Source organism: Novosphingobium sp. MD-1, from assembly GCF_001014975.1.
GTDB lineage: Bacteria > Pseudomonadota > Alphaproteobacteria > Sphingomonadales > Sphingomonadaceae > Novosphingobium.
Window position 1 is genome coordinate 461372 of sequence record NZ_BBXA01000013.1, and the last position, 353274, is coordinate 814645.

284 protein-coding genes, 3 pseudogenes and 2 riboswitches (1 of these 289 running past the window's edge) are annotated in these 353274 nt (G+C 66.5%); of the genes and pseudogenes, 130 read left to right on the top strand and 157 right to left on the bottom strand.

Going from position 1 to position 353274, the window contains the following annotated elements:
• The 7 genes from NMD1_RS02585 to NMD1_RS02615 form a co-directional block, all read left to right on the top strand.
• Nucleotides 1-121: the end of a hypothetical protein gene (locus tag NMD1_RS02585; protein WP_125953496.1), read on the top strand. Its footprint begins 494 nt before the window's first position; only the last 121 of its 615 coding nucleotides appear in the window; its start codon lies off the left edge, out of view; its stop codon occupies nt 119-121.
• A 200-nt stretch (nt 122-321) separates the two neighbouring features.
• Nucleotides 322-1029, top strand: coding sequence for an alpha/beta hydrolase-fold protein (locus tag NMD1_RS02590; protein WP_158453868.1), 708 nt, complete (start codon nt 322-324; stop codon nt 1027-1029).
• A gap of 47 nt (nt 1030-1076) precedes the next feature.
• Nucleotides 1077-2702, top strand: a complete 1626-nt coding sequence (locus tag NMD1_RS02595) for a tannase/feruloyl esterase family alpha/beta hydrolase (RefSeq protein WP_125953498.1) — start codon at nt 1077-1079, stop codon at nt 2700-2702.
• 149 nt (nt 2703-2851) lie between these two features.
• A complete protein-coding gene (locus NMD1_RS02600; RefSeq protein WP_125953499.1) occupies nt 2852-3463 on the top strand; it encodes a hypothetical protein in 612 nt (203 codons plus the stop codon).
• Between the two features lie 256 nt (nt 3464-3719).
• Nucleotides 3720-6590: a TonB-dependent siderophore receptor gene (locus NMD1_RS02605; protein ID WP_125953500.1), complete on the top strand. Its 2871-nt coding sequence runs from the start codon at nt 3720-3722 to the stop codon at nt 6588-6590.
• A 21-nt stretch (nt 6591-6611) separates the two neighbouring features.
• Entirely contained in the window at nt 6612-7208 is a 597-nt protein-coding gene (locus NMD1_RS02610) for a hypothetical protein (protein WP_125953501.1), read from the top strand.
• A gap of 44 nt (nt 7209-7252) precedes the next feature.
• Entirely contained in the window at nt 7253-8416 is a 1164-nt protein-coding gene (locus NMD1_RS02615) for a hypothetical protein (RefSeq protein WP_125953502.1), read from the top strand.
• Here NMD1_RS02615 and NMD1_RS02620 read toward each other — a convergent pair.
• The 6 genes from NMD1_RS02620 to NMD1_RS02645 form a co-directional block, all read right to left on the bottom strand.
• On the bottom strand, nt 8413-9909 hold the full coding sequence (locus NMD1_RS02620) for a carboxylesterase/lipase family protein (protein ID WP_158453869.1): 1497 nt from the start codon (nt 9907-9909) through the stop codon (nt 8413-8415). The genes NMD1_RS02615 and NMD1_RS02620 overlap by 4 nt on opposite strands.
• Before the next feature lie 22 nt (nt 9910-9931).
• On the bottom strand, nt 9932-11311 hold the full coding sequence (locus NMD1_RS02625; RefSeq protein WP_125953504.1) for an MFS transporter: 1380 nt from the start codon (nt 11309-11311) through the stop codon (nt 9932-9934).
• 50 nt (nt 11312-11361) lie between these two features.
• A complete protein-coding gene (locus NMD1_RS02630; RefSeq protein ID WP_125953505.1) occupies nt 11362-11979 on the bottom strand; it encodes a hypothetical protein in 618 nt (205 codons plus the stop codon).
• Between the two features lie 86 nt (nt 11980-12065).
• Nucleotides 12066-13151, bottom strand: a complete 1086-nt coding sequence (locus tag NMD1_RS02635; protein WP_125953506.1) for a TAXI family TRAP transporter solute-binding subunit — start codon at nt 13149-13151, stop codon at nt 12066-12068.
• 131 nt (nt 13152-13282) lie between these two features.
• Nucleotides 13283-14395: an aromatic ring-hydroxylating dioxygenase subunit alpha gene (locus tag NMD1_RS02640; RefSeq protein WP_125953507.1), complete on the bottom strand. Its 1113-nt coding sequence runs from the start codon at nt 14393-14395 to the stop codon at nt 13283-13285.
• Between the two features lie 213 nt (nt 14396-14608).
• Nucleotides 14609-14968, bottom strand: a complete 360-nt coding sequence (locus NMD1_RS02645) for a 2Fe-2S iron-sulfur cluster binding domain-containing protein (RefSeq protein WP_233497308.1) — start codon at nt 14966-14968, stop codon at nt 14609-14611.
• Between the two features lie 188 nt (nt 14969-15156).
• Between NMD1_RS02645 and NMD1_RS02650 the strand changes: the two genes are divergently transcribed.
• Nucleotides 15157-16725, top strand: a complete 1569-nt coding sequence (locus NMD1_RS02650) for an FAD-dependent oxidoreductase (RefSeq protein ID WP_233497343.1) — start codon at nt 15157-15159, stop codon at nt 16723-16725.
• 6 nt (nt 16726-16731) lie between these two features.
• On the opposite strand, the gene NMD1_RS02655 is transcribed toward NMD1_RS02650, so the two are convergent.
• On the bottom strand, nt 16732-17253 hold the full coding sequence (locus tag NMD1_RS02655; RefSeq protein WP_158453870.1) for a MarR family winged helix-turn-helix transcriptional regulator: 522 nt from the start codon (nt 17251-17253) through the stop codon (nt 16732-16734).
• 256 nt (nt 17254-17509) lie between these two features.
• Between NMD1_RS02655 and NMD1_RS21150 the strand changes: the two genes are divergently transcribed.
• Nucleotides 17510-17938 (top strand): DoxX family protein, encoded by a 429-nt coding sequence (locus NMD1_RS21150; protein ID WP_158453871.1) that lies wholly within the window; start codon nt 17510-17512, stop codon nt 17936-17938.
• Nucleotides 17939-17978: 40 nt separating this feature from the next.
• Here NMD1_RS21150 and NMD1_RS02665 read toward each other — a convergent pair whose 3' ends face one another.
• Together NMD1_RS02665 and NMD1_RS02670 are read right to left on the bottom strand one after the other, a co-directional pair.
• Nucleotides 17979-18758 carry an enoyl-CoA hydratase/isomerase family protein gene (locus NMD1_RS02665; protein WP_125953512.1) on the bottom strand — a complete coding sequence of 260 codons (780 nt, stop codon included), beginning with the start codon at nt 18756-18758 and terminating at the stop codon, nt 17979-17981.
• A gap of 213 nt (nt 18759-18971) precedes the next feature.
• Nucleotides 18972-19658 carry a helix-turn-helix domain-containing protein gene (locus NMD1_RS02670; protein ID WP_125953513.1) on the bottom strand — a complete coding sequence of 229 codons (687 nt, stop codon included), beginning with the start codon at nt 19656-19658 and terminating at the stop codon, nt 18972-18974.
• Nucleotides 19659-19786: 128 nt separating this feature from the next.
• Here NMD1_RS02670 and NMD1_RS02675 point away from each other — a divergent pair, with 128 nt between their 5' ends.
• The 9 genes from NMD1_RS02675 (at nt 19787) to NMD1_RS02715 (ending at nt 33248) form a co-directional block, all read left to right on the top strand.
• Nucleotides 19787-21784, top strand: a complete 1998-nt coding sequence (locus tag NMD1_RS02675; RefSeq protein ID WP_125953514.1) for a serine hydrolase — start codon at nt 19787-19789, stop codon at nt 21782-21784.
• Complete coding sequence (locus NMD1_RS02680) at nt 21784-22794, top strand: dipeptide epimerase (RefSeq protein WP_125953515.1); 1011 nt, start codon at nt 21784-21786, stop codon at nt 22792-22794. Before NMD1_RS02675 ends, NMD1_RS02680 begins: the two co-directional genes overlap by 1 nt.
• The gene (locus tag NMD1_RS02685; protein ID WP_125953516.1) at nt 22791-24080 is read left to right on the top strand and encodes a peptide MFS transporter; all 1290 of its coding nucleotides are present in this window, start codon (nt 22791-22793) and stop codon (nt 24078-24080) included. Before NMD1_RS02680 ends, NMD1_RS02685 begins: the two co-directional genes overlap by 4 nt.
• A 133-nt stretch (nt 24081-24213) precedes the next feature.
• Nucleotides 24214-26484 (top strand): TonB-dependent receptor, encoded by a 2271-nt coding sequence (locus NMD1_RS02690; RefSeq protein ID WP_125953517.1) that lies wholly within the window; start codon nt 24214-24216, stop codon nt 26482-26484.
• Complete coding sequence (locus tag NMD1_RS02695) at nt 26471-27535, top strand: DUF1611 domain-containing protein (protein ID WP_375600784.1); 1065 nt, start codon at nt 26471-26473, stop codon at nt 27533-27535. The genes NMD1_RS02690 and NMD1_RS02695 overlap by 14 nt, the downstream gene beginning before the upstream one ends.
• Nucleotides 27532-28665, top strand: a complete 1134-nt coding sequence (locus tag NMD1_RS02700; protein ID WP_125953518.1) for a hypothetical protein — start codon at nt 27532-27534, stop codon at nt 28663-28665. Before NMD1_RS02695 ends, NMD1_RS02700 begins: the two co-directional genes overlap by 4 nt.
• Nucleotides 28662-30242: a serine hydrolase gene (locus tag NMD1_RS02705; RefSeq protein WP_125953519.1), complete on the top strand. Its 1581-nt coding sequence runs from the start codon at nt 28662-28664 to the stop codon at nt 30240-30242. The genes NMD1_RS02700 and NMD1_RS02705 overlap by 4 nt, the downstream gene beginning before the upstream one ends.
• A 158-nt stretch (nt 30243-30400) precedes the next feature.
• Entirely contained in the window at nt 30401-32020 is a 1620-nt protein-coding gene (locus NMD1_RS02710) for a DUF1800 domain-containing protein (RefSeq protein ID WP_125953520.1), read from the top strand.
• Nucleotides 32021-32024: 4 nt separating this feature from the next.
• Nucleotides 32025-33248, top strand: a complete 1224-nt coding sequence (locus tag NMD1_RS02715) for a DUF1501 domain-containing protein (RefSeq protein WP_233497309.1) — start codon at nt 32025-32027, stop codon at nt 33246-33248.
• Between the two features lie 21 nt (nt 33249-33269).
• On the opposite strand, the gene NMD1_RS02720 is transcribed toward NMD1_RS02715, so the two are convergent.
• A complete protein-coding gene (locus tag NMD1_RS02720; protein ID WP_125953521.1) occupies nt 33270-34166 on the bottom strand; it encodes a helix-turn-helix domain-containing protein in 897 nt (298 codons plus the stop codon).
• Between the two features lie 149 nt (nt 34167-34315).
• Between NMD1_RS02720 and NMD1_RS02725 the strand changes: the two genes are divergently transcribed.
• Nucleotides 34316-35509, top strand: coding sequence for a cytochrome P450 (locus NMD1_RS02725; RefSeq protein ID WP_199558048.1), 1194 nt, complete (start codon nt 34316-34318; stop codon nt 35507-35509).
• A 167-nt stretch (nt 35510-35676) separates the two neighbouring features.
• On the opposite strand, the gene NMD1_RS02730 is transcribed toward NMD1_RS02725, so the two are convergent.
• A complete protein-coding gene (locus NMD1_RS02730) occupies nt 35677-36471 on the bottom strand; it encodes a haloacid dehalogenase type II (RefSeq protein WP_125953522.1) in 795 nt (264 codons plus the stop codon).
• 89 nt (nt 36472-36560) lie between these two features.
• Nucleotides 36561-37580 (bottom strand): alpha/beta fold hydrolase, encoded by a 1020-nt coding sequence (locus NMD1_RS02735; protein WP_125953523.1) that lies wholly within the window; start codon nt 37578-37580, stop codon nt 36561-36563.
• A gap of 106 nt (nt 37581-37686) precedes the next feature.
• On the opposite strand from NMD1_RS02735, the gene NMD1_RS02740 reads away from it, so the two are divergent.
• Nucleotides 37687-38589 carry a LysR family transcriptional regulator gene (locus NMD1_RS02740; protein WP_125953524.1) on the top strand — a complete coding sequence of 301 codons (903 nt, stop codon included), beginning with the start codon at nt 37687-37689 and terminating at the stop codon, nt 38587-38589.
• A 41-nt stretch (nt 38590-38630) separates the two neighbouring features.
• On the opposite strand, the gene NMD1_RS02745 is transcribed toward NMD1_RS02740, so the two are convergent.
• Both NMD1_RS02745 and NMD1_RS02750 read right to left on the bottom strand, forming a co-directional pair.
• The gene (locus tag NMD1_RS02745; protein ID WP_125953525.1) at nt 38631-38810 is read right to left on the bottom strand and encodes a rubredoxin; all 180 of its coding nucleotides are present in this window, start codon (nt 38808-38810) and stop codon (nt 38631-38633) included.
• A gap of 15 nt (nt 38811-38825) precedes the next feature.
• Complete coding sequence (locus NMD1_RS02750; protein WP_125953526.1) at nt 38826-40097, bottom strand: cytochrome P450; 1272 nt, start codon at nt 40095-40097, stop codon at nt 38826-38828.
• A 111-nt stretch (nt 40098-40208) separates the two neighbouring features.
• Here NMD1_RS02750 and NMD1_RS02755 point away from each other — a divergent pair, with 111 nt between their 5' ends.
• The gene (locus NMD1_RS02755; protein ID WP_158453872.1) at nt 40209-40835 is read left to right on the top strand and encodes a TetR/AcrR family transcriptional regulator; all 627 of its coding nucleotides are present in this window, start codon (nt 40209-40211) and stop codon (nt 40833-40835) included.
• On the opposite strand, the gene NMD1_RS02760 is transcribed toward NMD1_RS02755, so the two are convergent.
• On the bottom strand, nt 40826-41383 hold the full coding sequence (locus NMD1_RS02760) for a hypothetical protein (protein ID WP_124809519.1): 558 nt from the start codon (nt 41381-41383) through the stop codon (nt 40826-40828). The genes NMD1_RS02755 and NMD1_RS02760 overlap by 10 nt on opposite strands.
• A 295-nt stretch (nt 41384-41678) precedes the next feature.
• On the opposite strand from NMD1_RS02760, the gene NMD1_RS02765 reads away from it, so the two are divergent.
• The gene (locus NMD1_RS02765) at nt 41679-42191 is read left to right on the top strand and encodes a hypothetical protein (protein WP_125953528.1); all 513 of its coding nucleotides are present in this window, start codon (nt 41679-41681) and stop codon (nt 42189-42191) included.
• Nucleotides 42192-42349: 158 nt separating this feature from the next.
• Here the strand turns inward: NMD1_RS02765 and NMD1_RS02770 are convergent, their stop codons facing one another.
• From NMD1_RS02770 to NMD1_RS02785, 4 genes are all read right to left on the bottom strand, one after another.
• A complete protein-coding gene (locus tag NMD1_RS02770; protein WP_125953529.1) occupies nt 42350-44359 on the bottom strand; it encodes an alpha-glucosidase in 2010 nt (669 codons plus the stop codon).
• The gene (locus NMD1_RS02775; RefSeq protein WP_125953530.1) at nt 44349-45992 is read right to left on the bottom strand and encodes a long-chain-fatty-acid--CoA ligase; all 1644 of its coding nucleotides are present in this window, start codon (nt 45990-45992) and stop codon (nt 44349-44351) included. The genes NMD1_RS02770 and NMD1_RS02775 overlap by 11 nt, the downstream gene beginning before the upstream one ends.
• Nucleotides 45993-46076: 84 nt before the next feature.
• Nucleotides 46077-48398: a TonB-dependent receptor gene (locus NMD1_RS02780; protein WP_125953531.1), complete on the bottom strand. Its 2322-nt coding sequence runs from the start codon at nt 48396-48398 to the stop codon at nt 46077-46079.
• A gap of 176 nt (nt 48399-48574) precedes the next feature.
• Nucleotides 48575-49492 carry a LysR substrate-binding domain-containing protein gene (locus NMD1_RS02785; protein ID WP_158453873.1) on the bottom strand — a complete coding sequence of 306 codons (918 nt, stop codon included), beginning with the start codon at nt 49490-49492 and terminating at the stop codon, nt 48575-48577.
• Nucleotides 49493-49599: 107 nt separating this feature from the next.
• Here NMD1_RS02785 and NMD1_RS02790 point away from each other — a divergent pair, with 107 nt between their 5' ends.
• From NMD1_RS02790 to NMD1_RS02800, 3 genes are all read left to right on the top strand, one after another.
• A complete protein-coding gene (locus NMD1_RS02790; protein ID WP_125953532.1) occupies nt 49600-50364 on the top strand; it encodes a phytanoyl-CoA dioxygenase family protein in 765 nt (254 codons plus the stop codon).
• Between the two features lie 233 nt (nt 50365-50597).
• Nucleotides 50598-51512 (top strand): aldo/keto reductase family oxidoreductase, encoded by a 915-nt coding sequence (locus NMD1_RS02795; RefSeq protein WP_125953533.1) that lies wholly within the window; start codon nt 50598-50600, stop codon nt 51510-51512.
• Nucleotides 51513-51537: 25 nt separating this feature from the next.
• A complete protein-coding gene (locus NMD1_RS02800; protein WP_124809533.1) occupies nt 51538-52623 on the top strand; it encodes an LLM class flavin-dependent oxidoreductase in 1086 nt (361 codons plus the stop codon).
• Between the two features lie 17 nt (nt 52624-52640).
• On the opposite strand, the gene NMD1_RS02805 is transcribed toward NMD1_RS02800, so the two are convergent.
• The 3 genes from NMD1_RS02805 to NMD1_RS02815 are packed head-to-tail and all read right to left on the bottom strand — an operon-like array spanning nt 52641 to nt 56251.
• On the bottom strand, nt 52641-54011 hold the full coding sequence (locus NMD1_RS02805) for a mannitol dehydrogenase family protein (protein WP_125953534.1): 1371 nt from the start codon (nt 54009-54011) through the stop codon (nt 52641-52643).
• Nucleotides 54012-54028: 17 nt separating this feature from the next.
• Nucleotides 54029-55444: a glucuronate isomerase gene (gene uxaC, locus NMD1_RS02810; RefSeq protein WP_125953535.1), complete on the bottom strand. Its 1416-nt coding sequence runs from the start codon at nt 55442-55444 to the stop codon at nt 54029-54031.
• A gap of 51 nt (nt 55445-55495) precedes the next feature.
• Nucleotides 55496-56251 (bottom strand): FadR/GntR family transcriptional regulator, encoded by a 756-nt coding sequence (locus tag NMD1_RS02815; protein ID WP_125953536.1) that lies wholly within the window; start codon nt 56249-56251, stop codon nt 55496-55498.
• Between the two features lie 99 nt (nt 56252-56350).
• On the opposite strand from NMD1_RS02815, the gene manD reads away from it, so the two are divergent.
• From manD to NMD1_RS02850, 7 genes are all read left to right on the top strand, one after another.
• Complete coding sequence (manD, locus tag NMD1_RS02820) at nt 56351-57559, top strand: D-mannonate dehydratase ManD (RefSeq protein ID WP_124809537.1); 1209 nt, start codon at nt 56351-56353, stop codon at nt 57557-57559.
• A gap of 77 nt (nt 57560-57636) precedes the next feature.
• A complete protein-coding gene (locus NMD1_RS02825; RefSeq protein ID WP_125953537.1) occupies nt 57637-58899 on the top strand; it encodes an MFS transporter in 1263 nt (420 codons plus the stop codon).
• Between the two features lie 3 nt (nt 58900-58902).
• On the top strand, nt 58903-61305 hold the full coding sequence (locus NMD1_RS02830; protein ID WP_125953538.1) for a TIM-barrel domain-containing protein: 2403 nt from the start codon (nt 58903-58905) through the stop codon (nt 61303-61305).
• Nucleotides 61306-61403: 98 nt separating this feature from the next.
• The gene (locus NMD1_RS02835) at nt 61404-62003 is read left to right on the top strand and encodes an RNA polymerase sigma factor (protein ID WP_233497310.1); all 600 of its coding nucleotides are present in this window, start codon (nt 61404-61406) and stop codon (nt 62001-62003) included.
• Nucleotides 61969-62973, top strand: a complete 1005-nt coding sequence (locus tag NMD1_RS02840; RefSeq protein ID WP_125953539.1) for a FecR family protein — start codon at nt 61969-61971, stop codon at nt 62971-62973. The genes NMD1_RS02835 and NMD1_RS02840 overlap by 35 nt, the downstream gene beginning before the upstream one ends.
• A gap of 157 nt (nt 62974-63130) precedes the next feature.
• Nucleotides 63131-65911: a TonB-dependent receptor gene (locus tag NMD1_RS02845; RefSeq protein WP_125953540.1), complete on the top strand. Its 2781-nt coding sequence runs from the start codon at nt 63131-63133 to the stop codon at nt 65909-65911.
• Between the two features lie 8 nt (nt 65912-65919).
• Nucleotides 65920-67179 carry a histidine-type phosphatase gene (locus tag NMD1_RS02850; RefSeq protein ID WP_233497311.1) on the top strand — a complete coding sequence of 420 codons (1260 nt, stop codon included), beginning with the start codon at nt 65920-65922 and terminating at the stop codon, nt 67177-67179.
• Between the two features lie 52 nt (nt 67180-67231).
• On the opposite strand, the gene NMD1_RS02855 is transcribed toward NMD1_RS02850, so the two are convergent.
• The gene (locus tag NMD1_RS02855; RefSeq protein WP_125953541.1) at nt 67232-68005 is read right to left on the bottom strand and encodes an SDR family oxidoreductase; all 774 of its coding nucleotides are present in this window, start codon (nt 68003-68005) and stop codon (nt 67232-67234) included.
• 112 nt (nt 68006-68117) lie between these two features.
• Between NMD1_RS02855 and NMD1_RS02860 the strand changes: the two genes are divergently transcribed.
• The 8 genes from NMD1_RS02860 (at nt 68118) to NMD1_RS02895 (ending at nt 80120) form a co-directional block, all read left to right on the top strand.
• Entirely contained in the window at nt 68118-69023 is a 906-nt protein-coding gene (locus NMD1_RS02860; protein ID WP_125953542.1) for a LysR family transcriptional regulator, read from the top strand.
• A 78-nt stretch (nt 69024-69101) separates the two neighbouring features.
• Nucleotides 69102-69785: a response regulator transcription factor gene (locus tag NMD1_RS02865; RefSeq protein ID WP_125953543.1), complete on the top strand. Its 684-nt coding sequence runs from the start codon at nt 69102-69104 to the stop codon at nt 69783-69785.
• Nucleotides 69782-71152: a HAMP domain-containing sensor histidine kinase gene (locus NMD1_RS02870; RefSeq protein WP_233497312.1), complete on the top strand. Its 1371-nt coding sequence runs from the start codon at nt 69782-69784 to the stop codon at nt 71150-71152. Before NMD1_RS02865 ends, NMD1_RS02870 begins: the two co-directional genes overlap by 4 nt.
• Before the next feature lie 142 nt (nt 71153-71294).
• On the top strand, nt 71295-71996 hold the full coding sequence (locus NMD1_RS02875) for a phosphatase PAP2 family protein (protein WP_125953544.1): 702 nt from the start codon (nt 71295-71297) through the stop codon (nt 71994-71996).
• 44 nt (nt 71997-72040) lie between these two features.
• A complete protein-coding gene (locus NMD1_RS02880; protein WP_125953545.1) occupies nt 72041-74464 on the top strand; it encodes a TonB-dependent receptor in 2424 nt (807 codons plus the stop codon).
• A gap of 144 nt (nt 74465-74608) precedes the next feature.
• Nucleotides 74609-76030: a TolC family protein gene (locus NMD1_RS02885; RefSeq protein ID WP_125953546.1), complete on the top strand. Its 1422-nt coding sequence runs from the start codon at nt 74609-74611 to the stop codon at nt 76028-76030.
• A gap of 2 nt (nt 76031-76032) precedes the next feature.
• Nucleotides 76033-77028, top strand: coding sequence for a hypothetical protein (locus NMD1_RS02890; RefSeq protein ID WP_125953547.1), 996 nt, complete (start codon nt 76033-76035; stop codon nt 77026-77028).
• 2 nt (nt 77029-77030) lie between these two features.
• Nucleotides 77031-80120 (top strand): efflux RND transporter permease subunit, encoded by a 3090-nt coding sequence (locus tag NMD1_RS02895; RefSeq protein ID WP_125953548.1) that lies wholly within the window; start codon nt 77031-77033, stop codon nt 80118-80120.
• On the opposite strand, the gene NMD1_RS02900 is transcribed toward NMD1_RS02895, so the two are convergent.
• From NMD1_RS02900 to NMD1_RS02915, 4 genes are all read right to left on the bottom strand, one after another.
• Nucleotides 80121-81113, bottom strand: a complete 993-nt coding sequence (locus tag NMD1_RS02900) for a DUF2891 domain-containing protein (RefSeq protein WP_125953549.1) — start codon at nt 81111-81113, stop codon at nt 80121-80123.
• A 55-nt stretch (nt 81114-81168) separates the two neighbouring features.
• A complete protein-coding gene (locus NMD1_RS02905) occupies nt 81169-82167 on the bottom strand; it encodes an MBL fold metallo-hydrolase (RefSeq protein WP_125953550.1) in 999 nt (332 codons plus the stop codon).
• 35 nt (nt 82168-82202) lie between these two features.
• On the bottom strand, nt 82203-83291 hold the full coding sequence (locus NMD1_RS02910) for an MBL fold metallo-hydrolase (RefSeq protein ID WP_125953551.1): 1089 nt from the start codon (nt 83289-83291) through the stop codon (nt 82203-82205).
• A gap of 80 nt (nt 83292-83371) precedes the next feature.
• On the bottom strand, nt 83372-85915 hold the full coding sequence (locus NMD1_RS02915) for a TonB-dependent receptor (RefSeq protein ID WP_125953552.1): 2544 nt from the start codon (nt 85913-85915) through the stop codon (nt 83372-83374).
• A gap of 230 nt (nt 85916-86145) precedes the next feature.
• Here NMD1_RS02915 and NMD1_RS02920 point away from each other — a divergent pair, with 230 nt between their 5' ends.
• The 8 genes from NMD1_RS02920 to atzF are packed head-to-tail and all read left to right on the top strand — an operon-like array spanning nt 86146 to nt 96240.
• Nucleotides 86146-87231, top strand: coding sequence for a putative urea ABC transporter substrate-binding protein (locus NMD1_RS02920; RefSeq protein ID WP_125953553.1), 1086 nt, complete (start codon nt 86146-86148; stop codon nt 87229-87231).
• Between the two features lie 44 nt (nt 87232-87275).
• Complete coding sequence (locus NMD1_RS02925) at nt 87276-88091, top strand: ABC transporter permease (protein ID WP_125953554.1); 816 nt, start codon at nt 87276-87278, stop codon at nt 88089-88091.
• Nucleotides 88088-88864, top strand: a complete 777-nt coding sequence (locus NMD1_RS02930) for an ATP-binding cassette domain-containing protein (RefSeq protein WP_125953555.1) — start codon at nt 88088-88090, stop codon at nt 88862-88864. Before NMD1_RS02925 ends, NMD1_RS02930 begins: the two co-directional genes overlap by 4 nt.
• A 12-nt stretch (nt 88865-88876) precedes the next feature.
• Complete coding sequence (locus NMD1_RS02935) at nt 88877-89401, top strand: CopG family ribbon-helix-helix protein (RefSeq protein ID WP_125953556.1); 525 nt, start codon at nt 88877-88879, stop codon at nt 89399-89401.
• A complete protein-coding gene (locus NMD1_RS02940) occupies nt 89398-90222 on the top strand; it encodes an urea amidolyase associated protein UAAP1 (protein WP_125953557.1) in 825 nt (274 codons plus the stop codon). The genes NMD1_RS02935 and NMD1_RS02940 overlap by 4 nt, the downstream gene beginning before the upstream one ends.
• Nucleotides 90223-90239: 17 nt before the next feature.
• A complete protein-coding gene (locus tag NMD1_RS02945; RefSeq protein ID WP_125953558.1) occupies nt 90240-90875 on the top strand; it encodes an urea amidolyase associated protein UAAP2 in 636 nt (211 codons plus the stop codon).
• The gene (gene uca / locus NMD1_RS02950; RefSeq protein WP_125953559.1) at nt 90872-94474 is read left to right on the top strand and encodes an urea carboxylase; all 3603 of its coding nucleotides are present in this window, start codon (nt 90872-90874) and stop codon (nt 94472-94474) included. The genes NMD1_RS02945 and uca overlap by 4 nt, the downstream gene beginning before the upstream one ends.
• Nucleotides 94471-96240, top strand: coding sequence for an allophanate hydrolase (gene atzF, locus NMD1_RS02955; protein ID WP_125953560.1), 1770 nt, complete (start codon nt 94471-94473; stop codon nt 96238-96240). Before uca ends, atzF begins: the two co-directional genes overlap by 4 nt.
• Nucleotides 96241-96315: 75 nt before the next feature.
• On the opposite strand, the gene NMD1_RS02960 is transcribed toward atzF, so the two are convergent.
• Nucleotides 96316-97242 carry a YncE family protein gene (locus NMD1_RS02960; protein ID WP_125953561.1) on the bottom strand — a complete coding sequence of 309 codons (927 nt, stop codon included), beginning with the start codon at nt 97240-97242 and terminating at the stop codon, nt 96316-96318.
• 236 nt (nt 97243-97478) lie between these two features.
• Here NMD1_RS02960 and NMD1_RS02965 point away from each other — a divergent pair, with 236 nt between their 5' ends.
• Nucleotides 97479-98372: a sterol desaturase family protein gene (locus tag NMD1_RS02965; protein WP_125953562.1), complete on the top strand. Its 894-nt coding sequence runs from the start codon at nt 97479-97481 to the stop codon at nt 98370-98372.
• 3 nt (nt 98373-98375) lie between these two features.
• The gene (locus tag NMD1_RS02970; protein WP_233497313.1) at nt 98376-99977 is read left to right on the top strand and encodes a sulfotransferase; all 1602 of its coding nucleotides are present in this window, start codon (nt 98376-98378) and stop codon (nt 99975-99977) included.
• Between the two features lie 5 nt (nt 99978-99982).
• Here NMD1_RS02970 and NMD1_RS02975 read toward each other — a convergent pair whose 3' ends face one another.
• The 8 genes from NMD1_RS02975 to NMD1_RS03010 form a co-directional block, all read right to left on the bottom strand.
• A complete protein-coding gene (locus tag NMD1_RS02975) occupies nt 99983-100927 on the bottom strand; it encodes a DUF979 domain-containing protein (protein WP_125953563.1) in 945 nt (314 codons plus the stop codon).
• Nucleotides 100924-101604: a DUF969 domain-containing protein gene (locus NMD1_RS02980; RefSeq protein WP_125953564.1), complete on the bottom strand. Its 681-nt coding sequence runs from the start codon at nt 101602-101604 to the stop codon at nt 100924-100926. Before NMD1_RS02980 ends, NMD1_RS02975 begins: the two co-directional genes overlap by 4 nt.
• A gap of 54 nt (nt 101605-101658) precedes the next feature.
• Nucleotides 101659-102594 carry an alpha/beta hydrolase gene (locus NMD1_RS02985; protein WP_125953565.1) on the bottom strand — a complete coding sequence of 312 codons (936 nt, stop codon included), beginning with the start codon at nt 102592-102594 and terminating at the stop codon, nt 101659-101661.
• 34 nt (nt 102595-102628) lie between these two features.
• Complete coding sequence (glpK, locus tag NMD1_RS02990; RefSeq protein ID WP_125953566.1) at nt 102629-104107, bottom strand: glycerol kinase GlpK; 1479 nt, start codon at nt 104105-104107, stop codon at nt 102629-102631.
• The gene (glpD, locus tag NMD1_RS02995) at nt 104107-105666 is read right to left on the bottom strand and encodes a glycerol-3-phosphate dehydrogenase (protein ID WP_125953567.1); all 1560 of its coding nucleotides are present in this window, start codon (nt 105664-105666) and stop codon (nt 104107-104109) included. The genes glpK and glpD overlap by 1 nt, the downstream gene beginning before the upstream one ends.
• Before the next feature lie 67 nt (nt 105667-105733).
• Nucleotides 105734-106639 carry a sugar kinase gene (locus tag NMD1_RS03000; RefSeq protein WP_125953568.1) on the bottom strand — a complete coding sequence of 302 codons (906 nt, stop codon included), beginning with the start codon at nt 106637-106639 and terminating at the stop codon, nt 105734-105736.
• Nucleotides 106640-108535: a glycoside hydrolase family 2 protein gene (locus NMD1_RS03005; protein ID WP_125953569.1), complete on the bottom strand. Its 1896-nt coding sequence runs from the start codon at nt 108533-108535 to the stop codon at nt 106640-106642.
• A 103-nt stretch (nt 108536-108638) separates the two neighbouring features.
• Nucleotides 108639-110912, bottom strand: a complete 2274-nt coding sequence (locus NMD1_RS03010; RefSeq protein WP_124810420.1) for a TonB-dependent receptor — start codon at nt 110910-110912, stop codon at nt 108639-108641.
• Between the two features lie 176 nt (nt 110913-111088).
• On the opposite strand from NMD1_RS03010, the gene NMD1_RS03015 reads away from it, so the two are divergent.
• Nucleotides 111089-111271: a hypothetical protein gene (locus NMD1_RS03015; RefSeq protein WP_233497314.1), complete on the top strand. Its 183-nt coding sequence runs from the start codon at nt 111089-111091 to the stop codon at nt 111269-111271.
• A gap of 23 nt (nt 111272-111294) precedes the next feature.
• On the opposite strand, the gene NMD1_RS03020 is transcribed toward NMD1_RS03015, so the two are convergent.
• Nucleotides 111295-111735 carry a RidA family protein gene (locus NMD1_RS03020; RefSeq protein WP_125953571.1) on the bottom strand — a complete coding sequence of 147 codons (441 nt, stop codon included), beginning with the start codon at nt 111733-111735 and terminating at the stop codon, nt 111295-111297.
• A gap of 359 nt (nt 111736-112094) precedes the next feature.
• Here NMD1_RS03020 and NMD1_RS03025 point away from each other — a divergent pair, with 359 nt between their 5' ends.
• Complete coding sequence (locus tag NMD1_RS03025; RefSeq protein ID WP_158453874.1) at nt 112095-116690, top strand: S-layer family protein; 4596 nt, start codon at nt 112095-112097, stop codon at nt 116688-116690.
• 268 nt (nt 116691-116958) lie between these two features.
• Here the strand turns inward: NMD1_RS03025 and NMD1_RS03035 are convergent, their stop codons facing one another.
• Together NMD1_RS03035 and NMD1_RS03040 are read right to left on the bottom strand one after the other, a co-directional pair.
• Entirely contained in the window at nt 116959-117930 is a 972-nt protein-coding gene (locus tag NMD1_RS03035; RefSeq protein WP_158453875.1) for a PHB depolymerase family esterase, read from the bottom strand.
• A gap of 89 nt (nt 117931-118019) precedes the next feature.
• Complete coding sequence (locus NMD1_RS03040) at nt 118020-118622, bottom strand: TetR/AcrR family transcriptional regulator (RefSeq protein WP_124810424.1); 603 nt, start codon at nt 118620-118622, stop codon at nt 118020-118022.
• A 168-nt stretch (nt 118623-118790) separates the two neighbouring features.
• On the opposite strand from NMD1_RS03040, the gene NMD1_RS03045 reads away from it, so the two are divergent.
• The 5 genes from NMD1_RS03045 (at nt 118791) to NMD1_RS03065 (ending at nt 126785) form a co-directional block, all read left to right on the top strand.
• Nucleotides 118791-120977 carry a TonB-dependent receptor gene (locus tag NMD1_RS03045; protein WP_233497315.1) on the top strand — a complete coding sequence of 729 codons (2187 nt, stop codon included), beginning with the start codon at nt 118791-118793 and terminating at the stop codon, nt 120975-120977.
• Between the two features lie 323 nt (nt 120978-121300).
• Complete coding sequence (locus NMD1_RS03050; protein ID WP_375600786.1) at nt 121301-122947, top strand: PQQ-binding-like beta-propeller repeat protein; 1647 nt, start codon at nt 121301-121303, stop codon at nt 122945-122947.
• Nucleotides 122944-123771 carry a hypothetical protein gene (locus tag NMD1_RS03055; RefSeq protein ID WP_125953576.1) on the top strand — a complete coding sequence of 276 codons (828 nt, stop codon included), beginning with the start codon at nt 122944-122946 and terminating at the stop codon, nt 123769-123771. The genes NMD1_RS03050 and NMD1_RS03055 overlap by 4 nt, the downstream gene beginning before the upstream one ends.
• The gene (locus tag NMD1_RS03060) at nt 123768-125342 is read left to right on the top strand and encodes a long-chain-fatty-acid--CoA ligase (RefSeq protein ID WP_125953577.1); all 1575 of its coding nucleotides are present in this window, start codon (nt 123768-123770) and stop codon (nt 125340-125342) included. Before NMD1_RS03055 ends, NMD1_RS03060 begins: the two co-directional genes overlap by 4 nt.
• 75 nt (nt 125343-125417) lie before the next feature.
• Complete coding sequence (locus tag NMD1_RS03065; protein WP_158453878.1) at nt 125418-126785, top strand: DUF1254 domain-containing protein; 1368 nt, start codon at nt 125418-125420, stop codon at nt 126783-126785.
• A 3-nt stretch (nt 126786-126788) separates the two neighbouring features.
• Here NMD1_RS03065 and NMD1_RS03070 read toward each other — a convergent pair whose 3' ends face one another.
• The 5 genes from NMD1_RS03070 to NMD1_RS21435 all read right to left on the bottom strand — a co-directional run bounded on the left by NMD1_RS03070 (nt 126789) and on the right by NMD1_RS21435 (nt 132833).
• On the bottom strand, nt 126789-128087 hold the full coding sequence (locus NMD1_RS03070) for a hypothetical protein (protein ID WP_125953579.1): 1299 nt from the start codon (nt 128085-128087) through the stop codon (nt 126789-126791).
• A 57-nt stretch (nt 128088-128144) separates the two neighbouring features.
• Nucleotides 128145-128624 (bottom strand): Lrp/AsnC family transcriptional regulator, encoded by a 480-nt coding sequence (locus tag NMD1_RS03075; RefSeq protein ID WP_125953580.1) that lies wholly within the window; start codon nt 128622-128624, stop codon nt 128145-128147.
• A 63-nt stretch (nt 128625-128687) separates the two neighbouring features.
• On the bottom strand, nt 128688-129821 hold the full coding sequence (locus NMD1_RS03080; RefSeq protein ID WP_233497316.1) for a dipeptidase: 1134 nt from the start codon (nt 129819-129821) through the stop codon (nt 128688-128690).
• A gap of 13 nt (nt 129822-129834) precedes the next feature.
• Nucleotides 129835-132594, bottom strand: coding sequence for a M14 family zinc carboxypeptidase (locus NMD1_RS03085; RefSeq protein ID WP_233497317.1), 2760 nt, complete (start codon nt 132592-132594; stop codon nt 129835-129837).
• Nucleotides 132595-132632: 38 nt separating this feature from the next.
• A complete protein-coding gene (locus NMD1_RS21435) occupies nt 132633-132833 on the bottom strand; it encodes a hypothetical protein (protein WP_233497318.1) in 201 nt (66 codons plus the stop codon).
• Between the two features lie 340 nt (nt 132834-133173).
• Here NMD1_RS21435 and NMD1_RS03090 point away from each other — a divergent pair, with 340 nt between their 5' ends.
• The 3 genes from NMD1_RS03090 to NMD1_RS21155 all read left to right on the top strand — a co-directional run bounded on the left by NMD1_RS03090 (nt 133174) and on the right by NMD1_RS21155 (nt 137450).
• The gene (locus NMD1_RS03090; protein WP_233497319.1) at nt 133174-135462 is read left to right on the top strand and encodes a TonB-dependent receptor; all 2289 of its coding nucleotides are present in this window, start codon (nt 133174-133176) and stop codon (nt 135460-135462) included.
• A 68-nt stretch (nt 135463-135530) separates the two neighbouring features.
• Nucleotides 135531-136853 carry an amidohydrolase family protein gene (locus tag NMD1_RS03095; RefSeq protein ID WP_125953583.1) on the top strand — a complete coding sequence of 441 codons (1323 nt, stop codon included), beginning with the start codon at nt 135531-135533 and terminating at the stop codon, nt 136851-136853.
• Nucleotides 136854-137258: 405 nt separating this feature from the next.
• Entirely contained in the window at nt 137259-137450 is a 192-nt protein-coding gene (locus tag NMD1_RS21155) for a ribonuclease E inhibitor RraB (protein ID WP_158453879.1), read from the top strand.
• Between the two features lie 518 nt (nt 137451-137968).
• Here the strand turns inward: NMD1_RS21155 and NMD1_RS03100 are convergent.
• Nucleotides 137969-139349: pseudogene (locus tag NMD1_RS03100) on the bottom strand (transposase).
• A gap of 525 nt (nt 139350-139874) precedes the next feature.
• Nucleotides 139875-140876 carry an AraC family transcriptional regulator gene (locus tag NMD1_RS03105; RefSeq protein WP_125953584.1) on the bottom strand — a complete coding sequence of 334 codons (1002 nt, stop codon included), beginning with the start codon at nt 140874-140876 and terminating at the stop codon, nt 139875-139877.
• A 151-nt stretch (nt 140877-141027) separates the two neighbouring features.
• On the opposite strand from NMD1_RS03105, the gene NMD1_RS03110 reads away from it, so the two are divergent.
• The 13 genes from NMD1_RS03110 (at nt 141028) to NMD1_RS03170 (ending at nt 153890) form a co-directional block, all read left to right on the top strand.
• A complete protein-coding gene (locus NMD1_RS03110) occupies nt 141028-142005 on the top strand; it encodes a quinone oxidoreductase (protein WP_125953585.1) in 978 nt (325 codons plus the stop codon).
• Between the two features lie 11 nt (nt 142006-142016).
• Entirely contained in the window at nt 142017-142865 is an 849-nt protein-coding gene (locus tag NMD1_RS03115) for a TauD/TfdA family dioxygenase (RefSeq protein ID WP_125953586.1), read from the top strand.
• A 36-nt stretch (nt 142866-142901) separates the two neighbouring features.
• On the top strand, nt 142902-143966 hold the full coding sequence (locus NMD1_RS03120) for a 3-keto-5-aminohexanoate cleavage protein (RefSeq protein ID WP_125953587.1): 1065 nt from the start codon (nt 142902-142904) through the stop codon (nt 143964-143966).
• Nucleotides 143963-144517, top strand: a complete 555-nt coding sequence (locus NMD1_RS03125) for an alpha/beta hydrolase (RefSeq protein WP_125953588.1) — start codon at nt 143963-143965, stop codon at nt 144515-144517. Before NMD1_RS03120 ends, NMD1_RS03125 begins: the two co-directional genes overlap by 4 nt.
• A 21-nt stretch (nt 144518-144538) precedes the next feature.
• Complete coding sequence (locus tag NMD1_RS03130; protein WP_125953589.1) at nt 144539-145825, top strand: MFS transporter; 1287 nt, start codon at nt 144539-144541, stop codon at nt 145823-145825.
• A gap of 111 nt (nt 145826-145936) precedes the next feature.
• Entirely contained in the window at nt 145937-146128 is a 192-nt protein-coding gene (locus NMD1_RS03135) for a hypothetical protein (RefSeq protein WP_125953590.1), read from the top strand.
• Nucleotides 146129-146288: 160 nt separating this feature from the next.
• Nucleotides 146289-148589: a TonB-dependent receptor gene (locus NMD1_RS03140; protein WP_158453880.1), complete on the top strand. Its 2301-nt coding sequence runs from the start codon at nt 146289-146291 to the stop codon at nt 148587-148589.
• Nucleotides 148590-149098: 509 nt separating this feature from the next.
• Nucleotides 149099-149566, top strand: a complete 468-nt coding sequence (locus tag NMD1_RS03145; RefSeq protein WP_125953592.1) for a DUF1203 domain-containing protein — start codon at nt 149099-149101, stop codon at nt 149564-149566.
• 25 nt (nt 149567-149591) lie between these two features.
• On the top strand, nt 149592-150314 hold the full coding sequence (locus NMD1_RS03150) for a 2OG-Fe(II) oxygenase (protein ID WP_125953593.1): 723 nt from the start codon (nt 149592-149594) through the stop codon (nt 150312-150314).
• On the top strand, nt 150301-150945 hold the full coding sequence (gene alkB, locus NMD1_RS03155; protein ID WP_125953594.1) for a DNA oxidative demethylase AlkB: 645 nt from the start codon (nt 150301-150303) through the stop codon (nt 150943-150945). The genes NMD1_RS03150 and alkB overlap by 14 nt, the downstream gene beginning before the upstream one ends.
• Before the next feature lie 145 nt (nt 150946-151090).
• Nucleotides 151091-152605 carry an IS21 family transposase gene (gene istA / locus NMD1_RS03160; RefSeq protein ID WP_125953070.1) on the top strand — a complete coding sequence of 505 codons (1515 nt, stop codon included), beginning with the start codon at nt 151091-151093 and terminating at the stop codon, nt 152603-152605.
• The gene (gene istB, locus NMD1_RS03165) at nt 152592-153320 is read left to right on the top strand and encodes an IS21-like element helper ATPase IstB (protein ID WP_125953069.1); all 729 of its coding nucleotides are present in this window, start codon (nt 152592-152594) and stop codon (nt 153318-153320) included. Before istA ends, istB begins: the two co-directional genes overlap by 14 nt.
• A gap of 291 nt (nt 153321-153611) precedes the next feature.
• A complete protein-coding gene (locus NMD1_RS03170) occupies nt 153612-153890 on the top strand; it encodes a metal/formaldehyde-sensitive transcriptional repressor (RefSeq protein WP_125953595.1) in 279 nt (92 codons plus the stop codon).
• Here NMD1_RS03170 and NMD1_RS03175 read toward each other — a convergent pair.
• From NMD1_RS03175 to NMD1_RS03225, 11 genes are all read right to left on the bottom strand, one after another.
• The gene (locus NMD1_RS03175; RefSeq protein WP_125953596.1) at nt 153878-154072 is read right to left on the bottom strand and encodes a hypothetical protein; all 195 of its coding nucleotides are present in this window, start codon (nt 154070-154072) and stop codon (nt 153878-153880) included. The two genes, NMD1_RS03170 and NMD1_RS03175, sit on opposite strands and share 13 nt — an antisense overlap.
• Nucleotides 154073-154097: 25 nt before the next feature.
• Entirely contained in the window at nt 154098-155567 is a 1470-nt protein-coding gene (locus NMD1_RS03180; protein WP_158453881.1) for an autotransporter outer membrane beta-barrel domain-containing protein, read from the bottom strand.
• Between the two features lie 7 nt (nt 155568-155574).
• Nucleotides 155575-156312, bottom strand: a complete 738-nt coding sequence (locus tag NMD1_RS03185) for a class II aldolase/adducin family protein (protein WP_233497320.1) — start codon at nt 156310-156312, stop codon at nt 155575-155577.
• Nucleotides 156309-157286: a ketopantoate reductase family protein gene (locus NMD1_RS03190; RefSeq protein ID WP_125953598.1), complete on the bottom strand. Its 978-nt coding sequence runs from the start codon at nt 157284-157286 to the stop codon at nt 156309-156311. Before NMD1_RS03190 ends, NMD1_RS03185 begins: the two co-directional genes overlap by 4 nt.
• A complete protein-coding gene (locus NMD1_RS03195) occupies nt 157283-158461 on the bottom strand; it encodes an aromatic amino acid transaminase (protein WP_125953599.1) in 1179 nt (392 codons plus the stop codon). Before NMD1_RS03195 ends, NMD1_RS03190 begins: the two co-directional genes overlap by 4 nt.
• A gap of 210 nt (nt 158462-158671) precedes the next feature.
• On the bottom strand, nt 158672-159400 hold the full coding sequence (locus NMD1_RS03200; RefSeq protein ID WP_124808256.1) for a GntR family transcriptional regulator: 729 nt from the start codon (nt 159398-159400) through the stop codon (nt 158672-158674).
• Nucleotides 159401-159407: 7 nt separating this feature from the next.
• A complete protein-coding gene (locus tag NMD1_RS03205) occupies nt 159408-160298 on the bottom strand; it encodes an N-acetylmuramic acid 6-phosphate etherase (protein WP_125953600.1) in 891 nt (296 codons plus the stop codon).
• 25 nt (nt 160299-160323) lie between these two features.
• Complete coding sequence (locus NMD1_RS03210; RefSeq protein WP_125953601.1) at nt 160324-161889, bottom strand: sodium:solute symporter; 1566 nt, start codon at nt 161887-161889, stop codon at nt 160324-160326.
• Nucleotides 161890-161996: 107 nt separating this feature from the next.
• Nucleotides 161997-164753, bottom strand: a complete 2757-nt coding sequence (locus NMD1_RS03215; RefSeq protein ID WP_233497321.1) for a TonB-dependent receptor domain-containing protein — start codon at nt 164751-164753, stop codon at nt 161997-161999.
• Nucleotides 164754-164897: 144 nt separating this feature from the next.
• A complete protein-coding gene (locus tag NMD1_RS03220) occupies nt 164898-166004 on the bottom strand; it encodes an anhydro-N-acetylmuramic acid kinase (protein WP_125953602.1) in 1107 nt (368 codons plus the stop codon).
• Nucleotides 166004-166861 (bottom strand): protein phosphatase 2C domain-containing protein, encoded by an 858-nt coding sequence (locus tag NMD1_RS03225; RefSeq protein WP_125953603.1) that lies wholly within the window; start codon nt 166859-166861, stop codon nt 166004-166006. The genes NMD1_RS03220 and NMD1_RS03225 overlap by 1 nt, the downstream gene beginning before the upstream one ends.
• 145 nt (nt 166862-167006) lie before the next feature.
• Here NMD1_RS03225 and NMD1_RS03230 point away from each other — a divergent pair, with 145 nt between their 5' ends.
• Genes NMD1_RS03230 through NMD1_RS03250 form a run of 5 tightly spaced genes read left to right on the top strand, consistent with a single transcriptional unit; the run spans nt 167007 to nt 172885 of the window.
• Nucleotides 167007-168080 (top strand): SIS domain-containing protein, encoded by a 1074-nt coding sequence (locus NMD1_RS03230; protein ID WP_233497322.1) that lies wholly within the window; start codon nt 167007-167009, stop codon nt 168078-168080.
• Nucleotides 168077-169228: an N-acetylglucosamine-6-phosphate deacetylase gene (gene nagA / locus NMD1_RS03235; RefSeq protein WP_125953604.1), complete on the top strand. Its 1152-nt coding sequence runs from the start codon at nt 168077-168079 to the stop codon at nt 169226-169228. The genes NMD1_RS03230 and nagA overlap by 4 nt, the downstream gene beginning before the upstream one ends.
• Nucleotides 169225-170289: a beta-N-acetylglucosaminidase domain-containing protein gene (locus NMD1_RS03240; RefSeq protein WP_125953605.1), complete on the top strand. Its 1065-nt coding sequence runs from the start codon at nt 169225-169227 to the stop codon at nt 170287-170289. Before nagA ends, NMD1_RS03240 begins: the two co-directional genes overlap by 4 nt.
• Nucleotides 170290-170306: 17 nt before the next feature.
• Entirely contained in the window at nt 170307-172022 is a 1716-nt protein-coding gene (dld, locus tag NMD1_RS03245; protein ID WP_125953606.1) for a D-lactate dehydrogenase, read from the top strand.
• Nucleotides 172019-172885, top strand: a complete 867-nt coding sequence (locus NMD1_RS03250) for a BadF/BadG/BcrA/BcrD ATPase family protein (protein ID WP_125953607.1) — start codon at nt 172019-172021, stop codon at nt 172883-172885. The genes dld and NMD1_RS03250 overlap by 4 nt, the downstream gene beginning before the upstream one ends.
• A gap of 28 nt (nt 172886-172913) precedes the next feature.
• Here NMD1_RS03250 and NMD1_RS03255 read toward each other — a convergent pair whose 3' ends face one another.
• Nucleotides 172914-174392, bottom strand: coding sequence for a hypothetical protein (locus tag NMD1_RS03255; protein WP_125953608.1), 1479 nt, complete (start codon nt 174390-174392; stop codon nt 172914-172916).
• Nucleotides 174393-174651: 259 nt separating this feature from the next.
• On the opposite strand from NMD1_RS03255, the gene NMD1_RS03260 reads away from it, so the two are divergent.
• A complete protein-coding gene (locus NMD1_RS03260; RefSeq protein WP_158453882.1) occupies nt 174652-176964 on the top strand; it encodes a bifunctional diguanylate cyclase/phosphodiesterase in 2313 nt (770 codons plus the stop codon).
• A 6-nt stretch (nt 176965-176970) separates the two neighbouring features.
• On the opposite strand, the gene NMD1_RS03265 is transcribed toward NMD1_RS03260, so the two are convergent.
• From NMD1_RS03265 to NMD1_RS03310, 10 genes and pseudogenes are all read right to left on the bottom strand, one after another.
• Entirely contained in the window at nt 176971-177627 is a 657-nt protein-coding gene (locus NMD1_RS03265) for a 2-hydroxychromene-2-carboxylate isomerase (RefSeq protein WP_125953610.1), read from the bottom strand.
• Nucleotides 177628-177706: 79 nt separating this feature from the next.
• Nucleotides 177707-178990: an MFS transporter gene (locus NMD1_RS03270; RefSeq protein WP_158453883.1), complete on the bottom strand. Its 1284-nt coding sequence runs from the start codon at nt 178988-178990 to the stop codon at nt 177707-177709.
• The gene (locus tag NMD1_RS03275) at nt 178987-179886 is read right to left on the bottom strand and encodes a TauD/TfdA family dioxygenase (protein WP_233497323.1); all 900 of its coding nucleotides are present in this window, start codon (nt 179884-179886) and stop codon (nt 178987-178989) included. The genes NMD1_RS03270 and NMD1_RS03275 overlap by 4 nt, the downstream gene beginning before the upstream one ends.
• A pseudogene (locus tag NMD1_RS03280) lies at nt 179883-181514 on the bottom strand (thiamine pyrophosphate-requiring protein); the annotation flags it as partial. The gene NMD1_RS03275 and the pseudogene NMD1_RS03280, both read right to left, overlap by 4 nt.
• A 22-nt stretch (nt 181515-181536) precedes the next feature.
• Nucleotides 181537-182499 carry a TauD/TfdA family dioxygenase gene (locus tag NMD1_RS03285; RefSeq protein WP_158453884.1) on the bottom strand — a complete coding sequence of 321 codons (963 nt, stop codon included), beginning with the start codon at nt 182497-182499 and terminating at the stop codon, nt 181537-181539.
• Nucleotides 182500-182601: 102 nt separating this feature from the next.
• Nucleotides 182602-185058, bottom strand: a complete 2457-nt coding sequence (locus tag NMD1_RS03290) for a TonB-dependent receptor (protein ID WP_158453885.1) — start codon at nt 185056-185058, stop codon at nt 182602-182604.
• Between the two features lie 122 nt (nt 185059-185180).
• Complete coding sequence (locus tag NMD1_RS03295) at nt 185181-185948, bottom strand: IclR family transcriptional regulator (RefSeq protein ID WP_125953616.1); 768 nt, start codon at nt 185946-185948, stop codon at nt 185181-185183.
• Between the two features lie 201 nt (nt 185949-186149).
• On the bottom strand, nt 186150-186605 hold the full coding sequence (locus tag NMD1_RS03300; protein WP_125953617.1) for a DUF3237 domain-containing protein: 456 nt from the start codon (nt 186603-186605) through the stop codon (nt 186150-186152).
• Between the two features lie 53 nt (nt 186606-186658).
• Nucleotides 186659-187141, bottom strand: a complete 483-nt coding sequence (locus NMD1_RS03305) for a DUF3237 family protein (protein WP_125953618.1) — start codon at nt 187139-187141, stop codon at nt 186659-186661.
• Between the two features lie 105 nt (nt 187142-187246).
• A complete protein-coding gene (locus tag NMD1_RS03310; protein WP_158453886.1) occupies nt 187247-187777 on the bottom strand; it encodes a TetR/AcrR family transcriptional regulator in 531 nt (176 codons plus the stop codon).
• Between the two features lie 115 nt (nt 187778-187892).
• Here NMD1_RS03310 and NMD1_RS03315 point away from each other — a divergent pair, with 115 nt between their 5' ends.
• Together NMD1_RS03315 and NMD1_RS03320 are read left to right on the top strand one after the other, a co-directional pair.
• The gene (locus NMD1_RS03315) at nt 187893-189152 is read left to right on the top strand and encodes a cytochrome P450 (RefSeq protein ID WP_158453887.1); all 1260 of its coding nucleotides are present in this window, start codon (nt 187893-187895) and stop codon (nt 189150-189152) included.
• Between the two features lie 198 nt (nt 189153-189350).
• A complete protein-coding gene (locus NMD1_RS03320; protein ID WP_125953621.1) occupies nt 189351-190574 on the top strand; it encodes a PLP-dependent aminotransferase family protein in 1224 nt (407 codons plus the stop codon).
• Between the two features lie 453 nt (nt 190575-191027).
• Here NMD1_RS03320 and NMD1_RS03325 read toward each other — a convergent pair whose 3' ends face one another.
• Genes NMD1_RS03325 through NMD1_RS03340 form a run of 4 tightly spaced genes read right to left on the bottom strand, consistent with a single transcriptional unit; the run spans nt 191028 to nt 195146 of the window.
• Nucleotides 191028-191384, bottom strand: a complete 357-nt coding sequence (locus NMD1_RS03325; RefSeq protein ID WP_125953622.1) for a RidA family protein — start codon at nt 191382-191384, stop codon at nt 191028-191030.
• A gap of 54 nt (nt 191385-191438) precedes the next feature.
• The gene (locus tag NMD1_RS03330) at nt 191439-192464 is read right to left on the bottom strand and encodes a phosphotransferase (protein ID WP_233497324.1); all 1026 of its coding nucleotides are present in this window, start codon (nt 192462-192464) and stop codon (nt 191439-191441) included.
• 4 nt (nt 192465-192468) lie between these two features.
• Nucleotides 192469-193374 carry an SDR family NAD(P)-dependent oxidoreductase gene (locus tag NMD1_RS03335; protein ID WP_125953624.1) on the bottom strand — a complete coding sequence of 302 codons (906 nt, stop codon included), beginning with the start codon at nt 193372-193374 and terminating at the stop codon, nt 192469-192471.
• Between the two features lie 17 nt (nt 193375-193391).
• Complete coding sequence (locus NMD1_RS03340) at nt 193392-195146, bottom strand: acyl-CoA dehydrogenase (protein ID WP_125953625.1); 1755 nt, start codon at nt 195144-195146, stop codon at nt 193392-193394.
• 140 nt (nt 195147-195286) lie between these two features.
• On the opposite strand from NMD1_RS03340, the gene NMD1_RS03345 reads away from it, so the two are divergent.
• Nucleotides 195287-196204 (top strand): alpha/beta hydrolase, encoded by a 918-nt coding sequence (locus tag NMD1_RS03345; protein WP_233497325.1) that lies wholly within the window; start codon nt 195287-195289, stop codon nt 196202-196204.
• Nucleotides 196205-196211: 7 nt separating this feature from the next.
• Here the strand turns inward: NMD1_RS03345 and NMD1_RS03350 are convergent, their stop codons facing one another.
• Nucleotides 196212-197183 carry a LysR family transcriptional regulator gene (locus NMD1_RS03350; protein WP_158453890.1) on the bottom strand — a complete coding sequence of 324 codons (972 nt, stop codon included), beginning with the start codon at nt 197181-197183 and terminating at the stop codon, nt 196212-196214.
• 52 nt (nt 197184-197235) lie between these two features.
• On the bottom strand, nt 197236-197538 hold the full coding sequence (locus tag NMD1_RS21165; RefSeq protein WP_158453891.1) for a hypothetical protein: 303 nt from the start codon (nt 197536-197538) through the stop codon (nt 197236-197238).
• Nucleotides 197539-197642: 104 nt separating this feature from the next.
• Between NMD1_RS21165 and NMD1_RS03355 the strand changes: the two genes are divergently transcribed.
• Complete coding sequence (locus tag NMD1_RS03355; RefSeq protein ID WP_125953628.1) at nt 197643-198221, top strand: nitroreductase; 579 nt, start codon at nt 197643-197645, stop codon at nt 198219-198221.
• A gap of 15 nt (nt 198222-198236) precedes the next feature.
• Here NMD1_RS03355 and NMD1_RS03360 read toward each other — a convergent pair whose 3' ends face one another.
• Complete coding sequence (locus NMD1_RS03360) at nt 198237-198989, bottom strand: FadR/GntR family transcriptional regulator (protein ID WP_158453892.1); 753 nt, start codon at nt 198987-198989, stop codon at nt 198237-198239.
• 139 nt (nt 198990-199128) lie between these two features.
• Here NMD1_RS03360 and NMD1_RS03365 point away from each other — a divergent pair, with 139 nt between their 5' ends.
• Nucleotides 199129-200049, top strand: coding sequence for a dihydrodipicolinate synthase family protein (locus tag NMD1_RS03365; protein ID WP_125953630.1), 921 nt, complete (start codon nt 199129-199131; stop codon nt 200047-200049).
• Nucleotides 200050-200076: 27 nt separating this feature from the next.
• On the opposite strand, the gene NMD1_RS03370 is transcribed toward NMD1_RS03365, so the two are convergent.
• On the bottom strand, nt 200077-200838 hold the full coding sequence (locus NMD1_RS03370) for an SDR family oxidoreductase (protein WP_125953631.1): 762 nt from the start codon (nt 200836-200838) through the stop codon (nt 200077-200079).
• On the bottom strand, nt 200835-201965 hold the full coding sequence (locus NMD1_RS03375; RefSeq protein WP_125953632.1) for an LLM class flavin-dependent oxidoreductase: 1131 nt from the start codon (nt 201963-201965) through the stop codon (nt 200835-200837). The genes NMD1_RS03370 and NMD1_RS03375 overlap by 4 nt, the downstream gene beginning before the upstream one ends.
• A 279-nt stretch (nt 201966-202244) precedes the next feature.
• Here NMD1_RS03375 and NMD1_RS03380 point away from each other — a divergent pair, with 279 nt between their 5' ends.
• The 4 genes from NMD1_RS03380 to NMD1_RS03395 are packed head-to-tail and all read left to right on the top strand — an operon-like array spanning nt 202245 to nt 207280.
• On the top strand, nt 202245-203447 hold the full coding sequence (locus tag NMD1_RS03380; RefSeq protein ID WP_125953633.1) for an acetyl-CoA C-acyltransferase: 1203 nt from the start codon (nt 202245-202247) through the stop codon (nt 203445-203447).
• The gene (gene ribB / locus NMD1_RS03385; RefSeq protein WP_125953634.1) at nt 203447-204589 is read left to right on the top strand and encodes a 3,4-dihydroxy-2-butanone-4-phosphate synthase; all 1143 of its coding nucleotides are present in this window, start codon (nt 203447-203449) and stop codon (nt 204587-204589) included. The genes NMD1_RS03380 and ribB overlap by 1 nt, the downstream gene beginning before the upstream one ends.
• 56 nt (nt 204590-204645) lie before the next feature.
• Nucleotides 204646-206382 carry an amidohydrolase family protein gene (locus NMD1_RS03390; protein ID WP_125953635.1) on the top strand — a complete coding sequence of 579 codons (1737 nt, stop codon included), beginning with the start codon at nt 204646-204648 and terminating at the stop codon, nt 206380-206382.
• Nucleotides 206383-206413: 31 nt separating this feature from the next.
• Nucleotides 206414-207280, top strand: coding sequence for a Coq4 family protein (locus tag NMD1_RS03395; RefSeq protein ID WP_125953636.1), 867 nt, complete (start codon nt 206414-206416; stop codon nt 207278-207280).
• 263 nt (nt 207281-207543) lie between these two features.
• On the opposite strand, the gene NMD1_RS03400 is transcribed toward NMD1_RS03395, so the two are convergent.
• The 20 genes from NMD1_RS03400 to NMD1_RS03490 all read right to left on the bottom strand — a co-directional run bounded on the left by NMD1_RS03400 (nt 207544) and on the right by NMD1_RS03490 (nt 228350).
• Nucleotides 207544-208548 carry a Rieske 2Fe-2S domain-containing protein gene (locus NMD1_RS03400; protein WP_125953637.1) on the bottom strand — a complete coding sequence of 335 codons (1005 nt, stop codon included), beginning with the start codon at nt 208546-208548 and terminating at the stop codon, nt 207544-207546.
• A 24-nt stretch (nt 208549-208572) separates the two neighbouring features.
• Nucleotides 208573-209355: an SDR family oxidoreductase gene (locus NMD1_RS03405; protein ID WP_125953638.1), complete on the bottom strand. Its 783-nt coding sequence runs from the start codon at nt 209353-209355 to the stop codon at nt 208573-208575.
• A 15-nt stretch (nt 209356-209370) separates the two neighbouring features.
• Nucleotides 209371-210141: an SDR family NAD(P)-dependent oxidoreductase gene (locus NMD1_RS03410; protein ID WP_158453893.1), complete on the bottom strand. Its 771-nt coding sequence runs from the start codon at nt 210139-210141 to the stop codon at nt 209371-209373.
• Complete coding sequence (locus NMD1_RS21170) at nt 210138-210314, bottom strand: hypothetical protein (protein ID WP_158453894.1); 177 nt, start codon at nt 210312-210314, stop codon at nt 210138-210140. Before NMD1_RS21170 ends, NMD1_RS03410 begins: the two co-directional genes overlap by 4 nt.
• Nucleotides 210311-211726: a phenylacetate--CoA ligase family protein gene (locus NMD1_RS03415; protein WP_125953640.1), complete on the bottom strand. Its 1416-nt coding sequence runs from the start codon at nt 211724-211726 to the stop codon at nt 210311-210313. The genes NMD1_RS21170 and NMD1_RS03415 overlap by 4 nt, the downstream gene beginning before the upstream one ends.
• 2 nt (nt 211727-211728) lie before the next feature.
• Nucleotides 211729-212148 carry a Zn-ribbon domain-containing OB-fold protein gene (locus tag NMD1_RS03420; protein ID WP_125953641.1) on the bottom strand — a complete coding sequence of 140 codons (420 nt, stop codon included), beginning with the start codon at nt 212146-212148 and terminating at the stop codon, nt 211729-211731.
• A 3-nt stretch (nt 212149-212151) separates the two neighbouring features.
• Nucleotides 212152-213309, bottom strand: coding sequence for an acetyl-CoA acetyltransferase (locus tag NMD1_RS03425; protein ID WP_125953642.1), 1158 nt, complete (start codon nt 213307-213309; stop codon nt 212152-212154).
• Nucleotides 213310-213313: 4 nt separating this feature from the next.
• A complete protein-coding gene (locus NMD1_RS03430) occupies nt 213314-214111 on the bottom strand; it encodes an enoyl-CoA hydratase/isomerase family protein (protein WP_125953643.1) in 798 nt (265 codons plus the stop codon).
• Nucleotides 214108-215733: a class I adenylate-forming enzyme family protein gene (locus tag NMD1_RS03435; protein WP_125953644.1), complete on the bottom strand. Its 1626-nt coding sequence runs from the start codon at nt 215731-215733 to the stop codon at nt 214108-214110. Before NMD1_RS03435 ends, NMD1_RS03430 begins: the two co-directional genes overlap by 4 nt.
• Nucleotides 215720-216754: an acyl-CoA dehydrogenase family protein gene (locus NMD1_RS03440; RefSeq protein WP_125953645.1), complete on the bottom strand. Its 1035-nt coding sequence runs from the start codon at nt 216752-216754 to the stop codon at nt 215720-215722. The genes NMD1_RS03435 and NMD1_RS03440 overlap by 14 nt, the downstream gene beginning before the upstream one ends.
• Nucleotides 216755-216758: 4 nt before the next feature.
• Entirely contained in the window at nt 216759-217919 is a 1161-nt protein-coding gene (locus NMD1_RS03445) for an acyl-CoA dehydrogenase family protein (protein WP_125953646.1), read from the bottom strand.
• A 2-nt stretch (nt 217920-217921) separates the two neighbouring features.
• Nucleotides 217922-218671, bottom strand: coding sequence for an enoyl-CoA hydratase family protein (locus tag NMD1_RS03450; RefSeq protein ID WP_125953647.1), 750 nt, complete (start codon nt 218669-218671; stop codon nt 217922-217924).
• Nucleotides 218671-219759, bottom strand: a complete 1089-nt coding sequence (locus tag NMD1_RS03455; protein ID WP_125953648.1) for a nitronate monooxygenase family protein — start codon at nt 219757-219759, stop codon at nt 218671-218673. The genes NMD1_RS03450 and NMD1_RS03455 overlap by 1 nt, the downstream gene beginning before the upstream one ends.
• Nucleotides 219756-220658 (bottom strand): enoyl-CoA hydratase, encoded by a 903-nt coding sequence (locus NMD1_RS03460; RefSeq protein ID WP_125953649.1) that lies wholly within the window; start codon nt 220656-220658, stop codon nt 219756-219758. Before NMD1_RS03460 ends, NMD1_RS03455 begins: the two co-directional genes overlap by 4 nt.
• A gap of 123 nt (nt 220659-220781) precedes the next feature.
• Nucleotides 220782-221606, bottom strand: coding sequence for a CoA-transferase subunit beta (locus NMD1_RS03465; RefSeq protein WP_125953650.1), 825 nt, complete (start codon nt 221604-221606; stop codon nt 220782-220784).
• A 12-nt stretch (nt 221607-221618) separates the two neighbouring features.
• On the bottom strand, nt 221619-222488 hold the full coding sequence (locus tag NMD1_RS03470; RefSeq protein WP_125953651.1) for a CoA transferase subunit A: 870 nt from the start codon (nt 222486-222488) through the stop codon (nt 221619-221621).
• Between the two features lie 88 nt (nt 222489-222576).
• Complete coding sequence (locus NMD1_RS03475; protein WP_158453895.1) at nt 222577-223725, bottom strand: amidohydrolase family protein; 1149 nt, start codon at nt 223723-223725, stop codon at nt 222577-222579.
• Between the two features lie 82 nt (nt 223726-223807).
• Nucleotides 223808-225034: an MFS transporter gene (locus tag NMD1_RS03480; protein WP_158453896.1), complete on the bottom strand. Its 1227-nt coding sequence runs from the start codon at nt 225032-225034 to the stop codon at nt 223808-223810.
• 143 nt (nt 225035-225177) lie between these two features.
• On the bottom strand, nt 225178-225990 hold the full coding sequence (locus tag NMD1_RS03485; RefSeq protein WP_158453897.1) for an SDR family NAD(P)-dependent oxidoreductase: 813 nt from the start codon (nt 225988-225990) through the stop codon (nt 225178-225180).
• A gap of 5 nt (nt 225991-225995) precedes the next feature.
• On the bottom strand, nt 225996-228350 hold the full coding sequence (locus tag NMD1_RS03490) for a TonB-dependent receptor (protein ID WP_125953655.1): 2355 nt from the start codon (nt 228348-228350) through the stop codon (nt 225996-225998).
• 437 nt (nt 228351-228787) lie between these two features.
• Between NMD1_RS03490 and NMD1_RS03495 the strand changes: the two genes are divergently transcribed.
• Complete coding sequence (locus NMD1_RS03495) at nt 228788-230755, top strand: FAD-dependent oxidoreductase (RefSeq protein ID WP_158453898.1); 1968 nt, start codon at nt 228788-228790, stop codon at nt 230753-230755.
• A gap of 51 nt (nt 230756-230806) precedes the next feature.
• Here the strand turns inward: NMD1_RS03495 and NMD1_RS03500 are convergent, their stop codons facing one another.
• A complete protein-coding gene (locus tag NMD1_RS03500) occupies nt 230807-231310 on the bottom strand; it encodes a flavin reductase family protein (protein ID WP_125953657.1) in 504 nt (167 codons plus the stop codon).
• 211 nt (nt 231311-231521) lie between these two features.
• On the opposite strand from NMD1_RS03500, the gene NMD1_RS03505 reads away from it, so the two are divergent.
• A complete protein-coding gene (locus tag NMD1_RS03505; protein WP_125953658.1) occupies nt 231522-232751 on the top strand; it encodes an acyl-CoA dehydrogenase family protein in 1230 nt (409 codons plus the stop codon).
• A 22-nt stretch (nt 232752-232773) separates the two neighbouring features.
• Here the strand turns inward: NMD1_RS03505 and NMD1_RS03510 are convergent, their stop codons facing one another.
• Complete coding sequence (locus NMD1_RS03510) at nt 232774-233430, bottom strand: twin-arginine translocation pathway signal protein (RefSeq protein WP_125953659.1); 657 nt, start codon at nt 233428-233430, stop codon at nt 232774-232776.
• Nucleotides 233431-233657: 227 nt separating this feature from the next.
• Between NMD1_RS03510 and NMD1_RS03515 the strand changes: the two genes are divergently transcribed.
• Nucleotides 233658-234500 (top strand): phosphatase PAP2 family protein, encoded by an 843-nt coding sequence (locus tag NMD1_RS03515; RefSeq protein ID WP_125953660.1) that lies wholly within the window; start codon nt 233658-233660, stop codon nt 234498-234500.
• A 22-nt stretch (nt 234501-234522) separates the two neighbouring features.
• Here NMD1_RS03515 and NMD1_RS03520 read toward each other — a convergent pair whose 3' ends face one another.
• The 11 genes from NMD1_RS03520 to NMD1_RS03570 form a co-directional block, all read right to left on the bottom strand.
• The gene (locus tag NMD1_RS03520) at nt 234523-235500 is read right to left on the bottom strand and encodes an acyl-CoA dehydrogenase family protein (RefSeq protein WP_125953661.1); all 978 of its coding nucleotides are present in this window, start codon (nt 235498-235500) and stop codon (nt 234523-234525) included.
• 18 nt (nt 235501-235518) lie between these two features.
• The gene (locus NMD1_RS03525) at nt 235519-236664 is read right to left on the bottom strand and encodes an acyl-CoA dehydrogenase family protein (protein ID WP_233497326.1); all 1146 of its coding nucleotides are present in this window, start codon (nt 236662-236664) and stop codon (nt 235519-235521) included.
• A 136-nt stretch (nt 236665-236800) separates the two neighbouring features.
• Nucleotides 236801-237490, bottom strand: coding sequence for a response regulator (locus tag NMD1_RS03530; RefSeq protein WP_125953663.1), 690 nt, complete (start codon nt 237488-237490; stop codon nt 236801-236803).
• Between the two features lie 10 nt (nt 237491-237500).
• Nucleotides 237501-240158: a sensor histidine kinase KdpD gene (locus NMD1_RS03535; protein WP_125953664.1), complete on the bottom strand. Its 2658-nt coding sequence runs from the start codon at nt 240156-240158 to the stop codon at nt 237501-237503.
• Complete coding sequence (gene kdpC, locus NMD1_RS03540; protein ID WP_125953665.1) at nt 240155-240751, bottom strand: potassium-transporting ATPase subunit KdpC; 597 nt, start codon at nt 240749-240751, stop codon at nt 240155-240157. Before kdpC ends, NMD1_RS03535 begins: the two co-directional genes overlap by 4 nt.
• Nucleotides 240752-240762: 11 nt before the next feature.
• Entirely contained in the window at nt 240763-242760 is a 1998-nt protein-coding gene (kdpB, locus tag NMD1_RS03545; protein WP_125953801.1) for a potassium-transporting ATPase subunit KdpB, read from the bottom strand.
• A 43-nt stretch (nt 242761-242803) separates the two neighbouring features.
• Complete coding sequence (kdpA, locus tag NMD1_RS03550; protein WP_125953666.1) at nt 242804-244507, bottom strand: potassium-transporting ATPase subunit KdpA; 1704 nt, start codon at nt 244505-244507, stop codon at nt 242804-242806.
• A gap of 12 nt (nt 244508-244519) precedes the next feature.
• Nucleotides 244520-244609, bottom strand: coding sequence for a K(+)-transporting ATPase subunit F (kdpF, locus tag NMD1_RS03555; RefSeq protein WP_125953667.1), 90 nt, complete (start codon nt 244607-244609; stop codon nt 244520-244522).
• Between the two features lie 106 nt (nt 244610-244715).
• A complete protein-coding gene (locus tag NMD1_RS03560) occupies nt 244716-244994 on the bottom strand; it encodes a hypothetical protein (protein WP_125953668.1) in 279 nt (92 codons plus the stop codon).
• Between the two features lie 135 nt (nt 244995-245129).
• On the bottom strand, nt 245130-245843 hold the full coding sequence (locus tag NMD1_RS03565; protein WP_125953669.1) for an anti-sigma factor: 714 nt from the start codon (nt 245841-245843) through the stop codon (nt 245130-245132).
• Nucleotides 245840-246376, bottom strand: a complete 537-nt coding sequence (locus NMD1_RS03570) for an RNA polymerase sigma factor (RefSeq protein ID WP_125953670.1) — start codon at nt 246374-246376, stop codon at nt 245840-245842. Before NMD1_RS03570 ends, NMD1_RS03565 begins: the two co-directional genes overlap by 4 nt.
• A gap of 33 nt (nt 246377-246409) precedes the next feature.
• Between NMD1_RS03570 and NMD1_RS03575 the strand changes: the two genes are divergently transcribed.
• On the top strand, nt 246410-247663 hold the full coding sequence (locus NMD1_RS03575) for a S8 family serine peptidase (protein ID WP_125953671.1): 1254 nt from the start codon (nt 246410-246412) through the stop codon (nt 247661-247663).
• Nucleotides 247664-247778: 115 nt separating this feature from the next.
• Nucleotides 247779-248468 carry a hypothetical protein gene (locus NMD1_RS03580; protein WP_125953672.1) on the top strand — a complete coding sequence of 230 codons (690 nt, stop codon included), beginning with the start codon at nt 247779-247781 and terminating at the stop codon, nt 248466-248468.
• A 63-nt stretch (nt 248469-248531) separates the two neighbouring features.
• Here the strand turns inward: NMD1_RS03580 and NMD1_RS03585 are convergent, their stop codons facing one another.
• The gene (locus NMD1_RS03585; protein ID WP_233497327.1) at nt 248532-249833 is read right to left on the bottom strand and encodes an MFS transporter; all 1302 of its coding nucleotides are present in this window, start codon (nt 249831-249833) and stop codon (nt 248532-248534) included.
• Nucleotides 249834-249995: 162 nt separating this feature from the next.
• Here NMD1_RS03585 and NMD1_RS03590 point away from each other — a divergent pair, with 162 nt between their 5' ends.
• From NMD1_RS03590 to NMD1_RS03605, 4 genes are all read left to right on the top strand, one after another.
• Nucleotides 249996-252479, top strand: coding sequence for a TonB-dependent receptor domain-containing protein (locus tag NMD1_RS03590; RefSeq protein WP_125953673.1), 2484 nt, complete (start codon nt 249996-249998; stop codon nt 252477-252479).
• A 65-nt stretch (nt 252480-252544) separates the two neighbouring features.
• Nucleotides 252545-253666, top strand: a complete 1122-nt coding sequence (locus NMD1_RS03595; protein WP_125953674.1) for a glycoside hydrolase family 68 protein — start codon at nt 252545-252547, stop codon at nt 253664-253666.
• Nucleotides 253663-254556, top strand: a complete 894-nt coding sequence (locus NMD1_RS03600) for an ROK family protein (protein ID WP_125953675.1) — start codon at nt 253663-253665, stop codon at nt 254554-254556. Before NMD1_RS03595 ends, NMD1_RS03600 begins: the two co-directional genes overlap by 4 nt.
• A gap of 84 nt (nt 254557-254640) precedes the next feature.
• Entirely contained in the window at nt 254641-255672 is a 1032-nt protein-coding gene (locus NMD1_RS03605; protein WP_125953676.1) for a LacI family DNA-binding transcriptional regulator, read from the top strand.
• Between the two features lie 2 nt (nt 255673-255674).
• Here NMD1_RS03605 and NMD1_RS03610 read toward each other — a convergent pair whose 3' ends face one another.
• On the bottom strand, nt 255675-256559 hold the full coding sequence (locus NMD1_RS03610; protein WP_125953677.1) for a sigma-70 family RNA polymerase sigma factor: 885 nt from the start codon (nt 256557-256559) through the stop codon (nt 255675-255677).
• The gene (locus tag NMD1_RS03615; protein ID WP_125953678.1) at nt 256543-256989 is read right to left on the bottom strand and encodes a hypothetical protein; all 447 of its coding nucleotides are present in this window, start codon (nt 256987-256989) and stop codon (nt 256543-256545) included. The genes NMD1_RS03610 and NMD1_RS03615 overlap by 17 nt, the downstream gene beginning before the upstream one ends.
• A gap of 167 nt (nt 256990-257156) precedes the next feature.
• On the opposite strand from NMD1_RS03615, the gene NMD1_RS03620 reads away from it, so the two are divergent.
• Nucleotides 257157-257447, top strand: coding sequence for a hypothetical protein (locus tag NMD1_RS03620; protein WP_125953679.1), 291 nt, complete (start codon nt 257157-257159; stop codon nt 257445-257447).
• Nucleotides 257448-257483: 36 nt separating this feature from the next.
• On the opposite strand, the gene NMD1_RS03625 is transcribed toward NMD1_RS03620, so the two are convergent.
• Together NMD1_RS03625 and NMD1_RS03630 are read right to left on the bottom strand one after the other, a co-directional pair.
• Nucleotides 257484-258245, bottom strand: coding sequence for a class I SAM-dependent methyltransferase (locus NMD1_RS03625; protein WP_125953680.1), 762 nt, complete (start codon nt 258243-258245; stop codon nt 257484-257486).
• A gap of 90 nt (nt 258246-258335) precedes the next feature.
• Nucleotides 258336-259085: an SDR family oxidoreductase gene (locus NMD1_RS03630; RefSeq protein WP_125953681.1), complete on the bottom strand. Its 750-nt coding sequence runs from the start codon at nt 259083-259085 to the stop codon at nt 258336-258338.
• Nucleotides 259086-259180: 95 nt separating this feature from the next.
• Here NMD1_RS03630 and NMD1_RS03635 point away from each other — a divergent pair, with 95 nt between their 5' ends.
• Complete coding sequence (locus NMD1_RS03635) at nt 259181-260083, top strand: AraC family transcriptional regulator (RefSeq protein WP_125953682.1); 903 nt, start codon at nt 259181-259183, stop codon at nt 260081-260083.
• A gap of 410 nt (nt 260084-260493) precedes the next feature.
• Here NMD1_RS03635 and NMD1_RS03640 read toward each other — a convergent pair whose 3' ends face one another.
• On the bottom strand, nt 260494-261444 hold the full coding sequence (locus NMD1_RS03640) for an NAD-dependent epimerase/dehydratase family protein (protein ID WP_125953683.1): 951 nt from the start codon (nt 261442-261444) through the stop codon (nt 260494-260496).
• A gap of 89 nt (nt 261445-261533) precedes the next feature.
• Here NMD1_RS03640 and NMD1_RS03645 point away from each other — a divergent pair, with 89 nt between their 5' ends.
• Entirely contained in the window at nt 261534-262451 is a 918-nt protein-coding gene (locus NMD1_RS03645; protein ID WP_125953684.1) for a LysR family transcriptional regulator, read from the top strand.
• A gap of 87 nt (nt 262452-262538) precedes the next feature.
• Here the strand turns inward: NMD1_RS03645 and NMD1_RS03650 are convergent, their stop codons facing one another.
• The 3 genes from NMD1_RS03650 to NMD1_RS03660 form a co-directional block, all read right to left on the bottom strand.
• A complete protein-coding gene (locus NMD1_RS03650) occupies nt 262539-262988 on the bottom strand; it encodes a YaiI/YqxD family protein (RefSeq protein WP_125953803.1) in 450 nt (149 codons plus the stop codon).
• Nucleotides 262989-263210: 222 nt separating this feature from the next.
• On the bottom strand, nt 263211-264473 hold the full coding sequence (locus NMD1_RS03655) for a serine/threonine protein phosphatase (protein ID WP_199558050.1): 1263 nt from the start codon (nt 264471-264473) through the stop codon (nt 263211-263213).
• A 14-nt stretch (nt 264474-264487) separates the two neighbouring features.
• Nucleotides 264488-266752: a TonB-dependent receptor gene (locus tag NMD1_RS03660; RefSeq protein ID WP_158453899.1), complete on the bottom strand. Its 2265-nt coding sequence runs from the start codon at nt 266750-266752 to the stop codon at nt 264488-264490.
• A 142-nt stretch (nt 266753-266894) separates the two neighbouring features.
• Here NMD1_RS03660 and NMD1_RS03665 point away from each other — a divergent pair, with 142 nt between their 5' ends.
• The 6 genes and pseudogenes from NMD1_RS03665 to NMD1_RS03685 all read left to right on the top strand — a co-directional run bounded on the left by NMD1_RS03665 (nt 266895) and on the right by NMD1_RS03685 (nt 275695).
• Nucleotides 266895-267482 (top strand): TetR/AcrR family transcriptional regulator, encoded by a 588-nt coding sequence (locus NMD1_RS03665; RefSeq protein WP_125953687.1) that lies wholly within the window; start codon nt 266895-266897, stop codon nt 267480-267482.
• A 629-nt stretch (nt 267483-268111) separates the two neighbouring features.
• Nucleotides 268112-268252: pseudogene (locus tag NMD1_RS21745) on the top strand (LacI family DNA-binding transcriptional regulator); the annotation flags it as partial.
• Between the two features lie 111 nt (nt 268253-268363).
• Complete coding sequence (locus NMD1_RS03670; protein WP_233497329.1) at nt 268364-269167, top strand: substrate-binding domain-containing protein; 804 nt, start codon at nt 268364-268366, stop codon at nt 269165-269167.
• A gap of 149 nt (nt 269168-269316) precedes the next feature.
• Nucleotides 269317-271617 (top strand): TonB-dependent receptor, encoded by a 2301-nt coding sequence (locus NMD1_RS03675; RefSeq protein WP_125953689.1) that lies wholly within the window; start codon nt 269317-269319, stop codon nt 271615-271617.
• Nucleotides 271618-271682: 65 nt separating this feature from the next.
• Nucleotides 271683-273404 carry an arylsulfatase gene (locus NMD1_RS03680; protein WP_125953690.1) on the top strand — a complete coding sequence of 574 codons (1722 nt, stop codon included), beginning with the start codon at nt 271683-271685 and terminating at the stop codon, nt 273402-273404.
• A gap of 50 nt (nt 273405-273454) precedes the next feature.
• Nucleotides 273455-275695, top strand: coding sequence for a beta-glucosidase (locus tag NMD1_RS03685; protein WP_199558051.1), 2241 nt, complete (start codon nt 273455-273457; stop codon nt 275693-275695).
• A gap of 24 nt (nt 275696-275719) precedes the next feature.
• Here the strand turns inward: NMD1_RS03685 and NMD1_RS03690 are convergent, their stop codons facing one another.
• Together NMD1_RS03690 and NMD1_RS03695 are read right to left on the bottom strand one after the other, a co-directional pair.
• Nucleotides 275720-276652: a formylglycine-generating enzyme family protein gene (locus NMD1_RS03690; RefSeq protein ID WP_125953805.1), complete on the bottom strand. Its 933-nt coding sequence runs from the start codon at nt 276650-276652 to the stop codon at nt 275720-275722.
• 56 nt (nt 276653-276708) lie between these two features.
• On the bottom strand, nt 276709-277521 hold the full coding sequence (locus NMD1_RS03695) for an enoyl-CoA hydratase (protein ID WP_125953691.1): 813 nt from the start codon (nt 277519-277521) through the stop codon (nt 276709-276711).
• A 129-nt stretch (nt 277522-277650) separates the two neighbouring features.
• Between NMD1_RS03695 and NMD1_RS03700 the strand changes: the two genes are divergently transcribed.
• From NMD1_RS03700 to NMD1_RS03710, 3 genes are read left to right on the top strand one after another with little or no spacing between them, the layout of a single operon-like run.
• Complete coding sequence (locus tag NMD1_RS03700) at nt 277651-278709, top strand: maleylacetate reductase (RefSeq protein ID WP_125953692.1); 1059 nt, start codon at nt 277651-277653, stop codon at nt 278707-278709.
• A gap of 28 nt (nt 278710-278737) precedes the next feature.
• Nucleotides 278738-279580, top strand: coding sequence for an intradiol ring-cleavage dioxygenase (locus tag NMD1_RS03705; protein ID WP_125953693.1), 843 nt, complete (start codon nt 278738-278740; stop codon nt 279578-279580).
• Nucleotides 279573-280892, top strand: coding sequence for an MFS transporter (locus tag NMD1_RS03710; protein ID WP_199558052.1), 1320 nt, complete (start codon nt 279573-279575; stop codon nt 280890-280892). Before NMD1_RS03705 ends, NMD1_RS03710 begins: the two co-directional genes overlap by 8 nt.
• Here NMD1_RS03710 and NMD1_RS03715 read toward each other — a convergent pair.
• The 6 genes from NMD1_RS03715 to NMD1_RS03740 all read right to left on the bottom strand — a co-directional run bounded on the left by NMD1_RS03715 (nt 280880) and on the right by NMD1_RS03740 (nt 286633).
• A complete protein-coding gene (locus tag NMD1_RS03715; protein WP_125953694.1) occupies nt 280880-281317 on the bottom strand; it encodes a hypothetical protein in 438 nt (145 codons plus the stop codon). The genes NMD1_RS03710 and NMD1_RS03715 overlap by 13 nt on opposite strands.
• Nucleotides 281318-281328: 11 nt before the next feature.
• Nucleotides 281329-281850 (bottom strand): methylamine dehydrogenase light chain, encoded by a 522-nt coding sequence (locus tag NMD1_RS03720; RefSeq protein ID WP_125953695.1) that lies wholly within the window; start codon nt 281848-281850, stop codon nt 281329-281331.
• Nucleotides 281847-282476 carry a methylamine dehydrogenase accessory protein MauD gene (mauD, locus tag NMD1_RS03725; RefSeq protein ID WP_233497330.1) on the bottom strand — a complete coding sequence of 210 codons (630 nt, stop codon included), beginning with the start codon at nt 282474-282476 and terminating at the stop codon, nt 281847-281849. Before mauD ends, NMD1_RS03720 begins: the two co-directional genes overlap by 4 nt.
• Complete coding sequence (locus NMD1_RS03730; protein ID WP_125953697.1) at nt 282473-283015, bottom strand: MauE/DoxX family redox-associated membrane protein; 543 nt, start codon at nt 283013-283015, stop codon at nt 282473-282475. Before NMD1_RS03730 ends, mauD begins: the two co-directional genes overlap by 4 nt.
• A complete protein-coding gene (locus tag NMD1_RS03735) occupies nt 283012-284199 on the bottom strand; it encodes an amine dehydrogenase large subunit (protein ID WP_125953698.1) in 1188 nt (395 codons plus the stop codon). The genes NMD1_RS03730 and NMD1_RS03735 overlap by 4 nt, the downstream gene beginning before the upstream one ends.
• Before the next feature lie 64 nt (nt 284200-284263).
• Nucleotides 284264-286633, bottom strand: a complete 2370-nt coding sequence (locus NMD1_RS03740) for a TonB-dependent receptor (RefSeq protein ID WP_233497331.1) — start codon at nt 286631-286633, stop codon at nt 284264-284266.
• Nucleotides 286634-286966: 333 nt separating this feature from the next.
• Here NMD1_RS03740 and NMD1_RS03745 point away from each other — a divergent pair, with 333 nt between their 5' ends.
• Nucleotides 286967-289081, top strand: coding sequence for a PQQ-dependent dehydrogenase, methanol/ethanol family (locus NMD1_RS03745; RefSeq protein WP_125953699.1), 2115 nt, complete (start codon nt 286967-286969; stop codon nt 289079-289081).
• A 187-nt stretch (nt 289082-289268) separates the two neighbouring features.
• Here the strand turns inward: NMD1_RS03745 and NMD1_RS03750 are convergent, their stop codons facing one another.
• Entirely contained in the window at nt 289269-290255 is a 987-nt protein-coding gene (locus NMD1_RS03750) for an AraC family transcriptional regulator (RefSeq protein ID WP_125953700.1), read from the bottom strand.
• Between the two features lie 272 nt (nt 290256-290527).
• On the opposite strand from NMD1_RS03750, the gene NMD1_RS03755 reads away from it, so the two are divergent.
• Both NMD1_RS03755 and NMD1_RS03765 read left to right on the top strand, forming a co-directional pair.
• Nucleotides 290528-292081 carry an aldehyde dehydrogenase family protein gene (locus tag NMD1_RS03755; protein WP_125953701.1) on the top strand — a complete coding sequence of 518 codons (1554 nt, stop codon included), beginning with the start codon at nt 290528-290530 and terminating at the stop codon, nt 292079-292081.
• A 544-nt stretch (nt 292082-292625) separates the two neighbouring features.
• Nucleotides 292626-294950 carry a TonB-dependent receptor gene (locus NMD1_RS03765; RefSeq protein ID WP_125953702.1) on the top strand — a complete coding sequence of 775 codons (2325 nt, stop codon included), beginning with the start codon at nt 292626-292628 and terminating at the stop codon, nt 294948-294950.
• 207 nt (nt 294951-295157) lie between these two features.
• Here the strand turns inward: NMD1_RS03765 and NMD1_RS03770 are convergent, their stop codons facing one another.
• The 8 genes from NMD1_RS03770 to NMD1_RS03805 form a co-directional block, all read right to left on the bottom strand.
• Nucleotides 295158-296345, bottom strand: a complete 1188-nt coding sequence (locus NMD1_RS03770) for an SO2930 family diheme c-type cytochrome (protein ID WP_158453901.1) — start codon at nt 296343-296345, stop codon at nt 295158-295160.
• 11 nt (nt 296346-296356) lie between these two features.
• Nucleotides 296357-297601 carry a parallel beta-helix domain-containing protein gene (locus NMD1_RS03775; RefSeq protein ID WP_199558053.1) on the bottom strand — a complete coding sequence of 415 codons (1245 nt, stop codon included), beginning with the start codon at nt 297599-297601 and terminating at the stop codon, nt 296357-296359.
• Between the two features lie 67 nt (nt 297602-297668).
• Nucleotides 297669-300161, bottom strand: a complete 2493-nt coding sequence (locus NMD1_RS21340; RefSeq protein ID WP_125953704.1) for a TonB-dependent receptor — start codon at nt 300159-300161, stop codon at nt 297669-297671.
• 530 nt (nt 300162-300691) lie between these two features.
• Nucleotides 300692-301723: an alcohol dehydrogenase AdhP gene (gene adhP, locus NMD1_RS03785; protein WP_125953705.1), complete on the bottom strand. Its 1032-nt coding sequence runs from the start codon at nt 301721-301723 to the stop codon at nt 300692-300694.
• A gap of 67 nt (nt 301724-301790) precedes the next feature.
• Nucleotides 301791-303317, bottom strand: coding sequence for an aldehyde dehydrogenase (gene adh, locus NMD1_RS03790; RefSeq protein ID WP_125953706.1), 1527 nt, complete (start codon nt 303315-303317; stop codon nt 301791-301793).
• Nucleotides 303318-303480: 163 nt separating this feature from the next.
• Nucleotides 303481-304437, bottom strand: coding sequence for a GAF domain-containing protein (locus NMD1_RS03795; protein WP_125953707.1), 957 nt, complete (start codon nt 304435-304437; stop codon nt 303481-303483).
• Nucleotides 304438-304531: 94 nt separating this feature from the next.
• The gene (locus NMD1_RS03800) at nt 304532-305092 is read right to left on the bottom strand and encodes a nuclear transport factor 2 family protein (RefSeq protein WP_125953708.1); all 561 of its coding nucleotides are present in this window, start codon (nt 305090-305092) and stop codon (nt 304532-304534) included.
• A gap of 147 nt (nt 305093-305239) precedes the next feature.
• A complete protein-coding gene (locus NMD1_RS03805; RefSeq protein ID WP_158453902.1) occupies nt 305240-306337 on the bottom strand; it encodes a helix-turn-helix transcriptional regulator in 1098 nt (365 codons plus the stop codon).
• A 187-nt stretch (nt 306338-306524) separates the two neighbouring features.
• Between NMD1_RS03805 and NMD1_RS03810 the strand changes: the two genes are divergently transcribed.
• The 4 genes from NMD1_RS03810 to NMD1_RS03825 all read left to right on the top strand — a co-directional run bounded on the left by NMD1_RS03810 (nt 306525) and on the right by NMD1_RS03825 (nt 312479).
• On the top strand, nt 306525-308678 hold the full coding sequence (locus tag NMD1_RS03810; protein ID WP_158453903.1) for a TonB-dependent receptor: 2154 nt from the start codon (nt 306525-306527) through the stop codon (nt 308676-308678).
• Between the two features lie 72 nt (nt 308679-308750).
• Nucleotides 308751-310457, top strand: a complete 1707-nt coding sequence (locus tag NMD1_RS03815) for an amidohydrolase (RefSeq protein ID WP_125953711.1) — start codon at nt 308751-308753, stop codon at nt 310455-310457.
• 81 nt (nt 310458-310538) lie between these two features.
• The gene (locus NMD1_RS03820) at nt 310539-311081 is read left to right on the top strand and encodes an Rrf2 family transcriptional regulator (protein ID WP_125953712.1); all 543 of its coding nucleotides are present in this window, start codon (nt 310539-310541) and stop codon (nt 311079-311081) included.
• 189 nt (nt 311082-311270) lie between these two features.
• The gene (locus NMD1_RS03825; RefSeq protein ID WP_125953713.1) at nt 311271-312479 is read left to right on the top strand and encodes an NAD(P)/FAD-dependent oxidoreductase; all 1209 of its coding nucleotides are present in this window, start codon (nt 311271-311273) and stop codon (nt 312477-312479) included.
• A 69-nt stretch (nt 312480-312548) separates the two neighbouring features.
• Here the strand turns inward: NMD1_RS03825 and NMD1_RS03830 are convergent, their stop codons facing one another.
• The 3 genes from NMD1_RS03830 to NMD1_RS03840 form a co-directional block, all read right to left on the bottom strand.
• The gene (locus NMD1_RS03830) at nt 312549-313772 is read right to left on the bottom strand and encodes a TolC family protein (RefSeq protein WP_233497332.1); all 1224 of its coding nucleotides are present in this window, start codon (nt 313770-313772) and stop codon (nt 312549-312551) included.
• 96 nt (nt 313773-313868) lie between these two features.
• The gene (locus tag NMD1_RS03835; RefSeq protein WP_124808326.1) at nt 313869-314072 is read right to left on the bottom strand and encodes a DUF2892 domain-containing protein; all 204 of its coding nucleotides are present in this window, start codon (nt 314070-314072) and stop codon (nt 313869-313871) included.
• 12 nt (nt 314073-314084) lie between these two features.
• Nucleotides 314085-315365 (bottom strand): NAD(P)/FAD-dependent oxidoreductase, encoded by a 1281-nt coding sequence (locus NMD1_RS03840; RefSeq protein WP_125953714.1) that lies wholly within the window; start codon nt 315363-315365, stop codon nt 314085-314087.
• Between the two features lie 218 nt (nt 315366-315583).
• Here NMD1_RS03840 and NMD1_RS03845 point away from each other — a divergent pair, with 218 nt between their 5' ends.
• From NMD1_RS03845 to NMD1_RS03860, 4 genes are all read left to right on the top strand, one after another.
• Entirely contained in the window at nt 315584-316618 is a 1035-nt protein-coding gene (locus NMD1_RS03845) for an efflux RND transporter periplasmic adaptor subunit (RefSeq protein ID WP_125953715.1), read from the top strand.
• Nucleotides 316615-319839: an efflux RND transporter permease subunit gene (locus NMD1_RS03850; RefSeq protein ID WP_125953716.1), complete on the top strand. Its 3225-nt coding sequence runs from the start codon at nt 316615-316617 to the stop codon at nt 319837-319839. The genes NMD1_RS03845 and NMD1_RS03850 overlap by 4 nt, the downstream gene beginning before the upstream one ends.
• Nucleotides 319836-320147, top strand: a complete 312-nt coding sequence (locus tag NMD1_RS03855; protein WP_125953717.1) for a helix-turn-helix transcriptional regulator — start codon at nt 319836-319838, stop codon at nt 320145-320147. Before NMD1_RS03850 ends, NMD1_RS03855 begins: the two co-directional genes overlap by 4 nt.
• Nucleotides 320148-320242: 95 nt before the next feature.
• Nucleotides 320243-321913, top strand: a complete 1671-nt coding sequence (locus NMD1_RS03860; protein ID WP_125953718.1) for an amidohydrolase — start codon at nt 320243-320245, stop codon at nt 321911-321913.
• A 120-nt stretch (nt 321914-322033) separates the two neighbouring features.
• Here the strand turns inward: NMD1_RS03860 and NMD1_RS21180 are convergent, their stop codons facing one another.
• The 6 genes from NMD1_RS21180 to NMD1_RS03885 form a co-directional block, all read right to left on the bottom strand.
• On the bottom strand, nt 322034-322192 hold the full coding sequence (locus NMD1_RS21180; protein ID WP_158453904.1) for a hypothetical protein: 159 nt from the start codon (nt 322190-322192) through the stop codon (nt 322034-322036).
• Nucleotides 322189-323295: a PepSY domain-containing protein gene (locus tag NMD1_RS03865; protein WP_125953719.1), complete on the bottom strand. Its 1107-nt coding sequence runs from the start codon at nt 323293-323295 to the stop codon at nt 322189-322191. The genes NMD1_RS21180 and NMD1_RS03865 overlap by 4 nt, the downstream gene beginning before the upstream one ends.
• The gene (locus NMD1_RS03870) at nt 323292-326432 is read right to left on the bottom strand and encodes an amidohydrolase family protein (RefSeq protein ID WP_125953720.1); all 3141 of its coding nucleotides are present in this window, start codon (nt 326430-326432) and stop codon (nt 323292-323294) included. Before NMD1_RS03870 ends, NMD1_RS03865 begins: the two co-directional genes overlap by 4 nt.
• Complete coding sequence (locus NMD1_RS03875; protein WP_125953721.1) at nt 326432-328660, bottom strand: TonB-dependent receptor; 2229 nt, start codon at nt 328658-328660, stop codon at nt 326432-326434. Before NMD1_RS03875 ends, NMD1_RS03870 begins: the two co-directional genes overlap by 1 nt.
• A gap of 39 nt (nt 328661-328699) precedes the next feature.
• A complete protein-coding gene (locus tag NMD1_RS03880) occupies nt 328700-329338 on the bottom strand; it encodes an FMN-binding negative transcriptional regulator (RefSeq protein WP_125953722.1) in 639 nt (212 codons plus the stop codon).
• 78 nt (nt 329339-329416) lie between these two features.
• Entirely contained in the window at nt 329417-330814 is a 1398-nt protein-coding gene (locus NMD1_RS03885) for a PLP-dependent aminotransferase family protein (RefSeq protein WP_233497333.1), read from the bottom strand.
• Nucleotides 330815-331057: 243 nt separating this feature from the next.
• Here NMD1_RS03885 and NMD1_RS03890 point away from each other — a divergent pair, with 243 nt between their 5' ends.
• The 3 genes from NMD1_RS03890 to NMD1_RS03900 all read left to right on the top strand — a co-directional run bounded on the left by NMD1_RS03890 (nt 331058) and on the right by NMD1_RS03900 (nt 334725).
• Entirely contained in the window at nt 331058-331525 is a 468-nt protein-coding gene (locus NMD1_RS03890; RefSeq protein WP_199558054.1) for a (2Fe-2S)-binding protein, read from the top strand.
• Nucleotides 331522-333636, top strand: a complete 2115-nt coding sequence (locus tag NMD1_RS03895) for a xanthine dehydrogenase family protein molybdopterin-binding subunit (protein WP_125953725.1) — start codon at nt 331522-331524, stop codon at nt 333634-333636. The genes NMD1_RS03890 and NMD1_RS03895 overlap by 4 nt, the downstream gene beginning before the upstream one ends.
• A gap of 78 nt (nt 333637-333714) precedes the next feature.
• Nucleotides 333715-334725 carry a sugar kinase gene (locus tag NMD1_RS03900; protein ID WP_158453905.1) on the top strand — a complete coding sequence of 337 codons (1011 nt, stop codon included), beginning with the start codon at nt 333715-333717 and terminating at the stop codon, nt 334723-334725.
• Between the two features lie 12 nt (nt 334726-334737).
• Here NMD1_RS03900 and NMD1_RS03905 read toward each other — a convergent pair whose 3' ends face one another.
• Nucleotides 334738-335370 (bottom strand): 2-dehydro-3-deoxy-6-phosphogalactonate aldolase, encoded by a 633-nt coding sequence (locus NMD1_RS03905; protein ID WP_125953727.1) that lies wholly within the window; start codon nt 335368-335370, stop codon nt 334738-334740.
• 123 nt (nt 335371-335493) lie between these two features.
• On the opposite strand from NMD1_RS03905, the gene NMD1_RS03910 reads away from it, so the two are divergent.
• Nucleotides 335494-336201 carry a FadR/GntR family transcriptional regulator gene (locus NMD1_RS03910; protein WP_125953728.1) on the top strand — a complete coding sequence of 236 codons (708 nt, stop codon included), beginning with the start codon at nt 335494-335496 and terminating at the stop codon, nt 336199-336201.
• A gap of 24 nt (nt 336202-336225) precedes the next feature.
• On the opposite strand, the gene cobU is transcribed toward NMD1_RS03910, so the two are convergent.
• Genes cobU through NMD1_RS03955 form a run of 9 tightly spaced genes read right to left on the bottom strand, consistent with a single transcriptional unit; the run spans nt 336226 to nt 344807 of the window.
• Nucleotides 336226-336759 carry a bifunctional adenosylcobinamide kinase/adenosylcobinamide-phosphate guanylyltransferase gene (cobU, locus tag NMD1_RS03915; RefSeq protein WP_125953729.1) on the bottom strand — a complete coding sequence of 178 codons (534 nt, stop codon included), beginning with the start codon at nt 336757-336759 and terminating at the stop codon, nt 336226-336228.
• Nucleotides 336756-338216 carry a cobyric acid synthase gene (locus NMD1_RS03920; protein WP_125953730.1) on the bottom strand — a complete coding sequence of 487 codons (1461 nt, stop codon included), beginning with the start codon at nt 338214-338216 and terminating at the stop codon, nt 336756-336758. Before NMD1_RS03920 ends, cobU begins: the two co-directional genes overlap by 4 nt.
• Nucleotides 338204-339148: an adenosylcobinamide-phosphate synthase CbiB gene (cbiB, locus tag NMD1_RS03925; protein ID WP_125953731.1), complete on the bottom strand. Its 945-nt coding sequence runs from the start codon at nt 339146-339148 to the stop codon at nt 338204-338206. Before cbiB ends, NMD1_RS03920 begins: the two co-directional genes overlap by 13 nt.
• Nucleotides 339141-340139 carry an aminotransferase class I/II-fold pyridoxal phosphate-dependent enzyme gene (locus NMD1_RS03930; RefSeq protein ID WP_125953732.1) on the bottom strand — a complete coding sequence of 333 codons (999 nt, stop codon included), beginning with the start codon at nt 340137-340139 and terminating at the stop codon, nt 339141-339143. Before NMD1_RS03930 ends, cbiB begins: the two co-directional genes overlap by 8 nt.
• Nucleotides 340136-340849: an adenosylcobinamide-GDP ribazoletransferase gene (locus tag NMD1_RS03935; RefSeq protein WP_125953733.1), complete on the bottom strand. Its 714-nt coding sequence runs from the start codon at nt 340847-340849 to the stop codon at nt 340136-340138. The genes NMD1_RS03930 and NMD1_RS03935 overlap by 4 nt, the downstream gene beginning before the upstream one ends.
• Nucleotides 340846-341424, bottom strand: coding sequence for a histidine phosphatase family protein (locus NMD1_RS03940; RefSeq protein WP_125953734.1), 579 nt, complete (start codon nt 341422-341424; stop codon nt 340846-340848). Before NMD1_RS03940 ends, NMD1_RS03935 begins: the two co-directional genes overlap by 4 nt.
• Complete coding sequence (cobT, locus tag NMD1_RS03945; protein WP_125953735.1) at nt 341421-342437, bottom strand: nicotinate-nucleotide--dimethylbenzimidazole phosphoribosyltransferase; 1017 nt, start codon at nt 342435-342437, stop codon at nt 341421-341423. Before cobT ends, NMD1_RS03940 begins: the two co-directional genes overlap by 4 nt.
• 10 nt (nt 342438-342447) lie before the next feature.
• Nucleotides 342448-342855: a DUF1636 domain-containing protein gene (locus NMD1_RS03950; protein ID WP_125953736.1), complete on the bottom strand. Its 408-nt coding sequence runs from the start codon at nt 342853-342855 to the stop codon at nt 342448-342450.
• Nucleotides 342855-344807, bottom strand: a complete 1953-nt coding sequence (locus NMD1_RS03955; protein WP_125953737.1) for a TonB-dependent siderophore receptor — start codon at nt 344805-344807, stop codon at nt 342855-342857. Before NMD1_RS03955 ends, NMD1_RS03950 begins: the two co-directional genes overlap by 1 nt.
• A gap of 205 nt (nt 344808-345012) precedes the next feature.
• Nucleotides 345013-345204: riboswitch (cobalamin riboswitch) on the bottom strand.
• Nucleotides 345205-345262: 58 nt separating this feature from the next.
• A riboswitch (cobalamin riboswitch) is annotated at nt 345263-345464 on the top strand.
• Nucleotides 345465-345708: 244 nt separating this feature from the next.
• Here NMD1_RS03955 and NMD1_RS03960 point away from each other — a divergent pair.
• The 4 genes from NMD1_RS03960 to NMD1_RS03975 all read left to right on the top strand — a co-directional run bounded on the left by NMD1_RS03960 (nt 345709) and on the right by NMD1_RS03975 (nt 348790).
• A complete protein-coding gene (locus NMD1_RS03960; RefSeq protein ID WP_125953738.1) occupies nt 345709-346281 on the top strand; it encodes a hypothetical protein in 573 nt (190 codons plus the stop codon).
• Nucleotides 346278-346880 (top strand): cob(I)yrinic acid a,c-diamide adenosyltransferase, encoded by a 603-nt coding sequence (gene cobO / locus NMD1_RS03965; protein ID WP_125953739.1) that lies wholly within the window; start codon nt 346278-346280, stop codon nt 346878-346880. Before NMD1_RS03960 ends, cobO begins: the two co-directional genes overlap by 4 nt.
• Nucleotides 346877-348166 (top strand): cobyrinate a,c-diamide synthase, encoded by a 1290-nt coding sequence (locus NMD1_RS03970; protein ID WP_125953740.1) that lies wholly within the window; start codon nt 346877-346879, stop codon nt 348164-348166. The genes cobO and NMD1_RS03970 overlap by 4 nt, the downstream gene beginning before the upstream one ends.
• Before the next feature lie 117 nt (nt 348167-348283).
• Complete coding sequence (locus tag NMD1_RS03975; RefSeq protein ID WP_125953741.1) at nt 348284-348790, top strand: flavin reductase family protein; 507 nt, start codon at nt 348284-348286, stop codon at nt 348788-348790.
• Nucleotides 348791-348796: 6 nt separating this feature from the next.
• Here NMD1_RS03975 and NMD1_RS03980 read toward each other — a convergent pair whose 3' ends face one another.
• On the bottom strand, nt 348797-349600 hold the full coding sequence (locus tag NMD1_RS03980) for an SDR family oxidoreductase (RefSeq protein WP_125953742.1): 804 nt from the start codon (nt 349598-349600) through the stop codon (nt 348797-348799).
• A gap of 14 nt (nt 349601-349614) precedes the next feature.
• Nucleotides 349615-350733, bottom strand: a complete 1119-nt coding sequence (locus NMD1_RS03985; protein ID WP_125953743.1) for an HlyD family secretion protein — start codon at nt 350731-350733, stop codon at nt 349615-349617.
• Nucleotides 350734-350809: 76 nt separating this feature from the next.
• Between NMD1_RS03985 and NMD1_RS03990 the strand changes: the two genes are divergently transcribed.
• A complete protein-coding gene (locus NMD1_RS03990; protein ID WP_199558055.1) occupies nt 350810-352414 on the top strand; it encodes a DHA2 family efflux MFS transporter permease subunit in 1605 nt (534 codons plus the stop codon).
• 11 nt (nt 352415-352425) lie between these two features.
• On the top strand, nt 352426-353274 hold an 849-nt coding region (locus NMD1_RS03995), incomplete at its 3' end, for a TolC family protein (protein ID WP_158453906.1).

Here is a 353274-nt window from a genome sequence, read left to right on the forward strand (position 1 = left end):
GCCGGCGATGCAGCCGCCGATGGGCCGCTGGCAGCGCAGGATATTCTTCGCCTTTGGCTGGGTGGGTCTGGCGTTGCAGACGTTCAACCTGTGGCTGTTTGCGGGCATGATCAAACTCTAGGGACAAGGCCTGTTTTCGGGAGCCGCGCGATGGTTGAGACCCCGATGGTTGAGACAAGGCGATACCGCCGCTTTGGCCCCGCTGACTGCGGGTTGGCGCTGGCACTTCTTGCCACAATAAGCCCGCCGGACCGGGCCGCGGGCGAAGCGCGGGCGGTATCGCCGTCTTTGCCTGGCCGGGAGCTGCAGCTGACGTATGAAATGCCTGAAAGGCCGGGCGAAAAGGTGCCTTATCGCGTCTATTTGCCCGGCGGCTGGAAGGCAGACGCCGCCGCGCCCATGGTGGTGGTACTGCATGGCTATGCCGCCACCGCCGCGTCTCCCTTTGACGATGCCGGCGGGGCGCTGCAGCGCGAGGCCGACAGGCACGGCTTCGTGATCGTCGCGCCGAATGGCTACAATGGCATGGCGGACTATGGCGCAAACCTGCCGCTGCCTTCGGCGCTGCCCGCCCGCGCCGCGCCGCGCGCGATGACTCCCCAGGCCGAATCCGCGCTGGCGCAGGCCGATGTGCTGCATGTGATCGACCGGGCAATGGCGGACTACAGGATCAATCCCGCCCGCGTCTATGTGATGGGGAATTCGATGGGCATGACCGGCGTGCTGCATCTGGCCCGCAGCTTTCCCGAAAAATGGTGCGCGATCTCCGCCAGCGATGGTCCGCCCTGGCCGGGCTATCCGGTCGAACGCCTGCGCTCGATCAGCGGCGTGCTGTTCGTGCATGGTGGCCGCGATACGCTTGCCAGGTTGGCAGACACGCAGCGGCTTGCCGCCCGCGCCCGTGCGGCCGGGGTCAGGGCGCGCATGCATCTGGTGCCCGATGGCACGCATGGCGATGCCTGGGTCCGCTATCTGCCCGAAACCTTCGATTTCTTCGCGGCGCATCGTTGCAGCGGGCGGCGACAGTGAGGTGCCGCGCCGCCAGGCAACTTGCGGCCGCCCGGCATCTGGCCACCATGATCTGCATGCTCTGGGCCATCGCGGTTGGCAGCGGCCCGGTAGTGGCGCAATCCGTGCCCGCCGCTGTTTATACGCCGTTGCCGGAACGGCCAGCCATTCCGCCGGTCATGGCCTGCGGCGATCTGGCGAGCCGTGACTTCCTGGGCATAGCTGGCGCGCCAACCCGAATTTCCTCGGCCCAGGTGCAGACACGCGATGGCGGGCAGGAGTTCTGCCTGATCAAGGGCATGATTGCGCCGCAGATCCAGTTTGAACTGCACCTGCCGACCAGATCCTATACCGGGCGCTATCTCCAGGGCGGCTGCGGCGGCGCGTGCGGGGTGATCTATGATCACGTTCTGCCAAGCTGTGATAACCGCCAGGCGTTTGGCGGCGCTTTTGCGGTCAGCTTCAACAATTCCGGCCACGTCGGCCCCGAACCGTTCGACACGTTGTGGGCGGCCTATGCGCCGCAATTGCGTGAGGATTTCGCTTACCGTGCCGCGCATGTCGTGGCGCTGGCGAGCAAGCAGATCCTTTCCGTCTATTATGGACGCCCACCGCAGTATTCCTATTTTCTGGGTTGTTCGAACGGTGGCCGCGAAGCGATGATGGAGGCGCAGCGCTATCCGGACGATTTCGACGGCATCGTCGCCGGCGCGCCTGCCCTGTGGATCACCGCCGGGGTCGTGCGGATCATCCATGAATCGCAGGTGGCGCAGGATGCCGCCGGCAAGCCGGTCCTGACACCGCAAGCGACCAGCCTCTTGCACGACGCGGTGATTGCGGCGTGCGACGGGCTCGACGGACTGAAAGATGGGCAAATCGACAACCCAAGAGTTTGCCGTTTCGATCCCGGGCAATTGGTCTGCAAGCCCGGTGTCACTTCGGGCTGCATCAGCCCGCAGCAAGCCGATGTGATCCGCAAGCTCTATCGCGGCCCGGTGGACAGGGCAGGGCGGGCGCTGTTTTTCGGGGGCGAACCCTATGGTTCGGAACTGCTGTGGACCGGGCCGGGCAGCTTCCTTGTCAACGGTCACGCCCTCGCGGCAAATCAGATCAAGTTCATGATCTATGGCGGTCGGTCGCATCAGGATTTCGACTGGCGCAGCTGGCAGCCCGATGAAGCGGCGCTGAAGGATCTGTTGCGCGCGGGCGGATACTATAACGCCAATGATCCCGATCTGTCCGCGTTCAAGGCGGGTGGGGGAAAGCTGATCATGTGGCAGGGTGAAGCCGACAACGCCGGCGGATCCTATCTGCTGCTCGATTATTATCAGCGCGTGCGTGATGCCATGGGCGGCTTTGCCGGGACCGATCCGTTCATGCGGGTCTATATGCTTCCGGCCGTATACCACTGCACCGGCGGCTATATTGCCTATCAGCACGACATGCTTGGCCCCGTTGTGAACTGGGTGGAGCGCGGAACATCGCCCGGAGCGGTGGTAGGCACCGTCGCGCTGGCCGATGGAACGCCGCGCCGCCGCCCGGTCTATCCCTATCCGGTGCGGGCGCAATATGTGGGGCGGGGGGATATCAACGCGGTGGACAGTTTCCGCGCGGTGCCCCCGGCGCGCGTGCCCGACGATCATTTCGATTGGCTGGGGGCGGACATCATCGGCGACAAACCGCCGGTGGATTGATCCTTTTCCGCTCCATAGAATAATATGCAAAATAGTATATCAAATATTGACACGATAAGGCCGCTGATCCTATCAACGCACGGCAGGCGGCGGGAATGATCCGCTTGCGGGCCGCAGCGTGATTGAGCGGTGGCGGAGGGGATGGGCTTATGGGTAGCGGCGCAAAGCTGGCGGCGGGCCTGATCCTGGTGATCGCCGGCCTGGCCTTCAATCTGCTGAGTTTTGATTCGTTCCTGTTCTTCGGCCTGCCGCTGATTGCCGGCGTTCTGGTTGCGGCGTACAATTCGCGGCGCAGCGTTGGGCGGACCACGGCGGAGCAGATCGCCGACGTGCTGCGGATCTATATGGGCGGCCATCTGCTGTGGTCTTCGGTGCGCTATTGGAGCACCGACATGCAGCCCGTGATCCACCACCCGATCGGCGGCCCCTTTGTCGCATCGCTGGTGGCGATGGGGGCTTTCCCCGCGATCAAGACCATCGAGGGCATCGTCGCGCTGCTGTTGTTGTCGAACCGGTTCGTGCCGCTGGCGCTCGTGCTGGAAATGCCGACGGCGGTAACGATCTTCTATCTGAACACGTTCGTTACGGCTCGGCTGAGCGGCGTGCTCACCGGTCCGCCGGAACTCGGCGTCAACCTGGCGCTGATGCTGGCCTATTATCAGAGTTACCGGCCGATGCTGGCCATGCGGCCTCCGGTTGCACCGCCTGCGCTGTTTGGAGGCAAGGCGGGGGTTTCGCCGGCGGGCAACAGGCCGCGATGATGGTCCGGCGGCGTTGAAAATCTCCGCCCGTCAGAGCGCAGTCTTTGCTGATGAATATTTGTATCATACTTTAATGTGCTGAAATTACGAAAAATTATCGATGTCGCTCCCGTCACGCGCAGCAACGGTTGTCTTGACGGGTGGTGGACTCAAGAGTATACCAAAATAGTATTTATTTTAAGATACCGAGTTGGTGACCACTGCTTCGGTGTTCGATTGCCTGGCAAAAGACCGGGGTTGGTTGAGGGAGAAGGTGATGATTGCGAGGAAGTTTTCAGTCCGTCCGGCTGCCGCGTCCCGGTTGTCCATATCGACTTCGCTGGTAGCGCTCGCGCTGGTGTCCGCGCCCGCTTTCGCGCAAGACAACGAAACGGCGGACAAGCCTGCCGATGTGGCGAAGGACGAGCCGAATATCGTCGTCACCGGCACGCGCATCAAAGGCATCAACCCGGTGGGTTCGGCGTTGATTCCGATCGGCCGCGAGGACATTGAAAAGCTGGGCGGCGGCACGACCAACGATGCGTTGCGCAAGATTCCGCAAGTCATCAATTTTGGTGGTTCCAACGACCAACTCGGTGGTTCGGTCATCCAGAACACGTCGCTCAATTCATTCTTTGCCAAATCGATCAATCTGCGCGGTCTGGGCACTGCCTCGACGCTCAGCCTGGTCAACGGGCATCGTGTGGCCCCGCAGGGCCCCAACGGTCAGCTGTTCGATGCCGACAATATCCCCGGTATAGCCGTGGAGCGGATCGAGGTCGTGGCCGATGGCGGCTCGGCCATTTATGGCTCCGACGCGATCGGCGGCGTGGTCAACTATATTACCCGCCAGCCGGAAAACACGCTCGAGGCGCAGTTCCGCGTCGGCCTGGCGAATTCGGTGCAGGAATATATCGGGTCGATCGCGGCGGGCCGCAAATGGGATACCGGTGGCTTCTTCCTGGCCTATGAATACCAGAAGCGCACCGCGCTGGAGGCGGACGACCGTCCCGAATTGTTCAACAGCGATCTTTCACCCTATGGTGGGGGCGCCAATCCGATCTTTTCCAGCCCGGCCAACGTCCAGTTCACGGCCAACGGTCCGGCCTATGGCATTCCCGCCGGAACCACGGGCGGGATCACGCTGGGGCAGCTGAGCACGACGACCAATCGCCAGAATGCCTGGAAAGGCGCCGATGCGGTGCCCAGCGGGGAACGCCACGCCGTCGTCGGCACATTCCGTCAGCACCTGGGCGATTCGATCACGTTCAGCGCCGATGGCTTCTATTCGCGGCACAGCTATGTCCTGAAGGGCGTCGCCTCGACCGCGACGCTGACGGTGCCCAACACCAACCCCTATAGCCCGTGCTTCGCCGGCAAGGCCGATAACAGCGCGACACTGGATTGCCCGGCCAACGGCAACGTGCTGGTGCCATACAACTTCCTGAACGCGCTCGGGCCGGCGACGAATGCCGGCTACGAAGAGATCTGGTCCATTTCCGGGGGCCTGGAATTCAAGCTCGGGCACGGCTGGAGCGCGAACCTCAGCGGATATTACAGCACCGATGTCGGCTCCAACCGTGTCGATAACCAGCTCAACACCAGCGGCCTCAACCGCGCCCTGGGCGCAACGGTTGCCGGCACCACCAAGCCTGCCGGCGTCGATTTCTTCAATCCGTTCTGCGATTCCAGCGCATCGACGTGCAATTCGCCCGCAACGCTCGACCTGTTCCGCGCCTATACGAAGCTGGGCTCCACCTACAAGCTGACCGGTGGTTCGGCGAACATTGGCGGCAGCCTCTTCGATATCGGCGGTGGCAGCGTGCGCGTGGCTCTCGGCGGCGAACTGCACCACGATTTCCTGTCGGGGACCGGCCAGGTGTCCAACACCCGTACCGACAATGTCGGTATCGCCACCGGCGTTCCCACGTCGAACAAGCGCGACGTCAAATCGGGCTATGCCGAACTGTTCGTGCCTCTCGTCGGATCGGGCAACGCGATGCCAGGGATCGCCCGGCTCGAACTGGACGTCGCGGTCCGGTACGACCACTACAGCGATGTCGGCCACACCACCAATCCCAAGATCGGGGTGAACTATTCGCCGGTGGGCGGGCTGACCTTCCATGGCAGCTATGGCACCTCGTTCCGCGCGCCGACACTGGTCGACGTCAACAAGTATGCGACCGCCGGTTTCCTGCCGCGTAACGCCACCGGCGCCGCGGTCGGGCTCAGCCCGGCGAATGGCTCGTTCCAGTATGCCTATCCGATCGGCGGCAATGCCGACTTGAAGCCGGAAAAGGCCAAGACATGGTCGATCGGGTTCGATGTTTCACCTGAATTGGTCAAGAACGTCCACCTCGGGGTGACGTACTACAACATCGTTTACACCGATAAGGTGGATACGGCGGCCTATAACGCCCCGATCGGCGCAGTGCTCAATTCGGGCCTGTACGACAGTTTCGTGGTGTATAACCCGGTATACTTCCCCACCAAGTCGAAGATGACGCTGGCGCAGTATGTCGCTTACTGGAACCAGCTGACCAGCGATCCCGGGCTGCCGGTCCTCGGCGTGGTCGATCCGACGACCCTGATCGCGATCGTCGATGCGCGCCGCAACAACAGCGGCGTCGTCAAGACCGATGGCATCGACTTCAACTTCCTTTATGACATTCCTGGCAACTTCGCCGATTTCCGTATCGGCGCGCAGGCAAACTATACGTTCCGCTACAAGACCGCGCCCATTCCTGGCGCGGTACTCAAGAACGAGGTCAACCATTTCGGCTATCCGGCGCGCTTCACCGGCAAGATCGAACTGGGCGTCGACAAGGGCGGATTTTCGGGCACGGCCTTTATCAATTTCGTGAATTCGCGCACGATCACGCGCGATTTCCTGCCCGCAGCGGTGCCGGACAGCTATCGCAACATCGGCTCGTACACGACCTTCGACCTCAACCTGCGCTACAAGTTCAAGGATAGCGATTCCGGCTGGTCGAACGGCCTGGCAATATCGTTGAGCGCGCAAAACCTGTTCGATGCCACGCCGCCACTGGTGGTCAATTCCGGCGGCACGCCGATCCGGTTCGACCCATCCTATTCCAGCTCGCTGGGGCGGTTTGTCTCGCTGCAGCTCTCGAAGAAGTTCTACTGAGGCATTTGCGGGGCTCTTCCCATGATCCATCGCGGCCACGATGATCGATCGGCGGAAGCCCTGGCAGCCGAAACAGGCGGTTCCGGTGGGCGCAGGGCGTTCACCGGGATCGCCTATGCCTGCCAGTTTCTCTATGGCGGCTGGTTCCTGTTCCACGGGTTGAACTACTGGCTTGCGTTCTATGCGGACAAATCGATCCAGCCGGGGCCGGGGCTGGTTCCCGCGCTTGCCGCATCCGGCGTGATGGCCATCGTGAAGGCGCTGGAAATCGCGATCGGCCTCGCCTTGCTGGTCGATTGCCTTGCCGCGCTGGCGATCGTCGCGGCATGGCCGATCACGCTGATGATCGCCTTTGTTACCAGCGGGCATGGCAAGCCGTTCGGGATCGGGGTGGCGGTGGTGATCATCACGCTCAACGCCATCATGTCCGTGGGCCATCTCGATCGCTATCGCCCGATGCTGGCGGTCTCGGCCGGGAAGCCTTCGCTGGGTGGTGGTGGCGGAGCGGATACCTTCGATGCATCGCGCTTGCCCCCGGCACGTCAGCTCTTGGCCGCGCTGGCCGGCATTGCCGCTGCCACCGCGATCACCGCGATAAGCCTGGTCTTGCGACACTGACAGGCGACGAAAGTGCGTCCCTCAACAGCGGCAAAGGGAGTTCCATGAGCAGGTTCCATGGTTTGGTCATCGTCGCGGTGGCGCTGGGGCTTGTCGGCGGCCCGGCCTTTGCCAAGAGCAATCGGCCGCCCGCCAGGCCGCCACTGGTGATTGCCGAGCAGGGCAACTTCTACGTCGGCGGGCATGAGGCGGAGACCCCATCGGGCAAGGTCGTGGCCGATGCCATGTATGTCGAATACCAGATCCCGGCACACCGCACCCACCGCTATCCGCTCGTGTTCGTTCATGGCGGCGCCTCGACCGGAGCGGGATTCTGGAGCACGCCCGACGGGCGCGAGGGCTGGGCCACGCTGTTCCTGCGCAAGGGCTATGCCGTCTACGTCGTGGACAGGCCGACACTGGGGCGGTCGGCGCATTTTGACGCGGTGGACGGGCCGATGCTGCCGCCGCCGACCGCGCTGGCGAAACGCACGGGCGGGGAAGCGCCGCCTGCGGCCAGACCCGCCACCCGCTTTCCCGGCAAGCTCCAGCCCGGCGATCCCGCCTACGAACAGATGGTGCGCGGCCGGCAATCGACCATCGAGGTGCCGTTCGGCGCGCCGGGTGATCCGCTGGCGATCAGCAGCCGCGTGGACGGGATCGATCGCGAGGCCGGGGCGGCTTTGCTGGACCGGATCGGCCCGGCTATTCTGGTCACCCATTCGCGCGCCGGCACCACGGGCTGGCAGATCGCCGACGCGCGCCCGGCACTGGTGAAGGCGATAATCGCGGCGGAGCCGAACGGCCCTCCGTTCTACAATGCGCCGCCGCTGGGGCAGCCCGGTGATCCGGTGGCGCGGCCGTTCGGGCTAACCTATGCGCCGATCCGCTTCTCGCCACCGGTGGCCGGCGTCGCGGATTTCGGTGCGCTGGTACGCGCGGCGCCGGAAGGGCCGGACCGGATCGGCTGCTGGCTGCCGCAGGGCCAGCGGCGCACGATCACCAACCTTGCGCACATACCGGTTGTGGTCGTCACAGGCGGGTCATCCTATCACGCCGCCTATGATCATTGCACGGTTGCCTTCCTGCGCTGGGGCGGTGTGCCGGTGGAGCATGTCCAGCTTGATCAGCACGGCATAACCGGTAACACCCACGGCTTCCCGACCGAAACCAACAACGCCGAAATCGCCGGTTTGATCGCGCGCTTGCTGCGCGCCAAAGGGCTTTAGCGGCGCGCGTCGAAATAGGCATCGAGGAAGCGTTGCGCCGCCTCGCGCGGGGTGCCGATTACGCCGGGCACGGGTGCAAGGCGCATCAGTTGCGGATTGGCGGCGCGGTAACCCGGCCAATGCGGCAGGCCTGCGCCATTGGGATCGCCGCGCCGCGCAAAATTCACCCAATAGCTCGACATAAGATCGGATAGCGCCCGGTCGCGCTCGGTCCAGGGCTGGCTTTCGGCGCGAAGATTCTGGAACACGTATACGATCTCCGCGCCATGGAACGCGCCCTTTTCCACCTGGGCGGGCCACGGCTGATCGAACCAGTAGAGCCAGGATCCGGATTTGCCTGTCCTGGCTTGCAGCTGTGCCCAGGCGCGCATTTGCCACTGGACGGCGTCGGTGGCGGACTGGCGCAGTGGATCGGCCACGTCGCCATAGACGCTGTCATACTGCGTCTGATTGCCGGGGCCGGGGGTTACCCATTTCATCTTCAGGGTGGAGCCTTCGTCGGAATTGGACCCGACCAGCGTGGGCACATCGTTCTGCTTGCCCGCAGCGAAGATGTTGTAGACCAGATCGGGCAGGACGTAGCCGTCGCGTTCGGTGGGCCAGAAGAACGGCGCGCCGCGCAGGATCTCGTCCGCCGGTTTCTTGCGCAATTGCGCGATCGAGCTCGCGCCCAGTTTCGCGGCGAAGGCCGCGCCATAGCGCTCTGCCGATGCCCGGTCCTGCCGGCCGATCAGCCCGCCGTCGGGATCGAACTGCGATGTGCTTTCCCCGATCGCCTTGTCGAACAGGCCATGCGCCAGGGGCGAGGCCTGCAGTATGTTGACCGAGCCGCTGCCGGCGGATTCCCCGAAGATCGTGATATTGCCGGCATCGCCGCCAAAGGCCGCGATGTTGCGGCGGACCCAGCGCAAGGCAGCGATCTGATCGAGGATGCCATAGTTGCCGGAGGAGCGATAGGGCGCCTCGCTGGTGAGATCGGGATGGGCGAGGAAGCCAAGCGGCCCCAGCCGATAGTTGAGCGTGACCAGCACCACGCCCTTTTTGGCGAGCGCGGTGCCATCGAACTGCGGTTCGCTGCCGCTACCGAACATATAGCCGCCGCCATGAATCCAGACCATAACAGGCAGGCGGCCTCGCCGTTGCGCGGGTGCCCAGACGTTGAGCGTCAGGCAATCTTCGTTCATGCGCTTGGGCGGGGCGCCCGGGAACTGCACTTGCGCGCACATCGGGCCGAACGCGTCGGCGCGACGCACGCCGCGCCATGGGGCGGCCGGTCGGGGCGCCTTCCACCGCAGGTCGCCCACTGGCGGCGCGGCATAGGGGATGCCGAGAAAACGCCGAATGCCGCTTTCCGCCGTGCCTGCAAGCGTTCCTTCCCGCACCGTGACGCGCGGAGTTGGCGTACCGGTTTGTGCGGCGGCCGGGGCACTGGCAAACGCGAGTGCCGCCAGCGCCGCAACGGATGGGATAGCGAGACGGCCAGTGCGCGGCATGTGTGTTCTCCGCATGAGGGGATCAGGCTGTAGCGATCGGGCTGGGGGCGGTGTGTTTACGCGCGGCCAGACCAGCCAGTCCGCACAGCGCCAGCAGAATGGCGATCACGCCGAAGAACGCGCCCGATCCGCCGATATCCAGCGAGATGACGCCCGTATAGGAACTGAGTACCGCGCCCAGCCGCCCCGTGGCCGATGCCGTGCCGACGCCGGTGGCGCGCGCGGCGGTGGGATAGGTTTCCGCCGCCAGCGTGTAGAGCGTGTTGTGCAGTCCGGCCATGCAGAAGCCGAGCGTCAGGATCATCGGCAGGACCAGCAGCGCGATGGTAATGTTCTGATGCAGCATCACGGCCATCACCATCGCGACGACGGCCGCCGCCGCCGCCAGCGTCATATGCGCGGAGCTGAAGCCCTTGCGGTCGACCAGCACCCCGCTGAACAACGCGCCCACCGCGCCACCGATATGGAATGTGGTGATGCCAAGGCTGGTCAGCGTCAGGTCAAAACCCAGCGTGTGCAGCATGGTGGGCACCCAGCTGAAGATGGTGTAGGAGGCCATGAGACAGGTGAAAAAGCCGCCCCACAGCAGCAGCGTCTGGCGCCGGAAAGCGGGGGCGAGGAGCGTGCCCAGCGGGCCGGCCAGCGAGGCGTGGCCGGGCGGGGTGGAATAGACCTGCCACGCATCGAGCCGGATGCCGCATCGCCCCAGCACCCGCGCCACAACCTCGGGCCGCCCGGCGCGCAGCAGAAAGCCGGGCGATTCCGGTAGAAAGCGGATGAATGCCAGCGCCAGCAGCATGGGCAGGGCGCCGGAAATGAAGAACATCGCCTGCCAGCCCAGCATCTGCAGCACGCCGGCCCCCAGCATGCCCGCCAGGATGCCGCCGATGGGGATGAACACCATGCCGATGGCGATGGCTCGTCCCCGGCGGCTGGCCGGTGTGAATTCGGAAATCAGCGCCGCGCCGTTGGGGATGGCGGCCCCGATGCCGACGCCGTCGATAAAGCGTACCAGGATCAGTTGGGTAACGCTGTGCGTAAGGCCGCCGGCAGCCGTCATCAAACCGAACAGGAAAATGGCGGAAATCAAGGCCCAGCGGCGTCCGATGCGATCGCCGATAAGCCCGCCCAGAATCGAGCCCAGCGCCACGCCGGCAAGGTTGGACGCGGCCACGGGCGCGAAGGCGGCGCGCGCGCCGCCCCAGTCCGCGATCAACGCCGGCAGGGCGATGCCCAGCGACTGGTTGGCCAGGCCATCGACCGCGAACACCAGCGCGAAGCAGCCCAGCAGCCATTTCTGGTAGGTGCTCCACGGCGCTTCGTCGACCAATTGCGCCAGATCGCGCGTTTCCACCGCGCCAGCCAGACTGGCGGTGCCGGGAATTTCGGTATGCGGCGGCATGTGCGTTCTTTCCGTGCAAGGTGGTTCGGATTTGTGCTGTGCCTCGGCGATCAGCTCGGACCCAGGCCCTTGGGGGCATCGATCGCGCTGACCGCCAGAAACCGCGGCGGAGCGGCATAGGCGCGGGCGACCAGAAAGGGCTGGTAGTAGCGGAAGTAGGCCAGCAGCAGCAGGCAGTTCACGCCCAGTTCCAGCGGTCCGGTGATAAGCTGGCGCGGCGCGGCGGTGATGAAGGTGTTGAGATAGAACACCGTGAAGGAGGTCGGCATTTCCAGCACGAGCGCGAGCGGAACGAAGCGGTTGCTCAGCAGCACCAGCCCGATCACCCCTTCCATCGCCTTGATTCCGGGGAACAGGCCCATCGCGGCCAGCGATTCAATGAACGGGCCGCCGATCGGATGCGGGATCACCGGCTGGCCGCCGGCAAACCAGTAGCGCGACGAGGACCAGATCAAATGCAGGCCGTAATAGACGCGCAAGGCATCGGTTACGTGATCGGCGTTGGTGCGCACCGGGTCTATCCGGCGCAGCACCAGCGCCGCGGCGATGCCGGCCAGCACGGGCAAGCCAAAGAACATGAAGGTATCGAACTTGTCGACGGCCAGAATATAGATGGCAATCGCCCCGGTAATCGCGGCAGGAACCTTGAAACTATTGGATAGCGGCATCGCTTGTCCTTTCGTGCCCCGTCGGGCGCAACCTGTTGGGCGGGGGCGAGGAGGGGGCTCGTGTCCGCCTCGGTCCGGCTCCGGCTTCAGTCGAGGTAGTGCTTTTCCCGGTAGTAGCGCGCCGCCCCGCCATGGAGCGGTACGCCGCGACCGTTGCCAACGGTCAGCGGATCGATCGAATAGGGCCGCACGAACCACTTGAGTTCGCCGCGCTGGCGATCGATCGCTCGGGCAATGGCGTACGCAATATCGTCGGGCATGTCGGCGCGCGCGAATACCACCTCGCCAGAGCGTCCAGCGGTGGGGATCGCGCGATCGACCCCGCGCAACAGGCCCCAGCGCGCGGTGGTTCGCACCATGTCCGCCTTGTCGACCAGCTGATCGATCAGCGCGGTATCCAGGTCCAGGAACTTGAGGTCATGCGCGACGGTAAGCGTGGTCCAGAATGCGGATTCGGGATTATTCGCCGGGCTGGCCAGGCTTGATATCACCACGTCGAACGGCGTTGCCGCGGTGATATCCTTGGTGCCCACCAGCGAGCCGCCCCAGCTTTCCAGGCTTTTCCGGTCGATCCCGTAATAATCCAGCACCGGCATGACGCTCGGCTGGAAATCGGTGATGATCCGCACCGGCAGCTTGCGCGCCCGGATTTCGGCCAGGCTGGAAATGCCGAGTTGCGGCTTGACCGCCACCAGCAGATAGGTCGGGTCCTCGATCCGCGCGATCAGGCGCAGTCCGGTATAGGGACCATCCTTGGCGTAGATATATTCGCCACGATAGGCCCAACCCAGCATCGACGCCTCGGTAATGCCGAAGTCGACATGGGCATTGATGCGCCGGGTCGTTCCGTGGCGCAGGTCGTCCTCGACCAGCGGGGGTGGCAAGGCCGCGTTGGCGACCAGCCTTGGCCCTTCGGTGCGGTTGCAATTGCGGCACAGGATGATCTCGTAACCGTCGGGCCGGACGGCATCGCGCAAAAATTCGCCCAGTTCGCCCCAGGGGCAGGCCTCGGAACAGGCGGAGGCCAGCACCAGCCGCTTTGTAGCGTAGCCTGTGGCGCCGACATCCTCGGTCTGGCCCACTCCGGGGCCGACCTCAGCGGCATGGAGTGTCACGACCGGCGTCGCGGCGGCAATCCATAGCGCAAGTGCGGTCAACAGTGTCCGTACCAAGCGTGCTCTCCCAGATTGCCCTGTGCCGGGCCTTGGCCACCATGATGCGCGCGCGTTGATCGCGCTGCGCGGCAGCCTACCACATCAACTCCAAAAGTGTATACTATATAATATACCAAATTTCGCACAGATCAGGAGAGTGCCGGCGAGTCCTCTCTGGTCGGGCTTTCCCCGGCTGCGCCCGGGCCTACTTCGGCGGCCTGTTCCGCGGCGATCATCGCCGCCAGCATCCGTCGGGCGGAAACCGGCGCGGCATCGGTTGGCAACAATATCGGATCGAGTTCGTTGATATCGCTGACCGTGCCCATGTTCCGCTGCACCATCTCGATCATCGGCTCGTCCTGCTGCCCGAACGCCAGATCGAAGAAATCGAGCATGGCCTTGTCCACCTCCGGCTCGTCCTGTCGACGATTGCGGCCGTTGACGAAGAAATAGTGCGAGGTGAACTCGGTCTCGGGAGTGATGAAATGCAACTGGGGAATATGCACCCCGGTTTCGCGGTCCTGGCCCACTTCCCAGCTGCCAACGGCGAAATCGAGGAACGCCGGCGGATACCAGGTCATGGTCGTATCGGTGTGAACCGGGGTTGCCGCATCCATGCCGAACAGATTGACATGCGCCGATGACGGCCCGAGCCCGCTGCGCAGGCGGTGGTTCACGATCGAACCCTCGCGCCGCTCCAGCCGTTGCGAGGTGGCCGCCAGCAATTGCTCGGCCGTGTAGTTCCCGCCGCTGAATTGCGGGTGGATGAACGCCGCGTGGCTGAGATCCAGCAGATTGTCGACCACCAGCTCATAATGGCCGCGCACATGCAACAGCCCGCGAACCAGCGCGTATTCTTCGGGCTTTTCCAGGAAATCGACCCTTGGCAAAGCCTCGGGGGTCGCCAGGTGCGGATCGCCCGGCCAGAACCAGACGATGCCGTACCGCTCCATGACCGGCCAGGCCTTGATATCCGCCGCGCGCAACGGGCCCTTGTTCTTGGCGTGGGGGTTGAACACGCAGTGGCCCGAACGGTTGAAGCGCAAGCCGTGATAGGGGCATTCCAGCGTATCGCCGATCTGCTTGCCAGCGGAAAGCGGCGCGAAGCGGTGCGGGCAACGGTTGACGATCATGCCCACTTCGCCGTCCTCGCCCCGGAACAGCACGGCATTCTGGTCGATCAGCGTGCGGGCCAGCGGTTCGGCACCCACCTCGTGCGAATAGGCGGCAGCGTACCAGGCGTTCTTCAATATCGACAGCAAGAGCGGCTCTCCGTGGTCTGCGCCGCGATTGCCATTTCGCGTGTCGCATGGGTCTTAAAAGGCCTTCCCGATCCGCAGGACCGCGCCGCCTTGCCCGGCAATCCGCCCCGGCGCGCCATCCCGAAGATCGGTAGTCAAAAATGTATATCAATATCGACGCGTCTTGTCATCACCCTACGCTATCGCGGCGGGCGGAAACAATCGGCGCGTGCATCACAGATCGAGCACCAGCCGGTCGGACAGCGCGCCGGAGCTGCAGATCATCATGACCTTGCCTTCCCGTCGCTCCTTGGGCGTCAGCACCGCGTCATAGTGATCGGGTATGCCCGCCAACACGCGGGTTTCGCAGGCGCCGCAGGTTCCCTGTTCGCAACTGGAATTGGCTTGCACACCCGCCGCGCGCACCACGTCCAGGATCGATTCCCCTGCCGGTACGGTCAGCGTCAGGCCGGAGCGGGCCAATTCCACGACAAAGCTTCCCGCCTCGGGCAGGTCGGACTTGGCGGGGCCGGGCGTGCCGGGATCGTTCCCGGAGCCTTCCGTTGCCGGCTTTTGTGCCGCGCCTTCATCCATCGCGCATCGACCTCCCTGGCAGCCCTCGCCGCGCCCGAATCGCCCGGGCGCGATCATGAAACTATCTTAGTGCTAAGATATATTGACAGCGTGATCGAGCAAAAATAGGGAGTCTGCATAACGGCACGCCGGCCCGTCGGGGCGGCTCGTCCCGCACCCGCAGAACAGGAAGAACAGCCGTGGTCCAGATGGTAGAGACTGACGTATTGGTCATCGGCGGCGGTTCCGCTGCGACGCGGGCTGCTCTGGAAGCGGCAACCGCCGGCGCGCAGGTCTTGCTGGTCGACAAGGGGGAAATCGGCGAAAGCGGGTCCAGCCCCCATGCGCTGGTGGGCTTCAGCGTACCACTGCTGGACGAGGCGGACAGCGCGGAGCTTTTCCTGGACGACTGGACGGCGGCGAGCGGTGGGATCTGCGATCGCGATCTGGTGGCGCAATGTGCCGCGCACGGCCGCTCCCTGGCTGAGGATATGGAGCGGCGCGGGGTGGAATTCATCCGCAATGCCGATGGCAGCTGGTTCCTTTCCAAGCGTGCCGGCCATTCGGTGCGGCGCACGCTGATGGCGCAGGGGCACGGAAAGGGCGTTCACGCCAATGTGATCCAGCCGATGCGGCAGGCCATGCTCGACGCGGGCATCGAGCTGCACGAGAACACGATGATCACCCGCCTGTTGCTGGCCGGGGATACGGTGGCGGGCGCCTATGCCGTTGGTCCGGACGGCGTGCATTATGTGATCCGCGCCAGGGCGGTGGTGCTGGCATCGGGCGGGGTCAACCGCCTCTATTCGATCCTGTGCGAAGAGGTGGTCGATCCCAAGGCCCGCACGACCGGCGATTCCTACAGTCTGGCCTTCCACGCCGGAGTGCCGCTGATCGATATGGAATTTGCGCAGTTCCGCGATTCCCCGCCCGCCGGACCAATCTTTGGCGCGGCTTACGTCAATGCGCTGGGCGAACGGATCATGGAGAAATACGATCCGGAGAATCTCGAATGCGCCCCGCGCTACATGATGGCGCGCGCTGTCTATACCGAGAACTTCGAGGGGCGCGGACCGGTGGTCTGGCATGTCGAGGAAGGGCAGGTCGCGCGTTCCCGCGCGCCGGTCGGCACTTACGAGGGCGGCCAGATCGTGCCGATCACGCTGATGTTCCAGCGCCTGATGGGCGGCGCGCGGATCGATACCAATGCCGCAACCCGGGTCGCCGGACTGTTCGCCGCGGGCGAGGCTTCGGGCGGCATCCACGGCGGCGACCGGATGCAGGGCTGTGGCTTTCTGGAAACCCAGACCTTCGGCGCGATTGCGGGGCGCAGCGCCGCCGGCTTCGCCGCAGGTCAGAAGTCCCCGTCGATCGCGCCGGATACTGTTGCGCAAGAGCAGGCGCGGCTGTCGGGCGGAGGCGGGACGATCAGCCCCGCCAGCCTGTTCGCACAAGTGCAGAATATCATGTGGAGCAAGGCGGGCGTGGTGTCCAACCGCCAGCAGTTGACCGAGGCGATTGCCGAATTGCAGGAAATCCGCCGGATTGCCGCCAGCGGCATCGACACGTCAGACATCGTCGCGGCCGAGGATTTGCGCAATCTGGCGCTGACCGCCGAACTGGTAGCCACCGCCAAGCTCGCCCGCGAGGAAACCCGCAGCGGTCACGGGCGCACGGATTTCCCGCTGCAGGACGAAAGCTGGATCAGGCATGTTCGGCTCTCCCGTTCGGCAGAAGGGGCGATCGCCGTTGATACCATCCCGGTGAACCGGTCCTGACCCCTCCTATGGGAGGGTCATTTCGATCGACAGCATCAGCTTGCGCAAGAAGGCGTTGCCATTGGCGCGGGCCGATGCGGACAGGCCGTTCATGAGCGCGGATTCCACCGCGGCGAACTGTTCCATCGCCGCCATCGCCAATTCCTTGCCCGGCGCAGTCAGCTCTATCAGCATGGAACGCTGATCGCTGGGATGGGCGCAGCGGCGGATAAGGCCGCGCGTTTCAAGCCGGCGTGCCACGCCGGTGAGGCCGCCCGACGTTACAGGGACATAGCGCCCCGCCAGATCGCTGGGCGCGCAGCGATAGGGCGCGCCGCTGCGCATCAGCCCTGCCAGCAGGCGGAATTCGTTGTCCGAAAGATCGTGTTGATCGAGAATCTTGCCCACGCCGGCGCGCAGCCGGTCGTCGATGCGGGCAATCCGCGCCGCAATCGCACGGACATCGCGGTCCAGCCCCGGAATGACATCCGCCCATTCGTCCACCAGCGTATCGACCGCCGCGTCCAACCGCTGTTCGTGGCTGGCCATTTGCAGTTTGGCTTGCTCGGCCGGGCTGGTTGATCTGGCGCGGGGCTTGGTCGGAAGCGGCTTGGCACTGGATTGCATGATTCTACCAACGAAGGGCCGGCCGGTTCATCCGGCCGGTGCGGGATCGCCACGGAAATGGCCGTTTTCCAGACGATGCGCAATCACCCAATGGCGCCGCGGTGCAATTCCGCTGGCGCTTGAATGCGGCCGGATTTATCTTAGTACTAAAGCAATAAGGGACGGGAGGAAGAGGACCATGGCCGCGACGGACAGCATTCGCAAAGCGCTGGAAAGCACGGTGTTCCGATCGCTGGGGGCATTGGTGGCCCGGCTGCTGCTGGGGCTGCCATTCGTGATTTTCGGCGTGATGAAATACGCCAACATGGGCAGGATGACCGCGTACATCGAGAAGGGCGGTCTGCCGGGGGAGGTGATCTATCTGGTGATCCCCTTCCAGATTCTGTGCGGGCTGGCGGTGTGGCTGGGTGCGGCTACCCGCTGGGCCGCTTTTCTGCTTGGCGGCTTCTGCCTGGTGGCGGCTTCGCTCTACCACAACAATCTGGCAGACCCCGGCGAACTGGCCTTCTTCACCAAGGATTTCGCTACCGCCGGCGGCTTTTATTTTCTGTGGCAATCCGGCCCGGGCCGCTGGTCGATCGATGGTTGGCTGCAACGGCTCGAGTAGAACATGGCATGTCGCGGCGGCACAGGCCAGGGCGTTACTCTTATCGCCGCTGCCAGCGCCCCGGCCGGCGTTCCGCGACCGCCTGTACGCCTTCCTTGAAGTCCGCGCTGGCGAACAGCGCGATCTGTTCGCGGCATTCCCGTTCCGTCTGCGCGGCCACCGCATCGGCAAGCCCGTGGCGCAGCGTGGCGCGCGTGGCTTCTACCGCGAGCGGCGCGCCTTCGGCGATCTCGGCGGCAAAGGCGAGGGCGGCTTCCGCCAGGTGCTCGGCGGGCACTACCTCGTCCACCAGGCCCATGGTCGCGGCTTCGGCTCCGGTGTATCGGCGGCCGGTGTAGAACAGCTTCGCGGTGTTCTGATGGCCGATCACGCGCGGCAGGATATGGGTCAGCCCGAAGCCGGGATGGATGCCGATCTTGACGAAATTCCCGGCGAACCGGGCGTCTTCCGCCGCAATCCGGAAATCGCCCACCATGGCGAGGCCAAGCCCTCCGCCAATGGCGGCGCCCTGAACCGCGACAACGATGGGTTTGCGCGTCCGGAACAAGCGGACCGCCTGGCGATAGAGATCGCCCGGATCGGCCAGTTCGCCCTGGCCAGACCCTTCGCGGCCGGAAAAGCTCGCGCCGGCGCAGAAGACCTTGCCTTCGGAACGCAGCAGGACCGCGCGCAGATCGTCGGTACGATCGATTTCCTCCAGCGCATCGGCTAGCGCATTGATCAGATCGACATCGAAATAATTGAGCGGCGGGCGCGAAAAGCTGACGATCGCGACGGCATCCTGCGTGGTGATGGTGACGCCATCGAACACGGTCTTCATGCGTTTTCCTCTCACGTTCCCGGCGTGATGGCCGGGCTTCTTCGAATCCTGGCCACCGCAAGCCGCACGGCCTTCGTCCGATGGCGGATACAAGCGTATCGCGCAATGACAGGCGCGCACTCGCGCGCGCATATTTTACATAATCTCTATTATCACCGTTATGGACGCCTTCCGGGACCGGCGCCAAGGCCCGTTTCCATCCGGCCGAAACCTCTAGAGGCGCGGCAAAGCCATGGCCTTGCGGGATTGCCGCTTCTCGGGCGCGCCACCGAGCTGTTCCTCGTGAATGTCGAGCAGGGAATCCAGCAGCTCGGCATCGCTGCTCGACATCACGCCAAGCACCTCGGCCTCATCACAGCCTTCCGCGGCGAGATAGGCATGGCCCATGCTGGAATCGATGTAGAGCGATTCCCCCTCGTTAAGCACCATCGCGTCATAGAACTCTGTCACGACCACCACGCTGCCACGGACCACATAGACGAACTCTTCGCCCGCGTGGCGCACGAGATCGCCGAACTGTTCCAGCGTCTTGGCACGGATCTTGGTGATCGCCGGGATCATGCGCTTCCGCCGCAGCTCGGTGCAGAGGTAGTAATAGTCGTAATTGGGCGTTTCGACGCGCAGCGCTTCGTTCAAGAGACCTTTGCTGCGCCGGGCGGTGACCTGCGCGGCCGGCGTTTCCTCGTGGCTGCTTTCGGCGAACAGTTCGGACATCCGCAAGCCAAGCCGCTGGCTGATCTGCTGCAGCTTGTCGTAGGTCAGCGTAAGCCGATCGTGTTCGACCTTCGACAAGGTGGAGACCGGAATGCCCGCCTTCTCGCTCATTTGCTTGAGCGTCCACCCGTTACGGCTGCGCAATCCGCGTACCAGCGCGCCGAGTGTGGGAGTAGCTGCGGACATCCGGACGATCCTTATTCGTTGACTGATTTTCCAATCAGGATAAAGTAATCCCAATTGGAGCATTTGCACACTGTACTGGTCTGGCGTGGCCAGAGCAATCCCGGTGAGCATCAAGGGAGTTCAGGATCATGCGAACATGGCGCAAGGCCATCGTCGGCGGACTTTTGTTGCTGTGCGGCGGTGGGTTGATCCAGGGACAGGCCCCCTCTCCCACTGTCGCTGGCGCGGCACCCCAACCCACGGCGCAGCCGGCGCCGGCCGTGCTCACCAAATCGGACGTGGATACCTGGCTCGATGGCTATATGCCGCAAGCGCTGCGTAGCGGGGATATTCCCGGCGCGGTGGTCACCGTGGTCAAGGACGGCAAGATCCTGACCGCGCGCGGGTTCGGCTATGCCGATGTCGCCACGCGCAAGCCGGTCGATCCCGAACGCACGCTGTTCCGGCCCGGCTCGGTATCGAAGCTGGTCACCTGGACCGCGGTGATGCAGCAGGTCGAACAGGGCAAGATCGACCTGGACCGCGACGTCAACGCCTATCTCGATTTCCGGATTCCGCCGTACCAGGGCAAGCCGGTGACGATGCGCCAGCTGATGACGCATACCGGTGGCTTCGAGGAAACCGGCAAGGGCATCATCTTCTACGACAAGAAGTGGGACATGCCGCTGGGGGATTACCTGAAGCGCGCCATCCCCGTGCGCATCTTCGCGCCCGGTTCGACCCCCGCCTATTCGAACTGGGGCACCGCCCTCGCCGGCTATATCGTGCAGCGCACCTCGGGCGAGGACTTCTTCGCCTATACCGAAAGTCACGTTCTGGGTCCGATCGGGATGCGCCAGTCGTCGATGCGCCAGCCCTTGCCCCAGCGGCTCGTGCCCGACATGTCGATTGGCTACAAGGATGGCAAGCCGACCGAGGGCTTCGAGATTCTGGGGCCGTGGCCGGCGGGTTCCCTGTCCGCATCGGGCACGGACATGGGCCGCTTCATGATCGCCCACCTGCAGCGTGGCGAGATCGACGGCCAGCGCGTCCTGAAACCGGAAACGGCGGACATGATGCACAACAGCCCGCTCGCCAAGGTGGACCCCTTCTCGCTGGTCCCGCCGCTCAACCGTATGGAACTCGGGTTCTTCGAAACCAACGTCAACGGGCGCGAGGTCATCGGGCATCTGGGCGATACCGAGGCCTTCCACACCTCGCTGCACCTGTTCATGAAGGACGGGATCGGCTTCTACGTCTCGTTCAACAGCGGCGGGCGGCAGGGCGCTTCGGGCGACCTGCGCAACGCGCTGTTCATGGATTTCGCCGATCGCTACCTGCCCTATGCCGGCCCGGCCGACGGACGCGTCGATGCCGCAACGGCGAAAGAACACGCGAAGATGATGGCGGGCAGCTGGGATGCGAGCCGCCGGTGGCAGACCAACTATTTCTCCGTGGTGAACCTGCTCGGCCAGTTCAAGGTCGCCACCGATGACAAGGGCGAGCTGGTCATTCCCGGCCTGAAGGGGCCGAACGGCCGCCCGCGCGAATGGGTCGAGATCGCGCCCTTCGTCTGGCGCGACAAGTTCGGCCATGATCGCCTGGCCGCCAAGGTGGTGGACGGCAAGGTCGTCCGCTGGTCGATGGACTTCTTTTCCCCGTTCGAAGTGTTCGATCGCGTTCCCGCCAGCCGGTCGGCCACGTGGATCCTGCCGGCGCTCTACGCCAGCCTTGGCGTACTCGTGCTGACGCTGATCGCCTGGCCATGGGGCTGGTTCACGCGGCGGCGCTACAAGGCGGCTTTTGGCCTCGAACGCGGTGCTATCAAGGCATACCGGGCGGTGCGCGTCGTCAGTGCCGTATCCGTTGCCGTGCTGATCGGCTGGGTCGTGGCCTTCTCGCTCCTGCTGGAAAGCGCCAGTTTCCTGGCGGGCGGGCTCGATCCCTGGCTGTGGGTATTGCAGATCCTTGGCCTGATCGCGTTCTTCGGCGCCGTGCCGATCGCTGCCTGGAATGCCTGGCAGGCGTGGAAGGGCAAGCGCGGCTGGTTCAGCAAGCTGTGGGCCGTTCTTTTGCTGCTCGCCTCGCTGATGGTGCTCTACTTCGCGGTCACCTTCGGGCTGGTGGCGATGACGGTGGCCTACTGATGGCCGCTCTCACGCTCACGGTCGCGACCGAGACGCTGCGGCTGGCGCAACCCTTCCGCATTGCGGGCCACGTGTTCGAATGCTCCGAGGTGATTGTCGTAACCCTGGACGATGGCGATCACACCGGGCGCGGCGAAGGCGGCGGCGTGTTCTTCCTGGGCGATGACGTTCCTCATATGCTTGCCGGAATCGCGGCGGCGCGGTCCGCTATCGAAAGCGGGATCGGGCGCGAGGAACTGCGCACGATCATGCCACCGGGCGGCGCGCGCAACGCGGTGGATTGCGCGCTGTGGGAACTCGAAGCGAACCGGGCGGGCGTGCCGGTGTGGCAGCTTGCCAGGCAGTCCAGCCCGCGGGCCTTGCGGACGACCTTCACGCTCGGCGCGGATACGCCTGCGGTCATGGCGCAAGGCGCGGTGAACTATGCGGAAGCGCGCGCGATCAAGGTCAAGCTCACCGGCGATCTGGACCTCGATAGCGCGCGGGTACGGGCCATCCGCGCCGCGCGGCCTGATGTCTGGCTGGGGGTGGACGGGAACCAGGGCTTTGCGGCGGCCGATCTCGGACCGCTGATCGAAGTGCTGGTCGCCGAAGGGGTTTCGCTGCTCGAACAGCCGGTGGCGCGCGGATACGAGCGCGATCTGGAGGGGCTCGCCTCGCCGGTTCCCATCGCTGGCGACGAGAGCATCCTCTCGCTCGAGGACATCCCGGGCGCCGTCGGGCGCTATCAGGTCGTGAACATCAAGCTCGACAAGTGCGGCGGGCTTACCGAAGGCCTGCTCATGGCCGAAAAGGCGCGCGCCCTCGGTCTCGACGTGATGGTGGGCAACATGGTCGGCACCAGCCTGGCGATGGCGCCGGGCTTCGTCCTGGGCCAGCTTTGCGATGTCGTCGACCTCGACGGACCGACCTTCCTCGCCCGCGACCGGGTGCCGGGCGTCACCTATGCCAACGGCGATATCTTCGCCGACCCGGCCGTGTGGGGATCGGGCGCGCCCGTCGCCGCATGATGCCGGAACAGACCTGGTTCGGGCAGCCGCGCGGGCTGACCGTCTTGTTCCTGACCAACATGTGGGAGCAGTTCTCGTACTACGGGATGCGGGCGCTGCTGGTCTATTACATGACCAAGCAGCTCCTGCTGGGCCAGGCCCACGCGTCGTTCATCTACGGCACGTACACCGCCGGCGCCTATTTCACCCCGATCCTTGGCGGGTTGATCGCCGACCGTGTGCTCGGCAAGCGCCGGGCCATCGTGCTGGGCGGCGCGATCATGTGCGCCGGGCACTTCATGATGACCTTCGAGCCGCTGTTCTATGCCGCGCTCGCCACGATCGCGATCGGCAACGGCCTGTTTCTGCCCTGCCTGCCAAGCCAGGTCGGCGATCTCTACAAGCCCGGCGATCAACGCCGTGGCTGGGCCTACAACGTCTATTACGTCGGCATCAACATCGGCGGCTTCCTGGCGCCGCTGATCTGCGGCACGCTGGGCGAGGTCTATGGCTGGCATTACGGTTTCGGCGTGGCCGGGATCGGGATGGGTCTGGGGCTGGTGATCTACCTGTCCGGCCAGCGCCACCTGCCCCCCGAACGCAAGCCCGCCCGCGCCACCGAGACGCGGCCGCTCGCATTCGATCCGAAAGTGGCCGCCGTCCTGCTCGGCATCGGTCTGGCGGTAACGCTGTTCCGCTCCGCCTACGAACAGGTGGGCAACACCGTTGCCCTGTGGGCCGACAGCGGGATCGATCGGAGCGCGGGCAGCCTTGCCATACCGATGACGTGGTTCCAGTCGCTCAATCCGCTGTTCGTCATGCTGCTGACCCCGCCCCTTCTCCACTTCTGGCGCCGCCGGGCGGAAGCCGCGGGCGATACCGCGCCGCTACACCGCATGGCGATGGGCGCATTGATCGTCGCCGGTGCCTACGCGATGCTCGCCACCATCGCCTGGACGACCGGACCAGCGCGGGCCAACTGGATGTGGCTTGCCGCGTTCTTCCTGATTTTCACCTTCGGCGAACTGTTCATCCTGCCGACCGGTCTGGGCCTGTTCGCGCGCCTCGCGCCTCTGAGCCTTGGCGCGACTACCGTTGCGGCTTGGTTTTTCATCACCTTCACCGGCAGCCTCAGCGCCGGCGTGGTCGGCACGTTGTGGAGCCGCCTCGCTCCCGCGCCGTTCTTTCTCGTCCTTGCCGGGCTGGCCTGCCTGTCCGCCCTGCTCCTGCGCCTTCTGAGCGCCCCGACAGAGACGATCGAACAACGGACAGCGCAGAATGTGCGCAAATCGGCCGAAATGGATTGACAGTTTTCCTATTGAGACAATAACGTCCTTATCAGGATAATAATGTCACGCGGCGTTCTGGACGGGTTTGGGGTTCACATAGGGCCCTTCCGGCACGCCTTGTCCCAACGGACCCGAATTCGGGAGGAATACCATGAGACCAGCTCGCACCACCTTGCTGATGACCGCTTGCCTGGCGGCCATCGCATCCGGCCCGGCCCTGGCGCAGTCGGCGACCGATTCGGACAAGGGCACGTTCGGCGACGATGAAATCGTCGTGACCGCGCAGAAGCGAGAACAGACCTTGATCGACGTGCCGCAATCGATCTCGGTAGTTTCGGGCGACCTCCTCGAACGGTCGCAGGCCAACAACTTCCAGGACTTTCTCAACCACGTCCCGGGCCTTCAGCTCAATCAGGCCACGCCCGGCGCGGGCCGTCTGGTGCTGCGTGGCCTCAACACCGGCGGCGTCGCCTCGACGGTGGGTGTCTATGTCGACGAAACGCCGTTCGGCTCGTCGACGGCCCTCGCCAACGGCGCGGTGCTGGCCGGCGATTTCGATACTTTCGACATCGCGCGCGTCGAAGTGCTGCGCGGGCCGCAGGGCACGCTCTATGGCGCCTCCACGCTGGGCGGCCTGATCAAGTACGTCACCAACGCGCCCAAGCTCGGCGCCACCGAAGGCGCGGTGCGCGGCGCGGCGGAGGCGACCAAGGGCGGCGCGATGTCGTACCACGGCAACGCCATGATCAACCTGCCACTGGGCGAGACGCTCGCGTTCCGCGCATCGGGCTTCTACCACAAGAACGGCGGATGGATCGATTCCATCGGCACATCGGGCACGTCGTTCGCCAGCCCGGTCACCTCAGACGTCGCCAGCAACATCAACGACTCCAAGGTCTATGGCGGCCGCGCTTCGCTGCTGTTCAAGCCGAACGAGATGTTCGACGTCCGTCTGACGGCCTATCTCCAGAACATCCGCGCCAATGCGGACTCGTCGGTGGAGAGCGATCCGGCCACGCTGCGCACGCTCTATGGCCGCCCCACCCAGTCGCAGTTCTCGCCCGAATTCACCAATGTCAATTATCGGGTCTACAGCGGCACGATCACCGCCGACCTCGGTTTCGCCACCCTGACCAGCGCAACCAGCTACGCGACGCAGAAGCAGACCTTCCGCGACGACGCGACGTTCAATCTCAGCGGCATCGTGCAGGCATTGCTGGGCGCGCCGGCCAACGATTTCGTGCTCAACCAGAAGGTCAACACGCGCAAGTGGACGCAGGAATTGCGGCTCGCCGGTGCGGTCGGGAACAGCCTCGATTGGTTGATCGGCGGCTATTACAACGATGAAAAGGGCCTGCTGCTGCAGGACTACGCCGCCTATACGCCGGGCACGACGACGCCGATCGTCTTCCCCTTCGTGCTGGGCCATGTCGACCTGCAATCCAAGTACAAGGAATATGCGGGCTTCGCCAACCTGACCCTGCATCTCGGCACCATGTTCGATATCGATTTCGGCGGGCGCTATAGCCACAACAAGCAGGTCGCCAGCCAGGCGGCGAGCGGCGTCCTTGCCGGCAATGTGCCGGTCAACAGCAACCTGCGCTCGTCCGACAACGTCTTCACCTATTCGGTGGCGCCCAAGTTCAAGATCAGCGAGCGCGCGACGCTCTATGCCCGCGTCGCCAAGGGCTATCGTCCGGGCGGCCCCAACGTGATCGCGCCGAACGCCCCGGCGGGAACCCCGTCCAGCTTCGATCCGGACACCGCCGTCAGCTACGAAGCGGGCTTCAAGGGCGAGACGGCGGATCGCAGCCTCGGGCTGGACCTGGCGGTGTTCCATATCGACTGGGACAAGATCCAGCTCCTGACGGTGGTCAACGGCTTCGGTGTGAACATCAATGGCGCCGGCGCAAAGAGCCAGGGCGCCGAATTCACCCTGACCATGCGGCCGACCAAGGGCTTCGTGGTTTCGTTCAACGGCGCCTATACCGACGCCAAGCTGAAGGCGGACGCGCCAGCGCTGGTGGGCGGCCGCAAGGGCGATCAACTGCCGTTCACGCCGAAGTATGCCATCTCGCTCAACAGCGATTACGACTGGGATCTGGGCGGAACCACCAAGGCCTTCATCGGCGGTTCGCTGCGCTATCTCTCCAAGCAGAGCGGCAGCTTCGACGCCGCCTTCCGCGCCGCCAACGGCCGGCAGCGCCAGCTTCCTTCCTACGCCACCGTCGATCTGCGCGCGGGCCTGGATTTCGGTAAGTTCGGCATCGAGGCCTACGTCCGCAACCTGACCGATACGGAAGGCAAGACCTCGACCGGCGCGCTTACCGCGAATGGCTTGCCATTGAACCCGGGCGGGGCGATCATCACCGGCGTTATCCGCCCGCGCACATTCGGACTTTCGCTCAGTGCTCAATACTGAATTTCCACTGGCCGCCGAACCGGCCGCCAAGGCGTCGGGCAGCCTGACGCTGCCCGGCCCTTACCTGCTCTTTCTCGGTGACACGACCGAACCGGGATTTGCCAAGACCGCGTTCGGATTGCGTGACTGGGCGCCGGACCGCTGCGTCGGGGAATTCGTGCTGCCGGGTGCGGCAGTATCCACCGGCCTTCCACGGCTCGAACTGGAGCAGGCCTATGCCCGTGGCGCCCGTGCATTGCTGATCGGCGTCGCCAGTCCCGGCGGGGCAATCCCGCCGCACTGGGTGCCGAGCTTGCTCGCCGCGCTGGAGGCCGGGCTCGACATCGTCGCCGGCATGCATGTGAAGCTGAACGCCATTCCCGAACTGCGCCGCCTGGCCGAAAGCAACGGCCGCCAGCTTGTCGATGTTCGCACCCCGCCCGAGGGCGTTGGTGTGGCGACCGGCCGCAAGCGTTCGGGCCGGCGCCTGCTGACCGTTGGCACCGATTGCGCGCTCGGCAAGAAATACACGGCACTGGCCATCGCCCGGGGGCTGCAGGAGCGCGGGCTGGATGCCACGTTCCGGGCGACCGGGCAGACCGGGATCATGATCGCGGGATCGGGTATCCCGATCGACGCGGTCGTGGCCGATTTCGTCGCCGGTGCCGCCGAGGCGCTGACTCCCGCAGCCGATCCGGCGCATATCGACGTGATCGAGGGCCAGGGTTCGCTCTATCACCCCGCCTATGCGGCAGTATCGCTCGGCCTGCTTCACGGCAGCCAACCCGATCTCTTCGTCGTCTGCCACCAGCCTGGTCGCGAACGCATCCTCGGCATGCCCGACTATGCCGTTCCGGCGATCGAGGATGTCATCGCGCAGACGATCGCGCTGGGCCGGCTGACCAATCCGGCGATCCGCTGCGCCGGTGTCAGCCTCAACACTGCGGGCATGAGCGAGGACGCGGCGGCAGCGGAAATCGCCGCCGTGGCCGCGCGTCTAAGCCTGCCCGTTGCCGATCCGATCCGCGGCGGCATGGCGTTCGAGCGCCTGCTCGACGCCTGCACCGGATGAGCCAAGCCGCTCCGGAGAGCTGGTTCAAGCGGCTCCTCCTGCCGGGGCTATCGTTCAAGGCCGTCGTGATCGGCGGGGGCTATGCCACCGGGCGCGAGATCGCCGAGTTCTTCCTGCCGGCCGGCGCCTGGGGCGGGATCGCCGCGATCGCGCTGGCAACGGCGATCTGGAGCGCGGTTTGCGTGGCGACGTTCCTTGTCGCCCGTGCGGCGCGGGCGCGCGATTATCGCGCCTTCTTCAAAGTGCTGCTGGGCCGTGGCTGGATCCTGTTCGAGATCGCCTATGCGTTGTTCGTGATGCTGCTGCTCGCGGTGTTCGGCGCGGCGGCGGGCGAGATCGTTCACACCGCCGGCCTCCCGCCGATGGCCGGTACGGTTGCGCTGATGGCCGGCATCGCCGGCTTCGCCGCCTTCGGCAACACGGCTGTCGAGCGGCTGTTCACCTGGGTTTCGGTGCTGCTCTACGGCGTCTATGCGGTGTTCCTCGTCCTCGCGCTGTCGAGCTTCGGAGACCGCATCGCCGCCGCCTTTGCCCAAGGCGCGCCGGCCGGTCACGGCTGGTTTGCCGATTGGTTCGGGGGCGGGCTGACATATGCCAGCTACAACATCATCGGCGCGATCGTGATCCTGCCGGTCACCCGCCACCTCGCCAGCAACCGCGACGCGGTGATTGCCGGGGCGATCGCCGGGCCGCTGGCGATGCTGCCCGCGTTGATGTTCTTCGTGTGCATGGCCGCCTTCCTGCCCGGCATCGCCGGCGAGGCGCTGCCTTCGGACTTTCTGCTGCGCCAGCTTGGCCAGCCCCTGTTCCATGTGCTGTTCCAGCTGATGATCTTCTCCGCGCTGCTCGAAAGCGGCACGGGTGCCGTCCATGCGATCAACGAGCGCATCGCCGCAGCCTGGCGGCACAACCGCGGCGCCCCGCCGACGGTACCGTTGCGGGCCGCGATCACGATCGCGCTGCTGGTCCTGTGCATGGTGGTGGCCGACCGCGTCGGACTGATCGCGCTGATTGCCAACGGCTATCGCGCGCTCGCCTTCGTGCTCCTTGCCCTTTACATCCTGCCGCTGCTGACGATCGGTCTCTGGCGGTTCCGCAATGGCCAGCTCGCCCCAGGAGAAGCCCGATGAAACGTCTGTCCCTGCTGGCAGGGCTTTGCCTTGCCGCTGCCGTTCCCCACGCTGCCCTTGCCGCGCCGCCGGCAGACATCGACGCGCGGATCGAGGCAATCCGCCAGTCCTCGGGCACGCCGGGCATGGCCGTTGCCATCGTCGAGAACGGCAAGGTCGTGCTCGCCAAGGGTTATGGCGAACGCCGGCTTGGCGCGCCCGCGAAAGTGGACGCGGACACGATTTTCATGATCGGTTCGACCGGCAAGGCCCTGACCGCCGCCGCGCTCGCCACGCTGGTCGATGCCGGCAAGATCGGCTGGGACGACAAGGTCATCGACCACATCCCCGATTTCCAGATGTACGACGCCTGGGTCACGCGCGAGATGACGATCCGCGACCTTCTGGTGCATCGCAGCGGGCTGGGGCTGGGAGCGGGAGACCTGCTCACCGTGCCGCGCGGCGCGATCTCGCGCGACGACCTGATGCGCCGGCTGCGCTACATCAAGCCGGCAACGAGCTTTCGCAGCGGCTATGCCTACGACAACATCCTCTACGGCGTGGCGGGGCTGCTGATCGAGCGCGTCAGTGGGCAGACCTGGGAAGATTACATGAAGGCGCATGTCTTCGCGCCGGCCGGGATGCGCGATGCGGCGGCCGACTTCAGGACGCAGACCTCCGCGCCCAATCGCGCGCAGCCGCATGGCCGGGTCGGCATGGTGCGCGGCGATGGCCCGCAAGTGGTGCTCGACGAGCGCGACCAGCTGGGCCGGGCGATGGCCCCGGCGGGCCTGATCGCGATGAGCGCCAACGACATGGCGCGCTGGTTGCAGATCCAGCTCGCCGGCGGCGCGCTGCCCGAAGGCGGCCGCCTGTTCAGCGCGGCCGCCGGCAAGGAGATGTGGTCGCCGGTCACGCCGATCCCGATCACCCCGGCGCCCCAACCGATCGCGGCGACCACGCCGACGTTCGATGCCTATGCGCTGGGCTGGGAAGTGCGCGACTACCACGGCACGCGCATCGTCTGGCACGCCGGCGGGCTGCTCGGCTTCACCTCGATCGTGTGCCTGATCCCCGAGAAGAACGTCGGTTTCGCCATCGAGGTGAATGCCGAGGAGAGCGAGCCGCGCCACGGGCTGATGTACGAACTGATCGATCATTACCTGGGCCTGCCCCGGCAGGACTGGCCGCAGCGCTTCCACGACTATCGTGCCAAGCGCATCGTCGATGCCGTTGCGGCGATGAAGCAGGCGGCGGCCACGCCGGCGCAGGTTGGCCCTTCGCTACCGCTCGATCGCTATGCCGGGACCTACAGCGATCCCTGGTATGGCAAGCTCGCGGTGGGTTCGGACGCCAAGGGGCTGACGGTCCGTTTCGTGCCCACTGCCGGCATGAGCGGGCGCCTTGTGCACTACCAGTACGATACGTTCATCGCCCAGTTCGACGATCCGGGGATCGAAAAGGCCTATCTCACCTTCCAGCTCGATGCCGACGGCAAGGTATCGTCCATTTCCGCGAAGCCAGTCTCGCCCATCGCCGATTTCAGTTTCGATTACAAAGACCTGCTGTTCACGCCCGCGCCCGAACCGCGCAAGTGATCGGACAAGCCGGTTCCGTAAGATGCTGCGGTAACAAACTGTAATATATTATCTATTTGATGAAATATCGGTCATCGGCATGACCGTTCCGCACTATTCATCTCCGTGCAAGGACGCACGGATCATGGAACCGTGACGATACGGAACGGAGCCACCCGATGCGTCGCTCGCTGCTCGGACAGAATTTGGCCGCCCTTGCCCTGGCGCTGGTCGCAAGACCGGCGCTCGCCGAGGACAAGCCATCCCCCGATCTCGACCTGGCCATGGTTAACCGGCTGGCCTGGGGGGCAACCTCAGCCGAGGTGCAGCGCATGCGGGCGATGGGTGCGGAAGCCTGGTTGCAGGCGGAGCTGCATCCACCCGCTTCAGAACGATTGCCCCCCGCAGCCCAGGCAATGGTCGATGCCTTGCCGATGCGCGGCCAAAGCACCGTCGCTCTGGTGCGCGAATTCCGCGAACAGGTAACAGCGGCGAAGGCGGCGCAGGCGACAATGTCGCCGCCGGGTCAAGGCGTTGCCTCCGACGGTCCGGCCGCTTCGAACCCGATGCAGGCCGGGCCATCCGGTACCACGGCGACGCAACCCCCGGCCCCGCCCACCCCGCAGGAAGTACGTCGCGACTTGCTCGGCGATGCCTTCAAGCAGGACCAGACCCGGCTGCTTCTGCGCGCGCTCTATGCGCCCAGTCAGTTGCGCGAGCAGCTCACCGCGTTCTGGCTCAACCACTTCAACGTCTATACCGACAAGGCTGAAATCCGTCTGTTCGTGGGGGACTACGAGGATCATGCCATACGTCCCCACGCCCTCGGGCGCTTCCGCGATCTGCTGGAGGCGACACTGCGCTCCCCGGCCATGCTGCAATATCTCGACAACGCGCAGAACGCCAAGGGTCGCATCAACGAGAACTACGCGCGCGAAATCATGGAACTGCACACCATGGGCGTGGGCTCGGGCTATACCCAGAAGGACGTGCAGGAACTCGCGCGCATTCTGACCGGGGTGGGCATCGTCAACCCCGATCGGCCGGAGCGACCGAGCCCCACCAATCCCGCGGCGATCCGCGATGGAATGTTCGCCTTCTATCCCGCCCGCCACGATATGGGCGACAAGGTCTTTCTCGGCCATGTCATCAAAGGGTCCGGCTATGACGAGGTGCGCCAGGCGCTCGATATCCTTTGCGCCCAGCCCGCCACCGCCCGGCATGTCTCGCGCCAGCTGGCGCAGTATTTCGTCGCCGACAGCCCTCCCCCGGCGCTGATCGAGCGGATGGCGGCCCGCTGGGCGCAAAGCGGCGGCGATATCGCCGCCGTGCTGGACCTGCTGTTCCACAGCCCGGAGTTTCGGGCCTCGCTTTCCCGTCCGCTGCTCAAGGATCCGCAGCACTTCGTCCTCTCGGCGGTAAGGATGGCTTACGACGACCGGGTGATCGCCAATACGCAGCCGATCGCGAACTGGCTGAACCGGCTGGGCCAGCCCTTCTACGGTCATCTCACCCCGGACGGCTATCCGCTGGAACGCACCGCGTGGAACGGCCCGGGGCAGATCGAACAACGATTCGAGATCGCGCAGGCGATCGGCACCGGCTCTGCCGGGCTGTTCAAGGGCGAGGCGCCGTCGGCCACCCCGCGTCAGGCCTTTCCGGTGTTGCAGGGCGCGCTTTATTACGGCGGGCTCGACAAGCAGTTGTCGCCGGCCACGCGCGCCGCGCTGGATCAGGCCGCCAGCGCGCAGGAATGGAATATCCTGTTCCTCGCCTCGCCCGACTTCATGGGGAGATAGCACCATGACCACCTTTCCGTTTTCCCGCCGTGATCTGCTTGGCGCCGGTCTGGCCGGCGGAGCGCTGATGGCCAGTTCGCGCGTTCTGGCGGTGCCCGCGCTGGGATCGCAACGCCTGCTCGTGGTGTTTCTGCGCGGCGCCTACGATGCCGCCAACATCGTCGTTCCCGTATCGAGCGATTTCTACTACGCCGCGCGACCCACGATCGCGATCGCCCGTCCCGATCCGGCCAATCCCAAGGCCGCGCTGCCGCTCGATAGCGACTGGGGCCTGCATCCCGCACTGGCGGAAAGCCTCTACCCGCTCTGGCAGAAGCGCCAGCTGGCGTTCGTACCCTTCGCCGGCACCGACGACATGAGCCGCAGCCACTTCGAGACGCAGGATACGATCGAGCTTGGCCAGCCCCTTGCGGGCAGCCGGGACTATCGCTCGGGCTTTCTCGGGCGGCTTGCGGCCACGGTAGCAGGATGCCATCCGATCGCGTTCAGCAACCAGGTGCCCATCGCGTTCCACTCGGCCAGTCTCCAAGTGCCGAACCTGGCGGTGAACACCGTCACCAAGCCCAGCTTCGACGCGCGGCAGCAAAAGCTGATCGAGGCCATGTATGCCACGCCAACGGCACAGGCCCTGGCCCCGCAAGTCGCGGTGACCGAAGGGTTCAGCGTGCGCGAAGACGCCTATGGCGCGTTGCAGGACGAAATGGCCAAGGCCAGTCGCGGGGCGATCAACCCGCGCGGTTTCGAGGCGCAGGCCCGGCGCATCGCCGCGCTGATGCAGGACCGCTTCAACCTCGCGTTCCTCGATGTCGGCGGGTGGGACACGCACACCAACCAGGGCGCTGCCGATGGCGCACTGGCCAACCGGATCGGCGATCTGGGGCGGGGCCTGGCCGCTTTCGCCGAGGCCAGCGGGCCGCAATGGACCAATACCACGGTGATCGTCATTTCCGAATTCGGCCGCACCTTTCGCGAAAACGGCAACAAGGGCACCGATCACGGGCATGGCAGCACCTATTGGGTGCTGGGCGGCAATGTGCGGGGCGGACGCATGGTCGGCCCGCAAGTGCGCGTTTCGGCCGACACGCTTAACCAGCAGCGCGATTTCCCCGTTCTGACGGATTATCGGGCGATGCTCGGCGGCATTTTCGCGCGGGTCTATGGTCTCAGCGCCCGGCAGGTGGCAGCGGTTTTTCCGGAAATGCCGCCGGTGGACCTGGGCCTCGTTTGACCGACATTCCGTGCCATTCCATCACCGTTCCAACCCTTCCCACGCCCTTTGCGCGCGGAATGCGCTGGCCGTTTCGCCGGTGCGATTCTTGAAGAACCGGGCGAAATAGGCGGGATCTTCGAAGCCCAGACGATGCGCGATCTGCGCCATGCCCATTCCGGTAAAGGCCAGAAAGCGCATCGCTTCCAATGCCAGGCGATCGTGCAGGATATCGCCCGGGGACTTTTCCACGACAGCCCTGCACGCTCGCGTCAGGGTCGATGAGGTGACGCCAAGGGCGTGGGCGTACCGCTCGATCGGCCAGTGATCGCGATACTGCGCTTCGATCATTCCGCGATAGCGGGCCACCAGAACCGCGCGGCGGTCCTTTCCGGCATCCTGTGGCAGGGATGCGGCCAGCGTTTCGCCCAGCGTGGCGAGAACGAGGCCAAGCTGCGCGATCAGCGCCGGGGTGGCGCGAAGCCCCTGCTCCAGCCGGTCTGCCATATCCGCGAGCAGCCAGCTCAGCCGGGCGCGTTGCCGGTCTTCCGTCTCCAGCGGGATCACGCGCAGGCCGCCGCCATCGAGACCCAGTCCTTCCAGCAGACCGGCGATGCGCGGATCGTGCAAAAGCGCGATGGCCATGGAAAGGACCCAGCCTTCAGCCGCGACAGCAAAGCGAAAGGCGTGAACGCAGCCGCTGGGCACGATCATGCAGGCCGGCGCCGCGATCTTGCGCGCCGAACCATCGCTGGCGACATCGACAGTTCCGGTTTCGATCATCAGCACTTGCGCCATGCCGGGATGGCTGTGCGGCGCGATGGTCCAATCGTGCAGGCTGGAGCGATCGGCAATCCGCTCGATATGGACAAACTCCGGACCGATGGTGCGGCCATCCTCGCCATAGAGCGTGAACCGCTTCACTTCCTTGCCGCGCATGACAGGCCCCTTCCTTCACCAAGATGGCCAGAGTGCGCGAAATGTGCAAGAAATTGCCGTAAAGCTGCGTGGCAGCGGCGATCCGCGCGGGGCATGATGCGGGCCTGTGCCACAAGGCACGAGAGAAGTTGCCGAGAGAGGATAGCGCGATGAACGATACCCCGGTGATGGAGCGCGCGGCGTTCCGTTTCGACCCTTATTCTCCCGCGATCGATGCCGATCCATTTCCCGCCTACAAGACGCTGCGCGACGAATACCCCTGCTTCTGGTCGGAAGAGGCGGGAATGTGGGTGCTGTCGCGCTATCAGGACGTCTTGAACGCCCTGCAGGACTGGCGCACCTACAGTTCGGCCAAGGGAAACCTGGTCAACGAGTTTCCCGGCCGTGCCGGGGCCACGCTGGGCAGCAGCGATCCACCGCGCCATGACCGGCTGCGCGCGCTGATCCAGTCCGCCGTGACGAAACGGGCGCTTGAGCACATCATCGAACCGACGCGCGCCTCGTGCCGCAAGCACCTGGCCGCGCTGGAAGGCAGGCCGGTGTTCGATCTGGTCAACGATTATACCGGCAAGGTAACGGTCGATCTCCTGTTCCACCTTTTCGCGCTTCCGGCCGAAGGGGCGGACCAGGTCCGCGACAATGCGGTGCTGATGGTGCAGACCGATCCCGTCACCCGGCAGAAGACCGAGGCGCATCTCTCGGCGTTCCGATGGATGGCCGACTATGCCGAACGGCTGGTGCAGGCGCGCAAGAAGGCACCGGGCGACGATCTGCTGTCGAACTTCATCACCGCCGAGATCGACGGCGAGAAGCTGCTCGACCGGGAAGTGCAGTTGACGGTGACGACGCTGATCATGGCCGGGATCGAAAGCCTTTCCGGCTTCATGGCGATGTTCGGGCTGAACCTGGCGGACTATCCCGAAGCGCGGCGCGCGCTGGTCGCCGATCCGGCCCTGATCCCCGATGCGATCGAGGAATCGCTGCGGTTCAATACATCGGCCCAGCGGTTCAAGCGGTGCCTTACGCGCGATGTGGATCTGCATGGCCAGACGATGAAGGCCGGAGATTTCGTAATCCTGGCCTATGGCGCCGCCAACCGCGACGAACGCATGTTCGAGAACCCCGATGTCTATGACATCACCCGGCGCGCAAAGCGGCATCTGGGTTTCGGCGGCGGCGTTCACGCCTGCCTCGGCTCGATGATCGGCCGCCTGGCGACGCAGATCGCCTACGAGGAACTACTGGCGCGGATACCGGAATTTGCCCGGACGCAAGCCGTGCTGGACTGGGTGCCCTCGTCCAATTTCCGCAGCCCCAAGGCCCTGCCGCTGACGCGCGGCTGACGCCGTTGTCAGCAACTTGCAATTCATGCAAGCCGAACCCCGTTCTTCGCACTTGCAGGAAGGTGGTCAGACCGCTTTAGAGAACGGGCCTTTCAGGCATCCTCTCCCAAACTTTCCAAGGCCAGCCTTCGTGCTGGCCTTTCTTTTTTCGCAAGCGATAACTTCGGTTATCGGAGGAGCCGGTCGACAGCCTCCAGATCCGGTCCGGCGCTGTCGGGATGCGGCGAGAGCGTTTCTTCCGGCACGCTCAGGCGGTTAATCCAGGCGGTACGGTAGCCGAACCAGCGCGCGCCCAAGGCATCCCACCCTCCGAACGCAACGAAGCCGATCTCCTGCGCCGTCAGGCCGAAATGCGCCGGCCCCATCGCATAGGCGCAGGGCGATGGCTTGAATGCCCGGACCCGGTCGGTGCTCAATGGCGTGTCGAACAGACCGCCCAACCCGTTCCGGCGCGTGTTCGCGATCAGCACTTCGGCTTCGAGATTGGACAGGAAGGCAAGACGGATGCCGGCGCTGCGCCACCGTTCAAGCGCGGCTGCCGCATCGGGCCAGGCCGGAAGCTGCCCGAACACCGCCACCAGATCGCGCCGGATCGCTGGCGTCAGCGGGATGCCCATGGCTTGCGCGCTGAAATCCAGCGCGGCATCGGCCAACCGCCCAAACCCGCTGTAGCGGCCTGCCGCCGTTTCCATCCATGACAGCGCGAACAGCTTGTTGGTCCATGCCGCAGCCAAAGCCGCGCCCCGGTCCGGCACGGCCGACACCACCGCCGCGGTGACGGCGCGCGGGTCGAATATCGTGAAGCCATCGAATGCAAGGGCACGGATCGGTCGCGCCTCCCCATTGGGCGCGCCTCGCAAGGGAGACGCGACGGCCCTGCGCACGGCGGAAAAGGCGGCCATGCCGCCAAGCGCAAGGCTCAGGAAATGGCGGCGCTTCGGAAACCGTTGGAAATCGCTCATCTCGGGACCTGCTCCGCTCCGCATGGAACAGGGCAGCCGGTGCGGAGGGGGAGCACCGGCTGCCACCAGCCCGGAGGCCGGACGATGCCTCAGCGGGCCTTGGCGACCTGCCGATCGTAGAAATCGATCATGTGCCCCGCGATGTAGGGAAGGTTGTCCTCGGTCGCGAAATGCCCCGCGTTCAGCCGGTGCATTTCCGCCTTGGGCAAATCGCGCAGGAAGGCTTCGCCGCCGGCAGGCAGGAAGAACGGATCGTGCTGGCCCCAGAAGATCACCGTCTTCGGCTGGCGGTCGCGCAGCAGCTTCTGCCAGGCCGGGTAGAGCGGCGGGTTCGTCCGGTAATCGTAGAACAGGTCGAGCTGGATACGCAGGTTGTTGGGGCGGGCGACGAAGGCGCTGTCACTGAGCCAGGCATCGGGACTGACCAGCTCGGGGTGGCCCGCGCCAGCGAGATAGACGCCCTTGATCCCCTCCGGCGTGTTGAACGCGGCCAGCGGCTTTTCGGTTTCGGCATTGCGGTTGACCCACAGCGCATTGCGGAAGCCGTCCCACGCGGGCGAGAAGCCTTCCTCGTAAGCATTCGAATTCTGGACCACGAGCCAATCCAGCGCCGCCGGATTGCGCGAAACGATGCGGAAGCCCACCGGGCCACCATAATCCTGCACGAACAGGCCGTAGTGGTCGAAGCCCTTGGCCGCCAGGAACTTTTCGATCGTGCGGGAAATGCCCTCGAACGAGTAGGCATAGCTCGCGGGATCGGGGGCGTCGCTGTTGCCGAAGCCCTGGTAGTCGGGAGCGATTACATGGAAGCGGCGTGCAAGCAGCGGGATCATATCGCGGAACTGGTGCGAGGACGACGGCCAGCCATGCAGCAGAACCAGCTTGGGAAGGCTGGCGTCTCCGGCTTCGCGGTAAGCGATGTTCAGCCCGTCCACGGGGACCGTGCCATAGCGTACCTGTGCCGGATCGGCGACGGTGGTAATCGGGTGTTCGAGCGTTCCGGCGGCCAGCGCGGGCGCGGCAAGGCCGGCCACGGCAACCGCGCCGGTCAGTGCGACGCCAGCGATGCGTCCGGCGATCCGGGACGCTGCAGGGGAAGTATCAGACATGGAATTCCTCATCGGCTAGGGGCGATGGGAATGATCTATGTAATCCCGATATGATGGAGTATCCTGCCAATTCAGGAAGCATTGTTCTAAATTTTGGAAGAGTTTGATGGACCGGTTCGATGCCATGCGAACGCTGCTGGCCGCCATCGAAGGCGGGAGCCTGACCGCCGCGTCGCGCGCCCTCGGCATGCCGCTGGCCACGGTCAGCCGCAAGATTTCCGATCTGGAAAGCCATCTCGGCACGCGCCTGGTGGTACGCACGACGCGGCGGTTGCAGCTTACCGAGGCCGGAGCGCATTACGTCGCCAGCGCCCGCCGCATTCTCGATGACGTCGAGGAAGCGGAGCGCCTGGCCATGGGCGAATACCGCGCACCGCGCGGGCACCTGACCATCACCGCCCCGCTGATGTTCGGACGGCTCCATGTCGAACCCGTGGTGCGCGAATTCCTGCAGGCTTATCCCGAAATCGACGTGCGGCTGGTGCTGGCCGACTATGTGGTGAACCTGATTGATGATCGCGTCGATGCCGCCGTGCGCATCGGCGCGCTGCCCGACAGCACGATGGTGGCGACGCGGCTGGGCGAGGTGGTCTGGCGGGTCTGCGCCAGCCCTGCCTACATTGCCGCGCGGGGCGCGCCTATCGCGCCCGAGGATGTATCACAGCACGATTGCGTGCTGTTTGACGGCATATATGGAACGAACGTGTGGCGCTTTGGCCGGGGCAAGGATGCTCAGGCCGTGACGGTAAAGCCCCGCCTCTCGGTCAATTCGGCCGAAGCGGCGATCGCGTCGGCGTGCGGCGCGCTGGGGATCATCCGGCTGCTGAGCTATCAGGTGCGCGAGGCGATAGAGGCCGGGCAGCTGGTACGCCTGCTGGGCGCGCTCGAGCCGGAGCCTTCGCCGGTTCACCTGGTCCACACCGGTCAGGCGATCCTGCCCTTGAAGCTGCGCGCGTTCTGGGATTTCGCCGCGCCACGCCTGCGGGCAAGGATACCGCAGGATACGTAAGGATAATCCTCGGCAGGCCCGAGCGGGGAGGCGTGCCCGCCTCAGTAATCCATCAGTTCGAAGTCCTGCTTCTCGGTGCCGCAGTCGGGGCAGTAGAACGCATCCTCCGGCACGTCCTCGAACCGCGTGCCGGGCGCGATGCCCTGTTCGGGAAGGCCCAGCGCTTCGTCGTAGATGTAGCCGCAGCTCCGGCAACGCCAGCGGCGTGATGAGGTGCCCATGCGCCTGCCCTTCCCTTACTGCGCGGTGAAGCGGATCGGCACGTGCTTTGGCCCGCACACGAAATTGGAAATCGTGCGCGAGGGCGTGCCGGCCATTTCCACGGCCTTGAGCCGCGTGAACAGCTCTTCCCACAGGATGCGCATTTCCATCCGCGCGAGGTGCTGGCCAAGGCAGACGTGGACGCCATAACCGAACGCGATCTGCGGGTTGGTGCCGCGGTCCAGCCGGAAATCGAAGGGATCGTCGAACACCGTCTCGTCGCGGTTGCCGGACTGGTAGCACAGCATCAGCCAGTCGCCCTTGGCGATCCGCTTCCCGCCGATCTCGCAATCCGCCACGGCTGACCGCATGAAGTGCTTTACCGGGACGACCCAGCGGATCGATTCCTCGACGAACGCGGGAATAAGCGAGGGATCCGCCTGCATCTGCCCAAGCAGTTCCGGCCGTTCGGCCAGCGCCCACATCGCCCCCGCCGTGGTGTTGGAGGTGGTGTCGTGCCCCGCCGTGGCGGCGATGATGTAATAGCCCATAATCTGCCGGTGGTTGAGGTATTCGCCGTTCACTTTGGCGTTGGCGATCAGGCTGTTCACTTCCGTGCTGGGGTTTTCGCGGAACCGCTTGGTCACGGCGCCGAAATAGGCTTCCAGCTCCATCGTGGTTTCCCACAGCGACTTGAGGATTTCCTCCGGCGTCTGCTCCTTGCCGGAACGGTTCAGTTCGGGATCGGCGTTCGAGAACAGCTCCTGCGTCAGCTTGAGCATGAACGGTTCGTCTTCCTGCGGCACGCCCAGCACCGTCATGATCACGCGCAAAGGATAGAGGAAGGCGACATCCATCGCGAAGTCGCATTCGCTGCCCTTCGCCAGCATGTGATCGACGAATTCGCGCGCGATCTTGCGGACCTGTTCCTCCAGCGGCCGGATCGCGCGGGGCGTCAGGTGCGGAAACAGGATGCCGCGCAGGTCCTTGTGCTCCTGCCCGTCCAGCGAAACGAGGCTGCGGATCAGGTTGGGATCGCCCCCGGTCAGCGCCTTGACCTTGGCCTCGTTCTCCCGGCTGGACATGAAAGTTGACCGATCGCCGTTGTGGAACAGGTCGGGCTGGCGCTCGATATCCTTGATGTCGGCATGGCGGCTGACCACCCAGAACGGATCGAAGCCTTCCAGTTCCGCCACGTCGAGCGGCGCTTCGGCGCGGATACGCCGGAACGCGGCATCCACCCTGTCTCCGTCGGCATAGGCCTGCGCGTTGATGACCGTTTCCGCGAGCGTCTGTTCCAGCGCCATGGCTATCCTCTCCTCTTGCCTTTCCGCGTCGGGGCGGAGACTCGTATATCTTGACCGGGAAGTTATTTTTATGTTGGTTGTTGGTCAACAAATAAATTGGAGAGTCACGACGTGGAACGTCCCGCGCGCCGGACGCAGCGCGAACGCAGCGAGGATTCGGAAAACCGCCTGCTGGCAGCGGCGGCTGCGATCATTGCCGAGGATGGCTACACGGCCGCCACGCTGGAGCGCGTGGGCGATCGGGCCGGCTTCAGCCGCGCGCTTGCCAGCCGCAAGTACGGATCGAAGGATGGCCTGATCGAAGCCGTGATCCGGCGCGTGTCCGATCATGTTCATGCCCAGCTCGACATGGCCGTGGCCGATGTCTCCCGCCCGCTCGACCGACTGCTGACGATGATCGACCGGTTCACCGACCTGATGTCCACCGACATCTCCGTCCGCGCCTATTTCGTACTGTTTAGCGCCATGCTGGCCAACCGGCTGGAAACGCGGGTGGTGTTTCAGGAGGTGCAGGACCGCTATGCCGAGAGGCTTCAGGCCATGATCGCCGAAGGCCAGGCGGCCGGCGAAATAAGTGCAGCACTGGACCCGCTGACGGCGGCCTATGTGGTGGGCAGCCTTCAGGCCGGGCTGGCGATCGAGGCGGCGATGGGTACCGAGATGGAGAGCGGTCCAATCCGCACGCACCTGGCGGTAATGCTCAAGGGCGCGCTGGGCGTTGCGCGCGATCAGGGCTGAACAGCATAGCCCCGGTCGAGGACGGCGCGGACGAACGGCGGCACGGTATAGACCGCTAGCCGCTGCGCGCCCCGGTTTTCGTGATCGACGCGATACCCCTGATAGTGGCGCTTGACGAGGCCGGCCTTGACCAGTTCCGACACCGCGCGGCTGACCGCCGTCATGCCAGAAGCGCGCAGGCGGTTGGCGATTTCCTCCTCCACCACGCGCTCGCATGCGGCCGCGTCATCGGGCAACTGCCCCTGCTCCTCCAGCGCCTGGCGCACCTTGCCCACCGTGACGCGGCGATAGTGGTGCCGCGCGGCGGTGGGTGCGATCGCGGCGGACAGCCATTCGCGGATCGGCACGAGCTGCTCCCCTTCGCGCACGTAGGGCCCGGCCGCCCCGCCCCGCCCGGCGGCGCGGGCGATCAAGTCGAGCACCATGAAGGTATAGCGTGGCCGCGCCGAATGATCGGCGATGGCGCGCATGATGCCGGGCAGGTCAAGCGGCCGCTCGCTGGCGACGGCAACGGGTTTGGGCACCGAACTGAAAGGCAATTCCAACATGGAACGAATCAAGCACAAAGCGGACTCCGTGTGAATCGTGAAAGTGCAGGCGCCTTTCGATCCCCGCACTTTTTCCATCTGTGTCACTTTACCAGAGCGCCTTGGTAAAGTGACATTGTTGGTACTTTAGCGGCTTGGACAGACTTCGGCTCGGACGGCCCGGCCGCTATCCGAGGTTTCGCCGGGCGAACAGCCTGTCCGGATGACGCGAAAGCCGCCGCTGAAACACTACGAACTTGCGGATGTTGGATCGCCTGGCTTAGCGTCTGACCGCACTTAACGAGGGGTGGGTCGAATGGCCAAAGGGATGTTCACGCTCGGACTTTTTCTGTCTGCGGGGGTAGTGTCACCTGCACTCGCAGATGGCTGGGAAGTCCAGCAGCCTCCGGTAACCAGCAACTTGCAATTGGTTTATAAGGGCGACACTCAAGCATCGTATTTATTTGAATGCCATCCCACAAATGTCGTTCTCACCGAGTTGGGAGTGACCGATCTTGTTGATCTTCAAACCAATGTAAAAATTGGAGATACGCCTGGTTCCGTTATAACTCCAGGCGCAGCGCTGATGGCACTGGCAACGAGTGAAAAAGACGCGCCGAATTTCAAACTCGCAGAAGTTTCTCCTAATGCCATTCGAGGCTGGAACTTGACACTCCGCTTCGAGAAAAACGACAAGGCTTTGAAAGCCTTAGCGAAGGCCACGATGGTCTCAGTCTTTACCACTGGGTATACCATGGCAGTTGGTCTGAACGATACCGACAGACAGAGCGTGAGGACCTTCTTGTCGCTGTGCGGCGTCAAGTTCTAACGTCCGCTAACCTGCCCTTCCCGCCGGATTGGATACTCTGCAGGCGACGCGATAGTGGACTTTGGCATACGAAATCCCGCTCGTCCTCAGTCCGCCGAAGGACGAGCGGATTCGGGATTTGGTAATCCGCGCCCCAAGGCTCTCTCTCGTTCCGTAAGTCAGAGCATCGCGATGGTCGCGAACAGATCGGCATCCGCCGCGCCCGCGCGATAGAATACCGGCGGCTGGCCGAAAGGCGCGGGCACGGTCACGTCCCTTCCCCCTTCATGCTGTTCGCCGCTCCACACATGCACCCAGCAGGTGCCGGCGGGCAGATAGGTGGTCCAGTCCATCCTCCCCTGCTCGATCACCGGCGCGACCAGCAGGTCGGGGCCGAGCAGATACGCCGTCTGGATGGCATAGGTTTTCGGATCGTCCTCGAAATGCAGGAACAGCGGGCGCTGGATTGGCAGGCCCGTGTCCGCCGCCTCGTGCGATAACGTGCGCAGATAGGGCGCGAGATGCGCGTAGATGCGCGTCATCCGCGCGAAATGGGCGAGCAGTTCGGGGCTGTCGTCGTATTGCGTATTGGCGCGCGGCCGGTTGCCTTCGTGCGTGCGGATCATCGATGTGAAGGCCGCCATTTCCGCCCAGCGCATCGCCAGTTCCGGCGAACGCGTGGTATCGAACAGGCTGGTATAGCCGCCGGTGTCGCTGTGATGGTGCGCGTTGCCCAGCAGACCGGCCGAGAGCGCGGCGCAGATCACCGTGCCGATCCCGTCATGCCGGCTGAAGTCCACCGCCTGGTCCCCGGCCCACAGCATCGGGCAATGCCTTTGCACGCCCGCAGCGCCCGATCGCATGAAGAACATCACATCGCCGGTCCTGCCGCGCCCGGCGACGCCCTTGGCGTTGACTTCGCCCCACAGCGCGGGCCAGCGGTTGTGCGCGGTCATCCCGCTTTCGCCATTAGCCAGACGGACGTCGACGGGCAGGTATTCGCCGAAATCGGCCATCCAGCCGGACAGCCCGAAATCGAGCATGTTGCGGCCGATCACGGCCTCGGCGAACCAGTCGGCCGCCGCCGGATTGGTGAAATCGACATGGCCGCAATCGAACTCGCCGAAGTCGATGACATAGGGTTCGTCCGCATCGGGCCGCATGACGAGATAGCCGTGCTCCGCCGCGTGAGCGTAAAGTTCACCGTCGACCGCCAGATAAGGATTTACGTAGCCCAGGAAGCGGATGCCACGTTCCCGGAGTTCCGCGATATGGCGGGGCAGATCGGGGTGGCGTTCGGTGTTCCACTTCCAGTCCCAGAACAGCCGGTTGCCGAAGCTGGTGATGCGCAGCCCCACCCAGTCCTCGCACCACAGGCCCGAGACGGCGACGCCGGCCTCCTCATAGCGCTTGAGCCGCGTGAAACTTTCCGCGCCGTCCTTCAGTCCGATCACCGCGCCCTTGTAGAGCCATTCGGGCAAGGGCGGCTGCTTGCCGAAGCGATCCGCCAGTGCGGTTACTATGTCCGCAAAGCGCGGGCGCGCCCATAGTTCGATCCGGGCGGGAATCTCCCACACCTCGATCTCGTGGAAAGCAGCATCGCGAAAATCGAACGCGGCGTAGGCATAGCTGTCGATGTGCAGCGCATAGCGGCGCGAGCTGATGAAGGTCGGTTGCGGATAGTTGGTGTGGGCAGAGGTGCCGCCGCCACCCTTCGCCAGCGCCTCCACCTGCTGGAACAGCGTCGCTTCGGGATCGCGGCCGACGCCGGGTTCGGAACTCCACAGCGGAAAATGGCGGCCGCGCAAGTCGAAATAGGAAAACTGCTCGCCCCCGCCCCACACGTGTTCGTCCGCTTCGGCCGGCACGCGCAGCCACAGCCGGTTCAGCGTGGGATCGAGCGCCCTAGGCGCGATCACCGCATCGTCGCCGGTGATGGAAACGGTAAGTTCGAGCAGCCAAGGGCCACCCGCGTGCTCCGCCAACCGGATGCGGTCGCCATCGGCCTCGGCATGAGTCAGCGCGATCCGTTCGACATCGCTCTGCGAAACATCGAAATGCCCCCGGCGCGCGGCAACATGCGCATGCCCCCGCCCCACCGCGATGCAGGGCGCCCCCGCCGCGTGCGACAGGATGGTGGTTCCGCCGAGGCGGATCGCGAAGCCGGTATCGAGCGCGTCAGGCGCCATGGTTTGCAGTCCTTTTGCTATCTGTCATCGCGGCAAAGCGCACGCGCAATGCCTTCTTGTCGATCTTGCCCGTCGCCCCCAGCGGCATCGCGTCGATGAAGGCCACCGTATCCGGCATCCACCAGCGGGCGATACGGCCTTCGAGCGTAGCGAGCAGGTCTTCCGCCGTCGCTTCTTCGCCGGGATGGAGCGCCGCGACCAGCATCGGACGTTCGTCCCAGCGCGGATGCGGAATGCCGATTACCGCACAAAGCGCCACCTTGGGATGGCCGGCGGCAATGTTCTCGATCTCGATCGAACTGATCCATTCCCCGCCGGACTTGATCACGTCCTTGGCGCGATCGACGATGGCCATGTAGCCTTGCGCGTCGATCGTTGCGATATCGCCAGTATCGAAGAAGCCCTCGCCGTCCAGCATCTCGCCCGCCGCGCCGCCCAGATAGCCGGACGCCACCGTCGGGCCGCGCACATGCAGCCTGCCCGGCGTCACCCCATCGTGCGGCAGACGCGCGCCGGCATCGTCCACGATCTTCAGTTCGATGCCAAAGGGCGGGCGGCCCTGCCTGAGCCGGATCGGCAGCTGCTCCTCGAACGGAAGGGCCGCGACTTCCGGCGTCAGCTTGCCATGCGTGCCGATGGGCGAGGTTTCGGTCATGCCCCAGCCCTGCACCGTCTCCACCCCGTGTTCGCGCAGGCGGCGGACCAGGCTTTCGGGTAGCGCGGCGCCTCCGATAATGACCCGGCGCAGGCTGGTCAGACGGCCGCCAGTGGTATCGAGATGGTGGAGCAGGCCTTGCCACACGGTCGGTACGGCGGCGGAGAACGTTACGCCCTCGCTTTCGATCAGGGCGTGAAGCGACGCGCCATCAAGCTGCGCGCCGGGCAGCACCAGCTTGCAGCCGACGGCCGCGGTCGACAGCGGCATGCCCCAGGCATTGGCGTGGTACATCGGCACGATCGGCATGGCCACGTCGTTGATCGAAAGGCCGAACACGTCCGGCTGCAAGGTCAGCAGCATGTGCAGCACCGTTGAACGGTGCGAATAGAGCACGCCCTTCGGGTTGCCCGTGGTGCCGCTGGTGTAGCAGAGCGCGCAGGCGGTCTCTTCGCCGAAATCGCCCCAGCGCACGTCGCCCGGGGTTTCCGCGATCAGGGCTTCGACCGGGACCGCACCCGGCAGCACCCCGGCATCGACGGCAGCGGCATCACCCAGCACGATGATAGCGCCGTTGAAGGCCGTTCCAGCCAGCACTTCGGCCAGAAGCGGTTGAAAGCAGGGATCGACCAGGATCGCGCGGTCATCCGCATGGTCGACGATATAGCGGAGCTGGTCGGCGAACAGGCGCGGATTGAGCGTGTGGCACACCGCGCCCATGCCCATGATCGCGAACCACGCTTCGAGATGGCGCGCATTGTTCCAGGCCATGGTGGCGACCCGGTCGCCGCGCCCGATACCCAGCGCGGTGAGCGCGGCCGACAAGCGCCGTGCCCGCGCGCGGATCGTGGCATAGTCGGTACGTTCGAGAGAGCCGTCGGCCTGGCGGCTGACGACGGGGCGATCCCCGTCCCAGTCGGCAGCGTGGTCGACGATCCGGTCGACCGTCAACGGCCATTCCTGCATCAACCCGCGCATCGCATGGGCCTTTCGCGAGGTTGCTGTCTTTTGCGTAACGGGTGGGCCGCCCCGGCGCGAAACCGGGGCGGCCCTGCGACCCGATCAGAAGTTCATGCGCGCCGAGACGCCGAAATAGCGCTGCGCATCGCGCGGCGTGATCTGGCGCATGAACGCCGTGCCGTTCGGAATGCGCTGGATGACGAAGTGCTTGTCGGTCAGGTTCTTGGCGATGAACGAGACGCTGTACTTGTCGTCCTTGGTCCGCACCGTCACGCCCAAGTCCCACAGCGCATAGGCGGTCTGGATGGCATAGGGGTTCTGGTTGATGTCGAAACTGGTCTTGCTCTGATAGACCACCGACGTGTTCAGATCGACGTTGAACGCTTCCAGGCCCAGCGGCAGGCGCCAGTCGGCGGTGACGGTGCCCTTGTACTTCGGCGCGAAGGGCAGCGGCTTGCCGTTGATGGCATCGGCGCACGTCACTGCCGCGCCAGTCGGGCAGTTGAACTTGTTGATGTGCGCGTCGGTGTAGTTGAAACCACCGTTGAGCGAGAAGTTGTCGGTCAGCGAGGCGTTGAAATCGACTTCCACACCGCGCGTCGAAACGCTGCCCGCATTGGTCAGGCGCGTAACCACCTGGCCCGCCACGAGATCGAGGAAGTTCGCCTGGTAGTTGTTGTACTTGGCGTAGAACGCCGCGATGTTGAACGTCAGGCGGCGATCGAACAGCCGCGTCTTGAGGCCGATTTCATAGGCGTCTGACTTTTCCGGAGCGATCGGCCCGGTATCGCGCGCCAGCATGTTGAAAAACACGTTGATCGCCGGCCCCTTGTACCCGCGGGTATAGGTGCCATAGGCCATGACATCCTTGTCCACGTCGTACTGCAGGCCGACATTGCCCGACCAGCCATCCTTTGCGGTGGCCCCGGTGGCGGCAAAGGCCGGGTTCACGCCGGGGAAGGCCGTGGCGGAAGTGGAGCGGCGGCTGAAGTCGAACGCCACCTTGTCATGCGTATAGCGCGATCCGATGATGCCGCGGAACGTGGGCGTGAAGTTGGCGGTCGCCTGGCCGAAGGCCGAATAGCTGGTCAGCTTGGTGGTGAAATCCGCGTTGCCCTGCTGCGTCAGGTAGGTCGAACTTGCATCGCATGGCGTCAGGCCGTTCACCGGCGCCAGTGTCGAGGCCGTGCAGGCCTTCACCGTGCGGTTGAAGAAATCGACTTCCTTGGTGTGGTAGTAATAGAGCCCGGCCACGTATTCGAGGAACTGCTTGCCCGACGAGGCAACGCGCAGTTCCTGGGTGAATTGGTCGAACTTCAGATCGCCGCGGTCGTGCGAGAGCACATCGCTCGCGGCGGCGCCGGCGGCGACATACTTCGGCGCATCCGAACGGAAATCGCCGTCACGCTGCTGATAGTTGTACCAGTGGCGGTAGGCGGTGATCGAGGTCAGCGTGGCACTGCCCAGATCGATGTCCATCTGCGCGGAAACGCCGCTGTTGCGGTCCCTGGTCAGCGGATCGAGATCGTTGTCGATGTTCTTGTTGCGGTCGTTCAGCGTCAGCGGCGCCAGCGACGGAATGAACACGCCCGTGGTGTAGGCACCGGGGAAGACCTGGCCGATGCTGTCGGCATAACCGTTGTCGTTGTTCTGCGCGTAGTCGCCGATCACGGTCAGCTTGAACGTGTCGTTGGGCTGATAGACGACCTTGCCGCGCAACCCCCAGTGTTCGTAGCCGTTGATCTTGTGCCCGTTGAACACGTTCACGCCGTTGCCGTCATACTTGGCGTAGAAGCCGGTCAGCGAGGCCGTCAGTCCTTCGCCCAGCGCCCCGCCGACGCTGCCGCGCACGCGGAATTCGTTGCCTTCGTACCACGCCGCATCCAGATAGCCGCCGAACGCCTTGGGCGGATCACGCGTGATGATGTTGATGACGCCGGCCGAAGCGTTCTTGCCGAACAGGCTGCCCTGCGGGCCGCGCAGCACTTCGATGCGTTCGACGTCGAGGAAGTCAGAGGTCTGCTGACCAGTACGCGCGAAAACCACGCCGTCGATCACGGTCGAAACCGAAGGCTCGACGCCCGAAGCGAACGAGATGGTGCCAACGCCGCGGATCGACAGCGCCGAATCCTTGTTGGTGTTGCCCTTGCGGAAGGTGAGCGTCGGCACGCGCTGGAACAGCTGCTCCGCCGAATTGACGTTGGCGCGTTCGAGCTGCGCGCCCGAAACCACCGAGATCGCCAGCGGCACGTCCTGCAGGTTCTGCGCGCGCTTCTGCGCGGTAACGATGATTTCGCCAGTGCCGATGCCGCCGTTCTCTTCACCGGCCGGCGACTGCGCCTCGGCGGCAATAGCCGGCGCGGCGAACAAGGACATGCCCAGCGCGGTCGACAACGCAAGGCACAGCTTCGCTTTCGTTTGCATACTCAATCCTCCCCAACAGTCATCCAGCGGACCGCGCGCCCGGTTAAGCGACGCAGGCTGGAGATCGACACCCGCTCCGTTGTCGGATGGCGTGCATGTCGACCGTCTACGTCATGGAGTGCGCAATTTGGTCATTGCAGTCCAATCGAGAAAAATCGGTATGCTATGTCCAAATGCTATGGCCTTGTGGCGATGAGCTTGTGGACATGATCGAGACAGGCCGCCGTTTCGCGCATGATTTCAACATGCAGCCAGCTCACGATCTCGGGTGTCGGCCCGATATCCGGCTCGAGCAAGGCGAAATCGAGATAGACCGGCGGCGTGATCGGGCGGATCGCCACCCCCACCCGGTGAAACAGGGGTGCGCTGAACGGCTCGGCGATGGAGATGCCCAGGCCCGCTTCGACGAAAGCATAGAGAATCTGCGAATGCTGCGTCTCCAGCCGGCGGGAAACCGCGACGCCCGAAGAGGCGAGCGCCGCGTCGATGCCATTCCACAAGGCATCAGCCTCATGCATTGGACCGATGAATTCCTCGCCGGCAAGATCCGCCACAGCCAGGCTGCCGCGCTGCGCCAGCGGATGCCCCGAAGGCAGGATGCAGACATATTCCGCCCGCGCCACGCTGGTCGTGCGGATGCCTTCGCGCGGGGGAATGTCCACGCCCACGCCGAGGTCGGCCTGCCCCAGGAACACGCGTTCCTCGATGCCGCGCTGCCCCAGCGACTCCACCGTGACCTTGATGTCGGGATAGAGGATACGAAAGCGCTGGATCACCGCCGGCAGAATCGACATCGCGATCGCCGCCAGCGCGGCAATCCGCACCGTGCCGACGGGATGCGCGCGGATGCGCCGCGCCGCCTGATCGAGCAGGTCGAGACCGGTGTAGCTGCGCCGCACCGCCTCGAACAGCATCTGCGCCTGCTCGGTGGGGTGTACGCGCGCGCCGCGCCGGTCAAACAGGCGGAATCCCACCGCCCGCTCCAGATCGGCGATCAGCCGGCTAACCGACGGCTGGCTGACATTGAGCATCTGCGCGGCGGCTGTAATGCCCCCGCTCATCATCACGGCGCGGAACGCCTCAACCTGTCGCATACGCATGGTCATAGTATAGGCGTATGATTAGCTAGCGCAATTTGATTGGATGCGATGGCCGATCGCGCTCTACGAACGGGTCAACCACACGACACCGGGAGAGTCCAATGAGGTTTGCCGAGCAACGCGCCCAGTTCGAGCGCGAGGGATACGCCGTGTTCGAGCGGGTTCTGGAAGGACCGCTGCTGGACCTGCTGCGCAACGAATGCGCCCGCGTGATCGAACGCGAGGATGCCCGGCTCGATGCGCTTGGCGTCGAAGTCGATGGCATCAGCCACAAGGGCAAACGCTATTTCGCCGGCGAATGCCAGCGCGTGCAGCCCGAACTGCGCGACATGCTGTTCAGCGAAACCATGGCCGACATCTGTCGCGCGACGCTGGGCGACGATGCCTACTTCTTCTATGACCAGTATGTGGTGAAGGGCGCTTCCAAGGGCATGCCGTTCAGCTGGCACCAGGATTCGGGCTATGTCGTGGGCAACGGTGGCCCGGCGGACCACAAGCCCTACCTCACCTGCTGGTGCACGCTGGACGACACCACCGTCGCCAACGGCACCGTACGCATCCTGCCGTTCTCGCAGGCGCCGGAAACGCGCGATGGCATCGTGCCGCACATCCGCCAGGAAGGCAGCAACGATCTTGTCGGCTACACCGGCGATGCCGAAGGCGTGACCCTGGAAGTGCCGGCGGGCAGCGTCGTGGCATTCTCCAGCCTGGCGCTTCATGCGACGGGCTCCAATTCCACGCCGAACATGCGCCGCGTCTATCTGGCGCAGTATTCGCCTGAGCCGATCATCAATCCCGGCTCCAACCATCTGCGCCGCAACGCCATCGCGTTCCTGCGCGGCGGGCGTCAGGTCACGTTCAACTGAGCCGCCGGCGCACCGACGCTCAAGGCGCCAGATCGATTAGGTCTGGCGCCACCTTGAACCGGAATCGCATGTTAAACGTTCGAGCGATCACGGCATCCGGCAGCCTGCCCCTTGCGCGATCGCATTCGTCCGTATATGTCTCACGTTGTCATATCGAATAATCGATACCGAGAGGAGGATCGGGCGCGGCCCGGTCCCGGCATCCCTGACGCAGCAGCACCCAGGACATCTGCATGAGCCAGCTTCCCCTTCCCGCCGCATCACGCCCGCTGGGCGATAGCGGCCTTTCCATCTCTCCACTGGCATGGGGCATGTGGCGGCTGGCCGAGGATGGCCGCACTGCGGCCGACGCCGCCCGGCTGGTCCATGCCGCGCTCGATGCCGGCATCACCCTGCTCGATACGGCGGATATCTATGGCTTCGACGGGACCGACGGTTTCGGCGATGCCGAAGCGCTGCTGGGCGAAGTGCTGGCGGCCGAACCCGGCCTGCGCGGGCGGATGGTGCTCGCCACCAAGGGCGGAATCCTGCCACCGCTGCCCTATGACCAGAGCGCGGCCTACCTGAACGCGGCGATCGATGCCTCGCTGCGCCGCCTGCGCACCGATGTGATCGATCTGTGGCAGGTCCACCGGCCCGACATCCTCGCCCATCCGCAGGACGTGGCGCGCGTGCTGGACGACGCCGTGGCCGCGGGCAAGATCCGGACGCTGGGCGTATCGAATTTCACCATCCACCAGATCGCCGCGCTGCAGCACTTCCTCGGCCACAAGCTGGTCGCGACCCAGCCCGAAATCAGCCCCCTGCGCATCGCCTGCTTCGAGAACGGCGAGCTGGATCAGGCGATGACGATGGGGCTGGTGCCGCTCGCCTGGTCGCCACTGGGCGGGGGACGCCTGGGCGCGCCGGCCGACGAACGCGCGCACGCCGTCGCCGCCGCACTCGACAAGGTCGCCAAGGCGCAAGGCGTGTCGCGCACGGTCGCGGCCTTTGCCTGGTTGATGGCCCATCCCGCCGGAATCGTGCCGATCGTGGGATCGCAGCAGGCCGACCGGATCAGGGAAGCCGCGCAGGCGGCGCATGTGCGCTGGACGCGCGAGGAATGGTACGCGGTGCTGGTTGCCGCGCGTGGAGAGAGACTGCCCTGAAGGGCAGCGCTGAGGAGGCAAGACAATGACCCAGCAATGCGAAATCGCCTGGTTTTCCGCCCTTTGCGATGATGACTACGAGTTCCTGGGCGTTCCCGATCCCTATCTGCAATCGAGCTGGGAACACTGCCGCAACATCGTGTTGCGGGCGGAGGAAGGCGGCTTCGACAACATCCTCCTGCCCTCCGGCTATCAGCTCGGGCTGGACACGACCGCCTTTGCCGCCGCGGTGGCCACGCAAGTCCGCAAGATCAAGCTGCTCTGGGCGACCCGTATCGGCGAAGACTGGCCGCCGCAGCTTGCGCGCCGCATCGCCACGCTCGATCGCATCCTCGGCCCCAACGCGGCCGGCACGGGCGGACGGCTGAACGTCAATATCATCTCGTCCGACATGCCCGGCGAAACGCTGGCGTCGGGTCCGCGCTATCGCCGCGCGACCGAGGTGATGAAGATCGTCCGCACCCTGCTGAACGGGGAGCATCTGGATTTCGACGGCGAGTTCTACAAGCTCAAGCTCGATCCACCGCGCATCGCGACGCTTTCCGGCCGCTGCCCAGCCTTCTATTTCGGCGGACTGAGCGAAGACGCGCGCGAATGCGCGGCCGAAGGCTGCGACGTCTACCTGATGTGGCCCGATACCATGGACAAGGTGCGCGAAACCATTGCCGACATGAAGACGCGCGCAACCCGTTTCGGGCGCACTCTGCGCTTCGGCTATCGCGCGCATGTGGTCGTGCGCGAGACGGAGGAAGAGGCGCGCGCCTATGCCGATCGCCTGCTCTCGAAGCTGGATGACGATGCCGGCAAGGCGATCCGCGAAAAGTCGCTTGATGCCGCGAACTACGGCGTCCAGCGCCAAAGCGAGCTGCGCGGCGCGGCCGGCGGCGATGGCTTCGTGGAAGACAACCTGTGGACCGGGATCGGCCGGGCGCGATCGGGTTGCGGCGCGGCCATCGTCGGCACGCCCGATCAGGTGCTGGCCAAGCTGCGCGCCTATCAGGCCGAAGGGATCGAGGCCTTCATCCTTTCGGGCTATCCGCACGCGCAGGAAGCCGACCTGTTCGCGCGCCATGTCCTGCCGCATATCGCACACGGCCCGCTGGCGATCTGAAGTCGGGAAGGGATCGTCTACGAAAGGGCCGCGAGATCGTTGTCGGTGGCGGTCCAGGTCTGCGCGAACAGTCCGCCCGCGCCGAACAGCGCCCGCGCGACAGCGGAGCGATCGCCTGCCTGCCACACGGCGCGCAGGCGATCGGCCATCGGATCGTCCACCGGCCCCCAGGCGGCGACATTGTCGCCGCGCACATGGTTCATCCAGGCGTTGATCGCGGACAGGATCGCCGGGCAGGACCGGCCTTCCCGCTGGTTCGCGGTAAGCGTTTCCAGCCAGCGTTGCGGAATCTTCTGGCTGCCATCCATCGCGATCTGGATCAGCCGGTGGTTGAGCGCCGGATTGGCGAAGCGCTCGATCAGGGCGGCGGCATAGGCGGACAAATCCTGCCCCGGCGCTGCGGCGATCGTGGGCGCGGCTTCCTCCAGCATCAGGCGCGTGACCATGGCGCGCAGGTCGGGATCGCCGATCGCCTCGTGGACATAGCTGTAACCCGCCATAAGCCCGCGATAGGCGAGGGCCGAATGCGCGCCGTTGAGCATACGCAGCTTGGCCGTTTCGTAGGGAGCGACATCGGCCACCAGTTCCGCGCCCACCACGTGCCAGCGCGGACGCGCCCCGGCGAAGCGGTCTTCGATCACCCACTGGCTGAACGGCTCGGTGACGACGGCGGCGGCATCGTCGAGCCCAGACACCCCCGCCACCGCCTTGCGGTCGGCGTCGGTCGTGGCGGGCACGATCCGGTCGATCATCGTCGCCGGGCAGGTGCAGTTGTCCGCGAACCAGGCGGCCATGTCCGGTTCGTGCCGCGCGATATAGGCTTGCATGAGCGCCTCCAGCTGACGCCCGTTGTCGGCAAGATTGTCGCAGGAAAGAAGCGTCAGCCCCGGCAATCCGGCATCGCGGCGGCGGCGCAGCCCCTGCGTCACGAAGTAATAGAGGCTCTGCGAATGGGCGAGGTTGAAGTCGAGCGACCCGTCCGCCGCGCGGCAATAGCCCTTCTCCGTCACGGTGAAGCTGGCGATCCGCGTGGACGGCGCGGCCAGTTCGGCAATCACCGCCTCCGGCTGCTCGCTGGCCACCAGCACGCGCCGCACCGATCCGACCAGTCGCACCCCGATGCCTGCGGCGGACCGTTCGCTCAGCGTGTAAAGGCCATCCTGCGGATTCATCTGCGTGGCGACATCGGCCGAACGCAGCGAAACACCGGTGATCATCCAGTCGCGATCGCCCTGCCCCATGGCACGGTCGGTGTACCACGCCTGATGCGCGCGGTGGAACGCGCCGATGCCGAAGTGGACGATCCCCACCGCCTGCGCGGCGCGGTCGTAGCCGGGACGGACGACATCGGCGGACAGGCGGCTGGCGGCAGTGGTGGAAAGTCTCATCAAGCGATCCCGTCAGGTCAGAGTTTGTAGGCCCGCTTGGCGAGATTGTAGGTGAGATCGCGCGCCAGCTCCGCGGCTTCCCAGTCCTCGATGCGATGTTCCGCCACAAGCTGCGCCAGGAAGCCGCAATCGATGCGACGGGCCACGTCATGCCGCGCCGGGATCGACAGGAACGCGCGGGTATCGTCGTTGAAGCCCACGGTGTTGTAGAAGCCGGCGGTTTCCGTGGTCATCAGGCGGAAGCGGCGCATCCCTTCCGGGCTGTCATGGAACCACCACGCCGGGCCGAGCTTGAGGCAAGGGTAATGCCCCGCCAGCGGCGCCAGTTCGCGGGCATAGGCGCTTTCATCCAGCGTGAAGAGGATAATCGACAGATCGCGCGCGTTGCCGAAGCGGTCGAGCAGCGGCTTGAGCGCGTGGACGTAGTCGGTGCGGGTCGGGATATCCGCCCCCTTGTCGCGGCCGAAGCGTTCGAACAGCTGCGCGTTATGGTTGCGGAACGATCCGGGGTGAATCTGCATGACCAGCCCGTCGTCACAGCTCATCCCTGCCATTTCGGTCAGCATCTGGGCGCGGAACAGTTCCGCCTCGGCCGGGGTGAATGCTCCGGTCGAGACCTTGCCAAACAGCGCTTCGGCCTCGGCCGGCGAAAGATCGGCGGTCTGCGCGGTGGGATGGCCGTGGTCGGTGCTGGTGGCGCCCATCTGCGCGAAGAAGGCGCGGCGCTGGCGATGCGCGGCCAGATAGCCGCGCCAGGTGCGGCAGTCCTCGCCGGTAAGGGCGGACAGCGCATCGAGGTTGGCGGAAAAGCCTTCGAATTCGGGATCGACCACCGGGTCCGGGCGATAGGCGGTAATCACCCGGCCCTGCCAGCCGCCCGCCCGTGCATTCTCGGCGCGGATCGCCGCATGGTGCTCCAGCGTATCGAGCGGGCTTTCGGTGGTGGCGATCACTTCGATGCCATAGCGGTCGAACAGCGCGCGCGGACGGAAGCTGTCGGTCGCGAGCATTTCGGTGATCGTGTCGAAATAGAGGTCGGCGGTCTCGGCCTCCAGTTGCACGCCCATGCCAAAGGCTTCGGCAAAGACCCAATCGAGCCACATGCGCGATGGCGTACCCCGGAACAGGGTATAGCGTTCGGCGAACAGCCGCCATGCCGCGCGCGGATCGACGCCCGGATTGCGCACGCCCAGATCCTCGAGCGCGACGCCCTGCGAATAGAGCATGCGGAACACGTAGTGATCGGGCACCAGCAGTAGATCGGTGGCGTTGCCGAACGGCGCGTTGTCAGCGAACCAGCGGGGATCGGTGTGGCCGTGCGGGCTGACGATCGGCAGGTCCGCGATATCGGCATACAAGGCGCGCGCCAGGGCACGGACCGAAGGTTCCGCCGGCAGCAGGCGATCGGGATGCAGTTCAAGGGATCGTGGCATGGGTTCGGATATGTCTTTCGGGGCTTCAGCCAGTATTTTCAGCCAGCATTTTCAAGCGGTGGCGCGCGCGTAACGATCGCGCTTGGCCTGCACCGCGCGGCGGGCTTCGGCCACGGCGCGTTCCTCGGTGGCGAACAGCAGGCTTTCCAGCACGGCCGACAAGTGCGCGCGCATCGCCGCACGGGCAGCGGACGGATCGTGGCGCTTCAACGCCTCCAGCACGGCGGTATGTTCGTCGACCACCGGCTTGATGTTCGCGGTGCGTGCCTTTTCGTGCAGCAGCGAGGCTTCGGGCGAGGTGTAGCGCTGATTCCACAGCCGCTCGACGATCTCGATCATGGCGTTGTTGCGCGTGGCCCGGGCGATGGCGACGTGGAAACTGTGATCGGCCTTGTCCGATCCGGCGGGATCGAGGTTTTCGCGCGCGATGGCCCGCAGCAGTTCCTCCAGCTCGGCGATTTCCTCGTCGGTGATCTGGGTTGCCGCCAGCGCGGCGGTTTCACCTTCCACCAGCAGGCGCGCCTCGGTCAGCTCGAAAGCGGTGACGTTGAAGCCGGGCATGTCATCGCCGCCGGGCAGCCGCACCACATAGGCGCCCGAGCCCACGCGCACTTCCACCAGTCCCTGCACTTCCAGCGCGATGATCGCCTCGCGCACGGTCGGCCGGCTGACGTTGTAACGCACGGCCAGTTCGCGCTCGGCCGGCAAGCGCGCGCCAACGGGGTACTTGCCCGATGCCAGTTCATCCAGCAGCGCCCGCGCCAGATCCTGATAAAGCCGTTCCTGCGTCGATCCCGTCGAACTCATGCCGCCTCCGTGGCTTTACCAATTTCAAAAAACTTGACAGACCAAATTGGACCCGTCAAGTCGTCATACCAATATGGCCGCCATATCGCGAGGGATTCCATGAAAATTGAAGCCGCCAAGGTGATTGTTACCTGCCCCGGGCGGAACTTCGTCACGCTGAAGATCGTGACCGACCAGGGCGTGTACGGCATCGGCGATGCCACGCTGAACGGGCGCGAACTGGCCGTCGTGTCCTATCTGGAAGACCACGTCATTCCGTGCCTGATCGGTATGGACCCGCGCCGGATCGAAGACATCTGGCAATACCTCTATCGCGGCGCGTACTGGCGCGGCGGACCGGTAACGATGCGCGCGATCGCGGCGGTGGACGTCGCGCTGTGGGACATCAAGGCCAAGATGGCGGGGATGCCGCTGTATCAGCTTCTGGGCGGGCGCAGCCGCGACGGGGTGATGGTCTATGGCCACGCCAACGGCGCCGATATCGCCGAAACGGTCGATGCCGTGGGCCAGTACATCGACCTCGGCTACAAGGCGATCCGCGCGCAGACCGGCGTGCCGGGGATCAAGGATGCCTATGGCGTGGGGCGTGGCAAGCTCTATTACGAACCGGCCGATGCCGCGCTGCCCTCCGTGACCGGATGGGACACGCGCAAGGCGCTCAACTATGTTCCCAAGCTGTTCGACAAGCTGCGCGAAACCTATGGCTTCGATTACCACCTGCTGCACGATGGCCACCACCGCTATACCCCGCTGGAAGCGGCGCAGCTGGGCAAGGCGCTGGAGCCCTACAGCCTGTTCTGGCTGGAAGACTGCACCCCGGCGGAGAACCAGGAAGCGTTCCGGCTGGTGCGCCAGCACACCACCACGCCGCTGGCCGTCGGTGAAATCTTCAACACGATCTGGGACGCCCGGGACCTGATCCAGAACCAGCTGATCGACTACATCCGCGCGACCATCGTGGGCGCGGGCGGGGTGACGCACCTGCGCCGGCTGGCCGATCTCGCCGCGCTCTACCAGGTCCGTACCGGCTGCCATGGCGCGACCGACCTTTCCCCGGTGACGATGGGCGCCGCGCTGCACTTCGATACCTGGGTGCCCAACTTCGGCATCCAGGAATACATGCGCCACACCGAGGAAACCGACGCGGTCTTCCCGCACGACTATACCTTCGCCGATGGCTTCCTGCTCTGCGGGGAAACACCAGGCCATGGCGTCGACATCGACGAGGATCTCGCCGCGAAATACCCTTACAAGCCGGCCTACCTGCCCGTCGCCCGCCTTGCGGACGGCACGATGTGGAACTGGTGAGACGCATGCCGATACTGCCGCGATGATGCGAAGCGGGCGCGCGGAGAAATGCGCGTCCGCAAATCCCGGAGAGGCCCATGACGATCAACTGGCGCGCCGTTCGCGTCCGCATCCTGCTGCTGGTGATGGTCGGCACCGTCATCAACTATCTCGCGCGCAATTCGCTGGGCGTGCTGGCCCCGCAATTGAAGCTGGAACTGTCGATATCGACGCAGCAGTACAGCTACATCGTCGGCGCTTTCCAGATCGCCTACACGGTGATGCAGCCGGTCGCGGGGATGGTTATCGACCGAATCGGTCTGACCGCTGGTTTCGCCCTGTTCGCCATCGCCTGGTCGCTGGCCAACATGGCCCATGCCTTTGCCCGCGGGTGGTTTTCGCTGGCGGTGTTCCGCGGCCTGCTGGGCATGGCGGAAGCGGCGACGATCCCGGCGGGGATGAAAGCCATCGCCGAATGGTTTCCCGATCGCGAACGGTCGATCGCGACCGGCTGGTTCAACGCCGGCACCGCCGCCGGCGCCGCGCTCGCGCCCGTGGTAGTGGCGCTGATCGCCAAGCAATGGGGCTGGCAGGCCGGCTTCTTCGTCACCGGCGCGATCGGGCTGATCTGGGCGCTTGCGTGGTGGCGCCTCTATCGCCCGCCGGCGCAATCGCGCGTTCTCACCGACCAGGAACGGCGCCTGATCGCGGACGGACAGCGCGTGGTGGACGCGGACGCTGCCAAGGTTACGATCCGCGCCATCATCAGCGCGCCGCGCTTCTGGGCCATCGCGGTGCCGCGCTTTCTGGCGGAGCCGGCGTGGCAGACTTTCAGCTTCTGGATTCCGCTCTATCTCGCGAATGAGCGGCACATGGATCTGACGCAGATCGCGATGTTCGCGTGGCTGCCGTTTCTGGCGGCGGACGCGGGCGGCATCATCGGCGGATACCTGGCGCCGCTGTTCCAGCGCCGCTGGGGCCTGTCGCTGGAGTCTTCGCGCATTGCCGGCATTTGCCTGGGTGCGGTGCTGATGATCGGGCCGGGGCTTGTCGGCCTGGTCGCGCATCCGCTGCTGGCGATCGCGCTGCTGTCGGTCGGCGGTTTCGCGCACCAGATGATCTCGGTTCTGATCAACACGCTTTCCGCCGACGTCTTTCCCCGCTCCGATGTCGCCAAGGCCAACGGCCTGGTCGGCATGGCCGGGTGGACGGGCGGGTTGCTGTTCTCGCTGGCGATCGGGCAACTGGCGGACACGGTCGGCTATGCGCCGCTGTTTGCCTGCCTCGGCCTGTTCGACCTGATCGGCGCCCTCTGGCTGATCGCGCTGCGCCGCCACCTCACCATCCCCGCAAAGGCCTGATCGATGCCCAAGCCGCGCCTGTCCCACCCTCCCCGCTTCTCCATCGCGGAGCACGACGGCGCGCGCGTGACGCTGCACGCCGATACCGGCGCGGTGGCGCATGTCTTCGTGCTGGAGGAAGACATCGTGCGCGTGCTGCTGCTGGCGCAGGGGACCGTCACTTCCCCGCCCAGCTGGGCCGTCGCGCCGGGGCAGGAGGACGTGGCCGAACCCGGGCGCGACCGCATGGACACATCGGGCTTCGCGACGCCGGGCTTTAGCGTAAGCGAGGACGAGCACCACATCGTCGTCGAGACGCCCCGCCTGCGGCTTGCGATCACGCGCAGCGGGTTTCTCTGCACCTGGTCGCGGCAGTCGGAGGCAGGCTGGACCGTCATCAGCGCCGACCGCCCGACCCAGCCCTACAATTTCGGGTGGTGGGACGAAGCGACCTATCACTATGTCGCGCGGCAGCCGGGCGAGCGCTATTTTGGCCTGGGCGAACGCTCCGGCCCGATGGACCGCGCCGGGCGCCGTCTGCGGCTGACCAACCTCGATCCCATGGGCTATGACGCGCGGTCTTCGGACCCGCTCTACAAGGCCATCCCCTATCTGCTGGTGGTGGCCGTCGATGGGAGCGCGCATGGCGTGTTCTACGATACCACCGCCGATCCCGTGTTCGATCTGGGCCAGGAATACGACAACTACCACGGCGCCTATCGCACGATGCGCGCCGAATCCGGCGATCTCGACTACTACATGATTGCCGGGCCGGACGCGGCGGAGGTCACGCGGCGCGTCACCTGGCTGACCGGTCGCCCGGCGCTGATGCCCGGCTGGGCGCTCGGCTATTCCGGTTCGACGATGACCTATACCGACGCGCCCGACGCGCAGCGGCAGATGGGGCAATTCCTGGCGAAGCTGGAAGAGCATGACATCGGCTGCACCTCGTTCCACCTGTCGTCGGGCTACACCTCGATCGGCGACAAGCGCTATGTGTTCCACTGGAACACCGACAAGTTCCCCGACGCGAAAGGCTTCGTGCGCACCTTTGCCGAGGCGGGCGTGCGGCTGGTGCCCAACATCAAGCCCGCGCTGCTGCGCGATCACCCGCATTACGCCGATCTTGCGGCGAAAGGCTGGTTCGTGAAGGACGCCGATGGCGATCCGATCGAATGCCAGTTCTGGGACGAGCTGGGCGCCTACGTCGATTTCACCAACCCCGATGCGGCCGCGTGGTGGCGCGGGCAGGTGACGGCGCAACTGCTCGATTACGGCATCGCCTCCACCTGGAACGACAACAACGAATACGAGATATGGGATCGCCGCGCGCGCATCGACGGTTTCGGCGTGCCCCGCCCGGCCGCCGCCGAACGGCCGGTGCAGACCCTGCTGATGATGCGGGCCTCGCGCCAGGCGCAACGGGCGCATGATCCGCGGCACCGGCCCTACGTGGTCACGCGATCGGGCATGGCGGGCATGCAGCGCTATGCGCAGACATGGTCGGGCGACAACAACACCAGCTGGGAATCGCTGCGCTTCAACCAGAAGATGGGGCTTGGCCTGGCGCTGTCAGGCGTATCCAACCACGGCCACGATATCGGCGGCTTCGCGGGTCCCGCGCCCGAACCCGAACTGCTGCTGCGCTGGGTGCAGGCGGGCATCCTCATGCCACGTTTCTCGATCCACAGCTGGAACACCGATCGCACGGTCAACGAACCGTGGATGTATCCGGAGACGACCCCGGCGATCGTGCGGCTGATGGCGCTGCGGCAGGCGCTGATCCCGCAGCTTGGCCACCTGCTCTGGCGCCATCATGCCCACTACGAGCCGGTCACGCGCCCGCTGTGGCATGATTTCCCGTCCGACCCCGCTGCATGGACCGATGGCGATGACTACCTGCTCGGCCCCGATCTGCTGGTCGCCCCGGCGATGGACAAGGGCCTGGCCGAGCGCGCGGTCTATTGCCCGGCCGGCACCGACTGGTTCGACTTGCGCGATGACCGCTGCCATGCGGGTGGCCAGTGCCATGTCCTGCCCGCGCCGCTGGAAGGCCTGCCGCCGATCCTGGCGCGCGAAGGCAGCGGCGTGTTCCTCGACATCGCGCCCGGCGGTTTCGCGCCCCGGCCGATGGAACCGGCGGTGCTGCTCTATCCCCCGGCCACGGGAACGCTGCAATGGGCAGGCTTCCTCGACGAAAGCGAAGGCTGGCCCGACGCTTCCCGCCCGCCGCTGTGGCGCGTGACCGTAACGGCCAGCGCGGACGGGCTGGACATCGTGTCGCGGTGGGATGGTGCCGCGCCGGAACCGGCAGCGGGCCTGCGCATCGTCATGCCGCTGGCCGAAACGCGCAAGGTGCGGCTGAACGGCGCGGATGCCGTGGCCGCCCGGCGGCCCGTTATGGGCGTGGAGCGCCTGCTGTTCTGAACGCATTTTATCTGAAAGGCGGTGGCCTGCCCGGCCGGCCGCTGTCATGAAGATTTCGCAAATGCAACATAGCGCGGTGATCCGGAAAAGATCGCACCGTGCCAGCAGCTCCGTCTCACATCATCCGCTGGGTGGCCCTCTACGTGGTGCCGCAGGAACAGCACATCCGCGCCGCCCTGCGCCGCGCGGGGGTGTGCGATGCCGACGCGGACGATCTGGTGCAGGATGCCTATTGCCGGTTCGCGGCCATGCGCAGCGTCGACCATATCGACCGGCCCGGCGCCTATTTCATGCAGATCGTCAAGAACCTGCGGCGCGACCGGCTGCGGCGCGAAAGGATCATCCGGTTCGAGGACGTTACGGAAAATGCCAACCTGTTCGTCGAGCATGAAGCGGTTGGCGTCGAAGCGACGGTCGCGGCGCGCGAGCAGCTCCGGTTGGTGGGCCGGCTGCTGGCGGACCTGCCCGACCGGTGCCGGACGATCTTCACGCTGAAACGGATGGAAGGGTTATCCCAAAGGGAAATCGCGAAACGGCTTGGCGTGAGCGAAAGCGTGGTGGAAAACGACGTGCAGAAAGCGCTGCGCACGATCCAGCGGGCTTTGCGGACAGACCCCGGATGCGGCCCCGGCGACAGCCCGCCCGAGAAGGATTTTACGGACGTTGACGAGCGGCGGAAATTCGAGGTTTACGGTTGAAGACGAGGCTGCCTTCTGGGCGGCCCGGATCGATGCTGCGCCGTCCGATGCCCATCCCGGACTGGACGAATGGCTGAACGCCGATCCGGCGCGGGCCGGCGCGCTCCTGCGTGCGCAGGCCGCGCTGGTGATGCTGGGCGGGGGGCTGCCCGAAGCCACGATCACACCACCGGAAACGGCAGAGCCGGCCGGCGCTGCCGAAGGCGCCGGGCGCAAGTACAGGGTGCCGCGCGGCGCGGTCTGGCGCTGGGTTGCGGGAGGCGCGGTGCTGGCCGCCTCGCTCGCCGCGCTGGCCTTGCTCAACCTGCCGCGTGCCGAAACCTTCGAGGCGGATCATGGCGAAGTGCGCGCGCTGGCCTTGCGCGACGGATCGGCGGTATCGGTCGATGCCGGCAGCCGCGTGGATGTGCGCATCGAGGATGACGCGCGCGTCACCCGTCTGGTGCGCGGCAAGGCGCTGTTCCATGTCGCGCACGATCCTGGCAAGCCGTTCCGCGTGATCGTGGGCGACGTGACCATCACCGATATCGGTACGGTCTTCCAGGTGACCGACGATGCCGAGGCCGGCTTCGTCGACGTGCTGGTGAGCGAAGGCGCGGTGGACGTGGAAGCGGGCGGCACGCGCACGCGGCTGGTCGCCGGGAACCGCGCCCGCTTTCCCCGCGCCGCCGGTGCGGCGTCCGCTCCCCCGATCCAGCCTGTATCCGCCGCCGCGATCGACCGCGCGCTCGGCTGGACCAGCGGGCGGCTCGAACTCGATGGCGAACCGATCGGCGAGGCGGTGGCGGAAATGAACCGGCACAACCATCTGCAAGTCCAGCTGGCCGATCCGGCCCGGCTGGCAGGCGAACCGCTCTATGGCGCGTTCCGGATGAACGATCCGATCGGCTTCGCCCGTGCCGTAGCCGTCAGCGTGGATGGCACCGCCACCGTCGGCGAGGACAGCATCGTCATTTCCGCCCGCAAATAGCACGCCTGCCGGAATGGGGGCCGAAATGGGGGCCGGATCGGGAATGGACGCCGAAACAATCGGATATCAAAAAAGCGCTTCCGCCGGATAAGGAAATGCCGCGCTGCCCCGTCAGAACCCCGAACCCGCCTTTCCGGGCGTTCATGGGGGTCTTTCAATGCTGCCGAAGTTTCGTCAGGTTTCCGCCGTCGCGTTCGTCGCGGCCGGCCTCGTCTCGTTTCCCGCGCTGGCTCAGGCGCTCACCTTCGATGTGCCCGCGCAGGATGTGGGCAGCGCTGTCCGCCAGATCGCGCGGCAGGCCAACGTGCAGATCGTGGTGTCGGGCAGCGTGGCGCGCGGCCGCCACACCCATGCGATCACGGGGCGGATGACCGTGGACCAGGCGCTGGCGCACATGCTGGCCGATACCGGGCTGACCGCGCGCAGCACGGGAGAAGGCATCTACGTGATCGTGGCCGGCCGCTATGGCGAGGCGGCGCCGGCGGTGCCGGGGGAGCCCGGCGCGGGCGATAGCAGCCCGCAGCCCGAAATCATCGTCACCGGCGTGCGCGCGGCGCAGCGCGAGGCTGCCGCCGAAAAGCAGGCGGCAACCAACACCATCGAAACGCTCCACGCCAACGACGTGGGCAAGCTGCCCGACCAGAACGTGGCCGAAGCGATCAAGCGGCTGCCCGGCCTGTCCGTCGCCAACGACCAGGGCGAAGGCCGCTACGCGATCATCCGCGGCATCGATCCCGGCCTGCTCAACGTCACGCTCAACGGCCAGACGCTGCCCGCGCCCGAACCGGACGGCCGCCAGGTCAAGCTGGACGATCTGCCCTCGGCGATGATCCAGTCGGTCGCGGTCACCAAATCGCTGCTGGCGAGCCAGGACGCCAACGCCATCGCCGGCGAAGTGGCGATCCGCACGCGCACCGGTTTCGACAGCAAGAAGCCGTTCTTCCTTGATGGGCGCGCCTCGGTCGGCCGTTACGATCTCAACGGCAAGTCGCCCTATGAAATCGACGGCACCGTGGGCGGCCGCTTCGGCGCGGGCCAACAGTTCGGCGCGATCGTGTCGGTCAACTATTCGCGCCGCCCGATCGAAAGCGAGAACTTCCAGGGCTCGACCAACTACAACGCCGCGGGCGTGCCCGATGGCAACGGCCTGCGCGATTACAACCTCACCCGCACGCGGCTGGGCGTCGTGGGCAACTTCGACTGGCGGCCGAGCAGCGACGTGAAGCTCTACCTCAAGACGAGCTATTCGAAGTTCGAGGACCATGAGACACGCGACCAGAACCGTCTGGCCGTCACCGCCTATACCCCCGCGCTGAAAGGCACCGGCACGATCCTGGTGCGGCACCGCGAGGAGAACGACAACACCAAGTCGGCCACGCTGGGCGGCGAGTTTTCCAACCTCGGCGGCGGCACGCTGGAACTGTCGGCCAACTGGACGAAGGCGGTGAAGACCGACCCGATCCGCAGCGAATTCACCTTCACCACCAAGAAGGGCGCGCTCACGCTCACCTACGACCCGTCGACCGAACCCTATACACTGGTGCCGACGACGGCGGCCTTCACCGATCCTTCGCTGACCTTCAGCAAAGTCAACTTCGAGACCCGCCACGCCTACGAGGAACTCTGGCAGGGCCGCGCCGACTATACGCACCCGCTGGCGCTCGGCGACGATTCCTCGATCAAGGTCGGGTTCAAGGTGCTCGACCGGCACAAGGCGGACAACCGCGACCGCACCAACTACACCGCCGGCGCCACGGCGTGGACCATCGCGAATGTCGCCGCCACTGGCGACACCAGCTTCTATGGCAACCAGTTCACGTTCGGCAACCGCATCGATTACGACGCGGCGCGGGCCTATTTCCTCGCCAATCCGGCGGTGGGCAAAGTCGATACGGCCGGCTCGCTCTCCGCAACGCTCGCTTCGGACTACGACGTGCGCGAACAGATCATCGCCGGCTATGCCATGGCCACGTTGCGCATCGGCGCGCTGACGCTGGTGCCGGGCGTGCGCGTGGAACACACCCGTGACAGGACCAAGGCCAAGATCGTCAACGCGGCCTCGACGCTGAACGACGGGTTCAACAGCTTTGGGGCGAAGAGCTTCACCGATGCCTTCCCCGGCCTGAACGTGCGCATCGATGCCGCGCGCAACCTGGTGCTGCGCGGGGCGGTGACCACGTCGATCGGGCGGCCCAACTACAGCACCCTGGCGCCGTTCGTCAGCGTCGATACCTCGAACCCGGCCCTCGCCGCGATCGTGCTCGGCAACCCCGATCTCAAGCCCTACCGGGCGCGCAATTACGATCTCTCGATCGAATACTACCCCGCGGCAGGCGCGATCTTCTCGGCCGGCTTCTTCCACAAGGACATCGACAACCCGATCTATTCGGCCTTCCGCCAGGGCACCAACATCACCGCCGGCGGCGTGACGTATGCAGCAGCAACGGTGACCCAGCCAGTCAACACCGATCGCGAGACCGTGAGCGGTGTGGAATTCAACCTCCAGACGCAGTTCACCAGCCTGCCCGGCTTCCTCGGCGGCTTCGGCGTTTCGGCCAACTACACCCACGTCTGGGGCCACGCCACGGCCAACGCCATCCGCCCCGGCGCCATCCCGCTCGGGTACCAGTCGCGCGACCTCGGCAACGTGCAGCTGTTCTTCGAAAAGTACGGCCTGTCGGCGCGGCTCGCCTTCAACTACCGCTCGGCCTATCTCGATACGCTGGGCGGCACCGCCACCACCGACCAGTACACCGATGCCAACGGCCAGCTCGATCTGCACGTCAGCTATCAGGTCGTGCCGCAGGTGACCGTGTTCGGCGATGCGATCAACCTTACCGACGCGCCCTGGCGCCGCTATATCGGCAGCAAGCCCTACCTCGTTGAGCGCGAACACTATGGTGCGCAACTGCGCGGTGGCGTGCAGGTCCACTTCTGATGAGGCGCATGATGGCCGTGAAGCGCATGGTTCTGGCGATGGGGGCGGGAGCGGCCCTTGCCCTCGCGTTGGCCCCGATGGCCGAGGCAGCCCCGCGCCGGAGCGCGCACCGCCCGCCCGCCGCCGCGCCGCTGGTCTTGGACCGGGTGGTGCTGGTGATGCGCCACGGCGTGCGTCCGCCGACCAAGGCGCCGGCGATGCCCGCCGATGTCACGCCCGAACGCTGGCCCGACTGGCCGGTCCAGCCGGGCTGGCTGACCCCGCATGGCGCGCTGGCCGTCTCGCGCCTCGGCACGTGGGACGGGGCGCGGCTTCGCGCCGACGGCCTGATCCCCGCGCGCGGGTGTCCGCAAAGTGCAACGATCCGCATCGTCGCGGACAGCGACCAGCGCACGATCGCCACGGCGCAAAGCTGGAGCGCGGCGCTGGCGCCGGGATGCGGCGTGCCGATCGACCACAAGCCACAGGATGAACCCGATTCCCGCTTCGGCGCGATCGAAGCCGGCCTTTCGCCCTACGATTCCGCGCTTGCGGACGCCGCTGTGCGGGCCGCGGCCGCACCCGACGGCGTGGGTGCGATCGCGGCCGCGCACCGCCCGCTGCTGGCCCGCCTGGACGCGATCCTGTGCGGCGCACACCGGACGGGATGCGGCGTGGCCGGGCAGCCCACCGCACTGGTGCCCGCCAAGGCTAATGGACGCCCCAAGCTGTCCGGCGCGCTCGACCGGGCATCGACGGCGGCGCAGATCCTGCTGCTCGAATATGCCGAAGGCAAGCCGCTTGCCCAAGTGGGATGGGGCCGTGCCAGCGCGGCCGACATCGGCCGTCTCTCGGCGTTTCACGCGCTCGAATTCCGGCTGCTGGCCCGCCCCCGCTATGTCGCCTCGGCGAACTTCGCCGGGCTGGCGCCGATCGTGCGCGAAGGGCTGACCGGCGAAACCCGCGTCACGATGATTTCGGGGCATGATACCAACGTCGCCAATCTCGGCGGGCTGCTGGACGTCCACTGGCAGGTGCCCGGGCTTGCCGCCGACGATCCCTCGCCCGGCGGCGCGCTGGTGCTGGAACGGTTGCGCGCGGCGGATGGCGCGCTGTTCGTGCGGGTGCGCTATCGCACGCAATCGCTTTCCCAGATCCGCAGCGCCGCGGCCCTGACGGCCGCCTCGCCCCCGTCCGCATCGGTCCTGCCGATCGCGGGCTGCGAAGCGCGCGGGATCAAGGGCTTGTGCCCGCTCGATCAGTTCCTGAACCGGATCGAGGGACAATAGGGGATCGGTTCGCAAGCCGGGCGCACCAGGCCCGGCGTGCGAACCGGTGGCGCTACTTGGTGGTGTAGCCCCCGTTCACCAGGATCGTCTGCCCCGTCATCCACCAGCCTTCCGAAACGAGGAAGCGGATGTGCGGTACGATGTCGCGGATGTCGGTGAGGCCGGTGTCGGTGAACGGCGAAAGCGCCGCCGCGCTCTTGTGATAGGCCTGCGCATCGGCGCTTTCCTGGCCGTAGAAGAACGGCGTGTCCATCGGGCCGGGGCCGACCGCGTTCACCGAAATGCCGCGTTCGCCGAATTCCTTGGCTGCCGCGCGGGTGAAGTGTTCGACCGGCGCCTTGGTGCCCGCGTAAGTCGAATAGAACGGCGTGAACGCGCCCAGCAGCGAGGTAACCAGCGTGACGATCTTGCCGTGATCGTTGAGCGTGCGGCCCGCCTCCTTGATGAAGAAGAACGCGGACTTGGCGTTGATCGCGCTCATCGCGTCGTATTCCGCCTCGCTGATGTCCAACACCGGCTTCTTGAGCACCTTGCCGACCGTGTTGATCGCGATGTCGGGTCGGCCGAACGCCGCGACGGCGTCCGCGAACAGCTTTTCGACCGCGCCCGCCGTGGTAAGATCGGCCTGGATGGCCAGCGCTTGCGCACCGGCCGCCTCAATAGCGGCCACGGTTTCTCGCGCGGCCTCGGCGGTCGCCGCGCTGTTGTAATGGACAACGATCGCCCGCGCGCCCTGCGCGGCAAGATCACGGGCAATAAGGCCACCCAGGTTCTTGCCGCCGCCGGCGATGATGGCCGTTTTACCCTTGATCGAATGGTCCGTCATACTGGTCTCCCACGTCAAATGTGCTCATGCGTGATGCATGTCGCGGTGATACTTGCGGAAATTGCAGGATAAAGCTTGTAATCCTGGCATTATTGGCCAGAATTGACGAACAATGGATCGCGTCGATCTCTTCCGTATCTTTACGCGCGTGGCCGAGGCCGGCAGTTTCACGCACGCCGCGCACACGCTCGGCCTGCCACGCTCCTCGGTGTCGGCGGCCGTTCAGGAGCTGGAGGCCCGGCTTGGCACGCGCCTGCTCAACCGGACGACACGGCGCGTCGCGCTGACCGCCGATGGCGAAGCGCTCTACACCCGCGCGCAGAACCTGCTCGCCGATTTCGAGGAGACCGAGGGGCTGTTCCGCCAGTCCGGCGCAACGCCATCCGGGCGCCTCCGCATCGATCTTCCGGGGCGCGTGGGCCGGCTGATCGTAGCGCCGGCCCTTCCCGAATTTCTGGCTGCCTATCCGAACATCGACATCGAACTCGGCGTGCGCGACCGCGCGGTGGACCTGGTGGAGGACGGCATCGATTGCGCGCTGCGCGTGGGGCCGCTCGCCGATTCCGGCCTGATCGCGCGGCGGTTGGGCGAACTGGAACTCATCAACGCCGCCAGCCCCGCCTACCTTGCCGCGCATGGCACGCCTGAAACGCCGGCGGACCTCGACCGGCATCATACCGTGGCCTATGCCTCGCCCACCACCGGGCGGGTGGAGCCGTGGGAGTGGACCGGCAATGGGCAAGTGCTGACCCATTCCCTGCGCGCCCGGCTCACCGTGAACAGTGCCGAAGCGCTGATCGCCGGCGCACTGGCCGGTCTCGGGCTGATCCAGATTCCCGCATACGACGTGGCGGACCATATCGCCGAAGGAGCGCTGGTTGAGGTCATGCCAGAGCATCGGGCCGAACCGTTGCCAGTCTCTCTGGTCTATCCGCACCGCCGTCAGCTTTCGCACCGGCTGCAGGCCTTCCTCGGCTGGCTGGTGCCCGTTCTGGAACAGGGGCTGCAACTGCGCTGACGCGCACGGGATTTCGCCGCTCCGTCTCACAACAGTCACATCTCCATCGCAAAAGCCTTCCGGACATAGGAGGCGGCCGTGCGTGTGCTCGTAGTGGAAGACGATGCGGTAATTGCCGATCACATCACGGCCTGCCTGGGCACGCTGGGCTACCGACCCGAACGCGTCGCCTCTGGCGAGGACGCGCTCGCGGCGGTCGAGCGCCAACGCTTTTCGGGCATGGTTCTCGACCGGTTGCTGCCGGGCATGAGCGGCATCGAGGTGCTGGCGCGGATGCGCGCCGAACGCAGGCTGCCCCCGGTCGTCATGCTCAGCGCTTTGGGCACCGTGAAGGACCGCATCGAGGGCCTCGCCGCCGGCGCCGACGACTATCTGGCCAAGCCGTTCGACATGGACGAACTGGTGGCCCGCCTCAACGCGGTGACTCGCCGCGCCGCGCCGGTGCCTCCTCCCGACGCGGGACTGGCGGTTGGCAGGCTGAAGCTGGACCCCAGCAGCCATTCGGTGCTGTTCCTTGACCGCACCATCGAACTCAACCGCAAGCAGTTTTCGCTTCTAGCCCACCTGATGCGCTGCGCCGACCGGCTGGTGACGCGGGGCATGCTGCTCGAAAGCGTGTGGGGCTATGCCTTCACGCCCACCACCAACATCGTGGAAAGCAACATGAGCCGGCTGCGCGCCCGGCTGGAGGAGCTGGGCTGCGACCCGATCGACACGCTGCGCGGCTCGGGATACGTGCTGCGTTCGGAACGGTGCCGGTGACCGCGTCGGCCGCCCGGCGCGCACCCGGACCGGGAAGGCTCGCCATCCAGTTCGGCGTGGCGTTCGCACTGGCCATGCTCGCCATGGGCGTGATCGTATTCCTGGTGGCGGAGGAACGGATCGCCCAGCGCATCGACGATGCCTTGCAAGTTCACGTCACCAAGTTCCTGCGCCCCGTTGCCACGGGGCCGGCATCGGATGCCGATGTCATCGCCCGCATCCAGGAATGGCAGCGGCGCAAGATGCTGAGCGAAAGGACCTACCTGTTCTACGATGCCACCGGCCGGCTCGTGGCGGGAAGGCTGGACCTGGCCGCGCCGCAACCGGGCTATTCGGACGTCACCTTCATGGGCGGCGGAAGGAAACCGCAGAAAGGGCGCGCGCTCGCCACCCGCCGGCCCGATGGCAGCCTGTTCGTGGTAGTGCAGCACAGCGAGGCCGCCGCGAGCCTGCGCGCCCTGCTGCCTTCGGTGGTCGCCGCGATCTTCGTTTCCGCCCTGCTGGTGGGGCTTGCCGCCACGATCCTGTTCGCGCGCCTGACCGCCCGGCGTCTGGCGGAAACGCAGGCGGCGGCCGACGCCATCGCACAGGGCGACCTGACCCGCCGCATCCCGTCCGACCGGCTCGACGGGATGTTCGCGGTGCAGGCGGAAAGCCTCAACCGGATGCTCGACCGGATGGAGGACATGGTCAATGCGCAGCGCCAGTTCTCCAGCCATCTCGCGCATGACCTGCGCACGCCGCTGACGCGCCTGCGCGGGTTGCTCACGGCGGAAACGGCGGAGGCCGACCGGGTGCGCCTGCTCGAACGCGCCGAACGCGAATGCGCCTCGATCATCACCATCTTCGATGCCCTGCTGCGGCTGGCCGAAATCGAGACCGGGCGTCACCCTTCGGCCGTGCGCGACCTGCCGTTGCGCGCCATGCTGGAAGACATCGCCGAAACGATGGAGCCGGTCATCGCCGATGCCGGCTGCGCGCTGGAACTCGGCCGGCTCGAACCGGTGCGCGTGCGCGGGGACGCGGACCTTTTCAACCAGATGATCGTCAACCTGCTGGAAAACGTGGTTACGCACACCCCCGCCGGGACGCGCGCAACACTGTCGCTGGAACAGGCCGGCGAATCCGCCCTGATCGCGATCGATGATGACGGGCCAGGCCTGGCCGAAGGCGAGCGCGATCGCGTGCTGCTGCCGTTCGAGCGGGGCAAGGGGTCCGGGCTGCGCCGAGGCAGCGGACTGGGCCTTGCGATCACGCGCGCGATCGTGCGGTTCCATCAGGGTTCGCTGGAGCTGGCCGACAACGCGCCCGGCCTCAAGGTCCGCATCCGGCTGCCCGCCCTGCCTGACGCGGTCCCGGCCGCCTGAACGCTACATTCTAAATTTGCAATGTTGACGGTTTTGTGGCGCGCGACTCGCAGCCTGTCACCTTTCCGTCATGGACCCCGCCTAGCGCCCCTCTCGTGGCCCGCGGTTCGATCCGGACCGGGGCGCGACGAGGGAACATCCAATGCCGGCCACCAGGCGCGTTCTGGCTGCTTTCGCAGCCTGCCTTCTTGCACCCTGCGCTCCCGCGATCGCGCAGCCGGAGGCGGCGCATTACATCGACCCGTCGGCCTTCGTACCCGAACGCCTGCTGCCCCCGCCCCCCGTGGCCGGATCGGCGCGCGAGAAGCGCGAACTGGACGAGGTGCGCCGGATCGTCGCGGCGGCCAGCCCCGCGCGGCTCGACCAGGCCCGCTGGGACGGCGCGCACGAGGATGCTTCCGCCTATAACGCGGTGGTCGGTCGCGATCTGACGACACTGCCGCAAACGGCCGCCCTGCTCTCCATCGTAACCGAGGAAACCGAAGGCGTGGTGGTCGTGGCCAAGGACCACTTTGCCCGCCTGCGCCCCTACGGCGCCGATCCGGCCCTGCCCCATTGCGGCAAGAAGGACGCGACGGCAGCGCCGCGTTCCTATCCCAGCGGGCACGCCAGCATCGGCTATGCACTGGCCTGGACGCTGGTCCGCCTGCTGCCGGACCGCGCCCCGGCTATCCTCGCCCGCGCGGATGACTACGCGATGAGCCGCGCCGTCTGCGGCGTCCACTACCTGTCCGATCTCGAGGCCGGCCACGTGGTCGGCACGCTCGTAGCCGAACGTCTTCTGGCGGACCCCCGCCTTGCCGCGCGCATTGCCGCCGCGCGCACCGAACTTTCCGCACACTGACCGCCTGAGCGGCCGTTCCTTTTCTTCCGAACCATGAGGGCATCATGACCAAGACCTACCACCGCGCCGCGCTTCTGGCCGCGACGAGCCTGCTGGCCGCCACGCTGCCTGCCGCAGCCCGTGCCGCCGAAACCCCGGCTGAAAACGCCGCTGCCGACGCCTCGTTCGCCAGCGCAGCAGAGGGCGAGCAATCGACCAGCGCCAACCAGGCCGGGCAGGCCAACGACCGCCAGTCGCTGACCTCCTCCGACATCATCGTGATCGGTTCGAAAGCCGCCGAAGCCGCGCAGATCACCGCGTCGCTGACCACCACGCAGCCGCAGGCGGCGGTGGGCCGCGAATACATCGACAGCACCGTTTCACCCACAGCGGACTTCAATCAGTTGATCGCGATCACCCCCAGCGTATCGATCAGCGGCAGCAGCAACGGCGCCGGCTTCAGCGAGACCAAGGCGACGATCCGCGGCTTCCAGGATGGCGACTACAACGTCACCTATGACTCGATCCCGTTTGCCGACACCAACAACCCCACCCACCATTCGACCGCGTTCTTCCCCTCGACCACGATCGAGACGGTGGTGGTCGATCGCGGCCCCGGCAACGCCAGTCAGCTCGGCCAGGCGACCTACGGCGGCAACATCAACATGTATTCGCGCGCGGTGAAGGACCAGATGGGCGGGCAGGTCGAAGGCCTGATCGGCAACTGGAACACCTTCATCGGCCGCGCCGAGTTCCAGTCGGGCGCGATCGACAAGCTGGGTGGCGCCAAGTTCATGCTGGGCGGCCAGTATCTCCAGTCCGACGGCGCGCTGACCTATTCGCCGGTCAATTCGAAGAACCTGTTCGCCAAGGCGGTGGTGCCGATCGGGTCCTCGAACACGCTGACGCTGATGTCGACGTGGAACCGCAACTTCTACTACCAGTCCGACGTGCTGAAGGGCGCGACCTGTGGCACCGGCGGCACCGCATTGCCGGCTGGAACCCAGCTTACCGCCGACAACTGCACGGCCGCCTCGCAGATCGGCCAATTTGGCCGGAACTATGGCCTCGGCAACGATCCGACCAAGCAGGACTACTGGAAGTACAACCGTACCGACAAGACCACGGACTTCTCGTACATCCGCCTGCAAAGCACTCTGGGCAGCGGCTTCTCGATGGACAACCGTGCCTACATGTACGGGTACACCAACAACACGCTCTCGGGGAACACCGGCAGCGTCATCACCGGCTTCTCGGGCGCGGGCACGGCCGCCTCGCCCTACAAGGCGGTGACCGCGCCCTCCGCCGCGACCGATATTCTCGGCTACGACAAGCTCAACAAGTATCGCGTGCTGGGTTACATCGGCCAGATCAACTACGACTTCTCGATGGGCAAGATCCGCCTTGGCGGCTGGTTCGAGCACGCTGCCACCGATCGCCATCTGCTCGATCTGGACCGGACCACTGGCCTGCCGAGCTATAACGAGAAGTTCGCCGACGGCACCGCCGCCAAGGCCAGCCTGCCGCCGATCTCGATCGCCAACGTCGGCTATCTGCAGCATTCCGACTGGAACCAGTACCAGCTGTTCGGCGAGTTCGAGTTCCGCCCGTTCGAGGCGCTGGCGATCACGCCGGGCGTGAAGTACGTCCACTTCAACCGCTCGATCACGGCAAGCGTCAACCAGAAGTCGCGCACCCCGATCGATACCTCGGCGACCTGGACCAAGGTGCTGCCCTTCGCCACGGTCAACTGGATGGTGCGTCCGAACTGGTCGTTCTATGGCCAGTACGCGCAGGGCATGTACGTGCCCGACCTGTCCAGCTTCTACACCGCGTCCGACAGCGCGACCAACCAGGCGATCCAGCAGCAGAACCTGGCCGCGCTGAAGCCGCAGACCTCCACCAACTACCAGGTCGGCACCGTCTGGCACGGCGAGAAGGTTTCGATCGACGTCGACGGCTATATCATCGACGTGAACAACAAGATCGCCAGCGACACGTCCGTCGGCGCGCCGACCAACGCGCTCGTGAACATCGGGCAGGTCCGCTACAAGGGCGTGGAAGGCCAGGTCAGCGTGATGCCGGTGCGCGGGCTGACGCTGTTCGCCAACGGATCGTACAACTACGCGCACAGCGTGACCACCGGCGCGCAGGTGGCCAAGGCGCCGTTCTCGACGGCCGCCGCCGGCTTCTTCTACAACCACAACGGCCTGCGGGTTTCTTTCACGCAGAAGTACACTGGCCCGCAATACGCTAGCGAATACAGCGGCACGGGGCCACGCAACTACCGCATCAAGCCCTATAGCGTCGGCGATTTCGCGATCAGCCAGGAAATCGGCTCGCGCTTCCGCATCGGCGTGAACGTTTCCAACGTGTTCAACAACCGCGCGATCACGGCAATCTCCAACGGCAAGACCTATGGCGTGGACGATCAGTTCAACTTCCTGCCGCCGCGCTCGTTCCTGCTTGATGTGCGCGTGAAGTACTAACGGCGCGCGCCGCTTGTGGCGGTGGCCGGTATCCTCACGCCGGTCACCGCCGTCCCCTTTCATTAAACTCCTGTCATCATTGTGTTCTGGCCTTTTCCGCATTCGACGGCCCGGTTACGCTTTCAGGTATTGGGGGACGGGCACATGGGACGCGATCGTCAGGCCGGGTGCCGGCTCCATCGCCGGGCGCTGCCGCTGTTGCTGGCGGGGATAGGCGGCTGCACGCATGTCGCACCCGCGCCTGTCCATCTCGAGGCGCGCATCGCCGGCCAGACCGCGCGCACGTTCGACGCGGCGGCGGCGGAGCACAACGCGGCGTGGCTCGCGCCCGGCGCGCAAGCCGGCCGTATCGATCGCCTCACGCTGTTCGCGGCGCTGCTTGCCTCCGATCCGCGTGTGGCCGAGGCGCGCGCGGCGCTGGAAACCGCGCGGCGCGATGCGCGCAGCGCGCGCAAGGTGGGATCGCCCACGCTCACGCTCAGCAGCGAATACGCCAACGACCCGTCGACGTCCTCGCCATGGCTGCTGGGCGGCGGGGTGGACCTGCCGCTGGACATCGGCGGCCGGCGCGGCGCGCGGCTGGCGCGGGCGGACCTTGGCGTGATTGCGGCGCGCTACGATCTGGCCGAGGTGGCCTGGGCCGATCGCATGGCGCTGATCCGCGCGCTGACGGATCACCTGATTGCGCGCCGGCAGGCGGAACTCGGCGCGGCCATCGTTGCCATGCGTGACCGGCAATTGGCGGTGCTGGAACAGCGCGTGGCGCGTGGCGAGACGGCCGGGCTGGACCTGTTTCCCTATCGTGCACAGCGCGCGCAGGCGGCGCGGGCGCTGGAAGACGCGCAGCGGCGCGCGCAACAGGCGCGCATCGCGATGGCGGGCGTGCTGGGCCTGCCCGCAACCGCGCTCGACGGCCTTGATGTCGCATGGGATGGTTTCGACGCCGCGCCCGCCGATACGCCCGCGTTGTCTCCATCCGCCATGGCCCGTGCCGTGGCCGGCCGCGCCGACGTGCTCAAGGCCATCGTCGCCTACGACCAAGCCGAGGCCGATCTGCGCGGGGAGCTGGCGCGCCAGTATCCCGCCGTCAGCCTGGGGCCGGGCTATACCTGGGAGCGCGGTCTGGTGAAGCTGCCGTTCGCGATCAACCTGACGGTGCCGTCGTTCGATCTCAACCGCGCCGCGATCCGCGCGGCCGAAGCGCGCCGCGCGCAGGCCGGAGCGGCGATCGAAACCGCGCTCGCACAGGCGCAGGCCGCGATCGAAAGCGCGCGGGCGGAACGGGCGGCGGCATCGGCGGCGCTTGATCGGGTCCGTCGCACCGAATTGCCACAGACCGAAGCCGTCGCCCGGCGCGCCGATGCCCAGCTTGCCAAAGGCGCGGTCGGCCGCGCGGACTGGACCGGCGCACAGATCGCGGCGCTGGAAGCGCGCCTGGCTGAAATCGATGCCCTGGCGCGCCTGCGCGCGGCGGACGCCGCGCTGGAAGACGCCCTGCGGCAGCCGCTGGAAGGACCGGAAACGATGATCGACCGCAACCGCCTCGTCACCATGCTGGAGAAGTAACCATGAAGCGGTTGGCCATCGCGGGTCTGGTGCTGGGCGGCATGGGCGCGGGCGTGCTCGGCACCCTGCTCGCGGTTTCGCGCATGGACGCGGATACCGAGACGGGAGATTCCGACCCGCCCGTATCGACTGCTGGCGCGGGGCTGCATCTGGACGCCGGGGCGCAGGCGCGCGCCGGGATCCGGCTGGCCGAGCCCGTGCCGGCGACGCAGCGCACGGAAGCGGCCGGCTATGCCCGCGCCATCGACCTCACCGCGCTTTCGGCGATTGCCGCCGAAGTGACCGCCGCGACGGCCGCTGCGGAGGCATCGGGGCGCGAAGCCGCACGGCTGGCCAGCCTCGCCCGCGCCGACCAGGGTGCGTCGCAACGCGATGTGGAAGCGGCCCGTTCGCAGGCCGTGGCCGACCGCGCGCGGCTGGATGCGGCCTGCCAGCGGATCGGGCTGGAATTCGGGGCGGGCCTTGCGCGGCTGGGATGTGGGAGCGTGCCGGGACTGGCGCGCGAAGCAGCGGCGGGCACAGTCGCCGTGCTGCGCATCGATTTCCCCGACGGCATCGTTCCGGCCGGCTCCGCGATAACCGTCGATGCCGGCGACCAGCAAGTTGGCGTCCGGGCGCTCGGCCCCGCCGCGATGGGTGACACGCAGTTGCAGACGGCGGGGACGCTGGCGCTGCTCCGTGGCGCCGCCGTAGCCCGCGCGGGCGTCGGGCGCATCCTGGCGGCGCATCGCACGGACGCCGGCAAGCAGGGCGGATACCTGATCCCGCGCGAAGCATTGGTGCGGGTGGACGGCGCGCTCTGCGCCTATCGCTTGGCAGGTCGCGACGGCTTCGAGCGCGTGCCATTGCAAGGGGCGGTCGCGCGCCGCGAAGGCTGGTTCGTTCCCGCCGCCGCGCTGCGCGCGAACGATCGCATCGTGGTATCGGGAGCCGGCACGCTGCTGGGCCTCGAACACGCCGCCCCGGCCGACGGGCCAGCAGACGGGGGCGACGACTAGCGATGCTATCGTTTATCGTCCGCCAGTCGCTGCGCCACGCCTGGACCGTGCTGGCCCTGGCTCTCGTCCTCCTCGGGCTTGGCGCCGCGCGCATGGCCGGCGCCGCCTATGACGTGTTTCCGGAATTCGTGCCGCCGCAGGCCAGCGTCCAGACCGAGGCGCCGGGCTATACGCCGCGCCAGGTCGAAATGCTGATCACGCGGCCGCTGGAAGCGGTCATCAACGGCGCCAACGGCGTGGAGACGGTCCGTTCGGAATCGATCCAGGGGCTGTCGGTCATCGACGTGACCTTCCACGAAGGCGTCGATCCCTACCGCGCGCGGCAGCAGGTTTCCGAGGCGCTGGCCGATGCCATCCCGCAATTGCCCGCCGGTTCCGACACGCCGCGCATCACCCCGCTCACCTCCTCGACCATGGACCTGCTCAAGATCGGCTTCACCAGCGACCGCCTGAGCCCGATGGCGCTGCGCGATCTTGTCGAATGGACGGTGCGCCCGCGGCTGCTCGCCGCGCCGGGAGTGGCGCGCGCGAACGTGTTCGGCGGCGAACAGCGCCGGATCGAGGTGCGGGCCGATCCCGCGCGCCTGCTGGCCCGCAGCCTGACTTTCGCCGATCTGGCCGGGGCGGTGGACCGCGCGATCCACGTCAACGGCGGCGGCTTTGCCGACACGCCCAGCCAGCGCATCCTGATCGATCCCGGCCCCAGCGCGATGACCGCCCGCCAGATCGCGGACTCCGTGCTCTCCACGGGCAGCGGCGGGACCGTGCGGGTCGGCGATGTCGCGCAAGTGGTCGATGCCGCCGCGCCGCGGCAGGGCGACGCGCTGATCATGGGGCGCCCCGGCGTGCTGATGACGCTATCGAGCCAGTATGGCGCCAACACCTTGCAGACCACGCGCAACCTGGAAGCGGCGCTGGCCGAAGTCACGCCCGCCCTGACCGCCGCCGGCGTCCGCATCCTGCCCGCTATGCACCGCCCGGCGAACTTCATCGAAAGCGCGCTGGGCGGGATCGAGCGCGATCTGGTGATCGGGGCGCTGATGATCGCGCTGGTGCTGATGCTGATCCTGCGCGACTGGCGCGTGACGCTGATCGCGTTCGTTTCGATCCCCCTTTCGCTGCTGGCGGCACTGGTCACGCTCGATGCCATGGGGCAGACGATCAACACGATGACGCTGGGCGGCCTTGCCGTGGCGCTGGGCGTGGTGATCGACGACGCCATCGTCGATATCGAGAACATCGTGCGCCGGCTGCGTGGCGTGCCCGATAGCGCCGACCGGCGCGCGATTATCGAGGCCGCCTCGGTCGAAGTGCGCGCGCCGGTGGTCTACGCCACGTTCGTGCTGGCGCTGACGATGGTTCCGGTGATCCTGCTGACGGGCCTGCAGGGCGCTTTCTTCGCACCGCTGGGGCTCGCGTTCCTGCTGGCAACAATGACGTCGCTGCTCGTCGCGCTGACGGTGACGCCAGCGTTGGCGCTGCTGTTCCTGCACGGGCACGAGCCCCGGCCCGAACCGGCGTTCCTGCACCGCTTCAAGCAGCGGCACGAAGGTCTTGTCGTCCGGCTCATGCAAAGGCCGGCCAGCGCGGCGCTGGCGATTGGCCTGCTCGGCGCGGTCGCGCTGGCCGGCGCGCTTTCGTTCGGGGCCGAACTGCTGCCCTCGTTCCGCGAACGGCACTACGTGCTCCAGGTCAGCGGCCCGGCGGGCGCCTCGTTCGACTGGATGCGCGCGACGGGCGAGCGGATTTCGCGCGGGCTGCTGGCCATTCCCGAAGTGCTGAGCGTGGAGGAGCAGATCGGCCGGGCTGAAGCGGGCGAGGACACCTGGCCCCCGCACCGGGGCGAGTTCCACGTCCGCCTGAAGCCCGACGTCGGCGGGGCGGGAGAGGATCGCGCGCTGGCGCGGATGCGCAAGGTGCTGTCCGATACGCCGGCGCTCCAGAGCGAGGTGACGACGTTCCTGGGCGACCGCATCAGCGAATCGCTTTCGGGCGAGACCGCCGCCGTCTCGATCAGCGTCCACGGCGCCGATCTCGATACGCTCGACCGGGTCGCTGCAGCGATCGCCGCGCAACTGCGCGCCTTGCCGACGGCGGCGGACGTGCGCGTGAAGACCGATCCGGGCACGCCGATGCTGGGAGTCACGCTCGATCCCGCGCGCATGGCGCTGCGCGGCGTGAGCGCGGCCGACGCGGGCGATGCCATCCGCGCCACGTTCGCGGGCCAGCCGGCCGGCGTGGTGGCGCTGCCGGATCGGACGGTCGATGTCGCGGTCACCGTTCCCGAAGACCAGCGCCGCGATCCCGAAGCACTGGGGCAGACGCTGGTGCGCACCGCTAGCGGCGGCGCGGTGCGGCTGGCGGACATCGCCACGATCTCGCTGGGCAGCGAACGCCTGTCGATCGGGCATGAAGGCGGACAACGCCGGCAGGTGGTGACGGCGAACGTGACCGGGGGCGATGTCTCCGGCTTCGTCGCCGCCGCGAAAGCCCGGATCGCCCGCACTGTCCACCTGCCCCCCGGCGTGTTCCTGTCCTGGGCCGGGGCGGCGGAAGGGCAGGCCAAGGCGGCCCATCAGCTGGGCAGCCATGTCCTGTTTACCGCCGTGGCGATGGTGATCCTGCTGGTCGTGGCGTTCGGCGGCGTGCGCCCTGCCCTGCTCATCCTGGCCGGGATGCCGCTGGCGATGGCCGGGGGTGTGCTGGCGGTGGCGCTGACCGGCGGGGTGATCTCGCTCGGATCGCTGGTCGGCTTCATCACCCTGTTCGGCATCTCCGCGCGCAACGCGATCCTGCTGGTCGCGCATGTCGACGAACTCGTTGCCCGCGATGGCCTGCCGTGGACGATGGAGACCGTGCTGCGCGCCACGCGCGAACGGGTGACGCCGATCGTCCTGACCGCGCTGGTCACCGCGTTCGCGCTGGCGCCGCTGGCGTGGGAGAGCGGGCAATCCGGGCGCGAGGTTCAGGGGCCGATGGCGCTTGTCATTCTGGGCGGGCTGGCAACGTCGCTGGTGCTGTCGCTGCTGCTACTGCCGGCGCTGATCTGGCGCTGGCGGTACGGAGTCGCGCAGCCGCCTTCCCCCCGTTAGCTAATCGCCGGCGAGCGCCAGCAGGGCGAACGTCGCCAGCCAGTGCTCACCCATGTAGTCGCCGGCAACGTGCGGCAGGCTGGCGGCGAGATGGTCGTCGATCGTTCGCGCGATCAGCGGCGCCAGCGGATGCGGCGCCAGCGCCGCGCCGATCGCGCGCCAGCACCAGGCCCGGCTGAGATTCAATCCGTCCAGATGCGCGATCTTGCCGTCGCTGCGGTCCGATACCAGCGCGGGCGTGAACAGCGTGCCGGGCTGGCCTTGTTCGGCACGCGGCAGGAACGCGGCGAACCAGACCGCGAAGGCATCGCGGTCGAGCACCCGGCTCATCAGCAGCGCCTCGGCCAGCGCAGGGGAGAGAAACTCGTCCCCGCCCGGTTCCCAGGCCTGGCAATTGCGATCGTCAAGGAACCAGTCGCGCGCGCGGGCCTCGATCCGCGCGCGCAGGGCCGGATCGTGCGCGGCCGCCCAGCGATGCGCCAGCACAAGCGCAAAGCTGATGTTGAAATGCGTGCCCACGCGGATCGGATACGTCAGCTTGGGCAGAAACGCGTGGAAGCGCGCCGCGAAGGCGCGCGCCAGCGGTTCCACGGCGGCGGCCCAAGGGGCTTCGTGCCGCGTCAGTTCGCCATGCAACGCCAGCAGCCATGCCCAGCCATAGGGCCGTTCGAACCCCGCCGCGCCGGGCCGTTCGAGATAGGCCAGTTCGCCCGCGACCTTTTCCGGCACCAGCATGGCATCGGCCCTTGCCCGGACCGCAGCGGCTTCGGGCATTGCGGGATAGAGCCGCGCCAGCCGCATCACCTGCCACCAGCCGTGGACGCAGCTGTGCCAGTCGAAACTGCCGTGGAAGATCGGGTGATGATCGGCCGGGGGCCTGGCGTCCTCCGGCCCGTTCAGGACGAGATCCATCTTGAACGGGTATTGCCGCCCCAGATGGCCCAGCGTGAGCCGGACGAAACCGGCGGCGGTATCCTGCGTCAGCGTGGTCATGCGCCACCAGCCCTAACGCAAGACCACACCGCCGGCCAGCCGATGGCCCCGCGCGTCAATAGCGATAGGGATTCTGGTCGATCGTGGTGGTACCGCGCGTCTGGTTGCACAGAAACACGGTGCCGGTGAAATAGATGCCCGGCTTGGTGATCGTCTTGGCGTATTCGAACGCCTCGCGCAGTTGCTGGACGGTCATCTGCACCGGCGCCTCGTCGGGCTGGTAAGTCATGCCGTAGGCGTAGTCCTGCCCGTCCTTGCTGATTTCGACATGGCAACCCATCACGTGGCTGACCGGGTGGGTGTCGCAGAAGTCGATCAGGCGCTTCATGCTGTCGAACCACGGCTGCCAGAAGCTGATGTAGCAGCGCCCGCGATAGAACATGTCCCCGGTGTAGAGGATCTGGGTGTAGCTATCGTAATGCGCGAATTCGGACATGACGTGGCCCGGCGATCCCCAGATCAGGATGTCGCGCCCGCCCAGGTCCAGCGTCACGCGCTCCTCGGGGAAATTGGTCATGCCCCAGAAGCCCATCATCTCTTCCTGGGTCAGGCCCATGTAGCGCGTGTTGGGCCGGTCGGCGAACTGGTTGGTCGCGGCGTAGTGATCGGCGTGCAGGTGGCTGAAGGCGACCAGCAATTCCAGGCTGGCGGGATCGCGCCCGTTGCGCTTGCACCAGTCGGCGATGCAACCATCGACCACGCCGCGCAAATCCCAGTCGTTGCGCAACTGGACGAAACCTTCGTCGAGCAGCAGCACGCGATCGTTGCCGAAATAGAGCGGCGCGAACGGTGCTTCGTAGCTGTAGGCCTTGTTCTGGCGCAGGATGGCGGTGTGCGGGTTGTACCAGTGGACCTGCACCGGCGGATCGGTGTTGTCCATGCACGAAGGGGAACCGCAGATCCACCGGTCGGGGAAACTGCCCGGCGCGGGAAGATTGCTCTTGAAGTCGATCGGCGTGGCCGGCGCGGCCGCCCGCGCAAGGCCTGCGGCGCCAATGCTGCCGAGCGGCACCGCGGCGGCCGAGGAGGTGGTCAGGAACGTGCGACGATCCATGGGTCTCGTCCTTGTCGAAAAAGGGATAGGGCGTTTCAGAACGGCCGGGGCGGATTGATGTTGGGCACGCCTTCAGGCCATTCCAGCGTGCGCTGATCCGGGCTGACGTTGTTGAGCAGGATGAAGTCCGGGCGGATCAGCATCCGGTCATGCCCCTGGATCTCGCGTGCGTACTGGATTGCCTCGTCCAGCACTGCCGGCACCATTTCCAGCACCCGCTCGTAGGGCTTGTAGGTGGCGAAACGGGGGTAGGCCTTGCCGGGCACGAACATCATCTCGATGTGTCCGCCCATGATCCACTTGACCGGATGGCTGGCGGTCCACGCCTTCAACCGTTCGAGCGAGGCGAGGAAATCCCTGTCGTTGGCAATGTTGATCTTGCCGGGAAACAGCAGGTCGCCGGTGAACAGGAAATCGCAATAGGGATCGTAGAAGCTGACTCCGTCCTTGTGCGTGCCCGGCGTGGGGATCACGTCGATCACGCGGCCACCAAGGTCGATCCGGCCAGTGCCGGCGGGCCAGCTTGCGGCAAGGCCGTAGTGCTGCTTCATCACCGCCAGCGGCGTGGGCACGATCGTCGTGCCGGGACGCCCGGCGAATTGCCGCAAGCCCTGGTTCTGCGCCACGTCCTCGCCCGACGTACAGGCAACGGTCAGCGGAATGTCGCGCCAGCCGCGCACCTGCCCGATGCGGGCGATGATCGCGTCGACCGTTTCGCGCAGCGGATAGAGATGCGCCTCGGCCGTGGCGCCGCTGTCGATCAGCAGCGCGCCCTTGTTACCGAACAGCAGATAGGTGAACGGCGCTTCCCAGTGGACGCACACGTTCTGGCGCAGGATGAAGGTGTCCTCGTTGTACTGGATCACCTGCACGCGCGGATCGCGGTTCTTCGCCGCGACGTTGGAACCATAGGTCCAGCGGAAGCCTATGGTGCCCGGCGCCGGACCATCGCACGCGTAGTCATGGACCACGGGCTTGCCGCGATGGAGCGGAACCGCACTGTCGGTGTTGCGGGCACCGGGCAGGTTGTATCCCAGATCGGGATTGCCATTGGGATAGACGCGGCCCGTAGCGGACTGCGGATTGCCCGACAGCGCGGGGTTGTAGGTTTTGTTCGGTTCCATGGAGTGCCCCAAAGGATGGCCGGGGTGCGAGGGAGCGCGCCATGCGGACGCGCTCCCTGCTGCGACGTTCAGAGCGATGCTCAGAACGTCTTGGTCAGCTCGACACCCACCTTGCGAGGAGTGAGGACATTGTTCGAGTAGTAACGAGAGACCGTATAATCGTTGATCGTCCGGCGGCTGAGATCGTTGCCCACCGATGTCACCGCGTACTTGTCGAAGATATTGTCGGCATAGAGGCGGACCTCAAAGCCTTCATTCAAGCGATAGGCAATCGAAGCGCGGTTCACGATGTAGTCCGGCAGCGTTTCGCCATAGGCGCGCGCGCCCGGGCGGGTCACGATGTCGCCGACATAGGTAGCCGTCCAGTTCGCCACGATTTCGCCGCCCGGAGCCGGCGCGGTATAGGTAACGCCCAGGCTGCCGCTATGCCGCATCGAGCCCGGCAGCCGATCGCCCGCCTGCGCGGCGATGCGGATGGACTTGGGGCGGGTGCCGGGCATATCGCGATTCCCTGGGAAATTGCGATAGTCGAGCAAAGCCGGCACATCCTCGGTCAGGTGGGCATCGGTGTAGGCATAGTTGCCCTGGATCGTCAGCCGCCGCGTGGGCTTTGCCCAGAACGTGAGTTCGACACCCTTGGAAACCGCCGTGCCGCCGTTGACCGTGATGCCACTGGCACCGTTGACGGTGGCGGAGGCAAGCTGGATACCCTTCCACAGGATATGATAGGCGGCCAGATTGATGTTGAACTTGCCGCCGAACAGCGTCGAACGGATGCCGATTTCCTTGTTGTAGGTCTGGTCAGGGCCATAGAACAGTTCATTCGGCAAGGCGCAGGCGTTCTGGATATCGGCAAGGTTCGCCGGACAAGGCGCCACGCGGTTCGGGCCACCGATGCGATACCCCTTGCTGGCCGTGGCATAGACCATCAGGTCCGGGCTAAACTTGTACGACGAGTTGAACTTCCAGATGAAACCGTTCTTGCTCGCGCGCTTGTAGTCAGGCTGGCCTTGCGCGTTGAGCAAGCCGTTGTAGGCAATCGTGGGGACATCCCCCAGCAACGGCAGTGCGATACCCCCTTGCACACGCGCGTTATACCCGAAATAGCGCCCGCCGGCCGTTACCTGCCAGGCGTCGGTGATCTTGAAAGTGCCTTCGCCGTAGACCGCCTTTTCGGTGGTGCGCGTGTCGGCGATGCTGGCGTATTCAACTTCGCGCGGATAGTTGGCGTTGAAGATGTTCGGACCGAAATAATAGACGCCAAGGCCCGGGACAATTTCCTGATAGTCCGAATGGTACTTCAAGCTGTTGTAGAAGCCGCCCACGATCCAGCTGAAAGGCCCGCCATGGGTTGAAACGAAGCGCACTTCCTGCGTGAACTGCTTGTATTTCACGTGCTGGTCGGTGAAGCCGGAGAAGGCCGGGAAGAGTTCGTAGTTGTAATCGAGATCGAGCAGCAGATCGGTTACGTCGGACGAGCTGTCGATCTTGCGCACCGAATAGGACGTCGAGGACACGAGTTGCGCGATGTTGCCAAGCTCTGCTTCGATTTCACCCGCGAACAGATCGGACTTGCGGTGAGACGGTTCCAGATAGCGCCACGGGGCCTGGTATTTGTCCGTTCCAAGCACGCCCGCGCCGTTGGCCTGCCGGCCGTTGGTGGACGTCGACTGATGAGCATACGTCAGGTAGATGTTGAGGCCGTCGACAGGGAACAAGCCCAACTGGTTGCGCGTGGTGAACGTGTGTTCGAAGTTCGCATCCTTGTAGGTGTGCAGGTTGGCGGCAATCTGGCTGGCCGAGCCAATCGGGCCATAGAACGAGGAAACCGCTCCGGCCGTCTCCCGCGGCGTGCCGATCTGGCCAAACCGGACCCCGGACGGTTGCGGTTGTGGCAACGACACGCCCGGCTGATTCAGCAAATAGGGATAGTCGATGAAGCCGGGGTCGTTGAAGTAACCCACCGTCGATCGCAGGGCGACCTTGCCCGGGATGATCGGAATATTGACGGTGCCATCCATCTGGAAACCGGGGCTGCCAGAATGGGCTTCCGCGTAGATCTTGCCATGGGCCGTGCCGGCCCACTTGTTCGGATCGGGACGGTTCGGAATGTAGCGGATCGCACCCGCCAGCGTGCCCGCCCCGTACAGCGTGCCCTGAGGACCGAGCAGCGTTTCCACGCGCTGGATGTCCAGCAGCTTGAGATCAAGATACAGCGGAACTTCGCCGATATAGGTTGCGACAGCACTGTCTTCGTTGTTGCCGAAGGACGACGTGTCGGTCGCGTTAAGGCCGCGCAGGACGATCGTGCCCGTGTTGCGCGGGCCGGTATCCTGAATGGTAATCCCGGGCGTGAACGCGGCAAGGCCACGGACGTCCACGACATTGTTTTCCTTCAACCGCTCGGCGCTCAGCGCCGTGATGTTCACCGGCGCGTCCTGGATGCTCACCGAACGGCGCGTGCCGGTGACGACGATCGTCTCCAGACCTTCCGCGGACGGATCCGCCGGATTGTCCGCCGATGCCTCGGCCGGTGCGGTCTGTGCGAATCCGGGGGTTCCCCAGACTCCGACGAGCGCGGTTGCAGATAAGATGGCGGCGCGGAATGCGTTCTTGTGCACCATGTAGCGGCTCCCCAATTGCCACGACCTACCGCCCTCCTCCCCATGAGATGGGCGGCGGCTGAGCGCCTCAGGGGCATTCTCTCCCGGAACTGCGGATGCTTCGGCTTCCTGCGGCCGATCGCGACGCGGGAAGAATCAGTGATATTACAAAAGTGCGCAATGGTAATAATGACGCATAGACAAACGCCTTTCGATGCGGCAATGTTGCAGTGCAAAAAGGGGTCTCACTCATGCTGAACCGGATTCGCGTCGCTGGAACGATCACCCTTATGGCCGGGGCCTTGCTGACCGCGTCCTGCTCATCCGGGGGTGGCACGAAGGCCGAGTCGCGGACCGAGTTCAACATCGGCTGGTCGATCTATGCCGGCTGGATGCCGTGGCCCTATGCCCAACAGGCGGGCATCGTGAAGAAGTGGGCCGACAAGTACGGCGTGAAGATCAACATCGTTCAGGTGAACGACTACGTCGAATCGGTGAACCAGTACACCGCCGGCAAGCTGGACGGCGTGACCGTCGCCAACATGGATGCGCTGACCATTCCCGCCGCCGGCGGCAAGGACACCACCTCGCTCATCATGGGGGACTATTCCAACGGCAACGACGGGATCGTGCTGAAGGGCGCCGACAACCTGGCCGCGATCAAGGGCCAGCAGGTCTATCTCGCCGAACTGTCGGTGTCCCACTACCTGCTCGCCCGCGCGCTCAATTCGATCGGGCTGCAACTGACCGACGTGAAGACGGTGAATACCTCGGACGCCGACATCGTCAGCGCCTGGGCCAGCCCGCAGGCGACTGCGGCGGTCGCGTGGAATCCGCAACTTTCGGTGATGAAAGCGCAGCCGAACGCCAAGCTGGTGTTCGATTCGTCGAAGATTCCCGGCGAAATCCTCGATCTGCTGGTGGTGGATACGGCGACGCTCAAGGCCAATCCCAACCTGGGCAAGGCGCTGACCGCGATCTGGTACGAGACGACGGCGCTGATGCTGCGGCAGGACGAACAGGGCAAGGCCGCGCGTGCGGCAATGGCCAAGCTGGCTGGGACGACGCCGGAGGTGTTCGATAGCCAGCTGGCGACCACGCACCTCTATGCCGATCCCAAGGAAGCGGTGGAGGCCACGTCCGCGCCGGCGCTGGTCACCACGATGACCCGCGTGCGCGATTTCAGCTTCTCCAAGGGACTGTTCGGCCAGGGCGCGAAGTCGGCCGACGCGGTGGGCATGGCCTTCCCTGGCGGCAAGACCCTGGGCGATCCGGGGCACGTAACCCTGCGCTTCGATGAAAGCTTCATGAAAATGGCCGCCGACGGCAAGCTTTGAGCCGCCTCGGTGCCCGTTGACTGTACGAACCAAGTAGAGGTCCCATGCGCTGGGTGAACCGCCAGATCCGGCCGGGCAATCGCGTGCTGCTAGGCGCCGCGCCGGTCGTGATCCTGATCATCTTCTATCTGTTCATGGCCGCCAGCCGCCATGCCGCCAACCCTTCGGACAAGATCCTGCCGCTGCCGGGCGGCATGGTGGAAGCCATGTCCGGGCTGCTGAGCGAGCCGGACGCGCTTTCAGGACAGATCGTGTTCTGGGCCGATACACTGGCCAGCCTGCAACGCCTCGGGCTGGGACTCGCCATCTCCACCATCTCGGCTCTGCTCGTCGGGCTGGTGCTGGGCGTGTTGCCCCCGGTGCGCGTCACGTTCGGGCCGCTGGTGACCGGCATCGCGGTGATCCCGCCGATCGCGCTGCTGCCGATCCTGTTCATAGCCTTCGGCCTGGGCGAAACCGCCAAGGTCGCGCTGATCGTGGTCGGGATCGCCCCGTTCATGATCCGCGACATCGCCGCCCACGTCGCCAGCCTGCCCCGCGAACAGATCATCAAGGCGCAGACCTTGGGCGCGAGCAGCTGGCAACTGATGCAGCGCGTGGCCCTGCCGCAGGCGATGCCGCGCCTGATCCAGGCGGTGCGCCTTTCGCTGGGGCCGGCATGGGTGTTCCTGATTTCGGCCGAGGCGATCGCCTCCGATGTCGGGCTGGGGTACCGCATCTTCCTCGTCCGCCGCTACCTGTCGATGGATATCATCCTGCCCTATGTCGCGTGGATCGCGCTGCTGGCGATCGTGATGGACGTGGCGCTGGTGAAGCTCAGCCACCGTCTTTACCCCTGGGCGCATGGAGCCGGACATTGAGCGTGCTTCTCAGCCTGCGCGACCTGTGGGTCGAATACGGCGACAAGGTCGTGCTCGAACGGGTGAACCTCGATATCGAGGCCGGTTCCTTCGTCTCGATCATCGGCCCGTCCGGCGCGGGCAAGAGCAGCCTGCTGCGCGTCGTTCTCGGGCAGGAGCGGCCCACGCGCGGCTCGATCCTGCTCGATGGCGTGCCGCTAGCGCCCGAATGCGGCCCGGATCGCGGCGTGGTGTTCCAGCGCTATTCCGTGTTCCCGCACCTCTCCGCCCTGCGCAACGTGATGTTCGGGCTGGAATGCGCGGAAGCGCCCTTCACCGCGCGGCTGTTCGGCGCACGCCGGCGCGCCGCGGCGGCCGAAGCGGAGGCGATGCTCGCCGCGGTCGGCCTGGGCGACAGTCTGAACCTGCTGCCGGCGCAGATGTCGGGGGGGATGCAGCAACGGCTGGCCATTGCGCAAGCGCTGATCAAGCGCCCGCGCATCCTGCTGCTCGACGAACCCTTCGGCGCGCTCGATCCGGGCATCCGCGCCGATATGCACGCTCTCATCACGCAGTTGTGGCGGGACTATTCGCTGACCATCCTGATGGTCACGCACGACCTGCGCGAGGCGTTCGCGCTGGGTACGCGCGTGCTCACGCTCGACAAGCGCCGGATCGATCCGCACGCGCCGCACCGCTTTGGCGCGACCGCTGTTTACGACCTGCGACTGAAGCCTCGTCCGGTTCCGACGAACGACGAGAGTATTACACTTGACCAAGTTAGTAATAATTGAGAGACCTGCGTCATGAGCACCGAGCCTCCTCTAGCCAACCTCGCCCGGCTCAGCATGAGCCTTCCGGCGGAACTCTTCCGCCAGCTTGACGTGATGGTGGAGGAACGCGGCCTGCCGTCGCGTTCCCAGCTGATCGCCGAACTGATTCGCCACGCCCTGGCCGAGCATGAAGCCCTGACCCGGCCCGACGAAATGCTCGCCGGCACGATCACGCTGGTCTATCGCGGCGATCGCGGACGCGTGCGGCACCAGCTCGCCCAGACGCAGGCCGACTATCTCAAGGAAGTCATCTCCTCGCAGCACGTCTTCCTGGAAGACGATCAGTCGCTCGAAGTCCTGCTCGTGCAGGGGCCGGCGGTGCGGCTGAAGGCGCTGTGCGATGCGCTGCGCGGCATTCGCGGTGTCCACCAGCTCGAACTGGTCACGACGACCGCCCTGCTTCCGCCGCTCTACGAACAGGATGATATCGAGGCGGAAGGCACCGGCGCGCGGGAACAGAAGCTGCCACGCGGCGCGCGCAAGGGAGCGGCCGCATGAGCGCCGCGCTGGCCGATCCGCTCGCCGCGCGCGATCACGCGCGGGCCATGGGCGGCACGAAAGTGGAAGCGATGCCGGTGCTTCCGCCGGTCGCCGAAGACCTCCCCGCCGGTGTCCCTGCCGACGACCTGCTGTGGGAAGAAGTGGTCGCCGCCGGCGGCTATGCCACGCGCCGGCTGGCGCGCGGCACCCGCCTGCGCCTGATCGACCTGCGCGGCGATGCCTGTGCCTCGCTGATGGTCTTCAACGCCGAACTGCCGACCGAACGGCTCAACGTCGCCGATACGGTCAAGGTCCAGTGGAACGCCTACCTGGGCGCGGGCAAGCTGCTGCTGTCGGACATGGGCCGGGTGCTGATGAGCATCGTCGAGGACGACGCCGGAACGCACGATGCGTTCTGCGGCACCTCCAACGCAGCTACCAACAGCGCCCGCTACGGTGAAGGCCGCAACAGCGGCGCCTTCCCCAACGGGCGCGACCGCCTGCTGCTGGGCGCGGCGAAGCACGGCCTTGGCCGGCGCGATGTCCACCCCTGCATCAACCTGTTCAAGGGCACGCGGATCGAGACCGACGGCGCCATCACGCCGCTGGTCGGCCCCTACAAACCCGGCCGCACCGTGCTGCTGCGGGCCGAGATGGACGTGATCGTGGTCATCGCGAACTGTCCGCACGTGCTGGATCCGCGGCCGGACTGGACTGTGACCCCGCTGCGCCTTTCGGCCTGGCGCGGCCCGGTAACGCCCACGGACGACGCGATCCGCAACGCGACGCCGGAAGGCCTGCGCGCCTTCCTCAACGTCGAAGATTACTACCGCCGCTAGCCAAGGAATTCGCCAGCATGAGCGACGACCCCCATACCACCGGGCTTCCCGGCACCATCGTGCATGACGAAATCGTGCCGTCGCGCGCGCCGTGGCTGCATCATGTCGCGGCCGGGCAAACGCTGCGGATCGTCGATCTGGAAGGCAACCAGGCGGTCGATTTCCTGCTCTATGCCACCGCCGACGATGCCGAACGCTACAGCGCGCAGGATACCGTCGCGGCGCAGGGCAACCTGTTCCTGCGGGAAGGAACGGTGCTGCGATCCAACGAGGGGCGGCCGATGATGGTCATCACCGGCACCTCGGTCGATTACCACGACACCATCGGCGGGGCGTGTTCGTGCGAATCCAACACCCTGCGCTATGGCCACCACACCAAGGCGCAGCACGCCTGCGTCGAGAACTTCCTTGAGGCGAACCTGATCGAAGGGCGCAGCAAGCGCGACATCGTTTCGAACATCAACTTCTTCATGAACGTTCCCGTCGAAGCCGACGGCGCGCTGGGCATCGTCGACGGGATTTCGGCGCCGGGGCTCACGGTGGACCTGCGCGCGGAAATGGACGTGACGGTGGTCGTGTCCAACTGCCCGCAGATCAACAATCCCTGCAACGCGTTCAACCCGACGCCGGTACGGATGATCGTGGCGGCATGAGCTTCGATACTGTCCTGATCGCGAACCGGGGCGCCATCGCCACCCGGATCATCCGCACCCTGCGCCGCATGGGGCTGAAGTCGGTCGCCATCTATTCGGAAGCCGACGTGGCATCGCTTCATGTCTCGCAAGCCGACGAAGCGGTCTGCATCGGCCCGGCGCCGGCGGCGGAAAGCTATCTCAACGTCGCCGCGATTCTGGCGGCGGCCAAGGCGACGGGCGCGGGCGCGATCCATCCCGGCTATGGCTTCCTGGCCGAAAACGCCGAGTTCGCCGAAGCCTGCGCGGCGGCCGGCATCGCCTTCATCGGACCGAATCCCGACAATATCCGCACCTTCGGCCTCAAGCACAGCGCGCGCGCGCTGGCGCGCGAACATGGCGTGCCGCTGGCGCCGGGCACCGAACTGCTTCAGGACGAGGAAGAGGCAATCGCGGCCGCGCGCGAGATCGGTTACCCGGTCATGCTGAAAGCCACGGCCGGTGGCGGCGGCATCGGCATGCGCGTGTGCGAGGACGACGACGCCGTGCGGCAGGGCTTCGCCGCCGTGGCCCGGCTGGGCGAAGGCAACTTCGGCGATGCCGGCGTGTTCCTGGAAAGCTACGTCGGTCGCGCGCGCCATATCGAAGTGCAGATCTTCGGCGATGGTGCCGGCCGGATCATGGCGCTGGGCGAGCGCGACTGTTCGCTTCAGCGGCGCAACCAGAAGGTGGTGGAAGAGGCCCTGGCGCCCAACCTGCCCGCAAGCGTGCGCGCCGAACTGATCGCCGCCGCCGTCCGGCTGGGCGAGGCGGCGAACTACAAGTCGGCCGGCACGGTCGAGTTCCTCTACGATGCCGAACGCGAGCGGTTCTTCTTCCTGGAGATGAACACGCGCCTGCAAGTCGAACACGGCGTGACCGAAGAGGTCATGGGCATCGACCTGGTCGAATGGATGATCCGCGGCGCGGCCGGCGATTTCGCGATGCTAGATGCGCCGGCGCCGCAACCCAAGGGGCACGCCATCCAGGTGCGCCTCTATGCCGAAGACCCTGCGCTCGATTATCGCCCGACATCCGGCACGCTCACCGCGGTAAGTTTCCCCGGGGATATTCGCGCCGAAACATGGTGCATGGCGGGCACCACGGTCAGCGCGTGGTACGATCCGATGCTCGCCAAGCTGATCGTCCATGCGCCCACACGGGCCGAGGCGGTCACGGCGATGCAACAGTCGCTCGACGCCAGCCGCGTCGACGGAATCGAGACCAACCTGCGCTGGCTGCGCGATGTGGTGCGCGCGGCCCCGTTCGTGGCCGGCGATGTTTCCACCCGCCTGCTCGACGGGCTGAATTTCGGCCCGCGCGGCATCCGCGTGATCAGCGGCGGCACCGCGACCACGGTGCAGGACTGGCCGGGCCGGCAAGGCCTGTGGGCCATCGGCGTGCCGCCATCCGGCCCGATGGACGACCAGTCGTTCCGTCTCGGCAACCGCCTGCTCGGCAATCCCGAAGGCACGGCCGGGCTGGAAATGACCATTACCGGGCCGATCCTGCTGTTTAACGCGCCCGCGCGCATCTGCCTGATGGGGGCGGACTTCAAGGCCCGGCTCGATGGCGTCCCGGTCGAACGCGGCGTGGCAATCGACATCGCGGCCGGGCAGACGCTGGCGTTCGGCCGCGTTACCGGCGGCGGGCTGCGCGGCTATATCCTGATCGCCGGCGGGCTCGACGTGCCGCCCTATCTCGACAGCCGCAGCACGTTCGAGCTGGGCCAGTTCGGCGGCCATGCCGCGCGCCGGCTGCTCGCGGGCGATACGCTGCATCCGGCGGGCGCGGCCACGGGCGATGCCCTTCCCGCCGCGCCGCTGCCCGATCTGGCGAAGGAATGGACGCTGCGCGTGCTCTATGGCCCGCACGGCGCGCCGGACTTCTTCACCGACGCGGACATCGACACCATTCTGGCGGCGGAATGGCAGGTCCACTACAACAGCAACCGCACCGGCGTGCGGCTGGTCGGCCCCAAGCCGCAATGGGCGCGCGCCGACGGGGGCGAGGCGGGGCTGCACCCGTCGAACATCCACGACAATCCCTATGCCATCGGCGCGGTGGATTTCACCGGCGACATGCCGATCATCCTCGGGCCTGATGGCCCCTCGCTCGGCGGTTTCGTCTGCCCGTTCGTGGTGATCGCGGCGGACCGCTGGAAGATCGGGCAACTCGCGCCCGGCGATCGCCTGTGCTTCCGCCCCGTGACGATCGAGGACGCGACCAAGGCCGACGCGGCGCAGCGTGCGCTCGTCGCCAGCGGCACGGCGCCGGCGCCAGCCGCCGCGCGGGCTATCGTCGATCTTTCGCCGATCCTGGCCGATCTGCCGGCGAAGGGCGAGCGCCCGCGCACCGTCTATCGCCAGCAGGGCGATCGCAACATCCTGGTCGAATACGGCCCGATCGTGCTCGACATCGAGCTGCGCATCCGTGTCCACGCGCTGATGGCGGAGCTGGAGCGGATGGCGCTGCCCGGCGTGATCGACATCGTGCCCGGCATCCGTTCGCTCCAGTTCCATTTCGATGGGGTCCGGCTGGACCAGGGCGCCGCGCTGGCCGCGCTGATCGATGCGGAGGAGCGGCTGGGCGACCTGGAGGACTTCGCGGTGCCATCGCGCATCGTCCACCTGCCGCTGAGCTGGCGCGATCCCGCCACGATCGAGACGATCGAGAAGTACATGGCCGCCGTGCGCGACGATGCGCCATGGTGCCCGGACAACATCGAATTCATCCGCCGCGTCAACGGCCTGCCCGATGCCGACGCGGTGGAGCAGGTGATCTTCGACGCCAGCTACCTCGTGCTGGGCCTGGGCGATGTCTATCTGGGCGCGCCGGTGGCAACGCCGGTCGATCCCCGGCACCGGCTGGTCACGACCAAGTACAATCCCGCGCGCACCTGGACCCCGCCCAACGTGGTCGGCATCGGCGGCGCCTACATGTGCATCTACGGCATGGAGGGACCGGGCGGATACCAGCTGTTCGGCCGCACCATCCAGGTCTGGAACACGCACCGCGAGACCGATGCGTTCGAGGCCGGCAAGCCGTGGCTGCTACGCTTCTTCGACCAGATCCGCTTCTTCAAGGTGAGCGCCGAGGAACTGGCCGACTGGCGCCGGGATTTCCCCAGCGGGCGCCGGTCCATCCAGGTCGAGGAATCGGAGTTTCGGCTCGCCGATTATCGCGCGTTCCTGCGCGATAACGCCGAGACGATCGCGTCGTTCGAGGCGCAGCGTCAGGCGGCCTTCGATGCGGAACGCGCCGAATGGCAGCGCATCGGCGAATTCGACCGGGTGACCGACCTGACCGATCAGGACAGTGGAGCGGAGTCCGCCGTCGCCATCGAGGTTCCCGATGGCGCCGACGTGATCGAGGCGCCGTTCGGCGGTGTTGTGTGGAAGCTGCTGGTCGCGCCCGGCGACACGGTGGAAGCCGGTGATACGATCGCGGTGATCGAAGCGATGAAAATGGAATGCCCGGTCGAAAGCCCCGGCGCGGGCACGGTGGCCGCGCTCTATCTCGAGGAGCGGCAATCGCTGCTGCCCGGCGCGCCGATGCTGGCCTTGAGCCCGCTGGCATGAGCGTGTCGTTCGCCCGGCGCGGCGTTGCCGCCACCGCCGCCGCTATCACCAGCGGAGAAACCAGCGCGCTCGCCGTGATGGAAGACACGCTGGCGCGCATCGCCGCCTACGATGCGGTGCAACCGCAGGCCTGGATCAGCCGCGCCGATCCCGAGGCGCTGCGCGAAGCCGCGCGTGCGGTGGACGCCCGCATCGCGGCGGGCGAAACGCTGCCGCTGGCGGGCGTGCCCTTTGCGGTGAAGGACAACATCGATGTCGCCGGCTTCGAGACGACAGCCGGCTGCCCCGCGTTCGCCTATCGCCCCGATGGTTCGTCGGACGTTGCCGCGCGGCTGACGGCGGCCGGCGCGATCTGCGTCGGCAAGACCAACCTCGATCAGTTCGCCACCGGCCTTGTCGGCACGCGCACGCCCTATGGCATTCCGCGCAATGTGCATAACCTCGCCTATGTCAGCGGCGGATCGAGTTCGGGTTCGGCGGTCGTCGTCGCGGCGGGGCTGGTGCCCTTCGCGCTCGGCACCGACACCGCCGGATCGGGCCGCGTGCCCGCCGCGTTCAACCATCTCGTCGGGTTCAAGCCCAGCAAGGGGCGGTGGAGCACACGCGGCCTTGTTCCCGCCTGCCGCACGATCGATTGCATCACCGCGTTTACCGACGACATCGCCGGCGCGGCCCTGATCGATGCCGTGGTGGCGGGCTTCGATGCCGCCGATCCCTATTCCAAGCCGCTGGCCGATCGCCCGGTAGGCCGCGCGCGCATCGGCGTGCCACGCCGGGCGCAGCGCCTGTGGTTTGGCGATGCCGAATCCGAATACCTTTACGACCGCGCGCTTGAAAGGCTTGGCACGCTGGGCGAGATCGTGGAGATCGATATCACGCCACTGCAGGAAGCGGCGCAGCTTCTCTATGGTGGCCCCTGGGTGGCCGAACGCACCGCCGCCATCGCCGGCATTCTCGCCAGCGATCCGGAAGCGGTGGACGAGACGGTGCGCAAGGTCGTCGAACCGGGGCGCGACATCGGCGCGGTCGAACTGTTCAACGGCATCTATCGCCTGGCGGCGCTGAAGCGACAGGCCGACCTGATGTGGGACGCCATCGATGTGCTGGCCTTCCCCACTACCGGCACGACCTATCGCGTGGCGGAACTGCTGGCGGCGCCGATCGCGCTCAACAGCAACCTCGGCGCCTATACCAACTTCGTGAACCTGCTCGACATGGCCGCCGTGGCCGTGCCGGCCGGTACGCGCGCGAACGCCACGGGCTTCGGGATCACGCTCATCGGGCCTGCCGATACCGATCAGGGTCTTTTGACGCTGGCCAACGACTACCTGGCGGCCGCCGACTTGCCGCCGCCACCGCCGCTCGATCTGGAGGGACGTATGCAGACCGTGAAACTCGCCGTCGTCGGCGCCCATCTCAAGGACATGCCGCTGCACTGGCAGCTTACCTCGCGCGATGCCGCGTTCGTCGGCGCGTTCGAAACGGCATCCACGTACCGGCTCTATGCCATCGCCGACAGCGTGCCGCCCAAGCCCGCACTGGTGCACAACGCCGATGGCGCGGCAATCGCGGTCGAGGTCTATGAACTCGATGTCGCCGCCTTCGGCAGCTTCGTGGCCGAAGTGGTTCCCCCGCTCGCGATCGGCACGGTGACGCTCGCCGACGGCAGCAGCGTGAAGGGTTTCGTCGCCGAACCACGCGCAATGGACGGGGCGACCGACATCACCCACCTGGGTGGCTGGCGCGCCTACATCGCGAGCCTCTAGCCGGAGTTGAGAGGGGCTGACGCAGCGCTTGCCCCTCTCCTAACCCTCTCCCCTGAAGGGAAGAGGGCTACGCCGCTAATTCCCGATCTTGCCCGGCTTGGTCCACCACGAGAGCGTGTGCACGTCGTGCGAAGTCGTCCACACGCCCTTGCGCGTGTAGCGCAGCGCGCCGCTGCCCGAAGCCTTGCCCATGCGCGCGCGGATCGCCAGCGTTGCCGGGTCGATCACCACGAACACCTGGTCGGCGGTGGTGCGCAGCCACACCTTGCCGCCGCCAGTGTCGATATCGCCGTACTTGAGGTTATCGCCCACCTTGACCCGACCGGTGACGGCGCCCGTGGCGGGATCAATCCGCGCGACGGTGCCGTCGCCCTGCTCCTGCACCCACACCGCGCCTTCGCCGGCGGCGAGGAAGCCCGGTTCCTTGCCCAGCGCGGTCTTCCGGGCAACGGCATTGGTCGCGGGATCGATGCGCTGGACGGACTGCTGCGCGCTGCTGACCGCCCACAGCGATCCCAGCCCGAAGGCCAGATAGAACGTGCCCGGATCGACCGGGATGGTCGCGATCACGCTGTTGGTCGCGGGATCGATGCGCGAAACCGCGCCCTTGCCGTCGCTGGCGACCCAGATCGAGCCTGCACCCGCCACGACGTTCAGTTCGCCGAAGGGATTGGCAATGCCGGTCGGGATCGTGGCAGTGATCTGCGCGGTGCGCGTGTCGATGCGCTTGAGCGCGCCTTCCTTGCAATCGGCGACCCACAGTGCACCGTCGGCCACGGCCATGGCGCCGCAGGGGCGCGTCATCGGCACTTCCGCGCGCTTGCCGCCGCGCGCCCACTGCTCCACCCTGCCCTTGTTGGTCGCCCACACCGTATCGCCATCCACCGCGAGGAAATCCGCGAAGCCCGGCACGGTGATGACCTGTTCTTCCTGCGCCTGCGCCGCAGGCGCCTCCACGCAAAGAGCGGCAAGCGCCACCATCGCCAACCCGAGCCTGTTCATTTCGGTTCTCCTTCAAGGAAACAGCGCGTGCGCTTTCGCGGTGCAGCATTGTCCGAAACAACCTGCTTGTCCACGCCGTTATTACGATAATGTGTCTATGTAATACCTTTTTGGGCGCGCTTGCCATCGGATGCGTTGCGGGACGCGTTAGCAAATGCGGAATATTACGCTTGACGATATAGGTAATATCGATAGCATGCCGGCATCATTCGGAAAGCAATCCGCCGAGGACCACGATGGGCAAGGACTTCAAGCAGACGCTGGTCAACCTCATCCCGCCGGCGATGATCGTCGCCGTGGTGCTGTTCTGGGCCTTTATTCCCGAAGCGCTGGCCAAAAATCCGGCGACCATCATCGTGGCCGGTCTTGTCATCACCGCGATCGTGCTGGGGCTGGAGTTCCTGTTCGAACGGCACGCCGGCTGGCGGCTGAACAAGCGCGAGTTCCTGACCGATACGTTCTATGTGGTCCTGGGCTACACCGCGATCTCGTGGGTTTCCAACACGCTCGCGGAAGATCCGCTGAAGGCGGTCAAGAAATCGCTGGGCATCACCACCGACTGGGCCATGCACATGCCCTTTCTCCTCCAGGTGGCGCTGGTCGTGTTCCTGATCGAGTTCGGGCAGTACTGGATGCACCGGCTGATGCACAACTGGCATCCGGCCTGGCTCACCCACGCGCCGCACCACCACATCACCCAGCTGAACGCGATGAAGGGCTACGTCGGCAACCCGATCGAGTTGTTCCTGATCAGCCTGAGCGTGGTGGCGCTGTTCGACCTGCCGCTGGCCGCGATCTTCTGCGCCGCGAACATTCTGGGCGTGGTGTCCACGTTTGCCCATGCCAACGTGCGGTCCGATCCACCGCTGTTCTATTCCTTCTTCTTCACGACGATCCGCAACCACAGCCTGCATCATTCGGTGCCCTATGAGGACACCCGCTGCAACTATGCCAACTCGCTGATCCTGATCGATCGCGTCTTCGGCACGTACCGTGAAGGCGAGGCAGACGTGGTCGGGCAGGACGAACGCAAGCGGCTGTCGATATGGGAACAGTTCCTGTTCCCGTTCCGCCCGGTGATCGACGCGATCAAGGCCCGGCGCAACGATCCCCCGGCTACCGCCGGCTAAGCGGTGAGCCTGCTGCGTTCGCCCGCGCCCGATCGCACCACCGCCTCGCTGCAACAAGCGCGCGCCGCGTTGCGCCGGGGTGACGTGGCCGGTTGCGCGCAACTCGCCGATGCCGCGCTGCGCGTGAATGCCGCACTTCCCGAAGCGCATTTCCTGCTCGCCATGGCGCTGGCCGAAACGGGGCGGATCAATGCCGCGCTGCCCGCCGTGGAACGGGCCGTCTCGCTGGCGCGCAACAACGCGGAATACGCCGCGCAGCGCGCCCGCCTGCTGATCCTGTTGCGCCGGGAAGGCGAGGCCCGCGCCGCCGCCGACCATGCCGCGCGCTGCCCGACGGACGATCCGCTGGTGCTCGATACGATCGGCTGCACGTATGCCCGGCTGGGCGATCACGGTGCGGCGGTGCCGCTGTTCGAACGCGCGGTAGCCGCCGTGCCCGATAACATCACCTTCCGCTTCAACCTGGCGAGCAGCTACGGCTTCTTCGGCCGCATCGACGATGCCGAAGCGCAGTACGAGGCCATGCTGGCGCACGATCCCGGCAACGGGCGCGCCCATCTCGGCCTTGCCGGATTGCGCCGGCAAAAGGCGGAGCAGAACCACACCGCGCGGCTGGAAACAGCCATCGACAAGCAGCCCGATCCGGTGGAACGCCTGCGCATCCACTATGCCGCCGCCAAGGAATACGAGGATCTGGGCCGGCACGAGGACGTTTTCCGCCATCTTTCCACCGCCAACGCCGCGCACCGCAAGCGGCTGGGCTTTGCCATGGACGGCGACGAGCGCAACGCCGCCGCGCTGCGCCAGGCCTTCGCCGATCCCGCCTATTTCGCCGGCGAAAGCGCGCTGACCGAGGCACCGATCTTCGTGGTGGGCATGCCGCGCACCGGCACGACACTGGTCGACCGCATCCTGGCGGCCCACCCGCAGGTGGAATCGGCGGGCGAGTTGCAGGCCATGCCGCTGGCGCTGAAGCGCCTGTCGCAAAGCCCGTCGCGCATGGTGCTCGACCCCGAGACTATCGCAGGCGTGCGATCGGCGCATCCCGAAGACCTCGGCCGCGCCTATCTCGACCGCGCGCGCCAGCACGCCGGGGGCGACGCGCCGATCTTCGTTGACAAGTTCCCGCTCAACTTCCTCTACGCTGGCCACATCGCGCGCGCCTTGCCCAACGCCCGCATCGTCTGCCTGCGCCGCCATCCGCTCGATGCGGTGTGGAGCAATTACAAGAACCTGTTCGCCACCACCTCACCCTACTACGGCTGGTCGTATGACCTCGTCGACGCGGCGCGGTACTATGCCCTGTTCGACGGTCTGATCGCGCTGTGGCGGGATCTGTTTCCCGGCCGCGTGCTGGAACTCGGCTACGAAACGCTGATCGCCGATCAGGAGGGCGAAACCCGGCGCCTGCTCGATCATTGCCATCTGCCATGGGACGAGGCGTGCCTGTCGTTTCACACTGCCAGCGGCGCGGTGGCGACACCCAGCGCGCAGCAGGTGCGCCGGCCGCTAAATGCCGATTCCGTGCAACGCTGGCGCCATTACGAAGCGCATCTCGCCCCGGCCCGCGCCTGGCTGGAACAGGCGGGCATCGCCTGCGACTGAAAGCGCTACCTGGCGGCGAAGGCGAACCAGTAGAGAAGCGCGATATTGATCGCCAGCAACGGCAGCGCCGTGCCGATCTGGCGGCGGATCACGCCATATTCGTCGCGCAGTTCCAGCAGCGCGGCGGGCACCAGATTGAAATTGGCCGCCATCGGGGTCATCAGCGTGCCGCAAAAGCCGGCGAGCATGCCGATCGCGCTGATCACCGCCGGATCGCCGTGATAGGTGGTGATCAACAGCGGCATGCCGATGGCGGCGAACATCACCGGGAACGCGGCGAAGGCATTGCCCATGACTATGGTGAACAGAGCCATCCCCACGCCGAAGGCCACCACCGCGCCAAACAGGCTGCCCGCCGGAATGCCAAGGCGGACGATCCCGCCCACCGCCTCGCCCACGCCGGCCAGCGCGAACACGGCGCCCAGGCTGGCCAGCATCTGCGGCAGGATCGCGGCCCAGCCCACCTGGTCCATCAACCGCCGGCCCTGATGCAAGGACAGCGCAAGAGGCGCGCGCAGCAGCGCGCCACCGGCCGCCAATGCCAGGAGCACGCCCAGCGCAAGGCTGATCAGCGTCGCCTGCTTGCTGTCGACCAGGGTGGGCAACTGCTTGAACAGCAATGTCCCGGCCAGGGCCGTCAGCGGGATGACGAGCGCGATCAGGAACAGGCGGTTGCCATGGCGTGCTGCCCGTTCCGCGCGCGTGTCCGGCGCGACATCGCCTTCATCGCTCCGTCCCAGCCCCAGCGCGCCGATGCCCACCAGCGCCAGCACGAGCAACCCGTTGCCGAAATCGCCGAACCGATCGCCGCCCCACATGCTGGCCGCCATCAGCCCCCAGAACGCGCCATTCCGGAACCGCCGGGGGTTCCCCGCATCGCGCAGCCCCAGCAAGGCGAACGCGGCAAAGACCGCCCCGGCCAGGCCATAGACCCATTGGAGCGTAATCATGCCACCGTTTCCCGGCCCTTCGTCCGGGCGAGGCGACGGTCCAGCAGCCACAGGCGGAAGCCATGGACCGCGAAGGCGGCGATCGCCGTCGGGATGGCCCAGACCGAAAGCTGGAAGGGTTCGACGACGATGCCGTACTGTTCGAGCAGCCCCTTCATCAGCAGGATCGACCCGATCGCGAGAAAGATGTCCTCGCCGAAGAACAACCCGACGTTATCGGTCGCAGCGCCCCAGGCCTTGATTTCATCGCGCTCCGCTTCCGACAGATCGCCCGCCTGCGCTTCGGCGGCGGCCACCGCCATCGGGGCGACCAGCGGCCGCACGGTCTGCGGATGGCCGGCGACCGAGGTCAATCCGATCGCCGCCGTCGCCTGGCGCAGCAACAGGTATCCGGCCAGCAGGCGACCCACTGTGGCGCCGCGCAGCCCATCGATCAGCGTTCTCGCTCGCTCCCGCAGACCATAGGCTTCGAGCATGCCGATGACCGGCAGCACGATCCACACGACGCTGACGTAGCGCGTATCGTTGAATGCCTTGCCGAAGGCGGCGACGATCGCCACGGGGCTCAGCCCCGCTGCCAGCCCCGTCACCAGCGCTGCCACCACGATGACGAGCAGAGGATTGAAGCGGAGCATGAAGCCCGCGACGATGATGGCGATGCCCAGCAATACCCACATGCCCGTGGTATCCGATTGGCGGGCCGTCTATGTCAAAAACAATCCGCGCGGATTCTACGGCACGATCTTCATCGCCTTGAGCCACAACGCGTATTGCGCGAACCAGGCATCGCTGGTGGTGCCGTTGGGCTGCGAGGCGAAGCCGTGGCCGCCGCCGCTGTAGAGGTGGAATTCCACGGATGCGCCGGATTTGCGCCAGCCGTCGATCAGGCCGAGATCGTCCTTGCCGAAGAAACGGTCGTCCATCGCCAGCGCCGCGAACAGCGGCGGCGCATGCGGCGGGACAGGTCCGGTCTTGGTCGGACCATAGATCAACCCCGCGAAATCGGGCCGGGCGTCGGCTGCATTGGCCTGAAGCATCGCCAGCGTCGTCATCGCGCCGGCCGAAAAGCCCAGCAGGCCCACGCGGCGCGGATCTACATGCCATTCCTGCGCCCGCGCGCGCACCGTGCGCAAGGCGGACTGCGCATCGGCCACCGCATAGGGCAGATCCTGCAGGATATCGATCGGCGGTCCCTTGCCGGCAAACGTGCTGGCCAGCGCGTCGCGGAATCCGTCGATGCTGTCGGGCAGAACCAGCGTGCGGTACTTCAGGATGAACACGCGCACGCCCAGCTTGCCGAGCCGTTCGGCCACGCCATAGCCTTCGTTGTCCATCGACAGGAACTCGAAGCCGCCACCCGGAACGAGAATCACCGCCGGTTGATCGCCTGCCGGCGCGACCCCCGGGGCGGGAGGGACGACGATCAGTTCCGGCCGGTTGACGTTGTAGACCAGCCGCTGCCCCGGCCCCTGCTGCGCCCAGGCTTCATGGCGCGTTTCCGCACCCTTGGGCGATGGCAGCGTGACCGGCAGGGCGATGCCCTTGCCGTCGGCCGGAATCGCGATGGGTTGCACCTGCTGCACCCAGTCGCCGGGCGCTGCCCGCGCCACACCCGGCAAGGCCAACAGCGCCGGCAGCGCCAGGCAGCAACGATGGAAAACGCGCATCGAGTGTCTCCTTCTCCGGTCCGGCTTGTCCGTCTCAGGCGCTGGTGGCCCGGCGCACCGCCATCTGCCAGCCGCCGATCAGGCCGGCCCGTTCCTCGGCCGCCATCCGCGGCGCGAAACGGACAAGACCATCCGCCCCCGGATCGGCCGACAGCGCATCGGGCCAGGCGCCGGACTGGTGCCCCGCCAGCAGCGCCGCGCCCAGCGCAGTGGTTTCGAGGTTAGCCGGCCGCTCCACCACGATATCGAGAATATTGGCCAGGAACTGGCAGAACCAGTCATTCGCCGCCATGCCGCCATCGACGCGCAGGACGGCGAGCTTGCCCGCCCCGTCCTCCTCCATCGCGGCGACCAGATCGGCCGTCTGGAACGCCACCGATTCCAGCGCGGCGCGCGCGATGTGGGCCGCGCCGGTATCGAAGGTCATGCCGGTCAGCATCCCGCGCGCCTCGGTATGCCAGTGCGGCGCGCCCAGGCCGACGAAGGCCGGCACCATGAAGACGCCGCCGTTATCGGGCAGCCGCGCGGCCATCTCCTGCGTCTGCCGTGCTTCCACGATGATGCCCAGCTTGTCGCGCAGCCACTTGATCGCCGCACCGGCCACGAAGATCGAGCCTTCCATCGCATAACGCGCCTGCCCGCCGACGCGATAGGCAATGGTCGTGAGCAGCCGCGCCCGCGACCGCGCCGCCCTGTCGCCCGTGTTGAGCAGCATGAAGCCGCCCGTGCCATAGGTGATCTTGGCCTGCCCCGGCGCGAAGCAGGACTGTCCGACCAGCGCCGCCTGCTGATCCCCCGCCATGCCGCCGATTGCCACGGGCGTGCCGAGCAGGTCGGTATGGCCGAAGTCCGAGGCGCTGTCGCAGACTTCGGGCAGGACCGCCGCCGGGATGCGGAACAGCGCCAGCAAGTCGGGGCACCAGCGCTGACGGTGAATGTCGTAGAGCAGCGTGCGGCTGGCGTTGGTGACGTCGGTCCTGTGCGAACGCCCTTCGGTCAGGCGCCACAGCAGGAACGTGTCGATCGTGCCGAACGCGAGTTCGCCGGCTTCGGCCGCCGCCCGCGCGCCGGGCACGGTATCGAGCAGCCAGGCCAGCTTCGTCGCCGAGAAATAGGGGTCGAGCAGCAGGCCGGTGCGTTCCTGCACCAGTGGTTCATGCCCCGCATCGCGCAGCACCGCGCAGACTTCGGCGGTGCGCCGGTCCTGCCAGACGATCGCGTTGTGCAGCGGCTTGCCCGTCTTGCGGTCCCACAGCACGGTAGTTTCGCGCTGGTTGGTGACCCCGATCGCCGCGATGTCCGCCGCCGACAGTCCGCCGCGATCCAGCGCCAGCTTCGCGCAGGCCAGCGTATCGCGCCAGATGTCCTCCGCATCGTGTTCGACCCAGCCGGGATGCGGGTAGTGCTGGGGGAATTCCTGCTGCGCGCTGGCGATCACGCGGCGATCCGCGTCGAACACCAGCGCCCGCGTGGACGTGGTGCCCTGATCGAGCGCGAGGATAAGCCCGGCCATTATCCTTCTCCCCCGCTGGCCGCCATCGGCGCGGCGGCCGTTTCGTGCCCCGCGCGCCTTGCTAGATAGCGCGCGAGCCGCTCCGCCGTATCAGAAGGACAGACAAGGCCCAACTTCGTTCGCCGCCACAGGATGTCCTCCGCCGTCCGCGCCCATTCGTGCGCGCACAGATAGTCCACTTCCGCAGCGGTCAGGCCGGCGCCGAAATCCTCGCCCAGCGCGTTCCAGCCCTCCGCACCGCCCAGCCACTCCTCAACGCGCGTACCATAGGCATGGGCCACGCGTTCGGCCGTGTCTGCCGGCAGGAACGGCCAGCGCGCGTGCACGGTTTGGAGGAAGGCATCGAAGTTGCCTCCGGGCAAGTCACCACCCGGCAACGGCCCCGCGCCCGTCCATGCCGGCCCCATCGCCGGCAGGAACGGGGCCAGCTTTTCCAGCGCGTGTTCCGCCAGCCGGCGATAGGTCGTCAGCTTGCCGCCGAACACGCTCAGCAGTTGCGGTCCTTCCTCGCGCCCCAGCTTGAGCACATAGTCGCGCGTGATCGCCTTGGCGTCGTCGCCGCCATCGTCGTACAGCGGGCGGACGCCCGAATAAGTCGAAACCACGTCGGCCGGCGCAACCTGCCGCTCGAAGTATTCGCTAACCGTGCGACAGAGGTATTCGGTTTCCTCGGCGCTGATCCTGGGCCGTGCGCGCTCGGCCTCGTCCACCAGCACATCCGTCGTGCCGACCAGCGTGAAACGCTTCTGGTACGGGATGGTGAAGACGATGCGCCCGTCCGGATTCTGCAAGATGAAGGCGTGATCGCCCTTGTAGAGCGGCGGCACGATGATGTGACTGCCCTTGACCAGCCGGATACCGCCCTCATGCGCCACGCCACCGATGCCGTGGAGCAGGCTGCCCGCCCACGGGCCGGCGGCGTTGACGAGGGCGCGCGCCTGCACGGTGGAAACGACGCCGCCGGCTTCCTCGCGCAGATCCACCTGCCACAGGCCGTTTTCCACCCGCGCCCCGGTCATGGCCACGCCCGTCCGGATCGTCGCCCCGCGCGCGGCGGCGTCCATGGCGTTGAGCACGACCATCCGCGCATCGTCCACCCAGGCATCGGAATAGGCGAAGCCGCTGGTCAGGCCGGGTTTGAGCCCATCGCTCCAGCGCGGATCGCGCAGCGATACCCCTTCGGACTTAGGCAGACTCTGCTTGCCGCCGATGTGGTCGTAGAGCCACAGCCCGATGCGGATCATCCAGCCGGGCCGGCCGCCCTTCGGCCGTGGCAGCACGAAGCGCAGCGGCCAGATGATGTGCGGGGCGATCCGCAGCAGGCGTTCGCGCTCCTGCAACGCTTCGCGCACCAGACGGAATTCGTAGTATTCGAGGTAGCGTAGCCCGCCGTGGATCAGCTTCGTGCTGGCCGACGAGGTGTGCGACGCGAGATCCTCGCGCTCCACCAGCAGGACGTTCAGCCCGCGCCCCGCCGCATCGCGCGCGATGCCGGCGCCGTTGATGCCGCCACCTACGACAACGATGTCATAGACCGGCGATGCGCTTGTTTTCGTCATTTCAGGCGATCCTGTTCCCGGAAGCTGCGCGGAGCGCCCGGAGGCGTAATGGTGCGGGAATGCCGCGTCAATTGGGCACCGGGGATGCAAACGTATCCGCCGGGATCGCGCCCGGGCGCATGATCGTCCAGCCGGCAAGCGCGTGGCCGGCGCGCGCGGCGGCACGCGGATCGGCACCGCGCATCCGCTCCGCCAGATAGCCCCCGTTGAACGCATCGCCCGCGCCGCTGGTATCGACCGGATCGAGCACGGCGTCAGGCGCAATGACCGTCGCATCGGGCAGCAGGCATCCCGCCTCGCCCAGCTTGACCACGGTTTCCCTGCACCCCGCTGCCTGCCAATGCGCCAACACCGCCGATGCAGAACTTGCGCCCCCCATGGCGATCTCGTCGTCCAGCGTCGGCAGGCCGATATCCGCCACCGCGATCGCGCTGTCGCGCGCAGCGCGCGCTTCTGCCGCATCGTGCCACAATCGGGGCCGGTAGTTCCCGTCGAACGAGACTTTGCCACCGCGCCCGCGCACCCGACGGGCCAGTGCCAGCAGAGTCTCCCGCGCGTCAGCCGGCAGGATCGCCAGCGTGATCAGCGAGAAATGAACGAGGTCTGCCCGTTCGATCTGTTCCAGCGCCGCCGCCGCACCGGGCAGCGCAAACATCTCGCGCGCGGCGCTGGTATCGCGCCAATAGGCGAAACTGCGTTCTCCCTGCGCGTCGGTGCTGATCGCGTAAAGGCCCGTCTGGCGTGAGGGATGCGCCAGCACCAGCGAGCAATCGAGCCGTTCCGCCGCCCAGCGATGCCGCAAGTCATCCGCGAAGGGATCGCTGCCCAGCGCGGTGAAATAGCCCACGTCATGCCCGGCGCGCGCCAGATGGATCGCGGTATTCAGCGTGTCTCCGCCATAGCCCAGCACCCAGCCCTCGCCCAGCCGCGAGAGTTCGAGCATGGCTTCGCCCACGCATACGATCCGGGCCATTCAGCGTCCTGCCTGATCTTTGGCCTGATAATAGTGCGCCAGGACGTCGAACGCCATCTTGTGCTGGCCCGTTTCCGAAATCAGGCCCTTGCGATTCCAGCCTTGCTGGAAATCGGGGTTCTGCCGGCGGGGCGAACGGAAATCCTTGAGAATCCAGGGGGACATGCCGCGCAACGTGGGCAGGCTGTCCGCCATGGCCAGCGTCTTGCGGTAATATTCCGCCTGGAACTCCTCGGAAAACTTCTGGCCGGCGCCGCCATCGTGGAAGCCGGCCTTGGCATCGGCACCGAATTCGGAAAAGACCAGCGGCTTGTTCGCCGGCACGTGCCACACGCTGCCCGGCAGATCGGCCAGCCGGTCACTGGTGTACCAGCCGTTGTAGGTGTTGATAGCCATGACATCGAGGACATCGGCGAGCGGATCGGCCAGCGTCATCGTCGGCACGGCCGCATCCTTCGCGCGATCGACCAGCAGCGCCGCACTGACCAGCCGCGTATCGTCCAGCCGGCGCACATCGCTGACCAGCGTGCGCAGGAACACGTTGCGCGCGTCCGTCACCGGCGTTTCGTTGGCGACGCTCCAGATCGCCACCGAGGCGCGGTTGCGATCGCGCAGGATGTTTTCGGCCAGCATGTTGCGCGCCGTGGCCAGCGTCTGCGGGTTCGACCACGCGACCATCCAGTAGACCGGCACCTCGCTCCACACGAGCAGACCCATCTCGTCGGCCACGCGTGTCATCACTTCGCTGTGCGGATAGTGGGCGAGCCGCACGTAATTGCCGTGGAGCCCGTTCTTGACCTCGCCCAGCAAGGCCCGCGCCGCATCGGGCGTGATAACACGCGCCGGATTAGCGCCGATTTCCTCCTCGTGCACCGAGATGCCGCGCAGGAACACAGGCTTGCCGTTGAGCAGGATGTCCGCCCCGCGCGTCTCGATCGTGCGGAAGCCAACGCGGTCGCGCCAGGTGTCCTCGCCCGCCGTGATCGTCACGTCATAAAGCCGGGGCGTTTCGGGCGACCAGCGCACCAGCGCGCGCGGCGCGGCCATGGTGGCGCGCCAGTCGCCATGCGCGTCGGTCTTGCCGGCGAGTTCCAGCTTCAATTCGCCGATGCGCAGGCGGACCGCGCTGTTCGCGGCTTGCGGGCCGTCAAGATGCGCGCTGACCGTGATCCGTCCATCGCGCGTCAGCCGCACCCACGCATCGTCCACGTAAGTGTCGGGCGTGGTGATCAGGCGGATCGGGCGCGTTACACCGCCATAGTTCTCCCAGTCGGTCACCGGGGGTGGCACGGTGATGGCGGTCGCCTGCGAATCCACGCCGATCGTCACCTGGTTCGCGCCATCGCGCAGCAGCTTCGTCACATCGAAGGCAAAGGGGGTGAAACCGCCTTCGTGCCGGCCCACGGGCTGGCCGTTGACATAGACCGTGGTGGTGTAGTTAGCCGCGCCGAAGCGCAGGAACGTGCGCCCCTTGCGCTGCGCGGGCACATCGAACGTGCGCTGATACCAGACAAGGCCCTGATAGTGGCGCATCTCCGGCGTCTGCGCCAGCCACGAGCCCGGAAGCGCGGCGGTGGGCGAATGCGCCATGTCGAATTCGTAGAGCGTGCGGTTGTCCTCGGCCATGGCCTTGCGGACGTCGACATCGGCATAGCGCTGCTGGCCACGCTCGGGCATCTCGCCGTGGAAACCGGCGATCCCCGCACGATAGGGATCGATCGAATAGTGCCACGGGCCGGAAAGATCGGTGCCCTGGCGCATGTCAGCCGAAACGAGCAGCGGCCCGTTCTGCACGGTGTTGAGCGGGAGGACCGCCGGAGCCTCCTGCGCCATGGCCGGCACGGCACATCCCAGCGCCGCCACGATCAATCCCGCTTTTACCCGAACCTGCCGCATGTCCTGCTCCCGCACTTGCCGCTCGATACGTCTATGGGCGATCCGGAAGGGGTGGTGGGGGCTGAGGGACGCCCCCACCGGTGCGACCGGAGGACCCGGATCGTCAGAAATTGACGCCGAAGCGCACACCGCCATAGCGGCGATAGTCACGCGGCAGCACCGCCTGCGTCGCCAGCACCGTGCCAAAGTTGCTGGCGGTGTTGACCAGCGAGCCGTAGTACTGCTTGTCGAACAGGTTGTTGATGAACCCGGTCAGTTCCCAGCGGCGATCCTCGGCGCGCAGCCCCAGCGCGATATTGACGATCGAATAGGCCGGCTGGAACGTCTGCGGGTCTTCCGCCACGAAGTAGAGGCTGCTCTGGTACTGCCAGTTGAGCTGGGCCACGCCGCGCAGGGTGTCGGTCAGCGCCGGGCTGTACTCGGTGCCCAGCGCGAACTTCCACTTCGGCGCCTGCACGGCGCGCGCGCCGGTCAGGTTCTGGTAGTTGGGCGAACCGCTGATGCAGCCCGTCGCGGCCGTCTGCAGCGGATAGCACTGCGCGGTGGGGTACGAGAGGTACTTCGCGTCGAGATAGGCCAGCGACCAGTTGAGCGAAAGATCGCCCGTGCGCGCCGAGGTATCGAGTTCGACGCCCTTGGTGCCCAGCTTGCCGACGTTGGTCAGGCGGAAGTTCTGCGTGCCGCCGATCGTTTCGATCGATTGCGCCTGCAGGTTCTTGTAGGTCGTGTCGAAGTAGGTGAGGTTCACCGTCACGTGCCGGTCGAGGAACTGCATGCGTGCACCCACCTCGATATCGCGCGAGCGTTCGGGCAGCAGCGGGCCGGCCGCCGCACGCGCCGCATTGAAGCCGGTGGTGAGGTCGTAGGTCTGACCCTTGTAACCGGTCGAATAGGTCGCGAACACCATCAAGTCGGGCGTGAATTCATAGCGCGCGCTGATCCGGTAGGTGCCGGCCGTCTTCGAGGCGCCACCACTGAAGAACTGGCTGCCGGCTGCCGCCAGGTTGTCCTGGAAGGTGTAGGCGATCTTTTCGTTCTGCACCCGGCCGCCCGCCGTCAGCGTGGCCTTGGGCATGAATTCCCAGTCCGCCTGCACGAAGCCGGCAACCTGGCGCGACTTGGACGTGGCATACCAGTTGGCGGGCGAGAAGGCGGGGCCGCGATAAAACGGCCGCTCGAACCGAACATCGGCATAGTAGGCGCCGACCGTGTAGCGGAACGGCTTGTCGCCGGGCGAGAGCAGGCGGACTTCCTGCGTGAACAGCCGCGATTTGAACGCGCCGACCTGGATGTTGCTGCCGATGGGCAGCGTCGAGGAGGTATCATCGTGATCGAGGTAGTCGTTCAGGCGGAACTTGTCATAGGACGTGATCGAGATCAGCGTCAGGTCGCCCAGCCCGAATTCGCCGCGCAGCGAACCACCGCCGCCGTAATACTTGGTGCGGGAATCGTAGTTGTTGCTGATGTCCTGGTTTTCGGGGTTCACGTTCACGCCGGGCATCGTCACGCCCACGGTCTGGCCGGCGGTGTTGCGCAGCAGCGCGCCGGGCGCCATGCGGATGAACGGACGGCCAACGGTAGTGGTGCCGTTCACGTAGTTGCCCGAAAGCGTGATCTTGACGTCGGAGCTGGGCTCGTAACGGATCTTGCCGCGCAGATTCACCGTTTCGCGACCGTTCACGGTCTTGCCGTTATACAGGTTGTGGACGTTGCCATCCCACTTCGAATAGCTGGCCGAGAGCACATAGCCGAGATCCTGCGCAAGCGGTCCGGAGATGCTCACGTTGCCGCCCACTTCGGAATCGGTGGTGGCCAGGATATTGGCGCGGGCGTGGAAGGTGTCGGTCGGCTCACGCGTGATGATGTTGATCAGACCCGCCGAGGCCGACTTGCCGTAAAGCGTGCTCTGAGGCCCGCGCAGCACTTCGATGCGCTCCACGTCGGGCAGGTCGGTGAAGGCGCGGGCCTGGAAGGCCAGCGGCACTTCGTCGACCAGTACGGCCACGCTCGGCTCCACGCCGATGCCGAAGGCGAAGGTGCCGACGCCGCGCAGCGAGACGTTGGCGTTGGCGGGATGCTCGGCCGGACGGATCGTCAGCGAAGGCGCGATCTTGCCCAGATCCTGGAACTGCGTGACGCCGGCGGCCTTGAGCTGGGTCGGCCCGACCACCGAAACGGCGAGCGGAACGCTCTGCACGTTTTCCGCGCGCTTCTGGGCGGTGACAATAATCTCGCCGGGTGCGGCGGAATCAGCCCCGGAATCGGACTTCGCAGATGCCTGGTCCTGCGCCGCGTTCTGCGCAATGGCCGGCTGCGCCAACGCTGCCGTCGCGGCAGCCAGCGCACCGAGGCAAACGGAATTGCGGAAACAGGTCATCTCCATTCTCCCTGGAAGTAGAAGCACGGGTTCTTCGCCCGTGAAGCATCGGCCTCCTACCAAATGGCCTGACCAGATACAATACTTCCTGCGCAGAATCTGACAAATTTGGTCATTCCTCCTGATGGGAATTGGCCAATTTTGTAAGTAAAATCCTGATTATAAAAGGTATTTTTATGGACCCGCTCCACGCGAAGATCATCCTGCGTGACACGCGGGTGACGGCCTCCTGTCAGGCATGGCGTCCGAAAAATCTGTTCACCGCCGGGAATGACCGTTCACCCGTACATCAGTGCATCGCGATTCCCGTAATTGGCCTGTCCAATATTCCGCAGGCCAAAGTTGGGCGCTTCCGTTGAGACGCGGCGTCCGCTGAAACCGGTTACTTGCCGCGAAAAGTAGCCCAGCATTCGACTTCGGTTACCGCCCCCATGGCGAGCCCGTTCACGCCAAGCGCGCTCCGGGCCGGGAGCCGGCCGGGCTTGAAGTAAGACAGATATATCCGGTTGAACGCGCTCCACTGGCTCATGTCGGCAAGATAGACGGTGCATTTAAACACATCGTCCGTGGTGAGACCTTCGCGCGCCAGCGTGGCGACAATGTTGTCCATCGTCTGGCGCACCTGCGCATCGAAGCCCTGCACCAGCTTCCCGTCCGGCCCCGTTCCGATCTCGCCCGAAAGATACAGGACGCCATCGACCTCCACCGCCTTGGAAAACGGAAAGCCCTCCGTCGCCGGCACATGGCGGGCGGGCGGGGCATCGGCGGTGGCCATCGGCGCGAGCAGGCTCAACCCCATCGCGTGCATTATGAAACGGCGCATTGCAGCTTCCCTATTTTCGCGGGCCAAGGGATGCCCGCACGGCGGAAGCGCACCCTATCCGCACGCTCCGTTCGCCGCCAGCGCTCATCGCGGGGCCTTGGAACACCTCGTCAAGCGTATGACCGAACGCGCGTGCAATGCGGCGCCGGCTTCCGACGACGGGTAATGGAGAAGTCCCGATTTCCCCAGATCGCCACGGGCGCTGGACAGTGGAATACCGCCAACAATTATCCCTCACGGAAATCCATAAGTGTTTTCCTTTATACGTCCGTAATTTTGATGGATATTTTACCATCGTAGATAGCCGTTGCTTTCAAAATGCCACTTAAACTGGCGCGTCGATCATGAAAGGGCGGCGAATGACGTTTCCGAGAAAGGCTGAATCCTTTGGATTGGCGCTACTCATTTCCAGCGCCATTGTTCCGCCCCACGCGGCGATAGCCCAAACGGCGGGCAGCCTGGACCTGTTCCCCGACGGCACCTTGAACGGGTGGACGACGGCCGGCGGTGCGTCTGTCACGAACGCCACGGTAACCCTGAATCTGGGCGGATCGCCTTTCACGCTGACACCGGCGCCGGGCGAATCCATGGCCGTGATCCAGCCTCAACTCAGTCTGGCGACAATCGATACCATCGATACCGCGCTGGGGCTCAATCCGGGCTCGATGCTGGCGGTTACCGGCACCGGCAATGTCGTGATCAATGGCGTGGGCGCCAATCTGACGACCACGAACTACGCCTATATCACCAAGCAGCTTTCCCTGACGCAGGGCTCCTACACGTTCTATTGGGCTTATGCCGCGCAGGATTACCTTCCCTTTACGGACGGTGTGTTCTTTTCGATCGCGGGCAACGGCCTCAACACGGTCGACCTGCTGGCCCGCAACGGCGCTGCGGGAATCACGGCGGGGTCCACCGGCTACCCCACGAACACCGTCATTCTGCAAAGCTATGGCAGCACGACCTTTATCGCCCAGACCTTCACGATCGCCAGCGACGGCACATATCAACTGGGGTTCGGCGATTTCAACGCGATCGATACCGCGCTCGATCCCATACTCTTCGTGGCATCGAAGCTGGGGACGACCACGGGCACCGTCGTGATCACCAACCCGCCCGCACCTCCCGCCATTCCCGACATCGACACGGCGGTCAGCTATTACAGTTCCACTGATCTGGCCAACAACGCCGTCCACCCCGTCTTCGCCGGCGGAACGCTCAAGATCGTCTCGGGCGGAACGATCGGCAACAATTTCACCGTGCAATCGCTGGGCGGGGCCATCAATACCGATGGCAACGCCACCACCCTGACCGGAACGCTGAGCGGTTCGGGATCGCTGGTGAAGCGGGGCGCCGGCACGCTGCAGCTGATGGCCAACAACAGCGGCTTCTCGGGCGATCTCTATGTCAATGGCGGCACCCTGGCACTGGGAGATACCGGTGCCGCGGGGACGGGCGTGATCCACGCCGTGGACCCGACCATCGCCTTTGCCGCAGGCGGCACCTACGCGAACAATGTTTCTCTCGACGTGGCGTCGCCCGCCAGTGCCGACCCGACCGTGTTCCAGAACACGTCCGGGAACGTGGTCACCCTTTCCGGCGCGATCACCACCGGCACGGGCAACAACATCAATGGCGATGCGATCGCCGCCAACCAGCACGTGACCTTTTCGAGCGGGGCTTTCGCGCTGACCAATGCCGGCAACAATTGGACCGGCGATACGACCATCACCAGCGACGCGGCACTCGCCCTTTCCGGCGGAGCGTCGATCGCGCATTCCGCACGTCTGGTGGACAACGGTATTTTCGACATTTCCGCAGTAGCCGGTGAATCGTCGGTTGCCTCGCTGGCGGGCAGCGGCGTCGTCACGCTGGGCGACAATACGCTGACGATCACCCACGCCAACGATACGTTCGCTGGCACGATCGCCGGAGCCGGGGGTCTGGTGCTGGGAGCAGGAGCGCAAACACTATCGGGCGCGAACAGCTACACCGGTGGCACGGTCGTGAGCAACGGCACGCTGGCGCTGGCGGGCGACGGCACGCTGGGTGACACGAGCGGCACCACCACCGTCATCGGCGATGGCACGCTCGATCTTGGCGGTACCAGCCAGGTCCAGAACGGCGGCGTCACACTCGCCGGCGGGGCGATTGAGAACGGCACGCTTTCCTCCTCCGGCACCTTCGCGCTGCAGGGCGGCACGGTCATTGCTGCGTTGGCCGGTACCGGCAGCGTGAACCAGTCCAGCGGCACGACCACGCTTTCCGGCGCGAACAGCTATACCGGCGGCACCGTCGTCGATGGCGGCACGCTGGCGCTGGCCGACGACGGCACCCTGGGTGACACGGGCGGAAGCACCACCGTCAACACCGATGGCACGCTTGACCTCGGCGGCACCAGCCAGACCCAGAACGGCGGCGTCACGCTGGCCGGCGGCACGATCCAGAACGGCGTGCTGTCCTCCTCCGGCACCTTCGCCCTACAAGGTGGCACGGTCAGCGCGGCGCTGGCGGGCACCGGCAGCGTCAACCAGTCCAGCGGCACGACCACGCTATCCGGCGCGAACAGCTACACCGGCGGCACCGTCGTCGATGGCGGCACGCTGGCGCTGGCGGGCAACGGCACGCTGGGCGACGCGAGCGGCAACACCATCATCAACGTCGACGGCAAGCTTGACCTTGGCGGCACCAGCCAGACACAGAACGGCGGCGTTACGTTGGCCGGCGGCGCGATTGAGAACGGCACGCTTTCCTCCTCCGGCACCTTCGCGCTGCAGGGCGGCGCGGTCAACGCCACGCTGGCGGGTACCGGCAGCGTCAACCAGTCCAGCGGCACGACCACGCTGTCGCGCGCGAACAGCTACACCGGCGGCACCGTCGTCAGCGGCGGCACGCTCGCTCTGGCGGGTTCCGGGGCGGTCGCTTCTTCCTCTCTGACGGTCGACGGGACGTTCGATATTTCGGGCATCGCGGATCAGGGGACCAGCGTGGTCGATCTCGAAGGATCGGGCTCGGTCTTGCTGGGAAGCAAGGCGCTGACCGTCTCGGCCGGAACCGGCACCTTTTCGGGCGTCCTATCCGGAGCGGGACAGTTCAGCCTGAGCGGCGGCACGCTGACGCTCACCGGCGCCAACAGCTACAGCGGCGGCACCACGATCACAGGCGGCACGCTGAAAGGCACGAGCACTTCGCTCCAGGGGCCGATCCTGAACAACGGCGCGCTCGAATTCATCCAGACGACCGACGGAACCTATGCCGGATCGATCACCGGAACCGGCACCCTTGCCAAATCGGGCAGCGGCTCGCTCGTCCTGTCGGGAACCAGCGCGATCCAGAGTGCGACCACCATTTCCGCCGGGCGGCTGGCGGTCAACGGCACGCTGGCAACCGGCGGTCTGTCCGTGGCCAGCGGCGCCGTGCTGAGCGGTTCGGGCACGATCTCCATGGCCGGCAACGGCATTCTGGCGATCGCCAACGGCGCCACGCTGGCACCTGGCAATTCCCCGGGCACCCTGATCGTGAACGGTTCCGCCACGCTGGCATCGGGGGCCACCATGGCCGTCGACATCGACGGGGCCAGCTGGTCCGCCGCCGGTGGCGCGGGTAGTTATGACCGGCTGGTGGTGAATGGCACGGTGACGCTGGGCGGCACGGTCGTCCCCACGCTGCGCGGGATCACCGGTTCCGCCACGAACAGCTATACGCCGGCACTGGGCAGCCGCTACACCATCGTCTCGGCGACGGCGGTGAAGGGCACGTTCGACACCGTCATCCAGCCCGCCCGCGGTCTGGCGGCGAACACCCGCTTCGATGCGCTCTACACCGATACCACCGCGCAGCTGATCGTGACTCCCGTGAGCTTCGGCACGCTGGGCACGAACAGCGGGTGGAACAGCAATACCCGGGCCACGGCCGTTGCGCTCGACAGCCTGCGCGGCAATGCCGCGAACGGCAACCTGTTCAACAGTCTCTATGGGCTTGATGCGGCGGGCTATGAACGGGCCTTTTCGCAGATCAGCGGCCAGATCTATGCCGATGCGCTGCAGGGCTATGCCAGCGCGGCCAATACCGCCCTGGGCACCGTTCGCGATCAACTGAATCAGGGGGGCTACGTCGGAGCGCGCGGCGAGCAGGGCGTCCAGCTGTGGACGCGCTACATCAACAGCCATGAGGCGCCGGGCGACAGCGCGCGGGGCAACGGCAATTCGGCAACGACGCGCGGCTTCATCGCCGGCGCCACGCTGGTCAACACGCCGCGCCTGCGCTTTGGCGTGGCGGGCGGCTACGCCCATACCCGGATCAACACCGGACTCGGGGCGGAAGCCAGCGGCGCGGGAGCGGTCGGTTACCTCTACGGCCGCTATGCACCAGCGGCTTTCGTCGATCTCTCCGCGATTGGCGGGTTTGCTTCCGGCACGATGAACACCAGCCGGACCATCGCCACCGCCCGTGATACCGTGCGGGCCAGCGGAAACGCGCGTGTCACCGTGGCGCAACTGGCGGTCGATGCACGGCTGCGGGCGGTGCAGGCCGGCGGATTTGCGGCCTATGCGCTGGCCGGGGTGCAGCTTGGCAACGCGTCCTCCGGGCAGGTCAGCGAAACCGCATCGAACAACGCCTTCGCCCTGACCCTGCCCCACAGCGGCTGGAATACGCTGGACAGCCGCCTGGGCGGCCAGGTGGTGCAGACGTTCGCGTCCGCCAGGCTTTCCGCTTATGGAACCTGGCTGACCCAGCTTGGCGATGCGCCAACGGCCACGCGCACGTCGGTCCTTAACGGCGCGGCATGGACGGTGCAGAGCACCGGACTGACAAAGAACGGCATGGCCTATGGCGCGGCCGCCAGCGCAAATCTGGCGCACAACCTGTCGATCCAGGCCAGCTACGATGGCGTGGACCGTGGCAAGGGCTATCACAACCACCGGGTATCGGCCGGCGTCAGCTTCGCGTTCTGACGCTAGGGTCAAGACCCCTTACTGGCGCGGTCGAAGTTTGAGGCAAAATGGCCCGGCGCAAGGAGGAGGGGCGCAGGAATATGTCGATATTTCAAGTCCCTCCGACGCAGCGCTGGGCCATTTTGGCCAAATCCCTGCGGGACGTCCAAATGGCTTCCATCTCGAACCGAAAGGCGCTTGCAAAGGCAACCAGCCTTCGCGGCGCGCCTTTCGGCCCGATATGTTCGCCATTTGGACGCCTCGATCGCGCCAGTAACGGGTCCTGACCCTAGCGCCGGTGAACCTTGAAGAAATCCCAGATCACCTCGGTGGCATTGATCTGCGTGTAAGGATCGTTCCCGAGCATCCCCCGGCTACGGGTATCGCCCGGCCAGCCATGACCGGCGCTTGCCAGGCTGTAGAACAGCACTTCCGATCCACCGGAGCATCCTGAGGATCGCGCGCTGGTCACATCGCCGCCCGTGGTGACGGCCGGCGCGGCGCGGCAGCCATCCGCATCCCGCCAGAACGCAACGGTGCGCTCCACCGGGAGGAACGGTGCGGATTGGGCGCGTGCAACAAAACTGGTCGGGCTCATGCCCCCGTCATAGCCGACGACATTGTCCTTCCTGCCATGCATGATCAGCATCGGAACCGGCGTCGCCGCCGGCTTTTCATCGCCAAACATCGCCCCGGAAACAACGGCGGCGGCGGCGATCCGATCTCCGTGCGCGATCGCGAAGCGATGGGTCAGCATCCCGCCGTTGGAAAAGCCGGCCACGTAGATCCGCCGCGTGTCGATACCGCCCTTGCGCGTAATGTCATCGACCACGGCATTGACGAAGGCCACGTCATCCAGTCCGCTGGTCATGGCCTCGCCACAGCAGCCGCCGGCATTCCAGGTTCCCATGCCCTGCATACGGCCCACGCCATCGGGCGCCGCGACGACCAGCCCCTCGGACCGCGCCTTGTCGGCCCAACGTGGCAGCATCGTACTGCCATTGCCGCCGCCGCCGTGCAGCACGATCACAAGCGGAGCAGGAGTGCCGCCCTTGTGCGCATCGAGCAGCGCATAGCTCCGTTCCCGCCCCGCGAACATCAGCGTCTGGCGCGTGGCGCCATCGACATCCGCAGAGGCTTGCTGTCGCGCCGCGCGCAATTCACGCAGACGTTCGCCAAAGCCGGGGCGTTGCGCAGCGGCGGCGCCGGAAAACAGCGCCATAACCACCAGTCCGCCCGCGATCATCCGATAGCCCGCCATTCGCGTTCTCCTCCTCTCCACCAGCATGTAACCGACGAGTTACACCCCTATCCCGCAGAGTTCAAGGCGGAGCGCCGCCGGGCCGGCAATCAGGGCGCGAGGCCTCGCCAGTAATAGACTGTGGCCCGGACCGAAGACGTGATCCAGGCGAGGAACTGCTCGTCGCGGGCCGGATCGCCGTTCTCCATCCAGCGCACATAGGCATCGAGCAGGAAGGCGGTCACGGATTCGGCCAGGATGCGCACATCGCCCGGCGTGTCGCTGCTTTCCGGCCCCAGGATCGCGGCCTGACGTTCCTCCACACGTCCCACCAGCGCCTGCGTGAGCCGGTCGAAATGAATCCCGAATTCCGGATCGTGCGAGGCGTGCCGCACCAGCAGGCACATCGCGGCAGCATGCGAGCGGGCGACCGCCAGCGTCCGGTGCAATCGCTTGGTCCACCAGTCGACGTCCACGTCGTCGGCGCGCAACAGCGCATCCACGACATCGGACAGCACTTCGTGCACCAGCCGGTCCTTCGATTCGAAGTAGCGATAGAGCACGACCTTCGACACACCCGCGCCCTGCGCCACCTGATCCATGGTCGTCTGGCGCAGGCCCCGCTCGTTCAGCACCGTCGCCGCCGCGAGCAGCAGCGTCTCCCGCCTGCGGGCACGATGCGCGTCCAGCATTTCCGAATAGCTCTGCGTCATCGCGCCACGTTCTCCCGCCGCCGGCCGGATTGCAACCGGGCATCTCCCCTTCCGTCCCGGCGGCGCAAAGCGCAAGCCTATTTACTCACCCGGAACTAGATGTTACTCATGAGTTACAGAGGTGGCGTCAGGATGAATCGCCACCCGTTTCGAGAGAAGGGGATGGAGATGAAAGGTATGGAGCGGCAGGCGCGTGCGTTGAGGGCGGGAAGCGCGCTGGCCATTCTGGCGATCGCGCTGGTTGGCGCACCGGCTTACGCCGAGGATGCGCCGCAGGACGGTTCCGGCGAAATCTTCGTGGTTGCCCGCAAGCGGGCCGAAACGATCGAATCCGTGCCGGTGTCCGTCGGCGTCCTGTCGGACAGCGATCTCAGCCGCCTCGCGATCAAGGACGTTGCCGACTATACGCGACAGACCCCCGGCGCGATTCTGATCGGTTCCGGCCCCGAATATCTCAACGATATCGCCTTGCGCGGCCAGGGCGGCGGACGGCTGGGCTTCTCGGAATCGAGCACCGGCATCTATCGCGACGGCATCTTCGTGGCCGGCGGCGGTTTCGGCGGTCGCAGCTATAGCCGCATCGATTTTCACGACGTCGAACGGGTCGAGGTTTACCGGGGACCGCAGGGCGCGCTTTACGGACGCAACGCGGTGGGCGGGGCGGTCAATGTCATCAGCCGCAAGCCTGTGCTCGATACCGAGGTACGCGGCAAGGTCGGGTACGATTCGGTCAACGAACTGGATACGTCGTTGACGGTGAACGTGCCGATCGGCGGTACCGCCGCGGTTCGCGTGGGCGGTTACTACGTCAACCAGACCGGCGGGTTCTACAAGGACCAGGTAAGCGGCAAGACCATCGACACGTCACGCGACTGGGGCATTCGCGGCGCGATCGGCGTGGGCATCAAGACCGACAGTACCGCGACGCTGATGGTCGAACATTCCCGCTCCGAAGCGCCCGGGTTCACGGCGCTGGGGCAGAACCAGGTGCTCGATCCCGATCCCTTCGTGCGCACCGGGCTCGACGCGGTGGACCGCGTGACGATCAACCAGACGCAGATGATCGGCGAATTCACGCATGATTTCGGGACGAGCGAACTGACGCTGCTGGCGAATTACAAGGGACGCGACGGCGCCCGATCGGGCGCGGATTTCGACCACTACCTCGGCATCCGGCTGCCGACGGCGCAGTTGTACGACGCGCAGGGAGAGGACTTCAAGCGCTACGGCACCGAAGCGCGCTGGGGATCGACCGGAAAGACGGGCTTCACGTGGCTCGGCGGCGTGGATTTCATGACCTACACGTCGAACGTCTATTCGCTGCGCACCGGCACGGTCACCGGCAGCAACGCCACCGCGATCTCGCTCAAGCGCCAGCTTCGCCGGCAGGAATCCCAGGAAACGCTGGATTCGTATTCGGCCTATGGGCAACTGGGCTTCGATCTGACGAGCCAGTTGAAACTCTCGGTCGAAGCGCGTTTCCAGATCGACCGGAAGAACTTCCGGTTCCGCCAGATCGATCTCGATCCGACGACCAACGAAACCATTCCGCTCACCACCTTCCGGCGGACATGGCACCGGTTCCTGCCCACCGCGTCCCTGACCTACACGGTCAATCCCGATCTCACGTTCTATGGCCGCGTCGCGACAGGCTACCGGCCAGGCGGTTTCAACCAGAGCCCCGCGCAGGGCTTCTTCGACCGCGTTCCCTACAATCCCGAAGACATCACGTCGGGCGAAATCGGCGTGAAAGGCCGCTTCCGGATCGGCAGCGCGGTCTTCCGGAGCCAGCTGGCGGTGTACTACAGCGTGACCCGCAACGTGCAACAAACCACCACGCTGTCCGCTACGAACCCCGCCTTCACGCTCGAGAACGTCGGCACCGACGACATCTTCGGCGGCGAGTTCGAACTGAGCGGCACCATTCCGCTGGCGGGCGGACAGCTCGTGACCAGCCTGAATGTCTCGGGCGAGCGCGGTCGCTGGCACGACGGGGCTTCGATCATCAACGCGGGCGCGCTCATCGACCTTGCGGGCAAAACCACGCCCCGCACGCGGGATTACATCATCAATCTCAACGCGATGTACGATCATCCGATCGGCGGCGGGATGGACGCGATGTTCACGGCCAGCTACCAGACCGCCGCCGGAGGGTTCGACGATGCCTCGCTGGCCCGGCCCAGCCAGAACTACTCGATGGTGGATCTTTCGGCCGGCATCAGGACGCCCCACTGGACGCTGATGGGGTATGTGAAGAACCTCACCAACGATTTCTACCGGATCGTGTCGGTGGGCGGGAATTCCTACTACAACACGCCGCGCACTTATGGCGCGACGCTTTCGTTCAACTGGTGAGCCGCGCCGTGGCCGGTTTCGACAGGCGGACGACCATGAAGGGGGCGGGCGCCGTTGCGGCGCTCGCTCTCGCTCCCGGCCTCGCGGCGCGAGTCCGTCCAACGCGCAACGCCGCCGAATGGCCGGTCTATGGGGCGACCAACGCGGCGACGAAGTATTCGCCGCTCGACCAGATCGACGCCTCGAACGTCGCCACGCTGGAAGTGGCGTGGGAATGGACATCACCGGACGCCACCATCCTGGCCGCGCACCCCGAATTGCAGCCCGGCGAATTCCAGGCAACGCCAATCATGGTCGATGGCCGCCTGTTCACCTCCACGGCGATGAGCCAGGTGGCGGCGATCGATCCCGCTTCGGGACGAACGCTGTGGGTTTACGACCCCGGCACCTGGCGGCAAGGCTATCCCACCAGCAAGGGTTTCCAGCATCGTGGCGTGGCCTTCTGGCGCGCGGGGAAAGATGCGCGCGTTCTGATCGCCACGGGCGACAACCGCCTGATCGCGCTCGACGCCGCCAGCGGAACGCCCGTTGCGGGGTTCGGGGAAAAAGGGGAAGTGGACCTGCTCCGCTCCTCGGGAGAGCCGGTTCCCGACGCCCCCGCCCGATTGATCGGCGCAACCTCGCCGCCGGTGATCTGCCGCGACACCGTGATCGTGGGCCAGTACATCAACGACGTGCCGAGCCGTCCGGTCATGCCCGTGGGCGTCATCCAGGGTTTCGACGTGCGCTCGGGGCGCCACAAGTGGACGTTCCGGATGATCCCCCGCGCTGGTGAAGCGGGTGCTGAAACATGGCGCGAAGGCTCGGCCGAACGCACCGGCAACGCCAATGCCTGGGCGCCGATGAGCGCGGACGACGATCTCGGCCTCGTCTATATCCCCGGCACCTGCCCGACCAACAACTTCTTCGGTGGAGACCGGCCCGGCGACAACCTGTTCGGCAACGCGCTGGTGGCCCTCGACGTCGAAACGGGCTTGCGCCGCTGGCACTACCAGCTCGTGCACCACGACATCTGGGACTACGACATTCCCTGCGCCGGCAATCTCATCGACATCATGGTCGAAGGGAAGCGCATCCCCGCCATCGCGCAAGTCACCAAGCAAGGCTTCTGCTTCGTGTTCGATCGCCGCGACGGCAAGCCGGTCTGGCCGATCGAGGAACGGCCGGTGCCGCAATCGACTATCGCGGGCGAACGCACTGCCGCGACGCAGCCCTTCCCCACCAAGCCGCCGCCGTTCGACCGGCAGGGCATCGGCGAAGACGACCTGATCGATTTCACCCCGGCGCTGCGTGACGAGGCCAGGACCATTCTGGCGAAGTATTCCGCCGGGCCACTGTTCACGCCGCTGGGTACGCAGCCGACCATCGTGCTGCCGAGCTGGGTGGGCGGAGCGAACTGGTGGGGCGCCGCCGCCGATCCGGAAACCGGGATGCTCTATGTCCCGTCGCTGACCGCGCCGGTGTCCATGGCGCTGGACGGGGACGGCAAGCGCACCGACGCGGCCGACGGCGACAGCGAGATCGCCGGCCGCGCCAGCGTCGTGCGCGGGCCGGGCGGCCTGCCGCTGCTCAAGCCGCCTTATGGCCGCATCACCGCGATCGATCTCAATCGCGGCGCGATCGCGTGGACCCGCGCCAATGCGCCGGGCGCGCGCGACCTGCCGATGTTCCGGCCCTACAATCCCGGCTGGATCGGCACGACCAGCCGCACCGGTCCGCTGCTGACGCGGACGCTGCTGTTCCTGGGCGAAGGGCCGCACAGCCCGGCGCAGTCGCGCAAGATGCTCTGCGCCTACGACAAGGCGACAGGGGCACTCCGGGCGGAGATCCCGCTACCCGATCACACGCTGGGGCCGCCAATGACCTACATGGCCGGCGGCCGGCAGTTCATCGTGTGCGGCATGGGCTTCCGCAAGGCGCCGCACAGGCTGGTCGCGCTGGCACTGCCCTCAACCAGGAAGGAACCATGATGGCCGACCATCTTTCCCGCCGCCAAGCCATGGCCGGTGGCGCCGCGGTGCTGGCCGCGCTGGCTGTGCCGCAGCCCGCCTTCGCGACCGGCGCGATCAAGCACTACATCCTGATCGAGCTGATGCCAGGAGCCGATCAACTGGCGCTCGACCGCTGGTACATGACCTTTCACGCGCCCCAGGTGCGGCGGGCCTATCAGGCTTGGCAGCGCGATTACCTCTCGTTTCGCGCCTATCTGCCGCCGGAAGAAGCCGTGCGTCGCTTCCATGTCGCGTTCGGGCGCATGACCGAAATCCACTTCGACAGCATCGACGATTTTCGAGAAAGCCGCCGCAACGGTCTCTATGGCGGCGATCTCGCCTCGTTCACCCCGCCGCCGGGGGGCTGGGCCGGCAACCGGCTGTTCCGCAGCACCACCGCGACGATCCCGGTCAATCCGGACACGCTTTACCTGTCGAAACCCACCCCGCCCAGGGACATGCCCTACCTGCGCTGGATCGTGTTCCTGCGCTATCCGACCAATGTTCCGACGGCAGACGCGGATGCCTGGTTCGACAAAGTCGCCGCGCCGGAAATCGTGGCGCGGCCGGGTCTGCGGCGGTTCGGCCTGTACCGCGCGGTCAGCGAACGGTCGGAATATCCCCGCGTGATGGAGCTGTGGTTCGACAGCTATGCCGACTGGCGTGCCGCGTTCCTCGATCCCGAACTCCGGTTCACGCCACCGCCGTGGGGCGGCGCGTTCCCGTTCGCCGACACGCTTTCCATGTTCGTCGGGGAAAATCCCGACATCGATTTCATTCATGACGATCGGGTAGTGCCTTGAATACCTTTGCCGCCGATGCTGTTTCCCATGAGAGCGAAAGCCACCTTCTCGATGATCTGCTGCGCCGTATCGCGGCCAGGCATCCACACGCGCCGGCGCTTGGAGAACGCGAGACGGCAATCGATTTCGCCACGCTCGACGGGCGCGTTCACCGCGTCGCCAACGGTCTCGTCGCTTCCGGCAGCGCGGGCGACCGTATCGCCATCGTCGGGCGCAATTCGGCGCAACAAGTCGAGCTGTTGCTGGGCATCGCCCGCGCCGGGCAAGTGGCCCTGCCCGTCAACTGGCGCCTCGCCGCGCCGGAAATCCGTTATATCCTCGGCCATTCCCGCGCGACGCGCGTCTTCGCGGACCGGGAGTTCGCCGGCATCGTGGCGCAGGCGATGGAGGGAAGGCCGGTGCCGCTCATCGTGCTCGACGAGGCGGGGGCGGAGGGTTTCGCGGCCTGGCGTGACCGCCAGCCGGACACGCCGGTCGAGCGCTCGGGAAGCGCCGAAGACGTGGTGCTCCAGATGTACACCAGCGGCACCACCGGACTGCCGAAGGGCGTGATGCTCACCAACGCGAGCGTCATGGCCTCGATCGCCCTGTTCAGCCGCCCGCCGCTCGATCTCGACACGTCCGACGTGATCTATGCCCCCGCTCCGATGTTCCACATCACCGGGATCGGCCCGGTGCTGCGATCGGTCCAGTCGGGTGCGCGGCTGGTGCTGGCCAGCCAGTTCGTGCCGGACGAGGCGGTGCGCGTGATGGCCCGCGAAGGCGTCACCTATACCACGCTCGCCCCCGCGATGATCCAGGCCTGCCTTGCCGCGCCATCGTTCCGCGACACCGCGCCCACCGCGTTGCGCATGATCGTCTATGGTGGCTCGCCCATTGCCGAATCCGTCCTGCGCGAAGCGCGCGAGCGGATGGGGTGCGCTTTCGCGCAATGCTACGGCCTGACGGAAACCACCGGCCCGGTCACGCTGCTGACGCCGGAGGACCATGCGCCGGGCGCGCAGCGTCTGCTGTCGTGCGGGCGCGCGGCCGACGGAATCGAAATCGCGGTGACCGACACGAACGGCGCACCCATGGCTGCCGGAGAGACGGGCGAGATCGTGGTGCGCGGAGACATCGTCATGTCGGGCTACGCCGATGACCCCGAGGCCACCACGCAGACGATCCGCGCGGGATGGCTGAAAACGGGCGACGCCGGTTACCTGGACGAGGAAGGCTATCTCTTCATCCGTGATCGCGTGAAGGACATGATCGTTTCCGGCGGCGAAAACGTCTATCCGGTGGAAGTCGAGAACGCACTGCTCGATCATCCCGCCATCGCGGACGCGGCCGTCATCGGCGTGCCCGATCCGCGCTGGGGTGAGGCCGTGCTGGCGATGATCGTGCCCGCCTTCGGACATGCCCTGACCACGGACGAGGTTACCGCCTTCTGCCGCGACCGGATCGCCGGATACAAATGTCCGCGGGAATTCCGTTTCATCGACATGGTGCCACGCAACGCCGCCGGCAAGATTTTGCGTCGCGAGTTGCGCGCGCCCTTCTGGGAAGGCCGGGAAAGACAGGTAGGATGAAAAACGGCGATGACGTCCGTCAAAACTTCCCGCTCGAAGCGGCGGGCACACGGTAATCGGGAAAGGATACAGGCCATGATTTCAGACGGTACTTCACGTTCCCTGCCGCTCACCCGCCGCGCCTTGCTGGGTACGGCGGGCGCTCTGTCGTTCGGCGCGGCGCTACCGGCACGCCTGCTTGCGGCCGACGATCCCGATGCCGGCATTCGCGCCGCGTTCTATTATGCCTTCACGCTGTATGAGTTCGCGCGAAACGAACAGGCGCTGGCCCGATGTGTCGGCGCGCCCGGCACACTCAACACCATCGTCCGGCGTTCGCAGCTGTCCGACTGGCGTTCCCGCAACGTGACCGCGCCCAACAACGACACGATCTATTCTTCCTGCCTGCTCGACCTGTCGGGTGGTCCGATGGAACTGGCAGCGCCCACCGTGCGCGATCGCTATCTGTCCATCGCCTTCATGAACGCGTTTACCGACAACTTCGCCTATGTGGGCACGCGCGCGACCAACGGGAACGGCGGCCGCTTCTGGATCGCGGGACCGGAATGGCAGGGTACCGCTCCCGACGGCGTGCAGCTGTTCCGGTCCAGCACGAACGATGTCTGGATGCTGGCGCGCATTCTTGTCGACGGGCCTGGCGATCTTCCCGCCGCAGAGGCCGTACAGCAACAGATCACCATATCGGCCCCGGCGGGTCGCCAACCGCCGCGTGGCTTTACGGTCGCGGCCCAGCCGCAGGCGAACGATGCCGCCAATTTCCTTGCGGTCGTCAACGAGCTGATCCGCCGTTCGCCGGGACGCAGGGGGGAACTCGCGCGCGCCGGACAGTTCGCCGCCTGGGGCATCGGCACTGAAAAGCAACCCTCCCCTGCCCTGCTCGCAGAATGGACACGTTTCCTGCCGATCGGGATCAAGGACCTGCGCGAAGGATTCCTGTTCCGTGATCTGGTCGTCAACGGGTGGAGCTACCAGCCCCGCGGCGTCGGCAATTTCGGCAGCAACGACCGTCTTCGGTCGCTTGTGGCGCTGGGTGGGATCGCGGCGCTCGGGGAACAGGAAGCGATGTACTTTCATGCCAACTTCGATGCGCACGGCGCACGTCTGTCGGGCCAGAACGCTTATCGCTGGAGAGTGCCGCCCGGCGGCGTTCCGGCCAAGGCGTTCTGGTCGCTGACGATGTACGACGCGCAGCCGGACGGCCGCTACTACCTCGTGGAGAATCCGATCGGGCGCTATTCGATCGGCGACCGCACGCCCGATCTCGTGCGCGAGCCGGACGGCAGCACGGTGATCTGCATCCAGCGCGAACGCCCCGAGGGTCGCCTTGCCGCGAACTGGCTGCCGGCCCCCGCCGGCCCCATGCGGCTTGCGCTGCGCGCCTATCTGCCGAAAGACGAGCTGATCGATCGCAAATGGCGAGTGCCGCCGCTCGAACAAGTCTGATCGTCAGGCCGTCGCGCCGAGAATCAATGCCTTGCAGGCCGCGATCACCGGCGCAACGAAATCGGGCGACACGCAACGCGCATCGTCGCCTTCGACGTGATGGTAACGGTGTGCGCCGAAGATACCGGCCACGCGCCGGTGCCCCGCCGCAAGGATCGTCGAAAGCTCGCCGGCCGCGCCGGCACTCGCCGGATACGCCATTTCAAGGCCGGGCAGCCCCGCGAACGCCCGCTTCGCCAAGGGCAGGAGGTCAGCGCCAACCGCCAGGAATCGCTGCGGGTCCGCGCTGGGCAGCGGCAGCAGCCGCCCTCCGCCCGGTTCATGCCAGTCGCGCGCGGCGACATTGGCGCCAAGATGCAGCCACAGCGCCGTGCGTTTCGGCAGCGGAGCAAGCGCGTCGAGCGCATGTTCCGATCCGAGGTTTTCGTACTCGTGCCCGCTGTTGCACAGGAACAGGAGATCGTGCCGCGGCAGGGCGGCGCCAGCCCAGCGCGCCAGCGCCAGCCACGTGACGAGGCCGGGACCACGTTCTCCGGCGCAGGTCGTCCAGCCTGAACGCGGTGTGGACACGACCAGCGTTCCCGCGCCGCCGCGCCGCCATCGGCCAGCGATATTGAACGCCTCTCGGCGACCGGCATCCCCGTCGAGGAAAAGCGTGGCGACCTCCCCTGCCTGCGCCAGCGCGCGAAACGGTGCAGCCGCCCTGGGTGCAAGGACGGCGGCAGGAACATCGACCATGGCCTTGTTCCCGTCCGCATTGAGCGCGATGGCCTCTCCGGTGGGGCCATTGGTCACCAACAGAACCGCGGCGGCACCGGCTGCAGCGACGGCGCGTAACGTCTCGGCGACCGGCCGTGCCAGCGCGCTCGACCATCGCGCATAGGGCAGTTCAACCATGACGATCACACCGGACAGGCCCGATGCCGGCACCAATCCGGGCTCCACGCGCACCAGCTTTCCGGTCTGCCCGGCCCCGCCCGTCGGCGTGACGATGGCAAATGGCAGCACCGCCGCCCGCGCCGCGCCGCTCACCAGTTCCGTGCGCCGCGGGGAGAAGAACGGTACGCTGAACGCCTGCCGTTCGGTCTGCGCGCCGGCCTGTTTCAATTGCTGCTCGATCCACGCGCCGCAGGCGGTATCGCCGGGGCCTCCCGACGCCTTGTTGCCAAAGCCGACGTAGCGGTCGAGGTCCGCTGCGATGGCATCCCGGGTCGGTCCGGCCGGATGTGCCTGGGCAGCAATAGGCAGGGCCGGCGTGAGCGCCATGGCCTTGATGATGGACCTGCGGGTGGAGCGTGTCATGGTGCGGGTGCAGAGCCTGATCGTTCGAGCCGGAAGCCTAGCCGGCTAGCGCGAAACTCAGCAGAAATCGAGCGGCAGGGCGGTCGTTTTCTTGAGCTGCTTCATCACGATGAACGTGCGGACGTTGTCAATCTCCTCCCCGATCAGGAGCTTCGCCGAGAGGAACTCGCTGTAGCTTTCCAGATCGTGGGTATAGACCCGCAGCATGAAGTCCATCTCCCCCGTGGTGTAATCGCACGAGATCACTTCGGGCAGCGCTTCGATCCGCGCGCGGAACAGGCGCTCGGCCTCGCCAGTCTGCGAGCGCAGCTTCACCGCGATATAGGCGGAAATGCCCAGATTGAGCTTTGCCGGATCGAGGATCGCGGCGGTGCGTTCGATAAAGCCCTGTTCGCGCAGGCGATGCAACCGCCGCGAACATTGCGAGGGCGAGAGGTGAACGAGCGTGCTCAGTTCGCCCGGCCCCAGATCGCCGCGAATCTGGATGTGCTGCAGGATCTTGCGATCGAACCTGTCCAGCCGTTCCTGCGTCATCATATACTCCTGCCTGCCGCCTCCCGTGCCCAGAGGGCGGCCCTCTCCCGGATCACCAACGGCTTGTCACCCGGGCCAGACTTCGCGGAACAATCGATCGAAATTGCCGCCGATGACCTTTTCGACCACACGGTCCGGATAGCCGGCCGCGGTGAGATCGGCCGCGATCATCTCCAGCCGGCGCGGGGCGTTGAGATCGGGCACGGTCACCGGGCTGTCCGCCTCGCCCGGCGCCCCTATCCCCGCCTTCTGCCGCGCCTCGGCTGTCTGGCGGACGATGTCCATGTAGGCGGGCGAAATGTCCACCGGGGTAATGCTCTGGTCGCTGCCGATCCCGACATGATCCTCGCCGCAGGTATCCAGCGCGTGGCGCAAATGCCGGCGGAACAGCGCGCGGGAGGCCGCCACCGGATCGCGGCCGAGGAACGGCATCAGGTAGAGGCCCACCACGCCACCCCGGTCGGCCACCGCGCGGAACGCCGTGTCGGGCAGATTGCGCTGGCTGTCGAACACCGCGCGGGCGCCGGTGTGCGAGATCGTGATCGGCCGCGAGGAAGCTTGCGCCGCCTGAATCGCAGTGGAGGGATTGGCATGGCCGACATCGACCAGCACGCCCAGACTGTTCATGCGCGCCACTGCCTCGCGCCCCAGATCGGTCAGTCCTTCACTTTCCGGAAGCGAACTGCCCGCGCCGAGCGCATTGCGATCGTTGTAGGTCAGCTGCATGATCTTGACCGACATGGCGGCAAAGGCATCGATCAGGCCAAGATCGGTGCCGATCATGCCCATGCCCTGAAAGCCGAAGATCACGCCCAGCTTCCCCTCGCGCTTGGCCCGCGCGATATCGGCATGGTGGCGCACCAGCGTCAGGTAATCGGGATGACGCGCGATCTGGTCCAGCCAGAAGCCGATCTCCTTGACCGTCTCCGCCAGGCTGCCCGGCTTGCCCACGGTCAGGTTGATCGCGGTCATGCCGGAAGCGCGGACATTCTCCAGTTGCGAGGGCGTGAGCGGACCCGGCTTGGGGTAGGGTACGTTCCAGGTATTCGGCGAGGCCAGCGCGTCGATGACGATGGCGCGGCGGTAAAGCGCGCCGATCGCGGGGGGAACGCCGTTCGCCGCAGGCGCTGCGCTCGCCGTTCCGCCGGTGCCCGCGGCCAGCGTCGCCAGCATGCCCAGCGAAAAAGCGCGGCGATCCACCCCCGGCATTCCCTTACTGCCCTTCCGGTACCGGCGGCGGCGCGGGCGGCGCCTCGTCGGTCAATCCCAGTTGCTTCCAGTTGATCAGCGCGTTGTACAGCATCCGGAATTCACCCAGGTTCTGCCAGCGCCAGATGGGATTGGTGGCGAACATCAGCACGCGGCCCGAACCATCGGGCACGTTGATGATCGCCGGACGGTCCTTCACCTGATCCGATCCGCGCATGAACCCGCTCTGCACGCCGTCCTTGCCGCCGGGAAATTCCATCAGGATCTGTCCCTTAAGCCTGTCCGGCACGGAAAACAGCGTGCTGGTCGCCCAGCGGACTGGCATCTTCTGGTCCTTGATGTCGGCATCGTAGCCATAGAAGATCGGGCTGGCGGGCTTGGTGACCTTGGCCGTGACCACGGGGCCGGGCGCGTAGAAATTGCCGCTGGCCTTGGTTTCGGACAAATCGTCCACCAGCCCGAAATCGACCGGCACCGCACTGGCATCGCCGGTGGTGATCAGCGTTCCGCCCTGCTCCACGAACTTCTGCAGTTCGGCAAGGCCTTCCAGCCCCATGCCGCCGCGCACGTCTTCCGACGATCCGTAATCGCCCGAGAAGCGATAACGGTCGGTCTTGGTATAGGGCAGCGGCTTGCCCTTCATCGGAATGTCGAAAACGATGTCCTTCACCGACCGGCCCTGCATTGGCAGGATGATGACGTCGTAACTGGCGCGCAGGTTGCCCTTGCGGACCTGCTCCTTGTAGATCAGGTCATAGGACACGGCGTGCCGGTCCATGGCATAGCGCAGCCAGCCGACCTTCTCGCTCGATCCCCAGGTGCTGAACACCGCCGTGCGCGGCAGCACGGTATCGTGCGCCGGGGCATTCGGCTGGCCGGACAGCCCGATGGCTTCCAGCCCCAGTTCCTCGACCGCCGGCTTCAGCGCCGCATAGGCGCTGCCATCGACCAGGAACGACCCCGCCGGAACGGTCTTGCCGCCAGACTGGAAGGCCTTTTCGACCACCTTCACCGGCGTGTCCTTCAGCCGGTAGCGCAGCGTGGCCATGTTGACCGAGCCCTGATCGAGCACGGCATACGTGCGCGCGCCGCCGCCGCTGATCCGCCCGGTAAGGGTGAACTGCGCCAGCGGTGTGACCGGCACCGCCAACGCGGCCTTGTCCGCAACCTCCACGATCCGGGTGTGCGTCATCAGCCCCATGGTCCAGGCCGCGTCGTCGTAGGTCGTCAGGTTCTCGTCCGGATAATCGTTCTGCAGCTTCAGCAGCATCTTGGCGAGGCGCCCGTAGGGCTGGTTGAGCTTGATGACGAGCGAACCGGCCGGGAACGAGCCTTCCTTGACCGTCACCGCCTGGTTGGCGCGGCCGATCTCTATCCCCTGCAACTGGAGAATGTCCGTCACGAACTTGATGCGCGAAGGGTCGGCCTGATCGGCGGGAATGACATAGGCATAGGGTGCCTTGTCCGCTCCCGCCTGAATCGCGTTGCTGCTCTTCTTGTAGAAGTTCTCGAGGATGACCTGCGGGAACCGCGCGGCCAGGTCGAGCGCGGTCAGGATGCCGGTTTCCATGTAGTTGGTGTTGTTGCGCATCGACCACATCACCTCCTTGTAGGGAGGCAGCGGCCGGAACCAGTCGCGCTTGGTCCAGTCCCCGCCGCGCACGCCCGTCTGCACTTCAGGGGCGACATGGCGGTACATCGTGGTGGCGCCGGCGTTGCCGAAGGTTTCGTACATGCGCAGCATGCCGTTGTGGTTCGACGACATGAAGGCCAGGTAGCCCGGCGTCCAGGCATCGACAAAGCCGTGCGTCCACACGCCGGGCATGCCGTACTTGGTCATCTGCGCCATCTCGAAATTCGAGAACCACGGCAGTTCGCCGAACAGGATCGGATCGAGATCGGGGTTCTGCGGCGCCTGCCCGGAATAGGTGTACATGAACGGCACCGATTCATGCAGTTCGTGCATGATCGGCGGATGCCAGTCGAGATAGTACTTCATCAGGTGACGCGCGCTGACGTCCGAGAAATTGATGTCGCGGTTGTTGTCGTGATAGATGTACTTGCCCCAATAGGGCGGACCACCGGGCTTGTTGCGGTCGTCCTTCTCGTCGATCAGGTTGCGATAGTACCAGTCGACATAGCGATCGCGCCCGTCCGCTTCGAGCACGGGGGTGATCGCGACGACCAGATTGTCGCGGATGCCCTTTATCATCGCGCTGTCTTCGGTGAGCAGGCGATAGGCCAGTTCCATCAGCATTTCCGGCGGGCCGGTCTCCGCGCTGTGGAGGCCGCCGGAGATGTGATAGAAGGGCTTGGTCTGCGCGATCACCGCCGGCGCGTCGGCGGCCGGCAGCTTGCGCGGATCGGCCAGCAGCGCCAGGTTCTTCTTGTAGGTATCGAGGCTGGCTATGTTCTCGGGGGCAGAGATCATGACCACGATGTTCTCGCGGCCTTCCTCGGTCTTGCCGATCTCGATGATCTTCACGCGGTCCGGCGCGGCTTCCGCCAGCTTGCGATAATAGGCGATGATCTGCTCGTAGTAGTGCAGCGTATCGGGCGCGCCGATAGTCTTGCCGAGCACCTGCTTGGGCGAGGGGATCGTCTGCGAGACCGGCAGGTGATCGACCAGCGGGCTCATGAACTCGGGTTTGGTGGTCCACCGCTTCACGTCGGCGGCGTAATCCGGGTCCATCTGCTGCGCCATGGCGGTACCGCTCAGCAGCATGGCCATGGCCATGCCGGCAACAATCGTTCTGTTCTTCACACGTGCTCCCCGAAAATGACGATTACCCGACGCGCCGGTCAGGCATGCTGAAACGCCTCACGCCACAGGCGCGAGGAAGAGAGGCTGGACAGTCCCTTTGAAAGGCGGCCAACCTTATCGGCGACCGGAACCGACACAACGCCTTTTCTTGCGCCGTGTGCGCGGATTGGCGAAGGATCATGCACGAGCGAAGCATTGTGCAGGCCGAAAATTCCACATTCGACGCGTTCCTCCACCATCTTCCCCTATCGCGCAACCGTCGCGCAGCTTTCCCGCGCTTCATGCAATCCGCGTGCATTCTGCGAATCCGGCCCCTTGCATTCTTATTGACGAGAACCCCCTCCTGTTTCACGCTCCCGGCCATAAGAACCTTTGGGGGCCGCGGCAGCGTGCATTTGCAACGTCGCGGAAAAATTGCGGGGAAACAAGGGAGTAGAATCTCCTCCTCTCATATGGGACTCCTGAAATCGGGCAGACAAGCCTGTCGATCGCATCCATTGCATCGGCATGGTGATTTGTCATACGGCGGCGCCTTCGCGCGTAGCCGCGTGATGAGGGAACAAGCAAAAGGGAGGTCAAGTGACAAAGAACATGAACCGGGGTTGCAGCTCAATCAACCTCAAGGCCATGCTGCTGGCGGCCGGAAGCGCGACGCTGCTCGCCACGCCGGCCCTGGCGCAGGAAACGCCGCAGGACCGCGGCGGCGATGAAATCGTGGTGACCGCACTGAAGCGCGAAACCAACCTGCAGGACACGCCGATCGCGATTTCCGCGATCAGCGGCGCAGCGCTTGCCAATTCGGGCGTGCAGAGCATCGCCGATCTGGGCGCGACCACGCCGGGCCTCAACTTCGTCGATGGCGGGCCTTCGCAGCGCCGCGTGGTCATCCGCGGCATCCAGGGTCCGGGCGAGCCGATGATCGGCACCTATTACGACGAAACGCCCGTGACCGGATCGATCGGCGCCAGCAACGACGCCGGCGGATCGACGCCCGAACTGCGCCTGTTCGACGTGCAGCGCGTGGAAGTGCTGCGCGGTCCGCAGGGCACGCTCTATGGTTCGGGTTCGATGGGTGGCACGCTGCGCGTGATCTACAACAAGCCGAACCTGGACACGGTGCAGGCCGGCGTGGACATCAGCGGTTCCAACACGCACCACGGCGGCTGGAACATGGAAGGCAGCGCGATGATCAACGCGCCGATCGTGACCGACAAGGTGGGTCTGCGCGTCGTCGGCTTCTATCGCAACCAGGATGGTTTCATCGACAACACCACGCTGGGCATCAAGAACATCAACAAGCAGGAAAGCTTCGGCGGCCGCGCGCTGCTGCGCCTGAAGCCGACCGAGCGCTGGACGATCGATCTCGCGGCCTACATCAACCGCAGCCGGACCGACACGCCGAGCTGGACCCTGGGCGCCGGCAAGTACATCTCCGATGCCTATACCCGACAGCCGGTGCGCGACAACGTGGAGCTGTACAGCATCACGTCGAACTATGACCTCGACTTCGCGACGCTGACGGCCACCGGATCGTACATGCACCGCAAGCTGTCGTCGGTCTCCGACGTTTCCCGTTACATCCGTGGGCAGCGCACGCCCGCCCGCTGCTCAGCGCTGGTTGCCGGCGGGGCGGCCTGTTCGCCGACCCAGCTCACAAACTTCTACGCGCTGGTCGATGGGCAGTCGACGTCGGCGCTGTTCCCGCAGCAGGACATGGACACCTGGACCGGCGAAATCCGCCTCAGCTCGAACGGCAAGGGGCCCATCAACTGGACCCTGGGCGGCTTCTATTCGAACCGCCACACCAACGTGGCCAATCCGCAGGTCAATGCCGATCCGCTGAACGGCCAGGTGATCTATCCGCTGCAAATCGCCACGGTGCGCTTCATCGATGACAGGCTGGAACAGATCGCGGGCTTCGGCGAAGTGTCGTGGGATATCACCGATCGCCTCAACCTGACCGGTGGCGCGCGCTATTTCCACTACAACAAGAACATCGTGGGCCAGACGACCGTTCCCTCGATCCTGGTCGGCGCGCGCCTCACGCCGCCCACGGCCGTCACGTCGGGCGAAAGCGGCTGGGTGGTCAAGGCCAACGCATCCTACAAGATCACGCCGGACGTGATGCTCTATGCCGAAGCGGCGCAGGGCTTCCGCCCGGGCGGCGCCAACCAGGTGCTTGGCCTCGACGCCGCGCTGACCGCGTACAATTCGGACAGCCTGTGGAACTACGAAGTGGGCCTCAAGACGGCGTGGTTCGATCGCAAGGTGACGCTCAACGTCGATGCGTTCCAGATCGACTGGAGCGACATGCAGATCACGCTGCGCACGCCCAACGGTGCCTTCTCCTACATCGGCAACGCCGGCAAGGCGAAGGTCAAGGGCATCGAGGCGGAAACCGGCATCCATCCGCTGCCGGGCCTGTCGATTCTGGGCAACTTCTCCTACATCGACGCCAAGCTGACCCAGAACCAGAACACCGGTGTGACCGCCACCTCGGGCCTGAAGGGCGATCGCATCCCCTACGTGCCCAAGATCATGGGTGGCGGTTCGGCGCAGTACAGCTGGCCGCTCAGCGAGTCGCTCTCGGGCTTCCTGCGGGCCGACTTCAACTATGTCGGCAGTTCGTGGTCGGATTTCCGTCCGAACTACGTCTATGCCCGCAAGGTTGACGATTACGCGCTGGTCAACGCCCGCATCGGCATCGAGGAGCCCGACAACAAGTGGGGCGTGTACCTCTTCGTCACCAACCTGTTCGACTCGACCGCGATCACGCGTTCCACGTCGAGCGCCATCGCCGTCGGCCGCACGCTGGTAACCAGCGCCACACCGCGCACGATCGGCGTCAATTTCCGTACCAACTTCTGACCCGGACGGAGCGGCCTTCAGCCGGGAGAAGGCCGCCCCGCTTCCTTTCCCATTTCAAGAGAGCGTCCATGTTCACCATCACCAGAAACCGTCTGGCCGCCACGGCCGCAACCACCGTTTTCGCCCTGTTCACCACCCCGGCCATGGCGAAGGATCTGGTGGTCCACGCCGGGCATCTGATCGACGGGGTCGGCGCGAAGCCGCGCGACAACGTATCAATCCTGATTCACGATGATCGCATCACCGGCGTCCAGGACGGGTTCGTCACGCCCGCCGGCGCGGACGTCATCGATCTTTCGACGGCCACCGTCCTGCCCGGCCTGATCGACATGCACGATCACATCACCTCGGCCTATACCGGCAAGAACCCGATCGCCGAGCGGGTGACGCATTCGGACCTCGATACCGCCTTCGATTCCGTGGGCTTCGCGCGCAAGACGCTGGAAGCCGGCTTCACCTCCGTGCGCGATGTCGGCGGCGAAACCGGCGTTGTCGTCGCGCTGAAGCGCGCCATCGCCGGCGGCAAGATCGCAGGGCCGCGCCTGTGGGTTTCGGGCTATCCGCTCGGCCCCACCGGCGGCCATGGCGATCCGCAGAACGGCATGAGCGCGGAACTCGATTTCCATAGCGAAGGCCGCGTCATCGATGGCCCGGACGAGGCCGCCAAGGTCGTCCGGCGGATGCACCGCGACGGCGTGGACCTGATCAAGATCATGCCCAGCGGCGGCGTGCTGAGCATCGGGGACGATCCCAACAACACGCTGATGACCGACGCGGAGATCAGCGCCGTCGTCAACACCGCGCACAGCCTTGGCATGCGCGTGGCCGCCCATGCCCACGGGCGCGACGCCATCATCCGCGCTTCGGCGCTGGGCGTGGATTCGATCGAGCACGGCTCGTTCGGCGATGCCGAAGCCTACAAGGTGATGAAGGCGCATGGCACTTATCTGGTGCCCACACTGCTGGTCGCCGACACCGTGGTCAAAGTGGCGAAGGCCCACCCGGAATCGCTGAACCCGTCCTCGGCCAAGAAGGCACTGGAAGTCGGCCCGATCACGATCGCCAACCTCGGCAACGCCTACAAGGCCGGCGTAAAGATCGCCTTCGGCACCGATCAGGGCATGGCGCCGCACGGCACCAACGCGCAGGAATTCGCGCTGATGGTCCGCGCCGGCATGACGCCGATGGACGCGATCCGCGCGGCTACGGTCAACGCCGCCGATCTGCTCAACGCCAGCGCGGACGTCGGATCGGTCCAGGCCAACCGCTACGCCGACCTGATCGCCGTGGCAGGCGATCCGCTGGCGGATGTCACCCAGCTCGAACGCGTGCGCTTCGTGATGAAGGGCGGCGCGGTCGTGAAGGGCTGGACGGACGCCGCGGCAAAGTAAGTGGAGAACGGGCCGGGGTACCGGCATTCGCAGGTTCGAATGCTGCCGCCGACACGCCGTCGAGCTTAGCAAAGTGAGTTCGGTCGACCTTCTGCGAGACGCCTTCCTTCGAGAAGAGTTCATAGAAGGTCGCGAACTCACTCTCGATCGAGGCGAGGCTCGGAAACACGATGGCCTTGTATTCCCGGAACGACTTGCCGCGAGAGCGCAATGCCATGAACGCGATCCAGACAGTGCCACTTGTTAGCGTCGCGAACTCGACTCCGTGTTCCACGGCAGTAGTTGGCTGCCTGAGTAAAACCATTGCGGACGGATTTAGAGCGGGGCCGTCGATCTTGTACTGTCCCAGCTTGAGGTCAGCCGTATCGAGGGGCAGCTTCCCGACGCGCTTAGCCTCAATGACCAGTGCCGGCGTGCCGCGATATTGCATTAGGTAGTCCGTATAGCGAGACAGGTCAGCCGTGGCTCTTTCTCGTTCGCAGCCAAACCACTGACGACGAAGCGATTCGCAATTTGACGATGACCTATCTCCAAATGGAGGACAGCTTCGGCGTAGAATGCGACGGATGGGGATGTGTTGGTCAGACGCAGGAATGATCGCGATGTCCTCTCGCGCCATTCCCGTGATTGCCACCTTTCCGGACACAACGGCATTGCAGATACTGCGAGATTGGAGCAATAATATCGAGTGGAAAGCGGACCGTCAGATCGAAGCAGTTCTCCAATGCGGCGTTTTGGGCTCGCTCTTATCTTTATTGGCTTGGGCGTATCTGCCTATTCGGGGCAAACGCCCTTCGCGCTTCTCACATTGCTTGGAGGCCTTATCGTGGTGGTCGAGTCCTGCCTAGCTTCACGATCGAACAGCGCCTAACCCGCCATTGCCGCCGATCGGCGACACTTAAGGCCGCACTATAAGCCGCCGTTCGCCGCCTCTCCTCGGAAGATGAACGAAGGAGCGGTTTCGTGGTCGGCCTCCAGGCCCTGCAGCATCGCCTTTTAAGGCGATCGCGGCGCGATGCGCCGATGGGCGGCTCACGCCCGATGCCGTTGAAAAAGTCGCCTTCTTGGCGAAGCGGAGGGTATTGATCGAAACGGCTGAGCAGAATCGCCTGACCTCATGTCATCGTCATCTGCCTGGCGATGCTGATCTTGGCTAGCTTGCGCAGGTTCTGGGTGGCAGCGGCGAGGTGGAACTCATCCCGGGCACCATTGGGTCCGCGTAATCGCAGCCGGTCGAGCCGCATGATGCGCTTCAGGTGGGCAAAAAGCATCTCGACCTTCTTGCGCTCGCGGCGTGAGGCGATCCATTCATCTTCCTGCGACAGGGCCCGAGCGAGATCGCGAGCGCCCTCGTGGATCGAGCGGGTCACCTTGCGAGCCGGCAGGATGGATGTGCATTGTGCATTGTGGCTTGAGCGCGCAGTTGCTGCAGTCCTGCTGCCGCGCTCGGTAGCGGATGAAGCCGTCCTGGTCGGCCTCCGGTCGCGGCGAGGTGAAGTTGCGGTTACGCGGTCGCAGACGCCTGCCGGCCGGGCAGATATAGCTGTCATCCTCGTGATCGAAGGTGAAGTCGCTGCGCTCGAAAGCGCCATCGCTTCTGGCGGACTTGTCGAAGACGGGCACATGCGGCTCGATGCCACGCTCGTGGACGAGCCAGGCGAGCATTCCCGCAGAGCCATAGCCGGTGTCGCCGATCAGCTTGCGGGGCAATAGTCCATGGCGATCGGCTGCCCGCTCGATCATCCGTTTGGCGGCGGTCACCTCGGCCTGGCGCACCGCCGTGCTCGCCTCGACATCCACGATCACCGCATTGTCGACGTCGATCAGGTAGTTGGTGGCGTAGCAGAAGTCGGCGCGGTTGCCGTGCGCCTGGGTATAGCGGGCCGCAGGATCGACAGGCGAAACGCGCTTGGGCTCAACCGGCGTTGCGCCGCCGAAAACGACATCGTCGAGTACGGCGAGATACTCCTCGACGGCACGCCCTGCCGGACCAGCGTCACGACCCTGCGTTCCCTCGACATAGGTCTGTCGGTTGGCCTCGGCGCGGATCAGGCTGGCATCGACAGCAAAGCCGTCACCGCCGACCAGTCCTTCCTCAATGCAGCGCCGCACGGTGGCTTCGAACAGCTGGCGGAACAGATCACTCTCACGGAAGCGTCCATGCCGGTTCTTCGAGAAGGCCGAGTGATCCGGTACGTCACCGTCGAGACCCAGGCGGCAGAACCAGCGGTAAGCCAGGTTGAGGTGCACCTCCTCGCACAGGCGGCGCTCCGACCTGATGCCGAAGCAGTACCCCACGATGAGCATCCGCAGCATCAGTTCGGGGTCGATCGAAGGGCGACCGATCGCGCTGTAAAAGCCGCGCAGGTGCTCGCGCATGCCCGACAGGTCCACGAACCGGTCGATTGCCCGCAGCAGATGATCGGCCGGAACGTGTCGATCCAGACTGAACTCGTAGAACAGGGCTTCCTGCGCCACTCGGCGCTCGCCCATCATCGCTTGGCATCCTTCAGCATGTTGATGCTGAATCAAACCCTCACCCCGACTGCAAGACCGACTTTTTCAACGGTATCGCCCACTTTCGGTCATTGGCAATTAGCGCTGGACTACCTTGAGAAACCGTCTCCCGAGGTAAGTCTCAACCGCCTCCTGAAGGTTTGGCGCCGTCACCACCTTGATGTTGTGCCGCGAATCGAATGGCCCGAATAGGACCGCCTTTTGGGAATCGTCGAGATAAACTCGAGCACGAATATAACTACCACCTTCCTCGAAATGATATTCGAGGTAGTTGTAGTATTGGCCAAATCTTCACCGATCCAGATTTCATCAATCGAATGCTCGATCTGAACCGGTGTGATCACGTCGCCTCGCTGCATTAGAATCTTGTGGCGAAACCAAACCGAACTGGCAACGTCAGATTTCCTCCAGCCCAGGCCATTGCTGGGACCAGCGAGATTGATAAACAAACGACCGCTTCCAGTGTGTGAGTCCAGGCGCCTGAATGTCGACTATTGCGGCGACTCACGAATTTGGCCTAGCCTTGCGCGGACTGCTTCCAAAAGTCGCGCCGTGCCAGCGTGTGAACGCTCCGATGGAACTGTAGCCCAGCAAATCGGCCACCTCGGTGATACGCATTCTGGGATTGGCAAGATACTGTACGGCAAGGTGCATCCGCGCGCTGTTCAGCAACGCAGTGAAACTGGTGCCTTCGACGTCGAGGGCGCGCTGTAGCGTTCGGACTGTCATTCCCAGTGCTGCGGCGCATTGCTGTATACTGGCGCGTCCGGAGGGAAGCAGGAGCTGGATCAATTGGCTTACATCCTGCACGGTTGTGCGATCAACCGGGCTCATGACGGCTTCCAGCAGTTGCCTTGCATGGAGGGCCAGCTGATCATCTGCCTTGATATTGGCGTGGTCCAGATCGGCTTTGGGTAAGACAATGCCGTTGAACTCGCTGCCGAATTGTGGGCGACAATGGAACACGCGCGAGAAGATCGGTAGCTCTGCAGTTGGTGGTGCCTCGTGCGTGAAGCAGACCATCGTCGGGGACCACAGATCGCCCAGCACACTGCGACATAGCCTCGCAAGTACACCAAGGGCCAGATTGTTCGACTGTCGTGAGGGCTCAGGGCGGCGAAGCTGGAAGTCCTCACGTAGGATCACATCCGCGCCATGCTCCTCGAAGTGGAGGACCAGCGTCGAATTGATGCGCGAGCGGAATTCGGCAAGGGTAGAGAGCGCCTGCCGCAGCGTAGGTTGGTGCGCGATCAGCAGGCTCGTCGCCCCCAGATTGGCAAGTGAACGGCATTCCGCCATGCGAAGCCCCAAGGTCATGCACCCGGTGATGGCGGCACTGCGTTCGAGCAGGCGGATTGCAGCCTGGGCCGGAATCAGTTGTTCGGGATTGACCAGCAGATCGCTCGATAGCCCCTGCTCGCGGAGCAGTGGTCTGGGATCGACGGCGAAAGTTGCCATCGTTTCCATATAGCCGGTCAGTGCCGCTACCCTGACGTACTCTGCCAAGTCCTGTCTCCCTTCGCACCAGCTAGTGTGGCGTCGAATGGGAAAACAATGTCATGAAATGTGAAAAAGACAAGCGCGGTCCGCTCTAACTACATGGCAACTGCACAGCATGATCACTGCAATGGCAGGCGCATTGGGGAGAGACATCGCGATGGCTAAGGCTGTCCGTTTTTATGAAACCGGTGGACCCGAGGTCCTCAAGCTTGAGGATGTCCATGTCGGCGAGCCCGGGCCGGGCGAGGTCCGCATCCGCCACGCGGCGGTGGGCTGCAACTTTGCCGATACCTACTTCCGCTCGGGCTACTATCCGGTGCAGCCGCCCTGCGGCATCGGCGTCGAAGGTGCGGGCACTATTGTCGCTCTCGGCGAAGGGGTTGCCGGTTTCGCTGTCGGTGATCGCGTGGCCTACAATGGCAGTCCGCTCGGAGCCTACAGCACCGAACGTGTGATGCCGGCAGCCCCGCTGTTCAAGTTGCCCGACACGATCACTTTCGAGCAAGCCGCTGCCTCGACTATGCGCGGCCTTTCCGCGACATACTGGCTGGTCAAGGCCAACCCCTCGATCAAACCGGGCGATACGATCCTGCTGCACGCAGCGGCGGGCGGCGTCGGCTTGCTCGCGGTCCAGATTGCCAAGCTGCTCGGCTTGCGGGTGATCGGCACTGTCTCGAGCGAGGAGAAGGCCGAAAAGGCGCGCGCCCTGGGCTGTGACGAGATCATCTTCTATCGCCGCGAGGACGTAGCCGCCCGGGTCAGGGAACTGACCGATGGCCAGGGCGTGAGCACTGTGTTCGACAGTGTCGGCAAGGACACGTTCGAAGGCTCGCTCAAGTCGTTGAAGCGGCGCGGCGTGCTGGTCGGCTGCGGCACTGCTTCGGGGCCGTTTCCACCGATCGATGCCTTCCAGATGATGCTGCAGGGCTCGGTCTATTTCACCCGCCCCGCCTTTGCCGACTACTATGCCGACCCTGCCGAGCGCGCCGAACTGGCAGCGCTCTGGTTCGGACACCTCGCCGCCGGGCGGATCAAGGTCGAGATCGGCCAGCGCTATCGCCTTGCTGACTGCGTCGCGGCGCACCGCGATCTTGAAGGCGGACGCACCATCGGTTCGTCGATCTTCGTAATCTGAGGAGGAAAGCCGTGCGGGTCGAAAAGCTTGCCACCCATATCGGCGCGGAACTGGCTGGCGTGAACCTTGCCGACGCGGTCCATGACGACGCCCTGTTCCGCGTGATCCGAATGGCGCTGCTCGAACACAAGGTGCTGTTTTTGCGCGATCAGGATTTCGACCGCGCCACCCATGTCGCATTCGCCGAGCGCTTCGGGGCGCTCGAGGACCATCCAGTAGCCGGGAGCGATCCCGACCACCCGGGTCTTGTCAGAATCTACAAGGACGAGAATTCGCCGCCTGATTTCTATGAAAACGCCTGGCACTGCGACGCCACCTGGCGCGAGGCTCCGCCGATGGGCTGCGTGCTGCGCTGCGTGGCCTGCCCGCCGGTAGGCGGCGACACGATGTGGGCGAACATGGCTAAGGCCTATGACGACCTGCCGGCCCACGTGAAGCAGACCATAGCCCCGCTCAAGGCGCGCCATTCGATCGAGGCTTCGTTCGGTGCGCGGATGGACGAGGCGGAGCGCCATGCCCTGAAGACGCGCTACCCCGATGCCGAGCATCCCGTGGTACGCACCCATCCGGAGACCGGCGAGAAAGTGCTGTTCGTAAACGGCTTCACCACGCACTTCACCAATTACCACACCGCCGACAACGTCCGCTTCGGTCTGGACTATGCGCCGGGTGCCGCGAATCTGCTGCAGTACCTGATCAGCCGTGCGAGCATTCCCGAATACCAGGTACGCTGGCGCTGGCAGCCCAACTCGGTGGCGATCTGGGACAACCGTTCGACCCAGCATTACGCAGTCATGGACTACGCCCCCACGGTCCGCCGCATGGAGCGCGCTGGCATCATCGGCGACCGCCCCTACTGACATCCATCGACGACAAGAAATCCAAGGAGAGATCCGATGCAGTTCCTCGACGACTCCCTGCTCCCCCGCAATCAGGAAAAGCTGGTTATCACAGTTGCTCCCTATGGCCCGGAATGGGCGCCGGAAGACTTCCTTGAAGATATTCCCGTGACGATGGACGAGCAGGTCCAGAAGGCCGTGGACTGCTACAATGCTGGTGCAACGGTCCTCCACCTGCACTGCCGCGAGTTAGACGGTCACGGCTCAAAGCGCCTGTCGATGTTCAACGAAATGATCGACAAGATCCGCACCGCCGTACCTGAGATGATCATCCAGGTTGGCGGCTCGATCTCCTTCGCTCCCGAAAGCGAGGAAGAGGGCGCGGAGGCAAAGTGGCTGTCGGACGAGGTGCGTCACATGCTGGCCGAGCTTACGCCAGCCCCAGAACAGGTCACCATCGCCGTCAACACCACGCAGATGAACATCATGGACCTGATGCACGAGGAGGAATACGCGCAGACCTCCATCGCCAATCCGGCGCTCTATCACGCCTATCGCGAGATGGTCGTTCCCGCAGGGCCTGCCTGGGTCGAGGAGCACCTGCGCCGCCTGACAGGCGCCGGCATCCAGCCGCACTTCCAGCTGACCTGCATGCCCGACATGGAGACGGTCGAGCGCCTGATCCGCAGAGGCCACTACAAAGGCCCGCTGAACCTAACCTGGGTCGGCATCGGTGGTGGTTTCGACGGGCCGAACCCTGCAAACTTCATGGAGTTCATCCGCCGCGCGCCCGATGGCTCGACCGTGACGCTCGAAAGCGTGATGGGCAACGTCCTGCCGATCAACACCATTGCCATCGCGCTTGGCATGCATGCCCGCTGCGGGATCGAGGACACGATCTACGATCCGCACGGCAACAAGATGGGCTCGGTCGCGCAGATCGAACAGCTTGTCCGCATCAGCCGCGAACTGGGCCGCGAGGTGGCCAACGGTGATGAGGCGCGCGCAATCTACAGGATTGGCACGCAGTACAACTCGACGGAGGAAACGCTCGCCCGCCTCGGCATGGCGCCCAACCGCGAGCGTGGCCAGCTCGCCGTGCCGATCCGCGAAGTGGCATGAACGTTACCGTTCTCTTCGTGCCGGGCCTGCGCGATCACGTCGAGGATCACTGGCAGACCCATGCGGCACGCGCGATACCGGGCTCGGTCACGGTCGAACCGTTGACCGAGGACCGGCTGAGCCTTGCCGCGCGTGTCTCCGCACTGGATGCCGCGCTGAATGAGATCGAGGGCGACGTGGTGATCGCCGCCCACAGCGCCGGCTGTCTGATGGTCGCCGAGTGGGCGCGCAAGCCTACCCGCGCGGTCCGTGGCGCACTGCTGGCAACGCCGGCAGATGTCGAGAACCCGTTGCCGCCCGGCTACCCCTCGCTGGAAGATCTCACCGCCCATGGCTGGTGCCCGATCGCACGCGAGCGCCTGCCGTTCTGCACGATCGTGGTGGCCAGCAACAACGATCCGCTCGGCTCGTTCGACCGCATTGCCGACCTCGCCTGGTGCTGGGGCGCGCGGCTGCACGACGCGGGGGATGTCGGGCATCTCAATCCGCCTGCGGGTTTCGGCCCCTGGGACGAGGCACTGCCGTTGATCAAGCAGGTCACGGCGGGCTAAGCATCGGATCGGGAAAGAAAAATGGCTGGGCCAATCAGCATCGATAGCGGACATGAAGGTCCCGCAAAGGGCAGCGCCTACAGCTGGATCGTCTTTGCGCTGAGCTTTGGCCTGTTGATATCCGACTACATGGCTCGGCAAGTGCTCAACGCCGTGTTCCCGCTCCTCAAGGTCGAATGGCATTTGAGCGACGGACAGTTGGGGCTCCTCTCGGGGGTCGTCGCGGTCATGGTTGGCCTGCTGACCTTTCCGCTCTCGCTCGCCGCCGACCGCTGGGGCCGCGTGCGCAGCCTCGCGCTCATGGCGGTGCTGTGGAGCCTGGCCACGCTGCTCTGCGCGGTGGCGAGTGGCTTTGGCGAGATGCTCGTCGGACGCGCGCTCGTCGGCGTTGGCGAGGCGGCCTATGGCAGCGTCGGGATCGCCGTGGTGATCAGCGTGTTTCCGCAGCGCCTGCGCGCTACCCTCGCAGCGGCCTTCATGGCGGGCGGGCTGTTCGGACAAGTCCTTGGCGTGGGCATCGGAGGCACGATCGCGGCCTCTCACGGCTGGCGCAGCGCGTTCATGGCGATCGGTGTTGCCGGGTTGATACTGGGCGTGCTCTATCCGCTGCTGGTCAAGGAACGGCGCATCCGCGCGATGGCCCCGCAGACCGGCGGGCGGGACAATGGCGATGCTGCGGGAATGTCCGCACCCTTGCGCGCGCTCGTCCGCAGCCGCTCGGTGAGGCTGGCCTATCTCGGCAGTGGCCTGCAGATGTTTGCGGCGGGCGCGATGCCAGTGTGGTTGCCAAGCTTCCTCAACCGGAACTACGGCTATGCGGTAGACCGCGCCGGGCAAGTGGCCGCGCTGCTGCTGCTGGCCTGCGGCACGGGGATGGTGGTTTGCGGAATGGTCAGCGACCGCGTCGCGCAGCATCGGCCAGAGCGCAAGATCAGCCTCGCCATGGCCTACTGCATCGGTACGGCCGCGAGCCTCGCGCTGGCGATGGCTCTTCCCGCCGGTGTCGCGCAACTCGCGCTGATCGGCCTTGCTATGTTCCTCGTTGCCGGAACGACCGGTCCGGCCGGCGCGATGGTCGCAAACCTCACCCCTCTCGCCATCCACGGTTCCGCCTTTGCCACGCTTACGCTCGCAAACAACCTGATCGGGCTGGCTCCGGGGCCGATCGTGACCGGACGCATCGCCGACGCGCTGGGACTTGCCGGAGCATTCCGGATCCTGCCGCTGTCCTGCATCGCCGCCGCCTTCACCTTTGCGGCCATGCGCCGCAGCTATCTTGCCGATCTGGCCACCGCCAAGGGCACCTGACCCATGCAGACCCTGACCGACCGCATCCGGGCGCTCGCCCTGTGGCTCGGAGGAGCGCTTGTCATAGCCGCAGCGGCGACGTTGCTGTCGGAACACTAAGCCACCCAGGTCATGCTCTATGTGCTGCTGGGCATGGCGTTCAACTTCCTGATGAAGGGCGAGCAGACGCGGTTGGGGATCGAGTTCGCCTCGGAAACGCTACTGCGAACCGGGGTCGCGCTGCTCCGCTGGGCTCAGGTGAGCGCGCCCGGCTGGGGATCGGTGGTGACGGTCCTGGCGATCCTGCATCTGAATCTTGTGTGACACGAAATGCAAAATCGCTGTCGTGAATTGTGAAATATCACCTCCACGTGGCCGGTATCACGATGACAACAACGGGAAGTTTGGGGAGGATACTGAAATGCCCACTGGACACTTGCGTCTTTGCGCCAGCGCGTTCGCCATCCTGGCATCGAGCGCGACCATGGCCCACGCGCAGGACAGCGCAGCCGAGACCACCAGCCCGGCGCCCGCAGGCGGCGAAATTATCGTGACCGCACAGAAGCGCGCCGAGAGCGTGCAGAGCGTGCCGATCTCGATCGCCGCCTTCAGCGGCGCCAGCCTCGACAAGCAGAACGTCGTGACCGTGCTCGACCTCGGCAAGGTCGCTACCAATTTCCAGACCGTGCGCTCGTCGAATACCGGCTCGACCCGCATCGGCATCCGCGGCGTCGGCTCGCTTGCCAACACGCTGATCGAACCCAGCGTCGCGGTGTTCGTCGATGGCGTTTACGTGCCACGTTCGGGCTCGGTATTGGGTGCATTCCTCGACATAGAGGGCGTGGAAGTGCTGCGCGGGCCGCAGGGTACCCTGTTTGGCCGCAACGCCAGTGTCGGCGCGCTTTCGCTGCGCAGCTCACTGCCCAAGAGCGAGTTCAGCGGTGAAGTCAGTGCCGAGGTCGGTTCGTTCGACCGCTACAAGATTGCCGGCAACGTCAACCTGCCGCTGACCGAGAACGTCGCCTTGCGCGTCGCGGGCATGGGCCAGTGGTTCAAGGGGCCCTGGGTCAACAAGCTCGATGGCAAGCACTACGGCGGATCGGACGACGTCTCGTTCCGCGGCACCCTCAAGGTCGATCTCGGCAATGTCGAATGGATCCTGCGCGGCGACTACACGCGCCTCGACGGCGATGGCGTCGCCAATTTCGATTTTGATCCCAACTCGGTCAGCGCTGCACGCCTTGCCTTCATCCAGGCCGCGTTTAACGGCGGGCCTGACACAAACCTCAACGACCGCGTGATGAACCAATCGATGGCGACTGGCCTGGTCGACGAGAACTGGGGCGTCTCGAGCACCGCCTCGCTCGAGTTGGCAGGCGGCAGCACGCTCAAGCTGATCAACAGCTATCGCGTGTGGACCAACGACCAGCTCGATGGCGATATCGTCTACTTCCCGGTCAGCCTCGCCTCGCGCCGGAGCCTGTTCGATTCGAAGAGCCAGAATCACGAGCTGCAGTTCATCTCTCCCGAAAAAGAATGGCTTGGCGGCAAGTTCGACATGGTCGCTGGCGTCTATTACTTCGAAGAAGATTTCGCGCTGGCCGAAGAGCTCAACATGGGCACCGCCTTCTGTGGCGTGCTGGTTCCGGCAGGACCAGCGCGCACGGCCTGCGCCACCTACTATGCCGTGAACAACGGCATTGCGGCGACCGATCAGGACGTGTTCCAGAACGTCAAGAGCTTCGCTGCCTACGGTCAGGGCAATCTGCACCTGTCGGACCAGCTGACCCTTACGCTAGGTGGCCGCTGGACCACCGACAGCAAGCGCGGCAGCTATGCCCAGGCGTCGAGCCCGTTCACACAGACCCTGCGCGCCACCGAGAAGCTGACATTCCCCGGTATCAAGGAAGATCGCTTCACCTATCGGGTAAGCCTAAATTACAAACCCAATGACGACATTCTCGTCTTCGCCAACCACTCGACCGGTTACAAGTCGGGTGGCTACAACTCGGGTGGTGGCACGCCATCGCTTTCAGTCGTCGATGGCAGTGGCAACCTCGTGTCGACCAAGCGCCTGTTCACCCGCGAGACTGTCAAGAACTACGAACTTGGCGTGAAGTCGAGCTGGCTTGACCGCAAGGTCCGCGCCAACATAACCCTTTATCGCATGGATATCGGCGGGTTCCAGGATCGCGCATTCGACGGCGTCAGCTTCATCGTGCGCAATGCCGGGAATTTGCGCCAGCAGGGCGTTGAACTGGACCTCAGCATCGCTCCGAGCCGCGACTTCTCGATCTCGGGCTCGGTGGCCTATCTCGACTCGAAGTTCACCGACTTCAGGACCGCCTCCAACCTGCCTGGCCTTCCCGGCACCCAAGACCTGACCGGCAAGCCCAACACCTTCTCGCCCAAGTGGTCAGGCAATGTAGCGGTGGATTGGGGCACGGACCTCGGGCAGGGTGGCATGCGCCTGGCGGTCAACGGCACGATGTCGTTCATTTCCAGCCAGTTCGTCGGCACCGTGAACGACAGCAACCCGCAGTCACTGGCAGGTGCTTATGCACTCCTCGGTGGCCGAATCTCGCTGAGTGGTGCGGACGATCGTTGGACGCTGTCGGTCTTCGTGCGCAACCTTGCCAACAAGCACTATCGTCCTTTGACCGTGTACCAACCGCTTGGCGCGGCGCTGGGTCTCAACAACACTGTGTTCCCCGGCAGCACTGCCAACCGCGTCTTGGCCAGCGAGCCGCGGATGTTTGGAGCTGCCGCAACTTATCGCTTCTGATCACCAACTGTCAGTCGCGCCCCGCAGAACACACTAAAGGTACGAAGGCTGTGTTGAACCAGCCAGGTGGGCGCGACCGCCAAGACTCTTGACGGCCTGTCGCAAGCGAACCGCGCCTGCCTCCTGCTTCTGACCCTAGGTCATGCTGGTGGATGAAAGCTACATGGCAAAGTTTCCATGGCCGTTTTGGTCACTGTCGCCAATCGGCCATGCTTACGGCCTCGCTGTAAGCCGCCGCTCTCCGCCTCTCCCAGAAGATGAACGAAGGAGCGGTTTCGTGGTCGGCCTCCAGGCCCTGCAACGTCGTCTTTGAAGGCGGCGCCTGACGGCCGATATGCAGCACTTGCCCACCCAACAGCCTGCGCCCAGCAGGCGCGGCGTGTTCTGAAGACGCCGAGTTCGAGACTTGCTTCCTGTCATGTGTTGGGGACACCGATTTGACCGCAAGGATCGGGACGCTTGCTCCCATGCTGTCTGCTACGGCGGGCCTCAAGCAAGGAGTTTTGTCAATGTCATTCCGTGTCCTCGGGCTCGATCCAAGCCAATTTCATGGTCTCGCCGGACTTTCCGATGATGATCTGGCCCGCGCCGGTGCGCGCAGGTATGTGGTTGATACCAAGCCGGGTTTCCCTGACCGGATCGAGGTCCGCGACCTTGATGTTGGAGAGACGGCAATCCTGCTCAACTACGAACATCAACCCGCCCGAACACCCTACCGGTCGCGCCACGCCATTTTCGTGCGCGAGGGTGCGGACCGTGCTTTGGACGTGATCAACCTACTGCCCGAAGCACTCCGCATCCGCCTGATATCGCTGCGTGCGTTCGATGCGTCGGGCGAGATGATCGACGCGGACCTTGCCGAGGGCGAAGCCCTGGCGCCTCTGATCGAGCGATTTCTCGCCAATCCGGACGTGGCCTATCTTCATGCCCATTATGCCAAGTATGGTTGCTATGCCGCCCGCATCGAACGGGCCTGAGGATGGTCATTATGGAAGGCGCCACATGAACGACCAGCCAATGGGCCTTCATACGCGCATCGCCGGCCATGACTGGGCGGCGATCGCGGCCAACCTTGATCAGGAAGGCTGGGTCGTCCTGCCCGGCCTGCTTGATGGCGGGGAATGCAATGCCGTGGCTGCGCTTTGCGGTCCCACGAATGTGTTCCGATCCCACATCCATATGGCCCGCCATGGCTTCGGCAGAGGTGAGTATCGCTATTTCGCCTATCCCTTGCCTTCGCTGGTCGAGGAGGCGCGGACCTCTCTTTATCCGCGCCTCGCGCCGATCGCCAATGGCTGGCATGAGCGGATGGGGATCGACGTCCGCTTCCCTGCCGATCATGCCACCTTCCTGGTGCGATGCCATGAGGCTGGGCAGAGGCGCCCGACGCCCCTGCTGCTGGAATATGGGGAGGGCGACTACAACTGCCTGCACCAGGATCTTTACGGCGACCATGTGTTTCCCTTGCAGGTCGCAGTCCTGCTGTCCGAGCCTGGCAAAGATTTTACCGGCGGCGAGTTCGTCCTGACTGAACAGCGGCCACGCATGCAGTCGCGCCCGGCGGTCGTGCCGCTAGGTAAGGGCGACGCGGTCCTGTTTGCCGTGAACTTTCGCCCGCAGCGTGGCGCGAAAGGCGACTATCGCGTCACTCTGCGCCATGGTGTCAGCAAGCTGCGTTCGGGCAAGCGACATACGCTGGGGATCATCTTCCATGATGCAAGCTGATCTATTCGCCAACGAAAGGCGCGACGTGGAGCTTGGGCCGGGTGCCGCGATCCTGAGCGGCTTTGCCCTCGATGTGGCCGATGCATTGATGACGCATGTTGAACGAATGTCTGCCCTGTCGCCCTTTCGCCATATGGAGACGCGCGGCGGTAAGGTCATGTCCGTGGCCATGTTCAACTGCGGTGCATGGGGCTGGGTGTCGGATCGTTCGGGCTATCGCTATGAGGCGATCGACCCTGAGACAGGGACGCCATGGCCTGAACTCCCCCCGCTTTTTCTCGACCTCGCGAAGCGCGCCGCCGACATCCTCGGCTTTGATGGGGCCGTGCCCGACGCCTGTCTCGTCAATCGCTACGTCGCCGGATCACGCCTTTCCCTCCATCAGGACAGGAATGAGCGGGATCGTGAGGCGCCGATCATTTCGGTGTCCTTGGGCTTGACGGCGACCTTTCTGTGGGGCGGTCATCAGCGCAGCGATCGGCCTGCGCGCCACCGGCTCTTTCATGGCGATGTGGTCGTCTGGGGCGGCCCGTCGCGCATGGTCTATCACGGTGTGGATGAACTCAAAGGCGCAGATCACCCGGTGACCGGCGCGATGCGCTACAACCTTACCTTTCGAAAGGCCCGATGACTAACCTGTGTCGACTTTAGCAGTGGGTTGAATTGTGGATCGGCGTGCAAAAAGGACCCCGTTAGCGGGGTGATCGGCGTCTAAAAGGGACCCCTCATTTCGATAGCTTACACAGCCGCGTGGAAGTTCATGCGGCGAGATCGGGATGTTGGTTTTGGAGACAGTGGTTCGTATCCGGCGTGAGTATGCCGGCGGGAAGGCGATCAAGGCGATCGCGCGTGATCTGCATGTGTCGCGGAAGGTAATCCGCAAGGCGATCCGGGCGCCGGAAGGCGCATTTGATTATCGGCGCAAGGTTCAGCCGCTGCCGCGGATCGGTCCGTTTCAGGATCGGCTGGATGTGCTGCTGGAAGAGAACGAGTTACGGGGCCGACGTGACCGGCTTCGGATGACCCGTATCCACGACCTTCTGGTGCGTGAGGGTTTCGAGGGCTCTTACGATGCCGTGCGCCGCTATGCGGCACGGTGGAAGATCGAGCGGCGCAGGGATGTCGGAGACGGGACGACTGCCTTTATTCCGATGCTGTTCCAGCCCGGCGAGGCCTACCAGTTCGACTGGAGCCACGAGGATGTCGAGATCGCCGGCAAGCCGATGCGGGTAAAGGTCGCGCACATGCGGCTGTGCGCATCGCGGGCTGTGTATGTCCGGGCCTATCCACGCGAGACCCAGGAGATGCTGTTCGACGCGCATGCGCGCGGCTTTGCCTTCTTCGGCGGCGTGCCCCGGCGCGGCATCTACGATAATATGAAGACGGCGGTGACGAGCGTGTTCACCGGCAAGGACCGGGTGTTCAACCGGCGGTTCCTGATCATGGCCAACCATTATATGGTCGAGCCCACGGCCTGCTCGCCGGCGGCGGGATGGGAGAAGGGTCAGGTCGAGAACCAGGTGCAGACGATCCGAGGGCGCTTCTTCCAGCCCCGTCTGCGGTTCGCCAGCCTCGAGGAGCTCAATGGCTGGCTGGAAGCTGAGTGCCGACGCTGGGCCGAACGGCAGGCCCATCCTGAGCAGGGCGACCAGACCGTGGCGCAGATGCTGGAGATCGAACGTCCTGCATTACAGTCGATGCTGGGGCCGTTCGACGGCTTCAACGAGAGCGAGCACGGCGTGTCGGGCACCTGCCTGATCAGCTACGATCGCAACCGTTACTCGGTCCTCTCGACAGTGGCGCGGCGCACTGTGCAGGTTCGGGCCTATGCCGACCGTATTGTCGTGCGATGCGGCGATGAGGTCGTCGCTGAGCATCCCCGCTTCTTCGGGCGGAACCGCACCATCTATGATCCCTGGCACTATCTGCCGGTGCTGGCCCGCAAGCCCGGCGCTTTACGCAACGGAGCACCCTTCCAGGACTGGGAACTGCCGCCGGCGCTCGCCCGATTGCGACGCAAGCTGGGTAACGGCGATGATGCCGATCGGCGGTTCGTGCGCGTGCTGGCGGCCGTGCTGACCGATGGCCTGGAACTCGTCGAAGCCGCCGTGCGGGAGGCACTGGCAACCGGCACGGCGAGCGACGACTTGATCCTCAATATCCTGGCACGGCGCCGCGAACCGCCGCGACCGCTGACGATCGTCACGTCGGAGGACAATGCCCTGCGGCATCCGCCGATCGCCGACTGTGCCCGTTACGACCAACTGAGGAACTTTCATGCAGCGGCATGACATGATCGACGCGATGCGCGGGCTCGGACTCAAAGGGATGGCCGGCGCGTTCGATGAGACCGTCACCACAGGGCTTCAGCGCCAGCGCACGACGATGGAGATACTGACCGATCTGCTGCGTGCGGAGGCAACGCACCGCCACGCCGCCTCGATCCGATACCGGATGGCGGCCGCCAAGCTGCCGGTGGTGAAGGACATTGATGCTTTCCACTTCGAGGGGACGCCGATCAACGAGGGGCTGGTCCGTTCGCTGCACGGCGGGGCGTTCCTCCCCGCACGGCGCAATGTCGTCCTGGTCGGTGGCACCGGCACCGGCAAGACCCATCTGGCCATCGCCATCACCGCCAATGTCGTCCGCGCTGGAGCGCGGGGGCGTTACTTCAACACCGTTGATCTGGTGACCCGCCTCGAAGAGGAAGCCCGGATCGGCAAAAGCGGCGCGCTTGCCGCCCAGCTCTCTCGCCTCGACCTCGTCGTGCTCGATGAGCTTGGCTATCTTCCCTTCGCCCGTTCAGGCGGGCAGTTGCTGTTCCATCTGGTCAGCAAACTTTACGAGCAAACCAGCGTCATCATCACGACCAACCTGGCGTTCGGAGAATGGCCGACGGTGTTCGGCGACCCCAAGATGACCACCGCTCTCCTCGATCGCGTCACCCATCATTGCGACATCATCGAGACCGGCAATGACAGCTGGCGCTTCAAGAACCGAAACTGATCCCTGCCGCACGCAGGATTAAGGTGCCTTGCGCTGCGCGCGCCTCCGGTCGGGCTCCGCCCTCCCTACGCCGCGCGCAGCGCAAGGCGCGTTCCTCGACCGTCCTGCCATCGTTGAGAGGGGGTCCCTTTTGCGCGCCGATCGGGGGTCCCTTTTGGACGCCGATTGACAACTTCGGGGCATCGGATGATTCCTTCGAAACGCCGGGCGCGCGGACAGGATGCGGAGCGACTCGACTTGCCGGCCTCTATACCCTAGGGGGGTATGGTATCAAGGGGGAAAGGGCCGATCATGAGCCATGTCGCCGAGGAAAAGCAGAAGCTCCTCAATCGACTTAAACGGTTGCGCGGACAGATCGATGCGCTCGAACGCGCGGTCGATGGCGATGTGGAATGCGCCCGTGTGCTTCAACAGGCCACCGCCTGCCGCGGCGCGCTGGAAGGCTTCATCGCCGAGGTGATCGAGGATCACATCCGCGAACACATGATCGAACCCGATCTCCCCATCAACGATCCCAAGGTGCAGGCCGCCGAGGAACTGGTGGCAATCATCAGGGCCTATTTGCGGTAGTCGGGCCACACCGTGCCGCCAAACAGAATGGCAATCTTGCGCTGATATTCGCCGGATGAACCTATGACCGGTTCCGACGTCGCCGCCAGCGGCGCGACCGGTATTGCGGCGGCAATATCCGTCGGCGCTCCCCGACCGTGCTTCGCGATAGCCTGCCGGTCGGGACCGGGACCGCCGACCATTTCAACAGATCCTCGGCGTGCGGGTTCAGAAGGCGAGGCGCAGGCCGGCGATGCCCTTCAGGCTGTAGCTGTTGCCGAAGTCGCGGAGCGCGGTGTTGGCCGAGAGCTGGCTGTAGAACATGACGCGGCCAAGCTGCACGCTGCCGCCCAGCCCGAATTCCCCCCAGAACCGCTCATTGCTGCGCACGATCGGCGTGCCCGAGACCTGGGTCACCGTGCCGTCCAGCCACTCGTAGCTCAGGTTTACCACGCCGTAGAGATGGCTGGTGGCGTCCTGGCGATCGAGCGAGATGCCCCACCGTGTCTTCAGGCCGTTGCCGACGCGCGACGAAACCTCTGCGCCGTTCGGATCGGTGAAGCGATCGAACCCGACGGTCGAATAGACCATCTGGATTTGCGGTGTCACCGACAGCTTGCCCGAAAGCGGCGAACGCTTGCCCACTTCGATGCTGTAGGCCTGACCGGTGCCATTATTGCCATTGGCCAGTTCGCCGAGCGTGTTCGATTTCAGCGTGCTGTCGAACCACGTGAACTGCGCCCGGCCATCGACATAGAACCCTTGAGGCCCGAACCAGCTGAGCGTCGCACCCGCGCCGTAGCCGCGCGTCTTGATGCTGCCATTGCCGAAGGGCGAGGCGATGTCCGCCCGCGCTTCGCCATAGCTGGCCAGCACCCCTGCCACGAAAGTCGAGCCATCGCCGCGGGTGCTGACCGTCTGGTCCACGCCCAGCTCGATCTTCCAGCTATCGACATTCAACCGGGAAAGGCTGGTGGACTGAACGGCATTGGGGCGTGATCGGGCGCTCTCCATGCGGCCCCAGATGCCCGAGATGCCATCGCTGCCCGCACTCCAGCGACGATTGCCGACGCGCTCCTGCATCGTGCCGATCGCGTTGAGCGTTGCCAGCGTCTGGCCATAGGCCTCGTAGACCGGCACGCCGGGCTGGTAGAGCGGCGTTTCCGGCGGAGCCGCCGGGCTCAGCAGGGCGGAGCGGAGATACCAGTCGCCATCGGTGGGGGTGGTGACGCCGTTCTTGTATAGCCGGTAGCCATAAGCGCCGGCAATCACCGCAGGAGCACCTTCGAAGACATAATCGCCCTCCAGGGTGAAAACACCGTTCGAGGCACCCGTCACATCGATGATCTTGATGCCCTGAACCGTGGGCGCGCCCATGCCGCCCAGGTTGATCACCTTGACCCGCGTCGTGCCTGCGGTCGAACCGCCCACGACCAACTGGTCGGCCCGTGCGCTGTCGCCGCCAAGCGCGGCTTCGATTTCCAGCGTGCCGTTTACGCCGGTATAATTGCCAGTAAGGGTAAGCGTCCCCACGCCGGAGATGCCGGGTGCGACAATGCCGGAATTGACGACCGTGCCCAGCGTGCCGGTGCCCTCGATACGGCCGGCCGCGTCGACTTTGGTGGTGCCATCCAGGGCGCCGGCTACGGCCAAGGTGCCCGCCGCGACCCGGGTGGTGCCGCTGACTCCCCGGCCCATGTGCCGGCTACCCTTGCGCGCGGCGCATTCGCCGCACCGCCGCGTCGAACACCATGCGCGCCGCGCCGTTCGCCCCCCCGGTAATGCGCCGCGCATCGGCCGCGCACTTGTCGCGAATGATCCCCGTCAGCGGAATCTGCTCGCCCTGCATCGATTGCGCGAGCAACTGGATCTGCGCGGCCCGCTCCACCGTCCACATCAGCATGAATGTCGACGCGATGTCCGGCCCACAGACAGCGACGCCGTGGTTGCGCAGCGCCAGCACATCGTGCTGCCCTAGTGATTCCAGCATCCGCGCCTTTTCGTCCGGATAGAGCGTGATGCCTTCGAAATCGTGGTAGCCGATGCGGCCGGTCAGTTGCGCGCCGTAGAAGGTGTCGTGGCTGAACCCCTGCGCCTTGTTGACCACGGCGGAAACGGCCAGCGTGTGCGCGTGGGCCACGCAGTGCACGTCCGGCCGGTGTGCGTGGATCACCCCGTGCAGCGCAAAGCCTGCCGGATTGGCCTTGTAGCCGTTACCTTCCAGCAGGTTGCCATCGGTATCGACCTTGACGAGGCTTTCCGGCGTGATCTCTTCGTAAGCGAGCCCGAAGGGATTGACGAGGTAGGCGTGAACCGCGCCCGGCACGCGCAGCGAGATATGGTTGAAGATGATCTCGTCCCAGCCGAACCAGGCGACGAGATGATAGAAATCGGTGAGTTCGCGGCGTAACGCCGCTTCGTCCGCGCCAACGGCCATGGTCATGGGTGCTTCTCCGGAAAGCGGGTGCCGGCGCGGAAACGCGCCATGTCGACGATCGCCCGGCTGACGGGAAGGTCCATGCCGATCTCGCCCGCCATCTCGAACACCGCATCGGCGATCGATGACAGTTCCAGCGGCCGGCCTTTCAGGTAATCCTCCAGCATCGAGGTGCGGAACGCCCCTGCCAGCCGCCCGCGCCCCAGCATTTCGTCGCGCGTCATCGGCGGGCAGGCGTTGTAGCGCGCGGCGACGCGCCAGGTCTCGTCAAGGATGTTCGACACGATCGGGACCAGCCTCTCATCGGAACACAGATCGCCCAGTCCGGCCTGTGCCACCACCGACAGCGGGTTCGTCGCCAGATTGAGCGCCGCCTTGGCCCAGACGGCATCGACGATGCGTTCGCTGACCGTCACCTCGATCCCGCACGCGGCCAACACCCGCCCCAGATGCGCAACCCGCGCCCGGCTGTCGCTGCCGATCGCGCCGATGACGAGGTTCTGGCGCTGGGTGACGGTGACATGCGCGGGCGCCTGCATCATCGCCGTCGTGTAGACCACGCTGCCCACGATCTGCTCCGGCGCGAACCGCCGCGTCAGCGTGCCGTCGGGATCGACCGCACGCAAAGGCTCTGCTCCGCCCCCCTGCCCCAGCCGGAACCACCATGGAATTCCGTTGACCAACGGCATGACCAGCGTGTCCTTGCCGATTGCGGCGGGCAATGTTGCGGCCACGCCGGGCAAGTCGGCCGCCTTCACCGCCAGCACCAGTACATCGGCCGGAGCATCGGGAACCCGATCGCTCACCGCCGGATGACCGGTAATCGTCGCGCCCGCCTCCTCGCAGGTTACGCCATCCCGCTCGATCAGCGCGGCCTTCGTCGCATTGCGTACGACCAGCGTAACTTCCTGCCCGCCATGGGCGAGCCGTGCCGCGATCGCGCTGCCGATCGCCCCCGCGCCGACCACCACGAACGTCATGCCAGCACCGCGCGCAGGGCAGCCGCGAATGCTCCCACCTGATCTTCGCGCAGACCCGCGATGTTGATCCGCCCGGAAGGCACGACATAAACGCCGTGATCGTCGCGCAGCCGCGCGATATCGGCGGGGGCAATCGCCAACGACGAGAAAAAGCCATGCTGCGTCGCCAGCCGGCCCAGGTCGACCGGGCCGATCCGCCCTTCCTGGGCAAGCAAGCCGCGCAATCCCCGCACGCGTTCGCGCATGGCATCCAGTTCGGCGCGCCAGATCGCGGACAGTTCTTCCGAATGCAGGATCGTGCGCACCACCGCCGCACCGTGGTCCGGCGGCATCGAATACGTGGCGCGGGCCAGCGCGGTAAGGTTGGACGCCGCCAGTTCGACGCCCTGCCGCCCGCCAACCACGAAAAGCGCGCCGACCCGTTCGCGATAGATGGCGAAATTCTTGGAGCAGGAATACGCGACCAGCGCGCTTGGCACCTCCTCCAACAGGATGCGCAATCCCGCACGGTCCGCCTCAAGGCCCTGCCCCAGCCCATGGTAGGCGGAGTCCACCAGCGGCAGGAGATTGCGCCGCGCCAGTGCCCTCCCGATCGATCGCCATTGCGCTGCGCTGGCGTCGACACCCGTCGGATTATGGCAGCAGCCATGCAGCACGAACACATCCCCTTCCCGTGCGGCCTCTACCGCCTCCCCGAACGCGGCTTCATCCATGTCCTGCGAGCGCGGATCGAGGTGGCGGAAGCTCCGGACGGCAAGCCCGGCAGCGGCGAACAAGGCGCCATGGTTGGTCCAGCTCGGCGCGCCGAACCACACGGTGCGGTCCGGCTTCTCCCGCGCGAGGAGATCGGCGGCGAGCCGCAGCGCGCCGGTTCCGCCGACGGTCTGGATCGCGGTGACCGCGTGGTCCGCCCGCACATCGCCCAGCGCCAGCGGCTCCAGCCCCGCCAGAAACGCGCGATCGCCTTCGACGCCAAGGTAACTCTTGGTCGGCTGGCCGATCAGCAGCCGGCGTTCGGCTTCCTTCACCGCCCGCATCACAGGGGTCTGCCCGCATTCGTCCCGATAGACGCCGATTCCCAGATCGAGCTTCCGATCGCGGACGTCGGCGGAAAAGGCGGCGCCCATGGCCAGAATCGGATCGTCGGCCTGTCGCGCCAGGGTCATGAAGTGCATGTGCGGGTCCCGTAATGAACGGGCTTCACCCTAGCGGGGGGGCGCGGCAATCGGCTTGCGTAATGGGGGGCGGATGCGCGCAGTATGCAACCGGATTGCGCCTGCACGCCATTTGGAGAAGGCGGCTTGCGTCAGACCTCCACGCCGCACTCGAAGCACCCTGCTGTGTGCGATGATCCCGCAAGCGCCCTCGCGGCCTCGGCCATGCGGTCAGATGTCTTTGAGATCGCTCACGAACTCATAGCGGTCGCCGCGATAGACCGATCGCGTGAATTCCACGATGCGCCCACTGGGCACCCAGGTCTTGCGTTCGATCCGCAGAACTTCCGAATTCTGCCGCACGCACAAAATGCCTGCTTCCGTCGGCGTCGCCAGCGATGCCCGCACGCGTTGCGTGCCGGCCGTCGGCCGGAAGCCATAACGGTCGAGCGCCTGGTAGAGGGAATCGCCCAGCGCTTCGAGATCGGGAATGAACTCCGCCGGGACCACGGCATGTTCGATCGCCAGAGGTTCTCCTCCCGCCAGACGAACGCGCCCCAGCCGGGCGACGCGCGCGTTCGCGGCGATTTCGAGGGCAGCAGCCTCTTCCTCGGTCGGCTGCGCATAGCCCTTGTTGATCCAGACAACGCCGGGATTTTCGCCGCGTGACCGCGTTTCGTCGCTGAAGCTGCTAAGCTTGCCGCCCGGCGTTTCGATGCGGCGGGCGACGAACGTGCCGGAACCCTGCTTGCGGACCAGCACGCCTTCGTCGATCAACTGTTCGATCCCCTTGCGCACGGTGACGCGCGAGAGACCGGCCATTTCGCTGAGATCGCGCTCCGACGGAAGCGCACTGCCCGGATCGATGGCCCCGCTGCTGATGTGTTCGCGCAGGCTGCGGGCCAGTTGCAGGTAGAGCGGCGTTCCTTCCCCGCTGCGTGTCCAGGCAATGTCTTGCATCGTTTGCTCAATCTCGCCTTTCCAGCGCCCTCATGACCTTGCGCAGGTCACCCCCGTTGGCGTCGAGAAGATCCTGCCCTTCCCGTACCGGAACGCCCAGTGCCACGATCGCGCCAAGCCGGATCTCGTTCCCGGCCGCCTCAAGCGCCTGCGCGGCGGCTTCGGCGTCCACCCCGGCGATATCCTGAACCATGCCGCGCCCCCGTTGCAAGAGCTTCGCGTTGGATATGCGCATGGCCACCATGCGCCCTTCGTAGACCAGTCCGCGCCGGATCATGATCGCGGTCGAAAGCAGGTTGAGGACTGCCTTCTGCGCCGTACCGGCCTTCATCCGGGTGGACCCGGCGACGACCTCGCTGCCGGTCACCGCCACGATCGCGTGCTCGGCCTTTTCGGCAAGAACCGAGCCGGCATTGTTGGCGATACCGATGGTCAGCGCGCCCAGCCGACGGGCCTGCTCGATCGCCGCGACAGTGTAGGGCGTGCGCCCGCTGGCGGCGACGCCGATGACGACGTCCGCCGGCCCGATCCCTGCCTCGGCAACTTCGGCGCAGCCTGCCTTCGCATCGTCTTCCGCGCCTTCATAGGCTTCGGTCAGCGCGCCGAGACCCCCAGCCATCCGGAACACCATCCGCTCCATCGGCCAGCCGAAGGTGGGGTGCAGTTCCGTGCCATCCTGCACGGCAAGCCGCCCCGATGTGCCCGCGCCGACGAACACCAGCCGCCCCGTCGCGCCGAGGCGCTCAGCCGCCGCTTCCGCCGCGCGGGCGATGGCGTGGGTCTGCGTCTGGATGGCCGCGATCGCCGCCATCTGGCCTTCGAGCATGGCCTCCACCGCCAAGTCCGTCGGCCAGAGATCGAGATCACGGTAGCGCGGATCGAGAGCTTCGGTATTCATGACATCCTTTTCCGCCGGGCGGGGATCAATCTGTTTCGGAAACCGCTGGCCCGCCCGGCCCCGGCACCACGGCACAGACCACGAAGGCCACCAGCGTGCCAATGCAGAGCTGGAAGGGAAACGACAGGCCGAGCAGCGCGGCCGGCAGGCCGATCGCGCGCGCGATCGCGGGCTGCAACAGCAGCACAGCGAAGAAGCCCACCAGCAGCGATGCGATGACCGATCCGGTCGTTCCCCGCCGCGTGAACAGCGCGGTGAAATAGACGCCGAGCAGGCCCGCATAAGTGAAGACCATGACCTGCAGCGCGAATTCCAGCAGGCCCATGTCCGAATAGCGCTGCCAGTAGAACGAGACGACCGCCATTACGAACATCGCGAAGCCGATCACGCCCATGCCGGCGCGGCCCGCCTGCACGTAGTGGTGTTCGGCCACGGCGCCGCGCCTTGCGCGCCACGGGCGATAGAAGTCCTGCACCAGCACCGAGGACATCGCGTTGAGCGCGGAATTGGTCGTGGCGACGGCCGCGGCGCAGATGCCCACGGTCACCAGACCGCGCAATCCGCCGGGAAGCTGGGTCAGGATGTAATGCATGAAAATGCTGATCTTCTCACCGCCGAACTCGTTGCCGGCAACCGCCGTAGCCCCGCCCATCAGGTCCGGCCGGTCATAGAAGACGTAAAGCAACAGCCCGATGACAATGAACATGCCCACCACCGGAACCGTCGCCAAGACCGAGAGGTAAAGGCTGCGCGCGCCAGTCTTCGCATCCCGGCAGGCGAGCAGGCGCTGGGTGGTATCCTGATCCATGCCCGCATTGGCGATGTAGAGCAGCGTCAGGCCCGTCAGGATCGCCAGCATCGAGAACGGGCGCGACGGATCGATCGAGAAATCGAATAGCCGCAGCTTGTCCACGCCTTCGGGCGTATGGGACAGCCCGTGGATGATCTCCGCCGTCGATGCCGGGATCGACAGGCGCAGGAACACCAGCACCGCAATGGCGGACCCCAGATAGACGACGAACTGGATCAGGTCGTTCCACAGCACCGACTTGAGCCCGCCGACGAAGGTGAACAGCACGCTTGCCACCACCAGCAGCGCGGCCGCGATCATGATGCCCTGCGCCTCGACCGTGCCGGTAATCACCATGGCGAGAGCGATGGCGGCAAGATAGACACGCGCGCCGCCGGCAAAGACGCGGCCGACCAGGAACATCCCGCCGGCCCAGCGCGTCGCCTTCTCGCTGAAACGCAGGGTCAGGAGTTCATAGGCGGTCGTCGCCTTGATCCGGTAAAAGCGCGGGATCAGCACATGGGCGACGAAGATCGCGCCCAGCAAACCGCCGATGTTGCCGCTGAGATAGGTGAGATCGCCGTGATAGCCATAGTCCGGCCCGCCCAGGAAGGTCGCGGCGGACTGCGTGGCAGACAGCACCGAAATCGCCGCGAGCCAGGCCGGCACGTTGCCACCCGCCAGGAAATAGTCGTGTGCCGACGCGGTCTTGCGGGGCGTGAAGATCCATCCTCCCCCGACGAGCAGCAGGAGGTAGCCAGCGATCACCAGCCAGTCTGCCATCGAGAAAGGCAGCGTCATTGCGGAATTCTCCCGTCCTTTGCCCGGCATGCCATGGCCGGGGCCTTGGAAAAAGCCGGCGTCCGGTCAGCAGGGACCGACCGGACGCCGCGAAGGGTGGCAGGGTCTCAGAGATGCGCGGTCAGCGAAAGGCCGATCGTGCGCCCCATGATGTCGTAGGTATCGGGGAACGTGTTGAACACGCCACCGGTAGAGACACGCGGCGGATCCTTGTCGAACAGGTTGTAGATACCCGCCGTCAGCGTGATCGCCTTGGTGAACTCATACGAGGCCGACAGGTCGAAGGTGTCCTGCGCTGCCAGCGTTTCCTTCGATCCGGCCGTGCTCGACCGCACCTTGCCGATGCGCTGCCAGTCGAACTGGATCACGCCCTTGTCGAACATCCAGCCGAGACCCACGGTGTGACGATAATCGGGCTGGACCAGCGTGGTGCCATCGCTCGAACAGGTCGCGCCGAAGGTGCCCTTGCACTGCACCGCCGCCACCGTGGCGTTGGCCTGGATCAGATAGGACGTGACGATGTTGCCCTGATAGCTGAGGCGCATGCCCTTGCCGGGCAGCCAGTCGGGGCGGACGGTGTAGTTCGCCGCGATGTCGAACCCGCGCTGCAACAGGCGGCCAAGGTTCTGGTTGTTGACGTAGGCGTCCTTGAAATAGCCGGTCGTCGGATCGCGCGTCACCAGCCCGCAGAGCGGGTTGCTGGCCGAAGGGTTGGTGATGTAGCAGCTGGTGATCGCGGCGATCGGCTGGATCACGCCGACAGCACCGCGCAGGTCCAGCTCGTACCAGTCGACCGTGACGTTGAGACCCGGCACGAAGGTGGGCGTCAGCACCGCGCCCAGCGTCTTGGTATAGCCGGTCTCCGGCTTGATGTTGGGATTGCCGCCGTAATAGTAGTTGCCGGTCAGGTAGCTGGCGGACATGGAATCCGCCGAACCCACCGCCGGGGCGCCGAAGCGCGCGCACTGCGCGGCGTTGCCGGTGCCGAGCACGCAGGGATCGCCGCCATAGCGCGGCTTGAGGCGATCGACCGTGACCAGGTTGTTGAACGGCAGCGACGAGGTGCTGGCCGCGAACTCGCCGAAGTTCGGCGCGCGCAAAACCCGCTGGTAGGTGCCGCGCAGACGCAGGTTGGCATCGACTTCCCAGTTGGCTTCCGCCTTCCAGGTACCGTGGTTGCCGAACAGGTTATAGTGCGAATAGCGATAGGCGCCACCGACGTTCAGCTTGCGGATCAGCGGCAGGTCATGCAGCAGCGGCACGAGCACTTCGCCATAAAGCTCCGCCACATCGAACGAACCCTTGTAGGCCGCCTGCACGCCCTGGCGATAGGTATTGCCGGTGAGCAGCGCGCTGTCCTGCGCGATGGTCGCGTTCTCCTTGCGGTATTCCGCGCCGATCGCGAAGCCGATCGGCCCGGCGGGCAGCGAGAACAGCTCCTCCAGCGTGCCGCTCAGCGTGGCGGCGGTGACGAACTGATCGCGCTTGCGGTTGAAGCCGTTGATCGAGCTGCCCAGCGCGCCGGCCAGAGCGCTCTGGTTCGGCCCGAAGATGTTCACGGTGTTCACGATCGCGCCGAAGTTGTTCACGCCCGCCGCGTTGGTGACGAGGCCATCGCCGGTAATCAGCGAGTTCTCCGTCGAGCGGCTGTACTGCGCATAGATGTTCCACTTGGTCGAGGCCGTCAGCGGGCCGCGCAGACCGGTCTGGAACTGCAGCGTGTCGCGTTCCGTATGGTACGTGACGAGACCGAGTTCGGCCAGCGAGCGCGAGACGTTGACTTGCGCCGCGCCGTTCACGAACGTCAGCTGGTTGCGGATCTGGTCGGTCAGGAACGGGTTGTTCTGGTTGATCGAGACCACGCGGTTGACCGAGGCAGGCGTTGCGCCCGGCGTGCCGGTCTCTTCGGTGCGGGCGTTGGTGTACATCGCGCGGCCGTAGATTTCGACCTGCGGCGTGATCTCGTACTTGAACAGCGCGGCCACGTTGATGCGCTTCAACGGCGAAACCAGCGGATAGCTGCCCGAGATGTTCGAGGTGGCCGAAGGCGTGGTCGTGAACGCGCCACCATCGGTAAAGCCGAACTTGCGGCCGCTGGCCACGTCGGTGAAGACGCCGCCGATGCTGGGGATCGTCTGGTTGGGCGTGGTCGCCCAGCTGCGCTGGCTGGCGGTGATCCCGTCACGCTGGGTATAGTCCGCCGCGATCACGATGTGGCCGCGATCGCCAAGCCCGGCGCCCAGCATCAGCGAGCCGCCGTACTGCGCGCCGCCATGCGTGGCGAGGCGCGCGGCGGAGGTGGCGCGCAGGCCTTCGAAATCGTCGTTGAGGATGAAGTTGACCACGCCGGCCACGGCATCCGCGCCATAGACGGCGGCCGCGCCACCGGTCAGCACGTCCACCCGCTTGATCAGCGAGGCCGGAATCGCGTTCACGTCCACCGAATTGCGGAAGCTGAACGGCGCGGCACGGGTGCCGTCGATCAGCACCAGCGAACGGCTCTGGCCGAAGTTGCGCAGTTCGAGAACCTGCGCACCGAACGCGTCGCTACCCTGCGAACCCTGGCGGACGCCACCCGAAAGCTGCGGCAGCTTGGTCGAGAAATCCTCGATCGTCAGCGCCGACTGGAGCTTGATCTTCTCCTCGCTGGTCGAAGCGACGGGGCTGCTCGCGGTGAGGCCGGGCACGGCGATGCGCGTGCCGGTAACGACGATCTCCGCCGCGGCGGGCGCTTCGGCGCCGGCATCCGACGGCGCATCGGCGGACTGCGCGTGCGCAACGCCCGTCCCCTGCACCAGCGCGACGGCGAGAGCGGCCGTAGCCACGGCATGACGATAGGATTTCACCATGGGATTTCCCTTCATTTTCCTGTTTCCCTGAACCCAGTCGCCGTCGCTGCTCTAACAGTGCGACCCGAAGAGTCGGCGGCTTGCTCGGCTGGATTGGCCTTCAAAATGCATACCTGTGCGTGAATGTAAAGTATCGGTATCTAACTGGTACTATTTTTATCATACCACAACAGCGGATGCGGCCTGCGGACGCCACAGCATTCCACCGGTTTGCGGCGCTTTCACGCCGGTCGTGCCGGGATAGGTCAGCGGCAATCCGCGCAGGCTGCGCGCCGCCAGGAACGCCATGGCCTCGGCCTCGACGAAATCGCTGCGCAGTCCCAGATCGCCAGCCGCCCGGCAATCGCCGAGTCGATCGCGCAACCCCCGCATCAGCACGGGATTGTGGCAACCGCCACCGCAAACAATCCAGGCCTTGGGCGGCTCGGGCAGGCTGCGACCGGCCAGCGCCACGGATTCCACCGTGAACGCCGTCAACGTCGCCACCGCATCTTCCAGCGCCAGATCCGTCAGGCAATCCAGTGAAAAGTCGTAGCGATCCAGCGAGCGGGGGCCTTTGCCCCGGAAGTGTTCGTGCGCCAACAGATCGGCCAGAATCCGCCCATCGACCTGGCCCGCCGCCGCCAGCCTGCCGCCGTCGTCGTAACGGCCCGCGCCGCGCTGCTGTACGACCAGATCGATAAGACCATTGGCGGGACCGGTATCGAAGGCGACCAGTTCCCCGTCCGCGCCGATCCAGGTTACGTTGGCCACGCCGCCGAGGTTCAGGAACGCCAGCGGTCCCGAAAGACCCAGCCGCACCGCCAGCGCGGCGTGGTAGGCAGGCACCAGCGGCGCACCTTCCCCGCCCGCGCGCAAATCATCCTGCCGCATCTGCGCGACCACGGGCACATCCAGCACATCGGCCAGCGCCTGCGGATCGCCGACCTGCACGGAAAGCTGGCGGCGCGGCCGGTGCAGCAGAGTTTGCCCATGAAAGCCTACAAGATCAGGCTTCCGCCCCGCCTGTTCGATCACCGCACGGCCCGCGCGCAGATAGCCTGCGTCGATCACCGCCCCCGCCTCCGCGAACGAGGACGGCACGCTGCCATGCCCATCCCACGCCAGCGCATCATGCGTCGCCCGCACCACAACGGCGCGCTCAGCGTCGGAGAACGGAACCAGCAGGCATGGCCCGTACCCATCAATCCGTTCGCCATCGGTTTCCACCAGCGCGACATCGACGCCATCGAGCGAGGTCCCGCTCATGTATCCCATCACCAGCATCAGTCCGTTTCCTCCCAGCGGCAGACGACAAGGCTCGCGTCGTCGTGCGGTTTGACGCGCGCGAAGCGACGCAAGGAGCCCGGCGCACGTTCCAGCGCCCGCAGCGCATCGATCCAGCGCCGCCATTCGTCGGCGCTGCGGATGGCCAGAAAATCGGCCGGGCCGGCCACGTCAAACAGTTCGGCAAGGCGCAGAAAACCGTCGCTTGCGATGGCGAAGCGCTGGCCGGCACGCAGCGGAATCCGTGCCTGCAAGACATGGTCGGCCGCCGCCGGTTCGGTGCCGAGCACCCAGTATCCGCCATCCCGGTTCATCAGTCGGCGATTGGCGACAAGGCCCGGCATCAGCCGCTCCTTGAGCGCATCCGGCGTGATCGCGGGGTCTTCCGCCAGAACCCCGCGCAAAGCGGCCAAGGTGCGTCCTTCGATCGCATCCAGCGCTGCGCTGCCCCAGAACCGCGCCGCGCCGTCCGCATCGGCCGCCACCACGCGGCAGTCGGCCAGGGTGGTGATCTCCGCCATGCCATCCACCGCCCGCACCATGGCAAACGCCGCGGAGGGCAACTCGTGACGCCCTTCCGGTTCGCGCACGCGCTGGCGCAGCAGGGCTTCGCCACACTGCGCCATGACCGTGCGCAGCACATCGGCCGTGGGCATCGCCGGATGCGTGCGCAGGACGTCGGCAAGGAACCGACTCGCCGTTTGCGCCAGCCATGCCGCGTCACTTGGTTCTTCCAGCAGCGAGGCGCCGATTCCGGTCGCGCCGTCGATCACCCAGGCGGCGTCTCCGCAATGCCCGACAATATCCTCGTTGACCGCGCCCTGGTGATCGGTGGCCGCTATCTCGATCCTGAGCATGCACACGCCTCCCTGAGCCCCACGCAGACGATACCGTCCCGCCGCCGCATCGCGGCTTCGCCAGATCGGTATCATCATTTTGGAAGATGACAAAACCAATTTAATGCCACTTGAGTAAATCACCCTGAATGGTATCTAGCGCGCCATGACCTCGACTCCCCATACCATCGAGACGCTCGCTCCGGGCGCAACGCGGATGGCCGCAGAAGCGCTGTCCGCGCCGGCATTGTGCGCGCGGCAGCTCCAGCTTAATACCAATCTGGTCCGCGACGCCGGCCAGCGCCTGCGCGCGCTCGCCCCGCCCTTCGCGGCGACGTTGGCGCGCGGCAGCTCCGATCAGGCCGCCGCCTTCGCCAAGTTCCTGCTGGAAACGAAAGCCGGCATCCCCACGGTCAGCCACGCCCCGTCGACCGGTTCGCTCTATCACGCGACCTCGGCCCATTTCCGCGACGTGCCGCTGATCGCGATCTCGCAATCGGGCCGCAGCCCCGATCTGCTCGCCGCCGCCGATGACGCGCGCGCGCGGGGTGCGGTGGTCATCGCCGTGGTCAACGATGCCGCCTCCCCCCTCGCCGACCTCGCCGAGATAGTCGTTCCCGTCCACGCCGGCCCCGAAACCAGCGTGGCGGCGACCAAGAGCTTCCTTTGTACGCTCGTCGCGCTCACCCATCTTGTCGCCGAGTGGAGCCAGGACGCGGCCCTGCTGGAAGCGCTGCCCCAGACGGGACGCGTGCTCGAACAGGCCGCCGCGGCCGACTGGACTGCCGCCGTCGCGCCGTTGAGGGACGCGAGCGAGATGCTCGTGCTGGGCCGTGGCCCCAGCCTGCCCGTCGCTGGCGAAGCCGCGCTCAAGCTGAAGGAGACATCGAACCTTCATGCCGAGGCCTTCAGCAGCGCCGAAGTGGCGCATGGCCCGATGACGCTGGTGGGCGCGGGCGATCCGGTGCTGGTCCTCGCCCCGCTCGATATTGCCCGGACCGGCCTTCGCGCGCGACTGGAGGATTTCGCGGCGCGGGGCGCTAACGTGATCGCCGCCGGCTTGCCCGAAGACGTGGAGCCCGCGAGCCTCGTCCTGCCGATGGACACGCAGGTCCACCCCGTGCTGGGCGCTATCGCGCAGATCCAGAGCTTCTACGGCCTGGCCAATGCGCTTTCGCTGGCGCGGGGGTGCGATCCCGATAGCCCTCCGCATCTCAACAAGGTAACGCGCACGCTATGACGCTGACGGCACTTACCGGCGCGAGCATCGTTCTGGCCGACGCGATTGCCGAAGGGCAGGCGCTGTTGCTCGATGGCGACCGCATTGCCGGCCTTGCTGCGGCGGATGCCCTGCCGGCCGGCTGCGCCCGCCATGACCTTGGCGGTGGCTGGCTGCTGCCGGGCTTTATCGACGTGCAGGTCAACGGCGGCGGCGACGTGCTGTTCAACGATCACCCCTCGGTCGAGGGCATCCGCGCCATCGCCACCGCCCATCGTCGCTTCGGCACGACCGGGCTGCTGCCGACGCTGATCAGCGACTATGCCGGCGTGGTCGAAACCGCCATCGCGGCGGGCGAGGCGGCGCTGGCCGACCGGGTGCCGGGTGTGCTCGGCATTCACATCGAAGGCCCGCATCTCAACCCCGCGAAGAAGGGCATCCACGACAAGGCGCGCTTCACAGCGGTCGATGCGGAAGTCATCGCGCGGCTGGCGCAGCCCACCCTGGGACGGCGCGTGGTGACGCTGGCGCCCGAACTCGCCCCTGCGGGAACCGTGCGCACGCTGACCGATGCGGGCGTGCTGGTGTGCGCGGGGCACAGCCTTGCGGACTACGACCAGACCCGCGCCGCGCTGGAAGAGGGACTGGCGGGTTTCACCCATCTGTTCAATGCCATGACGCAGTTTCTCAGCCGCGAACCCGGCATGGTCGGCGCGGCGCTGGAAGATCGCGCCAGCCATTTCGGGCTTATCGTCGACGGCCTCCATGTTCATCCCGCCGCCCTGCGCGTGGCGCTGCGCGCACGGGGAGGCGACGGCGCGATGCTGGTGACCGATGCGATGCCCCCGGTCGGCGGCACGCAAGACCGGTTCACGCTGATGGGCCAGGACATCGCGGTGGTCGACGGCACCTGCCGGGGGCCGGACGGCACGCTCGCCGGATCGGCGCTGACCATGGTGCAGGCGCTGTGCAACACGATGGAGCTGCTCGGCTGCGACATCGTGACCGCATCGCGCATGGCGAGCGGCAATCCCGCGCGATTCCTGCGGCTCGACCACGAAACCGGCGCCATCGCGCCGGGCTTGCGCGCCGATCTCGTCCACCTTGATGCGTCGCGCTCGGTTACCGCCACCTGGATCGCCGGCGCACGCGCGGATCACCGCGCATGATGCCCGAACTGGGCCTGATCGAAGGCCGCTTCGGGCGCATCTGGACCGAGGCGGAGCGCGGCCATGTCGTGCAGACGCTCGCGGCGGCGGGCTATGGCTTCTACCATTACGGCCCCAAGGCCGACCGCGCATTGCGCCGCGCCTGGCGTGAGCGCCACGACCCCGAACAGACCGCTATGCTTGGTCGCCTCTCCGCCCACGTGCGCGCGGCGGGGATGCGGTTCGGCATCGCGCTGACGCCGATCGGCTCGACGCACCCGTTCGACGACGAGGCCCGCGCCGCCCTCGCCCGGCGGGTGGCGGATCTCGACGCCATCGGCATCGACGACCTTGCCATTCTGTTCGACGATCTGCGCGGCGACATGCCGGACCTTGCCGCGCGACAGGCAGACGTGGTCAACTTCTGCGCGGGCCTGACCCGGGCGACGCGGGTCTATACCTGCCCCACCTACTATTCGGACGACCCGGTGCTTGATCTGGTGTTCGGCGACCGGCCGGCCGGCTATCTCGCTGAACTGGGACGGCGGCTCGATCCGGCGGTCCGGGTTTACTGGACCGGCGAGGAGGTCTGCTCGCGGGCGATCGACCGCGCCCATGTGGAGCGCGTGGCGCAGGAACTGGGGCGTCCGGTCTGCCTGTGGGACAACTATCCGGTCAACGACGGCGCGCGCATGTCACGCTTTCTCCATCTGCGCGCGTTCACCGGCCGCTCCGCCGCTATCGCTCCGCACGTTTCGGGCCACGCGATCAACCCCGCGATCCAGGCGCATCTCGGCTGCATTCCCGCCCTGACGCTGGCTGCGGTTTACCGGCAGGGCGAAGCCTACGCCTATGGCGCGGCGTTCGCTGAGGCCGCGCGGCAGGTGCTGGGCGCGGAGTTCGCGCAGATGCTGCAACAGGATCTTCCGGCGCTTCAGGACGTTGGCCTTGAACGGCTGGGATCGCGCGGCGAGCGCCTGCGGGCGCGCTATGCGTCGATCGACCATCCCGCCGCGCGCGAGATCGTTCGCTGGCTGGACGGCGACGACCTGATGACCGACGACGAAGTCCAGACCCAATAGGACCAGACAACGGCGCCATGACAGGAAAACGCGACACGGAACTGCTGGAGCGGCTGCGCGAGGCGGTGGGGCAGCGTCATGTGCTAACGTCCGCGCGCGCCACGGCGCGCTATCGCCAGGGCTATCGCACCGGCAGCGGGCCGGCGCTTGCCGTGGTGCGGCCGGGTAGCCTGGTCGAGCTTTGGAAGGTCGCGCAGGCCTGCGTCGCGGCTGACGTCTCGATCATCATGCAGGCTTCGAACACCGGGCTGACCGGCGGCTCCACGCCCGATGGCGCGGATTATCCCGGCGGGCTCGTCATCATCAGCACCACACGCCTTTCCGCGCTGCATGTCATCCGCGATGGCGCGCAAGTGCTATGCCTGCCGGGCACAACGCTGCACCGTCTGGAGCAGGCGCTGCGCCCCTTTGGGCGCGAGCCGCATTCGGTGATCGGCTCCTCCTGCCTCGGCGCCTCGGTCGTGGGCGGCGTCTGCAACAACTCGGGCGGGTCGCTCGTGCGGCGCGGGCCGGCCTATACCGAGCTGGCGCTGTACGCGCAGGTCCGGCCCGACGGCACGCTGGCGCTGGTCAACCACCTCGGCATCGCGCTGGGGGACGATCCCGAAACGATGCTCGCCCGGCTGGACGCGTGGGCCTTCGCGGAAGCCGACATCGATCCCGCCCTCGACCGCCGGGCGCACGACCATCGCTATGCCGAGCATGTGCGCGATGTCGACAGCATGAGCCCGGCGCGGTTCAATGCCGATCCGCGCTGCCTGTTCGAAAGCGCCGGCAGCGCGGGCAAGCTGATCGTCTTCGCCGTCCGGCTCGACACGTTCGCGCGCGAGGAAGACACCGCCACCTTCTACATCGGCGCAGCTTCGCCCGAACCGCTCACCGAACTGCGCCGGACGATGCTGCGCGATTTCGCGCAGCCGCCGATCGCCGGGGAATACATGCACCAGACCGCGTTCGACGTGGCCGACCGCTATGGCCGCGACATGTTCTTCGCGATCGAGCGGCTCGGCACGGACCGGCTGCCCGCGCTCTTTGCCGCCAAGGGCCGGTTCGATGCGCTGTTCGGCAACGGCCTGAGCGACCGGGTGATGCAGTGGGCCAGCCGGTTCGTGCCCGATCCCCTGCCCGCACGGATGCGCGCCTTCCGCGATCGCTTCGCGCACCACCTGATCCTCAAGGTCTCGCGCGATCAGGCAGAGGCCACGCGCGGGCTGCTTGCCCGCCTGTTTCCCGGTGATGAGAACGGCGATCATTTCGAATGCACGCCGGCGGAAAGCGCCAAAGCCTTCCTGCACCGCTTCGTCGCCGCCGGCGCGGCCGTCCGCTATCGCGCGGTGCATCGGCGGGAGGTGGAGGATATCGTCGCGCTCGACGTCGCGCTGCCCCGCAACACCCGCGAATGGCGCGAAAGACTGCCGCAGGACCTCGCCGACAAGACGATTCACGCGCTCTATTACGGGCACTTCTTCTGCCAGGTGTTCCATCAGGACTACATCGTGCGCAAGGGCACCGATCCGCTGGCGTTCGAACACGCGCTGTGGGCGCTGCTGGACGCGCGCGGGGCGCAGTATCCGGCCGAACACAACGTCGGCCATCTCTACGTCGCGCGGCCCGAGCTGGAACACTTCTACCGCAGCATCGATCCGCGCAACCAGCTGAACCCCGGCATCGGCCACACCGCCCGCGGCCGCGGCTGGACCGCAACGGCAACCCCTGGAGAACACCGGCCATGACCTATTTCCTCGGCATCGACGCCGGCGGCAGCAATTGCCGCGCGCGCCTGATCGATGCGGCCGGCGCCACCATCGGCGAAGGCCGTTCGGGCACCGCCAATGCGCGCATCGGCATCGACGCGCTCTATGATACCTTGAAGGATACCGCCGACCAGGCGGTGGCGCAGGCCGGCCTTGCCCCGCCACAGCGGGCGCAGGTCCGCGCCGGCATGGGCATTGCCGGCATTACGCGCCCAGGCGTGCGCGAAGCGCTTGGTGAACTGGATTTCGGCTTCGCCTCGGTCGCCTATGCCACCGACGCGCAGATCGCCAACCTTGGCGCGCATGGCGGCGAAGACGGGGCGATCCTGATCATCGGCACCGGCAGCGCCGCCCAGTTGCGCGTGCATGGCGAGGATTTCACCATCGGCGGCTACGGCTTTCCCATTTCCGACGAGGGCAGCGGCGCGGCGCTTGGCCTGTCCGCCATGCGCCACGCTCTGCGCGCGCTCGACGGGCGCACCCGCCGCACGCCGCTGAGCGCCGCCGTGACCGAGCGCTTCAACCACGATACGGCACAGGCGATCGCGTGGATGGATCAGGCCACGCCGCGCGACTATGGCGCCTTTGCGCCGCTGGTGATGGACTATGCCGAAGCCGACGACGCCATCGCCCGCTCGATCGTGGAAGACGCGGCCGCCCATATCGAGCGCTTCATCGAGACGATCTTCGAGCGCGGCGCCACGCGCTGCACGCTGGTGGGTGGACTCGCCCCCCGCATGAAGCCCTGGCTGCGTTCCCGCACCGTCGAACGCCTGAGCGATCCGCTCGGCGATTCCCTCGATGGCGCGCTCCGTCTCGCCGGTTATCGCGGACCGGCCTGACCCCGGCGGGCGGCCCGGATACCCGCCGTCAGCGCCCGATCAGTCCCAGTGCGTGACGGATGAACGCGTCGCGGTCCGTGACCCACCGCGCTTGGGGCGGCAGTGCCGGATCGACCAACGTCCAGCCCTGCGGCGCATAGACCTGCGCCAGCGTTCCCCTGGTGTTGAACGCCATGGAGACCATGCGCTGCTGCGCCAGCGTCGTCTGGCTGTTGCCTTCCATCGCCACGCCATCGGGCGCGAGATGCGTTCCTTGCGGGCGCAGCGCGATCGCATAAGGCTCCGTCCGGAAGCTCTGGACCGTGGTGTTGAGAAAAATCGACAGATAGACCTTGTCCAGCGCCTGCCCGACGACAGCGGCTTTCGTGGGCGGCATTCGCCACGCGGGATCGGTCAGCAGGCTCCAGGGGTAATTCTCCGGCGCGCCATACCGCAGTTCGGTACGCAGATCGACGAGTCCTTCGCGCGGCGCCTGCGCCGGCGCGATCCGGTTCAGCCGCAGCCCGTTCGACCACGTGAAGCCAAAGGCGCTGACATCCAGCAGCGGCATGGCCGACGGCGTGGAACCGACGGGTCGGTTCGATACCGTTACGTTCTCGTAGATGCGCAGATAAGCCTTGTCCTTGATCTGGTGGCCGCTGGCGAGGTTCTGCCACGCGCGCTGGCCCTGCCAGCTCGAACGGACGAAATGCGAAACCAGCGTACCGTTGATATAGGTACTGTGTTCCTGATCGCTGTTGGTGCCGACGTTGCCGGCAATCTCGCTGTCCTCGACATAGAGCATGGTCTGGCCGCTGGGGACGAAGATCGCGTTCTTGCCGCCGTAGATCTTCGAGCGCCGGATAACAGCGGTGAACAGGCCCGGCCGATGCCCGTCGAAAGCTTCGAGATAGACCGCGCCGATCGGCTGGATCGCGCCGGGGAAGTCCAGTTCGACATCGCGCATTTCGAAATGCAGCCGCTGCTGGCCGATGTCGTAGAGGTGAAGGCCGACGGACGCCCACTCGTTCCCCGACCGGAACGTGACGCGACGCCCAGGGATCGACGAGCGCAGGATATATTGAGTTCCGCGCAGATCGCCCGCGACCTGCGGCACCAGCGGCGCGAACGGATAGACGCACGGTTGCCCAGCGCCATCTAGCGCTTCGTAAACGAGTTCGTAGCCCCCTTCGATGCGCCCGCCGAAATCGTCAACGCTCCGTCCGGCATAGACTTCACGGCCGGCGGCGCGCGAGGCATCGCATTTCACCAGCAGCCGGACGGCGGGGCGGCGCAGGCCATCCATCGGCATATAGAACGGATAGGCGCGATCGGCCTGGTCGGGTGGCAACGTGGCCGCCGGGGGTGCCGGAGGCGCATCCTGCGCGCCGGCCAGCGTTTCCGGCATGGAAACGTCGGCATAGCGCAGGCTTTGCCCGGCTCCCGCCCCCGCACCGGACAGCAAGGGCAGCGCCAGCACCGGCAGGGCCAGAATCGTCAGCAGTTTGACCCTTGCAGGCACGCGCACCGGTTGCTCCCTGTTTAACGCGAAAGAACCACCCTTCTAGACGGAAGGGCGTTAAGGCGAAGTATCGATGCGGCCGGTCAATGCCATGGCTCCCAGGGTCGGCCCCGAACATGCTCCGGATCGGTGGAAACCGCCTGTTCGAATTCAACCGAACTTAACGATTGTGACCAATAAACTTCGCCTCCTAAGCAGCGCCAGGCAAGGTGAAGGATCGCCATACCCCGACAAGCGTTGCGTTGCCGCAGGTTATGGACCGCAGATGAACTTGGTGGATACGACGGATGGACAGGCTCTACGCAAGGCGCAGGTCGAAGCCAGCCTGAAACTGGCGCGGACGGCCGTCATCGGCGGCATCGTAAACGCAATCATCGTAGCGACCGTCCTGTGGTCCTCGGTCTCCCACGCGGCCATCGCGTTCTGGACCTTGCTGGTCCTGGGGCAAGGCCTCGTCCGGATTCTGCACGCGCGCCGCCTGGCAAAGAACGATTACGAGGATTTGTCCCCATCAAAGGATGGCCGCTTCATCGAGCTACTTGCCAGCCTGAACGGCGTTGCCTGGGGCTTTTCCATGGCGATTGGCGGCTTTGACGCCACGCCTGGCGTATTCACGCTGCTGGCCATGCTCACCGGCGGCATGATGGGAGCCGCGGTCATCAGCTATGGCCCGCTTCCACGGGCGGCGTTTGCCTACATGATCCCGCTGACGATCGGCTCGATCGCCGGGTGGCTGCTTTCCGGCAATCCCCTGGCGACGACGGGCACGCTGCTGATCCTGTGCTACGCCGCCGTCCTGTCCCGCTCGATCAAGGGCACCGAAAAGGTATTTGCCGAAAAGGTCGCGCGCGAGCAGGCGCTTCGGGAAAGCGCGGAAACCGTGCAGCTCCTGCTCAAGGACTACGAGGCGCAAAGCGCGGACTGGCTCTGGTCGATCGACCGGGAGGGGATGATCCTAGCCCCGACGGATCGCTTCGTCGAAGCCAGCGGGCGTGACCGGGAAACACTTGAAGGGCACGCCCTGCTCTCGCTGTTCGACGCAGGGCACGAGCACGAACGGCTCGTCGAGATGCTTCGGAAACGGCAGGCTTTCCGCGATCTGACCGTGCAGATCACCGTGGGAGACGAAACGTGCTGGTGGCGGCTTTCCGCCCAGCCACGCGCCGGCGGCCGCATGCAGGGCGTCGCCTCCGACGTGACGGCGGAAATGCGGGCGGAAGCACGGGTCAGCTACATGGCGCACTATTGTGGCCTGACCGACCTCGCCAACCGCTTCCTGTTCAACGAGACGCTGGGCCGCGCGGTCAAGCGGCTGCACGAAGAGGAACGGACGGCCGTCCTGTGCCTCGATCTCGACCAGTTCAAATCGGTGAACGATACGCTGGGGCATCCCATCGGCGATCGCCTGCTGTGCGAAGTCGCGCGCCGCATCGAGGCCTGCGTACAGGAAAAGGCCATGGTGGCCCGCCTAGGAGGCGACGAATTCGCCGTCCTGATCGAGCGGGTGAAATCGCCAGACGAGGTGGAAGCCTGCGCTGCCCGGATCATCGATGCGGTCGACCAGCCGTTCATCCTCGACGGGATGCAGGTGATGACGTCGACCAGCATCGGCATTGCCTTCGCCACCGTGGCCGACAGCGATCCCACCGAAGTCATGAAGCGTGCCGACCTGGCGCTGTACAGCGCGAAGACAAACGGCCGGAACCGCTTCGCCCATTTCCAGATTGGCATGGACGAAGCTGCGCGCGAACGGCGCGACCTGGAAATGGACCTGCGCGCGGCGCTGGTGCGTAACGAGTTCACGCTGCACTACCAGCCGCTCGTCAACATCTCGTCGGGAGACGTGGTGGGCTACGAGGCCCTGATCCGCTGGCAGCATCCCACGCGCGGGCTGATCATGCCCAACGCCTTCATCCCGCTGGCCGAGGAAACCGGGCTGATCGTGCAGGTGGGCGAATGGGTGATCCGCCAGGCGACGGCGCAGCTCGCGCTATGGCCCGCCGACCTGCGCATCTCGGTCAATCTTTCACCCGCGCAGATGCGCAGCGCGAACCTGATCCCCACCGTGGTCAACGCGCTGGCCAGCGCGGGAATCGACGCCGGTCGGCTGGAGCTTGAAATCACCGAAACCGTGCTGATGCAGGACAGCGAAGCCAACGTATCGACGCTGTACAAGCTGCGCGAGATTGGCGTGCGCATCGCGCTCGACGATTTCGGAACGGGCTATTCCTCGCTCAACTATCTGCGCAGCTTTCCCTTCGACAAGATCAAGATCGACCGGTGCTTCGTGGAATCGCTCGATCACAACGCCGAATCGCGCGCCATCATCCAGGCCATCACCGGGCTGGCGGGCAGCCTGGGCATGGACACCACGGCGGAAGGCGTCGAGACCGACGCACAGCTTCAGGCGCTGCGCGACAAGGGGTGCACCGAGATCCAGGGCTTCCTCATCTCCCAGGCGATCGATCCGGATGGCATCGGGCAGGGGACCCGTCCCGCTGCGCAGCAGGGCGGTAGCGATGGCGCGCCCGCCGAAACGCAAGACGACGACGCGGAAAACCGAAACCGCGCAGCCTGATAGGTCCTATCCGTTCGTCCGGCGCGGCACGCCATAGCCCAGCCCTTCCAGCCGGGCCATCGCGGGGGCTCGAAACAGTGCGGGATTGGCCAGATAATCGTCGATCATCCCGATCGTGTCGAACCCCCAGAAAAGTTCCGCGCCCACTTCCACCGTCGGCACGCCGAAGACGCCCCGCGCGATGGCCGCCTCGGTATTGGCGCGCAGACGGTCCTTTACCGTGGGCGCGGCGAGTACCGCCGCCACGCGGTCCAGCCCCAGCGCCCGGCCGAACGCTTCCAGATTGGCCGGATCGCCAAGATCGAGGCCATCGCGGAACACCGCATCGAACAGGGCGTCCACCGCATCGATCCGCGCATCGAGCGCTACCAGCAGGCGCAGCGCCTCGATCGAGCGGAACGGATGCACATCGGGGAAGCGGAACGGAATGCCGTAGCGATCGGCAAGCCACTGGCACATGCGGTAGATCTGGATGCGCTTGGGCGGCACTTCGGCTGGCCCCAGTTGCCCCCAGTGCTGAAGCAGGCCCCCCAGCAGAACGGGTTCGGGCCGCAACGCCAGCGTAGCGTTCCGGCGCAACTGCTTCCACATCAGGTACGCGAACGGCGACACCAGATCGAAATAGAACGTGGCGGGCGTGGTCGCGGGTGGGAACGCGGACATGGCCGGAAGCCTCCTTCGCGGCGATCATGTCGCCTCGCGAGCCATCCGGCAATGTCGGTGGGCAGAAAACCGTAGCGGCCTATCCGTGCGCCCGCTCGCCATAGAGCCGGGCCGCGCGCATCAGGCAGGCGGCCGTGAGGACGGGGGTGACCGCGATGATCAGCATCGAATGCCGGATCGCCATGTCGCCGTAGCGCGGCGTCAGCAGATCGGTGACGAAGCCGACGGCGCTTGGCCCCACGACATTGCCGATGAAGCTGGCGCCGAACAGCAGCAGCGCGATGGCCAGCGCGCGCTGGCGCTCGGGCACGATGTTGACCGTGGCCGCATAGACCGGCCCCTGGTGGATCAGGGTGACGAAGCTGGTCAACGCGAAGGCGGAAAACCAGACGGCGCGGTCCGAACCGAGCAGGAACACCGCTTCCGCCGGGCCGGCGAGCAGGCAGGCCAGCGCCGGCACGGCCAGCCGCCAGCGGATGCGGCTAGCGGGCAGCCGGTCGATCAGCAGCCCGCCGCACAGCACGCCCGCCGCGCCGATGAAGCCGCGCGTCGGCCCGATCGTGCCGGCGATCTCGGCCAGCCCCATGTGATGCACGCGCGAAAAGAACGTCGGCGTCCACGCCCCCGCCGCCCACACGTTCGCTCCCATCAGGGTAACACCCGCGAAAATCCAGGCGTAGCACTTGTCCGCGAACAGCGTCCGGATGTCGGCGAAGATCTGCGTGGCGGACAGCCGCTCGCGCTCGCGCGGCGGCGTCTTGCGCGCAGGCTCGCGCACGGTCAGCAGAAGCAGCAGCGCCACGATCATGCCGGGCACGCCCATCGCCACGAACATCGCGCGCCAGCCATGGTTCTGCGCGATCCAGCCGGCGATCGGGAAGAACAAGATGAAGGCGATCGAATTGGCTGTGCCGAAGATCGCCAGCGCCAGCGGACGCCGGCGCGGGTGGAACAGGTCGGCGATAATCGAGTTCGACGGCGGCAGCCCGCAGGCTTCACCCGCCCCCATCAGGAAGCGCGCGATGGCCAGTTGCCAGATGCTGGTGACGAAGCCGGTCAGCACCGTCATCAGGCTCCAGAAGCCCAGCCCGATGGCGATGATGTTGCGCCGGTTGAAGCGGTCCGCCAGCCAGGCGATCGGCAGGCCCAGCAGCGAATAGAGGAAAATGAACGCGAGGCCGGTGGCGAGGCCGAGCGCGGTGTCGGACACGCCGAATTCGCGCTTGATCATCGGCAGCACCAGCCCCAGCAGCGCGCGGTCGAGATAGTTGAACACGGAAATGAGCGTGAGGATGAACAGCGGCCAGGTGGCCGACCACGGCCACTTGGCGTTGTCCTCGCCGGCTTCCTTGATCGCGCTCATTCTACCCTCATCCCTTCGCGCCGGGTGCATTCGTGATCGTCGTCGATGGCCACCGACCGCTCGGCAAAGCGCATGTCGGCCGGGGGGCACAAGTCCGAGCGCAGCCACAGGCGCAACAGCAGCCTTCCCTGCTCCGGATCGTCCTCGAACGCGGTGCGGCCGTGCAGCCACGACCAGTTGTGCCACAGCACCACGTCACCGGGCGAGAGGCGGAATTGCGCGGTCCCGGCCAGTTCCAACGCCAGCGCGCGCAGATCGGCGACGGCGGCGGCAAGCGCGGGCGGCAGCGCTTCCCCCCGCGTGCGCGCGGCGGCTTGCAGGAAATAGGGGTTGAAGCAGCATTGCACCCCATCGACTTCGCCGGCGAACACCGGAACCTTCTCCGCGCTGACCGGCGCGCGCGAACGGAGCACGGGGTTGGTGCCGAAGAAATACCCCTCGCGCAGCGCCGGCAAGTGATGCGGCATCCGCTGCCGGACCGCGTCGTGCAGGTCCGCCGCGCGGACGAGGAACGAATCGCCGCCCCGCATCGCCTCGCGCACAGTGCCCAGCGCCAGAATGTCGTGCAGATCGGTATGCGGTGCCAGTTCGAGATCGGAATGCGTGCCGCGCGCCTGCGCATCGCCCGGCCGCCGTTCCACCCGCGCGACCAGTTCCCCTTGCGGCGACTGGATCGATGGCGCGCCAAGCCAGCGCCCCAGCATCAGCAGGCGCTCGGCGAAGCCATCCTCCCCCACAATCGAGGGGTCGCCGGTTTCGACCACGATCGCCCGCGCGCCGTCGGTGAACGCCGCCCGCAGATCCGCGCGCAGTTCGGCCAGCGCCGCTTCGTCGCCCGCGGCAAACGCATGGCGTTCCCCGGCCGACACACTGCGACGCGGCACCACTGCGGTCACAGGCGCGAAGCCCTCGTTTCGGTATGGGTGATGAACTCGATCAGCGCGGGCTGGCCGGCTTCGATCGCGGCAATGCCGCGCCGGATCGCCGGGGCGATCTGGTCGGGCGTGGTCACCCGCTCGCCATAGCCGCCCAGCGCGCGGGCAAACGCGGCATAATCGCCCGAGATGTCGGTGCTGCGATAGCGCTCGGTGGCGATCGGCATGACCGGCAGTTCGATGGCCATGGCGCTGTTGTTGAGCAGGATCGAAAGGATCGGCAGCCGTTCGCGCGCCGCCGTTTCGAAATCCATGCCGGTAAAGCCGATCGCGGCATCGCCCCAGACGTTAATGCACAGCTTGTCCGGGCAGGCGAGCTTTGCGCCCATCGCCAGACCGAGACCATAGCCCAGCTGCGTCGACTTGCCCCAGCCGAGATAGGACAGCGGCGTCACCGATTTCCAGAATGGCGTCAGCTGATCGCGCGGCGAGCCGGCATCGTGGGTGATGATGGTGTTGGCCACGTCCACCGTGCGCTGCAGTTCCCACAGCACGCGATAGGGGCTGAGCGGCGTGTCGTCGCTTTCCAGCAAGGGCAGCCATTCCGCCAGCCAGCGGGATTCCACCTCGCGGATTTCGGCAATGGCGGCCGAGGGATCGCGCGGCGCGTCCAGCCGGGCGCGGCAGGCCGCGACCAGCATGGCCAGCGTCAGCTGCGCATCGCCCACCAGCGCCTCTTCGCAGCGCACGCTCTTGTTGATGTCGGCGGGATCGAGCGTGGCGTGGATGATCGGCACATGATCGGGCATGGCCACGCCGAACGCGGTCTCCAACAGGCTGCACCCGATGCCCAGGATCAGGTCCGCGCGATCAAGGAAATGGCGTAGCTGGCCGGGAATGGCCGCGCCGCCCGATCCCAGCGCCAGCGGATGCGTTTCGTCGAACGCGCTCTTGCCTTCCAGGCTGGTGGATACCGGCGCGCCCAGCAGTTCCGCCAGTTCGCGCAGCTCGGCATAAGCCTCGGCCCAGTGCACGCCCTGCCCGGCATGGATCACCAGCCGCCGCGCGGCGACCAGCCGGTCCGCCACGGCCTCGACCGCCGCGGGATCGGGGCCGAAACGGGTGCTGATGACCGGGCGGTAGTCCAGTTCCCCCGGGATCTCCTCGGCCAGCACGTCCCACGGCATTTCGACAAGGGCCGGACGCAACCGGCCGTTGCGCAAGGCCGAGAAGGCGCGGCGCAGCACCGCCGGCGTGTCCTCGGCACGCAGGATCGGTTCCGCCGTCTTGGTCACGTCGCGCATCGAGATCGAGGCGTTGAAGTTGTCCGGCACGTGGGCGATGCGCCGGGCATAGCCCTGCGGCAGCACCAGCACCGGCACGCTTTCCGAATAGGCCTGCGCCACGCCGCCATAGGCGTTCTCAGTGCCTGGGCCGTGCTGCATAGCGAACACGCCCATGCGGCGCCCGCGCGTCAGCCGCGACAGCGCATCGGCCATGTGAACGCCGGTGCGTTCCTGCCGGACGATCACCGGGCGGATGCCGATGGCCGCCGCCGTTTCCAGCACCGCGTTGCGCGGATAGCCGAAAATGACGTCGACGCCCTCGCGCCTGAGGATTTCCGCGATCGCGGCGCTCACCTTCATGCCGTTTCTCCGTGTCCGCCGTGGTTCAGTTGCCGGCCTGGGGGCCGACGGGGCGCTCGCCCACCACGGTGGTACGGATCAGATGCCGCCGCTCGTACTTGAAATCGTGGACCCCGCGATGCAGCGTGAAGCGGTTGTCCCACACGATCAGCGTGTCCTTCTGCCACTTGATGCGGCAATGGTAGTGCAGATGCTGCGCCAGGCTCTGGAGATAGGCCAGCAAGGCGCGGCTTTCGTCCTCGCTCCAGCCGACAAAGCGCTTGAAATAGGCACTCGTGGCGAACAGCGCCTTGCGCCCGGTCTCGGGATGGACGCGCACCGCCGGGTGGATGCTTTCAAGCTGGTCCTCGGTAAAATCGTGGCTTTCGCGCAGGCGCAACCTCTTGTCAGGCGCGAGCTTTTCGTTTTTCGCCCAGATGTCCTTGCCCGAATAGACCACCTGAAGCCCATCGAGCAGCGTCTTCATCCCGTCGGACAAGTGTTCATAGACAAGGTAGGCGTTGGAAAAGGCCGTATCCCCGCCCCACTGCGGCACTTCCAGCGCGCGCATGACGATGCACTTGGGTGGCGTGGGCAGAAACGGGCTATCGGTGTGGAAGTGCTCGAACGAAGGCACCACGTTTTCCGGCTCGTGCGCTTCGCGGCGGACTTCCTGCATGTCGCGATGGCCGGCATAGGTCGGCGCCTGCGGCAGTTCGGTCAACTCGCCGAAATAGCGCGAGAAGGCCTTGTGCTGTTCCGGCGTCAGATCCTGATCGCGGAACACGATCACCAGGAACTGCTCGAACGCCTTCATCACCTCGGCCAGCGTTTCCGCGTCAAGCGGCTGGCGCAGGTCTACCCCGGTGATCTCGCAGCCACAGGCGCCCGAGATCGGTTCGACGCCAATCCGCCTGAACTCCGGCATCGGCAGGCCGGCGACGATGGGGGTTCCGGCGGGAATTTCGGTGGCCGGAACGGCGGGGTTGGCAACGGGTCGAGACGACACGGTCATTCCTTTCCTGCGATAGTGCGGGTCGCCGGTCTCCGACCGGGCCGGATGTCCGGCGAAGGACAACCCACAGGCCGTCCTTCGCCGCATCAGCCGTTCCTAGAAACGGCGCTTGAGCGTGACGGCCCAGGTGCGCGGTTCACCGGGAACGCCCTGGATCGAATTGGTCGATCCGCGATTGTCGAAAATATCCGAATAATAGAGCTTGTTGGTCAGGTTGCGGACTTCCACCGCCAGTTCCCAGTCCTTCTCGGCCGTCGCGTAGGCCACGCGGGCGTTGACCAGCGTGCGGCTGGGGATCACACCGAAGATGTCCTTGCCCCCGGTCGCGGCGTCGACGTTGTTGGCATTGCGCTCGAACGCGTCCTCATGGTTGACGTCGATGCGCGGAATGATCGTGCCAGCCTTGCCCAGATCGAACTCGTACTGTGCGCCAAAGCTCCACTGCCAGGGCGAGATGTAGACGCCCTTGTCCTCCAGCCCGATGCCGGCGCTGGCCGCGATCGCGCTGATCGAATCGTACTTGAAGTGGAGATAGGCAAGCGATGCGTCGATCGAGAGCCCCTGCACCGGACGCAGCGCGAGTTCGGCCTCGAAGCCCTTGATCGTCGCCTTGCCGGCGTTGAGCGGCAGCGCGCACGGCGCGGCCGGCACGCCCACCGCCACCGGGCAGTTCGAAACCGTCACCAGAATGTCGTTGTACTTGTTGATGAACGCCGATGTGTTGAGGCGCACGCGATGATCGAGGAATTCGCTTTTCAGGCCGATTTCATAGGCCTTGAGCGTTTCCGGATTGTGCGGCAGCGCCTGGGCCGGGAAGAACGGCCGGGGGTTGATACCGCCCCCCTTGAAGCCGGTCGAGAACTGGGCATAGCCCATGATCGCGTCGGTCAGGTGGTACTGCGCGCCAAGCCGGTAATCGACCCGGCTGCCCGAGAACTCGCGCGACAGCCCGTTGAGCGGCGCCAGCGAAGCCGGAACGGCGCCGCCCGTGGACGAGCCGGGAATGCCCTCACGCCCATAGATGAAGGTCTTGCTCTGGTCGGTGTAGCGGATGCCGCCCAGGATGGTCAGCCGTGCCAGCGGCGAGACTTCGGCGTTGGCGAACACGGCCTTGGTCTTGGCCGGAATCCGGTTGTCCTCGATGAAGTTCAGCGTCGGCAGCGTGACGCGCGACCGGTTGCGGCTGGTTCTGTCCAGATAGAACCCGCCAACGGTCAGGTTCACCATGTCGCCCAGCTTGGCGGACAGGCGCAGTTCCTGGCTGAACTGGTGGTTATAGACACGGTTCGCTTGCAGCCCGGTGTTGAACGGCGAACTGTCGCCCGACGAATAGTTGCCGTCGAACTTGCGATAGGCGGTGATCGAGGTGAGGTTGAGGTTGTCAGTCAACTCCGCCGTGATCGTGCCCGAAACGCCCCAGCTGTTGATCAAGCCCTTGAGCGGCGCGGACCACGTGCCCGAACCATCGCGCGGGGTGACCTCGGTATAGTTCTCGTAGCTGACAAAGGGGCTCTTGGTGAACGTATCCTGCGCGTAGTTCCCGTAGGGCGAATACGAGATGTAGGGCGAACCCGATGCCGTGCCGAAGACGTTGCCATTGAGCACATAGGCCGAGGATGGCGGCGTCGCCACGCCGGTCAGCGTCGCGCCGGGGACCGCCTGCCGGCCGACGTAGAGCAGCGTCGCGGGGCCGACCTCGCTGTTGTCGCGCGTCACGTCCGCCGCAAGGTCCACCGTCACCCGGCTGGAAGCCTGCCAGCGCAGCGCGAGCCGCCCGGCGACGTATTCCTTGCCGCCCTCAGTGCCCAGCTTGCACTTGTCGGCGGCCACCATGCTCGGCAGCGTGCTGCCGGGATGGGTGCAGGCATAGTCGTAACGGGTGACGTAGCCGTCCTTCTTGACCGCAACGCCCGAAAGGCGGGCGAAAAGCTTGTCCGGCACCACCGTGAAATTCGCCGCGCCGCGCAGTTCCATGCGGTTGTAGCTGCCGTAGGTCGCCGACAGGTAGCCGTCGTTCGAACCGTCGGGCTTCTTGGAATAGAGCTTGATCGCGCCGCCGATCGAATTCTGGCCGGCGAGCGTTCCCTGCGGACCGCGCAGGATTTCGATCCGGTCAAGGTCGATGAGGCTCAGCATCGATCCCTGCATCGTCGGCAGATAGACGTCGTCGACATAGATGCCGACACCCGGTTCGAGCGCGAACGAGGTATCGCGCTGGCCAACGCCGCGAATGTAAGCGACGACGGCGGGACCGAAGTTGGCCGAAGCCGTCCGCAGCGTCACGTTCGGCGCCTTGCCACCCAGATCGACGAGGTTGGTCTGGCCGCGCTGTTCCAGCATGGCGCCGCTCATCGCGGTGATCGCGATGGGCACGTCCTGCAGTTTCTGGTCGCGGAACTGCGCGGTGACGATGATTTCCTCGGCCGCAGGGTCCTTGCCCTTGGCCGCGTTGTCCGGAGCTTCCTGTGCGAATCCCGGCCCTGCCCAGAGCATCGCGCCGGCCAGCGCCATCACCGAACCGCCGGCCGCCCGTAACATAGCACCACGCGCCATTCGTCCATCTCCCCTTGTTGCGGCCATCTTTGTCCCGGCCTACGGGAGGTATAGAGCATGTTGATAAATCAACGGTCAAGGGCGTTCCGAATTTCGGAATCACAATTCCATTATACGGAAAACTAGCTGTACGAGATGGCCGCCAGTTCGCTGATCCGCATGGCCGCCCCGCGGACGGCGGCGGCAAGGTCATCCTCTTCATGCAGCCGGTAGCGTGCCGAAGGCATGGTCACGCCGATGCAGCCCAGCATTTCCTTCTCGGCCCCGAAGATCGGCGCGGCGATGCCGGCGATGTCGTGACGCGGATCGAAATAGCGCGCCGTTCCTTCCTTCCGGATTCGCGCGAGGTCCGCTTCCAGTTCCGCCCGCGTTGGCCGGGGGCGCCCTGTCAGTGGGCCATCGCCGGCCTCGCGCAGCAGGATTTCCCCTTCCCCCGTCGGCAGGAACGCCAGAATGGCCCGTCCGAGCGAACCCCAGGGCAGGGCAACTTCGCCCCCCTTCTCCACCGCGAACCGCAACAGGTGCGGCGTGGGAACCACATCCGCGATGATCCCGCACCGGCCCGGTGGACTGTACGCGCACAGCACCGCCGTCTCCTGCCATTCGGCGACCAGCATGTCCAGGAACGGCCGCGCGCTGCGGGTCAGATCGAACCGGGCGATGAGCTGCGAGGCGGTGCGGTAAAGTTCGCGCCCCGGGCGATAGCTCTGCCCGCTCCCCCGCTCCACGAAACCGCAGTCAAACAGCACCTTGAGCAGGCGATGGACCGTGCTTGGCGGCAGTTCCGCGCGCGCGGCGAGTTCGCCCAGACTAAACCGGTGCGGGCCGGCGGCGACCAAACGGATCAGGTAGGCGACGCGCTCGGCGGCACCACGCGGCGGTTCAGTCATGGCACCTCTTGTTGTTGATCCATCGCCTGTATCTCCCGCTTATGCTGCACACCCCTCACCCCGCAACGCAAGAGGGCTGGTGACGGGAGTCAAGCGCCAGAGGAGGCCAATAGGGACGGAGCGCACCTGCACTCCCGACGCGATCCGTCGGGGCAGACGCCGTTACCAGACTTGCCGAAAGAGGAGTCAGGGCCGCCGCGCTCAAACCAGCGCGTAATAGCGGAACAACGAGCGGTCGGGATCCGTCCGCCGTTCGCCTCCGCCGACGATGACCGTGCGCGAAAGCCAGTCGTGCGGCCCCTCGGGCACGCGGAAATAGGGCGTCAGCCGGAAGTACGACGGCTGCGGCTCGCCCGGCAGCGGGCGGACGAGATAGCCCTTGTTCTGGATGTAGATCGTCGTCCCGTCGTCGGCCTGAAGCAGATAGTGCGCGTTCAGTTCGATCGTGCCATCGGCGCGCACCGTCGCGTAGTCCGCGCCGCTGTGCGGCACCACCGTGCCGGACAGGCGCGGCCCGGAAATGGTGCCGCCGATCGCCGGGGTATAGCCCTGGTTTCCGCCGCCGGGCAGCGGCCCGAAGATAACCCGGTCGGCGCCGAACAGGACTTCGATATCGAACACATGCTCCAGGCGGCAATCGGCAGGGGACGGCGTCATCGGGTTTCCTCGGGAATGCAGGGAAGAAAGTGCAGTGCCAGATCCGTTCCCGCTCACAGCACGACGAAGTAATGGATGCGGTTGGCGCCGGGGATCTTTTCCGCCACCCCGACGAAGACATGCTGCGACAACCAGGCGTGCGGCCCTTCCGGCGCATCGAAGCGCGGCGTCACCCGCATGTAGTAGTCGTCGAAACCCACCGGCTCGTTGCGCCGCATCCGCCCCGCGATCTCGTCATTGCGCGCCCAGCGGAAGCCCCGGTTTTCCAGGTAGATGATCGCCCCGTCGTCCGCCTCCAGCAGATAGCGCGCATCGAAGTCGATCACCCCGTTCGGGCGCGTCAGCGGAAAGTCGCCGCCCGACATCGGCACCACGCGCCCGTTGAGCCGTGGCCCCTCCACCACCCCGTCCTTGGCATAGATCGCCGCACGCGAATCCCCCCTTGCGGCAGGCGTGACCCAGCTTGGCCGGGAGAGGGTGATCGAGATCGTGAAGGCATGCTCAAGGCGCGGCTGGAACGGATGAGGCGTCGTCATCCTTCGAGCTAGACGCACAATAGTTGATTCGTCAACACAATAGCGTTGGCGATACTGCGCAGCATTTTGGCAGCGGCAGGCCCGACACCGCTTGCGGCGCGGGCTTCAGACGGAAAAGATGGCGATGAGGATCGAACGAAGGTCGTTCCGGTCACCGCCGGCCGCAACGAAGCGTTCCGCCTGCCCCACGACCGCCAGTGCCGCGACGATGCGCGCTTCGCCCTGGGCGGCCGTCAGCCCAGGCCGGCCGTTCCGCAACGCCCGCACAAGAGAGGCCACGGCATCACCGCGCAGCCGCTCCAGCCGCGCCAGGTCTGCGGCCGACATATCGGCCACGGTCCCTTGCAGCAGGCTGACAATTGCGCCTTCTTCGATGGCGTGACGCGCCAGCACGCCGGCCATCGCCTCCACGCCAGCGCCGGGCGATGCCTCCAGCGAGGCCACGGCCTGAGTGACCGCCGTTTCCAGCAACGCCAGCAGCAGTTCGGTCTTGCCGCTGAAATAGCGATAGATGGCCGGTCCGCTGACGCCGGAGGCCGCCGCGATCGCATCGACACTGGCCCCGGCGAACCCATGGCGGCGGAACATTTCCGACGCGGCCGCAAGGATCACGCCACGGCGCTCTGCCGGCGCCATGCGCGTTCGCCGTGCCGCGCGAGCGGGTGGGGCAATGCCGTTTTCCATGCCTCCCCCTAGCGCGGATGCCGCACGAATGCTAGTGAACGATCGTTCACTAATGAATCGGAGACGGATGATGACCTCGCGCCCGCTGGCCGACCCTGCCTGTTTTGACCCCGATCGCTTCGCCGCGCAGGGCTATCCGCACGATGTCTGGACCCGGATGCGGCGCGAACAGCCCATCGCCTGGCACGATGATGGCGCGCGCGAACCGTTCTGGGCGCTGACCCGGTATGCCGACATCACCGCGATCGGAAAGAACAGCGAAAGCTTCATCAGCGGGCCGGGCGTCACCATCCTGCGCAAGGATCAGATGGTGGATGCCAGCGCGCCGCGCGTGCCGCTGATGCTGACGATGGACCCGCCCGAGCATCACAAGAACCGCATGATCCTGCGCGAACGCTTCAAGCCCAGCGTGATGCGCGCGCTTGAGGAGCATATCGTGGCACGTTGCCGCGAAATTGCCGACGACGTTGCAGCCGCGCGCATCGCGGCGGTGGCGGCGGGAACCAGCGACGAGATCGATTTCGTCGATGCCATCGCCATGCGACTGCCGCTGGACGTGATACTGGAACTGCTCGGCGTGCCCACCGACGATCGCGATCAGATGTACACCTGGAGCAACGCGGTGATCGGTGCCGAAGACCCCGAATATGGCAGCGTGGACCTTCCGCGCGAAGCCATCGTCGCCGCCCAGCAGGCCATGTTCGGCTATTTTGCGCGGTTCATCGCCCAACGCCGCGCCGCGCCGCAAGAGGATCTGGTCAGCTTGCTGGTGGAAGCCCGCATCGATGGAACGCCGCTGAACGATCGCGAAATCCTGGGCTTCTGCTTCCTGCTGGCGATCGCGGGCAATGAAACCACGCGCAACGCCACCAGCGGCGCGATGCTGGCGCTGATCGAACATCCGCAGGCCCGCGCCGCCTTGACCGCCGACCCATCGCTGATGCCGCATGCGGTGGAGGAACTGCTACGCTGGGTCACGCCCATCGTCTATATGGCGCGGACGGCAACGCGCGATGTGGAAATCGCGAACCAGACCGTGCGAGCAGGCGAGAAGGTGGTGCTGTTCTACCCGTCGGCCAACCGGGACGAGGACGTCTTCGAACACCCGTTCACGCTCGATCTTGCGCGCAAGCCCAACCGGCACCTGACGTTCGGGTTCGGCCGGCACAGTTGCCTGGGCAACGATCTGGCCCGGATCGAACTGGCGGCCGTGCTGGGGGAATTGCTGAGCCGTTTCCCCGAGTTGCACCTGACTGGCCCTGTCGACCGGCTGCGGTCCAACTTCGTCGGCGGGATCAAGCATATGCCCGTGCGCCTGACGAGATAGGACTCGACAACATCAAATCTCTTAATAAATATAATGATTATAATAATGGTGAGATGGCATGGGACGGATGTTCCGAAAGGCGGCCGGCTGGCTGCTGGGCACGCTCACGGCCTGTATCGGCGGAGCCTTGCTCGGATCACGCCCGTCACAACGCGTCGCCTATGCGCTGCCGCGCAACAGCGTCGAAAAGGGAAAACCATGACCGACTGGACCACGCTTTACGCCACCCGGATGCAGCAGGTGGTCGCCTCGGACATCCGCGAGCGCATGAAACTGCTCGATGCCAAGCAGATCATTCATCTGGGGGGTGGCCTGCCCGATCCGGCGATATTTCCCTACGACGCGCTGGCAGCCGCATCGCAGGCGATCTGGGCGGATCCGGTGCGGGCGCGCACGGCGCTGCAATACGCGCCGAGCGAGGGCCACGGACCGCTGCGCACGTGGATCGCCGCGCACATGACGGCCCAGGGCACGCCATGCACCGTGGACAACGTGATGATCACCAACGGATCGCAGCAGGCCCTGGATTTCATCGCCCGCCTGTTGCTGTCGCCGGGCGACACCGCCATGGTCGAAATCCCCAGCTTCATCGGCGCGCTGCGGGCCTTCGACGCCTATGAGCCACGCTATGTCAGCCTGCCCGTGGACGCGGCGGAATGGGACGCGGCCCGCTTTGCGGGTGCCAAGTTCTGCTACGTCGGGCCGGATTTCCGCAACCCGACCGGCACCACGATGACCCGCGCGGAACGGGAAAAACTGCTCGATCTGGCCGAGGGCACCGGCATGGCGGTGGTCGAGGACGGCTGCTACGAGGCTCTGCGGTACGACGGGCAGGCCGTGCCATCGCTGCTGGCGTTGGCGACCGAGCGGTATGGCGATATCGAACGGGTGCCGGTTCTGCACACCGGCACGTTCTCCAAGACGATTGCGCCCTCGCTGCGGATCGGCTGGATCGCCGGCCCGACGGCAGTGATCCGCAAGCTGGTGCTGATCAAGCAGGCGGCCGATCTTGCCACCAGCGCGCTCAACCAGATGCTGTTGCTCGATGTCGTGCAAACCCATCTCGACAATGCCGTCGCGGCGGGCTGCGCCGCCTATCGCGAAAGGCGCGATTCCATGCTCGCCGCGCTGGAGGAGGCAATGCCGGCCGGCGTGACGTGGACGCGCCCCGAAGGCGGGCTCTACATCTGGGTCGAACTGCCGGAACACATGGACGCCACGCTTTTCGCGCAGCGCGCGCTGGCTGAACATTCGGTGTCGATCATCGGCGGCGCGGCATTCTTCCCGGCCGGCGCGGAGAAGCTGCCGGGCCGCACCAACAGCCTGCGCCTCAGCTTCTCGATGATCGGCACCGAACCCGCGCGCGAAGGCGTGCGCCGGCTCGGCCTGCTGGCGCACGAAATGGTGGCCGAAATGGCGTGAGCACGCGGCGTGGACAAATTGCGTAGTGAGCGTGGCGGCTGAGATTGGTGGCTAGGGGCCGTTCGTGCTAAGTATGGGCAGGCTGGAAACGCGGAGATTGCAGTTCCGTTTGCTCAGATCACAAAGTGTGGCGATGGCGAAGCTTCGTAACCTGTCCGGGTCGACGCCGACATAGAGGGTGCTGGCTTCCCTCGGAGGCCAGGGTGCCGTCATGACGTTGCCAGGAACAAGTTTTTGCGCCGATGGCGGACGCGGCCCACCGTTTTTGATGAAATCCACGTAGATTGTCGTCTTGGTATCATTCCTTAAGCTCGTGGTCGGGCCACAGGCAGCTAAGGACGCGACGACTGACAATGCGGCGAGTTTGAATTGCCATCTCACGCACCTTCGGTGTCATATCAGAGGAATGTCCGCAAGTGGGCGCAGACCATCGTTCGCATTTGTCCACGCAACCTAATCCACCGCAGCGGTAACGACGATCTCCAGCGCATAGGCGGGCGAGGCCAGGATGGCCTGCAGGGTGGTACGCGTGGGCGCACAGCCGGGCACGATCCATCGGTCCCACGCCGCGTTGAGTTCGGGCAGCGTCGCCAGATCGGCCAGCAGGATCGTCGCCGTCAGCAGTCGGGACCGGTCGCTGCCCGTTTCTACGAGCAGGTCGTCGATCCGGCGCAGCACTTCCGTCACTTGGTCCGCCACGGCGCCGCCACGATGATCGATCGCCACCTGCCCTGACAGATAAGCGACGCCGCCTTGCACGACGGCGCCGCTCATGCGGGGATTGGCTGCGAAACGCTTGATATCCGCCATACTTCTGCTCCTAGAACGAATGGCGCATCGACGCGCCGAACATGCGCGGACCGGTCAGCGGGTTTGCGCGAGCGCCAGCGCGGCGATCCGGTCGAGCTGCTCGACCGCCAGCTCCGCCTGCGACGACGATGCGGTGCCGCGAAGGAGACGTCCCTTGATGCCGTGGATGATCGCCGCCAGCCGGAACAGGCTGAAGGCCAGGTAGAAATCCAGCCGATCGATGCCGTCCCGCCCGGTGCGGCGGCAATAGGCCTCGACATAGCGTTCCTCGCCGGGGATGCCGAGCGCCGGAAGGTCCAGCCCGGCCAGCCCCGTCGAAAATCCCGGCGGCATCCGGTAGATCATCAGGTGATAGGCAAAGTCTGCCAGCGGATGCCCCAGGGTCGAAAGCTCCCAGTCCAGCACCGCGATCACGCGCGGCTCGCGCGGGTGGAACAGCATGTTGTCGCAGCGGAAATCGCCGTGAACGATGGTGCAGTCATCGCCGGCGGGAATGTTCGCAGGCAGCCATTCGATCAGCGCATCCATCGCCGGAAGGCGCCCGGCTTCGGGATCTTCCAGATATTGCCGCGACCAGCGCCCCACCTGGCGTTCGAAGTAATTGCCCTGTCGCCCGAAATCCCCGAGCCCCGCCGCCACCGGATCGATCGCGTGGAGCCGCGCGATCGTGGCGTTCATCGCGTCGAACATGGCCGCCCGCTCGTCGCGCGGCACTTCCGGAAAGGCGGTGTCGCGGAAATTGCGGCCTTCCACCATCTCCATCACATAGAACGCGGTGCCGATAACCGCATCGTCGAGGCACAGGCCGAACGGCGCGGGCACCGGAAAGCCGGTGGCGTGAAGCGCCGAGATGACCCGGAATTCCCGATCCACCGCGTGCGCGCCCTTGACCAGCACGCCGGGGGGCTTGCGCCGCAGCACATAGTCGCGGCCGGCCGTGCGCAAGCGATAGGTGGGGTTGGACTGGCCGCCATCGAACTGGCTCACCGAAAGTGGCCCTCGGAAGTCGGGAACGTGATCGTCCATCCACCGCACCAGCGCGGCTTCGTCAAATCGATGATTCGGGCGAACTGGCGCCATTTGGTCAGGCATCGGCCAGCACGCGCGAAAGTTCATAGCGCGATTGCTCCAGCCCCGTTTCCGGCACCATCTCGCCCTCCCGATCGAGAATCTGGTCAAGCCCGGCCAGCAGGCGCTCCGGCGCATCGTCGCCGGTGCCGGCGTCGATGCCGCGCGTCAGCGTAATGTGGGCCGCTTCGCAATGGCCCGCCCCGGCACACAGAATGACGCCCGTCGGCGCGTCATCGCAGACCAGCGCGAGCATGGCCGGCGAAACCCCGGCCGGATCGAGCGCGGCGAGCTGCTCCTCGCTCATGATGTCGGCGGTCATCCGCGTGGCGGCGGTGGGAGCGAGCGCGTTGACGCGGATGTCGTACTTGCGCCCCTCCTGCGCCAGGGTCTTCATCATGCCGACAAGGCCCAGCTTGGCCGCCCCGTACTGCGATTGGCCGAAGTTGCCATAGAGGCCCGACGAGGACGTGGTCATCATGATCCGGCCGAAGTTCTGCGCCGTCATGATCCCCCACACCGCCTTGGTGCAGTTGGCCGCGCCCATCAGATGTACTTCGATCACGGTGCGGAAATCCGCGAGATCCTGCTTGGCGAAAGTCCGGTCGCGCAGGATGCCGGCATTGTTGACAAGGATGTCGACCCGCCCCCAGGCGGCCACCGCCTGCGCGACCATGGCCTCCACCTGCGCGTAGTCCGTCACGCTCGCGCCGTTCGCTATGGCCTCGCCACCCGCCGCGCGAATCTCGTCAACGACCTGATCGGCCATCGTCGTGCTACCGCCGCTGCCGTCGCGCGCGCCACCAAGATCGTTGACCAGCACCTTTGCGCCGCGCCGGGCCAGCAACAGCGCGTGCGCGCGCCCCAGCCCGCCGCCGGCCCCGGTCACGATGGCCACGCGGCCGGACAGATCGATCGACATTCCCGTTTCTCCCATAATTACAGGCAAGCCGCCGGCATCGCCGCGGGCAGCGCACTGCCCGCGAGCAGCGGCGCAACCCACACCGCGATCTGCGGCATCTCGCGTTCGAAAAAGTATCGGCAGGCCCACAGCTTGCCGGCGCGGAACGGCGCATCCTCGCCCGCCCCGGCGCACAGCAGCGCGCGGTCCAGCCATTGCCAGCCGGCCACGCCGTGCCCGAATGCCCGCAGCAAAGCAGTGGCGTTGGCGGCGAGCACGTCCGGCGATGCCGCCCGCACGGCCTCCGCCGCGCTGCTCAGCCGATCCCACACCTCGGTCAGGATACCGCCCAGACCGGCCAGTTCCGGGTTCTGCGCCGCCTTGGCAACGGTCTGGTCGATCCGCCTCCGCAGCAGCGCAAGCGCGGCGGCATCCTTGAGTTTCCGACCGGCCAGATCCAGCCCCTGAATGCCGGTCGTGCCCTCGTGGATCGGATTGAGCCGGTTGTCCCGCCACAGCTGCTCGACATCGAAATCACGGGTGTAGCCGTAGCCGCCATGCACCTGGATGGCGATGTCGTTGGCCGCAAGGCCATATTCCGACGCCCAGGTCTTGGCGATCGGCGTCAGCAATCCCAGCAGCAAGGCCGCATCGGGATCGTGCGACTCTTCATCCACCAGCCGGGCGCAGTATAACACCAGTGCCAGCGCGCCTTCGGCATAGCATTTGCCTGCCAGCAGCATCGCACGCACGTCAGGGTGCCCGACGATCGGCAACGACTTGCCCAGTGCGCTGCCGGGCGGTCGACCCTGTAAGCGCTCGCCCGCATACTGCACCGCATGGCGCCAGCCGCGATAGCCCAGCGCCGCCGCACCCAGCGCTACGCCGATCCGCGCCTCGTTCATCATCTTGAACATCTGGGGCAGACCCTGCCCGGGAGCGCCCACGATCCAGCCGATCGCGCCCTCACGTTCGCCGAAGTTCAGCAGGCAATTCGTGGTGCCGCGATAGCCCATCTTGTGATTGAGCCCGGCCACCGCAATGTCGTTGCAATCGCCCGAAGGCAGGATCTTCGGCACCACGAACAGCGACAGGCCCTTGGTGCCCGCAGCCTGTTCTCCACGGTCATCCACCGTCCGCGCCAGCACCAGGTGGACGATGTTTTCCGAGAGGTCGTGATCCCCGCCCGAAATCCACATCTTGTTGCCTGAAAGCCTATAGCGCGTGCCCAGCGCGTCCTGCCCGTCCGGGACCGCCCGGGTTGCGACGTCGGCCAGATTCGAACCGGCCTGCGGTTCGGACAGACACATCGTGCCGAACCACCGCCCCGCGATCTGCGGCAGGGCGAATGCCTCGATCTGCGCTTCGGTGCCGAACGCCAGCAGCAGGCGGGCGTTGGCGGTCGTGAGCATGGGATAGGCGGCCGTGGCGACATTGGCGGCCAGAAACTGCGCGAAGGACGCGTTGGCGAGCAGGGCGGGCAGCCCCATACCGCCCCGGTCGGGCGGGAAGCTGGCGGAAAACAGGCCCAGTTCGGCATATTCGCGCAAGGCCGAGCCGATTTCCGGCAACGCCCTGACTCCGGAAGCGGTCAGTTCTGGTTCGCGGTTATCGGACAGCTTGTAGTGGGGAAGGAAGCCGTTAGCGGCCAGCCTCGCCGAAAGATCCAGGATCGCGTCCGCGCTTTCCCGATCGATTCCGCCAGCATCGGATTCAGAGAGCACCCGGTCGAGACCAAGCCACTCCCACAACAGGAAATCCAGTTCCTCCCGCACAATCAGAATATCACTCATGCCGCTCCCAATCTGGTCTCACGTCCTAGGCCACAACGAAACAGGGCGTCGAATATCGAAGGCGGATCGGAGGTATCGCAATCCGGCAATTGCCGTCACCCACCTATCGGCCGGAAATGGCCTGGCTCAGGGAGATGACGATGGGACCGCTCGATCCGGAAATGCAGGCCATTCTCGACCGGCGCAACGCGCTGGGCCTTCCGGGCTTCGCGGCCGGCACGCCCGACGATGCCCGCCGTGCCTTTGCCCAATCACAGGCCGCCCTGCCACCCGCGCGTGGTGCGCGGAACGCGGCAGTGCGGGACGCGAACGTGCCAGGGCCGCGCGGACCGGTCCCGGTTCGGCACTATCTGCCGGAGCGGCATAGCGGCGGGCGGATCCTCTACATGCATGGCGGAGGCTGGGTCTTCGGCACGCTGGACGGCTTCGATCCGGTCTGCCGCCAGCTGGCGCACGAAAGCGGGGCCGAGGTGGTGAGCATCGACTACCGGCTCGCGCCCGAACATCCCTTTCCCCAGCCGCTCGACGATTGCTGGGCCATTCTGGAAGCGCTGGCCGAAGACATGCCGCTGGCGGTGATGGGCGATAGCGCAGGCGGCAATCTCGCCGCCGCCCTGGCTCTGCGCGCACGCGACAGGGGCGGCCCGCGGATCGCGCTGCAAGTGTTGCTCTATCCGGTGCTGTCTGCCGATTTCACCCGGGATTCCTATACCGCGTTCGGCCAGGGCGATTACCTGATCTCCCGCGAAGACATGCAGTGGTTCTGGGACCGGCACGTGCCGCCGGAGATGCGCCACATGCCCGAAGCAGCGCCACTTGCCGCAAGCGACTTTGCCGGTTTGCCCGAGGCGATCATCGTTGTGGGCGGTTGCGATCCGCTGCATGACGAAGGCGCGTGCTACGCCGCCGCGCTGCGCGACGCGGGCGCAAAGGTCACCCTGCGCGATCATCCCGGCATGGCGCACGGCTTTTTCACGCTGGTAGACCTGCTCAGCGCCGCCAACGCCGAGATACGGGAGATTGGCGCGCTGATCGCCAGCAGGCTCGTCCTGGCCTGAGCAGGGGTCAGCTCGCGGTCGGCCCCGCTTCGTCCGCCAGGCTTTGACGCACCAGATCGATGAAGCGTTCGATCACTCGCGACCCGCTCCCCTTCGCCCACAGCATGCTGATCGGCAAGGGCAGGTCGAGGTCCGTGATGGAACGCAGGACGATACCCGGCGGCGTGCGGTCAGCCCGCGCGGCAGTAATGATGCCAAGGCCGATACGGGCGGAAGCAAGCTCATAGGCGATATCGACGGCAGACACCTCCACGACGATGTTCGGCGAGATTCCCCGCGCATCGAACGCCGCGATCATGCGATCGAACAGCCTTGGCGAGGTATGCCTGGCCGGCCACAGCAGCGGCTCGGACGCGATATCGCTGAGCGACACGGCGGGCAGCGCGGCAAGCGGGTGATCGTCCGGCAGGGCCAGGACGAAGTGGTCCACGCCCACCGACATGCGTTCGAATTGCTCCACATCGCTCGCCTCGTCGATCACGAAGGCAACGTCGATTTCGTCGGCAAGCAGACGGTTGCGCTGCGCATCGGAGGTCAGCGGAAACGCGCGCAATTCCACTTCGGGGTAAAGCGAACGGAATTCCCGCAACACGACCGGCAGCACGGGACGGCGCAGCATGGCTTCCGAAAACGCCACGCGCAGAAGCCCCGAATCGCCTTCCGCAATCCGGCGCGTGTTGCGCCGCGCTTCCTCGATCTGCAGCAGGATACGCCGCACGTCCTGCGCCAGTACCTGCCCGGCGCGCGTTATCGCCACGCCCCGCGCCTGGCGCTCGAACAATTCGATATTGCCCAGTTCGCGCTCCAGGTCCGCGATACGGCGCGACAGCGCGGATTGCGCGATATTCAATCGCTCGGCCGCGCGGTGGAGGTTCTGCTCCTCGGCAACCGCCAGAAAGAAAGGGAAGTGCTTGGCGATACGCAACGTGCGCAAGGTTGCCACCTCGCGCGGCACGCTGGGGGGAAGCGACGTCGACATAGGCACAGCTATGCCCGGTTCCGCCCGGCTTGAACAGGCATGGCTGGCCACCTCAGCGGAGCGCCACACGGACCACCGCCCTGGCGCTCGCGTTCCGCGCCTGCAGGATGATTTCGACATCGGCGTTGTTGGTGCCGTCGAGATGGCGCGCCATGACCCTGCCGGCCAGCCGTTCCGGGGCGAAGCCATCGTCCAGGCCATAGGCCGACACAAGCGAGGCGCTGGGCGTTCCCGACCAGCGGCGGACCATGTCGCACACGCGCTGTTCGAGTGGCCCGTCCGCCGCAAAGGCACCGTCGAAACTCACCGCCTCTCCCAGGCGGACATCTTCAAAGCGCAGCGGCATGGCTTGCATCGCCAACCTCTCCTTTATGTACTATCTTTTAAATGATAAGGGAATCGGCTAGAGAGTCAAACACCAAGCGGCAAGAGCCGCAAACCAAGGGAGAAACCAGACTCATGGCGTCCATCGCTGAGGCCCGGACATTTGCCGAAACGCTCGCCACCCGCCGTTCGCCGCTGCCGGATGCCCTCGTCGCGCCCGGGCCGAGCAGCGAGGAGATCGACAAGATCGTCGAAATCGCCCTGCGCGTGCCCGACCATGGCCGGCTCAGCCCCTGGCGGCTGATCCTGATCGCGGGCGAGGCCAAGCGCCTCTGGGTGGACCGCCTGCTGGAACTTGCCGAACAGAGGCCGGATGCGGGGAAGACGCGGGTCAGCACCCGCAAGCTCGCTTCGGCGCCGCTCGTGGTCGTGGTCGTCTCGGCGGCGATTCCGGGGCACAAGGTGCCGGAATGGGAACAGGTGCTTTCGGCCGGCGCGGTCTGCATGAACCTCGTCAACGGCGCGCACGCCCTGGGTTACGGCGCGCAGTGGCTTACCGGCTGGCACGCCTATGACGACCAGGCAACCGCCCTGCTGGGCCTGGCGGAAGACCAGAAGATCGCGGGCGTCATCCTGGTGGGCAGCGTGGCGGAACCGGCCCCGGAGCGCCCCCGCGCATCCGCAGACGAGGTAACGCGGTGGCTCGAAGCCTAAGCACCCCGTGCGCGATCAGTACCGCAACGTGTCGGCCTTGACCGTTACCGAGGTATCGAAGCCGTGCCGCCGTTCGCCCCCGCCCGAGAAATGCTCGCGGATGGCGCGTTCGGCGGTCGTTGCGTCGCCTTCCTCGATCGCCCGGTAGATACGCTCGTGCTCGCTCAGCAACGACATGCGCAACGCCCGGTCGGCGAACGTGCCGTGGACCGACCGGTCCACCGCCAGGGCTTCGACTTGCGCGGTCCAGAGCTTTTCGAGCGCGCCGACGACCAGACTCATCGTCTCGTTGCCGCAGTTGTTCACCAGTTCGGAATGGAACGCGCGCGCCAGGACGATGAAGGCGGTCGGATCGTCGATGGCGGCTGCGCTGGCGTCGATATTCGCCCGCAGCTTGGGCAGCACGCTTGTCGCCCGATCGGGCCTCAGCGCTGCCTCGGCCGCGCAAGCCGGTTCCAGCAGCCGCATGCCGTTCAGGAGGTCGAGCAGGGAAACCGACCGCGCCTGCAGCACCAGCCCCAGCATGTAGGCCGCGGTGCCAGGTTGAGGCACGTGCACGATGGCACCGCCCACGTTGCCGCGGATCACCGTGACCAGCCCTTCGGTTTCCAGAATACGGAAAGCCTCGCGGATACAGGGAGGACTGACGCCGAATTCGGCCAGCAGCTCTTCCTGTTTAGGCAGCATGTCACCATCCGCCAGCGCGCCGGAGAGAATGCGCGACCGCAAGCTCGATGCCACGATTTCTGCGACGCGAGGCTGACGCAAGCGGCGCTTCTCCGTCTTCAAGCTCACCCTAGGTACCCCCGTTAGGCCAATCGGCAAGGCTCTGCATTACGCTTGTGCTAAATCTTTGCAAGTCCAGCCGGCCTGCCTCCATTTCAAGGCCCAGCATTTCAAGGAGAGAATGATGAAAGCCGATGCGTCCCGCCTGCAGACCTTCACGATCAGCATAACCCCGTTCACCGAAGAGGGCGCGATCGATGAACCGGCGCTTCGCCGGCACCTGCGCAAGCTGGGCGATGCCGGCGTTGGCGTGTATGTCGGCGGCGGCGGCAGCGGCGAAGGCTATACCCTGTCCACGGACGAAACCGGACGCCTGCTGACCATCGCGGTGGAGGAACTGAAAGGCAAGGCCCCGATCCGCGCGATGGGTGTGGAGCCGCGCACTGCACGCCAGATGATCGCCTTTCTGGACATGGCGCAGGGTGCCGGCGTCGATGCCGCGCAGGTCTATTCGCTGGATGTGGGGCATGGCCACGTGCCCACCCCGCGCGAACTAGATGCCTATTTCAGCGAAGTGCTGACCAACACGGCGATCCCTGCCGTGCTGTCCACGCACCAGTCGGTGGGTTACGTGATCCCCGCGCCGGTGATCATTGATCTGTTCGCCAAGTATCCGCACCTGATCGGCCTGAACGTCAGCCATCAGGACCCCGGCTATCTCCGCACGCTGGTCGATGCGCTGGGCGATCGGATCGACATCTGCGTCGGCGGCCCGCACCAGGCGCCGCTGGTGCTCGCGCTCGGCGGCCAGGGCTACCTATCCTCGGAAGGCAATATTGCGCCGCGCCTGTGCGCCAGCGTGATCGCGGCGGCGCAAGCGGGCGACAATGCGGCGTTCCTCGAACGGTGGGGCAAGCTGATGCGACTGTTCATGGCGCTCTATGGCAACGGCGGCATTCGCGTGACCAAGGCCCTGCTCAACCACTTCGGCCTTGCCGGAGGCTATCCGCGCGCACCGCGCCTGCCGGTCGAACCGGATGCCTTTGCCAAGGCGCTGGCGGTCGTGGAGGAGGTCGGCCTTGCCGAGATCGAGGGCTGGTAATCGGGCTGGCCCGCTTGCGCGGCGGCGCTATTCCCCGCGCAGGTCGGCGAGGCTCGTTTCAAAGCGCCGTACCGCCCGGTCCACGTAGCCGGGATGGGTCAAGATCTTCGCCCGCCGCGCCCTTGCCCCGTCGAAGGCGATCACGGCGGCGGCTTCGGGCGTGATGGAATCCGCCGGCGGAGCACGGTCGGGGTCCACGGCATCGAAGATGGGCGTGGCGACCGCGCCGGGCATGAGCAGGGAAACGCCGACGCCGGTGCCCTGCAATTCGGCGTCCAGCGCCTCGGTCACCGGCCACAGCGCGTGCTTGGTCGCGCAATAGGCGGCAAGGCCCGGAGTGACGACCATCGATCCGGTCGATCCGGTCACGACGACCTGGCCCCCGTGCCCATGCGCCACCATGGCCGGCACGAAGGCCTGCAACGTGCCAATGGCCCCCAGCACGTTAATGTCGAACAGCAGCCGCCAGTCGGCGGCCGGCATGTGCAGCACCCCGCCCCCGCGCAACACGCCGGCATTGACGAACAACAGGGCAATGGGGGGCAGGAGTTCCGCGCACTCCGCTGCGAACGAAGCCAGTTCATCCGCTTTCGTGACATCCACCACGCGCAGGCAATGCGCTATGCCGGCGGCATCGAGGTCCGCCGCCAGGCGCGCAAGGCCTGGGGCATCGCGGTCGCAGGCGGCCACGGCCATGCCCTGCCTTGCCGCATGCCGCGCCAGCGCCGCGCCGATGCCCGACGCGGCGCCGGTCACGACGGCTGTGCGGCCGGCTATGGCTACGGTCATCGGAAGTGGGGAATCACATGGGTGCCGATCTTGCGCAGCGTTTCAAGCTGCGCCCATTGCGGCACGGTGCCCATGTTGGTCATGAACAGGATCTCGTCGGCGCCAGCGGCCGCGAGCTGCTCCACGTAGTTGATGCAATCGGCCACGCTGCCATAGGCGTTCCTGGCATTCAGGATGCCGCCGCTCGGACGGCGTCCGCCTTCGTCCGGGCGCAAGTCCATGGTCAGCGTCTCGGAGGCGAGCTTGGTGGTGATGATCGTGTCGGTGCCTTCCTCGACAAGCTGGTCGCCCCAGGTTTCGGGTTCCGGCTTCGGTCCGCCGCCATACCAGTAGTTGAGCGATTCATAGAAATAGCGCTGGCCACGAATGCCGATCCGGCGTGCCTCCTCCGCATCGTCCAGCACGATGGTGGGGCACAGCGCCGCAAGGTGCTGGATGGGACGGTAACCCACCTGGTCCTCGGGCAGGCGCGTTGCCCAGGCATCGCGATAGACCTTGTTCTTGGTCGCCACCTCTTCCGGTCCGCCAAAGCCCAGCACCAGCGCACCCATGCCGCGCTGGCCGGCGCGGGCCAGCGTATCCATGTTGGTGCACGCCAGGTACATCGGAGGGTGCGGTTCCTGGAACGGCTTGGGATGGATCGGGCGCGGCGGGATACTGATATGCGGGCCGTTGTGTTCGACCTCGTCTTCCACGAACATGCGCGGAATCAGGTACATCGCCTCGTCGATCAGCGGCTGCAGCGCCTTGAGGTCGTAGCCGTAAGCGCCCGCTTCCTGCTGGCTTCCGCCCTTGCCGACCCCGAAATGCACGCGGCCCTTTGAGAGGATATCCAGCGTCGCGACCCGTTCGGCGACCTTGATCGGATGATTCATGGCAGGCATGAGGCACACCACCCCGTGCCCGATGCCGATGCGCGACGTCCGCCCGGCGATATAGGCAAGGAACGTTTCCGGCGCGCTCATGTGGGCATAGTGGGTGAGCGAGGTGTGCTCTACGCTCCATACCACGTCGAAACCCAGCTGTTCCGCCAACAAGGCCTGTTCGACCAGTTCGTCGAACACCTGCTTCTCGCCGCGTGGCGAAGCATCGACGATCTGAGCTTCAAAAATCAGCGAGAATCGCATTGTTGTTTCTCTCAGGCTCCCAGTTCCGTTTCCGTAACTCGGCGTGAGGCACCCGCCTTTCAAATGCCGTTTGGCGGCGCGAGAGTTAGCGTGCGGGCATCGCTGCGCCCGAACCTTGCCGGTTTGCGATCGCAGCCGCGACGGGTCGATGCCGCCCGTCGATGCCGCACAGCGACGGCCTTGATGATCCAATGGCAATAGAGCGCCGCATCCCGCCCGGATAACGCCGTCCCCGACAGGCCACGATGAAAGCGGCCAGATCTGCGGAGAAGGAACCCCATGCGCGAAGCCCTTGTCGTCTCCACCGCCCGGACTCCGATCGGGAAGGCCTATCGCGGCGCCTACAACAACGCCGAGGCCCCATTGCTGTCGGGCCATGCCGTGGCCGAAGCGGTGCGGCGGGCGGGGCTCGATCCGGCGCGCGTGGAAGACGTGATCATGGGCTGCGCCGCGCAGCAGGGGACGCAGGGCTACAACATCGGCCGGCTGACGGCGGCGGCGGCGGGACTGCCCGACAGCGCCGCCGGCATGTCGCTGGATCGCCAGTGCGCGTCGGGGCTGATGGCGATCGCCACCGCCGCGAAGCAAATCATGCACGACGGCATGGATGTGGTGGCGGGTGGCGGTGTCGAATCGATCAGCCTGACGCAGAACGCGCACAAGAACGGCTATCGCGCGCAGTCCGAGGCGGTTCTGGCGCACAGCCCGCACATGTACATGGCGATGATCGAAACCGCCGAAGTCGTCTCGGAACGCTATGGCATCAGCCGCGAGGCGCAAGACGCCTATGCCTTGCAAAGCCAGCAGCGGACCGCGGCCGCCTACGCCGCCGGACGCTACGACGCGGAGCTGGCGCCGCTGACCACGCGCATGATCGTGACCGACAAGACCACCGGTGAACAGAGCGAACGCACCGTCACGCTCGACCGCGACGAAGGCCCCCGCGCCGAAACCACGCTGGACGGCCTCTCCAGCTTAAAACCCGTGTGGACCGGCGGCGAGCTGACAGGGCCGGGCCGGTTCCTCACTGCGGGCAACGCCAGCCAGCTGTCCGATGGCGCCGCCGCGTGCGTGCTGGTCGAAGCGGGGGTTGCCGCGCGCGAGGGGCTGACGCCGCTGGGCGCGTATCGCGGCATGGCCGTGGCGGGCTGCCCGCCCGAGGAAATGGGCACCGGACCGATCCATGCGGTGCCCAGGCTGCTGGCGCAACATGGCCTGACGGTCGACGATATCGGCCTGTGGGAACTGAACGAAGCGTTCGCCGCGCAAGTGCTGCCCTGCCGCGACAGGCTCGGCATTCCCGACGACCGCCTCAACGTCGATGGCGGCGCGATTTCCATCGGGCATCCGTTCGGCATGTCGGGCGCGCGCATGGTCGGGCACGCGCTGATCGAGGGCAAGCGGCGCGGCGTGCGCTATGTCGTGATCACGATGTGCGTCGGCGGCGGCATGGGCGCCGCCGGACTGTTCGAGGTGCTGTGATGACCGCGCTGGCTCCGATCGCGCTGCGCCATCGCTTTCTGGCGACGCCCGAGGAAATCATCAACGAAGCACGCAACGGCCGGATGTTCATCCTGGTCGATGACGAGGATCGCGAGAACGAAGGCGATCTCGTCATCCCCGCGCAAATGGCGACGCCCGACGCGATCAATTTCATGGCGCGGTACGGGCGCGGCCTCGTCTGCCTGGCGATGACGCGGGACCGGTCGGAACAGCTTGGCCTGGAGCCGATGAGCCGCCGCAACGGATCGCCGTTCGAAACCGCGTTCACGGTCTCGATCGAAGCGCGCGACGGCGTCACCACGGGCATTTCGGCAGCGGACCGCGCCCGCACCATCGCGGTGGCGATCGACGCGGCCCGGACACGCGCGGACATCGTCACGCCGGGGCATGTCTTTCCGCTGGTGGCGCGCGATGGCGGCGTGCTGGTGCGCGCCGGGCATACGGAAGCGGCAGTCGATGTCGCCCGGCTGGCGGGCCTCAACCCATCGGGCGTCATTTGCGAGATCCTCAACGAGGACGGGACGATGGCCCGGCTCGACGACCTTATTCCCTATGCGCAGGACCACGGTCTCAAGATCGGGACGATCCGCGATCTCATCGCCTATCGCCGTCGGCACGACCATCTGGTCGAACGCCGCGCGGAAATGTCGTTCCGCAGCAAGCATTCGGGCGACTGGAGGATCATGTCCTATCGCAACACCGTGACCGGCGCGGAAATCGTCGCGCTGGTCAAGGGCACCGTCGATCAGGATAGCCCGGTGCTGACGCGGATGCATGTCCATTCGCCGCTGGCGGATCTGCTGGCAGAGGACGACCCCCGCTCGGGCCTTCTGGAACGCGCGATGGACCGGATCGCGCAGGAAGGCAGCGGCGTGGTCATCGTGCTCAGCTCGCCCGCGCCCGATCTGGTTGGCTGCATCATCCGCGCACGCGAAGCGGGGCGCGAGGAAAGCGCTGGCCGGCATGTCGCCGTGCGGGAATACGGGATCGGCGCGCAAGTGCTCACCGATCTCGGCATTCACCGCATCGTGCTGCTCAGCAACAGCGAGGCCAGCTTCATCGGGCTGGATGGCTACGGGATCGAAATCGTCGACCAACGGCCTCTGACCGACGACATCTAACATTGCAATGTTAGCTATAATATGGCCTTATCGGATTTCAAAGACAGGAGAGGCGCATGACCGATATTCTGATCAAGGGGGGAACCGTCGTCGATGGCACGGGCGCACCAGCCTATGCCGCCGACGTTCGCGTGAAGGATGGCTTCATCGCGGAGATCGCGCCCGGACTGGCCGCTGCCGCCGGCGAACGCGTGGTCGATGCGAAGGACTGCATTGTATCCCCCGGGTTCATCGAGCCGCATACCCACATGGACGCGGTGATGTGGTGGCAGCCCGATCTCGATCCGCTGCCCGGCTATGGCGTGTCCACCGTGGTCATCGGCAACTGCGGCTTTACCGCCGCGCCCGTCCACGCCGATCCCGAAGTGCGGATGGAAATGGTCAAGATATTCTCGTTCTTCGAGGAAGTCGCCGAAAAGCCGTTCCTGGACATCCTGCCCTGGGACTGGAGCACCTGGTCCGAATACCGCGCCTCGATGCAGGCGAAGTGCAAGGTTTCCACGAACATCGCCGGCTATGCCGGGCACATCGCCATCCGCCTGGCCGTGATGGGCATGGACGCCTGGGATCGCGCGGCGACTCCCGACGAAATCCGCAAGATGTGCGCGCTGCTGGAAGACGCGATCGATGCCGGTGCGCTGGGCATGTCGTCCAACCTGATGGACCATGACAGCAAGGATCGCCCGGTGCCGAGCCTTGTGGCCGACGATGCCGAATGGACCGCGCTGATCGGCGTGCTCGCCAGCCGGCCGGGCAGCCAGTTGCAGGTCATTCTGGATACCTTCTTCAAGCTGAAGGCGCCCGAACAGATGGAGCGGCTCGGCAACCTGTGCCGGGGGCTTGGCGTGCGCGTGCAGATGGCGGGCGCGGCCGGCCTGCTGCATTTCCAGGATTCGATCCGCGACCGAATGTGGGAGATTTCCGAGCAACAACGCCAGGAAGGGCTCGATTTCTGGCCGAGCTTTGCCCACGTTCCGCCCACCACGGCGCTCAACTTCTTCAGCAGTTCCTCGTTCGCGCAGGCCAACGAATACGTGTGGCACGAGATCGTTCAGGCCCCGACAACCGAGGAAAAGATCGCGCTGCTCCAGGACGAGGACTTCCGCGCCCGCGCCCGAGACAGCTGGGACAACAAGGCCTTCCGCCAGTCGCTCGTGGCGAATCCGCACATGATGTTGCTGATGGATTCGGAAACCGGTGCCGGCCCGCTTGGGCTGAGTCTGAAGGACCTGGCCGAACAGACGGGCAAGCACCCGTCCGACGCGCTGGCCGACTGGGTGCTGGCGAACGGGGTCGGGTCGATCGTCAACCGCGTGCCGCACGCCATGCACTTCGACAAGACGGTCGATCTCATCCGGATGAGCCAGACCGTGGCCAACATTTCCGACGCCGGCGCCCATGGGCAAATGCTGTGCGGCGGCGGCGAGAACATCCTGCTCATCACGCGCTTCTTCCGCGACAAGGAACTGACGCTGGAAGAGGCGATCCATGCGCAGACGGGCAAGCAGGCAGAACATTTCAATTTCAGCGACCGCGGCGTGATCAAGCCCGGCTATCGGGCCGACATCGCGGTGTTCCACCTCGACGAGATCGAGGCCCGTCCCCTGAAGCGCGTGTTCGACGTGCCCGACGGCAAGGGCGGCTTCACCTGGCGGTTCACCCGCGATGCCGCACCGATGCGCCTCACGCTCGTCAACGGCGTGCCGACATTCGAGAACGGCGCGTTTACCGGGGAGCTTCCCGGGGAATTCGTAGGCCCCGCCATCCAGAAAATCGCGGTCGCGGCGGCATGACCGACGCGCCCCGCATCAGGAGGTCGAGAGGATGAACGAAGAAGAACTGCCCTATCTCCAGCGCGGGCGGCAGAAGGTGGAGACAACGAGCAGTGTGCTGATCAGCTCGTCGAAGTATCTCAACGACCCCCGCATCCGCGAATGGGTCACCACGCAGTGCCTCAAGCGCAATGGCCGCGACTACCCCGTCACGTATGGCATCCCCTCGCTGATCGAGGCGGTGCGCGAGGTGCAGGACCACGGCCGCATCGAGGACCTGTTCAACGAAGCCCGGCGAACCTGGCCGGAATTCGACAAGTGGCTCGACGATCGCTGGCTGGCGCGGCTGACGCGCGAGGACATGAAATCGTGCCCGGAAGGCTCGGTCGGCGGCATCTGGTACCAATGGCTGGTCGGCGCGGGCATGGAAGTGGACATCATCCCCACGTTCGAGCCGCGATCGGGCTTCGAGTACTTCTTCCTGCGCGGCGTACAGACGCATGACATCATGCACATCCTCTCGGGCGGCGGGTTCGACGGGATCGGCGAGATCATGCCGGCATTCCTCAAATACGGGAACCTGTTCCGCCACTTCGGGCCGGAGCTGGCGGGGGTGCTCAACGTGCAGAACACGTTGCTGACGATCCCGATGTTCATGCGCGGGCCGCTGCACTATCCCGAACTGACGCTGCGGATGTTCGATCTGGCGCACTATGCGATGAAGGTGGGCGAACAATCCGACGCGCTGTTCCTGCCGCGCTACGAGGAATGGCTGGACCTGCCGCTAGAGGAGGCGCGCCGCAAGTTCGGCGTGCGCGGTGCGCGCACGATCGATACCGCGCGCGAATCCGCCTACTGGAGCGAGCAGGTGCCAACGTTCGAGCCCGAGCCGGAACCGCAGGCGGAAGCGGCGGAATAGAGCAATCGCCGATTGGATGGAAAAGCGGCGGGGAGCGATCTCCGCCGCTATTTTTGGGCAATTATATCCTTTGTAAACAAGCGGGTGTTCCCACCCCCACCCCCTCCCGCAAGCGGGAGGGGAGCGAGACTTGCGCCGCCGAAGGCGGCGTTAGTCGCAGCGGGGTGGGCTATTCACACTCCGCGTTTGCAAGCGATACAATCGTCTTTTTTGCGCACAAAAAAGGCGGGCGCGCCCTGCACGCGCCCGCCCCAATGCGCTGGTCACACAGCCGGGTGGAACTGCTTGTACCAGTCGCGATACTTGAGGATCGGCCCGTCCACCGCGCTCAGCAGCGGCTGTTCGACATAGGCCTTGAACGGCCAGATCTTGCCGTCGCTCCATTGCTCCTTGAGGCCATGCTCGGCCGCCAGCTCCGTGAACGCCGCGATTTGCTCTTCCGTCATCGGGCAATCATCGTCGCGCAGGAAGAACTGGTGGACATGGTAATGGCTGAGTTCGGCATCCACCGGCGTCACCGAGACGTAGTACACCGTGACAATGCCTGGCGCGTGCGGCGTGCGGCTCTCCACGCGCGAAAGACCGCCACCGATGACTTCGGAATCGACCGTCGAACCGACGTCCACGCCTTCCACCGGTCCGTCGTATCCCGCGGGGAGGATGCGCACCGGGCTGAAGAAGCGGACGCCGTCGGCGCGGATCGCGCCGTTGCTGACCGCGCGGCCGGTGGAATGGACGCCCGGGAAGTGCGCGAAATCGACGCCGTTCTCGAACACGTCCTGCGGGTGCGCCGATCCGAAATCATCGTGCAGCTTGCGGAAACCCGCATCGGGAATGCGGCGGCTTTCGTCGAACGCGGGCAGTTCCCAGGCAGGCTCGCGGTCTTCGAGGTCATGCCAGATGAAAATCATGCCGCCACGCTCCAGCGTCGGCCACTTGCGCACTTTCGCGCGCGGGGGAACCGTGCGGGAGAACGGCACGCTGACGCACTTGCCGCCGGTATCGTAGCGCCACTGGTGGAACGGACAGACCAGCGTCTCGCCCTCCACCCAGCTTTCATAGCCGAGATGCGCGCCCAGATGCGGGCAATGCGCATCGGTCACCGCCACCTCGCCGCCCTGCGTGCGGAACAGCACCATATCCTTGCCGAAATAGCGCAGGGGCCTGACATCTCCCGGCTCCAGATCATCGGCGAAACCCACGCTGAACCACCCTGTCGGATAGGGATGAAACGGATAGCGTGTACCGAAACGACTAGGTGCATTCATCGCAAACCTCCCCACGTTCTGCGTTCAGATGATCGACGCGCCTCCATCGACCGGGAGTATCTGCCCGGTGATGTGCGCGCCGGCGTTCGATGCCAGCAGCAATGTCGCGCCCTTCAGGTCGTCATCGCAGCCGAGCCGGCCGCTTGGCGTATCGTGGCGCAATTCCTCGCCATGCTTGTCGAGCACGTAGCCGGTCAGCTTGGACGGGAAGTAACCCGGTGCGAGCGCGTTCACGGTCACGCCGCGCCCGCCCCATTCGGCCGCCAGGGCGCGCGTGAAATTGATCAGGCCGCCTTTGCTGGCGTTGTAGGCAATCGTGCCGATCATGCGCGGATGGTGCCCGAGCAACCCTTCGACCGAAGCGATGTTGACAATCCGCCCCCAGCCCGCCGGCAGCATGAATTCGCGCGCGATGGCCTGCGCGAGCAGGAACGGACCGGTAAGATTGACCGCCAGCAGCTTGTTCCACGCATCGAGCGGCATTTCCTCGGTCTTCGATCCCCACGAGGTGCCGGCGTTGTTGACCAGGATATCGATCCGGCCGCCGCCCGCCTTGACCGCATCGACGATCTGCTGCGCCGCTTCGGGCTTGCCGACGTCGGCGGCGATCGCGCTGGCCGCGATGCCAAGGGCGGAGAGGTGCGCTACGGCCTCGTCCAGTTCGGCCTGTTTGCGCGCTGTAACGATCACCCGCGCGCCGAACTCGCCGAGCGCCTCGGCCATGGTGAGTCCGAGCCCGCGCGAACCGCCGGTTACAAGCGCGGTGCGGCCCGTGAGATCGAACAGGGTCTTGAGCGGTGTCGACATGGTATCCTTCGGTTTTCAGCCAGCAGTGTAGCCACCATCGACAAACAGCGTCTGTCCGGTGACGAAGCCCGATGCGGGCGAGGCAAGGAAGATCAGCGCGCCCATCAGGTCCTCGACCTCTCCCAGGCGGCCAAGCGGGGTGCGATCGACCACGCGGGCATAGAGTTCGGGCTGGGTGCGCACGAGTTCGCGGTTGAGATCGGTGACGATCACCGTCGCCCCCAGCGTGTTGACAGTGACGCCCCGGCCGCCGAACTCGAACGCGCAGGCCGCGCCGAAATTGGCGAGCCCGGCCTTGGATGCGCAGTAGGCGCTACGGTTGGCCATGCCTCGACCCGACAGGATCGAGCCCATGTTGATGATCCGGCCGAAGCCGCGCGCCAGCATAGCCGGCGCGAAGGCGCGCACGGCATGAAACGCGCCGGCGATGTTGACTTCCTGCACGCGCAGGAAATCCTCGGGCGAGATCTCCAGCACCGTTTGCGGATTGGTGATGCCGGCGTTGTTGAACAGCACGTCCACGCGGCCGAGCGTCGCTTCGGCTTCTGCGGCGGCATCGACCATTGCCCGCGCATCGGCGACGTCCGCCTCGATCACGATCGCCCGGCGACCAGCCGCCTCCACGGCGGCGGCCGATTCTTCCAGCCTCGCACGGTTGCGCGCCACCAGCGCCACGTCCGCGCCGCATTCGGCCAGCGCCAGCGCACCGGCCGAACCCAGCCCGCCACCGCCGCCGGTGACGACCGCGACCCGCCCTTCCAGCGAAAAGCGCGCGACGCCGCTCACACCGCCTCGCCGAACGATTGCAGCTCGATCAGCGCCGCCACCCGCGCGCGCAAATAGGCGTACTGCCCCTTGAGCAATGCGTCTTCGCTCTGGGCCAGCCGGTCGGCCAGCACCAGCATCTGCGCCAGCAGCGCACCGTCCTCGTCCCGTTCGACCATCGCGCCCTCCGTCACAGCCGGTATCCGTCCTGCCGTTCGTCGGTCCAGCGGCGCGCCTTGTAGGCAAAGCCCTGGAACTCGGCGCGCGGCACCTCGCACACGTCCACCCACATGTTGCTGCGCTCCTTGATCGCGTTGCGCACAGACTGCAGCAGCCGCTTGCGCTCGTCGGAGGACAGGCCCGCCTGGTGGTCGGCCACGGCGATCTTCACCTCCACCTCGGTCTTGCCGTCGCGGGTGTAGACGCGGCCCTTGTATTCGCCCACTTCCGGGTGCGCGAACACCGCCGCGTCGAACATCGTCGGCCAGACGTTGTTGCCGCGGATCTTCATCATGTCATCGAACCGGCCGATCGTGCCGCATTCGATCGCATTCCAGGCGCCACCGCCGCATTCCTGCCAGGGCACGAAACGCGCCGCATCGCCGGTGCGAAAGCGCACCACCGGGCTGCCCTCGACCGACAGGTTGGTGACCACCATCTCGCCCTGTTCGCCGGGCTTCACCGGCAGACCCGTGGCAGGATCGACGATCTCGACCAGATGCTCCCATTCGAACAGGCGGATCAGCCCGCGCTCGCCCCCGGAGGCAGAGCCGCTGCGGAACACCCCGGCAGACGCCGTCGATCCGCCGAACCCGTTGAGCTGCGTGGAGCCATAGCCTTCCTGCAACCGACAGCCCCAGTGTTCCTCGATCTTGGCCGCCCATTCCAGCGGATAGCCTTCGGCGGCGATGAACAGGCCATGCATCCCGGGGAAAGCCTCACGCGGGGTGATCCCCCGCGCCAGCAACGCCTCGGTCAGCGTGTGGAGGTAATTGGTTGAGGCATAGATGAACCGGAGGCCGCCAAGCTTCAGCATCAGGTCGATCTTGGCGTCGGTGGAGGTGTTGCCGCCAACGTGGAAGCCGGTGGCGCCCAGGATGCGGATCGCCTCGCCGGGGCCCCAGCCGCCGGTGGTCATGCCGCCCGCCGGCACGCAATTGATCGCGATGTCGCCCTGGCGCAGCCCGGCCATGAACCACGGCAGCGCATGAAGGTAGCCCAGCATGTGCACGTCGCGCTGAGTGCGGCCATAGATTTCCTGCCCTTGCCCCGAAGTGCCGCTGGTCATGCTGATATGCACGACATCCGCGCGATCCACGCCAAGCCGCGTCCCGAACGGGGGGGCCGCTTGCTGGTCCGCGAGAAAATCCGCCTTGGCCGAAGAGGCAAACGCCTTCGAGAACCGGTCAAGGCTGTCGACGACGCCATCCCGTAGCCCACCCGCATCCATCCGGGCGCGATAATAGGCGCTGTTGGCATAGAGCCGTTCGCACAGCACCTGGACCTTGCGAAGCTGGTAGGCTTCCAGGTCCGCGCGCGTGGCCTGCGCGAAACGGCGCAGCAGCGGCGAGGCGGCGAAGGGATCGTCGATCGCGGGCGAAGCCATGGTTACCCCTTCGCCGGGCGGAACGCCGGCAGCGTGATCTCCGGCGTGACGCGGTTGTAGACGATCTCGACCGGCATTCCGGCGCGCACATCCTCCGGCGCGATATCGACCAGGTTGCCGGTCATGCGGCAGCCTTCTTCGAGCGCGATCAGCGCAACGACGTAGGGTACCTCGTCGGCATAGACGTCGCGCGGGACCGGATGGCGCACCACGATCCAGCTGAACACCGTGCCCTTGCCGCTCGCCTCCATCCATTCCGGGCGTTCGAGCGATCCGGGGCTGAACGTCACCGGCGGGAACAGATATTCGCCGGCCGACGAACGCTGGAGCATCAGATGGCCTTCGCGCATCCCGTCCCAGAACGGCGTGCTTTCGGGATCGGGAACCGGCAGCGGCTTGGCATAGGCAGTGGGTTGAAACATGGATCAGTTCCTCAGGATCATGGCGCTGCCGCAGGTCATCGCCCCGGCGGTGGTGAGTGCGATCTCCGCGCCTTCCACCTGGCGCACGCCGGCCGTGCCGCGCAGCTGCTCGACCGCCTCGATCACGTGGTTGAAGCCGTGGATATAGGCCTCGGACAGCAGGCCGCCGTGGGTGTTGAGCGGCAGTTCGCCACCCGGGGCGATGCGGCCGTCCATCACGAACGGGCCGCCCTCGCCTTCCTTACAGAAGCCCAGGCCTTCCAGCGCCATCAGCACGCTGTAGGTGAAGCAGTCATAGATTTCGGCAACATCGACGTCCTTCGGACCGATGCCGGCACTGCCCCACAGATCATCGGCCAGGTACTTGAAGCAGTTGTGCGAATGGCTGGGCCAGCGGATCGCGTCGAACAGGTCGTCGCCCTGCGTCGGTCCGCCGCCGTAGGCGCCGCCCATGATATAGACCGGCTTGTGCCGCAGATCGCGCGCATGTTCGGCCGCGGTGATGACCACCGCGCAGGCGCCGTCGCTTTCCAGGCAGATGTCGTACATCCGGAACGGATCGACGATGAAGCGCGAGTTGTAGTAATCGTCCTTGCTCATCGGCGTGCGCTGCATCGCGCGCTCGTTCCGCACCGCGTTGGCGCGGAAGGTGGTGGCAATCTCGGCCCAGTGTTCCTCGGTGGTGCCGTAGTCGATCATGTGGCGCCGCGCCCACATCGCCATCGCCTGCGGATACGTGATCCAGCCGAGCGGCGCAGTATATTGGGTGACGCCATAGGCCGACATGTCGCGTCCGCCGCCAAGGCGGAAGCCCGAACGGCCGTTCATCGCGCGGAAGCAGACGACATTCTTGGCCAGCCCTGCCTCGATCGCGGCAGCGGCGGCCAGCGTGATCAGGTTCGCGCCGTTTCCTCCGGCGGCATAGTCGACCGCATAGCCGGCGTTCTCGATGCCCATCTCGGTGGCGACGCCGATCGCGGGCGCGCTGTCGTTGAAGTTGAAGCTGACGATGCCGTCGATGTCGCCGACGGTCAGCCCGGCGTCCTCGATCGCCTTGAGGCAGGCTTCGGTCGCAAGGCTTCGCACCGTGCGGCCGGAGAACTTGCTGTATTCGGTGTTGCCGATCCCGGTGATCGCATACTTGTCGCGCAACTTGTACATGAGGTCAGTCTTCCTTCCGCGCGCCAAAGCTTGGCGCACGTTTCTCCTTGAAGGCCATGAGGCCCTCGGTGGCGTCAGGTTCGGTGGTGGCGTAGCGGTGGACGAACGCGATCTCCTGCCGCAGGCCTTCCTCGTAGGGCGTGTCGAGCGTCATGTTGGCGAGGCGCTTGGCGCCGGCGAGGCCAACCGCACTCTTGGTCGCCATACCCGCGATCCACGTTTCGGCCTCGGCGAGAAGGTCGGCGTCGGGCACGACTTTCGTGACCAGCCCCCACGCCTCGCTTGTCCGCGCATCCAGCAGTTCGCCGGTCAGCATCAGGTGCTTGGCGCGCAGCAGGCCGATCGCGCGGGGCAGCCGCTGCGACCCACCGGCGCCGGGCAACTGGCCGAAGTTCAGATGCCCGTCGCCGATCCGCGCACTTTCCGCCGCGATCGCCATGTCGCAGGCCAGCAGCAGTTCGATTCCGCCCGCGACACAGACTCCGTTGACTGCCGCGATCCAAACCGCCCGCGCCTGCTCGATGCCGGTCAGCATCGCGTAGAAATCGTCGAGAAACGCCTGGAACGCGGGCGGATCGCGATAGAGCCGGATATACCCGTCAAGATCTCCACCGGCCGAAAAGCTGCGCCCCTCCCCGGTCAGCAGCACGAAATCGATGCCCGGCTCGGCCTCGATCCGCGCAACCACGGCGTTCAGTTCCTTGACCGTGGACCAATCGAGCGGGTTGAGCTTGTCCGGCCGCGCCAGCGTGACGCGGGCGATGCGGCCTTCCAGGGCGAGTTTGATGTTCTGGTATGTCATGCCGGCACCGCCCAGCGCTTCTTCGCATCGGCGGCGAGTTCGCCCTTAGCGACCTTGCCGCCCGACGAGCGCGGCAGATCTTCCATCAGGACGAGATATTCGGGGAACCATTCGCGCGAGATGCCGCGTTTCGCGAGGTGCGCGGTGATCTCTTCCAGCGCCACCGTCTGCCCGGGGCGCGGCGCGACATAGATGCACACACGCTCGCCGAACACCGCGTCGGGCGCAGGCACGGCGGCGACCAGCGCCACGGCGGGGTGCGTCGCCACTTCGGCCTCGATCGCGGGCGCGGACAGGTTCTTGCCGCCGCGGATGATGAATTCGGACGTGCGGCCCACCACCCGCAGGTAATTTTCCGCATCGATTTCAACGATGTCGCCCATCAACATCCAGCCGTCTGACGTGAACAGCTTGGCATTCGCCTCGTCGTCGTCCCAGTAGCCGAGGCAGGTGGCCGGCCCCTTGCAGGCTGGCTGTCCGCGTCCTTCCACCTCCGCACCGGTGGCGGGATCGAACAGACGCACGTCCATCTCGGGGATGACCTGGCCGGCGGTGGTAAGGCGGCGGTCGCGCGTGTCGGCGGCGGTGGTGTGGCTGAGCGCGCCGGTCTCGTTCGAGCCATAGAACTGCAGCACGGCGGCGCCGGTCACTTCCTCGAACTCCGCCGCGCGCCGATAAGGGACCGCCTCGCCACCGGTGAACATGCACTTGAGCGACGAGAGATCGCGCGGACGTTCCGCCTGTTCGTTCAGCAGCATGATGAACTGGGTGGACACACAGCACAGCACCGTCACCCGCTCGCGCGCAATCATGTCGAGCGCTGTGCCAGCATCGAACTTCGGCAATACCACCGTGGAGCATCCCAGCGCGGCGGGCGAGAAATGCGACGTCCACAGGCCGAAGCCGAACGGCATCGGAACAGCCCCGAGGAACACCTCGCCATCCCCGAACCGTCCCGCTTCGGCCGCAAGGCGGTGGAAATAGAACCATCGGTTCTGCGTGTGCATCACGCATTTGGGCATGCCGGTGGTGCCGGAAGTGGAATTGATCAGGAACAGCGTGTCGGGATCGCCGGCCGGGAACGGCGCGTGATCGGCAACGGGGCCGTCGCACCAGCCGGGTTCGGCAATCAGATCGGGCACCACCAGTGTGTCGGCAAGCGGCGCACCCTGTTCGCGCACCGCCGCAACCAGTTCTTCCAGCGAGCGATCGCGCTGGCGCGCGTGCGCGATCAGCAGCGTGGCGCCGGTGCGCTTGAGCAGATGCGTCACTTCGGCCACGCCCGCGCGCGCCCCGATACCAACCGCGACCATGCCGGCGCGCTCCACACCCAGCAGCACGGCGTGGACGGCCGGCCCATCGGGCAGCAGCACCGCGACGCGCGCGCCAGGCGCCAGGCCGCGTGCGGCGATCAGTGCGGCGATCCGCGTCGCCGCGCGATCATAGGCGCGCCAGGTGCAGCGGCCTTCCGGAGTGATCCAGGCGACAGCATCGGGCCGCGTCGCAGCGAGTTCGGCGATGCGGGCGGACAGCGTCCGGTCGCTCCACCACCCGGCGGCGCGATAGCGCGCGGCGTCATCCGGATCGGCGCGCAACGAGCGGGCGATCTCAAGCGGCTTCACTGCGCGCCTCCTGCTGCAGCGGCACCGCGTCGAAGGTACGATCCGGACCTAGCGGCGCGGAAAGCATGTGCTCTGCCACGCGCGCGCGGTGAAAGCCGGGCGTGCCCCACGCCTGCCCCAATGCCAGCGCCCGCTTGAGCACGAAATGCACATCGACCTCCCACGAATAGCCCATCGCCCCGTGGACCTGTACGGCGGCATGGCTGGCCGCGTCTGCGGCGGTCTGCGCGGCAAGCTTGGCGTGGCTGACCCGTGCGCGGGCGAGCGAAGAAGCGGGCAGCGCCGACGCCGCCAGCACCACCGGCCGCGCAAATTCGATCTTCACCTGCGCCGACGCCAGATGGTGCTTCACCGCCTGGAACGACCCGATCGGCTTGCCGAACTGCTGACGCTCCTTCGTATAGGCCACGGAAATATCGACCGCGCGCTGCGCCAAGCCCAGCAATTGCGCCGCCGCCAACAGCGCACCCCGCTCCAATGCCGCCTCCCACAGCGCGGCGCCACCGATGCGCGTTGCGGGCGCGGGCTTCCAGTCCACGCGGAACAGGCGGCGGAAGGGATCGATGCTGTCCTGCCGCACCAGCGTTACCGCAGCACGCGGCACCAGATGCATCGCATCTCCATCCGCCAGCAACAACGCTTCGGCGGTATCGGCATCGGCGACGAACGGGTTAACCGGATGGCCGACCGCAACGGTGCCCGCCGGCACGTCGCGCCCGACCGCCACCAGCGCCGGCACCGCGATCCCCGCGTGCTCCACCAGCGGTTCGGGCAGCGCGGCATGGCCGCAGGCGATCGCGACCAGCGCCATCTCGACCATCCCCAGCCCGCTGCCACCGCGCGCTTCCGGCGCGAGCATCAGCGGCAGGCCCATCGCCTCGATCTGCGCCCAGCGCCCGGCATCGCGTGCCGCGCCACTTTCCAGCAACCGGCGCAAGTCCGCGCCGCTGCAGCAATCGTGCAGCAAAGCGCCGACCGTTTCGGCCAGCATCGTCTGTTCGTCAGTCAGGCGGAAGTCCATGCCATCACCTCGGCAGGCCGAGCATGCGCTCGGCGATGATGTTGCGCTGGATTTCGTTGGCGCCAGCATAGACCGGACCGGCCAGCGAGAAGACGTAACCGTCGAGCCAGTCGCCCACATCGGCGGAAGCATCGGGCGCAGCGGCGGTCAGTTCCGCCTCGGCACCGAGCAGCGCCAGCGCGGTCTTGTGCAGGTCCAGATCCAGCTCGGACCAGAATATCTTGTTGGTGCTGGTTTCCGGCCCGATCGCCCCGCCGGCCATCAGCCGGCTGGCGGTGGCATAGATCGATAGCGCATAGGCGTCGGCGTCCATCCACGCCTGCGCCACCGCCGCGCCGAGCGCCGGATCGGCCGCGCCAGCGCGCGCGCGGTACAGGTCGACCAGCTTCGCCGCCGCAACCTGGAATCGCGCCGGGCTGCGCAGCATCAGCCCGCGCTCGAACCCTGCGGTGGACATGCAGACCGCCCAGCCCTGGCCTTCTTCGCCCAGCCGGTTCGTGGCCGGCACCCGCACGTTGTCGAGGAACAGCTCGGCGAAGACAGGCTTTCCGTCGAAGCGCTGGATCGGCCGCACAGTGACGCCCGCCGCATCGAGCGGGAACAGGATCAGCGACAACCCCTTGTGCCGCTCGCTGCCCGGCGCGCGGAAAAGGCCGAACGCCCAGTCCGCATGGACCGCGCGCGAGGACCAAATCTTGTGACCCGACAGGACGTAATCATCGCCATCGCGAACGGCGGTAGAACGCACGCCGGCCAAGTCGCTGCCCGCGCCCGGCTCGGACCAGGCCTGCGCCCAGATATGGTCGCCCGCCGCCATTGCCGGGAGGAAGCGCGCCTTCTGTTCGGGCGTGCCGTATTCGATCAGCGTCGGGCCTAGCAGGAAGATGCCGTTCTGGTTGACCCGCCCCGGCGCGCCCGCGCGATAATATTCCTCCTCGAAGATCAGCCAGCGGATCAGGTCGAGCCCGCGCCCGCCGTATTCGACCGGCCAGGTGACCATGCCCCAGCCGCCCGCGTGCAGCGTGCGCTCCCACTGGCGATGCGCTTCGAAGCCTTCGCGCGTGGAATCGAAATCGGGAAGCGGTTGCGCGGGAACATGCGCCGCCATCCAGCGCCGCACTTCGGCGCGGAAGGCCTGCTCCTCGGGTGTATAGCGGATATCCATGGTCAGAACGCCGCCGCCTTGCCGGTATCCACGAAGGCATCGCGCGCGCGCTGGCTGTCCTCGTGAAGATACATCTCGAGCGTGAAGCCCTGTTCGAAGCGATAGCCATGATCGACATCGCGCGGCTCGATGCCGTTCAGTGCCTCCTTGGCGGTGACCAGCGCCTTGCGGCTCTTGCCCGCGATCACCGCGCAGAACGCCCGCGCTTCCTCGACCAGGCTTTCACGCGGGACGACCTTTTCGACCGCGCCGAGCCGGTACGCCTCCGCCGCGTCGATGCGGCCGCCGGTGAAGAACGCGGCACGCACTTTCTGCAGGGGAAACATCCGCATCAGGTGGCTGGCGCCGCCCATAGCGCCGCGATCGACCTCGGGGAGCGAAAAGAACGCGTCCTCGGCGGCGATCACCACGTCGGAAGCGCCGCAGATGCCGATACCCGAGCCGATGATGAAGCCGTGCACCCCGCTCACCACCGGCACCTCGCACGCGCGCACCGCCTGGAACGTGCGGTAGTTGCCGCGATTGAGCGCCACGATCCGTTCGGGATGCGCCTGCATCTCCTTGATATCCACGCCGCCACAGAAGCCGCGCCCTTCCGCGCGGATCAGCACGCAGCGCACGTCGGGATCGCGCCCCATCGCGGTCACGATATCGGGCACTTCGTTCCATGCCGCGCTGCCCAGCGCGTTCACGGGTGGATGATCGAAAATGATCTCGCCGATACGGTCGGCGACATGGGTTCGGACCGGCATCAGCAGGGCATCCTCAATCGGGCGGCTTCGGGGGTGATCGCGGCCAGCCGATCGCGCGCATCGCGTTCGATCGCCGCCAGCAGATCGGCAACGGAAGGCAGGTCATCCAGCCGGCCGGCAACCTGGCCGGTGGCCATCAGTCCGCCATCGCCATCGCCTGAAACCACCGCGCGCTGGATAAGCATTGGCGCCGCCGCCGCGCGCACGGCCTGCGCCAGCGTCAGCCCGCCATGGCGGCGCATCCCCTGCGCGGCCCGCAGGATCTCGCCCCAGGAAGCGCCCGTGGCGCGTTTCATCGCAAGGCCCGCCGCGGCGGCGTTGCGCCAGGAAGCCAGCCCGCCTCCACTGGTCAGGCGCCGCAACGCCTTGTTGCGGATCATCCGCTGCGGCAGGCCGTCGACCGCGCGCGTCACTTCGATATCGTCGGTCCCCGCGCGGACGTAGCGCAGCTTCACCGCATCCGGCACCGGGCTTTCGCGTGTCATAAGGAACCGCGTGCCCATGGCGATACCGGCCGCGCCATAGGCCAGCGCCGCCGCCAGCCCGCGCCCATCGGCAAAGCCGCCGGCGGCCACGACGGGTATCGCCACGCTGTCCAGCACCTGCGGCAGCAGCACCGTGGTGGCCACCGCACCGGTATGCCCGCCCCCTTCGGCGCCCTGCACGACGATCATGTCCACGCCCAGGTCCGCCATCTTGCGCGCGTGCTTCACCGCGCCCACCGTGGGCACGCAAAGGATACCCGCATCGCGGAAGCGGGCGATCATCCTCGCGTCCGGCCCCCGCCCGAAGCTGACTGCGCGCACGCGATCGCGATTGGCGACGATAATTTCCACCAGGTCCGCCGCGCCGGGCTGGAACATGTGGAAGTTGACGCCGAAAGGATGCGCGGTGAGCCCGCGCAGCACGGTGATCTTTGCCGCCGCTTCATCCGGCGTCATCACCGCCGCGCCCAGGAAGCCGAACCCGCCCGCCTCGACCGTCGCCGCCACGAGCGCGGGCTCCGCGATCCAGCCCATCGCGGTCTGGATCACCGGCAGCCTGCACCCCAGCAGCGCGGTAAGAGGCGTGGCGAGCGGATCGGTCATGCCCCGGCCTTCTCCCCGCCGGCCTTTTCCCCGCCTGCCTTGTTGTCCGCCGCCGCGCTCTTGCCGGTCACGCCGCCCAGCGCATGGCCGGTCACAAGATCGTTCTGCGCGTGGGCGAAGTGATGCATGTGGAACACCGCGTCCATCGCGGTCCGCTTGCCGCGCAGGTCCTCCACGTGGTTCACCGCCTGCTTGGTCAGCCACATGCCCAGCGACGGCTGCGCCGCAAGCTTCGCCGCCATCGCGGCCGTCGCCTGCTCCAGTTCGTCGCGTGGGACGACGAGGTTGACCATGCCGAGATCGTAGGCCCGCTGCGCCGGCATCCGATCGCCCAGCAACAGGAATTCCTTGGCAGCGCGCGGGGGCAGTTCGAACGCATGGGCGAAATATTCAACGCCCGGGATGCCCATCAGGCGCGAAACCGGATCCTGGAAGAACGCATCGTCGGACGCGACGATCAGGTCGCAGACCCAGGCGAGCATCAGCCCGCCGGCGATGCACGCGCCCTGCACCATCGCGATGGTGGGCTTGGTCACATCGCGCCAGCGCCGGCACATGCCCAGGTACACTTCCTGTTCGCGGGTATAGAGCAATTCCGCGCCCGGCCGCCCGACGTGATCGGGAACAAGGTGTGTCCTCTCGAAACTGCGCGCCACGTCGCGGCCCGGCGTGCCGATGTCGTGCCCGGCGCTGAAGTGTTTGCCGGTGCCGGCCAGCACGATGGCCTTGACCGCGGGATCGTCGACCGCGCGGCGGAACGCGTCGTCCAGCGCGTAGGTCATCTGGCTGTTCTGCGCGTTGTTGTAACGCGGCCGGTTCATCGTGATCCAGGCCACGCCCTCGCGCGCGTCGTAGAGCACCGGCGTATCTGTTTCGTAGGTGATATCCGCGGGGCTCATGGCCTGCTCCTGTCCCTCTCTCACATCTATCAATCATTGCAATATTGAAGGAGGTCAACAGCGGGGACGATAGCTTCGCGGCAAGCCAACGGTGCTATACTGCGATCACTCGGCTCCCAGCCATCACACCACGCGAACGGCAGGCGGATTTCCCTTCACCAGCCCGGCACGGATGCCGTGCGGATCCAGCGCCGCGATCACCGCCAGCGCGGCGGCATCGGGACGCGGTGTTTCCGCCACGCCCTGCTCCGGCAACGCGAGGTCGAAGCCGGTGCTATCGCGCACTTCTTCCAGCGGGACGCCGGGATGCAGCGATATCACGCGGATCGCGTGATCCGGGCCGCCGAAGTCCATCACACACAGGTTGGTCACGATCCGCCGCAAATCGAGCCGGTGCGGCTTGCGGCCATCCAGCCAGCGCGCCGGGTTGTATCCGGCGGAACAGACGAAATCGACTTCGCCTTCCACCAGCGCGCGGCGGTTGTGCTGCGGGAAGAAGAAGCTGTTGGGGTGCGATATGCTGTTGCCCGGAAAGCCGCGCGCGCCCAGCAGCGCCGCCTTGGGCCGGGCGTGATCGCCGATCACGCTGATGTTGGTCTGGCCGAAGCGATCGATCTGGACCGGCGCGACCAGCGCGTGCCGGCGCCCGCCCCACAGGTTGTCGAACGTGCGGGCATAGGGCGCCCAGCCTTCCGCCACGGGACCGCCATCGCGCGGGCCGATCGGCGCCGGCTGTTCGAGCAGCATGTTCTCGCCGTCGGTGATCATCAGGCGCGGGTTGAACGTCATCTTGGCAAGGCTCGCCCCCAGGCGGGGGATGGGGGTGATGCCCGTGGCCAGCCATTCGGGATCATCGCGCCAGACTTCGGCGCACTGCGCCACGAGCAGGTCGGCCAGAGTCGCGCCGGTAGATGATGTGCCGGCAGGTGATGTAGGGGTGTCGGTCATCGGCCGGCCTCCTCAATAGATCGGCGCGGGAATGGCGCGGATGGCGTCCGCCCCGCCCACCGCCGCGAGATAGGCGCCCTCGTCCGCCGCGACATAGCGCTGGCGATAGGCATCCCACGCTTCGCCCTCCGCCGCCGCGTACGCCTTGAGGTGCGCGAGATCGAGCTGGTAGTCCGGCGCCGCGCTGGTAGGGTGCGCACCGAACGGCGCATGCGCCACGCCGCTGATCAGTGACCGCTCGACCAGGTGATACCGCGCGTTGCCGGGCAGGCCCAGGTCCGCCGTGGGCACGATCTGCTCCGCGGTCACGAAGGTCCGATCGGCCGCGCGGGCCATCAGTTCATCGAAGAACGGGTCGGGCGAAAGCGTCAGCACGTTGCCCTTCTCGTCGGCGCGGTGAACGTGCAGCAGCGCCACGTCGGGCTTGATCGCGGGCATCGCGATCAGCGTTTCGCCATCGTCGTAGGGGCTCTTCACCGTCCGCAAGCGCGGGTCCCCAGCAATCGCGGTACCGATGCCGACGCGGGTGGGCAGGAACGGAAGGCCCATCGCGGCCGCGCGCAGCCCCCAGTGGAGCATGCCCTCATCCATTTCCCACACATCCAGCCCCGCCTGGCGCGCGGCCTTGAAATGCGGCTCGATCGGAATGTGATCGAGCGAAACGAACGCGAACACCAGCCGGCGGAGCTTGCCGCAGGCCGCCAGCATGCCGACGTCGGGCCCACCATAGGCGATCACGGTCAGATCCTTCAGCCCCGAACGCGCGATCGCGCGCACCAGCGCCATCGGCTTGCGCCGCGTGGCCCAGCCGCCGATCGCGATCGTCATTCCATCAGCCAGTTCCGCCACGATGGCGTCCAGCGGCATCCTCTTGTCGAGCATCTCGTTCTATCCGGCACGCGCGGGGCCAGCCACCCGTTCCGCCTGGGAACGGGCGCCAGGCCCCGTCACGGTTGCAAGGCGTCGGCGATCAGGCGGCGGCGAGCGCCGGCTTGCCTTCCGCCTTGGCGAGCGCTTCCACGTCGAAGCCGTAGAGCTTCTCGGCATTGCCGTAGAGGATCGCGGCCTTGGTCGGCGCGGGCACGCCCGACATCGACGCCTGGATCGTCCGCCAGCTGTAGGGATAGTCCGCGCTGATGTGCGGATAGTCGGTGGACCACAGCACGCGCTCGGGATTCATGTAGTTGAGGTTGTTGAGGCCGAAGCTGTCGGTCATGTACCCGAAGTAGAAATGCTCATCGATATATTCGCTGGGCAGACGCTTCAGGCCGAATTGATTGACCTTTTCCAGCCGCTGGTAGTTGTTGTCGATCTGCTCCTTGACATAAGGCACCCAGCCGAAATCGACTTCGGCGAAGGCGACCTTGAGGTTCGGGAAGCGATCGAACACGCCGTTGAACACGAACTCGATGCAGCGGTTCGGCGCATCGAAGAAACGGCCATAACCGGGCAGCTTGGCCTTGTGCGGGCTCGGCTTGTAAATGCCGAGCGCGACGTGAATGTTGAAGCTGACGTCGCGTTCGTGGATCGCGGCCCACAGGTAGTCATGCTCGTCTGTCATCACCGTCGTGCCGGTCGGATAGGCCTGCGCCATCACCGCGCGCATGCCGGGGCGCCCAAGAACGCGCTCCATTTCCTTGACCGCCACCTTCACCCCGCCCCGGTTGGGCAGATAGACGAGGCCGCAGAAGCGCGCCGGATCATAGGCGACGTATTCCGAAACCCAGTCGTTGTAGGCCTGCACGGTGGCAAGGTGCAGTTCCTCGTCCTCGATCAGCGCGATCGCGGCCTGAATCGAAGGCGTGGGATACATGACTTCGGCGGTCACGCCGTCGCGATCCTGCTCCTTCACGCGCTCGGCCGGATCCCAGCCACCCTTGCGCATGTCGTCAAAGCGCATCCAGGCCTTCATGTCTTCGGGCGGCAGACCGGCGCAGGCGTTCCAGCCGAAATTGCGCGGGCCTTCCAGTCCTTCGAAAATCCACCCGTCCCCTTCGGGGAAACTTTCCATCCGCGGAACGCGGTCCTTGAACTTCTGCGCCACCCGCTTGGTAAACAGGTCACCGGGTTCGTTGAAGTGGCTGTCGGCGGAAATCAGCTTGGAACTCCCCAAAGGCATTTTCATCTCCTATACATTTCTATCTTTAATATGATAGCAAATGGGCGCGACGGGTCAACGGGTGACGACAGCCTTCGCGTAATCATATCGCTCGGACGGTATTGCGGAAACGCGTGCTCCAGCCGCCGATCAGCACCGCGATCAGGATCAGCGCCGAGCCCACCACCATGAAGGTGGCATGGATGCCCAGCGTCAGGCGCACCGGCGCCGTGATCAGCGGATTGAGAAAATGGCCCAGGAACAGCGAAGACTGGACAAGCCCGATCGCGGAACTGCGCTTGGCAGGGTCCGTGCGATCCAGGATCCGGTTGAGGAAAAACGGAATCGTCCATCCCGCGCCCACGCCTTCGATCACCACGCACAGCAGGATAATCTCGTAACCGGGCGCCAATCCGGCGCCGATGAAACCCGCGCCCATCAGGGTCGCCGCCACCACCAGCGTCCAAGGGCCAAGGCGCGCATAGACAAAGCCGAATGCGAAAGCCGACAGGATGGAAATCGTGGAGCTGAGCGCGGGAACCCGAGAGACCAGCACCGCGCTGGTAATCCCGTTTTCCTTGAGCAGGAACGGCATCTGGAACGAAGGCATGGTGTGGCCGATGGACATCACCAGCGAAAGCAGCAGCAGCGGCCAGAGCTGCCAGACCGAGAACCGTTCCCGCGAAGCGGGGATCTGCTCAAGCCGGATCGGCTGATCGAAGGCAATGAACGCCAGCAGCAGCATGATTCCGGGCAGCAGGAACATGATACCCGGCGCCCTCCAGCCGTAATGCTGCGCCAGCCAGCCGCCCAGCAGCATCGTCGCGACCGTACCGATCGACGAAATCGCCTGGCGAAATCCGATCAGCTTCGATCGCGCCGCGCCGGAGAACTGCGCGGCCAGGATGCTGGTCATCGAAACGTCCGCAACCACGGCGCTGAAACCCAGCACGAAGCGGCTGGCCAGCAGCAGGAAATAGTTGTGCACCACAAGCTGCATCAATCCGGCAAGAGTGCAGACCCCCAGCGCCAGAAACATCGTGGTGCGCAGATTGCGATTCGAAACAATCATGCCGGCCATCAGGCCCGACACCGCCATGCCCACCGGGGCCAGCGTGACCACGAACTGCGCGGACAGAACCGAATCACCCGCGCCGCCGAACTCCGCAGCAATCAGTTGCAGCGCCGGGACCACGGAGGTGAACGCCAGCGCGGACTTGATGCCACCCGTCAGGAGAATGACGATGACCAGCCAACGCCGCCACGCGGGAAGGTCGGTTGCGGGCGATGACGCCGGCATATCCTGAACGACGCCCGATATCACGGCCATTGGCATCAACTCCCGATCATTATGGTGTTCACGATAGCATCGGCTTGCGGCTGGCACCGTTCCCGATGAGGCATCTGTTGCTTGCCGAGCCTGCATCAATGCTGCCCCTTCGGGCAAGCATGGGCACGACAGCCCTGTGTCGTTCAAGCCAGCGTCGTGCCGCCATCCACCGTCCAGACCGCACCTGACACGTAGGAGGCCGCCGGGCTGGCGAGAAAATGCGCCACACGGGCGATCTCGTCGGGATCACCGATTCGCAGATGATCCGCCTTGAAGGCCCGCCCGGCCATGGCCCCGTCCACGATCGCTGCGAGGCGCGCTTTCGCGGCTTCGGTCAGGACCGGGCCTGGCGCGATCGCGTTGACGCGGATGCCATGCGGCCCCAGCTCTGCGGCAAGCACCCGGGTCAGCGCCTCTATGCCGGCCTTGGACGCGGCATAGGCCGCCTTCCCGGCGGTGGAACGCTGCCCCTGCACCGAGCCGATGTTGACGATGGCCCCACCCCGGCCACCATCCCGCATCCGCCGCCCGGCAAGCTGGCACAGACGCATCGTGCCTTTCAGGTTGATATCGAGCAGGGAATCCCAATGCTCCTCATCCAGATCGAGTGCCGGCGCGGAGGGGAAAATGCCGGCAGCGTTCACCAGGATGTCCGGAACGCCGGACCCGAGAAGATCGTCGAGCGCGCGTTGCGTGCCCTCCCAATCAGCGACATCGACAGTCGCGGTGCCGCGCGCGGAAAGATCTTCGCCGGCGCGCTTCACCGCATCCGCGTCGCGGTCAACCAGCAGCAACGATGCCCCCGCATGGGCCAGGTGGCGGCTGATCGCACGGCCGATGCCCGACCCCGCCCCGGTCACGATCGCGCAACGGCCTGCGAGCCGGGCGCAATCGGACAGCCACGGCGACGGGTCCGGCGTCTTGCTGGCAAGCGAAGCCGCCGGATCGCCTTCCACCCGGGTCAGAGCTCCACGCCCAACGCCACGCCATAATAGCGCGGACGGTTGAACGTGCCGGCCATGATTGCCCCGAAGTCCGAAGCAAACGTGATGTACCGGTTGTTGCTGAGATTTTCGCCGAACACTTGCGCGCGGAACTTGCGTCCATTGGACTCGAAATCCCACATCAGGCGGGCGCTGAAATTGTCCTCGCGGCCAAAGAGCGGAACCTGGGCGGTGTTCGGCGCTTGCGAGATCAGCGTGTAGCTCGGCGAATTGCTCTTGCCGGTGTAATCGCCGCGCAGCGTAAAGCCGCCGATCTTGCCGGTATCGATCCGGTACTGCGCGCCCACGTGGTAGGTCCAATGCGGCACGTTGGCGAACTTGGCCTGCGACGCGACGTTGGTGGGCACCCCGCCTACCGCCAGGATATATTCCTGGTACTTGGGATCGACGTGGCCCAGATTGCCATCCATCCGGAAATTGCCGAACACGACCTGACCTTCCACCTCGAAACCGCGATAGCGTGCCTTGCCGGCGTTGGTCAGCGAATTGGTGTTGGTGGCGATATTATAGCCGTTGACCTGCAGGTTGTCGTAGTCGGTCTGGAACACCGAAACGTTGAAGCGCAGGTGCCGGTCGAACAGATCGCTCTTGAAACCTGCTTCGTAGCTGATCGCTGTTTCCGGTCCAAAGGGCGGCGCGCCGACGGTCGGGGCGTTGTATCCGCCAGACCGGTAAGCCGAAGAGGCGCGAACGTAAGCCATGACAAGGGGTGAGACGCGGTAGCTGATCGAGCCCAGCCAGCCGACATTGTCCCACTTGTCCTTGCGCGATTGCGCCGCTGTGGTGGTCGTGGTCGTACGCGAAACGGTATTGGAATCGAGGGACTTCTTGTCCTCGGTGTAACGGACGCCACCGACGACCTCGAGCTTCCCGTCCGCGAACGAAGGCTTCCAGCCGACCTGCGCGAAGCCGGCGTACGACTTCGAATGGATCGCATAGATCGTCGTGCGGTTCAGACGCACAGCCGTGGTTGCGGAGAGCGGCGAATTCAGGATGGTGGTGAGATTTTCCCGCACCTTCTCATCATAGTAGTAGAAGCCGACCAGATAATTGAAATCACCGAGATTGCCGAGCAGTTGGAGTTCCTGCGTGAACTGCTTCTGATGACCTGGGTTATAGGGCGTGACGTGGGCGCTGACCGGTTCGATATTTTGCCCGGCGACGACCGGATTCACCACGAAACCCCGCGTCGATCCGCCACCGATGTTGGCGTGGAGATCCTGGTCGATGCCCGTGTACCCGGTAATCGACTTTATCGTGAGCGCGGGGCTGACGGCGTAGGTGAGGGTCAGCGCGCCGCCATAGCTCTTGGCGACGGAGCGCCCGTCCGTGCGCGGATCGCGATACGTGTAGTCCCGCGGCCCTACGCCGATCGGGAACGGCAGGCCATTGGCGGTTCCCGAGTTGCGGAAATAGGTTCCGCCCACCGTCGTGGCCGCCAGAGCCTCCCATCCCGTGTAGGATTCGACGTTGTTATAGCGACCACGCAGATCGACCGTCAGTTTGCCCAAGTCGCCCTGGACCGCCGCTCCGAAGCCATAGCTGTAAAGCGCACCGCCCCACTTCGAAGGCGAATAGTTCGGCGTGCGCACCCATCCATCGCGGCTGTGGGCCTGTGCCGACAGGCGCAGCTTGAACGGCGAATTGCCGATACGCCCCAGTTGCGCCACCGCCGACGCGGTAATCTCGCTGCGCGAACCGATCGAGAAATCCGCTTTCAGGCCGGCGTCCTCGCTCGGCGCCTGAGTCGTCAACACAATCGCGCCACCGGTGGTGTTGCGGCCGAACAGCGTTCCCTGCGGCCCGCGCAGCACTTCCACGCTGGCGATATCGGGAAGATCGAACGTGTTGCCGCTCGGGCGTGGCGTGTAAACGCCATCGATGTAGACGCCGACGGCAGGTTCCACGTAGAGTGCGGTCGACAGCGTGCCGATGCCACGAATGTAGATCGCGGGAGAGTTGCCGCTGCCGCTCGCCTGGGTGATGCGCAAGCTGGGCGCAAGCTGGGTAATGCCGTCCAGCCTGACGATGTTCAGCTCCTTGAGCTGCTGCGCGGAAATGGCGCTGATCGAGAGCGGCGTGTCCTGCGAGCGCTCTTCGCGGCGGCGCGCAGTAACGATGATGTCCTGAATGCCCGTGGTGGCATCTTCGGCGGTATCCGCCGCCACGGCCGCCGGTGTGTTTGCCGCATCCGGCGCGGCGAAGGCCATCCCCGGCAACCCCAGCACCGCAAGGGCTGCGCTTTCGCCAAGCAGGCGTGCTCGTCGTCCCAGCGCGATACGTCCAGTCGATCCCGAAAAGACAACCTTCATCGCCACTCTCCCATGCCATTTTTTATATGATCAGCATTTAAAGGGCACGGTTCGAACCACAAATCTCGTTGAAGCACATTAGCGTTTCCCAACGGGCATCAACCATGTTCCGAAGGCATCCCCGGCCAACCAGCCTTGGTCTGCGTTGCAGATTGCGAGCAAATTCAAGCATCCGCAACAGGCGTAGAGGGCTATTTACGAAAGAAATTCTCCCCAAGCCCGGCGTGCCGCGCGGCAATCGCGCAAAGCCCGGCACGTCCGGTGCCCCATGCTGCGCAGTGGCAGCGCTCCGGGAAGGTCGATTGACAATCAGCACTATTATAGCAATCTTAAATAGTAAAAGATGCCATGTTCCAAATGGCAACGTGATAGGGAAAGGGCCTGAAAATCAAAATGATACCGCACCCATATCGCGTGGCGAACTCCGGCGGGCAATAATGCGTTCCACGCACTATCCGCATGTGCGCCAGCCGATCACCATCGGATCGATGGCGGCCCGGAACCGCGTCATGATGGCAACGCATGGACCGCGCCTGCCGCAGCCACGCTATTTGCGCTATCTGGAAGAAAGGGCGCGCGGCGGCATTGGCCTCGCTGGCTTCAACCTGGGACCGCTAGGCCTGATGCAATTCCCGTTTGGGCCTGGCCGCGCATCGCCGCCCGGCAGCGAGATGATGGACGGCGTGCCGCATCACCCGCTGTCCCGCGCCGGTCGCGAGGCCTACGACCGGATGGTACCGTTCATCCGCGAATGGGTCGATGCCGTGCAGCGGCACGGCGTGTGCGCCGTCGGCCAGCTTTACCATCCGGGCGCCGCCCAGCACAGCGACACCTTCCAGCCAGTGGTCTCCTCGTCCCCCATGTCCGACGAGTTCGAACGTCATCGCGCCCATCCGCTGACCGTGTCCGAAATCGCGGAACTGATCGAAGCATATCGGCTGACCGCTGCCCGCGCGCTATCAACCGGCGTCGACGCGCTGGAACTGCATGGCGCCCATGGCTACCTGATCCAGCAATTCCTTTCGCCGCTGTTCAACCGACGGCAGGACGAATGGGGCGGATCGTTCGAGAACCGCATGCGCTTTCCGCTGGCGGTACTGGCGGCGGCGCGCGCCGGGGTGGAAGATGCTGTTCCCATAGGCATCCGCCTGACCGGCCCGGAGCCCGCAGGCGGGCTGGACATAGTCGACCTGGCCGCAATTTCCGCACGGCTCGAGCAGGCGGGCGCGGCCTATGTCAGCATCTCCGGCGGTTCGTATTCCGGGCTGTGGCGGGGCGCCGGAAACGCCTATGTCCCGTCCGCGTTGACGCCCTGGGGCGCCAACGTCGCCACCGCCCACGCCATACGCAAGGCGGTATCCGTCCCGGTGATGGTCAGCGGCGCGATCGCGACGCTCGAGCAGGCCGAAGAGGTGCTGGCTTCGGGCAGCGCCGATATCGTGTGCATGGTACGCGCGCTGATGGCCGACCCGGAACTGGTCGCCAAGGGCCTGTCCGGAAGCGGGAACGAGGCCGCGCGCCCCTGCATCGGCGGGAACGAATGCCACTATGGCCGCCCGCTCGCCTGCGCGGTCAACCCGCGCGCCGGCCGCGAGGACGAACTGGCCCTGGCGACCACGGAGAAGGCCCGTCGCATCCTTGTGGTCGGCGGCGGCCCGGCTGGCATCGAATGCGCCATGGCGGCGGCCGAGCGCGGCCACACCGTAACCCTGGTGGAGCGCGCCAGGGAACTCGGCGGCATGCTGGTGCCACTGGCGCGGATATCGCGACAGGCCCGGTTCGGCGACTATCTGGCGTATGTACGTGCCCGGCTGGCGGCGCTTGCCGTCGACGTGCGGCTGGAATGCGATGGCAATGCAGCGCTGGCAGTGGACTGGCAAGCCGATATCATCGTGCTGGCCACGGGCGCGGCCTGGTCCATGCCCATCGGATTGCCGGCGAATGCGCAAATCGACGCCGCGCCGCTGCCCGCCGGTCCTGTTACCGTGATCGGCGGCCGCGATGACCATCTGGGACCGCTGGTGGTGACGGACCATTTTGCCGCCCAGGGCCGCGCCGTAACGCTGCTCACGGAATGCGCCAGTCCCGGGCAGGGCGTGGAAGCGGCGAGCTTCTATGCGATGATGCGCCGGATGGCTGAACGCAAGGTCGATATCCGGCCCTTCACCGCGGCATCCGGCCTGCGCGATGGCCAGTTGCACTTGCGCCATACGCTGACCAACGCCATCGGCACCATGCCCGAACCCGGCCTGGTGATCGATCTCGAAAGCCGGCACGCGGCGGTCGATCCGGCGGCCGCCTTCGCCGGGATCGACGCGGAGTGCCACGTCATCGGCGATGCTCTGTCGCCCCGCCGCATGGTACATGCGACGCTGGACGGATTCAGACTGGGCGCTGCACTTTAGGTCGTAAACGCATAAACCAAGCGCGGGGCACCTGTGCCCCGCGCGAAACATTCAGCCGCCATAGAAAACCTTTTCGCCCAGATCCTTCATCTCCAGCACGGCCGCGTCCGCCCGGCCTTCGGGCTCGCGCATCACCACGGCATCGGTCACTTCGGCGAGGATCACATGGTGATCGCCCTCTTCCACCACCGTCACCAGCCTGAGTTCCACGGCCGCCGCCGCGCTTTCCAGAACCAGCGCACCATTGCCCGCCGCGCGAACACTCTCGCCCGAAAGCTTGCCGTCCACATAGTCGGCCGGCTTGAAAAACGTGAACGCCGCGCCCTGCTGCCCCTTGCCCAGGACGTTGAGCACCGCGACGCCGGTTGCCCGGAACGCGGCATAGGAGCCCGAATCCGCCTTGACCGCCAAGGCTACCAAAGGCGGCGCGAACGAGGTCTGCGTCACCCAGTTGACCGTTGCCGCGAAAGGTGCGCCGTCGGCATCGCTCGTGGTCAGCACATAGATGCCGTAGGGGATCATCCGCAGCGCGGTTTTCTTTGCGATTTCATCCATAGCCGTACTCCTCACCCGATCATCTTCCGGCGGCGGCGCCACCCGGAAGTCACGCGGGCAAAGCGCCATAACGGCCGGCGGCGAGCAATTGCCGGTTCGTCATCGCAGCGATCCTGGATGCGTATTCGACAGCGTGCGGGCCGCGCGGCACTGCCCCCAACCGGCCTCCCGCCACGCAATGGCATGGACGGGGACGGCGCAAGGGGCACTTATGGACTTCGATATATCCCCCCGGCAACGCGAATGGCGCGAACGGGTCAAGGCCTTCATGGCGGCGCACGTCCTTCCGGCGCAGGATCGCTACAAGGCCGAACTTGCGGACGGGAGCACGCGCTGGAAAGTGCTGCCGGTTATCGAGGAACTGAAGGCGCAGGCGCGCGCCGAAGGGTTGTGGAACCTGTTCCTGCCGCCCAACCCGGCGCATGATACCGATCTTTACCACGGTGCTGGGCTGTCCAATCTCGATTATGCCCTGTGCGCCGAGGAAATGGGCAGGGTGCCGTGGGCATCGGAAGTGTTCAACTGTTCCGCGCCCGATACGGGCAACATGGAACTGCTGCATCGCTATGGTACGGCCGAACAGAAATCGCGGTGGCTCGGCCCCCTGATGGCGGGTGAAATGCGCTCCGCCTTCGCGATGACGGAACCCGATGTCGCCAGCTCCGATGCGACCAACATCGCCACGCGGATCACGCGGGACGGAGACGATTACGTCATCAACGGGCGGAAGTGGTGGATTTCCGGCGCGGGCGATCCGCGTTGCAAGGTGCTGATCGTGCTGGGCCTCAGCACGCCGGATGCCCCCCGGCACCAGCAGCACAGCCAGATACTGGTACCGGTCGACGCCCCCGGTTTGACCATCGGACGCGCACTGCCGGTCTTCGGCTATGACGATGCGCCGCACGGCCATTGCGAGATCGCCTTCGACAACGTCCGCGTGCCGGCCACCAACATGATCCTGGGGGAAGGCCGCGGGTTCGAGATAGCGCAAGGGCGCCTAGGCCCCGGACGCATCCATCACTGCATGCGCGCGATCGGCCTTGCCGAGATGGCGCTGGACCACATGGTTCCCCGGCTGCTGTCGCGCACGGCTTTCGGCAAGCCCATTGCCGACCAGTCGGTATGGGAGCAGCGCGTCGCCGCCGCGCGTACCCAGATCGAGATGACGCGGCTGCTGTGCCTGAAGGCGGCGGACATGATGGACAAGGTAGGCAACAAGGCCGCCCAACGCGAAATCGCCATGATCAAGGTGGCCGGGCCGGACCTTGCGGTCACAGTGCTGGACGACGCCATTCAGGCCTATGGCGGAGGCGGCGTCTCGGAGGATTTCCCGCTGGCTTCGGCCTACGCGCTCGCGCGGACGCTGCGTCTCGCCGACGGGCCGGACGAGGTCCATAACCGCGCGATCGCCCGGCTGGAGTACAAGCGCTTCCGCGCCTGAACCGGCGCGACCGGTCCGCTGCCTACTGCGCTTGCGCCCCGGATGCGGTTTTCCCAGTCTTGCTTGCTGCGGCTTTGCTCGCCGCGACCATGGCGTCCCAGGCGCTCCATTCGATCGCGCGGCCGGGATAGGCCACTTTCGCGAAAGGCCATTTGGCCTGCACCCAGCCAATGACCCACGTGTAGAGCTCGGCGTCGAAGCCCGCGTCATATTCGGCCTTGGTCACCCACAACCTGACCACGGCATCGTAGCCCGGAACGGTGCTGGGATAGACATAGACACAGCCACGCTCCCGCGTGCCGTCCGGCGTCAGCACGGAATAGGCGAAGGACTTTCGGGCTTGGAACCGGGCTTGCTCGGTTTCCATGTCCTGCACGGCGTCGGCGGCGGAGATGCCTTCGCGGGGCCAGCTGGTGCTGCGCGAAAAGGTCTTCTGCAAATGCTCGATGGAGGCCATGTAGGCATCGTAATCGATCTTCGCCAAGGCGGGGGCGAGCGGCACGATCGTGAAATCCGGTCCTTCCACGTGGGTCGGAACGTTGAAGTCGGCCGGTACAAAGGGCGGTGCCGGCACGGCAACGGTCGCGGACGACGGCGCCGTCCCTTGAGCGCATGCGGGAGCCGCCGCCATGGCAAGCATCGCCAACGCCAAACCTGCAGCGGCGGCTTTCACAATCATGCTGTTACCCTTCTGGACCGAACGCGCCACGCAAACTGCCGGTCCTCGCACGAACCGCAGCAACCCGTGGGCTAGGGCGGCGGGCGATGGCGGACAATACGCCATTTGCGCGGTCGTTTCCCATTCTCTCGAACCGCTCCTGAACCACCGGGTTGGCGAAGTGGAAAAGGACTGGCATCAGTCCCCGTGGCGGCCATTCAGACGCTTGAACGAACGAGGCAGAAGCAATGACCAACCGCGGCACGATCACCCTTATCGCCCTGCTGCTGACCGGCGCCGGCGCGGGCGCCGCGCTTGCCGGACAGACCTCGCCCGGATCGTCCGGCGCAACCCCTTTGCCCTTGGCGATGACCGCGCCGGGCGCAGGAGGTTACCTGGCGCCGGGTGCGGGCATCGACAGCGTGGCGCTCGTTCCTCCCGCGCCGGGGGCCGGTTCCGCCACGGAAGCGCGGGACCATGCCGCCGCCGACCGCGCGCTGGTCTTGCAGGGCAAGGCGCGTTTCGCGCTGGCGGCGAGCGATGCCGATCTCTGGTCGCCCAAGGCCACCGGTACCTTTTCCTGCACTGCCGGCCTTGCCATCACGCCGACTGACACGCCCGCGCTCAACCGGCTGATGCGCCGCGCCATGATCGATTTCGGCATGGCGACCAGCGGCGCCAAGGATAAGTACAAGCGCCCCCGCCCGTTCATGGAGAACGGCAAGCCGACCTGCACGCCGTCGCAGGAAGCCGGCCTGCGCACCAACGGGTCCTATCCTTCCGGCCACAGCGCTATCGGCTATGGCTGGGGGCTGCTGCTGGCGGAACTGATCCCCGATCGCGCGACGCAGTTGGTCGCGCGCGGCCGCACCTTTGGCGAGAGCCGCCGGATCTGCAACGTCCATTGGGAACGCGATATCGAGGAAGGCCGCGTCGTCGCCTCGGCCGTCTTTGCGCGGATGCAGCTGGAACCGGGCTTCCAGGCCGATCTGGCGGCCGCCCGGGCCGAACTGGCGAGCCAGCCGCACAAGGCGCCGGATCGCGATTGCGCCGCCGAAGCAGCAGCGCTGGCGGAGGACAGCGCCGGGTAGGAAGGTTCCTGCGGTCCCGCTTTCAGGCGAAGACTTCCGCGCGTATCCAGTCCACCGAACCGGCCGGATCGGCGAGCCGCGCCGCGCCCAGCACGCCGTTCCAGTATCCTTCGGAGCCGTCCGCCAGGCGCCATTCGTGCAGCCGCCGGGTCAGCAACTGGAGGTCGAATTCCTCGCTGATCCCGATCGCGCCGTGGACGGCATGGGCGGTGCCGGCGAGCCGCGCCGCGACGGACGAGGCGGTCGATTTGGCGACCGCCGCTGCGGCCAGCGAAACATCGAGCCCCTGCGCGCAGCCCAGTTGCGCGGCGATGCGGGCGGCGACGGCGTTTTCCGCCATGACCGCAAGGTTCTGCTGCAGGGCCTGCTGGCGACCGATGGGCTTGCCGAACTGCACCCGTTCGTTGGCATGGCGCGTGGTCACTTCCAGCAGGCGATGCGCGGCGCCGGCGATCAGAGTTGCGCGCACGATCGCTGCGAGCGCCCGCAGCCCGGCCGGGGGACGGGTAATGTCCCGCCCCACTGGCGTACCTTCCCAGCCGATCCGCGCGGCCAGCGCGTGATGAACGCCCGTCGGCGTCACTGCCAGCGCATCGGCCGAAGCCAGCACGAGACGGTCGCCCAAATCGATCAGGACGTGCGCAGCGACAAGACCGCACGGTACGATCTGCCCCGGCACGCCGGCCGTGGCGAGCGCGATCGGGCCATCGCGCGAGGCTACACCAGCCCGGGCCAGCAAGGCGCGCGCCACCATGGTTTCGGCCACGGGCAACGGCACGGCATGGGCGCCGATGGCTTCGATCAGCGGCGCGATCCCGGCCAGCGACAGGCCGGCTCCCCCCGCCTCTTCGGGCACCAGCGCATCGAGAAAGCCCGATTGCGCCAGTTCGCTCAACATCGCCGAGGCATCGCCGCCCGCTTCCACGGCGCGCACCGCCGCGGGCGCGGAGATCGCGGCCAGCATCCGGTCGAAGGGTTCGAGCAGTGCGTGTGCGTCCATCGGCTCTCTCCCCGTCCCTTACCGCAGGCCCATGCCGCGCGCGATGATCCCGCGCAGAATCTCGCGCGTGCCGCCGCGCAGCGAAAAGCTGGGCGCGATGTGCGTGACATAGAGCAGCGTGCGGTAGAGCTCGTCGCTTACCGGCTCGTCGGGATGCGCGGCCAGATCGTCACCGATCGCCACGGGCAGGTCCTGTTCGAATGTCGTGCCCCGGTCCTTGACGATGCTCGCCTCCACCACCGGACTCTCCCCCAGCGCGAGGCGGGCGGTGCAGGCGATCGACATGGCGCGCAGCGTGGCGATTTCGGCCATGAACCGGCCGGTCAGCACACCGGCGTCGCCGCGGCCCACGGCTTGCACATGCCGTATCCAGGCATCGAGCAGCACCACCGAGGAATAGATGCGCTCCGGCCCCGATCGCTCGAACGCGAGTTCGGCCGTGACCTGCTTCCAGCCCTCGCCCTCCCGGCCGATCAGCGCGTCGGCGGAAAGCTCGACATTGTCGAAGAACACTTCGGCGAAATGCGCGTCGCCGGTGAGATCGACGATCGGCCGCACCGAGACGCCCGGCGCCTTGAGGTCGATGATCAACTGCGAAAGCCCCGCGTGCCGGTCTTCCGGCGTGCCCGATGTGCGCACCAGCGCGATCATGTAGTCCGAATGCATCGCATTCGTGGTCCAGATTTTCTGGCCGTTGACGCGCCAGCCCTTGTCCGTGCGCTCGGCGCGGGTTCGCACGCTGGCAAGATCGGACCCGGAACCGGGCTCGCTCATGCCGATGCAGAACAGCGCCTCGCCCCGGCAGATGCGGGGGATGTAGGACCGGCGCTGCTCGTCCGTGCCATAACCAAGGATCAGTGGGGCACTCTGGCGGTCGGCGATCCAGTGCGCGGCGACCGGCGCACCGGCGCTCAGCAACTCTTCCACCACCACGAACCGGGCAAATGGCCCACGTTCCTGCCCGCCGTAAGCCTTGGGCAGCGTCAACCCCAGAAAGCCCGCCTGCCCGAGCGCGCGGCTGAACGCGGCATCGAAGCCCTGCCACGACCGCGCCCGCCGATCCGCCGGCAATCCCGCGACATGACTGGCAATGAATGCCCGGATTTGCGGGCGCAGAGCCTCGTCCTCGGGCGGCAGCGCGGCCAGCGTCAGCGTGTCGAACACCGTATGACATCCTCGAACAGAACCGGCCGCATGATCATTCATGCGGTCCGCTGGCCGGGTTTAACCGATCAGTTAAAGCGACGCAATGCAGGCTCCATCGCGCCTCAACCGGCACCAGGACGAGGTGGCAGGCGGGTTACGCCTCCACCTGCAACCGATAGCCAACACCGGGTTCGTTGCGCAGCAAGGTCGGCTGTGACGGGTCCTGCTCCAGCTTGCGCCGGATCGCACGCGCCGCCACGCGCAGGTACTCCACATCATGCTCGTGGCCGGCGCCCCACACCGTGCGTAGCAGGTGCGCGTGCGTCACCACCCGCCCGGGCGATTTCGCCAGCTCCGCCACGAAGCCGTATTCCTTGGGCGTCAGGCGCACATCCTCGCCGCCCCGGCTCACCCGGCGCGCCGCCAGATCGATCTCCACGTCGCCGTGGCGCAGCACCGGCGCGCCGGTGGCACTCGCCAGCCGGTGCCGCAACGCCGCGCGGATGCGGGCCAGCACTTCCTCGCTGTCGAAGGGCTTTGCCACGAAATCGTCCGCGCCCAGATCGAGCGCCGCCACTTTCTCATCCGTGGCATCGCGCGCGGACACGACGATCACCGCCGCGCCGGCGGCCTTGATGATCGGGATCAGCTCCAGCCCGTCGCGATCGCGCAAGCCAAGATCGAGCAGCACCAGTTCGGGCTTGTCGATCTGCACCGCCGCCAGCGTCTCGCGCCCGGACCCGGCTTCCACCACGCGATAGGCGGCGCGGGCCAGGCTGGCATGGAGCAACCGCCGGATGGCCGGCTCGTCATCGACCACGAGTATCGTCACGGCACTGTTCATTCGGCACTGCTCATTCTGGAGGCAATTCCTTCAACTGGCCGGGCGGGAAGCGGATCGCGAACGACGCGCCGCGCCCGTCCGCGCGATCGGACGCGGAAACGCCCAGCCCCATCGCTTCGGCAAAACCCTTGACGATCGCAAGCCCCAGCCCGGTCCCGCCCTTGCGGTCCGACCCCTCGATCCGCGCGAACGTCTCGAAAATCCGTTGCGCCTGCCCCTCGGGAATGCCCGGCCCTTCGTCTTCGACGAACAGCGTCAGCCCTTGCCTATCGCCGTGGGCGCGCAGGGTGATGCCGGTGCCGGGATCGCCATATTTCGCCGCGTTCTCGATCAGGTTGATCAGGCAATGGTGGAACAGTTGCGGATCGACCAGCACGAACGGCAGATCGGCCGCGATCGCGACGTTCACCGGATGGCCGTGCAGCGCCGTGCCCAGATCGTGCAATGCGCTGGCGACCGCTTCGGCCAGATCGACCGGTTCGATCTTGCGGTGCAGCGCCCCCGCCTCGATCCGCACCATGTCCAGCAGGTTGGCGACAAAGCGGTGGAGCCGCTCCGCTTCGGCGCGCGTTTCGGCGAGCTGGTCCTCCTGTTCGGGCGACATCGCCCGGATCTCCGCGAGCGAGCCCAGTATCGTGGTCAGCGGTGTGCGCAGATCATGGCTGACGGACGAGAGCAAGGCATGGCGCAGCCGGTCACGTTCGCGGACGTGAGCGAGGTCCGCCATCTCCTCGGCCAGCGCGATCCGCTCCAGCGCCAGCCCGGCCTGATCCAGCAGGCTCAGCAGGAACGGCAGCTGGTCCGCGCGCACCGGCGCGCCGGCATCGGGGCGCGACAGCCCGAACACCGCCAGCACCCGGCCGGTGGTGCCGATCGGGTAGAACAGCCATTCCGATGCGGTGAGCGTGTCCGATCCCTGCCCGGCCGGCTTGTTGTTGTCGAAGGCCCAGCGAGCGGCGGCATCATCGAGCATCGCCAGCCTGCCCCCCGGCGGCGCGGACGCTCGCACCGCAAGGCCCGCCGTCTCCGGCATCAGCAGCACCGTGTTGCCGTGGAGGCGCTGCCCGATCTCGCCACACAAGACTTGCGCGAGTTCGTCGGTGGAACCGATGCCGGTAAGCCGACGGGCGAAGCCCGCCAGCGACCGGTTCTGCGCCGCGCTCGCCTGCGCCAGCAAGGCCTGCGCCCGCACGCGCGCGGCAAGCTGGCTGCCGACAATGGCCACGCCCAGCAGCACCAGCACGGTGATGATGTTCTGCGGGTCCTGAATGGTGAAAGTGTTGAGCGGCGGAATGAAGAAGAAGTTGTAGGCGAGCGAGCAGGCGAGGCTGGTGACAATGCCGGTGCGCAGGCCATAGCGCGTCGCTGCCAGCATCACGGGCAGCAGGAAAAGCAGCCCGATGTTGGTGATGCTGCCCTGCGCGAAGATCATCCGCCCCAGCACGGTGATCGCCGCGCCCAGGCCGAGCGAGACGGCGTAACCGTGCCATGAGCCCCAGCCCTCGCCCAGCCGGGGCAGACGCACCGTTCGCGCCGTGCCGGCTTCGGTCAGCGGCAGGACATGCACGGCCAGGCCGGGCGCATCGCGCACCAGCCGGTCGACGATCGAACCGTGGCGCAGTTCGAACCAGCGCGATCGCCGGGATTTGCCGACGATCAGCTGCGTCGCGCGCGCCTCGCCCGCGAACTGCCGCAAGCCGGCCAGCGCGCTTTCGGCGGGCACGGTTTCGATCTGGGCGCCGAGTTGCGAGGCAAGGCGCATGGCTTCGGCCAGCCGCGCGCTTTCCGCCGGGGTAAAGGCGGCGTCGCGCGGGGTTTCGACATGAACCGCCGTCCACGGCGCGCGCAGCGCATCGGCCAGCCGCTTGGCCGCGCGCACCAGTTCCGTCGCGCCCGCCTGTTCGCTGATGGCCACGACCAGCCGGTCATTGACCGCGAACGTGCCGCCCACCGCGTTGGCGCGCACGTAATCCAGCATCTGCGCGTCGACCGCCTGCGCCGCGCGGCGCAAGGCCAGTTCGCGCAGCGCCGAAAGGTTGGACTTGGAGAAGAAGTGCCCCAGCGCGCGCGAGGCTTCGTCTGGCACATAGACCTTGCCTTCGCGCAGGCGTTCGATCAGCTCGTCCGGCGGGATATCGACGATCTCGATCTCCGCGTTCTCGATCACCCGGTCCGGCAGCGTTTCCCGCACGCGGACCTTGGTGAACGAGGCGACAAGATCGTTCAGGCTTTCAAGGTGCTGGATGTTGAGCGTGGAATAGACGTCGATCCCCGCCGCCAGCAGTTCCTCGACATCCTGATAGCGCTTGTCGTGGCGGCTGCCCGGCGCGTTGGTGTGGGCCAGTTCGTCGACCAGCACCAGTTGCGGCCGGCGCGCGAGAATGGCGTCGATGTCCATCTCCGCCAGGGTGTGCCCCTGATAGGCGATGGGCTTGCGCGGCATGATCTCGAAGCCATCGACCTTGGCCTCGGTTTCGCGGCGGCCGTGGGTCTCGACCACGCCGACCACGACATCGACGCCCGCGTCCCGCCGCGCCGCGCCATCGCTGAGCATCTCGTAGGTCTTGCCCACGCCCGGCGCCGCCCCAAGGAATACCTTGAGACGGCCCTTGGCCTCGCGCGTGGCCGCCCGCAGCAGGGCATCGGGATCAGGCCTGGCGTCGTTCATGGCCTCCCGTGTGCGCCCGCAGTAGCCGCGCTGTCGAGAGCAAGATTGAGTTCCAGCACGTTCACGCGCGGCTCGCCCAGAAAGCCCAGCATCCGTCCTTCCACATGACCCGCCACCAGCGCGCGCACCGCCGGGTCGCTCATCCCCCTCGCCCGCGCGATGCGGCTAACCTGGAAATAGGCCGCCTCGGGGCTGATATGGGGATCGAGCCCCGAGGCGGAAGTTGTCACCAGGTCAGGCGGAACGATGACGCCCGGTGAGGTTGCGAGAGCGCGCGTATCGGCTTTCACCCGGTCGGCCAGCGCCTGGCTGGTCGGACCGAGGTTGGAACCGGCGGAGGCGGTGGCGTCGTAGCCCTTGCCGGCGGCCGACGGGCGCGGGTGGAAATAGCCGTCGCTGGCAAAGCCCTGCCCGATCAGGCTGGACCCTACCGAATGGCCATCGCGATCGATCAGGCTGCCGTTGGCCTGGCGGGGGAACAGCACTTGCGCCACGCCCGTCAGCGCCAGCGGATAGGCCAGCCCCAGCAGCAGCGCGAACAATACCGTGAGCACCAGCGCGGGGCGCAGCGCGGCCAGAAGATCCTTGGTCATGTCGAAAATCCTCAGACGAGATGGAGGCCGGCGACCGCGAGGTCGATCGCCTTGATGCCGATGAACGGCGCGACCAAGCCGCCAAGGCCATAGACCGCGAGATTGCGGGCCAGCAGCGGCCCCGCGCCCATCGGCCGATAGGTCACGCCGCGCAGCGCGAGCGGCACCAGCGCCGGAATGATCAGCGCGTTGAAGATGATCGCCGAAAGGATCGCGCTTTCCGGGGATGCCAGCTTCATCACGTTGAGCACGCCCAGCCCCGGATAGAGCACCACGAACATCGCCGGGATGATCGCGAAATACTTGGCGACGTCGTTCGCCACCGAGAAGGTGGTGAGCGCCCCGCGCGTCATCAGCAGCTGCTTGCCGAGGCCGACGATCTCGATCAGCTTGGTGGGATCGCTGTCCAGATCGACCATGTTGCCCGCCTCGCGCGCCGCCTGCGTGCCGGTGTTCATGGCAACGCCGACGTCGGCCTGGGCCAGCGCGGGCGCATCGTTGGTGCCATCGCCGCACATCGCCACCAGCTTGCCGCCCTGCTGTTCCGTGCGGATCAGCGCGAGCTTGTCCTCGGGCGTCGCTTCGGCGAGGAAATCGTCGACCCCGGATTCGGCGGCGATGGCGGCGGCGGTCAGCGGGTTGTCGCCGGTGATCATCACCGTGCGGATGCCCATGCGGCGCAGTTCCGCGAACCGTTCGCGCACGCCCGCCTTGATCACGTCCTTCAGCGCGATCACGCCCAGCAGCTGGCCATCCCGCGCCACCGCGAGCGGCGTCTGGCCCGACCGGGCGATCTCTTCGGAGATGCGCCGCAGCTGTGGCGCGTGGTTGCCCGAAGCCGCTTCGGGATTGGCGCGCAGGATCGCGTCCACCGCGCCCTTCTGCACCAGCCCGGCATCGGTCTTCACACCCGAAATCCGGGTCTGGGCGGTAAAGGGAATGATCTCCGCGCCTTCGGGCAGGGCATCGATGGCCACGCCGAAGGTCTCGCGCGCGAGGACGACGATGGAGCGGCCTTCCGGCGTCTCGTCGGCCAGGCTCGCCAGCATGGCGGCCTGCGCCAGCGTGCCGGCGGCGATGCCGTCGAGCGGGCGGAAGGCACAGGCCTGCCGGTCGCCGATGGTAATCGTGCCGGTCTTGTCGAGCAGGAGCACGTCCACATCGCCCGCCGCTTCCACCGCACGGCCCGACTTGGCCAGCACGTTGAAGCGCACCAGCCGGTCCATTCCGGCAATGCCGATCGCCGAAAGCAGCGCGGCGATGGTGGTGGGGATCAGCGTGATCAGCAGCGCGGCCAGCACGGCGACGGGAATGTGCCCGCCGGCATAGCGGGCGAAGGCCGGCACCGTCGCCACCGCGATCAGGAAGATGATGGTCAGGCCCACCAGCAGGATCGTGAGGGCAATCTCGTTGGGGGTCTTCTGTCGTTCCGCGCCTTCGACCAGCGCGATCATCCGGTCGAGGAAGCCCTGCCCGGGCTCCTGCGTCACCCGCACGCGGATCGAATCCGAAATGACGCGCGTGCCGGCGGTGACGGCGGACCGGTCGCCGCCGGCCTCGCGGATCACGGGCGCGCTTTCGCCGGTGATCGCGGCTTCGTTGACGGAGGCGACACCGGCGATCACTTCCCCGTCGGCCGGGATCAGATCGCCGGTCTCGACCAGCACTTCATCCCCCCGCCGCAGTTGCGAGGCGGGCACGACCTGGCCGTTGGGCAGCCGGGCGGCCAGTTCGCTCTTGGTCGCGCGCAGCGACGCCGCCTGGGCGCGGCCGCGCCCTTCGGCCAGCGCTTCGGCAAAGGTGCCGAACAGCACGGTCAGCCACAGCCAGACGATCAACTGCGCCTGGAAACCAAGCGGCAACGGCTCGCCGCCCAGTGCCAGCAGCAGCGTGAGCAGCAGGGCCACCACCGCCGTGGTGAACAGCACGGGGTTCTTCACCAGCGCGGCGGGATGGAGCTTGCGGAAGGCGTCGCCGATCGCGGGAACGGTCAGCTTGGCCGAGAACATGGATGCGGGAACGCTCTGGGGCGTAGTCATGATGGCAAACCTCTCAGAACAGCTGGCCCGAGATCATCGCGAGATGATCCGCGATGGGGCCGAGCGCGAGGCTGGGAAGGAAGGTGAGACCGCCGACGATCAGGATGATGCCCACCAGCAGGCCGATCCACAGCGGCCCGGTCGTGGGGAACGACCCGGCGGTTTCGGGCGTGTACTTCTTGGCCGCAAGGCTGCCGGCGATGGCCAGCGCCGGCACGATCATGAAGAACCGGCCGATCCACATCGCCACCGACAGCAGCCCGTTGTAGAACGGCGTGCCGGCGGTCAGCCCGGCGAAGGCCGAGCCGTTGTTGCCGGTGCCCGACGAATAGGCATAGAGAATCTCGGTGAACCCATGCGGCCCCTTGTTGAGCGGCCCCGCCAGCCCCGCCGGCAGCACCGCGCTGATCGCGGTGAAGCCCAGGATGCACAGCGGCAGCACGGCGATGGCCAGCACCGCCAGCTTCACCTCTTTCGCCTCGATCTTCTTGCCCACGTATTCCGGCGTGCGGCCGACCATCAAGCCGGCGATGAACACCGCCAGCAGGGCGAACAGCAGGAAGCCATAGATGCCCGCGCCAACGCCGCCGACCACGATCTCGCCCAGCTGCATGTTGAACAGCGGGATCATGCCGCCCAGCGCGGTAAAGCTGTCATGCATGGCATTGACCGCGCCGCACGAAGCGGCCGTGGTGACCACCGAGAACAGCGCGCTGGCGGCGATCCCGAAGCGCACTTCCTTGCCCTCCATGTTGCCGCCGGCCACGCCAAGGTGGTGCAGCACCGGGTTGCCCGCCGCTTCCTGCCAATAGGTGATGCCGGCGCCCGCCAGGAACAGGATCATCATCGCGGCCAGGATTGCCCAGCCCTGGCGCACGTTGCCCACCGCCTTGCCGAAGCAATACGTCAGACCCGCACCGATTGCGAAGATCGACAGCATCTGCACCAGATTGGTCAGCGCGGTGGGGTTTTCGAACGGATGGGCGCTGTTGGCGTTGAAGAAGCCGCCGCCGTTGGTGCCCAGCATCTTGATCGCTTCCTGGCTGGCGACCGGCCCCAGCACCAGCGTCTGCTTCACACCTTCCAGCGTGGTCACGTCGATGCTCGACGCCAGCGTCTGCGGCACGCCGCTGGCCACCAGAAACAGCGCATAGACGAGGCAGGCGGGCAGCAGCAGATAGAGCGTCACGCGCGTGCAATCGGCCCAGAAGTTGCCGATCGTGCCGCTTTGGCGCCGGGCGAAGCCCCGGAACAGCGCGAAAGCGATGGCGATGCCGGTCGCCGCCGACAGGAAATTGTGAATGGTCAGCGCCAGCATCTGGCTGAGATTGCTCATCGTGCTTTCGCCGGCGTACCATTGCCAGTTGGTGTTGGTGACGAAGGCGATGGCGGTGTTCATCGCGCCATCGCCGCCAACGGCGCCCAGCGCGCGCGGGTTGAGCGGCAGCACCGCCTGAAACCGCAGCAGTGCATAGGTGAACACGGTGAGCACCAGCTGGAACAGCAGCATGTGCAGCGCATAGGCGCGCCAGGTCTGCTCGCTCTCGGGCCGGACGCCGGCCAGGCGGTAGAAGCCCCATTCCACCGGGCCAAGCACGCGATGGAGCGGCGTCGTCCGCCCTTCATAGAGGGCGAACAGGAACGCACCGACCGGCCTCGCCAGCGCGACGGTCAATGCCGTGAACAGCAGGATCAGGGTCCAGCCTTCGATGGTCATGGATAGCTCCGTTCAGAAGCGTTCGGGCCGCAGGAGCACGGCGAGAAGATAGACGAGCAGGCCGCCGGCGGTGATGCCGGCCAGCAGAAGCGGAAGGGTCATGGCGAAATCCTCAGGCCTTTTCGCAAAGGCGGACAAAGGCGAGCGTAAGCAGGAAAAGGCCGCCCAGCAGGGCAAGCCATTCAAGGTCCGGCATCGGACGGTCCTTTCAGTACCAGAGGCTGCGCGAGGGGATGGGAACGTAGCGGAACAGGCCCGGCCCCTCGATGACGAAGGCGAGCCCGCTGGTCAGCAGCAGGAAGACCATGGCGCACAGCGCCAGTTCGCCGGGGGTCGTCTGGTGCACCGGCGGCGTGGTAATGATCCGGTGCGCCCACACCGAGGCCCGGTGCGCGCCGCCGAGCAGCAGGACGCCAAGCGACCGCATGACGAGTTCGGCGGCCCACCAGCGTTCGCCCCGGCGCAGGCGATCGAAAGCACGTGACATGGAAAAGCTCCCGCAATGCAAATGCGGTGCTTCCACTGCGCCTTTCGGGCGTTAAGATTCCACGGGGAAATCAGGCCGCGCCGTAAAGATTCCATAAAACACGGGGCCGCACGCGGCCGTCCCGAAGGTGATGCCCTAACGCTTCCAATGCCGCGCAATCGCGGCCTTCTCCGCATCCGCATCAAGCGCCGGTCCGCTCGCCATGTCCTGCATGGCCGCCATCAGGCGCGGATCGGCGCTGCCGGCCTGGCGATAGACACCTTCTTCCCCGGCGGCTCCCCCGAACGCCTTTTCCAGCCGCCAGCCGCGCGCATCGCGGCAGGCGATCCCGGAACCGGCCTGCCCGCTGTAGCCACGGCACAAATCGCCCCTGGCATCGGCAAAACTCAGCATCACGCGCACCGGCGCGCCCGCCGTCTGGCCTCCGGAAAGCTGCGTATCAAGCGCCGCCGCCAGCTGCCCGTCCGCATAGCCGGGGACGCCGTTCGCCGCCGGCCGGTTGAGCACGACGGCCAGCGCCAGCGAGGCCGCCAGCGCCGCCCCGGCGCCCCAGGCCCAGCGCGATCGCGTGCCGCCGCGCGCGGACGCAGCGCGTGCCCTGCGCGCGGCATCGAGCGAAAGGACTTCGGCTTCCGGCTGTGCCCGCACCGCGCGCGTCAGCGCCTCGGGCAGCGGCGCATCGAGAATCGGGGCAAAATGGGCGGAAAGCCGCGCTTTCAAGGCGCGGTGCGCGTCCACCTGCCGGGCGAGCGCGGGATCCTGCGCCAGCGCCTGCTCCACGCGATCGCGCTCCGCGCCTTCGAGTTCGCCATCGGCATAGGCGGCGATCATTTCGGGGGTGATGGTCATGCCGCTTCTCCCAGCAGGGCGAGCAGGGCATCGCGCCCACGGACCAGCCGCGAATTGAGCGTGCCGACCGGGCAGCCGACGATGTCCGCCGCTTCCTTGTAGGACCAGCCTTCGACCATCACCAGCAGCACGGCCTCGCGCTGATCGTCGGGTAGGCGGGCCATCGCGCGATCGACGTCGGTCAGCATCGCGCGCGCTTCCTGCCCGCCGTCCGCGCCGACGGCCGCGCCGGCTTCCTCATCCACGAAGGTCTGTCCGCGGCGATTGGCCGCGCGCGTCTCGTCGATCCAAAGGTTGCGCATGATCCTGTACATCCAGCTGTCCATCCGTGTCCCCGCCTGCCACTGATCGCGGCTGCGCAAGGCGCGTTCCACCGTCATCTGGCAAAGATCGTCGGCCCGCGCCGGATCGCGCGCCAGCCCGGCCGCGAACCGGCGCAACCGGGGCAGCAGGGCCAGCATTTCGGATTCGAAGCGGTCTGACAGCGTTTTTGCCTTTCCGATGGATAAAACGGACGACACCGGTCGTTTCATCCATAATGAAATCCGAAAGATCGGGAAACGCGGATGCGAAGTCGGATATGGATACTCCTGTCGGTCGCCATGGCCTCCCCGGCGCTGGCGCAGATCGGCCCCATCGGCCAGCAATTGCCTGGCGTGGCCCAGCCCGTCGAGCGCGTGCTGGGCGGGACGCTGGAATCGGTCGATCGCACGCTTGGCACGGGCGTTGATGCCACGACGCGGACGGTGCGCAGCGCCGCCGCGCTGGCGCAGGCGCGGATCGACCGGCTCGGCGATCTCGTCCGCCGCAACCCGGCGGCGATCGAGCGCGATGCCGACGGCAATCCCGCGCGCAAGGGCGAATTGCTGCTGGTTGCCCCGGATCAGGCGACGCTCAATGCCGCGCGGCAGCTCGGCTTTTCGATTCTGGCGGAAGAGCGCCTCGATATGCTTGACCTGTCCGTCACCCGCCTCTCGGTGCCGCGCGGCATGACGCTTGCGCAGGCGCAAGCGCGGCTGCGCAAGGCCGCTCCCGAAGCGACCGTGGCCGCCGACACGCTGAACTTCCCGTCCGGATCGACCGCACCGGCGCGCGGGCGCGAAGACAAGGCGTCCTCGGTCCAGCTCCCCCCGGTCGCCACGCCGGTCGGCGTGATCGATGGCGCGCCGGGGCCAGCCATCCCCGTGGAAGCCGTCCGCGGCTTCGCCCCGGGCGCGCCGGCACCGGGCGATCATGGCAGCGCGGTGGTCTCGCTGTTGCGCCGCGCCGGGGTGCAGCGCGTGCTGGTGGCCGATGTCTATGGCTCCGGGCCTGCCGGCGGCAACGCGCTGGCAATCGCGCAAGGGATCGACTGGCTGATGGGGCGCGGCGTGCGGGTGATCTCGATCAGTCTGGTCGGCCCTGCCAACGGCCTGCTGGCGCGGACCATGGGCGCGGCGCAACGGCGGGGCGCGGTAATCGTCGCGGCGGTGGGCAACGATGGCCCGGCCGCGCCGCCGGCCTATCCCGCCTCCTATCCCGGCGTTCTGGCCGTCACCGGCGTCGATGGCCGCAACCGCGCGCTGATCGAGGCGGGCCGCGCCCTGCATCTCGACTATGCCGCGCCCGGAGCCGACATGCGTGCGATGAACGCCGCCGGACGGCTGGTGCCGGTGCGCGGCACGTCGTTCGCGACGCCACTGGTCGCCGCGCGGGCCGCCAACGCCATGGATGCGCGCGCCGCCCTGCCCGCCGCGCTCGACCGGGAAGCGATCGATCTGGGCGCGCGCGGGCCGGATGCCGTGTTCGGCCGAGGGCTGATTTGCACAATTTGTAGATAGATCATGTATTTGTAAAAATGTTTGGGCGCGCATGGATTAAACCGAACGCATCCTTCGTTCTCAGGGCAAGGGGATGGATCAGGGTCCATCACCACCAAACGAAAGGATGGATACCATGCGTAAGCTCATCACGATTTCGGTTCTCGCCTTTGCCGTCTCGACCATGCCGGCCCACGCTCAGTTGCTGGGTGGCGGCCTTGGCGGCGGATCGCTCGGCGGCATGGTCGGCGGCACGCTGGGCGGTACGCTCGGCGGCGGCATGAACGGCGACCTGCCGATCGGCTCGACCATGGACCGCGTCGGCTCGGCGACGTCCGGCGCGGCCAGCGCCGCCGGCTCGACCACGGGCAGCACCCGCGTCAACCGCCACAACGGGCAGGTCCACGCCGACCGCAGCGCCAGCGGCAGCGCGACCGGCGCCGTCACCCAGAACCTTGCCAGCCCGGCTGGCGCCCTCACCGGCGCGGTTTCCGGCAGCGGGTCGGCCAGCGGGTCGGCCAACGCCGATGCCCAGCTGATCGGCACCGACCAGATCGCCTCGACCTCGCGCTCTGTTGCGGGAACGGCGCGCAACACCGCGAGCGCGACCGCCGGCAAGGCCCGCACGACGGCCCAAGGCGCTGCGATGACCGCGCGTGATACCGCTGCGAGCACGGCCACGCGAACCCGCGAGGTGGCCGGCAAGGCGGCCCAGCGTGCCAACGGCACCGCAAGCGCCGTCGCCGAAAAGGCCGCCAGCACGTCCGTGACCGGCGCGGTGAACGGTTCGGTCAGCGGCAACGGTTCGGCGACCGCCGGCAACTAACCTCCGGGGGCACTCTCGAAGGGCCTGGCCACTCCTCACGGGGCGGCCAGGCCCCCACTTTGTTCAAGGCTGGCGCACGGTGCGGACCCGCAAGGTAGCGACGGCCGCGAGCAGCAACATTAGCCCGGCCAGCGACAGCACGTTGCGCGGATCGGATCCCAGCACGGGGCCGTAGAGCAGCGGCATCGTCACCGTCTGAATCAGCATCGGCACGACGATGAACATGTTGAAGATGCCCATGTAGATGCCCGTCCGTTCCGCCGGGATGCTGTTGGCCAGCAAGACATAGGGGCTGCCCATCAGGCTGGCCCAGGCGATGCCGATGCCGATCATGGGAAGATAGCTCCAAGCCTCGTTGCCCATGTGCGGCAAGGCCAGCATGGCCACCCCGCCGAGCGCGATGCTGACCGCGTGCACCGGCTTCACGCCCAGACGCCGGATCAGCGGCACCAGCGCGAAGGCGGCCAGAAAGGCGAGGAAGTTGTAGAACCCGCCCAGACGCCCGTTGACGAGCGTGGCATCGCGCAGCGCCGCCGCCGAATCCGAACCGTGGAGCGACCGCGCCAGCGACAGCGTGACGTACTGCCAGTAGCAGAACATGCCATACCACTGGAACAGCATGGCCACGCCGAATTGCCGCATCGGCGCCGGCATTTCGCGCACCGCATCGACGAAATCGCGCCAGGCGGTTCCCGCCGACAACGGCTGAGAGCGCAGCGCCGCCGCCTCCTCTTCCGGCAAGGGCAGCTCCGGCACGCGCCAGACCGACCACACGATCGTCGACAGCGAGAGCACCGCGCCGATAATGAAGGCCACGCGCGTCACCTGCGGAATGCCGTTCGCGTCGACCGCGTCCGCGCTCATCCCGGCCCATACGAACAGCGACGGCGCCAGGTAGGACAGCGTCTGGGCAAGCCCGGTGAACGCGCTCTGCGTCAGGAAGCCCAGTGGCCGTTCGGCCGTGTCCAGCCGGTCGCTGACATAGGCACGATAAGGCTCCATCGTGATATTGTTGGCGGCATCGAGCACCCACAGCAGCGACGCGGCGACCCACAAGGCGGGGCTGAACGGCATGGCGAGCAAGGCCAGGCTGCACAGCACCGCCCCGATCAGGAAATAGGGCGTGCGGCGGCCGATTCGCGTGGAGGTGCGATCGCTGAGCGCGCCGATCAGGGGTTGGACGAGCAGACCCGTCATCGGGCCGGCCAGCCACAGCACGGGCATGATCGTCGCGTCCGCGCCCAGATAAGTGTAGATCGGCGCCATATTGCTCTGCTGCAGTCCGAAGCTGAACTGTAGCCCCAGAAAACCCAGATTCATCTGCACGATGCCAGGAAAACCAAGGCGTGGCCGGGTGCCCTTCATATTCCCTCTCCTAACCGGGTTTGGCGCTGTTTGCTTGCATCGCTTGCCCTGCAACCTGAGTAGCAAAAATGCAAAGGTTTGCAAATTATTCTTGCAAACGTTTGCAATCGGTCGTAGCGAACCCTTGCAGATGTCGAGTCACTCGACCGTGCCAGGAGAGGAATGATGAAGGTTCGTCCGCTTAACGCCGTGCGCATGTCCGCCGCCAGCCTGCTGGCAGCCAGTTCGATGTTTGCGCTCGGCGTCACCCCGGCCCTTGCGCAGGACGCTTCGGCGCAGGCCGATTCCCCCAACGATGCCGAGATCATCGTGACCGCGGTGGCACGCGGGCAGAACCGGCTGGATTCCTCGGTTTCCGTCAGCTCGCTCAATGCCGAACAGCTGCAGCAGACCACGCCGCGTTCGGTCGCCGAACTGTTCCGCAACATTCCCGGCATCCGGTCGGAAAGCTCGGGCGGCGAAGGCAACGCCAACATCGCGGTGCGCGGCCTGCCGGTCGCCTCGGGCGGCGCCAAGTTCCTGCAGCTGCAGGAAGACGGGCTGCCGATCCTGGAATTCGGCGACATCACGTTCGGCAATGCCGACATCTTCCTGCGTTCGGACTTCAACATCGCGCGCGTCGAAGCGGTGCGCGGCGGTTCGGCTTCGACCTTCGCCTCGAACTCGCCGGGCGGCGTCATCAACCTGATCTCCAAGACCGGGGAACAGGAAGGCGGCGCGGTGCAGGCGACGGTCGGCCTCGATTATGGCGAATACCGCGTCGATGCCGATTACGGCGGCAAGATCAGCGACAGCCTGCGCTTCCACGTCGGCGGCTTCTACCGCCAGGGCGAAGGACCGCGCCGCGCCGGCTATGACGGCAACCGCGGCGGCCAGATCAAGTTCAACGTGACCAAGGACTTCGCCGGCGGCTACGTGCGGCTCTACGGCAAGTACCTGAATGACCGGGCCATCGGCTATCTGCCCAATCCGGTGCGCGTGACCGGCACCAACGCCAACCCGGTCTATACCAACCTGCCCGGCTTCAGCATCAACGAGGATACGCTGCATTCGCGCTATTTCACGCGCAACGTCACGCTGGACGGCAACAACAACCTGGTGGCCGACGACATCCGCGATGGCCAGCATCCGGTGGTCAAGGCCGTGGGCCTCGAAAGCAAGTTCGACGTCGGCGGCGGCTGGTCGGTGATGGAACGCTTCCGCTATTCGGCGATTTCGGGCCGGTTCATCTCCAACTTCCCCTCGTCGGTCGACACGTCGGGCGCGGTGGCCACCAGCCTGGGCGGCGCGGGTGCCTCGGCGGTCTATTTCAACGGCCCCAACGCCGGGCAGGCAGTGGCTGCGAACACCTATCTCGCCAACATCGTCGTGTTCGACACCAAGCTGAACAGCCTGGACAACATCACCAACGATTTCCGCCTGACCAAGGACTTTGACCTGGGCGGCGGCAAGCTGACGGTGACCGGCGGCTTCTACAAGTCGCGCCAGACGATCGATACCGACTGGCTGTGGACCTCGGCCGTGATGGAAGTGAAGGGCGGCGGCAACGCGGCGCTGGTCAACATCGTCAACGGATCGGCCCAGCTCGTCACGCAGGACGGGTTCTATGGCTATGGCGCGCGCTTCTTCGGCAATTGCTGCCGCCGCAGCTACCGCCTGAGCTACGACACCAATGCGCCGTTTGCCGCGTTCACCTGGAACAAGGAGGCGCTGACCCTGGATGCCAGCGTCCGCTACGACATCGGGCAGGCGCGCGGGTTCGTCGCCGGCGCGGATCTGGGCGGTGGCCGCAACGGCATCACCAGCTTCGACATCAACGGCAACGGCGTGATCTCCGGCCCCGAAACGCAAGTCGCGGTGATCCCGCTGGGCAGCCCGGCTCCGGTGCACTACAACTACCATTACGCCTCGTACTCGCTGGGCGTGAACTATCGCGTGCGCGACGATCTGGCGCTGTTTGCCCGTTACAGCCGCGGCGGCCGCGCCAATGCCGATCGCCTGACGTTCGGCCCGGCGATCCGCAACACCGATGGCAGCCTGGTCAATTCCAGCGCCGCCGTCGATTTCGTGCGGCAGGCCGAAGGCGGCGTGAAGTACCGCTCGGGCGGGGTCGCGCTCTACGTGACCGGGTTCTACGCCACCACCGAGGAACAGAACTTCGAGGCGACCACGCAGCGCTTCCTCGATCGCAAGTACCGTTCCTATGGCGTGGAACTGGAAGGCAGCATCCGCAAGGGGCCGTTCCAGCTCAACGCGGGCGGCACCTGGACTCACGCTCGGATCACCTCCGATGCGCTCGATGCCACGGTCGTCGGCAACACGCCGCGCCGGCAGGCCAGCTTCGTGTACCAGATCAGCCCGGAAGTGAACCTCGACAAGGTATCGTTCGGCGCCAACGTCGTGGGTACCACCAGCAGCTACACGCAGGACAGCAACCAGCTGAAGCTGCCGGCCTATACCACGGTCAACGCCTTCCTGCAGGTGCGTCCGATCGAGCGCCTGCAACTCTCGGTGAACGCCAACAACCTGTTCAACGCAAAGGGCTTCACCGAAGCGGAAGATGGCGCGATCCCGGCCAACGGCATCGTGCGGGCCCGTTCGATCAACGGGCGCACGATCTCGGCCTCGGCACGCATCTCGTTCTGATCTCCCTGCCTCGGGCCGGCCTAATGCGCCGGCCCGATTTTTCTTCTTTCGATCGGACCAGACCGATGCCTTGTTTCCGCTGGCTGCCCGAACACGTCGCGGGAATCGCCGCACATCCCCAGCCGCAGGCGCGCCCTTTCACCCGCGCCGAAGCGCCCCGCATAGCCGCCGACTTGGACCTGTGGGACCATTGGCCGGTGCTGGAAGCCAACGGCGATGTCGCCGCGATCGCGGGCGGGGCACTGGTGATCTTTCTTGCCGCACCCGTCCTCGCCGATCCCGAAGATCGCCATGCACAGGCACGGCTGTGGCTGTTCCACCGCACCCCGGCAGGCTGGCGCGATCTTGGTCCCGTGTTCGCCGACGGATTTTCCCCCGGCAGCCGCGAATGGTCCGGCACGGCGATCGTCGATCGCGCGCATAGCCACGTCACGCTGCATTTCACCGCCGCCGGCGTGCGCGGCGAACCGGCGATCACGTTCCGCCAGCGCCTGTTCGCGGCCCGCGCCGCGCTGACGGTCACGGATGGCGTGCCCGCACTGTCCGGCTGGACTACCCCTGTCGAAACGCTGCGCCCCGATGGCGTGGACTACATGATCGATCTGGAAGGAACCGGCGCGGTGGGCGCGATCAAGGCGTTCCGCGATCCGTTCGTGTTCGAAGATCCCGCGTCGGGGCAGACCCGCCTGCTTTTCGCCGGTTCCCGCATGGGATCGGATTCGGACTGGAACGGCGTGGTGGGCGCGGGTACGTTGCAGGAAGACGGCACGTGGCGGCTGGACCCGCCGCTGGTCAGCGCCGATGGATTGAACAACGAACTGGAACGGCCCCACGCGATCATGCACCAAGGTCTGGTCTATCTGTTCTGGTCCACCCAGCGCAAGGTCTTCGCGGCCGGCGGACCGTCCGGTCCTACCGGTCTCTATGGCGTTGTGGCACCGGGCATCGACGGCCCATGGACGCCGATCAACGGCACGGGACTGGTCTTCGGCAATCCCGATTCCGCTCCGTTTCAGGCCTATAGCTGGCAGGTGCTGCCCGATCTTTCGGTGTGGAGCTTTGCCGATCTCGTCGGTCTTGCCGAGCTGCCGCCGTCGACCGAGGCGGCCCGGGCAGCCTTTGGCGGCACCGCAGCGCCCGTGGTCCGGCTGGCGCTGGACGGCAACCGCGCGAGCCTTGCCGCATGAGTGATGCACCACTCATCGCCGGGGTCGAGCTGGGCGGCACCAAGTGCATCGCCGTGGTCGCGCGCGGGACCGAGATTCTGCGCGAACGCCGCCTGCCGACGACCGATCCCGCAACCACGCTGGCGGGGCTGTCCGAAGCGCTTGCGGAATGGCAGGCCGAGATGCCGTTCACCGCGCTGGGCATTGGCACGTTCGGCCCGGCGCGCGTATCGCCCGAGGCGGCGGACTGTGGCCAGATACTTCCCACGCCCAAGCCCGGATGGACCGGCGCGCGGGTGCTGGACCACTTCGCCGATCGCTTCGCCGTACCCATGGCATTCGATACCGATGTCGGCGCGGCGGCCCTCGCGGAAGGACGCTGGGGACGCGCGCGCGGGTGTTCGACCCATGCCTATGTCACGGTCGGCACCGGCATCGGCATCGGCATCGTGGCCAATGGGCAGGTGTTGCACGGCGCCTTGCACCCCGAGGCCGGGCACCTGCGTGTGCGCCGCCGCCGCGACGATGCTTTCGCCGGGGTCTGCCCGTTCCACGGCGATTGCCTGGAAGGGCTGGCCTCCGGCCCCGCCATCGCTGCGCGCATCGGTGGCGATGCCACGCATATCGCCGATGACCATCCGGTCTGGTCCGATGTCGGCGCAGAGCTGGGCGAACTGATGGCCACGCTAATACTGACCGTATCGCCCGAATGCATCGTGATCGGCGGTGGCGTGGGCGGCGGACGCCCGGCGCTGCTCGACCGCATTCGCGATGCCACGGCCGGGGCGCTCGCCGGCTATGTTCCCGGCGCCGATCGCGCGGCGCTGGAAACGCTGATTGGCCCGCCGGGGCTGGAGGCACGCGCCGGCCCCATGGGCGCGCTGGCCCTCGCGCTCTCGACACTCGATTGACACGCTGACGCGGCTCCCGCAAACGTTCGCACAAATGTCGGCCAGGTCGCGCACGATCGTCCGGGCAAGCGTGCGGAGCAAGTGATGGACCGGGACAACGAGAGCGAGGAGCCACCGGCCCGCGTCCGCAATATCGTGGAACTGGCGCGGATCGCCGGCGTTTCGGCGAGCACCGTCTCGCGCGCGCTCGCTGGCAACCCGCTGATCAAGGCGAACACGCGCGAACGGATACAGGCGCTGGCGGAAAAGCACGGCTTTCGGCTGAACCAGATGGCCAGCAAGCTGCGCACGCGGGAAACCCGCGCGATCGGCGTGGTCGTGCCGCTGGGGCACGAACGGCGACAGCACATTTCCGATCCGTTCTTCATGACCATGCTGGGCCATCTGGCCGATGGCCTGACCGAATCCGGATACGACCTGATGCTGTCGCGCGTGCTGCCCGATACGCCGGGCTGGCTTGATGACATCGTTGACTCCGGGTTGCTCGACGGCGTGCTGATCATCGGGCAATCGGATCAGCTCGATGCGATCGAACAGGTCGCGCAGCGCTATCGTCCTCTGGTGGTCTGGGGCCAGCAGACTCCGGGCTACCAGCAATGCACGATAGGGTCGGACAATCACGCGGGTGGCAAACTGGCCGCCCGGCACCTGATCGCCAACGGGCGCACACGACTGGCCTTCCTGGGTGACATTCGCCCGCCCGAGATCGCCGCGCGCTTCGCCGGCGCCAACGCTGCGGTGCAGGAAGCCGGCCTGCCCGCGCTGGAAGCGCTGCCGGTACACTTGAGCGGCGAACAGGCGCAGGAAGATATTGCCACCCGGATCCGCAGGATCGGACGCACGCTGGACGGGATCGTCTGCGCGTCCGACGTGATCGCGATGACCGCGCTGCGCGCGCTAGCGGACGAGGGCCTCGCCGTCCCGCAGGACATTGCCGTTACCGGCTTCGACGATCTGCCGATCGCGGCGCAGACGGTTCCCCGGCTGACATCGGTGCGGCAGGACATCGCCCGGGGCGCGGGCATGATGATCGGGGCACTCGCCGCCCGGCTGCGGGGCGAAGACAGCCCGTCGGTCCGGATGACGCCCGAACTGGTCGTGCGCGACAGCGCGTAGCGTTAGCCGCTTCTTGTATCGAAAGCTGCCGTAAGATGGCGCAGCTTGTCCGGATTGCGAACGATGTAGATCGCCGAGATCCGCCCATCGCGCACGTCGAGCGCGGTCGTCTGCGGCACGTCGCCTCGATCGACACTGATATACCCCGGCAGGCCATCGATCGTGGCGGTGCGCAGGAGCGTCGGCATCGACGCATTTTTGCGCTTGAGCCCGGCGAACAAGCGCAGTGCCCGATCGATCCCCCGCACGACATTGCGGAAGGCAATCACCTTGCCGCCCCCATCCGAATAAATCGCGACGTCGCGCGCGAGCAGCGCCGACAACGCGTCCGCGTCGCCCTCGCGCGAAGCGGTGAAGAAGGCCCGAGCGATCCGGTCAGCCTCGCTCGCGTCCACCGTGAAACGCGGGCGCGCATCCCGCACGTGTTTGCGCGCGCGCGAGGCAAGCTGGCGGACCGCGGCCGGCTCGCGCCCCAATGTCGTGGCGATATCGGTCAGCGCCACGCCAAACACGTCGTGAAGCAGGAAGGCGGCGCGTTCCAGCGGGGACAGGCGCTCCATCGCCAGCATCAGGGTCAGCGTCAGGTCATCGGCGATCGTCTCTTCAGGCTCGGTGGTTTCCATCAGCGGTTCGGGCAACCAGGCTCCGATATAGGTTTCCCGGCGAACACGGGCGGACTTGAGCTGATCGAGGCAAAGGCGGGTGACGATACGGGTCAGATAGGCAGCCGGAGCATCCACGCTTTCCACTTTTGCCGCCCACCGAAGCCATGCCTCCTGAACGATATCCTCCGCTTCGCTGACAGAGCCGAGCATACGGTATCCCAAGCGCAACAACCGTGGCCTTTGAGCCTCGAAATCAGCGGCATATTCATCCCTGCTCGGCACGCGCGTCCTCCACCGAGTGCGGTCGGCACCTCTCCCGTGCGGTATCGCGCCATGCCCACAGCGCAAGCGCGGTCGTCAGTATAGCCGGCAAGGTCACCGCGGGAAAATCCCGGACGAGTGCGCCGGTGCCGCAGATGCCAACCGCCACTTCCCAAAAGTGGAACAGGGCATGGCCCGCCAGCCAGAACGCGGCGGCGGACCAGAGCGGAAGACGCGCCGCCGGCCGCGCGACGCCTGCAAGCATCGCTATCGCGACCAACAGGAAAATCAGCCCGATGTCGCGCACGAAATGCTGGTTGAACGGGCCGGTGGTGGTGACACCGGGCACCGCGAAGTACCATCGGGCGGGCGAGAGCAGCATGAAAAGACCGTTGACGGCGGCTCCGATGCCGAGCGCCGCGGCGAGCGCGAGCGGCAAGCCCCGGCTCATGCCCCCCACTCAACGGATTGAGCCGCGCGCCGATGGCCCTGCGCTTGCGGAAGGATGACGAGAGGCTGACCGATCCGTCGCGCGCCGCCGACGATAACAGACTTCATGTTCGTGTCTCCCATGCGCAATGCTTGTTTGCATGACGAGATGGCCGCGGCCGGTGTGACATGGGCGATGGCGAAATGAAAAAATATGCGCCGCTGATGCTCGATATCGTGATCCCGCCCGGCTTCCAGAGCAAGGATAGTGACTGGTCTGCCGATGACGTCCGTGCCGAAATGGGCCTTCGCATGGCCAGGGAGGTCGCGGCGATGCCTCTCCGGATATTCAGGCGGTGCCGCCCGCGGCGTCCTTCGCTGCACTGGCCGGACGTCAAGGCGTTACCGTCTTGGCACTGCGATTGGGCAACTGGTGCCGGCAAAAGCTTCTACCAGGATCGACCGGAGCGTGCCTTTTAGGGGGCCATGGAAGGAATCCGAGAAACAGGCGTCGGATCAAATCCGGCGATAGGCATACATGCTGGTCTCGTATGGAAAGGCGACCACTTTGCCGTCGGCCAACTCAGGCGTCCGCGCGATGAGCCGGCGCACTTCGCGTTCCACCTTGGAACGCTCCCCACTCGGCAGCGCCGCAATGAAGCTTACTGACAGCGTGCGCTTGAGCACGACGTCTTCCGCCGTACCGACATGGCTGTTGCGGACATGGCGTTCGCCGATGGGCGCCAGGCCGGGCGTCGGAAAGGCTTGGCGCCATGTCCCGGTCCTGTAGCGCGGCGTGTCGCCTTCGCGGCGATTGGTGATCTCCGAAAGAGCGGCCACCCAGGGCACATCCTCGTCGCGTCCGTTCCAGATCAGGCCCAGCACGCCGCCCGGAACAAGCACGCGGCGCATTTCCGCAACCGCGGCAGGCGTTGCGAACCAGTGAAAGGCCTGCGCGCAGACCACCGCGTGTACCGAAGCGTCGGGCAACGGGATGGCGTCTGCCAGCCCCGCCAGTGTCAAAACGTCAGGATGGGTCCGGACCAGTTGCTCCCGCATCTCGGGAATGGGTTCTAGCGCGATGATCTCGCAACCCGTCTGTTGCAGGATCGGGATGAACTTGCCGGTACCCGCGCCGACCTCCAGCGCCTTGCGACCGGGGCCGAGATCCAGCACTTCGCGCAACCACGTCACCGCCTCGGGTGGATAGCCGGGGCGCCCGGCCACATAAGCCATGGCGCCGCTATGATAGCCCTTCGACTTGTCATGGATCGGCATGGCCCAATGTCTCGTTCTTCGTCGCGCTGGCGGGTGTATCGCGGAACCCTGAGGATAGCGCGGCAGTGCTGGAGACGCCATCATTCGCGATCAACGCGCTCCGGCCAGCGCGACGGCGTCCGCTCCCGCCGGGAAGTGCAGTTGCCCGTCGGTATCATGCACGGCGCGCCACACGCCTTCGGCGACATCGCTTTCCCTGGTTGTCAGGGCAGGAGTGCCGAAGGCCTCCATGATCGGCTTTGCGAAGCCGGCATAGGCGTCCGGAATCAGCTGATCGACCGGCATGACGGCGTTGGACGCAAACCGCGTGGTGGGCGCATAGCCAGGTTCCACCAGTTTCGTGCGGATGTTGAAGTAAGCCAGTTCATGCGCCAGCGACCCGGTGAACCCCTCGATCGCCTGCTTGCTGGCGGTATAGGCGGCAGCAAGCGGGAAGGCGCCGAGCGTGACGCTGGAGGTGACGTTGACGATCGTGCCAGCGCGCCGCGCGCGCATCTGGGGAATGACTGCCTGGCACATCGCCATCACGCCGATTGTGTTGGTATCGAAGAGCTGGCGCACAAGCGCCATGGGCGTCGCTTCGAAGGCGCCAACCGCGCCGATGCCCGCATTGTTCACCAACACGTCGATTTGGCCTGCGGCCTCGATCAACGATGCGATGCTGGCGGCGTTCGTCACGTCGAGCGGCAGTACGCGCAACTGGCGCGTATCGCCATCGAACGCCGCAGCCTCGGGGCGGCGCATCGTCGCGATGACATGCCAGCCCTGCTCCAGAAAGTGTTCTGCGATTGCCTTGCCATAGCCTGACGAAGTGCCGGTGATGAGGATCGTCCTGGTCATGTGCCTGTCTCCTGCGGTGGCGCTGGCAAGGACATAGACGGAGGCGACGATACGATATATAATCATAGCACCAATAATCATTATTGATCGTCTAAATGGACCCCTTGAGCGACATGATCACCCTGCTTCGACCCAGAGCGGCCGTTTCAAAGCCGATCTCCGGTCGGGGCTCGTGGGGCGTTCGTTATGAGGCCCACGACGCACCCGGCTTCACCATCGTTCTTGCCGGGCAGGCCTGGCTGAGCTTTGTCGGGGAGGAACCTCTCCGTCTCGCGCAGGGCGATTTTCTACTGCTGCCGACGACGCCGGCCTTTTCGCTAAGCAGCGAGCCGGGGGTGCGATGCGATCCTGTTGCGCCGCGCGCCGAGGCGGTCCGGCACGGCGAGCAGGACGGCGAACCGGATTTCATCGCTCTGGGCGGCAGCTTCGCGTTCGAGCGGGTCAATGCACCGCTGCTTCTCTCCTTGTTGCCGGAGCGTATCCATATTCCCGCCGCTGACGGGAAGGCGACGCGTTTCGGTCGGCTGATCGCTATGCTCGCCGAGGAATGCGCCAGTGATGATCCCGGCAAGGACCTGATGCTCCGGCGGATGTTGGACGCGCTGCTCATCGAGGCGCTGCGGTCGCACGATGTAGGGGAGGATGGCGTGGTCGCGGGCCTGCTGAACGGCCTGCGCGACCCGGCGCTCGCCCGCGCGCTTCAGGCGATCCATGCAGACGTCCGGGCGGGCTGGACCGTTGCTGGTCTCGCCGTCGTCGCCGGCATGTCGCGCTCGGCCTTCTCGGCCCGGTTCGGAGAGATCATGGGCTGCGCGCCGATCGAATATCTGGCGCGTTGGCGCATGGCGATCGCGAAGGAGGCACTCGCACAGGGTACCAAGTCGCTCGATCGGATCGCCGACGAGATTGGCTATGAATCGGCAAGCGCATTCAGCACGGCTTTCCGCAAGCGGCTGGGCTGCCCACCCGGTAGATTTGCGCGTGAGGCAGCCCTTTAGGTGACAACGCGCTGCTGGTCGTTGCGAACTGCCTTGCAGCACTCCGCGCTGGTCTCTCCGGAAAGCTGAGCCGAGGGAGATCGATTTACGGGTCACATACTACCCACGCTGCCGCCGCCCCCTATTTCAGCTTGGTGCGCCATGCGCTGGGTGATGCGGTCGAAGGCGACCACTTCTTCGACATCGTTGCCTCCGATATCGCCTGGGAGGTGCTTTATGACTTCCCCGGATGGCCGCCCTGACATCGGGGCGCGAGGCACTGATGAACGCTTTTCACGGCTATGTGCAGCATATCGCGCTGTCCTCCACGAGCGGCTTGGTCGTCCACCGCGCCGACGACGGGCCGATCGGGCGATGTGAAGGTCGGCTTTGAAGGCGGCGGGCGACGCTGTAAGTTTGATGAAGTCACGTCACGACAGGCATCCCATGTCGCCAAGTGTGGTTCTTACCGCAAGGGCGAGCGGCGTATGCGGCTCGGCGCCGAGCGTGGCGACCAGACGGGCATTGTTAAGGCGGATCGCCCGCTGCCAGAGATAACGCATCTCCATCAGTTCGCGCGGGGTCACTGCGAAGAGGCCGGCAATGCGTAGCAACCACCAGGGGAAAGGGGCAACGCGTGCATTAGGCTCACCCAGTGCCTGTATGATCGCTTCGATCATCGCGGCGCCGGTAGCGTCCCAATGGCCGTCCATATGGAAGGTTTCGAAGCCTTGCGCGGTGTCGCGCTCAATCAGGCGCACCATGGTTTCGGCAACATCGGGCAGATAAGCCCATTGATGGCCCACTCCAGGCTCGCCGGGACTACGGATGACGCCTGGTCGCGCGCCCGGCTTGATCAGCCCCTGGGCGAACCAGCTGTTGGCAGCACCAGGGCCGAAGAAGTCACCCGCCCGCACGATGAGCGCGCGAATGTCTCCCGCCTCGGCGGCGCTGCGAAGCTTGTGCTCCATTTCCACCCGGATCGCCCCCTTGCGAGTCACAGGATGTTGGGGCGCAGCTTCGTCGATCAGCGGAAAGCTGTCGGGGCCGTAATTGTAAACGGTGCCGGGCAGCACCACCCGGGCTCTTTGCGCGCGAGCCGCAGCGATGCTGTTGTCCAACATTGGCAGGACCAGCTTGTCCCAATCGCGATAGCCGGGCGGGTTAACCGCGTGGACGATCAGTTTTGCGCCCGTCGCCGCTGCCGCTACGGTTGTGCTATCCATGGCATCCCCCGTCACCGGTATCACGTGACCTGGCAACCGCGCGAGGCTCTGCGCCCGGACGAGTGCGCGAACGCTCCATCCGCCCTCTGCCAGTCGCCGCGCGACCGCTCCGCCAATTCCTCCTGTCGCACCCAACACCAGAGCAATCCGTTCCATGTCAGCCTCCTTGTACGAGGCCCTCCTCATCGCCGGAACAAGCATACTACGAAATTGACGGAATGCGGCGATCAGCTATACGAAAATCAATGAATACTGAACCAAGCTGGGATTTATATCGCACCTTCGCTGCTGTGCTGCGGGAAGGATCGCTGTCAGCCGCCGCGCGCGTTCTTGGCCTGACGCAACCCAGTGTCGCCCGCCATATCGAGGCGCTTGAGCAGGCCGTGGGCGGTACGCTGTTTTTGCGCTCGCAACGGGGACTCTCGCCCACGGACCGTGCGCTGGCGTTGAAACCATATGCTGAAGATATGATCGCCACCTCGGCCGCCTTGTTGCGCACAGCCTCCGCCAACCGGGGAGAGATCGCGGGAACCGTGCGCATCACAGCCAGCGAGGTGGTTGCAACGGAACATCTGCCGCCCGTGCTTGCGTCGTTACGCCGCCGCCACCCCCGGTTGTCCATCGAACTGATGGCGAGCGATGCGATCGACGACCTGCTGCAACGCCGGGCCGACATCGCCATCCGCATGGTCGAACCGACCCAGCAAGCGCTGGTCGCGCGCAAGCTGGGCGTGCTGCAACTGGGCCTGTACGCCCATCGCGATTATCTCGACCTGCGGGGCATTCCAGGATCGATCGCTGACCTCATCGACCACGATCTGATTGGCGCAGACAGCAACGGAAACTTGTCACGCGCGGTGCTCGGCGCGCTGCCCGGCCTCGATCATGCGAATTTCGCGCTGCGAGTAGACAACACCGTCGTCCAACTTGCCGCCATCCGTGCCGGCTTCGGCATCGGCATTTGCCAGGTGGCGATTGCCGCGCGCGACGCCATGCTCGAGCGCATCCTGCCTGATGGTTTCGCCTTCGACTTACCGCTCTGGATCGTCATGCACGAGGGCCTGCGGAGCAACGAGCGATATCGCGCGGTCTTTGACGCTCTGGTGGAAGGGCTGGGGCATGGCGTATCCATGCCCACGGGCTCCTCACCGGTTGCTCGTTGATGATCATGAACCTGCGGCGGCTTTCGACGAGCCCTGCTTCGGCCGCGTATGGCCCGCTTTAAGGCGGGAATGGAAGATTCGCCCGCATCAATTCCGTTGTCGCAGCTTTGTTAGCGCTTGATCGAGGGCGGAAAGAAAGCGCGAGCGATCGGTTTTGCTGAAGGGGGCTGGTCCGCCCAGGTTCTCACCACCAGCGCGCAGATCGGACAGGATGGCCCGCATGGCGATGGCGTTACCGATTGAGGAACTCGTAAAGGGGTGGCCCGTCGGGGAAATGACCGTGGCCCCCAATTTCAGACAGCGGTCCGCCAACAGGATGTCTGCGGTGATCACAACCGTATCGCCGCCCGTGTTCTCGACGATCCAGTCGTCGGCCGCGTCGAAAGCGTCGCTCACGACTTTGCGCGCTATGAGCGGATCGGGCGGCACACGGATCGGGCTATTGCTGACCACAACCACCGGAAACTTGTAGCGGATCGCAACCTTGTAGGTTTCATCTTTCACCGGACAAGCGTCGGCATCGATCAGAATCTGCATCATGACGTGCCATAGCGCCATCGCGTCCGAATGACGACGATCTCATGCCGATAAACCGGCAGCCTTCAATGCACGCACGGCCGCCTTCGGAATTTGTGCGGCTCAGCCTGAAAGGCAGTTTCGGCGGCAGACGGGGCATCCAGCGTGGATGAACTTCAGGTGGCGCGGGCACATGCATAACCATGCACCATGCCTACGCCACCTGGATCGCGTATGTGCGGACTACTTCGGTGCGCCGAAGCGCTGGCGGAAGCCGGTCAGGTCGATCGTGAAATCCTCCTGATCATGGAACTGCGCGTCGGTCAGCCTGGGCTTCTCGACCGCCTTGTACCACGCGGCGTATTCAGCCGTGTCGCGGCTCTGCTTCTTGTAGGCGGTCGAATAAGTGCGCACGTGGATGGTCGGCACGGGCTTCGCCATGTCGAAGGTCATCAGGCGGAGCCAGCCATCGCCGATGCCCTCGCCCGGCTGCAGCTTCACGCCGGCGTCGATCGCGGTCTGACGCCGGTCCTGATAGTCCGACAGGACCTGCCACACCGGATGGCCCGCGCGGTTGTCATCGACGCGCATCGCCTGGCCGTGCTCGTGGCCGCACAGCATCAGGAATATCTGGTCGTGTTGGCTGATCAGCTTGTCCCACATCATCTGCGGATCGTTGTCCTCAGGATCGACCGCATGGTTGTCGATGATCGGGTTGGGCGCGCGGCGGCCTTCGTTGTCGAGGAAGTCGTGGGTCGAGATGATCGTCGGCAGACCGGGATGCTCGGCGATAATCTTCGCGGCCCATTCCAGCGAGGAATCGTGCGCGTCGAACTGCAGGCCGATGTGCAGGAACGTATAGCCGCCGGCGGTGAAGATCTGCGCGCTGTCCGCGCCGCCATCGTGGCTGGCGACGTACCACGGCTTGCCCTTGAAGAAGGGCTGGTCGGCGCCGAACAGCGAGCGGAAGTTGTCGAGCCCGCCGGCGTGCAGCACGCCCAGGCTCGACATGTCCTTGAACACGACGGCCGGCGGGTGGTTGGCGTCGGTCCACATCGCGTCGTGATCGTGGTTGCCGGGCACGACCGAGAACGGCACCTTGTCCGCGATCATCGCATAGCCCGCCCGTGCGGTCGGGATCTCGATGGTGGTCACCTTGGGCGTCGGCGCGAAGTGGCTGTCCATGATCGGGTTGGCCACGCGCTTGAAACCGCGCACGGCATGCGCTGGGTCCATCAGCAGCGTCTGGTGCTGCCACACATCGCCCAGCGCGGTGACGAAGGCGATGTCACCGCCGTTGGCCTCGAGATTGTCGGCGATGAACTTCATTTGCTCGAGGAACATCTTGTCCGCGTCGAACTTGAAGCCTTCGGCGGTCTGGTGGGTATAGTCGATGTAGTTCTGCGTGTCGGGGATCGCGGCGATGGTGAACGACAGATCCTTGGCGGATGCCGTCGCGGCGAACGCCAGCGCGGTCGCGGCCAGCAGGGTGGTGAAGCGCTTCATCGAATGCATCCTTTTCAGAAGTTGAACCGCAGCGTTGCGCCATAGGTCGCCGGATCGCCGAAGAAGGCGACGTAGGTGCCCGGCAGGATCGAGCCGTAGTTGAAGTAGTTGCTGGCATAGACCGCGTTCGTGACATTCCGGCCCCAGACCGAAAGATCCCACAGCCCATTCTTCTCCCGGACGCCCGCACGCAGGTTGAGCAGACCGTAGCCACCGGTCACCGTCAGGCGCGAATCGTCGAGCGAGCCGTAGAAGTGCGAGCGATACGAGAACTCGGCGCTGCCGTAGCCGACGAGGCCACGCCCCAGGTCGTGCTCGTACGTGCCGTTGACGCCCGTGGTCCACCGCGGCGCCCCCGCCACCGGACGCCCGCTGAGATCGCAGGTCGGCCGGCCGGTTGTTTCGATGGGGCACGGGCCGGCGGGGTAAGAGCGATACTTGGCGTCGTTATAGGCGACATAGCCGTGCAGCGTGAGGTTCTCGACGGGGCGCAGCGTCGCCTCGGCCTCCACGCCTTGTGCGCGCACGCGGCCGGCATTGGTGAGGAGCTGGACGACTTGTCCGTTCACTTCCTTGAGCACATTGGCCTGGTAGTTGCGGATCTCGGTGCGGAACAGGTTCAGGTTGAGCTGGATGCGGCGGTCCCACAACTCGCTCTTGATGCCGATCTCGTAATTGGTGGCGACTTCGGGCTCGACCTTGAGCGCATCGGCGCCGAGCCCTGTCGGCGGCAGCGTGGTGTTGAGCCCGCCCGCCTTCTGCCCGCGCGAAACGAGGCCATAGACCATCAGGCTCTCGCTCGGGTGGTAGTCGGTGCTGAAGAGGAACGAGGCAGCGGTATTCGAGATCGCGGCATGGATCGGTGCGGCCGCCTGGCTGGCGAGCGCGGTCACCGGCAGGCCCGTGGGGGCAGCGACGGGAATCGGGCGCGAGACATCCTCGCGCTTGGTCTCGTGCGTTTCGCGCAAGCCGACGGTGACATTCCATTTCGGCGTGACGTGCCAGTTGACCTGGCCAAAGCCGGCGATGCTGTGCGTCAACGGATTGGCCAGCGTATCCCAGCGGGTATTGTTGAACGCCAGCAGTCCGGCGATCTGCGGCGATACTTTCGCGTAGACCGGCAGCAGGGAATTGGGGATGCCCGAGAGCCACGCCGCCGCATCCTTGCCGTAGTTGAGGTGCTGGTCGGTCTCGACGTACTGGTTGAAATAGTAGAGCCCGACCAGCGCATCGACATTGCCCATGCGCGGCAGCGCGAGGCGCACCTCCTGCGTCCACTGGCGGTCCTGGATATAGTAGCCGCCGTAGATCACGTCGGCGCTGCTGCCCTCGGTGTCCGAATCCGAGCGATACTGCCAGTAGCGGAACGCGGTGATCGAGGTCAGCTTGAAGCCGCCGCCGAAGGTCCAGTCGATCTGCGCGGAGCCGGCGCCCTGCTTGGTGCCGGTGGCAACCGGCCCGTCGACAGCGGTGGTGCGCCCGGTCGGGTCGATCGCGATCTTCGCGCCGGTGGCGGTCAGCTTGGCCTGGATCGCCGCCGGGGTGAGGCCCATGCTCGGGATCACGGTAACCGCGCCCGAGCTTTGCTGCTCGCTCGAATATTCGCCGATCAGCCGAACGGACAGGTCATCGGTCGGTTTCCACAGCAGTTGCAGGCGCGCGCCGTCGCGGCCGAGGCCGCTGGTCTTCCTGCCGGTGGTGATATTGTCGACGATGCCGTCGCGCGTCGTGCGGTAGCCGGTGACGCGAAATGCCAGCCTGTCAGTGATCGGCCCGGTGAGCGAGCCCTGATATTGCTGGTAGTTGAAGTTGCCATAAGTGGCCTGGCCGCGCGCGCCCAGCGTGAAGCTCGGCGCCTCGGTGGTGATGTTGACCGCGCCGGCGGTAGTGTTCTTGCCAAACAGCGTGCCCTGAGGCCCGCGCAGCACCTCGATCTGCTGCACGTCGATCAGGTCGGTCGCGGCCATGCCCGGACGCCCGAGGTAGACACCGTCCAGGAACAGGCTGGCGCTGTTCTCCAGCCCGTCACTGCCAGGGTTGTTGCCCAGACCACGGATCGAAATGCTCGCCTGGTGGCCGTTGGTGACGACGACGTTGGCGCTGGGGACGAGCTGGTTGAGATCTTCCAGCCGGATGTGATCGTTGCGGCGCAGGTCCGCCCCGCCCACCGCGGTAATGGCGAGCGGCACGTCCTGCAGCCGCTCACGCGTCTTGCGCGCGGTGACGACGATGTCGTCGACCGGCGCGTCGGCGGCATCGGCGGCAGTTTCCCCTGCCATGGCACGGACAGGCATTGCGGCCAGCAAAGCCGCGCTGCACATCAGGTATTTTCGGCGATTCACAATGCGCCCCCTTCAGGTTGTGGCAATTTGTGAACGTTCGTGTATCGATATTAGATGACAGATTCGCGAAGGAACGAAGATGGCGGAGGATGTGTTGATGCGTGGCCGGGGGCGGCCGCGTGAGACCGAGAAAGACGAGGCGATCCGTCAGGCCACCTGGGCGCTGCTGGCGCGGGTCGGCTATGACGGCCTGACGTTCGAGGCGGTCGCCGAAGCGGCGGGGATCAGCCGCACCACGCTCTACCGGCGGTTCTCGGCCAAGAGCGAACTGGTGGCGAACGCGCTCTACGAGACCTCGCGCAAGATGGAGCGCGAGATGGTGTTCAGCGATGATCCGGCCACGGAACTGCTGGCGCACGTGCGCAATGCGCAGGCCTTCATGACGGGCGCGCGCGGACGGGCGGTGGTGACGATCACCGAAAGCGCCTCGCGCACGCCGGAGCTTGCGCACGCGACCGAAGCGGCGATGGCAGGGGACGAGCAACGCTTGCTAGGCGCGCTCAGCCGGTTGCGACCGCAGGCATCGCATGACAGGCTGCAACTTGCATTTAGCGTCATCGTTGGTGCGCTCATGTTCCACCAGGCCATGCGGGATGAAGAGATGCCGGCGAACGGCGCCCAGGCGCTGGTCGCTGCGGCTACGGCCGTGCTTGACGCTCCGGCATAGCCGAGGCGCGGGCATACCCCACTTTTCTCTCGGCACGGGCGGGGTACGTGGTACTCATGGATTTGCCGATAGACGTTCCGCCCAAGACCAGGGCCAGCTTGTCCCGGTGAACGTAAGACCGGTTCCGACGGGGCAATCGTCGATCGGAAACGATCGCTATTGAGGCGACTTGGGACAGCAGGCTAACCGCCCCGCGATCCGACAGGTGCCGACCACCTCCTGTCGTTCCGAAAGCGAACCTAAACGACCGTTTTTGCTGGATCTTGCCAAGGAAGCGCTCGGCACTCTTGACGGTTCCTCAGGCGGCGTGCGCCCGGCGCGTCGCCCGGCAGGGCGTGGAGCTCGATCCTCCGGGCAGCGCCGACTGGATCGCCCGTTTGCGGATCGTCTACGCAAAACGGTGAGCCTGGGCCAAATTGCTTCGCGGCGATCTTGCCGCAGCGGTTTGAAGGGATGACGGGCCGCCCTCACAGCGGCGATCATCCGTCACTGGCCATCCCGACCGCTCTGGAGTAATTGCCCTCCGGCCATGGCCTCTGCCGTGGCAGGCACGGCGAGGACGGCTGGCGTTCACGGAGCAGCCGCCTGAACCGTGAACCTATTCTGCGGCAGGTGCTCAGGGGGAATGCTTGAAACGGTCTGTAACCATTGTCGACATCGCCAAACACGCCGGCGTGTCTTTCAAGACCGTTTCCCGCGTTCTCAACGGAGCACCGACTGTGGCCGCAGAGCTGCGGGATCGCGTTGAACAGGCGATAAGGGACCTCGACTACAAGCCTAACAGGGCCGCCAGTCTCTTGCGCGGCGGCAAGTCCCATGCCCTTGGATTGATCATCGGATCGCATACGGAGATCCTCCACGCTTCCGAACCCGATCATCACATGCCAAGCTATGCTGCAGACGTGATACTGGGTTTGCTGCAGGCGTGCCATGCAGCAGAACATCATCTGGTCATCGAGAACATCTCGTCCGTGGATGCACGGATGTCGGGAGAAATGCTGCGCCGCTTTCTTGATCTGGTGAAGCTGGACGGCGTGATCCTGGTGCCACCGCTTTGCGATATCGCATGGGTGCTCGACCTGCTCGACAACGCGGCAATTCCGTTTGCTCGGATCAATCCCGGCCTCGATCTGGACCGCGGGCTGTGCTTCGTCATCGACAACAACAAGGCGGCGCACGACGTAGGAGAAGCCATTCTCGAAATGGGCCATCGGCGGATCGGTTTTATCGACGGCCCCGAAAGCCATACGGCCCAGCGCGAGCGCAAGATCGGCTTTCTCGACATCATCGGCAGCGTGGCCGGCGCCAGCGTGGAGGTGCGGCAAGGCGATTTCCTGTTCGCCTCTGGCTTCGAGATGGGGCACGAACTGCTGGCTCTGCCCAAGCGTCCAACCGCCATATTCGCCGCGAACGACGAAATGGCCGCCGGCGTGCTCGCGGCCGCCATCGAACGGGGAATAGACGTGCCGGGCCAGTTGTCGCTGGTGGGGTTCGGCGGGCTCGCCGTTTCCACCCATACCTGGCCCCGGATCGCCACGGTGCGGCAATCGACGATCGAAATTGCCCGGCTGGCGGGTAACAGCCTGATCGAGCGTGACACGCGAGACGGCGTGGCGTGGGACCGGGTCGTGACGATGCCTTACGAACTGGTGACCCGCCAGTCGATGGCCCCGGCGGTGCGCTGACAGCGACAGAAGCAACCATCAGTCCGTCCGCTGTTGACGCCGATTTTTCGCAACACTATGCGTTCGGGACAACGTTGTCCCGAATCGCTTTGCGTCAGTGGGCAAACAAATCGGACCGAACGCAATTCGGTCAGACAAGGGAGGGTGTCATGAATTATCGCCGCACGGTGCTGTCGCTTGGAAGCGTGGCGTTTTCGCTCGCGACGCCTCTTTCCGTGCATGCGCAACAGGTTCAGGATGGCGCGGCCGCGGATGGAGAAGCCGCCACCGGCGAGATCGTGGTGACCGCGCAAAAGCGCGAACAGAGCCTGCAAAAAGTCCCCGTTTCGGTTGCCGTGCTTTCGTCCACCGTGCTGGCGGACAACCGGATCAGCGGCCTGGAACAGCTTTCGCAGGTCTCGCCTTCGATCAACTTCACCAACAGCGCCAACACGCGCGGGCAAGGGTTGTCGATCCGCGGCATCGGCACGCTCAACTTCTCGGACGGTGTGGAACCATCGGTTTCGACGGTGGTCGATGGCGTGGTCATCGGCCGGTCGGCCGCCTCGTTCTTCGATTTCAACGACATCGAGCGCATCGAAGTCCTGCGCGGTCCGCAAGGCACGCTGTTCGGCAAGAATTCCTCGGCCGGCGCGCTCAACGTCGTCACCGGCAAGCCGGATCTTGACACGTCATCCCTGTCGGCCTCGGCCAGCTACGGCACGTTTAACGACGTTCGGCTGAAGGCCACCGCATCGGCGGTGCTGGATCAGGGCCGCGCAGCGCTGCGCCTCTCGGGCTTCCGCTCCACCGCCGACGGGATCATCACCAACACCGTCAACGGCCAGAAGCTCAACGGCAACAACAGCTGGGGCTTGCGCGGCAAACTGCTGTTCAAGCCGAGCGACGTTACCTCGATCTATCTCATTGGCGACTACGGCGAGAGCAACCGCAACTGCTGCACCTCCACCGTGCGCTCGGTGCTGCCGACGACCACCTACTACAACGGCCAGACGCGCGCCGCGCTGCTGGCCAGCCAGACCCTCGGGCCGATCAACCGGCAGGTGACGATCGATGGCGATTACTTCAACCGCCAGAAGACCGGCGGCGCCTCCGTCGAAATCAACACGGAACTCGGCGGCCAGACGATCACCTCGATCACGGCCTATCGCGAGTTCCGGGTTTTCGACAACAACGATCCCGATCTGGTTCCCCTGCCCGTCGTCAGCCTGAACAACGCCTTGCAGAAGCAGAAGCAGTTCACCCAGGAACTGCGGCTGACGTCGCCGGCCGGCAAGCCGATCGAATATGTCCTCGGCCTCTATTATTTCTGGCAGGACGTCACCACGCGCACGCAGGTGAAAGGCAATCTGACGGTCAATCTGCCCGCCGGGCAATACCTCGGCAACCAGGTCGATCGCGATATTACCACGAAGAACGTGGCCGCGTTCGGGCAGCTTACCGGCCATCTGACCGATACCCTCTCGCTGATCGGCGGCTTCCGCCTGACCTCGGAACAAGCGGTGGCACACTTCAACCGCACGGTGCTGCCGGGGGCGCTCGCGGCGATGCCCAGCCTGGGGGGACCGGCTTACGTCACGCCGACACTGAAGGCCACCGACACCGATTTCAGCTACAAGCTCGGCATCCAGTATCAGGCTTCGCCCGATGTGATGGCCTATGCCAGCTATACCCGCGGCTACAAGGGACCAGCGCTCAACCTGCTCAACAACCTGACTGCGGCAACGGTGAACGCGGGGCTGGCGGTGCTGAAGCCCGAGATCGCCCGCAATTGGGAAATCGGCCTGCGCACCACGCTGTTCGACCGGAAGCTGACGCTGAACGCGACTGGCTTCTACGAAACCTTCACCAACTTCCAGGCGCAGACCTACAGCGCGGTGCTGACCTCGTTCCAGCTGACCAACGCCGGCAAGCTCGTGACCAAGGGCGCGGAAATCGAGGCGATCCTGCGCCCGATGAACGGCCTCAGCCTTTCGGGCAATCTCGCGTTTACGGACACGGAAGTGCGCGGGCTGGTCGTCAGCTGCTATCCGGGGCAGACCGCCGCGCTCGGCTGCGTGACCAGCCGGCAGGACGTGACCGGCGAAGCGCTGACCAACGCCCCCAAGTGGGCCTATTCGCTGAACGCCAGCTACCGGACGGATATCGGCGACAATCTGCGCGGCGGTGCCAACCTGTCCTTCACCTACCGGTCGCGCACGCTGTTCAGCTTCCGCGATCCCAATACCGCCCAGCCCGGCTATGGCCTGCTAAACGGCAGGCTGTCGATCGAGACGCAGGACGGGCGCTACAGCCTTGCGGTGTTCGGCAAGAATCTCACCAACAAGCATTTCGCCACGCTCATAGGCACCGGACTGCTCGATACCTCGGCCACCGGCGCCGGCTATACCCAGTTGCTGACTCCGGACGCCTTCCGCACGTTCGGCGTCGAAGCGGCTGTTCACTTCTGATGCCTAGCGCGGAGAGCGTCGGCCCATGCGCCGGCGCTCCCCGACCGTGCAGGAACGCCTGACCCATGCAGCTTTCCCGTCGTCACTTCGTCAGTGCGCTCCTCGCCACGACCACCCTGGGGAACGCGCCCGCCCGTGCCATCGCCGGCAAAGGGCCGCGCCCCAACATCATCACGATCGTCCTCGACGATGTGGGCTATTCCGACATCGGTTGCTTCGGCTCCGAAATCCGCACGCCGGTGATCGACAGCCTCGCCAAGACGGGCCTGCGCTACGTCCACTTCGACACCAAGGCCGTTTGCGCCTCCACGCGCGCCGCGATGCTCACCGGGCGCAACGCGCACACGATCAACATGCCGGACGTGCCCGATGTCGCGGCCGTGACCCCGGGCGATCCGCAGATGGCACGCCTGTTCCGTCTGCCAGGCAATGCGCAGACCATGGCGCAAGCCCTGCAACGGCGGGGCTATGCCACCTGGGCGATCGGGAAATGGCATATGATCCCGATGGCCGAACTGGGCGCGGACGCCCCGCGCGAAAACTGGCCACTGCAGCGCGGTTTCGACTATTTCTATGGCTTCCCGCGCGGCTGGACGGACCAGTATCGCCCCGAACTGGTGGAGAACAACGGCTATCTCAAGCGGGATTTCGCGGAAGGCTATCACCTCTCCGCCGATCTGGCCGACAAGGCGATCAGCCTCGTCTCGCACCATCTCGACAGCAACCCGGCCGCGCCGTTTTTCCTGAATCTCGCTTTCGGCACGGCGCATTCGCCGATCCAGGTGCCACGCGAATATTCGGCGCCGTATGACGCGGTTTACGCAAAAGGCTGGGACGCGATCCGGGAGGAGCGCTTCGTCCGGATGAAGCGGATGGGGCTGATCCCCGAAAACACGCTGCTGCCCGCGCGGGAACCGCGCGACCGCGCGTGGAATGATCTGTCGGAAGACGAAAAGGCCGTCTTCGCCCGGTACATGGCGGTCTATGCCGGCTTCATCGAACATTGCGACAAGCAGATCGGGCGGCTGCTCGATGCCCTGCGCAATCGGAACGCGCTCGAAAACACCGTCATCGTCGTTCTGTCCGATAACGGCGCCGCTTCTGAGGCCGGGCAAACCGGTTTCTTTGATGGCCTCTATCGCGCCAATACGGTTACACCAGCGCAACAGCGCGCCCGTATCGACGAACTGGGAACCGGCAAGACGCAGGCGGAATATCCACGCCCCTGGGCCATGGCGGGCGACACGCCGTTGCGGCGCTACAAGCTGTGGCCCTATTCGGGCGGCACGCGCACCCCGATGATTTTCCACTGGCCGCGCATGGTCCACGATGGCGGCGCGATCCGCCGGCAATTCGTCGATGTGATCGATATCGCGCCCACGCTGCTGGAAGCGGCGCAGGCACGCTTCGACATGATCGTCGAAGGCGTGCCGCAGATCCCGGTCGCCGGCACATCGTTCCTCCCCACCGTGCGCAGCCGCAAGGCGCCGGGCCGGCAGGTGCAGTATTTCGAACTGCGCGGCAACCGGGCGATCACCAGCGGACGCTGGCGCGCCGTGGCGCTGCATGACTGCGACCAGCCCTATGCCAACGACCGCTGGGAACTGTTCGATCTCGACAGCGACTTTTCCGAAAGCACGGACCTCGCGGCCCGCTATCCGGCCAAGGTTGCCGAGATGAAGAGGCTGTGGGACGCGCAATGGGCCAAGTTCGGCACCGGGGAACTGGCGCAGCCGGGCGCGCTGACGTGCCGGTATTCGGATATGTTCGACCGGAGACCGGAATGACTGGCGGCTATGCCACGACCAGGTGCGACAAGAAACGGGGGACAGGAAGCATGACCGGGACAATGATGAAAGCGGGCCTTGCCATCCTGCTTGGCACCGCGGCCGCCACAACGGTCGCCGCCCGCGATCAGGCTCCATCCACCGAACCGGGCTCCACCGCGCCAGGCAGGGCTGGCGAAGACGCCCAGCGCCGGGCCGACGCGACGCTGCGGCAGATGACGCAGGACGAAAGGACCGTCCTGACTCACGGGATCATGCCGCTTCCGGTCGGCGCCACTCCGCCGCCGATTCCGGCGGATGCCATTCCCGGCGCCGGCTACGTCGGCGGCGTTGCCCGGCTGGGCATTCCCGCGCTGAAGGAAACCGACGCCAGCCTTGGCGTCGCCTACGTGTTCGGGCTGCGCCGGGATGGCGCCACCGCGCTGCCATCGGGCCTCGCCATGGCGTCGACCTGGAATCCCGCCCTCATCGAACAGGGCGGCGCCATGATCGGCGCCGAAGCGCGCGCCAAGGGCTTCAACGTGATGCTGGCAGGCGGCGTCAACCTGATGCGCGATCCGCGCAACGGCCGCAATTTCGAGTATTTCGGCGAAGACCCGCTGCTCAGCGGCACGCTCGCCGGCCATGCGATCCGGGGCATCCAGTCGAACCACATCATCGCCACGATCAAGCACTTCGCGCTGAACGGGCAGGAGACGGGCCGCAAGTTCGTCGATTCCCGGATTTCCGAAGGCGCGGCGCGCGAAAGCGACCTGCTGGCCTTCCAGCTCGGCATCGAGATCGGCAATCCGGGGTCGGTGATGTGCGCCTACAACAAGGTCAATGGCGACCCGGCCTGCTCCAGCAACTGGCTGCTGAACACGGTGCTCAAGCGCGACTGGGGCTACAAGGGCTTCGTGATGTCGGACTGGGGCGCGGTGCCCGATCTTCAGGCGGCGATGAACGGGCTGGACCAGCAATCGGGCGGACAGCTCGACAAGGCGATGTTCTTCGACCGGCCGCTGGCCGAAGCCGCCGCCGGCAAACCCGCATGGGCCGCACGGCGCGATGACATGAACCGCCGCGTGCTGTGGGCGATCTACGACAACGGGCTGGACAAATTTCCCGTCAGCCCCGGCGGCAAGATCGATTTCGATGCGCATGGCAGGATCGCGCAGGATACCGCCGAACAGGGTATCGTCCTGCTGCGCAACGAACGGGGGGCCTTGCCGCTTGCCGCTTCGGCAAAGCGGATCGCCGTCATCGGCGGATACGCCGACACCGGCGTCGTCTCGGGCGCGGGCTCAAGCCAGGTGCAAGGCCAGGGCGGACCGGCGGTATCGATCCCGCTCGGCGGCGGCAGCGGGTTCGCGGCCTTCATTCAGGAGGCCTATCACCGTTCCGTGCCACTCAAGGCGATCAAGGCGCAGGCCGGCGACGCCACCGTCACCTATCGCAACGGCCGCTATATCTCCGAGGCGGTGACGCAGGCGAAGCAGGCGGATGTCGCGATCGTGTTCGCCACGCAATGGTCGACCGAAGGGTTCGACCAGCCCGATCTTACGCTGCCCAACGGGCAGGACGCGCTGATCGCGGCCGTGGCGGACGCCAACCCGAACACGATCGTCGTGCTCGAAACCGGTGGCCCGGTGCTGATGCCGTGGCTCGGCAAGACCGCTGCGGTGGTCGAGGCATGGTATCCCGGCGCACGGGGCGCGGAAGCGATTGCGAACGTGCTGTTCGGCAAGACCAACCCTTCAGGCCGCCTGCCGATCACGTTCCCGGCCGCCGAAAAGCAGCTTCCGCGTGCCAAGGTCGATGGGTTCGACGTGCTCGAACCCGATTTCACCGGCAATCCGCCGCACGCGGACATGGCCCTTGTCGCCAACTACGACATCGAGGGGTCAGACCTCGGTTACCGCTGGTTCGCTCGCAAGGGGGAAAAGCCGCTGTTCCCGTTCGGCCATGGCCTGTCCTACACCGCGTTCGCCACCAGCGGCCTCAAGACCGATGGAGCAACCGCGACGTTCACCCTCACCAACACCGGCAAGCGCGCCGGCGCCACGGTGGCGCAGCTCTATATGGTCACGCAGGCGGGCGCGCCAAGGCAGCGTCTGGTGGGCTACGCGCGGGTCGATCTGGCGGCCGGCGCCTCGCAACCGATCACGGTCGCGATCGATCCGCGCCTGCTGGCGGATTGGAAGAACGGCACATGGTCCATCGCCGGCGGTGATTACGGCTTCGCGCTGGGCGAGAACGCGGATGCGCTCGGCCCGGTCGTCACCGTGCGCATGAAGGCGCGGCGCTGGTAAGCGCCGGCCGCCGGCCGTTGCCGATCAGCCGGCGCGCACCATGCAGCGAAAGCCGATATGGGTGGTGGACGTATCCACCATTTCCGGATGGCGCGCCGCCGGGCGATAGCGCTGGCAATAGTTCGCCGCGCAGAGGTGCGATCCGCCCTTCAACACCTTGCGCCCGATGCGCACCGCCGGCTGCGCCGGGTCGTAACTGTCCTTGAGCTTGCCCCCACGCGGGTTGGAAACCGTGCAGCAGGCGCCCTTCGCCTTCTTGGGATCAGCCTGCGCCGCCTGCTCGCTCCACCAGTCGCGGGTCCATTCCCAGGTGTTGCCGATCATGTCGTACAGGCCATAGCCGTTAGGCGGGAACGACCGCACCGGCGAGGTCCGCTCCCATCCGTCCAGGCACTGGTTGGCGAAGGGGAACAGGCCCTGCCAGTAGTTCGCCAGCATCTGCCCGCCGGGCGCCAGTTCGTCGCCCCACGCATAGTCCCGGCCTTCCAGACCGCCGCGCGCGGCATATTCGTATTCGGCTTCGGTCGGCAGGTCCTTGCCCGCCCACCGCGCATAGGCATCGGCATCCGCCCATGCGACATGCACCACCGGATGATCCCACAGGTCCAGTTCGTCCAGCGAACGGCCGGGGCCAAGCGGGTGGCGCCAGTCCGCCCCGAATTCGAAGTGCCACCAGTTGCCCGGCGCGTTCATGTCCACCGGCCCGCGCGTCTTGCGGAACACCAGCGATCCGGCGCGGTCCATGCCCGGCAACATATCGGGATAGTCCTTCGGATCGGGCGCGACCTCGGCCTGCGTGACATGCCCCGTCGCCGCCACGAAGCGCGCGAACTGGCGGTTGGTCACCGGCGTCTCGTCGATCCGGAAGGCGTCCACCTTCACGCGGCGCAGCGGCGCTTCCTCCGGATAGAACGCTTCCGATCCCATCGTGAACGTGCCGGCCGGGATGGCAATCATGCCCGCGTAGAGGTCCGCCACGGCTTCCAAACGCTCTTCCTTCCCCATCGCTACGCCTACACGCCCGCCCATACCGGCGCCCGCTTTTGCAGGAAGGCGTCGATCCCCTCGCCAGCGTCTTCCTCCATCATGTTCCGCGCCATCACTTCCGTAGCCAGTTCATAGGCATCGGAGCACGGGCGTTCGCGCTGGGCATGGAACAGCGCCTTACCATGGCGGATCGCGGCGGGACTCTTGGCCATGATCGTGCGAACGAAATCGTCTACCGCCGCATCGAGATCCCCGGGCGCAACGGTCCGGTTGGTCAGACCCCAGCTCTCCGCCGTGGCCGCATCGATGAACTGCCCCGTCACCAGCATCTCGAACGCGCGCTTGGCCGGCACGTTGCGCGATAGCGCCACGGCCGGCGTCGAGCAGAACAGGCCGACGTTGATCCCCGAAACGGCGAACCGCGCCTCGGAGGAGGCGACCGCGAGATCGCAGCTGGCGACGAGCTGGCATCCCGCCGCCGTGGCGATGCCGTGCACGCGCGCGATCACCGGCACGGGCAGGTCGGCGATGGCCTGCATCACCTCGGTACAGGCGCCGAACAGATCGCGATAATAGGCAATGTCGGGCGTGGCGCGCATCTGGCGCAAGTCATGCCCCGCGCAAAACGCGCGGCCAGCGCCGGACAGCACCACGCATCGCGCCGCGGGATCGGCCGCGACAACGGCCAGCTCGGCTTTCAGCGCCGCGAGCATCTCCTCCGAGAGCGCGTTGAACTGCGCCGGGCGGTTGAGCACCAGATCGAAGCGCCCCCGATCGCGATGCACGAGGACGAGGGGTTCATTGAGGACCACGGGATCCTTGTCGCTGTCAGACGTCATCGCTTGGGCATCCTCGATCGTGTTGTGGGCGATACCGGATTTTGCTTCGTATAGCGTACAGCGATTGCGAAAAACCGATTTTGCGCCTTGCCGCCGCCGCCCACCATGCGCCTTTGCCCCAGGAGGCCCATGCTCGACCGCTTCGCCTATACCACATTACCCGCACGCATCGTTTTTGGGGCGGGAATGGTGGCGCAACTTGCCGGGGAAATCGAGACGCTCGGCTGCCATCGGCTGTTGCTGGTTTCGACGCCGGGGCAGCGGGACAAGGCGCAGGCGATTGCCGAACCGCTCGAACGCAGGATCGCCAGCCATTTCGCCCATGCCACCATGCACACGCCGGTAGAGGTAACAGAAGCCGCGCTCGCGGAATTCCGCGACGTGGATGCCGATGGCGTGCTCGCTTTCGGCGGCGGCACGGCGGTTGGCCTAGCCAAGGCGATTGCCCTGCACACCGGCTGCCGCCAGGTGATCGTCGCCACGACTTATGCCGGATCGGAAGTAACGCCCGTGCTGGGGCAGACGGCGGCGGGCATGAAGACCACAATGCGCGATCCCCGGCTGCTGCCCGATCTCGTGCTCTACGATCCCGCACTCACGCTGGACCTGCCCCTGCCGACCAGCATCACCAGCGGCTTCAACGCCATCGCGCACGCGGTGGAAGCGCTTTACGCGCCGGATCGTAATCCCGTTTCCAGCCTGATGGCGCTGGAAGGCGCGCGGGCGATGGTGGAAGCCCTGCCCCGCATCGCCGCCGATCCGCTGCGCCTGCCCGCGCGAACCCGCGCGCTCTATGCCGCATGGCTGTGCGGCACGGTGCTGGGCGCGGTCGGGATGTCGTTGCACCACAAGTTGTGCCACACGCTGGGCGGCAGCTTCGGCCTGCCCCATGCCGATGTGCATACCGTGATCCTGCCGCACGCGCTGGCCTACAACACCCCGGCGGTGGTGGCGGAACTCGCTCCGCTGGCGCAAGCGCTGGGCGACGATCCCGCGCAGGCGCTGCACCGGCTGGCGCGCGAACTGGGCGCACCGACCTCGCTCGCGCAACTCGGCATGGCGGAAAGCGATATCGACCGCGCCGCCACGCTGGCCACGCAGAACACCTACCCCAACCCGCGCCCGGTCGAACGCGGACCGATCCGCGACCTGCTGGCGCGGGCGTGGCAGGGAGAGCAACCGGCATGACCGGGCCAATCATCAGGGAGCAAGGCGCATGAGCTATTTTACGGAGGCGCAATCGGCCGAGGCGGTCAACGCCCGGCTGGGCGCGGACATCGACCCGCGCCTTGCCCGGATCATGCGCTCGCTCGTCACGCACTTGCACGCCTTCATCAAGGACGTGGAGCTGACCGGGGAGGAATGGGCCAGCGCGATCGATTTCCTGACCGCCACCGGCCGCATCTGCAGCGCCGAACGGCAGGAGTTCATCCTGCTGAGCGACGTGTTGGGCGCATCGATGCTGGTCGACGCGATCAACAACCGCCGGCCGGACGAGGCCACGCAGAACACGGTGCTCGGGCCGTTCCACGTCGCTGGCGCGCCGGAGCGACAGATGGGCGAAAGCATCTGTCTGGATGGCGAAGGCGAAGCCTGCCTGTTTGAAGGCGTGGTTACGGACATCGCCAGCCGCCCGATCGCCGGCGCTGAGATCGACGTATGGTCCGACAACGCCGATGGCTTTTACGATGTTCAGCAACCCAACGTACAACCTCAATGGAATAATAGAGGGCGATTTATAACCGATAAGGACGGACGATACGCCTTCATCGGCATCAAGCCGGTATCCTATCCCATTCCGCACGATGGCCCCGTGGGCCAGATGCTCGAAGCGACCGGGCGGCACCCCTGGCGCCCCGCGCATACCCATTTCATCGTCTCCGCTCCGGGTTGCGACCGGCTGGTGACGCACACCTTCGTTGCCGGCGACGCATGGCTGGAAAGCGACGCGGTGTTCGGGGTCAAGGCGCCGCTGATCGTGAACTACGAACCCACACCCGATGCCGCGACGCCGTGGCGCTGCGCTTTCGATTTCGTGCTGGCACCCGCTCATGCGTGACCGGACCATCGCGCCGGACAGCGCCGCATCGTGGTATGTCGTGGCGATCTGCATGGCGGCCTACGTGCTGTCGTTCGTCGACCGGCAGATCCTGTCGCTGCTGATCGGGCCGATCCAGGCCGATCTCGGCATCAGCGATACCCAGTTCGGTCTGCTGCACGGCTTCGCCTTCGCGATCTTCTACGCCACGCTTGGCGTGCCGATCGCCGGCTTTTCGGACCGGATGGCGCGCCCGGCGGTCATCTCCGCCGGCATCGCCGCGTGGAGTCTCGCCACCGCCGCCTGCGGGCTTGCCGGCAGCTTCGCCGCGCTGTTCGGCGCGCGCGTGATGGTGGGCGCGGGCGAAGGCGCGCTTTCCCCCGCCACGCAATCGCTGATCGCCGACCTCTTCTCGCGCGAAAAGCTGGGCCGGGCGCTGGCGGTCTATTCGCTTGGCTCGTTCGTGGGCGCGGGGCTCGCCTTCGTCGCGGGCGGCGCGGTGATCGCGGCGGCGACGGCGCACGGCACGGTCCATATCGCGGGCCTGGCCCTGCGGCCGTGGCAGCTCTGCTTCATGATCGTGGGCCTGCCGGGCCTGCTATTGGCGCTAGTCGTGGCGCTGACCGTGCGCGATCCTCGCCCTCCCGCCAGCGGCAAGCAGGCAGCCTCCCCGCCGGGCATCGGCGCGGTCTTCGCCATGATGGGCCGGCATCGCGCGATCTTCGGCCCGCACCTTGCCGGCTATGCCCTGACCGGCTGGGCGCTGTTCGGCACGCTGGCCTGGGCGCCGGCGGTGCTGACCCGCGCCTTTGGCTTCGACACGCGCGAGGCCGGGCTATGGCTCGGCCTGATCGCGACCTGCGCGGGCGGCGGCGGCGCCTACGCCAGCGGCTGGCTGATGGACTGGCTCGACCGCCGCAGCGGACGGGGGGATGGCGCGCTGCGCGTCGGCATGATCGGCGGGCTCTGCTCGGCGCTGTTCGGCGGCGCGCTGGCCTTCGCGCCTTCGCCGGCCACGGGCCTCGTGCTGCTGGCAGGTTTGCAGTTCTTCTCGTCGTTTCCCATCGCGCCGTCGGGCGCGCTCGTCCAGATCGTTGCGCCGCCGGCCATGCGCGCGAGAGTCTCGGCGTTGCTGATCTGCTGCACCTCGCTGCTGGGCGCGGGCGTGGGAACGCTGCTGATCGGCCTGCTCAACGACCACCTGTTCGGCGCGGGCGCCGGGATCGTCCGTTCGCTGGCGCTGGTCACCGTGGTCGGCGGCGTGGGCGCGGCGGCCATCCTCGCCCCCGGATGCAAGCCCCTGCGCGCCTTCGTCGCGGGTCAGCGGGCCTGAACCCTCGCCTCGGCCATTGCCGCCTTGAGCTGCGCGCGGACCGGCCCCGGCGACCTTAACCAATCGGCGCGCAACCGCGTCACTTCCTCGGCTGTGTAGTCCTCGAACCCCGCCGGCAGCGGCCCCATCCGGCGCACAAGCCAGTTCATCAGCCGGGCAACATCGGCATCGCTGAGTCGCGAGGTGGAAACGCCGGGCACGCGCACCAGATATTCGCGACCCCCGGGCAAGGCCGCGAAGTGGCCGAGCTGCCCGCGCATGTCGGGCACTTTACCCGCCATGCCGCGCCCGTCGGGCAAGTGGCACCCCTGGCAGTGCAGCGCATAGTCCACCCAGGCGCGGTGCGCGCGCTCGTCCGGCCCGGTGCCGGTCGCCGCGACGCCGAACACCAGCGCCAGCGGGAGCAGGACAACCGGTCGCCGCACGCCCCGCGCCGTCAGTCCGCCGGTCCGAGCACGACCGACGTGGAGCAGTGGTAGGCGACCCCCGCCTGCGTGCCGAGGCACCAGTCGAGATCGTTCGACGTGGTCGGCTGGTAGGTCGGCGTCGCGCCTTCGTCGCGGCTGCAGTTGCACCGGCCGCACGCCGCTTTACCGCAGCAATCGTTGTAGCTGATGATGTAATTGCGCCCGTCCACCGGATTGCGGCAGGTGCCGACCCAGGTGATCGGCGAAGGCTCGGTTCCCGGCGGGCACGACGACGCCGAACCGCCGCAGCAGGAACAGAGGAAGCCGTCCACCGCGCAATAGCGCCAGTATTCGCAGGACATCGGATCGCCCTGTTCCTGCACCTGCACGGGATTGGGCGCGCGTTCCGCCCGCGCGCGCGCCACCGGCAGCAGCGTGGCGGCGCCCGATACGGTCAGGAAAGCGCCCAGCCGCCCGATGAAGCCCCGGCGCGAAGTGCCGCGCGCGGCGCTGCGGGCCAGGTATTCGGCGGCGCGGTCCAGTCTTCTCATGCTTGGCTTCCCTGGTTCTGCCCCAGCAGCCCCGCCGCGCGGGCGCGCTGGAAATCCTGCAGCGAGGCGACGCCAATCCGGCTCGCTTCGAACAGGCTTTCGAGATGTTCGCGGTTGTTGATGAGGCCCTTTGCCACGATCTGGTTGTTGGCGTCGATCAGCACGGCATGGGGGAGCTTCGAGACCTGGAAGGCAATGCCGAGGGGCGTCGACAGCACCAGCGGGAACGCTTCCAGCCGCTCGCGCACCACCATTTCGTATTGCGCCTGCGCGTCGCCATCGCTGGCCAGCACCACCTGCAAGGCATCCCCCTGTTCGCGCGCGATCGATTTGACCACGGGGATCAACGACTTGCACACCGGACAGGTCGGCGAAAGGAAGAACAGCAGGGTGGACCGCCCGTCCGCCGCCCCGCCGATGCGCACGGCCCGGCCGTCGATAGCTTCCAGTTCGAACGCCGGTGTCTCCTGCCCCACTTCGGGGCCGCCCGGCAGCATCAGCGCGCCGACCGGGCCGAGCCGTTCGTGCAGCATCCCCACCTGCCGCAGCAGCGCGACGACGACCAGCGCCAGCACGAGCACCAGAATCCACAGCGCGATCAGCGCGGCAATCACGGCATTGGTCACGAGCGGATCTCCTTGCGGGGAAGGTGCAGCGCCATGTCGGCGCCGGCATGAATCAGCGCCATCACGGCAAGGCCGCCGAGCACGGTGACGGCGTCGAGCCATACCAGCGGGCGGGGGGAAACGGGCAGCAGGGCGGCCAGGACGGCCGCAAGGAGGAGCGCGTTGCGGCCGACGAGGCCCCAGCGCAGTTCGGGCACGCGCGCGCCGAAGCCGAGGCAGCCGCAATCGATCCGCGTGTTCCCGCGCAGGAGATTGATGGCGATAGCGGCCGCATAAGCCCCCAATAGCAGCGCACAACCCAGCGCACCGGCCCGGCCGAGAGCGGGCGAGACGGGCATGGCGAGCGCCGCCGCGCCGGCCGCGATTTCCGCCGCGATCACCGCCGGCGCCACCACGGTTGCCCACCCTGCCGGCAGCAGGCGATAGGCAGCGAGAGTCGGCACGAAACGCGCAAAATCGCGCAGTTTATGCACGCCCGCCAACAGGAACAGGCATCCCGCACCGATCGCGGGCAACAGCGCAAGGACAGGATCGATCATCGCGCGCCCGCCGTGGCCGCGACGGGCGCGGGCTGGATCAGCGTGAGGTCCGACCCCAATCCTTCGACCTTGCGCAGGACCGCGCCGGTGCCCGGATCGCGCACCGCCAGCGTGCCGCTGCCGAACAGGGTGGTGTAGAGCAGCGGTGCCGCGTCGCCGCTCACCGCCACCGCGCTGGCCGGCTGGTCGAGCGTAATGCGGGCTGTGCGCTTGGCCGCGGCGACGTCATAAACCCAGATTTCCTCGCCCGGAAACTTGTGCGTGCCCGCGCCGCCCTTGTGCATCAGCACGAACAGTCGCCCGCTGGGCGCGTGATAGGCCAGCGGCTGCAAACCGCCCGGTCGCCAGGCGGATTCGTCTGCCCCCGCCAGCTTCCAGCGCGCCTTGACAGCGATCTGCCCACCGGCGCCGTCGATCACCGCGACATCGCCGGCGAAGGTGGTGAACAGCCACGTCGACGGGCCGATCCGCACCGGCTTGTCGCTGGCGGGATCGTCGGCAGTGAACAACGGCTTGGTCGTGGCGCCGAGATGGACCGCGCCATTCGCGTCGAGCGCGGCGGCCTGCAACGATCCGTCGGCGCATTGCATCAGGAAACCGCGCGACCCGGTCATGTGCATCAGGCCGCAGCCCGGCGTGGGAAATTCGCCCACCAGCTTGCGCGCCTGCGCATCGACCACGCTGACCGACTGTTCGGGCGTGAAGTTGTACACCAGCAGGAATCGCCCGTCGTCGGTCAGCGGGATGGTGGAGGGCAGCGGCAGCGACTGGATGCGCTTGGCCGGGATCTCCACCTCGTCGCCCGGCATCAGATCGCTGATCTTGTAGAAGGTGACGACATCGGTGCGCTTGCCCCGGCTGCCGCGCGAATAGTACGTGCCCGGCACCATAGCCGTGCGCCCATCGGGCGAGACGGCGACTCCGGTGTGCGACATGCCGCCCGGAATCGTGCCGAGGAAATGGCCACTGTCCGCATCGATCAGATAGGCGCGGCCATCCGCGATGTGCAGGAAGCTGATGTCGTTCACCAGCACCCAGTGCGGCGGCATCTGCTCCTTCAGCTCGACCGTGGTCAGTTCCTCGGGCTTCAGCGGCGCCAGTTTCGGGGGCGCGGGCTTCGGCGGGGCCGCCATCGCCTGCGATGCGCCAAGCGCGAGGAGCGAAAGGGCAAGCAACGTCTTCATCGCATACTCCGAAACGAAAACCGGCCCCGCGCCCGCTTCCCCATGGCCGTGGGCCGAACCGCGATCACCACTTCACGCTCGCGCTGACGCCATAGGTGGCGGGCTTGGCGTACATCGCGGTCGTGCCGAGCGGACCGAGGTTGAGCGTATACTGGCGATAGGCCTTGTTGAACACGTTGCGACCGAACACCTCGATGCTGAAACGGTCGTCCGCGCTTGTCCAGGTCAGCGAGGCGTTCGAGACGTTGTACGCCTTCTGGAACGAGGACGCGCCGTTGGTCACTTCGAGGTACTGGCCATCATACCACGCGCCGTCGAACTGCGCGGCGACATTGCCCAGCGCGGTGTCGATGTCGTAGCGGAACAGGTAGTTCACGCTGAAGCGCGGCGCGTTGGGCAATTTGGCGTTGGTGACCGTGGCCGCCGGGAACGTGCAGAAATAGTTGCCGGTGCCCTGATCGACGCAATATTGCGGCACGCTGGCGCCGGGGACCAGCACCGACAGGTATTCCGACCCCGCCGTGGCCACCGACTTGACCTTGCTGGTTTCCCACGTCGCGCCGAGATTCACGTTGAAGTGCGGGACCGGCCTGATCCACGCCTCGAACTCCGCGCCGGTGGCAGTGGCATCGCTGTTGCGCACCTGCGGCACGTTGGCGATCAGGGCGAAGGCCTGGTAGTTTTTGTAGCTGTAGTGGAACACCGTGGCGTTGGCGCGGATGGTCTTGCTGTCGTTGGACCACTTGATGCCGCCCTCGAACGCGTTGAGCGTTTCGGCCTTGTGCTGGAAGGTCGAGGCATCGATCGCGGGGCTGAGCGTGAAGTTGCCGCCCTTGATGCCCCGGTTCCACGATGCGAACAGCAAGGTGTTCGCGGCCGCCTTGAAGTTCAGTGTGGCGCGCGCCGCCCAATCGCCCTTGGAAATGCGATCGACGCCGGGGATCACCGCATCGAAGCTCTGGTTCGACGCCAGTTCCACCGTGCTGCCGTCCGAACTGACGAGCGAATGATAGGTAACGCCCTTGGTGTCCTTGGAATAGCGCAGACCGGTGATCAGCGTCAGCGCATCGGTCAGGTCGTATTCGGTCTGCGCGAACAGCGACCAGTTCTTCGAGGTCAGGCGATAGGTCTCGTCGATCGAGGGGTTGCTGCCGCCCAGCCCCACGGCCACCGCCGCGCCCAGCGCCGGGTTGCCGGTGGTCACGGTATGGCCGTTGATCTTCATGTCGAGGTAGTAGAACCCCACCTGCCAGCGGAAGCGCGGCAGATCGCCCGACAGGCGCAGTTCCTCGCTGAACTGGCTGTAGCGCGCCTGCGTCTCGTAGCGGATGAGGTCGAGCGGCGTCGCGTCGCCATCCTCCAGATAGGACTTGGTCAGTTTGGTATAGTTGGTGATGCTGGTCAGCTTGATCCCGCCCAGATCGTAGGCCAGCTTGCCCTGATAGACATCGATCTTGCGATCCAGGAAACCGGGGACGTTGGAGAAGTTCTGGTAGGGGCTGGCCTTCTCGCCGGTGATGCCGTTGATAACCCCGCCCGTGCCGTTCGACAGGCCGGCGGTGTCGGTGGTGCAATAGCCGTTGTCCTGCAGATTGCAGTTGTCGAACACATAGCCGCCGGTGGCGACGTGATCGTCCTGCGAATGCTTGTACCACAGGTCCAGCCTGCCGTTGGGGCCAAGGTCCGCCTGCACCGTGCCGCGCACGGCCCAGCCGTTCTCCCCGCCCAATGCCTGCCCATCGCTTTCGAACACGCCCGGCAGCGCCGCCGCCGGCGTGATGTAGCCATCCGCCTTGGCGACGCGGCCCGCCACGCGGAAACGCAAGCCGGAGGTGATGCTGCCGCCCACCGCGCCTTCCAGCGTGCGCCGGTTGAAGCGTTCGTAGGTGCCCGTGGCATAGCCGTTGAAGTCCGCCCGGCTGGCGTCGTTGCTGACGTACTGGATCAGGCCGCCGGTGGCGTTGCGGCCGAACAACGTGCCCTGCGGCCCGCGCAGCACTTCCACGCGCTGCACATCGAACAGCTGGCCGGAAATGCCGTTGATCGAGCCCATATAGGCATCGTCGACATAGACCGCGACCGGGCTTTCCAGATAGTCGGTAAAATTGTTCTGCGAAATGCCCCGCAAGTTGAAGATGGTGACGTTGGGTGACCAGGCGTTAAGCTGAAGCCCCGGAACGTGCTGCGTGATCTGGGTGGTGTCGGTCACGCCCAGCGCCTTCAGCTGATCGCCCGAGAACGCGGTGATCGAGATCGGCACCTTGGCGACGTTCTCGGACCGCTTGGTGGCGGTTACCACGATATCGCCGAAGCCACTGGTCGCGTCCTGGGTGGCGGTTTGCGCTTCCTGCGCGTGCGCCGTCCCGGTCATGCCGGCGATCGCAACCGCCATGGCCAGACTGCTCGATGCCGCTTTGGTTTTCCCGAAGGTCATGCCGGATGCTCCCTGATCGCCGGCACCAACTGGTGCTTTTGTTGACCGGATGCTCGCCGAGGGGCCTTGGTATTTCAACAGCATAGAAATGCCGAAAACGTACATCCGCCGCGCATTGCGGATTGCCGGAACGCAAAGCGGCCAAGCTCTGCGGAACCCGCAGGCGGGGTTCGCGAAATCAGTTGAAACCTGTGACCGAAATGACGCGCTTTGCGTACAGCGCCGTTCGCGTTCCGGATAGCGCCGGTCCGGCAAATCGGGTGCCCTTCGGCCCTCAGCGACAGCGGGCGCGGCCGTGACCGGCCCCGTGCCCCTCCACATGGCGGAACCCGGATGAAGACCAAAGCGATCCTGCTGACCGCGATCTGCGTCAGCGCCACGGCCCTTGCCGCGCCGAAGCCGGCGCCGGTCAACGCCAACGCCCGCGCCAGCACCGAAACCGCCAGCGCCGATACGGACTGGGCCATGCACGGCCTCGATCCCGGCGAAACGCGGTTCAGCCCGCTGGCCGGCATCGACGCCGCCAACGTCGCCCGGTTGGGCGTGGCATGGAGCGCCGATTTCGAGGCGCGATCGCTGCGCGGGGTGGAAGCGACGCCGATCGTGGTCGATGGCGTGATGTACGTCAGCGGCCCGTGGAGCGTGGTCATGGCGCTCGACGCGCGCACCGGCCGCGTGCTGTGGCGCTACGATCCGCACGTCGATGGCGCCACTGCCCGGCGCGGCTGCTGCGATGTGGTCAACCGGGGCGTGGCCTATGCCGACGGCAAGGTGTTCCTGGGCGCATTCGACGGGCGGCTGATCGCGCTCGACGCGAAGACGGGGCGCGAGGTCTGGTCGGTCCAGACCACCGACCGCAACCAGAACTACACGATCACCGGCGCGCCACGCATCGTGAAGAACCGCGTTATCATCGGCAACGGCGGGGCGGAATACGGCGTGCGCGGCTATGTCACGGCCTATGACGTGGCTACCGGCAGGCAGGCCTGGCGGTTCTACACCGTGCCTGGCGATCCGGCGAAGGGCTTCGAGAACAAGGCCATGGCCATGGCCGCCGGCACCTGGGCCGGCGAATGGTGGAAGGTGGGCGGCGGCGGCACCGCGTGGGATTCGATGGCTTACGATCCCGAACTCGACCTGCTCTATATCGGCGTGGGCAACGGCGGACCATGGGACCGCACGGTGCGCAGCGCCGGCAAGGGCGACAACCTGTTCGTCTCCTCGATCGTGGCGATCCGGCCGGAGACGGGCGAATACGTCTGGCATTTCCAGGAAGTGCCGGGCGACGAATGGGACTACACCGCCACGCAGCACATGATCCTGGCCGATCTCGATATCGGCGGTCAGCGGCGCAAGGTGCTGATGCAGGCGCCGAAGAACGGCTATTTCTATGTGCTGGACCGCGCGACGGGCCAGTTCATCTCGGGCACGCCCTATGTGCCGCTCAACTGGTCGAAGGGGCTGGACCCCAGGACGGGCCGCCCCGACATCGTGCCGGCCGCGCGCTATGCCGAAAGCGGCGCGGCGTGGCTGGGCCTGCCCTCGCCCGCCGGCGGGCACAGCTGGCAGCCGATGAGCTATGATCCGTCGCGCCGTCTGGTGTTCCTGCCCACGGCGGAAATGCCCTATGGCTATGTTTCGGCGAAGCCCGGAAGCTTTGCCTACGACCCGCGCGGGTGGAACACCGGGCAGGACCCGGCCGCCTCCTCGATGCCCGAAGACCCCAAGGTGCGCGCGCAGATCCGCGCAATGATGAAAGGCGCGCTGGTGGCCTGGGACCCGGTCGCCGGGCGGCGGGTGTGGTCCGTGCCGATGCCGCTGCCGTGGAACGGCGGCGTGCTCTCGACCGCGGGCGGGCTGGTGTTCCAGGGCAACGGCACGGGCGAATTCGCCGCCTATGCCGCCGACAGCGGCCGCAAGCTGTGGTCCGTGAATCTGGGCAGCGGCATCGTCGCCGCGCCCGTCACTTACCGCATCAGGGGCGTGCAATACGTCTCCGTCGCGGTCGGCTGGGGCGGCATTCTGCCGCTCAACATGGGCGAGGCGCTGAAGGACGCGGTCGGCCCGCGCGTAAACCGCATCGTCACTTTCCGGCTCGACGGCAAGGCGCCCTATGCGCTGCCGCCGGTCGATCCGAAAGTGCTGCCGCCGCTGCCCGCCAGCGCCGGCGATCCCCGGCAGGTGGACGAAGGCCGCACGCTGTTCCACGTGCGCTGCTGGATGTGCCACGGGGATACGGCGGTGAATCACGGCGGCGTGCCCAACCTGCGCTATTCGCAGGCGATTACCGATCCGGACGTGTTCGCCGCCTTCGTGCTGCAGGGCGTGGCCGAACCGCAGGGCATGCCCAACTTCGCCAAGGACCTCACCGCCGCGCAGGCCGAAGCGATCCGCGCCTATGTGGTGAAGCGCGCGCTCGACCTGAAGGCCGATCCCGACGCGCCATGATGGCAAGGAAACTATTGGCGTTTATGTTTTTTGCAAACGCACCATCGTCATTGCGAGGAGACGCAGTCGACGAAGCAATCCAGAGTCACGCTCAAGCCGCTCTGGATTGCTTCGCTACGCTCGCAATGACGAACGCGTAGCGGACGAACGCGTAGGGCAAGAGTGTGCACGCGACCTAATCACCAAGCTATCCCCGCTTGCGGAGGGTTTCCGAGGGAAGGCAGCCGTACTGCTGGCGGTAATACTGCGCGTAGCGGCCGAAGTTGACGATGCCGCATTCGAGCATCAGCTCGGTCACGCTGGCGCCGCCATCGCTTTCCATCAGCGCGCTGTGCAGCTTTTCCAGCCGGTGGCGGCGGACATATTCAAGCGGCGTCACGCCGAGGAAATGGCGGAAGCCGCTTTGCAGCGAGCGCACCGAAACGCCGACTTGCGCGGCCAGCGCGGCAATCGAAATCGTCTCCTCCACCGAATCGTGGATGATCTCGCGCGCGCGGCGGACGTGGCGGGGCGAGATGTCGTTGCCGTGGAGCGCGATCTGTTCGGAATAGCTGTTGCAGTAATTGCCGAGCAGCACTTCGGCGAGCAGCATCCCGTACTGGCGCTGCAGCCGCTTGTTGCTCATCGTGATCGGGCAAAGCTGCAACTGTCCGCAGATGTGGGTCAGCATCCCGCGCCACACCAGCGGCAGTTCGCGCGTGCCTTCGCGCCCCGGATAGAATTCCAGCCGGCGCTGGACCGGGATGTGGAGTTGCTGGCCGAGATAGTCGGTGCAGATCGATGCGGGCATCCGCACCGCGAGGTGGCGGCAATTGCCCGTCATGTGGACCTTGAGCGGCGTGCCGGGCGAGGACACCATCAGTTCGTCGGGCCGCAGCTGGTAGCGGTTGCCATCGGCCCACATCACGGTTTCGCCGTCGAGCGCGAGATGGACCAGGAAGTGATCGTCCTCCAGCTGCGCCTCGACATCGACCTCGGTGCCATACTGGAGATCGACGAACTGGATCGCGCCAAGTTCCATGCTGTAGATGCGCGCGTCGATCGGCTCCGCCCGGCCACAATCGAAGCGGTGGCGGGAGAGGCGCTTCGACAGGTGTTCGTGGACCACGTCCGCCCGATCCGAATGGAAGGACTGAACACCGGCGACATTCGACTGGGCAAGGACGGCTAGCATGTGGCGGCTCCCTGAGCGCGACGGTTTGCCCGCCGTGTGTTCTCGCTTGCACTGTTACCCGGCTCACGCGGCCTGATCGGGTGCCGATCATGAGAACCGCGTAGCCGAGTCCTCATCCGATGCAGGACACTGAAAGCAGCGTCTCCTGTCAAGAGGCGTGCGCCTTCCTTTTGCCGGATCGGCACGCGGCCTGCGCAAAGTGGATAGCGCGGGCGCGAACGCGGCTCCTACGATTGCGGTCCGACAGCACTATCCACGAAAAGGCCCCTGACATGAGCGACACGCTGGACATCGCAAGCCCCGCCGGCGCGAGCCCTTCCGCCACCGTCGGGTCCGGCGCGCAGGCCGCCAGCGCCGCGACGCAGGCCTTCCTCGCCCGCCAGCACGGGTTGTGGATTGATGGCGCGCACGTACCGGCCGCCAGTGGCGAACGGCGCACCGTGATCGATCCGGCGACCGGCGCGCCCATCGCCGAAGTGGCCGAAGGCGGCGCGGCCGATATCGACCGCGCGGTGGCTGCCGCCCGCGCGGCGTTCGACACCGGCCCCTGGCGCGCGCTGCGGCCGGTGGAGCGCGAACGCCTGCTGCTGCGCCTGGCCGACCTGATTGAGCGCGACGCCGATCTGCTGGCCGAACTGGAAGTGCTCGACAACGGCAAGATCCTGCCCATGGCGCGCCATGGCGATCTGGTGCTTGCCATGGATTCGCTGCGCTACATGGCCGGGTGGGCGACCAAGATCGAAGGCACGACCATCGCGCCCTCGTTCCACTACGTGCCGGGCCTCAGCTTCACCTCGCACACCATCCGCCAGCCGGTCGGCGTGGTCGGGCAGATCATCCCGTGGAACTTCCCGCTGGTCATGGCGATCTGGAAGATCGCGCCCGCGCTGGCGGCGGGTTGCACCGTGATCCTCAAGCCGGCCGAGGACACGCCGCTGTCCGCGCTCTATCTGGGCGGGTTGATTGCCGAAGCCGGGTTCCCGGCCGGCGTGGTCAACATTGTGACAGGCGGCGCGGCAGCCGGCATCGCGCTGGTCGAACATCGCCACGTCGACAAGATCGCCTTCACCGGATCGACCGAGGTCGGGCAGGACATCCAGCGCCGCGCTGCCGCCACGATGAAGCGCCTGAGCCTGGAACTGGGCGGCAAGAGCCCGGTGGTGGTGCTGGGCGATTGCCCGGTGCCGATGGCCGTGGAAGGCGCGGCCGGCGCGATCTTCTTCAACCACGGGCAGGTCTGCACCGCCGGTTCGCGACTGCTGGTCCATCGCAGCATCTATGCCGAGGTGATCGACGGTCTGGCGGCGGTTGCCAACGGCATGGTGCTGGGCGCGGGGCTCGATCCCGCCAGCCAGATGGGGCCGCTGGTTTCGGCCAAGCAGCGCGCCCGGGTGGACGGCTTCGTGCAAGGCGCGCTGGCGCAGGGCGCGCGGCTGGTGGCGGGCGGCGAGGCTCCGGCCGGCCCGGGCTTCTTCTATCGCCCCACCGTCTTTGCCGACGGTACGCCCGAGATGACGCTGTGCCGCGAGGAAGTGTTCGGCCCGGTGCTGGTGGCCATGCCGTTCGACAGCGAAGAGGAAGCGCTGGCGCTCGCCAACGATACCCGCTTCGGCCTGGGCGCCAGCGTGTGGACGCAGAACCTGGGCGCGGCCAACCGCTTCGCGCTGGGGCTGAAGGCGGGCAATGTCTGGGTCAACGCGCACAACCTGCTCGATCCGGCGGTGCCGTTCGGCGGCCACCGCATGTCCGGCTATGGCCGCGAACTCGCGCACGCGCCGCTCGAACTCTACACCGAGGCGAAGTCGGTGACGGTCACCCTGCTCTAGGGTCAGGGCCCATTACTGGCGCGATCGAGGTTTGAGGCAAAATGGCCCGGCGCAAGGAGGAGGGGCGCAGGAATATGTCGATATTTCAAGTCCCTCCGACGCAGCGCTGGGCCATTTTGGCCAAATCCCTGCGGGACGTCCAAATGGCTTCCATCTCGAACCGAAAGGCGCTTGCAAAGACGTCCAGTCTTAGCCGCGCGCCTTTCGGCCCGATATGTTCGCCATTTGGAAGCCTCGACCGCGCCAGTAATGGGTCCTGACCCTAGGCCCCTCCCCCCCTTTGACGCTCCGCCCCCCGGAGAAGCCGCCGCGCCCTCACGCGGCGGCTTTTGCGCATGCGAAGCGTGCGAGGCAATACACTCCCTGTTTTGCCGAATCCTTATTCGCAAACGCAACACCGCCTTGCCGAACGCGCACATTGGCTGCGGATTGCGAATTGCCGCTGCCCGGCGAAATCCGGAAGTTCCCCGCCATGACGGCCGGCACAGAACCGGACGCAGAAGTTCGCAGGCCCTGCCACGCAACTTTCCAATGAGGGATCACAATGACACGGGGAAATCACCGATACATCGGCCGCATGTTCACGGCCGGACTGCTGGCCGCAACCACGCTCTCCTGCGGCGGCATAGCCCATGCCGAGGAAACCACGCCCGGCGCCTCGGCCAGCACCGGCCTTGAGGAAATCACCGTCACCGCGCGCAAGCGCAAGGAATCGCTGCAGGAAACGCCGATCGCGATTTCCGCCTTCTCCGGCAACGCGCTGGAACAGCGGCAGGTCAGCTCGGTAACCGGGCTGGACCGGGTGGTGCCCAACCTTGTGGTCAGCGAGACGGCGCCGGTCGGCGGCAGCAGCGCCGCCGCCTCGTTCTTCATCCGCGGCATCGGCCAGACGGACTTCAACCAGAACACCGAACCGGGCGTGGGCATCTATGTCGACGGCGTGTACATCGCGCGTTCGGTCGGATCGGCGCTGCAACTGGTGGACCTCGAAAACCTGGAAGTGCTGCGCGGGCCGCAAGGCACGCTGTTCGGCCGCAACACCATCGGCGGCGCGATCAACATCACCACCAAGAAGCCCGGCACGGAACTGGGCGGCACCGCTTCCGTTACCGGCGGATCGGACCACCTGCTCCAGTTCAAGGCGACGCTCGACGCGCCGATCACCGACCGCATCCTGACCAAGCTGACCGTGTTTTCGCGCAACCGGGATGGCTATGTCACCCGCACGAGCGACGGCGTCGATCTGGGCAACGACAACAAGTTCGCCATTCGCGGCGATATCCGCCTGCTGCCGACCGACACGCTGACCATCGACGCCTCGATCGAACGGATGCGCGAACGCGAACACGGCGCACCGCTGCAACTGATCGCCGCCTATGCCGACGCGCCCTTCGCCCAGTACAACAACCTGGCGCTAAACGGCGCGGTCTGCGCCACCACGCCCACGGCCGCCCAGTGCTATGGCTCGCAATGGATCGCGCCGGCCGGCAAGGATTACGGCACCGGCCGCGTCATCTCCAACATCGACGTGCTGGGCGTGAACGTGACCGCCAACTGGAAGGCGCCCGAACCGATCCTGGGCAGCGAGATCGCGGTCAAATCGATCACCGCGTGGCGCAAGCTGGATTCGATCTTCGGCGCCGATCACGATCACAGCCCGGTGCTGATCGACGATACGTTCAACGATTATTCGCAGCGCCAGTTCTCGCAGGAACTCCAGGTCACCGGCTCGTCCAAGCTGCTGAACTGGGCAGCGGGCGTCTATTACTTCCGCGAAAGCGGCACCGATGCCAACACCGTGGACTTCTCGATCGGCAGCCTGCTGAGCGGGGGCGCGATCCGCAACCGCAGCCTGGCCTTCTATGGACAGGCGACGCTGAACATCACGCAAGCCCTGTCGATCACCGGCGGCATCCGCCATACCGACGAAGACAAGCTGTTCCTGCCCAACCAGGTCTATCTGACCGACTTCGTCGCCAGCCCCACGCAGATCCTGCCGGCGGGCACCCCGCAAGTGCTGCCGGGGGCAACGGGCAAGCTGAAAGTCAACGAAACCAACTTCCTCGCCAATATCTCGTACAAGTTCACGCGCGATATCATGGCCTATTTCAACTATTCGGACGGCTTCAAATCGGGCGGTTTCACCCAGCGCCTGGCCGGCCCGCCGTTCATCTCGCCCCCCTCGTTCTCGCCGGAATACGTCAAGGTCTACGAGGCCGGCATCAAGAGCGAACTGTTCAACCGGCGCGTGCGCCTGAACCTTGCCGCGTTCCAGACCGACTACAAGGACATCCAGCTCAACGTTCTCTCGCCCGGCCTGCCCAACCCGTTCACGATGAACGCCGCAAAGGCGCGCATCCGCGGGTTCGAAGGCGAGTTGAACACGCGGATCGGCGGCGGCTGGGCGTTCAACGCCTCGGTGGGCTATCTGGACGCGAAGTATCTGGCGGCCAGCGGCGGCATCATCCTCCACACCGTGGCGGGCGACATTCCAGTCGGCACCGGCCTCGTCAACGTCAACAGCAAGTTCGTGAACGCGCCGAAATGGACGGCTTCGGTCGGCCTTGCCTACACCGCCGAAACCGCGATCGGAAAGTTCTCGCCGCGCGTGGACTGGTCCTATCGCAGCGACGTGTTCCTCGATGCGCTCAACACCCCGCTGCTCCACCAGCCCGGCTATGGCCTGTGGAACGGCACCGTGAGCTATACCGACACGGCGGAAAACTGGACCGTCAGCGTGGGCGCGAAGAACATCTTCAACAAGCGCTTCCTCGTCGCCGGCTATGCCGACGTGGGCGCTTCGGGCTTCGTCGAAGGCGTCTACAACCGGGGCCGGGAATGGCAGATCGAGGTGCGCCGCAAGTTCTGATCTTTGCTCGGTGTTGGGAAGGCGTGGGCTAGCGCCCTTCCCCACCGATCACCGCACCACCCTTGCCCCGTCTCCTTGTGGAGGCGGGGCTTTTTTACGGCGACCCTATCGCTGCGGAAGGCCCACCCCGCTGCGGCTAACGCCGCCTGCGGCGGCGCAAGCCTCGCTCCCCTCCCGCTTGCGGGAGGGGGCGGCGGTGTGAAGTCTCTATTGCTCCGAGGCCAGGCGGCACTGGCCTTCCATCCGCTCGATCCAGCTGCGCACCAGCGCGATGCCTTCGGCATGGACGAGGCTGCGGCCGATTTCCGGCATCATCGTGCCCGGCACGTTCGAGCGCAGGCGATAGAGCAGGATCGACTTTTCCGGCTCGCCCGGCGCCACATCAAACGGCAGGCCGCCGCCACCGTGCCCGCCGGCCACGATCTGCTTGCACACCCCGATCCGGCGCGGGCTGGCCCAGTCGGCGCCGTGTTCGTGCCCCTGGTCGAACCACAGGCCGGTGGTGCGCGCGGCGCCGACGGGCGAATGGCAGTGGCTGCAATTGATGTCGAGATAGCTGCGCGCGCGCGCATCGACGGGCAGGCGCTCGTCATGCCAGTCGACGTTGCGCGGCGCGGACGCCACCGCCGGCGCGCCGGTCAGGTAGCCCAGCCGCTGCAGCCGCGTAAGCTGGTTGATCGTACCGAACTTGCCCGGAAAATCGCGGTTGAGATGCCGCGCCTTGATCCCGATCGGCTCGATATGGTTGATCTCCCCGGCGGTGAAATTGGGCGCATGGCAATTGGCGCAATCGTTGGCGTTGGGCACGACATAGACGAAGTCCTTGCGTTCCGTGCCGTCCACCATCGTCAGCGGGATCGCATCGCCGACGCGCTCCAGCGTGGCATCGCGCTGGTCCTCGTCCCAGACATAGGGCAGCGCCACCCAGCCGCCCGCGCGATGAACCAGCAGGCGCGTTTCCATCAGGCGCACATGCGCAAGCCGCAAGCCGCCCACACCATCCTGATAGTCGCTGGGGCGCGCCTTGAGCACGTCCGCGCTCTCGCCCGTGTGATCGGCGGGGGTGACGGGATAGTAGAACGTCTTGGCGATGACCGTGCCCACCGGCAGGTCGAACGCGCGATCGGGATTGTACGCGGCCTTCTGCCCGTTCGGAATGAACAGCACGCGCCATTTCAGTGCGTAGTCGGTGAACAGCGGCGTGGCGAGTTCGTAGGTCACGCCGGACGGCGCGGCGGCCAGCCGGTCGCCCGCGCGCTGGATCAGCTTCCATTGCGAGAGCTTCGCGGGGAAATCCTCACGCGATCCCGCCGCGCTGGAATGGTGCGCCAGCACCGCGAAGCCGAGAACGGAAGCGACCAGCGACCACAACGCGAACCGCAGGAACTTGGACACCGGACGATTCCTTAGCGGATGACGACAGGCGGCTGGCGCTTGAAGCCGTCGCAGCTCTTGCCGTCGATCACCGCGAACTTGCCGGGGCTCTTAGGATCGAGCCGGATCAGCTTGTCCGGCCCGGACGCGAGGCAGATGCCGTTGTCGTCCGCGGGGGCACGGGTATAGCCGTCCCACACCACGTTGGTGCTCTGGCCCGCCGCACGGATCACCGGCGCGGCCGGGAAGCGCTCCGCGTCTGGCGCGTTGCCCCCGCCCGAGATACGGTTGCCGGAGATCAGCACCCGGTCCGGATAAGGATCGTGCTCGCCGGGCGCGCCGGCCTCGATCTTGTAGTCGGTCGAGAAATCGCTGGCGATGGCGATGCCCATGGTATCGTTGTTGCGGATGTCGTTGTCGAAGATCTCGACATCGTCGTTGGCCAGCACGATCATGCCGGTGCCCTTGGGCACGATGCTGACCGCCGTGCCCTTCGCCGCGAAGTTCGGGGTGTTGTTCGCTTCCGACACGTTGTTGTGAATGCGCGTGCTGTGGCCCGGCTTGGGCAGGTTGGGCATGTTGAACACGAGGATGCCGCCGGTGTTGCGGGTGGCGACGTTCTCGTAAACGTCGGCGTTCGTCGAGTTCTCGATCTCGATCCCGGCGACGTTCAGTTCCGCCCGGTTACGGCGCACGATGATGTTGTCCGACTGCCCGACATAGATGCCGGCGTCGGAGGAGCCGAACACTTCGCTGTCCTCGATCAGCACGTCGGTGCAACCCACGGGATAGATGCCATAGGCGCCGTGGGTGCTGTTGTCGGGATCGGTCCAGCGCACGCGCACGTTGCGGAAGGTGACGCCCTTGGTGCCGTTGATCTTGATCCCGTCGCCCTTGGTGTCCTGTACGGTCAGGTCGCTGACGACGAACTGGTTGCCGGTGACCAGCAGGCCGACGGGGCCGGCGACCATGCCGGCGAAGGACAGCACGGTCTGGTCCTTGCCCGCGCCCTTGATCGTCACGCCCGAGGCGGTCAGCCCCAGGCCGCGCGACAGGCGGTACTTGCCGGCGGGAATGGTGATCACGTCGCCGGCCTTGGCATCAAGCAACTGCTCCTGGAGATGCTTTTCGAAGGCGCGATCGGTGACGAAGCCATCGGCATCGGCCTGCGGACCCGCCGCCCAGGCCGGCCCGGCCAACCCCAGCGAGCCCAGACCCGCCACCATCAGCGCACTGCCCAGCAGCGCCGCGCGGCCGCGCACAAATCCTGCCTTCATCGTTCTCTCCTCGCTTGGTGCGATCCCGTGTGCGCGGCCGGCGACGCTGTTGCCGGCCGCCGATTCATCAATACTTGAGCGTCACGCTGCCGCCGAAGAAGCGCGGCGGCGAAATCCGCGTGTAGGGCGTGCCGAACGTGGTGGTGGTGATGTTGTTGATGCCGTTCATGTACTGCTTGTTGAACAGGTTCTCGACCCAGAAGGCCACGGTCACGCGTTCGTTGGCGCTCTTGCCGCCGATGCGGGCGTTGACCAGATCGCGCGAGGACCGCAGCGTGCCCAGCTTCGTCCAGTCGACCCCGCCCAGCACCGTATCGAGCGCGTCGTCATAAGGCGTGCGCGCGTTGGTGCGGGCGCGCGAGCGGTGGCTCCAGTTGAAATCGGCGAAGAGCTTGCCGAAGCTGACCGGTACGGTCGCGTGCGCGCCGAACGTGCTGCTGAGGCGCGGCTCGCCGGTGGGCTGCCCGTTGAGGTTGAGATTGATCGGCCCGCTGAAGGTCTGCACCTGCTCGATGCGGCTCGCCCAGGTGGAATCGATCCACGACAGGGTGCCGGTCAGGCTGAGGTAGTCGTTGATCTTCAGCGCCGTATCGAGATCGAAGCCATAGGCCTTCGAACTGCCGGTGGTGGTAACGTATTGCGGGATGGTGCTGCCGTTCTGCACCAGCGAGATCGACTGGCGGTCGTTGTAGCGGAAATAATAGCCGGTCAGGTTGAAGCGCAGCCGCCGGTCGAAGAATTCCGATTTCACGCCGGCTTCGAAGTTCCACACCGTTTCCGGGCGGAAGTAGCTGTTGATCGCCTGCGAGTTGAAGCCGCCCGCCTTGTACCCGCGCGAGGCGGAAACGTAAGCCATGACATCGGGCGTGAACTTGTAGCTAACCACGAAGCGCGGCGAGACGTCGTTGAAGCTGGCCTTGCGCGTGAACGGCACGTTCTGCAGCGCGCCTTCGTTGAAGATCAGGTTGCCCGTCGGGTAGATCGGCGCGCCGGCCAGGAACGGCTGAGCGGCGAGCGTCTGATAGACCTGCAGCACCGAATAGGTGGTCGCCGGATCGAACAGCGGCGGCAGGCCGAGCTGGTCGAAGCCCGCGTTGAACACCGCGCCCGGCAACTGGATCGCCGAAAGGCCGGGCGACTGCACGCTGGGCGCGAACCAGGTGAAGGTCTTGCGGTCGTTGGTGTAGCGCAGGCCGAAGCGCAGGCTCCACTTGTCGGTCACATCCCAGGTCACGTCGCCGAACGCCGCGAACGACTTGTTGCGCGCGGTGTTGGTCATGTCCTCGCGCCAGGTGTTGCCGAACACCGGCAGGCCGGCGCCGGCAAACGCGCTGAACAGCGGCAAGCCACCACTCGACAGCGCGAAATCGATCGAATCAACCAGCGCCGTCACCGCGCTGGTCTGGTGGCCGACTTCGTTGAAATAGCTGCCGCCGAGCAGCCAGTGCAGCTTCTCGCCATCGTGCGAGAGGCGCAGCTCCTGATAGAAGCTTGTGTTGCTCTCGATATTATCGGTGTCGAGATAGCGCGTGGGATCGTTGGTGCCGTCCTCATCCTCGCGGTTCGAGGTGGAGAACCGGCGATAGGAACTGATGCTGGTCAGCTTCAGCCCGTCGGTAATGTCGCGGTTGATGGTCAGCGCATAGCCATTGAGCAGGCGCGTTTCGCGCGCGCCGCCGACCACGTCGTTGGTGAACGGCCCGAACGGATCGCGCGACAGCGCCGCCTGGCTGATGCCGATCGCCACCGGGCCATCGTTGCGCGTTTCGTCATGGTCCCACGCGAAGACCACGTCGGTCGCGCTATCGGGCGTCCAGCGCGCGGAAATGCGGCCCGAGGTGGTGTGGATGAAGCCCCGGCCCTTGCCGGTGACGGCATCGTGCAGCCAGCCATCGCGCCGGTTGATCAGTACGTCGCCGCGCACCTGCAGGTTGTGCGTCAGCGGCACGTTGATCATCGCCTCGATACGCTTCGAGCCGTAGTTGCCGAAATCGAAATTGGCGGTGGTGGTAAAGCGGTCTTCGGGCTTCTTGGTGACGATCGAGATCGCGCCGGCCGAGGTATTGCGCCCGAAGATCGTCCCCTGCGGCCCCTTCAGCACTTCCACGCGCTCGATATCGTTGAAGAAGATCAGCGCCGAGCCCGTCCGCGCGGTGTAGATGCCGTCGACGAAGACCGCGACGGCGGGTTCGGTCCCGATGCCGAAATCGTCGGTCGCCACGCCGCGAATGGTGAAGCGCGGCTGCGTGACCGAGCTGTCGTCCACCACCAGGCCCGGCGTGAAGGCGGCCAGCGAACCCAGGCTGATCGCGTGCAGTTCGTTGATCTTGGCCGAACTGACCGCGACCACGCTGACCGGCACGTCCTGCAACCGTTCCTCGCGCTTCTGGGCGGTCACGACGATTTCATCGAGCCCCTGCGTCGCCGTTTCCCCGGCGGCGGGCGACGCCGTTTCGGCATGGACCGCCGATGCGGCGAAAACCAGGCTCAGGCCAATGGCCAGCACGGAAGCCTGATGGAACGCGGGCCTGCCCCCCACGCGTCGCGGAAATCCGGTCACCTGTACCCCCCTAATTTTTCTGAATTGTTATGTTTGTTTGCTACGCAATTGGCACGGCCCATGTCAAGAACATTGCCCTCTAAGCATTTCCGAGGACAACCAATGAATTCAATCGGATATGTTGGGGAGCACGGCGCGAAATAGGGCCAGATCCGAGCAGCCGGATTATGATCGCGGATTTGCGGGGTGGTGACGGAACATCACGCCACGCCGGGCCTGTAACGGCGACAGGACGTTTCGTGGACCGCGGAAGCGAAAAAATGCGAATCTGTGTCCGAAGTCACGGCGGTGTCATCGCCGGCATGGCAAAGAAAAGCCGCGACCCGAGGATGGCTTGCCATCTGAACTGCGCCTCCTGCCTTGTGCAGGAGGCGCATTTTTCTTGCGGGTATAGTCTCGGCGGTGGAAGCCCACCCCGTTGCGACTAACGTCGCCTGCGGCGGCGCAAGTCTCGCTCCCCTCCCGCTGGCGGGAGGGGTTGGGGGTGGGTAGCGCCCGATCCGCTCCAAAGACGCGCCGGCGCGGGTGTTCTACGCCGTCAGGTCAAGCACCACGCGGCCTTCGATCTGGCCCTTGTGCATCCGGTCGAACACGGTGTTGATATCCTCCAGCTTGGCGGTCTCCACCGTGGCGCGGACTTTCCCGTGCGCGGCGAAATCGATCGATTCCTGCAGGTCGAGGCGCGTGCCGACGATCGAGCCGCGCACGGTGATGCCGTTCAGCACCAGCCCGAAGATGTTGAGCGGGAAATCGCCCGGCGGCAGGCCGTTGAGCGCGACGGTGCCGCCACGCGCGGTCACGCCGATCGCCTGCTCGAACGCCTTGGGGCTGACCGCCGTGACCAGCACGCCGTTCACGCCCCCACCGGTCTCGCGCTTGATGACGGTGGCGGGATCGTCGTGGCGGGCGTTGACGGGGATCGTCGCGCCCAGCCGGCGGGCAAGGTCCAGCTTGGCATCGTCGATGTCGATCGCGGCCACGTTCAGCCCCATGGCGACGGCATATTGCACCGCCATGTGGCCCAGCCCGCCGATGCCGCTGATCGCGACGTAATCGCCGGGCTTGGTGTCGGTCATCTTCAGCCCCTTATAGACCGTGACACCGGCGCAGAGCACGGGCGCGATCTCGGTGAAGCCGATGTTGGCGGGCAAGTGGCCCACGTAGTTCGGATCGGCGATGACGTAGTCCGCGAACCCGCCGTTGACCGAATAGCCGGTGTTGAGCTGCGTCTCGCACAGCGTTTCCCAGCCACCCAGGCAATGCACGCAATGGCCGCAGGCGCTGTAGAGCCACGGCACGCCGACGCGATCGCCTTCCTTCACGTTCTTCACGCCCGCGCCGACTTGGCTGACATAGCCGACGCCCTCGTGCCCCGGAATGAATGGCGGGTTGGGTTTGACCGGCCAGTCGCCCTCGGCGGCGTGGAGGTCGGTGTGGCATACGCCCGACGCCTGGATCGCGACCTGGATCTGGCCGGGGCCGACCTGCGGCACGGGCACTTCGTCGATCGTCAGCGGCTTACCGAATGCGCGCACGACGGCGGCCTTCATGGTCTTGGCCATGGTTCTTCTCCTTGGATTCCCGGGGAAAACAAATGGCCCGGCCACACCGGCCGGGCCTTGCGCGGGATCAAAAGAAGCCGAGCTTCTTCGGGCTGTAGCTGACCAGCATGTTCTTGGTCTGCTGGTAGTGATCGAGCATCATGCGGTGCGTTTCACGTCCGATGCCCGACTGCTTGTAGCCGCCGAACGCCGCGTGAGCGGGATAGGCGTGGTAGCAGTTGGTCCACACCCGCCCGGCCTGGATCGCGCGGCCAAAGCGGTAGCAGGTGTTGGCGTCGCGGCTCCACACCCCGGCGCCGAGGCCATAGAGCGTGTCGTTGGCGATGGAGAGCGCCTCGTCGGCATCGCGGAAAGTCGTGACCGACAGGACCGGGCCGAAGATTTCCTCCTGGAAGATGCGCATCTTGTTGTTGCCCCGGAACACCGTGGGCTGGACGTAGTACCCGCCCGACAGTTCCCCGCCGAGATCGGCCGCGCCACCGCCAATCAGCAGGTCCGCGCCTTCCTGCCGTCCGATGTCGACATAGGAGAGGATCTTGTCGCGCTGTTCGGCGGAGGCCTGCGCGCCGATCATCGTGGCGCTGTCGAGCGGACTGCCCTGCCGGATGGCGGCGACGCGGGCCAGCGCCTTTTCCATGAAGCGGTCGTAGATGCTTTCGTGGATCAGCGCGCGGCTGGGGCAGGTGCAGACCTCGCCCTGGTTGAGCGCGAACATCACGAAACCCTCGATCGCCTTGTCGAGGAAATCGTCATCCTCGCGCGCCACGTCCTCGAAGAAGATGTTGGGCGATTTGCCGCCCAGTTCCAGAGTCACCGGGATCAGGTTCTGGCTGGCGTACTGCATGATGAGCCGGCCGGTCGAGGTTTCCCCGGTGAAAGCGATCTTGGCGATACGCGACGAGGAGGCGAGCGGCTTGCCCGCTTCCAGCCCGAAGCCGTTGACGATGTTGAGCACGCCCGGCGGCAGCAGATCGCCGACCAGATCGATCCACACCATGATCGAGGCCGGAGTCTGTTCGGCGGGCTTCAACACGATGCAATTGCCCGCCGCCAGCGCCGGCGCCATCTTCCACGCCGCCATCAGCAGCGGGAAGTTCCACGGGATGATCTGGCCCACCACGCCCAGCGGCTCGTGGAAATGATAGGCGACGGTATCGTGGTCGATCTCGCCGATCGAGCCTTCCTGCGCGCGGACGACGCCGGCGAAATAGCGGAAATGGTCGATCGCCAGCGGCACGTCGGCCGCCATCGTCTCGCGGATCGGCTTGCCGTTGTCCCACGTTTCGGCCGTGGCCAGCTTTTCGAGATTCTGCTCCATGCGATCGGCGATGCGCAGCAGGATCGCGGCGCGTTCGCCCACCGAGGTGCGCCCCCAGGCGTCCTTGGCCTTATGCGCGGCATCGAGCGCGGCCTCGATATCCTCCGCTTGCGAACGGGCAATCTCGCCGACGACCTTGCCGGTGATGGGCGACACGTTCTGGAAATAGCGCCCGTCCCGGGGCGCGACCCATGCGCCGCCGATGAAATTGTCATAACGGGCCGCGAAGGGCGGCTGCAGCGTCGCAACCGGGCGATCCTGAACGACGGAATCCATAAACCTGATCCTCTTCCTGGGTGAACCGGCGCCGTCTTTCGGCGTCTGTCCCGCATCCTAGGAACGCGATCGGAACGGCGGGAAGAGGGGGCCGGGACAAGGCCATGCCCATGTGTCTCGCCAGCGAGACAGGCGCGAACGAAAATCGTTCAGGGCGATGCTTTCAGGGGGTCAGGCCGGCCCGCGCCATGCGGCGATAGAGCGTGGCCCGGCCGATGCCGAGCAGGCGGGCCGCCTGGCTGGCGTTGCCGCCGGCCTGCGCCAGCGCCTGCCGCAGAACCGCGCGATCGGCGTCCTCGAACGAGGGACCCGCGCCTTCGCCGAGCAGCTGGCCCAGTGCGCGCGGCGTCGTCAACGCTGCATCGTTCAACCCCAGTCGCAACCGCGCCGCCCGGCTGGCACCGACCACCAGATCATCGCGATCGACCGCCAGCAGGGCGGTGCCGGTTGTGGCATCGTCGGACAGGAACACGATGCGGTGGCCGTCGAAGTGGTGGCAGAAATAGTCCCGCTCGATCTTGCGCGCGGCATCCCGCACCAGCGCGGCGATCATTTCCGCCATCGCGGGGCCGTGATCGTCGCGGCAGCTCGATACGTCGAGCGCCCCCGCCAGCCGGCCGTGCGGATCATGCACCGGCGCGTCCATGCAGCTGATATCGACATTGCGCCCGGCAAAATGCTGATCGCGGTGAACGATAACGGGCTGGTCTTCGTAAAGACAGGTGCCGATGCCGTTGGTGCCTTCCTCCGCCTCGCCCCACCGCGCGCCCTGTACCAGGCCCGCCGCGGTGAAGGAATCGACGTCGGCATCGTTCGTCCGGCGCTCCAGCACGATGCCGCGCGCATCGCTCAGGATGACCGCGCAACCCGAACGCCCGACCGAACGGAACATTTGATCGAGCACGGGCGCGGCCACGGTGAGCATGACCTCGTGCTCGGCCCGCAAGGCTGACAGGAAAGCGCCATCGACTCGCTCGCGCGCCGCGTGCTGGTCGGGATCAAGTCCATGGAACAGGACGGACCTGCACCACGACGCGGCGATCGCCGAAGAGGCGGCCGCGCTGGGGGACCGCACCACGTCCAGAACCGTGTCGCTGTGTCGAGCGACCACCACGGGCATCCTCCGCACTTCAGGCCAAGAAGGTCACGCTATCGTGGCCCGATGGTACAGGCAGACCTGCCCCCGGTAAAGCGCGCGGATCAGGCGCCCCGCTTCACACTCCCGTCATCAGTACCGAGGTCTGGATCAGGGTCTGCGCCCAATTGTCGGGCAGCTTGCCGATAAACAGGTTTTCGGTGCGGTAATTGGCGATGCGCCAGCCCGCCGCGGTCTTGCGGAACTTCACGTGCAGGCGGCTCGACCGGATCAGCGAGGACCCGTCGTCATAGACCCACGGCTGGAACTGCACCCATTCGCCCTCGGCGGTTTCCGCACTGGTGGCGCGCAACTGCTCGGCGGTCAGGTAATGCGTGTTGAAGATCTGCTTCGGATTCTCGGCGGCGTAGAACTTGCGCATGTGCGCGGCGATCTCGGCCGGGCCGCGATGCTGGCCGAACTGCGCGCCGTGCGCCCCGCCCACGCCCTGCCAGATGGCGTCTTCGGTAAACAGCGCGCCGATCGCGTCGGCGCGGGCTTCCGCCGGCATCCCCGCTTCGGGCAGCGGGCTGTCGCACAGAAACATGTAGCGCGCGATCAGCCGGCGCGCTTCCGCTTCCGCCTGCAGGAACGCGACCTGCTGCTGCAGCTCCGCGATGGCCGCCTTGATGTCCTCCATGCCCTTCGTCCTCACATCAATCCAGGATGCCGCCGTGCTTACGCGCTAACACCGGCCGCGTCATGGCCCGCGACAAGCCGCTGGCGGCTTCGTTTCGCGAAACGGGCAAAGCCTGCCGGAAGCGGTCAGGAGATGGGGCGCCGACTCTCAGTTCGATCGCCCGAACAGGTGCGAGGGGCTGGCCAGAGCCAGCCGGATCAGATCGGCCTGGCGGCTCGCCCGCGTCTTGGCCATGACCTGCTTGAGCTGCGTGCGCGCGGTGTGGATCGAAACCCCGCGCGCCTGCGCGAACGTGGCGACATCGTCTCCGCCGCACAGACGCGCCAGCAGATCGGCCTCGGACGGGGTCAGCGCGAAAAAGGCGCGCAAGTCGGCCGGCGATGGCGGTGGCGGTCCTCCCGCGTCGGCCAGCGCCAGCGCGAAGGCAGACCGTTCGCCCGCGATGGCGTAGCGTTCCAGCGCAAAGCGGGGCAAGGCGACGGCGTGAAGCAGCACTTCGCGATCCCCGTTGCGCCACCGCATCGCGTGGGGAGAGCCGGACAGCAGCAAGGGACGCAACCCCTCGATCAGCCGCCATTCCGTGTCCGCCGTCCCCGGCACCCGCACCACCAGGCCTTCCAGCAGGCTTTGAGCCGCCGGATTGGCGATCTGGACCCGCCCCGCATCGTCACAGATCGCCAGCGCAAACTGGATCCGGTCCATGACTTGCCGCAGCATGGCGTTTTCATTGGCGCGGCGATCGGTCTCGATCATCAGGCGCAGCGCTTCGCGCACGTGCGGCATGAGGTCGATCAGCGCCTGCCGGCAATGCGCCGCCAGTGGCGTGCCGACCCCGGCATGAACCGCAAGCCCCGCCTCGCCCAACGCCCCCATGGCGATGCGCGCGCCCAGGAACTGCCCCAGTCCCTGTTCGCGCAGGCGCGCCTGCCACTGGTGGAACTGCCCCTGCAGGGCATCCGGGCAATTGTCGTCCTCCAGCATATACACGCCGTCGTGGACGGGATTCACCGCGACGATGGTGCGCGGATTGAGGTCGTCCAGCAGCGAGAGTTCGCCGGCGGGCGCCGGGGTCGCCGAGCAAGTCGCCAGCCAGCGATGGCGCAGGCGGTCGGGCGTGCGGTTGAACCAGTGGATCGTGACGCTGCGCGCGCCGGTTTGCGTGCGCAACCGGTCCAGCGCCGTGGCAAGGCGCGGACGATCCATGCTGGCCCCGTACAGATCGCCCAGAACATTGGAACAGAGCATCGCCATACCCCCAACAACGGCAACGGGGCATGGTGTTGGCGGCGGCGGGCGATGGCAAGGCCGGGCTTCCGCCTTTGTGACAATTCTTGCCGAAATTGCACAGCGCGTACCGCAAATGGGCGATGCCGCGCCCATTGCCGGTTCCCATCATCGCCCGATCAACGAACGCACAACAGGGAGCTTTATCATGTGGGGACCCCATCGCGGCGCGGCGCTGCTCGCGATCTGCGCAGCCGGAATCGCGGCCTCGCCCGCTCTTGCCGCTGAACCGGCGGAGACAGGCGCGCAGGATAGCGGCGCGCTCGACACCATTGTCGTCGTCGCGCGCAAGCGGCAGGAAAACGTGCAGAGCGTGCCGATCTCGATCACCGCGCTGACCGGTGCGGCGCTCCAGCAACGCGGCGTGGCGCGCGTGGGCGACCTGGTCGGCTCGGTCCCCAACCTCACCCAGGACGGCGGCGGTTCGGTGCTGGGCGCGATGGGCATTCGCGGCATCGTTTCGCAGACGCGCAACATCGGCTTCGACAGCGGGCTTGGCGTCTATGTCGACGGCGTGCTGACGGTGCGCCCCAATGCGGCGGACCAGGAACTGCCCGACATCGCCACGCTGGAAGTGCTGCGCGGGCCGCAAGGCACGCTGTTCGGGCGCAATACCACGGCGGGCGCGATCAACATCACCACGCGCAAGCCCAGCCTTGACGGCATCGAGGCCAATGCGCGCACCGCCTTCGGCAATCTGGGCACGATCGAGGCCAGCCTGTTCGCCACGGCGCCGATCGTGACCGACCGGCTGGGCGTGAAGATCGCCGGCTCGATCGCCACGCGCGATGGCTATATCACCAACCTGTTCGACGGGTCGAAGCTCAACAACCTCAACCGCAAGTCGCTGCGCGGCGGCCTGCTGTGGAAGCCGACCGAGACGTTGGAAGTCGCGCTTTCGGGAAGCTGGCTGAAGCAGGCCGACCGGCTGCTGCTGGGCCAGGTGGCCGACAACACATCGGGCGGCCTTGCCGGCCTGCCGGGCTACTTCACCGATCCCTACACCGTCTCGCAGGACCACCCCAGCCTGCAGAGCCGCGAGATCTGGGGCACCAACCTCAACGTGGACTGGCACGTCGGCGGGTTCACGGTCACCTCGATCAGCGCCTATGGCGACAACCGTTCCCGCCTGATCGACGACGACGACGCCCGCCCGATCCCGCTGTCCACCTCGGACTTCCAGGACCGCGCCCGCCAGTTCACCCAGGAACTGCGGCTGGCCTCGCCCACGGGCGGCAAGATCGACTACCTCATCGGGCTGTACTACCTGCACCAGGATGCCGACGCCAACCGCGCCACCACGGTCAACGGCCCGCCGGGACCGGCCGCGTTCGTCGGCACGATCTCCAGCATTTCCACCTTGAAGACCAATGCCTATGCCGCGTTCGCCAGCGCCAACTGGCGGCCGCTGTCCGGCCTGACGATCAGCGGCGGCCTGCGCATCAACACCGAGAGCAAGGATCTGGTGTTCGACCAGACCAATTCCTCGTTCGTGCCGCTGCCCAACCTGTCCGCGCGCCTGCACCGCAAGGACAGCAACCTGTCGGGCAACGCCAGCGTGTCCTATGAAGTCGTGCCCGATACCCGCCTCTATGTCAGCGCCGCGCGCGGCTTCAAGAGCGGCGGGGTCAACCCGGATATCGTGGGCAGTACCGACATCAGCTTCGGCCCGGAAAAGGCGTGGTCGTTCGAAGCCGGGATCAAGTCCGACCTGTTCGACCACAAGCTGCGCATCAACGCGGCGGGCTTCTATACCGATTACAAGGATCTGCAGGTTTCGGCGCTCGTCGGCGCGGCCTTCCAGATCCGCAACGCGGCGGCCGCGCATATCAAGGGCTTCGAAGTGGAAGTCACCGCCCGGCCGGTGCGCGCGCTCGAACTCAACGCAGGCGCGGGCTATACCGACGCGACTTATGCCGATTTCCCGGGCTGTGCCCCGGCCACGAACTGCGCCGGGCAGCGGTTGCCGTTCGTGCCCAAGCTCTCGCTCAACGCCGGCGCGCAAGTGACGCAGCCGCTCGGCGAAGGGCATCTGACCGGGCGGCTCGATCTGTCCTGGCGGAGCGGCATCTACTACGAGGCGACCAATACGCCCGATGGCCGCCTGCCGGGATACGTGCTGGTCAACGGGCGGCTGGGCTACAGCTTCGCCGGCGACCGGCTGACCCTCGCCCTGTTCGGCCGCAACCTGTTCGACAACCGCTATCGCGACTACTCGTTCTACCTCGCGCCCTTCGCCGAACGGTTGGTGCGCTGGGCGCCGCCGCGCACCTACGGCATCGAGATGACCACCCGATTCTGATCGACGGCCGGCGGCGCGGGTGCCGCCGGCTCATTCGCACCAGGCTTCCCGGCCACAAGGATCCGCTGCCCCATGACCCGACTTCCGCTCGCCATCGCGCTGGCCACCCTGATCGCCAGCCCGGCTTCCGCCCAGTTCCAGGACGCCATCGGCGCGGCGCCGCCGGCTCCGGCCGAAGTGATCTACACCCATGGCCATGTCGCAACGCCGGCCGGCTGGCAGACCGACATCGCCATCGCGCACGGCACGATCGTCGCGGTCGGGAGCGAGGAGGAGGTCAAGGCGCACCGCGCCGGCGAAACGCGGATCGTCGATCTCAAGGGCATGACCGTGCTGCCCGGCCTGATCGACATGCATGTCCACGCGGTCGACGCCGGCTTGCAGGCCCGCGATTGCCGTTTTCCGCAAGGAGCCGACGCCGCCACGATCACCCGCACGGTCAAGGACTGCGTGGCCGCGGCACGCCCCGGCGAATGGATCACGGGCGGGCAGTGGGACGCCTCTTCCATGGGCAGGACGCCACCCCACAAGCGCCTGCTCGATGCGGTGGCGCCCACGACACCGGTAGTGCTCCACGATATCAGCCTGCACAGCGTGTGGGCCAATTCCGCCGCGCTCAAGGCCGCCGGGATCACGCGCGCCACGCCCAACCCGGCGGGCGGGGTAATCGAACGCGACGGCGACAGCGACCACAAGGGCGAACCGACCGGCGTGCTGCGCGAGAATGCGGCCATCGCGCTGCTCAACATGGTGCCCGCCCCCAGCGAGGACGATCGGGTAGAAGCGCTGCGGACGGCCAGCAAGGCGATGCTGGCGCAAGGCATCACCGCCTACGAGGAAGCGCTGCTCGCCACCACCAACGCACGCGTCTATGCCCGGCTGGCCGACGCGGGCGGGCTGGCGCAGCACGTGCGCGCCTGCATGTGGGACCGGGACCAGACACTGATCGCCCAGCGCCACCTCTATGCCCGGCCGGGCCTGGAAATGGGCTGCGTCAAGATGATCCTCGATGGCGTGCCCACGGATTCGCACACGGCCGCGATGCTGGAGCCCTATGCCGACGCGGCGGCGTTCGGCGATGCGGCCCGGGCAAAGGGCTCGCTGCTCTACGCGCCGGGCGAGATCGACGCCAAGGTCGCGCGCTATGATGCGGCGGGGCTGGTCGTGAAGCTCCACGCGGCGGGCGACGGTTCGGTCAGCGCCGCGCTCGACGCCGTGGCGGCGGCGCGCAAGGCCAACGGCCCCTATGGCCCGCACCACGAGATCGCCCACGCCAATTTCGTGACGCCGGCCGATATCCAACGCGCCCACGCCTTGACCGCTACCTTCGAGTTCTCGCCCTACATCTGGTTCCCCAGCCCGCCGGTGCGCGATGTGATCCGCTCGGTCGGCCCCGAACGCATGGCCCGCTTCACCCCGGTCCGCGACGCGATCGATGCCGGGGACCGCGTGGTGCTCGGTTCGGACTGGCCGGTGGTGCCGTCGATGTCGCCGTGGCTGGCGATCGAGACACTGGTGACGCGCGAAGCGCCGGGCGGCGGCGGCGAAACGCTCGCCCCCGGCCAGAAGGTGAGCGTGGCCGAAGCCCTGCGCCTGATGACCGCCAACGCCGCGCGCCAGATCGGCCTGGGCGACAGGATCGGCACGATCGAAGCGGGGCGGCAAGCCGATCTCGTGGTGATCGATCGCGACATCTTCGCCATCGATCCGCACCAGATTCACGCGACCCGCGTGCTGCGCACGATCATTGCCGGCAAGGAGGCCTATCTGGCGCCGTGAACGCAGGTTAAAATATAGCAGACTAATTCAGTCTCTGTTTTTAACTTGACCCATGAACGCGGACTCGGTAAGTCCGTGTTCATGGCACATATCACCACCAGCGTCGAATATGGCATCCATTGCCTGCTGCTGCTCGTCGGCAACGAAGACCGGCCGATGAGCAGCCGCGATCTTGCCGAATTGCAGGGCGTTTCCGCCAGCTTCCTCGCCAAGATCTTCCCGAAGCTGGAAAAGGCCGGAATCGTGAAGGCCTGCGAGGGCGTGCGCGGCGGCTACCTGCTGGCGCGGCCGGCCGACGCGATCACCTTCCTCAATATCGTCGATGCCATCGAGGGTGCCAAGCCGCTGTTCGACTGCCAGGAAGTGCGCGGCCGCTGCGCCGTGTTCGGCGGCGATGCGCCCGGCTGGGCATTGGACGGCGTCTGCGCGATCCATGCGGTGATGCTGCAGGCGGAAAAGGCCATGCGCGATGCGCTGGCCGCGCAGACGCTCGGCGCCGTCGCCGGGCGCTTCGGCCGCAAGGCTCCACCCGAATTCTTTTCCGAAGTCAGCACCTGGATCGACGGACGCCTGACCGGCCGCACCGCGAAGAGCGGCAGGCCGGCGCGCGACGTGCCAGACTGAGACCGGCCAGACTGAGACGAGTTCGGCCGGGCGGGCACGCCCGCGCGGTGCCCGCCCCCTTCCCCACCTGAACGTCTTTTCTCGGCCCCCCTGCCGGGCCGCGCCGGGAAAGCGCCTGCACGCCATCCCTCTGCGGCGTCGCGGGACGATGAAGCGCGCCCGGCAAAAAGCAACAGAAGGAGAAATGCCATGACCCAGAAGATCGTGATTGCCGGAACCGGATTTGCCGGTGTCTGGGCAGCCCTTTCCGCCAGCCGCGCCATCGCGCTTGCCGGCAGGCAGCAGGACGTCGAGGTGATCGTCGTCTCGCCCGCCCCCACCCTCGTCATTCGCCCACGCCTTTACGAAGCCGTGCTCGACAACATGAATCCCGATGTCGGCGCGCTGCTCGCCGCCGTGGGCGCACGGCACCTTGCCGGACGCGTCGAAACCATCGATGTCAACAGTCGCACCGTCACCGTGGCGCGGAGCGACGGGGAACGCGAAACGATCGCCTATGACCGCTTCGTTCTCGCCGCTGGCAGCCAGCTGTTCCGCCCGGACGTTCCCGGCCTTGACCGCCACGCGTTCGATACCGACCAGTTCGCCACCGCCCACGCGCTGGACGTGCAGCTGAAGGCACTGCCTGGCGAGCCCGAGACGGAGGCGCGCAATACCGTCGTCGTCGCCGGCGGCGGGCTGACCGGCTTCGAAGCGGCCACGGAAATGCCGATCCGGCTGCGCGCCGCGCTGGGCGACAAGGCAAACTTCCGCGTCATCCTGATCGACACGGCGGATCGCCCCGGCGGATCGCTTGGGGACGAGGCGCAGCCCCATCTCGCCGAAGCGCTGGCCTTCACCGGCGTCGAAACGCGGACGGGCGTGCGGGTCACCGCGATCGAGGCGGACGCCGTGGTCCTCTCCTCCGGCGAACGGATCGCGACCAATACCGTCGTGTGGACCGCGGGCATGCGCGCCAGTCCGCTGGCGGCGCAGATCCCCGGCGAACATGACGCGATCGGCCGCGTCGTCGGCGATGCCTATCTGCGCGCGCCTGCCGCGCCGGGCGTCTTCGTGACGGGCGATACGGTGCACGCCGGTACGGACGATGACGGCAATGTCGCCCCGATGTCGTGCCAGCACGCGCTGAGCCTGGGGCGCGTGGCGGGGCACAACGCCGCCGCCGAACTGGTCGGCCTGCCGCTGCATCCCTATAGCCAGCCCAAGTACGTGACCTGTATCGACCTAGGCGACTGGGGCGCGCTCTACACCGAAGGCTGGGACCGGCAGGTGCGGATCACGCGCGAAGCGGCCAAGGCGATCAAGCAGGAGATCAACCGCGTGTGGATCTACCCGCCCGCAGCCGATCGCGACGCCGTGTTCGCCGTCGCCAATCCCGACTACGTGATCGTCCCCTGATGTCCGGAAGCCGGCGGTATTCCACGGATGCCGCCGGCCCCATCCCGAAGGCCCCGGCCCGATGGCAGGCTATGGCGCGATATTCCCGGTCAGGGCATTGAGCCGCCATGCCGCCACGGTCTGCATACCCTCCGCCTGCAGCAGGGCGGCTTCGGCCTCGATGGCTTCGCGTTCGGCGTCGAGCACGGCCAGCGGCGGCTTCGCGCCCACGCGCGCTTCCAGTTGAGTCCCGCGCAGCGCTTCCGTGGCCGCATCGCGGCGCAGCCGGGAAGCCTCTGTCATGCGCCGCGCGGTCGCAAGACCCTGCCACGCATCGATCACCATGCCCGCAAGCCCTTGTTCGGCCTGACGCAACCGGGCCTCGCTGGCATCGAGATCGGCATCCGCGGCACGGACCTGCGACGATACGCGCCCACCCGCCCACAGGGTCCAGCGGCCCCTGATGCCCACGGCGACCGTATCGGCCTTGTAGCCGGGGAAGAACTGGTCGCGCACATGCCCGGCTTCGGCAAAGGCACCCACCGTCGGCATGCCCTCGGCCCGTGCCGAACGGGTGCCGGCCCGCGCGACATCGACGCCCGCCTGGGCCTGGCGAAGCGCGGGATTGGACGCGCGGGCCATGTCCATGGCTTCGTCGAGCGTCGGCGGCACGGCAGGCGGCTCGGCAAGCGGCGCCAGATCGCCCGCCGGCTTCCCGGTAAGACGCTGGTAGGCCGCTTCCGCCGACATCCGCCGGCCTTGCGCCTGCGCGAAACCCGCATCGGCTTCGGCCTTCCTGGCCCGCGCCTGGGCGAGGTCCGAACTCGCGATTTCGCCCGCCCGGAAGCGCAGTCCCGCCTGGCGTTCCGTTTCCGTCAGTTCCTCGACAAGCTGACCATAGCGCGCCTCGAGCTTTCGCGCCGTCAGCACCTCGGTATAGGTGCCGACAGCCGTGACGATGGTCTGCAGCCGCGCCTGTTCGGCGCCGAAGTGCGCCATCGCCGCGCCGCCGCGCGCCTGATCGATGGCGGACGACACCCGCCCACCCGCATAGAGCGGCAGTTCCGCCGTGGCCTGCAGGGCCAGCGGATTCACATTGTCCGCCGTGATCCCGAAAAAGCCGCCGTTGTCGATCCGGCCCGCGCCATAGGACCCTTCGACCCGCAGGAGCGGGTTGCTTTCCGCCCGCGCCCGATCCAGCCGGGCTTTCGCCGCCGCCTCGCCCGCATTGGCCTCGGCCAGCACGGGTGCGTTGGCGAGGGCATCGGCGACGGCGGCGGCGAGGTCCTGCGCCATGGCTGGGGGTACGGCCACGGCGCAGGAGAGCAGACAGGACAGCGGCAAGGATAGGGCCGGGGACAGGGAGGAGAGCAACCTGGGCGGCATCAGGCGGGGCATGTCACACCTGCGTCAGTTGAAGGAGCTGCCGGGCCTGATCCCCAGCTTCTTGAAGATCATGGCCGCAGGGCAAAAGCCGGTGAAGCTGGCCTGAAACATGTTCGCGCCGGCAAAGGCCGTCAGCCAGAGGAAGCCGGGGTGAACCCAATGGGCTAGGGCAAGACTGGCGAGCACGACCACTCCGGCGAAACGGAAAACCGCTGAATCAAGCGTCATCGCACCTCTCTCTTATTTGAAACGCAGCTTGCGGATGCCGAGCGCGTGCATGGCCAGCTTTTCGTAGAACGGCTCGCTGGTGCCGCGACGGACCTTGTGCAGGAAGTATTTCTCGAACCCGATCTTGGCGAGGTGCACCCACTTCCCGCTTGACGACCAGTTGAGATTGCGCGGCGGAATCTGCGGCTGGGCGACGAAGGCAACCCCGCCATCGCCGAAGTCGGCAAGGCACACGGCGTTCCAGGTCGCTTCCTCGACCGGCTCCTTGCCAGCCAGTTCGAGCGCAAGGTTCCGCGCGATCGCGGTGACCATCGATTCGATCATGAACCCGGTCTTGGGCACGCCCACCGGCACCGGCGTGGGGCCGACGGGCGGAATCGCCACGCATACGCCCAGCGAATAGACGTTGCGGAACGTGGGATTGCGCTGGTGCTTGTCGGCAAGGATGAAGCCGCGCGGATTGGTCAGCCCCTCGATCCCCTGCACGGCGGCAACGCCGCGAAAGGCCGGCAGGATCATCGAATAGCCGAAAGGCAGCGCATGGGCCGACCTGACCGAGCCGTCGTCCGCCACCTCTTCCACATGCATCGTGCCCTCTTCCACCTTGGTGATGCGGGCGCTGGTGACCCACTTGATGTGCCGATCGCGCAGTTCGCTCTCCAGCAGCGTCTTGGTGTCGCCCACCCCGTCGAGCCCGAGATGGCCGACATAGGGTTCCGGGCTGACGTAGGTCATCGGCACCTGATCGCGGATCTTGCGGCGGCGCAGTTCGGTATCGAGGATGAGGGCGAATTCGTAAGCCGGGCCGTAGCAGGAAGCGCCTTGCGCCGCACCGACCACGATCGGCCGGGGGTTTTCGCAGAAGCGGTCGAAGGCGTCGGCCGCGTGGGCCGCGTGGTCGGTGCGGCAGACCGACTGGGTGAAACCATCGGGGCCGAGGCCCTCGATTTCATCGAACGCCAGTTCGGGGCCGGTCGCGATAACCAGATAGTCGTAAAGCAGCGAGGTTCCGTCGTTCAGCTCGACGCGGTTCTCGGCAGGGTGGACGCGACGCGCTCCGACGGAGGTGAACCCGATGCCTTTCCTGGCCATGATCGGCGGCAGATGCACCTTGATCGCGTCCGGTTCGCGCCACCGCACCGCAACCCACGGGTTCGACGGCACGAACCAGTAGTCGTCCTGGTCGTTGACCACCATGACCTGCGCCTTGCCCTTCACGGCATCGCGGATTTCATAGGCGGCGATGGTGCCCCCAAGCCCAGCACCCAGAACGATAATCTGCGGCAACGACATTGCTCATTCTCCCGTAAGCCGGCGGCGGGCTTGGACCCTCGCGGCGCTCACCCCGATCGACCGGATCACTCCAGGCGCTCTATGTATCGTTCTTGACTTATATAAGGTATTTAGGATATGAGCAAGTGATAATGTATTGAGGCTGTCGCCCAACGCCGCGCGCAGCCCGCTGGAGGAAGGCGCACGCCATGGTTTTCGGTTTCGGAACGAACAGGGACATGCGGGGACATCTGTTTGCTTTCGCCGCCATCGGCATGGCGACGTCGCTCGGCCTGCCTCTCGCCGGCTGCGCCGACCGCGGCGAGACGACGCAGACGGCGAAGGCCCCCGCCGGCCCTCGCCTCGCCCTTGCCATGCAGGACACCACGGCATGGCAGGACGTCAGTGCCGAAATCGCCACGGTCGATCAGGCGCAGGTGATGGCGCGCATCCCCGGCATCCTCAGCACGCTGACGGTCAAGGCGGGGGACACGGTTGCGAAAGGGCAGGCGATCGGCCGGATCGTCGATAGCCAGCTAGGGTTCCAGGCCGGCGCCTATGGCGCGCAGGCAGCGGCCGCGCAGGCGCAGGCGGCGCAGGCGGCGGCGGACCTCCAGCGCGTAAAGTTCCTCCACGACAACGGCGTCTATGCCAAGGCCCGGCTCGATCAGGCCCAGGCAGCGGCCAGCGCGGCGCAGGCGCAAGTCCGCGCCGCGCAAGCGCAGCAGGCCGCCGTGGGCGCGGTGGCGGGGCAAGGCACGGTTGTCGCGCCCACGGCTGGCAGGGTGCTGCGCGCCGACGTGCCCGCCGGCGCGCCGGTTGCCCCCGGCGTGGTCATCGCGGTGATCACCGCCGGGCCAACGATCGTCCGGCTCGAAATGCCCGAATCGCTCGCCGGCAAGGCCCATGCCGGATCGCGGGTGTCCGCGGCGGGCATGGGCGAAGGCCGGGTGATCAAGGTCTATCCGTCGGTCAACGCCGGCAAGGTGATGGCCGACGTCGACATGCCCGGCATCGACAACAGCCTGATCGGGCGGCGCGTGGCGGCGCGCGTCGAGATCGGGACGCGCAAGGCGCTGGTCGTCCCGGCCCGTTTCGTCACCACACGCTATGGCATCGATTACCTGACCGTTCTGGCCAAGGACGGCAGCGCAACCCAGGTTCCCGTCCAGACCGCGCCCGCCGAAAAGGCGGACAGGGTCGAAATCCTTTCTGGCGCCAATCCGGGCGACACGATCGTTGCGGACACGGGCAAGGGAGCCGACCGCAAATGAACCTGGGCATTTCCGGCAGGCTGACGCGCGCCACGATCCAGTCGCCGCTCACCCCCCTGTTCCTGCTCGCCGCGATCATCGTCGGCCTCATCGCCACGATCACGATCCCGCGCGAAGAGGAGCCGCAGATCAAGGTGCCGATGGTCGACATCATGGTCCAGGCGCCGGGGCTATCGGCCTCGCAGGCCGTGGAACTGGTGGCCAAGCCGCTGGAAACGATCGTCAAGAGCGTGGACGGCGTGGAGCACGTCTATACCCAGGCGCAGGACAACGGCGTGATGGTCACGGCGCGCTTCCTCGTCGGCTCCAACCCCGAAGACGCCGCGATCCGCATCAACGAGAAGATCGAGGCTAACAAGGATCGCATTCCCGTGGGCATTCCCGCGCCGCAAGTGACGGTGCGCGGGATCAACGACGTGCCCATCGTGGTGCTGACCCTGACGCCGAAGCCCGGCGCCGCCGGCCAATGGGACGATCAGGCACTGGCCGAACTGGCCGGCAAGCTCAGGACCGAGGTCGCCAAGGTCGATGACGTCGGCCTTACCTTCATTACCGGCGGCCAGCGCATGGCGCTGCGCGTGATCCCCGATCCGGCCAGGCTGGCCCTCTACCGCGTGCCTCTGGGCAACCTGATCGAAGCCGTCTCGCAGGCGAACCGCGCCTTCCCCGCGGGCACCGTGCGCGAAAACGGATCGGCCGCGCTCGTCGTGGCGGGGCAGACGCTCCGCGATGCGCAGGAGCTTTCCGCGCTGACCGTCCGCTCGGCAACGGGCGCCCCGGTCCTGCTGGGCGACGTGGCGCGCGTGGAACAGGCGCCGACGCAGGACCAGTCCCGTTCCTGGCGCTGGGCCAGGGCCGACACCAAGGACGGGAAAGGCGAATGGTCGATGGCGCCCGCCGTCAGCCTTGCCGTCGCCAAGCGGGCGGGCGCCAATGCAGTGACCGTGTCCGAACAGGTGGTGCAACGCATCGACACGCTCAGGGGCAAGCTGATCCCGGCTGGCGTCGATGTCGCCGTCACGCGCACCTACGGCGAAACCGCCAACGAAAAGGCCAACGAGCTGATCTTCCACCTCGCCCTGGCCACGGTATCGATCGTCATCCTGATCGGCTTCGCGATCGGTTGGCGCGAAGCCGGCGTGACGGCGATCGTCATTCCCACGACGATCATGCTGACCATGTTCGCCTCGAACGTGATGGGCTTCACGATCAACCGCGTCAGCCTGTTCGCCCTGATCTTCTCGATCGGCATTCTGGTCGACGACGCGATCGTCATGATCGAGAACATCGCCCGGCACTGGGGCATGCACGACGGCCGCGACCGCATCACCGCCGCGGTCGAGGCGGTTGCCGAAGTCGGCAACCCGACGGTCATCGCCACGCTGACCGTCGTTGCCGCGCTTTTGCCGATGCTGTTCGTGTCGGGCCTGATGGGGCCGTACATGGCGCCGATCCCGATCAACGCCTCCGCCGCGATGATCTTCTCCTTCTTCGTCGCCGTCATCATCGCGCCCTGGCTGATGATTCGCTTCGCGCGCCAGACGCTGTCGCAGGGCCACGGGAACGAACACGGGGGCAAGCTGGGCGCGCTCTACAAGCGCTATGCCGCCCGCGTCATCGCCACGCCGCAAAGCGCCAAGCGCTTCCTGATCGGCGTGGGCGTGGCCACCCTCGTCGCCTGCTCGATGTTCTACTTCAAGGCCGTGACCGTGAAGCTGCTGCCCTTCGACAACAAGAGCGAGGTCCAGCTCGTTGCCGACCTGCCCGAAGGCACCAGCCTGGAAATGACGTCGCGCGTGCTGGAGCAGGCGGCGGCCGTGGCGCGCGGCGTGCCCGAAGTCGTGTCGATGGAAGCCTATGCCGGCACGTCCGCGCCGTTCAACTTCAACGGGCTGGTGCGGCACTACTTCCTGCGCAACCAGCCCGAAATGGGCGACCTGATGGTCACGCTTCTGCCCAAGGGCGACCGCTCGCGCTCAAGCCACGAGATCGCGGTGGCGCTGCGCGAGAAGCTCCGGGCCATTCCCCTGCCGGCGGGCGGGTCGCTCAAGGTGGTAGAAACGCCGCCGGGGCCGCCGGTGCTCGCCACCTTGCTCGCCGAAATCTACGGCCCCGACGAGGCAACGCGGCAAAAGACGGCGAAGCAGGTGGAGACGATCTTCCGGTCGGTGCCTTATATCGTCGATGTGGACAACAGCTTCGGCGCGCCCCGGCCCACGCTGAAACTGATCCCTGACCGCGCGAAGCTCGATCACTACGGCCTGTCCGAACGCCAGCTCTTTGACAGCATCGGGGCACTGCTGGGCACACAGGTCGTCGGCTACGCTCCCCGCGCGGCCGATCACGATCCCTTGCCCATCGAGCTTTCGCTCGATCAATCGCAACGGTCATGGTCGTCGGCACTGGCGGCAACCCCCGTCGCGACGACGCCGTCCGGGCAGTTGATCGAGCTGGGCGAACTGGTCACCGCGAAGATGGTGCCGGGCGAACAAGCGATATTCCGGCGCGACGGGCGCGGAGCAACGATGGTCACGGCCGAACTCGCCGGGCGCTACGAAGCGCCGATCTATGGCATGCTGGCGGTTGACGATGCCATCGACAGCTTCGACTGGCAGGCGCACGGCCTGACCAGGCCCGACGTCATCCTGCACGGCCAGCCCGAGGACGAAAGCAGGCCGTCGCTGCTGTGGGACGGCGAATGGGAAATCACCTGGGTGACCTTTCGCGACATGGGCGGGGCGTTCATGGTCGCGCTACTGGGCATCTACGTGCTGGTCGTGGGCCAGTTTCGCAGCTTCACGATCCCGCTGGTGATCCTGACCCCGATCCCGCTGACTCTGGTCGGCATCGTGCTTGGCCACCTGCTGTTCCAGGCGCCGTTCACCGCCACGTCGATGATCGGCTTCATCGCGCTGGCCGGCATCATCGTGCGCAATTCGATCCTGCTCGTTGATTTCATCCGGCACACCCGATCGCCGGACAAGAGCCTGCGCCAGACCTTGCTGGAGGCCGGGATGATCCGCTTCAAGCCGATCGTGCTGACAGCGGCCGCGGCCATGATCGGCGCTTCGGTGATCCTGACCGATCCGATCTTCCAGGGCCTCGCCATCTCGCTGCTGTTCGGGCTGGCGTCCTCGACCCTGCTCACCGTCCTCGTGATTCCCGCGATCTACATCGTCCTGCGCGATGACGGCCATCCTCTGGCGGATTCTCCATCATGACACTGGCCGATCGTTCGGACCTCAAATCCAACGCCAACGCGATGGCGGCACGGCTGAAGCTGATGAGCCATCCGGAGCGCCTGCTGATGCTGTGCCGGATGGATGAGGGCGAGGTTTCGGTCAATGAACTGGTCGAGCTGTCGGGCCTGTCGCAATCCTCCGTCTCGCAACATCTGGCGCTGCTGCGGGACGAAGGCGCGGTCAGCACCCGGGGCGCCGCGCAGACCCGCTTCTACAGCCTGCGCGATCCCGTGGTGCGCGGGATCATCCATGCCTTGTGCGAACTTTGCGAACGGCACTGCGGCTGACGCTGGCCCCCGGACAATTCCGTAGCTGGACGCCGAAGCATGACGTTTCGCGCTGAAGATGCCATGATCGTTGCAGAAAGCAGGAAGGCAGCATCATGGTCACGCGCCGCGCGTTCGTATCGGGTTCGCTCAACGCCATCGTCGCGGCGGCCGTGCCGGCGCGGGTCTGGGCCGCCGCGCGCGGCGGGGTGGAAGTGGCCTACGTCAATGCGGCGGTGTGGACGGGAACGGGACCGGACGTGCGCACCGACGCCATCGGCGTGGCCGGCGGGCATATCGTCGCCATCGGCAAGGATGCGGTGCGCGCCGCGTCGAGCCCGCGCACGCAGGTCATCGACCTGCAAGGCGCGTTCGTGACGCCGGGGCTGATCGATTGCCATACCCATTTCACCATCGGGTCGATGGCGCTGTCGCAACCCTCCCTGCGCGATGCGGCCACGCCCGACGAATTCGTGCAGCGGATCGCGCAGGCCGCGCGCGCGCTGCCCAAGGGCGAATGGCTGGAAGGCGGCAACTGGGATCAGGACCGCTGGGGCGGAAAGATGCCGACCCGCCAGTGGATCGACGCGGTAACGCCCGATACGCCCGTGGCGGTGATCCGCTATGACCTGCACATGATCCTGTGCAATTCGCTGGCGCTGAAGCTGGCGGGGATCGACCGCAACACCCCGGACATGCCCGGAGGCGTGATCCTGCGCGACGAAAGCGGGGAGCCGACCGGCATCGTCAAGGACGCGGCCAAGGATCTGGTTCTGCGCGCGATCGCGAAGCCGAGCGAGGCCCGGCTGGACGCCGCCCTGCGGCAGGGCATCGCCCTGGGCCTGAGCAAGGGCGTGACCGAAGTCCACGTGCCCGAACTCGACTGGTCCACCTTCGAGAACACCCGCCGCCTGCGCGCGCAGGGCGAAACGGGGATGCGCTTCTACAACTTCACGCCGCTGAAGGACTGGGAACGGCAGGCCGCCCTCGTCGCGCAGGAAGGGCGCGGCGATGACTGGGTGCGCTGGGGCGGGTGCAAGGTGGTGTTCGACGGATCGCTCGGTTCGCGCACCGCGCTGATGTATCTGCCCTATCTCGACGAACCGCACGCGCACGGCATCATGGTGACCGACCCCAAGGACCTGAAGGCCTGGATGACCGGCGCGGACAAGGCCGGGCTGCAGGTGACCGCCCATGCCATCGGCGACGAGGCGAACGACATCGTGCTGGACACGATGGCGGCGGTCACCACGGCCAACGGTGCGCGCGACCGGCGCTTCCGCGTCGAACATGCCCAGCACTTGCGCGAGGAAGCGATCGGACGGTTCGCCAAACAGGGCGTGATCGCCTCGATGCAGCCCTACCACGCGATTGACGACGGGCGCTGGGCGGTGCGGCGCGTCGGCCCCGAGCGGCTGCGCACCAGCTTCGCGGTCGGGTCCATGGTGCGCTCGGGCGCGCACGTCTGCTTCGGGTCCGACTGGCCGGTGGCGCCGCTCGATCCACTGACCGGCATCTACGCGGCGGTGACGCGCGAGACGATCGACGGGCTCAACCCGCATGGCTGGTATCCCGAACAGCGCATCACGATGGCCCAGGCGCTGCGGGGCTATACCCGCGAAGCGGCCTACGCGGGCCGGGTGGAGCGGCAACGCGGCGCGATCATGCCCGGAATGCAGGCCGATTTCGCGGTGTTCGACCGCGACCTGTTCCGGATCGATCCGGAAACGATCCCCCAGGTCAAGGTGCTGCGCACCGTGGTGGGCGGCAAACAGCGCTTCGGATAGAGCGGAACGCCACTAACCCGCTTCGTCATTGCGAGCGTAGCGAAGCAATCTAGGGCCGCGCGTACCGCCCTGGATTGCCGCGGGGCTTCGCCCCTCGCAATGACGAACGATGCCGGATCCTCAGCGGCGCAGCAGCGCCACGCCGATCGGCGCCACGGACAGGGCGAGGCCCAGCGCGGCGGCGGCATCTTCCCAGCCATCGCCGGTCAGGCCGATGACCAGCCCGACAAAGCTGACGAGGGCGATCGCCGCGATCGGCATGAGCGGGTGGCGCGTCATGCCGCGCGGCTCCGGCGCGCGGCGCGCGGCTTGCGCAGCCACAGGTAGAGACCGCTGCCCAGCACGACGATGCTCACGAGGTCGAGCACCGCCCACAGCAGCTTCATCGCCATGCCGCCATAATCGCCGAAGTGCAGTGGCTGCGCGAGCAGCAGCGCCTTCATGTACCAGGGCATCGGGGCCACGCCATCGACCTTGCCGGTGCGCGCATCGACCATGACCGGCGTCAGCAGCTTCGCGGTCAGCGGCGTTGCGCCCTGCAGATAGACGGCCAGATGATCGCGGCTGCTGAAGGCCGCGCCGGGAAAGGCGATGAACTGTACGCGCATCCCCGGCACGGCCGCCTGCGCGTTGCGCAGCGCCTGGTCGGCAATGCCGGGGCGATAGGGCGCGATCGGCCCGGCACGGTCGCGCGCCAGATGGGCCAGCGCATCGGCGCGCCACCACGCCGTGATCGGCTCGGCCAGGGTGTTGATCGTGCCGGTCAGCCCCACCACCAGCGCCCAGGCGAGCGTGACGCCGCCGATCAGGTTGTGCCAGTCGAGCCAGCGCGTGCGCGCCGTCTTGGCCTTGCGCACGCTGGCGAAGCCCGCCTTGCGCGCGAACGGGGCGTACAGCACGACGCCCGAAACGAGCGCCAGCACGAAACACAGGCCGATCGCGCCGACGAAGTATTCACCCACCGTGCCCAGCAGCAGGTCCTTGTGAAGATCGAGCACCACGTCCATCACCCCGCCGCCGGGCGCTTCGCCCTGCGGCGGCGCGGCGGTGCGCCGGTCGATCGGGTGGAAGCGCATGGCCGTCTCCGGCGCATCGCCGACCGGACCGCTGGTAAGGTTCACCACCGGACGATCCTCGTCGAAGCTGAGGTAGATCGGCACGGCGCCCGGCTCCAGCGCAAGCGCGGCGGCGATCGCGCGGTCGAGCGTGACCAGTTCGGCATCGTTCCAGCGTTCGATCCGTTCCGGTTTGCCGATGCCGTCGATCTCGTCGTGAAACACCAGCGGCAGGCCGGTGAGTGCCAGGATCAGCATGAACAGCGTGCAGATCAGGCTGGACCAGGTATGCACCTTGCTCCAGGCGCGCAGCGTGGCGGGCTTCATCGCGCAGCCGCCCCGGATGACTCTTCGCGCCACCACGGCGCGGGCGGGCTTTCGCCGTCCCGCGCCAGCGTGGTGCCGTCGAACGCGATGCCGCCCCGCAGCACCAGCGCGATGCGCCGGGCGTTGGCGATGTCGGCCCGCGGATCGGCATCGAGCACCACCAGATCGGCGAGCTTGCCGGGCGTCACGCTGCCCAGATCATCCGGTCGGCCGATGATCGCGGCATTGTCGATCGTGGCCATTTCCAGCGCCTCCTGCGGGCTGGCGCCGCCCGCGACGAACGCGGCCATTTCCCAGTGGACGCCGATGCCCTGCATCTCGCCATGGCTGCCCACGCCGACCAGCGTGCCGGCGCGACGCAGTCGCATCGCGTCTTCGGCAAAGCGCCGCCAGGTCTGCCATTCGGGCGGCGTCCAGTGCCGATCGCGCAGCTTGGCGGCCAGCACGAACGGCGGGGTGAACCGGCGCAGGCGCGGATCGTCCTGCGGGCGATCGTTCTGGATATCGGCGAACAGCATCGGTGCGCCGCCGTAAAGCACGGTCAGCGTCGGCGTGTAGGCGATGCCGCTGGCGGCGAAGAGACGGATCACGTCATCGTGGATCGGCGTGACCGGCAGGTTGTGCTCGTTGCCGGAAAAGCCGTCGATGGCGTGAGTCAGTTCCAGCATGAAATCCGCCGCGCCTTCGGTGGTGGGCATCATCCCCAGCTTGCGCGATGCCGCCGCCATGTATTGCCGTGCGGCCCGGTCGCCGACCATGTAGCTCTTGATGTTGCGCGTGCGGTAGGCGTCGCGATAGCGCGTCAGCACCTGTTCGGCCACGGCTTGCGAGGTGATGGCGCTGTTCACGAACACGCCGGGACCGGTGCTGAACAGGCGCGGCCCCGTGGAAAGCCCGGCGTCCATCCGGTCGCCATAGGCGAAGATATCCGGCGTGAACGGCTGCACTTCCAGCACCGAGGTAACGCCATAGGCCAGCAGCGTGGGGAATTCCCAGTGCGTGCCATCGTGCACCCCGCGCGGGATCGGGAAGAAGTGGGCGTGCGCGTCGATCAGGCCGGGCATGACGAACTTGCCGTCCAGTTCGCGAACCCGCGCGCCGGCCGGAACCGGGATGGACCCGCGCGGGCCGATCGCGGCGATGCGGTCGCCCATGATCAGCAGGTCGGCGTTGGCGATGGTCCGGCCGTGGTCCATCGTCAGCACCGTCGCGCCGCGCAGCAGTTGCGCCTGCGCCGGCAGGGCGCGCGGCACGCGAACCGACAGATCGCGCGGGCTCGCGGCGGCTTCGGGGTCGGCTGCGGCCAGCGCCCCGGCCGAGGCGGCGTGACGCCAGAACGGCCCGACCGTCCACGACAGGCCATCGCCGTCCCAGCGCATCGTATCGGCACCGATCCGGGTGATCTGGCGGTGGCCGGGCACGGCGTCCATCAGGTTCACCGGCTTGGCATCGGCGGGCATCGGCAAAAGGTGCAGCTCGAACGCGGTGCGCGCCGCCAGCGTTCGCCCGTCAGGCGACAGGCGCAGTTCCTCGACCGGGCGCGGTTCCTTGACATATTGCCCCATTGCCCGGGCGACGACGGTCGCGCGCGCCACCAGCGCGCCGTCCGCCAGCACTTCCTTGAGCGCGCCGTCGGCCTGGACGAACAGGCGGCCATCGGCCGTCCGCTGCAGCGAGCGCAGGCCAGCGCCATGGCCGATGACCATCGCGGCGCCAGCGAGGGAAAGGCGCACCACGTCTACCGGCCACGACGGAGCCAGTTCATCCGGCGCGTGCAGGCGATCGAATTGCGCGGCACGCAGCGCGATCAGGCTTTTGCCGTCGCGATCCCACAGCGGTTCGGACCAGTAGGCGCCTTTTGGGCTGGCGGGGCGGGGCGCGCCGCCGGCGGCGTCGATCGTCCAGATTCCACCACCCTGCTCGGCGGTCCAGCGCAGGAAGGCCAGCGAGCGGCCGTCGGGCGACCAGGCCGGCTGGAAAGCGTTGCCGTCGAACAGCTTGCGCGGCGGGGCGTCGCCTTGCGCATCGGCGATGTAAAGCGCGCCCAGCGCGGTGAAAGCGATCCGCCGGCCGTCCGGCGACAGCGCGGCGCCTTCGGCCAGATGCGTCCGGACCTCGGCGCCGTCCTCCACCCGCTGGCGCACGCGGCTTTGCGGGGCAAGCGCCAGCCGCACCGGGGCGCGGAACGGGATCGCCTGCTGCTTTCCGGTCGCAAGATCGAGCCGTATGAAGCCGCCATCGCGCGCCATCACCATGGCCTTGCCGTCAGAGGTGAAGCGATAGCCCGGCGTGAGATCGTAGTAGTAGCCGCCTTCCTGCCCGTCATGGTCGATCGGCCAGGCGATCCAGCGATCCTCCCCGGTCGCGAGGTTGCGCAGGCGCAGGCCGGTTTCGCCGCCATCGCGCCGCGCGGCATAGGCCAGCAATCGCCCATCGGGCGAGAGCACCGGATGCATCCCGCCGGGAATCACCGTCTCGACCGCGCCGGTGGCGAGATCGCGACGCGCGATGGACCAGGTGGGCGGGTCCTTCTCGGTCCAGGTGTGGCCCAGCTTGGTCGCGTACCACACCGCCTTCCCGTCGGGCGACGGGGCCGCGCCCATGGCATTGATACGCTCGTCCCACCCCTCGTTGCCGCCGGGCTGGGCCGCCACGAGCAGCGCGGGCGGGCTGCCCTCGACGGGAACGCGCCACAATTCGAACGCCAGCACCGCGTGGACGGCCCGGCTGACATAGACGCTTTTCCCGTCCGGCGCCCAGGCCGGCGAGGTCATCAGGACGAGCGCGGTATCGTGCGTCAGTTGCCGTGCGTCGGTGCCGTCGCTGCGCGCGACCCACAGGTTGGTGACGCCCGACCGGTCGGAAATGAAGGCGATCCAGCGCCCGTCGGGCGAAGGCACCGGGTTGCGCTCGAAGGCAGGCCCGGCCAGCACGGCCTGCGCATCGCCGCCAGTGGCGGGCATCCGGTAGATGTCGCCCAGCAGATCGAACCACAGCCACGCGCCGTCCGGGGAAAGCGCCGGTTGTGCCCAGGTTGCCTCGGTCGCGTCATAGGCAAGTTGCCGGGCCTCTTCGGCGCGAAGAGGCCCGGCCACAAGAGCCAGCGTTGCCGCGATGAAGACGGCAACGCGGCGCATCAGAGCGACCAGTCGAGCCGCAGGCCCACCGTGCGCGGCCGCACGATCGATCCCGCCGGAGTCGCCTGCGACGTGAACGGCGCGTTGAGGATGCCGAACTTGTCGAACACGTTGTTGGCGAAGACCAGCACGCGCACCTTGTCCATCAGCGTTACCCCGGCGCGCAGGTCGATAATGTTGAAGTTGCCGCGCGTCGCCGTGTTGCCGAACGCGACGGGCGCCGACGACAGGTAACGGTGCGCCACTTCGAACGAGGGCTTGAACGCCACGTCCTCGAAATCGAACTTGAGGTTGTTCGCCACCGACCACTTCGACGAACCCGGCAGGACCGAGCCCGAGGCATAGCCGCCGCCGACCGCGAAGGTATCGGGCAGGAACGCGGTGAGGCGCGCGTCCTGCCGCGTTACGCTGGTGCTGAAGCTGGCGACCTTGGCAATCTGCCAGGTGGCCGCCAGTTCGCCACCGACCACGTTGGCGCTGCCGGCGTTCGAGACGTAGGAATAGTACGAAGGCGCCGGGCCGAACAGGCGGGCCTGGATGCCCTTCCAGTCGATGTTGAAGACGGTGGCTTCCACATAGAGCTTGCCGTCGAACGCGTGGAATTTCACGCCCGCTTCGTAGTTCTTCACCCGGTCGCTGTTGTACTTGACCGGAATGGTAGGCAGCAGGCCTGCGTTGGGGTTGATGCCCCCGACGCGATAGCCTTCCGAATAGGTGGCATAGGCCAGGAAGTCCTTGGTCGGACGGGCCGTGATGGTCACCTTGGGAGTGAAGCCGTCTTCCTTGTTGGACACGCGGCCGGTGGCATCGACCGGGCTGTAGCCGCCCGGATAGCCGCCCAGCGCGCCCGCCTGGTTGGTCACCGTGGCGTTGTACTTGTTCCAGAAATAGCGGCCGCCGAACGTGATCTCGATGCTGGGACGGATCGCGTAGCTCACTTCGCCGAACAGGCCGATATCCTCGTTGTAGGTATCGGATGCATAGCCATAGATGCGATCGCCCGGTGCCAGCACGCTGCCCGAAAAGCCGCCGAACGAGGCAGGGTTGGCGTTGATGTAAGCCGCCGCACCGTTCTGGAAGATCTGGTCGTAGCTGAACTTCTTGGCCGCCATGTAGCTGGCGCCGATCAGGTAGCGGAACGGCCCGTCACCCTTCGAGGCCAGACGGACTTCGGCGGTCTTGATGTTGGCATTGGCATTGCCCGCCGAATAGGCCGCACCCGATCCGGTGGTCACGCCCGTCACGTAGAAATAGGGGTACGAGAACTGGGTGAAATTGTGCTTTTCGACGATGGAACCGATGGCGGTGAGTTCCGCGCCGCCCAGATCCTGATCGAGCCGCAGCGAGTTCATCCAGAAGCGCGTCTTCTGCGGTTCGGCCCGCGCAGTGTTGCGGGTATAGGGATGGTCGAGATCGAGGTAGGTCTGATCCTCGAGATAGGTATCCTGCCACGAGGACAGATAGCTGATCTTGGTCGCGCTGGTCGGCGTCAGCACGATCGAGCCGCGCAGGCCCCGCGTGCGGAAATCGTTGCTGCCGCGCACGCCGGTGCCGGGATTGTCGAGATAGCCCGCATCAAAGCGCTGCAGCGCGACCAGGCGCACCGCCAGCTTGTCGGCAATCAGCGGCACGTTGACCATCGCCTTGGCCGCGTAGTTCACTTCGCCGTGCGAATTCTTGGTCGAACCGATCAGGCCCGATGCGGCCGCGTCGATCTTGCTCGTATCCGCGGTGTTGACCACGTAGTTGACCAGGCCGCCCAGCGTGGACGAGCCGAACAGCGTGCCCTGCGGGCCGCGCAGCACTTCCACGCGGTTGAGATCGAAGGTGTCCACATCGGGAATGCCGATCGGGAAGCCGGGTTCGACCAGCGGCACTTCGTTGAGGTAATAGCCGACCGTGGTCTGGCCCTGTTCGTGATAGGTCGTGGCCGAGATGCCACGGATGATCACTTCGGAAACGCCGGGCTGGTAATCGTTGAACACCACGCCGGGCAGGCGGGTGATGTAGTCCGACAGGCTTTGCGCGTTGGCGGCGGCCAGATCCTTGCCCGATACCGCGCTGGCGGCGATCGGCGTCTGGTCGAGCGCGATGGCGCGCTTGGTCGCGGTCACGACGATCGTGCCCAGGCCGTTATCAGCGGCATCTTCGGCGGCCAGCGCCGGCTCGGCGGCCATGGCCAGCATGGAAACGCCGGCAAGGCAGGCAAGGTGCAGTGTGGTCCTCATGTCTATTCCCCTCTGAATGTCATGGATCGCCCGCTTCGGCTATCCTGTCTCCCCGATGATCGCTTCCGCATCGTCCGTTTCCAGGCGGTCGGCGTTGAGCCGCCGCATCCAGCCGGCCATCACCGGGTCGGGATAGGCCGCCAGGATTTCCCTCAGCACGTCGACGTCTTCTTCCTGGCCCAGCTTGAATCGCGCGTCCGTAGCGTGAACCGTCGCACGAAAGCTAATGATTCTTGATAGCAGGTTTGGCAATCGCTCGCCGGCATCCTCGACCTGCCAGGGCGGGGACTGCGGTGCTTCGGCGTGCGCGGTCAGCAGGCGGACAGCCGGCAGGGTCTCGCTGTCTTCCCCGAATGCAACCGTCACCTCGAAGGCCGCGACCGCGAAGTTCCAGGTCGGCGCCCAGTGCGGCCGCGACACCAGCGCGGGCGAGACATAGCCCTGCGGCCCCATGAACAGGATCTGCGCGCGCGGATCGGCGCGCAGCGCGGCCACTTGCGCGTTGCGGCGCGAACAGTGGCCGATCAGCGCGACGATGGCGCCATCCGGCCCCGTTTCGGCGATCAGCGGCAGCGGCGTGGCGAAGAAGCCGTCCGGCCCGCTGTTGGTGAGCCAGGCCAGCGGATAGGCGGCCACAAGATCGGCAAGATCGCCGTTGGTTCCGGAAGGAAAGTCCATGGCGACGTTGTCACCAAGCGATTGGCCCGGAAAAAGCGCCAGATCGGCAAAAGCAAGGGGACCAGCATCGTCGGCGGATCAACTGTGGCCCAGATGCCCCAGTATGCGCACGGCCTCCACCGTCCGTTCGCTGGGGTAACTCGCGAACCCGAGCCGCAGCCCGTGCGGGGCATCGGGGGCCAGCCGGTAGGAAGCGGACGCGGCGAAGGTGATGCCGGCGGCGGGCGCGCCGGCCTCGATCCGGGCCAGGGCATCGAGATCGAGGAATTCCAGCCACATCGCCAGCCCCCCCGCCGGCAACCTCGCGCTCACGAAATCACCCAGCGCATCGCGCACCGCCTGCGCCAGGGCATCGCGCCGCGCGCCATAGACGCGCGTCGCTTTGCGCGCGTGGCGGCGCACCTCGCCTTCCTCCAGCAGGAGGGCGATGGCGTCCTCGGTCAGGCTGTTGCCCATGCCATCGCTGATCGAAACCTGGTGCGCCGCGGCGGCGATGACCGGCGCGGGCGCCACGATATAGCCGACCCGGAGCGCCGGCAGCAGCAGCTTGGACAGCGATCCGACATAGATCACCACGTCCGGCGCATAGGCGGCCATCGGAAGCAGCGGCTGCGATCCGAAGCGGAATTCGTGATCGTAATCGTCCTCGATGATCGCGAAGCCGAACTGACGGGCCAGCTCGACCAGGCGCAGGCGCCGTTCCGGGGCGAGCGAAACGGTGGACGGAAACTGGTGGTGCGGGGTGACGAACACCGCGCAGACCTGCTGGTTGCGGCAAGCCCGTTCCACCGCATCGACATCGATCCCCTCGTCGTCCAGCGCCACCGGCAGCACCGGCACCCCGGCGGCCTGGAAAGCGGCCACCGCCGGTTCGTAAGTCAGCGCCTCGGCCAGCGCGACCGCGCCGGGGCGGGCCAGCAACCGCGCGGCGAGCGCGATGCCCATCTGGCTGCCGCGCGTGACGCAGACGTTCTCCTCGCGCACCACAAGGCCGCGCTCCTCGCGCAGCATCGCCGCCAGCCCGGAGCGCAGCCGCTCGCTGCCGCAGGGATCGCGATAGCCCAGCTGTTGCCGCCGCGCGGCATAGAGCGCGGCGGTGCGGAAGGCGCGCGCCAGCGCCTCGGGCGGAAACAGGCTGCCATCGGGGCTGCCTTCATCGAGCTTGATAAGCCGCCCGGGCGGAACGGCGATCGGCCGCGACGGGGGCGGCACGAAGCGATAGATCGGCTGGCGCCCGATCGGCGGGCTGCTTTCGGGGGTTTCCGGTCGGCCACGCGGCAAGCGGGTCGCGACCGCGGTCCCCTTGCGGTCCGCCGTTTCCAGCCAGCCTTGCGCGACAAGCTCCTCGTAGGCGGTCACCACGGTCTTGCGGTTGAAGCCCAGTTCGGTGGCCAGTTCCCGGCTGCTGGGCAGCGGCGACCCCGGCTGGAGCCGCCCCCGCTCGATCTCGTGAATCAGCGCATGAGCGAGTTGCATGTAGAGCGGCGTCGACCCGGCGGGCCGGATCCGCTTTTGCAATGTCAGGGACCAGCCGCGTCGCATTGGCTCCCCTACTCCCCTCAAAATGCCGATAACGAAGGGGCCAATCGGCCAGACCACCCGGCAAAGTCAAGCGGCGGCCAAGGCAGCTTCCGCATATAAGGGTTTTGCTTGGGCCGCGGCTCGCCGCATAGTGCGGTCCGGACGCCAAAACGGGGGGCGTCAGACGGGGATATGGGCATGAGCTATTCGCTGACGGTCAACGGCAAGCAGGTGACGGTGGATGCCGGCGCCATCGACATGCCGCTGCTGTGGGTGCTGCGTGACGTGATCGGACTGACCGGCACCAAGTTCGGCTGCGGCGCGGGGCTCTGCGGCGCATGCAGCGTGCTGATGGGCGGCGAACGCTTCTTCAGTTGCCAGGCCCCGGCCCGCGCGTTCATCGGACAGCCGGTCACCACGATCGAGGGTCTGCGCGACGATCCGCTGGGCAAGCGCCTGCAGGATGCCTGGGTCGAAGCCGACGTGGTCCAGTGCGGCTATTGCCAGCCGGGCCAGCTGATCGCCGCCGCCGCGCTGCTCAAGGCCAATCCCGCACCCGATGACGAGGCGATCGAGGCGGGGATGAGCGGCAACCTGTGCCGCTGCGGCACCTACCCGCGCATCCGCAAGGCAGTGAAGCTGGCGGCGGCGGGAGGCAAGGCATGAGCGGCGGCGCTACCGGGCTCTCGCGCCGGGGTGTGCTGCGCGGATCGGCCGCGCTGGGTCTCGCGCTGGTGGTGCCGCTGGGCCGAGCCTCCGGCGCGAAGGCCGCGACACTCACCGCCAATGCCTTTCTCTCGGTAACGGCCGAGGGTGCCGCACTCGCCCTGCCGAAGACCGAGATGGGACAAGGCGTGTTCACCACGCTCGCCATGCTGGTGGCGGAGGAACTGGGGCTGGCGCCCGCGCAAGTGGCCGTGACCATCCCCGAAGGCGACAGCGCGCGCTTCGCGCCGATCGACCAGGGCACCGGCGGGTCCAGTTCGGTGCGCGAACTCTACAAGCCGCTGCGGCAGGCCGCCGCCAATGCCCGCGCCGCGCTGGTCGGCGCGGCGGCGCGGCAATGGGGTATACCGCCCGAACGCTGCGACCTCGTCGGCGGCGTGGTGATCGAGACCAAGGGCGGCCGCCGCCTGCCCGTGGGCGATCTGCTCGCCGCCGCCAGCGCCGCGCCGCTGCCCAAGGACGCGCCATTGCGCCCAAGCAGCGCCCTGCGGGTCATCGGCAAGCCGACCCGGCGGCTCGACAGCCTCGCCAAGGTCACCGGCGAAACCGTCTATGGCATCGACGTGCGCCTGCCCGGCATGAAAGTGGCGATGCTGGCGCAATGCCCGATGTTCGGCGGCACGCTCGCCACGTTCGACGAAAAGGCCGCGCGCACCACCCCCGGCGTGGTGCAACTGGTCAAGGGCAGCGACGTGCTGTTCGTGGTGGCCGAGACCTACTGGGCGGCGATGCAGGGCTATATCGCGGCCAACCCGCAATGGTCCGCGCCCAAGGGACCGGCCGACCATGCCCACATCCTCGCCGGGCTGGACGAGGCCCTGGCGAAGCCGGGGTTCGAGGCCAAGTCCACCGGCGATGTCGCCGCCGCAAAGGCCAGGGCGGCGCGTCCGTTCAGCGCCACCTATCGCCAGCCCTTCCTGGCGCACGCGCCGATGGAGCCGGGCAGCTGCACCGCGCACGTCACGCCCGAAGGCTGCACGATCTGGGCGGGATCGCAGGTGCCCGCGCAGGCGCGCGACGATGCCGCCAAGGCGCTGGGCCTGCCGGCGGACAAGGTGACGTTCCACAACTGCCAGATGGGCGGCGGCTTCGGCCGGCGGCTGGAAACCGACATGGTGGTGCGCGCGGTCGAGCTGGCGCGGCAGGTGCCCTACCCGATCAAGCTGATGTGGTCGCGCGAGGAGGACATGAAGCACGACATGTACCGCCCGGCCTATGCCGATCAGATCACGGCCGCGCTGGATGCCGGCGGCAAGCCGATCGGCTGGGAGCACCGGATCGCCGGCTCCTCGATCATGGCGCGGCTGCTGGGCCAGGGCTTCACGGGCGTCGATGCCGACGCGATCGAGGGCGCGGTCGCCATTCCCTATGCGCTCGACGCGCACCGGGTGACGTTCCAGCAGGCCGAAAGCGCGGTGCCGACCAGCTGGTGGCGTGGCGTGGGCGGATTGCGATCGGCCTTCGTGGTGGAAAGCTTTATCGACGAGCTGGCCCACGCCGCCGGGCAGGACCCGCTGGCCTACCGCCTCTCGCTCGTCACCGACGCGCGCATCCGCGCCGTGCTCGAACGGGCCGGGCGCGAAGCCGGCTGGGGCAAGCCGCTGCCCGCCGGGCTGGGGCGCGGGATCGCGGTGCTGCAGCTTTGGGGCACGGTCATCGCGCTGGTGCTGGAGGCGCGCGTCGCCGATGGCGCGATCACCGTGCCCCGGGCGACCGTGGCGGTCGATTGCGGGCTGGCGATCAACCCGCTGGGCGTCGCCGCTCAAGTGGAAAGCGGCGTGATCTTCGGCCTGTCCGCCGCGCTCCATGGCGAAGTGACCATCAAGGGCGGGCGCGTCGAACAGTCCAACTACCACGACTACCGCATCCTGCGGCTGAACGAGGCCCCCGCCATCGCCACGCATATCGTCGAAAGCGCCGCCGACCCCGGCGGCATGGGCGAACCGCCCTGCGCCGTGGTCGCTCCGGCGCTGGCCAATGCGGTGTTCGCCGCCAGCGGCAAACGCCTGCGCACCCTGCCGCTGGCGATGGCGCTGGAAAGGGTGTCCTGAACCCCGCTACGCGCCCCTCGCTTGTTCCGTCGCAATTTGTCATATAATTGATCGGGCAGCGCGATGGAGAGGTGCCGGGTGTCCAGGATCATCTGTTTTGGCGAAATGCTGCTGCGCCTGGCGGCCCGGCCGCCGGCGCTGCTGGGGCAGGAAGGTGCGCTCGACGCCACGTTCTGCGGCGCGGAAGCCAACGTCGCAGTGGCGCTGGCAGGGTTCGGGCACGATGCGGAACTCATCACCGTGCTGCCCGAAAACCGCCTGGGCCGCGCAGCGCGGGACGCGATCCGCGCGTTCGGGGTGAACCTCGCCCGCACCCCGTTCACGTCCGGCCGCATGGGACTGTATTTCCTTTCGCCCGGCGCCATGGCCCGGCCTTCGGAAATTCTCTACGACCGCACGCATTCGGCATTCGCCGACCTCTCCCCCGATCTGTTCGACTGGCCCGCTCTCCTGAACGGCGCGGACTGGCTGTTCGTGGGCGGCATCACCGCAGCGCTGGGCGAAGGCCCGCTGGCGGCTTTGCGGTCGGCCATGGCCACGGCGCGCGAGCGGGGCGTGCGCATCGTGTTCGACTGCAATTTCCGGCCAAGCCTGTGGCGGGATCGGGAAGATCAAGCGAAACAAATTCTACGCGAACTGTCCCTGGCCGCCGACGTCCTGCTTGCCGACCCGCGCGTGATCGGCCTGATGCTGGATCGTACTTTCGCCGATCCCGATCCCGCCACGGCATTCCGGGACGCGGCGCAGGTCATGTTCGCGCTCGCCCCCGCGCTCACCCACGTCGCGGCGACGCACCGCGAAGTGTCCTCCAGCGACAACCAGCGCCTGACCGGGCTGCTTGCCAGCCGGGCCGCCGTGGCCAGCACCGCGCCCGTTGCGCTGGACGCCATCGTCGACCGGATCGGCACAGGCGACGCCTTTGCCGCCGGCATCGTGCATGGCCTGGCGCGCGGCATGGCGCCCGATCGCACCGTCACCTTCGCGACGGGCTGCTCGCAATGGGCGCACGCCGTATCCGGGGACTTTCTGCGCGCCAGCGAGGCAGACATCGACGGTATCCTCGCCGGTGGCGGGGATGTCCGCCGCTAGGGTCGGGACCCGTTACTGCCGTGCCTTCGCCGCGTGGAAAGCGGCTACGATCGCCCGCGCATCGCTGGCGATGGCGTCCAGCGGCTTACCGGGCCGGAACAGCGATCCTCCCATGCCGAAGCCTGTGGCGCCCGCCTGGAGATAATCGGCCATGTTGGCCGCGGTGATCCCGCCGACGACGAAGATCGGCACCTGCGGCGGCAACACCGCCCGGACGGCGCGGACGCCGGCCGGCGGCATGGCTTCGGCCGGGAATATCTTGATGCCTGTGGCCCCCGCTTTCAGCGCCGCCATCATTTCGGTGGGCGTGAACACGCCCGGCAGCACGGTCATGCCCTTGGCCGCGGCGTGGCCGACCAGCGCCGGATCGCAATGCGGCGACACAACCAGACGCGCGCCCAGGCGTTCCAGTTCGTCCACCTCCTCGGTGCGTGTCACCGTGCCCGCGCCGATCAGCGCGCGATCCCCGAGCGAACGGACAAGACTGGCAATGCTGGCGAACGGGTCCGGCGAATTCATCGTGACCTCAAGGATGCCGAAGCCGGCCTCCACCAGCGTGTCCGCCACGGCCTGCGCCCGTTCCGGCTCAAGGCCGCGCAACACCGCAAACAGCGGCAAGGCATTGGCAAGCGTTACGACTGCCATGGCTGGGTTCTCTCCTGTTCCCGATCGACGCAACGGCTTGATCCCGCCGCGCGGCGGCTCTATCACCATTTATCATATTAATACAGCGGCGATCCCGATCCGCAATCGGGACGGGAGCAGCCCATGACCCCCTTCGAAAACGGCGGCAAGGTTACCGCCCGCATTGTCGAAACGCTTGGGCGGGCGATCGTTGCCGGCGAATACGCGGATCGCCCTCTGCCCATTGAAGCGGACATCTCGGAACAGTTCAAAGCCAGCCGCAGCGTTACCCGCGAAGCCATCAAGATGCTGACGGCCAAGGGGTTGATCGCGTCCCGACCCCGGCTCGGCACCAGCGTCGCGCCGGAGCGCGACTGGAATTTCCTCGATCCCGATGTGCTGCGCTGGCTGCTCAACCGGGGCCTTTCGCTCGATCTGCTGGCGGAGTTCACCGCCTTCCGCAGCGCCATCGAGCCGCAGGCCGCGTCGCTGGCGATCCGTCGCAACGATCCGGCAGCGATCGCGCGCATCGGGGAAGCGGCAGAGCGCATGACCAAGGGCGGGATGAGCCAGGAGGACGCTCTCCAGGCCGACATCGATTTCCATGTCGCCATCCTGCTCGCCAGCGGCAACCGCTTCATGATCCAGTGCCGGGATCTGGTCGAGACAGCGCTGCGCTTCAGCATCCGGCTGACCAACCGGCAAAAGGGCGTGGCGACCGCGGACAGCGACGCCCACCGGGCCATCGCCAACGCGATTGCCGCCGGCGATGCGGAACGGGCCGTCAGCGCCAGCCGCGATCTTCTCAACGAAGCCGCCGCGCTGATCGAGCAGGCGCGCCGGGCAGGGTGAAGGCGGAAGGCCAATGCGCAGGGTTCATACCCTGGATCCAGCCGTGCCTGCGCCCTTCAAAACCATGGGCAGGCCGGCCGCGAGGAACACGACCTCGTCCGCGATCGCCGCCAGCCGCTGGTTGAGCCACCCGGCCTCATCACGGAAACGGCGGGCCAGCGCGTTGTCGGGCACGATCCCCAGCCCCACCTCGTTGGCGACCAGCGCCACCGGCACCGGACAGGCAGCGATGGCTTCGGCCAGCGTCGCGCCTTCGCCCTGCGGATCGCGGCCGGCCAGCAGAAGGTTGGACAGCCACAGCGTCAGGCAATCGACCAGGATCGCGGCGTGGCTCTCGCCGGCCCGCGCAATGGCGGCGGCAAGGGCAAGCGGCGCCTCTATGGTGTGCCAGCGCGCATTGCGGTCCGCGCGGTGCCGGGCGATCCGGTCGGCCATCTCGGCATCGAGCGCCTGCGCCGTGGCGATATAGGCGAGCCGGCCCGCGCAGGCTTCCACCCGCTGCTGCGCATAGCGGCTCTTGCCCGAACGCGCGCCGCCCAGCACGAGCAGGCTGGTCATGCGAGGCCCCGCCGCGCCAGCGCCAGCAGTCCTTCGATATCGAGGTGCCGCTCCAGTTCGCCCGCCAGTTCGTCGAGCGCGGCATCCACCGCACGGTCGTGGTCCGCGCCGTTCGAGCGCGCGCCGAACCGCGCCAGCATGGCCGCGCGCAGCCCGGGTGCGGCGAACAGGCCGTGGCAATAGGTGCCCAGCACATGCCCGTCGGCGCTGATCGCTCCATCGGCGCGCGCGCCGTCCAGGCAGGCGAAGGCGCGGGCCGCGCCCGTCCCGGTGGTTTCGCCCATGTGCATCTCGTACCCCTCGAACGCCGCGTCCAGCGCCGTGCCGCGCACGCGCCGCAACGCCTTTCCCGGGGTGAGCGCGGTTTCCACGTCGAGCAGGCCCAGCCCGGCTATTTCGGACGGATCACCCTCGATCCCCAGCGGATCGGCGATCCGGCGGCCGAGCATCTGGTATCCGCCGCAAATCCCCAGCACCGCGCCGCCGCGCCGGTGATGGGCGAGGATGTCGATGTCCCAACCCTGCGCGCGCAGAAACGCCATGTCGGCGATCGTCGCTTTCGATCCCGGCAGCACGATCAACGCGGCATGGGCCGGGATCGGCGTGCCGGGCGGCACCATCGCCACGTCCACCTCCGGCTCCTGCCGCAAGGGATCGAGATCATCGAAGTTGGCGATGCGCGGCAGGATCGGGCACGCCACCAGCTTGCGCCCCGGCATGGCCGACGCCGCGCGGTCGAGCACCACCGCATCCTCGCTGGGCAGGCGCGCGGTGGCCGCGATCCAGGGCACCAGCCCGAAGCCGCGCCAGCCCGTCAGCCGGGCGATCGCGTCGTAACCATCCGCGAACAGCGCCGGATCGCCCCGGAATTTGTTGACGATGAAGCCCCGGATCATCGCCGCGTCGACCGGATCGAGCACCGCGCGCGTCCCCGCCAGCGCAGCGATCACCCCGCCCCGGTCGATGTCGCCCACCAGCACCACCGGCACATCCGCCGCGCGGGCAAAGCCCATGTTGGCGATATCGCCATCGCGCAAGTTGATCTCGGCCGGCGAACCGGCGCCTTCGACGATCACCAGATCGCAGCGCGCGCGCAGGCGCTGCCAGCTTTCAAGCACTTCGGGCAGCAGGCTGCGCCGCCCTTCGCGGAAATCGGCCGATCCCAGCGTGCCGCGCACCCGGCCATGCACCACGAGCTGCGACGTGCGATCCGCCTGCGGCTTCAGCAGCACGGGATTCATGTCGGTATGCGGCGCGGCGCGCGCGGCCAGCGCCTGCAGCGCTTGCGCCCGGCCGATCTCGCCGCCATCGACCGTGACCGCCGCGTTGTTCGACATGTTCTGCGGCTTGAACGGCAGGACGCGGATGCCCCGGTTGGCCAGCGCGCGGCACAGCCCCGCGACCAGCACCGATTTGCCGACATCGGAACCGGTCCCCTGCACCATCAGGCCAGCCATGCCATTCCTCCCGCTATCAGCCATCCCAGCCCGCAGGCCCGAACATAGACACGCCGCGCCGCCACCAGCACGGCAAGACCGGCTTCTCCTCCCTCACCGATCCACGGTTTGTCCAGCACCGCCCCATCGTAACGGACCGGGCCGGCCAGCCGGACGCGGAGCACTCCGGCCATGGCCGCCTCGGGCCAGCCGGCGTTGGGGGAGGCATGGCGTGCATGATCGCGCCACACGATGCGCCAGCCGCCTCCGCCCGCCAGACAGAGCAGCAGCGCGGAAAGGCGCGCCGGCGCCAGATTCAGCAGATCGTCGCTGCGCGCCGCCGCCCAGCCGAACGCGCGCAGCGGTGGTTCGGGATGGCCGATCAGGCTGTCCGCCGTGTTCACCGCCTTGTAGGCCCACGCCCCCGGCAGCCCCAGCACGAGCAGCCAGAACAGCGGCGCGACCACGCCATCGCAGAAGCTTTCCGCCAAGCTCTCGATCGCGGCGCGGGCTATTCCGGCCTGATCGAGCGCGGCGGTATCGCGCCCCACGATCCGGCCCACGGCCTTGCGTGCGGCCGGCAGGTCATCGCGCGCCAGCGCCGCGATCACCGGGCGCACGTGATCGTCGAGGCTGCGCTGCGCCAGCGCGGGCCAGGCGGCCAGCGCGAGCAGCGGCCAGGCCAGCGGACCCGCCGCCCAGCGGATCGCGTGCTCCACCGCGAGCGCCCCGAGCGCCGCAACGGCGATCAGCAGCGCAACGGTGACCGTGCCCAGCAGGCGCCGGGCAAAGTCACTTAAGCCGGGCCGGTTCCAGCGGCGTTCACAGGTTGCGATCAGCCGCGCAAACGCGCCGACAGGATGCCCGGTCACCGCGTGCAGCCGGGCCGGCCAGCCCAGCCCGGCGTCGAGCGCCAGCGCGACCAGCGCGACCAGCGCGACAGGCTCAGCCATCGGCCCGTCCCTGCGCCAGCGCCGCATCCAGCCGCGCGCGTTCCGCGTCGTCGGCCGGCAGACCAAGGCGCAAGAGATCGGAGTGATCCGCGCAAGGCCGGGTCAGGATGCGGCGGCGGGCGAGCATGGCGAACAGCCGCCCGGCCTCCGGCGTGCGCACCAGCCGGAACAGCGGGCAGGCGCCCTCCGGCGAAAGGCCGTGGCGGCGCAGCACGCGATCGAGCGCGGCGGCCCGCGCCGGCAGCGCCTGCCGGGTATCGGCGATCCACGTCCGGTCGGCATAGGCCGCCGTGCCGAGCGCCAGCGCGGCGGCATGGACAGGCCAATCGCCCAGCAGATGGCGCAGCGCCGCCAGGACCCCCTCCGGCGCGATCAAGAAGCCCAGCCGCAACCCGGCCAGCCCGAAGAACTTGCCGAACGAGCGCAGCACGATCAGCCGACGCTGCGGGGCGACCAGCGCCGCCACGCTGGCGTCCGGCGCGCAATCGGCGAAGGCTTCGTCCACGATCAGCCAGCCGCCATGCGCTTCCTGATGCGCGAGCAAGGCCAGCGCGCGGGCGGGCGCGAGCACCGTGCCATCGGGGTTGTTGGGGTTGCCGAGGACGATGGCGGTTGCACGAGGCGGCGGGTCTTCGCCCGAAGCCAAGGCCGCTCCGGGCGCGAAGGCGTCGCGATAAGTGCCATAGGCGAGCGGCGGGGTCAGGCCGGGCAGGTCCAGCACACGGGCCAGCAGGCGCAGCGCCGTCTCGCTGCCAGGCACGGCCATGCAGAGGTTGGGAGCCACGCCGAAATGCCCGGCTGCCCGCGCTTCCAGCCGGGCGAGCGCCTGCGTGTCGGGCAGGCCGCGCCAGTCGATCGCCAGTGCCGGGGGCGGCTGCCACGGCACGGGATTGATCCCGGTCGAAAGGTCCAGCCAGTCCTCCGGCGCGCCGCCGAAGCGCGCGCAAGCGTCCGCGATCCGCCCGCCGTGGTGGGTGAAAGCCCCGCTCATCCGGTCACCGCCAGCACCAGCAGCCCCGCCGTTTCGAGCAGCTCGATCCCGGCGCCGTGCCCGTCGCCCGAGATGCCGCCGATCCGCGCGCGCAGCCACCACGCCCACAGCGGCACCAGACCAAGCACGAGCAGGAGCGCCGGGTTGGTCAGCACGGCGCCCACGGCAAGGCCGCCCAGCCAGAGCGCGAAAACCCACCCGCTCGCGCCCGCCCGGAACAGCGTACCCATTCCCGCGTGCAACGGCGGCAGGGTGATCGCCCAGGCGATCGGCCCCAGCCGCGCCAAGACCGGCACCAGCAGCAGCGCGGGCGGCACCGACACGGTGAGGGCAAGGTGCAACAGCACCAGCTTGGCCGCCACTTGCAGCCCGATGGCGACCACACCGAAGCTGCCGATATGCGGATCGGCCAGCACGGCGGAGACGCGCGCGCGATCTTGGTGCGCCGCCCCGGCCGCGTCCGCGATGTCGCCCAGCCCATCGAGGTGCAGCGCACCGGTGATCGCGATCCACGCGGCCAGCGCCAGCAGCGCGGCAAGCCAGGGATCGCGGTGCAGACCCAGCCACGCGGCAGCGGCCACCGCGCTGCCGACGACCAGCCCGGCGGCGGGAAACCAGCGGATCGCCCGGCCGAAGTCCGCCTCGTCCGCCGGAATCACCGGCAGCGGCAGGCGCGTCAGGAATTGCAGGGCGAGCAGGCAAGGTCTCACGGCGCGTTCCCCGACCGGAGGTCCGTGATCTGGCCAGCCGGCTTCTCCCCCGGCCAGACCTTGAACGAGAGCAAGGCGCCATAGGGCAGGTCCAGCGCCCAGACGGCGCGATGGTCCAGCCCGGTCAGGACCGAGACCGCCGCGCGCATCGCGCCGGCGTGGGTGACGACCAGCGTCGCGCGATCGCGTTCGCGGATCGCCTGCCCTACCCGATGGCATAACGCCGACCAGCGCTCGCCGCCCGGCGGGGGGCAGGCATCGGGATCATCCCAGAACCGGGCGAGATCGGCCTGCGGCACGGCGTCCGGGGCACGGCCGCCCCAGGCTCCGAAATCGAGTTCGCGCCAGCGCGGATCGACAGCCAGCGGCAAGGCGCGGGCCTGCGCGAGCGCTTCCGCCGAGGCCCGCGCGCGCCGGAGATCGGACGTGACGATCCCCGCGACGTCCAGCGCCATCGCCGGCGCGAGCAGCCTTGCGCAGCCGGGATCGTGCGCCGCAACGTCGGTGTGCCCCAGCAGCAGGCCGGGCCGAAGTGGCGGACCGTGCCGCAGCAGGTGAAGCGTCACGGCTTTCATAGGGCCTGCGCCACCGCCGCTTCGGCAAAGGTCGCCATGCCGTTGTGGGCGGCAAGGGCGGCGCGCACCAGTGGCACCGCGACCGCCGCGCCCGATCCCTCGCCCAGCCGCAGATCGAGGCGCAGCAGCGGCTCCAGCCCGAAGTGCCCGAGCAGCCGCGTATGCGCCTGTTCGGCCGAGCAATGCGCGGCAAGACAATGATCGGTAAATGCGGGCTGTGTGGCGACCAGCGGGGCAATCGCGGCGCAACAGATGAACCCGTCAAGCAGCACCGGCACGCGCAGCCGCCTGGCGGCCAGGATCGCGCCGGCCATGGCCGCGATTTCGCGCCCACCAAGCCGGCGCAACGTCTCTAACGGGGTAACGCACTGCGCGCCATGCAACGCCAGCGCGCTTTCGACGGCCGCGACCTTGCGCGCGATGCCGGCATCGTCGACGCCACTGCCGCGCCCACACCAGTCCGCCGCATCGCCACCGAAAGCCTGCGCGCACAGCGCGGCGGCGGGCGTGGTGTTGGCGATCCCCATTTCGCCCACGAACAGAAGATCGGTATCCGCCGCCACGCTTTGCGCCCCGGCATTGAGCGCGGCGAGGCATTCCGCCTCGCTCATCGCCGCCGCGCTGGCGATGTCGCCGGTCGGGTGGTCGAGATCGAGCGCAACCACGGACAGCGCCGCGCCGCACGCCCGCGCCAGCGCGTTGATCGCCGCGCCGCCGGCGTGGAAATTCGCGACCATCTGCGCGGTCACGTCCACGGGAAAGGCGCTGACGCCGCGCGCGGCCACACCGTGGTTGCCGGCGAACACGGTCGCCCGCACCCGATCGAGCACCGGCCGTTCGCGCCCCTGCCAGGCCGCCATGAACAACGCGATCTCCTCCAGCCGCCCCAGCGATCCCGCCGGCTTGGTCAGCACCGCCTGCCGCGCGCGCGCCGCGGCCAGCGCGGCATCGTCGGGCTGCGGCAAGGCGTCGAGCGCGGCGCCGAACGCTGCCGCATCCTGGAAGCGGATCATGGCCAGACAATCATGGGCAGACATAGCCATCAGGCGGGGTGCGCGTGATGAAGTGCCCCTTCACGCCTTCCGGCCATTCGGCATAGGGCACAACGCCTTCCGCGCTTTCGGCGTGGCGGGTGGCATAGCCCAGGATCGCGCGGGCCGCCGCCTCGTCGGGCGTGAAGCCGCCCAGCACATAGCCGATCCGGCCGGGCGCGCGGATATGGACCGTGCAATGGCGCTGGCAGGCGAACAGGCAGGCCATTTCCTGCACCGCCACGCCGGCAAGGCCCGGTTCCCGTGCCTGAACCTGCCGCAAGGCCTCGGCGAGCAGCGCGCCACCGCGCCGCCCGCCTTCGTCCTCGCGCCGGTCGGCGGACAGGCGGCAGGTGGAGCAGACCACCACTGCCGGCCCCGCTGCAACCGCGCGCAGCATCAGAACCGGCTCCGCAGGCCGATATAGACCGTCCGGCCCAGGCTGCCGTAACCGCTGGCGGTCTCGTAGTGCCGGTCGGCCAGGTTTTCGATGCGGCCATGGACCGTCAGCCCGCCAGCCACGCGCCACTGCACGCGCAGGTCGACCAGCCAGTAGTCGGGCAGGGTCGCGCGGCTGCCCGCGCGGTCGAACGTTGCGCCGGCGTAGCGCGCGGCCACGCTGGCCTTCACCCCTTGCGGCAGATCGATTCCGCCTTCGATATTGGCGAGATGGCGCGGCACGCGGGCAAGCTGGCGGCCGAAGTCGGCGCCGCCGGGCGACCGGTCCTGTGCTGAGATCCAGCTGTAGTTGGCTTGCGCGAACAGCACGCCGATCCGCGCATCGCCGCTCAGTTCGATGCCCCGCGCGTGCGCCTTGCGGACATTGGCGTAATAGCCGAAGCGCGTCGTGGTGGTGCCGGGCACATAGCAGGACGCGGGCAGCGTGCCGCTTGTTGGGCAATAGGCGAAGTCGATCAGGTTGTCGGTGTCGCGCTCGAACCATGTCGCGGAACCGTGCAGCACGCTGCCCAGCGCCTGCTCGAAGCCGGCCGACCAGCCCTTCGCCTTTTCGGGCCAGAGGTCCGCGTTGCCGTAGAGGCTGAACAGCTGGTAGAGCGACGGGGCCTTGAACCCTTCGTCATAGCTGGCGCGCAGCACCGTCCTGCCCGCGTTGGGTGTATAGACCCCGCCGGCGCTGAACACCGTGTTGCCACCGAAGCGCGACTGGTGATCGTAGCGCACGCCGCCATTGAGCGTCAGCCCAGCAAGCGGCGTCGCGCGCAGCTCGCCATAGAGGCTGTCGGTCGATGCCGCCTGGGGCACAAGGGCATAGGGCGCGGTGTTGTTGCCGGGCGAGGCCGTGGTCATGCGCTGTTCCTCGCGCTCGGCGCCGAACACGGCCTGCACCGCGTCGGAAAGGCGCAGCGAGCCCTGGTACTCGAAGCGGCGGACGCGGCCGTGGGCATCGAAATTGAGCGGACGGATCGCGCGGGCGGGGTCGTAGTTCTCGCGGTCCGTCTCGGTCCGCATCGCCGCCAGCCGGTTGGTGAAGCGGCCGTCGAGCAGCGCCAGATTGAGCCCCGCATAGCCCGACCATTCCTTCGTCCGGCCATAGATGAGCGAATCGCCCGCCGTGCTGTCGAAATCGTTGCGCGCGTCGGCCCAGTAGCCGCGCAGGTCCAGCGACAGGTTCGGCGCCAGCTTGACCGTGGCTGTGCCACTGGCGGAGGTGCGGCGGTATCCGTCGGGCTCGGTGCCATTGCTGCGCGCTGAGATGCCGTCGGTGGAGAAGGTCGAGGCGGACAGCCGCCAGTCGACCAGCGTGCCCGTGCCGCCGACGCCGGCTTGCGCGTTCACCGTATCGTGCGTGCCCGCCTCGACCGCCAGGCCGCCTTCCAGCGGCTTTTCCGCCCGCCGCGTGGTCACGTTGATGACGCCGCCGATCGCGTCGCTGCCCCACAGGATCGATTGCGGGCCGCGCAGGATCTCGATGCGTTCGATGTCATCGACCAGCAGGTTGGCGAAGGCATAGCCGCCGGACGTGGCGGAAGGATCGGACAGGCGCATTCCGTCGATCACCATCACCGACTGGCCGGCGTCCGCACCCCTAATGCGCAGCGACGTGGCGGCGCCGTAACCGCCGTTGCGCGAAAGGCTGATGCCCGGCGTGCGGACCAGAAGATCGGTCACGGCCAGCGGCTGCGCCTGGCGGATGGCCGCCTCGTCCAGCACGGTGACGGTGGAGGAGACGCGATCCTGCGCGACCGGCGTGCGCAGCGCGGTGACGACGATGGAGGTGTCGGGAGCGGCGTCAGGGGCCGGATCTTCGGGGTAAGGGGCAGCATGGGCGGCCACGGGAAGGCCCAGCGAAAGGGAAAGGGCAGAAACAACGGAACAACGGGTCAGGCGCATGGTGCGGTTCCCTGGATACGAACGGCGATGACCTGCCGCTCGGACCGCAAGGAAAACGCCCGCCGCGCGACGCCCCGGGAGATGGCCGGGGGCACGAGACGACGCTTCCCGCACGGTCTTCCCGGCAGGCAGTGGCTGTCGTTGCGCGAGGGATCGTCCCGCCTTTGGCGCGGGAACCTCGAACGTCCGGTGCACCCTGCCCGAACGAAGAACGACCGCGTCAGGCAGGTCTCCTGGCTCACGGGTCAATGCCGGTCCGGCCGCCTTCTCAGGACGGTGAAGTCCCAATGGCGTGATGGCCGGTCGGCTCGCCGCTTACAGTTGCAGGGGCAGCCGGGGTTTCGCACCCCGTTCCCTTTTGATCCCCTTTCGGGGAACCTGTCGCAGAGCGGCGGATAGCTTCGCGCCGGCGATGCCGCAAGCGCGAATGCTTGCGGCATCGCGCCGCTTCGCTTATCACGGTCGGCGTAACGGGTGCCCGAAAGGGCTTAATCGGGAAGTCCGGCCGGCGGAAATCCGCCGAATCCGGCACTGCTCCCGCAACTGTGACCGGTGAGCGCATCGCCATCATGCCATTGGGGTTCCGGCCCTGAGAAGGCGGCGATAGGCGCGATGATCCGGGAAGTCAGGAAACCGGCCCGCTATCGTCGTTCCTTCGCGCGGGCGGGATGCACCGGGCGGACGAGGGCTTCTCCCTTGGCGGACGACATAAGTGCGTTTGTTGCCGAAGGGGGCCTGTGATGAACTGCGTCTGACATCCACGACAACCGCAGCAGACGTGCGCCCCGGCCCCGAGCTTTCGGTTCCGCGCCCGCCCGCGCATCGCAAAGGCCCCCGCGCCGCAGCCGATGGTCGCGCGCGCGGCCACAACGCGAAATCCAACCCGTTCAGGAGACCCCTCATGGTCCGCAATACCCGGTTCGAACTGTCCGTCTTCGGGCTTCTCGCCCTCGTCATGCTCATCACGCGCAGCCATTCGCTGAGCCAGGTCATCCACCTGCCCGATACCAGCCTGGCCAGCTTTTTCGTGCTCGGCTTCTTCGTCCGCCGCGCGGCCGCGTTCGGCGCGCTGTTCCTGCTGGGCTATGCCATCGACGTGGTGGTGATCGGCTGGTTCGGCCAGTCGGCCTTCTGCTTTACGCCCGCCTACGGGATGCTGGTGCCCGCCTATGGCGTGATGTGGCTGGCCGGACGGTACGCGCAGACCCGGCTGGGCGAAAGCCTGGCCGCCCTGCCGATCATGGCCGTGCTGCTGATCTGCGCAACGTTCGCGTCCGAACTGCTTTCGAGCGGCGGTTTCTACTTCCTCGGCGGCCGCTTCGCCGATCCGACGCTCGCAGGTTTCCTGCCGCGCATCGGGCGCTATTTCCCGTCGACGCTGTGGGCGACGCTGGGCTGGAGCGGCCTGGCCGCCGCCGCGTTCTCGCTGCTGTTCCTGATCCGGCCCGAGCTGCGCGAAAGCGAGCGCCGGTGAGCGGGTCCGAAGACAACGCGCACCGCGAGCGCACCCGCCGGCACAAGGCGCTGGTCGACGCCAAAATCGCCGCCGCCACGCGCGACAAGGGCCTGCTGCTGGTGCTGACCGGCAACGGCAAGGGCAAGTCCTCCAGCGCCTTCGGCATGGTCGCGCGCACGCTGGGATACGGTCGCAAGGCGGCCGTGTTCCAGTTCATCAAGGGGGCCGAGAACGTGGGCGAGCGCGCCTTCTTCTCGCGCCATCCCGACGTGATCTGGGAAAAGTGCGGCGAAGGCTTCACCTGGGAAACGCAGGACCGCCAGCGCGATATCGCCGCCGCGCGCGCCGGCTGGGAAAAGGCCAGGGCCGCGCTGGCCGATCCGGCGATCAGCCTCGTGGTGCTGGACGAGCTCACCTACCTCGTCACCTATCGCTATCTCGCGCTCGACGAGATCATGCCCGCGCTGGAAGCGCGACCGGCGATGCAGCACGTCGTCATCACCGGCCGCGCCGCCGACGAGGCGCTGATCGCCGCGGCCGACACCGTCAGCGCGATCCGCGACGTGAAGCACGCCTTCCGCGACGGCGTGCGCGCGCAGGAAGGGATCGACCGGTGAAGGCGGCGCGGTGCCCGGCCCTGCTGGTCAGCGCGCCGGCATCCGGGCAAGGCAAGACGCTGGTGACGGCGGCGCTGGCCCGCCGTCACCGCCAGGCCGGGCGCAAGGTTCGCGTGTTCAAGTGCGGCCCGGACTTCCTCGATCCGATGATCCTCGAACGGGCAAGCGGCGCGCCGGTCTATCAGCTCGACCTGTTCATGGTGGGCGAAGCCGGATGCCACCACCTGCTGGCCGATGCCGCGCGCGAGGCCGATCTCGTCCTCGTCGAAGGCGTGATGGGCCTGTTCGACGGCGATCCGTCCGCCGCCGATCTGGCCGCCCGCTTCGGCCTGCCCGTGCTGGCGGTGGTGGACGGCAGCGCCATGGCGCAGAGCTTCGGCGCGCTGGTCCATGGGTTGGCCACCTACCGCGATGACGTGCGGGTGATCGCGGCGCTGGCCAACCGCGTTGCGGGAGAGCGTCACGCGGCCATGCTCGGCCAAAGCCTGCGCGGCGGCGTGCAGTGGCTGGGCGCCCTGCCCCGCGATGCCGGCATGGCCTTTCCCGAGCGCCATCTCGGGCTGGTGCAGGCAGACGAGATCGCCGATCTCGACGGGCGCATCGACCGGGCGGCCGCCGCGCTGCCGGGCGAGGCCTGCTGGCTGCCGGCGCCGGTGGATTTCACCGGACACGCAGCCCCCTCCTCCGCGGGACGCGATCTCGCCGGGCTGCGGATCGCCGTCGCGCGGGATGCGGCGTTCGGTTTCCTCTATCCCGCCAACCTCGATTGCCTGCGCGCGATGGGCGCCACGCTGGCGTTCTTCTCGCCCCTCGCCGATACCACGCTGCCCCCGTGTGACGCGCTGTGGCTACCGGGCGGCTACCCGGAACTTCACCTAGACCGGCTGGCCGGCAACCACGCCATGCGCGATGCGATCCGCGCGCACCATGCGGCGGGAAAGGCGGTGCTCGCCGAATGCGGGGGCATGCTCTATTGCCTGGAGGCACTGGACGACGGCAAAGGCGCGCACGCCCCGATGCTGGGCCTGATGCCGGGCCGGGCGACAATGCAGGCGAGCCTTGCCGCGCTGGGATTGCAGGACATGGCGCTGCCCGCGGGCAGCCTGCGCGGCCACACGTTCCACTATTCCCGGATGGATACCCCGTTATCCCCCGTTACCCGGGCCAAAAACCCCGGCGGCCGGACCGGCGAAGCCCTGTACCGGCAGGGATCGCTGCACGCCACCTACATGCATTTCTATTTCCCCTCCTCGCCCGCCGCTGTCGCCAGCCTGTTCGGGGCATGACCCGGCCGGGTCCTGCGCATGAAGACGGACGATTCCTGCGCAGATCGCATATAACCCGCGCGGCGCGATGCGATAAATCCGGCGCAGTTTCGCATCCCGGGAGCAGGCAGGCAATCGATGGCAACCAACGTGACCACGACCATAGACAGCCGGCTCAAGCGCGTGCTGCGGCACATGCCCGCGCCGGTGGGCATCGTCACCAGCTTCGATCCCGCAACGAACGCACCCGTCGGCCTCGCCATGTCCGCGATCATGCCGGTGTGCCTCGATCCCTGCGCCATGGCGATCTGCGTCAACCGGTCGGGATCGAGCCACGACGCGATGATCCGCGCGGGGCGTTTCTGCATCAATCTGCTGCATGACGCGCATGACGCGCACATGGCGCCGTTCGCCGGCGCGGCCGCGCGCGAGGAACGCTTCGCGCAGGACGACTGGCGCCAGCATGGCCCGGTCTGGTTCATCGAGGGCGCGCCCGCGAACATCTTTTGCGACATTCGCGAGCGCGTGCCCTATGGAACGCATGACCTGCTGGTGGGCGAGGTCTATGACCTGTTCGACAACGGCAGCGAGGATATCCTTGGCTGGGCGAACGGTGCGCTCGGCCGGATCAATCCACTGCGGTAACCGGGTTCAGGCCAGAACCGCGCGATAGCGGGCGGCGACCTCGCTGCGGGACAGTTGGGGGCCAAGCGCCACGCGCGCCGACTGCATGGCGTCCCAGCCGGCCAGATCGGCCAAAGGCGGGATCGTCACGCCCTCGCCGCGATCGAGACCAACCAGCGCGGCATCGACCAGGTCGTTCACGTCCATCACCATTTCCGCCGGGAAGGCATCGACGTCCTTGCCCGAACGCTCCCAGATCTCGGTGCGCGTCGCGCCCGGAAGCACCGCCTGCACATGCACGCCGCTGCCCGCCAGTTCGGTGGCCAGCCCCTGCGACAGGTTCAGGATGAACGCCTTGCTGCCGCTGTAGGCGCCGTCGAACATCTCCGGCGCCAGCGCGAGGACCGACGCGATGTTGACGATCGCGCCTGCGCCCTCGTGCGTCAGGCGCAGCGCCGCGGCGCGGGCCAGCAGGGCGGGTGCGGTGATGTTGAGCGCGATCAGCCGCGTCACTTCCTCGGCCGGACTGGTGACCAGCGTGCCGGTGAGCGCCATGCCGGCATTATTGACCAGCAGGCCCAGGTTCGGGACCGTGGCGATCCGGTCGGCCACGCGCGCGACGGCGGCGGGATCAGTGAGATCGGCGGGCAGGACTTCGACGGACCGGCCGGTTTCCGCGCGCAGACGCTCCGCCAGCGCGTTCAGACGGGCAACATCGCGCGCGACGAGCACCAAATCGTGCCCGCGCCGGGCCAGCCGGTCGGCATAGACGGCGCCGATACCCGTCGAAGCGCCAGTGATCACGGCGGTCGCATGGTGGGGAATAGTCATTTCAGGGTGTTCCTTCAGTTGGAAAGCTGGACGTTCGCGGTGACGGAAAGGCCGGGGCGCAGCGCGGCGAGCGCGGACTGGCCGGGATCGAGCCGTATCCGCACCGGCACGCGCTGCACGATCTTGGTGAAGTTGCCGGTGCCGGGCTCGAACGGCAACAGCGCAAACGTCGAGGCCGATCCCGGCGCGAGGCTTTCCACCGTGCCCTTCAGCTTCGCGCCGCCCAGCGCATCGATGCGAACGGTGGCATGCTGGCCGGGATGCATCCGGCGCGTCTGCGTTTCCTTGAAGTTGGCCGTCACATAAAGCGCCTGCATCGGCACCAGCGTCAGCGCGCGCGTGCCGGGCTGCACGTAATCGCCCACGCGCAGCTGCCGGTTGGCCACTACGCCATCGATCGGCGCGCGCACTTCGGTGTGGCGCAAGTCCTGGCCGGCAAGATCCAGCGCCGCGCGGGCGCGGGCCTCGCCCGCCTGTGCCTGCGCCAGCGCGGCCAGCAAATCGCCGCGCCGGGCGCCGACCACCGCCACCTGCTGGCGCGCGACCGCCAGATCGGCTTCGGACCGGGCCAGCGCCTGCCGTGCGGCAACCGCGCCCGTGCGGACGCTTTCCGCATCGCGCGCGGCCACCGCGCCCGTCGCCAGCAGCGCGTCATAGCGCCCCTGATCGGCCGAGGCGTGGCCAGCATTGGCCTGCGCCGCGCGGATCGTCGTCGCCGCAGCGCCGGCCTGCGCGCGGGCAAGCGTCTCTTCCGTGCCCTGCCGGACCAGCGCGGCCCGCGCCGCCGCCACGGCCGCCCGCGCATCAGCAAGATCGGCTTCCGCGGTCGCACGGCGCGCGCCATATTCCTCGGGATCAATGCGCAGCAGCGGCGCTCCCGCGCGGACTGCCTGGTTCTCCTCGACCAGCACCGCGCTGACGAAGCCCTTGATGCGGGGCGCCACGCTCGTCGCATCGGCGCCGACATAGGCATCGTCAGTGGACTGGCTGGCCGGCTCGGACAGGATCCAGGCCGCGCCCAGCCCCGCTGCGACAAGCGCCGCGCCTGCCGCGATCACCGCGCGCGGCGCCCTGCGCCGGGGTGCCGGCGCCACCGCGTCATCAACCTGGGATTCCGATGTGCGCTGAAGCATGGAAATGCACTCTTGCTGATATGATGATCGTAATATATATGTTGTTCATCATTCGTCCAGAGGGAAAATTGCTACCATGCCCAGATGGTCTTTCGCGCGCTTCGGCACGGACTGGTCGGACGATCCGACGGCCATGCCCACGGCCCGCAAGTTCCTGATCTTCGGATTGATGGCATTCGGGCAGTTTCTCGCCCTGTTCGACATCCAGATCGTCTCCGCCTCGCAGCGCGAGGTGGCGGCCGGGCTCGCCGCCGGGGCGGACGAAATCAGCTGGGTGCAGACCGCCTACCTGATGGCCGAACTGGTGATGATTCCCCTGTCCGGCTTCCTCGCGCGGGCACTGTCGACGCGTTGGCTGTTCGTGGCTTCGTGCACCATGTTCACGATTTCCAGCCTGCTGTGCGGCCTGTCGTGGTCGATCGGATCGATTATCGCCTTCCGCGCCTTGCAGGGCTTCACCGGCGGCGCGATGGTGCCGCTGGTGTTCGCGGTCGGGTTCACGCTGTTCTCCGGCAAGCAGCGCGCGCTGATCCCGGCCATCCTCGGCACCGTCAGCGTCCTGGCGCCGGCGCTCGGCCCTTCGGCGGGCGGATTGATCACCGACGCGCTGGACTGGCGCTGGCTGTTCTTCGTCAATGTTCTTCCGGGCCTGGCCATCGCCACGGCCTGCGCCATGCTGCTGCGGATCGACAAGGCCGACACCAGCCTGTTGCGCAGGATCGACTGGGCGCACTTCGTGGCCATGGCGGTCTTTCTCGCCGGCCTTGAATACGTGCTGGAGGAAGGCCCCCGTCACGACTGGCTGGGGGATGAAACGATCGCTATCGCCGCCTGGCTGTCGCTGGTGGGGCTGGTGCTGTTCGTGGAGCGCGCGCTGTTCTCGCCGATGCCGGTGGTTTCGCTGCGCCCGTTCCGCCGGCCGATCTTCGCCTTCGCCTGCCTGTTCAACCTGGTGATCGGCTTCGGCATGTATGCCTCGATCTCGCTGGTGCCGGTCTATCTGGCGCAAGTGCGCGGGTACGACGCCTTGCAGATCGGCAAGACGATCTTCGTGGTCGGCGTGGCGCAACTGGGGTCGACGGTCGTCGCCGCGTCGCTGTCGCAGCGCATCGACATGCGCTGGATGATCAGCGTCGGCCTTTCCCTGTTCGCGCTGAGCCTGTGGCTGACGTCGGGCATGACCAGCCAGTGGGGCTTTTCGGAACTGCTGGTGCCGCAGATGCTGCGCGGCTTCGCCCTGATGCTGTGCATCGTTCCTTCGGTGAACATGGCGCTTTCGGGCGTGCCGCCGCAGGATCTCGGCGCAGCCTCGGGCCTGTTCAACCTGATGCGCAACCTTGGCGGCGCGATCGGCATCGCAGTGGTCAACAGCTGGCTGCAGGACGATACGCGCATCGCCGCCGCGCGCCTTTCCGAAGCGCTGGGTCATCACGCGCGGCCGGCCAGCGATGTCATGGCCAGCCTGGGGCAGCGGATTGCCACGATGACGCCCGACGGCGCGCGCGCGCAGGACATGGCGCAGGCCGTGATGGCGCGCGTGATCGGGCGCGAGGCGCTGGCGCTGGGGTTCGACGACGTGTTCCGGGTGATGGCCTGGATGTTCATCGCGGCACTGGTGCTGGTGCCGTTCTGCCGGCAGGAGCCGGGCGCGACGCCCCCTCCCGCCGATGCCGCGCATTAAGGAGAAGTCTCATGCGTTTCCGCAATCTGCGGCGAGCCGCGCTCGCCCTGCTCCTGGTGACCACCACGCCGGCGATGGTCCACGCCCAGCCCGCCACCGGTGCCTGGTGGCAAGCGTTCCACGATCCGCAGCTCGACGAAACCGTCCGCCGCGCGCTGTCGGGCAATCTGGACCTTGTCGCCGCCGCCGCGCGCGTCGATCAGGCGCGGGCCATGGCCAAGGGAGCCCGCGCGGCGCTGTTGCCGTCGCTCGACGCCACTGGCGCGGCCGAAGCCGACCGGCAATCGCTCCATTCGCCGATCGGCGCGGCATCGCGGCAACTGGGCTTGCCCCGGAACTACGAACTCTATCAGGCCGGGGTGGAAGCCCGCTGGGAGATCGACCTGTTCGGAGGACTGTCGGCCCGGCGCAAGGCGGCCGCGGCCAATGCGGCGGCCACGCTGGCCGAGATGGACGCCATGCACCTGGCCATCGCGGCGGAGACGGCGGACGCCTATCTCCACTTGCGTGGGCTCCAGGAACGGCTCGCCTTGGCGCAGCAGCAGGCGCGGTTGCGCGGGGATCTGGCGGCGCTGGTGCGCCAGCGGGCCAACCAGGGCCTGGCCAGCGATTTCGATGCCAACCGCGCCGAAGCGGCCCACGCCGCCACGCTGGCCACCTTGCCGCCGCTGCGGCAGGCGATCGAAGTCGACATCGACCGGCTGGGCGTGCTGACGGGGGGAAGCGACCGGGCGTGGCTGGAACGCCTGCGCGAAACGGCCGCCATCCCCGCCCCGCTCGATCCGGCGCTGGATGCCGATCCCGCTACGCTGATGCGTCGCCGCCCCGATCTGGCCGCTGCCGAACGGCGGGGGGGCGCC

Excerpts from the sequence above, each read along its gene's own strand:
- NMD1_RS03465 (WP_125953650.1), bottom strand. The coding sequence starts at position 221,606 with ATGACCGACACCCCTACATCACCTGCCGGCACATCATCTACCGGCGCG.
- NMD1_RS02775 (WP_125953530.1), bottom strand. The coding sequence starts at position 45,992 with ATGCGCGGGTTGATGCAGGAATGGCCGTTGACGGTCGACCGGATCGTC.
- nagA (WP_125953604.1), top strand. The coding sequence starts at position 168,077 with ATGACGCTGACGGCACTTACCGGCGCGAGCATCGTTCTGGCCGACGCG.
- NMD1_RS03530 (WP_125953663.1), bottom strand. The coding sequence starts at position 237,490 with ATGAACAGTGCCGTGACGATACTCGTGGTCGATGACGAGCCGGCCATC.
- NMD1_RS02620 (WP_158453869.1), bottom strand. The coding sequence starts at position 9,909 with ATGCCGCGCACTGGCCGTCTCGCTATCCCATCCGTTGCGGCGCTGGCG.
- NMD1_RS03805 (WP_158453902.1), bottom strand. The coding sequence starts at position 306,337 with ATGCTCTGTTCCAATGTTCTGGGCGATCTGTACGGGGCCAGCATGGAT.
- NMD1_RS02625 (WP_125953504.1), bottom strand. The coding sequence starts at position 11,311 with ATGCCGCCGCATACCGAAATTCCCGGCACCGCCAGTCTGGCTGGCGCG.
- NMD1_RS03595 (WP_125953674.1), top strand. The coding sequence starts at position 252,545 with ATGCCTTGTTTCCGCTGGCTGCCCGAACACGTCGCGGGAATCGCCGCA.
- NMD1_RS03930 (WP_125953732.1), bottom strand. The coding sequence starts at position 340,139 with ATGAGCGGGGCTTTCACCCACCACGGCGGGCGGATCGCGGACGCTTGC.
- NMD1_RS03290 (WP_158453885.1), bottom strand. The coding sequence starts at position 185,058 with ATGGCGCGTGGTGCTATGTTACGGGCGGCCGGCGGTTCGGTGATGGCG.
- NMD1_RS03215 (WP_233497321.1), bottom strand. The coding sequence starts at position 164,753 with ATGAAGGGAAATCCCATGGTGAAATCCTATCGTCATGCCGTGGCTACG.
- NMD1_RS03505 (WP_125953658.1), top strand. The coding sequence starts at position 231,522 with ATGGACTTCGATATATCCCCCCGGCAACGCGAATGGCGCGAACGGGTC.
- NMD1_RS03675 (WP_125953689.1), top strand. The coding sequence starts at position 269,317 with ATGAATTATCGCCGCACGGTGCTGTCGCTTGGAAGCGTGGCGTTTTCG.
- NMD1_RS03880 (WP_125953722.1), bottom strand. The coding sequence starts at position 329,338 with ATGGACTTTCCTTCCGGAACCAACGGCGATCTTGCCGATCTTGTGGCC.
- NMD1_RS02610 (WP_125953501.1), top strand. The coding sequence starts at position 6,612 with ATGATCCATCGCGGCCACGATGATCGATCGGCGGAAGCCCTGGCAGCC.
- NMD1_RS03340 (WP_125953625.1), bottom strand. The coding sequence starts at position 195,146 with ATGAGTGATATTCTGATTGTGCGGGAGGAACTGGATTTCCTGTTGTGG.
- NMD1_RS03365 (WP_125953630.1), top strand. The coding sequence starts at position 199,129 with ATGATGAAAGCCGATGCGTCCCGCCTGCAGACCTTCACGATCAGCATA.
- NMD1_RS03130 (WP_125953589.1), top strand. The coding sequence starts at position 144,539 with ATGGCTGGGCCAATCAGCATCGATAGCGGACATGAAGGTCCCGCAAAG.
- cobT (WP_125953735.1), bottom strand. The coding sequence starts at position 342,437 with ATGATCCGCTTCCAGGATGCGGCAGCGTTCGGCGCCGCGCTCGACGCC.
- NMD1_RS02615 (WP_125953502.1), top strand. The coding sequence starts at position 7,253 with ATGAGCAGGTTCCATGGTTTGGTCATCGTCGCGGTGGCGCTGGGGCTT.
- NMD1_RS03905 (WP_125953727.1), bottom strand. The coding sequence starts at position 335,370 with ATGGCAGTCGTAACGCTTGCCAATGCCTTGCCGCTGTTTGCGGTGTTG.
- NMD1_RS03695 (WP_125953691.1), bottom strand. The coding sequence starts at position 277,521 with ATGACGTCTGACAGCGACAAGGATCCCGTGGTCCTCAATGAACCCCTC.
- NMD1_RS03520 (WP_125953661.1), bottom strand. The coding sequence starts at position 235,500 with ATGGACGCACACGCACTGCTCGAACCCTTCGACCGGATGCTGGCCGCG.
- NMD1_RS03500 (WP_125953657.1), bottom strand. The coding sequence starts at position 231,310 with ATGGATGAAATCGCAAAGAAAACCGCGCTGCGGATGATCCCCTACGGC.
- NMD1_RS03240 (WP_125953605.1), top strand. The coding sequence starts at position 169,225 with ATGATGCCCGAACTGGGCCTGATCGAAGGCCGCTTCGGGCGCATCTGG.
- NMD1_RS02645 (WP_233497308.1), bottom strand. The coding sequence starts at position 14,968 with ATGGATGAAGGCGCGGCACAAAAGCCGGCAACGGAAGGCTCCGGGAAC.
- NMD1_RS03440 (WP_125953645.1), bottom strand. The coding sequence starts at position 216,754 with ATGGACTTCCGCCTGACTGACGAACAGACGATGCTGGCCGAAACGGTC.
- NMD1_RS03000 (WP_125953568.1), bottom strand. The coding sequence starts at position 106,639 with ATGGCCCGGATCGTATGCGTGGGCGAAGCCATGCTCGAACTCTCGCGG.
- NMD1_RS03150 (WP_125953593.1), top strand. The coding sequence starts at position 149,592 with ATGAACGACCAGCCAATGGGCCTTCATACGCGCATCGCCGGCCATGAC.
- NMD1_RS02975 (WP_125953563.1), bottom strand. The coding sequence starts at position 100,927 with ATGATTACGCTCCAATGGGTCTATGGCCTGGCCGGGGCGGTCTTTGCC.
- NMD1_RS03800 (WP_125953708.1), bottom strand. The coding sequence starts at position 305,092 with ATGGAGGACATCAAGGCGGCCATCGCGGAGCTGCAGCAGCAGGTCGCG.
- NMD1_RS02665 (WP_125953512.1), bottom strand. The coding sequence starts at position 18,758 with ATGAAGACCGTGTTCGATGGCGTCACCATCACCACGCAGGATGCCGTC.
- kdpA (WP_125953666.1), bottom strand. The coding sequence starts at position 244,507 with ATGACCATCGAAGGCTGGACCCTGATCCTGCTGTTCACGGCATTGACC.
- NMD1_RS02925 (WP_125953554.1), top strand. The coding sequence starts at position 87,276 with ATGCGCTGGGTGAACCGCCAGATCCGGCCGGGCAATCGCGTGCTGCTA.
- NMD1_RS03045 (WP_233497315.1), top strand. The coding sequence starts at position 118,791 with ATGAAAGGTATGGAGCGGCAGGCGCGTGCGTTGAGGGCGGGAAGCGCG.
- NMD1_RS02980 (WP_125953564.1), bottom strand. The coding sequence starts at position 101,604 with ATGTGGGTATTGCTGGGCATCGCCATCATCGTCGCGGGCTTCATGCTC.
- NMD1_RS03510 (WP_125953659.1), bottom strand. The coding sequence starts at position 233,430 with ATGATTGTGAAAGCCGCCGCTGCAGGTTTGGCGTTGGCGATGCTTGCC.
- NMD1_RS03330 (WP_233497324.1), bottom strand. The coding sequence starts at position 192,464 with ATGGCGCCAGTTCGCCCGAATCATCGATTTGACGAAGCCGCGCTGGTG.
- NMD1_RS03305 (WP_125953618.1), bottom strand. The coding sequence starts at position 187,141 with ATGACGACGCCTCATCCGTTCCAGCCGCGCCTTGAGCATGCCTTCACG.
- cobU (WP_125953729.1), bottom strand. The coding sequence starts at position 336,759 with ATGACCAGCCTGCTCGTGCTGGGCGGCGCGCGTTCGGGCAAGAGCCGC.
- NMD1_RS02830 (WP_125953538.1), top strand. The coding sequence starts at position 58,903 with ATGCCCAAGCCGCGCCTGTCCCACCCTCCCCGCTTCTCCATCGCGGAG.
- NMD1_RS02960 (WP_125953561.1), bottom strand. The coding sequence starts at position 97,242 with ATGAACAGGCTCGGGTTGGCGATGGTGGCGCTTGCCGCTCTTTGCGTG.
- NMD1_RS03720 (WP_125953695.1), bottom strand. The coding sequence starts at position 281,850 with ATGAGAAGACTGGACCGCGCCGCCGAATACCTGGCCCGCAGCGCCGCG.
- NMD1_RS03710 (WP_199558052.1), top strand. The coding sequence starts at position 279,573 with ATGCGTGACCGGACCATCGCGCCGGACAGCGCCGCATCGTGGTATGTC.
- NMD1_RS02795 (WP_125953533.1), top strand. The coding sequence starts at position 50,598 with ATGAGCCAGCTTCCCCTTCCCGCCGCATCACGCCCGCTGGGCGATAGC.
- NMD1_RS02875 (WP_125953544.1), top strand. The coding sequence starts at position 71,295 with ATGCCGGCCACCAGGCGCGTTCTGGCTGCTTTCGCAGCCTGCCTTCTT.
- NMD1_RS03475 (WP_158453895.1), bottom strand. The coding sequence starts at position 223,725 with ATGCCTTTGGGGAGTTCCAAGCTGATTTCCGCCGACAGCCACTTCAAC.
- NMD1_RS03065 (WP_158453878.1), top strand. The coding sequence starts at position 125,418 with ATGATTTCAGACGGTACTTCACGTTCCCTGCCGCTCACCCGCCGCGCC.
- NMD1_RS03205 (WP_125953600.1), bottom strand. The coding sequence starts at position 160,298 with ATGAATACCGAAGCTCTCGATCCGCGCTACCGTGATCTCGATCTCTGG.
- NMD1_RS02670 (WP_125953513.1), bottom strand. The coding sequence starts at position 19,658 with ATGTCCGCAGCTACTCCCACACTCGGCGCGCTGGTACGCGGATTGCGC.
- uca (WP_125953559.1), top strand. The coding sequence starts at position 90,872 with ATGAGCTTCGATACTGTCCTGATCGCGAACCGGGGCGCCATCGCCACC.
- NMD1_RS02880 (WP_125953545.1), top strand. The coding sequence starts at position 72,041 with ATGACCAAGACCTACCACCGCGCCGCGCTTCTGGCCGCGACGAGCCTG.
- NMD1_RS02765 (WP_125953528.1), top strand. The coding sequence starts at position 41,679 with ATGGCCAAAGGGATGTTCACGCTCGGACTTTTTCTGTCTGCGGGGGTA.
- NMD1_RS03645 (WP_125953684.1), top strand. The coding sequence starts at position 261,534 with ATGAATACTGAACCAAGCTGGGATTTATATCGCACCTTCGCTGCTGTG.
- NMD1_RS03400 (WP_125953637.1), bottom strand. The coding sequence starts at position 208,548 with ATGAATGCACCTAGTCGTTTCGGTACACGCTATCCGTTTCATCCCTAT.
- NMD1_RS02680 (WP_125953515.1), top strand. The coding sequence starts at position 21,784 with ATGGCCGCTCTCACGCTCACGGTCGCGACCGAGACGCTGCGGCTGGCG.
- NMD1_RS03470 (WP_125953651.1), bottom strand. The coding sequence starts at position 222,488 with ATGCTCGACAAGAGGATGCCGCTGGACGCCATCGTGGCGGAACTGGCT.
- NMD1_RS02685 (WP_125953516.1), top strand. The coding sequence starts at position 22,791 with ATGATGCCGGAACAGACCTGGTTCGGGCAGCCGCGCGGGCTGACCGTC.
- NMD1_RS03220 (WP_125953602.1), bottom strand. The coding sequence starts at position 166,004 with ATGCTGGTGATGGGATACATGAGCGGGACCTCGCTCGATGGCGTCGAT.
- NMD1_RS03565 (WP_125953669.1), bottom strand. The coding sequence starts at position 245,843 with ATGACCATCACCCCCGAAATGATCGCCGCCTATGCCGATGGCGAACTC.
- NMD1_RS02850 (WP_233497311.1), top strand. The coding sequence starts at position 65,920 with ATGATGGCCGTGAAGCGCATGGTTCTGGCGATGGGGGCGGGAGCGGCC.
- NMD1_RS03630 (WP_125953681.1), bottom strand. The coding sequence starts at position 259,085 with ATGACCAGGACGATCCTCATCACCGGCACTTCGTCAGGCTATGGCAAG.
- NMD1_RS03055 (WP_125953576.1), top strand. The coding sequence starts at position 122,944 with ATGATGGCCGACCATCTTTCCCGCCGCCAAGCCATGGCCGGTGGCGCC.
- NMD1_RS03445 (WP_125953646.1), bottom strand. The coding sequence starts at position 217,919 with ATGGATATCCGCTATACACCCGAGGAGCAGGCCTTCCGCGCCGAAGTG.
- NMD1_RS03955 (WP_125953737.1), bottom strand. The coding sequence starts at position 344,807 with ATGCGCCTGACCCGTTGTTCCGTTGTTTCTGCCCTTTCCCTTTCGCTG.
- NMD1_RS03755 (WP_125953701.1), top strand. The coding sequence starts at position 290,528 with ATGAGCGACACGCTGGACATCGCAAGCCCCGCCGGCGCGAGCCCTTCC.
- NMD1_RS03910 (WP_125953728.1), top strand. The coding sequence starts at position 335,494 with ATGACCCCCTTCGAAAACGGCGGCAAGGTTACCGCCCGCATTGTCGAA.
- NMD1_RS03810 (WP_158453903.1), top strand. The coding sequence starts at position 306,525 with ATGTGGGGACCCCATCGCGGCGCGGCGCTGCTCGCGATCTGCGCAGCC.
- NMD1_RS03325 (WP_125953622.1), bottom strand. The coding sequence starts at position 191,384 with ATGGCGGATATCAAGCGTTTCGCAGCCAATCCCCGCATGAGCGGCGCC.
- NMD1_RS02855 (WP_125953541.1), bottom strand. The coding sequence starts at position 68,005 with ATGACGGACCATTCGATCAAGGGTAAAACGGCCATCATCGCCGGCGGC.
- glpK (WP_125953566.1), bottom strand. The coding sequence starts at position 104,107 with ATGGCCGGGCTTATCCTCGCGCTCGATCAGGGCACCACGTCCACGCGG.
- manD (WP_124809537.1), top strand. The coding sequence starts at position 56,351 with ATGAAAATTGAAGCCGCCAAGGTGATTGTTACCTGCCCCGGGCGGAAC.
- NMD1_RS03920 (WP_125953730.1), bottom strand. The coding sequence starts at position 338,216 with ATGGCTGGCCTGATGGTGCAGGGGACCGGTTCCGATGTCGGCAAATCG.
- NMD1_RS03820 (WP_125953712.1), top strand. The coding sequence starts at position 310,539 with ATGGCACATATCACCACCAGCGTCGAATATGGCATCCATTGCCTGCTG.
- NMD1_RS03660 (WP_158453899.1), bottom strand. The coding sequence starts at position 266,752 with ATGGCAGGGGAAACTGCCGCCGATGCCGCCGACGCGCCGGTCGACGAC.
- NMD1_RS02910 (WP_125953551.1), bottom strand. The coding sequence starts at position 83,291 with ATGGAACCGAACAAAACCTACAACCCCGCGCTGTCGGGCAATCCGCAG.
- NMD1_RS03455 (WP_125953648.1), bottom strand. The coding sequence starts at position 219,759 with ATGACCGATCCGCTCGCCACGCCTCTTACCGCGCTGCTGGGGTGCAGG.
- NMD1_RS03185 (WP_233497320.1), bottom strand. The coding sequence starts at position 156,312 with ATGACCATGGCCGTTGGCGCGGACGAAGCGGCGTTACGCCGCGAACTC.
- NMD1_RS02630 (WP_125953505.1), bottom strand. The coding sequence starts at position 11,979 with ATGCCGCTATCCAATAGTTTCAAGGTTCCTGCCGCGATTACCGGGGCG.
- NMD1_RS02945 (WP_125953558.1), top strand. The coding sequence starts at position 90,240 with ATGAGCGACGACCCCCATACCACCGGGCTTCCCGGCACCATCGTGCAT.
- NMD1_RS02915 (WP_125953552.1), bottom strand. The coding sequence starts at position 85,915 with ATGGTGCACAAGAACGCATTCCGCGCCGCCATCTTATCTGCAACCGCG.
- NMD1_RS03375 (WP_125953632.1), bottom strand. The coding sequence starts at position 201,965 with ATGCGATTCTCGCTGATTTTTGAAGCTCAGATCGTCGATGCTTCGCCA.
- NMD1_RS03740 (WP_233497331.1), bottom strand. The coding sequence starts at position 286,633 with ATGACCTTCGGGAAAACCAAAGCGGCATCGAGCAGTCTGGCCATGGCG.
- NMD1_RS03825 (WP_125953713.1), top strand. The coding sequence starts at position 311,271 with ATGACCCAGAAGATCGTGATTGCCGGAACCGGATTTGCCGGTGTCTGG.
- NMD1_RS03875 (WP_125953721.1), bottom strand. The coding sequence starts at position 328,660 with ATGAGGACCACACTGCACCTTGCCTGCCTTGCCGGCGTTTCCATGCTG.
- NMD1_RS02690 (WP_125953517.1), top strand. The coding sequence starts at position 24,214 with ATGAGACCAGCTCGCACCACCTTGCTGATGACCGCTTGCCTGGCGGCC.
- NMD1_RS02750 (WP_125953526.1), bottom strand. The coding sequence starts at position 40,097 with ATGGCGCTGGAACAGACGCTCGCGGAAACGGTCATCAACGCGCAGGCC.
- NMD1_RS03885 (WP_233497333.1), bottom strand. The coding sequence starts at position 330,814 with ATGCAACTCGCTCATGCGCTGATTCACGAGATCGAGCGGGGGCGGCTC.
- NMD1_RS02885 (WP_125953546.1), top strand. The coding sequence starts at position 74,609 with ATGGGACGCGATCGTCAGGCCGGGTGCCGGCTCCATCGCCGGGCGCTG.
- NMD1_RS03845 (WP_125953715.1), top strand. The coding sequence starts at position 315,584 with ATGCGGGGACATCTGTTTGCTTTCGCCGCCATCGGCATGGCGACGTCG.
- NMD1_RS03750 (WP_125953700.1), bottom strand. The coding sequence starts at position 290,255 with ATGCTAGCCGTCCTTGCCCAGTCGAATGTCGCCGGTGTTCAGTCCTTC.
- NMD1_RS03265 (WP_125953610.1), bottom strand. The coding sequence starts at position 177,627 with ATGTCCGCGTTCCCACCCGCGACCACGCCCGCCACGTTCTATTTCGAT.
- NMD1_RS03815 (WP_125953711.1), top strand. The coding sequence starts at position 308,751 with ATGACCCGACTTCCGCTCGCCATCGCGCTGGCCACCCTGATCGCCAGC.
- NMD1_RS02740 (WP_125953524.1), top strand. The coding sequence starts at position 37,687 with ATGGACCGGTTCGATGCCATGCGAACGCTGCTGGCCGCCATCGAAGGC.
- NMD1_RS03070 (WP_125953579.1), bottom strand. The coding sequence starts at position 128,087 with ATGACACGCTCCACCCGCAGGTCCATCATCAAGGCCATGGCGCTCACG.
- NMD1_RS03685 (WP_199558051.1), top strand. The coding sequence starts at position 273,455 with ATGACCGGGACAATGATGAAAGCGGGCCTTGCCATCCTGCTTGGCACC.
- NMD1_RS02785 (WP_158453873.1), bottom strand. The coding sequence starts at position 49,492 with ATGCGACAGGTTGAGGCGTTCCGCGCCGTGATGATGAGCGGGGGCATT.
- NMD1_RS02825 (WP_125953537.1), top strand. The coding sequence starts at position 57,637 with ATGACGATCAACTGGCGCGCCGTTCGCGTCCGCATCCTGCTGCTGGTG.
- NMD1_RS02920 (WP_125953553.1), top strand. The coding sequence starts at position 86,146 with ATGCTGAACCGGATTCGCGTCGCTGGAACGATCACCCTTATGGCCGGG.
- NMD1_RS03640 (WP_125953683.1), bottom strand. The coding sequence starts at position 261,444 with ATGGAACGGATTGCTCTGGTGTTGGGTGCGACAGGAGGAATTGGCGGA.
- NMD1_RS03855 (WP_125953717.1), top strand. The coding sequence starts at position 319,836 with ATGACACTGGCCGATCGTTCGGACCTCAAATCCAACGCCAACGCGATG.
- NMD1_RS21435 (WP_233497318.1), bottom strand. The coding sequence starts at position 132,833 with ATGGTGGAGGAACGCGTCGAATGTGGAATTTTCGGCCTGCACAATGCT.
- NMD1_RS02675 (WP_125953514.1), top strand. The coding sequence starts at position 19,787 with ATGCGAACATGGCGCAAGGCCATCGTCGGCGGACTTTTGTTGCTGTGC.
- NMD1_RS03870 (WP_125953720.1), bottom strand. The coding sequence starts at position 326,432 with ATGCGCCGCGTTGCCGTCTTCATCGCGGCAACGCTGGCTCTTGTGGCC.
- NMD1_RS02860 (WP_125953542.1), top strand. The coding sequence starts at position 68,118 with ATGGATCGCGTCGATCTCTTCCGTATCTTTACGCGCGTGGCCGAGGCC.
- NMD1_RS03655 (WP_199558050.1), bottom strand. The coding sequence starts at position 264,473 with ATGAAGCGCTTCACCACCCTGCTGGCCGCGACCGCGCTGGCGTTCGCC.
- NMD1_RS03295 (WP_125953616.1), bottom strand. The coding sequence starts at position 185,948 with ATGACTGAACCGCCGCGTGGTGCCGCCGAGCGCGTCGCCTACCTGATC.
- NMD1_RS03020 (WP_125953571.1), bottom strand. The coding sequence starts at position 111,735 with ATGCGCCGTTTCATAATGCACGCGATGGGGTTGAGCCTGCTCGCGCCG.
- NMD1_RS03570 (WP_125953670.1), bottom strand. The coding sequence starts at position 246,376 with ATGAAACGACCGGTGTCGTCCGTTTTATCCATCGGAAAGGCAAAAACG.
- adh (WP_125953706.1), bottom strand. The coding sequence starts at position 303,317 with ATGGATTCCGTCGTTCAGGATCGCCCGGTTGCGACGCTGCAGCCGCCC.
- NMD1_RS03180 (WP_158453881.1), bottom strand. The coding sequence starts at position 155,567 with ATGGGCCGGGGAGTCAGCGGCACCACCCGGGTCGCGGCGGGCACCTTG.
- istB (WP_125953069.1), top strand. The coding sequence starts at position 152,592 with ATGCAGCGGCATGACATGATCGACGCGATGCGCGGGCTCGGACTCAAA.
- NMD1_RS02700 (WP_125953518.1), top strand. The coding sequence starts at position 27,532 with ATGAGCCAAGCCGCTCCGGAGAGCTGGTTCAAGCGGCTCCTCCTGCCG.
- NMD1_RS03775 (WP_199558053.1), bottom strand. The coding sequence starts at position 297,601 with ATGAAGGCAGGATTTGTGCGCGGCCGCGCGGCGCTGCTGGGCAGTGCG.
- NMD1_RS03680 (WP_125953690.1), top strand. The coding sequence starts at position 271,683 with ATGCAGCTTTCCCGTCGTCACTTCGTCAGTGCGCTCCTCGCCACGACC.
- NMD1_RS02590 (WP_158453868.1), top strand. The coding sequence starts at position 322 with ATGCCTGAAAGGCCGGGCGAAAAGGTGCCTTATCGCGTCTATTTGCCC.
- NMD1_RS03590 (WP_125953673.1), top strand. The coding sequence starts at position 249,996 with ATGATGAAGGTTCGTCCGCTTAACGCCGTGCGCATGTCCGCCGCCAGC.
- NMD1_RS03190 (WP_125953598.1), bottom strand. The coding sequence starts at position 157,286 with ATGACGTTCGTGGTGGTCGGCGCGGGGGCGATCGGCAGCGCGATCGCG.
- NMD1_RS21180 (WP_158453904.1), bottom strand. The coding sequence starts at position 322,192 with ATGACGCGCCACCCGCTCATGCCGATCGCGGCGATCGCCCTCGTCAGC.
- NMD1_RS03310 (WP_158453886.1), bottom strand. The coding sequence starts at position 187,777 with ATGGCGCCGGCAGAGCGCCGTGGCGTGATCCTTGCGGCCGCGTCGGAA.
- NMD1_RS03960 (WP_125953738.1), top strand. The coding sequence starts at position 345,709 with ATGGTCCGCAATACCCGGTTCGAACTGTCCGTCTTCGGGCTTCTCGCC.
- NMD1_RS03140 (WP_158453880.1), top strand. The coding sequence starts at position 146,289 with ATGGCCCACGCGCAGGACAGCGCAGCCGAGACCACCAGCCCGGCGCCC.
- NMD1_RS03145 (WP_125953592.1), top strand. The coding sequence starts at position 149,099 with ATGTCATTCCGTGTCCTCGGGCTCGATCCAAGCCAATTTCATGGTCTC.
- NMD1_RS03195 (WP_125953599.1), bottom strand. The coding sequence starts at position 158,461 with ATGCACTTCATGACCCTGGCGCGACAGGCCGACGATCCGATTCTGGCC.
- NMD1_RS02655 (WP_158453870.1), bottom strand. The coding sequence starts at position 17,253 with ATGGCCAGCCACGAACAGCGGTTGGACGCGGCGGTCGATACGCTGGTG.
- NMD1_RS21150 (WP_158453871.1), top strand. The coding sequence starts at position 17,510 with ATGGCCGCGACGGACAGCATTCGCAAAGCGCTGGAAAGCACGGTGTTC.
- NMD1_RS02605 (WP_125953500.1), top strand. The coding sequence starts at position 3,720 with ATGATTGCGAGGAAGTTTTCAGTCCGTCCGGCTGCCGCGTCCCGGTTG.
- NMD1_RS02890 (WP_125953547.1), top strand. The coding sequence starts at position 76,033 with ATGAAGCGGTTGGCCATCGCGGGTCTGGTGCTGGGCGGCATGGGCGCG.
- NMD1_RS03315 (WP_158453887.1), top strand. The coding sequence starts at position 187,893 with ATGATGACCTCGCGCCCGCTGGCCGACCCTGCCTGTTTTGACCCCGAT.
- NMD1_RS02965 (WP_125953562.1), top strand. The coding sequence starts at position 97,479 with ATGGGCAAGGACTTCAAGCAGACGCTGGTCAACCTCATCCCGCCGGCG.
- NMD1_RS03585 (WP_233497327.1), bottom strand. The coding sequence starts at position 249,833 with ATGAAGGGCACCCGGCCACGCCTTGGTTTTCCTGGCATCGTGCAGATG.
- NMD1_RS03345 (WP_233497325.1), top strand. The coding sequence starts at position 195,287 with ATGGGACCGCTCGATCCGGAAATGCAGGCCATTCTCGACCGGCGCAAC.
- NMD1_RS02780 (WP_125953531.1), bottom strand. The coding sequence starts at position 48,398 with ATGCAAACGAAAGCGAAGCTGTGCCTTGCGTTGTCGACCGCGCTGGGC.
- NMD1_RS03990 (WP_199558055.1), top strand. The coding sequence starts at position 350,810 with ATGCCCAGATGGTCTTTCGCGCGCTTCGGCACGGACTGGTCGGACGAT.
- NMD1_RS03515 (WP_125953660.1), top strand. The coding sequence starts at position 233,658 with ATGACCAACCGCGGCACGATCACCCTTATCGCCCTGCTGCTGACCGGC.
- cbiB (WP_125953731.1), bottom strand. The coding sequence starts at position 339,148 with ATGGCTGAGCCTGTCGCGCTGGTCGCGCTGGTCGCGCTGGCGCTCGAC.
- NMD1_RS03210 (WP_125953601.1), bottom strand. The coding sequence starts at position 161,889 with ATGACGCTGCCTTTCTCGATGGCAGACTGGCTGGTGATCGCTGGCTAC.
- NMD1_RS03615 (WP_125953678.1), bottom strand. The coding sequence starts at position 256,989 with ATGAGCCGGGGCTTGCCGCTCGCGCTCGCCGCGGCGCTCGGCATCGGA.
- alkB (WP_125953594.1), top strand. The coding sequence starts at position 150,301 with ATGATGCAAGCTGATCTATTCGCCAACGAAAGGCGCGACGTGGAGCTT.
- NMD1_RS02845 (WP_125953540.1), top strand. The coding sequence starts at position 63,131 with ATGCTGCCGAAGTTTCGTCAGGTTTCCGCCGTCGCGTTCGTCGCGGCC.
- NMD1_RS02650 (WP_233497343.1), top strand. The coding sequence starts at position 15,157 with ATGGTAGAGACTGACGTATTGGTCATCGGCGGCGGTTCCGCTGCGACG.
- NMD1_RS03480 (WP_158453896.1), bottom strand. The coding sequence starts at position 225,034 with ATGGCCGTGATATCGGGCGTCGTTCAGGATATGCCGGCGTCATCGCCC.
- NMD1_RS03260 (WP_158453882.1), top strand. The coding sequence starts at position 174,652 with ATGAACTTGGTGGATACGACGGATGGACAGGCTCTACGCAAGGCGCAG.
- NMD1_RS03035 (WP_158453875.1), bottom strand. The coding sequence starts at position 117,930 with ATGGCGGGCTATCGGATGATCGCGGGCGGACTGGTGGTTATGGCGCTG.
- kdpC (WP_125953665.1), bottom strand. The coding sequence starts at position 240,751 with ATGACCAAGGATCTTCTGGCCGCGCTGCGCCCCGCGCTGGTGCTCACG.
- NMD1_RS03415 (WP_125953640.1), bottom strand. The coding sequence starts at position 211,726 with ATGGCTTCGCCCGCGATCGACGATCCCTTCGCCGCCTCGCCGCTGCTG.
- NMD1_RS02745 (WP_125953525.1), bottom strand. The coding sequence starts at position 38,810 with ATGGGCACCTCATCACGCCGCTGGCGTTGCCGGAGCTGCGGCTACATC.
- NMD1_RS03850 (WP_125953716.1), top strand. The coding sequence starts at position 316,615 with ATGAACCTGGGCATTTCCGGCAGGCTGACGCGCGCCACGATCCAGTCG.
- NMD1_RS03040 (WP_124810424.1), bottom strand. The coding sequence starts at position 118,622 with ATGACGCAGAGCTATTCGGAAATGCTGGACGCGCATCGTGCCCGCAGG.
- NMD1_RS03745 (WP_125953699.1), top strand. The coding sequence starts at position 286,967 with ATGAAGACCAAAGCGATCCTGCTGACCGCGATCTGCGTCAGCGCCACG.
- NMD1_RS03320 (WP_125953621.1), top strand. The coding sequence starts at position 189,351 with ATGACCGACTGGACCACGCTTTACGCCACCCGGATGCAGCAGGTGGTC.
- NMD1_RS03175 (WP_125953596.1), bottom strand. The coding sequence starts at position 154,072 with ATGGTCGGCGGTCCCGGTCCCGACCGGCAGGCTATCGCGAAGCACGGT.
- NMD1_RS03730 (WP_125953697.1), bottom strand. The coding sequence starts at position 283,015 with ATGATCGATCCTGTCCTTGCGCTGTTGCCCGCGATCGGTGCGGGATGC.
- NMD1_RS02985 (WP_125953565.1), bottom strand. The coding sequence starts at position 102,594 with ATGCGCGTTTTCCATCGTTGCTGCCTGGCGCTGCCGGCGCTGTTGGCC.
- kdpF (WP_125953667.1), bottom strand. The coding sequence starts at position 244,609 with ATGACCCTTCCGCTTCTGCTGGCCGGCATCACCGCCGGCGGCCTGCTC.
- NMD1_RS03890 (WP_199558054.1), top strand. The coding sequence starts at position 331,058 with ATGAGCTATTCGCTGACGGTCAACGGCAAGCAGGTGACGGTGGATGCC.
- NMD1_RS03300 (WP_125953617.1), bottom strand. The coding sequence starts at position 186,605 with ATGACGCCGTCCCCTGCCGATTGCCGCCTGGAGCATGTGTTCGATATC.
- NMD1_RS02720 (WP_125953521.1), bottom strand. The coding sequence starts at position 34,166 with ATGCGCGGCAAGGAAGTGAAGCGGTTCACGCTCTATGGCGAGGATGGC.
- NMD1_RS03110 (WP_125953585.1), top strand. The coding sequence starts at position 141,028 with ATGGCTAAGGCTGTCCGTTTTTATGAAACCGGTGGACCCGAGGTCCTC.
- NMD1_RS02805 (WP_125953534.1), bottom strand. The coding sequence starts at position 54,011 with ATGAGACTTTCCACCACTGCCGCCAGCCGCCTGTCCGCCGATGTCGTC.
- kdpB (WP_125953801.1), bottom strand. The coding sequence starts at position 242,760 with ATGTTCTCGGCCAAGCTGACCGTTCCCGCGATCGGCGACGCCTTCCGC.
- NMD1_RS03430 (WP_125953643.1), bottom strand. The coding sequence starts at position 214,111 with ATGACATACCAGAACATCAAACTCGCCCTGGAAGGCCGCATCGCCCGC.
- NMD1_RS03495 (WP_158453898.1), top strand. The coding sequence starts at position 228,788 with ATGCGTTCCACGCACTATCCGCATGTGCGCCAGCCGATCACCATCGGA.
- NMD1_RS03980 (WP_125953742.1), bottom strand. The coding sequence starts at position 349,600 with ATGACTATTCCCCACCATGCGACCGCCGTGATCACTGGCGCTTCGACG.
- ribB (WP_125953634.1), top strand. The coding sequence starts at position 203,447 with ATGACCGCGCTGGCTCCGATCGCGCTGCGCCATCGCTTTCTGGCGACG.
- NMD1_RS03420 (WP_125953641.1), bottom strand. The coding sequence starts at position 212,148 with ATGTTTCAACCCACTGCCTATGCCAAGCCGCTGCCGGTTCCCGATCCC.
- NMD1_RS03390 (WP_125953635.1), top strand. The coding sequence starts at position 204,646 with ATGACCGATATTCTGATCAAGGGGGGAACCGTCGTCGATGGCACGGGC.
- NMD1_RS02710 (WP_125953520.1), top strand. The coding sequence starts at position 30,401 with ATGCGTCGCTCGCTGCTCGGACAGAATTTGGCCGCCCTTGCCCTGGCG.
- NMD1_RS21165 (WP_158453891.1), bottom strand. The coding sequence starts at position 197,538 with ATGCAAGCCATGCCGCTGCGCTTTGAAGATGTCCGCCTGGGAGAGGCG.
- NMD1_RS03250 (WP_125953607.1), top strand. The coding sequence starts at position 172,019 with ATGACCTATTTCCTCGGCATCGACGCCGGCGGCAGCAATTGCCGCGCG.
- NMD1_RS03895 (WP_125953725.1), top strand. The coding sequence starts at position 331,522 with ATGAGCGGCGGCGCTACCGGGCTCTCGCGCCGGGGTGTGCTGCGCGGA.
- NMD1_RS02935 (WP_125953556.1), top strand. The coding sequence starts at position 88,877 with ATGAGCACCGAGCCTCCTCTAGCCAACCTCGCCCGGCTCAGCATGAGC.
- NMD1_RS03620 (WP_125953679.1), top strand. The coding sequence starts at position 257,157 with ATGGGCGATGGCGAAATGAAAAAATATGCGCCGCTGATGCTCGATATC.
- NMD1_RS02715 (WP_233497309.1), top strand. The coding sequence starts at position 32,025 with ATGACCACCTTTCCGTTTTCCCGCCGTGATCTGCTTGGCGCCGGTCTG.
- uxaC (WP_125953535.1), bottom strand. The coding sequence starts at position 55,444 with ATGCCACGATCCCTTGAACTGCATCCCGATCGCCTGCTGCCGGCGGAA.
- NMD1_RS03605 (WP_125953676.1), top strand. The coding sequence starts at position 254,641 with ATGGACCGGGACAACGAGAGCGAGGAGCCACCGGCCCGCGTCCGCAAT.
- NMD1_RS03670 (WP_233497329.1), top strand. The coding sequence starts at position 268,364 with ATGCCAAGCTATGCTGCAGACGTGATACTGGGTTTGCTGCAGGCGTGC.
- NMD1_RS03370 (WP_125953631.1), bottom strand. The coding sequence starts at position 200,838 with ATGACCGTAGCCATAGCCGGCCGCACAGCCGTCGTGACCGGCGCCGCG.
- NMD1_RS03840 (WP_125953714.1), bottom strand. The coding sequence starts at position 315,365 with ATGTCGTTGCCGCAGATTATCGTTCTGGGTGCTGGGCTTGGGGGCACC.
- NMD1_RS03355 (WP_125953628.1), top strand. The coding sequence starts at position 197,643 with ATGGCGTCCATCGCTGAGGCCCGGACATTTGCCGAAACGCTCGCCACC.
- atzF (WP_125953560.1), top strand. The coding sequence starts at position 94,471 with ATGAGCGTGTCGTTCGCCCGGCGCGGCGTTGCCGCCACCGCCGCCGCT.
- NMD1_RS03405 (WP_125953638.1), bottom strand. The coding sequence starts at position 209,355 with ATGTCGACACCGCTCAAGACCCTGTTCGATCTCACGGGCCGCACCGCG.
- NMD1_RS03575 (WP_125953671.1), top strand. The coding sequence starts at position 246,410 with ATGCGAAGTCGGATATGGATACTCCTGTCGGTCGCCATGGCCTCCCCG.
- dld (WP_125953606.1), top strand. The coding sequence starts at position 170,307 with ATGACAGGAAAACGCGACACGGAACTGCTGGAGCGGCTGCGCGAGGCG.
- NMD1_RS03395 (WP_125953636.1), top strand. The coding sequence starts at position 206,414 with ATGAACGAAGAAGAACTGCCCTATCTCCAGCGCGGGCGGCAGAAGGTG.
- NMD1_RS03835 (WP_124808326.1), bottom strand. The coding sequence starts at position 314,072 with ATGACGCTTGATTCAGCGGTTTTCCGTTTCGCCGGAGTGGTCGTGCTC.
- NMD1_RS03380 (WP_125953633.1), top strand. The coding sequence starts at position 202,245 with ATGCGCGAAGCCCTTGTCGTCTCCACCGCCCGGACTCCGATCGGGAAG.
- NMD1_RS03490 (WP_125953655.1), bottom strand. The coding sequence starts at position 228,350 with ATGAAGGTTGTCTTTTCGGGATCGACTGGACGTATCGCGCTGGGACGA.
- NMD1_RS03580 (WP_125953672.1), top strand. The coding sequence starts at position 247,779 with ATGCGTAAGCTCATCACGATTTCGGTTCTCGCCTTTGCCGTCTCGACC.
- NMD1_RS03120 (WP_125953587.1), top strand. The coding sequence starts at position 142,902 with ATGCAGTTCCTCGACGACTCCCTGCTCCCCCGCAATCAGGAAAAGCTG.
- NMD1_RS03860 (WP_125953718.1), top strand. The coding sequence starts at position 320,243 with ATGGTCACGCGCCGCGCGTTCGTATCGGGTTCGCTCAACGCCATCGTC.
- NMD1_RS03985 (WP_125953743.1), bottom strand. The coding sequence starts at position 350,733 with ATGCTTCAGCGCACATCGGAATCCCAGGTTGATGACGCGGTGGCGCCG.
- NMD1_RS03650 (WP_125953803.1), bottom strand. The coding sequence starts at position 262,988 with ATGCAGATTCTGATCGATGCCGACGCTTGTCCGGTGAAAGATGAAACC.
- NMD1_RS02800 (WP_124809533.1), top strand. The coding sequence starts at position 51,538 with ATGACCCAGCAATGCGAAATCGCCTGGTTTTCCGCCCTTTGCGATGAT.
- NMD1_RS03460 (WP_125953649.1), bottom strand. The coding sequence starts at position 220,658 with ATGAGCCCCGCGGATATCACCTACGAAACAGATACGCCGGTGCTCTAC.
- NMD1_RS02705 (WP_125953519.1), top strand. The coding sequence starts at position 28,662 with ATGAAACGTCTGTCCCTGCTGGCAGGGCTTTGCCTTGCCGCTGCCGTT.
- NMD1_RS02815 (WP_125953536.1), bottom strand. The coding sequence starts at position 56,251 with ATGAGTTCGACGGGATCGACGCAGGAACGGCTTTATCAGGATCTGGCG.
- NMD1_RS03075 (WP_125953580.1), bottom strand. The coding sequence starts at position 128,624 with ATGATGACGCAGGAACGGCTGGACAGGTTCGATCGCAAGATCCTGCAG.
- NMD1_RS02940 (WP_125953557.1), top strand. The coding sequence starts at position 89,398 with ATGAGCGCCGCGCTGGCCGATCCGCTCGCCGCGCGCGATCACGCGCGG.
- NMD1_RS03135 (WP_125953590.1), top strand. The coding sequence starts at position 145,937 with ATGCTCTATGTGCTGCTGGGCATGGCGTTCAACTTCCTGATGAAGGGC.
- NMD1_RS02770 (WP_125953529.1), bottom strand. The coding sequence starts at position 44,359 with ATGGCGCCTGACGCGCTCGATACCGGCTTCGCGATCCGCCTCGGCGGA.
- NMD1_RS03015 (WP_233497314.1), top strand. The coding sequence starts at position 111,089 with ATGGACCCGCTCCACGCGAAGATCATCCTGCGTGACACGCGGGTGACG.
- NMD1_RS03270 (WP_158453883.1), bottom strand. The coding sequence starts at position 178,990 with ATGAGCGCGATCAAGGAAGCCGGCGAGGACAACGCCAAGTGGCCGTGG.
- NMD1_RS03450 (WP_125953647.1), bottom strand. The coding sequence starts at position 218,671 with ATGCCGGTCCGAACCCATGTCGCCGACCGTATCGGCGAGATCATTTTC.
- NMD1_RS02900 (WP_125953549.1), bottom strand. The coding sequence starts at position 81,113 with ATGACCACGCTGACGCAGGATACCGCCGCCGGTTTCGTCCGGCTCACG.
- NMD1_RS03560 (WP_125953668.1), bottom strand. The coding sequence starts at position 244,994 with ATGTCACGTGCTTTCGATCGCCTGCGCCGGGGCGAACGCTGGTGGGCC.
- NMD1_RS03700 (WP_125953692.1), top strand. The coding sequence starts at position 277,651 with ATGCTCGACCGCTTCGCCTATACCACATTACCCGCACGCATCGTTTTT.
- glpD (WP_125953567.1), bottom strand. The coding sequence starts at position 105,666 with ATGACGAAAACAAGCGCATCGCCGGTCTATGACATCGTTGTCGTAGGT.
- NMD1_RS03765 (WP_125953702.1), top strand. The coding sequence starts at position 292,626 with ATGACACGGGGAAATCACCGATACATCGGCCGCATGTTCACGGCCGGA.
- NMD1_RS03950 (WP_125953736.1), bottom strand. The coding sequence starts at position 342,855 with ATGCTGCGCGCGGTTGCAGCGGGGCCGGCAGTGGTGGTCTGCTCCACC.
- NMD1_RS03225 (WP_125953603.1), bottom strand. The coding sequence starts at position 166,861 with ATGCTCAGGATCGAGATAGCGGCCACCGATCACCAGGGCGCGGTCAAC.
- NMD1_RS03735 (WP_125953698.1), bottom strand. The coding sequence starts at position 284,199 with ATGAAGACGTTGCTTGCCCTTTCGCTCCTCGCGCTTGGCGCATCGCAG.
- NMD1_RS03230 (WP_233497322.1), top strand. The coding sequence starts at position 167,007 with ATGACCTCGACTCCCCATACCATCGAGACGCTCGCTCCGGGCGCAACG.
- NMD1_RS03665 (WP_125953687.1), top strand. The coding sequence starts at position 266,895 with ATGGCGGAGGATGTGTTGATGCGTGGCCGGGGGCGGCCGCGTGAGACC.
- istA (WP_125953070.1), top strand. The coding sequence starts at position 151,091 with ATGTTGGTTTTGGAGACAGTGGTTCGTATCCGGCGTGAGTATGCCGGC.
- NMD1_RS03705 (WP_125953693.1), top strand. The coding sequence starts at position 278,738 with ATGAGCTATTTTACGGAGGCGCAATCGGCCGAGGCGGTCAACGCCCGG.
- NMD1_RS02760 (WP_124809519.1), bottom strand. The coding sequence starts at position 41,383 with ATGTTGGAATTGCCTTTCAGTTCGGTGCCCAAACCCGTTGCCGTCGCC.
- NMD1_RS02595 (WP_125953498.1), top strand. The coding sequence starts at position 1,077 with ATGATCTGCATGCTCTGGGCCATCGCGGTTGGCAGCGGCCCGGTAGTG.
- NMD1_RS03625 (WP_125953680.1), bottom strand. The coding sequence starts at position 258,245 with ATGCCGATCCATGACAAGTCGAAGGGCTATCATAGCGGCGCCATGGCT.
- NMD1_RS03425 (WP_125953642.1), bottom strand. The coding sequence starts at position 213,309 with ATGTACAAGTTGCGCGACAAGTATGCGATCACCGGGATCGGCAACACC.
- NMD1_RS02735 (WP_125953523.1), bottom strand. The coding sequence starts at position 37,580 with ATGTCTGATACTTCCCCTGCAGCGTCCCGGATCGCCGGACGCATCGCT.
- NMD1_RS03005 (WP_125953569.1), bottom strand. The coding sequence starts at position 108,535 with ATGCGGCAGGTTCGGGTAAAAGCGGGATTGATCGTGGCGGCGCTGGGA.
- NMD1_RS03940 (WP_125953734.1), bottom strand. The coding sequence starts at position 341,424 with ATGAAAGCCGTGACGCTTCACCTGCTGCGGCACGGTCCGCCACTTCGG.
- NMD1_RS03690 (WP_125953805.1), bottom strand. The coding sequence starts at position 276,652 with ATGATTGCCATCCCGGCCGGCACGTTCACGATGGGATCGGAAGCGTTC.
- NMD1_RS02600 (WP_125953499.1), top strand. The coding sequence starts at position 2,852 with ATGGGTAGCGGCGCAAAGCTGGCGGCGGGCCTGATCCTGGTGATCGCC.
- NMD1_RS03095 (WP_125953583.1), top strand. The coding sequence starts at position 135,531 with ATGTTCACCATCACCAGAAACCGTCTGGCCGCCACGGCCGCAACCACC.
- NMD1_RS03350 (WP_158453890.1), bottom strand. The coding sequence starts at position 197,183 with ATGTCGACGTCGCTTCCCCCCAGCGTGCCGCGCGAGGTGGCAACCTTG.
- NMD1_RS03025 (WP_158453874.1), top strand. The coding sequence starts at position 112,095 with ATGACGTTTCCGAGAAAGGCTGAATCCTTTGGATTGGCGCTACTCATT.
- NMD1_RS02790 (WP_125953532.1), top strand. The coding sequence starts at position 49,600 with ATGAGGTTTGCCGAGCAACGCGCCCAGTTCGAGCGCGAGGGATACGCC.
- NMD1_RS03635 (WP_125953682.1), top strand. The coding sequence starts at position 259,181 with ATGGACCCCTTGAGCGACATGATCACCCTGCTTCGACCCAGAGCGGCC.
- NMD1_RS03865 (WP_125953719.1), bottom strand. The coding sequence starts at position 323,295 with ATGAAGCCCGCCACGCTGCGCGCCTGGAGCAAGGTGCATACCTGGTCC.
- NMD1_RS02905 (WP_125953550.1), bottom strand. The coding sequence starts at position 82,167 with ATGGATCGTCGCACGTTCCTGACCACCTCCTCGGCCGCCGCGGTGCCG.
- NMD1_RS02730 (WP_125953522.1), bottom strand. The coding sequence starts at position 36,471 with ATGAGCGATTTCCAACGGTTTCCGAAGCGCCGCCATTTCCTGAGCCTT.
- NMD1_RS03795 (WP_125953707.1), bottom strand. The coding sequence starts at position 304,437 with ATGCCCGTGGTGGTCGCTCGACACAGCGACACGGTTCTGGACGTGGTG.
- NMD1_RS03600 (WP_125953675.1), top strand. The coding sequence starts at position 253,663 with ATGAGTGATGCACCACTCATCGCCGGGGTCGAGCTGGGCGGCACCAAG.
- NMD1_RS03010 (WP_124810420.1), bottom strand. The coding sequence starts at position 110,912 with ATGACCTGTTTCCGCAATTCCGTTTGCCTCGGTGCGCTGGCTGCCGCG.
- NMD1_RS03125 (WP_125953588.1), top strand. The coding sequence starts at position 143,963 with ATGAACGTTACCGTTCTCTTCGTGCCGGGCCTGCGCGATCACGTCGAG.
- NMD1_RS03535 (WP_125953664.1), bottom strand. The coding sequence starts at position 240,158 with ATGAACGACGCCAGGCCTGATCCCGATGCCCTGCTGCGGGCGGCCACG.
- NMD1_RS03050 (WP_375600786.1), top strand. The coding sequence starts at position 121,301 with ATGAGCCAGGTGGCGGCGATCGATCCCGCTTCGGGACGAACGCTGTGG.
- NMD1_RS02895 (WP_125953548.1), top strand. The coding sequence starts at position 77,031 with ATGCTATCGTTTATCGTCCGCCAGTCGCTGCGCCACGCCTGGACCGTG.
- NMD1_RS03335 (WP_125953624.1), bottom strand. The coding sequence starts at position 193,374 with ATGTCGATCGATCTGTCCGGCCGCGTGGCCATCGTGACCGGGGCCGGC.
- NMD1_RS03170 (WP_125953595.1), top strand. The coding sequence starts at position 153,612 with ATGAGCCATGTCGCCGAGGAAAAGCAGAAGCTCCTCAATCGACTTAAA.
- NMD1_RS03200 (WP_124808256.1), bottom strand. The coding sequence starts at position 159,400 with ATGCAAGACATTGCCTGGACACGCAGCGGGGAAGGAACGCCGCTCTAC.
- NMD1_RS02725 (WP_199558048.1), top strand. The coding sequence starts at position 34,316 with ATGAACGATACCCCGGTGATGGAGCGCGCGGCGTTCCGTTTCGACCCT.
- adhP (WP_125953705.1), bottom strand. The coding sequence starts at position 301,723 with ATGGCCAAGACCATGAAGGCCGCCGTCGTGCGCGCATTCGGTAAGCCG.
- NMD1_RS03975 (WP_125953741.1), top strand. The coding sequence starts at position 348,284 with ATGGCAACCAACGTGACCACGACCATAGACAGCCGGCTCAAGCGCGTG.